The 461,373-nt window shown below is 40.3% G+C and carries 358 protein-coding genes, 1 tRNA gene, 1 other RNA gene and 8 pseudogenes (1 of these 368 only partly in view); 199 read left to right on the top strand and 169 right to left on the bottom strand.

Annotated elements, in window-relative coordinates; genetic code table 11:
• Positions 1 to 555: the final stretch of a pectate lyase family protein gene (locus tag BQ5338_RS02685; protein WP_235816363.1), read on the top strand. It extends 999 nt beyond the left edge of the window; the window shows 555 of its 1,554 coding nt (coding positions 1,000–1,554); its start codon lies beyond the left edge, outside the window; it ends in the stop codon at positions 553 to 555.
• 102 nt (positions 556 to 657) lie between these two features.
• Here BQ5338_RS02685 and ppk2 read toward each other — a convergent pair whose 3' ends face one another.
• Both ppk2 and BQ5338_RS02675 read right to left on the bottom strand, forming a co-directional pair.
• Complete coding sequence (gene ppk2, locus BQ5338_RS02680) at positions 658 to 1,404, bottom strand: polyphosphate kinase 2 (RefSeq protein WP_071145269.1); 747 nt, start codon at positions 1,402 to 1,404, stop codon at positions 658 to 660.
• A gap of 31 nt (positions 1,405 to 1,435) precedes the next feature.
• On the bottom strand, positions 1,436 to 3,172 hold the full coding sequence (locus BQ5338_RS02675; RefSeq protein ID WP_071145268.1) for a thiamine pyrophosphate-dependent enzyme: 1,737 nt from the start codon (positions 3,170 to 3,172) through the stop codon (positions 1,436 to 1,438).
• A gap of 322 nt (positions 3,173 to 3,494) precedes the next feature.
• Here BQ5338_RS02675 and hxpB point away from each other — a divergent pair, with 322 nt between their 5' ends.
• On the top strand, positions 3,495 to 4,151 hold the full coding sequence (gene hxpB / locus BQ5338_RS02670; protein ID WP_071145267.1) for a hexitol phosphatase HxpB: 657 nt from the start codon (positions 3,495 to 3,497) through the stop codon (positions 4,149 to 4,151).
• A gap of 190 nt (positions 4,152 to 4,341) precedes the next feature.
• Here hxpB and BQ5338_RS02665 read toward each other — a convergent pair whose 3' ends face one another.
• From BQ5338_RS02665 to BQ5338_RS02625, 8 genes are all read right to left on the bottom strand, one after another.
• Positions 4,342 to 7,464, bottom strand: coding sequence for an efflux RND transporter permease subunit (locus BQ5338_RS02665; protein WP_071145266.1), 3,123 nt, complete (start codon positions 7,462 to 7,464; stop codon positions 4,342 to 4,344).
• Between the two features lie 43 nt (positions 7,465 to 7,507).
• Entirely contained in the window at positions 7,508 to 8,578 is a 1,071-nt protein-coding gene (locus BQ5338_RS02660; protein ID WP_071145265.1) for an efflux RND transporter periplasmic adaptor subunit, read from the bottom strand.
• Between the two features lie 6 nt (positions 8,579 to 8,584).
• Positions 8,585 to 9,949: a TolC family protein gene (locus BQ5338_RS02655; RefSeq protein WP_078063374.1), complete on the bottom strand. Its 1,365-nt coding sequence runs from the start codon at positions 9,947 to 9,949 to the stop codon at positions 8,585 to 8,587.
• Between the two features lie 537 nt (positions 9,950 to 10,486).
• The gene (locus BQ5338_RS02645) at positions 10,487 to 11,254 is read right to left on the bottom strand and encodes a LytR/AlgR family response regulator transcription factor (protein WP_078063373.1); all 768 of its coding nucleotides are present in this window, start codon (positions 11,252 to 11,254) and stop codon (positions 10,487 to 10,489) included.
• Positions 11,251 to 12,267 (bottom strand): sensor histidine kinase, encoded by a 1,017-nt coding sequence (locus tag BQ5338_RS02640; protein ID WP_078063372.1) that lies wholly within the window; start codon positions 12,265 to 12,267, stop codon positions 11,251 to 11,253. Before BQ5338_RS02640 ends, BQ5338_RS02645 begins: the two co-directional genes overlap by 4 nt.
• A gap of 198 nt (positions 12,268 to 12,465) precedes the next feature.
• Positions 12,466 to 13,761 carry an APC family permease gene (locus tag BQ5338_RS02635; RefSeq protein WP_071145261.1) on the bottom strand — a complete coding sequence of 432 codons (1,296 nt, stop codon included), beginning with the start codon at positions 13,759 to 13,761 and terminating at the stop codon, positions 12,466 to 12,468.
• Positions 13,762 to 13,882: 121 nt separating this feature from the next.
• Positions 13,883 to 14,641: a PRC-barrel domain-containing protein gene (locus BQ5338_RS02630; RefSeq protein WP_071145260.1), complete on the bottom strand. Its 759-nt coding sequence runs from the start codon at positions 14,639 to 14,641 to the stop codon at positions 13,883 to 13,885.
• 133 nt (positions 14,642 to 14,774) lie between these two features.
• Entirely contained in the window at positions 14,775 to 15,230 is a 456-nt protein-coding gene (locus tag BQ5338_RS02625; RefSeq protein WP_071145259.1) for a universal stress protein, read from the bottom strand.
• A gap of 1,012 nt (positions 15,231 to 16,242) precedes the next feature.
• On the opposite strand from BQ5338_RS02625, the pseudogene BQ5338_RS17170 reads away from it, so the two are divergent.
• Both BQ5338_RS17170 and BQ5338_RS02620 read left to right on the top strand, forming a co-directional pair.
• Positions 16,243 to 16,404, top strand: a pseudogene (locus BQ5338_RS17170) (mechanosensitive ion channel protein MscS); the annotation flags it as partial.
• A 6-nt stretch (positions 16,405 to 16,410) separates the two neighbouring features.
• A complete protein-coding gene (locus BQ5338_RS02620) occupies positions 16,411 to 16,932 on the top strand; it encodes a mechanosensitive ion channel family protein (RefSeq protein WP_394331119.1) in 522 nt (173 codons plus the stop codon).
• 69 nt (positions 16,933 to 17,001) lie between these two features.
• Here the strand turns inward: BQ5338_RS02620 and BQ5338_RS02615 are convergent, their stop codons facing one another.
• Complete coding sequence (locus tag BQ5338_RS02615; protein WP_071145258.1) at positions 17,002 to 17,826, bottom strand: helix-turn-helix domain-containing protein; 825 nt, start codon at positions 17,824 to 17,826, stop codon at positions 17,002 to 17,004.
• A gap of 105 nt (positions 17,827 to 17,931) precedes the next feature.
• Here BQ5338_RS02615 and map point away from each other — a divergent pair, with 105 nt between their 5' ends.
• Complete coding sequence (gene map, locus BQ5338_RS02610; RefSeq protein WP_071145257.1) at positions 17,932 to 18,693, top strand: type I methionyl aminopeptidase; 762 nt, start codon at positions 17,932 to 17,934, stop codon at positions 18,691 to 18,693.
• A 207-nt stretch (positions 18,694 to 18,900) separates the two neighbouring features.
• Here map and BQ5338_RS02605 read toward each other — a convergent pair whose 3' ends face one another.
• From BQ5338_RS02605 to BQ5338_RS02580, 6 genes are all read right to left on the bottom strand, one after another.
• Positions 18,901 to 19,683: a hypothetical protein gene (locus BQ5338_RS02605; RefSeq protein ID WP_071145256.1), complete on the bottom strand. Its 783-nt coding sequence runs from the start codon at positions 19,681 to 19,683 to the stop codon at positions 18,901 to 18,903.
• A gap of 22 nt (positions 19,684 to 19,705) precedes the next feature.
• Complete coding sequence (locus tag BQ5338_RS02600; RefSeq protein WP_071145255.1) at positions 19,706 to 20,392, bottom strand: uracil-DNA glycosylase family protein; 687 nt, start codon at positions 20,390 to 20,392, stop codon at positions 19,706 to 19,708.
• Positions 20,393 to 20,580: 188 nt separating this feature from the next.
• Entirely contained in the window at positions 20,581 to 21,057 is a 477-nt protein-coding gene (locus tag BQ5338_RS17165) for a hypothetical protein (RefSeq protein WP_071145254.1), read from the bottom strand.
• A 243-nt stretch (positions 21,058 to 21,300) separates the two neighbouring features.
• Complete coding sequence (locus tag BQ5338_RS02590; protein ID WP_139265158.1) at positions 21,301 to 21,789, bottom strand: hypothetical protein; 489 nt, start codon at positions 21,787 to 21,789, stop codon at positions 21,301 to 21,303.
• A 63-nt stretch (positions 21,790 to 21,852) separates the two neighbouring features.
• Positions 21,853 to 22,701 carry an endonuclease/exonuclease/phosphatase family protein gene (locus BQ5338_RS02585; RefSeq protein WP_071145252.1) on the bottom strand — a complete coding sequence of 283 codons (849 nt, stop codon included), beginning with the start codon at positions 22,699 to 22,701 and terminating at the stop codon, positions 21,853 to 21,855.
• Between the two features lie 164 nt (positions 22,702 to 22,865).
• Complete coding sequence (locus BQ5338_RS02580; RefSeq protein ID WP_071145251.1) at positions 22,866 to 23,468, bottom strand: RNA polymerase sigma factor; 603 nt, start codon at positions 23,466 to 23,468, stop codon at positions 22,866 to 22,868.
• A 275-nt stretch (positions 23,469 to 23,743) separates the two neighbouring features.
• Between BQ5338_RS02580 and BQ5338_RS02575 the strand changes: the two genes are divergently transcribed.
• The 5 genes from BQ5338_RS02575 to BQ5338_RS02555 all read left to right on the top strand — a co-directional run bounded on the left by BQ5338_RS02575 (position 23,744) and on the right by BQ5338_RS02555 (position 34,046).
• Positions 23,744 to 24,871 (top strand): FecR family protein, encoded by a 1,128-nt coding sequence (locus BQ5338_RS02575; protein WP_071145250.1) that lies wholly within the window; start codon positions 23,744 to 23,746, stop codon positions 24,869 to 24,871.
• Positions 24,872 to 24,962: 91 nt separating this feature from the next.
• Entirely contained in the window at positions 24,963 to 28,442 is a 3,480-nt protein-coding gene (locus tag BQ5338_RS02570) for a SusC/RagA family TonB-linked outer membrane protein (protein ID WP_235816361.1), read from the top strand.
• A 10-nt stretch (positions 28,443 to 28,452) separates the two neighbouring features.
• Positions 28,453 to 29,985, top strand: a complete 1,533-nt coding sequence (locus tag BQ5338_RS02565; RefSeq protein WP_235816360.1) for a SusD/RagB family nutrient-binding outer membrane lipoprotein — start codon at positions 28,453 to 28,455, stop codon at positions 29,983 to 29,985.
• A 7-nt stretch (positions 29,986 to 29,992) separates the two neighbouring features.
• The gene (locus tag BQ5338_RS02560; protein ID WP_071145249.1) at positions 29,993 to 31,822 is read left to right on the top strand and encodes an alkaline phosphatase; all 1,830 of its coding nucleotides are present in this window, start codon (positions 29,993 to 29,995) and stop codon (positions 31,820 to 31,822) included.
• A gap of 715 nt (positions 31,823 to 32,537) precedes the next feature.
• Positions 32,538 to 34,046 carry an adenosine deaminase family protein gene (locus tag BQ5338_RS02555; protein WP_071145840.1) on the top strand — a complete coding sequence of 503 codons (1,509 nt, stop codon included), beginning with the start codon at positions 32,538 to 32,540 and terminating at the stop codon, positions 34,044 to 34,046.
• A 12-nt stretch (positions 34,047 to 34,058) separates the two neighbouring features.
• On the opposite strand, the gene BQ5338_RS02550 is transcribed toward BQ5338_RS02555, so the two are convergent.
• From BQ5338_RS02550 to BQ5338_RS02540, 4 genes are all read right to left on the bottom strand, one after another.
• Positions 34,059 to 36,260: a glycosyltransferase gene (locus BQ5338_RS02550; RefSeq protein ID WP_071145248.1), complete on the bottom strand. Its 2,202-nt coding sequence runs from the start codon at positions 36,258 to 36,260 to the stop codon at positions 34,059 to 34,061.
• On the bottom strand, positions 36,257 to 37,288 hold the full coding sequence (locus BQ5338_RS02545; protein ID WP_071145247.1) for a glycoside hydrolase family 130 protein: 1,032 nt from the start codon (positions 37,286 to 37,288) through the stop codon (positions 36,257 to 36,259). The genes BQ5338_RS02550 and BQ5338_RS02545 overlap by 4 nt, the downstream gene beginning before the upstream one ends.
• Positions 37,289 to 37,290: 2 nt before the next feature.
• Positions 37,291 to 37,422, bottom strand: coding sequence for a hypothetical protein (locus BQ5338_RS17110; RefSeq protein WP_262483068.1), 132 nt, complete (start codon positions 37,420 to 37,422; stop codon positions 37,291 to 37,293).
• 483 nt (positions 37,423 to 37,905) lie between these two features.
• Positions 37,906 to 37,979: transfer RNA gene (locus tag BQ5338_RS02540), tRNA-Asp, on the bottom strand.
• A gap of 340 nt (positions 37,980 to 38,319) precedes the next feature.
• Between BQ5338_RS02540 and purU the strand changes: the two genes are divergently transcribed.
• The 9 genes from purU to BQ5338_RS02495 all read left to right on the top strand — a co-directional run bounded on the left by purU (position 38,320) and on the right by BQ5338_RS02495 (position 46,036).
• The gene (purU, locus tag BQ5338_RS02535; RefSeq protein WP_071145246.1) at positions 38,320 to 39,174 is read left to right on the top strand and encodes a formyltetrahydrofolate deformylase; all 855 of its coding nucleotides are present in this window, start codon (positions 38,320 to 38,322) and stop codon (positions 39,172 to 39,174) included.
• Between the two features lie 111 nt (positions 39,175 to 39,285).
• Positions 39,286 to 39,876 carry an imidazole glycerol phosphate synthase subunit HisH gene (hisH, locus tag BQ5338_RS02530; protein WP_071145245.1) on the top strand — a complete coding sequence of 197 codons (591 nt, stop codon included), beginning with the start codon at positions 39,286 to 39,288 and terminating at the stop codon, positions 39,874 to 39,876.
• A complete protein-coding gene (hisA, locus tag BQ5338_RS02525) occupies positions 39,873 to 40,592 on the top strand; it encodes a 1-(5-phosphoribosyl)-5-[(5-phosphoribosylamino)methylideneamino]imidazole-4-carboxamide isomerase (RefSeq protein WP_071145244.1) in 720 nt (239 codons plus the stop codon). Before hisH ends, hisA begins: the two co-directional genes overlap by 4 nt.
• Before the next feature lie 93 nt (positions 40,593 to 40,685).
• The gene (gene hisF, locus BQ5338_RS02520; protein WP_071145243.1) at positions 40,686 to 41,441 is read left to right on the top strand and encodes an imidazole glycerol phosphate synthase subunit HisF; all 756 of its coding nucleotides are present in this window, start codon (positions 40,686 to 40,688) and stop codon (positions 41,439 to 41,441) included.
• 16 nt (positions 41,442 to 41,457) lie between these two features.
• On the top strand, positions 41,458 to 42,069 hold the full coding sequence (gene hisIE / locus BQ5338_RS02515; RefSeq protein ID WP_071145839.1) for a bifunctional phosphoribosyl-AMP cyclohydrolase/phosphoribosyl-ATP diphosphatase HisIE: 612 nt from the start codon (positions 41,458 to 41,460) through the stop codon (positions 42,067 to 42,069).
• The gene (locus tag BQ5338_RS02510; RefSeq protein WP_078063367.1) at positions 42,054 to 42,827 is read left to right on the top strand and encodes a cell division ATP-binding protein FtsE; all 774 of its coding nucleotides are present in this window, start codon (positions 42,054 to 42,056) and stop codon (positions 42,825 to 42,827) included. Before hisIE ends, BQ5338_RS02510 begins: the two co-directional genes overlap by 16 nt.
• Before the next feature lie 30 nt (positions 42,828 to 42,857).
• Entirely contained in the window at positions 42,858 to 44,177 is a 1,320-nt protein-coding gene (locus tag BQ5338_RS02505; protein WP_071145242.1) for an aspartate kinase, read from the top strand.
• Between the two features lie 76 nt (positions 44,178 to 44,253).
• Complete coding sequence (lysA, locus tag BQ5338_RS02500; RefSeq protein ID WP_071145241.1) at positions 44,254 to 45,414, top strand: diaminopimelate decarboxylase; 1,161 nt, start codon at positions 44,254 to 44,256, stop codon at positions 45,412 to 45,414.
• A gap of 139 nt (positions 45,415 to 45,553) precedes the next feature.
• The gene (locus BQ5338_RS02495) at positions 45,554 to 46,036 is read left to right on the top strand and encodes a ferritin (protein WP_071145240.1); all 483 of its coding nucleotides are present in this window, start codon (positions 45,554 to 45,556) and stop codon (positions 46,034 to 46,036) included.
• A gap of 115 nt (positions 46,037 to 46,151) precedes the next feature.
• On the opposite strand, the gene BQ5338_RS02490 is transcribed toward BQ5338_RS02495, so the two are convergent.
• The 13 genes from BQ5338_RS02490 to BQ5338_RS16465 form a co-directional block, all read right to left on the bottom strand.
• Positions 46,152 to 48,506 carry a DUF4906 domain-containing protein gene (locus BQ5338_RS02490; RefSeq protein ID WP_071145239.1) on the bottom strand — a complete coding sequence of 785 codons (2,355 nt, stop codon included), beginning with the start codon at positions 48,504 to 48,506 and terminating at the stop codon, positions 46,152 to 46,154.
• Between the two features lie 158 nt (positions 48,507 to 48,664).
• The gene (locus BQ5338_RS02485) at positions 48,665 to 50,980 is read right to left on the bottom strand and encodes a DUF4906 domain-containing protein (protein ID WP_071145238.1); all 2,316 of its coding nucleotides are present in this window, start codon (positions 50,978 to 50,980) and stop codon (positions 48,665 to 48,667) included.
• 65 nt (positions 50,981 to 51,045) lie between these two features.
• Positions 51,046 to 53,193: a BF2992 family fimbrillin-A clan protein gene (locus tag BQ5338_RS02480; RefSeq protein WP_071145237.1), complete on the bottom strand. Its 2,148-nt coding sequence runs from the start codon at positions 53,191 to 53,193 to the stop codon at positions 51,046 to 51,048.
• A gap of 304 nt (positions 53,194 to 53,497) precedes the next feature.
• Positions 53,498 to 55,738, bottom strand: a complete 2,241-nt coding sequence (locus BQ5338_RS02475; protein WP_071145236.1) for a DUF4906 domain-containing protein — start codon at positions 55,736 to 55,738, stop codon at positions 53,498 to 53,500.
• 77 nt (positions 55,739 to 55,815) lie between these two features.
• A complete protein-coding gene (locus BQ5338_RS02470) occupies positions 55,816 to 58,008 on the bottom strand; it encodes a BF2992 family fimbrillin-A clan protein (protein ID WP_071145235.1) in 2,193 nt (730 codons plus the stop codon).
• 39 nt (positions 58,009 to 58,047) lie between these two features.
• On the bottom strand, positions 58,048 to 60,264 hold the full coding sequence (locus BQ5338_RS02465; protein ID WP_071145234.1) for a BF2992 family fimbrillin-A clan protein: 2,217 nt from the start codon (positions 60,262 to 60,264) through the stop codon (positions 58,048 to 58,050).
• Between the two features lie 29 nt (positions 60,265 to 60,293).
• Entirely contained in the window at positions 60,294 to 61,316 is a 1,023-nt protein-coding gene (locus BQ5338_RS02460) for a fimbrillin family protein (RefSeq protein WP_071145233.1), read from the bottom strand.
• Positions 61,317 to 61,386: 70 nt separating this feature from the next.
• Positions 61,387 to 62,301, bottom strand: coding sequence for a FimB/Mfa2 family fimbrial subunit (locus tag BQ5338_RS02455; protein ID WP_159431305.1), 915 nt, complete (start codon positions 62,299 to 62,301; stop codon positions 61,387 to 61,389).
• Positions 62,302 to 62,346: 45 nt separating this feature from the next.
• Entirely contained in the window at positions 62,347 to 63,468 is a 1,122-nt protein-coding gene (locus BQ5338_RS02450) for a fimbrial protein (RefSeq protein ID WP_078063365.1), read from the bottom strand.
• Positions 63,469 to 63,511: 43 nt separating this feature from the next.
• Positions 63,512 to 64,987 (bottom strand): DUF3868 domain-containing protein, encoded by a 1,476-nt coding sequence (locus BQ5338_RS02445; protein WP_071145232.1) that lies wholly within the window; start codon positions 64,985 to 64,987, stop codon positions 63,512 to 63,514.
• 38 nt (positions 64,988 to 65,025) lie between these two features.
• Positions 65,026 to 65,604 (bottom strand): DUF3575 domain-containing protein, encoded by a 579-nt coding sequence (locus BQ5338_RS02440; RefSeq protein WP_071145231.1) that lies wholly within the window; start codon positions 65,602 to 65,604, stop codon positions 65,026 to 65,028.
• Positions 65,605 to 65,608: 4 nt separating this feature from the next.
• Positions 65,609 to 66,010, bottom strand: a complete 402-nt coding sequence (locus BQ5338_RS02435) for a hypothetical protein (RefSeq protein WP_071145230.1) — start codon at positions 66,008 to 66,010, stop codon at positions 65,609 to 65,611.
• A gap of 769 nt (positions 66,011 to 66,779) precedes the next feature.
• Complete coding sequence (locus BQ5338_RS16465) at positions 66,780 to 67,823, bottom strand: tyrosine-type recombinase/integrase (RefSeq protein ID WP_078063364.1); 1,044 nt, start codon at positions 67,821 to 67,823, stop codon at positions 66,780 to 66,782.
• A 445-nt stretch (positions 67,824 to 68,268) separates the two neighbouring features.
• Here BQ5338_RS16465 and BQ5338_RS17105 point away from each other — a divergent pair, with 445 nt between their 5' ends.
• Positions 68,269 to 68,400 carry a hypothetical protein gene (locus tag BQ5338_RS17105; protein WP_262483067.1) on the top strand — a complete coding sequence of 44 codons (132 nt, stop codon included), beginning with the start codon at positions 68,269 to 68,271 and terminating at the stop codon, positions 68,398 to 68,400.
• A 343-nt stretch (positions 68,401 to 68,743) separates the two neighbouring features.
• On the opposite strand, the gene BQ5338_RS17020 is transcribed toward BQ5338_RS17105, so the two are convergent.
• The 4 genes from BQ5338_RS17020 to kbl form a co-directional block, all read right to left on the bottom strand.
• Positions 68,744 to 69,112: a DUF5723 family protein gene (locus BQ5338_RS17020; RefSeq protein WP_394331126.1), complete on the bottom strand. Its 369-nt coding sequence runs from the start codon at positions 69,110 to 69,112 to the stop codon at positions 68,744 to 68,746.
• 162 nt (positions 69,113 to 69,274) lie between these two features.
• Positions 69,275 to 69,508 carry a DUF5723 family protein gene (locus tag BQ5338_RS02415; protein ID WP_071145226.1) on the bottom strand — a complete coding sequence of 78 codons (234 nt, stop codon included), beginning with the start codon at positions 69,506 to 69,508 and terminating at the stop codon, positions 69,275 to 69,277.
• Positions 69,509 to 69,788: 280 nt separating this feature from the next.
• Positions 69,789 to 70,187, bottom strand: a complete 399-nt coding sequence (locus tag BQ5338_RS02410) for a DUF2721 domain-containing protein (RefSeq protein ID WP_071145225.1) — start codon at positions 70,185 to 70,187, stop codon at positions 69,789 to 69,791.
• A 151-nt stretch (positions 70,188 to 70,338) separates the two neighbouring features.
• Entirely contained in the window at positions 70,339 to 71,526 is a 1,188-nt protein-coding gene (kbl, locus tag BQ5338_RS02405) for a glycine C-acetyltransferase (protein WP_071145224.1), read from the bottom strand.
• 134 nt (positions 71,527 to 71,660) lie between these two features.
• Here kbl and BQ5338_RS02400 point away from each other — a divergent pair, with 134 nt between their 5' ends.
• The 6 genes from BQ5338_RS02400 to BQ5338_RS17010 all read left to right on the top strand — a co-directional run bounded on the left by BQ5338_RS02400 (position 71,661) and on the right by BQ5338_RS17010 (position 76,975).
• Positions 71,661 to 72,638 (top strand): NAD-dependent epimerase/dehydratase family protein, encoded by a 978-nt coding sequence (locus BQ5338_RS02400; RefSeq protein WP_071145223.1) that lies wholly within the window; start codon positions 71,661 to 71,663, stop codon positions 72,636 to 72,638.
• A gap of 2 nt (positions 72,639 to 72,640) precedes the next feature.
• The gene (locus tag BQ5338_RS02395; RefSeq protein ID WP_071145222.1) at positions 72,641 to 73,489 is read left to right on the top strand and encodes a DUF4348 domain-containing protein; all 849 of its coding nucleotides are present in this window, start codon (positions 72,641 to 72,643) and stop codon (positions 73,487 to 73,489) included.
• A gap of 20 nt (positions 73,490 to 73,509) precedes the next feature.
• The gene (gene murB, locus BQ5338_RS02390; protein WP_071145221.1) at positions 73,510 to 74,520 is read left to right on the top strand and encodes a UDP-N-acetylmuramate dehydrogenase; all 1,011 of its coding nucleotides are present in this window, start codon (positions 73,510 to 73,512) and stop codon (positions 74,518 to 74,520) included.
• 1 nt (position 74,521) lies between these two features.
• Positions 74,522 to 75,283, top strand: a complete 762-nt coding sequence (locus BQ5338_RS02385; protein ID WP_071145220.1) for an MBL fold metallo-hydrolase — start codon at positions 74,522 to 74,524, stop codon at positions 75,281 to 75,283.
• 68 nt (positions 75,284 to 75,351) lie between these two features.
• Positions 75,352 to 76,251 (top strand): hypothetical protein, encoded by a 900-nt coding sequence (locus tag BQ5338_RS17015; protein WP_235816359.1) that lies wholly within the window; start codon positions 75,352 to 75,354, stop codon positions 76,249 to 76,251.
• A 28-nt stretch (positions 76,252 to 76,279) separates the two neighbouring features.
• A complete protein-coding gene (locus BQ5338_RS17010; RefSeq protein ID WP_235816358.1) occupies positions 76,280 to 76,975 on the top strand; it encodes a hypothetical protein in 696 nt (231 codons plus the stop codon).
• 112 nt (positions 76,976 to 77,087) lie between these two features.
• On the opposite strand, the gene BQ5338_RS02375 is transcribed toward BQ5338_RS17010, so the two are convergent.
• Positions 77,088 to 77,459: a DUF3127 domain-containing protein gene (locus BQ5338_RS02375; RefSeq protein WP_071145835.1), complete on the bottom strand. Its 372-nt coding sequence runs from the start codon at positions 77,457 to 77,459 to the stop codon at positions 77,088 to 77,090.
• A 197-nt stretch (positions 77,460 to 77,656) separates the two neighbouring features.
• Here BQ5338_RS02375 and dnaN point away from each other — a divergent pair, with 197 nt between their 5' ends.
• From dnaN to BQ5338_RS02330, 9 genes are all read left to right on the top strand, one after another.
• On the top strand, positions 77,657 to 78,784 hold the full coding sequence (dnaN, locus tag BQ5338_RS02370) for a DNA polymerase III subunit beta (protein WP_071145219.1): 1,128 nt from the start codon (positions 77,657 to 77,659) through the stop codon (positions 78,782 to 78,784).
• Positions 78,785 to 79,119: 335 nt separating this feature from the next.
• Positions 79,120 to 79,893 carry a 3'-5' exonuclease gene (locus BQ5338_RS02365; RefSeq protein ID WP_071145218.1) on the top strand — a complete coding sequence of 258 codons (774 nt, stop codon included), beginning with the start codon at positions 79,120 to 79,122 and terminating at the stop codon, positions 79,891 to 79,893.
• A 260-nt stretch (positions 79,894 to 80,153) separates the two neighbouring features.
• Positions 80,154 to 81,371 carry a bifunctional phosphopantothenoylcysteine decarboxylase/phosphopantothenate--cysteine ligase CoaBC gene (gene coaBC, locus BQ5338_RS02360; RefSeq protein ID WP_071145834.1) on the top strand — a complete coding sequence of 406 codons (1,218 nt, stop codon included), beginning with the start codon at positions 80,154 to 80,156 and terminating at the stop codon, positions 81,369 to 81,371.
• 21 nt (positions 81,372 to 81,392) lie between these two features.
• On the top strand, positions 81,393 to 83,051 hold the full coding sequence (gene recN, locus BQ5338_RS02355; protein WP_071145217.1) for a DNA repair protein RecN: 1,659 nt from the start codon (positions 81,393 to 81,395) through the stop codon (positions 83,049 to 83,051).
• A gap of 368 nt (positions 83,052 to 83,419) precedes the next feature.
• On the top strand, positions 83,420 to 83,707 hold the full coding sequence (locus BQ5338_RS16800) for a hypothetical protein (protein WP_071145216.1): 288 nt from the start codon (positions 83,420 to 83,422) through the stop codon (positions 83,705 to 83,707).
• Positions 83,708 to 83,903: 196 nt separating this feature from the next.
• On the top strand, positions 83,904 to 84,650 hold the full coding sequence (gene rlmB, locus BQ5338_RS02345) for a 23S rRNA (guanosine(2251)-2'-O)-methyltransferase RlmB (protein ID WP_071145215.1): 747 nt from the start codon (positions 83,904 to 83,906) through the stop codon (positions 84,648 to 84,650).
• Positions 84,651 to 84,683: 33 nt separating this feature from the next.
• Positions 84,684 to 86,387: a tetratricopeptide repeat protein gene (locus BQ5338_RS02340; protein ID WP_071145214.1), complete on the top strand. Its 1,704-nt coding sequence runs from the start codon at positions 84,684 to 84,686 to the stop codon at positions 86,385 to 86,387.
• A 295-nt stretch (positions 86,388 to 86,682) separates the two neighbouring features.
• Positions 86,683 to 89,487 carry a M16 family metallopeptidase gene (locus BQ5338_RS02335; RefSeq protein ID WP_071145833.1) on the top strand — a complete coding sequence of 935 codons (2,805 nt, stop codon included), beginning with the start codon at positions 86,683 to 86,685 and terminating at the stop codon, positions 89,485 to 89,487.
• A gap of 23 nt (positions 89,488 to 89,510) precedes the next feature.
• Positions 89,511 to 89,885 carry a RidA family protein gene (locus tag BQ5338_RS02330; protein ID WP_071145213.1) on the top strand — a complete coding sequence of 125 codons (375 nt, stop codon included), beginning with the start codon at positions 89,511 to 89,513 and terminating at the stop codon, positions 89,883 to 89,885.
• Here BQ5338_RS02330 and BQ5338_RS02325 read toward each other — a convergent pair.
• Entirely contained in the window at positions 89,853 to 91,154 is a 1,302-nt protein-coding gene (locus BQ5338_RS02325) for a bifunctional folylpolyglutamate synthase/dihydrofolate synthase (RefSeq protein WP_071145212.1), read from the bottom strand. The two genes, BQ5338_RS02330 and BQ5338_RS02325, sit on opposite strands and share 33 nt — an antisense overlap.
• Positions 91,155 to 91,287: 133 nt before the next feature.
• Here BQ5338_RS02325 and BQ5338_RS02320 point away from each other — a divergent pair, with 133 nt between their 5' ends.
• Positions 91,288 to 92,613 carry a PhoH family protein gene (locus tag BQ5338_RS02320; protein WP_071145211.1) on the top strand — a complete coding sequence of 442 codons (1,326 nt, stop codon included), beginning with the start codon at positions 91,288 to 91,290 and terminating at the stop codon, positions 92,611 to 92,613.
• 314 nt (positions 92,614 to 92,927) lie between these two features.
• Here the strand turns inward: BQ5338_RS02320 and BQ5338_RS02315 are convergent, their stop codons facing one another.
• The 4 genes from BQ5338_RS02315 to BQ5338_RS02300 all read right to left on the bottom strand — a co-directional run bounded on the left by BQ5338_RS02315 (position 92,928) and on the right by BQ5338_RS02300 (position 98,695).
• Positions 92,928 to 96,440 carry an alpha-L-rhamnosidase gene (locus tag BQ5338_RS02315; protein ID WP_071145210.1) on the bottom strand — a complete coding sequence of 1,171 codons (3,513 nt, stop codon included), beginning with the start codon at positions 96,438 to 96,440 and terminating at the stop codon, positions 92,928 to 92,930.
• Positions 96,441 to 96,536: 96 nt separating this feature from the next.
• Positions 96,537 to 97,535, bottom strand: a complete 999-nt coding sequence (locus BQ5338_RS02310) for a dihydroorotate dehydrogenase-like protein (protein ID WP_071145209.1) — start codon at positions 97,533 to 97,535, stop codon at positions 96,537 to 96,539.
• Between the two features lie 24 nt (positions 97,536 to 97,559).
• A complete protein-coding gene (locus BQ5338_RS02305) occupies positions 97,560 to 98,228 on the bottom strand; it encodes a YggS family pyridoxal phosphate-dependent enzyme (protein WP_071145208.1) in 669 nt (222 codons plus the stop codon).
• Between the two features lie 2 nt (positions 98,229 to 98,230).
• The gene (locus tag BQ5338_RS02300; RefSeq protein ID WP_139265156.1) at positions 98,231 to 98,695 is read right to left on the bottom strand and encodes a DUF4494 domain-containing protein; all 465 of its coding nucleotides are present in this window, start codon (positions 98,693 to 98,695) and stop codon (positions 98,231 to 98,233) included.
• A 946-nt stretch (positions 98,696 to 99,641) separates the two neighbouring features.
• Here BQ5338_RS02300 and BQ5338_RS02295 point away from each other — a divergent pair.
• From BQ5338_RS02295 to BQ5338_RS02145, 32 genes and pseudogenes are all read left to right on the top strand, one after another.
• On the top strand, positions 99,642 to 100,181 hold the full coding sequence (locus tag BQ5338_RS02295) for a UpxY family transcription antiterminator (RefSeq protein ID WP_071145206.1): 540 nt from the start codon (positions 99,642 to 99,644) through the stop codon (positions 100,179 to 100,181).
• Positions 100,182 to 100,221: 40 nt separating this feature from the next.
• Positions 100,222 to 100,371: pseudogene (locus tag BQ5338_RS17005) on the top strand (undecaprenyl-phosphate glucose phosphotransferase); the annotation flags it as partial.
• A 43-nt stretch (positions 100,372 to 100,414) separates the two neighbouring features.
• Positions 100,415 to 101,206: a polysaccharide biosynthesis/export family protein gene (locus BQ5338_RS02290; RefSeq protein ID WP_071145832.1), complete on the top strand. Its 792-nt coding sequence runs from the start codon at positions 100,415 to 100,417 to the stop codon at positions 101,204 to 101,206.
• A gap of 33 nt (positions 101,207 to 101,239) precedes the next feature.
• Positions 101,240 to 103,636 carry a GumC family protein gene (locus tag BQ5338_RS02285; RefSeq protein ID WP_071145205.1) on the top strand — a complete coding sequence of 799 codons (2,397 nt, stop codon included), beginning with the start codon at positions 101,240 to 101,242 and terminating at the stop codon, positions 103,634 to 103,636.
• A 16-nt stretch (positions 103,637 to 103,652) separates the two neighbouring features.
• Positions 103,653 to 104,405: a YjbH domain-containing protein gene (locus BQ5338_RS02280; RefSeq protein ID WP_071145204.1), complete on the top strand. Its 753-nt coding sequence runs from the start codon at positions 103,653 to 103,655 to the stop codon at positions 104,403 to 104,405.
• 130 nt (positions 104,406 to 104,535) lie between these two features.
• The gene (locus BQ5338_RS02275) at positions 104,536 to 105,747 is read left to right on the top strand and encodes a polysaccharide biosynthesis C-terminal domain-containing protein (protein ID WP_071145203.1); all 1,212 of its coding nucleotides are present in this window, start codon (positions 104,536 to 104,538) and stop codon (positions 105,745 to 105,747) included.
• A gap of 29 nt (positions 105,748 to 105,776) precedes the next feature.
• Positions 105,777 to 106,826 carry a polysaccharide biosynthesis protein gene (locus BQ5338_RS02270; protein WP_071145202.1) on the top strand — a complete coding sequence of 350 codons (1,050 nt, stop codon included), beginning with the start codon at positions 105,777 to 105,779 and terminating at the stop codon, positions 106,824 to 106,826.
• Positions 106,827 to 106,847: 21 nt separating this feature from the next.
• The gene (wecB, locus tag BQ5338_RS02265) at positions 106,848 to 108,041 is read left to right on the top strand and encodes a non-hydrolyzing UDP-N-acetylglucosamine 2-epimerase (RefSeq protein ID WP_071145201.1); all 1,194 of its coding nucleotides are present in this window, start codon (positions 106,848 to 106,850) and stop codon (positions 108,039 to 108,041) included.
• 10 nt (positions 108,042 to 108,051) lie between these two features.
• On the top strand, positions 108,052 to 109,371 hold the full coding sequence (locus tag BQ5338_RS02260) for a nucleotide sugar dehydrogenase (protein WP_071145200.1): 1,320 nt from the start codon (positions 108,052 to 108,054) through the stop codon (positions 109,369 to 109,371).
• Between the two features lie 2 nt (positions 109,372 to 109,373).
• Positions 109,374 to 110,623 (top strand): annotated as a pseudogene (locus BQ5338_RS02255) (NAD-dependent epimerase/dehydratase family protein).
• 92 nt (positions 110,624 to 110,715) lie between these two features.
• A complete protein-coding gene (locus BQ5338_RS02250) occupies positions 110,716 to 111,828 on the top strand; it encodes a glycosyltransferase (protein ID WP_071145199.1) in 1,113 nt (370 codons plus the stop codon).
• Between the two features lie 10 nt (positions 111,829 to 111,838).
• Complete coding sequence (locus BQ5338_RS02245) at positions 111,839 to 113,371, top strand: MATE family efflux transporter (protein ID WP_071145198.1); 1,533 nt, start codon at positions 111,839 to 111,841, stop codon at positions 113,369 to 113,371.
• Positions 113,371 to 114,516: an acyltransferase family protein gene (locus tag BQ5338_RS02240; RefSeq protein WP_071145197.1), complete on the top strand. Its 1,146-nt coding sequence runs from the start codon at positions 113,371 to 113,373 to the stop codon at positions 114,514 to 114,516. Before BQ5338_RS02245 ends, BQ5338_RS02240 begins: the two co-directional genes overlap by 1 nt.
• 4 nt (positions 114,517 to 114,520) lie before the next feature.
• Positions 114,521 to 115,714 (top strand): EpsG family protein, encoded by a 1,194-nt coding sequence (locus BQ5338_RS02235; RefSeq protein WP_071145196.1) that lies wholly within the window; start codon positions 114,521 to 114,523, stop codon positions 115,712 to 115,714.
• Positions 115,715 to 115,719: 5 nt separating this feature from the next.
• A complete protein-coding gene (locus BQ5338_RS02230) occupies positions 115,720 to 116,673 on the top strand; it encodes a glycosyltransferase family 2 protein (RefSeq protein WP_071145195.1) in 954 nt (317 codons plus the stop codon).
• 9 nt (positions 116,674 to 116,682) lie between these two features.
• Positions 116,683 to 117,882, top strand: coding sequence for a glycosyltransferase (locus BQ5338_RS02225; protein ID WP_071145194.1), 1,200 nt, complete (start codon positions 116,683 to 116,685; stop codon positions 117,880 to 117,882).
• Entirely contained in the window at positions 117,866 to 118,519 is a 654-nt protein-coding gene (locus BQ5338_RS02220; RefSeq protein WP_071145193.1) for an acyltransferase, read from the top strand. The genes BQ5338_RS02225 and BQ5338_RS02220 overlap by 17 nt, the downstream gene beginning before the upstream one ends.
• 13 nt (positions 118,520 to 118,532) lie before the next feature.
• The gene (locus BQ5338_RS02215; RefSeq protein WP_139265155.1) at positions 118,533 to 119,888 is read left to right on the top strand and encodes a TolB-like translocation protein; all 1,356 of its coding nucleotides are present in this window, start codon (positions 118,533 to 118,535) and stop codon (positions 119,886 to 119,888) included.
• 4 nt (positions 119,889 to 119,892) lie between these two features.
• Positions 119,893 to 121,002: a glycosyltransferase gene (locus BQ5338_RS02210; protein WP_071145191.1), complete on the top strand. Its 1,110-nt coding sequence runs from the start codon at positions 119,893 to 119,895 to the stop codon at positions 121,000 to 121,002.
• The gene (locus tag BQ5338_RS02205) at positions 121,002 to 122,204 is read left to right on the top strand and encodes a glycosyltransferase (RefSeq protein WP_071145190.1); all 1,203 of its coding nucleotides are present in this window, start codon (positions 121,002 to 121,004) and stop codon (positions 122,202 to 122,204) included. The genes BQ5338_RS02210 and BQ5338_RS02205 overlap by 1 nt, the downstream gene beginning before the upstream one ends.
• An 8-nt stretch (positions 122,205 to 122,212) precedes the next feature.
• The gene (locus BQ5338_RS02200) at positions 122,213 to 123,244 is read left to right on the top strand and encodes a glycosyltransferase (protein WP_139265154.1); all 1,032 of its coding nucleotides are present in this window, start codon (positions 122,213 to 122,215) and stop codon (positions 123,242 to 123,244) included.
• A 223-nt stretch (positions 123,245 to 123,467) separates the two neighbouring features.
• Positions 123,468 to 124,592: a glycosyltransferase family 4 protein gene (locus tag BQ5338_RS02195; protein ID WP_071145188.1), complete on the top strand. Its 1,125-nt coding sequence runs from the start codon at positions 123,468 to 123,470 to the stop codon at positions 124,590 to 124,592.
• On the top strand, positions 124,592 to 125,488 hold the full coding sequence (locus BQ5338_RS02190) for an NAD-dependent epimerase/dehydratase family protein (protein WP_071145187.1): 897 nt from the start codon (positions 124,592 to 124,594) through the stop codon (positions 125,486 to 125,488). The genes BQ5338_RS02195 and BQ5338_RS02190 overlap by 1 nt, the downstream gene beginning before the upstream one ends.
• Before the next feature lie 114 nt (positions 125,489 to 125,602).
• Positions 125,603 to 126,619 carry an MraY family glycosyltransferase gene (locus BQ5338_RS02185; RefSeq protein ID WP_071145186.1) on the top strand — a complete coding sequence of 339 codons (1,017 nt, stop codon included), beginning with the start codon at positions 125,603 to 125,605 and terminating at the stop codon, positions 126,617 to 126,619.
• An 8-nt stretch (positions 126,620 to 126,627) separates the two neighbouring features.
• The gene (locus tag BQ5338_RS02180; RefSeq protein WP_071145831.1) at positions 126,628 to 127,053 is read left to right on the top strand and encodes a WbuC family cupin fold metalloprotein; all 426 of its coding nucleotides are present in this window, start codon (positions 126,628 to 126,630) and stop codon (positions 127,051 to 127,053) included.
• A gap of 31 nt (positions 127,054 to 127,084) precedes the next feature.
• Complete coding sequence (locus tag BQ5338_RS02175; protein WP_071145185.1) at positions 127,085 to 129,034, top strand: polysaccharide biosynthesis protein; 1,950 nt, start codon at positions 127,085 to 127,087, stop codon at positions 129,032 to 129,034.
• Positions 129,035 to 129,163: 129 nt separating this feature from the next.
• Complete coding sequence (gene gmd, locus BQ5338_RS02170) at positions 129,164 to 130,246, top strand: GDP-mannose 4,6-dehydratase (protein WP_071145184.1); 1,083 nt, start codon at positions 129,164 to 129,166, stop codon at positions 130,244 to 130,246.
• Positions 130,247 to 130,250: 4 nt separating this feature from the next.
• A complete protein-coding gene (locus BQ5338_RS02165) occupies positions 130,251 to 131,327 on the top strand; it encodes a GDP-L-fucose synthase family protein (protein ID WP_071145830.1) in 1,077 nt (358 codons plus the stop codon).
• An 18-nt stretch (positions 131,328 to 131,345) separates the two neighbouring features.
• Positions 131,346 to 133,196, top strand: a complete 1,851-nt coding sequence (gene glmS, locus BQ5338_RS02160) for a glutamine--fructose-6-phosphate transaminase (isomerizing) (RefSeq protein ID WP_071145183.1) — start codon at positions 131,346 to 131,348, stop codon at positions 133,194 to 133,196.
• A 20-nt stretch (positions 133,197 to 133,216) separates the two neighbouring features.
• Positions 133,217 to 134,266 carry a mannose-1-phosphate guanylyltransferase gene (locus BQ5338_RS02155; RefSeq protein ID WP_071145182.1) on the top strand — a complete coding sequence of 350 codons (1,050 nt, stop codon included), beginning with the start codon at positions 133,217 to 133,219 and terminating at the stop codon, positions 134,264 to 134,266.
• 370 nt (positions 134,267 to 134,636) lie between these two features.
• Entirely contained in the window at positions 134,637 to 134,831 is a 195-nt protein-coding gene (locus BQ5338_RS02150; protein ID WP_071145181.1) for a hypothetical protein, read from the top strand.
• Between the two features lie 445 nt (positions 134,832 to 135,276).
• Positions 135,277 to 136,587 (top strand): ATP-binding protein, encoded by a 1,311-nt coding sequence (locus BQ5338_RS02145; RefSeq protein ID WP_071145829.1) that lies wholly within the window; start codon positions 135,277 to 135,279, stop codon positions 136,585 to 136,587.
• 200 nt (positions 136,588 to 136,787) lie between these two features.
• On the opposite strand, the gene BQ5338_RS02140 is transcribed toward BQ5338_RS02145, so the two are convergent.
• Positions 136,788 to 137,285 (bottom strand): hypothetical protein, encoded by a 498-nt coding sequence (locus BQ5338_RS02140; RefSeq protein ID WP_071145180.1) that lies wholly within the window; start codon positions 137,283 to 137,285, stop codon positions 136,788 to 136,790.
• 72 nt (positions 137,286 to 137,357) lie between these two features.
• On the opposite strand from BQ5338_RS02140, the gene BQ5338_RS02135 reads away from it, so the two are divergent.
• The 3 genes from BQ5338_RS02135 (at position 137,358) to BQ5338_RS02125 (ending at position 139,638) form a co-directional block, all read left to right on the top strand.
• Entirely contained in the window at positions 137,358 to 138,461 is a 1,104-nt protein-coding gene (locus BQ5338_RS02135; protein ID WP_071145179.1) for a Fic family protein, read from the top strand.
• 510 nt (positions 138,462 to 138,971) lie between these two features.
• A complete protein-coding gene (locus BQ5338_RS02130) occupies positions 138,972 to 139,319 on the top strand; it encodes a type II toxin-antitoxin system RelE/ParE family toxin (protein WP_071145178.1) in 348 nt (115 codons plus the stop codon).
• Between the two features lie 4 nt (positions 139,320 to 139,323).
• Complete coding sequence (locus BQ5338_RS02125; RefSeq protein WP_071145177.1) at positions 139,324 to 139,638, top strand: helix-turn-helix domain-containing protein; 315 nt, start codon at positions 139,324 to 139,326, stop codon at positions 139,636 to 139,638.
• Between the two features lie 99 nt (positions 139,639 to 139,737).
• On the opposite strand, the gene BQ5338_RS02120 is transcribed toward BQ5338_RS02125, so the two are convergent.
• The gene (locus tag BQ5338_RS02120) at positions 139,738 to 139,923 is read right to left on the bottom strand and encodes a hypothetical protein (protein WP_071145176.1); all 186 of its coding nucleotides are present in this window, start codon (positions 139,921 to 139,923) and stop codon (positions 139,738 to 139,740) included.
• Positions 139,924 to 140,066: 143 nt separating this feature from the next.
• Here BQ5338_RS02120 and BQ5338_RS02115 point away from each other — a divergent pair, with 143 nt between their 5' ends.
• The gene (locus BQ5338_RS02115) at positions 140,067 to 141,377 is read left to right on the top strand and encodes an ATP-binding protein (protein WP_071145828.1); all 1,311 of its coding nucleotides are present in this window, start codon (positions 140,067 to 140,069) and stop codon (positions 141,375 to 141,377) included.
• 300 nt (positions 141,378 to 141,677) lie between these two features.
• Here the strand turns inward: BQ5338_RS02115 and BQ5338_RS02105 are convergent, their stop codons facing one another.
• The 5 genes from BQ5338_RS02105 to BQ5338_RS02085 all read right to left on the bottom strand — a co-directional run bounded on the left by BQ5338_RS02105 (position 141,678) and on the right by BQ5338_RS02085 (position 149,527).
• Positions 141,678 to 142,085, bottom strand: a complete 408-nt coding sequence (locus tag BQ5338_RS02105) for a helix-turn-helix domain-containing protein (protein WP_071145174.1) — start codon at positions 142,083 to 142,085, stop codon at positions 141,678 to 141,680.
• A gap of 37 nt (positions 142,086 to 142,122) precedes the next feature.
• Complete coding sequence (locus BQ5338_RS02100) at positions 142,123 to 142,419, bottom strand: type II toxin-antitoxin system HigB family toxin (RefSeq protein WP_071145173.1); 297 nt, start codon at positions 142,417 to 142,419, stop codon at positions 142,123 to 142,125.
• A gap of 160 nt (positions 142,420 to 142,579) precedes the next feature.
• Positions 142,580 to 143,908, bottom strand: a complete 1,329-nt coding sequence (locus BQ5338_RS02095; protein WP_071145172.1) for an ATP-binding protein — start codon at positions 143,906 to 143,908, stop codon at positions 142,580 to 142,582.
• Positions 143,909 to 144,319: 411 nt separating this feature from the next.
• Positions 144,320 to 146,317, bottom strand: coding sequence for a RagB/SusD family nutrient uptake outer membrane protein (locus tag BQ5338_RS02090; RefSeq protein ID WP_071145171.1), 1,998 nt, complete (start codon positions 146,315 to 146,317; stop codon positions 144,320 to 144,322).
• A gap of 21 nt (positions 146,318 to 146,338) precedes the next feature.
• Complete coding sequence (locus tag BQ5338_RS02085) at positions 146,339 to 149,527, bottom strand: SusC/RagA family TonB-linked outer membrane protein (protein ID WP_078063362.1); 3,189 nt, start codon at positions 149,525 to 149,527, stop codon at positions 146,339 to 146,341.
• Between the two features lie 174 nt (positions 149,528 to 149,701).
• Between BQ5338_RS02085 and BQ5338_RS02080 the strand changes: the two genes are divergently transcribed.
• From BQ5338_RS02080 to BQ5338_RS16460, 3 genes are all read left to right on the top strand, one after another.
• On the top strand, positions 149,702 to 154,009 hold the full coding sequence (locus tag BQ5338_RS02080) for a hybrid sensor histidine kinase/response regulator transcription factor (RefSeq protein WP_071145170.1): 4,308 nt from the start codon (positions 149,702 to 149,704) through the stop codon (positions 154,007 to 154,009).
• 459 nt (positions 154,010 to 154,468) lie between these two features.
• Positions 154,469 to 154,666 (top strand): hypothetical protein, encoded by a 198-nt coding sequence (locus tag BQ5338_RS02075; RefSeq protein WP_071145169.1) that lies wholly within the window; start codon positions 154,469 to 154,471, stop codon positions 154,664 to 154,666.
• Positions 154,666 to 154,956 (top strand): type II toxin-antitoxin system RelE/ParE family toxin, encoded by a 291-nt coding sequence (locus BQ5338_RS16460; RefSeq protein ID WP_078063361.1) that lies wholly within the window; start codon positions 154,666 to 154,668, stop codon positions 154,954 to 154,956. The genes BQ5338_RS02075 and BQ5338_RS16460 overlap by 1 nt, the downstream gene beginning before the upstream one ends.
• 208 nt (positions 154,957 to 155,164) lie before the next feature.
• Here BQ5338_RS16460 and BQ5338_RS02070 read toward each other — a convergent pair whose 3' ends face one another.
• The 3 genes from BQ5338_RS02070 to BQ5338_RS02060 all read right to left on the bottom strand — a co-directional run bounded on the left by BQ5338_RS02070 (position 155,165) and on the right by BQ5338_RS02060 (position 157,975).
• Complete coding sequence (locus tag BQ5338_RS02070) at positions 155,165 to 156,682, bottom strand: Fic family protein (protein ID WP_071145168.1); 1,518 nt, start codon at positions 156,680 to 156,682, stop codon at positions 155,165 to 155,167.
• Positions 156,683 to 156,931: 249 nt separating this feature from the next.
• The gene (locus tag BQ5338_RS02065) at positions 156,932 to 157,402 is read right to left on the bottom strand and encodes an N-acetylmuramoyl-L-alanine amidase (protein ID WP_071145167.1); all 471 of its coding nucleotides are present in this window, start codon (positions 157,400 to 157,402) and stop codon (positions 156,932 to 156,934) included.
• 297 nt (positions 157,403 to 157,699) lie between these two features.
• On the bottom strand, positions 157,700 to 157,975 hold the full coding sequence (locus BQ5338_RS02060; RefSeq protein WP_205409925.1) for a hypothetical protein: 276 nt from the start codon (positions 157,973 to 157,975) through the stop codon (positions 157,700 to 157,702).
• A 93-nt stretch (positions 157,976 to 158,068) separates the two neighbouring features.
• Between BQ5338_RS02060 and BQ5338_RS16795 the strand changes: the two genes are divergently transcribed.
• Complete coding sequence (locus tag BQ5338_RS16795; protein ID WP_159431304.1) at positions 158,069 to 158,230, top strand: hypothetical protein; 162 nt, start codon at positions 158,069 to 158,071, stop codon at positions 158,228 to 158,230.
• A 95-nt stretch (positions 158,231 to 158,325) separates the two neighbouring features.
• Here BQ5338_RS16795 and BQ5338_RS02055 read toward each other — a convergent pair whose 3' ends face one another.
• Positions 158,326 to 158,853, bottom strand: a complete 528-nt coding sequence (locus tag BQ5338_RS02055; protein WP_078063360.1) for an HU family DNA-binding protein — start codon at positions 158,851 to 158,853, stop codon at positions 158,326 to 158,328.
• Between the two features lie 204 nt (positions 158,854 to 159,057).
• Here BQ5338_RS02055 and BQ5338_RS02050 point away from each other — a divergent pair, with 204 nt between their 5' ends.
• A complete protein-coding gene (locus BQ5338_RS02050) occupies positions 159,058 to 159,318 on the top strand; it encodes a hypothetical protein (protein ID WP_078063359.1) in 261 nt (86 codons plus the stop codon).
• The gene (locus BQ5338_RS02045; protein ID WP_071145165.1) at positions 159,315 to 159,617 is read left to right on the top strand and encodes a type II toxin-antitoxin system RelE family toxin; all 303 of its coding nucleotides are present in this window, start codon (positions 159,315 to 159,317) and stop codon (positions 159,615 to 159,617) included. Before BQ5338_RS02050 ends, BQ5338_RS02045 begins: the two co-directional genes overlap by 4 nt.
• Before the next feature lie 22 nt (positions 159,618 to 159,639).
• Here BQ5338_RS02045 and BQ5338_RS16790 read toward each other — a convergent pair whose 3' ends face one another.
• Positions 159,640 to 159,801 carry a hypothetical protein gene (locus BQ5338_RS16790; RefSeq protein ID WP_159431303.1) on the bottom strand — a complete coding sequence of 54 codons (162 nt, stop codon included), beginning with the start codon at positions 159,799 to 159,801 and terminating at the stop codon, positions 159,640 to 159,642.
• 68 nt (positions 159,802 to 159,869) lie between these two features.
• Here BQ5338_RS16790 and BQ5338_RS02040 point away from each other — a divergent pair, with 68 nt between their 5' ends.
• Positions 159,870 to 160,403, top strand: a complete 534-nt coding sequence (locus tag BQ5338_RS02040; RefSeq protein ID WP_071145164.1) for a hypothetical protein — start codon at positions 159,870 to 159,872, stop codon at positions 160,401 to 160,403.
• Between the two features lie 135 nt (positions 160,404 to 160,538).
• Positions 160,539 to 161,873: an ATP-binding protein gene (locus tag BQ5338_RS02035; RefSeq protein ID WP_071145163.1), complete on the top strand. Its 1,335-nt coding sequence runs from the start codon at positions 160,539 to 160,541 to the stop codon at positions 161,871 to 161,873.
• Between the two features lie 249 nt (positions 161,874 to 162,122).
• On the opposite strand, the gene BQ5338_RS17160 is transcribed toward BQ5338_RS02035, so the two are convergent.
• The 3 genes from BQ5338_RS17160 to BQ5338_RS17100 all read right to left on the bottom strand — a co-directional run bounded on the left by BQ5338_RS17160 (position 162,123) and on the right by BQ5338_RS17100 (position 163,065).
• Positions 162,123 to 162,296 (bottom strand): DUF4974 domain-containing protein, encoded by a 174-nt coding sequence (locus tag BQ5338_RS17160; RefSeq protein ID WP_139265153.1) that lies wholly within the window; start codon positions 162,294 to 162,296, stop codon positions 162,123 to 162,125.
• On the bottom strand, positions 162,224 to 162,421 hold the full coding sequence (locus tag BQ5338_RS02030; RefSeq protein WP_071145162.1) for a FecR domain-containing protein: 198 nt from the start codon (positions 162,419 to 162,421) through the stop codon (positions 162,224 to 162,226). The genes BQ5338_RS17160 and BQ5338_RS02030 overlap by 73 nt, the downstream gene beginning before the upstream one ends.
• A gap of 518 nt (positions 162,422 to 162,939) precedes the next feature.
• Positions 162,940 to 163,065: a hypothetical protein gene (locus tag BQ5338_RS17100; RefSeq protein ID WP_262483066.1), complete on the bottom strand. Its 126-nt coding sequence runs from the start codon at positions 163,063 to 163,065 to the stop codon at positions 162,940 to 162,942.
• A gap of 46 nt (positions 163,066 to 163,111) precedes the next feature.
• On the opposite strand from BQ5338_RS17100, the gene BQ5338_RS02025 reads away from it, so the two are divergent.
• Together BQ5338_RS02025 and BQ5338_RS02020 are read left to right on the top strand one after the other, a co-directional pair.
• Positions 163,112 to 163,348, top strand: coding sequence for a DUF4248 domain-containing protein (locus BQ5338_RS02025; protein WP_071145161.1), 237 nt, complete (start codon positions 163,112 to 163,114; stop codon positions 163,346 to 163,348).
• A gap of 115 nt (positions 163,349 to 163,463) precedes the next feature.
• A complete protein-coding gene (locus BQ5338_RS02020) occupies positions 163,464 to 163,775 on the top strand; it encodes a HigA family addiction module antitoxin (RefSeq protein WP_205409924.1) in 312 nt (103 codons plus the stop codon).
• A gap of 263 nt (positions 163,776 to 164,038) precedes the next feature.
• On the opposite strand, the gene BQ5338_RS02015 is transcribed toward BQ5338_RS02020, so the two are convergent.
• Complete coding sequence (locus BQ5338_RS02015) at positions 164,039 to 166,444, bottom strand: DUF3987 domain-containing protein (protein ID WP_071145159.1); 2,406 nt, start codon at positions 166,442 to 166,444, stop codon at positions 164,039 to 164,041.
• Positions 166,445 to 167,432: 988 nt separating this feature from the next.
• Here BQ5338_RS02015 and BQ5338_RS16455 point away from each other — a divergent pair.
• The 3 genes from BQ5338_RS16455 to BQ5338_RS02000 all read left to right on the top strand — a co-directional run bounded on the left by BQ5338_RS16455 (position 167,433) and on the right by BQ5338_RS02000 (position 169,708).
• Positions 167,433 to 167,738 carry a carbohydrate porin gene (locus BQ5338_RS16455; RefSeq protein WP_078063358.1) on the top strand — a complete coding sequence of 102 codons (306 nt, stop codon included), beginning with the start codon at positions 167,433 to 167,435 and terminating at the stop codon, positions 167,736 to 167,738.
• 19 nt (positions 167,739 to 167,757) lie between these two features.
• On the top strand, positions 167,758 to 168,606 hold the full coding sequence (locus tag BQ5338_RS02005) for a sugar phosphate isomerase/epimerase family protein (protein WP_071145157.1): 849 nt from the start codon (positions 167,758 to 167,760) through the stop codon (positions 168,604 to 168,606).
• A 457-nt stretch (positions 168,607 to 169,063) separates the two neighbouring features.
• Entirely contained in the window at positions 169,064 to 169,708 is a 645-nt protein-coding gene (locus BQ5338_RS02000; RefSeq protein WP_071145156.1) for a hypothetical protein, read from the top strand.
• 31 nt (positions 169,709 to 169,739) lie between these two features.
• Here BQ5338_RS02000 and BQ5338_RS16960 read toward each other — a convergent pair whose 3' ends face one another.
• Positions 169,740 to 169,934, bottom strand: coding sequence for a hypothetical protein (locus BQ5338_RS16960; protein WP_071145155.1), 195 nt, complete (start codon positions 169,932 to 169,934; stop codon positions 169,740 to 169,742).
• A gap of 52 nt (positions 169,935 to 169,986) precedes the next feature.
• Here BQ5338_RS16960 and BQ5338_RS01990 point away from each other — a divergent pair, with 52 nt between their 5' ends.
• The 16 genes from BQ5338_RS01990 to BQ5338_RS16645 all read left to right on the top strand — a co-directional run bounded on the left by BQ5338_RS01990 (position 169,987) and on the right by BQ5338_RS16645 (position 183,990).
• Positions 169,987 to 171,714 (top strand): helix-turn-helix domain-containing protein, encoded by a 1,728-nt coding sequence (locus tag BQ5338_RS01990; RefSeq protein ID WP_071145154.1) that lies wholly within the window; start codon positions 169,987 to 169,989, stop codon positions 171,712 to 171,714.
• A gap of 378 nt (positions 171,715 to 172,092) precedes the next feature.
• Entirely contained in the window at positions 172,093 to 172,272 is a 180-nt protein-coding gene (locus BQ5338_RS01985) for a hypothetical protein (protein WP_139265152.1), read from the top strand.
• Positions 172,273 to 172,284: 12 nt separating this feature from the next.
• Positions 172,285 to 172,434, top strand: a complete 150-nt coding sequence (locus BQ5338_RS16785; protein ID WP_159431302.1) for a hypothetical protein — start codon at positions 172,285 to 172,287, stop codon at positions 172,432 to 172,434.
• Between the two features lie 20 nt (positions 172,435 to 172,454).
• Positions 172,455 to 173,675, top strand: coding sequence for an OmpA family protein (locus tag BQ5338_RS01980; RefSeq protein ID WP_071145152.1), 1,221 nt, complete (start codon positions 172,455 to 172,457; stop codon positions 173,673 to 173,675).
• Between the two features lie 2 nt (positions 173,676 to 173,677).
• Positions 173,678 to 174,550 carry a FimB/Mfa2 family fimbrial subunit gene (locus BQ5338_RS01975; protein WP_071145151.1) on the top strand — a complete coding sequence of 291 codons (873 nt, stop codon included), beginning with the start codon at positions 173,678 to 173,680 and terminating at the stop codon, positions 174,548 to 174,550.
• 11 nt (positions 174,551 to 174,561) lie between these two features.
• Complete coding sequence (locus BQ5338_RS01970) at positions 174,562 to 175,575, top strand: fimbrillin family protein (RefSeq protein ID WP_078063357.1); 1,014 nt, start codon at positions 174,562 to 174,564, stop codon at positions 175,573 to 175,575.
• Positions 175,572 to 177,695 carry a leucine-rich repeat protein gene (locus BQ5338_RS01965; RefSeq protein ID WP_071145149.1) on the top strand — a complete coding sequence of 708 codons (2,124 nt, stop codon included), beginning with the start codon at positions 175,572 to 175,574 and terminating at the stop codon, positions 177,693 to 177,695. Before BQ5338_RS01970 ends, BQ5338_RS01965 begins: the two co-directional genes overlap by 4 nt.
• Before the next feature lie 16 nt (positions 177,696 to 177,711).
• Positions 177,712 to 177,984 (top strand): hypothetical protein, encoded by a 273-nt coding sequence (locus BQ5338_RS01960; protein ID WP_139265151.1) that lies wholly within the window; start codon positions 177,712 to 177,714, stop codon positions 177,982 to 177,984.
• Positions 177,985 to 177,989: 5 nt separating this feature from the next.
• On the top strand, positions 177,990 to 178,883 hold the full coding sequence (locus tag BQ5338_RS01955) for a hypothetical protein (RefSeq protein WP_139265150.1): 894 nt from the start codon (positions 177,990 to 177,992) through the stop codon (positions 178,881 to 178,883).
• A gap of 56 nt (positions 178,884 to 178,939) precedes the next feature.
• On the top strand, positions 178,940 to 179,833 hold the full coding sequence (locus BQ5338_RS01950; RefSeq protein WP_071145146.1) for a fimbrillin family protein: 894 nt from the start codon (positions 178,940 to 178,942) through the stop codon (positions 179,831 to 179,833).
• Positions 179,834 to 179,866: 33 nt separating this feature from the next.
• Complete coding sequence (locus BQ5338_RS01945) at positions 179,867 to 181,534, top strand: fimbrillin family protein (RefSeq protein ID WP_078063356.1); 1,668 nt, start codon at positions 179,867 to 179,869, stop codon at positions 181,532 to 181,534.
• 246 nt (positions 181,535 to 181,780) lie between these two features.
• Positions 181,781 to 181,999 carry an HU family DNA-binding protein gene (locus BQ5338_RS16995; protein WP_235816357.1) on the top strand — a complete coding sequence of 73 codons (219 nt, stop codon included), beginning with the start codon at positions 181,781 to 181,783 and terminating at the stop codon, positions 181,997 to 181,999.
• Complete coding sequence (locus tag BQ5338_RS01940; protein WP_071145144.1) at positions 181,992 to 183,041, top strand: fimbrillin family protein; 1,050 nt, start codon at positions 181,992 to 181,994, stop codon at positions 183,039 to 183,041. The genes BQ5338_RS16995 and BQ5338_RS01940 overlap by 8 nt, the downstream gene beginning before the upstream one ends.
• An 11-nt stretch (positions 183,042 to 183,052) precedes the next feature.
• Positions 183,053 to 183,454, top strand: coding sequence for a hypothetical protein (locus BQ5338_RS01935; RefSeq protein ID WP_071145143.1), 402 nt, complete (start codon positions 183,053 to 183,055; stop codon positions 183,452 to 183,454).
• Positions 183,436 to 183,717 carry a helix-turn-helix domain-containing protein gene (locus BQ5338_RS01930; protein WP_071145142.1) on the top strand — a complete coding sequence of 94 codons (282 nt, stop codon included), beginning with the start codon at positions 183,436 to 183,438 and terminating at the stop codon, positions 183,715 to 183,717. Before BQ5338_RS01935 ends, BQ5338_RS01930 begins: the two co-directional genes overlap by 19 nt.
• Before the next feature lie 36 nt (positions 183,718 to 183,753).
• Entirely contained in the window at positions 183,754 to 183,990 is a 237-nt protein-coding gene (locus tag BQ5338_RS16645; RefSeq protein ID WP_139265149.1) for a hypothetical protein, read from the top strand.
• A gap of 323 nt (positions 183,991 to 184,313) precedes the next feature.
• Here BQ5338_RS16645 and BQ5338_RS16780 read toward each other — a convergent pair whose 3' ends face one another.
• Positions 184,314 to 184,466, bottom strand: a complete 153-nt coding sequence (locus tag BQ5338_RS16780) for a hypothetical protein (RefSeq protein ID WP_159431301.1) — start codon at positions 184,464 to 184,466, stop codon at positions 184,314 to 184,316.
• Between the two features lie 192 nt (positions 184,467 to 184,658).
• Here BQ5338_RS16780 and BQ5338_RS17095 point away from each other — a divergent pair, with 192 nt between their 5' ends.
• Both BQ5338_RS17095 and BQ5338_RS01925 read left to right on the top strand, forming a co-directional pair.
• Entirely contained in the window at positions 184,659 to 184,781 is a 123-nt protein-coding gene (locus BQ5338_RS17095; protein WP_262483065.1) for a hypothetical protein, read from the top strand.
• A gap of 114 nt (positions 184,782 to 184,895) precedes the next feature.
• The gene (locus BQ5338_RS01925) at positions 184,896 to 186,788 is read left to right on the top strand and encodes an asparagine synthase-related protein (RefSeq protein ID WP_071145141.1); all 1,893 of its coding nucleotides are present in this window, start codon (positions 184,896 to 184,898) and stop codon (positions 186,786 to 186,788) included.
• Positions 186,789 to 186,795: 7 nt separating this feature from the next.
• Here the strand turns inward: BQ5338_RS01925 and BQ5338_RS16990 are convergent.
• The 4 genes and pseudogenes from BQ5338_RS16990 to BQ5338_RS01910 form a co-directional block, all read right to left on the bottom strand.
• Positions 186,796 to 186,934 (bottom strand): annotated as a pseudogene (locus tag BQ5338_RS16990) (Fic family protein); the annotation flags it as partial.
• Positions 186,935 to 187,066: 132 nt separating this feature from the next.
• A complete protein-coding gene (locus tag BQ5338_RS01920; protein WP_071145140.1) occupies positions 187,067 to 188,068 on the bottom strand; it encodes an amidohydrolase family protein in 1,002 nt (333 codons plus the stop codon).
• A 173-nt stretch (positions 188,069 to 188,241) separates the two neighbouring features.
• Entirely contained in the window at positions 188,242 to 188,814 is a 573-nt protein-coding gene (locus tag BQ5338_RS01915) for a Crp/Fnr family transcriptional regulator (RefSeq protein ID WP_071145139.1), read from the bottom strand.
• Between the two features lie 220 nt (positions 188,815 to 189,034).
• Positions 189,035 to 190,072, bottom strand: coding sequence for an MBL fold metallo-hydrolase (locus BQ5338_RS01910; protein WP_078063355.1), 1,038 nt, complete (start codon positions 190,070 to 190,072; stop codon positions 189,035 to 189,037).
• Positions 190,073 to 190,365: 293 nt separating this feature from the next.
• Here BQ5338_RS01910 and BQ5338_RS01905 point away from each other — a divergent pair, with 293 nt between their 5' ends.
• Positions 190,366 to 192,060, top strand: a complete 1,695-nt coding sequence (locus BQ5338_RS01905) for a GH35 family beta-galactosidase (protein WP_071145138.1) — start codon at positions 190,366 to 190,368, stop codon at positions 192,058 to 192,060.
• A gap of 25 nt (positions 192,061 to 192,085) precedes the next feature.
• Positions 192,086 to 192,308, top strand: a pseudogene (locus BQ5338_RS16445) (cation:dicarboxylate symporter family transporter); the annotation flags it as partial.
• Positions 192,309 to 192,577: 269 nt separating this feature from the next.
• Here the strand turns inward: BQ5338_RS16445 and BQ5338_RS01900 are convergent.
• Positions 192,578 to 193,054 carry a substrate-binding domain-containing protein gene (locus tag BQ5338_RS01900; RefSeq protein WP_235816356.1) on the bottom strand — a complete coding sequence of 159 codons (477 nt, stop codon included), beginning with the start codon at positions 193,052 to 193,054 and terminating at the stop codon, positions 192,578 to 192,580.
• Between BQ5338_RS01900 and BQ5338_RS16635 the strand changes: the two genes are divergently transcribed.
• Entirely contained in the window at positions 193,027 to 193,299 is a 273-nt protein-coding gene (locus tag BQ5338_RS16635) for a hypothetical protein (RefSeq protein ID WP_071145136.1), read from the top strand. The two genes, BQ5338_RS01900 and BQ5338_RS16635, sit on opposite strands and share 28 nt — an antisense overlap.
• Before the next feature lie 93 nt (positions 193,300 to 193,392).
• Here BQ5338_RS16635 and BQ5338_RS01890 read toward each other — a convergent pair whose 3' ends face one another.
• A complete protein-coding gene (locus BQ5338_RS01890) occupies positions 193,393 to 193,893 on the bottom strand; it encodes a porin family protein (RefSeq protein ID WP_071145135.1) in 501 nt (166 codons plus the stop codon).
• A 217-nt stretch (positions 193,894 to 194,110) separates the two neighbouring features.
• Here BQ5338_RS01890 and BQ5338_RS01885 point away from each other — a divergent pair, with 217 nt between their 5' ends.
• From BQ5338_RS01885 to metH, 5 genes are all read left to right on the top strand, one after another.
• Positions 194,111 to 194,611, top strand: a complete 501-nt coding sequence (locus BQ5338_RS01885) for a DMP19 family protein (protein WP_071145134.1) — start codon at positions 194,111 to 194,113, stop codon at positions 194,609 to 194,611.
• Positions 194,612 to 194,782: 171 nt separating this feature from the next.
• A complete protein-coding gene (locus BQ5338_RS01880; protein WP_071145133.1) occupies positions 194,783 to 195,469 on the top strand; it encodes a NigD1/NigD2 family lipoprotein in 687 nt (228 codons plus the stop codon).
• Between the two features lie 3 nt (positions 195,470 to 195,472).
• On the top strand, positions 195,473 to 196,048 hold the full coding sequence (locus tag BQ5338_RS01875) for a Yip1 family protein (RefSeq protein WP_071145132.1): 576 nt from the start codon (positions 195,473 to 195,475) through the stop codon (positions 196,046 to 196,048).
• 8 nt (positions 196,049 to 196,056) lie between these two features.
• Positions 196,057 to 196,509 (top strand): SsrA-binding protein, encoded by a 453-nt coding sequence (gene smpB, locus BQ5338_RS01870; RefSeq protein ID WP_071145131.1) that lies wholly within the window; start codon positions 196,057 to 196,059, stop codon positions 196,507 to 196,509.
• Positions 196,510 to 196,516: 7 nt separating this feature from the next.
• The gene (gene metH, locus BQ5338_RS01865; protein ID WP_078063402.1) at positions 196,517 to 199,261 is read left to right on the top strand and encodes a methionine synthase; all 2,745 of its coding nucleotides are present in this window, start codon (positions 196,517 to 196,519) and stop codon (positions 199,259 to 199,261) included.
• An 8-nt stretch (positions 199,262 to 199,269) separates the two neighbouring features.
• Here metH and BQ5338_RS01860 read toward each other — a convergent pair whose 3' ends face one another.
• Positions 199,270 to 200,655, bottom strand: coding sequence for an MltF family protein (locus BQ5338_RS01860; RefSeq protein WP_071145129.1), 1,386 nt, complete (start codon positions 200,653 to 200,655; stop codon positions 199,270 to 199,272).
• A gap of 28 nt (positions 200,656 to 200,683) precedes the next feature.
• The gene (gene udk, locus BQ5338_RS01855; RefSeq protein ID WP_071145128.1) at positions 200,684 to 201,292 is read right to left on the bottom strand and encodes a uridine kinase; all 609 of its coding nucleotides are present in this window, start codon (positions 201,290 to 201,292) and stop codon (positions 200,684 to 200,686) included.
• Positions 201,293 to 201,381: 89 nt separating this feature from the next.
• On the opposite strand from udk, the gene BQ5338_RS01850 reads away from it, so the two are divergent.
• From BQ5338_RS01850 to hisB, 8 genes are all read left to right on the top strand, one after another.
• The gene (locus tag BQ5338_RS01850; RefSeq protein WP_071145127.1) at positions 201,382 to 201,681 is read left to right on the top strand and encodes a Dabb family protein; all 300 of its coding nucleotides are present in this window, start codon (positions 201,382 to 201,384) and stop codon (positions 201,679 to 201,681) included.
• 22 nt (positions 201,682 to 201,703) lie between these two features.
• Positions 201,704 to 203,710, top strand: coding sequence for a protein-disulfide reductase DsbD family protein (locus tag BQ5338_RS01845; RefSeq protein ID WP_071145126.1), 2,007 nt, complete (start codon positions 201,704 to 201,706; stop codon positions 203,708 to 203,710).
• A gap of 146 nt (positions 203,711 to 203,856) precedes the next feature.
• Positions 203,857 to 204,207, top strand: coding sequence for a hypothetical protein (locus tag BQ5338_RS01840; protein ID WP_071145125.1), 351 nt, complete (start codon positions 203,857 to 203,859; stop codon positions 204,205 to 204,207).
• Between the two features lie 12 nt (positions 204,208 to 204,219).
• Positions 204,220 to 204,750 carry a PaaI family thioesterase gene (locus BQ5338_RS01835; RefSeq protein WP_071145124.1) on the top strand — a complete coding sequence of 177 codons (531 nt, stop codon included), beginning with the start codon at positions 204,220 to 204,222 and terminating at the stop codon, positions 204,748 to 204,750.
• A gap of 242 nt (positions 204,751 to 204,992) precedes the next feature.
• Entirely contained in the window at positions 204,993 to 205,844 is an 852-nt protein-coding gene (gene hisG, locus BQ5338_RS01830; RefSeq protein WP_071145123.1) for an ATP phosphoribosyltransferase, read from the top strand.
• 41 nt (positions 205,845 to 205,885) lie between these two features.
• A complete protein-coding gene (hisD, locus tag BQ5338_RS01825) occupies positions 205,886 to 207,172 on the top strand; it encodes a histidinol dehydrogenase (protein ID WP_071145122.1) in 1,287 nt (428 codons plus the stop codon).
• 19 nt (positions 207,173 to 207,191) lie between these two features.
• Positions 207,192 to 208,232 (top strand): histidinol-phosphate transaminase, encoded by a 1,041-nt coding sequence (gene hisC / locus BQ5338_RS01820; RefSeq protein ID WP_071145121.1) that lies wholly within the window; start codon positions 207,192 to 207,194, stop codon positions 208,230 to 208,232.
• A 93-nt stretch (positions 208,233 to 208,325) separates the two neighbouring features.
• Positions 208,326 to 209,450: a bifunctional histidinol-phosphatase/imidazoleglycerol-phosphate dehydratase HisB gene (gene hisB / locus BQ5338_RS01815; RefSeq protein ID WP_071145120.1), complete on the top strand. Its 1,125-nt coding sequence runs from the start codon at positions 208,326 to 208,328 to the stop codon at positions 209,448 to 209,450.
• A 42-nt stretch (positions 209,451 to 209,492) separates the two neighbouring features.
• Here hisB and BQ5338_RS01810 read toward each other — a convergent pair whose 3' ends face one another.
• Positions 209,493 to 210,350, bottom strand: coding sequence for a helix-turn-helix domain-containing protein (locus BQ5338_RS01810; RefSeq protein WP_071145119.1), 858 nt, complete (start codon positions 210,348 to 210,350; stop codon positions 209,493 to 209,495).
• 229 nt (positions 210,351 to 210,579) lie between these two features.
• Here BQ5338_RS01810 and BQ5338_RS01805 point away from each other — a divergent pair, with 229 nt between their 5' ends.
• Complete coding sequence (locus BQ5338_RS01805) at positions 210,580 to 211,194, top strand: DUF4858 domain-containing protein (protein WP_071145118.1); 615 nt, start codon at positions 210,580 to 210,582, stop codon at positions 211,192 to 211,194.
• Here the strand turns inward: BQ5338_RS01805 and BQ5338_RS16985 are convergent.
• The 4 genes and pseudogenes from BQ5338_RS16985 to BQ5338_RS01790 form a co-directional block, all read right to left on the bottom strand.
• Positions 211,195 to 211,296: pseudogene (locus BQ5338_RS16985) on the bottom strand (DinB family protein); the annotation flags it as partial.
• A 280-nt stretch (positions 211,297 to 211,576) separates the two neighbouring features.
• Complete coding sequence (locus tag BQ5338_RS01800; RefSeq protein ID WP_071145117.1) at positions 211,577 to 213,163, bottom strand: TULIP family P47-like protein; 1,587 nt, start codon at positions 213,161 to 213,163, stop codon at positions 211,577 to 211,579.
• Between the two features lie 13 nt (positions 213,164 to 213,176).
• The gene (locus BQ5338_RS01795) at positions 213,177 to 214,460 is read right to left on the bottom strand and encodes a TULIP family P47-like protein (RefSeq protein WP_071145116.1); all 1,284 of its coding nucleotides are present in this window, start codon (positions 214,458 to 214,460) and stop codon (positions 213,177 to 213,179) included.
• Positions 214,461 to 214,798: 338 nt separating this feature from the next.
• Complete coding sequence (locus BQ5338_RS01790) at positions 214,799 to 215,293, bottom strand: GNAT family N-acetyltransferase (protein WP_071145115.1); 495 nt, start codon at positions 215,291 to 215,293, stop codon at positions 214,799 to 214,801.
• 404 nt (positions 215,294 to 215,697) lie between these two features.
• Here BQ5338_RS01790 and BQ5338_RS01785 point away from each other — a divergent pair, with 404 nt between their 5' ends.
• Entirely contained in the window at positions 215,698 to 216,756 is a 1,059-nt protein-coding gene (locus BQ5338_RS01785; RefSeq protein ID WP_071145114.1) for a class I fructose-bisphosphate aldolase, read from the top strand.
• A gap of 86 nt (positions 216,757 to 216,842) precedes the next feature.
• Here BQ5338_RS01785 and BQ5338_RS01780 read toward each other — a convergent pair whose 3' ends face one another.
• Positions 216,843 to 218,771: an NAD(+) synthase gene (locus BQ5338_RS01780; RefSeq protein WP_071145113.1), complete on the bottom strand. Its 1,929-nt coding sequence runs from the start codon at positions 218,769 to 218,771 to the stop codon at positions 216,843 to 216,845.
• A 214-nt stretch (positions 218,772 to 218,985) separates the two neighbouring features.
• On the opposite strand from BQ5338_RS01780, the gene BQ5338_RS01775 reads away from it, so the two are divergent.
• From BQ5338_RS01775 to BQ5338_RS01760, 4 genes are all read left to right on the top strand, one after another.
• On the top strand, positions 218,986 to 219,396 hold the full coding sequence (locus tag BQ5338_RS01775) for a Fur family transcriptional regulator (RefSeq protein WP_071145112.1): 411 nt from the start codon (positions 218,986 to 218,988) through the stop codon (positions 219,394 to 219,396).
• 29 nt (positions 219,397 to 219,425) lie between these two features.
• Positions 219,426 to 219,983 carry an NADH peroxidase gene (locus tag BQ5338_RS01770; RefSeq protein WP_071145111.1) on the top strand — a complete coding sequence of 186 codons (558 nt, stop codon included), beginning with the start codon at positions 219,426 to 219,428 and terminating at the stop codon, positions 219,981 to 219,983.
• 93 nt (positions 219,984 to 220,076) lie between these two features.
• On the top strand, positions 220,077 to 221,321 hold the full coding sequence (locus BQ5338_RS01765; protein ID WP_071145110.1) for an exonuclease SbcCD subunit D: 1,245 nt from the start codon (positions 220,077 to 220,079) through the stop codon (positions 221,319 to 221,321).
• Between the two features lie 20 nt (positions 221,322 to 221,341).
• Positions 221,342 to 224,467 (top strand): AAA family ATPase, encoded by a 3,126-nt coding sequence (locus BQ5338_RS01760; protein WP_071145109.1) that lies wholly within the window; start codon positions 221,342 to 221,344, stop codon positions 224,465 to 224,467.
• On the opposite strand, the gene BQ5338_RS01755 is transcribed toward BQ5338_RS01760, so the two are convergent.
• The 8 genes from BQ5338_RS01755 to BQ5338_RS01720 form a co-directional block, all read right to left on the bottom strand.
• Positions 224,460 to 225,629: a metallophosphoesterase gene (locus tag BQ5338_RS01755; protein WP_071145108.1), complete on the bottom strand. Its 1,170-nt coding sequence runs from the start codon at positions 225,627 to 225,629 to the stop codon at positions 224,460 to 224,462. The two genes, BQ5338_RS01760 and BQ5338_RS01755, sit on opposite strands and share 8 nt — an antisense overlap.
• Positions 225,630 to 225,768: 139 nt before the next feature.
• Positions 225,769 to 227,205 carry a glycoside hydrolase family 28 protein gene (locus tag BQ5338_RS01750; RefSeq protein ID WP_071145107.1) on the bottom strand — a complete coding sequence of 479 codons (1,437 nt, stop codon included), beginning with the start codon at positions 227,203 to 227,205 and terminating at the stop codon, positions 225,769 to 225,771.
• Between the two features lie 153 nt (positions 227,206 to 227,358).
• Positions 227,359 to 228,996, bottom strand: a complete 1,638-nt coding sequence (locus tag BQ5338_RS01745; RefSeq protein ID WP_071145823.1) for a RagB/SusD family nutrient uptake outer membrane protein — start codon at positions 228,994 to 228,996, stop codon at positions 227,359 to 227,361.
• 22 nt (positions 228,997 to 229,018) lie between these two features.
• Positions 229,019 to 232,000: a SusC/RagA family TonB-linked outer membrane protein gene (locus tag BQ5338_RS01740; RefSeq protein WP_071145106.1), complete on the bottom strand. Its 2,982-nt coding sequence runs from the start codon at positions 231,998 to 232,000 to the stop codon at positions 229,019 to 229,021.
• 126 nt (positions 232,001 to 232,126) lie between these two features.
• On the bottom strand, positions 232,127 to 233,212 hold the full coding sequence (locus BQ5338_RS01735) for an acyltransferase family protein (protein WP_071145105.1): 1,086 nt from the start codon (positions 233,210 to 233,212) through the stop codon (positions 232,127 to 232,129).
• 29 nt (positions 233,213 to 233,241) lie between these two features.
• Positions 233,242 to 235,407 (bottom strand): alpha-N-acetylglucosaminidase, encoded by a 2,166-nt coding sequence (locus BQ5338_RS01730; RefSeq protein ID WP_071145104.1) that lies wholly within the window; start codon positions 235,405 to 235,407, stop codon positions 233,242 to 233,244.
• 13 nt (positions 235,408 to 235,420) lie between these two features.
• On the bottom strand, positions 235,421 to 235,993 hold the full coding sequence (locus BQ5338_RS01725; RefSeq protein ID WP_071145103.1) for a hypothetical protein: 573 nt from the start codon (positions 235,991 to 235,993) through the stop codon (positions 235,421 to 235,423).
• 7 nt (positions 235,994 to 236,000) lie between these two features.
• Positions 236,001 to 238,259, bottom strand: coding sequence for a GH92 family glycosyl hydrolase (locus tag BQ5338_RS01720; RefSeq protein ID WP_071145102.1), 2,259 nt, complete (start codon positions 238,257 to 238,259; stop codon positions 236,001 to 236,003).
• A 117-nt stretch (positions 238,260 to 238,376) separates the two neighbouring features.
• On the opposite strand from BQ5338_RS01720, the gene BQ5338_RS01715 reads away from it, so the two are divergent.
• Complete coding sequence (locus BQ5338_RS01715; protein ID WP_071145038.1) at positions 238,377 to 239,579, top strand: IS4 family transposase; 1,203 nt, start codon at positions 238,377 to 238,379, stop codon at positions 239,577 to 239,579.
• Positions 239,580 to 239,789: 210 nt separating this feature from the next.
• Here BQ5338_RS01715 and BQ5338_RS01710 read toward each other — a convergent pair whose 3' ends face one another.
• From BQ5338_RS01710 to BQ5338_RS01685, 6 genes are all read right to left on the bottom strand, one after another.
• Positions 239,790 to 244,061 carry a hybrid sensor histidine kinase/response regulator transcription factor gene (locus BQ5338_RS01710; protein WP_071145101.1) on the bottom strand — a complete coding sequence of 1,424 codons (4,272 nt, stop codon included), beginning with the start codon at positions 244,059 to 244,061 and terminating at the stop codon, positions 239,790 to 239,792.
• A gap of 103 nt (positions 244,062 to 244,164) precedes the next feature.
• Entirely contained in the window at positions 244,165 to 244,818 is a 654-nt protein-coding gene (locus tag BQ5338_RS01705; RefSeq protein WP_071145100.1) for a hypothetical protein, read from the bottom strand.
• Positions 244,819 to 244,837: 19 nt separating this feature from the next.
• A complete protein-coding gene (locus BQ5338_RS01700) occupies positions 244,838 to 245,335 on the bottom strand; it encodes an RNA polymerase sigma factor (protein ID WP_071145099.1) in 498 nt (165 codons plus the stop codon).
• 101 nt (positions 245,336 to 245,436) lie between these two features.
• Positions 245,437 to 246,327 carry a vitamin B12 dependent-methionine synthase activation domain-containing protein gene (locus BQ5338_RS01695; RefSeq protein ID WP_071145098.1) on the bottom strand — a complete coding sequence of 297 codons (891 nt, stop codon included), beginning with the start codon at positions 246,325 to 246,327 and terminating at the stop codon, positions 245,437 to 245,439.
• Positions 246,324 to 247,667 carry a dihydroorotase gene (locus BQ5338_RS01690; protein ID WP_071145097.1) on the bottom strand — a complete coding sequence of 448 codons (1,344 nt, stop codon included), beginning with the start codon at positions 247,665 to 247,667 and terminating at the stop codon, positions 246,324 to 246,326. Before BQ5338_RS01690 ends, BQ5338_RS01695 begins: the two co-directional genes overlap by 4 nt.
• A complete protein-coding gene (locus BQ5338_RS01685; RefSeq protein WP_071145096.1) occupies positions 247,664 to 248,407 on the bottom strand; it encodes a polyprenol monophosphomannose synthase in 744 nt (247 codons plus the stop codon). Before BQ5338_RS01685 ends, BQ5338_RS01690 begins: the two co-directional genes overlap by 4 nt.
• A 126-nt stretch (positions 248,408 to 248,533) precedes the next feature.
• On the opposite strand from BQ5338_RS01685, the gene mfd reads away from it, so the two are divergent.
• Positions 248,534 to 251,902, top strand: a complete 3,369-nt coding sequence (gene mfd, locus BQ5338_RS01680) for a transcription-repair coupling factor (protein ID WP_071145095.1) — start codon at positions 248,534 to 248,536, stop codon at positions 251,900 to 251,902.
• A gap of 606 nt (positions 251,903 to 252,508) precedes the next feature.
• Here the strand turns inward: mfd and BQ5338_RS01675 are convergent.
• From BQ5338_RS01675 to BQ5338_RS01640, 8 genes are all read right to left on the bottom strand, one after another.
• Positions 252,509 to 254,359, bottom strand: coding sequence for a YgiQ family radical SAM protein (locus BQ5338_RS01675; protein ID WP_071145094.1), 1,851 nt, complete (start codon positions 254,357 to 254,359; stop codon positions 252,509 to 252,511).
• A 55-nt stretch (positions 254,360 to 254,414) separates the two neighbouring features.
• The gene (locus BQ5338_RS01670; protein WP_071145093.1) at positions 254,415 to 254,630 is read right to left on the bottom strand and encodes a sulfurtransferase TusA family protein; all 216 of its coding nucleotides are present in this window, start codon (positions 254,628 to 254,630) and stop codon (positions 254,415 to 254,417) included.
• A complete protein-coding gene (locus tag BQ5338_RS01665) occupies positions 254,627 to 254,950 on the bottom strand; it encodes a hypothetical protein (protein WP_071145092.1) in 324 nt (107 codons plus the stop codon). The genes BQ5338_RS01670 and BQ5338_RS01665 overlap by 4 nt, the downstream gene beginning before the upstream one ends.
• A gap of 105 nt (positions 254,951 to 255,055) precedes the next feature.
• On the bottom strand, positions 255,056 to 257,971 hold the full coding sequence (locus tag BQ5338_RS01660; RefSeq protein WP_071145091.1) for a golvesin C-terminal-like domain-containing protein: 2,916 nt from the start codon (positions 257,969 to 257,971) through the stop codon (positions 255,056 to 255,058).
• Positions 257,972 to 258,143: 172 nt separating this feature from the next.
• Complete coding sequence (locus BQ5338_RS01655) at positions 258,144 to 260,135, bottom strand: glucosamine-6-phosphate deaminase (RefSeq protein WP_071145090.1); 1,992 nt, start codon at positions 260,133 to 260,135, stop codon at positions 258,144 to 258,146.
• A 125-nt stretch (positions 260,136 to 260,260) separates the two neighbouring features.
• Positions 260,261 to 261,067 (bottom strand): amidohydrolase, encoded by an 807-nt coding sequence (locus BQ5338_RS01650; protein WP_071145089.1) that lies wholly within the window; start codon positions 261,065 to 261,067, stop codon positions 260,261 to 260,263.
• Positions 261,068 to 261,089: 22 nt separating this feature from the next.
• On the bottom strand, positions 261,090 to 261,647 hold the full coding sequence (locus BQ5338_RS01645; RefSeq protein WP_071145822.1) for a 1-acyl-sn-glycerol-3-phosphate acyltransferase: 558 nt from the start codon (positions 261,645 to 261,647) through the stop codon (positions 261,090 to 261,092).
• A 13-nt stretch (positions 261,648 to 261,660) separates the two neighbouring features.
• A complete protein-coding gene (locus BQ5338_RS01640; RefSeq protein WP_071145088.1) occupies positions 261,661 to 261,930 on the bottom strand; it encodes a hypothetical protein in 270 nt (89 codons plus the stop codon).
• Positions 261,931 to 262,200: 270 nt separating this feature from the next.
• On the opposite strand from BQ5338_RS01640, the gene BQ5338_RS01635 reads away from it, so the two are divergent.
• Together BQ5338_RS01635 and BQ5338_RS01630 are read left to right on the top strand one after the other, a co-directional pair.
• Positions 262,201 to 263,847, top strand: coding sequence for a diphosphate--fructose-6-phosphate 1-phosphotransferase (locus tag BQ5338_RS01635; RefSeq protein WP_071145087.1), 1,647 nt, complete (start codon positions 262,201 to 262,203; stop codon positions 263,845 to 263,847).
• Between the two features lie 78 nt (positions 263,848 to 263,925).
• Positions 263,926 to 264,789, top strand: coding sequence for a glycoside hydrolase family 25 protein (locus tag BQ5338_RS01630; protein WP_071145086.1), 864 nt, complete (start codon positions 263,926 to 263,928; stop codon positions 264,787 to 264,789).
• Positions 264,790 to 264,963: 174 nt separating this feature from the next.
• Here the strand turns inward: BQ5338_RS01630 and prmA are convergent, their stop codons facing one another.
• A complete protein-coding gene (prmA, locus tag BQ5338_RS01625; protein WP_071145085.1) occupies positions 264,964 to 265,809 on the bottom strand; it encodes a 50S ribosomal protein L11 methyltransferase in 846 nt (281 codons plus the stop codon).
• A gap of 211 nt (positions 265,810 to 266,020) precedes the next feature.
• Here prmA and BQ5338_RS01620 point away from each other — a divergent pair, with 211 nt between their 5' ends.
• From BQ5338_RS01620 to BQ5338_RS01610, 3 genes are all read left to right on the top strand, one after another.
• Entirely contained in the window at positions 266,021 to 267,337 is a 1,317-nt protein-coding gene (locus BQ5338_RS01620) for a hypothetical protein (protein ID WP_071145084.1), read from the top strand.
• 58 nt (positions 267,338 to 267,395) lie between these two features.
• Complete coding sequence (locus BQ5338_RS01615; protein ID WP_071145821.1) at positions 267,396 to 268,988, top strand: OmpP1/FadL family transporter; 1,593 nt, start codon at positions 267,396 to 267,398, stop codon at positions 268,986 to 268,988.
• Between the two features lie 187 nt (positions 268,989 to 269,175).
• Positions 269,176 to 269,793, top strand: coding sequence for an RNA polymerase sigma factor (locus tag BQ5338_RS01610; protein ID WP_071145083.1), 618 nt, complete (start codon positions 269,176 to 269,178; stop codon positions 269,791 to 269,793).
• Here BQ5338_RS01610 and BQ5338_RS01605 read toward each other — a convergent pair.
• From BQ5338_RS01605 to BQ5338_RS01420, 41 genes and pseudogenes are all read right to left on the bottom strand, one after another.
• Positions 269,738 to 271,768: a kojibiose hydrolase gene (locus tag BQ5338_RS01605; protein WP_071145082.1), complete on the bottom strand. Its 2,031-nt coding sequence runs from the start codon at positions 271,766 to 271,768 to the stop codon at positions 269,738 to 269,740. The genes BQ5338_RS01610 and BQ5338_RS01605 overlap by 56 nt on opposite strands.
• A gap of 5 nt (positions 271,769 to 271,773) precedes the next feature.
• The gene (locus BQ5338_RS01600; protein WP_071145081.1) at positions 271,774 to 273,474 is read right to left on the bottom strand and encodes an alpha-amylase family glycosyl hydrolase; all 1,701 of its coding nucleotides are present in this window, start codon (positions 273,472 to 273,474) and stop codon (positions 271,774 to 271,776) included.
• Positions 273,475 to 273,622: 148 nt separating this feature from the next.
• Positions 273,623 to 275,182 carry a RagB/SusD family nutrient uptake outer membrane protein gene (locus BQ5338_RS01595; RefSeq protein ID WP_071145820.1) on the bottom strand — a complete coding sequence of 520 codons (1,560 nt, stop codon included), beginning with the start codon at positions 275,180 to 275,182 and terminating at the stop codon, positions 273,623 to 273,625.
• A 20-nt stretch (positions 275,183 to 275,202) separates the two neighbouring features.
• The gene (locus tag BQ5338_RS01590; RefSeq protein ID WP_071145080.1) at positions 275,203 to 278,505 is read right to left on the bottom strand and encodes a TonB-dependent receptor; all 3,303 of its coding nucleotides are present in this window, start codon (positions 278,503 to 278,505) and stop codon (positions 275,203 to 275,205) included.
• Positions 278,506 to 278,617: 112 nt separating this feature from the next.
• A complete protein-coding gene (locus BQ5338_RS01585) occupies positions 278,618 to 279,703 on the bottom strand; it encodes a FecR family protein (RefSeq protein ID WP_071145079.1) in 1,086 nt (361 codons plus the stop codon).
• A gap of 117 nt (positions 279,704 to 279,820) precedes the next feature.
• Complete coding sequence (locus BQ5338_RS01580; RefSeq protein ID WP_139265148.1) at positions 279,821 to 280,711, bottom strand: SPL family radical SAM protein; 891 nt, start codon at positions 280,709 to 280,711, stop codon at positions 279,821 to 279,823.
• Between the two features lie 66 nt (positions 280,712 to 280,777).
• On the bottom strand, positions 280,778 to 280,936 hold the full coding sequence (locus BQ5338_RS16775) for a hypothetical protein (RefSeq protein ID WP_159431300.1): 159 nt from the start codon (positions 280,934 to 280,936) through the stop codon (positions 280,778 to 280,780).
• 451 nt (positions 280,937 to 281,387) lie between these two features.
• A complete protein-coding gene (locus BQ5338_RS01575) occupies positions 281,388 to 281,855 on the bottom strand; it encodes a nucleoside deaminase (RefSeq protein ID WP_071145077.1) in 468 nt (155 codons plus the stop codon).
• 96 nt (positions 281,856 to 281,951) lie between these two features.
• Positions 281,952 to 282,833 (bottom strand): outer membrane beta-barrel protein, encoded by an 882-nt coding sequence (locus tag BQ5338_RS01570; RefSeq protein WP_071145819.1) that lies wholly within the window; start codon positions 282,831 to 282,833, stop codon positions 281,952 to 281,954.
• Positions 282,834 to 282,857: 24 nt separating this feature from the next.
• On the bottom strand, positions 282,858 to 283,304 hold the full coding sequence (locus BQ5338_RS01565) for a DUF6108 family protein (RefSeq protein ID WP_071145076.1): 447 nt from the start codon (positions 283,302 to 283,304) through the stop codon (positions 282,858 to 282,860).
• A gap of 28 nt (positions 283,305 to 283,332) precedes the next feature.
• Positions 283,333 to 283,752 carry a hypothetical protein gene (locus BQ5338_RS01560; protein WP_071145075.1) on the bottom strand — a complete coding sequence of 140 codons (420 nt, stop codon included), beginning with the start codon at positions 283,750 to 283,752 and terminating at the stop codon, positions 283,333 to 283,335.
• Positions 283,753 to 283,822: 70 nt separating this feature from the next.
• Complete coding sequence (locus tag BQ5338_RS01555; protein ID WP_071145074.1) at positions 283,823 to 284,326, bottom strand: RNA polymerase sigma factor; 504 nt, start codon at positions 284,324 to 284,326, stop codon at positions 283,823 to 283,825.
• 186 nt (positions 284,327 to 284,512) lie between these two features.
• Complete coding sequence (locus BQ5338_RS01550) at positions 284,513 to 285,499, bottom strand: Gfo/Idh/MocA family protein (protein WP_071145073.1); 987 nt, start codon at positions 285,497 to 285,499, stop codon at positions 284,513 to 284,515.
• A gap of 113 nt (positions 285,500 to 285,612) precedes the next feature.
• Positions 285,613 to 286,443 (bottom strand): transporter substrate-binding domain-containing protein, encoded by an 831-nt coding sequence (locus tag BQ5338_RS01545; RefSeq protein ID WP_071145072.1) that lies wholly within the window; start codon positions 286,441 to 286,443, stop codon positions 285,613 to 285,615.
• A gap of 6 nt (positions 286,444 to 286,449) precedes the next feature.
• Positions 286,450 to 288,465 carry a putative porin gene (locus tag BQ5338_RS01540; protein ID WP_071145071.1) on the bottom strand — a complete coding sequence of 672 codons (2,016 nt, stop codon included), beginning with the start codon at positions 288,463 to 288,465 and terminating at the stop codon, positions 286,450 to 286,452.
• Positions 288,466 to 288,630: 165 nt separating this feature from the next.
• Complete coding sequence (locus BQ5338_RS01535) at positions 288,631 to 289,173, bottom strand: 2-oxoacid:acceptor oxidoreductase family protein (protein ID WP_071145070.1); 543 nt, start codon at positions 289,171 to 289,173, stop codon at positions 288,631 to 288,633.
• A gap of 18 nt (positions 289,174 to 289,191) precedes the next feature.
• Complete coding sequence (locus BQ5338_RS01530) at positions 289,192 to 289,956, bottom strand: thiamine pyrophosphate-dependent enzyme (RefSeq protein WP_071145818.1); 765 nt, start codon at positions 289,954 to 289,956, stop codon at positions 289,192 to 289,194.
• Between the two features lie 9 nt (positions 289,957 to 289,965).
• Positions 289,966 to 290,136 carry a hypothetical protein gene (locus BQ5338_RS16935; protein ID WP_139265147.1) on the bottom strand — a complete coding sequence of 57 codons (171 nt, stop codon included), beginning with the start codon at positions 290,134 to 290,136 and terminating at the stop codon, positions 289,966 to 289,968.
• Positions 290,137 to 290,144: 8 nt separating this feature from the next.
• Entirely contained in the window at positions 290,145 to 291,227 is a 1,083-nt protein-coding gene (locus BQ5338_RS01525) for a 3-methyl-2-oxobutanoate dehydrogenase subunit VorB (protein WP_071145069.1), read from the bottom strand.
• A gap of 10 nt (positions 291,228 to 291,237) precedes the next feature.
• On the bottom strand, positions 291,238 to 291,465 hold the full coding sequence (locus BQ5338_RS16440; RefSeq protein ID WP_078063351.1) for a 4Fe-4S dicluster domain-containing protein: 228 nt from the start codon (positions 291,463 to 291,465) through the stop codon (positions 291,238 to 291,240).
• 12 nt (positions 291,466 to 291,477) lie between these two features.
• Positions 291,478 to 291,760 (bottom strand): annotated as a pseudogene (locus tag BQ5338_RS01520) (tetratricopeptide repeat protein).
• Between the two features lie 168 nt (positions 291,761 to 291,928).
• The gene (locus BQ5338_RS01515; RefSeq protein WP_071145817.1) at positions 291,929 to 293,335 is read right to left on the bottom strand and encodes a glycoside hydrolase family 28 protein; all 1,407 of its coding nucleotides are present in this window, start codon (positions 293,333 to 293,335) and stop codon (positions 291,929 to 291,931) included.
• A 231-nt stretch (positions 293,336 to 293,566) separates the two neighbouring features.
• A complete protein-coding gene (locus BQ5338_RS01510; RefSeq protein WP_071145068.1) occupies positions 293,567 to 296,290 on the bottom strand; it encodes a pyruvate formate lyase family protein in 2,724 nt (907 codons plus the stop codon).
• Positions 296,244 to 297,227 carry a glycyl-radical enzyme activating protein gene (locus BQ5338_RS01505; protein ID WP_071145067.1) on the bottom strand — a complete coding sequence of 328 codons (984 nt, stop codon included), beginning with the start codon at positions 297,225 to 297,227 and terminating at the stop codon, positions 296,244 to 296,246. Before BQ5338_RS01505 ends, BQ5338_RS01510 begins: the two co-directional genes overlap by 47 nt.
• Positions 297,228 to 297,992: 765 nt before the next feature.
• Complete coding sequence (locus tag BQ5338_RS01500) at positions 297,993 to 298,424, bottom strand: RpiB/LacA/LacB family sugar-phosphate isomerase (RefSeq protein WP_071145066.1); 432 nt, start codon at positions 298,422 to 298,424, stop codon at positions 297,993 to 297,995.
• Between the two features lie 40 nt (positions 298,425 to 298,464).
• Positions 298,465 to 300,474 (bottom strand): transketolase family protein, encoded by a 2,010-nt coding sequence (locus BQ5338_RS01495; protein WP_071145065.1) that lies wholly within the window; start codon positions 300,472 to 300,474, stop codon positions 298,465 to 298,467.
• A gap of 68 nt (positions 300,475 to 300,542) precedes the next feature.
• Positions 300,543 to 302,084, bottom strand: coding sequence for an alpha-N-arabinofuranosidase (locus BQ5338_RS01490; RefSeq protein WP_071145064.1), 1,542 nt, complete (start codon positions 302,082 to 302,084; stop codon positions 300,543 to 300,545).
• A 28-nt stretch (positions 302,085 to 302,112) separates the two neighbouring features.
• Positions 302,113 to 304,044, bottom strand: a complete 1,932-nt coding sequence (locus tag BQ5338_RS01485; protein WP_071145063.1) for a glycoside hydrolase family 97 protein — start codon at positions 304,042 to 304,044, stop codon at positions 302,113 to 302,115.
• Positions 304,045 to 304,204: 160 nt separating this feature from the next.
• On the bottom strand, positions 304,205 to 305,875 hold the full coding sequence (locus BQ5338_RS01480; RefSeq protein WP_071145062.1) for a ribulokinase: 1,671 nt from the start codon (positions 305,873 to 305,875) through the stop codon (positions 304,205 to 304,207).
• Between the two features lie 6 nt (positions 305,876 to 305,881).
• Positions 305,882 to 307,384, bottom strand: coding sequence for an L-arabinose isomerase (gene araA, locus BQ5338_RS01475; protein WP_071145061.1), 1,503 nt, complete (start codon positions 307,382 to 307,384; stop codon positions 305,882 to 305,884).
• A 36-nt stretch (positions 307,385 to 307,420) separates the two neighbouring features.
• Complete coding sequence (locus BQ5338_RS01470; protein WP_071145816.1) at positions 307,421 to 308,104, bottom strand: L-ribulose-5-phosphate 4-epimerase; 684 nt, start codon at positions 308,102 to 308,104, stop codon at positions 307,421 to 307,423.
• A gap of 4 nt (positions 308,105 to 308,108) precedes the next feature.
• Positions 308,109 to 308,786: an NUDIX hydrolase gene (locus BQ5338_RS01465; RefSeq protein ID WP_071145060.1), complete on the bottom strand. Its 678-nt coding sequence runs from the start codon at positions 308,784 to 308,786 to the stop codon at positions 308,109 to 308,111.
• A 23-nt stretch (positions 308,787 to 308,809) separates the two neighbouring features.
• A complete protein-coding gene (locus BQ5338_RS01460; RefSeq protein ID WP_071145059.1) occupies positions 308,810 to 310,489 on the bottom strand; it encodes a sodium:solute symporter in 1,680 nt (559 codons plus the stop codon).
• Positions 310,490 to 310,515: 26 nt separating this feature from the next.
• On the bottom strand, positions 310,516 to 311,655 hold the full coding sequence (locus BQ5338_RS01455) for an aldose epimerase family protein (protein WP_071145058.1): 1,140 nt from the start codon (positions 311,653 to 311,655) through the stop codon (positions 310,516 to 310,518).
• Between the two features lie 133 nt (positions 311,656 to 311,788).
• A complete protein-coding gene (locus BQ5338_RS01450; protein ID WP_078063350.1) occupies positions 311,789 to 313,669 on the bottom strand; it encodes an arabinan endo-1,5-alpha-L-arabinosidase in 1,881 nt (626 codons plus the stop codon).
• Positions 313,670 to 313,753: 84 nt separating this feature from the next.
• Complete coding sequence (locus BQ5338_RS01445) at positions 313,754 to 315,556, bottom strand: RagB/SusD family nutrient uptake outer membrane protein (protein ID WP_071145057.1); 1,803 nt, start codon at positions 315,554 to 315,556, stop codon at positions 313,754 to 313,756.
• Positions 315,557 to 315,579: 23 nt separating this feature from the next.
• On the bottom strand, positions 315,580 to 318,666 hold the full coding sequence (locus BQ5338_RS01440) for a SusC/RagA family TonB-linked outer membrane protein (protein WP_394331125.1): 3,087 nt from the start codon (positions 318,664 to 318,666) through the stop codon (positions 315,580 to 315,582).
• A 71-nt stretch (positions 318,667 to 318,737) separates the two neighbouring features.
• Positions 318,738 to 320,543, bottom strand: a complete 1,806-nt coding sequence (locus tag BQ5338_RS01435; RefSeq protein ID WP_071145055.1) for a RagB/SusD family nutrient uptake outer membrane protein — start codon at positions 320,541 to 320,543, stop codon at positions 318,738 to 318,740.
• A gap of 6 nt (positions 320,544 to 320,549) precedes the next feature.
• On the bottom strand, positions 320,550 to 323,594 hold the full coding sequence (locus BQ5338_RS01430) for a SusC/RagA family TonB-linked outer membrane protein (protein ID WP_317042344.1): 3,045 nt from the start codon (positions 323,592 to 323,594) through the stop codon (positions 320,550 to 320,552).
• Between the two features lie 114 nt (positions 323,595 to 323,708).
• Positions 323,709 to 325,274, bottom strand: coding sequence for a LamG domain-containing protein (locus BQ5338_RS01425; protein WP_071145053.1), 1,566 nt, complete (start codon positions 325,272 to 325,274; stop codon positions 323,709 to 323,711).
• A gap of 363 nt (positions 325,275 to 325,637) precedes the next feature.
• Positions 325,638 to 329,918, bottom strand: a complete 4,281-nt coding sequence (locus BQ5338_RS01420) for a hybrid sensor histidine kinase/response regulator transcription factor (RefSeq protein ID WP_071145814.1) — start codon at positions 329,916 to 329,918, stop codon at positions 325,638 to 325,640.
• A gap of 126 nt (positions 329,919 to 330,044) precedes the next feature.
• Between BQ5338_RS01420 and BQ5338_RS01415 the strand changes: the two genes are divergently transcribed.
• The 17 genes and pseudogenes from BQ5338_RS01415 (at position 330,045) to BQ5338_RS01335 (ending at position 359,289) form a co-directional block, all read left to right on the top strand.
• Positions 330,045 to 331,580: an arabinan endo-1,5-alpha-L-arabinosidase gene (locus BQ5338_RS01415; RefSeq protein ID WP_071145052.1), complete on the top strand. Its 1,536-nt coding sequence runs from the start codon at positions 330,045 to 330,047 to the stop codon at positions 331,578 to 331,580.
• Positions 331,581 to 331,600: 20 nt separating this feature from the next.
• Positions 331,601 to 333,589 carry an alpha-L-arabinofuranosidase C-terminal domain-containing protein gene (locus tag BQ5338_RS01410; protein ID WP_071145051.1) on the top strand — a complete coding sequence of 663 codons (1,989 nt, stop codon included), beginning with the start codon at positions 331,601 to 331,603 and terminating at the stop codon, positions 333,587 to 333,589.
• 5 nt (positions 333,590 to 333,594) lie between these two features.
• Positions 333,595 to 334,566 (top strand): glycoside hydrolase family 43 protein, encoded by a 972-nt coding sequence (locus BQ5338_RS01405; RefSeq protein ID WP_071145050.1) that lies wholly within the window; start codon positions 333,595 to 333,597, stop codon positions 334,564 to 334,566.
• Positions 334,567 to 334,642: 76 nt separating this feature from the next.
• On the top strand, positions 334,643 to 337,372 hold the full coding sequence (locus tag BQ5338_RS01400) for an endo-acting ulvan lysase-like protein (protein ID WP_071145049.1): 2,730 nt from the start codon (positions 334,643 to 334,645) through the stop codon (positions 337,370 to 337,372).
• Positions 337,373 to 337,522: 150 nt separating this feature from the next.
• Entirely contained in the window at positions 337,523 to 340,318 is a 2,796-nt protein-coding gene (locus BQ5338_RS01395) for a two-component regulator propeller domain-containing protein (RefSeq protein WP_071145048.1), read from the top strand.
• Positions 340,319 to 340,529: 211 nt separating this feature from the next.
• On the top strand, positions 340,530 to 341,048 hold the full coding sequence (locus BQ5338_RS01390) for a sigma-70 family RNA polymerase sigma factor (protein WP_071145047.1): 519 nt from the start codon (positions 340,530 to 340,532) through the stop codon (positions 341,046 to 341,048).
• 132 nt (positions 341,049 to 341,180) lie between these two features.
• Complete coding sequence (locus BQ5338_RS01385) at positions 341,181 to 344,327, top strand: SusC/RagA family TonB-linked outer membrane protein (protein ID WP_071145046.1); 3,147 nt, start codon at positions 341,181 to 341,183, stop codon at positions 344,325 to 344,327.
• 12 nt (positions 344,328 to 344,339) lie between these two features.
• Positions 344,340 to 346,055 carry a RagB/SusD family nutrient uptake outer membrane protein gene (locus tag BQ5338_RS01380; RefSeq protein WP_071145045.1) on the top strand — a complete coding sequence of 572 codons (1,716 nt, stop codon included), beginning with the start codon at positions 344,340 to 344,342 and terminating at the stop codon, positions 346,053 to 346,055.
• A 31-nt stretch (positions 346,056 to 346,086) separates the two neighbouring features.
• Positions 346,087 to 347,583 (top strand): Ig-like domain-containing protein, encoded by a 1,497-nt coding sequence (locus BQ5338_RS01375; protein ID WP_071145813.1) that lies wholly within the window; start codon positions 346,087 to 346,089, stop codon positions 347,581 to 347,583.
• 6 nt (positions 347,584 to 347,589) lie between these two features.
• Complete coding sequence (locus BQ5338_RS01370; RefSeq protein ID WP_071145044.1) at positions 347,590 to 348,969, top strand: alginate lyase family protein; 1,380 nt, start codon at positions 347,590 to 347,592, stop codon at positions 348,967 to 348,969.
• Positions 348,970 to 349,304: 335 nt separating this feature from the next.
• Positions 349,305 to 350,141, top strand: a pseudogene (locus tag BQ5338_RS01365) (alpha/beta fold hydrolase); the annotation flags it as partial.
• Between the two features lie 58 nt (positions 350,142 to 350,199).
• Positions 350,200 to 351,273: a serine hydrolase domain-containing protein gene (locus BQ5338_RS01360; RefSeq protein ID WP_071145043.1), complete on the top strand. Its 1,074-nt coding sequence runs from the start codon at positions 350,200 to 350,202 to the stop codon at positions 351,271 to 351,273.
• Positions 351,274 to 351,278: 5 nt separating this feature from the next.
• Positions 351,279 to 352,904, top strand: coding sequence for a hypothetical protein (locus BQ5338_RS01355; RefSeq protein WP_071145042.1), 1,626 nt, complete (start codon positions 351,279 to 351,281; stop codon positions 352,902 to 352,904).
• Between the two features lie 120 nt (positions 352,905 to 353,024).
• Positions 353,025 to 354,413 (top strand): glycosyl hydrolase family 28 protein, encoded by a 1,389-nt coding sequence (locus BQ5338_RS01350; RefSeq protein WP_071145041.1) that lies wholly within the window; start codon positions 353,025 to 353,027, stop codon positions 354,411 to 354,413.
• A 13-nt stretch (positions 354,414 to 354,426) separates the two neighbouring features.
• The gene (locus BQ5338_RS01345; protein WP_071145040.1) at positions 354,427 to 356,373 is read left to right on the top strand and encodes a glycoside hydrolase family 97 protein; all 1,947 of its coding nucleotides are present in this window, start codon (positions 354,427 to 354,429) and stop codon (positions 356,371 to 356,373) included.
• 134 nt (positions 356,374 to 356,507) lie between these two features.
• Positions 356,508 to 357,731, top strand: a complete 1,224-nt coding sequence (locus tag BQ5338_RS01340) for a glycoside hydrolase family 88 protein (protein WP_071145039.1) — start codon at positions 356,508 to 356,510, stop codon at positions 357,729 to 357,731.
• A 355-nt stretch (positions 357,732 to 358,086) separates the two neighbouring features.
• Entirely contained in the window at positions 358,087 to 359,289 is a 1,203-nt protein-coding gene (locus BQ5338_RS01335; protein ID WP_071145038.1) for an IS4 family transposase, read from the top strand.
• 306 nt (positions 359,290 to 359,595) lie between these two features.
• Here the strand turns inward: BQ5338_RS01335 and galK are convergent, their stop codons facing one another.
• Genes galK through BQ5338_RS01320 form a run of 3 tightly spaced genes read right to left on the bottom strand, consistent with a single transcriptional unit; the run spans position 359,596 to position 363,269 of the window.
• Entirely contained in the window at positions 359,596 to 360,747 is a 1,152-nt protein-coding gene (gene galK / locus BQ5338_RS01330; RefSeq protein ID WP_071145037.1) for a galactokinase, read from the bottom strand.
• 43 nt (positions 360,748 to 360,790) lie between these two features.
• Positions 360,791 to 362,131, bottom strand: a complete 1,341-nt coding sequence (locus tag BQ5338_RS01325; RefSeq protein ID WP_071145036.1) for an MFS transporter — start codon at positions 362,129 to 362,131, stop codon at positions 360,791 to 360,793.
• A 40-nt stretch (positions 362,132 to 362,171) separates the two neighbouring features.
• Positions 362,172 to 363,269, bottom strand: coding sequence for an aldose epimerase family protein (locus BQ5338_RS01320; RefSeq protein ID WP_071145035.1), 1,098 nt, complete (start codon positions 363,267 to 363,269; stop codon positions 362,172 to 362,174).
• Between the two features lie 258 nt (positions 363,270 to 363,527).
• Between BQ5338_RS01320 and BQ5338_RS01315 the strand changes: the two genes are divergently transcribed.
• Complete coding sequence (locus tag BQ5338_RS01315) at positions 363,528 to 364,496, top strand: type I phosphomannose isomerase catalytic subunit (protein ID WP_071145034.1); 969 nt, start codon at positions 363,528 to 363,530, stop codon at positions 364,494 to 364,496.
• 95 nt (positions 364,497 to 364,591) lie between these two features.
• On the opposite strand, the gene BQ5338_RS01310 is transcribed toward BQ5338_RS01315, so the two are convergent.
• The 4 genes from BQ5338_RS01310 to BQ5338_RS01295 all read right to left on the bottom strand — a co-directional run bounded on the left by BQ5338_RS01310 (position 364,592) and on the right by BQ5338_RS01295 (position 366,865).
• A complete protein-coding gene (locus BQ5338_RS01310) occupies positions 364,592 to 364,840 on the bottom strand; it encodes a hypothetical protein (RefSeq protein ID WP_071145033.1) in 249 nt (82 codons plus the stop codon).
• A 1-nt stretch (position 364,841) separates the two neighbouring features.
• Entirely contained in the window at positions 364,842 to 365,210 is a 369-nt protein-coding gene (locus BQ5338_RS01305) for a hypothetical protein (RefSeq protein WP_071145032.1), read from the bottom strand.
• 15 nt (positions 365,211 to 365,225) lie between these two features.
• The gene (locus BQ5338_RS01300; RefSeq protein ID WP_071145031.1) at positions 365,226 to 365,435 is read right to left on the bottom strand and encodes a YtxH domain-containing protein; all 210 of its coding nucleotides are present in this window, start codon (positions 365,433 to 365,435) and stop codon (positions 365,226 to 365,228) included.
• 131 nt (positions 365,436 to 365,566) lie between these two features.
• Positions 365,567 to 366,865, bottom strand: a complete 1,299-nt coding sequence (locus tag BQ5338_RS01295) for a DEAD/DEAH box helicase (protein WP_071145030.1) — start codon at positions 366,863 to 366,865, stop codon at positions 365,567 to 365,569.
• Between the two features lie 176 nt (positions 366,866 to 367,041).
• Between BQ5338_RS01295 and BQ5338_RS01290 the strand changes: the two genes are divergently transcribed.
• Together BQ5338_RS01290 and BQ5338_RS01285 are read left to right on the top strand one after the other, a co-directional pair.
• The gene (locus BQ5338_RS01290) at positions 367,042 to 367,809 is read left to right on the top strand and encodes an SDR family NAD(P)-dependent oxidoreductase (RefSeq protein WP_071145811.1); all 768 of its coding nucleotides are present in this window, start codon (positions 367,042 to 367,044) and stop codon (positions 367,807 to 367,809) included.
• A 42-nt stretch (positions 367,810 to 367,851) separates the two neighbouring features.
• Positions 367,852 to 368,343, top strand: a complete 492-nt coding sequence (locus BQ5338_RS01285; RefSeq protein ID WP_071145029.1) for an SPOR domain-containing protein — start codon at positions 367,852 to 367,854, stop codon at positions 368,341 to 368,343.
• 496 nt (positions 368,344 to 368,839) lie between these two features.
• On the opposite strand, the gene dnaJ is transcribed toward BQ5338_RS01285, so the two are convergent.
• Positions 368,840 to 370,018: a molecular chaperone DnaJ gene (gene dnaJ / locus BQ5338_RS01280; RefSeq protein ID WP_139265145.1), complete on the bottom strand. Its 1,179-nt coding sequence runs from the start codon at positions 370,016 to 370,018 to the stop codon at positions 368,840 to 368,842.
• A gap of 47 nt (positions 370,019 to 370,065) precedes the next feature.
• Entirely contained in the window at positions 370,066 to 370,677 is a 612-nt protein-coding gene (locus tag BQ5338_RS01275; protein ID WP_071145027.1) for a nucleotide exchange factor GrpE, read from the bottom strand.
• A 221-nt stretch (positions 370,678 to 370,898) separates the two neighbouring features.
• On the opposite strand from BQ5338_RS01275, the gene BQ5338_RS01270 reads away from it, so the two are divergent.
• Positions 370,899 to 372,518 carry an ABC-F family ATP-binding cassette domain-containing protein gene (locus BQ5338_RS01270; protein WP_071145026.1) on the top strand — a complete coding sequence of 540 codons (1,620 nt, stop codon included), beginning with the start codon at positions 370,899 to 370,901 and terminating at the stop codon, positions 372,516 to 372,518.
• Positions 372,519 to 372,624: 106 nt separating this feature from the next.
• Here BQ5338_RS01270 and BQ5338_RS01265 read toward each other — a convergent pair whose 3' ends face one another.
• Complete coding sequence (locus BQ5338_RS01265; RefSeq protein ID WP_071145025.1) at positions 372,625 to 373,665, bottom strand: leucine-rich repeat domain-containing protein; 1,041 nt, start codon at positions 373,663 to 373,665, stop codon at positions 372,625 to 372,627.
• 109 nt (positions 373,666 to 373,774) lie between these two features.
• Between BQ5338_RS01265 and BQ5338_RS01260 the strand changes: the two genes are divergently transcribed.
• Complete coding sequence (locus tag BQ5338_RS01260) at positions 373,775 to 374,653, top strand: CPBP family intramembrane glutamic endopeptidase (RefSeq protein ID WP_071145024.1); 879 nt, start codon at positions 373,775 to 373,777, stop codon at positions 374,651 to 374,653.
• Positions 374,654 to 374,694: 41 nt separating this feature from the next.
• Here the strand turns inward: BQ5338_RS01260 and BQ5338_RS01255 are convergent, their stop codons facing one another.
• Entirely contained in the window at positions 374,695 to 376,830 is a 2,136-nt protein-coding gene (locus tag BQ5338_RS01255) for a Tex family protein (protein ID WP_071145023.1), read from the bottom strand.
• A gap of 96 nt (positions 376,831 to 376,926) precedes the next feature.
• Between BQ5338_RS01255 and BQ5338_RS01250 the strand changes: the two genes are divergently transcribed.
• The 4 genes from BQ5338_RS01250 to BQ5338_RS01235 all read left to right on the top strand — a co-directional run bounded on the left by BQ5338_RS01250 (position 376,927) and on the right by BQ5338_RS01235 (position 382,029).
• Positions 376,927 to 378,861 (top strand): sensor histidine kinase, encoded by a 1,935-nt coding sequence (locus BQ5338_RS01250; protein WP_071145022.1) that lies wholly within the window; start codon positions 376,927 to 376,929, stop codon positions 378,859 to 378,861.
• Between the two features lie 6 nt (positions 378,862 to 378,867).
• Positions 378,868 to 380,604: a bifunctional metallophosphatase/5'-nucleotidase gene (locus tag BQ5338_RS01245; RefSeq protein ID WP_071145021.1), complete on the top strand. Its 1,737-nt coding sequence runs from the start codon at positions 378,868 to 378,870 to the stop codon at positions 380,602 to 380,604.
• Between the two features lie 61 nt (positions 380,605 to 380,665).
• Positions 380,666 to 381,154 carry a GAF domain-containing protein gene (locus tag BQ5338_RS01240; protein ID WP_071145020.1) on the top strand — a complete coding sequence of 163 codons (489 nt, stop codon included), beginning with the start codon at positions 380,666 to 380,668 and terminating at the stop codon, positions 381,152 to 381,154.
• A complete protein-coding gene (locus BQ5338_RS01235) occupies positions 381,142 to 382,029 on the top strand; it encodes an AraC family transcriptional regulator (RefSeq protein WP_071145019.1) in 888 nt (295 codons plus the stop codon). The genes BQ5338_RS01240 and BQ5338_RS01235 overlap by 13 nt, the downstream gene beginning before the upstream one ends.
• A gap of 30 nt (positions 382,030 to 382,059) precedes the next feature.
• On the opposite strand, the gene BQ5338_RS01230 is transcribed toward BQ5338_RS01235, so the two are convergent.
• The 3 genes from BQ5338_RS01230 to BQ5338_RS01220 are packed head-to-tail and all read right to left on the bottom strand — an operon-like array spanning position 382,060 to position 387,485.
• Positions 382,060 to 383,331, bottom strand: coding sequence for a TolC family protein (locus tag BQ5338_RS01230; RefSeq protein ID WP_071145018.1), 1,272 nt, complete (start codon positions 383,329 to 383,331; stop codon positions 382,060 to 382,062).
• A gap of 39 nt (positions 383,332 to 383,370) precedes the next feature.
• Positions 383,371 to 386,463: an efflux RND transporter permease subunit gene (locus BQ5338_RS01225; RefSeq protein ID WP_071145017.1), complete on the bottom strand. Its 3,093-nt coding sequence runs from the start codon at positions 386,461 to 386,463 to the stop codon at positions 383,371 to 383,373.
• Positions 386,460 to 387,485, bottom strand: a complete 1,026-nt coding sequence (locus tag BQ5338_RS01220; RefSeq protein ID WP_071145016.1) for an efflux RND transporter periplasmic adaptor subunit — start codon at positions 387,483 to 387,485, stop codon at positions 386,460 to 386,462. Before BQ5338_RS01220 ends, BQ5338_RS01225 begins: the two co-directional genes overlap by 4 nt.
• 172 nt (positions 387,486 to 387,657) lie before the next feature.
• Between BQ5338_RS01220 and BQ5338_RS01215 the strand changes: the two genes are divergently transcribed.
• Positions 387,658 to 388,536: a helix-turn-helix domain-containing protein gene (locus BQ5338_RS01215; RefSeq protein ID WP_071145810.1), complete on the top strand. Its 879-nt coding sequence runs from the start codon at positions 387,658 to 387,660 to the stop codon at positions 388,534 to 388,536.
• A 101-nt stretch (positions 388,537 to 388,637) separates the two neighbouring features.
• Here the strand turns inward: BQ5338_RS01215 and BQ5338_RS01210 are convergent, their stop codons facing one another.
• The 4 genes from BQ5338_RS01210 to BQ5338_RS01195 all read right to left on the bottom strand — a co-directional run bounded on the left by BQ5338_RS01210 (position 388,638) and on the right by BQ5338_RS01195 (position 391,479).
• The gene (locus BQ5338_RS01210; RefSeq protein WP_071145809.1) at positions 388,638 to 389,042 is read right to left on the bottom strand and encodes a DUF4878 domain-containing protein; all 405 of its coding nucleotides are present in this window, start codon (positions 389,040 to 389,042) and stop codon (positions 388,638 to 388,640) included.
• Between the two features lie 33 nt (positions 389,043 to 389,075).
• On the bottom strand, positions 389,076 to 389,708 hold the full coding sequence (locus BQ5338_RS01205) for a YiiX/YebB-like N1pC/P60 family cysteine hydrolase (protein ID WP_235816353.1): 633 nt from the start codon (positions 389,706 to 389,708) through the stop codon (positions 389,076 to 389,078).
• Positions 389,709 to 389,942: 234 nt separating this feature from the next.
• Positions 389,943 to 390,524: a Crp/Fnr family transcriptional regulator gene (locus BQ5338_RS01200; protein WP_071145014.1), complete on the bottom strand. Its 582-nt coding sequence runs from the start codon at positions 390,522 to 390,524 to the stop codon at positions 389,943 to 389,945.
• Positions 390,525 to 390,561: 37 nt separating this feature from the next.
• Positions 390,562 to 391,479, bottom strand: coding sequence for a cation diffusion facilitator family transporter (locus BQ5338_RS01195; protein ID WP_071145013.1), 918 nt, complete (start codon positions 391,477 to 391,479; stop codon positions 390,562 to 390,564).
• Between the two features lie 99 nt (positions 391,480 to 391,578).
• Here BQ5338_RS01195 and BQ5338_RS01190 point away from each other — a divergent pair, with 99 nt between their 5' ends.
• On the top strand, positions 391,579 to 391,989 hold the full coding sequence (locus tag BQ5338_RS01190) for a BT0820 family HAD-type phosphatase (RefSeq protein WP_071145012.1): 411 nt from the start codon (positions 391,579 to 391,581) through the stop codon (positions 391,987 to 391,989).
• 458 nt (positions 391,990 to 392,447) lie between these two features.
• Here the strand turns inward: BQ5338_RS01190 and BQ5338_RS01185 are convergent, their stop codons facing one another.
• Both BQ5338_RS01185 and BQ5338_RS01180 read right to left on the bottom strand, forming a co-directional pair.
• Positions 392,448 to 394,448 (bottom strand): glycoside hydrolase family 97 protein, encoded by a 2,001-nt coding sequence (locus tag BQ5338_RS01185; RefSeq protein ID WP_071145011.1) that lies wholly within the window; start codon positions 394,446 to 394,448, stop codon positions 392,448 to 392,450.
• Between the two features lie 54 nt (positions 394,449 to 394,502).
• Complete coding sequence (locus BQ5338_RS01180) at positions 394,503 to 395,918, bottom strand: sialate O-acetylesterase (protein WP_071145010.1); 1,416 nt, start codon at positions 395,916 to 395,918, stop codon at positions 394,503 to 394,505.
• Between the two features lie 181 nt (positions 395,919 to 396,099).
• On the opposite strand from BQ5338_RS01180, the gene BQ5338_RS01175 reads away from it, so the two are divergent.
• From BQ5338_RS01175 to tpx, 5 genes are all read left to right on the top strand, one after another.
• Positions 396,100 to 400,275, top strand: a complete 4,176-nt coding sequence (locus tag BQ5338_RS01175) for a hybrid sensor histidine kinase/response regulator transcription factor (RefSeq protein ID WP_071145009.1) — start codon at positions 396,100 to 396,102, stop codon at positions 400,273 to 400,275.
• Between the two features lie 151 nt (positions 400,276 to 400,426).
• Positions 400,427 to 403,288 carry a TIM-barrel domain-containing protein gene (locus BQ5338_RS01170; protein WP_071145008.1) on the top strand — a complete coding sequence of 954 codons (2,862 nt, stop codon included), beginning with the start codon at positions 400,427 to 400,429 and terminating at the stop codon, positions 403,286 to 403,288.
• A gap of 199 nt (positions 403,289 to 403,487) precedes the next feature.
• Positions 403,488 to 405,932 (top strand): glycoside hydrolase family 2, encoded by a 2,445-nt coding sequence (locus tag BQ5338_RS01165; RefSeq protein WP_078063401.1) that lies wholly within the window; start codon positions 403,488 to 403,490, stop codon positions 405,930 to 405,932.
• Between the two features lie 32 nt (positions 405,933 to 405,964).
• Positions 405,965 to 408,181: a glycoside hydrolase family 3 C-terminal domain-containing protein gene (locus tag BQ5338_RS01160; protein WP_071145007.1), complete on the top strand. Its 2,217-nt coding sequence runs from the start codon at positions 405,965 to 405,967 to the stop codon at positions 408,179 to 408,181.
• A 146-nt stretch (positions 408,182 to 408,327) separates the two neighbouring features.
• Positions 408,328 to 408,834, top strand: a complete 507-nt coding sequence (gene tpx / locus BQ5338_RS01155) for a thiol peroxidase (protein ID WP_071145006.1) — start codon at positions 408,328 to 408,330, stop codon at positions 408,832 to 408,834.
• Between the two features lie 90 nt (positions 408,835 to 408,924).
• On the opposite strand, the gene BQ5338_RS01150 is transcribed toward tpx, so the two are convergent.
• Genes BQ5338_RS01150 through BQ5338_RS01135 form a run of 4 tightly spaced genes read right to left on the bottom strand, consistent with a single transcriptional unit; the run spans position 408,925 to position 413,654 of the window.
• Positions 408,925 to 409,563 carry a DedA family protein gene (locus BQ5338_RS01150; protein WP_071145005.1) on the bottom strand — a complete coding sequence of 213 codons (639 nt, stop codon included), beginning with the start codon at positions 409,561 to 409,563 and terminating at the stop codon, positions 408,925 to 408,927.
• Positions 409,564 to 409,585: 22 nt separating this feature from the next.
• A complete protein-coding gene (locus BQ5338_RS01145; RefSeq protein WP_071145004.1) occupies positions 409,586 to 411,028 on the bottom strand; it encodes a tetratricopeptide repeat protein in 1,443 nt (480 codons plus the stop codon).
• A 33-nt stretch (positions 411,029 to 411,061) separates the two neighbouring features.
• Complete coding sequence (locus tag BQ5338_RS01140) at positions 411,062 to 412,783, bottom strand: glutamine--tRNA ligase/YqeY domain fusion protein (RefSeq protein WP_071145003.1); 1,722 nt, start codon at positions 412,781 to 412,783, stop codon at positions 411,062 to 411,064.
• Between the two features lie 58 nt (positions 412,784 to 412,841).
• Entirely contained in the window at positions 412,842 to 413,654 is an 813-nt protein-coding gene (locus BQ5338_RS01135; protein ID WP_071145002.1) for a phosphate ABC transporter substrate-binding protein, read from the bottom strand.
• 216 nt (positions 413,655 to 413,870) lie between these two features.
• Between BQ5338_RS01135 and pstC the strand changes: the two genes are divergently transcribed.
• The 5 genes from pstC (at position 413,871) to BQ5338_RS01110 (ending at position 418,799) form a co-directional block, all read left to right on the top strand.
• Positions 413,871 to 415,055 (top strand): phosphate ABC transporter permease subunit PstC, encoded by a 1,185-nt coding sequence (gene pstC / locus BQ5338_RS01130; RefSeq protein WP_071145001.1) that lies wholly within the window; start codon positions 413,871 to 413,873, stop codon positions 415,053 to 415,055.
• Positions 415,056 to 415,062: 7 nt separating this feature from the next.
• A complete protein-coding gene (gene pstA / locus BQ5338_RS01125) occupies positions 415,063 to 415,956 on the top strand; it encodes a phosphate ABC transporter permease PstA (protein ID WP_071145000.1) in 894 nt (297 codons plus the stop codon).
• A gap of 48 nt (positions 415,957 to 416,004) precedes the next feature.
• Positions 416,005 to 416,763, top strand: coding sequence for a phosphate ABC transporter ATP-binding protein PstB (gene pstB, locus BQ5338_RS01120; protein ID WP_071144999.1), 759 nt, complete (start codon positions 416,005 to 416,007; stop codon positions 416,761 to 416,763).
• A gap of 59 nt (positions 416,764 to 416,822) precedes the next feature.
• Positions 416,823 to 417,512 carry a phosphate signaling complex protein PhoU gene (gene phoU / locus BQ5338_RS01115; RefSeq protein ID WP_071144998.1) on the top strand — a complete coding sequence of 230 codons (690 nt, stop codon included), beginning with the start codon at positions 416,823 to 416,825 and terminating at the stop codon, positions 417,510 to 417,512.
• A gap of 687 nt (positions 417,513 to 418,199) precedes the next feature.
• The gene (locus tag BQ5338_RS01110; RefSeq protein ID WP_071144997.1) at positions 418,200 to 418,799 is read left to right on the top strand and encodes a riboflavin synthase; all 600 of its coding nucleotides are present in this window, start codon (positions 418,200 to 418,202) and stop codon (positions 418,797 to 418,799) included.
• Between the two features lie 102 nt (positions 418,800 to 418,901).
• Here the strand turns inward: BQ5338_RS01110 and BQ5338_RS01105 are convergent, their stop codons facing one another.
• Positions 418,902 to 420,221, bottom strand: a complete 1,320-nt coding sequence (locus tag BQ5338_RS01105) for a YihY/virulence factor BrkB family protein (RefSeq protein WP_071144996.1) — start codon at positions 420,219 to 420,221, stop codon at positions 418,902 to 418,904.
• A 124-nt stretch (positions 420,222 to 420,345) separates the two neighbouring features.
• Positions 420,346 to 420,703, bottom strand: an RNA gene (gene rnpB / locus BQ5338_RS01100) — RNase P RNA component class A.
• Positions 420,704 to 420,896: 193 nt separating this feature from the next.
• Here rnpB and BQ5338_RS01095 point away from each other — a divergent pair.
• Genes BQ5338_RS01095 through BQ5338_RS01085 form a run of 3 tightly spaced genes read left to right on the top strand, consistent with a single transcriptional unit; the run spans position 420,897 to position 424,617 of the window.
• Positions 420,897 to 422,096, top strand: coding sequence for a C40 family peptidase (locus tag BQ5338_RS01095; protein WP_071144995.1), 1,200 nt, complete (start codon positions 420,897 to 420,899; stop codon positions 422,094 to 422,096).
• A gap of 21 nt (positions 422,097 to 422,117) precedes the next feature.
• Positions 422,118 to 423,269, top strand: coding sequence for a dipeptide epimerase (locus tag BQ5338_RS01090; RefSeq protein WP_071144994.1), 1,152 nt, complete (start codon positions 422,118 to 422,120; stop codon positions 423,267 to 423,269).
• 19 nt (positions 423,270 to 423,288) lie between these two features.
• Complete coding sequence (locus BQ5338_RS01085) at positions 423,289 to 424,617, top strand: transglutaminase-like domain-containing protein (RefSeq protein WP_071144993.1); 1,329 nt, start codon at positions 423,289 to 423,291, stop codon at positions 424,615 to 424,617.
• On the opposite strand, the gene BQ5338_RS01080 is transcribed toward BQ5338_RS01085, so the two are convergent.
• A complete protein-coding gene (locus BQ5338_RS01080; protein ID WP_071144992.1) occupies positions 424,609 to 425,610 on the bottom strand; it encodes a winged helix-turn-helix domain-containing protein in 1,002 nt (333 codons plus the stop codon). The two genes, BQ5338_RS01085 and BQ5338_RS01080, sit on opposite strands and share 9 nt — an antisense overlap.
• Before the next feature lie 111 nt (positions 425,611 to 425,721).
• On the opposite strand from BQ5338_RS01080, the gene BQ5338_RS01075 reads away from it, so the two are divergent.
• The 6 genes from BQ5338_RS01075 to BQ5338_RS01050 all read left to right on the top strand — a co-directional run bounded on the left by BQ5338_RS01075 (position 425,722) and on the right by BQ5338_RS01050 (position 430,174).
• Positions 425,722 to 425,931: an NVEALA domain-containing protein gene (locus BQ5338_RS01075; protein WP_071144991.1), complete on the top strand. Its 210-nt coding sequence runs from the start codon at positions 425,722 to 425,724 to the stop codon at positions 425,929 to 425,931.
• A 2-nt stretch (positions 425,932 to 425,933) separates the two neighbouring features.
• Positions 425,934 to 426,992 carry a BF3164 family lipoprotein gene (locus BQ5338_RS01070; RefSeq protein ID WP_071144990.1) on the top strand — a complete coding sequence of 353 codons (1,059 nt, stop codon included), beginning with the start codon at positions 425,934 to 425,936 and terminating at the stop codon, positions 426,990 to 426,992.
• A 158-nt stretch (positions 426,993 to 427,150) separates the two neighbouring features.
• A complete protein-coding gene (locus tag BQ5338_RS01065; RefSeq protein WP_078063347.1) occupies positions 427,151 to 427,405 on the top strand; it encodes an NVEALA domain-containing protein in 255 nt (84 codons plus the stop codon).
• Positions 427,406 to 427,493: 88 nt separating this feature from the next.
• Positions 427,494 to 428,615 (top strand): BF3164 family lipoprotein, encoded by a 1,122-nt coding sequence (locus BQ5338_RS01060; RefSeq protein WP_071144988.1) that lies wholly within the window; start codon positions 427,494 to 427,496, stop codon positions 428,613 to 428,615.
• 34 nt (positions 428,616 to 428,649) lie between these two features.
• Entirely contained in the window at positions 428,650 to 429,540 is an 891-nt protein-coding gene (gene lepB, locus BQ5338_RS01055) for a signal peptidase I (RefSeq protein ID WP_071144987.1), read from the top strand.
• A 22-nt stretch (positions 429,541 to 429,562) separates the two neighbouring features.
• Complete coding sequence (locus tag BQ5338_RS01050) at positions 429,563 to 430,174, top strand: hypothetical protein (protein ID WP_071144986.1); 612 nt, start codon at positions 429,563 to 429,565, stop codon at positions 430,172 to 430,174.
• A gap of 68 nt (positions 430,175 to 430,242) precedes the next feature.
• Here BQ5338_RS01050 and istB read toward each other — a convergent pair whose 3' ends face one another.
• Together istB and istA are read right to left on the bottom strand one after the other, a co-directional pair.
• On the bottom strand, positions 430,243 to 430,977 hold the full coding sequence (gene istB, locus BQ5338_RS01045) for an IS21-like element helper ATPase IstB (RefSeq protein ID WP_071144985.1): 735 nt from the start codon (positions 430,975 to 430,977) through the stop codon (positions 430,243 to 430,245).
• Complete coding sequence (gene istA / locus BQ5338_RS01040; protein ID WP_071144984.1) at positions 430,970 to 432,544, bottom strand: IS21 family transposase; 1,575 nt, start codon at positions 432,542 to 432,544, stop codon at positions 430,970 to 430,972. The genes istB and istA overlap by 8 nt, the downstream gene beginning before the upstream one ends.
• Positions 432,545 to 432,838: 294 nt before the next feature.
• On the opposite strand from istA, the gene BQ5338_RS01035 reads away from it, so the two are divergent.
• The 20 genes from BQ5338_RS01035 (at position 432,839) to BQ5338_RS00940 (ending at position 460,377) form a co-directional block, all read left to right on the top strand.
• Positions 432,839 to 433,192: a DUF1573 domain-containing protein gene (locus BQ5338_RS01035; protein ID WP_071144983.1), complete on the top strand. Its 354-nt coding sequence runs from the start codon at positions 432,839 to 432,841 to the stop codon at positions 433,190 to 433,192.
• A 387-nt stretch (positions 433,193 to 433,579) separates the two neighbouring features.
• On the top strand, positions 433,580 to 433,831 hold the full coding sequence (locus tag BQ5338_RS01030; RefSeq protein ID WP_071144982.1) for an NVEALA domain-containing protein: 252 nt from the start codon (positions 433,580 to 433,582) through the stop codon (positions 433,829 to 433,831).
• Between the two features lie 166 nt (positions 433,832 to 433,997).
• Positions 433,998 to 435,116: a 6-bladed beta-propeller gene (locus BQ5338_RS01025; protein WP_071144981.1), complete on the top strand. Its 1,119-nt coding sequence runs from the start codon at positions 433,998 to 434,000 to the stop codon at positions 435,114 to 435,116.
• Positions 435,117 to 435,305: 189 nt separating this feature from the next.
• On the top strand, positions 435,306 to 435,587 hold the full coding sequence (locus tag BQ5338_RS16980) for a transposase (protein ID WP_235816352.1): 282 nt from the start codon (positions 435,306 to 435,308) through the stop codon (positions 435,585 to 435,587).
• A 535-nt stretch (positions 435,588 to 436,122) separates the two neighbouring features.
• Complete coding sequence (locus tag BQ5338_RS01015; RefSeq protein WP_071144979.1) at positions 436,123 to 437,133, top strand: 6-bladed beta-propeller; 1,011 nt, start codon at positions 436,123 to 436,125, stop codon at positions 437,131 to 437,133.
• Between the two features lie 232 nt (positions 437,134 to 437,365).
• Entirely contained in the window at positions 437,366 to 437,590 is a 225-nt protein-coding gene (locus BQ5338_RS01010; RefSeq protein WP_071144978.1) for an NVEALA domain-containing protein, read from the top strand.
• An 81-nt stretch (positions 437,591 to 437,671) separates the two neighbouring features.
• A complete protein-coding gene (locus BQ5338_RS01005; RefSeq protein ID WP_071144977.1) occupies positions 437,672 to 438,853 on the top strand; it encodes a DUF4221 family protein in 1,182 nt (393 codons plus the stop codon).
• Between the two features lie 303 nt (positions 438,854 to 439,156).
• On the top strand, positions 439,157 to 439,399 hold the full coding sequence (locus BQ5338_RS01000; protein WP_071144976.1) for an NVEALA domain-containing protein: 243 nt from the start codon (positions 439,157 to 439,159) through the stop codon (positions 439,397 to 439,399).
• A gap of 51 nt (positions 439,400 to 439,450) precedes the next feature.
• Positions 439,451 to 440,494: a BF3164 family lipoprotein gene (locus BQ5338_RS00995; RefSeq protein ID WP_071144975.1), complete on the top strand. Its 1,044-nt coding sequence runs from the start codon at positions 439,451 to 439,453 to the stop codon at positions 440,492 to 440,494.
• A gap of 720 nt (positions 440,495 to 441,214) precedes the next feature.
• Positions 441,215 to 442,807: a discoidin domain-containing protein gene (locus tag BQ5338_RS00990; RefSeq protein ID WP_159431299.1), complete on the top strand. Its 1,593-nt coding sequence runs from the start codon at positions 441,215 to 441,217 to the stop codon at positions 442,805 to 442,807.
• Positions 442,808 to 442,826: 19 nt separating this feature from the next.
• Positions 442,827 to 444,473, top strand: a complete 1,647-nt coding sequence (locus BQ5338_RS00985) for an O-antigen ligase family protein (RefSeq protein WP_071144973.1) — start codon at positions 442,827 to 442,829, stop codon at positions 444,471 to 444,473.
• Positions 444,474 to 445,239: 766 nt separating this feature from the next.
• The gene (locus BQ5338_RS00980; RefSeq protein WP_071144972.1) at positions 445,240 to 446,406 is read left to right on the top strand and encodes a 6-bladed beta-propeller; all 1,167 of its coding nucleotides are present in this window, start codon (positions 445,240 to 445,242) and stop codon (positions 446,404 to 446,406) included.
• A 438-nt stretch (positions 446,407 to 446,844) separates the two neighbouring features.
• Entirely contained in the window at positions 446,845 to 447,933 is a 1,089-nt protein-coding gene (locus tag BQ5338_RS00975; RefSeq protein ID WP_071144971.1) for an efflux RND transporter periplasmic adaptor subunit, read from the top strand.
• Positions 447,930 to 451,007, top strand: coding sequence for an efflux RND transporter permease subunit (locus tag BQ5338_RS00970; protein WP_071144970.1), 3,078 nt, complete (start codon positions 447,930 to 447,932; stop codon positions 451,005 to 451,007). The genes BQ5338_RS00975 and BQ5338_RS00970 overlap by 4 nt, the downstream gene beginning before the upstream one ends.
• Positions 451,008 to 451,031: 24 nt before the next feature.
• Positions 451,032 to 452,531: a TolC family protein gene (locus BQ5338_RS00965; RefSeq protein WP_071145807.1), complete on the top strand. Its 1,500-nt coding sequence runs from the start codon at positions 451,032 to 451,034 to the stop codon at positions 452,529 to 452,531.
• 73 nt (positions 452,532 to 452,604) lie between these two features.
• Entirely contained in the window at positions 452,605 to 455,808 is a 3,204-nt protein-coding gene (locus BQ5338_RS00960; RefSeq protein ID WP_071144969.1) for an efflux RND transporter permease subunit, read from the top strand.
• Positions 455,809 to 456,029: 221 nt separating this feature from the next.
• Complete coding sequence (locus BQ5338_RS00955) at positions 456,030 to 457,532, top strand: Do family serine endopeptidase (protein ID WP_071144968.1); 1,503 nt, start codon at positions 456,030 to 456,032, stop codon at positions 457,530 to 457,532.
• Positions 457,533 to 457,718: 186 nt separating this feature from the next.
• Positions 457,719 to 458,579 (top strand): sigma-70 family RNA polymerase sigma factor, encoded by an 861-nt coding sequence (locus BQ5338_RS00950; RefSeq protein ID WP_071144967.1) that lies wholly within the window; start codon positions 457,719 to 457,721, stop codon positions 458,577 to 458,579.
• Positions 458,580 to 458,743: 164 nt separating this feature from the next.
• Positions 458,744 to 459,139, top strand: a complete 396-nt coding sequence (locus tag BQ5338_RS00945) for a hypothetical protein (RefSeq protein ID WP_071144966.1) — start codon at positions 458,744 to 458,746, stop codon at positions 459,137 to 459,139.
• A gap of 17 nt (positions 459,140 to 459,156) precedes the next feature.
• Positions 459,157 to 460,377, top strand: a complete 1,221-nt coding sequence (locus tag BQ5338_RS00940) for a clostripain-related cysteine peptidase (protein WP_071144965.1) — start codon at positions 459,157 to 459,159, stop codon at positions 460,375 to 460,377.
• Positions 460,378 to 461,373 lie beyond the last annotated feature (996 nt).

Genomic DNA, 461,373 nt, shown 5'->3' with positions numbered 1-461,373 from the left:
ACTTGCAGTAAGCTCGATGATAATATGAAGAAACATATTGCCGAAACCAATGCAGACAACTGGGTAGGAATCCAGCCCAATCTCGCTAAAGGAGAACTTCCCGGAGGAACTATAGACGGAATCAAATCGACCAGCGAATTTGCAGTAAGTTACGCCGGTACACACACTCCTGAACAAGCCTACAAGAAAGTACTTGCCGTGGCTGGTGCCAGCCTCTATCGTGACGCCATCGACACCCGTATTGTGTCCAATGTAAAGGAAGGTAACTATACTTATGAAGGCTCCAATGGAAGCACCAATGGGTTGATCGATTCACAGACTAATACTGAAGGTTACATCACCTATGAATCTGCTACCAAACCCACAGATAGTAATGATGACGGCATACCCGATGCATGGGCAGCACAAAACCTTCCCACCGGAAAGAGTTATAAAGACATAGATGCAAAAACCGGATATAGCTATCTGGAACTCTATATTAATAGCTTGGTAAAAGAGATTATGCAAAGTGGTTGCGAAGATGAAAGCGGCTTACCCTGTAGCGAAGATTTTTAATAAAATTCATATTTGCTAATATTATGTGCGGAGGGTGTGTTAATGATCACACTCTCCGCACATAATAGGTGAGTTACATATCCTCTTTATTAATTCTCTGAATCAATAAAGCTTTTCTCTAATATTCTCAGGAGTAGCAGGATAAACCAATCCATAATCATTTGAAACCAATTTTTCATCTTTTTTGTTGTATTCCAATTGCTTAAGAAGATGAGAAATAAGAGCAATATGAGCCTTCTTCTTCTTATTGGCACTCACCACATACCATGGAGAATCTTCGAAATTAGTTCTCAGCAACATCTCATTCCGGGCATCAGAATAATCTTGCCAGAACTTACCAGCCTCCTTATCAATAGGACTTATCTTCCATTGTTTTAGCGGATCTATCTCGCGATCTTTCAACCTTTTTTCTTGTTCCTCTTGGCTGATATCAAGAGAATATTTCAGAACGATGAAGCCAGCATCTACCAACATCTTTTCAAATAATTCGACTTCCGTAAAAAATGATTTGTACTCCTTGTCGGTGCAGAATCCCATTACTTTTTCAACGCCAGCACGGTTATACCAACTTCGGTTCAGTAGCACAAATTCGCCTGATGCAGGCAAATGAATGGAATAACGTTGGAAATACCATTCACGTTGCTGCCTGTCAGAGGGTTTCTCCAATGCCACCACCCTTGTTTCGCGGGGACTGAGATGTTTGATAATTCGTTTGATTGTTCCATCTTTACCGGCTGCATCCCTTCCTTCAAGGATTACAAGCAATTTCAGGTTTGAACCAATAATCTCCTTCTGCAGCTTCACCAACTCAATGAAAAGCTCATGTAATATTTCTTTTTTATGCTTCATGTAGTTAATATTTGATTTTTTATCTTCTCAATTAGATCACTTCACCCAAATGCTTATAATTGGATTTGACTATTTTAAGTATTTCATTTGTACGACCACTTAGCATCATTTTTCCCATATAATAAGCAAACCCTTTCATTTGGTCAAACTCAAGTTTAGGAGGCATAGCAAGAGCATTAGCATCCGTCCGAATGGTAATTAATGCTGGTCCATCCTGTTGTAATGCACTTTGCAAAGTCGTTTTCAAGTCAGCAGGATCAGTAATAGTAACGCCAAACATTCCCATTGCTTCGGCCAGTTTATCAAAGTCAGGATTTAGCATGTCCGTTTCCACATCAGGGATTCCAGCCACTTGCATTTCCAGTTTCACCATTCCCAACGATTGATTATTAAAAAGCACAATCTTCACGGGCAAATTGTATTGAACAATAGTCATCAGGTCGCCCATCATCATAGACAACCCTCCGTCACCACAGAATGCAATCACTTGTTTTTCCGGACAGGCTAGTGAGGCACCAATAGCTTGAGGCATCGCATTTGCCATCGTACCATGATTAAATGAACCTAACATTTTCCGTTGCCCGGTTCCATCAATGTAACGGGCCGCCCATACACAACACATCCCCGTATCTACGGTGAAAATGGCATCCTTGTCGACTAACTCATTAATTACAGAAGCAACATATTCCGGATGAATGGCATTCGACTCCCCTTTATCATTGACATAGTACAATAAATTCTTTTTTACCTCTTTGTAAAACTTCAATTGCCTATTGAGGAAAGTACTCTCTTCTTTATTCTCTACCAAAGGAAGAAGAGCCTGCAAGCTATCTTTCACATCCCCACAAAGTCCGAGATCAAGTTTAGCCCTTCGCCCAAGGTTTTCCGGTTTAATATCAATTTGTACGATCTTATTGTGAACCGGCATGAAAGGCGTATAAGGAAAATCTGTTCCCAATAATACGAGCAAGTCACATTCGTGCATACTCTGATAAGCCGATGGAATGCCCAATAATCCTGTAAGACCCACCTCATAGGGGTTTTCATACTGAATATCCATTTTTGCCTTATACGAATAAGCCACAGGAGATTTTAATTTCTGGGCCAGTTCCACCACCTCATCATGCGCCTGAGCAGCACCCAATCCGCAGTAAATTGCGATCTTTTTGTGAGAATTTAAGAGCTCAGCAAGTTGTGCTAATTCTCCATCAGAAGGTCTGACGATCGGCTTATTTAGAAAAAGTGTGGTTGTTGTTTCAGCCTCTACCGCAGGAAGATTGGTAATATCGCCCGGTAGTCCAAGAACAGCCACCCCTTTTTGATGTACGGCGTGCTGAAGAGCAGCCTGTAACATCCGGGGAAATTGAGCAGGTGTTGTAGCCATTTGGTTATAGCAACTGCAATCATCAAAAAGTTTGATAGTGTTTGTTTCCTGAAAATAAGCGGTACCAAATTCTTTGGTAGGAATAGTCGAAGCAATAGCCAAGACTGAAGCCGATGAACGATGAGCGTCATACAAACCATTGATCAAGTGAACATGTCCAGGGCCGCTACTGCCTGCACAGCATGCCAAGCCATTTAATTGCGCTTCGGCACCTGCTGCAAAAGCAGCTGTTTCTTCGTTACGAACATGAATCCATTTGATTTTCCCACTACGATGGATTGCTTCATTTACATGATTAAGGCTGTCGCCTGTTACGGCATAAATTCGTTGGATGCCTGCTTCAACCAGTGTATCCACTAGTTGATCCGATATATTTTTACTCATAAGTTTAATTTAAAAAAATACCTATTTTTTAATTTCATTGTTTAGTCTTGCTTCAGGTATATTGGCCAGAAAAGTGGTTTCAAACAATACGAGTAGTAGCGCATAAACTTCCATCAATGTTTCATTTTCGCGTTTTTAAGAAACTGTTTAGATTTCATTGGCGGAGTTAAGGAATTAACAAAAGCATTCGTATAAAGTTGCGCATATAACTTATTTTATATTAAAAGTAGTAAAATGAATAAAGTGCCATAATGCTTTCTTTATATCTTGTTACTGTATTTATTTCCGTAAAATCAGTTTGATGCATTTTTAACAATAAAATATGATCCAGAAAACAAAAAATAGAATTGAAGCCATCATCTTCGATATGGATGGAGTAATCATTAATTCAGAGCAGATATGGAAAAAAGCCGAAAAAGAAATTTTTTCATCTGTGGGAGTGAAATTATCCGAAGAGTTATGTAAAATTACAGAAACTTTGACTACAACCGAAGTTACTGAGTTCTGGTTTAACAGGTATCCCTGGAAGGGTAAAACGCTTAAAGAAGTTGAAAATGGAGTAGTAGAGCGTGTTACATTTCTAATTGAAAAAGAGGGAACAGCAATTAGTGGCATAGGAGAATTTATAAAGAAGTTAAAATGTAAAGGTTATAAAATTGGATTAGCAACGAATTCACCATCGGCATTAATTCCGGTTGTTTTGAATAAATTAAAACTTCACCAATATTTTGATGCCACTTCGTCAGCAGAACATGAAATAGAAGGAAAACCGAGTCCATATGTTTACCTGACTGTTGCAGAAAAATTAAATGTAAAACCGGAGAATTGTGTAGCAATAGAAGATTCATCCTCCGGATTATTAGCAGCAAAAAAGGCGGGTATGAAAACAGTACTTATCCATAAGAACGATGTAGATAATAAAATCGCAAATTATAGAATTAGTCATTATAATCAATTCGATTTTTCAATTCTTTCGTAAATGAAAAATGAAGATACATGGTGTTCGGCTGGGAATCCCAATGGCACGTACATTTATGGCCATCTGTTTTACTAAATGTAATTAAAATCAATAAGGTAGGGAGATTATTCCTCCTATCTTATTGATTTTAATTACATGGAAATTTTTATCTGATAGCAATAATTTGAAATATCGAAAATCTACTAATTAATTAAGTTGTTGTGATTTCTTTTGTTTGCTTTTTCCCGAATTTGCTATTTACTTTATTCTTCCATTTTTCGATAATGGTGTACATAACAGGCACTAAAACAAGTGTAAAGATCAAAGAACTTGTTAGACCTCCAATAATAACCCATGCCATGCCATTCTTGGTTTCAGAACCTGCGTCTGTTGAAAGCGCCATAGGCAACATACCCAAGATCATGGCAAATGTGGTCATCAAAATCGGGCGCAAACGTTCACGACCGGCTGCGATGAGAGATTCTCTTATCGACAGACCTTTTTCTTTTTCCTGATTGGCAAAGTCAACAATAAGGATGGCATTTTTGGCTACCAACCCCAGAAGCATTATAATACCTAGAATAGAAAAAAGATTGATGGTTTTCAAGGTGAGTGCCAATGCTAAGATTGCCCCAATGATAGCAACAGGAAGTGAGAATAGAACAACAAAAGGATATACTAGACTTTCGTACAATGCCACCATAACCAAGTACATTAATATGATTGCCAATTCTATAGCCAGAGCTAAGCTTGCGAACGCGGTATTTTGATTTTTCCCCATACCAGCTTCCACTATCTGTATTCCAGCCGGTAGTTTTACTGTCGAAAGCTTCTCCTTGATTTCACTGCTTACAGTCCCCGATGCACGACCTACAACAACAGCATCTACTGTGATTGAATTAAGCCTGTCCTTTCTCTCCAATACCGATTGGCTTGTTGTTTCCGTAATTTCAGCTACGGCTGCCAACGGAACGACCCCGCCTCTAGAATTATATAGATTGAATGCCCTTACGTCTTGCACAGTCTTTGCATTGGCTTCATCTAGTTGAAGGTTGATGTCATATTCTTCTCCATTATCTTTGAACTTGGTATTATTATTACCACTAAAAGCATATTGTATTGCATTTCCCGCATCATTTACTGTTACACCATATTTGGCCAACTTTTCACGGTCGAGAACAACAGACACTTGCGGTTTGGATTCCTTGGTGCTGTATTGTACATAATCAGTTCCCGGTGTTTTTTCCATCACGCTTTTAATGATTGCTGCCACTTTCATTATGGAATCCCGATTTGTTCCTTCAACAGCCATTTGAATGTCAAAGTTGGCATTACCAGTCATACCAACCGTTTTAATAGTAGGTTTCACACCCGGAACTTGCATAATTTCTTCCCTAATCATTCGCCCAAACTCGACGGTACTCATCTTACGTTTGTTGGCATCTGTGAGCATTAGGGAAATTTCAGCAAGATTACTATTCGAAGTATTATTTCCCATCATCGCGCCTGATTGCGTCCCTACGTTTGAAAAGACATTTACCACTTCGGGATGTTTCATTATGATACCTTCTACCTGAGCTATTTTAGCATTTGTCTCTTTTAGTGGAGTATTTCCTTCGAGATCTATTTGTATATTCAATTCACCGCGGTCGGACTGTGGCATAAATTCCGTCCCTACAAATCCCGCCGGAATTAATGCAATGCTGCCTAAAATAAGAACTGATACAATCAGTATTACGGAACGCTTATGATTTAAAGCTAATACGAGTACTTTGGTGTAAAATTCACGAAAGTCGTCAATACGTGCTTCAAACCAGATATTCATCTTTCCCCACCAGTTCTTTTTACTCAGATTTGAAAGTGCACCCCAGCGGGATGCCAACAAAGGTGTAAGTGTAAAGGCAACCAGTAAACTCATCAATGTGGAGAATACCACCACAAAAGCATATTCTTTTACAATGTTTCCAATCATACCGCTTGTCAAACCAAGAGGGAGGAATACAACAACGTCCACCATGGTAATAGCTAGAGCAGTAAAGCCTATTTCGTTACGGCCTTCCAATGCAGCGATACGTTTGTTTTTCCCCATCTCCAGATGACGATAGATATTTTCCAATACCACAATACTATCGTCGACCAGAATGCCGACAACTAATGAAAGACTCATTAAGCTTATCATGTTGAGAGAAAAATCAAATGCCCACATCAACATAAATGTAGGTATAATAGCTGCGGGCAATGCCACCAAAACAAATGAAGAACTACGAAAGCTATGTAGAAAGAAAAGCATAACAAACGCAACAATGACCATAGCAAGCATTAAATCGTCCACAACAGCGTCTACAGAAGCCTGTGTGTAAATGGATTGATCTGAAGCAATATGGTAGTTCAAATTATCAGCGGCATAAGTTTTCTTTAGTTCTTCCATTCGTTCAGATGAAAGGTTGCAGACCTCTACCGTATTTGCGTCGCTTTGCTTTTTTATTTGAATACCAATGGCCGGTTCCCCATTTAGTCTGTTTAGGGTCGTCACTCGTTCTTTTCCATCTGTTACAGAAGCAACATCTTTCAATAATATCCGGCTTCCCTTCTCGCCTTCTCTGACTACTACATCGCGCAACTGTTCTACAGTTTTTACTTTTGCATTCAAATCAAGTGAATATCTGCTTGTTTTGTTTTCAATTTTTCCGCCAGGGAATGCAGCTCCACTTGCAACAACAGCTGTGTTGACGTCCAATAAAGAAAGTTTATAAGCTTTCAATTTATTGTTGTCAATATCTACATTAATTTGTCTTTGTGTACCCCCGATAATAGTGACATCTGCAACACCTGGAATATTGGTTAGAACAGGTTTGATTTCATTGTCTACCAAATCATAGAACTTTGTATCGCTTAAATTGGAGCTAATACTCATTTTGTAAATTGGTAGATCATCTGAACTCGTTCGGCTTACCACAGGCTCATCTATACCATCGGGCAAATCTGACAGCGCTTGTCTTACTTTTCGTTCCGCATCCAACTGTGCATCGCTGGGCTCAACACTATTAAGCAATTCTATAGTTATAGATGATGAGCCTTCCTGCGATGAGGAACTCATAGCATCTATTCCTTCTATAGAGGATAGAGCATCTTCCAGTGGTTTGGTAATACTCGTTAGTACTTCTTCTGGTGAAGCCCCTCTATAGGTTGTACTGATTGATATTGTGTTTGTTGTAAATTTCGGTAACAAATTTAGACTTAGAGAATTGTATCCTATAATACCAAAAAGTATTAATGTTACAAATATTACTATTATTAGTAACGGTCGTTTTATTGCTAGTTCTGTAATACTCATTTTTCAATAATTCTTTTATTTACAGTCATGTTGCTATATACTACTATTGTGTTTTAATAATTGTAGCTTTGGTGCCATTTGATAAGTTGATTTGTCCACTTGTCACTACCAGTTCACCAGGAGACAAACCTTTTCTGATCTCTATATAATTACCGGATTCAGATCCTGTAACCAATTTTCTTTCCTCTACACTACCATCTTTATAGACATACACGAATGGATTTTTCACGCCTTCAACCAATGCGATTTTTTGTATCATTAGCCGTTTCTGCTGAGTAGACGTACCTGGAAATTTTACATTGATGTATAGCCCTGATTTTAATTGCACTGAACTGTTATTCTCAATGTCTATGCGAACGATGTAATTGTGATTTTCATCTCCCTTGGGGCTAATGAAATTGACAATACCTGAAAACGTTTTTTCAGGATAAACATCGGAAGTTATAACCGTCTTTTGTCCTTTTTTGAGGGAAGATAACTGATCTTCAGGCACATTTACCTCAGCTTTCAGAGATTGGGTATTGATAATGGTTGCAATTGTAGTTCCCGTACTTACATATTCACCTGCAATTTTTTGTTTCTCTACAACTATGCCGTTTATGGGTGCAATAATATTGGCGTGCCTGATTTGCGTGCGCAGTTGTGCTGCTTCCAGCTTTTTTGAATCAAGGTCATACTTGGCATCCGAAACGGCATTTGCATTCGTTGCATCTCCGGCAGCAAGTACTTTCTGTCTTTCGTAGTCTGCGCTAAGCTTATTGATTGAAAGTTCGGCGGCTTCCAGTTTTTGTTGAGTCTCAACAACATCAATATGACCAACCACCTGTCCCTTCCTAACAATTGTTCCTAAATCGATGTTGAGAGTGGTAATTTTCCCCGATGTTTCTACTCCCATATCGCCCTCCTCATCAGCAATAATGGTAGCTGGCTGTGAAAAAGAGTTATTAGAGGTTTTATACGAAACGGTATCAACTATTACTTTTACCGCAATATTACTTCTGTCAACCGGTTTTTCAGACTCATTCAATTTTCCTTTATTTATAAACAACCCAATAATTATAGCAATGGGTATCAATGCGATCACTGCAATCGTCAAGATTCTTTTATGTTTCATTTTTTGTTATTGTTTTATTTCATTTACAAATTGTGAAATCGTCCCTGTGTTTTTGTAATAGCTTAATTGTGCGGTCAGATAGTCTAACAAGGAAGTTGTATAATTAGTCCTCGCTTCCTTGTAAGAATAGTCAGTATCTAACAGCGAAGAAAGAGTTGCTGTTCCTTCCTGATATTCAACCATTGAGGCATCCATCATTTCGGTTGCAAGTTGTAAGTTTTCTTTGGACTTTTTTAAGTTAGTATAAGTACTTACAATGTCCGTTGACGCATTTTCTATGTTAAGCTTATATTCTTGAAGGTTTAATTTATTGGTAAGTTCCATAGACGCAAGACTTAATTTGCTTTGAGCCAACTGGCTTTGTTTTTTGAATCCGCTAAAAATTGGAATAGTGGCTTTTACCCCAATCACAGAGTAATCATACCAGTTGCCGAGTGCCGGAAAAAAATTCGAGCCATAGCCATTTCCGCCATATTTACCATATAATGATAAAGTGGGGAGGTAAGCTGCTTTTTTCTGCTTAATATCCAATTTCTTTGCACTTAGATTTTTTTGATCAATCTGAAAATCAAGCAAGCTGTTGGTGTCAAAATCATTTAAACCAATAGCTAATGGCAGCTCTTTCACATCTATATCTGTAATGCTATCCTCTATACTAATAGGTACTTCTATGTCCATGCCAATGCTGTTCTTAAGCTTGTTCAATGCTAGTTTATAAGAACTATTATTGGATTCAATTTCAAATTGTACATTATTGTAGTTGACTCTGGCCCTGGTATACTCGCTTTTTTTCTCTTCACCTTGAGCATAACGTAATTTAAGTATGCTCACAGTCGTTTCATACCGCTTTTCGCTCTCTCGCAAAAGTTTTCCTTTTTCAGCATAGGTAAGTACCTCGTAATAAGCTGAAGCCGTATTATAAATTAGCGTTTCATTCTCCTTCAGCAAATTCAGATCAGCAATCTCTTTATTGACCTTTGATGTTTTTACGTCAAGGAATGCACTTCTGTCAAAGAGCTTTTGATCCAACTCTACATAAGCCGAATTGCTGAACTTGTTTCCCATCTGTAACTTTGTTTCTTCCGTTCCAAATGATCCGGCAGGTATCACTGAAGTTGCCAGTTTAAGATTATAATCCAGCCCGACATTTCCAGCCACAGAGGGCAATAGAGCTGATCGGCTCTCGCGGATTTTTTCTTTGGCTGATTTGGCCGAATTTTGATAAATAGTGCTATTGGGATGATGTTGTAGGGTATAATTGATGCATTCTTTTAATGACAATGTCTGATCTTGTGCTACTATCCGACCCGATAAGAAAAATGGCAGCGCAAGTATCAAACATACCCTCAGAGTTTTGGTTTTTATAGTCATAATGAAATTATTTTTTTATTTTTTTTGCGTGATGTGCAGATAGTTATTATTTTATTCATTAGGATGTATCGAATTTTTCTGGGCAAACATATTGTTAGAGAAAATAGCTCCTCCTCGCCAATGAAAGGATAATGAAAAACAAATTAACAGGAGTAATGGGAAAATATTGAACTGTTCGTTGTTTATACTGACACCCATTGCAGCACCCCAATAACAGCTTATCAGAAAAAAGCCGATTGACATAGTGAGAGGGAAAATATAGATTAACGAACAACATAGTTCAATGATTCCAATCCAGATAATTCTGTTCTGAAAATTCAAATTAGCATACTCAACCCAAAAATCGGGGAAGAGTAGCTTAGAAACAGCATCGACCATCATTAAAATAGAGGGTAGCCAGAAAAAATGTGGTTTTATTCTTTTTATCAGATTCATATTGTATTTCCAAATTTCAAAGCAAAGGTAGCTAGCTAGAGGAAGTTATGAAAAGGAAATATCTGTGAACTGCTCAAAAAAGGGAGTGAACTGCCAAACGTCTCAATTTTGTGTTAGCCATTCAATAAACTGGGTAACTTTGAGTCTACTTATGAGTATCTGGGTGGGATAATTGAAAGTCAGATTGACCTGTATTTTTCGATTGAAATGACGAGACACATCCTCTACGGCTTTTCGGTTGATAAGGTATTGGCGGTTTGCTCTGAAAAAGATATCTCCGCAAACGGATTCAAGTTCTTCTAATGACTGAGAAACAAGGTGTCTTTTTAAATCAAATGTCAATGCAAACACGTAATCGTCTTCATGCACAAAAAGAGCTATTGTAGTTGTTTTAATCGGAACGATTCTATCTCCTTTACTAATAATAATAGACGTTTGTTGTATCGTTGATGACGGTGCCCCGATAGTTCGTAATAAATTATTGAAATTGAGATTGAAAGCAGCAAAATTTGATTTTAGTGTATGGTATTTTTCTAAAGACTTTGCTACCGAATTCCGGTCAAATGGCTTTAGGATATAATCAATTGAGTTCGTATTGAAAGACTCCAACGCATATTTATCATAAGCTGTACAAAAGACAACGGGTGCTGACAGCCGTATTTTATTGAATATCTCAAAACTAAGCCCGTCGCTAAGCTGTATATCCGAAAAAATCAAATCAAAGTCTGAATTGTTTCGCATATAGGATATAGCCTGTTCTACAGATGAAAGAATCGTGACAACTTCTATTTGATCGTCAATAGATTCAAGAGTAGTTGCCAATTCTTTTGCCGTCCGCTTCTCGTCTTCGATAATGATTACTTTCATCATGGCATTGTCTGAATAAGTTTAAGAGTAACCGTGTATTCTGTTTGGGTATCTTTGATGTCGATGTCTTTACCGACGATCAATTGATATCTTTTATTGAGATTTTTGAGACCAACACCCTTTCTTTCTCCATCTAGAAAAACGGGTTTAAGCATTTTGTTGTTGGATACAATTAACTGATCATCTTTTAATTCAATACTAACCTTTAGTGGCTTTTTGTCACTAAACGAATTATGCTTAAATGTGTTTTCTACTAACGATTGGAGAGCATAAACAGGAATTTGGTATTGAATTATCTGTTCATTAGGTATAGTTAGGGAGCAATAAAAAGAATCTTCGAACCGTATTTTCTGAAGTTCAATGTAATCCTGTGTAAATTTCAATTCTTCTGAAAGCGGAATAAGCACGTGTTCGTGGGCCGATATCGTATATCTCAGAAAATTTGAAAGCCTGATAACATATTTTTTTGCTAAATCAGGATCGGAACTTATAATGGAGCTAAGGGTACTTAGTGCGTTGAATAGAAAGTGAGGTTGCATTTGTCCTACAAGTACCTGTTGTTCCGCTTCTAAATTCTTTATTTTTAATTTAGCCAATTCTTTATCTACTTGTTCACTTTTTGATCTGACAGTAATTGCATTCGATATGATCAATATAATAGTGTTAAGAGCCAAAATATTGATAATAGGAAATATAATAGATGGTCTACTTCTACTATCATCCAATTCCGGGAAAAGATGTACGATAATCCACAGCAATGCAAACAAGAGTAATGTAAAAATGTAACTCAGTGCATACCACTCCGTGTTGTTTTTACGGCCGCTTTTTATCCATATATTCATCACATAAATATTCACTCCCCAAATAGCTATGGTTAGAATTGTCAGAGTTGCAAGTGCAAACCAAAAATTCAGTGGATATCCGTGTGTTTGCAGAAAAAAAGTCGGAGACAACTCAAAGGCTGCCATGATAGGAGATGACAAAAGTGCAGTTCTATATAATTTATTCTTATACATGTTTGAAAATAGATATTAATATAAGGTTATTTTCTTAACATTGTTTGTATACTTCTTTGGAGTTGTGCAAAGTTACAATTAATAATTGAACTGACTTTATAAATTTGAGTGTTAATCATTTCCGCTAAATAGCTTCTAAGTTGCTTGCTATCGCTAAAAAATCTCAATATTAGAGCTAAGTAACCTGGTGACAGTTGATTATTTCTTTGGAAATCTTAGCCGGACAGTAGTGATTTTATAGATATATTCGCTAATAAAGCAAACCAGGATTGTTGAAATCGCTAAAATGACTCCTAATCGGTTTGATGAATACTGTTGTACAATCAAGATTACTAATGCAGCTAATCCTAATATAAAACCGATTAAAGGAATCATTTTATTTCCATTGATAGTTTTTGATAATTTAAAGCCTATAAAATTCACTGATGTGAAAATTAAGATAAAACCAACGCTGCCAGCTGTAGAAATGCTTTCAAGATTCACTACATTAACAAGAAGCAAAGTCAGGACGGCTGTTATCATTAGTCCAACAGGGTGATTCCAGAGCAGAAAAGTCAACTGGTGTGGAAGTTCATCATCATCAGCAATCTCGTAACTCACACGACTTCCCCCATACAAAGAAGCATTGATTGCCGAGAAGGTTGAGATTAGAGCGGCAATGCTTATAATCGTAAAACCAATTTTTCCGATCATCGGTTTTGCAGCTTCTGCCAATACATAATCTTGTGCAGTGGCTATTTTATTGAAGGGTAAAGATCCTATCGTTACAGCAGCGATGATGATATAAAGAAGAATCACAAAAATAACAGAATAATAATACGCTTTGGGAACATTCTTTTTTGGGTTTTCAATGTCAGGAACTGCATTTGCTATCAGCTCAAATCCTTCATAAGCCACAAAAATCACCATCCCACCTGTAATAAGATTGATGGGGCTCTCCCAATTTTGGGGTGACAGTTGGGTCAAGTTCGGATTCCCAAACAAACCATAAATGCCAATGACTACGAATGCAAGCAAAATTACAAGTTTAATAACTACAGCATAAGTCTCAATTTTTCCAACAATCTTAAGGCTATAGTAATTTAAGGCTGTGGCAATAATAATGATCCCACTTGCATAGACATGAAAACTGACTGTGTCACTGTTAAAGATATGGAACAAGTTGGGTGCATAAGAACCAAAGGCAGAAGCATAAAGTGACAACATGATGATATAACTTAACCAAAGTAAGTTGTTTATACCCCCGCTAAAAACCGATTTGCCAAAACCTTGGTTGACAAACTTAACGGTTCCTCCTCTATCAGGAAAAGCAAGAGATAGTTTTACATAACTATAGGACGTTATCAATGCTAAAATACCTGCTAGTAAAAAGGCAATCGGGGTTCCTCCTCTTGCTAAGGAAACAGCCAGCCCTAAAACAGCAAAAATGCCACCTCCAACCATTCCGCCAATTCCGATGGCCATTGCGGCCTTTAGCCCTATTTTCTTATTCATTTATTTCGGAAACTTTTTCAAATATACTAAATTTAATCAGGCAATAGAAACACATTACCTTTGCTGAGAACATACCTAGCTAAACTTTGAGCTAGTGCCAAAGTTCTTTTCAATGAGAATGCTATTCGGCAATCGTTTCATTAGCCCAATATCCCTTTTGATTATAATATTCATGTAGTTTGGCCTCATATTCTCTAGTTAGCAAAGATTCCTCAACATATTCCGGTGCCTGTTTGATAACCTCGCGAGAAAGGTTAACTACTAATTTCGATTCATCGAAACTAACCTGCTCCATCCATCGTGGTGAAACCAACACCTTCTTTCCTGGCCACCAATTCTTTGTATCAATGACTAAATATACAATTTCCCAGGTCTCATCATTAATAATAAAATCCTCTACATGGCCAATTTCGCCATTGTTGGCTTGGATGCTATAACCATCTACATTATAAGTACTCCGTAAATGAGGATCCCACGTTTTCTCCTCTTTAGGCGATTTTTCCCATTTTTCATGCTCCATTAAGATGTAAGGATAATATCCCCACATATATGAGCCTGCCCAATAGATAGGCGATCCATAATACCCATAGTAGGATTCCTCGAATTGTAATGAAACAGGTTTATCACTTTCTAATAAGGGACTGTCTTCGATTTGCTTTTTGGTCAAATTGACGTCAATGTGTTCAGTCTCTTTATTCACTCCTGCCAGTGAATACGGAGATATCAATACCTTCCTGCCTGTAAGCCAGCCTCCCGTATCAGCAACCAAATAACGAATTGTCCAATATTTATCATCGAAATAGAACTCTTTAGCTTTTCCTATTTCCCCATCGAGGCTATTCAATTTATAGCCATTCAGTGTTTTTGCGCTAATTAACATAATTATTTCCCTCTCTCTTTTAATTTATAATTTGGTATCATTCTCTTATCATTCTAAAGGCCTAAAAAAGGACCACTCGGATAAAAATTATGAAACGAATCCAATCTGTAAAGTCTTTATTTTAAGAATAAAGTCAATCTTGTTTTTTTACTGGAATGATAAAAAGTGGTATAGTTGTTTTCTTTAAAACATCTTCCGCGTCACTTCCTAAAATGATGTTTTCCAACCATTTTCGGCTGTGCGATCCCATGACAATAATATCTACTTCCATTTCTTTTGCTGTATTTAATATTGTTTCAGCAATTTCGCCTTCATTTAAGATCGTTTCAATCGATTCATCACCAAGATTTTTCTTTGTTTTATCTAAAAATTCTTGTGCTATTTTTTTGAAATCATCCTTTACATCAACCCTCAATTCACGCATATACATATAGGATGAATAATATATCGGTTGTTCAAAAACAACATGCAATAAGATTATTTTTGCGTTCATGGCTTTTGCCATTGCAAAACCTTGTTCTGCCACTTTTTGCGATGTCTCATCATAATCTAATGCAATCAATATTTTTTCATTTTTAATTGTTTTCATACTTGTTTATTTTTTAATTATTTTGGTTTAAACTGAATTTTCAGAGAACTGATATTTTGTGCTTTATGCATCTATCTCATCAGGAAAAGCAAAATTCAAGACTTTCAGTCTGTTTTATGATTATCGGGAATAGTTGCATGATTCAACATTCAAATAGGAAAAGAATGACCACAGGGGGAGGATTATTTATGTATGGAGATTTAGCTTAAACATAATTAATCCATTACGTATTAGCGCTGTTTGTCATTGATAAGAAAAGAGTATTTGCCTGACTTTCTAATTCAGAAAATAACAATAATTTGTTTTATTCAATTATAGAATTTTATTTTAAACTGACTGTAACGTGCACTTGTATAGGTAACATGTGCTTGCATCTATTTGTTCATTTCCTGACATTTTGATACAAGTCTCAATACGAGTTATCTCTACTCTATTATGTTTTTTGAAAACACTTAAGTCTTTTTCTGAAACATCGAAGTCTTTCTTGAATAATCATAGATTCATTTCTTATTTAGCGATTCAGTGGGAGGATATTGCGTCTTTTCTCTTCAATGTTTCTCTGTTGTTTTGTTGATATTAATAACCGGCTCTACAGGCCTTCTGGATGGGGTTTGGTGAAGTAGTTAATTCAGCGTGCTGAACTAACTAGATCACCGTGGTGAATTAACTACTTCACCACGGTGAACTTATATGCTTTCCTTACTGTAAATTAATTGTGAAATAAGTTGATTGAGATACTGCATTTTACTACCTGCCGCATAAATGAGTTTAAGTGTTACCTTATGTTAAACGGCTTAAGAAATAAGGAACACATAAGTTTACTTAAAAAGATTCTCTTTATATTAGAGTTTATTTATGCGATTTATGAAAGAAATGAACGATTTTGATGAAATATTAAATTATTCAATTATAAGATTGACTAAAACCTCAGATGTTAAGGTCTTGACTGTGATAGAGTTACTGGCTATTATCGCCGGAATGTTCCTTGTAATGTACTTTATAAAAAAAAGCAATCTACAGATCAAAGCATTTAGACCTTGGTAAGAAATATTCTATCAATAATCTTGTTCGATACATCATTACAATCATTACATTTGGGTGGATACTGCAACTTTTTGGCTTCAACCTCAAGATTATACTAGCAGGTTCTGCGGCCCTTCTGGTAGGTGTGGGGCTTGGATTGCAGAACCTTTTCAGCGACTTTGTTTCGGGCATCATCATACTCATCGATTCATCTATAAAAGTAAATGATGTGATTGATATAAACGGTTTGGTGTGTGAGGTCAGAGAAATAAATCTTCGTACCACGCTTGTCCTGACTCGCGATGATAAGTTTATCCTTCTACCCAATACGCTTCTAACTAAAAATGAGCTAATAAACTGGACACATTCTATCTCTTCGTCGCGTTTCGAGGTAAGTGTAGGTGTTGATTATTCCTCAGATATAGACTTGGTGATGAAGGTGATGAAAGAGGTCTGCGAGCAACAAGAAGGTGTGCTCAATGTGCCTGCGCCATTTGTGCGATTCAATGATTTTGGCGACTCCTCTTTGCTTTTTACCGTTTACTTTTGGTGTGAGAATGTATTTCGAGTTGAGAATATAAAGAGTCAGATCCGTCACGATTTGTTCTACAAATTCCGCCAACACAATATCAGTATTCCTTTCCCGCAACGGGTGGTGCATATGTCGCCTAATTCGTAATTGCAATATTCAAAATAGCCCTCCAGGATACGTTGATAAGAATATTGAGTGCGTAGTAAGGTTAGATATTTAGAGATTGGAAATGTATTCAAGTGGAGTTTTTCCGGTATAGGATTTGAATTCTTTTAGAAAATGGTTATAGTCATAAAAACCACTTGAGAGGGCTACTTCTATCAAATCCTTCTCTTTACTGTCTGTGAAGTTGATGTATGCAAAGATAAAACGTTGAAGCAGTATGTATTCTTTGGGAGATATGCCCAGGCAGTTTAGAAAACTACGTTCCAGCCATTTATAGTTTACCCCTATTTGATGAGCTACATGTGATACGGTTGTTTGTCCTTTCATTGTACTTATATATTCCATGGCTGAATCAAATAAAGCATTTCGTTTAGAAGCAAAGGCTATTTGCTCTATGTAAGATTCTATCTGCCTTATTCTGTTACTATCTTGTTTTTCAGAATAGATTTTGTTAAGCACAAACGGGTCAAAATTAATATCGGCAAGTGAGGCCACGCATTTATTTCTAAAGAAGTGAGTAGGCAAATTAAAAATATCATAGAATGCATAGGGCTTAAATCGCACTACTAAAACAGACTCAACCTTGTTGAGATCATTTATATAAATGTTTTTCATGATTCCGCCATTAATCCATGCTGTCTGAAATGTAATCAAAGAACCGTTGTTATGGATATTAATGTGGTCAGTAGTCGATGGAAGAAAGATGATAGTCGGTAATCCATCATTAAAAACTAACTGGTTCTCTTCTATATCATTACACGAGAAAACATAAAAGCCTTCAACGTAGCTTTTTACATTTTCAGACGGAGTTATCCTTTCACTATTCGGATTTCCTTCGACAGATTTAAATATTTTTTTCAGATGATTGATCGGCATGGTGCAAAGGTACGTAAAATATTATATTCAGCTTTCTTTCTGTCTAATTTATACTATGAATGAAGCATTTAAAGACATAACTTTGTGGAATAAAATTTATCGAGTATGATTATAAATAATCGTATGGAGCAAGAGGGAATCTATAAAGCGAGCCAAGCTGTAGCTATGACCCTCAAGAAAATGAAAGAGTTTACAAAAGTTGGAATGACAACTAAGGAATTGGATGATTACGGGAAACTGATTCTTGAAAGTTACGGGGCGCAATCTGCTCCTTTTTCGACGTATGGATTCCCCGGTTGGACTTGCATTAGTGTTAATAACGAGATGGCACATGGAATACCTTCGCATAAAAAAGTACTCAAAGAAGGCGACTTAGTCAATATTGATGTTTCAGCCAGCCTAAATGGATTCTATTCAGATAATGGAGCCTCTTTTGTTTTGGGTCAAGATATTAATAACCAACAAAAGTTAGTGGACACCTCCATCCTTGCATTGAATGAGGCAATCTCGTACATAAAAGGAGGAGCAAGGATTTCGGAAGTCGGACGAATCATTGATAAAGTAGCTAAGAGCAATGGATATAAAGTAATTAAAAACCTTGGAGGGCACGGCGTTGGCAGAAAGTTACATGAAGAACCTGACTGCATTCTGAACTACTACGACAGATACGATAGAAGGCGGTTTCAAATGAATATGGTGGTGGCTATCGAAACATTCTTAACAACCGACTCGACTTTGGTTAATACTGAGCCTGATGGATGGACTTTGACTGGTAATAAAGGCGGGTACTGTGTGCAGCACGAGCATACTATTATCGTAACTTCCGGCAAGCCAATCATTTTAACGGGAAGAAACAAGATCGAATAGGCACGAGAAGCATCTTGCATTTTCAACTATTGACAGTTAGACTCATAAATGATAGTTTATAAATGTCTATAGGTCAGCCATAAAAGTTTTAACGCAGATTATCCTTGCTTAAAGTATGCGTTTTTTTTATTTGATAAATACCCCTCTTATGGAGAGTCTGTAGAGTCCGACCTTCGATTTGATTAATACCTTTGTAGATGATAATTCTCATAGATTGTGGATGACATTGTTCTTATTGAGAATCGTTTTAATAGCTTCAATTCTCTTTTCTCGTTTGGCCGTTAGCAAAGAATAGGGTTCTATGTATAGCTCGACATCTTCACTAAGTCCATAGTTATCTATATTTTCTATGCTCGATAAGCTTTGAGGCAATATTCCAAGACTATGTTTAATTGTAAAAAGTATTTTGTAATAGTCGATTATCTCTTGCTTATGTGTGTTTACGAATTGACGATACGCTCTCATTTGAGATAGTATCTTAGGCTCTCCCTTTTCATATTTATTAGTAAGAAGCCTGCCGTCCTCTATACGCTTTAATTCTACGAATATAATATTATCATTCTCAAGTTTGGTCAAATCAATACGGGTTGTTAGATAAGCAAATTCAGAGTCAATATATTTTGTATTGGGGTCGCAAATAAGCTTTGCTTTGATACCGTTTTCCGAAGTGTTGCTATAACGTGATGCTATTCTTGCCTTTATTGTATTTGCATCATCGGGTAGGCGATTCGGATCATATTCAACATATCTCGAACCCGTTTTACCCAAATAATACTCGTGTATTCTACAATTAATTTTGTTTTTGGACGACGTGATCTTAAGCAAAGCACCTCCATTATAATAAATATTTAAGGAGTTGTCCTTACGTATATCCACATAAAAATCTCCTATCTTGATATTGTCTTTTACAAATCGCCACCAAGCTGGATTTTCCGTTTTAAGCCGTTCAAATAAACGGTGACTAATATTCAATGCTGTAAAATAACTCATTTTATTGCCTAGCTATGTTCTATTATCTCCAATTCCTTACAAGATTTACAATATCCATAACATAATCTTTATCTGTGAATTTTGTTCCTCTAGCTGCAGGATGCCAAGTATGAATATATAATTTATCTCCTGTGTCATGAAAAGCATTTCCGTACTCTGTATATTGCTTTTCTGTATTTTCTAATCCGTCGAAATCTGATTTGAAAAAATATTGTAATGTATTTCCAAATATTACAATATTCGGATTGTATGCCTCAATTTGCTGTTTTAATAATTCTTGATTATCATAATAGGCTTTTTGTATCTCATTGTTATTAGAATTACTACCTCCTGGTATTTTCTTAATGTTTATAATTGCAATTTCTTGTAATGGTTCAAAAGATTTTTCATTGTTTGCATCTGGAATTTCGCTCCATTCACAATCCTTCAAAATGCCATAAGTTGTATAAATTATTCTTCTTAATGTCGGGATACTCTTTCCGTACCGATACAACCATTCTTTATTTTTGAATTTTTTTGGATAGCTCCATGAATCGGTTTCTGAATTTGCTTCCTTCAATACCCACAAAATACGATATCGTGCATTAAGATATTTTTCAGGATCAATTATACCATCTATAACAAAATGGCTGTTGTTATCTAATCCGATTTGTTCAATTTGTTTAGAAATTGCAGTGCATTTATTTTTTAACGCCTCTAATGTTTTCATTTATATTGGTTGTTATTTTTTCGAAAATTGCTAGGAGACTATTTTGGGATCCAACTGCATATTAAAGTATTGAGATTTTTTGTTTTCCTGCACTCAATAAGTTTGGTGAACTTATTTTTTTAATTTCGCCTCCAAATTTAGCGAAAATCTGCTAAAAATTTATTCAACTATCGCTTAAATGCTTTAATTTAATTTGTTTCGGGCTTTGTCGGAGGTTTGATATGCGCTCGTGCAAAGGGTCTGAGCTCTTGATATTTTTGTTTGGACCAGTCGAAGATGTTTTTGCGGTTGATGAATGGTTTTAGTTTGTTGGGCTTGTCTATATCTTTTTTAAATATCTGCAAATAGGTATCTTGTCTCTTTCTATTGGATATATTGGTGTATATTGAGAAACTTCTGAATGTACTTGCAACTGTACGATAGCGGGCAAAAATACCTTGTGCACGGCTATAGCCTACTCTCTTCTCAAATTTTGTGTTGTACTGTTCAACTAATTTCAATAGAGTTTTCTTTTTTATCCCAATTCGGAGATAGGAGGTTTTCAGTTTAATCGTGGTAGCACAGCCGTCCGTTTGCATCAGCTCTCGATAACGACGATTTACATCCACACGGATGCGGTCGATGGCAAGATTGTTTTTTTTTCTGGTTGCAGAATTAGTTATCATTGACTTATCGGATGGTATAAAAATCTAAGCAATTCGCTGAATAGGAACTAAATAGCACTGTGTTTTATCCGTCACATTATGGCAATGGAATGGTAACGGAACTCCTGCCTTTTTTTCTTAAATATGATTTTTCTGCTTATTTCAATATAATTTAAAAAAGAGCATAACGAACGCTGTTTTAGCTAATTCGCTACACTCTGCTTAAAAACTATTTCTGCTTAGAGGTTTATCTTACTGATAAGCTTAATCCAATTTGATGTTTTTATCCTGACAGAACAGAGTAAAATTATCAAGAATAGCACTCCATTGTTTTGGGGTAAAGAAACAAACGACTTTATTTTCTTTATCAAATACAGCTGCATAATTTAAATTAAAGAATTTGTATCTGATCGTCTTGACCTTTACGTTTGAAATGAATGTTACGATTTTATCCTGATCGCTGTATTTTTCCGCAAAATTCTTAATACCTTCTAAAAAAGTATGCATCTCTTTAGGATTACCTTTGAAATATTCAACTTCGTAGGGAGTTGACGGTGTTGATTCATCATATGTCTGATAGCCCCATAAGGAAAAGTATTGAGGTGCATTATCGTCTACGTTTTCAAGTTGATCCCAATAAGATAAATAGGTTTCATTCATTTTATTTTCAAAAACTGTCTCTAATTTATATACTTGAGAGAAAGCCAATGAATAAGAACTAAGAAAAGTGATGACCAAAAATAAATGTTTCATTTTCATACGTTTTTAATTATAAGTTAGACAAAAAGAATACTATCCAATTAGAATATCATTAGTTTACAGTTTGAGCTTAACGAGCACGGGGCAGTGATCGGAAGGAAAACGGCCATAGCGAATATCTGTCAAGACTCCGTATTTTAGAATTTGTATGCCGGGTGTGACGAAGACATAGTCTATACGGTTTTGCATGGGAGCGTCTGTTTTGAAGCCCTGAAAGGTTCCTTGAGGGCCGTAGGGTGGGGTGGTGCTAAGTGAACGGCTGTCTTTGATGGAACCGTCTTTGAGAATATAGGCGATGGGCTCATCTGTGGGGATGGCATTGAAATCACCGGTGCAAATAGCGGGCGATTTTCCGGCGATACTCTTGATGCGAGCAAGCAGGAGTTTGGACGATTCGAGACGGGCAATAGGTGCTTGGTGGTCGTAATGTACATTGAAGCAGTAAAAAGTCTTACCTGTTCGTTGATCACGAAGTTGTGCCCAACTGCAGATGCGACGAATCTTAGCATCCCAACCGTAGGAGGGTTGTTCCGGTGTTTGAGAAAGCCAAAAGTTGCCTTTGCTGAGTACGGTAAAGCGATCTTTCCGATAGAAGATGGCAGAGTGCTCACCCGCTTCTTTGCCATCGTCACGACCTACACCAACGAAGGCGTAGGTACCATTGGAGGCAATGTCTTGTAGTTGGTGTTGAAAACCTTCCTGGGTACCAATGATGTCGGCTTCATGAAACTGAAGGAGTTCGCTAACCATTTCTTTGCGGTTGGGCCAGGCATTCTCTTTATCAGCTGGGGTATCCATGCGCAGGTTGAAGCTGAGAACATTGATCGGAGCGTTCGGTCGACTCTGTGCCCTCAGACCAGAAAGGGTCATGAGGGTGAGTAATAAAAGGAAAATTTGTTTCTTCATTTTTTATCTATTTTTGGGATAAAGAAAACAAAATACTTTGTTTTCTTTATCAAATACAGCTACATAATTTAAATTAAAGTTTTTTTGATATTGCTATAAAGAAAAAGTGTGAAGATAATATTTCATTTAGGGCAAACTTCTCTCTCTGTTCTATATGTATCGGGTCAAAATAAGAATAGGTGAAGAGACGAGAGGTACTTTTCTTTAATCTCTTTCCGCAAAGTCTGGGTTATTCGGGTGAAAAGATTGCGTACTCTGTCTTCAGAAAGAGCAACCTTTTGGGCTATTTGCTCGAATGGTTGATTTTGCTGATACATGTCGTAAATAACATGATCGGTAGGTGAGAGATCGTCAATGAGGCTGTCTATAAACTTCTTGAGTTCATCCAACTCTACTTCTTCTAATACGTGTGAGTATTGATAGGTATCCGGAAGCATACTCAATTCTTCCAGACTAACCGTTCTGTCTTCGTGCTTTGCATGGGTGCGCTGCATGAGCAATACGAAAGTGAAGAGAAAGCTATAGAGAAAATTGAATGACATTCCTTTGTCGTTGGTCTTTATTACGCTTGGTTTTTCCCAAAAACGCAACCAGAATTCTTGTATGATGTCGTTGGCATTTTCTTCATCTCTTGCCAATATTCTGATTCGTTTGGCAATGAAGGTGGCATGGCGCTTATAGAACAGGCTAAATGCCTGCTCATCCTTCTTTTCAATCTTATCTAATAAGGCTTGATCTGTCTTCATTGTAGGTTGATCTAATTTCATTGAGCAAATTTAGATGGAATCTACTTGATACTCTATTCCATTTTTGTGACGTTTATGTGAATAAACAGGTTTATTCTGACCTTTCATTTTCTTTTGAAAACGTAACAAGAATGTCATTGCTTTTTAAGGGATTTTAACGAGGCTAAGTGCACTTATTGAGTGAACGAGGACTGAAAGGATTGCTACTTATTGAAATAGAAGTGCGAACCATTCATGAGCTTCGGGTGGAATGATTGATAGAATGTAATTTGGAACATAGAACTATATAATAAGGTATGATGAGAATGAACTTCACTCAGAAAGAGAAGAAAAAGTATTTAAAAGAGCTTTCAACTATTTATTACCGATCTCTGGCCGGGAAGGCTACGGAGCGTGAAATGAAGATTGCAAAGAAATTTAGTCCTTACCTTATTAATAAGCTGAAAAAGGATTTTCCTCTAGAGAATATAGATATGGAGAAGGAAGAGCAGGAAGCGCAGGCGATGTGGAGCAGGATAGCAGGCAGATTGCATCTGGATTGTGCATTACTACCCGAAGCTGAGGCTTCTTGCTCGGAGGAAGATTACCGTAGGGCGTATGAAGAGGAGTTGAAAAAGACGGAGCGTAATGAGAGGAAAGTATCTGTTCACCGCCCTGTGTGGATGGGATATGCGGCCGCTATTGCACTGATAACGATTTTGCTCGGAGGTTCATTATACCTCTATGAAAATAGCAATAAGGCGATGGACGGGGTGGTTGCAGAGGTAAAAGCAAGATATACTGCTACTAACAGCATTAACAGTTATACGCTTGAGGATGGTACTGTGGCTGATATGAATAGGGACAGCGAGTTGAAGATCGCAAAGAGTTTTGGCGGAGAAACACGTCCGGTGACAATGGAGGGGCAAGTTTTCTTTCATGTGGCTAAGAATCCCAAGAAACCTTTTATTATCACTACGCAGGGGCTGAATGTAACTGTACGTGGAACGTCTTTCGAAGTAATGTCTTATGAAGAGATAGAAGATAAGCAGGTAACGGTGAGCACAGGGCGTGTGGAGGTGGCCAACTCTCAGAGCGGAGAACTACTTGCAGTGCTCACACCGGGCATGCAGTTGATTTACAACTCTCGCACCGGTAAACATGAATTGAAGAATGTGAATGCTGCGGATGTAACGGCATGGCGTACAGGAAAGCTGGTGCTTCACAATGCTTCTGTTGCCGAGTTGAGGCTGCGATTAAGGCAGTATTTCGACAAGGTGTTGGTGATAGAACATGATGCGCTACGCGAGGACTCGAGGATCACCTCAACATTCAACTATGAAGATGTAACGATAGACAATGTAATGAACAGAATTTGTGCCTTGTTTGGTGCGAAGTATAAAATAGAAAATAACAGGATTGTACTATCGGTGAATAATATATAAGTATAGAAAAGAAAAAACTATGTACTAGATGCGCATCGTACATAGGAATATAGAAAAACAAGTCAGTTATAAACGAGTAAAAAGAACAGGAATGAAAAATAAAAATAAGCAAATAAGCTTAAGGACGATTCTGCTCTTGGCAGGAGTACTATTGTTGATGCCTTGCCATGCGGAGGGATTAACGGACGGGAAAAAAGAGGCATTTAATACATGCATCAACAAAATAGCAAAGAAGTATCGGGTAGATATAACGTATGATGAAAGCAAAACAAAGTCGGTTGAGGTGACGCCTATAAACGAGAGGAACAACACTACGGTAGAGATTGCTCTGGCTAATACTCTCTCAACTACTGGTTTCTCTTATCATAAGCTTTCGGATAATTCTTATGTGATTGTAGAAAGTAGGAAGAGCAGTAATGCTGTGGCTTCTAAACCTGTAGCCAGAAAGGTGAGCGGAACGGTGACTACCGCTACGGGTGAACCAATGATAGGGGTTACTGTGATAGAAAAAGGCACTAATAACGGAACGGTAACGGACATAGACGGACATTTCTCTCTTCTGTTGAAAGGGGCAGACGGAGTGGTCGATGTTTCCTTTGTGGGATATGTCACCAGAAGTATCCGCCTGACAGGCAATGATAAAATCACTCTTCAGGAGAACACAAAGATGCTGAATGAAGTGGTGGTAACAGCACTTGGTATCAGCCGGGAAACAAAATCGTTGGGATATTCTGTTCAGAAAATAGATGGTAGTGCTATTCAGGAATCGCACGAAACCAACTTTGTGAATGCGTTGAGTAATAAGATTGCCGGCGTGCAAGTTACGAGCTCTTCGGGTGGCATCGGTGCTTCATCGTCTATCCAGATAAGAGGGCAAAACTTTGTGGGTGGATACAACTATAACAACTCTCCTCTATTTGTGGTAGACGGGGTGCCCATTAGTAACAACAACGAGCAGTCAACCCGCAGCTTTAGCGGTAGACAAGATTATAACAATCCGAACTTTACTTCCGGAGAGAATGAGGTGGATTATAGCAATGCAGCTTCCGAAGTTAATCAGGAGGATATCGAAAGTGTGACAGTATTGAAAGGCCCTAACGCATCGGCACTTTATGGTGCGCGTGCTGCCAATGGGGTGATTTTGATTACGACGAAATCGGGCAAAGGACAAAAAGGATTGGGCATCTCTGTCAACTCGGGTATCTCTTTTGAAACACCTTTGCGTTTACCGGAATTCCAAAACTCATTTGGACAAGGTCTTGAAGGGAAATATGCGTATGTGGATGGTGCCGGTGGAGGCGTAAACGATAAGGAGTTGGCTAACTGGGGTCCTGCACTCAACGGACAACTGATTACACAGTTTGACTCTCCTCTGGATAAGTTGGGCGTGCGTACTGCCACACCTTTTGTATCACAAGGCAATCAGTTAAAAGACTTTTTGCAGGTGGGACATACTATCAGCAACAATGTTACGTTGAGTAATGTGAGTGATAAACTGAATTATCGTTTCTCCTACACCAATAGCCAACAAAAGGGTATTGTACCCAATACCGATTTGACGAAGAATACGATTGGACTGAATTCCGGTTACCAAATAATGCCGGGTGTACGTGTGGATGCAACAATGAACTATGTGCATACTAATAGTGATAACCGTGCCAGCACAGGAGCGAAGAATGAGGATAACATCATGAAGATCTTTCTATATATGCCGCGCAATGTGAGTCTTAATTCGCTGAAACAGCAATGGAAATCGGGTTATGAGGGAATTGCTCAAAACACACCTATCGGAAACAATACGTTTACAGGCTTAAACAATCCGTATTTTGTAGCGTATAACAACTTGAATGGTAATACGCGTGATCGTGTGTATGGTAGTGCAAAGGTTACTTTGGAACTGTTAAAGGGATTGTCTCTGCAACTGCGTTCTGGCCTTGATTTCTACTCGGATAAGCGTACTATGAGGCATGCCAACACATCGGCTTCGTACTTTAATGGGTATTATCAGGAGGATGATATTAACTTTTTGGAGACGAATAACGACTTTTTGCTGACTTACAAATTGCCGGCAGAGTTCATTCCTGAGTTTGGCATGAATGTTTCGTTTGGTGGTAACTTGATGAGCCAAACATCTCGTAGACTGGGGGCTATTGCTCCTGAGCTGACCATCCCGAATGTATATAACCTTAGCAACAATGCCAAACCACTGATTGGTGGTAATACGCTTACCCGCAAAAAGGTAAACAGTTGGTATGGCACTACGCAGTTCAGCTACAAGAATGGTTTGTTTCTCGACCTGACCGGACGATACGATTACTCTAGTGCTTTGCCTAAAGAAAATAATTCTTATTTCTATCCTTCGGCTTCACTAAGTGCAGTGCTTACCGATTTGTTCCCTGTTATGAAGAGCAAAGCAGTTTCGTTCGTTAAACTAAGAACCAGTACCTCAATGGTGAGACGTGACCTGGAACCTTATCAGACCAGTGCCAACTATATTATTTCTCAAGGATGGGGTGGTAACTCTGTGGCTACAGCGAATAATAATTATCCTAACTCTAACATCAAACCGGAGAAGGTGGTGTCTTATGAGTTTGGTGGCGACTTCCGCTTTTTTGATAACAGGCTTTCGGTGGACGTAACTTACTACAACAGTACCACAACCGATTTGATTATCCCCATCACTCTTAATCCTTCGGGAGGATATGACACGAAATTGATGAACGTGGGCAAGATGACCAACAAAGGTCTTGAACTGATGGTAAATGTGACCCCTGTTCGTACAGAAGATTTCCGCTGGGATGTAACGTTCAATTTCTCAAAGAACAAAAATAAAGTGGTGAGTCTGGCGGAAGATCAAGGTATCACGCGTATTCGTCAGATAGAACGTTGGGCTTCGTTGGAACTCCGTACTTCGAATACAAAGGGAGATGGTTCGTATGGTTCTCTTTATGGTGACTACCTCATCTATAAAGATGGGCAACTGCAACTCAAAAACGGTTTGCCGATGGAAGAGAATGGTGACTGGGGGTTACTGGGCAACGTGAATCCTGACTGGACAGGAGGTCTGGGCACAGAGCTAAAGTATAAGAACTGGTCATTTAGTGCACTGCTGGGCATTCAGGAAGGTGGATCGGTTTACTCCAGAACATACATTGAAGGAATGCGTGCCGGTACGCTGAAAGAATCACTTGCGCTACGTGATGAAAATGGAGCAGGTACAATAGTGGCCGACGGTATTGATGTGAACACCGGACTGAAGAACACGATTGCTGTACCAGTGCGTCAGTACGTAAAGGCTTATTATGATAATGACATGATTGCTACATTTGATGCTTCATACATTAAACTTCGCGAATTGAAGTTGGGTTACAAGCTTCCTCGTAAATGGTTGAGTGCCACACCGTTTCAGAATGTGTCACTTTCGGCTTATGGACGTAACCTGTTCTTGTGGACGGATGTACCTAACATAGACCCTGAAGTGGCTTCATACGATGGACAGTTGAAAGGCATCGAGACGATGGCAACTCCATCTACCAAGAGTTTTGGTTTCAATATTAATATTACTTTATAAACATACTAGCATGATGAAGAAATATATACTGCCACTGTTGGTAGGTGCTGCTTTTTCAATGGTTGGATGCAGCGACTTTGAAGAATTGAATGTGAATCCCAATAATCCGTCTACTGTTCCGGCTAATCTGTTATTGCCGGGAGTAATTAGTACGGCTGTCTCTTCAATGACAGGAAGTGAGAGCGGTGCTGCAGGCCAATTTGTGCAACACCTTAACTATTTGGGTGGAAACAATGAAGGTTTTGGGCGTTATAGCATCACAGGTGCTTCGTTTCGAGAGGAATGGAATGGACCTATGAGAAGTGTGAAGGACATCAATAAGATTATCAGTTTGGCTGAACAGAACAGTCAACCTCATTACAAAGCAATCGGGCTAATCTGTAAGGTGTATGTACTTTCGCTTATGGCCGATGCGTATGGTGATATACCTTATGTAGAGGCTGGAAGAGCGAATGAAAACGGATTGGAATTTCCTCATTTTCAATCGCAAGATGAAGTGTACGGGTTGATGTTGGAAGATCTCGAAACAGCCAATGCACTGATTAAAAATGTAACTGCGGGCATCGTGGTCAATAATGACATCTTATATAACGGAGACTTGACCAAATGGCGCAAGTTTGCCAACTCACTCAAACTTCGCATACTGATGCGTGAGTCGGCTAAGAAAGATGTTGCCTCTCAGGTAGCTGCCATCTTTAATAATTCAAGCGATTATCCTGTCTTTACCTCTTTAGCCGATCAAACAACATTGGTGTACAATAACACTGTCGATTTCTACACTTGGTACATTCAACCCAAGAATCTTCCTTCGGATGGTTCAGGTGTGATCTTTGGTGATAACTCTAGGGTAGGTGAGGCATTAGCTGATTCCTTAAAGTCGAAAAAGGATCCTCGTCTGACGGTCTTTTTGGCTCCTACCAAGAATTCGTTTACAGCACATAAACTCTCTGAGTCCAGTCCGCTTGTTTATCGCGGTCAGCCTGTGGGCTTGAGCACTACAGAGCAGGCTTTGCTCAACAAAGACGATTATTCTGTAGTAGGAAGTGCCATCAGAAGTGAAAATAGAGCTTTTGTAATGAGCTATGCCGAATTATTGTTGCTTAAATCCGAAGCCATTGTACGCAAGATGATACAGGGCGATGCTGCTGCTGAATATAAAAAAGCATTGGATGCTTCGCTTAGCAAATGGTCGCAAATATCGACCACGGACAAGACTACTTTCCTTGGCGGAAACGCTGCTTCATTGAGTGCCTCCACATCTGTGGCACTGATGCAGATCGGTACGCAAGCATGGATAGATAGCTTCCTGAATGGTTTTGAGGCATTCGCCAACTGGCGTCGCACAGGCTATCCGCAGTTATATGTAGGCCCAAGTGTTGCGAGTGCAATACCTGTGCGCTACATCTATTCGGACAATGAACAAAATAACCCGAACTTGATAGAATGGACTACTCAGAAGTATGGACGCATGGTGAATGAATCGGACTTGGTTTGGTTTCAACCGCAAGTATGGTCTACTCCTTCAAAGAATACTATAAATTAATATTACAATGATAAGAATAAAATTACTAGCAGCACTATGTGTTGTTTTGTTGATTGCGATTCCTGTCTGCTCTCAAAATGGGAAGACGCTAATGCACTCTCATAATGATTATTTGCAAAAGGTGCCTTTCTACATGGCTTACGGAGCAGGATGTGCTTCGATCGAAGCTGATGTATTTGTGCAAAATGGCAAGCTTTGTGTGGCGCATGAAGCAAAAGATATAGATGAAAGGCGCACATTGAAGGCTCTTTATCTTGATCCAATAAAAAAGCAAATGGAGATGAATGGCGGCAAGGCTTATGCAGATGGTAAACCTTTACAACTGCTTATCGATCTGAAAATGGGCTACAAAGAAACATTGCGAGTGTTACTCGAGGAGTTGAAAGACTATGCAACCTGTTTTGATGTCGTTAATAACCCTTCGGCCGTGCGTGTTGTGATTACCGGTAACCAACCTGCTCCCCCGGAATTTGAAGAGTATCCTCTATGGATATTCTTTGACGGCAGTCTGGCGGTAAACTACACCCCTTCGCAAAGCAAACGCATAACCATGGTAAGCGTACCTTTCATGTTGCTTACCAAATGGAATGGATTGGGCAGAATGGTGAAAGAGGATTATGACAAGGTGAAGGAGGTTATTGACAAAATACACGCTGATGGCAAACAAGTGCGTTTCTGGGGTTGCCCGGATACCAAGACGGCGTGGAATACGTTTATCAAGATGGGGGTGGATTATCTGAATACGGATCGTCCGGCTGAACTATCTCTCTTCTTGAGCACGTTCGAGAAGAATACGTATATGTCTGACGGAAAATTCTATCAACCTTATCAGCCTACTTATGCGACTGACGGAGCGATGAAGGCTCCAAAGAACGTGATTGTGCTCATTTCTGATGGAGGAGCAGGTGTGCCCGAAATGTGGGCTGCTGCAACTGCCAATGGTGGCTTGCTCAATGTGTTGCAGATGCACAATATGGGTTTGCTTCGCAATGATCCGTTAGACGATTATACTACCGATTCGGCCGGAGCAGGCACTGCTTTGGCTACGGGTGTGAGAACACGCAACCGACGGATTGGTACTGATGAGCAAGGGAAAGCACTAACAAACATCACCGAAACTCTTTCTGCTAAAGGAAAAATGACGGGCATCATGAGTAATGATAACATTGCCGGTGCTACTCCATCCTCTTATTACGCTCATCAACCGGAAAGAGATATGTCCGAAGAGATCACAGCCGATTTACTCACCACTCCTGCTAGTCTGGTAGTTGCTGCTCCCAATGCAGCCATCCTGAAGAACGATAGTGCATTGGTACATAAGCTTCGCAATGTGGGTTACAAAGTACTTACTGATGCAGTTCATTTGAATGATCTGAAAGCGGGCGATAGAGCAATATGCTTGCAAGGGGATGATTATGAACATAACAAACGCCTGATAGAGGAGTCGTTTGATGGTGCGATGCAATTTCTATCCGCCGGCAAGAAAGGTTTCTTTGTAATGATTGAAGGTGCCAAGATAGATAAAGGTGGACATGCCAACGATATGCATACGGTGGTAGATGAGTATCTTTCGTTCGATCGCACAGTGGGCAAAGCACTTGAGTTTGCCGATAAAGATAAAGAAACATTGGTACTAGTGCTTTCTGACCATGAAACGGGCGGACTTAGTATCATTGATGGTAATTATGAGAAAGGTTCCGTGTTAGGCAATTTTTCGACAAATGACCATACAGGGATTCCTATTCTTCTTTTGTCCTATGGTCCTGGCTCATCTCATTTTAGAGGATACGCGCTGCATAGTTCACTCATAAAGAAAATAAAGGAGTTGATGAAATAACTTTGTTACAATATTCTATAACCTGACTATCCTCTTTTTGGATGCTGTTTCTTTTTCACACAGTTTAGTCAGGCAAACTCCCTCCTTCTATTCAAGCTTAATGGCAAGCTTCAATAGAAAGGAGGGTCTTTGTCTTTTCACCTTATCTTAAATGGTAATTTGTTTTATTTCTTTGTAGATACTAATTGTGTTAGGTTATTCTCTAATGTCAGGCAAATTGTTTGTATTATGAAGTAATATTTACAAATGTAGCTAAATTTATATAAGATATAACTTCAGCGTGTTGAAGTAGTGAATTAAGCGCGGTGAAATAGTGAATTCAACAAACCCCTCTCAGAAGGTCTGTAGGGGCATACTGTAAATATTTACATTCTGCGGTTGTAATAGCTCTCAACGATTAGTTCGTATCTTCCTGGTGTACACTTCTGAATATTGCGGTAAAGAACGAAATAGGTCAAAAGAGTTGAAATCTCAAATGTGCAGTTCTCTTTTTTGTGCTAACAATAACTTTTGTTGAGCACTCATCATTATTATCCATTTTTATGATTTGTTTTGCCGGTAATCTTTTATTGAAAGTTGAAATTTGATTAAAACGAAAAATGGTTTAAGTAGAAAAACCATCGTTCATGTTATGGTAAGATGTATTTTTGTCTATTTTTGAATGTATCTTGCTTATTATGCCATTCTCTGAGACAATACCATGACTTATTTTATAATGAAACGTACAACCATTTTTCTTCTATGGGTGTTTTTAATACCCTCTATTTTTGCTAGTGTGAGACCTGATTCAGTAATTGTTTATGACTATTTTAGTGGAATAAAAAATAACGAATCTTTGCTCAATCAATTTTTTAGGGATATGCCCAAGGGAGGAGATCTCCACAATCATCTCACTGGCTCTGTCTATGCTGAAACTTATTTTAAGTTGGCTGTAGAAGATCGTCTTTGGTTAGATTTGGATACTGGAAAACTCTATCCTACACAACTCGCAGCCCAAAAAGCGGGTGTGGTGTCTCCTGTGCAATTAGATGCCTCAATGAGTAATTTAAATAATCTGCGGAGGAGGTTGCTCGACCTTTGGTCTATCAGTAGATTCAAGGCTTTTAATTCAGTATTGAAGGCGGGAAGTGATTTCTTTAATGCTTTTGATTTGTTCTTAGCAGCAGCAGGCGCACACTTGGTGGAGTTGTTGCACGAACTTAAATATAGGGCGGCCATTGAGAATGTACAATACTTGGAAATTATGGCTATGTCTCCTCGTATTGGGGCGGATGAGATTGATCGTTTTTTTGGGAAAGGAACGTACGAAAAGGATAATAAAGCTTTGGAAAAAAATATATTGGGAAAGAGAACGTCCTTGACTCACTCCTTGGAACTTATTTATAACCGATGGGAGAAAAGTAAAGAAATGGCTAAGATGGTAAAGGACTATGTTCATTTAATGGATAGCATTGATGTGAATAGTAATTTGGTGGATGTTCCTAATGCTCCGGTTTGCTTATATCAGACGTATGCTGTGAGAAATGCTGATCCATTGCGAGTCTTTGCTCAGCTTTACCTTTCATTTAAAGCTTGTATGGATGAATCGAACTCTCGTTTTGTTGGGGTTAATATTATCTCTCCCGAAGATGGCGATCTATCAATGAAATATTATCGCGGGCACATGGAAATGTTTGGCTTCTTAAAAAAAAAAGCACTAAAACCGGTAAAGCTCTCTATACATGCAGGGGAGTTAACGATGGGCTTGGTGAAGCCCGAGGAATTGGGATCTCATATTCGTGATGCCGTTTATCTGGCCAAGGCCGACAGAATAGGGCATGGAACTGATATCGTTTTTGAAAAAGGGAGCGTGTCATTGATACACGATTTAAGGTTGCGACACATTCCGATTGAAATCAATTTGACTAGTAATGAGGCTGTTTTAGGTTTGCGAGAAAACAATCATCCATTCCCTATTTACTTTAAAGCAGGTGTTCCCTTGATTATCTCAACTGATGATGCCGGTGTTTTGCGCACAAGTCTTTCAGAGCAATATACTTTGCTGACTTTACGTTACGGACTCAGCTATTATGAAATCAAAAAATTAGTAAGGAATAGCATTACGTATAGTTTTGCCTCGGATGAAAAGAAAAAAATGCTTCTCAATAAGTTAGAGGTGGAATTCCACCGGTTTGAATCCCGGTGGGTGGACAATATTGCTATAATGAAGCAGTGGGATGGTTAAAGAGCATTGGGCTCAAAGGGAACCTTGAGCAGCTATGCAATGCCTCGCCATCAGATAAGATACGGAAGATTCAGCGCCCTGATTCAGATTGATGTTATTCTCTTCTAATCCATCATAACATCCTCCGGTAGCCGGGTTGTAGACGATTTGGTGTAAATGGTTGTTTCCCAGAAACCAGTTAAACGCATCTCTTTGCTTGGTGAGATATTCATCTACTTTGAAAACATCATAGAAGGTGGAAAGGGCGATAACAGTACCTGCCACGTCAATGGGTTGTTCGCCATACTTTCGTTCTTTCTTCTCTTTTAGTAGCCATCCTTGATTGGAGATCACTTTGATTTGATGATCTGCAAAGGTTTTACTCAACAGGAAATCGAACGATTCTTTCGAAATCTCTTTGTAGCGGTTATTTCCCGTAGCCAGATATGCATACAGTAAACTCTCGGGCAATACGCTATTGTCGTAAGTAAGATAAGCTTCGAACCAGCGCCAGTTTTCGTCTGCGCTGAGATTGTAAAGACCCACTAATTTATCGGCTAATATACGGATGAGTGATAGAACTTCGTCCGATGGATATTTGCTGTAATAATTGCATAACCCTTTTATCACAAAAGCCATACTTCGGGGAGATTGAAGAGTTGGAATAATCACAAACGTTTGTTTGAGGGTTTGAATCGCTTCCATTACCCATGAATCAGAGAAGTTATCTCCTAGAGAAATAAAATAGCCCAATGCCCAGATTGCTCTGCTATTGCTATCTTCTAAACCGACTTCCTGATTTTGAGGGGTAAAAGCCAGATCTTTATCCACATAATTTAGAAAGGTGCCATCTGGTTGTAAGCAATACTTTATAAAGTCAAGGTACCTTTTTATATATTTTTCGCAAGACGCATCTTTAGTTTCTGTATATAATTGGCACAAAGCGATTAATGCTCGTGCATTGTCGTCTAAGGTATATCCTGTGGTAAGGTCGGGCCGATTTCCTTCTGCAAACTGAATCATAGCAAAGTTACGACTCATATTTTTGATGTGTTTTGCATTGATGGGAGGCAAGGAATAGATGAGTGGTTCGGGGTGCTCTAATGTCTTATTAAATAGTAATGCATGTGCAATAGCCGAATTTTCCCATGCGGTAGCTGCTGTCTTTTGTAATCCGGTGATTCTCATTTCACCTCTTAAGCGATCATTCAAGAGCAACTTGTTTGTTGCTTTTGCTAGTTGGGCGGCATCTTTAAAATCGAAGAGTATGCCCGATTCATCCTTTAGTAACTCTAATGCATGCGGTATTGGAGTTGCTATAATAGGACACCCACAGCTTAATGCGTACACAAAGGTTCCGCTAACTGCCTGGTTCGGATCACATGAAGTAAATAAATAAATGTCCGTGAGTTGCAAATATTCAAGTAAGACAGGGGTTTCTAAGTAGCAATTGACAAATCTTACTGAATTGCTTAATCCCAGTTTTAGTACTTTAGCTTCTAGCTTTTTTCGATAGATCTCACCTTCCGTTTTCACGATGGTGGGATGTGTTTTTCCTATAATTAAGAATAGTACAGATGGGTTTTTTTTTACTATTTCCGGCAAAGCATCGAGCGTTGTTTCTATACTTTTTCCGGGGCTTAACAATCCAAAAGTAGAGAGAACTGTTCGTCCCGCAACGTCATATTTCTCTTTTAGGCTTCTTTTGTCTCTGTGAGATACCAAGTGTGTGCCGTGCGGTATTACTTCTATTTTATCTCCATCGACATGATATTCTTCCTGTAGTATGCGTGAAGAAGTTTGAGTCATCACGATAATGGCAGCACAAGCTTTGGTTAGCTGTTCGATATCGTTCTTTAATGAACGTTTAGGCTTAGAAAGGACTGTATGAAAAACAATAATAACCGGTTTGGATAATAATTTTATAAATTGTAAAAACACCTCTTTTTGTTCGATAAATAGCCCAAACTCATGTTGTATCAATATGAGTGATACCTCTGCATCTTGGTTTATTTTATCGGCCATAGCTGCATATTCCGCTGCTTCCGAAGTATTCAAAATGTATTTTACAATATCGGGATAGGAGTGCTTCTCTAAAGTTGATTCTAGTGCGCAAACCCTAATGGAGTAAGAGCCTCCAAATTTATATTGAATGGCCCTGATCAAATCGTGAGAGAATGTGGCAATACCACATTCTCTTGGGGGATAAGTTGATATGCATACTATTTCTTTCATTTTTTATGGGCTACTAATTCGTTTACTAACTCTGTGAGCGAAACAGACGTGCAAGCTATGCACTTATCTGCTGCGCCATAATAAATATAGAGAGTATCTCCGAAGGTGGCAGTACCCGTGGGGAAACAAACCTTATTTACTACTCCGTTTAATTCATATTCTAGTTCTGGACTAAACAATGGGTAGGGCAGTCGGGCTATCTCTATGGCTGGATTGTGAATATCCAATAATGCAGCACTTGCTGTATACATATATCCGGATGGGGTATCGTGCACGCTATGGTAAATCATTAACCACCCTTCGGATGTTTCTATTGGAGGGCAACCAGCACCTATATAGCTCGATTCATGATCATGCTTTGCTTCAAAAGAGATGTGAGAGGTGAAATCAAGGAAATAATTTTTCCAAAACTCATCGGTGAGATCTTCTAGTTCATTAACCGCAACTAATTGTATATCCGGTTTTATACGGTGCATAAAATAGAATTTCCCCTCTATTTTTCGAGGGAAAAAGACAACATTTTTATCTGTTATATAGTTTGGCTTCCCATCGTTTGTTTTTGATTCGTTCTTATTATATGTACGGAAATATTTCTCTGTATGAGGGCCGTCTCCCGTGATTAATGCCGTGAATTGGTCATAAGTAAACTGAGGGGTTATGATGCCTTTCTTGTCGAAATGTTTTAAATCTTTAGATACAGCCAATGCACCTGCCGCATTTATTCCATCGTAAGCTGTATAAGTCATGTAATACAGATCGTCAATTTTTACAATTCTAGGATCTTCTACTCCCTTACTTTCATAATCAAAATCAGGATATAGGATAGGCTTTTCATTGCGTTCAATGACTTTTAGCGGCCCTTCCAAGCGGCAATACCCAATAGTCGAGTGGTTCCCTTCTCTCACTGCCCGATAAAACATGTGCACGTAGCCTCCTTCGGCTATTACTGCGGGATTCATTACCCCTTCATTCTCAAAGTTTAAATCCGTGTTGCTAAGTATAATTCCTTCTCTTTTGGTTTTTATCATTCTTATTTTGGTTTGATGGTTAAAACAGTTTCCTGTTTCTTCGATTTTTCTCTTTGATATTCCGTTAGCTCTTTTGGTTTCTGTGTAGCGGCTTTCTCTTTTTTATTCTCTTTTTTTGATTCTTTACCTTTCATGATTTCTAGTTTTTAATTGATTATTATTAGAATGAATTCTTTGGTTTTATATAACCATTTATTCTTTTTTTCTGAATGATTCTCTAAAGTTGATAGCGGGAGCGAGTAGTAGTAGAATGTCTTTCCTTGAGACAGATTAGTCGACCGCTTTATTTTGGATTTCTGCAAGTTACGATAAAATATGAGAATAATAGCTTATAGTCATATTCTTTCTCATTAAATAACATATGAGGGCATATATTGCACATACTACACCAAAGTTGATAATTAATAGGGGGGGCAGATCGGCTGAAAGGACTAAGGGAAAAACTGAATAGATAATTCTATGAGAGTAAAATCGTCGTTAAGTATTCATTTATAGATGATAATTGCTCTATTCTCGAGAAGATATTCAGATATAGATAAAAAAAACGAAAAGCTAAGTCTTCTAGTAATAGATAAAACAAAAACGTCCTGAAAGCTTTTGACTTTCAAGACGTTTTGCGGTCCGGACGGGACTCGAACCCGCGACCCCATGCGTGACAGGCATGTATTCTAACCAACTGAACTACCGAACCAAGGTAGTGCCATCATTTCTGATTGCGGATGCAAAGGTAAATGTTTTTTTTAAATCTGCAATAGTTAGACAATGTTTTTTTTAATGAAAAAACTCTGCGAAGGGCTTTGAGCCTCATTATGAGGGCGTTTACTTAGAAAGAAAAATGCGAAGCAAAATAATTAATTGAAATGAGGCGAAATGAGGATTTAGAATGGAAATGCCTTCTAATCTTTCTATCTGTTAGTTTTCCCTGTTTCTTAATAAACTTATTACGTTTATTGCTGATACTTTGGCAATAATTCGTTATTTTTGCCCTCTCAAAATGAAGATTTAAGGACAGATCATAAAACAAAGTAAATATGACTACAGCAAAACTGTTATTGCACTGCCCGGACAAACCGGGTATCTTGGCAGAGGTAACAGACTTTATTACGGTTAACAAGGGAAATATTATCTATTTGGATCAGTACGTTGATCATGTGGAGAATATCTTTTTTATGCGTATAGAATGGGAATTGAATGGTTTCCTTGTACCTCAAGAGAAAATAGAGGATTACTTTGAAACGTTGTATGCACAGAAATACGGGATGGTTTTTCGCCTTTACTTCTCGGATGTGAAGCCTCGCATGGCTATTTTTGTCTCTAAGATGTCTCATTGCTTATTTGATATGTTGGCGCGCTACACTGCCGGAGAATGGAATGTGGAGATTCCTCTGATTATAAGTAATCACCCTGATTTGCAGCACGTAGCCGAGCGTTTTGGAATTCCTTTTTATCTGTTTCCCATTACTAAAGAAAGTAAGGAAGAACAAGAGCAAAAAGAGATGGAATTGCTCAATAAACATGACGTAAGTTTTATTGTGCTGGCTCGTTACATGCAGGTGATTTCGGAGAAGATGATCAATGCTTATCCGAATAAAATTATTAATATTCATCATTCTTTCCTTCCGGCATTTGTTGGTGCTAAACCCTATCATGCGGCTTTTGAGCGAGGAGTGAAGATTATTGGTGCTACAAGCCATTATGTTACGACAGAGCTTGATGCGGGTCCTATCATCGAACAAGATGTAGTGCGCATTACGCATAAAGATTCCATTGAAGATTTAGTGAATAAGGGTAAGGATCTGGAGAAAATAGTACTTTCTCGTGCTGTGCAGAAGCATATAGAGCGCAAGGTTTTGGCTTATAAGAATAAAACGGTGATTTTTAATTAAGTACCGTTTCATATGCAACGTTCTTTTGGCAAGAACACTTTGCCGAGAATCGTTGTTAATTAACAGTTCGATTATAACTGTTTGTTTTTTCGTACTATAAGGGAAAAAGAGATGAATGTAGCAATAGTGAAATATAATGCGGGTAACATCCGCTCTGTAGATTATGCGATGAAGCGTTTGGGCGTGGAAGCTGTGATTACAGCCGACAAAGAGACGCTACTTGCTGCCGATAAAGTGATTTTTCCGGGAGTTGGCGAAGCTGAAACAACCATGAATCATCTTCGTAATACGGGCATGGATCAACTGATTAAAGCTTTGAAACAGCCGGTATTGGGTGTTTGTCTAGGCATGCAATTGATGTGCCGATATTCTGAGGAGGGAGGTACGGATTGTTTGAACATCTTTGATACAGAGGTAAAGCGATTTATTCCGCAAAAGCATGAAGACAAGGTGCCTCACATGGGTTGGAATACCATTGGTCGGACAAGTAGTCCGTTGTTCAACGGATTCACTGAAGAGGAGTTCGTGTATTTTGTGCACAGTTTCTATGTGCCGCTTAATGACTTTACGGTTGCTGAAACGAATTATATTCAACCTTTCAGTGCGGCACTTCACAAAGATAATTTCTATGCCACTCAGTTTCACCCCGAGAAGAGTGGGGCAACAGGAGAGAAAATATTACGAAATTTTTTAGATTTATGATAGAGCTAATTCCTGCAATTGACATCATTGATGGAAAATGTGTCCGTCTCTCTCAAGGAGATTATGGAAGCAAGAAGATATATAATGAAAATCCGATAGAGGTGGCCAAGGAGTTTGAGGCCAACGGCATTCGTCGCCTTCATGTGGTCGACTTGGATGGTGCTGCCTCGCATCATGTTATCAATTATCGCACATTAGAGCAGATAGCTACACGTACGTCACTCATCATTGACTTTGGTGGCGGCATTAAGAGTGATGAAGATTTAGTGCTTGCTTTTGAGAACGGAGCACAGATGATAACCGGTGGGAGCATAGCCGTGAAGAATCCTGAATTATTTTGCAAATGGATTGAGCAATACGGGAGCGAAAAAATTATTTTGGGTGCCGATGTAAAAGACCGAATGATTGCCGTGAATGGTTGGAAAGACGAGTCGACGAAGGAGCTTCTTCCATTTCTTCAGGAGTATATTCATAAAGGGATACAGAAAGTAATTTGTACTGATATTGCTTGTGATGGTATGCTTCAGGGACCTGCTATCGATTTGTATAAAGAAATACTAGCGTTGCACCCCGATCTCTATCTGATAGCGAGTGGAGGTGTTAGTTGCATTGATGACATAAAAGCACTCCATGAAGCAGGCATACCTGCTGTTATTTTTGGTAAAGCTCTTTATGAAGGACGCATCACGATGAAAGAACTTTATGACTTGATGTAAACAGGTCGTAGATGAAATAATGAAATTTTGAACCTGCTGTCATCTTTCTCGCATTAAGAGATTGATTGTACAGCAAGATAAAACAGCATAAAAGTGTTAGCAAAAAGAATTATTCCTTGTCTGGATATTAAAGACGGGCAGACGGTGAAAGGCACTAATTTTGTCAATCTACGTCAAGCGGGAGATCCGGTGGAGCTGGGACGTGCATATAGTGAGCAAGGAGCCGACGAACTTGTGTTTCTGGATATCACAGCGAGTCACGAAGGGCGCAAGACGTTTGCCGAATTGGTGAAACGAGTAGCGGTAAATATCAGTATTCCTTTTACCGTAGGTGGGGGAATTAATGAACTGAGTGACGTGGATCGTTTGTTGAGTGCAGGTGCCGATAAGGTATCTATCAATTCATCTGCTTTGCGTCGTCCAGAGTTGATTGATGAGATAGCGAAGCATTTTGGTTCGCAAGTATGTGTGCTGGCAGTGGATGCTAAGTTCACGGATGCGGGCTGGAAATGTTATTTGAACGGAGGACGCATAGAGACGGATAAGGAATTACTTACGTGGACGCGTGAGGCTCAGGAAAGAGGCGCCGGAGAAGTATTGTTTACAAGTATGAATCATGATGGAGTAAAAACGGGATATGCTAATGAAGCTTTGGCTGCGCTTTCCGATCAACTCTCTATCCCTATTATAGCTTCTGGAGGTGCAGGAGAACCGGAGCATTTTCGTGATGCTTTTACTATAGGAAAAGCAGATGCTGCACTGGCTGCCAGTGTTTTTCACTTTGGCGAGATTAAAATTTCCGAATTAAAATCGTATCTTTGCGCGCAAGGCATTACGGTGAGAATTTAAATTATAGAAAATGATCATGGATATAGATTTCGATAAGATGAGCGGTTTGGTGCCGGCTATTGTACAAGATTATTATACCCGCAAGGTACTCATGCTGGGTTTCATGAATAAAGAGGCTTATGAAAAGACTGTGGAAACAGGCAAGGTTACTTTCTTTAGCCGTACGAAAAATCGTTTATGGACGAAAGGAGAGGAAAGTGGTAATTTTTTGAATGTGGTCTCTATGAAGGAAGACTGCGATAAAGATACATTACTGATCCAGGTACATCCTGTAGGTCCTGTATGCCATACTGGTACAGATACTTGCTGGGGTGAGAAGAACGAGGAAGGAGTGATGTTCATCAAAGAACTTCAAGACTTTATTGATCAACGCTACAAAGAGATGCCCGAAAAATCATATACTACCAGTCTTTTTGAGTCGGGTGTGAACCGCATGGCGCAGAAAGTGGGAGAAGAAGCTGTAGAAACGGTTATTGAAGCAACGAATGGAACCGACGAACGAATGATTTATGAAAGTTCCGATTTATTATATCACCTCATTGTGCTACTTACTTCGAAAGGTTATCGTATCGAAGATCTGGCACGTGAATTACAGTCGAGGCATACAAGCTCATGGACGAAACATTGACTCAACAGACAATTGACGTAGAGCAAAAGTTAGCTGACGATCTTAAGCAGGATAGATCGGCTGAGATACTCATTCAATATGAAAATGTTGAGGTGCATCAACAAGAACTCTGCGTACTGAGCGAAGTGAATCTTCAACTATACAAAGGAGACTTTGTTTATCTTGTGGGTAAGGTTGGTTCGGGTAAGACGAGCTTGTTGAAGACTTTTTATGGTGAGCTGACTATACCTCAGGGAGAGGCTCATGTATTGGGTTATGATATGAAAACGATCAAGCGCAAGCACATTCCTCAACTAAGGCGTAAGCTGGGTATTGTATTTCAGGATTTTCAGTTGCTTATTGATCGTTCTGTTTATGATAATCTTGAGTTCGTGCTGCGAGCTACTGGTTGGAAAAATAAAGAAGAGATAAAAGATCGCATCGAAGAGGTGTTGGAACAAGTAGGAATGAGCAATAAGGGATATAAATTGCCCAATGAACTTTCGGGTGGAGAACAACAGCGCATTGTGATAGCACGTGCGGTACTTAATTCTCCGGCAATCATTCTGGCTGATGAGCCCACGGGAAACCTTGACGTAGAAACAGGAAGGGCTATTGTGGAATTGTTGCATAGTATTTGCCGCCAAGGCTCATCTGTGATAATGACCACGCACAATTTGCAATTGCTTAAAGAATTTCCCGGATTGGTTTATCGTTGTAAGGAACACCGTATATCCGATGTGACCGATGAGTATGCAAGTGAAGAAAGAGATAATTAATACATATAACATTTTAACACAGTTACGAAAATGAAAGTTTTAAAGTTTGGAGGAACTTCTGTAGGCTCTGCTCAAAGAATGAAAGAAGTGGCCAAATTAATTACCGATGGTGAAAAGAAAATTGTTGTTCTCTCGGCTATGTCGGGCACAACAAATACATTGGTAGAGATTTCCGACTATCTGTATAAGAAGAATCCGGAAGGTGCTAATGAGATGATCAATAAGCTGGAAGCCAAGTATAAAAAGCATATTGATGAACTTTTTGCTACTGCGGAGTATAAACAGAAAGGTCTGGAGGTTATAAAATCTCATTTTGACTACATCCGTTCATACACTAAGGATCTTTTTACACTGTTTGAAGAGAAGGTGGTGCTGGCTCAAGGAGAATTGATCTCTACTGCGCTGGTGAACTTCTATTTGCAAGAGTGTGGAGTAAAATCTGTGATGCTTCCGGCTTTGGAATACATGCGTACTGATAAAAATGCAGAACCCGATCCTGTATATATAAAAGACAAACTGTTGGCACAGCTCGATCTGTATCCTGAAGCAGAAATATATATAACACAAGGTTTTATCTGTCGCAATGCTTATGGTGAGATAGACAATTTGCAACGTGGAGGTAGTGATTACACAGCTTCGCTTATCGGTGCAGCTGTAAATGCGTCGGAGATTCAGATTTGGACAGACATAGATGGCATGCACAATAACGATCCTCGTGTGGTCGATAAAACATCACCTGTTCGTCAGTTGCATTTTGAAGAAGCTGCTGAGCTTGCTTACTTCGGTGCTAAGATATTGCATCCTACCTGCATTCAGCCGGCTAAGTATGCCAACATACCTGTTCGTCTGCTTAATACTCTGGACCCCACAGCTCCGGGTACCCTTATATGTAATGAAACGGAGAAAGAAAAAATAAAAGCTGTAGCTGCTAAAGATGACATTACGGCAATCAAAATAAAGTCGAGCCGCATGTTACTGGCTCACGGCTTCTTACGCAAGGTATTTGAAATATTCGAGAGCTATCAGACTCCTATCGACATGATCTGCACCTCAGAAGTTGGAGTGTCTGTTTCTGTAGATAACACCAAGCATCTAAATGAGATTTTGGACGACTTGAAGAAGTATGGTACGGTAACTGTGGATAAGGATATGTGTATCATCTGCGTGGTGGGCGACTTAGACTGGGAGAACGTGGGCTTTGAAGCGAAAGCGCTTGATGCTATGCGTAACATACCTGTGCGTATGATCTCTTTTGGCGGTAGCAACTACAACATCTCTTTCCTTATTCGTGAATGTGATAAAAAAATAGCTTTGCAATCGTTGAGTGATCTGTTGTTCAACGATAAATAATAAAGATCAAAATACATTCTGAGCGCTTTTATAACTTATATAAAAGCGCTCTTTTTAACTCAAAAAGTCTTTGTATATGAAAGGTATATTTCCTGTTAATAAATTCCGCGAACTTCGTACGCCTTTTTATTATTACGATACCAAGGTGTTGCGAGATACGCTGACATGCATCAAGACAGCTGCGGCGCATTATGCTAACTACCATGTGCATTATGCTGTCAAGGCCAATGCCAATCCCAAAGTCCTGAGCATCATCCGCGAAAGTGGGTTAGGTGCCGACTGTGTGAGTGGTGGCGAGATTCGCGCAGCCATTAAAGCTGGATTTCCTGCTGAGAAGATTGTTTTTGCCGGAGTAGGCAAATCCGATTGGGAGATTAATCTGGGGCTTGATTATAATATTTTCTGCTTTAATGTAGAGTCTATTCCCGAACTGGAAGTGATCAACGAATTGGCTGCTGCCAAAGGTAAGGTCGCCAATGTGGCCTTCCGTATCAACCCGAATGTAGGTGCGCATACGCATGCCAACATAACAACTGGGTTGGCTGAAAACAAGTTTGGCATCAATATGCAAGATATGGATCGTGTGGTCGATATCGCACTGGAAATGAAGAACGTTAAATTTCTTGGCCTCCATTTTCATATTGGTTCGCAAATTCTTGATATGGGCGACTTTGTAGCACTCTGCAACCGAATTAACGAGTTGCAAGAGAAACTCTTTGCCCGTCGGATCATTGTGCAACTGATTAACGTAGGTGGAGGTTTAGGCATTAACTATGATCATCCCAACCGCCAACCTATTCCCGAATTCAAAAATTACTTTGCGACTTATGCCGAACATCTGAAGCTTCGCCCTGGGCAAGAGCTACATTTTGAATTGGGACGTGCTGTCGTGGGGCAATGTGGCAGTCTTATTACCAAAGTCCTTTATATGAAGCAAGGCACTAATAAGAAGTTTGCGATTCTCGATGCCGGTATGACTGACCTTATTCGTCCGGCACTTTATCAAGCCTATCACAAGATAGAAAATATCACTTCGGATGAAGCTATTGAGGCGTACGATGTGGTAGGTCCTATCTGTGAATCGTCTGACGTTTTTGGCAAGTCCATTGATCTGAATAAAGTGAAGCGTGGCGATCTTATAGCTCTTCGCTCTGCCGGAGCCTATGGCGAAATCATGGCCTCTGGTTATAACTGCCGCGAATTACCAGTAGGCTATACATCGGACGAACTGGTGTAATCTTATATACTTACTCTTCTTTTTCTGAGTGAGTAAAAACGCTTTTTTCTGTAAAAAGGGAAAAAGCGTTTTTTTATCGAACAATGAGGTTCTGTTCTTGTTCTTTTTTTAAAGTACTATTCATTAAATCCTTTAAATTATGATCACGAAAAAATTACAAGAAGCGATTAACGGACAGATCGCTGTTGAACTTTGGTCTGCCAACCTTTATTTATCTATGTCTTTCTATTTCGAGAAAGAAGGTTATAGCGGCTTTTCAGCATGGATGAAGAGACAGTCTCAGGAAGAGACAGAGCATGCTTGTGCCATGGCCCATTATCTGATTAAGCGTGGTGGTGAAGCGACAGTCGATAAGATTGATGTTGTTCCTTCCGGATGGGGCACCCCGCTAGAAGTCTTTGAACATTCTTACAAACACGAATGCCATATTTCAAAGCTAATTGATGATTTAGTGAGTGCGGCTTCTGCCGAGAAGGATAATGCCACTCAAGATTTCTTGTGGAGTTTTGTTCGCGAACAGGTGGAAGAAGAAGCCACTGCACAAGGTATTATAGATAAGATCAAGAAAGCTGGTGATGCAGGTATCTTCTTCATCGACTCTCAGTTGGGACAAAGAAAATAAAATATTTGTTTTGATAAAAGTAGCCCCATGCACGCTTGCATGGGGCTACACAAACAAAACAAACAAATAAAACCGTGATTCACATCATGGGTGTTTCTTTTAATATCTATAGGAATTATTCTTCTATGCAACGTACGGGAAAAGCATAAGATCGATACCCTCCTCCAGTGTTCGGCGCAAACAAGGTCTCGCCAAAATGAAGAAGTCCTCCTGCACCACTACCAGATACGTGAGATGAAGAGTACGAACAATATCCCCACATACCATCGCCAAACAAAGCTCCTGAAACAGCACTTCGATAGCCAGAAGCTGGCCAAAAAGAAGTGGCACCAGATTTTACTGAAGTTATATAAAATAACCACCCACTATTGAACGTACCTGAAATCATAAATTCATCTATATTTGAGGAACCAATGCCAGAAGTAGTAAACCCCGTGAAAGTGTCAGAGCAAGGTAATCTCCATTCTGGAGGACAAGGATCATAGATAGACTTGCTACCATTTGCAGTATTAGGATACATTGACGATGTGTTTGGATTGCCCCAAAGATTATCCCGTTGAGAAGCACGAGTTATTACATTTAACCAATCCTTTATTGAGCCGGTATCATCGCTATAAATATAATGTGTCGGATGCTGAATCGAATAAGCAATAGAAGCATTTGCACCGGAAAGTCCGGAAATAGATGCTAAACTTTGTTTTATAGCAGAAGTACCTGTCGTTCCATCGGCCCAAGCAAATTCTGTATTATAAGAAGAGAGAACTCTATCGGCTCCAGGAAGTTCTGATTTATTATTCCAACTCAAAGCTCCTAAGAACGGATCCTTACGCCCCCATTGATACATTAGTCCAAAATCTCCCGCATTTGTGGGTAAAACAGTCCAATTAGATGTTACAGTAGCGCCCAAATTATATTTCATCATTCTAAATGTACGGGAATTTAGGGTATTATAGCCACTGGTGGATATTGCACGAGTAGTATAAGTATCGTATGTGGTTGCATTATCTGCATCTGGTGCATAAGGTGTTTTCCATATATGCCAGCTCCAAAGGATATTAGTACCATCCGTTACGCCAATCAAGGCATTACCATTAGTCGTATTATTTGCTGTCTTGAAACGTACATAGCCGCCTACCAGTTTAACACTACCACTTTCAATTACATCCCCTGCTGAGCCTGTTTCCCAAATGAGCAAAGCTTTTGTAGGAACAAGAACTGAAGGTACAATGGCTGGTGCACTCTGCGTGAAATTATCTGTTTCGGAAGTAAAAGATACTGTAGATGCTGGTGTCGTTTTCCCATTCCCCATTACCGTAGCTTTAAACTTATAATTCTGATTAGCATTATTAGCTATGTAACAGTTTGCAGTAACTTGTGTTCCCGCATTGTTTATGCTTAGGTTTTCCGGTAGCAACACCCTGCTATCAACCTCATTCATACCTTTTATGGTCATTGATAACGAATAAGCGGTATTACGTGTAATGTTAAAGTCGTTGGACATGTTAGCACCCGGATAAAGACGGTAGGTTACATATTCCGTTGTGCTACCTGATGGAGTATAAAGACCTTCCACTTCGATATAAGTGCTGTATGCCGGGGCATTCGTTTTGCTTTTATCTTGTTCCGTGGTGATAGCAGACACTGTTCCTCGAAGATTTTCGGGAATATACCACGTTAGTGTGTTTCCCGCCGTGTAAGATTCCGCCGTATAATTGGGGTATTTGCTTGCATCCGTAGTTGAGTTTGCGGGATAAGAGCCTGTTGGCGTATTCATTTGAGCTACATTGGCAACCGAGTAAAGACGAACGGATGTAAGCGTAAAGGCATCGCTCGTGTTTGTCAGATTCACGTTGCAGGTAAAGTCCAACTTGGCCACCATGCGGGTAAGCGACACGGCATACAATCCGGGCATGGTGGCACCGGTATAGCTGCCGATCATGGGCAGATCCGTTCCTGATGTGACCGATGCTTCGGTGGCAAAACTAAGTGTTGAAGTCTGGAAATCGGCTATGGTAGTTGTTCCTATCGTGTAGTTTCCTGTCACATCTCCCACATTGGCCACCACATACACAGTTTGATTACTGCTGTTCTCAATAAGGGTCGTTTCCAAATTTGCAGTATTTGGAGAGCTATAATATTCTTTCGCTACCAAAGTAGATGTAGGTAGTGTACCACCAAATTGAAAAACGCATACTTCATTAATTACAGATTCATCAATACCTGTTGAACTGCGAGTGCTTGTAGTGCTCTTGCCGGACTGTCCCATCGCCACATTCAACGCCTCATTTTTGCTTGTGGCTTTTGTAGTGGCAGATGCAACAGATTCCATTTTCATCGGTTGTAGCTTGAAGTGCATCTGTATGGTTTCTCCTTCTTCCGAGTCAGAATTGCCCGAATCATCCCTGCTACAGCTTGTCAGCAGCAAAAGGAGTATTCCAATCGTTGGTAGTATCCATTTATTTAGCATCATTCGTATTCTTTTCTCTTTTTTATTTTATAAATTTTATTGCAACAAATATCTATTAACCTTTAAATTTCTTTTCAACCGCCTGGCGGTAGTATATCTCAATATAGAGCTTTAAATGTCCCTGCATAAATAAAACGAATATGCTCTCTTTACAGTTGCTTCTATTCTTGGATGCATCGTATTGGAAACCCGTACGCTCGCTTAGCACCGGCGTTCAAAGGAGCCACGGAACCACTGTCGAAGCCTAGGTAGCCCGCATACACAGAACCACTGGCGTAGGACGACGAAGACCAACAATAACCGTTCGTACCGACATACGCCAATAGGCCCGAAGCCCACTCGCAATAACCGGAGGCCGGCCAGTAAGAGGTGGAACCGGACGCATCCGCCGCATAATAGAAAATCCATCCTTTATCACTACTGTAAGTAGTAGAATTAGATATGTTGTACTCGCTTATTAAACTTGAATAAGCACCCGAAGTCGTAAACCGAGTAAAACTATCTTGTAAAGGTACTCTCCAACCCGGAGGGCAAGGATCGTAAATGGATTTAGTATAAACAGTTGCCGTATTCGGAGCGGTGCCGGCATTTGGATTGCCCCAAAGGTTATCTCGCTGATATTTATATTCTGTCACGTTTAGCCAGTCGTAAGTATCAGTTCCTGTTCCGGCAATAAAATGAGTGGGATGCTTTATGGAGTAAGCAATGGTGGCATCCGCACCAGTGCCACATGAAGTTCTCAGGTCGGCACTGTTTGTATATCCGTCATACCATTCGTAACTGGTAGTATTTTTAGTATCAATACGTCCGGCATCTGTAGTGGTTTGATAATTCCATGCTTTAGCTCCTCGGAACGGATCTTTACGTCCCCACTGATAAAACAATCCTAGATCACCTGCATTGGTAGCTGTTCCGCTCCAATTTAATGTTTCTGTAGCTCCCAGATTGTATTTCATCATTTTAAATGTGCGACTAGCAACAGTTGGGCTCGTCAATGTGCGGGTAGTGTAAGTATCATACGTACTAGAGTTATCTGGATTCGGTGCATAAGTCGTTTTCCAAATATGCCAACTCCAAAGGATCTTTGTGCCGTCTGTAACAGCAATCACAGCGTTACCGTTCGTGCTGTTATCAGCCGTCTTGAAACGCACATAACCGCTTACCAACTTTACACTGCCATCCTCTATTACATTCCCCTTGCTACCCGTTTCCCAAAGAACGAAAGCTGTAGTGGGGGAGAGTGTCGTTGGAGTAATGGCAGCTGCCGTTTGGGTTCCACTGATTGATGAAGCAGTAGTTGCACCGTTACCCATCACCGTGGCTTTAAACTTATAATTCTGATTAGCATTATTAGCTATGTAGCAATTGGCAGTAACCTGTGTTCCCGCATTGTTTATGCTCATGTTTTCCGGTAATAATACCCTGCTATCAACCTCATTCATTCCTTTTATGGTCATGCTAATGCTATAATACGTGTTGCGGGCAATATCAAAGCTTGTCGTCATATTGGCCCCCGGATAAAGACGATAGGTTACATATTCCGTTGTGCTGCTTGATGGAGTATAAAAACCTTCCACTTCGATATAAGTGCTGTAAGCCGGGGCATTCTTTTTGCTTTTATCTTGTTCCGTGGTGATGGTGGATACTGTTCCCCGAAGATTTTCTGGAATATACCACGTTAGCATGTTTCCTGGCGTGTAAGATTCCGCCGTATAATTGGTGTATTTGCTTGCATCCGTGCTACTGTTTGCGGGATAAGTACCTGTTGGCGTATTCATTTGAGTCACATTGGCAACCGAGTAAAGACGAACCGATGTAATCGTAAAGGCATCGCTCGTGTTTGTCAGACTCACATTGCAGGTAAAGCCTAACTTGGCCACCATGCGGGTAAGTGACACGGCATACAATCCGGGCATGGTGGCACCGGTATAACTGCCGATCATAGGCAGATCCGTTCCTGAGGTGACCGATGCTTCGGTGGCAAAGTTTAGTGTTGAAGTTTGAAAATCGGCTATGGTAGTTGTTCCTGCCGTGTAGTTTCCTGTCACATTTCCCATATTGGCCACCACATACACCGTTTGATTGCTACTGCTTTCAGTAAGGGTCGTTTCCAAATTTGCAGTATTTGGAGAGTTGTAATATTCTTTTGCAACCAAAGCAGATGTAGAAGCTGTTCCATCAAATTGAAAGACGCATACGTCATTTATGGCAGATTCATCAATTCCCGTTGAACTGCGGGTAATTGTCGTGCTCTCCTTTTCGGAAAGTCCCATCGCCACATTCAACGCCTCATTTTTGCTTGTGGCTTTTGTAGTGGCAGATGCAACAGCTTCCATTTCCACAGGTTGCAGATTGAAGTGCATCTGTATGGCTTCTCCTTCTTCCGAGTCAGAACTGCGCAAGTCATCCCCACTACAGCTTGTTAGCAGCAAAAGGAGTATTCCAATCGTTGGTAGTATCCATTTATTTAGCATCATTCGTATTTTTTCTCTTTATAAATTTTATTGCGGCAAGTGCTTGTTTCTTTTTAAATAAAACAAGCTTATTCTTGTGCGCAACGAACAGGGCCCCCGTAGCTCCGACTACTGTACTGCAACGGGTATACGTTGCCACTGCTAAAGCCAAGGTTGCCCGCCTGTATTGGATTGCCCGTACCGAAGGGCGATGACGACCAAGAATAACCGTTCGAGCTGAAACCCAACAGGACACCCGTACTGCGGTTTCGAGAGCCGGAAGCTGGCCAGAAAGAACCGTTACCAGACGTACCGGCTATATAGAAATTGCATCCATTAGCCCAAACGCCTGAAACATTAGGTGTTGTACCCGTTCCTGTGGTAGAAAATATCTGATAACTATCCTGAGTAGGCACACGCCAGCCCGGAGGGCAGGGATCGTATATAGATTTACTACCCACCAATGTGTTAGGGGCAGCACCACTATTCGGGTTACCCCAAAGGTTATCCCGTTGAGCACTATGAGTGGAAACATTTAGCCAATCTTCACTTGTTGTGTTATACACAATAAAATGCGTGGGATTCTTTATGGAATACGCAATGGAAGTAGCAGCATCAGTACCTGCCGTGGCATTGGGCACCGCAGTACTATTAGTTCCATCCAACCAAGTATATCCGCTACTATTATAAGTGTCAATACGGTTCGTAGTAGTCCACAACTTTGCCCCTACAAACGGATCCTTACGCCCCCATTGGTAATAAAGCCCCAAATCGCCCGCATTCGTGGCTGTTCCGCTCCAATTAGAAATTTCCGTGGCACCTAGATTGTATTTTATCATCTTGAAGGTGGTGGTGGTGCTATACTTTTTATACGTATCATAATCCGTGTCAGGATCATAATCCACTTTCCAGATATGCCAACTCCAGAGTAATGTTCCGCTTGCATCTTTGACCCCGATTAATGCATTTCCGTTCGTGCTGTTATTGGCGGTTTTGAAAATGACATACCCATTGCCAATGATCTTCACGCTGCCATCCTGAATCACATTTCCTTTAGAGCCGGTTTCCCAAATGACAAATGCCGTGGCGGGTGAAAGAGCGGTGGGCACAATGGCAGGGGCCGTTTGGTCTCCACTGGTTGCCGCAGGTGTGGTAGCCCCGTTTCCCATCACTGTGGCTTTGAATTTATAATCCTGATTGGCGGTGTTAACAACATAGCAATTGGCAGTGGCTATAGCTCCCGAACTGTTTATACTTAGGTTTTTGAGTGTGCCGTCTCCCGTCCCTGCGCTCCAACTGGTCGCCGTCTCCCAACTGGCAGAGGAAGAAGAAGTCAAACTCAAAACGACCTGATCTCCATAAAGTTTTAAAGTAAAAATGTACTGCGTGCCTGCTTCAAAGGCCATAGAAGGTACCGTTACAGAACTAATGGTACGTGCAGTTGTATGCCCGTTAAAGTAAGCTGTCATACTCAACTGCATGCTCCCATCAGTTTTAGGCAATACGATCGTTGATGCGGAAGCTTTATACTGATCTGTTGCGTCGTAGGTGAAGTTTGAGTTAGAAAGAGTTACACTTCCTGTATTACTTGCCGCTGTTGATAAAGCATTATTCATTGTGCCCGTCAGTGGGCCGACGGCTAAACCCGTTAAGGTTAGTTCGTCTATAGCAACGCTTGTTATTGTGGTTATGGCTCTATCTATATTAAACACCAACTGTGAGCATTTTCTCTCCAGAGTAGTCAGAGTAACTGACTGGGTTGACAATGTGGAGCTTACGCTAATTCCTTGTGTGAGTGATGTGGCATAATCCATGCCTTGAGCAACTGCGGTGGTCTCCCCTGAAGTAGATAAAGTCAAAGCGGGGGTTACCGTATAAAAATCATAGTCGCCCGAACGAAGATATAAATCATTTCCTGTTGTAGATGTTACCGTTCCCGTAGCATCTACAATACAAGCACTAAGGGAACCATCTGTTCCCACCACGTATGTGTTATCTCCTACGTAATTAGTTGCTGTTAAATCTGTTGCTGTACCTGTATGCTTGTAAACTTGCACACGGATAGTAGCGCCCTCCCCCAATGGAGAAGCATCTGCACGGGTTGAAGCTACCTGAGCAACGATACCTCGTGTAGAGAAAGTAACTTCCACGCCTTCATGCTCGTTTGATAACCCCTCGGAGTTAGTGCAAGCAAGAAAGCAAAAAGGCAAAAAAAGTAGCAATAAATACTTGTTCATTAATTTAAAAATATTCCTATATATTCTATATTTATTTTTGTACGCACCATATTGTATATGAATATACCCGAATATCCTATAGGATACACCAAAGTTTCCCATTGAACTGCGGGTATTTGTAGTGCTTTCCTTATCCGAGAAATCCATCACTACATTCCGTTGGTACTATCCATTTATTTAGTCTCATTCGTTTTCTTTTCTCTTACTTTATAAATTTTATTGCAACAAATGCCTGTTGATCTTTAAATTTCTTCTCAATATATCTTGATGTGTGGTCTTAATGCCCCGCATAAATAAAACGAATTTATTCTTGAGCGCAGCGAACCGGACACCCGAAGCTCCGATTATTGCCGTTCAACTGGCTCACGTCGCTACTGTAGAAGCCCAAGTAGCCCGCATACATTGGAAAGCCGGTACCGAAGGACGACGACGACCAATAGAAACCGTACGAACTGACGCTCAACAGAGCACCCGTACTGTTGCTCCGGAAGCCGGAAGCCGGCCAGAAAGAGGAAGTTCCGGATGTGCCGGCTATATAAAAATTATAGCCGTTAGACATTGTAGTAGAAACGACGTTCATCGTACCACCGTTTGCTCCATTTAGCGTAAATATCTGATAGCTATCCTGAGTCGGCACACGCCAACCCGGAGGGCAGGGATCATAAATAGATTTACTACCTGCCAATGTGTTAGGAGCAGTGCCACTATTCGGATTACCCCAAAGATTATCCCGTTGAGCACTATTAGCGGAAGCATTCAACCAATCACCTGTTGTTGCGTTATATACAATAAAATGTGTGGGATTTTTTATAGAATAAGCAATGGAAGTAGCAGCATCGGTACCTGACGTGGCATTGGCTATGGCGGTACTGTTCGTTCCGTCCAACCAAGCATATCCACTGCTATTATAAGTGTCAATGTTGTTAGTAGTAGCCCATAACTTTCCGCCCACAAACGGATCTTTACGACCCCACTGGTAAAGTAAGCCCAAATCGCCCGCATTCGTGACCGTCCCACTCCAATTAGAGATTTCTGTGGCTCCAAGGTTGTATTTCATCATCTTGAAGGTGGTAGTGCTGCTATATTTCTTATAAGTATCATATTCTGTATCCGGATCATAATCCACTCTCCATATATGCCAGCTCCAAAGGATCTTTGTACCGTCTGTAACAGCAATCACAGCATTACCGTTCGTGCTGTTATCAGCCGTCTTGAAACGCACGTAGCCGCTTACCAACTTCACGCTGCCATCTTCTATCACATCCCCTTTGCTACCCGTTTCCCAAAGTAACAAAACTGTGGTGGGAGCCAATGTGGTCGGTGTGATACCAGATCCCGATTGGGCAGATACCGCAGCAGTTGTAGCACCATTCCCCATTACCGTAGCTTTAAACTTATAATTTTGATTAGCATCATTGGCTATGTAGCAATTAGCAGTCACTTGTGTTCCCGCATTGTTTATGCTCATGTTTTCTGGTAATAATACTCTGCTATCAACCTCATTCATCCCTTTTATGGTCATGCTAATGCTATAATACGTGTTGCGAGCAATATCAAAATTTGTCGTCATGTTAGTACCAGGATAAAGACGGTAGGTTACATATTCCGTTGTGCTACCTGATGGAGTATAAAGACCTTCCACTTCGATATAAGTGCTGTATGCCGGGGCATTTGCTCTACTTTTCTCTTGTTCCGTGGTGATGGTGGATACTGTTCCCCGAAGATTTTCTGGAATATACCACGTTAGCATGTTTCCTGGCGTGTAAGATTCCGCCGTATAATTGGTGTATTTGCTTGCATCCGTAGTCGAGTTTGCAGGATAAGTGCCTGTTGGCGTATTCATTTGAGTCACATTGGCAACCGAGTAAAGACGAACCGATGTAATCGTAAAGGCATCGCTCGTGTTTGTCAGACTCACATTGCAGGTAAAGCCTAATTTAGCCACCATGCGGGTAAGTGATACGGCATACAATCCGGGCATGGTGGCACCCACGTAGGTGCCAATCATAGGAAGATCGGCGCTGGAAGTTACAGATGCTTCCGTACTCATGGCATAAACCGAACTCTGAAAAGCAGATAGTGACGTTGAATTAACAGTGTAGCTCCCTGTTAAATCATCTACATTGGCAACAACATACACTGTCTGTATGCCAGCGTTTTCTGTCAGGCTCGTAACCAAGTTCATGCTGCTCAACGAACTATAGTAGTTCTTACTTATCAGAGTAGAAGTAGGAGCCGTTCCGTTAAACTGGAATACACAGACATTGTCAATAGCAGATTCAGAAATTCCGGTAGAACTGCGTGTTCCGACTTCATTGTCTGAACCACCCATTCCTATGCTCAAAGACTCTTTGTTTCCTGAATTTGCTCTTGTCATGAAAGACGTTGCTTTTCCCATATCTATCGGTTGTAAGTTGAAGTGCACTTGTACTGTTTCGCTCTGTTTCTCTGAACCAGACAAGTCATCGCGGGTGCATGCTATCATTAAGAGAAACATTGCTCCTATACCTATTATTAAATCTATTTTATTTTTTACAAGCCTCATTCTATACTTTATTCCTATTTCTTCTTTATTAAGCACTTAGAGGTTCATTCATCCACATAAGCGTTATATTCTATGTCTTATAGTTTCATACACCGTGTTGTAAAGCCGTACGATCGGATTCGCTCAACTACAGGATAAGCATACGTTTCAATAAATACCCATGCACTAGCATTAGCATTGCCACTAGCGTAAGATGATGATGTCCAATAACTTCCGCTGAAAGGAGATCCTTTTAGATCCATAAGGTCTCCTGATGCAGGAGAACGATAACCGGGTACCGACCAAAAAGATGTTGTACCAGCTTTAAAAGCGGTAATATAGAAAAAATAGCCGCTACTAAATGAAGATGCAATATTCATTGAAGCAACACTAGTGACTGCATTTCCATCTACTGTGAATATTCTAAAACAATCTTGCAAAGGAATTCTCCACCCTGGAGGGCAAGGGTCATAAATAGACTTGCTACCAGATAGAGTGTTCGGTACTGTGGTAGCAGAATTTGGATTACCCCAAAGATTATCTCGTTGCGATGTGTAAGCAGAAGCATTGAGCCAGTCACTCGTAAGTGAATTAGAAGTAATAAAATGAGTCGGATTCCTTTTTGCATATTCAATGGAAGCATTGACACTACTGAATCCGGATACTACGGCATCAGCATTTGCAACAGCAGTACTACTATTGCTGCCATCTTTCCACTCATACCCACTTGTGTTCGTAGCACTAATTCTTGCTTCTCCACTCCAATTCGTTGCTCCCAAGAAAGGGTCTTTGCGTCCCCATTGATAGAATAATCCCATCTCTCCCGGAATAGTAATTAAACTCCCTTGGGTAGATAGATTTGTTGTTCCAAGGTTGTATTTCATCATTTTATAATAAGAACTTCCGGCAGGATACTTTGAGTAAGTATCATAGCTTGCATTCGGATCATAATTAACCTTCCAGATATGCCAACTCCATAACAGATTTCCACTAGCATCTTTTACGCCTATGAGTGCATTACCGTTCGTGCTGTTATTAGCAGTCTTAAAAGTAACATATCCATTACTAACAAACTTTAAACTGCCATCTTGTATTACACTTCCTTTAGATCCCGTTTCCCAAATTACGAAGGCAGAAGCAGGAAACAAAGCTGTTGGTACAATGGCAGGAGCAATTTGCCCTCCAATGCTTGACGCCGCAGTGGTAGCCCCGTTTCCCATCACTGTGGCTTTGAACTTATAATCCTGGTTGGCGGTGTTCACAATGTAGCAGTTGGCCGTTTCTACCGTATGAGCATCATTCACACTCAAGTCCAGAAGAGTACCGTTTCCCACTGCATTTGCGATTAAACCTATTGGGGTATTCCAGCTAGTATCTGAAGAAGAGGATAGACTCAGCACAAATTCGTCTCCATAAAGTTTTAAAGTAAAAGTATATTGTGTGCCTGCAACTAAGGCAGTGGTAGGCACAGTCACCGGATCTAATGTACGTGCTGTTGCATGGCCGTTAAACTTAACTTTCATGCTCAACTGCATGTTTCCATCAGTCTTTGGCAATACGATCGTTGATGCGGAAGCTTTATACTGATCTGTTGCGTCGTAGGTGAAGTTTGAGTTAGAAAGAGTTACACTTCCCGTATTACTTGCCGCTGTTGATAAAGCATTATTCATTGTACCCGTCAGCGGTCCAACGGCTAAACCCGTTAAGGTTAATTCGTCTATAGTAACGCTTGTTATTGTGGTTATGGCTCTATCTATATTAAACACCAACTGTGCGCATTTCCTCTCCAGAGTAGTCAGAGTAACCGACTGAGTTGGCACAGTGGAGCTTACGCTAATTCCTTGTGTGAGTGATGTGGCATAATCCATGCCTTGAGCAACTGCGGTGGTTTCCCCTGAAGTAGACAAAGTCAAGGCGGGGGTTACCGCATAAAAATCATAGTCGCCCGAACGAAGATACAAATTGGTAGCTGTGCCTGATATTACTTTTCCGGCAGCATCTACAACACAGGCATTAAGGGAACCACCTGTTCCTACCACGTACGTGCTCTCTCCTATATAGTTGGTTGAAGTTAAATCTGTTGCTGTACCTGTATGCTTGTAGACTTGCACACGAATGGTAGCGCCCTCTGCCAATGAAGAAGCATCTGCACGGGTTGAAGCTACTTGAGCAACGATACCTCGTGTAGAGAAATTAACCTCCACGCCTTCATGCTCGCTTGATAACCCCTCGGAGTTAGTGCAAGCAAGAAAGCAAAAAGGCAAAAAAGAGAGCAATAAATACTTATTCATTAATTTTAAAATATTCCTTTATATCTATATTTATTTTTTCTATTCTTCTTGAGCACACCGGATTAATTGACCATTTGCTCTGCCAAGAGCATTGCCAAATGGATATATTTGACTACTCAGGTAGACCAAATAGCTCGCACGTGCAGCACCATTAAAGTAAGAAGAAGAAGACCAACAAAAGCCATTAGTACCAACGAAAAATAATGCTCCCGATTGCCAAGAAATATATCCAGAAGCTGGCCAGAAAGAAGTTGCGCCAGAACTATTAATATTAAAGATCCAACCTCTGTCAGTATTATAAGTATCAGGATTAGCCACATTAAAATCGCTAGCCGTAGATGTATATTGGCCTGTAGCGCTGAATAGAGTAAAACTATCTTGTCGTGGTGTCCTCCAGCCTGAAGGGCAAGGATCATAAATCGATTTACTGCCAGCTGAACTATTCGGTACAACAGTGCTTGTGTTTGGATTACCCCACAAGTTGTCTCTTTGATCATTGTAAACATTTACATTAAGCCAATCCAGAGTAACAGTAGAACTGCCACAGATAAAACGAGTAGGATATTCTATTGAATAAGTAATGCTAGAAGTTGCGTCAGTGCCTGTGACCGTATTGGTAATAGCATCACCAGCTCGACCATCTTGCCATTCGTAATTGGGAGTATTGGTCGTTTTAATGCGATCCGAACCATTGCCGGTTGTGAAATATGTCCATCCAGCTGCACCTAAAAATGGATCTTTGCGTCCCCATTGATAGAAAAGTCCCAAGTCTCCCATATTAGTAGCTGTGCCACTCCAATTCGATATTTCTGTGGCACCTAAATTATATTTCATCATTTTGAATGTACGACTTGCAACAACAGGGCTTGTTAGTGCACGAGTGACATATGTATCATAGGTACTTGCATTATTCACATTCGGCGCATAAGTGGTTTTCCATATATGCCAACTCCAAATCACATTTCCGCCTGCATCTTTAACCCCAATTACTGCATTTCCGTTCGTGCTGTTGTTGGCAGTTTTGAAAGTGACGTAGCCATTACCGATAAGCTTCACGCTACCATCCTGAATCACATCTCCTTTGGAACCGGTCTCCCAAATGACAAATGCCGTGGCAGGAGACAAAGCTGTTGGCACAATGGCAGGTGCAATTTGGTCTCCACTGGTTGCCGCAGGTGTGGTAGCTCCGTTTCCCATCACTGTGGCTTTGAATTTATAATCCTGATTGGCGGTGTTAACGATGTAGCAATTGGCAGTGGCTACAGTTCCCGAAGTGTTTACACTCAGGTTTTTGAGCGTGCCGTCTCCTACGGCATCTGCGCTCCAGGAGTTTGCGTTCCAATTGTTGGTGGAACTCAGGCTTAGTACGATCTTGTCTCCATAAAGCTGCAAGGTGTAGGTGTATTGCATTCCTTTCTCAAAAGCGATGGCGGGCACGGTAGTGGTCATTGTTCTGGCGGTGCTACTCCCGTTAAACCGAGCCGTGAGGGTTAACCCGTATGTGGTACTACTTTTAGGCAATACGGCAACGGAACCGCTCACCTTCCACGCATTCGTGGCGTCGGCCGTAAAAGCGGAACCGGCAAGCGACACCGTTCCGCTATTGGTGGCCGCGGCGGGCAAATCGGCAGCCAAATTTCCTGTGAGCGGAGCGGTAGCCATTTCGCTCAGTGCAAGTTCATCCACGATCACACTCGTTACCGACTCCGCCCCTCTGTCAATCTTGAAAACTAGTTGGGCGCACTTTCTGTCCAGTGTGGCCAGTGTTACCGATTGTGCTGTGCTTGGATCACTAATATTCACAGCTCCTGTGAGCGAAGTGGCATAATCTTTGCCGTGATCCACGCTTACCGTGGCACCCGAACTGCGGGTGACCTTTAACGCCGGTGTTACCGCATAAAAATCATAAGTCCCCGAACGAAGGTACATCGTTGTTCCCAAATCCGATGTTTTATTCCCGTTGTCATCCGTCACGCATGCGCTCAAACTGCCATCTGCCTTCATCACATAGGTATTTTCTGTGACGTAAGTGTCCATAGCGAGGTCTGGCGTAGTTCCGCTGCGCTGATAAACCAATATGCGCACTGTAGTGCCTGTGGTAAGCGATGTGCTACGGGTGGTGGCAGAGCGGGTACTACTTTCAACAACAGAGAAGCTTATCTTCACATCTTTACTTTCCTGCAACGATTTTTCCAATTCGCTGCAGGAACTAAAGATGCTTAATAAGCAAATTAATAACAGGAGATACTTGTTCATTATCAAAATTCGGGACGATACAAATTTGATTATTGAATCGGTAATGTAGTCGCAGTGGCAGGTATCCACTCCGATATAGTTGCCGTAGGCGAAATAGCGTTGGCCGAGAATTTCAAAGCCACGGTATAAGCCTTGCCCTCTTCAAAACCAGTATTGTCCGTAGTAGGAGCAGTTACCGTAACGAGTTTAGTACCCCCGTTTACTGTAACAACAGATAAGGTTATTGTTGTTGAAGGTGTGGGAGCAAACATGGCATAACCGCAAAGTACCGTTGAACTCGAAGAAGAGCCGCTTAATGACAAATAATTGCTGGAACTGTAAACAGCTGAACCGTCAATACCTTTAATATCTGTATTATCACTCGGTTTTTTAGTTACTAATGACATGTTACCCGATCCGGTTGAAGTTGCGAATCCGTTAGGTAAAGTGATGGTCCCTGTTTTTCCTCCCTCACCATTAATGGCTATGGATTCGATTCCTCCCCAGTCGCTATTTTCTTGATAAGCGTTTATTACTATCTGAGTAAGCTTGTGAGAAAATGTTAAGACTGCATTTGAGGATGAAAATGGAGTCCCCTTTGAGGCGGTAGCTGTATTGCTAAGCATGATGTCTGTACTGCCATCAAGATTAGCAAAGGCAATCTTATTGGCCGTGCTGCTGCCATCTCCGGCAGTAAAGGTCCCTGTATTGGGATACCATCCTATCAGTTGAGTGTCATATCCGTTGGCCTGATAATATTGTGATCCGGCAGTAAAACTAATGTTTCCCGAAGTGTTTATCGTGGCTTCCAGAGGAGCGGCAGTGTATTTTGTATACTCATAAGAGTAGGAAGCACCCGCTGCATTGTAAAGTGACATTTGTATATTCAGAATACTTGTCGGTACTGTACCTGATATCACCCCGCCACCTCTGGTAAAGGCTTCCACATTCTGAATTCCACCTGTAAGTTTAATCTCCACTTGTCCCGTATTCACACCACTTTGTGGTTCATTATCCGAGGAACAGCCTGCTAATAGCAGAAGGGACAATGATAAAAAAGTAATTCTTTTCATCTACTTATGTTTTAATTGTTAAGTTTCTTATTGATATGCTTATTCCGGTATACTATTCTTAATTAGTCGTTTACATTTCCGTATCTTGGTCAATCTGTTGCCAATTGGTGACGCTTACCGTAATTTTTGCCTTGGCGTTGGCAAAGTCAATGTTCACGCTGAGTGTCTTCCCTGCGGGAGCTTGCAGGGGATTTCCCTCATCATCGGTGGAGGTGGAGAATAGTTTCTTCCCGCTCCGATATAGTTCGATGGTCAGGCTCCCGTCCTCCTGCGTTGGAAAGATGCAGAATGGCGCGGCGTATAAATCTCCTCCGGCATCTCGTTTCACCACAGGTTCGTAACCCGATTCCTCCCCCGCTATTTTGGCTAGGAAGTTCAGGGCGTTGCCCGCTCCCCGAACCACGATGCGACAGGTATCCGCCGATGTTCCGAAGTGGCGCTCCAGCGAAGAAGTTCGGATGCTTACCCCTGAGGCAAGGCGTTTGAGCACGATAGTGCTTGTGTTCTCACTCATCCCGGCTCGAGTCGTCGGCCCAAGTTCCAATTTGCTGTAAAATAAGTCCGAAGAAGGCCTGTCGCCACCATTCGTGTGTTTGAGCAGGACTATTTGTGCGTCCTCCAATGAAGTGCCCACGGCAAGCTGGGGAATGTTCAGACTGTCCGCCTTGAGATTTCCCCAGGCCACCAGCGTCAAAGCCGAGCCCTCTTCTTCTGCGAAGACGTAGTCGGTGGAGGTGCCTTTGGGTATCAGCCGCACGAAGCCGTCGGCGTCAAATAGGTAAAGGTCCACCGAAGTCACAGTTCCGGAAGAAGTAATGTCGTTTCCATCGGCATCCACCACCTTTACCGAGAGGGAATATTGCAGGCATCCATCCACATCCTCCCGCACGCAACCTGTGGGAAGCGCGCACAAGCATGCCAGGCAGACAAGAAACGCACTTGCTGCCACGTGAGCCTTTATTCTTTTTCCCTTTTCCGATTTCACTTTTCTTTGATATATATGTTTCTTGTTTTATTTAATTCTCTTGCCTCAATAGACCACCACTTCTTGCAAAAAACTCAATTCCCAATCGTCCACCGTGACCGACAGCTGAACGGCCACCGGTTCGATGTCTTCATCCGGACTGTCGGATCCGATGCCTTTGATGGTTGCCGTGATGGCATAGTTCGTATTGCGGGCGATGGTGGAAGTTCCTCCTCCGGTGCCCTCGATGGTGGTGCCCGTCTGTGCCTTATTCACCACGATGGGGTAATATACCCGCTTCTCTGCGTAAGCCGTTCCGTCGCCATCCGTGTCAAAGAGTCCCGAGATCACCAGTTTGGTGGGGTTTGTGACACTGTTGTTGGCGAAAGTGTAAAACCAGTGGGGAGCGCTCAATGAGCTTTCTGGCGTGGAGAGTTCGTTCAGCAGATAATTCGTTCCGGTCGCCCACGTTACACCGCTCACCGTGCCCCCGTGCAGCCACTGCGGAGAGCCCGGCATGGTTTGACTCGCGTCCCCGATGGCGACCTTGGACAGACCGCTGGCATTGTATAAGAAAAGTTTGTCCATGCGGAAAGTTGCATTTTTATATTGCCCCTCGGTGTCAAAGGAAGTCACTATCTTGGAGGTGGAGACACGGGCCACTAGGCGGGAAAGATTTACCGTGGCGGTGGCGGTAACACCGAGCTGCAAGTTCACGTTCTCTGTTTGGCCGGACATGGGCAGGTTACCGGATGTTTGCGTGCCGCTTGTGGCGGTGAGGCCAAGCGATACCGTTTTGGCAAGGAATTGTTCTTTGGTCGTGGCTCCCGAAAAGGTGCCCGAGGGAGCATTGGCTACCACCACGATGTCGCACGTGCCTGCTTTACAGTTGATGGCGGAAACGCTTGCACCTGTTATTGTGGGCTCGGTGATGGTGTTCACGCTACCGCCGGAATAGAATACCCCAACGGCTAGCGTTTGTATGTCGTCCTCATCTGAGGGAAGGGAGGTACTCGTGGCTTTCGTCTGCACAGAAGTACCCTCCACGGTGAGTTGCAGGGAGGCGGTTTTTTCATCCTGAGTGTTTAACTCGTTGCTATCTCCGCTGCAACCATTGAGCAAACTCATGCCCAGAGCCGCTAGCATGGATAAAAATAGTCTACTGTTCCCGATCATGCTCTTTCTCATATGCTTGTTTTTTTTTCTTATTTTAATTTTGCTATTTTTCTTCCTATTTATCTTTATCGGTCAGGTGTTTCAGAGCTTGTTTTGCTTCATCGACTCCAGCCGCGGCGGCCATCTGCAGATAAACCTCCGCTTTGTCACGGTTGCCCTCAAGTAGATACAGAATGCCCATATTGTTGTAAGCGGTGGGAAGTGTGGCGTAAGGCTCCAGATAAGTGCGGGCGCGCTTTGTATCCTTTTTGGTCAGCGCCACGGAAGCAGCGTTGATGGCGGCCTCGGGATTGTCGGGGAATAGTCGGGCGGCAAGGTCGAGGGCGTCGTTATACTCTGTGGAACCTTTGGGGTAGCTCAATGCCACGGCGAAGAACTCGGAGAGTTTTAAAGAGCGGGAGCCGGTCTCGAACAAGCGGCGGCTCTGGGTCGCATCCAAACCCTGATGGGTGTAGCTGATGGCGTATTCCAAGCGTTTTACGCGAGGGAAGATATGATTAAGAAGGTATTTATAAGGTATCCCGTCGCCCAACTCCTGAAGCATACGCTCCCGGCCCTTGGTGATATCGACCGTGTTGATGATGTCTGCAACGGCTTCCCGAAGAGACATGTCCGAAGACTGTACCAGCGAGCGGATGGAATCCCAGTCTTCGGCCACCCAAGTGACCTCCAGCGGAGTTTTACCCGCCACGCGGTTCTCGCGAAGATAATTTTTCAACGACAGGGCGCGCATGGAGACATCCTTTTCGTTTTTATGCAGGTTGCCCATAGGAGAACCGTAACCGATCAGGCGAAGGCGTGTGACGCTCGTACCGTTCTGTTGCTGCAAAGAGCGGACGGCGTCACGAAGGCGATAGTAGATCTCGTAATTCTGTTTGTCTGTGGACAAGCGGTCAAGGTTCTTGCTGTCGTCGAAGGGAATGCTACCCTTAAGCGTGCTCAGCGTATCAATGTCAGAAGCGGGAGTGACGATATTCACAAGCGTCAGATAGCGGCTATCAATGTCATCCTTTACAGTGGAAGTTCGTGTCTTTGGCAAAGTGATACCGTCGGCTATCTTGTCTTCGAAGACAGCGGCGGGCTTGCCGTTGCAACCGCATTCACGGCTGCGCATAAGCAATACGGCCTCTTTCATCCATTCGCTGTAGGGCACGGAGATCTTATAAGAAAACTGGCGGGAAGATTTCTCGTCGTTCTTCACCACCACGGCGGGGGCATTTATGCTCCTGTGTTTCTTGTTCAGCGTTTCGCTGCGGTGATACGCCTTTTGTTTCTGGATGCCGTTCACTTGGATGGCGGGCAGCTCAAGGCTGTGGTCCGCTCCCTTAAGCAAGGGCGTGAGCGTCAGAGACTCGTCCGAGGGGAGCTTCAAACCCTCGTAATTCACGCTCAAATCAACGTGCAGCTTGCCACCCGAAACGGACAGATGCTTATCCGTGACGAACACCTGCCCCTTATAGGCCTCCTGGCTCAGCGCTTTACCCACAAAAAGTTGCAAGAGCAGCCATAATACAATCAAACTCTTCTTCATTATCGTTTCTATCATTATATAGTATAAACTTTCAGTTCTCATTTAATCAGATACACGATGGAGAGGGCCGCTTTGGTGGGGCCCAAATAGTTCTTGTACCCACTACTGAGTTTCTCTCCGCAATGTGCGCAGCGGTAGCGATCATAGCTTGCACGGACGAATCCGGCTCCCAACACCGCTTCTATTCCCCAGTGGGGAGAGAGGATGAAATGATATCCGTAACTGATTCCCGCTCCCATCACAAAACCTTCGTACCTCCATGTCTTGGTACCTTTATACAAACCCATCAGCAAACCCGTATCGGCAATATTATATTCCCCCGCCAAGGCGTGCAGCCCTATGAAGTGGCCGGAAAAGGGTTGGCAACGCCATAGGCGAAGTTCGGGCTGAAGCAGCCAGTGCTTGCGGCGGCGCATGCTCTGCTCGGAAGAGAAAGGATTGTAATGCCCCGAAATATCAAGGCTCAGGCGGCCGCCAAGCGCAACTTCCAAAGCAAGATTCGGCGAGGCCACCGCATCCGACAACACATTAGTCTTCACGCCCACTGTCTGACCGGCCAGTCGGGGGAGAACAAAAGCTTCCAAAAGCAGGAAAAGTAGAAATACTCTTTTTGTCATCTATCTATTTGCCCGATTCGCTCAAAAATACATCAGTCAGGTGAATCTCAGAAAGATAGCGGCAAGCCATCTGGTTGAGGACACCAAGACGTTTGCCGGCCATACCGTAATTGTTGTAGATGTCTTCCGTGTTCTCCACCGAAAGTTCTATGCCTCCGCCCGTAGCCACAAGGATATCGCAAAGGGAGATTTGATAGATGGGATAACACAATTCGTAAGAGCTAGAGCCCAAAGCTCCATTTTTAACCGCTTTCAATCGGATAAGCCCCGAGGAGTGGAGCTTGCTCAGCAATCTTCTGGTATCGAACTCCGAAAGAGGGGATTTGCGCGCGCTTTCCGTACCCGAAAGGCCGTAATTTATCTCCTTTAGCAAGGAGACCGCTTTTACAATTTCTAAACTCAACATCTTATTAAATTTCTTTCTGTTTGTTTCTTCAAAACGCTCTTTCTGTTACTTCACAGGTAACGGAAAAATAAGAGAATCAATCGCTTGTGCTCATATCAGGGCATTTTAAGGGTCTAAAATTCAGAAAAGATCTAGATTTAACGTTTTAATGTCAGTATTTTGTATTTCTTCTAAAAGTCGAATTTTGCATTTAAATCCTTGACTCCTTTCTGTATACCGCTGGAATAGACCGGGATCAAGCGCCTAAGTGACTATAAATTTCTTAGTACTTCCATTGTGCCTTAAACTATCCTGGCAACAACTTTGAAGGACACTTCTTTATTATCTCTATTTTACACTTGTTACGTTTACAGAATTGTGAGGAAGATAAAATGGAGAAATGGAATAAAAGTTATATTTATTAAAATAAATATAAAAAAAAGTCATTCAGACATAAGGAAATGTACGTATATATTTAATATTTAATACTAATATATTAATATACACATAAAATAACTATTTAACATATTTATGAGAGTATTTAGAAGGCTAATGGAATATTTTTTTAATATAAAATATTAATTTATTATGATTTTATTTGGTTATTAAATAAAATAGTTCAATATTTGCCAAATCAAATTTTTCCGTTACCTGTGAAGTAACAGAAATAATGAAATCTTCTCTAGCGCCTTGTGGCAAATACTTTCATCCCATATCTTCTATTTCGTAACGGCCTTACTTGTTGTCCCTGCGGAACGCCTTCCGTTGGAAAAACAACGCTTTGTTTTTTTTAGCCCAACACCTTGTTTCCCCATTTAGGCTTCGGTGCCAGACAAGGTGTTTCTGGTAGGCCGGGACTACCCTTGGCAAATCGCAGTTTGGTCGTTTGAGGCATGATCAGTGCTATGACCTTGCGATTTGCCCGCTTGAGCGTGCGGTTGTCGAACGAGGCCAGATAGTTGTAGGTCACCTTCTCCGAACTGTGCCCCAGAGACTCGCTGATCACGGCCACGGGAATACCTTCCCTGTAGGCCGCCGTGGCCCATGAGTGTCGGGCTACGTAAGAGGTCAGGCTCTCTTTTAACCCCATCAGCTTTGATATACGTCCCAGATGGTAGTTGTAGAGCCGCAAGGCGCTCTGGTACTGACTGTATTCGTTTTTACCTATGCGATTAATAATAGGCAACAAGTAGGGGGAGCCTTCGACCAAGAGGGCGTATTTGCGCAGGATGGCCAGCGCGCAGGGTTCCAGACTGACGGTGAGTTCCCGTCCCGTCTTGCTGCGCCGATAAGTGAGCAGGTTTTTTTCAAGGTCACTCTTTCGCAGGTGGGCAAGATCGACAAAAGGGATACCTCGCAGATAGAATGACAACAGGAACATGTCCCGACTGAAACGCAGGGCGGAAGTTTCCGCATTCAGGTCGAACTCATACAGGCGCCGGATGATGTCGGGAGATACGGCGCGCTTGCGGCAACTCTCGGTGCCGGTGAACACGTCGTCGAATAATCCTGCCTGGAAATCGGCGATTCCTAACCGGCGAGCCTGATTGCAGATGGAACGTAACATTCGCATGTACAGGGAAACGGAATTGCGCTTGCAACCGTCGGCGTAAAGGTGTTGCTCATATTGTTTGAGCAAGGAAGGCGTTAATTCCACAAACGTGATTTTTTCATTCCGGGTAAACAAGGTTAGCCGTTTTAAGGCGCTTTCATAGGAACGGGCAGTGGCGTGTCGCCCTGATTCGGTTAATTCGGCGGTCAGTTGTGATACGAAAGCATGCAATGAATTCATTCTTTTTGTTTTGTTTTGTTCTGAGTAATTTTTTTGTTCCATAATGTATAATATTATTTGTATTAAATTCAAACAATACATTATGGTATATGTTCTTTTATGAAAAATAAATATACATGTATATTAACGTAATTATTTAAGACATATTGAATGCGTTAAAAGGTATTTATGTCAATTATTATATTTATATTTGTGCTCGTTGCCTTAATTGGACTATAAAAATAATAATAATATAATAAGGAATGAATAAAAATAAAAACTACTTTAAAGTTTGGAAAAGTGTATTTGGTAATAAAAGATTATGATAATGAAATTTTTAAGAGTTGGAACACGGCTAAAACTGACTTCACAATACACTCTTATCTTTAAATACTTCTATTTATTATATTGTGGCTGAATATTTGGTTAGGTACTGTTTGTAAGATGCCTTTATTTTATTTATTATCAACGTGATAGGTTGTATGAAAGGGTTGATTTGTAAGATAGCATGACTCCCCAGGATGATAGTGGCGAAGGAAAAACTGCTGATCCTACAGCGCAATGGGTGCACGTATCTTCTTTGCGCCAAAACAAAGGAGAAAAAGTAATACAAAGCTGTAGTGTATTTAAAGAAATATGAGAAAATAGATTTAATTGTCACCCATTGTTCGGCACAAAAGAAGATGGATATTCCACTGGGTACGATCTCTAAGTAGCCCATCGCAGAAATATTTCTTGCAAGTACTGATCAAAACTCTCCAAATCGATTATTCAGGCGTGCGTATATACGGATACCGAGACCTTACTTCTGAGCAGAATGGCAATGGAGTAATAGAGCCGGAAGAGTGGGTGGAAACCTGTCCCTGTTTTGAAATAAATGTCATGAAGTTGCCGACTGAAAGGCCGGAAACCTTTATAAGCACTCAATGATCAGGTGATCGCAAAATATTGTTCACCTTTAATTATTGAGTGTTTCTTTATTCTTAATTATTGCGAGGTATGTGTTTGTTTTTGCCTAGAGGGAAGGATATGCCCAAGTATGCATTTTTGTTTTTTGTCTCCGAACTGTTACCTAAAAACATGTAATTTGTGCCTATGAAGGCAGGGCCAATCTTGAGTCCTAGTCCGAATGTCTTTCTATCATTTTGCATAACAGAATAGCTAAGCGCTACATTAAACCAGTTCTTAGGACGATAATTGGCTGAAAAAATTAATTTCGAAATTGTTTCAGGCTCGCAAAAATGTGTCGTGGATAATATTTCGAATCCCAGCTTGTTTTTGAAGAAAGAATATTCTCCACCTAAAACCAAAGTGGACGCTAGAGAGGTGGGTTTTGATTTTGGGGTATCAATACTTTACGTCTAACACATAACCGCCGGTAGCTGTTCCGATTCCGTTTTCAGAATAGACCATGGCGTTCCTTTTTTGCTCTTTATGCTATACTTATCACTCAACCCGCTATTTGTGTTGTTGCTTCGCGAAGATAATCCATCATCGTTCTAGGTATAGTGGTATTAATATCGGTCTTCATAATTAACGTTTACTTTATTATCTGTCTTTAGTCGATCAAAGAATTTGTCGTTAGTCCAAAAGTCTTCTTTGGTATTGATTATGTCGATCACATCATTGACTCCGATTGCATTAGAAGAAGCACTCGCTTGAAATGGGCCAATGACAGGAAGATTTACGTATCCTCGTATAGGTGGTAAAGCCAGATTGAGTTGTAAACGGTTACTCTCATTATCCATAAAATAAGGAGTGCACAGATATTGAGCGAAACTGTTGGAAGTAGTAATGATAAGAAATAGAGAGAATAAACCTCTCTTGAATCTATTTCCTAGATTAATTTTGTTTATGGAATTCAGTCTTTGTATTTATGTATGTACTTGAACTTAGATGAAGCAAAAATAGCATAAAATGAAACAAAGTGCAACTACCGTTTTATCATAATTACGCATAGCTTGCATAAATTGCAATGTACATTGTACTAAATAGATATTATGTGGCTAATGAAAAATAGCACCAAGATTATTTTTTACCTTCCATTGTTCCTAGATGAAGTTCTAGTGCGTGGGTTGAAATTTGTATTTCACGTAAGGATACTCCTAGCGAACCGATCAGTAGAAGTAGTGCCAAACCAAATACATAGGCGGATAAGGTGAGTAGGCCGACATAAATAAGAAACATCGTTACTACGCAGAGAAATAGACTGCCTATACCGAGTTCTTGCATGGTGCGAGTGAGATAAAGACGTTTGCGCAGATTGGCAATTTGTGCTGCAGCTACGGCAGACGGGTTTTCTTCATATCGATCTTTGAGAGTACGCACCAATTGTGCATAGGATAGAAATCGGTTTGTATAAGCCAATAAAATCAATGAAATAGCAGAGAAAAGTAGGGCGGGAGTGGTTAGGGTTATTTCTTCCATTTGTACAAAGTTTATTCCAATAACAGCTAGGCAAACAAAATTGTTTCAGAACTGTTTTGTTTTAGATACTGATAGATAAAACAATACTTCCTTTGAACGGACAAAGGAAGTACTGTTGATTTTTTATAAATAGGAGCTGAATAAGGCTTTGTTATTTTACAACTCCCAATTCACGACCTACTTTGATGAAAGCGTCTATACATTTGTCCAAATGAGCTTTGTCGTGCCCTGCAGAGAGCTGAACGCGAATGCGTGCTAGTTCTTTGGGCACCACAGGATAATAGAACCCCGTGACATAAATGCCTTCTTCGAGCATGCGGGCTGCATAGGTTTGAGAGAGTTTCGCGTCATAGAGCATCACTGCACAGATGGCACTTTGTGTAGGCTTGATATCGAATCCGGCAATCAACATCTTATTACGGAAGTAGGTGACGTTCTCAACCAACTTGTCATGTAATTCATGACTTTCCTTCAACATGTGAAATACCTCTATACCTGCCCCAACAACTGTTGGAGCTACAGAGTTAGAAAATAAGTAGGGGCGACTTCGTTGACGTAGAAGGTCGATAATTTCTTTGCGTCCGGTAGTGAAACCTCCCATCGCTCCACCAAATGCCTTGCCAAGTGTTCCTGTATAAATATCAACACGGCCATAAGTTTGATAAAGTTCGCTCACGCCGTGTCCCGTGGCACCGACTACTCCGGCAGAGTGAGACTCATCTACCATAACTAGTGCATCATATTTTTCGGCTAAATTACATATTTGATCTAATGGAGCTACGTTGCCATCCATAGAGAATACACCATCTGTCACAATAATCCGAAAACGTTGCGCTTGTGATAACTGCAAGCACTTCTCAAGTTCATCCATGTTAGCGTTTGCATAACGATAACGTTGCGCTTTGCATAATCGCACTCCGTCAATAATAGAAGCATGGTTCAATGAATCGGAGATGATAGCATCTTCTTCAGTAAAAAGAGGTTCAAACACACCACCATTGGCATCGAAGCAGGCAGCGTAGAGAATTGTATCTTCGGTTTGAAAATAATCAGAAATGGCAGCTTCTAGTTCTTTATGAATGTCTTGAGTGCCACAGATGAAGCGAACAGATGATACTCCGTATCCACGGCGATCCATCATCTTTTGTGCAGCAGCAATTAAGCGAGGATGGTTAGAGAGACCCAAGTAGTTGTTTGCACAAAAATTGAGCACTTCTTTTCCTTTTACAATTATAGCTGCTTGTTGCGCACTTTCAATAAGCCGTTCCTCTTTGTAAAGGCCAGCTTCCTTTATCTCGGTCAATGTGTTTCCGAGGTATTCTTTCATTTTACCGTACATAGTAACTTGTTTTTGAATTATATGCAAAGGACACTCTTTTTATTGGAATAAACAATTTCTTTTTGCTCTTAAAATGAAAAAAAAGTGCTTACTTTGTGCGCCGTTTTACTGAAAATAGGTTATAGTAAAGAATAATGAAGAATATTTTGGTAATTGGAGCTACCGGGCAGATTGGCTCGGAGCTTACAATGGAATTGAGAAAACGCTACGGAGGTGATCATGTAGTGGCCGGGTACATTCCGGGAGCTGCACCCTGCGGCAAGTTAAAAGAATCTGGACCATCGGCCATAGTGGATGTTACCGATGCAGCATCGATAGAAGTTGTAATAAAAGAACATGGTATAGATACTATTTATAACATGGCAGCTCTGCTGTCTGTTGTGGCTGAATCAAAACCTGTGTTGGCTTGGAAAATCGGGATCGACGGATTGTGGAATGTTTTGGAGATTGCTAGGGCTTATCATTGTTCTGTTTTTACTCCCAGCTCAATCGGTTCTTTTGGTCCGGAAACACCTCACATGATGACTCCGCAGGATACTATTCAACGACCACGTACCATGTATGGTGTTACAAAAGTCACCACAGAGTTATTAAGCGATTATTATTATCATAAATATGGTGTCGATACACGTTCAGTGCGTTTCCCTGGTATAATATCGAACGTGACTCCTCCGGGAGGTGGAACGACTGACTATGCGGTGGATATATACTATGCTGCTGTGCGTGGAGAGAAATTTGTATGTCCGATTAAAGAAGGTACATTGATGGATATGATGTACATGCCTGATGCACTCAATGCTTCTATCTCTCTGATGGAGGCCGACCCAACACGTCTGATGCATCGTAACTCCTTTAATATTGCAGCCATGAGCTTTGCCCCCGAAACTATTTATACTTCTATTTGCAAACAGATGCCCCAATTTAAGATGGTGTACGATGTGGATCCACTGAAACAGAGCATAGCTGATAGCTGGCCAGATTCGATGGACGACACTTGTGCTCGTCAAGAATGGGATTGGCGGCCGTCTTACAATCTGGAGAGCATGACCACGGATATGCTCGAAAAACTAAGAAATAAACTATTCAACAAAGCGGCCTTAGTGTCCGAATAAAGATGAAAAAGATAATTGCAGGAGTTTTTGTAATTTTGAATCTTTTTGCTTCTTGTAATAATAAGAAGCCAAGCATCGACCCTTTTGCGCCAATAACCAGTTTGGTGGATTCAGTTATGCAACGAGAGGATTCTGTTGGCGAGAATAAGCCTCAGGCTCCAATTCCTACTGAGGCAGATGAATCTTTTAATGATTTTATTTATACATTTGCTTCTGATGATAAATTTCAGCATCAAAGAATAGTTTTTCCTTTACCTTACTATAACGGAGAAGTGCCTTCTAAAATTGAAGAACGCTATTGGAAGCACGATGTACTCTTTACGAAGCAATCATACTATACCTTGCTTTTTGATAAAGAGAAAGATATGGATATAGTTGGTGATACGGATATTAACTCGGTACAAGTGGAATGGATATATATGAAAACCCGCATGGTGAAGAAATATTATTTTCAGCGGATGAAGGGTTGTTGGATGCTTGAAGCAATTAACTTGAGACCTATAGCGGAGAGTGATGATGAACGTTTTGTCGAATTTTTCTCTCGCTTTGCATCCGATAGTCTGTTTCAGTGTGAACGAATTCGCCAGCCACTTGTTTTTGTAACTAATGATCCTGATGATGATTTTTCTATTTTGGAAACGACGTTGGAACTTAATCAATGGTTTGCTTTTAAACCTCCTCTTCCTAAAGATCGTTTGTCAAATATTAATTACGGACAGAGCAATAACGATCACTCACAAACAAAGATTTTAGCACTGAAAGGCGTGGGCAATGGCTTCTCTAATTTACTCTATTTTCAACGTAAAGGCGGTAAATGGGAACTCTATAAATTTGAGGATACAGGTATTTAGAACGTAAAAACCGAAAAACGATGATACGCGAATATAATAATTATTCTCTTCTTTTACATAACACCTTTGGCATTGACGTAAAAGCTACTCGTTTTGTAGAATACGATACGGTAGATGATCTTCGGGAGCTACTAACGTCGGGGCGAATAGCCGATCCGTGGCTTCATATTGGCAGTGGAAGTAATTTGTTGTTTTTAGGTGACTTCAATGGTGTTGTTTTGCATTCGCATATCCATCTCATCGAGTTGCTAGAAGAAACGACTGATGCCGTCTTTGTTCGTGTAGGATCAGGTGTGGTGTGGGATGATTTTGTTGCTTATTGTGTAGAACATGGTTGGTATGGGACAGAAAATCTTTCATGGATTCCCGGCGAAGTCGGTGCTTCTGCTGTGCAGAATATTGGTGCGTATGGAGTGGAAGTGAAAGATATCATTCATAGTGTTGCCACAATAGATATGAATGGCAATGAGCAGGTGTATTCTCTACAGGAATGTAGGTACGGTTATCGACACAGCATCTTTAAAGAGCCTGAGATGAAAAATTGTATAGTAACGTCTGTGTGCTTCGAGTTAAGTAAGAAGGCATGTTTTAACTTGGGATATGGAAGTATTGCCGAGGAATTACAAAAATACCCGGGTGAGCCGACTTTAGCAACGATACGTCAGGTCATTGTAGATATACGTAAAAGTAAATTGCCTGATCCAGAAGTGATGGGTAATGCGGGAAGTTTCTTTATGAATCCTGTTGTGAAGCGTACACAGTACGAGACTCTTATACAAAAGTATCCAGAGATGCCTCATTATGATGTGAACGAGGAATGGGTGAAAATTCCAGCTGCTTGGATGATAGATCGGTGTGGATGGAAAGGTCGGGCAATAGGGGCTGCGGGTGTGCACGATAAGCAAGCATTGGTGCTCATCAACAAAGGTGGAGCAAAAGGTCGTGAAGTGGCTGCATTAGCCCAAGAGATAAAGAAATCTGTATTTGATAAATTTGCTGTTGCTATTTTTCCGGAAGTAAAATTTGTATAATATGGGAAAGCTAAGAATACTTGGAAGTGGAACATCTACGGGGGTGCCTGAGGTAGGTTGTACGTGCCCTGTCTGTGTCTCTGCAGATCCGAGAGATAATCGTTTACGTGCTTCGTCTCTTATAGATACGGGTGATGCTTTGATTTTGATTGATTGTGGACCCGATTTCAGGGAACAAATGATACATTTGCCTTTTCGTCAGATAGATGGTGTCTTGATTACTCATGAGCACTATGACCATGTGGGTGGTTTGGATGATCTGCGTCCGTTCTGCCGTTTTGGTGAAGTAAATGTTTTTGCTGAAAACACGACTGCCTATGGCCTTCGCACACGTATGCCTTACTGCTTTTTGGAGCATAAATACCCTGGTGTGCCTGCTATTGAGTTGAATGAGGTTGAGGTAAATCATTCGTTCTTTATAAATCATACAGAGATTTTGCCGTTGCGTGTGATGCACGGACGTTTGCCTATTTTGGGTTATCGTATCGGTCGGATGGCCTATATTACGGATATGCTCACTATGCCCGACGAGTCTTTTGATCAGCTTCACGGACTCGACTTGTTGGTGATGAATGCTTTGCGTATTGAATCGCATATGACTCATCAAACACTTGAGCAGGCACTTGAAGCAGCTCGTCGAATTGGTGCACGCGAAACTTACTTTATTCACATGAGTCACCACATGGGCTTGCATGCTACGGTAGAAAAACTATTGCCGGAGAATGTTCATTTTGCTTATGATGGAGAAGAAATAACGTTTTAATTTGATTTTTGCTTAATAATTCAAAAAAAATGTGTAGGTTTGTGGTGTTGGTTTAATATTCGAGCACTATGAAACCTCGTGTTTTAATAAAGGTCGCTGTCTTCTCCTCTATATTACTGCTTTGCGCAGGCTTTGGCCTGTATTTTTACTTCAAACTTAGTGCTGCCCAAGAAAAAAAAGATTTTAATCTTTATACCCTTGTTCCCCAAGATGCCCATACTATCTTTGAAACGAATGATATGGCTTCTTTTATAGATAATATAAATAAAATGAGCAGTAGTGAGGATGGAAATTATCTTCACGTTTCTCGCCTGTTTTCAATGATTCAGTCGCATTTCCAGTCGTTGTCTGGAGAAACGGCTCACGGCTTCAGCGAACAAATGAACAAAATGCTTATTAGCTTTCATGCTCCTGATAGTGATCGTGACCAAGTACTCTATTGTTGCTTGGGGCCGAACGATGATGAATTGCTGGATAGTTTTATTCGCAAATACTGTTCGAGAGTATATCCCTCTAAATCCTTTGATTATAGAGGAGAGAAAATACACATTTATTCTATGATAGATGGAGATTTTCTTTCTTGCTATTTTACGCCTGAATTTTTAGCGGTTAGTTATCAAAAAAAACTTATTGAAGAGGTTATAGATGCTCGTGTTTCAGGTAAGTCATTGTTAGATGATGTTGCATTTAGACGAGTGCACACAAAGAATAAGGTCAATTCTGGCGCGAGTATATATATTCGTATGCTTCATGTTCCTATGGGAAAGGTTTCTGATACTATTCCCTCGTTTTCTATGTTGGGTGGGTGGACTGAGTTTGACTTGAGGATAAACGCTTCCGCTGTCTATTTATCAGGAGTGAGTCATAATGTTGATAGCTGCCTCACGTTTATGAATGCTCTTCGTTGTCAGGCGCCCGTTGAGGGCCTTTCGGGGGATATGCTTCCAGTCTCTACGTTTTTTTTTTAGTAGACGCTCTGTATCAAGCCAAAGAGTGATGCTTGATTATGTCTTTTCGCATAATTATGCTACAACAACTTATTCCAATTATATTCGTCTACGAGATGATGAATTGGTTTGTTTTCTGAAAGATAATGTTGATGGTAGTATAACTTCTTGTTTCTTCCATGCTTCGGATACGATTGCAAATCCGTGTGCAATACTGAGTATTCCTTTGATTGATGAACCACAGGCAGAACGAATGTTACGCAACCTTCTTGCTTCAGTATCATTGAAGTCGACTATTCCTTTTATGCCCCAACAAATTCCATTTCGCACAAAAAAGAGTATTTATACATTCTTTCTCATGCCTCAGAATACTCTGTTTTCACGCTTCACAGGCATTACCTCCTCGTCTCTATTGTCTTATGCTTGTTTTTATCATAATTCACTACTTGTTGGAGCGGATTTACGAAGCTTATCAGCTTATATTCGTTTGTTGGATGAGAAGCAAGTACTTGACAAAACTCCTACCTATGAAGGGCGAATAGCCAATTTGTCTACTTCTTATAACTTCATGCTAATGGCTGATTTGGAGGATGTTTTTGCTCAACCTGAGGGTTACGCACGTTTGATACCTGCTTTCTTTTTCCGCTATCCGGATTTTTTTAGTCATTTTATTCTTTCAATACAAATTACGTGTACTAATGGAGGGGTCTTTCCTAATGTGATTTTGCTTTATAAAAGTAAATGAGCAGGTTAATTAATAGAATAAAATCACCGTGCTATATAAAATAACACGGTGATTTTATTTTACTTTTACTTTTAACTCAATGCAGTTGCTGGAAGCCTCTTAATCCTTTAATTTAGAATGGAAGGTCATCTTTTGCATCGCCGGAAATGAAATCTGGCATGGCTGTTGGGGGAGGGGGAGGGACGGGAGAGCCGGTGGCGACAGGTGCACCTGCGTTGATACGCTCTACTTTCCAAGCTCGCATACTGTTGAACCAACGATCTTGCCACTGACGGGCATCAATGTCGAATGATATAGTCAATTCTTCTCCCATTTGAATGGCAAATTGCTCTATCTTTTCTACTCCAAAAACCTCAAAGCACATTTTTTTAGGATATTGATCATGGTTCTCGATCACATATTCTTGAGATTTCCACTCGTTTCCAGCCTTTGATAATCCGCCTTTGGGCTGAAGTATGGCGATTATTTTTCCACTAAAATCCATTTGTTGTATTTTTAATTTCGGCGGCGAAGTTACAATTTTCTGTGAAACAAAACGATGATGAATCGTTTTTTCTCGTTGTTTTTTTGTACTGACACAATCTTTTGCTAACTTTGTACAATGCAAAAATGAAATGCATTGAGCCTCTGGTAAAGCACAAAATGTATTCGGAAATTTATAAAAACTAAAAACAAAAATATATGAAATTTATCGTTTCAAGTACTGCGTTATCCAGCCATTTACAGGCTGTCAGCCGCGTTATTAATTCCAAAAATTCGTTGCCTATATTGGACTGTTTCCTTTTTCGGCTCGAAGATGGAACGCTGTCTGTAACTGTATCAGACAGTGAGACAACGATGGATACTACAATTGAGGTAAATGATAGTGATGTTAATGGATCATTTGCTATACCGGCAAAAACCATGCTTGATGCATTGAAAGAACTTCCTGAACAGCCGCTGTCATTTCAAGTAAACGCCGAAACGTATGAAATTGAAATTCAGTACATGAATGGCAAGTACAGCCTTATGGGGCAGAATGCTGAAGAATATCCTCGTTCGGCCGCTCTTGGCGAAAATAGCGTTGTACGTGTGCAAATGGATGCTCAAGTACTGTTAGCGGGCATTAATCGCGCCATTTTTGCTACGGCAGATGACGAATTGAGACCTGTGATGAATGGTGTTTATTTTGATATTACCATTGATGATATAACGATGGTGGCATCGGATGGGCATAAATTAGTACGCTGCAAGACTCTTGCGGCCAAAGGAACAGAACGTGCTGCTTTCATCTTGCCCAAAAAACCGGCTAATATGCTGAAGAATTTACTGCCTAAAGAATCAGGAAGCGTGACAATCGAGTTTGATGAACGAAATGCCATCTTTACACTTGAAAATTATCGCATGGTGTGTCGCCTTATTGAAGGACGCTATCCAAACTATAATTCTGTAATTCCACAAAATAACCCTTATAGAGTTACCGTTGACCGTGCGCAACTGATGGGCGCATTGCGCCGTGTGTCTATCTTTTCTTCACAATCAAGTAGTCTTATAAAACTTCGCGTACAAGAAAACCAAATTGTGGTGTCTGCACAAGATATTGATTTCTCAACTTCGGCTGAAGAAACCTTGATTTGCCAATATTCTGGTGAAGCAATGAGCATTGGTTTTAAATCTACTTTTTTGATTGATATTCTGAATAATATATCGGCTACCGAAGTGGTTGTAGAATTAGCTGATCCATCGCGTGCGGGCGTTATTGTTCCGGTAGAGCAGGCTCAAAATGAAGACTTGTTGATGTTGTTAATGCCGATGATGTTGAATGATTGATCTTACTTTCTTTTGCCTTAACGCAAAAGAAAGTAACAAAGAAAAAGTCAAGGCTTCCCGTGATGTGCTACTACGGCGATACTCGTAGCTACAAGCGATTGAACTCGCTTCGCTCAAACAAAATCGCTTGCTTCACGCCACGGGCATCATCTCCGCTTTACGCACATCACAAGAGGCCGGTCTTGGGCTTTTGATCACATCTTTTACAATCGATCCAGTACTGGTGCGGCCGCTCTCTCTTTGGGTGTGTATAAACGCTTAATTGGACGCTCTTTTTTGAAATACTAACGCTTCTTCTCTTCTTTTGATGAAGTGTTGCAATATAAAATTAACGAATGAAATTAAACCTGAAAAACCCGATTGTCTTTTTTGATTTGGAGACTACGGGTATTAATATTAACGCAGACCGCATTGTCGAAATCTGTTATCTTAAAGTCCATCCTAATGGGAATGAAGAGTCTAAAACATTGCGTATTAATCCCGAAATGCATATTCCTGCAGAATCTTCTGCCATACATGGTATTTACGATGCCGACATAGCGGACTGTCCTACTTTTAAAGCGGTAGCAAAGAACATTGCCAATGATATTGAGGGAGCTGATTTGGCTGGCTTTAATTCCAATCGTTTTGATATTCCCGTGCTTGCTGAAGAGTTTCTTCGTGCCGGGGTAGATATTGATATGAGTCGTCGTAAATTTATTGATGTACAGGTGATATACCACAAATTGGAACAACGCACGCTTTCCGCTGCTTATAAGTTTTATTGTGGAAAGAACTTGGAAGATGCACATACAGCTGAAGCTGACACTCGTGCTACGTATGAGGTGCTAATGTCTCAACTTGATCGCTATTCGGAATTACAAAATGACATGGCCTTTCTTGCTGATTTCTCTGCTCACAACAAAAATGTGGACTTTGCCGGACGAATGGTGTATAATGAAAAGGGTACAGAGATCTTCAATTTTGGTAAATATAAGGGTATGTCAGTATCTGATGTGCTAAAGAAGGATCCCGGATATTATAGCTGGATAGTGAATAGCGACTTTACACTCAACACAAAAGCTGTGCTTACTAAAATTCGCTTAAGAGAACTGACTGGCACTAAATAAAATGAACCACGAGCGAAGCAAAGTGGAGTAAAAAAGAAAGGATTGGCCTCTTGTGTGAAGCGTTAAACGGAGAAGATGCACGGAGCGTAAAGCAAGCGATTCTGTTTGAGCGAAGCGAGTTCAATCGCTTGTAGCGCAGTACATCTTTGCAGTAGCGTAACAAAAGAAGCCTTGACTTTTTCTTTGGTTCTTTCTTTTGCGTCAAGGCAAAAGAAAGAATGAGCACAGAACTAAAAGATATTAGAACCAAAAATAAAAGAATGGACTCTTTTTTGCAAGGGAAAAAAATAATACTCGGAATAACGGGTAGCATCGCTGCTTATAAAGCGTGCTACATCATACGTGGACTCATAAAACGAGGAGCCGAAGTGCAGGTGGTTATAACCCCTGCAGGAAAAGAATTTGTAACACCTATAACTTTGTCGGCGCTGACGAGCAAACCAGTCATCAGTGAGTTCTTTGCTCAGCGAGATGGTACGTGGAACAGCCACGTTGACCTTGGCCTCTGGGCGGATGCCATGCTTATCGCTCCCGCCTCTGCCTCTACCATCGGTAAGATGGCAAACGGCATTGCCGACAATATGCTTATCACCACTTATCTTTCTGCTAAAGCACCTGTTTTTGTGGCTCCGGCCATGGATCTGGATATGTTTGCTCATGCTTCTACACAAAAGAATATTGATACGCTTCGTTCTTACGGTAATCGCATCATAGAGCCGGGCACAGGCGAATTAGCCAGTCACTTGGTTGGAAAAGGTAGAATGGAGGAACCCGAAAATATCATTCAGGTGCTAGAGGAATTCTTTGCATCGGAAACTGACTTAGATAAAAAAAAAATACTGATTACAGCCGGACCTACGTATGAGAAGATTGATCCGGTACGCTTTATCGGTAACTACTCTTCAGGTAAAATGGGCTTTGCTCTGGCTGAAGAATGTGCACGTCGTGGAGCTGAAGTAACGCTTGTAACCGGGCCTGTGCAACAAACGGCTCATCATCGTAATATACAGCGGATTAATGTGGAAACTGCAGCTCAGATGCATGCTGTGGCTGTGGAGCATTTTCCCGCAATGAATGCTGCTATACTCTGTGCTGCCGTGGCCGACTTTACCCCCGAGGTGGTTTCTGATCAAAAGATGAAACGGCAAGGCGACGGGTTGACTCTTCAACTGAAACCGACACAAGATATCGCTGCATGCTTGGGACAGATGAAGCAGGCAGACCAGTGTTTGGTGGGTTTTGCTCTCGAAACAAACGATGAGCAGCAACATGCTCAAGGAAAATTAGAAAGAAAGAATTTTGATTTTATCGTGCTCAACTCGCTTAATGATAAGGGAGCGGGCTTTCGTTGCGATACGAATAAGGTTAGCATCATCGACCGACAGGGATGCACGAAGTACGACCTCAAACCTAAAGTAGAGGTGGCGCATGATATTATTGATCGGCTATCTCAATTGTTAGCTGAGAGAAAGAAGTAGTAAATAGTTAAATATAAAGCCATGTTACGTTCATTATTCATACAGAACTATGCATTGATAGAGAAGCTTGATATCAATTTCGGAACAGGTTTCTCGGTGATTACCGGTGAAACGGGTGCCGGTAAATCAATCATTCTGGGAGCCATAGGGCTTTTGCTCGGACAGCGTGCTGATGTGAAATCTATTCGGCGGGGAGCACCCAAATGTGTCATTGAAGCCCGGTTTGATATTGCAGCTTACAACATGCAGTCTTTCTTTGAAGATAATGAGTTAGAATATGAGCCTGAGTGCATTCTCCGTAGGGAATTATACGCTTCCGGTAAAAGCCGTGCATTCATTAATGATACACCTGCATCGTTGGCGCAAGTGAAAGAACTGGGCGAGCAACTGATTGATGTGCATTCCCAACACCAAAACCTGTTGCTCAACCAAGAGGGTTTTCAACTGAATGTACTCGATATCCTGGCGCATAACGATAAGGAACTTGATGAATACCGAAGCTTGTATGCAGAATGGAAACGACTGGAACGTTCATTGGCAGAGCTTATTGTTCGTTCTGACCAAAACAAAGCTGATGAAGACTTTGTCCGCTTCCAATTGCAACAGCTCGAAGAGGCCAATCTGAATGAAGAGGAGCAGGAAACGTTGGAACAGGAGGCGGAAACATTGACGCACGCTGAAGAAATCAAAGCAGGGTTATATAAGGTGGAGCAACTGTTTGCAGGCGAGGAGGTCGGAATACTCTCTGCGATGAAGGATGGATTGGCTGCTTTGCTAGCTATACAAAAAGTTTACCTTCCGGCAGGCGAGTTGGCCAAACGAATGGAGAGCAGCTACATCGAACTAAAAGATATTGTTCAGGAAGTGAGTCTGCAGAACGAAAAAATAGAATTCAATCCTGTTCGCTTGGACGAAGTAAACGACAGACTCAACCTGATCTACTCTTTGCAGCAGAAACACCGTGTGCAAACGGTGAAGGAACTTCTGATGCTGATGGAAGAGTATCGTGCCAAGCTGGATGACATCACTTCTTTCGATGAACAGATTGCCGAACTCACTGCTCAACGGGATACTATCTATAATAAGGTGAAAAAACAAGCTGTTGCCCTAACAAAAAAACGAGCGATTGCTGCTCGTGAGGTAGAGCAACAAATGGCTACCCGTTTGGTACCTCTGGGCATGCCCAATATTCGTTTCCAAGTAGAAATGGGAATGAAGAAAGAGCCCGGGACGATGGGAGAGGATACGGTCTCTTTTCTCTTCTCGGCCAACAAAAACGGGACGTTGCAAAACATCTCGTCTGTAGCATCCGGCGGAGAGATCGCGCGTGTTATGCTTTCCGTTAAAGCGATGATAGCCGGAGCCGTGAAACTTCCTACGATTGTCTTCGACGAAATTGACACAGGTGTGTCGGGAGAGATTGCCGATCGCATGGCCGACATCATGCAAGAGATGGGCCAGCGAGATCGTCAGGTGATTAGCATTACCCATCTACCACAAATAGCAGCCCGTGGCATCGCTCATTATAAAGTTTATAAACAAGATAACGATACGGAGACGAATAGTCATATCCGGCATCTCACTAACGAAGAACGCGTAGAAGAGATTGCTCACATGTTGAGTGGAGCCACGCTTACTGAAGCAGCACTCAACAATGCCAAAGCTTTGCTGAAGAGCTAACCAGAAAGAACTCAATTCAACATAAAAACAGCCTTTCCCACTGAATTAAAATTCCCATCTATATATTATAATAGTACATGATAGAGCAAAGGAATAAAACGTAAATGGACGCACAACCGATGGGGCTGAATAAATAGAGAGCAAATAATCTATTAGAAGAGAAACAGTGATGAAGAAGAAGTAATAGTACCACAGTTATAAAGCAGAAAAAGCAAGCAGCAGTGGTAAAGCAATAGTAATAATAGAAGAAAAATGATAAAATAATACTAGTAGAAGATGCAGAGCAGTAACATTATAAGGCTATTATCTCAGAGAAATAATTAGCATCATGAGGAAATGATCTCAGAGATAGTTAGCCCCAAGAAGAATTGCATCACTATCATCATCATTATCATCATCATTATCATTATCATTATCAGCAGCAGAAGAAGCAGAAGAAGCAGCAGAAGAAGAAGAAGAAGAAGAAGAATGAAGAGAAAGGGCAGAGGAATGAAGGCAGAAACATCAGACAAAAAGTATCCAAAGCAAAGCGAAAGCGGCCGCACCCCACTAAAGCAAGAAAGACCGGCCTCTTTTGCGTAGCGTTAAACGGAGAAGATGCACGGAGCGTTAAGCAAGCGATTTTGTTTGAGCGAAGCGAGTTGAATCGCTTGTAGCGCAGTACATCTTTGCAGTAGCGTAGCAGAAGAAGCCTTGACTTTTTCTTTGTTTCTTTCTTTTGCGGCAAGGCAAAAGAAAGAAATTTACGATGAAAAAAGAACAAAACAAAGAAAATAGCTTCAACATAACCATAGTATCAGCATAGTTTTGTAATATTGTACCCCAATTAAGAAAAAAAGTAAATAACGTAAGATGACAGACAATAGTGAAATGATTTTTGGCGTTCGCGCCGTGATAGAAGCCATACAAGCAGGAAAAGAAATAGATAAGATCTTAGTAAAGACAGATATTCAGAGTGATCTTTCCAAGGAACTCTTTGCTGCTCTCAAAGGAACCCTTATCCCTGTCCAACGCGTGCCTGTTGAACGCATTAATCGCGTTACTCGTAAGAATCATCAAGGAGTAATAGCGTTTGTTTCTTCTGTCACTTATCAAAAAACCGAGCAACTTGTGCCCTTTCTTTTTGAGGAAGGAAAGAACCCTTTCTTCGTGATGCTCGATGGCATTACCGACGTGCGCAACTTTGGTGCCATAGCTCGTACTTGTGAGTGTGCCGGTGTTGATGCTGTTATCATTCCTGCCAAAGGGAGTGTTTCGGTGAATGCCGACGCTGTGAAAACTTCAGCTGGAGCATTGCATACATTACCTGTTTGCCGCGAGCAAAATCTGAAAACAACCCTTCAATACCTTAAAGATAGTGGCTTCAAAATAGTTGCAGCCACCGAAAAAGGAGATTATGACTATAGCAAAGCTGACTATAAAGGTCCGTTGTGCATTATCATGGGTGCTGAAGACACTGGAGTTTCTTATGATCATCTTGCTTTATGCGATGAATGGGTTAAGATTCCAATGCTTGGTAGCATAGGGTCTCTAAATGTTTCCGTAGCCGCAGGTATTCTTATCTACGAAGCAGTGAAACAACGCATTCAAGGAGAGTGAACATTAATCTAAAATAAGCGATCAGATAAAAACATGAAAAAGAACATTCTACTATTTGTTGCATTCAGCCTGCTGGCACATTGGAGCATGGCTCAGGCCCCTAAGTGGGTAGAGAAAGCCAAAAAGGCTGTATTCTCTGTTGTTACTTACGATAAAGAAGACAAGATACTCAATACAGGCAATGGCTTTTTTGTTACTGAAAATGGGGTAGCGCTGTCCGACTACTCTTTGCTCAAAGGTGCTTACCGTGCAGTAATAGTGGATGCTGATGGCAAACAGATGCCTGTAGAAGCTATCTTGGGAGCAAACAGTATCTACGATGTGGTTAAGTTTCGTGTTCGTTCAGAGAAAAAAGTGACCGCGCTGAAGATTGCGACTGTTGCTCAGGCTGTGGGAGCTGATGCTTACTTGTTGCCTTATTCTACTCAGAAAGATCGCTCTTGCACGGTGGGCAAGGTAAAGGAGGTGACTACAATTGGTGGTTCACATCACTATTACACACTCAGCATGGCTCTTAAAGATAAAATGGTGAGTTGCCCTGTTACCGATGCCGAAGGACAGGTGTTTGGCCTGGTTCAGAAATCATCAGGTAAAGATACTACTACCGTATGCTATGCGGTGGGTGCCTCTTTTGTGATGTCTCAAAGTATCGGTGTTCTTTCGTTGAATGAGAATGCTTTGCAAAGTATACATATAAAGAAAGGATTACCGGATACAGAAGATCAGGCATTGGTATATCTTTATATGGCTTCAACGCAAACTACCCCCGAAGTGTATACCGAATTGCTGAATGATTTTGTCGCTCAATATCCTGATAATGTTGATGGATATATCCGTCGTGCCGGTAATTATGTTTATTTGGGCGTGAAAGATATGGCTCAAATGGATAAAGGGGCAGCCGACTTAGAGCGAGCTCTTAAGATCGCGAAGAAAAAAGATGATGTGCATTACAACATTGCTAAGCTCATTTATGGCTATCAACTGAGTAAACCAGAGAAGGTGTACAAAGATTGGACGTATGACAAAGCTCTTACTGAAATACGTGCAGCTCAAGCGATAGACTCTTTGCCTGTGTATATTCAGTTAGAGGGTGATATTCTTTTCACCAAGCAAAGTTATGCCGATGCCTTTGCTCTTTACCAGAAGGTGAATCGTACAAATCTGGCTTCACCGGCCACTTTCTATAGTGCGGCAAAGACGCTTGAATTGATGAAGGCCGATATTAAAGAAGTTGTTGCCTTGATGGATAGTTGTGTGGCACTTTGCACAAAGCCTTATACAGAAGATGCCTCTCCTTATCTTCTTGAACGCGCGCGCATCAATATGGATGCCGAACTATATCGTGCAGCTATGCTCGATTATGATGCATACTATGATGCTGTTAGTGGCAAGGTGAATGATGTGTTCTACTACTATCGCGAGCAAGCTTGTTTAAAAGCGAAGCAATTTCAACGGGCGCTTGATGATATAGCCAAGGCTATTGAACTCAGCCCTAAAGATCTTTCTTATCGTGCCGAACTATCTGTTGTAAATCTCCGCGTGGGGCGCTTTGAACAGGCTATAAAGGTACTTGATGAAGCATTAGTTATTGATCCGAAGTATGCGGAAGCTTATCGCTTGAAAGGTATTTGCCAGATACAATTGAAACAATCAAAAGAGGCCTGTGCCAGTTTCGCCAAAGCCAAAGAGTTGGGCGATACAGCCGTAGATGCATTGATAGAGAAGCATTGTAAGTGATCTTGAATAAATAGAAATTGGAAGGCGCAACCTCTTACAGATAGAATGGAAATCTGGATGAGTTTTGCGCCTTCTCTTGTTATAGTTAGGTCCAGTATTTATGTCTTACTATCTATTAAATGCACAGAAGAATAAATACTGCATCAATTCTATTTTATTTCTATATTTAGGCTGTTTTTAAGCTTACAATCTTAATTTAAAATAAAAAAGAGTCCAACTTGTCACCCGAAAGGCCTTCTTTCTCGCCTTTAGATATAGTAAAGGTCACAATTACATAATTAATGAAATGAAAAGAATGAAAAAGAGTTTTAGTTTTATTTTATTGCTATTGCTTCCTTGGGTGTTGCAGGCGCAATCTTCTGCTCCTCTTCCCATTGATCCGGGAGTAAGAACCGGTAAATTGGATAATGGGTTGACGTACTATATTCGCCACAATGCTTATCCTGAGAAACGTGCAGAGTTTTACATTGCACAAAATGTCGGTTCTATACTCGAAGAAGATTCTCAGTCGGGTTTGGCCCATTTCTTGGAGCACATGGCTTTCAACGGTACCAAACACTATCCTGGTCGTAAAAATATGCTCGATTATCTGGAGAAAAATGGAGCTAAATTTGGTGAAAACGTAAATGCTTATACTAGTTTCGACCAAACAGTATATAACCTTTCTGATATCCCTGTTCATCGTGAAAGCTTGGTCGATTCTTGTTTGCTTATCTTGCATGACTGGTCTAGTTTCATCACGCTCGATAATGCTGAAATAGATAAAGAGCGCTCTATAATCAAAGAAGAATGGCGGACTCGCAACAGTGCAAGTTTGCGCAATATGGAGCATTTGTTTGCTATCTTGTTTAAAGATACAAGATACGCCAACCGGATGCCAATCGGTAGTATGGATGTGGTTGAACATTTCCCTTACCAGCAGATTAAAGACTACTATCACAAGTGGTATCGTCCCGATTTACAAGCCATTGTTGTAGTGGGTGATATTGATGTAGATCATGTTGAGGCTACCATCAAAACGATGTTTGCCGATATCAAGAAACCGGTAAATCCAGCTCATAGAGAGTACTTTACTGTACCGGAATATACGAATCCTATTGCGACAGTGCTTACTGATCCTGAAACAACCAGCACAAACATTACTGTATATTATCCACACGAGGCTACTGCGAAAGCAGTGAAGCACACGGAGGAAGGATACAATGAAATGCTTCTTGAGGGGTTTGTCTCGAATATGCTCTCCACTCGTTTGGCTGAGATTACACAGAAAGCCGGAGCACCCTTCATGCGTGCGTCTGCCGGAAACGGAAACTATATTATAGCTAAAACAAAAGAGGCTTGGGCACTTTCTGCCACTTGTAAAGAAGGCGAGGTGCTCTCTGCTCTCCGTGCTTTAGTTGATGAGAATGAACGTGCTAAACAGTTTGGCTTCACACAGGCGGAGCTCGATCGTATCAAGACCTCTTACCTCGAGATGTATGCTAACTCTTACAATAACCGTAACAAACAGAATAATGCTGCTTATGTAAGAGAATATGTTGGTAATTTCACTGACGATGAGCCGATTCCGGGTATCGAGTATGAATATGAATTAGTGAAGAAGTTGATTCCGAAGATTGATCTTAATGCGGTGAATGAATGTCTGCGTCATCTTTCGGCAACGCCTAATATGGTTGTTTCCGTAACCGGACCACAGAAAGAAGGAGTCACTTATCCTTCAGAAAAAGAATTGATTGATGTAGTGCAAAATGTAGCTGCTCAGAAGTTGACTGCTTACGAAGAAAAAGTGATCTCGACTAATCTGATCGATTCTTTACCTGCTGCCGGAAAAGTAGTGAAGGTGAAGAAGAATGAGAAGATGGGAGCTACAGAGTGGACTTTGTCTAATGGTATGCGCGTCGTGTTGAAGAAGACCGATTACAAAGATGATCAGGTGTTGATGTCGTCAGTGGCCTACGGAGGTAATTCTTTGTTTGCTGATAGTGAGATTTACAATGCTAGCTTTATTCGTACTGTTCCCTCTATCGGTGGGGTAGGCGCTTTCAGTGCCATCGACCTGGGTAAAGCTCTTGCCGGAAAATCAGCAAATGTAAATGCTTCTGTTGGTTCATCCACAGAGAGCCTTTCCGGTTCCTCTTCTATCAAGGATGTAGAAACTCTATTGCAACTTACGCATCTCTATTTCACTGCTCCCCGCAAGGACGAGCAAGCGTATGCTGCCTTCATCGGACGTTTACATAATCAATTGAAGAATGCGGCTGCATCGCCTCCATCTATCATGAATGATACTGTTTCTCATGTTGTTTATGGAGACAATCCCCGCATGCAACGCATTCATTTGGAAGACCTCAGTAAACTTAACTACGATCGTATGATCGAGATGTACAAAGAGGTGTTTGCTAACCCGTCTGCTTTTACCTTCGTGTTTGTGGGCTCTATTGATGAAGCAACTCTTCGCCCGTTGGTTGAAAAATATTTGGCTTCTCTGCCTGCCGGTAATAAGAATATCAAAAATAAGAAGGTGAATGATGATATCCGTAAGGGTAATTATACCAATATTTTCACTCAAAAGATGGAAGCTCCCAAAGCTACCAGTTTGAAGTTATACTCGGGTATATTGAAAAGAACTCATAAGAATGAGATTGCCATCAATGTCCTCAATCAGGTTCTTGATGTAGTTTATACGCGTACTGTGCGCGAAGCTGAAGGTGGCACTTATGGTGTCTCTACCGGAGCTGACATTAGCCGTTTGCCGGATGGACGTGCTATGCTTCAGATTATGTTCGATACGAACCCAGAGAAAGAACGTCATTTGAGTGAGGTGATCCGCCGCGAACTTGGTCGTATTGCTACGGATGGTCCTGAAGCTGTTGATTTCAACAAAACAAAAGAATACATGGAGAAGAGTTATCAGGAAGGACTCAAAACCAATGGATATTGGCTGGGTGTTCTCAGCACGCTCTACTTCTATAATGAAGATTATAACACCGATTACCTCAAAACTCTTGAGTCTGTAACACAGGATGATGTGAAGAACCTTACCAACGAACTACTGAAACAGAAGAACCTGATCGAAGTGGTGATGATGCCTAAGGAATAATACTAATATAAAAATAGATCAAAATGAAGAAAGTTATTTGCAGTGAAAAAGCACCCGGTGCTATCGGGCCTTATAGCCAGGCTATTGAAGCCGCAGGTATGGTGTTTGTTTCCGGACAGTTGCCCATTGATGCGGCTACCGGAATAATGGCCGAAGGCATCGAAGCACAAGCTCGTCAGTCATTGGAAAACATCAAGTACATTTTGGCTGAGGCCGGACTTACGATGGGCGACATTGTCAAGACTACCGTCTTCTTGCAAGACATGAGCCTCTTTGCCGGCATGAACGGCGTTTACTCCACCTATTTTGATGGAGCTTTTCCCGCACGTTCTGCCGTTGCTGTAAAGGCGTTGCCAAAAGATGCACTAGTAGAGATCGAGTGTATCGCGGTTCGCTAACAAATCTGCAACAATAAAACTACTGCCTCCCACGAAGATAAAGTCTTCCGGGAGGCTTTTTTCTTGCGCTGCTTTCACTGCGGTAGGTACGTCCGGATAGCAACTTCCTTTGAGTCCCATCGTACCAGCCAGTTCGCTTAGTTCCTGTTCCGGTAAAGCCCGCTTCACATTTGCTTTCGTAAAGTAATAGGTTGCCTCTCTGGGTAACAATGCCAATACCCCCCTGATGTCTTTGTCGTTCACCATTCCCATCACAATGTGTAGGGTGTGATACGTCTGCCGCTTCAATTGCTCACAGATATAAGTCATGCCTCCTACGTTGTGCCCTGTGTCACAGATCAAGGTTGGACGTTCCTGCAACTTCTGCCAGCGTCCCATTAATCCGGTTAGTTCACATACTTGTGCGAAGCCTTTGCGCACGGACTCTTCCGTGATGCGATAACCTGCTGCTTTAAGTAAAGGTAGCACACTCAGTAGTGTGTTCGTGTTCTTCAGTTGGCAGAGGCCGCCCAGCTCTCCTTCCAAGTCCGGATAGTCGGTCGTTTGATAGTTCCAGAATCCCTTAGCACTCATCTCAGCACCCGCAAGCCGATGCTCATCTTCTGCAAAAACAATAGGAGCATCCACCTCTTTGGCTCTTGCCTCAAATACCGGTCGTGTTTCTTCCGTTGTTTCGCCTATCACTACGGGGATAGCGGACTTCATGATCCCTGCTTTCTCTGCTGCAATCTTAGCGAGCGTGTCTCCCAGAAATTGAGTATGATCAAAGCTGATATTCGTGATTATGCTCACATCGGGAGTGATAATATTGGTACAGTCCAGTCTTCCTCCTAAGCCTACTTCAATCACTGCCACATCCACTTTAGCATCCGCAAAGTAGAGAAAAGCCATGGCGGTAGTCAGTTCGAAGAAAGAGGGAAATAGCGGCTCAAAGAATGCTTGTTGCTCTTTCACGAAATTCACCACATACTCTTCCGGCATCGGTACGCCATTCACTCTTATTCGTTCCCGAAAATCTACCAGATGTGGTGAAGTATAAAGCCCAACTTTGTAGCCTGCCTCTTGCAGGATGGCGGCCAATGTGTGCGAACAGGAACCTTTGCCGTTCGTTCCCGCCACATGAATGGTGCGAAAGGATTGGTGCGGATGTCCAAAATGCGCATCCAGTGTTCGTGTATTCTCTAATCCTTCTTTGTAAGCCTTGCTGCCTATTTGCTGAAAAAGTGGCGCTACGCTGTATAAATACATCAATGTCTCCTGATAATTCATTGTTTGTCATCTTTTAACAGGATATTTATCCCGTTTGTCCTTCTTATTTGTTACTTTAGTGAGCGGGTTAGTACCAGTATACTGCCCGTTTGGGTTACAGATTGCAAATATCAACATTTAAAATCTAACATGTATGGGAACTAAAAAGAATTTTGTGCTCGACACAAACGTTATTCTTCACGATTACAACTGTATCAGGAACTTTCAGGAAAACGACATCTACTTACCCATTGTGGTCCTCGAAGAACTAGATAAGTTTAAGAAAGGAAACGAACAGATAAATTTCAATGCCCGTGAGTTTGTGCGAGAGCTGGATGCCATCACAGATGACAGCCTTTTCAGTAAAGGAGCATCGCTTGGCGAGGGGTTAGGTCGATTGTTTGTCATGACGGGAAGCATTCAGTCCGAACATGTCAAAACGTCCTTCTCCGAAAATATTCCCGATCACCAGATTCTTGCCGTAGCCGATTATCTTGAACAAAAATATCCTCGTACCAAAACCATTCTTGTAACCAAAGATGTCAATCTGCGCATGAAAGCTCGCTCCATTGGGGTTCTTTGCGAAGATTATATCACCGATAAGGTGATCAATGTGGATATTTTTGAGAAGTCAAACGAGGTGTTTGACGATATTGATCCGGCATTAATTGATCGTATCTATTCCTCCAAAGAAGGGCTGGATATAGCTGAATTCGACTTCAAAGATATCCTTCGTCCCAATGAATGCTTTGTGCTCAAGAGTGATCGCAACAGCGTGTTGGCGCGTTACAATCCTTTTACTCATACGATTAACCGTGTCGGTAAATCTAAAAATTATGGCATCGAACCTCGTAATGCCGAGCAGAGTTTTGCTTTCGAAGTGCTCGATGATCCAGAGATCAAACTGGTAGCACTCACCGGAAAGGCTGGTACCGGCAAGACTCTTCTTGCTCTTGCAGCAGCATTGTCTAAGCTCACCGATTATAAACAGATACTTCTGGCTCGTCCCATCGTTTCACTGTCTAATAAAGATATCGGTTTCTTGCCTGGTGATGCTCAAGAGAAAGTGGCACCCTACATGCAACCTTTGTTTGATAATCTCAACGTTATCAAGCACCAGTTTGCCGGCAATTCTCCCGAAGTGAAGCGCCTCGAAGATATGCAGAAAAGTGATCAGTTGGTGATCGAGGCCTTAGCCTTTATCCGTGGTCGCAGTCTGAGTGATACTTATTGCATCATTGATGAGGCACAGAACCTCACTCCACACGAAATTAAAACGATCATTACCCGTGCGGGCGAAGGAACGAAAATGGTGTTTACGGGCGATATTCAACAGATAGATCAACCTTACCTTGATAGCCAGTCCAATGGTTTGGTTTACATGATCGATCGCATGAAGGATCAGAACATCTTTGCTCACATCAATCTACTGAAAGGGGAGCGTAGTCACCTCAGTGAATTAGCTAGTAACTTGATGTAGGCTACGGTAAGCTAACGGTAAAGAACGGAGAGACTAAGCCTATTCTGTTTATCAAATGACTCGTCCCGCAACTGTGTGATCATGGTCACTCAATTGCGGGACGATTGTCACACGGCTGCGGGACAATGGTCATGCAATTGTGTGACGAGTTAGCTTTAGTATAGAAAATGCTTAGAAAAAGCATAGAAAATCTTTAGTTATCGCATTATCAACTGTTACTGTTCTCGTTTTACACATTAACAGCTTCTGTCTTAAGTTAGCTCAGTTACATATATAATGTACGTTCGTCTGTGCGAAACTTTTCGTTTATCTTGTTATTTAATCACTTCAAACGTGTAACTTCCGGATGGGAGTCTAAGTACAACCTGTCCGTTCTCTTCACCTACAAGTTCTATGTCTTTAGACTTCCGAATGGATTTCCCACCTTCTTTGATGTTTTTTATCGATGCAGCAGATAAGAATAGAGTCGCTGTGGTATTACCCGGAACAGTGAAGGAATACCCGGTCACTCCGTTTTCCACTTTCCAACGACTCTCTATACGTCCGTACATGGAATCATAGTATCCCTTGGCATACGTCATTTCTCCCGTCGGATCAGGCATTGGCTTTAGAATAAAGTGCTTGAAACCGGGAGAAGTCTCATCGCGCTGTATTCCCAAGGAATAATTGTACATCCAAGCACCTACAGCACCAAAGGAATAATGATTGAAAGAGTTCATGCGGTTATTTCCCCCGAAACCATCCATGCGGGTGTAGGAATTCAAACGTTCCCAAATAGTAGTAGCTCCTTGTTCTACAGAGTAAAGCCATGAAGGGTAACTGGTCTGTTGAAGCAACTTGTAAGCCAGATCATTCAGACCATGATCGGATAAAGCCTTACTGATCCATGCCGTACCGATGAAACCCGTCATAAGAGAATAAGGTGGGCACAGATGGCCTGTGTCGCTGGTATTTTCTCTTGTAACCGTTTCAGCGAGGTTAGCAATCACTTTGCTGCGGTTCTCCTCATTGATAATATCAAAAGCCAATGGAAGTGCGTAGGATGTCTGTATATCTACAAGTGTTCCCTTCTTTTCGGGGTTAAAAGCAGAGAAAATGGTCTTGCCGGTTTCCGGTTCTATATATGTCTTGTTGAATAAATCCTTCCGTGCGGCATAAACTTTCTGGAACCATGCGGCATCATCTGTTTTGCCCAAGACGGTTGCCATCTTAGTCATCAATTCCAGATCATAGATGAAGTAAGATTCCCACACAAGGGATTTATCATTTTTTTCATCTTCCAGCCCGAGCCAGTCGCATAGGTCACCCCACGATCTGGTCTGTACAATCAAGTTGGTTTTCGCCTCGATGCTGTGGTCGATGATGTATTGAATATATCGCTTCATGGCATCGTAATGTTCGTTCAGCAGGGCGACATCTCCGTATTGCTGGTAGCACTCCCATGGTAGAGTGATGCCGGCGCTTCCCCACAGCAGGCCGCCGAAGCCGCCACCCAGCGGGGCAATGTCTGGAAAACGTCCATCTTCACGTTGCACATTGCGTATGGCACGCAGATGACGACGCAGGAACTGCGGAATATCTGCCAGATAAGTGGCAGTGCGTGAAAAGACGGATATATCGCCACTCCATCCCAAGCGTTCATTGCGTTGTGGGCAATCAGTAGGTATGGAGAGGAAATTTCCATAAGAAGACCAAGTGATATTTTCCCATAGTTTATTCACCTTGGGATTGGAAGTCTCGTAATGGGAAGCCAGTTGGTGAATGGAACTGAGCACGATGCCTTTTACCGATTCTACGGGCAGAGGCTTGTCAATGCCGGTTATCTCGACAAAGCGGTAGCCGTGGTAAGTGAATCGGGGAGAGATGGTTTCCTGTCCGCCACGAGTGATATAAATATCTTGTGCCATGGCTGCGCGAATATTTTCGAGCATAATCATGCCTATATTTCCGGCATATTCGGGCAGATCAGGATATTTCACCTCAGCAAAACGCAGGTTAATCTTCGTTCCGGGTTTCATACCAGAGAGGCTGATTTTAGGTATGCCCACCATATTTTGCCCCATGTCATACACAAATATGCCGGGGCGGACTTCTTCCACTGAGAGGGCTGTCAGTTCATTGATCGCTTTCACTGTTTGGCCGAATTGTCCTATAAGCTCAAAGCCGGAATAATCGTTTACCCACGGCATATTAGGGTCCCCTACAGTACTGATATTTCCTTCCAATGGAACTTCGCAGGCTGATTTCCAGTCAGATGCATCATACGAGGCAACACTCCAGTCTTTTACAGCCGCTTCTTTCGAAGCATCATAAACTTCTCCCTGGAAGAAACTGTTGTAGACAATCGGTCCTTTGTTGAAATACTGCCAAGAAGACGGGTCAGTAACGATCACTTGCTCGCTTCCGTCAGTATAGGTGATGAGTAACTTTGCTAGCAGTGACTGACGATCGCCGAAGTAGTTCCAGTTGTTGCCCGTAAAGGTAGCACCACCGCTCCACCAACCTTCAGCCAATAGGGCACCCATGGCATTCTTTCCGGAATGAACGTAACTCGTAACGTCGAATGTCTGGTACAAATGGGTTTTGTTATATTGTGTTACTCCGGGATTAAAATAATCGTCTCCCACACGTTTGCCGTTCATGTAGATTTCATAGATACCACGTGAAGTGGCGTACAGACGTGCTTTTGCTATCTTCATACCCGATGTTGTGAAAGCAGTGCGAAGCATGGGAGTTGAGTTCCCTTCAGGAGTGAAAGTCCGGAAAGTGCCGCAATCGCCACCGTTTATCAAGCAATCCCCATTTTTGAGGGTTGCTATCACATTCGAAGGGCTTCGGAAATTGATAATCTCTACTTTTGGGAAAGTTGCGGATTGCCTTGCGGGAACAGCAAAGCCCACATCACCTACCATTGGAAAAGCCGTGAAATCAGCACCTTGCCCTAATGGATTTAAATTAATCGAACCGATTTCCTTCTGGGCGTTATCAATATAGAACCGGGTGAAACCTAACTCAGAACTCAGTTTTACCGTATGACAAACATACTTATTGTTCTTATTAATCAAATTCTGCGGGATGGAGAAACTCTTATAAGGAACATCTTGCTTGTCGTTCGGATGATAGCCTACTCTATAAATGTTCAGTACCGCTTCCTGACCCCTAGCTAACGGATCGATGTTTAATTCAACCTTGATATAGGACTCATCTTTCTTGTTTTCCAGATGATATAAGTTTTTATTTTTATCCATCAAACGTGGGTCATTAGCACCATATATAAAACTTGCACAGGTACTTTTTAAATCCTTATCTAACAGAAGGGAAAACTCCAACTTAAAAACCGGAAGGTAGTGAGAATACAACACCATATCTTTGTCTCCACCGCCAATCCATTTAGCATCATTCCATCTTTGATAGGGATGATTACCGCCCATTAGACCTGTTTCAAACCAAGAGCATTCTGAATTTTGTTCACCTTTCTGATTCCAAACATTTACTGTCCACGAGTAACGAGTTGAAGGTTGTAAAGGCATACCGTCATACTCAATATTCAAAGACCGTTCCCCTTTTGTTTTTCCACTATCCCACACCAGTTTACTATTTTCGTCGGAAACAGTAATTTGATAAGCTGTCTGCCATTGTTTTCGTTCCGTACCCGCAGCTTCCATCTGCCAACTGAATCGGGGAAGTTCTGTATCAATACCTAAAGGAGTGTTCGTATATTCCGTCTTTAGCTTCTTAACAGAGAAATGAGTGTTGGCAAGATAAAGACCAGCTTGAGATTTCAAGCAGATAGAAAGGAACAAAATAGAAAGGATATAATTCTTCATGTATAGAGGTTTTGTGTGGAATGCGACACATACACCTATTAAGTAAACATCAACGTGCACGTTTTATCCGAAAAAAAAACGTGCACGTCCCTTTGTTTATTCCTTATATTCTGGTTTGATAGCGTAATCATTGAAGTATTTCAGGAATTGAGTACGCTCAAAGGTATTGATCCCTTTCACGTTCTTCACCTTCAACCTCCCTTTAAACTGGGCGATGCTCTCAAAATTCTTGCGTATCATCCATAAACCAAGGAAGCGGATCATCACCGTAATATATTCATTGGTGTTCATATAAATGGTGCTACAGATCTCAACAGCCGAGGCGCCCGATAGAATAGCCTTGATCATGTCATCAGCAGAATGTACTCCTCCCGATGCGGCATAGTCTATCTTGTCTACTACCGATGAGGAGATACCGATCCAGCGGAGTGATTTTGATAGCTCCTGTGGGTGGCTGAACACATTATTGGTCGTATGTTCCATCTTCTCAATATCTATGTCAGGTTGGTAAAAGCGGTTGAACAGCACCACAGCGGCCGCGCCATTGGCATAAAGTTGATTGATCAGCGTCACTGGGTTTGTGAAACGAAATCCCAATTTCATAATCACCGGAATCGATACATGCTTCTTTACGCTACGCAAGATGTCAATGTGGCGTTGCTCAAAGTCTCCGTATTCATATTCCGTAGTTGCTGAAAGCGCCAAGATGTTGATCTCAATCGCATCCGCTCCCGCACGTTCTATCTCTTGTGCGAAGTGCACCCACTCCGCGTCGTTGAAGCAGTTAATACTGGCAATAATGGGAATGGAACAAACTTTTTTACTCTCTTCAATCAGAGTAAGATACTCCAATAACTTATGATTCTTAAGAGATTCTCTCAGATAGTCAGACCCTTCCGGATAGTACACCGATTCTTGCATCGTGTCCACCTCCATCATGATTTGTTCTTCGAAGAGTGATTTCAGCACGATGGCACCCGCGCCGGCTTCACATAGTTTACGATTCTTATCTACACTGTTGGTTAGGCCTGAACTGCTTACGATAATCGGATTCCTTAGTTGCAATCCGGCAAAGCTTGTCTTTAAATTTGTCATAATTCCGTATCTTTTTATGGGTTCTTAATAAGTTCTCTCTCCAAATATTTTGCTACCTACTCTTACGAGCGTACTTCCTTCAGTTACAGCCATACGATAGTCGTGAGACATTCCCATGGAGAGCTCACAGAACGCTGATTTGTCAGCAAAGTGTGTGTGTACCATTTCATCAAAGAAACTTTTTAGAGAACGAAATTCCCGTCTTATTTGTTCTTCATTTTCTGTATTACTTGCCATGCCCATCAATCCGCATATTCTGATGTGAGCTAACTTTTTCCATTTTCCGTCAGTCAGCATCTGTTTGCATTCTTCAAAGCTAAAGCCAAACTTTGTCTCCTCTTGTGCAATGTGCAGTTGCAGCAAGCAGTCTATTACCCGTCCGTTCTGTTCAGCCGCCTTGTTCACTTCGTTAAGCAGCTTGTATGAGTCGATGCCATGAATCAGACTCACGTAAGGAACGATGTACTTTATTTTGTTTGTTTGCAAGTGCCCGATGAAGTGCCATTCAATGTCTTTGGGCAGTACCTCCTGCTTGGCGCCCATCTCCTGCACCTTGTTCTCACCGAATATCCGTTGCCCGGCATCGTATGCTTCCTTGAGGGCTTCCACCGGGTGAAACTTCGATACTGCCACCAGGCGTACACCCTGTGGCAGATCGCTTAGCACTTGTTCTATATTCTCCCGAATGTTCATCTTTACACTTCCGGTTTATCATTCGGTCCTGCCCCATACGGATATACATCCATGATGGCTGTTTCCGCTACCGATGCAATTTGATAGTCCGCCATTGTACCCTTCATTCCCTCATCCAATTTTTTCACCGCATCGCGCAGATCAGCCGCCTGCACCAACACCTGAGTAGCCGTTTTTCTTTCCGCCCCGCTCTTCTCATCCAGCGTGATAAAGAGTAATTTACATTTAAACCATCTGTCTGCTGCATCCTCTTCACAGGCGAAGAGTTCGCTATAATTTGCCCGTTTGATGTCCGATACCGTAAATTCGCCGGTGATGAAAGGAGTGATTTCCTCAATGATGCGTGCCTCCGCTTCCGTAAAGCTCAAAGCATCTACCAGATACGGTTCAGTTACTTTTTTGTTCATTCCGTTCTCCATCATCTTCTCGTAGCGGATTTTGCATTCAAACCAAGTATGCGTCATAATGTTGTTTTTTAAAGTTTTTTCTATTGATGTTTATTAGTACAAAAGTACTCAATAAATTTAATCTCATGATATAATTGGCAAAGTAAAACAGGTTTTTGTATCAAGAGGTTAAAAGCAGAGCATGTGCCTCTCCTTAAAGTCTAACTTTTGTTTCAACTCTTTTGTTCTATTCGATAGGATTTTTAAGGAATTGTTTAATTATTGTTTTTTTTACACTCTCTATGTTACAACAAAGTGTCGTTTGCGTACACTTACTTTCTATCTCTCCTTTAGTCTTATTTTATTTCTTTTATTAATGCTCATGATTGATTCTAAATATTTACAAACAATGTTTGTTTGATATTTATATTATTTAGCATAAAATGACTGATGTTTCTGATTTTAAATTAGAGAAAACTTTCGGATGAGCGGAGGTTTTTAAATTGATTCTATAAGGCTATTCTCTTTGTATATCCTTTATGTAGGGGTGTTTTGAATATCCCTAATTCTAATCCTGCTTCTTGTCTCCTCTTCATTCTTTTTTTGCTTTTGTAACGGTTGCCCTTACGTTTCATATCTATTAAAATCTCTTATTTGTATCGCCCTTATTTACAATGATATAGCAATAAAATACCGATTTGTGAGAAAAATAATATTAGTTTCCTTTGTTTATTCAAATATCCTGGTTACTTTTGCCAGAGCTTATGCGTACTCTTACTATTCTAAAATGGTAGTGTGCAAATAGATAGTTATTCGAGGAATTTAATTTCTATTTATCCTAACAAGTAATGTGACGGATAACTGGCGTAGCTATGACTTTTTTTAAATAAAAAGAGGCAGTTATCAACTGCTATGATCATCAGCCTCACTTTGTTAATGGGAAAAAAAGGCGATATTTTGTTCTGGTCAATTAAAATGTCTATATTAGCATTTTTTTTGCACTTTATCTTAAATACTTGGCAGACAAATGTATTGGTATGCAGCTCGTACTCGAGCTAATCAAGAGATTAGCGTGAGAGAATCACTTCAAAGACTTGAAGTGATCCATTTCCTTCCTACCCGGTTTGTGACTCGCGTCTATAGCGATCGTCGTAAGCGGGTGGAGGTTCCTGTTATTAGTAGTCTTATTTTTGTGAAGTGCACCAAGCAGGAAGCTTTTGACTTGGTCAAAAATTATAGTCTAAAGCTCTCATATATAAAAGATTTTCTTACCGGTTCTTTACTGGTGGTTCCTGATCATCAAATGGAGAACTTCATGATGGCCATGCAAACATCTTCCGAGTTCGTTCAGCAGTGCGATGAAATCTTGGCTAAGGGAGATAGGGTGCGTGTCATCAAAGGCGATTTTACGGGTTTTGAAGGTGAAATGATTCGTTTGGATGGCAAAACGCATGTTATTTTGCGTATACCTCAAATAGTAACGATTAGTATTAAAATACCCAGGAGTCATTTGCAAAAAATTGCCCCTGCTAGAGTTGAAAACACTTGTAAAACGAAAACCTTATGAGTATGAGGCTAGTCACACGATTTAAGCAATTGGTTGCCGATTTAGAGGAGAAGTAAAAGAACTTTATCAAATGCAAGGTCGGGTAAAAAAGAATATCTGGTACATCGGGAACTTGACTTTTTTACTCGACTTTCTGATTATTTATAAGACTGTTCGCAATGCAGTTTCCGGCAATAAAAAAGCCTATTAATTAAGCAAAAAAACGGTCTAACTTATTAACGATGTTTATCAACATGAGAAAATTAAAATTGTTTTTGCTGTTGTTGCTTCCTTTAGCATTTTCAGCCTGCACATCTTACAAGCATGTGCCCTATCTTCAGAATGACTCTATTGTCAATCAGGTGGCTCAGATCCCTACGCTTTATGATGCTCGTATCCAGCCAAAAGATTTGCTCACCATTGCAGTTAGCACGTCGCAGGCTGAGTTGGCTGTACCGTTTAACTTAACAGTACCAACTACGATTACGTCTTCACAACAAAACCTCTCTAGTCAACCTGCTATGCAAAGCTATTTGGTAGATAACAAAGGAAATGTTGATTTTCCTATTCTTGGTACGATTCGTTTGGGTGGGCTGACGAAAGGAGAGGCTGAGACACTGATCAAGAGCAGACTCAAGCAATACCTCAAAGAAGTGCCTATTGTAAATGTACGCCTCATCAATTATAAAATCTCGGTGATTGGTGAAGTCACTCGTCCTAATACTTTTACAGTGGCCAATGAGAAGGTGAATGTGTTTGAAGCACTTGCTTTGGCAGGTGATTTAACGATCTATGGGCTTCGTGAAAACGTGAAACTTATTCGTGAAAATGAGGATGGAGTGAAGAAAATCGTAACGCTTAATATCAACGATGCGAATATAGTGTTGTCACCCTATTACTATTTGCAGCAAAACGATATCTTGTATGTTACTCCAAACAAAGCGAAATCAAAGACGGCTGATATTACTACCAGCACTTCTCTCTGGGTTTCTGCAACAAGTATCCTTGTCTCCGTAGCTAGCTTGTTGGTTACCGTATTCAAATAAACAAAAAAATCTATTTACTAACGTATATGTTTTATGAAAGAAGAAGTAAACGCCGAGAAAAACTACGAGAAAGCCGAAGAAGGTATTAATTTGAAAGACTTATTATTCAAATTTATAAATTACTGGCCTTGGTTTATTGCCTCGGTAATAGCTTGCTTACTGGTTGCATATCTTTACCTAAAAATCACTACACCCATTTACAATGTCTCTGCCGCTATCATGATTAAAGATGATAAAAAGGGCGGGAACATGGGTTCCGAAATGGCAGCGTTTCAGGATCTCGGCCTTTTCTCCCAAAACACGAACTTTGATAATGAAATAGAGGTACTGAAATCCAAATCGCTGGTCAAACAAGTGGTGTTGGAAATGAATATCTATTGTCGTTATTTTGTGAAGGAAAGATTCAGAAGTGTCGATTTGTACGATGAAAGTCCTATCTTGGTGGAGATGTCTCCGGAAGCCAATGATGCTCTTCGGGGCACGATAGAACTTGAAATTTTTCTCCATCCTGATTCCAGTCTGACCGTCAATGGAGAATATCGTGCAGCGGACAACGATGGTGAATTCTCTCAAATAGTGAAGAAGCTTCCCTGCTTTATCACCACCCCGGCAGGTCGGTTGGCTTTAGCCTATCGTTCGGGTGCTCCTTCTTTTGATCATTCTACTCCGTTATTAGTTACGATCAATCCCGCCATTTCTGTCGCAAAAAGTTGCTTAGGGAATCTTGTGATTGCTCCCACTTCTAAAACAACTTCCGTGGTTCAACTTTCCATGAAGGTAACCAACAAACGGCGAGGTGAAGACTTTCTGGGGAAGCTTGTTGAGATGTATAATCGCGATACCAATAACGATAAAAACATCGTGGGAGTCAAAACCGAGCAATTTATCAACGATCGTATTGCTATTATCTCCGGAGAACTAGGTAACACTGAGCAAGAGCTGGAAATGTATAAGCGGAGTGCCGGCCTCACGGACATCAAGCAAGATGCCCAACTCTATTTGCAAGAGAATTCTGAATACGAACAGAAACGTATTGAAAACGGTACCCAGATCAACCTGATTACTTATTTGAGTGAATATATTAAAAGTCCTGAAAATGCGGATGCCGTTATTCCTGCAAATGTAGGTCTGCAGGATGTTTCTCTGGCTGCCCTGATCAATACTTATAATGAGCAGGTGTTGGAGCGAGATCGCCTCTTACGTACCTCCTCCTCTACCAATCCTGTGATTCAGAACCTCAATACAGGTATTCGTGCCTTGCATGGCAACATTGTTTCCTCCATTGCTTCCGTGCGCAGAGGCTTACAAATAACGAAGCAAGACATTGATCGTCAGGCAGGAAAATTCACGACTCGCATCACCAATGCGCCGGGACAGGAGCGCATCCTTACCGGAATCTCCCGCCAGCAAGAGATTAAGTCAGGTTTGTATCTAATGTTGCTTCAGAAGCGGGAAGAAAATTCCATTACCATGGCTGCTACGGCAGACAATGCTAAGATCATTGATGCTCCCTTAGCGGACAATGCTCCAATATCACCTAAGCAGGACATGATTCTGTTTATTGCTTTTGTGTTAGGCATTGCGTTACCGATAGGTATTCTCTATCTGCTTGATCTTCTTCAATATAAGATTGGTAATCGTCACGATGTAGAGAAACTTACCACCCTGCCTATTTTGGGTGATGTACCGCTGGATACCGATACCGAAGGCAGTCGTACCATTGTGGTAGAAGAGAATAAGAATAATCTTATGTCCGAAGCCTTCCGTAGCCTCCGTACCAACCTACAATTTATGCTTGGCAGTTCCGAACGGAAAGTTATTCTTTGTACTTCCACCTCCCCGGGTGAAGGTAAAACTTTTATCTCCTCCAATATAGCGGTTAGTTTGTCTCTGCTGGGAAAAAAAGTCGTGATCATCGGTCTTGATATTCGCAAACCTCGTCTGGCCGAGCATTTTGATCTGGATAAGAGAGCAGATGGGATAACGAAATACCTTTCCGGTGGTACCAACGACATTCATTCCCTCTTACTTCCTTCAAGAGTGACTGAAAATTTGAAGGTCCTTACAGCAGGTAAGATACCTCCAAATCCCGCTGAGTTGTTGGCTAGTTCACGATTAGAAGAAGCTATTGCGGAACTCCGCAAAACATTCGATTACATCATACTCGATACCGCTCCTGTGAGCCTTGTTACCGATTCCTTGATAACCGGGCGCATTGCTGATCTATCGATCTATGTTTGTCGTTCCGAAGTCACTCATAAAAGTGACTTCGAATTGGTCAATATGCTGCGTAAGGAACATAAACTGCCACATATCGCTATTGTTGTTAATGGTGTTAATCTGGAAAGTAAACGATACGGGTATGGCTATGGACATTATGGAAAGAAATATGGTTATGGCTACGGATATGCAGATGCTAAGAAGAAATAAGATATAACTAAATAGTATGAAAAGAATATTTTCTTTTCTTTTAGGAATTATGCTGTGCATGATGATCCATGCACAGTTTCCCTACGGTACGACTGGTCTGCTGCACATGCCTACTGCTGATATGCAGCGAGATAAAACGTTTATGTTGGGTGGTTCTTTTCTACATGAGGGAGCAACTCCGGAAGCATGGAGTTACAATACCTATAATTATTACATCAACATCACTATCTTTCCTTTTCTGGAAGTAGGTTATGCGTGTACTCTTTTTAAAGGAGTAGAAGGTAATGCCTGGCCAAAATCGACTTGGGGAAAATTTGTGAACCAGGATCGACAGTTCAGCGGTCGTCTGCGCCTGCTCAAGGAAGGACAATTCTGGAAATACATGCCGGCAGTAGTGGTAGGGGGCAACGATGTATTCACTAGTGCTTCTGGTGAAGAGGCTTCAAATCTTACTCAAGTGGGCAATGGCCATTGGAATCGCTGGTACTTCGCAGCTACTAAACATGCCAACCTCTATGGAGAGTTAGGTATTCATGCCGCTTATGTCTACAACCGCCGAAAAAATTATAGATTGAACGGTCTTGCTATGGGCGCCAATTGGAAACCACAATTTCATTCCAACCTGAACTTAATGGCCGAATATGACTCCCGCACGGTGAATTGCGGTTTGGGTTATACTTTTTGGAAAGACCATATCAATCTGGTCACAGAACTCAATGATTTTAAATACCTTTCAGTTGGGGTATGTTTCAAAGTACACCTTAAATAGTCCATTATGAACAAACCGTTGAAATAATATCTACGGTTGCTTTAATGAAACGAGTGTTGCCTGAGTTTTATCAAAGAACTCGCCTAAATTGAAGTGTTAGATAAAAAAGATCAAGATAATTATTGAAAGAATGAAAGTACTGGTAACCGGTGCAAAGGGGTTTGTGGGCAAAAACCTTTGTGCACAGCTTAACAACATAAAGGAAGGTAAAGCCAAATGCTATGGCGATCTTCAGATTGATAACGTTTTCGAGTATGACCTTGATTCCACTCCGGAAGAGCTGGAGAGGTTCTGCCACGAGACTGATTTCGTCTTCAATCTTGCAGGCGTTAACCGTCCACAGAATCAGGAAGACTTCATGAAGGGTAATTTCGGCTTTGCCAGTACCTTGCTGGATACCCTGAAGAAATACAAAAATAACTCTCCTGTGATGATCAGTTCCAGCATTCAAGCCACCCTCGCAGGCCGTTTCGGCACTTCTGAGTACGGCAAGAGCAAGAAGGAAGGTGAAGAACTCATGTTCGAGTACGGAAAGGAGACCGGTGCCCCCGTGTTTGTTTACCGTTTCCCCAACCTCTTCGGCAAGTGGTGTCGTCCCAACTACAACTCTGCTGTAGCCACCTTCTGCAATAACATTGCCAACGATCTCCCTATTCAAGTCAACGATCGCAGCGTCGAAATGGAGCTCCTCTATGTCGATGATCTTGTTAACGAAATGATTGGAGCACTCAAGGGCGAGAGCCACAAGTGTGAGTTTGATGGCGTTGAACCCGTACACACCGAAGAGGGTCGTTACTGCTATGTCCCTGCCACCCACAAGACTACCCTTGGCGAAATTGTCGACCTCATCTACTCTTTTGCAGAGCAGCCAAAGACCTTGATGATCCCCGAGATACCTGCCAATAGTTTTGCCAAGAAGCTTTATAGCACCTACCTCAGCTATCTACCCAAGGAAAAAGTAGCTTATGACCTCAAGATGAATGTCGACCAGAGAGGCAGTTTCACAGAGCTCGTTCACACCCTCAACTGCGGACAGGTGAGCATCAACATCTCCAAACCTGGAATCACCAAGGGACAGCATTGGCACCACAGCAAGTGGGAACTCTTCATCGTCGTTGCCGGTCACGGACTCATCCAGCTCCGCAAGGAAGGAGATCCAGAGGCAGAGGTGCTCAACTATGAAGTAAGTGGCAACCGCATTCAGGCTGTTCACATGCTTCCCGGCTACACTCACAACATCGTCAACCTCTCCGATACACAGGATTTGGTAACGGTGATGTACTGCAACGAAATTTTCGATTCCAATAGGCCCGACACCTATTTCGACCCGGTAGAGAAATAATTTTAGAATATTAGCAAATAACAATATATATGAGTATTTTCGCAGGTAAAACCTTGATGATTACCGGTGGTACCGGTTCGTTTGGAAACGCAGTTCTCAATCGTTTCCTCCGTACTGACATTGCAGAAATTCGTATTTTCTCTCGTGATGAGAAGAAGCAGGACGATATGCGTCACGAGTATCAGGCAAAATATCCCGATGTAGCACGTAAAATCAAGTTCTTCATCGGTGACGTTCGTGATCTCCAGTCTTGCAAAAACGCAATGTCAGGTGTTGATTACATCTTCCATGCAGCAGCATTGAAGCAGGTACCTTCTTGCGAATTTTTCCCCATGGAAGCCGTGAAGACCAATGTTCTTGGAACCGAGAATATTCTTACCGCTGCGATCGAAGCTGGTGTTGGCTCCGTTATCTGCCTGTCAACCGATAAGGCCGCATACCCCATAAATGCCATGGGTATTACCAAGGCCATTGAGGAGAAAATTGCAGTTGCCAAATCCCGCTATTCCGGCAATACCAAAATATGCTGCACCCGCTATGGCAATGTAATGTGCTCTCGTGGTTCAGTGATTCCTTTGTGGATTGACCAGATTCGTAATGGTCATCCCATCACCCTGACCGAACCCGGCATGACCCGTTTCATCATGTCTCTAGAGGAGGCAATCGATCTTGTTCTCTTTGCCTTTGAACACGGAGATAACGGCGATATCCTCGTTCAGAAGGCACCAGCTTGTACCATCCAAACACAGGCAGAAGCTGTCTGTGAGCTCTTTGGTGGTAAGAAAGAAGAGATTAAGGTCATTGGTATTCGTCATGGTGAGAAGATGTATGAGACCCTGCTCACTAACGAGGAGTGTGCAAAGGCAGAGGATATGGGCGACTTCTATCGTGTTCCTGCCGACAACCGCGGTTTGAACTACGATAAGTTTTTCTCAGAGGGAGAAGCGGAGCGTAATAAACTCACCGAATTCAATTCCGACAATACCCGTCGTCTCAACCTTGAAGAAACCAAGGAAAAGATTGCATCTCTGGAGTACATCCGGAAAGAACTCTCCGGTATGGGTAACTTCGTTCAGTAATCAAATTAAATTCAGTAAATAATGGAACAGAAATTTCCAAAATTCGATTATAGCGACGTGCACTTCCAAGAGAATGGCAAACTTAAGCTCATGATCATCGTGGGTACTCGCCCAGAGATTATCCGTCTTTCAGCCGTCATCAACAAGTGCCGTCAGTACTTCGATGTGGTCCTCGCTCATACCGGGCAGAACTACGACTACAACCTCAACGGCATTTTTTTTCGTGATCTGAAGCTTGCAGAGCCAGAGGTATATATGGATGCTGTAGGCGACGACCTGGGTGCTACCTGTGGTAACATCATCAACTGCAGCTACAAGCTCTTCGCACAGACCCAACCCGATGCAGTGCTCGTTCTCGGCGACACCAATTCCTGTCTGTCAGTGATCGGTGCAAAGCGCCTGCATATTCCTATCTTCCACATGGAAGCCGGTAACCGTTGCAAGGACGAATGCCTCCCCGAGGAGACTAACCGCCGCATCGTGGATATCATCAGTGATGTGAATATGGCCTACTCAGAGCACGCACGTCGTTACCTCGCAGATTGCGGTCTTCCCAAGGAGCGCACTTATGTCACCGGGTCACCCATGGCAGAGGTCCTTCATAATAACCTTGAGGAGATTAAGACAAGCGATGTTCACCAACGTTTAGGTCTTGAGAAAGGAAAGTACATCCTCCTCAGTGCCCATCGTGAGGAGAACATCGATACCGAGAAGAACTTTCTCTCTTTGTTCAATGCCATCAACGCCATGGCAGAGAAGTATGACATGCCGATTCTTTACAGCTGTCACCCACGCTCACGCAACCGTCTGGCAGCAAGTGGATTTAAATTGGATAAGAGAGTGATTCAGCAGGAACCTCTCGGTTTTCACGATTACAACTGCCTGCAGATGAACGCTTTTGCAGTGGTTTCCGATTCAGGAACACTTCCCGAGGAGAGCAGCTTCTTTACCAGTGTAGCTCATCCTTTCCCTGCCATCTGCATCCGTACTTCAACAGAGCGTCCGGAAGCTATCGATAAAGCAGACTTCATCATTGCGGGTATTGACGAAAAGTCATTACTTCAGGCAGTAGAAACAGCTATTGAACTTTGCAAGGACGGTCATCATGGAATCCCTGTTCCTGACTATGTGGATGAGAACGTCTCAACCAAGGTTGTGAAGATTATACAATCTTACGTTGGAATTGTGAATAAGATGGTTTGGAGAAAGTACTAAAATTACAATCATGAGAGAATTCAAAGACTTACAGATTGCAGTAGCCGGAACAGGCTATGTTGGTATGAGTATTGCAACACTTCTTGCACAGCATCACAAGGTAACAGCAGTGGACGTCATCCCTGCCAAGGTAGACCTAATCAACAATAAGAAGTCACCCATTCAAGATGATTATATCGAGAAATACCTCGCAGAGAAGGAACTTAACCTCATTGCTACCCTCGATGGAGCTGTAGCTTACAAGGATGCCGATTTCGTTGTCATTGCTGCCCCTACAAACTATGATCCACAGAAGAATTTCTTCGATACCCACCACATTGAGGATGTCATCGATCTTGTGCTCTCTGTTAATCCCAATGCTGTAATGGTTATCAAGAGTACCATTCCTGTTGGCTACACCCGTTCTCTTTACATAAAATATGCTGCAAAAGGCGTCAAGAAGCTCAACCTTCTTTTCTCTCCTGAATTTCTTCGGGAGTCAAAGGCGCTCTATGACAACCTTTATCCCTCACGCATCATCGTAGGTCATCCAAGTATTATTGATCGTCCTGATTTCCAGGAAGAAAATGATGCTATCCTCAAGCTGACCGATCCCGAGATACTCAAGGAGAAAGCAAAGATCTTTGCAAAACTGTTGCAGGAAGGTGCAATCAAGGAAGATATCGACACCCTCTTAATGGGCATGAAAGATGCCGAAGCAGTGAAATTGTTTGCAAATACATACTTAGCACTTCGTGTCAGCTATTTTAATGAGCTTGATACTTATGCAGAGATGAAAGGACTTGATTCGGTTGCCATCATTAATGGTATTGGTCTTGATCCACGTATTGGTACCCACTACAACAACCCATCATTTGGTTATGGCGGCTACTGTCTGCCAAAAGATACCAAGCAACTTCTTGCCAACTATCAAGACGTACCTCAGAACATGATGTCAGCTATCGTTGCCAGCAATAGTACCCGTAAGGACTACATTGCTGATGCTGTGCTCCAGAAGGTCGGTTATTATGAGGCTTCGGCACAGTGGAATGCTGCTAAGGAAAAACCTTGTATAATCGGAATATTCCGATTGACAATGAAGTCAAGTAGCGACAACTTCCGTCAGAGTGCCATACAAGGTATCATGAAGCGTATCAAGGCAAAGGGTGCAGAGGTTATTATCTACGAGCCTACATTGGCAGATGGCGAGCTTTTCTTTGGAAGCAATGTGGTTAATGATCTCGCTAAATTCAAGGAATTGTCGCAGGTCATCATTGCCAACCGTTTCGATAACTGCTTGATCGATGTAGAAGAGAAAGTTTATACACGTGACATTTTTAGACGCGATTAATTATGGTAAAGTACAATATAACTCTTGAGGGTAAAACTGTATTCGTAACAGGAGCTGCAGGCTTTATTGGTAGTAACTTAATTAAGCGCCTGTATCAGGATGTGCAGGATATAAAGGTAATCGGCATTGATAATATGAACGATTACTATGATGTAAACCTTAAGCGTGAACGTCTGCAACAGATCAACGATTTTCAGCGTGACTTTGTGTTCATAGAAGGTTCAATTGCCGACAAGGCACCATCAATCAGATCTTTGCTGACTACAAGCCTTCAGTAGTAGTAAATCTGGCCGCACAGGCTGGTGTACGTTACAGCATTACTAATCCTGATGCTTATATCCAGAGCAATCTGATTGGTTTCTATAACATACTTGAGGCATGTCGCTTTAATGAGGTTGAACATCTCGTTTATGCTTCTTCAAGCTCTGTCTATGGTTCCAACAAGAAGGTGCCATACTCTACCGATGACAAGGTAGATAATCCTGTGTCACTCTATGCAGCCACCAAAAAGAGCAACGAGCTGATGGTACATGCTTACAGCAAGCTCTACAATATTCCGTCCACCGGGCTTCGTTTCTTTACGGTATATGGACCTGCGGGCCGTCCAGATATGGCCTACTTTGGTTTTACCAATAAATTACGTGAAGGTAAAAAAGTGTAGATTTTCAACTATGGCAATTGCAAGCGCGACTTCACATATATTGATGATATCGTTGAGGGAGTAGTTCGCGTCATGCAGCATGCACCAGAGAAGCATAAGGGCGAGGACAAATTGCCAATTCCTCCATACAAGGTGTACAATATCGGCAACAACTCGCCTGTGAACCTCCTCGATTTCGTCACCATACTTCAGGAGGAACTCATTGCTGCTGGTGTTCTCTCCGCCGATTACGACCTTGATGCCCACAAGGAACTCGTTCCCATGCAGCCTGGTGATGTTCCTATCACTTATGCGCTCACTTTCTGGAAACAGACCACCCTGTATATCGATCATGGTGATTGGGATATCGACAATAACACCGGCGAGCGCAGCATGCGTCCCTTGGCCGTTGGTCGAAGCAATTTTGTCGGTTTTGGCTCCCATCAAGGAGCCGGCCTTGGCGTGTGCGCCTATACGTTTGTAGAAACGTGCAAACTCAATACGATCTTGGCTTACGAATATATCAAGAAGGTGTTAACTCTGATCGGATATGAGAAGGAAGATACCAATGACTATTTCGCCCTGCTTCCGAGTGTTCTGGCAGTTAAATAATAACAATAAATTAAGAGCTATTAACTTTAAAAGTCGTTTGAGGCTTTATAATGGAGTAATGCTGGATATTAAACGTTTACGATTATGCAACAATGAAAAAAAAAATATTGTTTGTACAGCAAAACCTAAAAGGAGGTGGAGCAGAAAAGGTTTTGGTAGATATTCTTAATAATTTCGATTATAGGACATATGATATTACTTTAATACTTATAGAAAACTCTGGCATATATGCAAATCAAGTTAATAGTAATGTAAGAGTTCTTTCCCTTATAGGAGAGAATGGCATGAGATTATATGGTGCATTAAAAAAAAAACATTTATTCTCTATCATTGATATATTTCTTTCTAAGAAGCTAAAAAAAATTTTGGATACGGAGTCCTTTGATACTATTGTTTCTTTTATGGAAGGTATTGGCGCTAGGTGTCATAGTTATATATTTAATAGAGCTAAGAGAAATATAACATGGGTTCATATTGACTTGGAGCTCAAGAACTGGGCTCTTTCAGACTTTAGATCATTAGAAGAACAGAAATTAATCTATGAAAAAATGGATGAAGTAATCTTCGTCTCAGATGGTGCTAAAGATGCATTTAATAGACTATTTCACACTTCACGAAATAAGATAATTTATAATCTTATAGATGTAAAACAGATTATTAATAAGGCGGAAGATGGTGGTGTCGAACACTCAAAGTTTACATTTTGTAATGTAGGACGTCTAGCAGAACAGAAAAGACAAGATAGAATTATAGAAGTTGCAAGAATATTTAAGGAAAAATCTGTGCCTGCAGAATTTTGGCTTGTAGGTACAGGTGCTCTTGAAGAGCAATATAAGGAATCTGTACGACAAAGTAAGCTTGAAGATTATGTTAAATTTAAGGGTTTTCAAACTAATCCTTACAAGTTCCTAAACGCAGCTGATGTATTCCTACTTACTTCTGACTCGGAAGGTTATCCTTTAGTTGTGTGCGAGGCGTTATGTTTGGGCAAACCAATTGTTTCAACAGATGTTACCGGACCCCACGAGATTTTGAACGATGGATCTGGTGTGCTTACACCGAAGGATCCAAAAATAATAGCGGAAACTCTTCTTTCACTTTATAGTAATCCTAAAATGTTAAATGACTTGTCAATTAAGGCCAAAGATAAGTGTGGAATCTTTAATATTAAAAGGACAATGTTAGAAATTTATAGTGTCTTATAAATAGTGTATAATGGCGAACACATCGAATTCTAAAAGAATTGCAAAGAATACGGTACTTCTATACTTCCGTATGATTCTTAGCATGCTTGTGTCCCTATACACAAGCAGAGTTATTTTACGTGTACTAGGAGTCGACGATTTTGGCATCTACAACATTGTCGGAGGTATTGTTGTAATGTTTTCTTTTATTAATACATTCTTAACTAGTGCCAGTCAACGGTTTTTAAGTTTTTCATTAGCAAAAAGTAACAAACAAGATACAACGTGTGTTTTTTCAACTTCACTCTTTATTCATGTTATTATAGCAATAATTTTTGGCGTTTTTGCAGAAACTGTTGGATTGTGGTTTGTATGTAATAAGCTTGTTATTCCTGGACCGAGATTTACCGCAGCAATATGGATATTCCATATAATGGTTATTGAGTCATGCATATCTATCTTTAAAGTTCCCTACAATGCAGCCATTATTGCAGAGGAAAAAATGGATTTTTATGCTTATACCAGTATCGTTGAAAGTGTATTGCGTCTACTAGCTGTTTATCTACTTGTTTTGATAAATTTTGATAAACTTATTATTTACGCACTCCTTCACATTCTTGTTGCTTTCTTAATGTTGTTGTGGTATAAGACATATAGTGAAAAGAAATTTGCATACTGCAGGTTCTCGTTAAAATATAATCGTCAGAATCTTAAGGATATGACTTCATTTTCGGCTTGGAATCTTTTTGGTAGTATAGCTGATTTGGGTTACAAACAAGGTACAAATATTTTTCTAAATTTATTTTATGGTGTAGCATTGAATGCCGCAATGGGTATTGCAACTACGGTTAGAACTACTGTGTATTCTTTTATTAGTAATCTTCAAGTAGCCGCTAATCCACAAATTATAAAATCATATGCAATAGGAGAGTACGATTACTACGGTAATTTAATTAATAAAATATCAAAATATTCCTATTTTCTAATGCTTCTTCTTGCAGTTCCAGTAGGTTTGAATATTAAATATGTTTTGAATCTTTGGTTAGGGGCTCCTCCTTTACACTCTGATAATCTAGTGGTTTTAGGTTTAATATTCTGTTTGATTGATTCTCTGCATGGGCCTTTGTGGACTTCTATGCAAGCTACGGGAAAAATTCGGAATTACCAAATAGTTGCCAGTCTTGTACTTTTGTTAAATCTACCTTTGAGTTATTGGGCATTGTCTGTTGGTTATCCTCCAGAAAGCATAATGATAATACAGATATTTGTTTCATTTGTTACTTTGTTCGTTCGTATTATTTTTTCTAAAATATACGCTCATATCGGTATCCGTGCTTATTTAAAGTCAGTTTTGATTCCTATTGCACTTGTGTCCATAGTTTCTATACCTATTCCGTTGTATATTTCAACTTTATATGAAGATGGATTTTCTAAGTTGCTGGTAACGGGAATAATAAGCATAGTATTTACTGTAATTTCTATTTTATCATTAGGTGTGAGTAATAGCGAACGGGCTATGTTTTATTTAGTAGTTAAAAAGAAGATATTTAAAAATAATAGATAATGGCAGAATTTAAAAGTTTAAGATTGGCCTGGGTAGACAATGTTAAAATGTTTGCAATGTTATGTGTTATCATTGGCCATTCTTTTGCGTGTATAACCGGCAATTTTAATGGATATGATGAAATTAATTTATTTATAGTTGCTTTCAATATGTCTTTATTTGTGTTTATTTCAGGGTTCACATCCAGTAAGGGGGTACTGAATATTTCTTCTTTAAAAGAACTGATGAGCTATATCAATAAGATTTTATGGAGAGTTGGCGTGCCTGCTACGGGATATTCGCTCTTGTGTATGGGAGTTATGTATTCTGTGCAAAATCATTATATTAAAGCAACTATCTCCTTCGTTTTGTTGATATTTATTCTTGTTTCTATTTTGCTTCTTTTAAATCAGAATATGCAGCAAAGGTTTTCTTTTGCAAATAAGGCAATAGTAATTTTCCCATATATCATATTGCCAGTCTGTTTGATAAATCAGTCGGTATGGTTCTTCCCTTTTTTAATAATGATGTTGGTTATTGCAGCTATAAGTTCCTATTTATCTAGTTTTTTTCTTAAAAATAGGCTTATAAATTTTGCTATTATAATGTTGATTCTATCAATAATTGTTTCGCCTGTTTCTCCCTTTTATAGTACTGCTGAATTTTATTTTGTTTTCTTACTGGGAATTCTATATAAAGTTTATCCTAAAATGCTTCCCCGATACAATAAATGTTCAATACTACTATCATTATTCCTTTTTATTCTAGGAAGTTTCGTTTTTTCAAAACACTGTAGTATACCTAATCAGTTTTATCTTTCGAATTGGTGGGACTTGATTTCCAACGGATCTTTCCATATCTTTCTATTACGGCAACTTAGTTCGATCTCTCTTGTAATTGCTTTTTTGCTTCTTATTAAATCGATGTCAAAAGAATATACTAAGTTCAGTTACTATGGATCGTTAACACTTGCCATTTATCCTATTCATGGCTTAATTATTTCCATATTTAAGTGTAAAGGAACACCTTTTTTTACTGATAACATCGTTTTGGGATTGCTTATTGTCTCAATAATAACGATGCTTCTTTTGTTGATTTCTGTATCAGTCATAAATCTATTACAGAAAACATCATTAACTCGAATTGCATTATTAGGAACAAAATAAAACTATGATAAAAAAGACTCATCAATTGGGATTTATTATTCCATTGGCATTGATTGTATTAGTGAATCCAACTATTGCTTTGTTTGTTTCACTGATTATTCTTGTTAAGGATAAAGAAAATTCCAAATTTTCATACTTGCAATTCTTCTTCATGCTAGCCTTGTGGATGGGATGTATTAACATGACTAAAGTGGCAACTAGTGATACAATCTATTATTTATCTTGGTTTGAATCTATAGATATTTCACAACCAATTCACAGCATTCTATATTATAAAAATTCAGAATACAGTATTCAAGACCCTTTTTTTAACATTTTATCCGTATTCTTTTACTATATTGCTTTAGGAAATACTAATGGGTATATCTTATTATGTACTATCATAATATATTTCTTTCATTATTTAGCTATATACAGTATTGCCAAAACTACATCAGCATCAAAAACTGAAATCATCGCGATTGTTATAGCTCTAACGTTTTATAATCCTTTTTTCATTCAAAGTATACATGGGCTACGCCAAACAATTGCATCGGCATTTATGATATATGCAATATCGCAGAGAGTTTGTGGTAATAATAAAAAGTTTATCATTTATGGTCTATTGTCAGTATTTACCCATTCATCAACTCTAGTATATATAGTTCTTGCATTGATACCGCAATTGTATAAAAGGGCAAAAATAAAGACTTTATTTATAATTTTTACTTGTTTTGCTGTATTTGTAATATTTAATCAAAGCATAGCTTTAGCTTTAGCAAGCTTAGATATAGAAATGTTAAGTGGCGCAGGAACTAGACTGTCAGATACGTATAATAATCCTTCAAGTTTGACCTTATCTATGAGAGGATTTAATCTTTACTGTATCCCTTTAATGTTTTGCGCAATTTTGAATTTTATCCATAGGGACCGTTTAGGTGGAGGTATTTTCTTTCAGTATGCTTTTGTGTTAACATATGCTACAATCGTTGCCTTTCAATTTGCTCCAGTTTTTAGTGTAAGGTATTTTTTCTTTGTTGGTTCCTTTTTTCCATTTATACTAATATATTTCTTTAATCCAGGAACTATAAAGTCTAGGCGATTTTGTGTTAGTATAGCTGCTTTTCTTTTTCTGTTTTTCTTTTTCTATTTAGGACTAGGTCGCGATTATGCTCCTATATTCGATATTTTAATCAAACCATTTATGCTATTCTTTTAAACTATATGTGTAAATTCTCAATTATAATAGCCGCTTACAATGTTGGAGAATATATAGAAGTGGCAATAAATAGTTGTTTAAATCAACGTAATTCAGAAGATATTTCTTTTGAAATTATAGTAATAAATGACGGTTCAACTGATGATACAGGTGAACACCTCAAAAAATATCAGTATAACGCAAATATAAATATTATTAATCAGGAGAATGCTGGCCTTTCTGCAGTACGAAATAGTGGTGTGGAGATTTCAAAAGGAGAATATATTCTATTTCTAGACGGTGACGATTGGCTTTCACCAAATACAATTTATTTAATGAATGAGGCAGTTGAGCAATCTGATCTGGTCTTATTTCCTATGCAGTATTATTATAATGAAAACAATATCGTTACCAAGTCCTATCCATTAGAAGAAAGACAATATTCATCTAAAGAGATATTAGAAAAGACAATTGGTCACTCGATCTTTAATGTAACGCCAGCTCCTTGTAAATGTTATAAGAGAGAAATTCTAATTTATTCAAACCAAATATTTTTAAAGGGAATTCTGCATGAAGATGGCCCTTATTTCATGGATACGATGCATAACTTTAAAACAGTAACTTATGTAAATGAAGGACTGTATTTCTATAGGCAAGCTCGTGAGAATTCAATTACAACTTCAAAGAGGACTTACAGGAATGTAGAAGGTATTGTAAAAGGCACATCTCATATTTTTGATGTATATGGTTATAATAATCCAGATGTGAATTTATATTATATATCATCATCAATAATGCAGATACTACCAAAATACAGAACTAAAGAGGATAAGAAATTGGTACTTCAATATTATCGTCAGCTCTCTATAAAACGATTTTTATTTACAGCTCTAATCCATTCCAGATTTAATTTCAAAACAGCAGTATTAACAATGTTAACATTAGTTGACCCTGCTATTGTTTCTTTTTTAAATAGATAATATTAGGTTATGAAGATAGCATATTTTACCGCCTACTTAGGCAAGGAGTTCATGGCTCGCTATTGCGAGGGTAAGCGTTTTGCACTTTCTGGTCCATTGAAATCTCTTGGTCTTGCTCGTTCAATGATGGCTGCAGGTCATGATGTGACCATCTATAGCCCGGGTGTTACCACTTGTAATGTAAAGGTTCCTTCTTTCACAGAATATGAGGAGTACCCTGAAGGCAAATTGACCATTAAATATTGCGATATCCTCAGCAAGCGTAGATGTGATCCAATCAATCAGATTCGCATGAGTAGTTTCTTGAAAAAAGAACATAAGCGTGAGCATTTCGATGTGTTGGTTTACTACAACATTACACTTGGTGCTGCTATTCTCGCTCCTGCATTGAACGATTGCATTAGGGTACTTGAATACGAGGACAATATCTTTAATAATGCACTTGTTGGTGATAAGAATAATTTTGTTTGGTTCAAGACTAAGATGTACAATCGCATTATCTCTCATACCGATGGTGTTATGGCTGTATGCAATGGTCTTATGTTACCTGAGATTCCTCATCGTGTACTCACTCCCGGTATTGTGAACGAGGAGGTAATCAATAGTGTTTCTACTCGTGTTAACAAACTGCAGGACGCCAAACCTGTGCATATTATCTTAACAGGTGGCATCCATTATAGCAAGGGTGGCGACCTTTTGGTAAAGGCAATGTCTCACATCAAGACTCCATGTGTAGTTTCGGTATATGGAAACTGCGACCTCAATGACACTATGAAGGAACTGATGACTTATGTGCCTTCCTCCCATAAGTTTGAGTTCAATGGCTATATGAAGCATGAAGAACTGATCAAGACATTGGATGAAACAGCTGATATCCTAATCAATACTACTCGTAGCATGGGCGTTGGTGCTCAAGCAGCTGGTTTCCCATTCAAGATGATGGAATATGCCTCAACAGGACGTCCTATTGTAAGTAGTGAAATTGGCAAGTTAGATGAAGATTACAACAGTCACATTACCTATTATGACGGTGAGGATTCAACTACTATTGCGGCAGCAATTGAGGATGTAATCGCCAATTATGACGCAAAGGTTAAGAAAGCACTAGAACTTCAAAAGCGTGTGCTTAGTGAGTACACTATCGATGGTATTGGAAATAAATTAGACAAGTTCTTCAAAGATATTGTAGTAAATGAGGCTGAAAAATAACAGATTCCTTCGCACCATATATTACAATTGGTTGCATTATGAGGCAAAACATAGCTATAATCATGGCAAGGGAAATGTGATTGTCAATAAAGGTGTGAAGGTTAAGTCTCGCATCCAAATCAGAGGTAGTCACAACTATGTTATCATTGAGGGCGGTGCAGCATTCTTGAATACCACATTACGCATTACAGGTAACAATTGTATGGTTGTTCTGAAGGATCATTCCTATGTAACTGAAGCTGAGATATTTGTCGAAAACAATAACTGTAAGGTTGAAATTGGTTCGAAGACATTCGTTGGACGCCATACTCACATTGCATGTTCCGAAGATAACTCTGAACTGATTATTGGACGTGATGGTATGATCTCTTCTCATTGTCAAGTACGAACTGGTGATTCTCATTCTGTGACAGACTTGGAAGGTAATCGTATCAACCCTGCAGCTTCTATACATATTGGCGACCATTGCTGGTTGGGTGAAGGAAGTAAGGTCATGAAAGGCGTGACCTTGGGGAAAGATACAGTTGTCAGTACCGGTGCTATTGTGACAAAGTCATTTGAACCAAACGTCCTTCTCGGAGGCATTCCTGCTAAAGTGTTGAAGAAAAACGTTTCTTGGAACGAGAAAATATTATAAATAGTACTCAAGTATGGAACAGACTAAATGCAAAATAAAAAGACTTACAAATGGACCTAAGCACCATTTGTTTGGCTTCCACGACCTGTTGATTACCAATGGAGCAGGTGATAAATACCTCTCACTTGAAGTTGATACAATGAATCGTCCTCCGCTCCCAGGAGAACTCTTTGGAAGTGGTTATGTAAAGGACGGTCAGTATATAAAGGTAGGTGAAACTACTGCACTAAACTATCCTCAAGGAGCACGTCAGCAATGGGTTGCAGAGTCGGAATTATTTACTATCAACAATCGTGTAGGCGACGTGTGGGGGACAGACATCTATGATGCAAGCACAAATCAATTAGTAGATCGCCTAGAGGCCACAACACACATGCTGTCAAAGGATGGTCGTTATGCATACGGTCTGGATTATGCTCGTTTGTTCCGTTTAGGCGGATATGGCTATAGTGGCATTGCAGATAAAGGTGCAAATGATGCCACTCCAACAAACAGCGGTATCACAAAGATGGATATGCAGACTAAGAAGGTAGAACTTCTAGTCAGTGTCCGTCAGGTTGCAGAGTGTGGAGCTACTTCAATCTCTGGTATTTCTCATCACTATTTGACACACCTTTGCTTGAACCCATCATGCAATTGTGTCGCATTTTTGCATCGATATTTTATGGCGGATGGTGGTCTGATGACTCGTCTGATGACTATTGGCATTGATGGTACCGGACTTCGTTGTCTTGCTCAAGGCTTCTTAAGCCACTATGACTGGAAAGACGATAATACCATTTACATTTTTGGTCGTGCAAACAGTTTTTTGGATGCCCTCCGTAACAATCCATTGCTTTCACACCCTTTGATGGTAGAATCTATGAAAGTCGCAAAGAAAGTTGCGAAGTTTGTACTCAGTAGAGGAAATGGAGGAGGAAATGCAAATTCCGGCAAGTACTTTATGTATATAACGGATTCAGAACAGCCTATTATAACACCTTTTGCACAAGGATTGATTACCGAAGATGGGCATCCTATGACCAATCCGATCAATGGTAAGTGGTGTATCAATGATACATATCCTGATGCAAACGGTATCAGAACGCTTATGCTCTACAATTTCGATAATGATGATCGTATTGATTTGGGTACATTCAAGATGATAGATGATAAGCCTGATGTGGCATTGAAGGATACCTATTTCATAGGGGTAGATCCTAGGATATTGGGAAGTATTTCTCCAGAGGAACTTTCATTTACTAGAAGCGGCCTGCATTGTGATTTGCATCCTCGCTGGAGTAGAGATGGGAAGCAGGCTGTTTTCGACTCTATCCATGAAGGCACACGTCAGATTTACATTGCACACGTAGGTGATATTATTAAGTAGAAGAATGGGAAAGATTTGTTGTATATTTAATATACCGTCATTGTATCGTGAGGCTATATATTTAGACATTGACAATACTTACGATTGTGAGTGGTATTTTGAACAGGAGGAAAACGGAATCAATCTTTTTGATACCAATAAACTCAAGTCTGTACATATTCTGAAGCATGATAATTTTATCAGCCGCTTCTATACCATGAAGGGACTTGTTAAGATGGTGTGGAATCGGAAGGATTATGACAAGTATCTCATGGTGGGTACACCTATGTGTGTTTCGTTGTGGGTACTTTGCATTTTGCTAAAGATATTCCATCCAAGGAAGCAGACTTATTTTTGGACACATGGATGGTATGGAAAGGAAACATTTGCAGAAAGAGTTATCAAGAAGAATTTCCATAAATTAGCGGATGATCTGTTCATTTATGGAAATTACGCTAAAGATCTTTTAGAGAAAGAGGGGCTAAAGTCCTCTAAGATGCATGTTATCCACAACTCTCTTTCATACGATGTACAGATTGAATTGCGTAAGCAGATGCAGCCAACCAATATCTATAAAGAGCATTTTTGCAACTCTAATCCCGTACTGATTTTTATTGGCCGTCTTACACCAGTCAAACAACTGGACATGTTTGTGGATGCTGTGGCTAAATTAAAGGCAGAAGGTCAGAATTACAATATTGTATTTGTGGGAGATGGACCAATGCGTCAATCTTTGGAAGAGCAGGTGGAAAAGGCTTGCTTGAAAGATGCAGTCTGGTTCTATGGTGTTTGCTATGACGAAAAGGCAAATGCAGAACTTGTCTTCAATTCAGATCTTTGTGTCGCTCCAGGAAATGTTGGTTTGACGGCAATACATACTTTGATGTTTGGGTGTCCTGTTGTTACCCACAGCAATTTCGCCTATCAGATGCCGGAGTTTGAGGCTGTAAAAGAAGACCAAACAGGAAATTTCTTTGAGAGAGGAAGTGCCGATTCTCTGAAAACAACTATCAGCGAATGGTTCCGCTTGAATGGCAATCAAAGAGAGCATGTTCGCAAGGAGTGTTACAAAGAAATTGATGAGCAATGGAATCCTAAGTTTCAGATGAAAGTTCTTAAAGCAGTATTAGGATAATGCCGAAACTATTACAAATAAATTCAGTTGTAAACACGGGTTCTACAGGTCGTATTGCAGAGCAGCTCGGAGAATTTGCTATCAGTCAAGGATGGGATAGCTACATTGCATACGGTCGTGAGGCACGTGAGAGCAAGTCGTATCTCATCCAAATTGGTGGTAAACTTAGCGTTTATATTCATGCAATCGGCACGATGCTGACTGATCGTCATGGGTTGTTTTCACTTTGTGCAACCAAGAAATTTCTGAAGCAACTGGATGAGATTAAGCCTGATGTTGTGCATCTGCACAATATTCATGGTTACTACATCAACTATCTCATGTTGTTGAACTATCTTCATAAAAAAAATATTCCAACAGTCATTACTATGCATGACTTCTGGCTGATGACAGGTCATTGTGCCTATATCAACAAGAGCTGCGATAAGTGGAAGATCGGTTGCGGTAAATGCCCTCGTTTGCACCAATATCCAGCAGCTAAAGTTGACCATAGTGGACGGAACTGGATTACTAAACTGGAAGCCCTCAGCAGAATGGGTAATATCGTTTTGGTACCTGTTTCTAATTGGCTGGATGGCTTCGTTAAGGAGTCTTTGCTACAGGGGGTCAAATCACATGTCATCTATAATGGTATCGATACTAATGTGTTTAAACCGTATGATGCAAAAACAGCTGTAGAAGGTGTAGACTGGAATAAGTTCACCATTATGAGTATTGCTACCCGTTGGACTGATGCGAATGGTTACGATGATGTTATAAAACTTTCTACACTTTTATCTGAAGATGCACAGATTATTATGGTTGGTCTCGATGACGAGCAGATGCAGAACATTCCGGCTAATGTAATTGGTTTTAAGAAAACAGAGAGTTTCGAACAACTGAAGGAACTCTACTCAAAGTCGGACGTTATCTTCAATCCGAATGCGGAAGTTACTTTTGGTCTTGTTACGGCAGAAGCAATGGCATGTGGAACTCCTGTTATTGTCTTGGAGGATACTGCCGGCGAAGAGATAGTTGATGTGGAAACTGGTTATGTGGTAACTTCCGTAGATGAGGTTCCGGCATTGATTTCCACTATTAAAGCAAATAAAAGCGTTGAAACTTCTGCCAAATGTAGAGAAAGAGTAATTGAACAATTTAACTCAAAGAAGCAAAATCAAAAATACTTTGATTTGTATAAGGAACTAGCTAGAATTAAATAGGAAAATAAATGAAAGCATTAATAATTTCGCTCAATTTTCATCCTGGGCACGTCAGCCACATGGTGGCTAGCTATAAACAGTGTGAGGAGTTGGGGTATGAATTATCATTTTATGTAGATCCTAAGTTTCAGAATTTCCTGCCGAAGGGAAGTCGAATCTTGAAGGTCGGAGTGGATGCTTGTCCTATGGTTGATCTTGCCATTTTCCTGTTCCCAAGTCAGAAGAACCTTATGTTGATTTGGAAGATGAAACGTCAAGGAACTCTTGTGGTATATATCTTTCATGAGCCTTTGGCTCCTATGAGCGACTACCGTAAGGCTGGTTTCTCATATAAGTCTCTAGCAAAGCTATGGATAATTAATCGTGTGAACTCACTGACAGTAAAGTGGAGTGATGTAATTTTGCTTCCATCTAAGAAGGCTGTTGATTACTACAATGCGAATCCGCTCTACAAGAATGGCAACTACCACTATCTGCCGCTGATGTATGATGATGAGCGTGGGCAGAAATATGAGGAAACAAAGCGAGAATACTTTAGCTATATCGGTACTGTAGCAGCAGATCATTCTTTTGGCGAATTTATAGAATTCGTACAGTGGGCTATTAAAGATAACAAACTCCCTGGAGTAAAGTTCCTTATTGCTACAAGGAGTGAATTTGAAGTACCAGAAGAGTTTAAGAATAATCCTCGATTGACAGTGCAGAAAGGTCGGCCGCTTACTAATGAAGAGATTAATGCTTACTATTCAAGAACTTATGTTGCCTGGAATGCATATGCTCGTACTACCCAGAGTGGTGTATTAGCAAAGAGCTTTATGTTTGGAACACCAGCTTTAGTGTTGGAGAAGAACTGCAACGAGTTCGCTCATGACGGTGTTGAGATCGCTGCTATTGAGAATAATTCCAATAAGCAGGAGATTGAATTTGCTATCAAGACTGTAATAAAGAACTTCGATATGTATTCAGAGAATTGTCGTAAGCAGTTCCTTGACTCATTCTATTATAGAAAGTACAACGAGCGATTTAAAAATCTTATTTAAACCTGTTAATGATTTACAAATTCGACGTTACCCACAAGGGAGAAGAATGGATAAGTTTGTCGAAGTATACAGAATGACGTGTGAAGAGAAAACGCACCTTATATAATCCAAGCAGAGCTTCTGTTGCTGTGAAGCTTCTGATGCTTATGGCAGTAGTACAAGTAGTCGTTTATTGATGTGGTGCGATACCTCCTGTTGCTACAAGTTATAATATTGATTTTTTATGGAAAACAAGAATAAGATTCTATGGATTGTTACAGAGCTTTTTCCGCCAGATGAAACCTCTACATCGTATATTCTGGGCGAGATAGCAAATAAATATGTAGAGAAATATGTAGTTAAGGTAATTTGTGGTCCTGAAATATATGATAAACACAAGAAGCTGGATGAGAACAATAATTTCCGTCTTGATCCAAGCATTGAGGTGTTTCGTGCCAATGGCGAAGATCTTGATAAGAATACAACCAAAGGCAAAACTCTATCATTTGTTTTAATGAGCAGCCGAATGATAAAGCTTGTAAAACAGCATATCAAGAAGGATGACAAGGTGCTGATGGTGACTAATCCTGCTCCACTTGTTGTATTGATGAGCAGATTAAAGAAGAAAGTTGGTTTTGAACTGAATATTTTGGTGCATGACGTATTCCCAGAAAACACAAAACCTGCTGGACTTAAATTACCTATGTATGGCCTGTTCAAGCATGTGTTTGATAAGGCATATAGTGGAGCTGACCAATTGATTGCTCTTGGTAGGGACATGAAAGATGTACTTGAGCAGAAGGTGAAAAAATATAATCCTAATCTCAAAATAAGTATTGTTGAAAATTGGGCAGATATAGATGGTATAAAGCCACAACCTTTCTCAGAAGATAAAATAATCCTTCAGTATGCCGGTAATATTGGTCGTGTTCAGGGCTTGGATAAAGTAATAAATAACCTACCGGAGAATGTGGAATTCCATCTCTACGGCACTGGCTTTATGGAGAAAACTCTCAAAGCAATGAATCATCCAAGAGTTATCTTTCATGGTCCATATTTTCGCTCTCAGCAGAATGATGTACTTGCAGCATGTGATGTGGCTGTAGTTACACTGCAGGAGGGAATGTATGGTTTAGGTGTTCCTAGTAAGACATATAATATCCTTGCTTCTGGAAGGCCTGTGATGTACTTAGGTCCTGTAAATAGCGAAATAGACTTACTCGTTCGTGAAGAGGGTATAGGTTTCTGCGGATGGCCTGAAACATGGAACAAGGAGGATTTGGCTACTATGGGCAAGAAGGCTCGCGAGGTAGCAGTTCGTGATTACTCAGAGGAAACTATATTGAATAAATTCTTGAAAGAAATATAATGGAGAAACTGTTATTTACCGGAGGAACAGGATTTCTCGGAAAGAACACTCGTCCTCTTTTGGACAAGATGTATGAAGTAACTACTTGTGGTATCACTCATGATGATATGATTAAGGCTAATCTGGTGAAGGACGTGCCCGAATTGGAACAACATTATGATATTGTACTCCATGCTTGTGGTAAGGCGCATGTGCTGCCTAAGTCGGAAGCTGAAATCAGCTCTTTTTATGATGTAAATTATGTCGGTACAATTCACCTTTGCAATGCATTAGAAAAAGTTGGAGTACCAAAGGCTTTGATCTTCATAAGTACAGTAGCTGTGTATGGTTGTGAGTTCGGCGATATGATTACAGAAGAACACTTACTTGAAGGAAAAACGCCATATGCGGCAAGTAAAATTAAAGCTGAGCAATACCTGACAGAGTGGTGTGCTAAAAATAATGTGAAGCTTGGCATTCTACGCCCTTCATTACTTGCAGGCAAAAATGCCTTAGGCAATCTGGGTGCCATGGTGAATGGCGTGAATAAGGGTTTCTATATGAATATAGCTGGTGGGAAGGTAATCAAGAGCATTCTGATGGCAGAGGATATTGCCAATCTGGTTCCGCTTGTAGCTGAAAAAGGTGGTGTGTATAATGTATGCGATACCAAGCAGCCATCATTTGGTCAGATATCTCAATCTGTTGCAAAGCAGTTGAGAAAGGGTAAGCCATTGAGCATTCCTTATTGGATGGCATGGTGCATGGCTAAGGTGGGTGATCTGCTTGGAAATAGGGCGCCAATAAATACATATAAGCTTGAGAAAATGACAAAGAGCTTAACATTTAGTAATGACAAAGCTCGAAAGGAACTTAATTGGGAGCCGATCGATGTCCTTAGTAATTATAGAGTTTAATATTTAAGAAATATAAATCTAAACTGTTAGATTATACCAGAAGAAAAAAAACTATTTAGACTTAAAAATATTTCACTTTTTGTATTCTCAAATATTAGTAAAATAGATTTCTAAATGATATTAATTTATACTATAATTTTCATTCTATTGCTTTTAATAGAACTTTTATATTTTGATATTGCGGATAAGTGCAATATTATCGATAAACCAAACCAACGGTCAAGTCACTCAACTATTGTTTTGAGGGGTGGTGGAATCATATTCGCTCTATCAACTCTTGCTTGGGTCGGATTTCAGGGTGCTCATGGGGAGTGGGGGTTGGTGGTTGGATATCTGCCATTCTTGATTGGTTTATTTCTGATTGCTGGCGTGAGTTTTGTGGATGACATCATCTCGCTTCCAGATAGAGTCAGGTTGGTGAGTCAATTTACAGCAATGGCGCTGATGTTCTGGTGCCTTGGCGTTCTACACTGGAATATGTGGTGGATCGTGATCATCGCTCTCATCGTTTGTGTGGGCGCAATCAATGTAATTAACTTCATGGATGGAATCAATGGTATCACTGCAGGTTATTCTCTTGCCGTACTTGTTCCGCTTACTGTTCTTAATGCTTCGGCAAACTTCATTGATCAGTCATTTCTCGTTACTATTATTCTTGGCGTGCTGGTGTTCTGTGTCTTTAACTTCCGCTCTAAGGGGAAAGCAAAGTGCTTTGCGGGTGATGTGGGTAGCATTGGTATTGCTTTCATCCTGCTGTTTGCCATAGGTAAGTTGGTGATGCAGACAGGAGATGTAACTTACTTGCTGTTCCTGCTGGTGTATGGTGTGGATGGTTGTTTGACAATCTGTCACCGCATCCTGCTGCACGAGAAACTGGGTGAAGCTCACCGTAAGCACGCATATCAACTGATGGCGAACGAGCTGAAATTTGGTCATGTGAAGGTGGCGGGCTTGTATATGATTATGCAGTTAGCTGTTTCACTAGTGTTCATTTTCATTGTGCCTAATACTATACTGGCGCACTGGATTTACCTGATTGTAGTGTTTGTGATTTTTGCAGTAGCTTATGTATTGTTCAAAAAGAAGTACTACCATCTGCACGAAGAATATTTAGCTTCACTTGAAAAGTAACGACTATGATACAATTCGACAAAGAGCTACTTAGCTCTCTTTTAGAGAAGGCCGTTGAAAATCCTCGTAAGAGAATGAATCTGGATATGCGTACATCATCTGCGGATACCTCACAGAGAATGCTGAACGCATTACTCCCGGGAACAGAAATTCCTATTCACCGTCATGAAGGCACGAGTGAATCAGTGATATGTCTTTGCGGTAAACTGTATGAGATTATATACGAAGAATCTGCAGAGTATGTTACAGAAAGTAATTCGTTGACTCAGAATATGGCGAAGAAGTCTATATTCAAGGAGGTGGCCCGTATCCTCCTATGCCCTGCAGAAGGCAAGTATGGCTGTCAAATACCTAAGAATGCATGGCACACAATAGAAGTACTGGAGCCTTCCGTTATCTTCGAGGCAAAGGATGGTGCTTACAAACAAGTGTAAACATAATGATTAACTATTTAAATATATAAAAATGATTTCGAAAATCACCGATTGGTATTTCTCTAAGAAAGCACTTCCTTATTGGGGGGTACTTGCTTTGGATTGTCTTATCGTAATGTTCTCCGGATACGTCGCAAAGTATCTTGAAGTTGGAGGTTTTGAATTTGCTCAGTCATTTTGGCCAATGACATACGGCATACTCATCAGCATCGTGCTTTATGCTGTGTCATTTCGATTATTTCATACCTACGCAGGCATTATCCGTTATTCATCTTTTATAGACCTTCAGCATGTAGCTGTTGCCACATTTGCAGGATCAGTACTTACATACATAGCCTCTTTTGCACTGGCATCTGTCAATAATATCAATATGCCGGATCTTTTGGGCATTTTTGTAATGTTCTCTGTTTCTACACTCCTGATGTGGTTGGAGCGTGTAGCTGTTAAACGTATGTTTGATGGCTTCCGCGCACAGGATGCAACACCTGTTGCCATCTACGGAACCAAGGGCGGTGGCATTAGCCTTGCTTTCAGCATCATAAACGTGAAGGTAAAGGAATTCCGTCTTGTGGCTTTCATCTCAGATGGTGAGGAAATGAAGAACACTTATCTGCTTGGTAAGAAGGTATTATTGAATGGCAAGGGTATCGCTGAAGATTTGAAGCAGATGGGCGTTAAAGTATTCCTTGTTTCTCCCTTAAAAAGTGAGATGTTCCGCAAGAATGCAACCATGATAGACGAATTCCTTGCTGCTGGTATCAAGATCATGATGTCGTCTGAAGCAGAGGAATGGGATGGTAAGAGTCCTCTGATGAACCTTAAGGAAGTGGACATTGAGGATCTCCTTCCTCGTGATAAGATTGAGGTAAATATGGATGCCATTGGAGCGTTGCTCACCGATAAGAAAATTCTTATTACAGGTGCTGCAGGTTCCATTGGCAGTGAGATGGTTCGTCAGGTGGCGTTATATAAGCCCGCGAAGATGATTCTCATTGATCAGGGAGAGACTCCTATGCACACTGTACGTCTCATGATGGCTCGTGATTTCGGTGATATAAAGTGCAAAACCATTGTTTCCAGTATTGCTAATCAGGAACACATGGAAAAGATCTTTGCTTCGTGTCAGCCGGATTACGTGTTCCATGCTGCTGCCTACAAGCATGTGCCAATGATGGAGCACAATCCAGGTATTGCTGTGCAGAATAATATCTATGGCACACGTGTAATTGCAGACCTTGCAGTGAAGTACGGCACTAAGAAATTTGTGATGATCTCTACTGATAAAGCGGTTAACCCAACGAACGTAATGGGTTGCTCAAAGCGAATCTGTGAGATTTACTGTCAATCACTCAATAAGGCTATTGTTGAGGGTAAGGTGAAGGGGGTTACTCAGTTTGTAACAACTCGTTTCGGTAACGTATTGGGAAGCAATGGCTCGGTAATTCCTTTGTTCCGTGAGCAGATCAAGAGAGGAGGTCCGCTTACCGTTACTCATCCTGACATTATTCGTTTCTTTATGCTGATTTCGGAGGCTTGTAAGCTTGTGCTTGAAGCAGGTACAATGGGAAAGGGTGGCGAAATCTTTGTTTTCGATATGGGTGATCCGGTAAAGATTTTTGATCTTGCTAAACGCATGATCAACCTTTCCGGAGCTAAGAATATCGACATCAAGTTCACCGGACTTCGTGATGGTGAGAAACTCTTCGAGGAGATGCTGAACGATGAAGAGCAGACAAAGCCTACAGACCATCCTAAAATTATGATCGCTAGCGTTCGTGAATACGATTACGAGACCGCATGCCAAGACGAAATACGTTTGCTGGAAGCATCTCGTTCGTTCGACGATATGGCTATCGTGAAGATAATGAAAGAAATTGTGCCGGAGTACAAGAGTGAGTGTTCTAAGTATGAGGTGCTGGATAAGACTTCAAATACTGAACTGCTGGCTAATGCCTTATTAAAAATAAACTCAGCTCATTGAATGTCAAAAAGTTGTTTAATTTTTCTTTTTCTCGTTTCGGAAATTTTAATAGTAAGCATTCATTGTATTATGCCTATCAGACCGAAATTTATTATGTAATAATTTAATCTATATTATAACTACTATTGAATGAAAAAAGTAGCATTGATCACTGGTATAACCGGACAAGACGGCTCATTCTTAGCCGAGTTTTTGATAGAAAAAGGATATGAAGTGCATGGCATATTAAGGCGTTCTTCGTCTTTTAATACTGCACGTATAGAACATTTGTATTTGGACGAATGGGTGCGCGATATGAAACAGACTCGCTTAGTGAATCTTCATTATGGGGATATGACGGATAGTAGTTCGTTAATTCGTATCATTCAGGAGGTAAAACCTGACGAAATTTATAACTTGGCTGCTCAGAGCCATGTAAAAGTCTCTTTTGATGTGCCGGAATATACGGCAGAAGCGGATGCGGTAGGTACTTTGCGTTTGTTGGAAGCGGTTCGTATCTTAGGATTGGAGAAGAAAGCAAAGATTTATCAGGCTTCTACCTCAGAGTTATATGGTTTGGTACAGGAAGTACCACAAAAAGAAACGACTCCTTTTTATCCTCGTTCTCCCTATGGAGTAGCTAAGCTATATGGCTTTTGGATTACCAAGAACTATCGTGAAAGTTACGGCATGTATGCGGTAAACGGTATCTTGTTTAACCATGAGAGTGAACGCCGTGGAGAAACCTTTGTAACACGTAAAATAACCTTGGCTGTAGCTCGTATTGCGCAAGGATTGCAAGATAAGTTGTATCTGGGTAACTTGGATTCTCTCCGTGACTGGGGGTATGCAAAAGATTACGTGGAGTGTATGTGGCTGATTCTGCAACACGAAACTCCGGAAGACTTTGTGATCGCTACTGGTGAATATCACAAGGTACGTGAGTTTGCTACATTGGCTTTCAAAGAGGCAGGAATTGAGCTTCGTTGGGAGGGAGAAGGTGTGAATGAGAAGGGAATTGATAGTGCTACTGATAGAGTATTGGTAGAGGTAGATCCTAAATATTTCCGCCCTGCAGAGGTAGAGCAATTACTGGGTGATCCTACGAAGGCAAGAACGTTGCTGGGATGGAATCCTACAAGAACTTCTTTCCCGGAATTGGTAAAGATCATGGTAGAGCATGATATCAAGTTTGTGAAGAAGTTGCATGCCCGACAAGAATTGGAGAAATAGAGAAATGGATAAGGACTCAAAGATATATGTAGCGGGACATCACGGTTTGGTGGGTTCTGCTATTTGGAATAACTTGCACCAAAAAGGATACACTAATCTGGTGGGTAAGGGTCATAAAGAGTTGGATTTGATGGATGGCTTGGCGGTTCGTGAATTCTTTGATGCAGAGCAACCGGAATATGTGATTTTGGCTGCTGCGCATGTAGGAGGAATCATGGCAAATAGTATCTATCGGGCGGATTTCATTTATAAAAACTTGCAGATTCAACAGAATGTGATCGGAGAGAGCTTCCGTCACAACGTGAAGAAGTTGCTTTTCTTGGGAAGTACGTGTATCTATCCGAGAGATGCGGCACAACCGATGAAGGAGTCGGAGCTGCTTACCGGACCATTGGAGTACACCAACGAACCGTATGCGATTGCTAAGATTGCTGGTTTGAAGATGTGTGAAAGCTTTAACTTGCAATATGGCACCAACTATATTGCAGTGATGCCTACGAATCTATATGGCCCGAATGATAACTTTGATTTGGAACGTAGCCATGTGCTTCCTGCGATGATTCGTAAGATTTACTTAGGTAAATGCTTGAATGAGGGTAATTGGGGGGAAGTATGCAAGGATTTGAATTGTCGTCCTGTCGAAGGTATTACGGGTGATCACAAGCCTGATGAGATTCTCACGATCTTAAAGAAATACGGTATCACTAAGAGTCAGGTGGAGCTGTGGGGTACAGGCAAACCCTTGCGTGAGTTTCTCTGGAGTGAGGAAATGGCGGATGCAAGTGTTTATGTATTGGAGCATGTGAACTTCGACGATTTGAAAGGCACGGAGAAGGATGTACGTAATTGTCACATCAATATTGGTACAGGCAAGGAAATCTCTATCCATGAATTAGCTGGACTAATTGTGAAAACGGTTGGTTACAACGGTGAATTGGTGTTCAATAGTGATAAACCCGATGGTACCATGCGTAAGCTTACAGATCCTTCCAAGTTAAATCATTTAGGCTGGCACCACCAAATTGAAATTGAAGAAGGCGTACAGAAAATGTATGAATGGTATTTTAACTTTTCTAGATAATATAACAGCATAAAGTCGATGTGTGGAATTGTAGGATATATTGGAACACGGCAGGCTTTTCCTGTCTTGATAAAAGGATTAAAGAGACTAGAATACAGGGGGTACGATAGTACGGGGGTGGCACTTCTTTCGACAAATGCTATGCTAAACGTGTATAAGGAAGAGGGCAAAGTGGCGAACTTGGAGGCCAACGTGGCCAACAGGGACTTAGGTGGGACTATCGGCATAGCGCATACGCGTTGGGCTACCCACGGGATACCGTCTTCCACCAATGCGCATCCGCATGTGTCACAGTCAGGAAAACTGGCATTGGTGCACAATGGCATCATCGAGAATTATTCGCTTATTAAAGAACGTCTCACTAAGTTGGGTTTTACTTTCAAAAGTGAAACGGACACGGAGGTGCTGGTGCAGTTCATCGAATATGTGAAGGAAACACACGGCGTAGATACTGTTACTGCTGTTCGCTTGGCACTTAACCAGGTGATTGGGGCGTATGCCATTGTGCTTGTTGACAAGGAGGCTCCCGAACAGGTGATCGTGGCTCGCAAAAGCAGTCCGCTGGTGATTGGATTGGGTGAAGGGAATCGGGAATTTTTTATCGCTTCGGATGCTACGCCTTTGGTGGAGTACACACAGAATGTGGTGTATCTCAACGATGGGGAGATTGCCGTGCTGAAGCGTGGGGAGGAGATGCAGATTTGCAACCTGAAGAATGAAGCGGTAGATCTGGATGTGCAGAGCATAGAAATGAATATCGGACTGTTGGAAAAAGGAGGGTATCCGCACTTTATGCTGAAGGAGATTTATGAGCAGGCACAGGCCATGAAAGATTGTATGCGCGGACGTCTGCTCGAGAAAGAGAAAAGGGTAGTGCTCTCGGCGGTATGTAATCACAGCGAACGACTGTTGAATGCAAAACGCATTATTATTGTTTCTTGTGGCACTTCTTGGCATGCGGGTCTCATTGGCAAACAATTGATTGAAACATTTGTAAAGGTGCCGGTGGAGGTGGAGTATGCTTCGGAGTTCCGCTACCGTAATCCGGTCATCAATAAGGAAGATGTGGTGATTGCCATCTCGCAGTCGGGTGAAACGGCGGATACACTGGCTGCCATCAGTTTGGCAAAAGAAAAAGGGGCGTTTATATTTGGTATTGTCAATGCAGTAGGGTCGTCTATTGCTCGAATCACGGATGCAGGAACTTATATTCACGTGGGGCCCGAGATTGGTGTCGCATCTACCAAAGCATTCACAGGACAGCTCACGGTTCTTATCATGCTGGCTTTGTGTTTAGGTAAAGAGAGAGGTACCATCTCTGAAGTGGAGTATGAAGAGATAGTGACCGAATTGGCTGCCATTCCTGATAAGATAGAGCGTTCTCTGGCATGCAACGAGAGGGTGGCTGATTTGGCAAAGAGCTTTACCTATGCTCGCAACTTCTTGTACCTGGGGCGTGGATATAACTTTCCCGTGGCACTGGAGGGGGCATTGAAACTGAAAGAGATCAGTTACATCCATGCCGAAGGGTATCCGGCTGCGGAGATGAAGCACGGCCCCATTGCTTTGGTGGATGCGGAGATGCCGGTGGTGGTGATTGCTACACATCATGAGCTATATGAAAAAATGCTTAGCAACATTCAGGAGGTGAAAGCGCGAAAAGGACGTATTCTGGCCATCGTAACCGAAGGAGATGAGGGTGTGAAGGATCTTGTTGATAATGTTATTGAAACTCCACCCACGCTGGCTTGCCTGTCACCACTGCTCACGGTGATTCCTTTGCAGTTACTGGCTTACCACGTAGCGGTAATAAAAGGGCTGGATGTGGATCAACCCCGTAATTTGGCAAAGAGCGTAACAGTGGAATAATTAAGCTGAATTCTAATATTATGCAAAACACACACGTAGTAATAATGGCGGGAGGAATCGGAAGTCGGTTCTGGCCCATGAGCACATCTAGCTGTCCTAAACAGTTTATTGATGTGATGGGGTGCGGCAAATCATTAATTCAACTAACAGCGGATCGCTTTGCAGGAGTTTGTCCACCGGAGAATATCTGGGTGGTGACCTCGGAGAAGTACACAAGCCTTGTGCACGAACAGCTTCCGCAGGTACCGGAATGTAATGTGTTGGCGGAACCGTGTCAACGAAATACGGCGCCATGTATTGCTTACGTGAGTTGGAAGATTAAAAAGCGTTTTCCGGAAGCAAACATTGTGGTGACGCCTTCGGATCAGTTGGTGATGGACACGGTGGAGTTTCAACGGGTGATAGCGAAAGCCTTGACTTTCACGGAACAAAGCAATGCGATAGTGACGCTGGGCATGAAGCCGAGTCGTCCGGAAACGGGATATGGATATATTGCGGCAGGCGAGGGTTTGCTACGTGACAAGGAGATCTTCCATGTGGAGGCTTTCAAGGAGAAGCCGGATCGCACAACGGCGGAGCAGTATCTGGCAGAGGGTCACTTCTTCTGGAATGCGGGGATCTTTGTGTGGAATGTGAAGACGATCTCTACTGCACTACGGGTGCATGTACCTGCTTTAGCTCAGGTATTTGATAGAATCTATCCTGACCTCTATACGGAGCGGGAAGCAGAGATGATTAGTAAATCTTTTCCTTCGTGTGAAAACATTTCCATCGACTATGCGGTGATGGAGAAAGCAGGGGAGATCTACGTACTTCCTGCCGAGTTTGGATGGTCGGATCTGGGCACGTGGGGTGCGTTACACGGATTATTGCCGCAGGATGAAGCGGGTAACTCTGTGGTGGCTCCTGAGGTGAAGCTGTATGAGAGTAAGAATTGCATGGTGCACACTCCTCAGGCTAGAAAGGTGGTGATACAGGGTTTGGATGGCTACATTGTGGCGGAGAAAGACGGTGTATTGCTCATCTGTAAGCTGGAAGAGGAGCAGCGTATCAAGGAGTTCTCTAAATAATGAGACTGTTCTGATGTGAATCATGGCATTCTCTATGTTTTGTTTGTTTGTTTATTCTTCTGGGCAGTGATGCTCGGAAGAATTTTTCTTCATCTTTTCATTGTTTTTATTATTTACATGTATATCTTTGTTTTTATTTTACTTCGCTTCTGATTCTGTATTATTTTTGCTTCTATTCTTTTATTCTTATTATACTATTCCCTATTATGTAGTAACTAAATGGTGGGAAATAAGATATTTTAATAACTTCATAATCGTTTTTTTTATAATACATAGTGTATTTGCTATAAGTTGTATTTTTTCTTTTAGCAAAATATAACTACACCCTATTTGGACTAATCAGCTCAATAAACTTAAACATTTTATTTTTATGAAAAACGTATTTGGGGATTTTCTATATTCCACGAATAGAAATATCTACATAAAGCTGAGCCTGAGGTACAAGGTTTGGCCGTGGAGGGTTTATGCGCTGGCTCATGGGAGCCGTAGTAAAGGACGCAAAGATGGTAAGGTTTTGAAGGCTCTTCAAAAATTAGGGATAATCTCGGATGTGAAGACTTGGTGAAAGATTGTTCTTTCTCTTTTTCCTTGACGGAAAAGAGAAACGAACCAAAGAGAAAAAGTCAAGGCTTCTTTTGCTACGCTACTGCAAAGATGTACTGCGCTACAAGCGATTGAACTCGCTTCGCTCAAACAGAATCGCTTGCTTTACGCTCCGTGCATCTTCTCCGTTTAACGCTTCACACAAGAGGCCGGTCTTCTTTTTTACTCCTCGCTTTCAGCATCGGTTGCACTTTGCTTCGCTCGTGATTTTTTTCCTGCCGCTTTCAGCTTTGCTTCTTCTGCTTTGACAATACTACTAATCGCACTTTCTGCACATAATATTGGCAAATATTGATTTGATCTATTCTAAAATAAAGGAATGAATCTCTCAAAAATAATAGTTTTTAAAAAGAAGTTCTATCTTTGTAATGGCTATTAAGATAATGACCATTAAAATAATTAGGGGTATGAAATTTTATGATAGAAAAGAGGAAATAGAGATACTGGATCGTAATAGGGAGCAATCTGAAAAAAGTGCTTGTTTTACGGTTATGGTAGGGCGGCGGCGTATTGGTAAAACGTTGCTCCTTCTGGAGTCGGTGAAGGAACAAAGGTTTCTCTATCTGTTTGTTGCGCGCAGAAGTGAGCAATTGCTTTGTGCTCAATATCAAAAAGAGATTCAGAATGTGCTGGGGCTGCAGATATTTGGCAACATTACGGAATTTCGTGATCTCTTTGAGCAACTGCTGATCTATGCTACAAAGGAACATTATACCTTGATTATTGATGAATTTCAGGAGTTTGATAGTGTAAACCCGGCGATCTTTAGCGATATTCAAAATTTGTGGGATCAATATAAGGATAGGGCGAAGATTAATTTTATCGCTTGTGGCTCTATCTATTCTTTGATGATGAAGATTTTTGAGAATAGAAAGGAGCCTCTGTTTGGACGCCTGACTTCAAAAATCGTGTTGAAACCATTTTCGGTGGGTGTAATGAAGGAGATCCTTACTGATTATAACCCTACTTATACTTCTGAGGATTTGCTCTGTTTGTACATGCTGACGGGTGGGGTAGCAAAATATATAACTCTTTTGATGGAGGCTGGCGCAACGACTGCTCCGAAAATGCTTGATAGGGTGACTTGTATTGATTCTCCTTTTCTGGGAGAAGGAAAGGATTTACTCGTCTCGGAATTTGGTAAGGAGTATGGTGTCTATTTTTCCATCTTGCAATTGATAGCTGCCGGCAAGACGACGCAGGGTGAGATCGATTCTATTATCGGTAAAAATACGGGTGCATATCTTGTGAATCTTGAAAGGGAGTATTCGCTGATCTCTAAGAATAAACCGATGTTTGCAAAACCGGAAAGCCGAAAGGCTCGATGGTGTATTAGCGATAATTATCTGCGTTTCTGGTTTCGCTTTATCTTTCCGAATCAATCTTTCTTGGAGTTGGGCAAACATGATTTGCTCAGAGAGTATATTGCGGAAAATTATACTCAGTACAGTGGACTGATTCTTGAAAAGTATTTTCGGGATAAGATGGCTGAAACAGATCGTATAACGGATATTGGTAATTATTGGGATAGTAAAGGGGAAAATGAAATTGATTTGATTGCTCTGAATAATCTCGAAAAAACGGCTGTTGTGGCTGAGATAAAGCGTAATGCAAAGAAGCTGGATATGCAGTTGTTAGCAACGAAGGCGAAAGTGCTGAAGAAAAATCTGGCAAAATATAAGGTTGAGCTAAGAGGGCTTTCGATGGAGGATATGTAGGGGATTGTTCTTTCTCTTTTTCCTTGACGGAAAAGAGAAAAGAACCAAAGAGAAAAAGTCAAGGCTTCTCGTGTGAAGCTACTGCGACACTGCTCGAAGCTACAAGCGATTGAACTCGCTTCGCTCAAACAGAATCGCTTGCTTAACGCTTCGGGCATTGTCTCCGTTTAACGCTTCACACAAGAGGCCGGTCTTCTTTTCTAACTCCTCGCTTTCAGCATCGTTTGCACTTTGCTTCGCTCGTAATTCTTCTTACTCCTCGCTTTCAGCATCGTTTGCACTTTGCTTCGCTCGTAATTCTTCTTACTCCTTGCTTTCAGCATCGTTTGCACTTTGCTTCGCTCGTAATTCTTCTTACTCCTCGCTTTCAGCATCGTTTGCACTTTGCTTCGCTCGTAATTCTTCTTACTCCTTGCTTTCAGCATCGTTTGCACTTTGCTTCGCTCGTAATTCTTCTTACTCCTCGCTTTCAGCATCGTTTGCACTTTGCTTCGCTCGTAATTCTTCTTACTCCTTGCTTTCAGCATCGTTTGCACTTTGCTTCGCTCGTGATTCTTCTTACTCCTTGCTTTCAGCATCGTTTGCACTTTGCTTCGCTCGTGATTCTTCTTACTCCTTGCTTTCAGCATCGTTTGCACTTTGCTTCGCTCGTAATTCTTCTTACTCCTTGCTTTCAGCATCGGTTCGGATTTTAGCATGCTAAAATTTGTTGTGATCGAATGTAATGTGAAAGATTTATTGTTATATTTACCGCAAAATATACGGAGAATATGAGGGCGATCTATATTTGGCAACAGCATGAATGGCCTAATTTTATTTGGGATGACAAAAAGTTATCTTATAAATTAGGTAGAGTGCGCAGCTTGCAAGGAAAACTTGTAGGTAGAATGAGTGCGCTGGGTTTTGACTTGAAGAACGCTGCAATACTTGATACGCTAACGGTGGATATTACAAAATCTTCTGAGATAGAGGGGGTAATATTGAATAGTGATCAGGTACGTTCTTCTGTGGCTCGTCATTTAGGGATGGAAACGGAAGGGTTGCCTGAAGCTGATCGTTATGTGGATGGTGTGGTGCAAGTGATGATTGATGCCAGTCAGAATTATGTGCAACCATTGACGGAAGAACGGCTTTTTAATTGGCATGCGGCTTTGTTTCCTACGGGTAGAAGCGGGATGTATAAGATTACTGTTGCGAACTGGAGGCGGGGTTCAGAACCGATGCAGGTGGTGTCGGGGGCAATGGGAAAAGAAAAAATACATTATCAAGCTCCCAGTTCGGATAGTCTACCGTATCAAATGAAGCTGTTTTTAGAGTGGGCTAATGATACTCAGAAGATTGATCCGGTACTGAAGGCTGCGATTGTTCATTTGTGGTTTGTCACTGTCCACCCGTTTGATGATGGGAATGGCCGTCTTTCGCGAACAATAACGGATCTGTTTTTGGCTCGTGCTGATGAAATGCCGCACCGTTTTTATAGTATGTCGGCTGAAATACGCAAACAACGCAAAGGGTATTATGAGGTTTTAGAGAGAACGCAAAAGGGTGGGGTGGATATAACGATCTGGTTAGTATGGTTCCTTGATTGTTTGGAGGCTGCATTGCTTGATACGGAGAAATCAATCAGTACTGTTTTGCGGAAAGCTGCTTTTTGGGACAAGTACCGATTAGTATCGATGAATGGACGGCAACTAAAAATGGTGAATCTTCTTTGGGAGGATTTTGACGGAAAACTGACGTCTTCAAAATGGGGGAAGATCGCTAAATGTTCTGCTGATACGGCTTTGCGGGATATACAGGACTTGGTGGCAAAAGGTGTATTGCACAAAATGGAGGGAGGCGGACGAAGTACAAATTATGAATTAATGAGATAGTTGTTTTGCGGTGAATAGAAGGCTTATTCTCCGCAATTGTTGCATGCAATATTGTTCTTTCTCTTTTTCCTTGACGGAAAAGAGAAACGAACCAAAGAGAAAAAGTCAAGGCTTCTCGTGTGAAGCTACTGCGTCAATGCTCGAAGCTACAAGCGATTGAACTCGCTTCGCTCAAACAGAATCGCTTGCTTAACGCTTCGGGCATTGTCTCCGTTTAACGCTTCACACAAGAGGCCGGTCTTCTTTTTTACTCCTCGCTTTCAGCATCGTTTGCACATTGCTTCGCTCGTGATTCTTTTAACTCCTCGCTTTCAGCATCGTTTGCACTTTGCTTCGCTCGTGATTCTTTTTACTCCTTGCTTTCAGCATCGTTTGCACTTTGCTTCGCTCGTGATTCTTCTTACTCCTTGCTTTCAGCATCGGGTTTGCTCGCTTGTCGGTGAATTTTTTATAAAAGTTTCCATAAACAGAAACTTTTATTTATCTTTGCCACGTTGAATGAGTGAATACATGGAGACAAAAGAAAAATTTAAAGTAGCTTATTATACTGATGCATTGGAGTTCCTGCAAAAGATAGAACCTAAAACACGTGAAAAGATAATTTATAATGTCGATAAAGCTCGCTACACATTAGACCCCAAATTATTTAAGAAATTAACAGGCACTGATATCTGGGAATTTAGGACGTTATATAATGGTAAGCATTATCGTTTGTTGGCTTTTTGGGACAAAACAAAAGATGTAGATACATTGGTAGTGGCTACGCATGGGTTTATTAAGAAGACGGATAAAACTCCCTCTAAAGAGATTGAAAGGGCTTATGAGATAATGAAGGAATACTTTGATTTTAAAAGATAACGCTATGGCTAAAAAGAAGTTTTATACACAAGAAGAGGCTAAAGATATGCTGATAGGTAAAGTTGGCACACCTCAGCGTGATAAGTATGAAGAAGATTTAGACCTGTTCCTCATCGGTGATGTTATTAAACGTGCCCGACAAGAAAAAAACCTCACACAGGAAGATTTAGGTAAGTTGGTAGGTGTGCAGAAAGCACAGATTTCAAGAATAGAGAACGGCAAAAACTTGACTTTTGCAACCGTGATAAAACTTTTTAAGGCAATGGGAGTGAGTGCAAAACTGGAGATAGACAGCTTAGGGAAAGTGGTTTTGTGCTGAAAGATTGTTCTTTCTCTTTTTCCTTGACGGAAAAGAGAAACGAACCAAAGAGAAAAAGTCAAGGCTTCTCGTGTGAAGCTACTGCGTCAATGCTCGAAGCTACAAGCGATTGAACTCGCTTCGCTCAAACAAAATCGCTTGCTTAACGCTTCGGGCATTGTCTCCGCTTAACGCTTCACGCAAGAGGCCGGTCCTTTCTTTTTTTACTCCACTTTGCTTCGCTCGTGATTTTTTTCCTGCCGCTTTCAGCTTTGCTTCTTCTGCTTTGACAATACTACTAATCACACTTTCTGCACATAATATTGGCAAATATTGATTTGATCTATTCTAAAATAAAGGAATGAATCTCTCAAAAATAATAGTTTTTAAAAAGAAGTTCTATCTTTGTAATGGCTATTAAGATAATGACCATTAAAATAATTAGGGGTATGAAATTTTATGATAGAAAAGAGGAAATAGAGATACTGGATCGTAATAGGGAGCAATCTGAAAAAAGTGCTTGTTTTACGGTTATGGTAGGGCGGCGGCGTATTGGTAAAACGTTGCTCCTTCTGGAGTCGGTGAAGGAACAAAGGTTTCTCTATCTGTTTGTTGCGCGCAGAAGTGAGCAATTGCTTTGTGCTCAATATCAAAAAGAGATTCAGAATGTGCTGGGGCTGCAGATATTTGGCAACATTACGGAATTTCGTGATCTCTTTGAGCAACTGCTGATCTATGCTACAAAGGCACATTATACCTTGATTATTGATGAATTTCAGGAGTTTGATAGTGTAAATCCGGCGATCTTTAGCGATATTCAAAATTTGTGGGATCAATATAAGGATAGGGCGAAGATTAATTTTATCGCTTGTGGCTCTATCTATTCTTTGATGATGAAGATTTTTGAGAATAGAAAGGAGCCTCTGTTTGGACGCCTGACTTCAAAAATCGTGTTGAAGCCGTTTTCGGTGGGTGTAATGAAGGAGATCCTTGCTGATTATAACCCTACTTATACTTCTGAGGATTTGCTCTGTTTGTACATGCTGACGGGTGGGGTAGCAAAATATATAACTCTTTTGATGGAGGCTGGCGCAACGACTGCTCCGAAAATGCTTGATAGGGTAACTTGTATTGATTCTCCTTTTCTGGGAGAGGGAAAGGATTTACTCGTCTCGGAATTTGGTAAGGAGTATGGTGTCTATTTTTCCATCTTGCAATTGATAGCTGCCGGCAAGACGACGCAGGGTGAGATCGATTCTATTATCGGTAAAAATACGGGTGCATATCTTGTGAATCTTGAAAGGGAGTATTCGCTGATCTCTAAGAATAAACCGATGTTTGCAAAACCGGAAAGCCGAAAGGCTCGATGGTGTATTAGCGATAATTATCTGCGTTTCTGGTTTCGCTTTATCTTTCCGAATCAATCTTTCTTGGAGTTGGGCAAACATGATTTGCTCAGAGAGTATATTGCGGAAAATTATACTCAGTACAGTGGACTGATTCTTGAAAAGTATTTTCGGGATAAGATGGCTGAAACAGATCGTATAACGGATATTGGTAATTATTGGGATAGTAAAGGGGAAAATGAAATTGATTTGATTGCTCTGAATAGTCTCGACAAAACGGCTGTTGTGGCTGAGATAAAGCGTAATGCAAAGAAGCTGGATATGCAGTTGTTGGCAACGAAGGCGAAAGTGCTGAAGAAAAATCTGGCAAAATATAAGGTTGAACTCAGAGGGCTTTCGATGGAGGATATGTAGGGGATTGTTCTTTCTCTTTTGCCTTGGCGCAAAAGAGAAAAGAACCAAAGAGAAAAAGTCAAGGCTTCTCGTGTGAAGCTACTGCGTCAATGCTCGAAGCTACAAGCGATTGAACTCGCTTCGCTCAAACAGAATCGCTTGCTTAACGCTTCGGGCATTGTCTCCGTTTAACGCTTCACACAAGAGGCCGGTCCTTTCTTCTTTACTCCACTTTGCTTCGCTCGTGGTTCTTTTGATCCTCCTCGCTTTCAGCATCGGGTTCGCTTTGCTTCGCTCGCTTTTCATAGGCGCAGTTTCGGCTTATGAATATTTTAAAATAAGCTCAGGGTCAATATTCAGCTTCTCATAAAGCTTCTTTGCTAACGATAAAGAAATTTTTCTTTTTCCATTCATAATTTGGCTAAATACCGACTCATTGATATCCAATAGTTCGGCAACTTCCTTTCTCTTCATGTCATTAGCGTAAAAGTATTCTTCAATTTTTTGAATCAAAGGGTTCTTCTGTCTGAGCGGGAGTATGTTCATGAAATTATCTTCATATTCTGCACTCAATTTTGCTAATTGGCTGATTTCTTTAATATATTCGTTATCCATTCCAGATTCGAGCATACCAAGTTTTGTTGCTTCATTAATTAATTCATTTACACGAGAACGTACAAGATCATACTCCTCTCTCGTGGAAATGCAACTGATGTTCAGGGTTTTCATCTTTTTAATTTTTAAATTATTTAAAATGTTCAGAATTCTATAACTCCGAGCAGTCTTTAATTTTGCTGTATGCACTGTGAGTACCTATAAATCTCACATCCAATACTTCACCAACAAAGAGAACAACAGCTATTAATCTGAAATTATTTCCGGATATATTGAAAACGTATCTTCCGTTTCCTACATAATCTGCTGTGCCAAAGGTTCTTTTTACATCTGTGTGACTTTGCCAATGTTCAGTTTTAACTTTTTCTACCCATTTATTAAGCGGCTTTACTGCTTGAGCATGATTCTGCACAAAGTCCATCAATAGTTTCTTGTTTGATATAATCATTATCTTTCATATGATTTATAATTAATAGCTATCTTGTGTTGTTTCTATCTTTAATTGTATGCAAAGATAGTTTGTTATTCTCAATTCTGCAATTTAATTTGCTAAAATGGAAACTTTTAACGATCCTTTATAACATCGGGAATTTTTTTACTCCTCGCTTTCAGCTTTGCTTCTTCGCCGCTACAATTTTGTAGATCCAATCGGTGAGTGGAATAGGGCAGCTCAGTAGCCTTCCATTTTCCTTTAGGTTGTTCATTGAAAAACGAATCTTTAGAGGGGGAGAGAACTTGTTCGCATAGACAGAGAGGCTCTTGCCGCTGATACGGGTTTCTGATTTTACTTCTACAGGAATGACCTCTGTTGGAAGTTGTAATACGAAGTCAACTTCGGCTCGATTTTCAGAACTCCAATAATAGGGCATTACATCGTTTTGTGGCACTAGAGATTGTAATATGGCATTCTCGGTCAGGGCTCCTTTGAATTCGGTGTAACCTGCATTGCCGGAAAGAATAATCTCCGGAGAGAGTTTGGCTAGGCGTCTCAATAGTCCGCAGTCGCAGGCATAAACTTTGAAAGAGGTCAAGTCTTGATAGGCACTTAGCGGAAGGCCGGGTTTAGATATATTGTAGATACGGTAAATGAGGCCGGCTTCTTCTAACCAAAGGAGGGCGTCTTCATATTCTCTGGCACGTGCTCCTGTCTTGACAACTTTATAGATGAATTTACGATTTTCTTTAGCTAGTTGTGAGGGGAGGGATGCCCACAGGCTGTTGATACGGGGGATATCTATGGGTGAAGCATACTTAGAGAAGTCTAAGGTATATAAGTCCAGAATATTCTGCAAAATATCTTCTACTAACTGAATTCCTTTGTTCTCAAGTAGTGTGGTCACGGCTTCGGGCATACCTCCGCAGATAAGATATCTCTTATATTCTATCTCTAATTTATTGAGAATGATTTCTGGAAGCGGGTCAAGGCTGTTCAGATCATTTATATAATGATGGATACGTTCGTCGGCTGCCAACAAAAATTCTTTGAAGGTAATGGGATACATTCTGATGATCTGAACTTTACCCACGGGTACTGACATCTTCTTTTTTCGGATAGCCACACCTAATAATGAACCGGCTGCAATGACGTGGTATTGAGGTGCATCTTCACAAAAGTACTTTAAGCTGTTTAAAGCTGCTTCGCATAGTTGAATCTCATCAAAGATGAGAAGTGTTTTGCCGGGCACAATGGGGACATCTGTAAATAGGGTGAGTTCTTTTAATAGTCGACTGATGTCTCTTGTTTTCTCAAAGATTCTTCCCAATTCTTCCACTTTATCAAAATTGAATTCGGCTACGTACTCAAAACATTCTTTACCGAATGCTCTCATGCTCCAGGTCTTTCCGATTTGACGGGCTCCTCTCAGAAGGATCGGTTTGCGGTTTTCACTCTCCTTCCATAATCTCAAACGACCAATGATTTCTCTCTGAATTTCCATACTTATCACACTTTATGTGCGGAAAAGGTGTGAAATATCACACTTTCCGCACGTAGTATTGGCAAATATAGATTTTATTTATGAAATAGTGGAATGAATTTCTTTAAATAATTGTTCTTTCTCTTTTTCCTTGACGGAAAAGAGAAAGAACCAAAGAGAAAAAGTCAAGGCTTCTCGTGTGAAGCTACTGCGTCAATGCTCGAAGCTACAAGCGATTGAACTCGCTTCGCTCAAACAGAATCGCTTGCTTAACGCTTCGGGTATTGTCTCCGCTTAACGCTTCACACAAGAGGCCAGTCTTCTTTTTTACTCCTCGCTTTCAGCATGGGTCACTTTGCTTCGCTCGTGATTTTGCTTCGCTCGCTTTCAGCATAAAAAAATCCGAATTTTCATAAGTTGTATTGGCGTTGCTTAATAGCCAGGGTTTTGTTGCGCTTTCTTTTCTTCAGCGGTCAATGCTTTGCCGTCTTTCTGAATGATATCCAGATAGGTCTGAGGAATAGGGCGCAAACAATGGTGATCTTGGATATTGGGAGCGGCATCTTTGTTGAATGCTTTGGCACGGGTTACTAACGTTTTTGTACGAGCGAGGTCTTCCCAACGCACGAACTCTCCACACATCTCACGGGTTTTTTCGTTGAGCAGGAAGCACATGGCTACATCATAGGCCGAGGAAACACCGAGTTTCTGACAAATGGCCTGGTCTTCTGTTGGAAGATTGCCGATGGAGGTGATATCGGATACACTGAGGATGGATGCCTGAGAATCCAAGGTGCCTGAAGGAACGTTGTTGGACTCGTAATAGGAGTTGCGGTCGCAAAAGGTTCCCTTGCCGGATACAGCAGTAAATACGGACCATCCAAGTGCGTTTTCGTTCCAGGCTGCTCCACCGTCGATGTAGCTGGAGCGGTCTTCACCGGCTTTCCACTGGGCACGATTGCGTAACGGGTTGATGTATTTTATCGCTTCCCCGTATTCGCCCTTGCGAATGTATGCTTCTGCAATAAATAGGTAATCTTCTGCCGACCGTGCCAGTATGCCGTCGCGGTATCCTTGTTCCTGCGATACGGTTTTACGTGATCCGTCGAGATACTTGCTCAATGGTGCGTAATATTTCAAATAACTATCGCCTTCCATCGGGTTGGTCGTTCCGTTGCTTCCTGTGGGATAAATGGCAAAGACGGTAGGAACGAGTTTGCCAGTCTCGGCATCTTTGAAAACTTCTTTATTCCATATTTCAGGGAAACGGGTATCTCCAGCCTGATTCAGGATATACATCACTCCGCAGTCACCTGGGGAATACGTGTCGTTGGTTCCGATTGTGGAGGCTTTTGTACAGTTGAACTTTGTACGGAAAGACTTCCACAAACGTGAGTCATTGAGATGATTGTAGGCGTTGTAGGTGTAATAGCTGGTGCGCAGGCGCTGGTACTCACGGCCACCGGAAATATCACGTGCCATGCCCGGAAGATCGCGGTAGATACTCAAGAAATAGAGGTGTTGTGGGTTGCCGTACTTGCCTTGTGTGGCATCTGATGAAGTGAACTGAGCTGCCAAGACTACTTCCGACAGTTTTTCATTGCTCCCGTCGGGTTCGGTGTATGCCCAAAGATCGCGGAAGTTGCTTTCCAGCGGGTGAGTGGCAATGACTTCGGATGCATACTTGATTACATTGTCTAAATCGCTGTTTTTTGTGCTTGCGTTCCAGCTGTCATTGATCTCAGAAGCTCGCCACAGGTAGGCTTTGGCCAGGAAGTGGGCGGCTGCCGATTGGGTAAGCTTGCCTTCCATTGATTCGGTTGCCGGTAGTTCGTTGTAAGCTTCGAGTAGGTCGGAAAGTATTTGATTCATTACTTCCTGAGCGGATGCTCGCGTAAAATTGAATTCAACCGTAGTAGATGGCTCTAATTTAAGGGGCACACCGCCGTATTGTCTGAGCAGTTTGAAATAATTGAAACCTCTTATGAAATGTGCGGTTCCCAGTGCTTCGTCTTTCTTTGAACCGGTATACTCCTCGCATTTTTTGATGAGTGTATTGGCTGTGGCAATGCCGGTATACATGTTGTCCCAGATATCGTAAGCGTGGGTGGTGTTGACGTTGACTTCCGGAATGTCGGAATTCAGACTGGAAATGTAGGAGTTCCACATGGCATTGGAACCGTCACCTCCTACAATGAATTCATCGGTACCGTAGTTGGTGGTCGCAAAACTCCACTCGAATGCGAAATGGTAACGCAGGTTGTAATAGATGCCTGTCATTAAGGATTCCACTCCTTCGTCGGTATCGAAATATTCCGTATTCTGCTTGGTGGTGAGCTTTTCATCAAGAAAATCGCTGCATGAGGTGATTGCAGGTAAAGTGAGACTGCCTACCATCATGCATAACAATATATTTTTATTAAGTTTCATGTTTCCAATATTTTAAGGTGATCAAAATGTTACGTTTAACCCAAAGGTGAAGCCTGAGTTGTACGTCTCGCTGTAGGTATCCATGTCGATGAAATCAATATGGCTGAATATCATACCGGGGTTTTTGCATTGTCCATAAAGCTTTAAGTTGCTCAGGCCCGAACTTTTTAGCAATTTAGCGGGGAAGGTATATCCCAGTGATATGTTACGAATTTTCAGATAAGAACCGTTTTTGAAACCCAATGTGTAGTAATAGGCATCTTTGCCACCTTCGTCGAATATGGGTTTCTGGTACTCGGCATTCTTATTGTTTTCGTTGTAATAATCATAACTGCGCACGTTGTAGCGTCCGCCAACCCAAACGCCGCCGGTGTTGTAGGTATAGTCCATGCGTCCGTAAAGCTGAATTCCCAGTTCCCAGCCTTTGTAGGTAAGGTTGGAATTGACACCCATAGTCCAACGCGGATCGGTATGCCCGATTATTTTACGGTCGTCATTGGCATCGATCTTGTAGTCGCCATTCTGGTCGGCCGGACGTGACATGCCTACCTGGAAGTTATGTCCGTTGGCATTGAACTTGGCCATTTCTGCGGCATCTTCTTCTTTCCAGATACCGGCCGATGCATAGTCGTAAATCACGTTCACTGATTCGCCAATGAACCAACCGTTGGTGATGTCGTCTTCTTTTCCGTTTGACAGGGACACTATTTCATTTTTGGTGTAAGCAGCATTGACTCCCACACTCCATTCAAAATCGCGTGTTTTCACAGGGATGAGGTTCAAGGTGAGGTCGTAACCGAAGTTCTTTGTTTCACCGATGTTGTTGTAAGTGGCCATGTAGCCGGTGAGCGACGGAATACTTTGCAGCATTAACAAATCGCTGGTGCGGGAGGTATAGATATCAAAAATACCGCTGATGCGTCCGTTGAGCAAACCGAAATCGATGCCGACATTCCATTGTTTGGTCTTTTCCCAGCCTAGGTTTTGATTGGCCAAGGTGATAGCGCCGTCAGACAGTTGCGATTCGTAGCCCACGTAGCCTGGAGTGGCTGAACTTCCAAACGGATAGAACAGGCTGGCGATAGCACCTTTGGTTGAATAAGGTGAAATGGCTGAGTTTCCGGTTACACCATAACCCAGACGGAGTTTCATCTGGTTGATCCAGGCGATGTCTTTCATGAATTCTTCCTGGTCGATGCGCCATCCCAAAGCCACTGAGGGGAAAGTTGACCATTTGTGACCGATCGCTAATTGGGAAGCTCCGTCACGACGCACGGAGGCTGTAAGCATGTAACGATCGTTGTAGGTATAGTTGACACGGGCCATGTACGATAACAATTGTTTTTCGGTCAACGACGAATCCCAGCTTTTCAAAGCACTGATGTTGGTGGTGCTGAGTGCATTCCACAAAGAGCTTGACAAGGGAATGCCTTCGGCTGCCATAAAATTGGATTCATATTCATATTTGGTGGCTGTTTGCAGGAAGGTAAAACCGAAGTCGTGCTTGCCGATGCTCTTGTTGTAATAGAGTAAGTTATCTAATGTCCATGAGAAATCGGTGCTTTTGGTAAGGGAAGCGTAGTTTACACCTTCGCGGTTGACACTCTCTGCATCGTTGAACAGTCCACGGCGGTAGTAGCGGAAGTCGGGACCGAAGTTAACTTTGTAAGATAGTCCTTCAAGCGGCTTCCAGATTTTCCCGATATTGAACTGGGCGTAGAAGCTACCTAACGCACGGAAAACTTTGCGTTCGTCTTTGGAGTACTGCCACTCATCGACCACGGTTTTGATTTTGGAATCGGCGCCGGGATATTCGATACGGTTGCCTTCATCGTCATAAGGTACTGCATAGACGAGATTTCTGGTTGCGGCTGCATAAGCACTACTGGGACCGGATGTGGTACCGCCATCGTTGGACATACCGTAGTTCTGGATGCTGTAGGTACCGTTCACGGTAGCTCCCAAGGAGAGCCAGTCTGTAGGTTTCAGGTCATTGCTTACTTTGGCTGTGTAACGGCTGTAATCTTGTCCTTTGATGGTACCTTTGCTGTTTAGCCATCCGAAGGATACATAAGACTGACTCTTCTCACTACCACCCGAACCGCTAACGGTATGTTCGGTAGTGATACCGGTCTGGGTAACGAATTTGGTCCAGTCGGTTGTTGCCACCTTGGAGCCGTCCCATGATCCACCTGACCAGCCTTTCATGATATTAGCCCAGGCAAATGTGTCGTTGTCTCCATTGAAAATGGCCTTATCATTCGCTTGTGTCGGTTGATCCCCTCTCGGGTAAACACTGGAATCTCTATAATAATAGGCCCAACGACGCCAGTCGATGTATTCGCCTGCCGACATCCAGGTGGTACGATCTTTAATCTGATCGATAGAAACTGAACCGCTGTAACTGACCGTGAAACGGCCTTCCTTACCTCTTTTCGTTGTAATAAGAACCACTCCATTGGCTCCACGCGAACCGTAAATAGCTGTAGCGGAGGCATCCTTTAATATTTCTACGGATTCGATATCAGAAGGATTTAAAGACTCTAACACGCCTCCCCGGGAGGTGGTGAGATCGTCGAGATCTTCTTCGGGGGTTTTACCTACTGTGCCGTTCAATGGCACACCGTCGACTACATAAAGAGGTGAACTGGATGCCGTTAATGAACGAGTACCGCGGATAAATACATCGCCCATTTCACCAGGGCGGTCGCTTGTGCGGATGTCCACACCGGCTGCTTTACCCTGCATGGCTTCGAATGCATTGGATACGGGGCGGGCAGTCAGCTCTTTGTCGCTAATGCTGACCATGGCACCGGTTACGTCTGATTTCTTTTGGGTACCGTAACCTACCACCACTACCTCATCAATCATTTCACTGTTTTCCTGCAGCACGATTTTCTTTTCGTTCTTGCCGTCAATGGTAACCAGACGTTCTGTATATCCTACATAGAATACGCGGAGTACATCACCCGCTTTGGCTTGAAGACTGAAGTTTCCTTCCATGTCGGTAATGGTTCCGTTGTGTGTTCCGTTGACCGTAATTGTGGCACCAATCATGGGCTCATTGCGTTCATCAATAACGGTGCCTTGTATTGTTTTTTGCTGCGCTTGGAGCACGAAAGCAAAAGAGGAGAAAATAAGGAATAACACGAAGGCCATTCCTCTTGTGCCTGATGCACAACCGGGTTTTGTTTTTTCCTTGTACTTCATGGTTTAAAAGGTTTTGTTTTTCATACGTAGTTATCACTACACCGCAAAGCTATGGAAGAGGGCAGAGGGAGGAAATGAAATTCAGTTCAGAATGATGTAAACGAGTGCATGGAAAGGCTTTTTATAGGAAATATTTCTATATTTGCCTGTGAATACTAAAAAAACACGCTTCTCATGAAGAAGAAAACTCTTTGTCTGTTAATATCTGTTTTGGGGACTTTGTGCTCTTTACTATATGCCAATGAATTTAACTTTTCACAGATTGGTTCGCGTAACGGACTGTCGCAAAATACGGTGAGAGCCATTGCTGTCGATAAGAATGGATTTATATGGGCTGGAACACTCGACGGACTGAACCGATATGACGGGTATAACATACGTTCTTATCAGCCGCAAATAAGTAATCCTAATTCGTTGGCCGACCATCGGATACGCGATTTGTTTGTTGACCGCGACGGCTTCCTGTGGGTAAAAACGTATAAAGATGAATTCAGTTGCTACAATCCGCTTACCGATTCGTTTATTCAGCTGAGTGATGCCAAGGGAGCTCCCCTTACATACTCCTCTTTCCATGAATCGGCCCGGGGGGAGATTTGGTTCTGGGGAAAATCTGATGGGGTGATGCGGCTGAGTAAACGGAAAGGAGGTGTGCCTCTGCAGGAGCAGTTGCTCTCCAAAGGAAAGAGGGAAGGAGGGTGTGTGTTTTTATTTGAAGACTCGAAGGGAACGGTATGGATTGGCGGTGAATGGGGGCTGAAGATGATTGCTGCCGGCCGGAAACCGGTGAGATATGGCGGGGACTACAAGAAATATACCTTTACGCAGGCGGTGGAGATGGATGGGAAAATCTATTTCTCAACGAAAGAATCGGTGCTGCTGGTTTACGACTTGAAAAAACATGCTTTTAAAGAGGTGTTGTGTATGCAACGGTGTGTCTTTTTAAATCTGGCGGCGTTTTCGGATAAACGGTTGCTTCTGGTGACGAAAAATCATGGCGTGCTGATTTATGAAACGGATCGAGGGGTGTTTGCTTACACACAATTGGACAAAGATGCTGATCTGACGGGTGACTTGCGTTTGGTGGTAGATGAAAAGAAGGGAGTGTGGTTGTACAATCATTCGGGGATGGTGTGGTATTACAATCAATATCGAGCCCAATGGAAGAAGATGAGGCTGATTCCTGAAGAGATAGCGCGAGTGGTGGATTTGGAGCGTTACATGATTCTTGCCGACTCGACAGGACTGGTCTGGATTACGACTTACGGAAATGGATTGTTTTGCTACGACGAACGCACGGATGAATTGAAGAACTACCGAAATACACCGGATGCCAGTAGCTTGCCGTCTGATTACCTATTATCGCTCACGGAAGATCAATATGGAAATATATGGGTTGGCTGCGAATATGCAGGGATAATCCGCATAGTGAAAACGCCGGACTATATTCGTTATGTAAGGCCCGAAGCAAACTCTATTATAGGGAAAAACAATAACGTGCGAGCTATTTGTGAGAGTTCCCGAAAGGAAATATGGGTAGGTACCAAGAACGGTAGTTTGTATGTGTATGATACGGCACTCACTCGTGCCCGATGCATTGGAGAAGGGTTAAATCCCTACACGCTGGTAGAAGATGCCCAACAACGGATGTGGGTGGGTACAAAGGGTAATGGTGTGTATGTGTATGATGTGAAAACCGGTAAAGAACTGGCTCACCTGAGACATCAGGAGAAAGAAGCCACTTCCCTGAGCAACGATGTGGTTTTTCATATTCTGAAAGATAAGGAAAACAGGCTTTGGATAGGTTCTTTCGGGGGTGGATTGAACTTGGTTGAGGAAGAGGGGCAGAGAATTCATTTCAGACGATTTATTCAGATGCAGGGAGACAAGAGTCTGATTCGTTACTTGCATCAGGATCGCAAAGGGATGATTTGGGCAGGCAGCAGCGATGGGTTGATTTGCTTCGATCCGGAACAATTGATGAAGGATACGGATGCTTACGTGTGTTACCGGAGAATTACTAACCAGCCGCAATCGTTGAGCAGCAACGACATCAAAACGATTTATGAGGATCATGAGGGGACTTTGTGGATAGGAACAGCGGGTGGCGGACTGAACAAAGTGGTGAGGCAGGGCGGTACCGGCAGGGTTAGCTTTAAATCCTTTACCGTGGCCGATGGTATGGTGGATAACTACGTACTAGGTATTCTGGAACACGGTAATGATTTGTGGATCAGTAGCGAAAATGGGCTGTCACGTTTTAATAAGAAAGAGGAGACTGTGGTGAGCTATATGTTTGCTCAGAAGTCGTACGGAAATATTTTTAACGAGGGAGCTTATTACCAGTGTGCCAACGGCACAATGTTGTGGGGGAGCCTGGATGGACTGCTGGTTTTCAATCCCGATAAGTTTGTACCCGACAAACAGGTTCCTCCAGTGTTGATAACCCGGTTGCTGATTGACGGAGTGGATTGGAATGACATGAAGCCGGGTGCCGACAAACCTTCCATCACTTATACCGACCGAGTGAAACTGACGCACAAACAAAACACGCTGTCCATTGATTTTGCTACGTTATCTCTTCGGAAGCCGGGCAATAACATGTACACCTATATATTAGAAAACTACGATCGCAAATGGAGTGCGCCGACACATGAGAATTCTGTGGCGTACAAGAATCTGCTGCCGGGCACATATGTGTTTCGTGTCAAAGGAACCAATGCCGATGGTGTGTGGAATGTAACGGAATCATCTTTGGAGATTGTCATTGCTCCACCTTTCTGGAAATCGGGGCTGGCTTATTGGGTTTATTTTATTTGTGCAGGAGGCTTGCTGTACTTGGCTTTGCGTCTGGTGATGAAATTTAACCGGCTGAATAATGCCGTGGAAGTGGAAAAACAACTGACCAATCACAAATTGAGGTTTTTTACGAACATATCACATGAGTTTCGTACGCCGCTCACTTTGATACGAGGTGCTGTGGAGAACCTGAACGGTTATAGCGTGCCGGCTGCCATGGCAAAGCAGTTGCGCATTCTGAATCGCAACTCGTTAAACTTGACACAGCTGATTGACCAGTTGCTGGAATTCAGAAAGCTGCAGAATGATGTGTGCCAGCTCGACCTGGAAGAAATAGATGTGGTTGAATTTGCTCGTGATATCTATACCGGTTTTCAGGAAGTGGCAGAACAAAAGAAGATGAATTATCTGTTTACAACAGAGGTGGATTCGTTGCGCCTGTTCCTTGACCGGAAAAAGGTGGATAAGATTCTATATAACCTACTGTCGAATGCGTTTAAATTTACCTCAAGAGGAGGGCGGATTGAGTTGTTGCTGAGACGGAACGAGAAAGAAGAAGCGTGTGTGATTTCAGTGAAAGACAACGGAGTGGGAATTCCAAAAGAAAAACAAAATTTGCTCTTCAGCCGCTTTACACAAATCAATTTTTCTTCATCTGGAACTGGTATCGGACTGTCTCTTGTTAAGGAATTTGTGGAGGTGCATAAGGGAAAGGTAATGTATGAAGACAACCCCGGGGGAGGATCTGTTTTTACGGTAGAATTCTCGATGCGAAAAGACGTTTATCAGGGCGAGAACTTTTTGGAGTCATTAGCCATTGCAAATCTAGCTATTGAACGAGTTGAAACGTCAGAATGTGCCGATGTTAAAGATGCGCCTACCCTTCTGGCACCAGTCGATTCGAATCAGGAACTTGACGAGAAAGTTCCCGCTGGATATCGTTTGTTAATCATTGACGATAATGACGACATCAGGGAATTTTTGCAGGATGCTTTTGGCCGTTACATGCAAGTGGATATGGCGGAAGATGGAGAAGTCGGATTACGTATGGCGATTGAAAATAACCCGGATTTGATTATCTGTGATGTAATGATGCCGGTGATGGATGGTTTTGAAGTGACGCGCCGACTGAAAAATGAGTTTCACACCTGCCACATACCAATTGTGCTATTGACCGCCCATTCGTCGGTTGAGCATCAACTGGAAGGGATAGAGAGTGGTGCCGATGCTTACATTACCAAACCTTTTAGTTTAAAGTACTTGGTGAAACGAGTGACGAAACTCATTGAGCAACGGGAACAACTGAAGAGGCGTTTTTCTAAAGAGTTGGTGATTGACGGTAATCTGGTGACAATTACCGATCGAGACCAAGCATTTATGGAGCGCATAAAAGAGATTTTGGAAGAGAACTACCGAGATGAGCACTTCACGATTGATAAATTTGTGGAACTCTCAAGTATGAAGCGTACCCTGTTCTTTAAAAAGATAAAGGGAATTACCGGTTTTTCTCCTAATGAGCTGATTAAGTTGAAGCGGCTTAATGAAAGTGCGGTGTTGCTTCGCGAAGGTAACTGGACAGTATCTGAGGTTTCGTACAGAGTGGGATTTGAAGATCCTTACTATTTTAGCAAATGCTTTAAAGCACAGTTCAATTGTACCCCTTCTAAATTCAAACAAGGAGAATAAATTATTTCATTCTTTTAAAAACTTGTGTTAGCTTTAAATTTTATCTGAAGGCTCTTCAAAAACTGGAGGTTATCTCTGATGTGAAGAATGGGTGAAAGATTGTTCTTTCTTCTTTTGCCTTGGCGCAAAAGAGAAAGAACCAAAGAGAAAAAGTCAAGGCTTCTCGTGTGAAGCTACTGCATCAATGCTCGAAGCTACAAGCGATTGAACTCGCTTCGCTCAAACAGAATCGCTTGCTTAACGCTTCGGGCATTGTCTCCGTTTAACGCTTCACACAAGAGGCCGATCTTCTTTTTTACTCCTCGCTTTCAGCATCGGTTTCACATTGCTTCGCTCGTGATTCTTCTTACTCTTCGCTTTCAGCATCGGTTCTATTCATCGAATGTAATCTATTAAAATAAATTAGGCTCATACAGAATAAAAGATTATTTTTGTAGTAACATATTGAATCTTAAATATATGGCAAAGAAAATAGATAAAATAACGACTCCCAATTCTAGCATATCTAAAGAACCTGCTATGGAATATAATGTTAAAGCCAATCAAATAGCGGAAGTACCTGAATATGTTCGAGAGGATGTTACTATAGGAATGGAGCAGTATATGAATGGCAAAAGTAGCGATATGAGGGAATTTATGAAAAAGTGCATAATTTAATGTATGAATTAAAAATAACCCCGCGCGCTCAAAAAAGAATATTACAGTTAAAAGATTACTTGCTTTCAGAATGGAATAGCTCAGTATATAATGCTTTTGTTGCTGAACTAAATCACTGTTTGAATATAATAGAGGAAAATCCTTATTCATTTGCTCTGACTGATATTTCAAATGTTAGGAGATGTACTGTAACACCATTAAATAGTTTATACTATACTATAGAGGGGACTATTGTCTTAATTTTATCAATTGAAGATTCAAGAATGAATCCGAACAGTATGAAAAGATAACGCTTCACACAAGAGGCTGGTCTTCTTTTTTACTCCACATTGCTTCGCTCGTGATTCTTCTTACTCCTCGCTTTCAGCATCGTTTTTCACTTTGCTTCGCTAATTTTTAGTGTTTAGTAGGGCTTCAGAATACCGTAAGTGCAAAAAAGCTGCGAATATAGCACTGAAAATGCAAAAAAAATGAGAATTAAAGCTTTCTTGTTCTTTCTCACATTGGCTCGTCTCTCGCAGCTTGTTCGAAAACTCGATCTATTATCTTTAAGCGCACACGTTCAGGCTCTTCAAAAGCAGAGCATTGTATTAAATATGCATTGAGCTCTTCAAAGTTCTCTCCAAACAGGTTATAACTAAATCTTTGTAATTTCTCTAGTACTTGTATAAAGACGGAAGAGTCTTTGTGTCTGCTCAATTTTCTTAAAGCCAAAATGTAATCTTCCCTGAAAACGGTAGGAACTATAATCCTTGTCTCTTTGCCTCTGACAAGTTCTGCATTCATCATAACTCTTGATATACGTCCGTTCCCATCAAGGAATGGGTGGACTTCACTACAGATGAACATCATGAAAATCGCTTTTGCCATTGGCTCTCTTAATGCATTATAAAGACGAAAGCCAAAACGCAATGTTCCTTCGACTAGCTTGGGGTCTACAAATTCCGTCTGTCCGGCTCTGTTTGGTATTGTCTTAAATGTGCCTGGGGTACAATCTTCACGTCCCACCATTAAAGTTGCGTGTCTTTTCTTTAAGATATCAATAAAGTCGTCTTCTGTTACAAGAACTTTGTTCATTTCTGCCCTGTTGGAGAGTATTTTGAACGTTCCTAATATATCATGTGAGTCATTGATCCTCTTAGGAATAGGAATGCCTGTATCGACTATTTGTTTGGCTTGTTCTACTGTAAATTTAGTACCTTCAATGTAATTGGAAAAATAGCTCTCAAAAAAAGAAAATAAGCGGAAAGACTCTTCGGTCTGATTTAGATCAGGGTATACTTTGAATGAAGAATCTTTTAATGCATCATATAATGTTGTAAATAACTCTGCTCTCTGTGTGTCGTAAGGAACTCCCGCTGCCAATGCTTTAGCTGAATCGGGCGTGAGTACATCGGAAGTATGTGTGGATAGCAGAGCTGATAGGATGGCATTCAGTTTTGTAAATTCATCATTTAGCCCCAATTGTTCGGCGACAATCTTTGTTTCATCTCTGAATTGATTGATCTTATCTTCTCCTCCCGCTTTCATTTTATTCTCTAATCGTTGCTCTATAAATGATATTGGAAATGATTTGGACTCACCTCCCTTTTTGCGACTGATCTGCATAACTTCAAGCATCCAGCGGCTCTCAGAAGAGCTATAGATTGATAAATCTCCATATTTTACATCGTTCTCGAGTGCTGGTTTTCCTTGTATGATGTTAAGCCGAACACCCGGTAAATCTATAATCTTGCGGTTATAGGTGTAGGTAATAAAAAGGTCACCCGTTTCGGTTGGTCGCAATTCATTGGCACTTCGATGGCTGATGACAGCACCCGGAAAACGCCAGGCAAGAATATCGAGTAAATTGCGCTTTACTATGTAGGCTGGAGAGTCAAGAAGATTGGTGGTATAAATGCGTGGGGCGATTTTCTTCAATTTCTCATTCTTCTCTAATTGAGAGATGCGTCTGGATACTACTGCATCGGACGATCCAAAAATAATCTCTTTGCTAAAGTCTATTTCTGTAGGCATAAATACTATTATAGGTTTTGTTGCCTACAAAAATGCAAATTTTCTGTGATTATAAGTTGCTCTTTTGGTGAAAATGCAAAAAAAATGAGAATATAGCACTGAAAATGCAAAAAAAATGAGAATTAAAGCTTTCTTATTCTTTCTCTTCTTCCTTGACGGAAAAGAGAAATGAACCAAAGAGAAAAAGTCAAGGCTTCACACAAGAGGCCGGTCTTCTTTTTTATTCCACATTGCTTCGCTCGGGCTGTCTTATTTATGACATGGAGTGTTGGCAGTTTTGGATAGCATGGATTTTACCTCGAAGCAGGGACAGGCTTTGATCCACTCTTCGGGTTCTATCTCTCCGTTGCCGTTCAGGTCGGGACTGAGGTCGCGATGCCCGCATATACGGCAACCGGGATAATCGATCTGGAGGGTCTTGATGAGTACTTGTAGGGAGTGTTTTTGCCACTCGGTACGGGTATCTTTGGGCTTTCCTTTTGCATCTAATCCGCCTTCATAACAGATGCCGATGCTATGGGCATTGTAGCCTTTGACATGTGCGCCGACTCGTTCTATGGGTCTGGTAGTTTTTATATCTCCATTCTTACGAATGTAGAAGTGGTAGCCGATGCCATTGAAACCTCGTCTGCGATGGGCTACATCGAGGTTGTGCTCGGTGAAATCCCTGTCTTCTCTTGTTGCTGAACAATGGATAACGATTAAATCTATTTTTCTCATAATTCTTTTTTTTAAGATACTATTGTTTTGTATTATTCTTTCTCTTTTTCCTTGACGGAAAAGAGAAACGAACCAAAGAGAAAAAGTCAAGGCTTCTCGTGTGAAGCTACTCCGTCAATGCTCGAAGCTACAAGCGATTCAACTCGCTTCGCTCAAACAAAATCGCTCGTTTAACGCTTCGGGCATTGCCTCCGTTTAACGCTTCACACAAGAGGCCGGTCTTTGTTTACTTTTGTGGGGATGGGAAGGTTTTCGCTTTGCTTTGCTCGCTTTGAGTGCTCTTCTTTTTATGCCCCTTTAAACCCTGCTAGTACAATCCTTCACACCACATTGTTGTGTCAAAGCCTTAGCCAATTCATCCTTCAGACTAAACATTTCCGTATGCATCTCCTTCACCCGAGTACTCAGTTCGAAGTAATCCTTGAGCATTTTCTCCAGCTGTTCCACCAAAAACTCATACTGTCCCGTGATCAGATCACTGAACTCCTTAACCTCTTTCGCATTCTTCTTCTTAAAAAAAGGAAGCACCACTAAGATGCATTCCATAATCTGTTCGATAACCTTTTTCACCATATTCTTTATTTTTGTTTACTGTAATAATTTAAACATAACAATACACTTCACACCGCCTAAACAGCTAATTAAGAATAACTAAAATCACGAGAAATGTACAAAACAAAAGCGAGCGAAGCAAAGCACTCCCACGAGCGAAGCAAAGTGGAGCAGAAAAGAAAGATCGGCCTCTTTTACGAAGCGTTAAACGGAGAAGATGCATGGAGCGTTAAACAAGCGATTCTGTTTGAGCGAAGCGAGTTTAATCGCTTGTAGCTCCGTGTACCTTCGTAGTAGCGTAGTAAAAGAAGCCTTGACTTTTTCTTTGCTTCTTTCTTTTGCGTTAAGGCAAAAGAAAGAATGAATTCCTTTTATGCTGTCGGATCTTTAGGCTTACTAGGCTGAGTCGGATCTTTAGGCTTACTAGGCTGAGTCGGATCTTTAGGCTTACTAGGCTGAGTCGGATCTTTAGGCTTACTAGGCTCCGAATCGGCCGATTTATCAGCCAACTTGCTGACCTTGGTATAGCTCAATCCAGTGAGAATCTTAGACAGAGCCGTGCCTGGTCGGAAATTGATTTTCGCCTTGGTGATGAGAGTGGTAGAGAAATCCTTCTCCGTGTCGGCACCCTTACCATTCAGGCCGATCTGGAAACTACCCAGTTTGCCTAAGCGTACGATCTCTCCTTTCTCAAGACCTTCTACTATCGTATCTTCCAGGGCAGTGAGTACTGCCGCCATGTCCGCACGTGTTACCGTACAGTTTTTCTCAATACGTGTGGCCATCTCGTCACTGTCCACATCGCCACTAGCTTGTGCTTGCGCATAATACTTAATCGGAGCATTTTTTAGTGAAGGATTCTTACGCTCCACTACCGAAAACATTACTGATCTTGGCATACAAATATAAATTTAAATGATACATCGTGCGACTATTTCTTTATCGCTCTACAAAGATACGGCGAGCCCTTGGGGCCAATGATGAGAAATGATGAGCTTTGATGAGAAATGACGAAATTTGATGAGATTCTACCTCTTTTATTGTGCTATGTTAATCCACTTCTATTGTATATATAATATATATATTTGCAGAAAAAGAAGATCATGATGAAAGAAACGACATTTTTAAAAAAAAGAAAGCTTATCGACATCCCTGTTGATGTGCTTAAAAATATTTCGATATTGGCTGCAGCACAAGGAAAGAGTGTTAAGGCATATATAGAAAACTTAGTGATAGAAAAGGGAGCGGAAATAGCTGACAGCAATCTATACGCCTTTGCATGTGCTAATGATCCTGATGGAGAGGGACAAAGCGTTGCAACAGAACAGGAGCAGAAAGAGTTTCGTGAATGGCTTGATGCATGAGGACGGTATTTAGCAAGTCATTCATTAAAGCTGCAAAGAAGTTTTCCGGCAAAATAAAGAAGTCACTCAGAGATGTTATTGAGGAAGTTGAAAAGGCTGATTCAATTGACGAATTGACAGATTGTAAAAAATTGATAAATTACAGATACGTGTATTGGTTGCGGATGGGTGACTATCGTCTTTTTTTTATCTTTCATTGGGACATTGAAAATGATCTTATTGTTTTTGAATATCTTTTGCCACGGGGAGAAGCGTACGGGAAAAAGAATAAGGATAATCTCAGGGATAAAGATTTATAAGAATTTGATAATGGGGATACATCTATGTAGAAACGATCATTTGCAGTTGCTTAATGACAACTTGCAACTGTTCGTTCTTAAACGATAGATTAATCGTTTTTTCCTTCTTTGTTTGGGCCATTGTTAATGTTTGAAAGGCGAATAACAAAGAAATGCTAAAGAAAATAAGGCGTCTTTTCATCATTGTACTTTATTTTGTAATTAAATGCTGATTTCTTGTTTTTTTGCTTCCCGGCGAGGCGGATGAAATGAATGGCAAAGCTAGTCCGTTATCTTATGAGGGAAGATACCGCATTCAAGTTATATCCATCCCATAAAATGAGTATTGTCGGAACATTTGGAATGGGTGCTTTATGCTATATTCCTGAAACTTATGTTGGCGAAAAGAAAACACTTCCAGAGTTGGGTAATCTCCAGCAAATGGCTTTAGATGTACTATCTGAAAAGTCAGATAAAGATGAGGATGTTTTATATTTCAACAGTGGTAACTCTGGAGGATGTCGCCCGAAGTGTTTACTACACGACACTGATGGTTCTTGGTTGGTAAAGTTCAGACACATATATGATCCAAAAGATATGGGTGTGATGGAATATCATTACAATGATAATGGAGAGCACGCTACTTCTGTCAACAATCATGGAAATCCAACCATCGAAGATATGCTTATCGTTGGTGAAAGCATTCGAATACCTCAAAAAAGAGGAAGAGAACTGATTTTGAATATTGCAGAAGGATGCTCTGGTCTATTATCTAAGGATTATATTCTGGCTCAAAATACTTTGTAAGTCTATTCTCTGATCCAAATTTCGCGGCTGCGAAAATAACCATTGCGAATTTTCATCGTTTATTTAGAAATGTCTATATTTGTTTCAAATTTCGCTGCTGCGAAAATAACGGTGGCGATAAAATAGATAAGCCTTATGAAATTTTATAATCGAGCACAAGAATTAGAGCTATTGGCTCAGACAAGAGATGTTGCATTCAACAATCATTCTCAAATGACTGCTTTGACCGGACGCAGACGTATCGGTAAGACAAAGCTAATTTTGAAGAGTTGTGAAAGCACTCCTACAGTATATCTATTTGTTCGAAGAAGTAATGAGGCTACATTATGCTCGCAGTTTGCAGAAACGGTAAGTCGCTCACTAAATACATACATTTCATCTGAGGTTACCTCTTTTGTAAGTCTATTTGAATCTTTAATGACTATTGGTAAAAATCAATCGTTTAATTTAGTTATAGATGAATTTCAAGAGTTTTTTTATATAAACCCATCTGTATATAGTGGAATGCAAGATGTTTGGGATAGATATAAAGATGTCACTCACATTCATTGGATTGCGAGCGGTTCTGTCTATACACTTATGCACAGAATCTTTATGGACTATAAAGAACCGTTGTATGGACGTTGCGATAGTATTATCAAACTGAAACCTTTTACGACCACTATCCTCAAACAAATATTATCCGATTATCATCCAAACTATACGAATGATGATCTTTTAGCTCTTTATACACTTACGGGTGGAGTTCCAAAATATGTTGAGCTTCTATTGGATAAGGGGTGTTTCACCATAAAAAAAATGATAGATTCTGTTCTTCAAGAAAATTCTATTTTTCTTGAAGAAGGAAATGTTCTGCTCATTCAGGAATTTGGAAAAAAATATGGTAATTATTATGCTATTCTTTCGGCCATTGCTTCCGGGAATAACACTGCTTCCGGAATATCCGGATTTATTGGTAATGCCAGTGTGGGAGGTTTGTTGCAACGTTTGGAAGAAGATTATGAAGTGATTGCTAAGAAAAGGCCTATTTTAGCTAAAGAAGGAACTCAAAATGTGCGCTATGAAATTACTGATAACTTCTTGCGTTTCTGGTTCAGGTATATCGTGAAGCATCAAGATTTTGTACAAGCGGGGCTATTTACGCAACTTGCCGAGATCGTAAAAGCTGATTATCCAACCTATTCCGGTTCGACATTGGAGCGATACTTCCGTGAGCAACTCAGAGAAAAACAGATTTATAAAAACATAGGTTCCTGGTGGGAGACCACTAAGGGAAAGGATGTGGACCAGAATGAAATAGATATCGTTGCAATTTCAGCAGAATCACCCAAAATATTTATTGCTGAAGTAAAACGTCAACGCAAGAACTTCAAACCTGATCTATTGCAACAAAAGGTTGAAACATTACGCACTAAGTTGTTTTTTAAATATGAAATAGAGACTACTTGTCTTACTCTCGAAGAGATGTAATATTAAGATATATATCACGTTTAATCACCATTGTATTTTCCATTATTGCGTAAATACGCATTTTTGTGCAGTAAAGATAACGATTTGTCTTGATAATCAGGCTGCTTTTTCCGAATAAATCCTTGCTTAATACGCTGAAAACATTTTTGTATCGGGTTATTTCTGTCTTATCACGATCTTTTTGTATTGACTTTCGCCTTTAAAGATGTCTAAACTATTGAGAAGGTAAACGATGTCTTCCAAGCTGCCTTAGCGCTTGGCTATGAAGTGTACTTTGGCGTTCATCACGGATTGGCTGGTCACAACAATGTCTACATCGTACCAACGTTCCAGCTCACGTATAATTTCGATCAGGGGTTTATTATCGTTATCACATACTTGTACGCACCATGTACGAGCGTGACGTGGGCGTCGGTGGCGCAATAATTGCGCAGGTTGAACTCGGTGCCTAGCACTTCTGTCTGTAAGTTGCCTGTCTTTACGATGAATGGATGGGCTTTGTCGGGTGCTACCTTAAATATAGGCTTCTTTTGTAGTTTAATTATCATTACAGATTATCCTACTTTTCACTGCATGTAAAAGCAAAAATAGGGTTCACAAGGTTCAAGGTTCACCTATGAACCTATACCCCCTCCCCCTCTGCTCTGTGTGATAATGTTAGTTTATTGATAGTCAATGGATTATAAGTTTTGAAATTTACATCTGTTAACGCTTTTCTTTATGATGCGGTAGTAGAGGTGAACCCTAAGGAGGGATTTTTGCTATTAGTAAAAGAATGTACCTTACCGCAGGCAAAGTAAGCATGGGATTTCCCCTTAACTGGAAAGAAGAACCTTTGTGGTAGAATTAGAGAAGTATCGTCTGTTATCACCTTTAACTCCATCAGTTTAAAATGCTTCCTAGCTGTAAAATAGGATGATTTTAGACTAGTAAGTTGAATAAAGTGTAGTTCAACCACACTTTTTACAGGATAAAAGTAATGCAATAGCCGGATGTTTCTCATTTCTGAAGAGACGAAAACGATGTAATGGTTTAAATAATCCCCTTATGGTATAGTAATACTATATCAGTTCAGTTTAAAATGAACTAAAGTCGAAAGATAGTAGAAGGGAGAATCATGGATGACTAATTTGCCTTTGTATGCGATAGAATAGGAGGCTTTATCTTCTTTCTTTTCTTGTTTTTGTTGCATAAAATGAGTAACTTTACGCTATGTAAATGTGTAGATTATTCGATAAATGAAAGAACAAAAATGGGATGCGCCCTTTCCGCTTAGGGCTTATCAGAAGACCGAACTGGCACTTCTCTACTCGCCGGATTCCTGTGTGACGCCGGCTCTGCAAAAGCTCTATCGATGGATACGCAAAAACAGAGAACTCACAGCGGCACTACGTGAAGTGGGTTACAATAAGTATCGACATACCTTTCTGCGACGTGAGGTGGAACTGATCGTGAAGTACCTCGGTATCCCGTGAAAACGAAAAAAAACTTCGCAAAATTTGCGAACATCAATAAGGAACACTATCTTTAATTGTTGTAACAATATGTAATATTGAAGAATTGTCGAACCATTATAAATAAAGAATGATTATGGGAAATCTTGGATATGCTTTTTGCCCCACTCATCCGGGTGAGGTGCTGAAAGACGAAATAGAGAGCCGTGGGATCTCGCAAAAGAAGCTTGCTGCACAAATGGGTTTGTCGTATACCGTCCTTAATGAGATCTTGAATGAACGTCGTCCACTCACGGTAAACAATGCCTTGTTGTTTGAAGCTGCCATAGGCGTTCCTGCCGATTCACTTATGCGAATACAACTAAAATACAATATGCAGACTGCACGCCAAGACAAATCATTCTCTGAGCGCCTTGCCAGAATCCGCCAATTGGTGGCAGTATTGTAACTTATTCATGATATTCCTAAACGGTATACCCATTCATGTAAATATTCGATTTCCTTTACCCTAAAAAGTCAACAGAAATGTTCCGAGTCGTTTCACTGTTGCACGTCGTCAGAATTATATTTTCTTCAAAAAGGGCCTCGAGGTTTACCCAAAAAGACCTAAGTGTTTTCAGAAAATACTTAGGTCTTTTTTGGGGTAACAAATCTGATGGTTCTTACCACTTTTTGAATAGCGGTAGAGTTTACGAATCAGGCTTCACCGTTTTAGTCTTTGCCTTGTGACTCCTGTTCACGAGTTCTATCCAATTTAATGTACTTGATTCCACTATAGCCTGTGTATCCTTCCTGTACTGATCGCTTTAATAAACGCTTGCTTGTGCTTAGGGAGAAATTTAATTTGGTTCCTTCTGCAACAAACTCACTATAGCTGAAACATTCGGGTAATTGCGCTAAAATGCTCTCAATGCGATGGAACTTTTTCAGAGGCTGGGCTTTGTGCTCGTCTTCCGGCAAAGAGGAGCTGATGAGCAGGCTGTGCTCTAACAATACCGTAATCATCTGTATGGCCGAGCGGAGGTCTTCGTCGGTGCAGGTACGATGTTCTACCCACCATTGATCCTCACACTTGCGCAGGGCGGTGAACACGGAGGCCAGACGCATGGTGAGCAAGCCGTGACGATAGACCACCGCACCGATGTAATCTTTTCCTTCTATAGCTACCCGGCTAAGGTATTGCTTGAAGAAATCGCTGTGCTCCTCCCATTGTGCAGGGGTGAACTCAACTTGGGTGTGCGATTGAAGGAGGTTGAGGTGCATCTGCAACACCTCTTCGCCCAACTTGCTGAAATAGTTGCGGTACTCTTCTGAATTCTTCCGAGGAGCGGGTGAGCGCCACTTCCATTGAGATTCGGCTGTGAGCAGGGCAAAGCGGCTATAAAGCCCATTCTCTTGGGAATGTATCAGGTGGACGAACTGATTGGGCGTTCCGGAGAGGCACATGCTCAGGCGGGGGTGAGGCACACGGATGGGTTCGCCCTGGTTTTTGAAGGAGGCGATCAATTCTTCGTGGTGGGCGGCTTGGCGCAAGATATCGTCTTGCTGCCCGTAGTCCTGGCTAATGGACGAGTTGAGTGTGTCAATCTCGCTGGCGTTGATGACACCTCCCAGTTCTCCGTTATTTTTCAGATGCTCTATCAGGCGGCTTTTGGAAATGTTGCCGGAGATGTTGATGTAGATACCTTTGGGCTCTTCGGGGCGTAGGGTGATGTCAGGTTTGCGCTTCTGATGTTGCGCCTGTTGCACTTCCAGATCCCAGTTCATTTTGTTCTCTTCGTATTGCCTTTTCTGCTCTTTGTAGGCCTGCTCGTAGTATCGGTGCACGGCATCATTGATCAGAGGGGTGAGAGATACGATTCCTTTGCCCGCAGCCGCGGGAGCTACAGATGCATAATAGAGGTGTGGGGAATATTCCCGGCCGTCGTATCGGAAACGAACATAGGGTAGGGCGGCAGCCAAATTGACCATTGTTCCCATAAGGAGCATGTCGCGTTCACGAGGACTTTGTGCAACCTTCATCGCTCTCTTTAGCAGGTCGGGTAGATGCTCGTACACCTCCTTTGGAAAGTAGGGTGCTTCTGCCCTCAACTCGTTGCTTTTTTCCAACATTTCATCCTCTTCATCTTCCAAGGGGGAGGGGTCACCAAAACCCATAGGTGAACCTTGAACCTTTTGAACTTTTTGAGCTTGTTCGAAATTTTTTGAATTGGAGTTAATATATTGATATCCAGCGGATAACGTCTTCTCTATCTCGGTGGATGAAAAATCAGGTTCCGTATGTTTTTCTATCACCAATCGCTTTAATTCTTCCAGTTCTGACGTTGAAAATCCTTTATATCTCGATGCTTGTCCCAGCTTTAGAATATAGTCGTGTCGATAACCGCTCACAAAGGGGTGGCGTTTGCTGAAATCACTGAGGAACGTGAGCATGTATCCTTCTGCTTTCTCCGGCACATCCGAAGCAGTGGCGACAAAAGGAACAGTTTCGGTGCTGTTCACATTAACCGTAGTCGAAGAGGTTCGGGGAATTTCCGGTTCCTGAAGTTGCATTTCGCTAATCTGAAAAACTTCCGCTTCGGGGTTGTAGTAAATGTTTGGATCGTGGGCAAGGAAACACATGCGGGTGATGTCGGGACATTGCTTGTCGCATGCAAAGTTGAGTACCCGGTCTACCTCCGCAGAAACGATGGAGAAGATGCGGGCATACTGACCCTTGTTGGCCATCGAGATGTGGATGAAAGCCTTGACCCCCTCTCCCGAGATACTGATAAATGCGACAGCCACATACGGCAACTGTTTGAGTAGATCGATCAGCTCCTGTGTGCGCTCTCCCGTGTGATCATAGTCGAGAACCATCAGGTTACTAATCTCCTGCAACTGCGAGGCCGCATGTCCACCCCTGCACACTCCACCCGGAACCACTGCCGGCATGTTTCGTTTCATGTCCGAGGCCTCTTTGAGCTTTCCCTCCTGCAGCCAACGTCGGTAAGTTTCGGTGAAGACCTGTAGATGATCACTTTGAATTTCGGATACAAAATGCGATACCGTAATAATGGTCGATTTTTTACCCCATACATGAGAGAAGAATGAGATTTTTACATTTTTAATGTTCATAATAGAAAAGTTTATGCTAAGATTATCTTAAGCGTTTGTTAGTACAAAGGTACAAAAGTTCGATTTTAGCATCCGCTTATTTTTTGTACACTTTGCCACATATACATCCCTGTTTATAAGTGTTTTGTATATGATAAAAGTGTACTAAAATAAGCGGACCTGCTTTTTAACTCTTTTTTATCTTTCCGATAATTTCGGCTACTCTCTTTCTGATTCTGTGGATAATTCTCGTCTCTTCATCCGTTAGTTCTCTTTCTTCGTTCATCACCTCTTCGAGTTCTTTTTCTATACTCTGAAGAATGTGCAGTCTTTCTCTGCTACTGCATTTTTTTTTAAATACATCTTGTTGGTTGGTTTATAATTAATAAAAAAAAGTCGCAAAATTACTGCTTATTGGCCGGAAATGCAAATGATGTGGGGGAGGAAAGAGAGGAGAGGGAGGATGGAGGAAACATAATGACCGAGTGAAGACTTGCTCTTGCGTGGGGTGGCTAGCGGTGTGGAGAAAGGTAAGTGAAACTTGCGAAATGACAAAGAGCGATTTACCTGCTTGGGTTACTGGGAGAATTTCCTAAATTTCCCCCCAATCCCCCATTCCTTACTACGTATGAGATGGGGGGGCATGAGTTTTCAGTTTGTCTTTATTTCAAATTCAACTAATTACTTACAAAATGCATCAGTTTTTACTGATGATCCTTTCAAGATCATCGAACAACTGTGAGAGATTCTCTTTTGTCTCCTGAAGGAAGAAAGCATTTAGCTTGCTGCGGTACTTAATTGTGTACTGGGTGTACAGTTTACTAAAATCGCCTAACTTTTCAGAATAATTGAATGTATTACCTGAATTTTTAATTTTGGCAATCAAACGTTTACCATTTGTATCGTTTTGAATAAATTCAAAGAACTCATCAATCAGCTTTTCAAAGGCTTCGATTTGTTCTTTTATCTTTTCTTCTTGTTTGTTGCGTTTTTCTATTGAAAAAAAGACATTGTTGCAGGATTCAGAAGTATATATTATGCAACAGATTGGTTACATCTCATTCAGGAAATACATTATGCAGTTCGTAAAGACGGAATGAACCCGGATGCCACCATGTGGAAATTTTCCTTTGCACCGACAATCGTTCCGGCAGGACAACGCAGTCCATGGTGCAGGCCTCACATCCGCTTGGTTTGTACACTTGCTCACTACAATAAGTACGCTTCTGACAATCATTACTCAGCATTTTTGCAGATCAATGAAAGACGTTGGGGAACATACATTGGCGTAAAAACGGAATGGAGGATATTTTAACTCTAAAAATAACAAAAGAATGAAAGTAAAATTCGGGGCTTCAATCCTTTCATGGATTCCTCCAAAGTGGACAGCAGAAGGAGGCTTATACGCCATACAAAAAACAGCAGAAGCTGGATTTGATTTAATAGAAATCTTGTTACCTCCCTCAATGGATATCAATGTGCAAACCGTGAAAACTGAATTGAAGAATTATAATCTTGATGCCGTGTGCAGTTTAAATCTTCCAGACAGTTGCCACATCCCATTTTATCCCCAAGCCGCCACTTCATTGATCAAAAGAGCCCTTAACAAAACAGCTGATTTAGATCTTGATTTTTTGGGAGGTGTACTGCATAGCGGTATAAATGTGTTCACGGGCGAACAAAGAACGAAGAAAGAGGAGGAAATAATCTGTGAAGTTTGGGCAGACGTAGCCGACTATGCTCAGAAACTAGGAATCACTATCGGCATCGAGCCCATCAATCGTTATGAAAGTTATGTATGCACTAGTGCAGCAGAAACATTATACATGATAGAACAGGTTAAATCGCCCAATTTAGCATTGCATCTGGACACATTTCACATGAATATTGAAGAGGATAATTTCTATGATCCAGTCATTATTGCAGGTGATAAATTGAAACACATCCACATGACAGAAAGCAATCGAGGTATGTTGGGTGAAGGTAATGTACATTGGGATGATTTGTTCCGTGGATTAGCAAGCATCAATTTTACAGGTAATCTAGTTCTGGAGAATTTTACTTCTCAGGTGAAAGGAATGCCCGGTGCTGTCTCTTTATGGAGACCTTCAAAATATAATGCTGATGATCTGGCGGCAGGTAGCTTGAAGTTTATGAAAACAAAAGCAGCGGAATTTGGATGAGAAGCCATCGCTTCATACTTCATGATCAGATATATTTCTCCCTATACCGGAAATACAAAAATGATTTAACGGACAGCCGAACGGAGAAGGCTTGGGAACGCTTGCTGCACATCATGGATTCTACTACAATAACACTGATTGCAAACTTACTATTATCTGTCATAAGAAAACGAATTAGACGGAAATGGAGTTTCTCAAATTTTGTAACAATCATAAGGCAGACACTCGTGTACTACATTGGCCTCTATATATTCTGCGAGAATCCGGAAAAAGCATGGTTGAGAATCATTATGATGATAATTCTCCTCTTACAGAAATTTCCCTTATTTAGATGATTTCATTATAACAACCTTTTAATGTTGATTTGAATAAATCAGCATTAAAAGGCTGATTTGTCAATCTTGTATATTATATTTGCAGCAGAATTAAGTATATATAATACTCAAAGGTCACTTACATGAAGATAAGAGGAGTTATTACGGGAGATATTGTCTCTTCCTCATCCATTCAGTTGGAATGGAGAGAAAAGCTGTTACTTGCCATGCAGGAAATAGCAGAGGACTTGAAAGGTATATCTCATTTGCAGATAGAGTTTTTCAGGGGTGACAGTTTTCAGATTCTTGTGGAACAACCGGCAAAAACATTATTGGTGGCAGTCCTGTTTCGAGCTGGCTTGATAAGTCGCACACCTCAGAAAAGCAAGAAACGTTGGGATGCCCGTATATCTATAGGTGTAGGAGAAGTCAGTTCCCTTGCGAATAACATTGTAGTCTCAGATGGAGAAGCTTTTCACTTCTCCGGCAGAGAAATGGATAACATAAAGAAAAAGAGACTTACTTTGCGTACAAGATGGGGGTATGTCAATGAAGAACTGTCGGTCAGTACAGCTTTTGCCGATGACATTATTTCAGGATGGACACAAGCTCAGGCGGAGGCAATCTACCTTGTATTATTGCATGACATCACTCAGAGAGAAGTCGCTTCACGAATTGACAAATCCCCTCAGACAGTAAGCAAGATTTTGGGGGCTGCCAAAGAGTATCTGATCAAGAAATACTTGGAGCGTTATCAGCAACTAATTCTCAAAGAGACAAATATATGAATATGATTGTACTATTGCGACTGCTTTTTGCTCATGTCCTTGCCGATTTCACATTGTAACCGGATAAACTCTCCAAAGGCAAAAGTGCGGGTGGATATAAAGGTTGTGCCTTTCTTCTGTTGGCAGCAAAATCCATTTTTAGATTTGGAGAGTTGAACAAGGCTGGTGAAATACGGACAACCGAATATGTTCTGATAGGAACATTGGCAAGTTTCAGCATTGCCATTATGCTTGGTCTGACAGTCTTGATGATACCATAAAATTAAAAGATTCGTATTATGAAGCGATTTTTCTTTTTACTGCTAGTTCTCTTTCTTTCTGTTGTGTCAATGAAAGCAAAAGACAATGAAGTAAACTCTATCCGACGAGAGATGAAATATCTTAAAGGAGAAGAATTGCTCAAAGCTCACAGTAAACTGTGTGACTTAGCTTTTGCACAGAACGATTCCATACAAGAACTACAGTGTCTGGATGCCTACATAGAGGAGGCGCACAGACAGCGCAATATCAAAGAGGAAGCCTTTGCTCGTAATAGCAAAATGATGTGTTATTACAATTACAATATGGAGACCGATTTAATCAGCACCATGCCCTCACACCTTGAATTCCTTGCCTCTAATAAACTTTGGAATTACTACTATAACAGTTGGTCATTGTTAGTAGATCTGTATATCTACCAAAACAAAATGCATACGGCACTGCGAGAAGCAAAAAAAATATACGAAGATGCGCGTCTGAAAAATAACAAATATGGCTTAGGAGTGGCATCTTACAATATAGGGGACGTGTATCATCATATGCAGAATATTGATGAAGCAGGAAAATATTATTCCAAAGCCATACAGAGTCTCTATGATGAAGATGATATGACAGTCTTGATGTTCTCTTATGAAAACTATGCGGAAATCTTGTCTGCAAGTTCTGACTATGACGGGATGAAAAAGCTGTCTAAGAAGTGGGAAAATAAATTAAACATACTGAAAACACGCTATGAAGAACGTGGAGACCCTCCTTCTGCACTTAACAGTAAATACAGATATTGTTATGAAGCGATGGCAGAAGCAGAGATGGAGACAGGCAATTTGGAAGAGGCTCTCAAATTGCTTCGCTTAGCAGAGCGATTAACAATAGGAAATCCTCCGATAGCTCGTCTAAAGCTCCTTCGAGAGTATGCTCGCTATTATGAACTGGCAAAAGAATACGATAAAGCTCTGGAATACAATAATCAACGAATTGAATTGAATATAACTTATCGTAACGATCGCGGTCTATTGGATGCTAAAGAGCAGAGAGCTTCTCTTTTAATGTCCGCAGGAAAGAAATCGGAAGCTGCGATGATTTTTCAAGAAATTATACCCATAAGAGATTCTTTAGCTTCCGCTCAGACGTTCTTGCAACTCAATGAACTGAATACTTTATACAAAGTAAACGAATTAATGTTGGAAAAGAAAGTTACGACCACTCGTTTGTATTTATCATTGATAATAGGGGTGATTTTGCTGATAGCTGTATTCTTATATGCAGTGTATACACGTCGTTTACATCACAAAAATAGGATATTGTATGACACGATACAGCAGTCACAGAAGGTAAAGCCTCTTTTTGAGATAAATCAAGAAGACGACAGTGAACAAGAATTAGATAATGAAGGGAAACTTTACCAGAGATTAGTCTATTTAATGCAACATGACGAAGTTTTCAATGATCCGTTGTTAAGACGAGATAGCCTTGTCAAACTACTCAATACAAATCATGTGTATTTGGCAAATGCTATACGAAAATATGCAGACAATGCAACTATCAACGATTTCATAAATGGATATCGTTTGCGCTATGCCGGCAATTTGCTTACCAATAATCCCAATCTCAATATTAGCGAAGTTGAGTATCGTTCCGGCTTTAACTCACGCACTACATTCGGGCGTTTGTTTCGTGATTATTATGGGATGTCTCCCTCAGAATACAAAACTATATCTCAAGAGAAGAAAAGCACTTCCCTTAAATGATTAAAGTCATCCCTTAGGAATCATTTGAATTGTTCCTTAGGAGTTGTCCTTGTCGTTCCTTAGGAAGTCCAGTGGGATCTTTTACGGAGAAATTTAGCCAAGAAGTCAGAATGAGACTTCTTGGCTTTTGTTTTGTATATCAGCATCTTACATTTTTGGCTCATAACTATTTCTAATTTGCACCATCGCTTTTTCGTATTTGGAACAACCTTTTTCGTATTCGGCACATCAACAAAAATAGACCTATATACTTTTGTCGCATCAAGAAAACGATATGTGACAAATATGTGGCAATACTGGGTTTACATCGTAAGGAATCAGGAAGGAATCTTAAGTATTCGATTTTCTTCGGAAGTTCGGAGCTTTCAATCAGACCTTATGGGGAAAAGAGAAGAGATATTGTATCTACGCCCTTTTCTTATTCCTTTCGATGCATTGGCTCACAAACATCTCTTGGATGACCTTTCTGAAGAAACCATTCAACGATTCATTCGGAAAAATAAGGAAGAAACGAATGCTTATATCCGAAACATTTTATTGCCCCAAACAACTTTATAAGAGACGATGAGAATGACACATTTGACAACTTTTACTGGCGTGACAGAAGTAAAGCACAAGCACGGAAAGGTGATGATGGGATATTCCTATATTGATGTGAAAGAAGATAGGGTGTCCAACAAGTATTTCATAGTTTTGCGCGAAATTTCAAGAATGTTATAAATTCATAAATACATAAGACAATGAACAGAAAACAACTTATTTTTTTATCTTTCTTGTTGCTGTTATCTGTGGTAACTAATGCCCAAACAAGAGAAATAATAGAAACCCAACATACCACAGATGGTTGGTATGTTGGTATGCAGGGTGGATCTCTATTCGGAGTAAATACATTTACCTCTTTCGCTGCCGATAAATCTCGAGTAGGATGGAACCTTTCTTCTTTCGGCGGCTATCGTTTCAATTCCATTTTATCCGTAGAAGCGTTTTTGCAAACGGGCAAAACCACTCTTGCTGTTCGTAAGGGAGATGTGGCAGCAAATTACTGGTTAGGTCAGGATATTATACGTTATCATACTCCTGTTATTGATGAAAAAGGCTGGGATTATAATAATTTGACCAGTCGCATAGGAGTATTCAGAATGGGAGTACGGGGGAATGTCAATCTACTTGGTTTTTTCTTTCCGGAAACATTCCGTGCGCGTATGGAATTGTCTCCCTCTTTATCCGCTGTATGTACAAAAGCCGATTTCGTTACAATAAATGAAAAACAAACGGTAATGAGTCATAAAGCACAATGTCATTTAGGCATTGGAGGAAGCGTACAATTCAGTTATCGTATATCTAAATATCTTGAAACTGGTATCTATGGCAGCTTTACTCATTTAAATGGGGATTTCGATCGCATTCCCAAGCACATATACAAAACCCATGACCTTTATGAATGCGGGTTGAAGTTCACGTGGGCTTTTGGAAAAGACAGAAAGAAGGTTTCACAGATTGTTGATGGTGTAAACCCTATAAAAGAAATAGAGCTGAACGAAACACAACTACCGAAAGAGCCTAAGATGGATTCTATTATCGTCTCTGACCAAGAAATAGCCGAAGCGACAGTTGTTATTTCGAATATTGAACAAGACATCATTTCATTTCCTGTCATCTACTTTTTATTTAATCGGTCAAATATTGCCCAAAGCGAAGAGTCTAAGTTACAGGAATTACTTCTTATCCTTCAAGATAATCCGAATATGAATATCCTGATTACAGGATGGTGCGATACGATGGGTAGCGATACCTATAATCAACCGCTGTCTGTGCGTAGAGCTGAAGCCGTGAAGAAGTGGCTCACAACTCATAATATCGATGCTATACGAATTCAAACACAGGGACGAGGACGGGATTTCAAAGAAAAAAATGCAGATAAAGCTCGTCGTTCAGAAACAACAGAAATGAAGGAGAAATAACTATGAAACAGACAGTCAGATATATACTATGCCTTATTGTATTAGGGCTTACAGCTTGTGAAAAAGAACCAGTGAACATAGATCACGGACTTTCTGCAGCACTTAACTGGGAAGATTTAAACGACAAGGGTAGAGAAATAGAGAATGCTTACGTTTGGATATTCAATTCAGAAGGCAGACAAGTAGTAAAGCGTCAATATAATAGTAAACAAGATGTTGCCTTAGATATTCATTCTTTAGATGCAGGGGAATATAAGGTGGTTACTGCCATCAATCTTTCATCTCCTTTTGTTTCCACCAAAGAGGATGCTTTTGAAAGTTTTACCATCGAGATGAGCGATGCAAAGGCTAATCCCGAACATGCTCATTATAGTGTAGCAACTATTAGAACCGAACAAGGTAAGAACATTCGGACTCCTCTTCCTTTACGTCGAATTTTGTCAGAACTTACAGTAGAGATAGAAGGAGCACCTAACAATTCTTCTTTGGAAGCAACTGTCATAAATGCAGCCAATGGTGTTATGCCATCTCTTAGAGATAAAAGCGGATTATGGGGAGGAGCAGCCCATATAAAGAAACAGGTTGGAATTCCGCTCGTAAAGGAACAAAAAGGCATGCTTCTTACCCTACCGATACGTTTAATGCCTACCGTAAATGGAGATAGCTATTCATATCTGTCTCTTTCTATTCGTCTTTCCGACGGAAGTTTTCGTAAATGCGAAATAGAGGCTCCGATCATGAAATCTGCCGAAAAATATTATCTAAAAGTAAAATATTCTGAACTAAAATCTTTCTTACACCTTGAACCTATACAGATCAATGATTGGGAAGAAAATTGGACAGTTAATGGAGAAATACTCAACCCCGACAAATAAAATATTTCATTATGAAGAATAACAGAATCGTCATTACATTATGGATGAGTTTCTTGCTGTTGATGTCTGCTTGTCAGCAAGAAGAAGTTGCCCTCAAACAGGCGGAAAAACCAATACCAATAGAGGTTGAACTGAAACTGGATGGATTTAAGTCTTCCACGCGTGTCAATTCTGATGGCATTTCGGCAGGAGATATTCGTGAGTTCTTTCTTCTTGTGGAAAATCCCTCGGATCCGGCTTATACCTATACGGTGAAGATGAGTAATTATTATAGTAGTACTGTATGGCGTGCCTACGATCTGGGGACGGAAAATCAACGTAAACTCTATTTCAAGAATGCTACTGACCCGGTACATATCAAGGCTGTGCATTGGAGTAATGAAAATTTTAATAATTTCTTTCTCAAAAAGACTGACCGATGGACACGTCCCTATAACATACTTTTGGATAGAAATGTATCGTATATAGGAGCATATATATTGGCTAATGATCCTGTTTATGTTAATACGACTATTATTCCCAAAGAGAGTTGTCCGAACGGAAAGTTGCGGCTCTCATTCCGTCATTTTTTTGCAAAGGTGAAGTTCACTATACAAATTCCTTTAACGAATGATAATCGAAAGTATATGATTGCAGAATCTTCTCCAATAAGTGACCTAACGGTGGAGGGACTATTCGGGACAGTGGCTAATGGCAGGTATCTCAATTGGGTAGCAGCATCAAGCGAAATAAATAAGCCCGAAGGGGTTGTATCTGAACCATTCACTCTTACCCGTTACAAGTGGACACCTTATGACGAACTCACAACTAACTATCTATTGATGGTTATACCGCAAGCTGTTGCCGACGGGACGTTTAAGGTGTCGTTTCAATTCGAGGGAAAAACTTATAACTGGACTTGTCAAGAAACGAATTTCCGCTTTGAGACCAACAAAGAATATGAAATTACATTAAAAATGACAACAGAAACAAGAAGTGCTTCAACAGCATTATATGGTACCATGCAGGAAGGAGGTAAACAATGAATAAATATATCGTTTTAGCAACTGTATGCTTAGGAGTACTTTTTACATCATGTCGACAAGATGTGATAGAGCCGGATAATTTGTCTTCAAACGCTCTCCGAATCAGAGCACAGATAGGAGATTCATTTGGGGTGACCCGTTCCATTCCAACAGGGACATCAGAAGAACAAACCCAATTCAAAGATGGGGATGTCATTGGCATATCCTACTATGACGTGAAAGATAAAGCCCACAAGAAACAGTCTCATTACCGTAAGAATGGAAATGAATGGGTTCCTATGGATGGCGGTATTAATTGGATACAAGGAGCAGATCTTTTGATCGTAGATGCTTACTATCCGGCTGAGCATACAACTAAGTTCGACGGCTCCAACCAAGCATCATGGGTCGAAGAAAACGCCCGATTTGTAGTTCCCTCTGACCAGAGAAGTACCAATGCAGATAATGATATTTCATGGGCAGACCACATGAGATGCCGGGAGGCTATAAAGAAAGAAAATAAGGATAAAACAATAGACTTAAGCTTTAAGCGTCAGATGGCAAAGGTGAACATCCGTGTTACTTCGCTTGATGAGCAATGGGATCCTGCCAAAGCTTGGGTCTCTATTGACAATCTACACACACATCGGGTAGATGTGCGAGATTTCTTCCCCAAAGGAGGCGAGGAGTTGATGCTCAACGGTGGCGAAGCCACTTGTTTGCTTCCTTTAGGCGTTTGGTATGCAGGAAATACCAGCAAATTCGCGACCATCAGTGTCTATGAATCCAAGGGACTCTCAACGGGAAAAGTTACGATGGAACTGAACTATACACCCGTCATTCAAGCAGGAAAAGCTACAACGATAAATCTCAAGATAGGGAAAAAACGAGTAGATGTAGAGCAATTCACGATTGAGCCTTGGGGAGGAAAAGTGGCTATCACGGATGCGGTAGGACCAAATATTCCGGTAATGATTGTAAAAGATGGATTTGCCCATATTTATTTGGATAGAGCTACAAACGGAACAGCGCAGATAGCCGACTCCATCGCTTCGGCAGAAAGTCAAAAACATCAAGTTCACGACTTCGTTTTCTATGGTAAGACGGCAGGCAAATTGACTCTCGACGCAAACAATAATATGCTGAGGAATACCACGATACGCTCTCTTGACCTCTCACACGTTATGGACCTTACAGCAATATCAGATAAAGCCTTCAAAGTAATGAATGAAGCTGTTGATTTTACCAAGTTTGAAGAGTTGATACTCCCATCTTCTGTAAAGGCTATCGGCAAAGATGCTTTTTTCAACAATAAGACACTCAAACGAATTGTAACGCCCGAAGTGGAAGAGGTTGCAGAGAATGCTTTTAATAACTGCCGCAGCCTTCTTGCAGTAAGTTTCCCAAAACTGAAGAAGATAAATAATAACACCTTTGAGGAATGCGTATCCATGTCTGAAGCGAATTTCCCTTTGGCAGAGGAGATAGGAGAGCACGCATTTAAGAAGGCAAGCTTGTCCGGAGGTGTTAGTGGCAAAGTGAATTTCCCAAAGGTAAGACAGATTTATCCTGAAGCCTTTGCCTATTCTTCACTTACAGGCGGAGCTTTCATTGGGGGGGACGGTGAAATCAAAACAGGATTAAATGTCAAGAATGTACTCGTATTCCCGGAAGTGATACAAATAGATACAAGAGCGTTTCTCGGTTGTAGCGGACTCATCGCCATATCCTTCCCGAAAGCCATTCGTTTTCATGATTACCTCTTTTCCGGTTGTAGCAGTCTTGCAGCTCTCAAAATTACCGCCAAGGGAGAGATGAAATACATCGGAGCTGATGTGACTCCCTTCGGTCGTGACTTCAAAAATTATCCCGCAAGTCATGCCGGAGAAGATTACAATCCCGCCCGCAATGACCCTTGGCGCTTTGGTGTGGGTACACTTTATGTGCACACCGACAAGATGCTTAATCCCAAGAACAAACTGAGTTTCCAAGTTACCGAGTATGTCCACTACATTGGCTATGGAGATAATCGTGGGCAAGCAAAGTTCGGCGGCAGATGGTGGCCGAATAATACCGCTTGGCAGGAATTGGTCTATGTGGATGACAACGGCAAAGAAACGTGGGCACATCTTATTCATTAAAAGGAAGAACTAATATATGAAGTCTCAATTAACAACAACACTCTATCTGCTCCCGCTTCTGTTCGCCTCGTGCGACAGGACGGAGCAGATAGAGCCTATGCAGTTGCAAGCCTTGCGAAGCATCTCTGTAACAAGAAGTGGTGATACTGGTGAACAGTGGAAAAACGGAGCGAAAATAACATTGTTCTCCTCCGTAGAAGCTACACCGCAAGAGTTGGTGTTTAACGGTTCGACATGGACGGATAAAGAAGGCGGTGTTATCACACGTCCCCTGCCTGCAACTTTCTAAAGAAGATGATTCTGACCAGAAGAATATCAAAAGTATTATGGATGTTGCTGGACATTCTTGCCCTCACGTCTTGTCAGCAAGAGGAGATACCGAATGCGGAGGATAACACGCCTCGTGCACTCTCGATTCAAGTAAACGTTGCCAACTACCTGCCCTTTACGTCCGAAGCCTATACACGTGTTGCTGTAGTAGGTATGCCCGATGTAGGGAAAACAAAATGGGTAGATGGAGACAATATCTTAATCATGATAAGTCTCTACCTGACTGCCGATATGCAGGGTGCTGCAAAAAAGCAAATACCACTCACTTACCAATATGACGGGATGAAATGGAACTGCATCGAGGGAGACTTCAAAGTAAAGCCCTATAAGGATCAATACAACCAGCACCACAACTACAAAGCAGCCCGCATCACCGGCTACTATTTGCCCACGCACAGGTGGCTGACCCGCTCCGATGGGTCAACGATACTGGAAGAGATAAAAGACGTACATCTTGGTAGCAAGGAGGCTTTTGCCTGTAAATCGATAGAGCAAACAGATGCCAACGGACTGAGGCAATTGGACCTCAACATAGACTTTTCCGAGGAGATGAAGTCTCGCCCCTATAGTCGCATCCGTATTGTTGCTAATTCTGGCAGCAAGGTGCAGATCCAAGGTGTCGGATTCCTGACGGCTTCAAACATAGCCAGAGGAGAATATACCCGATTATATAAATGGGAAGCTACCAGCAAAGCCATCGTGTTTGCTGACCTCAATGGAAACGCTTTCTTCTACGGCAAATGGGAAAGTCCCATCACATTCACCGTCAAAACACTGACTTCTTCGGAAAAGACAAAAACAATCACCGTATCCTTACCCTCTATCAACGGCACCAGCTACGTGATAGATATGCGCTAACAACATTGAAGTAATATCATTTTTAATAATAACAATCTAATTAAAGTTTCAGACAAATGAAAAAGAACATTCTTCTTGCTGCCACGTTGGCAGCCATTGCACTCACAAGCTGCAACAACGAGAGCGAACAGGCAAACCTCGTGGGCAAACCTGAGTACATCACCGTAAGTACCCACATCGGGGCTATGAGCCGTGTTGTCACCAATGGCAATACTTCCACCTTTGAGGATGGCGACAAGATCAGCGTTTATGCGTGGACGGGCAATGGCGATGAGGTAAACACGGCAAAACTTGTGGTAAACAATGCCGTTAATACGCTTAAAGGAGCAAAATGGGAAGCTGTCCCGATGATGAAGTGGACGGACATGATGACGCCACATTATTTCCTTTCTATCTATCCTAATCGCGCCATTACCGATTTCAAAGCCGATGCCGTGAAAGTTGATCCCGCCAAACAGGAAGAAAGCGACCTCCTTGTGGCAACCAACTTCGGCGATACCAAAAAAGGACTGATTGCAACCAACAATCCTATTTCGTTGAAATTTGACCACATGATGTCCAAACTTGTGGTGAAACTTGAGTATCGTAACGAGTTCTCGGGCACACCCACCGTTACTTCCGCCACTACCGAAGCCAAAAATGTCGGTAGCATTGATTATATCAAAGGGCTTATCACTCCCTCCGGCACTGCAGCTGCATTTACCTTACCGGTAATTATTGCTAACAAGGAATTTGCCTCTGTCATTCTGCCACAAAGCATTCAAACCGTTACCGTGGTCATAGACGGCAAAAACTATGTCTATACACACCCCACATCACTCACTCTGGGAAAAGGTAAAATACAGACCATCAAATTGATCGTTGGACGCAACCGCATCGAACTTGATCAAGTAACTATCAATGATTGGGGTACTGCCGAAGAAATTACCGGAGGGGAAGCGATAGATTAAGAGAAACACTAATAATCCATTAAAAATATCGAAATGAATACAGGTAAATCACTATTCGTGTTGTCGGCAGCGGCTGTTCTCTTCGGAGGGCTGACCTCCTGCAACAATGAGCTTATGGAACCACAAACTCCCGATAACGCCGTACATCTTACGGCAAGTATTAAAAGTCCGTTCGCCACGCGCAGCACTCCTCTCGTGGATGATGCTACTCAGTTTGTAGAGGGGGATGAAATCTTCGTTATTGCAACAGGAGGAGCCGGTCCAGATAACTATGAGGGGAAAAGTACGTATCGGTTGTCTAATGGCAAATGGAGTCCATCAGACGGGAAATATCCGCTTTGGAAATTTAACGAACTCAATTTTGAGGCATATTATCCCGCTTCCGTAGCCAAGGATGTTTTGGCAACGGATGGGGATTTCAGCAACTATATCTCCCACGTGCCTACCGACCAAACTACCAAGGAAAAAATCGCAAAGGCAGACTTGATGATGATGGAGCCTCCGAGAGCATTTCAGAAAACGGAGAACGTGGATATTACCATGCAACACAAAACCATCAAGCTGACCGTTAATGTCAAGGGATTCAAGAATCAATATGCATCCGGGATAAAGGTTGAGCAGGTGCTTTTCAACCTATCAGATGCAACCCCTGGTACAAGCATCTCTCCTAAAGAGTATATACCTTATACTGAAAGCGATGGAGGAGTGAATAGTTCCTATACCATTCTTTTGCCAACCGTGTCAGTAAGTAAATTTAACGATCTAAAGATTAGTATGCAGCCCAAGGGAGACAATGCAGTATCGGCAGATCTCTCTTCGCTCTATGGTGGTTGGCAATACGACAAGCATTATACCGTAAACATAACTGTGGGTAAAGACCGTCTCGAAGTGGGAGACGTTTCTGTCTCTGATTGGGGTGCAACGATCGATTTTCCCGATGGAAATGCGACCAAACAATCCATTCTTTCTCTTGGTGAGGCAGGCTCTGTGATAGTTCGTCTTGATTACGCCAAAGATTACGATGAAGTGATAGAGGCTATTGGTGGATATTTTGCAATTGCAGCAGGAACCGGAGTTTCAGAACATAAGTTCATAGTGGTGGGCAATGCTCGGAATTTCATCAAAGACGGACACACAGTATTCAATAACTCCGATGTCACGGAACTTGATTTGAGTGAAGTAACGGGCATTACGGAAATAGCCCCCGGTCAGTTCTACGGAGGTGCAGGAGGTGACCAAATTATAAACCTAAAAGCCATCGTATTGCCCAAAACAGTTACTTCAATTGCTAACGACGCCTTCATCAGCAATACGAATCTGCAAACAGTAATATGCCCCAATGTTCGCACCATTAAAGAAGCAGCTTTTATGAGCTGTACGGCATTAACGAAGATAGATATGCCATTGGTTCGAGAACTTAAACGAGGCTGTTTCAGTGGGTGCACGGCTCTACGTATTGTCGAATTGCGTATGCCTATTATAGAAATGGGAGTCAATGCCTTTACCGAAGAAATGGCGAAAAATATCATACTCTGTGTGCAAACCTTCCAAAAGCAATTGGAATGGAATGAAAACAAACTGTGTGGTACTGCTACTGAAACGGACATTGAGCTTGGAAATAATAAAGCCTTTGGTTTTGGTTTGGACGGTACTAAACCGCTTATTTGGAAAACTATACACAATATCAATTATCCGATATAATACATCAATGAGAGCAATCAATTGGCTGATGAAGTACACTTTCTTAACGAAGTGCTTCTGCCATTGAAATATAAAGCTCAAAAAGAGTATAAACAATGTTCTTATACAACGTAAAAAAAAAGTGATGCGCATTGGCAAAGACAAGGGTAAGACCATGTACTATGCCGCTTCTGTATCGCAAGACAAGATAACTACGAAGCAGGGGAAGGCCGTATCATCAAAGCCACTGCCCTCTCTCGTGCCGATGTGCGCAGTGCCATCACCGCCTTGGCGGAGATTGTGCGCAAAGAGATGTTTGCCGGAAGAAGCGTTGACCTTGCCGACCTCGGCTCATTCAAGGTAATATCTATGTGTAAGCGTTTTCGACTTCTCCTAATTCCACACGGACCCCGATGTCTTGATGCGATGCCACCCTGTAAGATAAAATATGATTATAAACCAATAAAAAGGAAAGACAATGAATAAATTTAATAAATTGGCAATCTTTGCTGCCATCACATTATCGGCTGTCGCTTGCAGTCAAAACGATGAGCCGATGGCTCAGACCGATCATTTCCCTGCCGACGGAGTCATTCGCGTGGCAGCCGATGTAAACAAACCTCAAACACGTGCCGGAATGACAACCGACAATCTCTCGGACTTTTTCATGTATGTGGAGAATCCTTTGGAAACTACGGGCAAATACACCTATTTCGTTAAAATAAAGAAAGACGGAGGCGTGTGGAAATCTTATAATCCACAAGGTGATAGTGAAATAGCACAAGGGCTTACTGCATCGGAAAAAGTGATGCTGTGGCAAAATAAGATGAATCCTGTGAATGTAACCGCATTCCGCATCCCCAATAATGTGGTTGCTTCCACTTGGGCTCAAGAACATAAAATCAGTATAGAAAAAGACCAAACACAGCAGGAAAATATGGAGAAATCCGACATCCTTTATATGCTCAAGAAAAGCATCAATCCTGCTACTGACCTTACTGTTGAGGGTAAGATGAAAGTACAGCTTGATCATTTCTTTGCTAAATTAAATCTTACGCTCAAGCTTGGTACCGAATTCAATTTACAACCGGGAGGTACCACATCGAATATTATTGAGGAAGTGCGTGTCTGCGGAACATCTACCGATGTAATGTGGGAATTGGATAAGCCTGTTATGACAAACAACTTTACCAAGCCTGATGATATTCGTCCTTTCGCCGCTAACTATACAGCAGGAGAAGCAGATACAAAAATGGCAGAAGCTAAATATGAGTGTATTTTCATTCCGCAAAGTGTTCCCAATACGTATGCCAACGCCGGCACTCCAATGGTGCTCCCCCCTAACTTTCTCATTAATATAAAAATCGGAGGAAAGACCTACGCATGGGAGTCAAAGAATACGTTGCAATTTACCCATAATACGCAGTATAATCTCACCCTCAACGTGGGCAAGGATGCCATTACACTCGGCGGTTTTTCAATTTTGCCTTGGGGAGACGGAGGTAGTGCAGATATAGAAACCGAGTAATCCGATTTTCGATGAATAATAGAGTAAAACTCTTCTTTGTAGCGGCAGTCCTCCTTGTGGGGTTTGCCGCTTGCAGTAATGAGGAAATAGAACCTAATGTAATGAAAAATGCCGATAATATTGTGCTTTTCATCGCAAATATAGGCTCTTCTTTTGCTACCGGCACACGAAGTATGCTATTGGGCAGCGAAACCGAACAAACAAAGTTCAATGAGGGCGATGAAATACTTATTGCGAAAGGGATATCAGAAGGAGAAAAATTCAATCAGATGTCTATATATCGTTTGACAAATGGTAAAAAGGATTATATAGCTCTCTTCCGTACTCTCCATTATACTCGTTTTTGCTTCCAAACCCTGCAAGGTACAATATCGCAGCACTTCTCAAGGCTAACATGTCTCAGAAGAGGATAGCGGAAATTGTTGGCGTACACCCGAGTATCATCAGCCGAGAATTGAAGAGGAACTTGACCCGGTCGGGCAACTACAGCTCGAATCAAGCCAATGAGTTTGCTAAAGAGCGACAGAGATGGAAGAATAAATCAAGGAGTAAGATAACTCCTAAGATTAAAGCTGATATCATCTTTTGTTTGGTGGAGTTGAAATGGTCTCCGGAGCAGATTGCCGGACGTTTTCAGATAGAGGGAAGGCCTATGACGGGTAAGACTACGATCTAGAAGTTCTTTCGTCAAGACAAGGACAATGTAGGAGAGTTGTATAAGCATACCAGACACGGTCTCTCTTATCGAAAGCAACGTCTTGCTATACCCTCTAAGACACATTGGGCTAAGCGCAAGTTCATAGAGGTACGCCCTGAATGCGTGAATAAGAAGCAAAGAGTAGGAGACTTTGAGATGGATACTGTTGTCGGAAAGGGACAGAAAGGAGTGATATTAACCTTAGTAGAGCGAGTGACAGGTTTTACTATTATCCGATTGAGAACATGGTAAGGATTCTAAAGCGCTCGCTCGTGAAGTTAATAAGGCTCTGAGTTACTATAAGAAGAAAGATCTACTACGCTCTATCATTACGGATAATGGAACGGAGTTTTCGCATTTCCAAAGTATCGAAAGCGTCCTCTTTTGAGAAGCTATCACCTAAAGACATAAGACGTTATCAGAATCTCCTAAACGACAGACCCCCAAATGAAGGTATAGATGAGTTGCTTTTCTTAAAATTGCATTAGAGGCTAGAATGTGCGAATGAAAATATTGTCTCTGATTCAGATGCTTTTTCAAAAACATTAAAAGGAATTCTGTGAGCCAATTAAAGTTTATTGATAATAGATGAAAGCAGGAACCTTATCTACAATGTACTCCACGTCCGGAATATCAAAATCATAAACCAGTAGTTCGGGAAACTCTATGTCTGAAGCAATCTTCAGTCCAAAGCCCCAATATTTATATAAATGACTTGTTTTCTCCAATTATTTGTTGCTTTTTTATTAATAATATCGTCAAAAATACTTTTTTTTCAGGATTAATATTTATTTTTGTCTATAAGTTAATCGGGTATCATAAAAAAATCTCTGTGCGTTCTAGTGTGTTGCAAAGAAAAGGCAACAATTTAATAGTCAGTGAATTAGAAATTACAAATATAAACTTAAAATTTTACGATTATGAAAAACGAAAAAGAAGAAAACAAACAAGTTTGGGAGACACCTGAAATTATTGATTTGGATGTGAATAAGGATACGGAACTTGGCGCCGGGTCTAGTTCTGATGCCATCCTCGGAAGCTAAAATAAAAATAATATAGTTGTTCAACCACACCGTCTCTCATTTTTATGAGAGGCGGTAATTCGTTTATGTTATTTAATCAAATAGAGCGCAGCGGCTCGGAATGAGGTTATACAGATGAGTGTTATCTTCGGACTATTTTACAGAGACGGCAGGCCTGTTTCTGGTGAACTTGAAACCATGTATTCGGGAATGAAACATTTTCCACACGAAAAACAGGCTTTTACCGTGCAAGGCAATTGTGGCTTTGGTCATATGCTAACGTATAATACGCCGGAGGCTGTGAACGAATCTATGCCGAAGTGGGTGGAAGCTGCACAGCTTATGTTCGTTGCAGAAGGTCGCCTTGATAACCGCGATGAGCTTTTTGGAGCACTGGATGTTCCAGCAGGAGAACGCGGCGTAATGCCTGACGGAGATTTGATGTTCAAGGCATACCTTAAATGGGGCGAAAATTGTGTGGACAGACTGATGGGCAAATGGTCGTTTGCCGCTTTTCATACCGATGAACAACGGCTTTTTATTGCCCGTGACAAGTGGGATTATTCCGATATTGAATATTATGCAGACGATAATATTTTTACTTTTTCGACATCCGAAAAAGGACTTTTACCTTTGCCGTTTATCAAAAAAGAGATTGATGAGCTGATGATTGCCAGACTGCTTGTTGTCTGGTCCGGTGATTACGATAAATCGTTTATTAAAGGGATAAAACATCTTCTGCCGTCTCATACGCTACGTGTTACACGGGAAAAAGCGGAATTACACCGCTATTGGAATTACGCGGACATTCGTGTGCATGAGGGACTGAAGTTCGAAGCCTATGTAGAAAACCTTCTTGACAGTTTCAACAAGGCGGTAGCGTGCAGGTTGCGTTCCTATAAGCCGGTAGCGGCTACGCTTAGTGGCGGCATGGATTCAAGTTCGGTTTGTGTTCTTGCTGCGGAACAACTGGCAAAGCAGGGGCAGCGTCTCAGGACATACAGCCATGTACCTCAATTTCCATCGTCAAATACGCTTTCGGAACACCAGTTCGGAGATGAACAGCCATATATTGAGACTGTCGTTGAAGCCGCAGGTAATATCGATCCGACGTTTCTCAATTCTGCAGGTATATCGCCTCTTGAAGGAATAAACGAAGCAGTACGCTTGTATGGTGTCCCTTTTCACGGCGCTTGTAATGCATACTGGATCGTCGACATTTTTAAAACCGCAGCAAAGGAGAACTATGGAACGATGCTCATGGGCGAATTCGGCAACTCGACCATTTCGTGGAATGGAATCGAAGATGCTCTTCCTGCAGGCGAAATTCTTAAGCGTTACGGCATAATAGGTCTTGCCAAGAAGAAACTATTAAAACCTATCCTTTTCGGCAATACGCCTTTTGCTCATATTTATAAGCGAATGACTTTTGGCAAGCAGCCGTGGAACAATATATCCTACTGCACAAAAGCATTTGAAGAATCGTTGGATCTTGCAAAAAAAATAAAGGCATCAGACTTCGATCCGACTTTCAGATACCATTACTCAGATCCGAAGAAACAAGCCATACGGATTTTTGATGTAAATGTTTCAAGGCTTCTATCTGGATCAGCCATTGGATGTGAAACAGGCCTTGAACTGCGTGATCCGACAGGCGATACACGCGTTATTGAAAGTGCGCTCGCTATTCCTCATGAGCTGTTTTTTGGCGAAATGAACAAATGGGTTCTGCGCACGATGATGAAAGACAGACTGCCTGATATGGTTCGCCTGAACACGAAGAAAGGAAAACAAAGCTCCGATGTTCCGGCAAGATTATATACGCACCGTGACGAGATGGATCGGATTTTTGCGGATATGAAAGCATCTGGCTTTGGTGAAATAGTCGATATGGAACGCATTCTGACTGAGTGGGAAAAGTTAAAGGCAGATTGTGACAATTATCCTGTTGGACAGGCATCACATTTCCTGAGGCCGGTTGCGGCGTTTGTGATGTACCGGATGATAGATTCGAGTTTGGTTTTGTAGTTTATGGATCCACACTGCGGAATGATATGGGACAATAATTATTGGCTATCAACATTGCATTACTTACAATGCGGGCTATGCGTTTTTTTCAAGGCTTCACGAATCTGAAATTCATTATCAATCGGCCGATAATTGGTGTCAGAAAGGGCATATATTGCATTGTTTAGAGGGGGAACTTGTCAGCTCATGATCAGATATAAAAAAGGTTTGCAAACCACTATTATGATGGTGGCCTGCAAACCGGTTGTAGAAAGCTTCTAATCAATTAACAGTATGTTCTATTCATAGTATTTTTTGAATTGCGGAAACAAATTTAGGCAATTGGCATATTCCATGCCTTTGAGAGCTTGTCCGTAGAACTCTCCATCCTCTGTCAGATTTTTTATTACTGTGGGAGCAACTGCTTTGGCTATATAGAAATCTGAGCCGAACACGATGTTTTCAGGGGCGACAAATTCCTGCAAAGCTTTTAGAGCTGCTTTTCCGGATACAAGTGCAGTATCATAGTACATCTGCTTTAATAGTTGCAATCCTTTAGTGGGCTTTCCTTCTTTCATTAAGACATCTGCCAGTTCCTTATTCACCCCTTTATAGGCCATTGCAGATAAACGCCAAGCCAGGAAAGGAATGGCTCCGCCTCCATGCGAAAGTATATACTTGATGTCAGGGTATTTTTCAAGAGTACCTTGGAATAAGAGATTTGTGGCCACTCTGGTTGATTCGAAAGGGGCTTCTATAAAAGCATCGGGGATTTGCAGACTGGAATCGGGGTGTTTTCTCAAGGAAGAGGGGTGGATGTAAACAACCGTTTTTCTTTTATTCAATTCCTTAAAAAAGGGGTCAAACAAGGTATCTCCCAAATATATCCCGTTATAATTGGTCATTAGGCAAACGCCGTCCAATTTAAGGCAATCCATGGCATAATGTAATTCTTCAATTGCATCCTTAGGATTCAGCATAGGTATGGTAGCAAAGCCGCCAAAACGTTCGGGGTATTGTTCTTTGGTCTCTGCAATGATTTCATTGGTCATTCTGGACAGATCTTTGGAGAGCGCTTCAGAGAAAGAGGCTTCCGGGTCAGAAGAATAAACTCCGGGGGCTGTTATTGACAACATCGCTATCTTTATGCCTGTGTTGTCCATGACTTTTAATGAAGCTTCCGGTGTCCATATCGGGAAATCAAATCCGAGGGACTTCTTAACGCCTGCTTGTTTGATGGCGTTAACATATTGCACCGGAAAAGGATGGTGGTGCACGTCGATTTTTTTTATGGGTTCCATTGTTCAATATTTATTTAATTATTTCTGCATGTTCAAATATCCATTTAGTAACTGTGAAAGTCTGTTTCCAGGATTTTTGCACATACTGAATTTAATGCCATAATCGTTTTTTTTAAAGTTCGGCACAAAATAAGGCTGAAATGAAATGATGTGCATTGATGTAGGTCAAAATGTTATTTTGACTTCAAACGGCTAAGAGTTTCTTGTGAAATGTTGAGATAAGTAGATAAAATTCGATTGGACAGCCGCTGTAAATAATGGGGAGTCTGTGCCAGTACCATTTGGTATCGCTCACCGGCTGAGAGGGTCATCAGGCTTTCTATCTTTATATTTTGATAGATAAAAGCATCCTCCAGGGTCTTTCGGAAGAAAGTTTCCCATGCGGGTATTTGATGCACCAAGCTGTAAAAATCATGATAACCCATGACTAATACTTCTGAATCTTCAAGGGTTTCAATCAATTCAGAGCTGGGACTTTGTGCTACAAAGCTAGTGAAGACTGTATTTATTTGGCCTTCAAAAGAGATGTATCTCGTTCTCTCATCACCTTTGGATGAAATATAATAAGTGCGTACACAGCCTTTAAGAATAAAATAAATGTGTTTACAAACTTCTCCATTACCCAATAGGAGGGTGTTTGCTTTATAACTTTTATGTTTTAGCGTTTCAACGATTGTTTCGACTTCTGAATCCGAAAAATTAACTTGTTGTTCAATGATGTTTCTAAATAATGCTAAGTCATCCATCGTTCATTCTATATTATTGACTGTCGTTACAGAGTAAGCAACGTAAACTAACACAACGGAACAGATTCAAGAATCTGATTGTTCTATTTCAATACGGGCTATAAAAGTAGCAAACTTTATAGAATTAAATGTGCGTCGGAACAATGTTTTATGGCTATTCAGCCTTTGAGAACCAATTTTGCGTACGATTGGCTATCTTTACCAACATCATATTTATGCTTTACAATTTAATTTCAGTCGGTGTGGAATAATATAACGGAACCCAATAATATTTTTCTCTTTTATCAATGTAACCTAATCCTGGCCACGGCAAATGAGAAGACATAACCAATCGTTTGTTGATATAGCAATCTTCCAAAATCTGCATTCTTGTCTTAATACCTTGTTCAAAATTAATATCAAATTCTATACCCCATTCAGGATTGGTAATCAGTAAAGGTGAATGAAATGTATCTACTATATTTTTGATTGATTTTCCTTCGGATGAAATAGTGAAAATAGTATGACCTGGCGTATGGCCTTCTGCCAGCTCTGTATTTATGAAAGAGAACAGGGTATCTCCAGGGGTAAATGTGTTCAGTTTTTCTTTTATAATATTTAGAATTTTCTGAGGGAATGCGATTGTTCCTTTTTTCTGTTCGTCAGTCAGTTTGCTTTTTGAAAAATCAGGATTTTCAGACGTCCAAAATTCGTATTCTGCTTTTGCTATATGATATTGCGCATTAGGATATACAATTGTATTGCTTTTGGTAATAAGTCCACCAATATGATCTCGATGAGCATGGGTAATCAAAATATCTGTGATACTATTCGCATTGATCCCTGCATTCTGTAAATTTTCAAGTAGCCAACCCTGACTTTCACCAAAATGATTGCCCATTCCAGAGTCTATCAATATGGTTTTGTTGTTTATCTTGATAACCATAATATTAATGGCTAAGTCAATCCCTTTGTTTCCAAGATATAGTCTCTTCAATTCTGTAGTGAAGGTGGTAGAATTAATTTGGGGTGCGAAGATGGGTTGCGGATTTTCCAATAACATATGTCCATCTGAAAAAATGTAAAGTTCAAATTTATCCCCATTAATCTTAACGTAGCCACAATTTGGCTGTTTCTTATTTGTCTCGGTCGGTGGAAGGGTATTACTCATCAAAGTCGGAATTGCTAAAGCACCGCTTAACAAAGCACCTAATTTTATGGCAGTTCTCCGTTTCATATTTTTTCCTGCAAAGTTAGTTTGTTCATATGCTTTTGCCAAGTACTTACTTTTTTGTATCTTAGTAACTAAAAAGAAACTATTATTGATTATCAGTACCTAATAGCCTGTATAATAACTTTCTTTAAACATAAAGCACTCATAATGAACCTATGCTGATAAGAATTCAACAAAGTAAAGAAAAAAAAGACCGATACACCTTGTTTACCAAAAAAACTTCAATAATTTTACGGCAACATTTTCAAGAATACAAGCCAAAGTAATGGACGTTTGAAGGCGGCCGGTATGCGGATAGCAGTATATACAAGATTTTCCTTACTTTAAGCTTGTATTGTATGAATTTAGAACTAATTATTATGAAAAGAATTCAATTGTCTATAGTCTTTACGCTATTGTTGGCTTTATTAACAGCAAATAGTAATGCTAATAATACTTCAAAGCGGGATGACTTAACTAATAATTTAGCTTTGCCAATAATTAGAGAAACTAACGGGGTTAAACAATTGTATGTAAACAATGAACCATTTCTAATTATCGGTGCTGAATTATTAAATTCTTCAGCCTCGAGCATTGAGCATATGAAAGATATTTGGGCACACGTTTGCTCACTTAATGTTAATACGGTTTTTTTGCCTATAAACTGGCAGCAATTTGAACCGGAAGAAGGTGTTTTTGATTACTCACTTATCGATAGTCACATAAAAAGTGCACACGATAATAACCTGAAACTGGTTATTCTGTGGTTTGGAAGTTGGAAAAATGGCGAATCGCATTATACACCCAATTGGGTTAAAACCGATATGAAACGTTTCCCACGCATGCTTTATAAAGACAAGAGAATTTCTACCACCATTTCCAATTTGAATAGCAATTGTTTGAATGCCGATTTGAAGGCATATAAAAGGTTAATGGAACGAATTGCTCAGGTTGATAAGGATGGAACCGTGTTAATGGTGCAAATTGAGAATGAGGTTGGTTTGTTGGGAAGTAGTAGGGATTTTTCACCTGAAGCTACTAAACGTTTTGAACAACAAGTTCCAGGTGAATTGATTACATACATTAATAATAATCTTAATAAATTAAAACCAAACATCCGTGAGCCATATGTAAATAATGGTTCAAAAAAACAGGGTAGCTGGGAAGAGGTTTTTGGAAAATTGCCAAATACCGATGAAATATTTATGGCATGGAATTACGCTAAATATATAAATCAACTAGCAAAGGCAGGTAAAGCTATTTATAATATACCAACATTCGTAAATGCTTGGGATGCCTCGGGAGGCAATCTCATACCAGGTGTTTGGCCAAGTGGAGGCCCCAATTACCTCATGCTTGATATTTGGCAGGCTGGTGCTCCTGCTATCGATATTCTTGCCAACGATAATTATTCACCAAAATTCGGATTATCGGCTGCAAATTTTGTACACAACAAAAATCCTTTGCTTGTACCTGAAGCCTGCGCTATTTGGTGGAACGATACCATAAGTGCTGCTCCCAAAGCATTTTTTTGTTTCGGACATTTCAAAGCAATAGGTTTTTCACCATTTGGTATTGATCATCCTACTTATCATAGCAACCATTCCATAAAGAAAGCATATGAAGTACTTGATAATCTGAGGCCATTAATCACCAAAGCCCAAGTTGAAGATAAAATAAACGGTTTTATGGAAGGCGATAGTGTATCACCGGCATCTTTTCAACTTGGAGACTTTATTTTTAAGCCTAACTATAACTTACAAAAGAATTCACTTATTAAAGGATATGGGTTGATAATTCAGATTTCTAAAGATGAATTTATTGTATCCGGAAATGCTTGTTATGTTGGGTATGAGTCTGCTGATTCCAGCAAACCAAATGCTCAGCTCCTCTCCGTTGAAGAAGGGAAGCTTGTTGCTGGGAAATGGGTAAAAAAGAGGACTATAAATGGAGATGAGTTTGGAATAAAACTACCACCAAATCCCTATGATATAGTCTCAGATGTTTATCTTAACGATATTAGCATACTTAAAATTAAACTTTTTAAATATTAAAAGGCATCTTCAATCCAATCCTTTTTTGGGCATTTTTGCTATAGGAGCTCTCGGCGTTCCCGGAGGTAGGTACGGTGTTAGCTTCTCTTGGCATTGTGGTTTCTGTATTGGGGTTTGATGAAGCAGGAATAGCCTTGTTGATCACAATCTTCGCTTTACAGGATAGCTTTGGTACGGCTTGCAATGTGACATCAGATGGTGCATTGGCACTTATTGTGAATAAGTTTGTTGCGAATGAGCGGAGTTAGGTGATGTAACCATCTAAAGTCTTGGCAAAGCTAATTCTCTGAATCGCTCGCTAGATTCATGCAATATTGGTGGATACTTATAATCATTCATCGCTTTTGAATGTTATAATGTAAATATTGTTCTTTCGTGATTTCCGGTAGATTATTCTTAATTCCACGATTCTTCTTATCTTAAAATAGTCTATGTTTGTTGTATCACAATATCTTGTTTTTCTAATATTCGTCCCGCTCACTAATTGAGATTGAGAAAATATCGATACGCATAGTTTCTATTGCGCTTCATTGGATGATATTACTCTTATTGACTCACGTTTTATAATTGTAGGTTGTAGAAGTATCTCTGTGTTTAGATCTGTTTTCTCAACAATTTTATGCATTAACATTTTGACTGCAATCACACCGATATTGGTAAGCGGTTGGGCAACACGAGTAATCGGAGGGTTTAGATAATCGAGGTATAGATTATCATCAAACGAAATTAGCGATATGTCCTCAGGCACATGGATGTTGTGTTCATTTAATGCTTTTATAGTTCCCAATAAGATCGTGCTGCTTAAGGCAAATATGGCGGTAGGTCTAACTTCCTGCGTCGCTGCTAATTTGGTCTCAATATATCCGTTCTGTATGGAGAAGTCGTTCCCTCTGATGGCTAAAAGATTCGGGTCTCCCAATTCATTTACCGCATTTTTACAACCACGGACACGTTCCTGGGAGGTTATTGAAATTTCAGGTCCCTGTATGCACAAGATTCTTCTATGTAGGGAATACCCATTGTGTTTATTCCGAAAGGGCCGGTATCAGTCATTGGCTGGTTGAAACAGGATTATTCGGTAATGCTTCGGCCTATTGTCATCAAACAAGTGGTTGGGATTATTCCAGTGTAGCTGCTTCTTATTCTTTTGAATATGATAAAAACGGCTGTATTCAGAAGGAAATTAAAGATTATGCTGGATCTATTGAAAATTTCTCTTATACCTATTTTACAGAGTAGAATGTTTCTCTATGCTTGAATAATTAATAAAAAAGAGTGTTACTTCCTTAAAGCGACACTCTTTTTTATATTGAAAATTACGTCTCCCTAATTTTATAGTTTAATAGTAAGGCCTATCTTACCACCGGAAAATTCTGTCTGTCCGCCTAATTCAAGATTGATACCTATTTTATCGTTGAAGAAGTAGCGACCGCCTACTTGCGCTCCTAATCCCAAACCCGAAGTATGATCACCGTGATAGCCATCGGGTGAATTCCAAGAATAGAATCCAAGGTTAAGGCCTGCATAAAAATCCCAGTTCCGAGGAATCTCTAATAAATTGTTGAAATGATAATTTGCATTTCCTGAAATTCCCCAGACGTGACGATGATAATCATCGTTATTCCATCTATCATCATAATTTCTGTATGAAAGTTCTCCACCAAGAGTAATATCACGACTAACGGCGTGATCTAGTCCGATATAAACAGGTACTCCATAATCTGAAAGTCCTACTCCTACATTAAATTGGGTATCTCCCTTTGGTAGAGAGTTTTGCGCATGAGCGATCGACATAGCTAACATTAATGCTACGGATAATACTAATTTTTTCATCTTTTTTTGATGTTAATTTTGTTTGGTAAATACTTTAATTAGCTGCTGTCTATTCAACTATACTTAGTTCATCTCTGAACTACATAACTATAGAACAATACCCTCTTAAGTATAGTTCATCTTGAAATTAAAATAACGTGATCTGTTTTTTTCTTAAGTTATTGCTTTGCAGAATAAAAAAATGTGTATTTTTGCGTAAATATAAAAATAAAGAACAATGATAGAGGTGTCTGATACAGCTTTGAAAACTGCTGCAGGAGAAGGAATGGATGAGTTCATCAGGGTATTTGCAGATAAGTACCAAGAGGCTATGGGAGGCGAGATTACAGCCGAAACAATGCCATTACTTACGGGTGAACAGCATTCATTACTTGCCTATCAGATTTTCCGGGATGAGATAATGATTGGTGGGTTTTGTCAATTGGCGCAGAATGGTTATGGAAGTTACATCTTTGATAATCCTTTTGCCAAGGCGATGCGTTTGTGGGGATTTGACGAATTCTCTAAATTGATATATAGAGCAAAGAAAATTTACGATGCTAACCGAGAAGACTTAGAGAAAGAACGCACTGATGAAGAGTTTATGGCTATGTATGAAGCATACGAAGCTTTTGATGATTTGGAAGAAGAGTTTTTTCAGATGGAGGAAGATCTCACGCAACGTATTGCTATGTATGTGGACCAAAATCTGGAATTGTTTGCCAAAATAGAGAAATAATTAAGTAGCAGTTTATTCCTCTTTTGAAAAAAGTACTAACTGATGCAGTATTTGTGTTTTAGTTGCATTTATCTACTAAAGTTGATTAAAAAAAGAGAGAACTAACGGTGTGCATTTCTCTTTGTTTTGTATATTTGCGCACCAGATAAAAACACACAATATTATAGATTTATGAAAAAGATGAAATTTGTAGCTTTAACCCTAACATTGTTGATGGGTATTTCTTTAACTTCTTGCTTCAATTCGGATGGTGATGACAGTTCTTATGATGCCTATACTTTTGCTACTGTCAGCCAAAGTTATTTAGGAAGTCCTATTCTTATTGCTGATGATGGAGTGACGACATTATATCCAACTAATTCGTCTGCATTGCTACTTAGCGATGGAGTATCCTACCCTCAAAGAGTATATGTTACGTTTAAATATGCAGAAGGAGAGTCGTATCAAGAGAATAAGACGTCGTATAATGTAACGATTGTGAATGCTAGTGTTATTTATACGAAGAACTTTAATACACAACCTGATACGTTAGCTAATGATTATAGCGTTACAAGCATTGAAGCATGGGGGGCAAATAAATATATTAATATTTATTTTAATGTAAACTATAGCTCTAATATTGATTTTGATATGTATGAAAAGGAAGTAGGTAATGATGATACTCTTTATGTTAAGTTCAACTATTCTAAGGGCGGTGGTGATAGTTCCTCTAGTTATTATACTAATTACATTAGTTTCAAGTTACCAACTGATACTGATGTAGAACCGAAGAATGATTCTATTTGGGTGAAGATTTTTGCGAAAGGAAGCGGTAGTCAGGTTATAGAAAAAAATGTACGATTAAGATATCCTTATTAGAAATTGAATTATAAAGAACTTTTTAAAATAGCATTAACACTGATTTCCTCTCCGGCCAAGGCTTGGGAGGAAATTTGTTTGCATGAGGATAAGCGAAGGGTATTTACCGAGTTCGTTTATCCCATGATTGGTTTATGCGGGCTCTCTGTCTTTGCCGGCTCATTGTTTGCCAACGGATGGGGTGGCCCGCAAAGTTTTCAAATAGCAATGACGCAATGTTGTGCTGTGGCAGTGGCATTGTTTGGTGGATATTTCCTGGCGGCTTATGCTATAAACTATTTGGGCGTGAGATTGTTTGGTATGGATAATGACGTGCTGCTTGCTCAACAGCTGGCTGGATACTCCATGGTGGTTACTTTCCTAATCAATATTGTGGTCGGATTGTTACCCGATTTCACGGTGATAGGTTGGTTGCTCCAATTTTATCTGATATATATTGTGTGGGAAGGTGTTCCAGCGTTGATGCTCGTTGATGAAAAGAAGCGTTTGAAGTTTACCATCATAGCATCTGCTTTGTTGATTTTCTGTCCGACTATTATTCAGGTCGTATTCAACAAGCTGATCGTGATACTTAATTAAAAAGAAAAATGAAACTGGCTCCCGTAAATATAAAGAATAAACGCGCGACGTTTGACTATGAACTGACGGATACTTATACGGCAGGTATTGTGCTCACCGGTACAGAAATTAAATCCATCCGTTTGGGCAAAGCTAGCTTGGTAGATACGTTTTGCTTCTTTGCCAATGGTGAGCTGTGGGTGAAAAATATGCATATTGCTGAGTACTTCTATGGCTCATATAATAATCATGTTGCGCGCAGAGATCGGAAACTATTGCTTAATAAAAAAGAACTAAAGAAACTGGTTAGAGGAACGAAAGAAACAGGATTTACCATCGTTCCTGTGCGGATGTTCGTTAACGAAAAAGGGCTAGCCAAGGTGGTCATCGCATTGGCTAAAGGTAAAAAAGAATATGATAAACGTGATTCTTTGAGAGAAAAGGATGATCGGAGAGAGATGGACAGGATGTTTAAGCATTGATGATGAAATGAAAAAGACTATTCAGCAACTTGTGGTCGAGCGTATCCTAATACTGGATGGTGCTATGGGAACCATGATTCAACAATATAATCTTCGTGAAGAGGACTTTCGTAATGAACGTTTTGCGCATATCCGGGGACAATTAAGGGGAAATAATGATTTGTTATCTCTTACCCGACCGGATGTGATTCAGGAAATTCACCGTAAATATTTAGAGGCAGGTGCCGACATTATAGAAACGAATACGTTTAGCTCTACTGCTGTTTCAATGGCCGATTATCATGTGCAGGAGTATGTACGTGAAATGAACTTGGCTGCTGTGAAGTTGGCTCGGGAAATTGCCGATGAATACACTACCAAGAATCCTGATAAACCACGCTTTGTAGCAGGGGCTGTAGGACCAACCAACAAGACTTGTTCGATGAGTCCGGATGTGAATAATCCCGCTTTTCGTGCTTTAAGTTATGACGGATTGGCTACTGCTTATCAAGAACAAATAGAGGCACTACTTGAGGGCGGCGTGGATGTTCTTCTGATAGAAACTATATTCGATACACTGAATGCTAAGGCGGCTATCTTTGCTGCTGAAAAGGCGATGAAGGTGACGGGTAGAGAAGTACCTTTGATGATTTCTGTTACCGTGTCCGACATAGGGGGGCGCACGCTCTCTGGTCAAACTCTGGATGCTTTTCTGGCATCCATTCAACATGCTAATATTTTTTCTGTAGGACTCAATTGCTCGTTTGGTGCGGATCAATTGAAGCCTTTCCTCTCACAAATGGCAGCTCGTGCTCCATACTATATCAGTGCTTATCCTAATGCAGGCTTGCCTAATAGTCTGGGTGCGTACGATCAGACGCCCGAAGAAATGGCCGAACAGGTAAAAGAATATATTGACGAGAATCTGGTGAATATTATTGGCGGATGTTGCGGTACCACAGATGCATACATTGCCAAATACACTGACCTCATCAAGGGAGTGCAACCTCGTGTTCCCGTTGCGAAGCCCGATTGTATGTGGATATCGGGCCTAGAGCTACTTGAAGTAAAACCTGAAATCAACTTTGTAAATATTGGTGAGCGTTGCAATGTGGCTGGTTCACGTAAATTCCTCCGACTGATTCAAGAGAAGAAATACGAAGAAGCTCTCTCCATAGCTCGTACACAGGTGGAAGATGGTGCACTGATTATCGACGTGAACATGGACGACGGGTTGCTCGATGGGGTAGAGGAGATGACTACTTTTCTGAACTTGATAGCTTCTGAACCTGAAATATCTCGTGTACCTGTGATGATTGACTCCTCTAAATGGGAGGTAATTGAAGCCGGACTGAAATGTCTGCAAGGTAAGTGTGTGGTGAATTCTATCTCTCTGAAAGAGGGCGAAGAGGCTTTTCTTGAACACGCCCGTGCTGTAAGACAATATGGTGCAGCCGTAGTAGTAATGGCTTTTGATGAGAAGGGGCAGGCTGATACTGCTCAACGGAAAATAGCCGTTTGCGAACGAGCTTACCGTTTGTTAGTAGATAAAGTTGGTTTTAATCCACATGATATTATCTTTGATCCAAACATCTTGACGGTGGCTACAGGGATTGAGGAACACAATAACTATGCAGTAGATTTTATTGAGGCTACGGAATGGATACGCAAGAATTTGCCGGGTGTTCATGTCAGTGGTGGCGTAAGTAATCTTTCGTTTTCTCTGCGTGGCAATGACTATATCCGTGAGGCTATACATGCGGTGTTCTTGTACTATGCCATTCAGAAAGGAATGGATATGGGTATTGTAAATCCTGCTACTTCAGTGCTCTATACTGATATTCCTGCTGATGTGCTTAAAATTATTGAGGATGTGGTGCTGAATCGCACTCCTGATGGTTCAGAGCAATTGATTGAACTGGCTGAAAAGTTAAAAGCAGCTTCTAGTGGTGAAACGGGGCAAGTTGTAAGGCATGATGCATGGCGTGATGAACCGCTCGAAGAGCGATTGAAACATGCACTCGTTAAAGGTATTGGTGATTTTCTGGAAGATGATTTGGCCGAAGCTTTGATGAAATATGACAAAGCTGTAGACATCATTGAAGGTCCACTGATGAAAGGTATGAACTACGTAGGCGATCTGTTTGGTGCCGGGAAGATGTTTCTTCCGCAAGTGGTGAAGACTGCTCGCACAATGAAGAAGGCGGTGGCTATATTACAACCCGTGATAGAGTCAGAAAAACAGGGCGATGTTAAGAATGCGGGTAAAGTGTTAGTAGCTACTGTGAGAGGCGATGTACATGATATCGGTAAAAACATTGTAGCCGTGGTGATGGCTTGTAACGGCTATGAAATAATAGACCTTGGAGTCATGGTACCTTCTGAAACCATTCTTAAACGTGCGATAGAAGAAAAAGTTGATATGATTGGTCTGAGTGGATTGATAACACCTTCGCTTGAAGAGATGGTACACGTCGCTTCTGAACTAGAGAAGGCCGGATTTGATCTTCCATTGTTGATTGGTGGAGCTACCACATCGAAGCTACATACTGCATTGAAAATAGCCCCCGCTTATCATGCTCCGGTGGTATATCTAAAAGATGCATCACAAAATGCAGGTGTGGCATCTAAATTGCTTAATCCACTGATGAAGCCAGAGTTTACTAAAGAATTGGCTGAAGAGTATCAGTTACTTCGCGAGAAAGGAAAACCTGTGCATCGTGAGATCGTTTCCTTGGAAGATGCTCAAAAGAATCGGTTGAATCTATTCTAGAAAAAAGGCTATTTCTTTATCTTTGTTTTATATACTTCGTAGCGTGCGATAATGTCACGTACGAAGTTATAGGTTTCGATACCACGAAAGTACCCATTCTTACAGACAGGATCGGTGAAGTATTGTTCATGACTTTTGAGCAAGATATAATTCTCTACGTTGCTATGCCATATATATTTATTCTTTCCGTATTTTTCGGCTAAGGCCATGGCGTCGGAAATATGTCCAAGTCCCGCATTATAAGAAGCTAAGATAAATTGCATTCTCTCTGTCTTATTAGGGACCATACTCAGACTACGGTTCGTTGCTTCAATGTACTTTATGGCAGCTTTTATACTCTCTTCCGGGTTTTGTTCCTTTCCGCGAGGAATGCCCATGGCTCTTCCTGTGGCGGGCATCAGTTGCATCAATCCTTTTGCACCCGCCCATGATACAGCTGTGGTGTCAAAATTCGATTCCGTATAGGCTAATGAAGCCAATAATCGCCAGTCCCAGTCAATCTTTTTGGCATATTTCTTGAATAACTTGTCGAAATGAGAAATTTTGCCTTCACGTAAAGAAAGGATAGGCGAGTAAGAGATTGTTTTGCTAATCTCAAAATAGCGCTTCATACTAGCTGTATAGGCTGGCGACCTAAGTTTATTTTTATTCCATTGATTAGCAGCTTCCGCCAGTAACGGGCAATCTTTGCGTACAGCCCATGACGAGCGCTGATCGAAGCTAATCGATAATTTAATATCCAGATTAGGATAATAGGTTGTATTTAACCGTGCTAAGTCATTGTCACATACAGTATAAGTAATCTTTCCTTGGGCAACTTGAGTGATCAAATCTTCTGCAGTGATACTATCTCCCTCCACTTGATGAATGCGAATGCCTCCTCCTAGTTCTTTGTTCAGATTCGCTAAGCGATTAAGATATTTACCCGGATTCACGTAGACATCTTTGCCAACCAATTGGGTGACATCCGTCAATGCTTTTTCTTTTCCGTTGCTACGTTGCACAATCACCTGATGAGTGATGATTTCTTCTCCGCAATATGTAAGGCTGTCTTTAAGTTCTTTAGTGATAGGTAGGTTATAGGCAATCATATCACCCTCTCTGTTGCGCAACTTACGGATCAATTCCGGAACATTTTTCACGACTTCAACTCGCAGCTTTAAACCCAGACTTTTGGCAAATTGTTGGCTTAGCTCGTATTGGAATCCCATCTCTTGTCCCCGATAGATAAAATAAGAAGTAGAACGATAAAGTGTAAGCACTACTAGCTCTCCACTATCCTTCATTTGAGGTAGGTCGTACGCCTCTTCCTGTAGACTTTGATGTCCTTTGCGGCAACCAAACAGAAAGAGTAATAAGAGAAAGAAAACTGGTATCAAACGGTGAGTACTCATCTTTGCATCCGGTTGTTTCTATTCGCTTCTATAGCAAATGCTTTTTAACATACATCGTTAAGATATCTATGGCCACCTTATTGCTTCCTCCTTCGGGTACAATTAAGTCAGCATAACGTTTACATGGCTCAATAAATTGTTGATGCATTGGTTTCAGTACACGTGTGTAGCGATCCATCACTGCTTCCGCTGTTCGTCCCCGTTCAATTACATCTCGCTGAATGACACGAATGAGACGCTCATCAGGATCGGCATCGACAAAAACCTTCAAGTCCATCATGCTACGAAGCTTCTTGTCACAGAGTGCAAGAATTCCTTCTATGATGATTACTTTGCGAGGTTCTATATGAATTGTTTCAGGTTGCCGGGTGCAGGTTAGGTATGAGTAGGTCGGCTGCTCGATGCATTTACCCTCTCTGAGCATAGACACATGTTTAGAGAGCAGACTCCATTCAAAAGCATCCGGATGATCGAAGTTGATGTTTTGCCGTTCTTCCACTGGTACATGGCTACTATCCTTATAATAGGAGTCTTGCGGTAATAAAACAACTTCTCCTTTAGGGAGGCTTTCTACGATTCTACGTACAACGGTGGTTTTTCCCGACCCCGTGCCGCCGGCAATTCCTATTATTAACATTTGTTGTTGATGGGTATATGAACAATATAGATTACTTTTGCGTATTCAAATCATGCAAATATAGAAACAATTCATTAAAATAACAACGTATGATAAAGCACATTGTATTATTTAAGCTGAAAGACGAGATTTCCATTGAAAAGAAACTGGCTGTAATGAACAAATTTAAGGGAGCTATTGAAGCACTTCCGGCAACGATACCCGTTATACGTATGATAGAAGTGGGGCTTAATGTGAATCCTGCCGAATCATGGAACATTGCTTTATCTAGTGAGTTTGATTCACTGGATGATCTTAAAGTGTATGCTACTCATCCCGATCATGTGGCTGCAGGGGCAATTTTGGCAGAGACAAAAGAGAGTCGTGCTTGTGTTGATTATGAATTTTAACAAACTATAAGGTATAAATAAGATGAAGAAGATACAAATTCTGTTATTCGCTTTTTCTCTTCTCTTTTTCAATCTGAATGCTCAGATTCAAGAACCGGTGAAGTTCAAGGCGTCTTTCAAATCGCTTTCTCCTACGGAAGCAGAGATTATTTTCTCTGCCACGATAGAGAATGGTTGGCATGTTTACTCAACCGGCTTGCCTGATGGTGGTCCTATATCGGCTACTTTCACTGCTGAGAAGATTCAAGGGGCTCAACTTGTGGGTAAATTGCAACCTCGTGGAAAAGAAATTTCTAATTTCGACAAAGTGTTCGAGATGAAACTGCGTTATTTTGAGCATTCGGTTCAGTTTGCACAAAAGATAAAAATAACCGGAGCCACTTATCATGCAGAGGGTTATCTGGAATTTGGTGCCTGTAACGATGAAAGTTGTTTGCCTCCTACACAAGTTCCGTTCAACTTCTCGGGCAAGGGTGTAGCAGATGCTGTGGTTGCTGAGGAAACGGCTACTGCAAAACCAGTTGTTGAGGATACCGCTATGGTAACTACTCCGGCTGTAGCAGTAGATACCACAACTGTGGATAGTACCGTTGTGGCACAAGATTTATGGACACCTGTAATCAGTGAGTTGCATACATTCGGAGAGACTACATCTCAAAAGGATATGTCTTGGATTTATATTTTTGTTACAGGTTTCCTCGGTGGCCTGTTGGCTCTCTTCACTCCCTGTGTGTGGCCTATCATTCCTATGACGGTCAGCTTCTTTCTGAAACGTAGCAAGGATAAAAAGAAAGGAATTCGAGATGCGTGGACGTATGGTGCATCTATCGTGGTGATTTATGTAACTCTTGGTTTGGCTATCACGTTGATCTTTGGAGCAAGTGCACTCAACGCCTTGTCTACCAATGCCATCTTCAATATTCTCTTCTTCTTGATGCTGGTAGTGTTTGCAGCTTCCTTTTTTGGCGCTTTTGAAATCACGCTACCTTCCAAGTGGACCAATGCTGTAGACAGCAAGGCAGAAGCAACTAGCGGATTGCTCAGCATCTTCTTAATGGCGTTTACACTTTCACTCGTTTCTTTTTCATGTACTGGTCCTATTATAGGTTTCTTGCTGGTACAGGTTTCTACTACCGGAAGCATCATTGCACCAGCTATCGGAATGCTTGGCTTTGCCATTGCATTGGCTTTGCCTTTCACTTTATTTGCACTCTTTCCTTCTTGGCTGAAATCAATGCCTAAGTCAGGTGGATGGATGAACGTAATCAAGGTAACGCTTGGATTCCTTGAACTGGCTTTCGCCCTGAAATTCCTTTCGGTGGCCGACTTAGCTTATGGTTGGGGATTGCTTGACAGAGAGACATTCCTTGCTTTGTGGATTGTGATCTTCGGTTTGCTAGGTTTCTATCTGCTTGGAAAAGTGAAGTTTTTGCACGATGATGACGATACAAAGGTGGGTGTAACTCGCTTCTTTATGGCCCTGATATCGCTAGCCTTTACTGTTTACATGATTCCTGGTTTGTGGGGCGCACCGCTTAAGGCAGTCAGCGCTTTTGCACCACCTATGAACACTCAGGATTTCAACTTGTATAAGAATGAAATACATGCCAAGTTTGACGATTATGATAGTGGTATGGAATATGCCCGCAAGAATGGCAAACCTGTAATGGTTGACTTTACCGGTTTCGGTTGCGTGAACTGTCGTAAGATGGAAGCTTCTGTGTGGACAGATGCGAAGGTGGGCGACATTATCAACAACGATTACGTACTGATCAGCTTGTACGTGGACGATAAGAAACCGTTGCCTGAACCTATTAAAGTGACTGAAAACGGAACTGAACGCACACTTAAGACAGTGGGTGACAAGTGGAGCTATCTGCAACGTGTGAAGTTTGGTGCCAATGCTCAACCTTTCTATGTATTACTTGATAACAATGGTAAACCCTTGAACAAGTCGTATGCTTACAATGAAGACATTCCCAAATACGTAGAGTTTCTGCAAACAGGATTGGAGCGTTATAAGAAATAAGTTCGCTTAGTACTATATTTAATCCCCGTTCACATTAATGGATGATGTGAGTGGGGATTTCTTGTTTAAGCCTAAAAAACGAATACTTTCTTATTTAAGATTAATATAATAATGTATTTTTGCGGTACAATTAGAGAAGCAATAGAATGGAGAATCCCTATAAAGTTTTGTTTTTTCTGGAGAATGAATCGGTTGTTATTGCTGAGATAAAGCGTACAGATTTACCTGATACAGCCACGCCTGATATGAAGTTTCGTTGGGTGAGGTATGTGAAAAAGAGTACTTTTGTAGAGATCTTTACTTTTCGGGCAATGAATGCTACAGACGAACTTCAAGAACGTTGGTTTGAACAAGGCGAATTGAAATTCACCAAATCCGAGGGAACTTTTGAAGATGCAGATGGGCGTGTTACTTTGCAAAATTATACGGATCGTTTGCCGGCCGATGCTGTTTTACTTTCCATTTATAAAGCTTTAGATGCTTTGTACAATAAATAAATATACGATATTATGAAGAAGATTATCAATCCTTGGAAAGAGAAAGAGGGATATAACTGTTTCGGCTGTGCACCCAATAATCCTGTTGGTGTAAAAATGGAATTTTATGAAGATGGTGATGAAATAGTAAGCCTTTGGTATCTTAAACCTGAATATCAGGGATGGATAGATTCACTGCATGGCGGTATTCAGGCTGTGCTGCTTGATGAAATTTGCGGGTGGACTATCCTTCGCAAACTGCAAACGGGTGGAGTTACTTCTAAAATGGAAACTCGCTACTTGAAGCCTGTTAGTACTACTGATGACCATGTGGTGCTTCGTGCCCACATTCAGGAGAAGAGACGCAACATTATTTTGCTGGAAGCAGGCCTGTATAATCAACAAGGTGAATTATGTACCAAAGCTCTTTGTACTTACTTTACTTTTCCTCAAGAGAAGGCTAAAGCGGAAATGCATTTTATGGGTTGCGAAGTGGAAGAAGAGGAGATAACTCTAAAGGAACTTCAAAATGAAGAAACTGTTACGATTGACTCTTTAAAATAACAATTCTTCATTAAAACTACGAATATTGTGATAATTGTTTGGCAGTTAAAAAGAAATGCTTTATTTTTGCCGATGTAAAAAATAGAAAATATGATTTATACAACTACACATCATCATCATTCTCCTGACGAATAACTCGGTGGGCATGTATGATTTTGTATAGAATGATATAGCAAGGCTTACCGGTGAGGTAAGCCTTTTTTTGTTCCCATTAGTCAATATAATAAATAAAAATAAGCACTATGTTAAGAATTGCAGTACAGGCTAAAGGCCGTCTTTTTGAGGAAACAATGGCTCTTTTCGAAGAATCGGATATTAAATTGAGCTCATACAAACGCACGCTTTTGGTGCAATCTACTAACTTTCCTATTGAGGTATTATTCCTCCGTGATGATGATATTCCTCAATCGGTAGCTACAGGCGTAGCCGATTTAGGTATCGTGGGAGAAAATGAATACGTGGAAAAAAAGGAAGATGCCGTGCTTGTAAAGCGTTTGGGTTTTAGCAAGTGCCGATTGTCACTAGCTATGCCCAAAGATATTGATTACCCTGGTATTGAGTGGTTTGACGGGAAAAAGATTGCAACCTCTTATCCCGTTATCTTAAAAGATTATATGAAGTCAAAGGGTGTAAATGCTGAAGTACACGTTATCACCGGTTCGGTGGAAGTGGCGCCGGGCATCGGACTGGCCGACGCTATTTTTGATATTGTAAGCTCGGGGTCTACTTTGGTAAGCAATCGCTTGAAAGAAGTAGAAGTCGTGATGAAGTCGGAAGCGTTGCTCATTGCCAACAAGGAGTTAAGTGAGGAGAAAAAAGAAATCTTGAACGAAATGCTCTTTCGCATGGATGCTGTGAAGGCTGCTGAAGATAAGAAATATGTGTTGATGAATGCTCCGAAAGATAAGGTAGAAGAGATCATTGCTGTGCTTCCCGGCATGAAGAGTCCCACGGTGATGCCATTGGCACAAGAGGATTGGTGCTCTGTGCATACAGTACTCGACGAGAAGCGTTTCTGGGAGATCATCGGAAAACTAAAAGCCTTGGGCGCTGAGGGTATTTTGGTCTTGCCCATAGAGAAAATGATACTATAAATTAATTAGAGCCATAGCTCAACTATAAATAATAGATAAGTATGATTCTAATTAATTATCCCGATAGAGATCAGTGGGCGGAGATTCTTCAACGTCCTGCACTCGATACAGCGAACCTCTTCGATACTGTGCAAACCATTATTGACCGTGTAAGGAAGGAAGGTGATAAAGCTGTGCTGACTTACGAGTCAATGTTTGACAAAGTGGAACTTGATACTTTCATCGTTAGCGAGGAAGAGATAGCTGAAGCTGAGAAATTAGTCAGTGTGGAGCTGAAAGCAGCCATCTATCTGGCTAAGAAGAATATAGAGACTTTTCATGCTGCACAACGCTTTGAAGGCAAGAAGGTTGAGACCATCGCAGGAGTTACCTGCTGGCAAAAGGCTGTAGGTATTGAGAAAGTAGGATTGTACATTCCCGGTGGAACGGCACCTCTGTTCTCTACCGTACTGATGCTGGCTGTCCCCGCTAAGTTGGCCGGTTGCAAGGAAATAGTGCTTTGCAGTCCTCCGGGCAGAGACGGGAAGATACACCCTGCCGTACTGTTCGCTGCCCGTGTGGCAGGAGTCAGCAAGATTTATAAAGCCGGAGGTGTGCAAGCTATTGCCGCTATGGCCTACGGAACGGAAAGTGTTCCCAAAGTATATAAGATCTTTGGCCCGGGTAATCAATATGTTACTGCCGCCAAGCAATTGGTTAGCCTGCGTGATGTGGCGATCGACATGCCGGCGGGGCCTTCGGAAGTAGAAGTCTTGGCCGATGAAACTGCCAATCCCGTGTTTGTGGCAGCCGATTTATTGTCGCAGGCCGAACACGGAGTAGACAGTCAGGCAATGCTCATCACTACTTCTGAGAAATTGCAGAAAGAGGTGATGTACGAAGTTGAACGTCAATTAGGATATTTACCTCGTCGGGATATCGCTTCTAAAGCGTTGGCCAACAGTAAATTGATTCTCGTAAAAAACATAAAGGAAGCTTTAGAAATCACCAATGTGTATGCGCCGGAACACCTAATTGTTCAGACGAAGGATTACCAGGCGATAGCCGAACAAGTAGTGAATGCCGGTTCTGTATTCCTGGGCCCTTTGTCTCCCGAGAGTGCAGGAGATTATGCTTCCGGAACCAATCATACCCTGCCCACTAACGGTTATGCCAAAGCTTATAGCGGGGTTAGTCTGGATAGTTTTATTCGCAAAATAACTTTTCAGGAAATAACGCCCGAAGGGATGCGTGCTATTGGCCCGGCTATCGAGGTGATGGCCGCTAACGAGCAACTGGATGCCCACAAGAATGCGGTGACCGTGAGGCTGGATGCTTTAAATAAATAATAAAATCTACATAGAAACGATGAAATCTTTGAAAGAACTTACTCGCCCCAATATAATAGCCTTGAAACCATACTCTTCGGCACGCGACGAATATAACGGAGCTGCGGCTTCGGTGTTTCTGGATGCCAATGAGAATCCTTATAATTTGCCTCATAACCGCTACCCCGACCCTATGCAACGCGATCTGAAAGCGGAGTTGACGAAGATAAAGAAGGTCTCTACTGAGCATATCTTCTTAGGCAACGGAAGTGATGAGGCCATTGATCTTGTCTATCGTGCTTTCTGTGAGCCGGGACGAGATAATGTGGTCGCTATTGATCCCACTTATGGTATGTATCAGGTGTGTGCCGATGTTAACGATGTGGAATACCGTAAAGTGTTGCTCGATGATGTTTATCAGTTCTCGGCCGATAAGTTGCTTGCTGCTGCAGACGAACAGACTAAGTTGATCTTTCTTTGTTCGCCTAATAATCCTACAGGGAATGATTTGCTTCGCTCCGAAATAGAAAAGTTGTTGAACACATTCGACGGATTAGTGATTCTGGACGAAGCATATAATGACTTCTCTGAATCTCCCTCTTTTCTTGAAGAGTTGGATAAATACCCTAATTTGATTGTCTTTCAGACATTCTCTAAGGCATGGGGCTGTGCAGCTATTCGTTTGGGAATGGCTTTTGCTTCCGCTGAGATTATCACTATCCTAAGCAAGATAAAGTACCCGTATAATGTAAATCAGCTCACGCAAGAACAGGCTATTAGTATGCTGCAAAAGTATGACGAGATAGAGCGTTGGGTAAAGATATTGAAAGAAGAACGTACACGCTTGATGGCAACCTTTGTTGCATTGCCTTGCGTGCAACACGTGTTTCGTTCGGATGCTAATTTTTTCTTAGCTCGCGTTTCAGATGCAGGTGCTATCTATAATTACTTGGTTGCAAAAGGCATTATCGTGCGCAACCGTAGTTCGATTTCTCTTTGCGGAAGCTGTCTGCGTGTTACTGTGGGTACACCGGAAGAAAATGAGCAATTGTTAAAGGCTTTACAGGCTTATGGAAAGTAATCCTTAGTAGGCAAACAGTTCTAGTTAGTAACGCTATCTCTGTATGTCCTTTGCTGAAAAGCAATTTGCGACAAGAGATTAATTGAAGATTAAATGAAAAAGAAAGTATTATTTATAGATAGAGACGGTACACTCGTCATTGAGCCACCAATAGACTATCAACTTGATTCGCTAGAGAAGTTGGAGTTCTACCCCAAAGTATTTCGTAATCTGGGATTCATCCGTAGTAAGCTCGACTTTGAGTTTGTGATGGTGACTAATCAGGATGGCTTGGGAACAGCTTCTTTCCCCGAAGAGACCTTTTGGCCGGCACACAACCTAATGTTGAAAACGCTGGAAGGCGAAGGAATCTCGTTCGATGACATTCTGATAGATCGTAGTATGCCTGCTGATAATGCGCCCACACGTAAGCCGCGCACAGGTATGTTGACAAAGTATCTTAATAATCCTGAGTACGATCTTGCTGCAAGTTTCGTGATTGGTGATCGTCCTACAGACGTAGAGCTGGCAAAGAACCTTGGCTGTCGTGCCATTTATCTGCAAGAATCTACAACCGAACTGGAAGAGAAAGGACTTGCGGATGTTTGTGTATTGACAACAACCGACTGGGATAAAGTGGCGGAATTTCTATTTGCCGGAGAGCGCAAAGCGGAAGTACGTCGCACGACGAAGGAGACTGACATCTTCGTTTCCCTGAACTTAGATGGTGATGGTTCGTGCGATATCACTACCGGTCTCGGCTTCTTCGACCACATGTTAGAACAGATTGGTAAGCACTCAGGCATGGACTTAACGATTAAAGTAAAAGGAGATCTGGAGATAGACGAACATCACACCATTGAAGATACTGCCATTGCCTTGGGCGATTGCATCTATAAAGCCTTGGGTAATAAACGAGGCATAGAACGCTATGGCTATGCCTTGCCTATGGATGATTGTCTTTGTCAGGTCTGTCTCGACTTTGGTGGACGTCCTTGGCTGGTATGGGATGCCGATTTCAAGCGTGAGAAGGTAGGGGAGATGCCAACTGAGATGTTTCTGCACTTCTTCAAGTCGCTCAGCGATGCTGCGCGTATGAATCTAAACATCAAAGCAGAAGGGCAGAATGAACATCATAAGATAGAGGGCATCTTTAAGGCATTGGCTCGTGCTTTGAAAATGGCGATCAAAAGAGATATTTATCATTTTGAGTTGCCAAGTTCTAAGGGTGTGCTTTAATTGGCGTATCTATCTTGATGTCTATTCTTGGAGACTTTAAATTCATTTATTCTCTTTTCGCCATTCTATAGGAGACTTGCCACAGTATCTTTTAAAGAATTTGCCAAATGTAGATTGGTCACTAAAATTCAACTCATCTGCTATTTGCTGAATGGAAGTGTCGGTATGACGGAGTAGCTTTTTGGCTTCTATCATCAGAGCTTCTGTGAGCCATTGGGTTGCATTGTGTCCGTTTGTGGCTTTTAATACCCTACTGAGATAATCGGGACTGATGCACAATTCGTTTGCGTAAAAGATCACATTATGCTTTTTTCGTACATTGCCGGCTATCAGTTGGAAAAATCTCTTGGTGATTTTATCGTTTGATGTTTCAAAAGAATATTCATTATTAATCCGACTGTATATGTTGGCCAACTCTAGCATGAAAGAAGAAAATGCATTTATTACCATTAATCGTCGTAGACGGTGCTCAGTAGGTGATTCTATTCTCTCCTTAATGCGTTGAAACTCCAAGAGTAGTATGTTTAACTCTTCTGGTAGCAGTTTTTTGCTAGGATATCTCCAATCATATGGAATAATATTATATGGTTGGGTATTCATTGCTTGTTCAACAAATTCTTTCTTTATAATGAGCTGATAGCCTATAAAATCTTTTGAAAAGCTAACTTTCTCAACTAGATGACTTTCTATAGTCTCCAAGAGATGTCCCTTTGTGAGTAGATAGGGTATCTGATTCACTTCTATATTCATCTCTCCTTGTTCAATGATCGTGATGCTCAACGCTTTGAGTTGCATTAATGTTTCCTCCTTTATTGGGGGCAAAACACGTTCTTGGGTACCTCTGATTTCTTTAATAAAAATCTCTTGATTAAAAAAGGTTTGTGGTATAATCATATTCATAAAGCTATCAATCTCTATTTTTAGCAATTTATCTATAAGGCGAAAGTAATATATCTGTTGGTAAATAATAGTTAATAGGCAATAATTATTTATAGATTAAACTTAATTGATGTTATGTTAGTGTTCGTGTGACGGATGTAGATGAGTGGAGAACGGATTGAACCTCATTCTTTTCGATTGACAATGTGTTTCTTTGTTGTCTTTAACACAAATGAATGTAGCGACAATAATGAAATTAAAGAAGAACCTTTTCCTTTTTTGCCTGTTTTGTTTTATGGCTTTGCAAGTCAAAGCTCAATGGACAGTTAAAGATTCAATTGACTTAAAGAAGATACTTGGGTCTGATGGAGAAATAAAACTCAACTCTAACGCGCTAAAGATGCTTAGTAAAAGTTTATATGGGAAACCGGAAATGATATTAGACAAGTCTTGGATGCAATACGATCTGACTCTTCCTACAACACCGTTTGCTGATAAAGAAGAGGAGGAAGTAGAAGACGAACATCCATTGAAAATTAGTCTGAATCCTTATAATGCTAATACTAAATATAATTATGATCCTGTTTATAAGAAGACGATTCGGGTAAGCAATGCTTATCATGGGGATATTACCAGTCTTACTCGTAAAAATGCTCCGGGTACCACTCGTGCAAATAATGCTCACTTTATGATGATGGGTGGCGGAATTAGTGGTGGCTTTAATTGCGATTTTTCTTATATATCTAGTAAGCGATTTTGGAATTTCCGAGCCAAAAAAGCTCGAAAGCGTACCTTAGAAGTTCTACAACAGTATAGTGATTCTGCACAGTTATATCTAAATATCAAGAAAAAAGATGCTGAGTGATTAACTTTCTATTAATTCATGAATTTCATTCATGTGCAGATGCAAATGATCCAGATAGCCTTCTATCATTTCGGCTAAGGTAACTTTTGTGCCTTCAAAATCATTAGAGTCATACCTGGCCTTGGCGTAGACTTACTTTTGCGCTTGCGAAAAAAACAGAATAGGTAAGCTCAGCATGGTAAGAATCAGTAATAATTTTCTCGTCTGTTTTTGTTGTTTAGTTCGTAATGTATTGTTTAATAAGGATTGAAATTGCTTTTCAAAGATATAATAATACCTCAAAAACACAAAGTGAAATGCTTTAAATATAAAAAGTAAGGCAAAAGCCAATCGAAATCTCGAGACTTTTGCCTTACCCAATATGCATTATAATCAGCAACTATTACTTTATGTAACCCGGATTACCTATTAAAGCAATTGAGCCATTGTAGGTCACACTAGTTAACGTGAACCTGTTGGGGTCTGCGGGATCGCACAAGGGCCATATAACTTGGTTCGTAGCAACCTTTACCATCGGGTCTATGGACGGAAGCCCCTCATTCACACCATCTGCAATCACCTTCTCAATGATTACATGTATAACTACTGAAATGATGGCAGCAATTACTGCTACGATAATACCTACAATTATTTTCTGCACTATCGTCTTCATGCAAGCACCAACAACTAACCCCACAACTGTCAGAATTATCCCGGCTATTACTTCCGTAATAACAACCCACGGCTCTGTTTCCGTTTTCGATATAACCGAAGGGTCTCCAAGTAATTCATAAGCCAATATTTGCTCTCCCTTAGAGTTGGTGTCTAACTTAAGAGTCATCTTCACCTCGATGTCAACAATGGAAACGATACCCGGTGATATCTCAGTTTTTACTTTGGTGTGAGATCTGATGTAGCTCTGTTCAAAGAACACCTCAAAACTCTCGCAGACCGGGTGGTATGTGATTGCTCCATACTTTATACCTTCCATTTTAAGTTTAGAGCTAGTGATGCCGTTCTTTGTGTCATTCAGTGTAAAATCAGATGCTTTAGCATCTTCGAATACAAAAGGCAGAGAGGGTAAGAATTGGAACTCTGCAAATAATCCCGTATTAATAATAAAAGTACCATCTCCTTTGTCTGTCAATGCATTTTGAGTAATTTGGCGAGGCAAACCAACTGCCGAATGCCCAAGAGTCATACACAACACTCCAAAAACGCTGTTTGTCAGTGTCCCATTGTCAGTATACGCATAACTCATGTGAGTTGATTTCAACCATTTATAGTCCTCTTTGTCGCCTAAACTATTCAGATTTATGGTAGAGAATACCGTGTTGAATTTATCAAGATTATGATTACACCATTCAAGAATTAAACTACTGAGTACGGATTTGGTTATTTTTCCCATTCCCAGCGATGAAGGTACATTCAATTGGACGAGGCTTACAACTGGAACATCCGGATTATTAGATATAGTTGATACCTTTAAGTCATACAAACCCTCTTTCAGCACCTCATCATCCAGCACTTCAGGGAAGTATCTCAATTTCACCTGTACAATGGCTTCTACTCCATTAAGTTCAAAACCTTTGCCGTAGTCGAAAGAACCACTTGCAATAGGTAATTTCAGGTTTATGTTTGAACCATCTCCACCTTCTGATATTTGCCATGCATTAAACTTTCCATTTGTAATGCTGTAAGATTCATCTCCATCAGTGATTGTGTATTCTATTGTTGCCGGATAACTTTTCTTTTCAATGATTGCTTTGTTTAAATGTTCAGCACTGATCGCAAAAACGTTATCCCATCCATTGGTACTGATTGCACTCTCGGCCATTAGCTCAATTTCATCTTGCATAAAACTAGCCCTTAACCGCCCCCTGTCTTTGTAGAGCGAACTTTGTAGTGCAATTTTAACTAACTCTTTGTCCATTTCGGGCATCATGGTGATTGTCTTCATTCCAACGCCCAATTTTTCGTTTGATTTCATACTGGTAAGAAATTTAATTTATAATATATTCTATAATAAAAGAATCGTCTAGTTTTACATTGACAAGATTTACTTCCTTCGGATTGCCGGTCCATGCTACGGGTGAAATGTTATCTATATGCATCCTCTCTCCAAATATTTTTGTAATAGAGTTCATGAGGTCACTAGAAATGCATGAAACTACAATTTTTGTAATCAATCCAACGATGGGTAGTAGCCAAGAAAGGTACCAGGGAATGTCTTCGTGATGATCAAAAGAAGGGGTACCATCTATTCTGAATTCAACTACCTGGTTTGTTAATTGAGGATGGGCTTTGAACCTGCCGTTGAAATACATCCAGATTCCTGCTTTCAGATCACACTTTCCATTTATTTTTACTTCTAATACTTCTCCTAAAATAGAAACCTCCAGTCCTTGTATTACGGGTGTGTACCAAATTGCCCCACTTTTTACACTATTCATTTCGAGGCTGCGGGTGTTAACCAAAATGCCAAGATCGTTTATCCTGTAATCTGAACTGTTTGAGCGTTTGAAAAAGTCGATAAAAGACGGCACCATGACATTTAATAGAAACAGATCTGATGAAGTAATAAAATAGCTATTCGGATTGCCCGGAAGTGAATCGACATCTATATCTACAGGCATATTGGTGATGTCCTTATTGCTACATACAGATAAAACCCCCATATAAGACGGTTTACTGTCTAGGTAAGAATATTTGCATTTAACAGGTGTTACCCAACTTCCGCTTTCCTGAGCAAAGTTGATGGACGCAAATACATAATTAATTTGTTCAGGGTATCCTATTAAATATTGGCATACTAACTCAAGTATAACGGGCTGGTAGAACGCAGGAATATTACCTTTAAAAAGTATGGGTACTATCCAACCTCCTTGCTCATTGCTGTTTGCTACCTCGTCTCTGCTCTTTGCAAGTTGTTTGATGTCTAGTTTCAGTAGCTTTTTGTTGTTATCCGTATTGACGAAGTCCATCATCATCTCCACTATGCACTCGCAATTCGTTAAGCTGTATTCTTTTTGACTATTTTCGTCAACAGCCATATTACCGGCATTATCGAATAGGCGAAACGTACCCGATTCAAACGGAATGTTGAATCTTATCAGCTTGTTGCTGCCCCCGTCGGTAATTTGCCATGGACCGAATTTTCCATATAACTCATACTCAACTTCTGTCTTTTTTATTTCATTGTTGAATAGATGCCAGCAATTTCTGATGTCTTGATTAACATGTTCAGTTTTAACCAAACCAACCGTATCCCATCCTTTCGTATTCATAGATTTAGCATTTAAGGTGAATGTAGATTATTACTCAACTAATCTTACTAAAAAACGATGGAAATTTATGAATAAAATACTGAAGTAACAAGAATAAAAGAAGGAATATTTTTTTCTCTTTTCGTTAATAATGATGGGGTAAGGTTTTTTATGATGTTTTGTTACATATACAAGACATGCTCACCGTCTTTGATGTATTGGGTGAGTGATTCTCCCATGTACTTCACCGTAATGCCCAGATATTGAATAGTGTGTGCCACATCGAATATTTCGCACCAATGCTGGTATGCCTCAATGTTTATGCCGCATTATCTTTAAACAGATTTTAAGCGATTCTGTTATTTTTCTACATATTTTTGAAAGGCAATTCTAGGTGTTCCGTTAGAAACATAAATGATGCCGCAAGTGGTATAACCATTCCTCTTTAGTAAGTTCTGCATTACCAGATTGTCGTGATGGGTATCCACCCGAATGTTTGAACATTGTTCAAAGCACCATTGCAGGCAATAGCTACCTATATCTTTTCTTTTTCCTGTTCCAGCTAGTCGATGCACAACACCATATGGCTCATTGTTCAGCCATTGTCCATCCTCTATCAGGGCATAATTAGGATCTTCACCTTGCAGGAAGCAGAAGGTGGCGATTATCGTCTGGTCATCGTCGATGCATACGTAGCTGTTTCCGTCCGTGATGTCTTTTAGTACTATTTCGAGCGAAGGATAGCCATCAATCCATTGATTTTTGTTACCGCTATTTCGCATAAACACTTTTGCTTGAGCGTATATATCCATGAGTGTATCGAGATCTTCCGGTCTGCTCTTTCTTATTTCCATAAATGAGTCGTCTTCTTAAATGATTTTTCAAAAATAGGAATATAATGCGAATGTTGTTCTTTGTCCTTCTACTTTTTTTGTATAGTACAGAGCCTATCTTCTCTTAATGCATAACCTATTCTCAAATAATACGTAATCTAAGCATTGAAAGCAAACAGAATAGCTCGTCCCGCAATTGAGTGACCATTGTCCCGTAGCTGCGTGACCATCGTCACACGATTGCGGGACGATGGTCACACAGTTGTGTGACAACTAATTTTGTTAATCAAAATCACTTAGAACTCCTATTCTTTGCAGTTAGCTAACCTATTGAAAGAACTTCGCTCATTCATTGAATACATAGAATCATTCTAAACTAATCTTGCTTCGATAGTGTTATACTAGAACACTAAAACCTTTAAATTATGAGTAGTACTAAAATTAGTAATTTGTTGGGCGACCAAGCCGAATATTATCTTGGTCATGTTAGTAAAACAATTGATAAATCACTTATTCATGTTCCCTCTCCAACTATTATAGATGATGTTTGGATCTCTTCGGATAGAAATCTTCCTACATTAAATAGCTTGCAGGCTTTGCTTGGACACGGTAGGTTGGCCAATACGGGTTATCTGTCTATCTTGCCTGTTGATCAGGGTATAGAGCATACTGCGGGTGCTTCTTTTGCACCCAATCCGCTCTACTTTGATCCGGAAAATATTGTAAAGTTGGCCATTGAAGGTGGATGTAACGCCGTTGCTTCCACGTATGGCGTTTTGGGATCTGTGGCACGTAAATATGCTCACAAGATACCTTTTATCGTGAAGTTGAATCACAATGAGTTGCTGACTTACCCGAACACGTACGATCAAGTTATGTTTGGCACGGTGAAAGAGGCCTGGAATATGGGAGCTGTGGCTGTTGGTGCAACCATCTACTTTGGTTCTGAAGAAAGCAGGCGACAGCTGATCGAGGTATCGGAAGCTTTTGAATATGCACATGAACTGGGGATGGCAACTGTTCTGTGGTGCTATCTGAGGAATAGCGGTTTTAAGAAAGATGGTGTGGATTATCATTCGGCAGCCGACCTTACGGGACAGGCTAATCATTTGGGCGTAACCATTCAGGCGGATATTGTGAAACAAAAACTGCCTACCAATAATGGTGGATTTACGGCTATCAACTTTGCCAAGACGGATAAACGGGTTTATACGGAACTGAGTTCAGAACACCCTATTGATTTATGCCGTTATCAGGTAGCCAATGGTTATATGGGCAGAGTTGGTTTGATTAACTCCGGTGGAGAGTCAAACGGTGCTTCGGACTTGAAAGATGCTGTGGTTACGGCTGTTGTCAACAAGAGAGCCGGTGGCATGGGACTGATCAGTGGACGAAAGGCATTCCAGAAACCAATGAAAGATGGAGTGGAACTGCTGAACACCATTCAGGATGTTTATTTGGATTCAGCAATAACGATTGCTTAAAGCAAAAATATTATTGTTTGTTATAGTATAAAAAAGAAAGAGGAGAGCTTCGTAAAAGAATGCTCTCCTCTTTGTCTTTTTAGATGTTATAATTCTTCAATCTCCTGCAACCAAGCTGCCGATGAGGCATCACTTGGCATACGCCAGTCGCCACGCGGACTGATAGAAATGCTTCCTACTTTCGGGCCATCGGGCAAGCAAGAGCGCTTGAACTGCTGTGCAAAGAAACGGCGAAAGAATGTATGTAGCCATTTCTTGATGGTATCTCGATCGTACATTTCTTTAAAAGCGAGGGAAGCCAAATAGAGTATCTTGGCAGGGCGAAATCCAAAACGCATGAAGTAATAGAGAAAGAAGTCGTGTAGCTCATAAGGACCCACAAGATCTTCTGTCTTTTGCGTGATATTACCATTCTCATCCGCCGGAATTAATTCGGGACTGATAGGGGTATCTACTATATCTAGTAAGGTGGCGCTCGATGCGTCGTCTACTCCGTTTTCTGCGACCCATTTCACCAAGTATTTTACCAATGTTTTAGGAATACTCGAGTTGATGCCATACATAGACATGTGGTCGCCATTATATGTGGCCCATCCCAGTGCCAATTCCGAAAGGTCACCTGTCCCGATTACCATTCCATTGGTTTGATTAGCTATGTCCATTAAGATCTGTGTTCGTTCCCGTGCCTGAGAATTCTCGTATGTCACGTCGTGCACATTGATATCGTGCCCTATGTCAGTAAAGTGTTGGATGCAGGCCGCTTTGATATCTATCTCACGAATAGAGATGCCTAGCGAACGCATTAAATCCAGCGCATTGTTATAAGTCCTGTCTGTTGTGCCGAATCCGGGCATGGTAACTCCCAGAATACCATCACGTGAAAGGCCTAATTTATCAAACGTTTTGAGGCAAACCAACAGAGCCAACGTTGAATCTAATCCACCGGAGATACCTATTACAACGGTTTTCGAGGCGGTATGCATGATACGTTGTGCTAGTCCGGTTACCTGAATAGAGAAGATCTCTTCACAACGTTCTCTCAACGCTTCTCCTTGGGGAACAAATGGATGTGCTGCGAATGAGCGAGTCAATTCTATTTTTTTTGTGTTGACTAGCTCTGCTTGAATGCGAATGGATTCTTTTATATTGAAGTTGATTCTGTTTGCTGCGAAAGTAGTATTCATTCGTCGCTCGCTACGTAGACGTTCCACATCTATCTCGCTGATGATGGTCTGCTCGTCAAACGAGAAACGCCGACTACTAGCCAGTAGACTGCCATTTTCATAGATAAGTCCGTTGCCCGCAAACACGATATCGGTAGTCGATTCTCCGTAGCCACAAGCCGAGTAGACATATCCTGCTATGCAACGGGCAGATTGTTGACTGATCAGCGCACATCTATAAGCATGTTTGCCAATACATTCATTGCTGGCAGAAAGATTAAAGATGATTTCGGCACCTTGAAGGGCGAGTGCTGAACTTGGAGGAATGGTAGCCCACATATCTTCACAGATCTCTATACCGAAAGTGGTGTCGCATGCCTCGAATAGCAGATTAGTCCCCAATGGTACTACTTTCCCGCAAAGACGTACACTTGTTTCGGTCACGCTGGCTGCGGAGGTAAACCAACGTTGTTCGTAGTACTCTTTGTAGTTGGGGAGATATGTTTTGGGAACTACGCCCAATATTTGGCCTTTTTGGATGACAACCGCAGCATTGAGTAACATTGAATGAACACTTACCGGCATACCCAAAATAGATATGATGCCTAGTTGGCGAGTATTATTAAGCAGTTGCATAAGAGTCATTTCGGCCTCTTCAAGTAATAATTGCTGAGCGAAAAGATCTCCGCAGGTATATCCCGTGATACATAGTTCAGGGAAAGCAATCATTTGTATGCCTTTTTCTTCTGATTCAATAATAATTTTTTCTATCTGCTGCATGTTTTCCTTACAGTCGGCTACTTTTACGTGAGGCACTGCTGCTGCAACTTTCACAAAACCATGGTTTACCATATTCTTAATCCTTTAGTTGTAACCTGTTTTAGGCTGCAAAATCTATTCATGCAAAAATAGAAAATATAATTTAATAACTTGAGTAAAACCCATAAATACCAGTCTGGAAAAGCTTTTTCTATGAAAAAATCGTTTTTAAGTATTTGGCTCTATGAAATCTTTCTTTATCTTTGTTCCCTGATAAAAAGGAATATAATTATTACAATATTGTAACATGGCAAACGTAGCTGAATATTTGCTCGAACACAAAATAAAACCATCTGTACAACGTATGGCAATTATGGAGTATTTGTTAGAGCATAAAACTCATCCTTCTGTAGAAGAAATATATTCTGCACTTTCTCCTTCAATAATCACATTGTCTAAAACAACGGTTTACAACACACTGAAGCTTTTGGCTGATCACGATGTGGCTCAAATGCTTACCATTGATGAGCGGAATATCTGTTTTGATGGCGACACTTCTCCTCATGCACATTTTTTGTGTAAAAAATGTGGCAAAATATATGATATATTCTCTCAGGGAGCTGTGAAAGAAGTGTTACCTGTTAATCTGGAAGGACACGAAGTGACCGAAATGCATTATTATTATAAAGGAATCTGCAAAGATTGCTTAAAAGAATAAGTGACTAATTTTATTAAAATTCTGAGAAAATGAAGAAGAAATTCAGATGTACCGTTTGTGGTTACGTGCATGAAGGTGATGAGGCTCCTGAAAAATGTCCTCTGTGTAAAGCTCCGGCTAGCAAGTTCGTGGAAGTCGTAGAATCTGCCGGTGGCCCGATGGCTTTTGCCGATGAACATGTTCTTGGTGTGGCTAAAGGTTGCGATGAAGAAATGATTAAGGATTTGAACAACCACTTTATGGGCGAATGTACTGAAGTGGGTATGTATCTTGCTATGAGTCGCCAGGCTGATCGTGAAGGCTATCCTGAAGTTGCAGAAGCTTTCAAACGTTATGCTTGGGAAGAAGCAGAACATGCTTCTCGTTTTGCTGAATTGCTAGGGGACTGTGTTTGGGATACAAAAACCAATCTTCAAAAACGTAAGGATGCTGAACAAGGTGCTTGCGAAGACAAAAAACGTATCGCAACTCGTGCGAAAGCATTGAATTTGGATGCTATTCACGATACGGTACACGAAATGTGTAAAGACGAAGCTCGTCACGGTAAAGGTTTCGAAGGACTCTACAACAGATACTTCGGTAAATAGTCTTTGCTGAGAAACAACAAAATGACAGAAGGTCGGCAACCGAGATAGGATGTCGACCTTTTTGCAACATAGAAAATCTCTAAATCTGATCGTATGATACGTATACTGCATACTGCCGACTGGCATTTGGGACAGAGCTTCTTTGGCTTTGAGCGTACAGAAGAACATCAACATTTTCTCGACTGGCTCACTGTTGAGGTGAAACAGAACAGCATTGATGTGCTTATTGTAGCGGGTGATGTGTTTGATGTGTCCAATCCTTCTGCGGCCTCACAACGGATGTTCTATCGCTTTGTAAGTCGTGTAACTACAGAAAACCCTTTACTACAATTAGTTGTGGTTGCCGGAAATCATGATTCGGCGGCACGTCTGGAAGCACCCCTGCCATTGCTACAAGAGATGCGTACAGAAATTAAAGGTGTTGTGCCTAAAAAAGAAGGTGTGTTGCTCTATGATGATCTCATTGTGGAGTTAAAAAATGCAGATGGCGAATTGGAAGCTTTGTGTATGGCTGTGCCTTTTTTGCGCCAAGGTGATTATCCTTCGGTAGAGACGGAAGGGAATCCGTATGCTGCGGGTGTGAAGGAGTTTTATAAGCAGCTTTTGGAGCACGCATTATTGCGGAAGAGTGACAAGCAAGCTGTAGTGGCCATCGGACATTTACAAGCCACAGGCTCTGAAATAGCGGAACGAGATTATAGTGAAAGAACTATTATTGGAGGGTTGGAATGTGTATCTCCTGAAGTGTTCGATGAACGGATTGCTTATACAGCTCTGGGCCATATACATAAAGCACAGCGTGTGTCCGGTAGGGAAAATGTGCGCTATGCCGGCAGTCCGCTACCCATGTCGTTTGCCGAACGAAACTACAAACATGGTGCGATGTTGGTGACGTTAGCTGATGGAAAACTTCAATCTATAGAAAGGCGGGAATATACTCCGCTTGTTGCCTTGCTTAGCGTACCTGTCGGTGAAGCTGTTTCACCGGAAGAAGTGTTGGAGTTATTAAGGAGTCTTCCTGCAAGAAGCAATTCTAATCTTGCACCCTATCTGGAAGTGAAAGTGCTGCTTACTGAACCCGAACCGACGTTTCGCAATCAGGTAGAGGAGGTGTTGCAAGACAAGCATGCTCGCTTGGCGCGCATCGTTTCTGCTTATCGCAAAGAACAAGATTCAGACTCAACTGAGCAGCAGATGACTGAAGGTTTAGAGGCGATGAATCCTTTGCAGATAGCCCAATCTACTTTCGAAAGAATCTATCAGACTGAGATGCCCGATGATATGGTTGCTCTTTTTCAGGAAGCTTATCAGGCTTTGTCAGTAGGCGACAATCAATAACGAATGAAACTTTGCAATAGATGAAAATACTATCCATACGATTAAAGAACCTGGCATCCATCGAAGGGACGTTTGAAGTAGACTTTACCGCAGAACCTCTTCAATCAGCCGGCATATTTGCTATATCCGGACCTACGGGTGCAGGAAAATCGACTATACTAGATGCACTTTGTCTGGCACTTTACGACAAAGCACCTCGTTTTGCTGTTTCAGGTGAGAATCTCTACTTGCAGGATGTGGGAGACAACAAAATTAATCAGTCGGATGTCCGAAACATCTTGCGAAGAGGCACAGGAGAGGGATTTGCTGAGGTTGATTTTCTGTCGGCTACGGGACGTCGTTATCGTTCTCGCTGGTCGATACGCAGGGCCAGAAGTAAATCGACAGGTTCATTGCAGCCTCAAGTGATGCAGATTATTGATTTGGATACTGAAGATGAATTGCAAGGTACAAAGACGGAATTGCTAGCGCAGTTGGCTGTATTGGTGGGATTGACGTATGATCAGTTTACTCGTACGGTACTGTTGGCTCAGAATGACTTTGCTACCTTTCTGAAATCAAAGGAATCGGCAAAGGCGGAACTCTTGGAGAAATTGACAGGAACGGAAATTTATTCACGCATTTCTCGTGAGGTGTATGCGCATAGTAAGGCAGCCGATGAGGCTTTCAGGCGAGTGAAGGATAGTGTGGGACTCATTGAGTTATTGACTCAAGAGGAACTAGACGTTTTGGTAAAAGATAAGGGAGAACTTTCTGTGCTTCGTGAAGCGGGTGTGAAGCAACTCTCAACACTAAAAGAGCAATTCGCTACGCTTCGTTCTTTCGTTCTTCAGCAGGAACTATTTGCTAAAAAGCAACAAGAAGAGGGGACACAAAGCAGTAAATTGAAAGAGTTACAAGCGGGATTGGAAGTGCGTACGCAGAATATGGAGATCTTCCGACAACAATGTGAGGCTTTACAACCGGAATTGAACAAGGCACGTGCACTGGATGTACAAATACAAACAGCGCAAAAGGTTTATATGCAGGCTAATGATTCTTTGCAAGCTGTACACAAACAGAGCGAAGAGGGTAGGGCAGTAGTGACAGCAAAGGAGAAACGCATGCTGGCTTATCGTGGAGAGTTGCATTTGCCTGATTTGCTTCAGATGATTGCTGCTGAGGGATCGATAAGTGAAGGCTATGCTGTGATTGCAAACGGAGATGCAGGAACGAATGATGTTGTTGGAGCAGTATCAAATATAGCATCTGAATTGCAGCAAGGGGAAAAGACTTTGTCTCAGGCTGAAAAGTTACTCGTGCTGTTTCAGCAAGCTGACGATAAATTGCAGGTTCGTCTAAATGCTTTCGGTATCGAGGCGTTGGGCAAAGAGCAAACTCGCCTGACGAAAGAACAAAGTCGCTTGCAGCAAGCACGGCAGACAGCTTTGGACTGGGGCAAAGTGTTGCAGGAATTGCAAGAACTAACGGCTCAACTCTCCGTATTGCGTACAAAGAAAGGGGAGTCGGAAAAAGAAATGGCCGAATTGGCGCAACTATTTACTCTTAAAGAGACGCAGGTTAAGACGTTGCAACGAGTGTATGATAATGCACGCACGGCTATGAATCAGAGTGTGTCAGAATTGCGTGGCCGACTTCTTGAGGGAGAGGCTTGCCCTGTATGTGGTAGTAAGGAACATCCTTACGGCGGACATGGTGAAGTGGTTGACACAATCTATCGTGGTATAGAAGAAGAATATCAGGCGGCCTCGGCAGAGTTACAACAATTAAATAATCGCTCTATTTCGTTGAAGAGTGAATTTTCTCATATGCAGCGGGAAGAGGGACAATTATCTAATCAGTTCGCTACACGGCAGGAACAAGAAGGTGTATTTTCGGCGCAACTAATGCAGCAGGTTGAAAAAGAATTTGCTCTTTCGCTTTCAGTGGAACAAAAGGAAGCGATTGATTTCTCCATACTGTTCGCTGCCCGTAAACAAGAGGCTGAGCGATTATTCAAATATTTTGAGGAGCAATTGGAGGGTGTAAAGTTGCATCTCCACGAACTTTCAGGGAAACTACAACAATATCAGCAACTCTATACAGAGTGGCAACAACAAGATGGAAAGGTGAAGCGATTGCGCAAAGGCTCCGAAGCTTTGCGTAGCACTATTTCTGCTTGTCATCTGCTGCTGCAAGAGGTTGAAGCAGCCAAAGAAAAGCTAAGTTTGCTACTGGCTTCTGAGGAGAAAGAACAAAAGCGATTTACCGCGGCAAGTGAAGAATTGCAACGCTATCGAACACAACGGGGAGTATTGTTGCGAGGCAAAACAGTGGAAGAGGCTGAAGCAGCTGTACGTCGGCGAGAAACCGAACTAAATACTTTGTTGGATGCTGATCGTAAAGAAGTGGAACGTTGCCGCAGTGGTATAGCAGGTTTGCAAGGAGAAATGCGACAACTGAATGCTACGATTCAAGAACTGACTGAGAAGAAAGCTTTGATTGAATCACCCGACAACCTATCCGAAACGATTGCGGTGCAGCAAACTCTGAATGAGGAAAACAACCGGAAGTTCTCTCTGTTGGAGGCGAAACTCTTGCAGCAAGAACAAAATCGCATTCGTCTGCAAAGCATTGAGAAAGAACTGAAAGAGAAGCAGGAAATAGCGATACGATGGGAAAAACTAAATAAGCTCATAGGAAGCGCGGATGGCAATAAATTTAAGGTGATAGCTCAAAGTTATACGCTCAATTTGTTATTGCTGCACGCCAATAAACACCTTTCTTACTTGTCACGCCGTTATAAGTTGCAGCAAGTACCCGAAACTCTTGCCTTACAGGTGGTAGATGGAGATATGTGCGATGAAGTACGCACGGTTTATTCACTCTCAGGTGGTGAGTCGTTCCTCATTTCGTTGGCTTTAGCGCTGGGCTTATCTTCATTATCAAGCAATAATTTGCAAGTAGAATCTTTGTTTATCGATGAAGGATTCGGGTCACTCGACGCTGATAGTTTGCGCACTGCCATGGAAGCCCTTGAAATGTTGCAAATGCAAGGACGCAAGATTGGAGTCATCTCTCATGTACAGGAGATGAGCGAACGAATAGCCGTACAGGTACGAGTGCATAAATCAGTCAATGGTAAAAGCCGAATTGAAATTATTTAGCTTGAAGAGTAATCACGGTAATCTCCGGCCATGCGCCAAAGCGGAAAGGTATTCCCACGAAGCCTAGCCCCACATTAACATACAGTCCACGTTCCCCTTCTTTGTACATCCCGCTCCACTCCGGGTAAACGAATGAAGAAGGTGAGTGGTGTCCCCATGCCATCTGCATAGCGTGCGTATGTCCGGCAAGCATCAGATCTACATTTGACTTCGGAAGAACTTCTCTTCTCCAGTGAGTCGGGTTATGGCTAAGTAATAATTGAAACATGTTTTCTGTACCTTCTGAGGCTCTGGGTAAATCGCCATGCTGAGAGAAAGGAGGCTCTCCTTCGTTTTCTACACCTATTAACGCAATACTGTCATTGCCTTTGTACAGAATGGCATGAGAATTATTTAGCAGTTTCCAATCCAATTGCTTTTGCCTTTTTTCCAGTTCAACCAGATTCTTTGCTTGATCAGCCTTACTTTTCCAATGATAATAGGGGCCGTAATCATGATTACCTAAGATGGAATAAATGCCATCTTTAGCTTTCAGCTTGGCTAGAATATCTTGAAAACCGTCTAATTCTTCAGCACGGTTATTCACTAAATCGCCGGTGAATACAATCAAATCAGGATTCAATGCATTCACTTTGTTCACTGCTTCTTGCATTGCCTTTTCATTCCCCTGCCAACTACCGATGTGAATATCCGATAATTGAACGATGCGATAACCGTTGAAGGCTTTTGGTAGTTTGGAAGAGGCAAAGTTTACCTCTTTGACTTCAAAACGTGTTTTACCCACGAACGAACCGTACAAGATAATGCCCGCAAGCGAAGCAGCCAGTATCAACCCCGCATAAATAAAAGGCGTTTGAGGCCAGTGCAGTGCAAATTTGAAAGGTAGCCCGATTAGCGAGCAAAACATAAAGAGTATCTTGGGCAATGTAAATAGGAAAAAGATGACTGTGAACCAACCTACCCAGCGACTATGCTGACTTATAAACGAACCTTCAGCTGCGAGAATGAGAAAAATAAGTCCGGCCAAAAGTAGTAAAGAAGGGACAAAATAGAGCGTACGCAAAAATAAACTATCTGTTAATCGGATGATATGTATCCGATAAATATAGATGTCAGGAATAATAAGAGCGATTGCCAGAATGGCTAATATTCGTTGTATCATAAATCAATGCTTCGTTTATGTAAGTAGAGATAACAGCAAAACACTTGCGGTTGTTCATTGCGATAAAAGAAAAACTCCAGGCATCAACAATCAAAGATTGCATAATGCCCGGAGTTCTAATGTAAGTTGAAAGTTCTTATTAATTGCTTGTCGCCTTCTTACCCATTAAGTTGAACGTTGTTAGATTGTCAACGTTATGTTGTTCTAGCACTTCTCCGAAATATGATGGACGAACATCTCCCCAGCGAACAGATGAGTTGCGAACTACAATATCTGAAGCTGTGTCAAAGTAGAATCCGGCTGTAGTGCCTTTTACAAATTGCTCACCATCGCAAGGGCGTTTGTCATAGATTCCACCAACGAAATCGGTGCGTTTGAAGATATATAGATCTACCTGATCGAAAGAGATGTTCTTAATCTTTTCTTTCGAATCACCGCCAACAAATACACCATTTTCACTTTCGCACTTAATGTTGCTGAAATAGATATTTGTAACAGCACCTACGTTGCACTCTGTGGTACCTTTAGGAAAGCGCCATCCGGCATCTTTGTGATCTCCCGCTTTGCGAGGATAAGCTGTCACATAAATGGGTTCTGATTTGCCCCACCAAACATCAGAGAAAAATTTGCAATCGATTGTTATATTCGAAAACACGACATTTTCCACGACTCCTTCATCCCGATTCTGAATACCTATACCACGATTGCTTGCTCTAATGATGCAATTATCAAATACGACGTGACTAATGCGATCCATATTCTCCGAGCCAATTTTAATGGCGCAAGAGCGGGAGGTCATGATGCAATTGGTTACTGTGATGTTTTCACAAGCTCCCCATTCCTCATATTCTCGTCTATTTTTAAGGCAAATACAGTCATCGCCAGATTCAATATGGCAGTCGCTTATACGTACGTTCTTTGAATGATCAATGTCAATACCATCGCCATTGCGCACTTTAAGATTATTAAGTAAAGTTATGCCTTGCACCACCACGTCATTGCAACCCACTAGGTGAACGGCCCAGTAAGCTGAATTGGTGATGTTGATATTTGTAATCCGAATATTTTTTCCTCCTATGATGGTTATTAAATGAGGTCTTGGATCGAACTGGTGCACTGGTTTCAGCTCATAAGAATCACTCAGTTCTTTGCCCATAAATGCCACGCCATTTCCATTGATTTCTCCTTGTCCGGAGATACTGACATCTTCAATATTTTCACCGCTGATCCACATCATTCCTTCTCCACGATTGTCTTTGAAAGCACTCTTAGTATATACACTTTCTTTTGGGTTAGCCAGCAGCTTAGCATTAGCCTCGACATGCAAATCAACAAAGGAAGCGAGAGTGATAGGACTTGTCATATAGACACCACCAGATGGAACTACTACTTGTCCGCCACCTGCTTTGTTGCAGGCATCAATAGCTTTCTGAATGGCTTCAACATTATCGGTCAAACTATCTCCTTTCGCTCCGTAATCGGCTATGTTAAAAACTTTTTCTGCTGATTTATTGCTCTGACAGGATACTAAAAATCCAACTAAAAGCAATAAAAGGAGTGTATTCTTCTTTCTCATAAATATTGTATTTTACTGTTTATTATCCGACATAAAAGACGGACAGGATGATGGTTCTGAAGCCTATTCAAAAAGGGGAGAAGGCATAATCTTTTTCAGTAATAGCTTCGTCATAAGCCTTCTCTCCATAAGATCAACCCAATGATCTTGCCTTTATTTTAAGTATCCAGAATTCTGTGTCCAGTTGGTATTAGAATTCATAACATTTGTAGGAAGTGGGAATATACGGCGCCATTTCTGAGTCTTAGCAGCTGGATTTACAATATGTTTCAACCCCCAATCGTTTTCGTATTGACCAAAACGGATCAAGTCATTGCGACGCCACATCTCGCTAAAGAACTCACGTCCACGCTCGTCAAGAATATCTTGCAAAGTAGGAGATGTGGTCATTGTAGGAGCTTTTACATAACTGCGAATCTGGTTGAACAAACTCATAGGAGTATCGTTATTGGTAGCTGCTGCACCGCGGAGAATAGCTTCAGCTTTCATCAGCAGAATATCTGCATAACGGAAAATAGGCACATCGTTACTTTGGTTACGACCATAGGTGTCATAGTCGGCAGCCTGAATAGCCCACTTGATGCAACGGTAACCCTGATTCCAACCATTAAAATTATCACCAACATTCATAGAGGTATCATCCGATGTAAGTAAAGTAATGTTTTTGGTAAGCACTACACGTTGCCCATTATACATATAAGGCGTTGTGGTTTTAGCAAAGGTTGAAATATTATAAGTATAAAGCGATTCTTTCAAAATGATATCATTACGTTCGTCTCCTTCCAGATTGAAACGATCGGCTGCTTCAGGTGTAACTGTGAAAATACCACCGGCATTCTTTGAAAGTGTTATGCCGAACAAACCAGTACCACTTCCTCCATCATTATTAAATTTAGGCCAGAATTGGAATCGGGCGTATGTCAAACCTTGTGCTGTTGCATTATCATAAGGCATTGCATAGATGAAATCCTTAATCAGGTAACCATTATCCGGCATGAATTTCTTGCGATAACTATCGCTCAAATCAAACTTACCACTATTGATTAGTTCATCACAGTATTTCACTGCATCATTCAGTTTGGAATTTGCCAAAGTGGGCTCATAATTAGCAACATCACCGGAGGTGTAAACAGCCCAATTTAAATATAGTTTCACAAGAAGAGCTTCAGCCATCCATTTAGTCGGTTTTCCATAAGTCGAAGCATCAACCTTTTCGGACAAGCCGCCGGAATTAATGGCACGAAGTAGATTGTCTTCTATGAAGGCTGCTACATCTGCGCGTGGAGAACGCTCAATTGCTTCATTTTCCCCAATAACATGATCCAAAATAGGAGCATTGCCAAACATATCCATAAAGATGAAATGGTAGAAAGCACGCATTGTCAAGGCTTTTGCGATAGACTCATCTGTTGCATCATCGCCTCCAAGATCTACAATAGCCTGATTACACTTGGTAATGGTTCCAGTGATATCACCGAGCCAATCGATATGTGCATCATCCGGATTAGTCATATGAAGTGAAGAGTGAACATAATTACCGGCGTCATACCAGTTGCCACCATAAGTAACTGCCGTAAATTCATCGGAAGATAAACATGCGGCTTCAATATAACGGCGTCCCAAAGGGCCACGAAATCCATAGTATAAATCCGCCATCTTTGCCTCTGTTGCAATTTCGGAACTCGGATAAGAAGTATAGGTAGACATGATTTTTACATCCAAATCGGTGCAGGCTGTTGCTGATGATAACAGCAAACCTGCAAATAAGGTATTTTTGATATAGCTTTTCATTGTAAGTTCAATTTTTAGATGATTAGAAATTAACATTTACACCTAACATAAATGTACGAGTACGAGGATAATAGTTCGTACGTCTATCGATTCCCGGATCCAAGCCACCAAGATTAATTTCAGGATCACGACCGGAATAGCCGGTAATTGTAAACAAGTTATTGCAGGTTGCATATACCCTGAGTGAATTCGCCCAATTACCCATCTTTCCGAAAGAGTAACCCAAAGAAAGAGTTGACAGACGGAGATAGTCTCCATTCTCTAACCAACGATCAGAAGGAGCTTGTGACTGAACATCTGTAGCTTTTTGTTCTGTAGCTACTGATTTCAATACATTTCTACCTTCGGTAACGAAACTCACGTTGCTATATTGCTCGCTAGTTGCATTATAAATTTTATTGCCAAAGACTCCTGTAAAGAACAAGTCCAAACTCCAATTTTTATATTTGAAGTTGTTTGTCCAACCCAAATTCAACTTAGGTTGTGCACTACCTGTAATGGTACGGTCTGTATCAACCGGGTCTTTTGTTGTTTCACCGGTACGTTCACCAGTTTCCGGATCATGTTTGTAGAATACTGATATGCCGTCTGAGTTATAACCAGCCCATTCATAAGTATAGAAAGTTCCAAGTGGATGACCTTCCATAATACGCTCTACTTGTGCGTTTGAAGAATAACCTGCAATTTCCGGATCACCTGTTGAAATATAATCTACAGAATAATCACTATTGGAAATACTCTTCACATTATTTTTGTTGTGTGAAAGGTTCAAGCTTGTATCCCAAGTGAATTTCTTTGTACTGATAGGGGTTGCATTGATTGTAAGTTCAATACCTTTATTGTTAATATCACCTACATTTGCAATCATAGTGTTATAAGGATAGCGGTTTGTTGATACATTATATGAATAAATCAAATCGCTTGTACGCTTATCATAATATTCGATTGTACCACCCAGGCGCCCTCCGAAGAAAGTAAAATCAAAGCCTACATTAAGCATTGCAGTTCGTTCCCATTTCAAATTAGGATTTGCATTTGACTGAGCAGCTATTGTACGGTAAAGACTGGAATTTCCATTAGCGTCTGTATAGGTAAACCATCCGGAAGGACCATAAGTCTGAATTGCCTGGAAAGCGCCAAATCCCAAAGAGTTACCGCTGACACCATAACCTACGCGGAACTTCAAATCATCAAACACGTTCAGATCTTTGATGAATTTCTCTTCGCTCATACGCCATGCAAGAGATGCGGAAGGGAATGTTCCCCAACGATTGTTCGCACCGAAAGCAGAAGAACCATCACGACGAACTGTAGCCTGAAGCATATATTTGCTATTATATGAATAATTCAAACGACCATAGAAAGAAATCATGCGGAGTGTTTCCAGTGGATAGACAGTTATGCCACTCATATCCATTTTGTTAGCATAAGTAGGGTTATAGTATGAAGTAGCATTGCTATAGAAATCATAAACCGTAAGACCAAATCCATTGTTATTGTCCTTCTGATCATAAGAATAACCGGCCATCAAACCTAATTTATGTGCATTGGCAAATGTATGATCATAATTGAAATAAGTTTCCAGCACTTTCTTTTTATTCTCAAGAGCTCCACGATAAGCCTGTCCATTAGCAGTAACGATCTGAGACTCTGTCGTATTGTAATTATTATAATTAACTTGTTCGTTTTCATAAGAAAGATTCAAGTTCCAAAACAAATCCTTATTGATTTCTAGAGTCGCCTTACCTGTTCCCTGAAGCAATTTCTTAACCGTTTCATAAGTATCCTCATAAATCATGGACATCGGGTTATAATATTGACTTGTTGAGGTGTAATTATACCACGTTCCATCTTCGTTTTTTGTAGGAAGTAAGGGTGAATAATAGTTCATGGCATCAAAAACACTTTGACCGTCTTTGCTTGATGAAACAGTCTTACCTTTACTCTGCACTGCACTAACATTGAAAGCCAAAGTCAGACGATCATTCAAACATTTTGTCTGCGCATAAGCACGACCTGAAATACGCTCAAATTCAGTACCGCGTACAATACCTTCCTTGCTTAAGTAACTCAAGCTGGCATTGTAGCTGGAACGTTCGTTTCCTCCGTTAATAGAAATGTTATGATTGTGACTAACTGCTGTACGAAGCACTTCATCGTTCCAATTCGTATTGTAACCCTCATTGTTAGGTAGTGTAATATTGTTAGCCGCTGCATAAGAGAGCAAATCACTGGCCGACATCATATCAAGGCGTTTGGCAATGTTATCAAATCCAACATAACCACTATACGAAACAGATGAACGGTCATTTTTGCTTCCTTTCTTTGTTGTGATAACAATCACACCATTGGCAGCCTTAGAACCGTAAATGGCAGTTGCAGATGCGTCGCGAAGTACATCAATGGATTCAATGTCCTCTGGAGCTATAAGGTTTAAAGACATGCCGGGAATACCGTCAATAACATAATAAGGCTCCATCGCTTCACCTGTACGAAAAGAAGATGCGCCACGAAGAGAGATAGAAGTTGTTCCTGCTGTAGGGTCACTACTCTGAACGACCGTTAATCCGGGTACTTTGCCTTGCAGCAACTGCCCGGGATCAGTATACACACCGGTATTCAGTTTGTCAGCTTTCACTGTCGTAATAGAACTGGTAACATCCTTACGGGTCATGCTGCCGTAGCCTATCACTACTACTTCATCCAATGTTTTATTGTCCTCTTTCAATATGACAGTCATAGAGGATTGATTAGTGACTTTTACTTCTTGAGGGATGTATCCTATATAAGTAAATGCAAGAGTCTTCCCGGAAGCAGCCTTAATTTCAAAAGAACCATCCATATCGGTAATCGTACCGATGGTTGTTCCTTTTACAAGGACATTCACACCAACAAGTGTTTCCCCTTTCTCGTCTTTTACTTTTCCGGATATGCTGCTTTGAGCAAAAGCGGAAATGCTAGTTATCAGAAAGACGAATAGATTAAAAAAAACTGTTTTTCGCATAACGTAATAATTAATTAAAGGTTAATAAAAACGATTTATTGTAGGCAAATGTAAAGGTTGGCTTGATAGAGTAGGGAGAAAATTAAAAATAAAAGGTGTATTTTTGAACAGCTCCCTATTTCTTCATCATATCTTAATATATATATGCCTTTTATAGAGAGGATAACCAATTCCCCAGTTCACAAAGACAAAAATGAGGGCATACACTAACGATGAGACTTGTGCATTCGTTATAAGAGAATGAATTTCGTTGTATAAATAGCCAGAGATGCCATACTGCCCGAAAACAACTGACAATAATTCACTCATCACATAAATAAAAAGAGGATTGACACCAAAACAGACGAAGAAAGGTGTCCAACTCTTATGCTCTTCGACGTCTATGATATACATGAGGAAAGCTAATAAGCTAGCCGCCATACCACAAGTGAACAACACCAATGTAGGTGACCAGATTCTTTTATTCATGGGCATGCCATACGAGAAGGTCAGGCCAATAGTCATTAACACAAAGCCGAAAAGAAGCAGATGCATTATTTTTTGATCCAATGTTTGCTTCTCTATGATCAATTTACCACACCAGAAGCCAATCAGGGTGTGAGCAATGGAGGGGATGATGCCTAGTAATCCTTCAGGATCAATCGGACTTTTATGATAGAGATGCGCTGTTCCAAAGATTAAACGATCTGTGATGGATAAAATGTTAGTGGTATCACAGGCATAGCCATTGCCCCAGTAAAGAATGGCTGTATATCCTACTAACAATGCACCGCATAGCCATAATGTCCATTTATGTTTTATAGTAATGGCTATGATGGAAACAATGCCATAACAGAGACCTATTCGCTGTAAGACGCCCGTAAACCGTAAATGATCAAAGGGGAAAGAATCTCCTTTGCAACATGCCTCAAACCAATGAATGCTACACCCTATCAATATAATGATGCAGGTGCGTTTTAAAATCTTCAGAACTAACGAACCAGACCATTCGAATTGATACTTTCGCAATGAAATATACGTAGAGATACCTACCATGAATAGAAAGAAAGGGAAGACAAGATCAGCCAACGAAAGACCATTCCAAGCTGCATGGCGCAAAGGTTCATACGAGGAATCTCCTCCACCATTGTTGACTAATATCATACCTGCAACGGTTAGTCCGCGCAGTACATCCAAGGATAGTAATCTTTGTTTTTTTTGCGATAGATCCATCTTTATATTCAATTAATTGATTATAATCATTATTTGCCGAAAGCTTTCTTGAAAACTTCTTTAGCTGTTGTAACACAATCGCCTTCAGGTTCAGCGGTGTAGATGTTCGTTGCCTTTGTCCAAGGTTCTTCCATGGCGTAATAATCTAGTTCAACCATTGGTTTACCGGCTAATACATCTCGTAGTACTTGCCAATAAGCACTCCATCTTTTATAGTAGAAGTCTTTTAAAATTCCATTCCATTCTTTGTGAGCATAGTCACGCAGTCCGCCGTCATTGGCCGAGAAACGGTTACCCCATGTGGTGATTTGCACTCGTGCATTCCATTCATACAGATTTTTCTCTTCTTCAGTGTTGCCTAAGGCACGTGCTTGCTGAGTCCAATTACCTACACGGAACTCTTTTCTTGTACCGAGCAGTTTATCCTGTGCCAGTAATAGATCTAAAAACTCTTTTGAATCCGCTTCGAAACTTTTTTTATCAAAACTTTTGAAATCGGCAATGGTTCTGTTATATACGATTCTTGCTTGATCAGAGATGGCCTGACGAACAATGTCAACCAAGTCATATTCAAAGTTATTATTTCCACGATATTGATCGGCAACGCTTAGCAATAAACGTGCTGCATCAGCCGTTGTTGTAGGATCATAATAGTTCTGCATCTTTGACCAACTGGAGGCTTGAAAATTATTTTGCGAAGGACGTCCACAGAAAATAGACTCGTGTGCACCTTGTTGGTTATTTCCTTGAGGACAATTGTATATTCCATTGGCCAAAATGCTCCATGTTTCATTAATCACTTTGTCTTTAGCGCCATAACGAGCTGCTGTATATTCCTTTATCCAGCTCTCTTTGGTAATTTCCTCTGTACGCCAGGGAAGTTCTGACATCAACTCAAACATTACCGGATTGTTTTCTATACCCTCCATGGTAAAACCGATACCTTTTAGATGTGCAGCTAACGGATTATTCTTTGTTTGGTAGAAATTATTTAGTAGTTGATCCATGCGCCCATGAAGTCCCACATTTGCACCAAAGTTCTCCAACATGCAGAATAGCCAATCGTGTTGGTGATAACCCTGCTCACGATACCAAAGTGAAGGTTGCATACCCCACATAGGTCGGCATTCACTAAATAAATCAAGTATCAGTAAGTCACCATTCTTCATGTTTTTTATCATTTCATCACGAGGATTCTCTGTCCAACCCTGCACAACCCAAACAGCTTTCGGGTTGACCTTCTTCATTGCATCCATAACAGCCTTTCCTGCTGCATCCAAATCGACACTTTCAATACCCTTTGCTTCGTGAAAGGGATCCATTGAGTAATAGTTGGCTTTGCCAAATAAAGCATCAAGCTCTTTATAATAGAGTGCTGCAATCTCCTGGAAGCGACTATCGGTAGGCTGAAGAAAAGTCGGGCGAATATACCCATTCCATAGTTCAGCATCTGCTACATTCAATCCTAGTTTCTCTTTCGCATTGTGAGGAAGCATACCCGAATATCCCGGGAAAACGGGCTCGATGCCATACTCGCGCATACGTTTTAATATTTTCTTCTGCAAGATTGTTTGCTGAGCATACCAACTGTCGGGATTTGGGCCACCCCAACCTTCCAGGTTATTCATTTCCCACCAAGCCAGAAAAGCCGGTCCGGCAATAAATTCATTGATTTCTTTCTTGCTGTAACCTAGCTTCTTCAGCATATTAAACCAGACGCATTCTTCTCCCACAATAGCTAGCGGAAGATTTACCCCATGAAGTGCCATCCAATCAATCTCTTGTTCCCAACGATTCCAATCCCAAAAGGCCATGGAATAAGAATAAGTGCAATAATTGAAATCATAACGTAACTTCAACGGAGTTTCAAAATGTTTTTTCTCCTTTACTGCCGGCAAAACTTTCGGTAGTTTAGCCGACATGCCATTCCACGACAATTGAATACCTGCATAATACTTCAGGTACCAATTTAGTCCCGTAGCGATGCTGACATAATTGTTACCCCGAATCACGACCTTTGAACCTTTTTGGTCTAATTCAAAAAAGTCATTGTTCTGCTGATTAACGACCTCAACTATAAACTTCTTAGAAGCCCCTTGATCAATACGCTCCAATAATCCCTTGATAGGATTATTAGCAAATGAGAATAAAGAAAGTCCAAAGGCCAGAGAAAAGCAGATGATATATTTTTTCATAGTACTATTGTATTTACAGATTAATTGTCCAATCAATGCCCAACGGACTCTTTGACACTTTACATATAAGTGGGAGAGTAGAGTTCTTGGCGATCCAAAGTTCCGTTCCATCAATATCGGCCACTACTTTCAACAGAGGGTAGTGCGTTCCACCAAATTCAAATGAGCCTTCTACTTTTTGGAGACGATAGGTTGTATGGTTGTAGATGAAGGATTTTTCAGTCATCAGAGATTGAAATGCTGCTTGAGAGATACACCCAAAAGTCTCATTTTCTTTCAAAGTAAGTTGCTCACCATCATTTGGTTGAGAGAAACTTAACATGGTTCCGTTAGATAACCCTTGAGGTGAAGTAACAATGCAACCCGTATGTAGATTTAGATTCCTGACGATAGACCATTGCCAACACATAGCACCCTCTTTCTGCTCTATTACTACATTATAACGACGTGTTTGCCCATGTAATTTGAATACGTACTGTAGCGTATCATTTTTTTCAATTATTTGATTGTTCGTTTGAGCAGCTACTTGCAGAAAAAAGCAAATAGCCAGCAACATCATTCCTATGATCTTATTTCTTTGTTTCATCTTTGTATTACTTTAGTTGTTGAGGAGGTAATTCCTGAGCACCCCATTTAGTCGGCTTGGCAACCATTTCTAAGACCAATTCGCCGCCCTCCATTAATTCTTTATGTGAAATCCATGCACGATTTAGTTGTTTGCCATTCAATAAGGCTTTGCCTACGTATCGTTTCTTCTCCGATAGTTGCTGCGCACTAATTTTGAATGAGTTTCCGTTTTCCAGATGAATCACCGACTCTTTTAAAAAGGGAGTGTTGAGCAGATAATAAGCCTGACCGGCATTCGGATAAAGCCCCAGCATGTGAAAAGCCAACCATGAAGACATGGCACCCGAATCATCATTTCCCGGAAGTCCCATGCTCGAATCATTGAAGTGAGTGGATATAATTTGGTGAATTCTGTCGCTACTTAAATAGGGTTTCCCAATCCAATGGTATAAGCAAGGAGTAAGAAATGAAGGCTCATTGTTTACATTATAATAACTACGATCGAAGAAGGTGTCCAATCGTTTTTGAAAAGCCTCCTTGCCACCCGACTTCTCAATTAAACCCGGAACGTCCTGAGGAATGCTCAACGAATATTCCCAAGAAGTACCCTCGTATAAGAAAGCACTCCACCAGGGAAGATACCAGGGTGCCTCACTGATTAATGGGTGATAAAGAAAAGTGGGGCTATATACTTTCGAGGAACCGAAAGGAATTTCGTCTAACCAGTTGCCATTGGCATCCCGAGGCATGATGAATCCTTTAGCACCATTGTTCTCATAGTCATCGCGCCATAAATTTTTCCAATTGGCCGACTGTTTGATGAAGCGGTTGTAAACCTCCTCTTCGCCTAATCCCTTGGCTACCGTAGCAATGTTATAGTCGTTGTATGAATATTCAACCGTTCGATTGCCTGATCGGTCAATGCCGTAAGGCACATATCCCAGTCGATTGTATTCTACTAATCCGCCACGTCCTTCTTGTTCTTCGTTGCCGCCCGGAGGAATCAACGCGTCTTTCAACATTGCCTGAAGACCCTCTTGGTAATTGATCCCTTTTAAGCCTTTCACATAAGCATCGGCAATCAGTACTTCTGCATTTGAGCCACCCTGAGTACGTCCATTGGAGTTACCACTCCGAGCGTCTGGCATGTAGCCATCTTGCTTATAAATATCTATCAATGAGTTAACAATATTCACTTCTCTCTGCGGATCGATCAATGTAATGAGAGGATTAGAGGTGCGGTATGTATCCCAGATAGCATAGAAATCATCGTAGTAAGGAGCCTCGCTGAGCCACAGTGGGTTTTCGCCCGTACGATCGACGGGCATTAGCATCGTATGATACAGACCGGTATAGAACATTCGCTTTTGAAGAGGAGAGGCCTTTGGATCAATCTCAATGCGGCTCAATAGCTGTTCCCATTTCTCTAAAAGTTCTGTATGTGCTTTTTGGAAGTCCCAATGAGCGATTTCTGCGTTTATATTTTCTTTCGCTTTTAAGCAGCTAACAAACGAAATGCCAATCTTCATTTGGAGTTTTTGGTAGGATGTATCTTTGAAAGAGAGCAAGACCCCGGTCTTTTTGCCTGCATCGTACTGTGACTTTTGATTGGGCATCAGCAAACTATCTTTCCATGAAGTAAAAGCATCAAAAGGATGATCGAAGATCGCATAAAAATAGACTGTATAAGCTTTGCCATTATTCCATCCTCCACGAATGCGGCTATGGCCTCTTACCTCGCAATCAGATAATACTTCTATTTCAGAACCAATGAATTGCTGAGCTTCTCTGGTATTGGGTGTGGGGCTCTCTCCCAAGAAAAAGGCAGCATCGATTTTTATAGCTTTGTGAGCCGTTTGGGGATAAGAGAAACGGTAGAAAGCAGCCCGTTCGGCTGTAGTGATCTCTGTTTCGATGTTATTGCCTTCAAATTTAGTTTGATAATAACCCAATGTAGTCTTCTCTTCTTTCCGAAGTGCCGACTGATCTAATTGAGTTAACGGTCCGCTAAAAGGCATCACCTGGATGTTGCCATATTTAGGTCCGCCACCCGTACCGCTGACGTGCACCTGACTAAAGCCTGTAACTTCTGTGGGCATAGGTAACCAGCCGCTATTAGGTTTTGAGGTACAATCAGGACTGGGCTTTACCATACCAAATGGACATGATGGGCCGATGAAGACACGACCCAATCCTTCAGAGCCAATCATAGGGTCAACGTATTGTCCATAGTTCTCTTGCTTCTGCGAGAATACATATTGAGGAGAAGTACATAAGGCAGCAATTAAAAATTATTGCTGTCCGGTAAAAATTAGTGGACCAAAAAATTAGGGCTGTTTTCCTCTCTTGGAATCCAGCCCTTTTTCTTTCCTTTGCAGTTACCACACCTAAAAGGAAAATCTATGGGCAAAAATACATATTTTACCGGACAGCCGCTTTATGCGCAGCTATTAAAATTGATCGATAGCCAAGAAATTGCAAGAATAAGCCGAAAAGGTTTGCATGAGCGCTATGTGAAGAAGCTAGACGGCTACTCTCACTTTGTAATAATGCTCTACGCCGTGCTGATGCGCTATGATTCTCTACGTGAAATCGTAATAGGAATGCTCTCTGAGGCAAATAAGATCAATCACCTAGGCATAGATTACATGGTAAAACGCAGCACTTTGGCAGAAGCCAACAATAGGCGCAGTAATGAGTTCTTTGAGCAGATATATTTCTCCCTATACCGGAAATACAAAAATGATTTAGCGGACAGCCGAACGGACAAGGCTTGGGAGCGCTTGCTGCACATCATGGATTCTACTACAATAACACTGTTTTCAAACGTTTTGAAAGGTGTAGGCCGCAATCCCAAGCATGGAAAGAAGAAAGGAGGCATAAAGGTTCACACTGTGCTCAAAGCCGAGGAAGGAGTACCTTATAACATTCATTTCACATCGGCAGCAACTCACGATCATGTTATGCTTACTAAACTAAAACTGACAAATGGGGCATTCATAGCCATGGATAGGGCATATATAGACTATAAGGTCTTTCAAGAATTAACAGACAACGGAGTCTTTTATGTAACCAAAATGAAGAAAAGCCTACGCTACACCCCTCTTAACGGCCATTTTCTTGTGAATAAAGATGGGCTGGTTGTACTAAGCGATCATATGATAGAGCTTAAAAAGGACGATATAACACATGTTTCACGTCGGATAGAGTATTGGGAGGAAAAGAAGAAGTACTCAAGCGTTCTTCTGACCAATAACTTTGAGTTGGAACCGGAAGAAATTATTGCCATTTATTTACGGCGCTGGCAGATAGAGAGCCTGTTCAAGCAGTTGAAGCAGAATTTTCCACTCAGATACTTCTTTGGAGAGAGCGTAAACGCAATCAAAACACAGATATGGGTAACACTTATTGCAAACTTACTATTATCTGTCATAAGAAAACGAATTAAACGGAAATGGAGCTTCTCAAATCTTGTAACAATCATAAGGCAGACACTCATGTACTACATTGACCTCTATATGTTCTGCGAAAATCCGGAAAAAGCATGGTTGAGAATCATTAACCAGTCCAGTTTATCACCTCCAGAACCAACACTCTTTGATTAAGAGGGCTTGCTTTTTGAAGGAAAAAGCCGAACTGCCTTTTTATAGGCAATTCGGACAGATATTTTATGCTTTTCAATTTTTACCGGACAGCAATAATTAAAAATAGAAGATAAATAGGTCTATTCATTATAGCATCTTAATAAAGGTTTATAGGGCAAAAATAGACTAATTATCTCTCATAGAAGGTGAAAAAAGAAAAGGAAAGGAGGATTATTGAAAATTATCAGCCTCGTTAGGCAGAAAAGAGAGAATAGTACTAGGTAACATACCAAATTCTTTTTGAAAGCAACGAGAAAAATATTTTGGATCGTTGAACCCCACTTCATAGGCTATTTCTGAAATATTAAGATTCTTTGTCACCTTATTGACTTGTACTAAATCCCATGCTTTTCTGAGCCTATAAGTGCTGATAAACTTAACGCTCGGTTGCCCTACTAAATTTTGTAGCTTTTGGTTTAGCAAGGTTTTGCTGATGCCCATGGCCGAAGCAAAGTTAGTTACTTCAAAATCCGGGTTCTTATAATTCTCTTCCACTACGGAAAGAATAGAAGTCATGAATTTACTGTCACGTGATTCTTCATCAATCTGCAATGTTACCGGATCAAACTGTAAAGCAAAACGAGTTTGGTTCTGTTTGCGACTATTGAAAATATTCCGAATACGCACGATCAACAACTCTTCGTCGAATGGTTTTTCCAGATATTCATCTACACCCACCCGATAACTCTCAAGTCGCACCTCTTCAGAAATTTTGGCCGTTAGAATTAATAAAGGAATGTGAGAAGTAGCCAAATTTTCTTTTACTCGCTTAGAAAATTCCATTCCATCCATCACAGGCATCATCAGATCAGTCACGATAAAATCAACAGTATTGCTTTCCAATATTGTTAGCCCTTCAGCACCATTCCCGGCTTCTAAGATATGGTATTCCGATGAGAGAATAGAACGTACATAGATGCGCATATCGGCGTTATCCTCTACGATTAAAATTGTGGGTAACACGCCTGGTTTCTTGCTTGTGTTTGCCTCTTCCTGATCTTTCACCATTAGCTCATCAGTTTTTTCAACTGGTAATAGATGGTTGGTCGGCGTAACTTGTTCTTCAACGTCATAATCAGGTTGCAAGGGCAAGATAACTCGTACTGAAGCACCTTCACTGTGATTGTTGCGTGCATAGATGATACCACCATGTTGTTGAACGATGCGCTTGCAAAGATATAATCCGATTCCCGTTCCACTTTGCCCGTAAACAGGGAACTTAACGTGTTGCTTTGACTGGTAGAAGCGGTCGAAAATGCGGGTTAAGTCTTTCTCTAAAATACCCACTCCGGAATCGGAGACAGCGATATAAAGAGTTTCTATCCCTTCGGCACTGATGTATGAATAGAGATAAACTGACACCGATCCACCATTGGAGGTGAATTTTATAGCATTCGACAACAGGTTGATTAACATTTTGCGTATCCATTCTTCATCATAAAAATAATGCGAATGTTCCAAACGAATCATCTTACGAATATTGATGTTTCGTTCTTTTGCAAAAGCGATAAAGGGTAGCAGCATGTTATCAATGAAAGAGAGCAAGTTATTACTCTTTTTGGTGATGGTGATTTTGCCGGATTCTACTTTGCGGAAATCAAGTAACTGATTAACTAAAGCCAAAAGTGATTTCGAATTTCTCTCAACAATGTTTAGTTGTTCTATAACCACCGGATTATTACTTAACTTCAATGCTCGATCTATAGGTCCCATTATTAGAGTAATAGGAGTACGAAATTCATGTGTTATATTCGTAAAGAAAGATATTTTATCAGCGGTAATCTCTTGAATTTTTTTAGAGAGCTCCACTAATTGTTTTTTCTGCTGTGTGAGCAGTTCGTTTTGCTGTGAAAGTACTCCCATTTTCTCCTCTAACGTTAAGGTTCTCTCTTTAACCTTCTCAGTCAAGATACGTCTCTGTTCTTTATAGGAAGCGATTCTACGCTGGTAGAAATAAACGGCAGCCAAACCAATAGCAAACAATACGATTAGGAAGAACCACCATGTTTTATAGAAGAAAGGGGCAATATTGATGGAGAGTTCAGTTACTTCACTATTTTCGGGATGCAGATAATCTAAGACCTTCACCTCAAAAGTATACTTGCCAGACCGTAAGTTGGTATAGCTGGCAAAATGCCGCTTGGCATCCGTTTCTATCCAATCATTATCAAATCCCTTTAAGCGATAGAGATATCTTAAGTTATCGGCACTTTCAAAATTGAGTGCAGAGAATTCAATTGAAAAGGATTTATCACGTTCGTGTAGAGAAAGCTTATTGGCCCATGCTATGTTGTACTTTAAATACTTATTATTTCCTTGTACGATGTTTTCATTTAGAATGGACAAATTGGTAAAGACGACTTTATGTTTCTCTACCTTTGATGGTTTGAGTACACCTTCTATCCCTATCATGCCATTCAGACAACCAAAATAAAGGATTCCACTCTTCGATTTGCAATAAGCATTCCAATAAAACTGATCGGATAATAGACCATCTGCCTCAGAGTAGTTGGTAAAGCTTCTGTTTTTGATATTGTAACGAGAGAGGCCAAAATTGGTGCTTAGCCAGAGGTTACCGGATTTATCATCCAAAATACCAAAGATAGTATTGTCTGGTAAACCGTTTTTAGTAGTCAAATTAGAGAATACATAGGGATACTTAGCGTCAGATTCCAATTTGTACATGCCGTAACCATTACTACCCAACCAGATTGTACCTTGCCTATCTTCAAAAATGCAATTAATTTTCTCTATCAGGCGAGTTTCTTGATTGTCCAGCTTGTATTCCATGTAGCGGTATCGGATATCAGAACGACGTTTGGCAAAGGAGAATAAGTTGACAACGATCAGGCCGTGGCGTGTACCTATCCACAAGCGAGATTTACTGTCAATGAGCATACCAACCATTGAGTTATTGGAAAACTTATCTGTAGGTAAGCTTATATTCAAAAAACTTTGGCGCGCCAAGTCAAAGAAGCTCAAACCATCGGATGTACCTACCCAAATGCCGTTATTCAATTTATCGAAAGCTAATGTCCCCACAAAATCGTTTTTGAGAGCACTATTTTCTACATCATAGCGTCTAAAAGAGGCATTAGCTGAGAGATTGTTTAAATTGAGGACACTGATACCATGTCCCCACGTGCCTATCCATAGTTGGTTGCGATTGTCTTGCGTAAAGGCGCAAACAGAGTTGTGGCTTAAGCTGTTTGGATTACTTGGTTGATGAGTGAAATGGATGAAATCTTCCGTACCTTTTTTTCGTAAGCTAAGCCCTCCTTCTATATTCCCTATCCATAGATTGTCACGATCGTCTTCAAATATTGCATTGACAGGATTATCTGCTAACGATACCTGATCGTAACGATGATGCATATAAGTTTGCATTTGTAAGTTACGGTTAACCATTTTGTTCAATCCGCCAATTTCGGTGCCTATCCACATAATATTCCCATCGGAATACAGACAATTGATGAAATTACAGTTAATGGTTTTGTCGGATGACTCTCCGGTATAGATGATACGCACAAAGCCATCGGTTATCGGGTCATAAAAATTTAATCCTTTGAGTGTGCCTACTACCAACTCCTTTTTGTGCGTCAAAGCTAAATCGGTGATGTAGCTTTGGCTCAATGAACCTGTTTTCTCTTCTATAGACTGGTAACATTTGTATTTATTGTTCTGAAGATTGTAGCGATATAAACCACGATTAGTCCCTATCCAAATATCTTCATCTCTTAAACAGAAACAATGTATGCGGGTAGCTGCGTCAAAAAGCTGCTTGGGAAACGCTTGCTTCAGAGAAAGTTTGTTGGATGCTCTTTTTCTCACCACATATACGTTACGGTTGTAGCCCACCCACATTTCATTATTTATCTCTTTCAATGCTGTGATAGGGGCAGAGTGCCTTTCATAAGTTGAGTAAAGCGGTATGAATTTGCTCACTTTACCCTCTCCATCGAAAGAAAGCATAAATAAGTTATCTTGTGTAGCCAGCCAAATACATCCATTATGATCTTTACGAACAAAATAGACCGCAGATTGCATTAACTCATCTGTTTGAAAAGCTGATAGATCGATAAGCTCTAGCGTGTTCGTTTTCAGATTAAGCACTTCAACCCCTGCTTCTGAAACAATCCAGAGGCGGTTAAAATCATCTTCGCATACCTGATTAATGAAATTATTTTTCAATTTTACCCCATTGGACGAAATGTTGTAATGAGTAAAACTATATCCGTCGTATCGCGAAAGTCCATTTTGGGTAGAGAGCCATAGAAATCCGCGACTATCTTTGTAAATATTATCGATAAAATTGTGAAGTAAGCCATCTTTTATGGTTATCGCCGAAAAGTTATACTGATCCATCAACTTGCGCGATGATATTTGGGCATCGCCAAGTAGACAGACAGCAAGAAATATAACCAGTAGAAGAACCTTTCTCATAAATAGATTTAGATAAAGATAAGGTATAATAACCGGAGATATAAATAACACAGAGTACACCGTTTTTACGAAGAGTAAAGAAATACGCTTTTCAATGAAGTGATTATGTTTCTTCGGTGTTGTTTGGTGTCTCTGCGTTATTTAGTCCTTTTAACTCATCAATGTTCCTTTTTATAGCGTCAAGATGGTTATATATTAGTTTCTTGTAGACGAAGTAGATGATAATAACATCCATAATAACTAGTAGTGAAATGGTTATGATTTGAAACATGTATGAATGATTATACAATCCCATCGTCCAGTAGTATAATGCCGTAAACGATACGGCCCATACGGATATGGCAACCACTTCATACTTCATCCACCGACTAAACTTATTCATGCGTTCGGCTACAACAAGAATAGGCATTTCATCTATCTTGGTATTTTTGCTCCATAAGTAGGTTTTAAAGTCCCATCCTATACCGGCAATGAGTGTAAGGCCAAAAAACAAGCAAAGGATGGTCGATTGCTTTTTAGTATCATTATCGGATAGAACAGAAGGCAATATGCACCATAATAGAACAACAATTGCAATAGCTATTATACCTACAGCAATGGAAAATCTCTGCCAGCCGGTAATCTTCCTTATACTATTGCTTGTGCCGCTTTTGTATTTGGAAATCAGGCTAGTCAGCTCATCTTCGTCAATCAGCTTGTCCTTCTGTAGTCGTTCATCCAGTGCATTCCACGATTTTTTCAAATCATCCAATTCCATATAGCTAATTATTTTGTTGTTATTGGTTGTTCTGTTTCATCTTCTTCAGCTTATCCTTAATCCGACTTAGCTTGGTGGCCACGTTAGTCACGGTTAATCCGGTTATCTCTGCAATTTCCTCGTAGTTTTTTTCTTCGAGGTAGAGCAAAATGATGGACTTATCAAGTTGGCCTAACTGACTGATTAACAGATACAGTTCTTTGAGCATAACCTGTAATTCGTCTTGCTCTTCGGTCATCCATTCAGTTTCATTTTGTGTCAGAGTCACTATCTCCGGTATATTCTTTTCCTTTCGGATGAAACTGATGCAAGTGTTTAAAGCAATTCGATAGATCCATGTAGAAATCTTACATTCATGTCTGAACTTAGGATAAGCTTTCCATAAGTTGATAGTCACTTCCTGATAAAGATCGTTGAGCGTTGCATTCTTTGTGGTATAAAGGTAGCAGACCTTGTAAATGACCCGCTCGTACTCCTTGATTACCGACACGAACTCTCGTTCTACATTCACATTCATTTCTTTCAGATTCCTTTTAGTAGGTTAGTCGTTGTCGGCTTATAAAAATCACAGAGTTGCGCCCTTTTTAATTCATTGGGTTTATTTCACGCTCTTTTTGCTTAAAGGCTGAGATTAGCAGCCAGAAACTTCTTTGTTTCTTCCACGCTCATGCCTCGTCTGCCAGCATAGTCGGCTAGCTGATCTTCACCTATTTTGCCAACAGTAAAATAGTGAGAGGCCGGATGAGAGAACATCATACCACAAACCGAAGCGTGCGGATACATTGCACCGTTTTCGGTGAGGCTGATGCCTATTTGGCTCATGTCTAGCACATCATTGAGCAAAAAGTTTACAGATTGGTCGGGTAGGGAAGGGTATCCCACAGCAGGTCGTATACCTTGGTATTTCTCCAACATAAGATCCTTCATCGATAAGTTTTCGTCTTTAGCATAGCCCCAAACCTCTTTGCGTACATATTCGTGCATTTTTTCAGTAGCAGCTTCGGCCAAACGGTCGGAAAGTGTTTGCACGAGAAGATGCTTATAGGGATCTTTTTCGTATAAGCCTTCCATATCAGCATCAATACATGCAGCAAAAACGCCTACAGTGTCAGTGATACCCGATGAGAGTGGACGCACAAAGTCGCTCAAACAAAGGAAAGGACTATTATCTTTCTTTTTCGTCTGCTGACGTAATAGCGGAAATGTAGTTCCGTCAATGATGAGGTTATCGCCGTCTCCATTGGCCGGACAGAGTTTAACCAGCGTTTTTACCTCGAAATCTTCATCCAGTTCATCGAGCATGCGATTGGCTTCTTTAAATAGTTGCATGGCCTCGGATGCTTTTTCTCGTTCATCTTCAGGAAAATTAGTGAGCCATGAAGCCCGACAAGAGTCACATCCATCAATATCGGCAATGGCGGCAAATCTTGGTTGAAAGCCCCATGCGTGGAAAAAATAGATCCAATTAACGTAAGAAGCTACTTGATGTATTTTATAAGTTATTATCATCTAAATCTGAGTTGTTGTCCGCGGTAGTTCTCATCTACTCGCCCTTCGGAATAAACCAAATGACCGTTGACAAAGGTTTTGTCTACCTTCCAATCAAAGGTTCTGCCTTCCAGTGGACTCCATTGGCATTTGCTTAAGATGGAATCTTTGGTTAGCTCCCACTTATTGTTGGGGCGCACAAGTACGAGGTCGGCCTGATATCCGGGGCGGATGTATCCGCGGTGGTTAATACTATAAATATCGGCAGGTGCGTGGCACATTTTTTCTACTATTTTTTCGATAGTAAACACACCTTCATTAACTAGCTGGAGCATGCTGACCAACGAAAATTGCACCATAGGCATTCCCGAAGTGGCTTTTAATGCACCTCCTTCTTTTTCGCTAAGCAGATGCGGGGCATGATCAGTGGCAATAACATCAATCAATCCAGAGTTGACTGCATTTCTGAGAGCCTCACGATTGCCTTTGAGTTTGATCGCAGGATTGCATTTGATGCGTGTGCCCAGTGTGGTATAGTCTGCTGAAGTGAATAGCAGGTGGGGTATGCAAGCTTCTGCGGTAATCTTTTTTTCTGCCAACGGTTTGTTTTCAAACAAGCTGAGTTCTTTTTCCGTAGATATGTGCAGAATGTGTAAGCGTGCACCTGTTTGTTTTGCTAGCTTTACAGCTAGTTTAGAGGATTGATAACACGCTTCAATAGAACGAATGAGGTGGTGATAGCGTACCGACAAGTCTACAACATCACTATATTTTTTTTTGTATTTCTCAATGTTAGCTTTAATAATCTCCTGACTTTCACAGTGGGTAGCGATGAGCAGGTCAGTATCCGAGAATATCTTCATTAAGCTTTTCATTCGTTCTACTAACATGTTTCCTGTGCTTGAGCCCATGAATAGCTTGATACCGCATACTTTGTGAGAGTCTAAGTGCTCAAAGAATTTATAATTGGTGTTGGTAGCACCAAAATAGCAAGAGTAGTTGATTACAGATTTTCTAGCCATCAGTTCGAACTTATCATTGAGAGTATCAATGGTTGTAACGAGCGGGTTCGTATTTGGCATGTCCATGATAGAAGTAACTCCTCCGGCGGCGGCGGCACTACTTTCGGTTGATATGTCAGCTTTATGTGTCAACCCCGGATCGCGAAAATGTACATGGTCGTCAATGATCCCTGGCAGCAAATAGCAACCCGAAGCATCAATTGTTTCATTACAAGGTGAAGTTGGCTCTTGTTCCGCAGTCAATAGTTCGATAATCTTTTCATTTTCTATTACTACAGAGCCTTCAATACTTTTCCCTTCGTTTACGATTATGGCATTCTTGATGAGTGTTCGTTTCATTTCTTCTGTGGGTATTTATAGAACCAACTATTTATTTTCAATTTAATCACTCCGAACACGGCCTCTCCAAAGATGCTGCTGTCCATCTTTGATGTTCCTAGTTCTCGGTTCACAAAGATGACTGGCACTTCCACCACGTTGAAGCCACATTTGAAAGCGGTGAACTTCATTTCTATTTGAAAGGCATAACCTTTAAAGCGGATGGCGTCGAGGTCAATTGTTTCGAGCACCTGTCGGCGATAACATTTGAATCCTGCTGTTGTGTCGTGCACTGGTAGTCCGGTGATGATGCGTACATACTTCGAGGCAAAATAAGACATCAGTACACGTCCCATAGGCCAGTTTACTACATTTACTCCGCTGACGTAACGAGAGCCGATAGCCACATCTCCACCCTCTTCATTACAGGCTTTATACAGTCGAGGCAGATCATTGGGACTGTGCGAGAAGTCTGCATCCATTTCGAACACATACTCATAATCACGCTTCAGTGCCCATTTGAATCCGGTAATATAAGCTGTACCCAACCCTAGTTTACCTTTTCGCTCCATCATAAACAGTCGTTCGGGAAATTCTTGTTGCAGAGTCTTTACTATTGCTGCGGTTCCATCTGGTGAACCGTCTTCTATAACAAGAATATGAAAAACTTTTTCAAGCTCAAAAACGGTACGGATGATATTCTCGATATTTTCCCGTTCATTGTAAGTAGGAATGATAACAATGCTATCCGATGTTTGCATATAAGGAGTTTTGTTAATTTCAGAAACAAAAGTAGCGTTTTTCCTGTACTTATAAAATATTGGGCAATAAAACTAAGGATAATTTAGTACTTTTGTCGCCTAATTAGCTTTTGATAGTATCGAACGATGACAATTACGCAACTGCAACAACAATACGCTGCTCATCCGAACACGGAAGCAGTGAACAAACTGCTGAAAGATTCTTCTATAAAACATCTTTTTTGCGGAGGACTATGCGCTTCCGCAGCCTCCTTCTTCTCGACAACATTAGTGCAACGCATTGCTGATCCTTTCGTTTTTGTGTTGGGTGACCTCGAAGAAGCAGGTTATTTTTATCATGATCTTACGCAAGTGTTGGGTGCAGAAAATGTTCTGTTCTTCCCTTCATCTTTTCGAAGGGCTGCGAAGTACGGGCAGAAAGATGCTGCTAACGAAATTTTGCGTACCGAAGTTCTCAGCCGTTTGCAGAAAGGAGATACCTCACTTTGCATTGTGACCTATCCGGATGCATTGGCCGAGAAAGTTGTTTCTCGTAAGAATCTAAAAGATAAAACATTGAAACTTAGCTTGGCTGAGCGTGTAGATACAGGATTCATTACCGATGTGTTGAATAGTTATGGATTTGAGTACGTGGATTATGTGTATGAGCCGGGACAATATGCTGTTCGCGGTAGCATTATCGATGTGTTCTCTTTTTCGTCCGAATATCCTTTTCGTATTGATTTCTTTGGTGATGAAGTGGAAAGTATCCGTACGTTTGAAGTCGAATCGCAATTGTCGAAAGAAAAGAAGGAGAACATTGTGATTGTGCCCGATTTGGGTTTGGCAAATGATGGAGATACCTCCTTCCTTGATTTTATTCCTGCCAACACGATATTGGCTATGCGCGATTTTCTTTGGGTACGCGAGCGCATACAGGCAGTGCACGATGAGGCTTTAACCCCACAGGCTATTCTTTCCCAAGAGAGTGAAGAGGGCGGTGGATTCAACCTCGAAGGCAAGTTGATTGATGGCAGTGAGTTTACCGTTCGGACACTCGATTTTCGCCGCATAGAGTTTGGCAATAAACCTACCGGAACACCGGATGCCAGCATTACCTTCAATGTTGCTGCACAGCCTATCTTTCACAAGAATTTCGATATGGTAGCCGATTCATTCAATGATTTTTTAGAGAATGGCTACACCCTTTATATTTGTAGCGACAGCACAAAGCAGACAGATCGCATTCGTTCTATCTTTGAAGATAGAGGAGATAAAATTTCCTTTATCGGAGTGGAACGTACTTTGCACGAAGGTTTTGCCGACCATGCGTTGAAGATGTGTGTCTTTACTGATCATCAGTTGTTCGATCGTTTTCATAAATACAATCTTAAGAGTGACAAAGCACGTTCGGGTAAGGTGGCTTTGTCGCTTAAGGAGTTGAATCAATTTACACCTGGCGACTTTGTGGTGCACACTGATCATGGAGTAGGGCGTTTTGCAGGCTTGGTACGCATGCCTAACGGTGACACAACGCAGGAGGTCATTAAACTTGTTTATCAGAATGAAGACGTCGTTTTTGTATCCATTCATTCGTTACACAAAGTTTCAAAATATAAAGGTAAAGAGGGCGAAGCACCCCGACTAAATAAGTTGGGTACGGGTGCTTGGGAAAAGCTCAAAGAGCGTACTAAGTCGAAAATTAAAGATATTGCGCGCGACTTGATCAAGCTTTACTCACAACGACGTGATGAGAAGGGTTTTGCCTACAGTCCCGATAGTTTTTTGCAGCGCGAACTCGAAGCTAGCTTCATCTACGAAGATACCCCGGATCAGGGGAAGGCCACAGCCGATGTGAAGAAAGATATGGAACGGGATGTCCCGATGGATCGCTTAGTTTGTGGTGATGTAGGCTTTGGTAAAACGGAAATTGCTATTCGTGCTGCTTTTAAGGCAGTGGCCGATAATAAGCAGGTAGCCGTACTGGTCCCTACTACTGTGTTGGCTTATCAACATTATCAGACTTTTCGCGAGCGCTTGAAAGAACTTCCCTGTAGAGTCGATTACTTGAGTCGTGCCCGTACCTCTACTCAGGTCCGCTCTATTCTTAAAGGCTTGAAAGAGGGGGAAGTAAATATACTTATCGGCACGCACCGCATATTGGGTAAGGATGTAGAATTTAAAGACTTAGGTTTACTCATCATTGATGAAGAACAGAAATTTGGTGTGAGCGTAAAAGAGAAACTCCGCCAGTTGAAGGTCAACGTAGATACGCTTACCATGACTGCAACACCCATTCCCCGTACTCTGCAGTTCTCATTGCTTGGTGCACGAGATCTGAGTGTGATTTCTACTCCGCCGCCCAACCGGTACCCTATACAAACTGAACTGCATACGTTTAACGAAGATGTGATAACCGATGCCATCAATTTCGAGATGAGCCGCAACGGACAGGTGTTTCTTGTCAACAATCGTATCTCTAATTTGCCTGAACTGAAAGCGATGATTCTTCGTCATATTCCCGATTGTCGCATTACTATCGGATACGGACAAATGGAACCGGCTGAATTGGAACAGGTGATTTTTGGCTTTGTGAATTATGACTTTGATGTACTTATTGCCACTACCATCATTGAGAGCGGCATCGATATTCCCAATGCGAACACTATTATCATTAATCAGGCGCAGAACTTCGGCTTGAGCGACCTGCATCAGATGCGCGGACGTGTGGGACGTAGCAACAAGAAAGCTTTTTGTTATCTGTTGGCTCCTCCGCTTTCCGGACTTACGCCCGAAGCCCGTCGACGCTTGCAGGCTATCGAAAACTTTAGTGATTTGGGTAGTGGCATACACATTGCCATGCAAGACCTTGACATTCGTGGAGCGGGTAACATGCTCGGAGCCGAACAAAGTGGCTTCATTGCTGATCTCGGTTACGAAACTTATCAGAAGATATTGACTGAAGCAGTACACGAGTTGAAGACCGACGAATTTGCCGAACTGTATGCTCAAGAGATACAAACAGATGGAATCATCAGCGGTGAACAGTTTGTGGAAGAATGCACGGTAGAGAGTGATTTGGAATTGCTTTTGCCCGCTGCTTATGTAACGGGTAGTAGCGAACGTATGCTACTTTATCGCGAACTCGATAAGTTAACGCTCGACTCCGATGTGGCTGCTTTCCGTGCCCGTCTTGAAGATCGTTTCGGTCTTATACCTCCCGAAACAGAAGAATTGCTTCGTATTGTTCCACTTCGTCGCTTGGCAGCCAAGCTTGGCGCGGAAAGAGTTTTCCTCAAAGCAGGTCGTATGACACTCTTCTTTGTTTCCAATTCTGAAAGTCCCTACTTTCAGAGTGCAGCTTTCGGCAAGGTTATTAGTTATATGATGGCCTATACCCGTCGTTGTGATTTACGCGATCAGAACGGCAAACGCTCTATAGTGGTGAAATCTGTAACGAATGTAGAGACTGCCGTTAGTGTGTTGCAGGAAATTACTGCTATGGAGGCTTCTTAGTTCTTTGTCTGATAGCACATGCTTCGAGCTTAAGCCATTAAAATTCAAAACTAGCAGATGAAGTTTTTTAAAATTAGCTAATGCTTAGCCAAGTTTCTATTCTTGCTTTTTTGCGGTAAGTCAAAAAAGCAAGAATAGAAGAGCCAACTTCCAAGTTTCTTGTTTCTAATTACTTCAATGATGATATTGGGAAGATGAGAAACCAACCTGCAATAAGTTCACTTCTCGTTTGGGGTTACTTCCATGGTAATCCTCGTAACGAGCAATCCAACTTGCAGAGTTTAGGCTCAATCGCTTGCTTAACGCTGCGTCCACCTCCTTCGCCTTATATTCGGCTTTAGTGAGGAGAATGACGTTACTTTGCTTGGGGTATTAGCGAAGGTCTAGGTAGGCCATGCGCTTGCTCGGAATCGTATGGTGCTGGTATGTACCGTTTCAACAGAACGGTGCAGTTGCCTCAAGAGGACCGTTGAGTTGATGGAAGAGAGCCGTTCTGTTGCTTAGAAAGAACGGTTCTGTTAGTTTTATTGCATCGTGCGGATTTTTTAACAATTGAAAACTTTGGGGTAAGCAGTTCTGTGAAAAAGATAATTCTACTTTCTCTGCTTATCGTTTTCCGTAAAGCTTATCAATCAAATCTTGGCGTGAGAGCTTCTTTAGCTCATTGATGATGTTTCGTCGTTCTTCGGGCTTGTACCAGAAGAAGAATTGCCGCTGCGCCAACTTTTCACGGGGAGTTTTGGCACTGAAGACCGGCTCCAACGTATAGGGATGGTAGCCTGTATACCAAGCCTCGGTGGCTACGGTCATGGGGGTAGGAGTAAAATCCTGCACCTGCTCCAGATGGAAATCCAATTGCTTGGTAGCGATAGCGAGTTCGGCCATATCTTCCTCTTTGCATCCGGGATGGCTACTGATGAAATAGGGGATGAGTTGCTGACGCAGGTTCTGTTCGCTATTGATGCGATCGAAGATCTTCTTGAAAGCTCCGAATTGCTCAAAGGAGGGTTTACGCATGATGTAGAGTACAGCATCGCTGGTATGTTCGGGTGCAACTTTGAGCCGTCCACTAACGTGATTGGCGATTAGTTCGCGTGTATATTCCGCTGTGCTACGGTTCACCTCAGCATCTTTGCTTTGGTGAAGCAATAAGTCGTAGCGTACGCCACTACCGATAAAGCTTTTCTTAATGCCGGGCATGGCATCTACGGTATGATAAATGTCGAGCAAAGGGCGGTGATCGGTGTTCAGATTGGGACATATTTTGGGATGAATGCACGATGGACGTTTGCATTTGCGGCATACAGCTTCGTCTCGTCCTCCCATCATATACATGTTGGCTGAAGGGCCACCCAGGTCGCTTAGGTATCCTTTGAAGTCGGGTAGGTTGGTGACTTCTTTTACTTCATTCAGAATGCTTTGCTTACTGCGGCTCACAATAAATTTTCCTTGGTGGGCAGAGATGGTACAAAAGGCACATCCGCCAAAACATCCACGGTGAATGTTGACAGAGAACTTAATCATGTCATAAGCAGGAATGCGCTTGTTCTTATACTTGGGGTGGGGCAGACGGGTGTAAGGCAGATCGAATGAATGATCGAGCTCCGTTTGTGTCATAGGCGGATAAGGCGGGTTGACTACAATCGTTTCACTGCCTACTTGTTGGGTAATGCGAGCTGCGGCATATTTATTACTTTCTTCTTCTATATGGCGAAAGTTAGCTGCTTGCTTCTTCTTGTCGCGCAGACACTCCTCGTGACTGTGCAGAGTAATATCTCCTTCTTCAGCACTATAGTTTGATGCTATATAGGATGTTTGCGGAATGTCTGTAAGGGTTTGCAGTAGCGCAGTGGTAGCCTGCATTTCGGGTTGAGCGGCCAGTGCTTCGTTCAGGCGGCGAGTAAACTCTATGATAGGTTTTTCGCCCATGCCATAGATTAGTAAGTCGGCTCCGCTATCGCACAAGATGCTTTTTCTTACGCTATCTTGCCAATAGTCGTAATGCGTGAGGCGGCGCATGGATGCTTCGATGCCTCCCAACACAACGGGCACGTCGGGCCAAAGTTTTTTAAGTATCTGGGTATAAACAATGCTTGGATATTCGGGACGCATGTCGGGACGCGCATCGGGAGTATAAGCATCCTCACTACGCAGGCGTTTGTTAGCTGTATATTTATTAACCATGGAGTCCATGCATCCGGCGCTGATGCCAAAGAAAAGGCGAGGACGACCTAGCTTTTTGAAATCACGCAGGTCGTCCCGCCAATTTGGTTGGGACACAATGCCTACACGCAGTCCTTCGGCTTCGAGTATGCGTCCGATCACAGCTCCACCAAACGATGGATGATCTACATAAGCGTCGCCGCTGAAAATGATTACGTCCAGTTCACTCCAGCCTCGGAGTTCCACTTCTTTCTTGGTTGTAGGCAGCCAATCGGTTAGTCTGTATTCTTTCATGAGTGCAAAGATACGGATAATTCTGCTTACATACAGCAGCTTGCTCGCTAGTCGTTCATGAAATGGTGAACTCTAAGCTCATCTGATCTCCGTCGTATATCTCCCGAAAGCCAATATTCTGTTCAGATAAATAGGCTTTCAGATCGCCAAATATATCGGTATCATTGATGATAATTTTAAGACTTTCGCCCACCTTAGCATGGCAGATGGCGGCTATAGCCGGAATTAGCGGACTGTATCTTGTCTCTTCGCAAGTATCAATCGTTTTCATGACTTGTCATCTTCTTCTGATTCATCGTCTTTGGATAGCCAACGTAAGTAGAGATGAACGAGTTGTTGTAATCCGAAGGCTTTCATATTATTATGGTAGATAACGTCAATGCAAAGGTCGAGCAGATCTTTACTGTTTTCTGTTTGTGCGGCTATCAATGAGCGGATGTTGAGTCTTAATTTCTCGAGTACGTCTTCATCTATGATTCCTGTACTATCTATGAGATGGCGGAACAGAGCATATTTTTCTATGGTTGCCAGATTCTTTTTTGAAACTTCCATGCTACGTGTGCCGGATGTATTTGCCTGTATTGTGTACATAGTGCTTCTGTTTTTTAGGTTATTACTATAGGCAAAGATATAATTTATATCGGATAATCAATAAGGAACCTATTTTCTTAACTTAATTTGTAGTTAAATTGTTTCTTAGCGGTCTGAGAAGAACTTCAGGACGGATGCCATGATGTTTGCTCTATCAGTCTCGGACTCAATGCTTTCGAATGGGAAACTGAGAACAAACGTGCGGTAATCTCCTTTGTAAGCAATACCTGCACCTTGATTACTCGGTGAATAAAGAAATACAGGGAAAGCGGGAGCCAGAGGTACGATGCAATCCGGATGACTCACAGCATAGCTTCGTTCATTGGGTAGGCGGGGAATGGTGACAGTTCGCCCTAGTCCGCTGATTTTTCCGGAGCGGTTATCTCGTAAGGAAGTCTGATAGCCGTATTTTAGTATTTTTGCTGTAAAATCACGGTTACCCTGCGAGTCGTTCATGTCGCTGCCAATGTAGGATCCACTCACCAATAGGTTACCTCCTGCCTGACAAAAGGCTGTGATCAGTCGCTGCATGGATGAGGAGAATGTCTTGTAATAAGCATTGCGTGAGGGATTGCTTTCCATATCTTCTTTCTCTAAACCAAGAATGAAATCAACGATGGGATAGCGACCCAACTGAACATTGCCACTCTCAACGGCTTCGTTGCTGCACGACACAAAACTATAGTTGCCTGCTGCTTGTATGGCTTTTCCGTGAATGAATGGATAGTCGAAGGTATTGCCTATAATCTTCATTCCTTCTAACTCACCGGTGCTGTGTCCCAGACTTCCTTTTCCTTCTTTGCCGGCTTTCTTTCGGTCAAATTCTGTTTGAACACCACTATAAGAGATATCATACAGATAAGGAACCCCCGGATCTTTTTCGAAATCGAAGCCTGCTTCGCTGGCATTATCGATTACAGCCGGTCCACTTATACGATCGAATCCGTTCACAATGAGCACTTGCCCTTTTTCACGTCTGGCTTTATAAGCCGCAAGTATCTCGGAAGGAAAACTTTCACCGCCACGGTTGACTGCGGTTACCTTGAATGAATACACCAATCCGGGTTCTATCTTTATGGTATGCGAAGAGTTATTTACCAACACACCATTATCAAAACCTCCGCGTCCTACTCTGGTGTAAACCATATACTGTTTTGGCTTTGCTGTAGGTTCCAACGGATCTTCTACCCCTTTCCAGGTCAGCGCTAAGGTGTTCTTTTTCTTTCCAAACTCAATGGCAAAGTGGCTCACGGGTAAAGGCTGAACAACATACTCTTTATCGTGCTGCGTGCACACAAAGCGGAGAATCGATTTGTATATAGAGCGCCCTACAGTGAACTTGAAGTTTGGATCGTGTCCCAGTTTCATATCAGCAAAGTTCTGATGAGCAAGCAATTCGATGATGGTAGACGGCACAGCGGGTAGGCGGGTCTCGCTGTAATTCCGATCCCACAGATGGCGTCGCGTCCATTGCACATCAAATTTCGAAGGAATATCTTGTTGTAATTGCGTTAGCATAATGTCTGCTAGGTCACGGGAAGCATAACGACTGATACCTGAACTGAGTAACCCGTCATTAGAGTTGGTAGTATAGATTCCCAATGAGCCGATGATCTTGTCTTCTTTACTAAACCCTGCATCCGTATGCAGCGCCATGGCCATTTCTAGCGGCACCCCTAATCCTTTTTGCTTAGGATTATACACAGAACCGCCTGATAGATAGTTGATAGTGTTGGCACGTGCATTAATATCGTCTACATAGTCGTTGGAGCCTTTTCGGCCTCCATATACTTCATACGGCATTCCATTCCACTGGGCAGCATAACGTGCACCTTCCAGATAGCGAGGTAATCCACTGATGCTGCCTCCACGAGCGATGTTGCCCATTCCGCCTCCAAAACGTACGCCATCGGCGCATACCACACCTTTTTCTTTACTCTCATTACTCAAGGCCACCATGCCGTAGTCGTAATTACCTTTATCAAACTCGAATGTACCTAGATACACCCATGTGCCACCTCCTATCTTTTGATTGACTTTAAATTCCGTTACCCCACCTTTATGAAATACAAGATATTTGGCGTCACTCACGCTATTGGGGAGCGTCTGATAGGATATGTATACCGCATAACTTCCTGTTTCGGGTATGTCCGGTACCCACTCGGCAAAAGCTTTTTCTTTTTTCCTCTCGGTTTGTGCATAACGGGCAGTACCTGCAATAAATGGATTTTCTCCATCATTGTAGATTCGTTTTTTCTGGGCGAATCCTAGTGCATCGGTGGTTTCCCAACGTGCTTTGCGACTTTTTATTTCCAGATACATAGAACCGCCTCGCTGACTATCATTGTCTACTATCACCTCATTTTTCTGTGTATCTCTTTCGCGAGGGGTAAAGATATTGGCTCCCGCATTCTCGAGCATTGGGATGACATAAGGCAGAATGAAGGATTGCGTGAATTGGTCCTCAGTGGTAGAGAATAGTCGTGGACGTTGCCAACCCCATTCTTTTTTCTCGTTGATATAATACTTCCCGTGACTTTGCCACAAGGCGATATGCCGATCGCTAAGTCCCCGATTAATATCATACGGGCGCGAAGCATTGGTAACCCATGCTGCACCTGTGTAGTCTATATTCTCATATAAGCGAGATTTATCTTTCTTGTTTTTTCGGTATAGATTAGGAATCAACTCATCAATAGGTTTACCATCGGTAATCACCGTCATGTCGAAAAAACAGACCGGGCCCGGTAGGAGTTGTTTCAGTTGACGATAAATACCCTCTGTTATTTCGGGTAGAAAAGGTTGGTAGGCGAAATTGTTATTGGCATAAATCAATAACTTCTTTCGGTTGTAGTCAATCCTGAAACTGTCTAGTTGGCAAGTTCCGATATTGGTTGAAGAACAAGTATATTGTCTGAAAAAGTTTTTTAATCGTTCGGAGGAGTTTTTCTCCACATCCTGAGCCAGAGTATGATTGGCAAAAAGTAACGTTAGAATGGAAAATAAGACTAATCTTTTCATGTTTTGCAATTATAATGCAAAAGTATCAGTTAAGAACTGAAAAATGAAAGTTGATAGGTTAAAAAAATACAGATTACACAAATAGCTCAGATCATTTTCTTCTTTTACAAGAAATCTGAGCTATCGGTGTGATCTGTGTTCAATAATAGGTTAGGATAATTATCCTCTGTTTTTACAATGGCATATATTCTACAAAAGCTTCCATTGCTTCGTAAGAAGCCAGTCCCAAGCTATCGTACAATGCAGCTGTGCCGTGATTACGGTCTTCACTACGTTGCCAGAATAAGCGTTCGTCATTGCCCATAAATGGCGCACTCTCCATCTGTGATTGATGTTTCAGAATTGAATTTCGTTTGGCGCGCAACTCTTCCGGACTGATAGGAACGACCATTTCTATATTTTCTATTTCCCATTCAGCCCATGCACCCCGATACATCCAGATGCGGCATTCTTTCAACCATTTTGCTCCTGCTTCTTTTTCCAAATCAATGGCAGCAAACACAGCATCAGTACAAACCCGATGAGTTCCGTGTGGGTCGGCTAAGTCTCCTGCTACAAATATCTGATGAGGTTTTACTTCCTGAAGCAGTTTTTGAACGATGAGAACATCCGCTTCACTGATTGGATCTTTCTGTATTTTACCTGTCTCGTAGAAAGGTAAATCGAGGAAGTGACAACGATTTAGCGGAATATTGTTATACGTACAAGCTGTGCGTGCTTCACCCCGACGAATCAATCCTTTGATGGTTAAGATATCACGTGTGTCGATATCTCCGTCTTTTTTATCTTGCAATACGTCACGGATTTCGGCATACTTCTCTGTGATAACTTTATCTTCACTGTTGATAAATAACTGGTTGAACCCATTAATGAAATGAAGGAAACGTACTACCTCTTCATCTCCTACAGCAATGTTTCCTGAAGTTTGATAAGCGACGTGCACTTCATGCTTCTGTTCCACGAGGCGTCTGATTGTTCCACCCATCGAAATCACATCGTCGTCAGGATGTGGTGAAAAAACGATGATGCGTTTGGGATAAGGTTTTGCCCGTTCAGGACGATAAGTATCGTCTGCATTCGGTTTACCTCCGGGCCATCCGGTGATGGTGTGCTGCAAGTCATTGAATATCTTAATATTCACGTTATAAGCAGAACCATACAAAGCCAATAATTCGCTCAAGCCATTTTCGTTATAGTCTTTGTTGGTTAGTTTTAATATTGGTTTTCCGGTTAGCGAACAAAGCCATGCAATGGCACTGCGGATCAGCTTATCGTTCCACTCGCAAGCAGTGACCAGCCATGGACGATGAATACGAGTAAGATTAGCTGCAGCCGAAAGATCTATTGCCACTTGTGCATTGTTGTGCGTCTGCAAATAAGATGCCGGTATGGTATCTATCACAGCTCCTTCCACACATTCCTTGATCATGCCTGCTTTATCTTCTCCCCATGCCATCAGTAAGACTTTCTTAGCAGCAAGGATGGTCGATACTCCCATTGTGATGGAACTTACAGGCGTACTTTCTATGCTTCCAAATGTTTTTGCCGCTTCATCGCGAGAGGCGTTGTCGAGCAAGATCAATCTGGTAGCAGAGTTTAGACGCGAACCCGGTTCATTGAACGCGATGTTACCTACACGTCCGATGCCCAATAGTACAATGTCAATACCTCCAAAGCTCTCGATGCGTTGTTCGTAAAGGCGGCAATATTCAAAAATGGTATCTTTGGCAATGGTGCCGTCGGGTGTGAAAATGTTCTGTTTGTCAATGTCTACATGATCCAGAAGCATCTCTTTTAGCGCATTAAAGTTGCTATTTATAGCATCCGGACTAAGTGGATAATATTCGTATAGATTAAATACGATTACGTTGCGGAAACTAAGGTTCTCTTCTTTGTGCAAGCGAATCAATTCGGAATAGACATTGCGCGGAGAGGTTCCACCCGTGAGTGCCAGCACGCAAAAGCGTCCTGCTTTTTGTTTTTCGCGAATGACTTGGGCTATTTCGTTTGCAACGTGTTTAGCCCCTTCTTCTACAGATTCATAAATGTCTGTAGGAATTTTCTCAAATCGGGTTAATACCGATTTCTCAAATGCATTCTCAGGTCTGTAGTATCTGGGGGAGACCCTGTTGAGAGTGATTTGAGAACTAAGATTTGTCTTCATAAGTTCCTTTAAGTTATGTTAGATTAAAGTCGTGTGACTGTTTTCAACGACAAATATACAAAAGATGTTTGTTATGAAAACGTCTTCTCTAGCATATTGTTGTAGGAGGAAGATGCTTTTAACATTTAAAGACTTTCGGACGAATTTTCTAATTGGAAGCTATCGGCGTCTTTCCATGCAGGGAACTTTTCTCGGAATTGTTGCAGTGAATGGAGGTTCATTTTTGTGTTAGAGATGTGCTCTTCATTATCAGGAATGGATGTAAGAGCTTCACCTTTAGCCGAGTAGAGAATGCTTCCTCCATCGTAATGAACTCCGTTGCCATCAACACCTATGCGGTTTACTCCACATACGTAGCTCATATTTTCCAGTGCCCTTGCTTTCAGTAATGCGTTCCACACGTGCCGGCGAGAAGCAGGCCAATTGGCTACGTATATAAGTAGGTCGTATTCGTTATTTCTATTTCTGCTCCATACAGGGAAACGCAGGTCGTAGCAAACTAGTAGACAGATGTTCCATCCATGATAAGAGACGATCAGTCTTTTATTGCCGGGAGAGAACGAATCATACTCGCCACCCATCCGAAAAAGGTGGCGTTTATCGTAGTAATAAGAATCTCTTTCTGGAGTAAGAAAGAACGCACGGTTATAATAGATAGAAGGGCCATCTGATGCGATATAACTGCCTGCGATGGCCATATCATATTCGTTGGCCCAGGATTGTAGTGTAGTGATTGTTCTTCCGGTGATGGGTTCGCCAAGGGAACGGCTTTGCATGCTGAAACCTGTAGAAAACATTTCGGGTAATATAACAAGATCCGTTTCTCCGCGGAGTTTTTGCAACTTACCGCGGAGCATACGGAGATTTTCTTCTTTGTTCTGCCAAACAATGTCTGTTTGCAGTATTGATATTCTTAGTTGATCGTAAGGCATCGTCTTGTTGCGCTATGGAGAATTATTCGATCTTTCCTATAGAGAAATTTTCAGGATGCTTACCTGTGAATTGCGTATAGTATAACTTAATTTCTCGCATATCTTTATCCAGATCGCCCGAGGGAAAGATAGACTTCTCGGCAGTGATTGTTTTTGTTTGATAGTCAATGGCTACCAAAACAATAGGAATCTGTGCCTTTAAAGCAATGTAATAAAATCCTTTTTTCCAATTTGGATTGGCTTTTCGGGTGCCTTCCGGAGTGATGGCCAAGTGAAATCTTTCACTATTGGCAAAGTGCGCTACCATTTGATCTACCAATGATGATTTGCGTCCTCTGTCAACCGGAATGCCGCCTACTGCCCTAAAGAAAATGCCAACAGGAAAGAAAAACCACTCTTTTTTCATCATGAAGCTTGTTTTCTTCCCAATGGTTCCGTAGAAAAGTTTGCCTATAAACAGATCCCAATTGGTAGTATGGGGTGCAGCGCAAACAATGCATTTTTCAAACTCGAGTGCGGTTGCTTTTTCTTTCCATCCCAATATGCGGTGATAGATAAAACCGTAGATTGCCTTTCTCATGCTAACTTTTTCTTCAGTTAAGTTTTCCAATTGCGTCAATGATATCATTGACTTTAGCGTTGAAGTCTTTGCGGAAATTCCTATAGAATCCTTTTACGTTTCCCGGTTCAGTGTGGCTGATGCGACTGATAAAATCATCTTGAACTTTCAGAATGTTCAACATTAGCTCATCGGCTTTTGTCTTATCAGTGCCCGGTATGCAGTTTACGCTTACTACGCATTCACTGAATAATTCGCCAATGATATAGTTTACATTCTTTTTCAGTTCTCTTCTGCTTGCCATAATCTTTACGTTTTATGTGATTGATTAAAAATATAATTCGGTAAAGATAGAGACTTTCTTCGGTTTAGGCGAATGTTTGTTGTTTTTTTAACAGCCTTGCTTAGCTGTGATATGCCATCTGTGTATTGCAAATTGTTTGTGTTGTATACCTTTTATTGTGCGAATATTCTGTTTTGAGTCGTTCAAGCTTTTATAATCCAGAAAAAAAAGCGAAATTTGCCAAAGTATTTTAGATGGAACTTACTAACCCCTTTAAATAAAATAGAAAAGATGACTAAAAGTGCATTGCAAATTGCAAGGGCTGCATATCAGCCTAAGCTTCCCAAAGCTTTGAAAGGACCTGTCAAAGTGAGCGAAGGTGCAGCAACACAATCTGTGGCCGATCAAGAGGCTATCAAACAATTATTTCCTAATACATATGGAATGCCGCTGATTCAATTCGTGGAATCTGCAGAGGCTGCTAACTTCTCTGCATTCAATGTCGGCGTAATTCTATCTGGTGGACAAGCTCCCGGTGGGCATAATGTTATTTCCGGCTTATTTGATGGCATTAAGAAACTAAATGCCGAGAGTAAACTTTATGGCTTTATTCTTGGCCCCGGCGGGTTGGTTGACCATAATTATATGGAACTGACTGCTGACATCATTGATGAATACCGCAACACGGGAGGTTTTGATATTATTGGTTCGGGTCGTACAAAGCTGGAAACTGAGGATCAGTTTGACAAAGGCTATGAAATTTTGAAGCAACTAGACATTAAAGCACTTGTGATTATCGGCGGAGATGATTCAAATACAAACGCTTGTGTATTGGCTGAATATTATGCAGCTAAGAAATATGGCGTACAGGTAATTGGTTGCCCGAAAACGATTGATGGTGACTTGAAGAATGAGATGATTGAAGCCTCTTTTGGTTTTGACACTGCTTGCAAAGTTTACTCTGAAGTAATTGGGAACATTCAACGCGACTGTAACTCGGCACGTAAGTACTGGCACTTTATTAAGTTGATGGGACGCTCTGCTTCTCATATCGCTTTGGAATGTGCGCTGCAAGTACAACCCAATGTTTGTTTGGTATCTGAAGAAGTAGAAGCAAAAGATATGTCTTTGGATGATGTTGTTGCATACATTGCTCAGATTGTAGCCAATAGAGCTGCTCAAGGCAATAACTTCGGTACCGTTTTGATTCCGGAAGGCTTGATTGAATTTATTCCAGCCATGAAAAATTTGATTTCGGAGCTGAATGACTTTTTAGCTGTTAATGCTGAAGAGTTCTCTCACATTAAGAAATCTCACCAACGTGATTATATCATCTCTAAGCTGTCTAAACCTAATGCTGATATTTATGCAAGTCTGCCTGAAGGTGTGGCTCGTCAGTTAACCTTAGATAGAGATCCTCATGGAAATGTGCAGGTTTCATTGATCGAGACAGAGAAATTGTTGTCTGAAATGGTCGGAACCAAACTTACACAGTGGAAAGCTGAAGGTAAGTTCGTTGGCAAGTTTGCAGATCAACACCACTTCTTCGGTTATGAAGGACGTTGTGCAGCTCCTTCTAATTATGATGCTGACTACTGTTATTCTTTGGGCTATACAGCTTCAATGCTGATTGCCAATGGAAAAACGGGTTACATGTCGTCTGTTAGGAATACAACAGCTCCTGCAGCAGAATGGATTGCAGGTGGTGTGCCCATCACAATGATGATGAATATGGAACGTCGTCATGGCGAGATGAAATCAGTGATACAAAAAGCATTGGTGAAACTTGATGGTGCTCCGTTTAAGGCATTTGTTGCGCAGCGTGACAATTGGGCTATTGAAACAGCTTATGTTTACCCGGGTCCTATACAGTATTTCGGCCCGACGGAAGTTTGCGATCAGCCTACAAAGACTTTGCAATTAGAACAAGCTAAATAATTTATCGATACTAAGTAGCCGGTAACAAGTTGAAATAATTTAGCTTGTTACCGGTTCTTATATTACTACTTTCTTAATATGACCGGACCAACAGCGACACTACGCAGACGTGCACCCCAAAAGAAGGTGGTTGCTAAGCCTCGTTCTACCAATAAACGTAGGCGGAAGAAGAGCACTCGTACCATGCCGGTGTGGTTTCGTAATTTACTTGCTATTGTGGTTGTATTCGTCTTTTCTGCCGGTTTTTACTACTATTTTATTCGTCCATACGCCTATAGATGGAAGCCGTGTCATACCCGAAAAGAATATGGAGTATGCATACCTTGCTGTTACGATGTGCACGGCATTGATGTGTCGCATTATCAAGGACGAATTGACTGGGCAAAACTAATCCTTACCGATCAAACAGATTTCCCGATACAATTTATCTTCATGAAAGCTACCGAAGGAAGTGCGTTGGCGGATGACACTTTTGAACAGAATTTTACCCTTGCCCGTAAGTATGGCTTTATTCGTGGAGCTTACCACTTCTTTTCTCCCAAAGCAGATGCGCTGAAGCAAGCCAATTTCTTCATCCGAACGGTGAAGCTTCGATCGGGAGATTTACCTCCGGTGCTTGATGTGGAATTGACCGGTAGAAAAAACAAGAAAGAGTTGCAAGAAAGTCTTAAGATTTGGCTTAATCGAGTAGAAGCACATTATGGAGTAAAACCCATTCTTTATACTTCTTATAAGTTTAAAATCAAATATTTGGATGATCCTTCATTTGATGTTTATCCTTATTGGATTGCTCACTACTATGTAGATTCTGTTGCTTATAAAGGTAAATGGGACTTTTGGCAGCATACCGATGTGGGCACAGTTAAGGGGATAAAACAAGGGGTTGACCTGAATGTATTCAATGGTTCAATAGAGGATCTCAGGGCACTCGCCATTCAATGATCGAAAGTCGTAAATTACAACAAAGAACCTTCTCTTTATTCATCTTATAACTTCAGCGTGGTGAATTAACTAGATCACCGCGGTGAAGTAGTTAATTCACCACGCTGATCTAGTTAGTTCACCAAACCCCTCTCAGGAGGCTTGTAGCCAATGGTTATGAATTATGACAAAAGTCTAAGCAAATAGAAATTTCACAGCGGCCCAATTATTCTTATCTTTGCTTTCAATGAACTGTAGCCCCAGTCTTTCAGCCTCTTTTCTGATCAGAGGAATATCTTCAGTATAAAAGCCACTCATATAGAGTTCGCCTTGTCTTTTCAGGCAACCAACGTAAGCTTCCATATCGTTGAGTAGTATATTTCGGTTGATATTTGCAATGATGACATCAAACGGTTTTCTGTTTTTTAGTGCTGATGCATCTCCCAATTCTACAGTAATGTCCGCTACGCCATTTAGCGCAATGTTTTCCTCTGAATTATTCACGCACCATGAGTCGATGTCGATAGCAGTAATGGGATGTGCGCCACGCATACGTGCCAAAATGGCCAAGATGGAAGTACCACATCCCATGTCGAGCAATGACTTGCCATTCAAATCACCATCGAGCAACTCACTAATGATGAGGCTTGTTGTCTCGTGATGCCCCGTTCCGAAGGCCATTTGAGGATTGATAAGAATGTCATATTCCGCTTGTGGAACATCTTTATGAAAAGTGCTATGAATCACACATCTCTCTCCAATCACTATTGGCTGAAAGAAGTTTTTTTCCCATTCTTCATTCCAATTCTTATCTTCGGCTTCCTGCCAGGAGTAGGTGATGCGAACGTTTTCTATCGGAAAATAAGCAATGGCCTCTTTTACCTTTTTTTCGTCGAAGATGCCTTGTTGGATGTAAGCTGTTAGCCCACCTTCGGATTCTATAAAACTTTCGAATCCCGCTTCGCCCAACATGGCTGATAATACATCGTTTACTGTTTCGGTACATGGATCTGTATGGAAGATAAATTCTAAATACTTCATTGAGAGAATTTTATTAATCGTTAATAAACAAGCTTATGGACCTTGCTGTTATTATTTGAATAAAGAGGATAGCTTGCCATCAATCACAAAGATAGAGTATTTAGGGAAATCCCTATAACTAATTGGGGAAAATCTCTCTGTTATGGTACATTCCTTGTTTATCTTTGTAACGTGAAGAAATAGAATTAGTAACTATATAAACCGTGAGATTATGAAAAAGATTGTTTTTCTATTGCTAATTGCCTTGTGCCTACCATTGGCTATGATGGCACAAAGCTATGACGACCTTTATTACACCCCCAAGAAGGATGATAAAGCGGCTCAGGAAGAAAAAACTTCTTCAGTACAGAAAAAGAAAGGAGTTAATACTACTACTCGTGTTTACACAACTCCGGGTACCACTGTGGTGGTTCAGGATCGTAAAGGAAATGCGCGTGATATAGATGAATATAATCGTCGCTACGACTCTTCTGATAATGACTTTGTAGTGAATGATGATACTTTGTATGTGAAGGAAAAGGCTCAATCCGATTTGGATGGCGAATGGGTGAGTGGTTTCAATGGCTCAGGTGATGATTATGAATATGCCGAACGCATTATCCGTTTCCGCAATCCTCGCTATGCAATATCAATCAGCAGTCCACTTTATTGGGATATTGTTTATGGTACCAATTCATGGGACTGGAATGTATATACCGATGGCATGTATGCTTACGCATTCCCTACATACACCAACAGGCTTTGGTGGGATTGGCGATATAATTCCTTCGGATATGGATATGGTTGGGGGTATCCTTCTTATTACGGAGGATGGAATTCCGGCTACTGGGGTGGTTATTATGGCAGCTCTTGGGGCTACGGTGGCTCATGGGGTTACGGTGGCTACGGTTCCTATCCCGGATACTGGAATGGAGGTGGTCATTGGGCTAATAATAATCGCAACGTCTATTATAACAATCGACGTGCTGTATATGCCAATGATAGAGGAAATAGCGGTGTTTCTGCTAGCAGTCGTCGCAGTAGCTATAGTAGGGATTCTCAACCCCGTGATGCTAGAGTTTACCAGTCAGGCACATCTCGTAGAGTAATTGGAACTCGTGAAACAGGTGAACGTCCGGGAGTGACTAGTCGTACAGATGCATCTTCATCGCGGAGAACAATTTATACTCGACCTAGTAGCACTCGTAGCCGTATTACTTACGACGAAGTTGGTAGTGGTGGTAATAGTAGGACTAATAGTTCTCGCAGATCTTCTTCGTCGACATATTCACCCGTACGCAGTAATTCTGAAGGTAGTGTAAGAAGCTCCTCTTACTCGCGTGGGAGTTCTTCTTCTAGTCCGACTCGTACTTATTCTTCAGGTGAGAGTAGTAGACGCTCTTCTTATAATAGCGGTTCTTCTTCTTCCAGGAGTTATTCGCCGAGTAGTAGCAGTTCTTCTCGTTCGAGTAGTAGTAGTTCTTCTAGTAGTTCATCTCGTTCGAGTGGAAGTAGCTCATCTTCAAGTGGTGGCAGTCGTAGAAGATAAGATGTAGTTGGGAAAAGTTTAAATATTCTCTATTTTAAATTGATAAATGTTCGAAATCATGAAAAGGATAAAACTAATAATAGCCGCAGTATGTGCCTTAGGAGGAGCTTCTGCCTTAAATGCTCAAACGTTGTATGATGCTAACCGACTTATGGGAAGTGATTTGAATGGAACTGCCCGTTTTGTTGGTATGGGTGGTGCAATGGGAGCTCTGGGTGGCGATATCTCAACAATGGGCACCAATCCTGCAGGTATTGGTATCTATAGAAGTAATGATGCAATGATGTCTTTTGGTTTTAATAATACAAATGCCAAATCAGTCTCAAGTCAGAGTACAAAGGAAATCAATAAAATTCATGGCTCATTTGATAATGCAGGGTTTGTGATCACGAATAAGATTAGTAATAACGGTGGGTTGAGATTTGTTAATTTTGGCTTTAACTATCATAAGCTGAAATCATTTGATAAAGATATGACGATGAATGATAGTTACAAGATGTCGCAAACGAACTTATTTGCCTCTACTGTAAATGACAATTCGAAGTTCTTGGCACCGGATATTTTGATAGGTAAAAATGCTTATTTTCAATCAGATGTGCCATGGTTGGGAGCTTTAGCTTACGAAGCTAATTTGATTATCCCTAACTCTTCAAATGAGTATGATCCGTATTTTGAAAGCAGCAGGCACACAGTGAATGGTCAATATCATTCCAAAGAAAGGGGAGGACTAAATGCTTATGATTTTAATGTTGCGTTCAATTTATATGATCGGTTCTATCTGGGTGCTACACTAACTGCCTATAGCATTGACTATACCCGTAATACTTCTTATTCAGAAACCTTTATGGCCAATAATGAAGATGATGGGAATTACACATTGAGAAACAATTATAAATTGGATGGGTCAGGGGTTGATTTTAAATTAGGCTTTATTGCTCGACCATTCGACGAATCTCCTTTGCGTATAGGAATGGCAATACATACTCCAATATTCTATTCGTTAGAAGAAAATGGCATGGCTTATCTTGACTATGATACTTACAGCAAAGAACAAGATAAATTTATTTCCGGAACAGCATATACTCAAAATGAGTATGGAGATGAAATGGAAGGAAGAACAAAATATGAGCTGACTACTCCTTGGAAATATAATTTGAGTTTAGGCTATACCATTGGTAAATCGGTAGCTTTGGGTGCAGAATATGAATATAGCGATTACTCTACAGCTAAACTGAAATATGATGACGGAGTAAAGATGGCATCTGAGACAAATGGCATAAAGGCAGGCTTAAAAGGGGTGCATACAATGCGTCTGGGAGCTGAATTTAAGTTCATTCCTGAATTTGCATTTCGCTTAGGCTATAACTATATTACTTCATCAATGTATAGCGATACGTTTAAGCCGTTGGCATTGAATAGTATACGCACGGATACCGAATTTTCAAATATAAAAGCAATCAATAATTATACGATAGGTGTTGGATATCGTGGGCAAGTATTTTATACTGATTTAGCTTACCAATACAATACTTATAAGGAAGATTTTTATCCATTTTATAACAATTCTACTGATGGTATTGTGGCTCCTAATGCAACTAAAGTAACAAATACAAAGAGTCAGGTTTTATTAACCTTAGGCATGAGATTCTAAAACAGATAGTTTCCGTAGATAATTTTTGTGTGTCTAAAACCTCGGAGTGCGTAACGGCCTTCGGGGTTTTTTATTCCAAATGTTCTTGTTAGTGTTGGATGTTCGGGAAATAATACTCATTTTTGTAAAACCTATTATGATAATAAGGTTAAGGTAATAGATATCTAGGTCGTCTTATGATTAATTCATGAATACAGGTAGTAATCCGCTCTCTGCAGAAAGAACTCTTTGGCAAGATTTTCTGGCCGGAGATAGGGATGCGTTTGCCCGGCTTTTTCATTTGTATTCGGATGCAATGTACGCTTACGGAAAGAAAATCACCGCTGATAGGGAATTGGTGAAGGATACTATTCAGGATGTATTTGTAAAGTTACATCAAAATCGTGCTAACCTGAGTGATACGGATTATGTGAAAGGCTATCTTTTTATGGCAATGAAGCGTGCACTTATTAATAAGTTGCAAACAAGAATGTTGCTGTCGCTAGATAATAAAGAAGAGGATGTGCACTTTGAAATTGAACTCTTGGCGCAACCCCTTTCTGATGATGAGGACGACTCTGATTATAGTGATGAACAACGGCAGCAATTAGCGTTGGCATTGAAAGAACTTACGCCTCGTCAACGTGAGGCTGTTTACCTCTACTATATTCAGGAAGTCCCGCTGAGTGAACTCCCTGCGCTGCTGGGCATGAACTATCAATCTACTCGAAACTTATTGCATCGTGCACTTCTTAAACTTCGTCAATCAGTTACTTCTTCTGAATTAGGAATTTCTCTCGTTTTGCTCCAATACCTTTCAAAGTAAGTTTTTTCCAATGAGGTGGGAGAGTCGATTTTATTTGCGTTACACCGTTGTCTGTGATCTCTAGTCCTCCGAATCCCATCATAATACTTTGAAGCACACCACCCGCACCTGTCACGAAATAAGGGTTTGTACCACCTTTCGTTTCAGCTATCACCCGAAAAGGCGGATTAAGGTTCGGTAAGTAAGCATCCTGAAAGAAATGCCAGGCTTTCTCTGCATTTCCCAGACGGGCATAGAGCAGCGAGAAAATGGCCTGAGTCATGGCAGGGGTATCTTTTTCGGGAACACGTACTTCATAAAAAGCTAGATCTTTCTTTATCTGTGCCGGATTGGATATTAGTCCCAAGGGGTAAGCCAACAGATTTGCATCAGCCTGCTTTATTTTCTCACCTTTGTAAGTGCTATACTCTTGGGTCACTCCATCTGCAAATTGATGAATGATCAGTTTGGATGCAACTTTTTCCCATTGGGTGTTGAGTGGTTGTTTCAGTATACGTGCTGCTTGTGCGGCTGCCATTAAGTTGACTTTCGCTACTCCGTTAGTATAAGCATCATCGTCTACATTCTCTGCCCATTCGTCTGCAGCCACTACATTGCGAATGTGATAAGTACCTTCTTTATCTGCTTCTGCTCTACTTAGCCAAAAGTTAGCGGTAGATTCTAAAATAGGAAAACCTTTCTTTTCAAGCCAGTTACGATCTTGTGTTACCCGATAATAATTCCATGCTGCAAGAGCCACGCAGCCAGATATGTGGTGCTCAAAGGTTCCGGATAAAGCCCATACAGGAGTCTCTTCAAACCCACTATCCGAACTTTCCCATGAATACATAGCTCCTTTATACCCATGTTCAAAGGCATTTTGCTTAGCTGCTTCCAAACGATTAAAACGATAATTAATCAATGATTCGGCCAGTGTAGGTTGCAGCATCAACAAGGCGGGAAAAATCCATGTATCGGCATCCCAGAAGATGTGTCCATTGTAACCTAAACCTGATAGCCCCATTGGGGAGATAGAGAGTGCTGATCCTTCGCGTACGAAAGAATATAGATGATAGATCATGCTGTGGATATCTTGTTGAGACTGTGCGTCACCCTCAATTTCAATGTCGCTTTGCCATAGCTCGTCCCACTGTTGGGTATGCCGCTCAATCAGTCTTTCGTAACCTTCGAGGTAGGCAAAGATTGTCAGTCGTTCTGCTTCATTCATCGGGTCAGGATGATGTGCCGAAGTGATTGTAGAACCAACAACACAGAATCTGTATGTTTCACCACTTTTCAATTGCTTAGAGAAACGCATGTTGTGGTTATTATTGTTTGGCGTGCTATGCATCACTCGCGGTTCATCATCTGCTGATTCCGAGAATATGAATGCAGATGAGGCACATATTTTTAGCTTCCCTGTAGGACTTTCTGCCTGCGTTGATAATAACTTAATCGATGCATGTTGACGATTTATTTCGTTGTAATACATCTGATTGTTACGAAAGGCATCCGGTGTCTCTTGTATGTTTGCTACCCCGATAGTGATGTCTGTACGAGGAGTGATTTCCACGACCAACATGGCGCAGTAGGGTAGTTGGCGTAGCGCAAGGTAGGAGTAGGTAACCTCTGCCTTATCTTCAAAACTAAATGAAGAGCGCTGCATGGCCTGCTTCATGTCCAACTCCTGCGTAAAGTTGCTGATATTCTCTCTACGAATCGTTTTGCCATTGATAGAAAGTGAAGTATTGAGCATATTAAATCCGTTTAAGAAATTGCTAACTCTTCCCCGTCCATACTTATCGTAACTACCTGCCAGCACTACATTGCTTGTGCGTAGTGGTTCCGGTGAGGAAACAAGACCAAGCATTCCATTGGCCACAGTCACTCCGTAGTAATTATCAGAGTTTATATCAGTCACTTTTATCTTCCACGGATCTTGCGCGTGGATTCCGATTGCGATAAGAGAAAATAAACAAAGGATGTACTTTTTCATGGTGGTTATTGTATTTTATAAATGCCTATGGATAAAGGAGGAACACTTAGTCGAAGCTTTTTTCCTTTCAGTTTGATCTTCAGTTCAATGTTGCCGCCTGTTGTTAATAGAGGAGTCAGCTTGCGGAAAGAACGGGTGTAGCTTCTTTCCGTTTTGACAGTTCTACCCGAAGGATTGATGCATATTAATATGCGCTCAGAGTCTTGTTTACGTTCATATACCAGAGGATATTTGTCGTTCCCTTCTTGCCAGAACTGTATCTCTCCACGACAAGCCAGGGCGGGGTGTTCTTTGCGGAGTTCCAGTAAGCAGCGTACATAATTAAGTAGGGATTGCGGATCTTTTTCTTGTTGTTCCACATTGGGTCGATTAGCACAAGTGTCAATCGGAAGATAATATTGCTTTATGGATGCAGTGGAGAAACCGGCTCCGGGAGAAGAATCCCACTGCATAGGAGTACGTGAACCTGCACGATTGCCTTTGGATAGCATGCTCCCTTCCTTGTTGGGCAAGCCGTCGATAAACTTCATTCCTATCTCATCACCGTAATAGATTAATGGTACTCCCGGCAAGGTCAGGAAGAAAGCAAGTGAAGCCTTTAGTTGTTCCGGCGTATTACGCGGTCCACAGTTTGCCCGCTGAAAATCGTGATTAGCGGTTGGTATGCAGATGTGCCCTTTATTGCCTATCACATTAAGACAATCGTAAAGGTTGTTGATAAATGGATCTGGATTGCCTGCTCCTTTGAGGTCGAAGTAACAGGTATCTCGTCGGGAAGTACCAACTTGATTGAACATCATGCGATCATAACCCGTGTTGCCAAAATGAATGATAAAGTCCATCATAAAGCCAACTTTTATTGCCTTTTGTGGATTTCCCCATTCGGCGAGTAAGATTCCGTCAGGGTAGAGGCTTTGAAAATGTTGGCGTACCTCGTGCCATAGTTTTGTAGTTCCTACTAATTGAGGATCATTCTTGACCAATGAGCCGGCCATGTCTACTCTGAAGCCGTCGCATCCCATTTGCATCCAATAATCCATGATGTGCATTAACTCCTGACGCATGGCTGTGGGTCCCGGGGCTGTAATCGGCTCCTCCCAAGGATGTGCAGGGTCGGGTTCTCCGTAGCCATAGTTCAGAGCCGGTTGGCAGTCGAAGTAGTTTTTTCTGTATGTTCCGTTGCGCTCAAACTTGCCGGCAACGAATTTCTCCGGCCGGATGGTCGAATCGTTTGTCCATATATACCGATCGCTATATGGATTATGTTCTTTGCGTTGAGAGTACTTGAACCAAAGAGATTGATCTGAGCTGTGTCCTGCCACAAGATCGAGTACAACTCTCATGTTTCGTTGATGAGCTTCTTCAAATAATTTGCGTAAGTCATCGTTGGTTCCGTAGCGGGGAGCTACACGATAAAAATCAATCACATCATAACCGGCATCCATAAAAGCCGAATGAAAACAGGGGTTTAGCCATACAGTGTTGCAACCTAGCGATTTGACATAATCCAGCCGATTGATGATTCCTTGTATGTCTCCAATGCCGTCGCCGTTGGTGTCTTGAAAGCTTTGTGGGTAAATCTGATAAAACACTGCTTTCTCTATCCATGGAGGTAGGATGAAGTCTACTTCTTGTGCTCGAAGAGAAGAGTGAGCATTGAGTGAAAGGAGAGAGACTATAATAAACTGTAGAAAGTATTTCTTCATGTTATTCGATCGATTTTGTCTTCACAACCCCAAAGGTTGTGAAAAAGATTTGAGACTACAAGGAAAGGCTGGTTAAAAAGGTCTTTTTTAAGCCAACCTTCCTTGACGTCTGCTCTCTTTTACTTAAACATAATTATAACTGAGTTTCTTATTCATATTCAGAATTTTGATCCAGGTTCGAGTTAGCTTCGCGAGCACTAATGGGAATAGGAAATAAAATCCTAGAGGTTTCTGAAGCAGGTTTTTCATATCGTGCTTCAGAGTAACGATTGAATCGTACCATGTCATTGCGACGTGAAGGTCCATCCCAATAGAATTCATATCCGCGTTCGTTATAGATCTTTTCCAAGTTGAGATCTTCTTTTTGGTATGTGGCAACGTTTCTTTTACTCCTTAATGTGTTGATATCTGCTAATGCTCCGTCAATATCTCCCGAACGGTATTTAGCTTCCGCCCTCATCAAGTAGATATCAGCCAGTCTATAGTATTGGAAATCATTTTCACTGTTGCTGCCATACGTTGACGTTGGATCCGGAGCATATTTAACGACACGTGCTCCTTGAGCTTCTGACGAATTCTGAATACTAAACTCGGGTGTGAAGATCAGTTTTGCTCCGGTTCGGGTCAATAGTTCTGCACCACTTGCTGAATATTGCTGCCCTACGAGAATACCCAAATTGAAACCTACCTGACTTTTCAGACGATTGTCTTGATAGCGAGGGTCGGTCGTATCCCACGTATTGAGGAATGTAGGTGTAGTGCAACAACCATTCCACATACTGAAATTTCCAAACTTTTGGTTGTAGTGCAGCGTGATGTTAAGCCATGGAATGCCTTTTAAGCCTACGCTATTGTTGAATATAATAGGCAAAATAGTTTCTGTCTGATCCGAATATGTCTCATTATAAGCTAAGTACAGCTTCCAAAAATCATCAGCCAGTGTATATTTTCCGGAGTTGATAATGCTATCGCATTGTGCACTCGCTTCTGCCCATTTGCTTTGTCCATCGCTGAAAGTAGGAGCTGTACCAGTATATACCTGATAGTTTAGATAAACTTTTGCCAAAAGAGTTTGGGCAGCAGCTTTGGTGATTCTTCCGTAAGGTACATCCCCTTTCTCTTTCAAAAGAGGAATAATCGTTTTTAATTCATCAACGATTCTGGTTAAAGCCTCTTCTCTGCTTAGTATTTTAGGTAAAACGGAATAATCAGTTTCGGTATATTCACGCATAGGGAAGTGACCGAAGCAATCCATCAAGTGATACATGCATAGTGCTCTGATAAATAGCGTTTCATTCACATAATTCTTTATCTCATCAGTTTGTTCCAACTTAGTAAGATATTGCAGAGCTACGTTACATTTTGTTATTCCCAGCATAAAGCTGTTCCATGTGTTCTTGATATAACCGTTTTTGCTGGTGTATTCATGCGTAAACAAGGTTCTGTAGTCAGCATTGTTCCAATCGGTTCCGCGTGTAGGGAAAGCGAGTTCGTCTGTTACACTCTCCAGCACCAACCATACACCACTTCGGCTTTGCAAATCCCTTAGATAAGCGTAAGCAGGAGCAACGATCATCTTTGCATTTTGACTATCAGAGATGACCTGCGAACTATCTTGTTCATTCAAAATCTCTTCTTTCAAGTCTGTACAGCCTATCATAAAAGTGCTGATAAGAGCCGTATATAGTATAATTGCTATCTTTTTCATACTCATTTCTTTATTAATTGTTAGAAGTCTACAGAGACACCAAAGCTATAACTACGCGCCATTGGGTAGTTGGTCCAACCGATACCTAGTGCCGGCACTCCGTTACTTGTTCTACTGGAGTTCACTTCAGGGTCATATCCTGAATAGCTTGTAATAACAAATAGGTTATTTCCGGTTAATGAGAAGCGTAAGTTGCTAATCCATTTTTTGTTTTTCAATGGCACTGTGTATCCCAGCGTGGCACTGCTCAATCTTAGGTATGATCCGTCTTCAATATAACGACTGGAATAATCGAGTACGTTATCAAACGATTCATTAGTCTTTGTGGCGTGAACGGTGGTGTTACTTCCCTTTGAAAACATGCTCAGGTTGTCTATCACATTAGCCAGATTGTTATAGATATCGTTTCCTACCACACTGTTGAAGTACAGGTTCAGGTCGAAGTTTTTCCAAGCTACTGTTGTGTTGAAATTCAGAGAAAAGTCCGGCTGTGCATTACCGATGCGTTTTTCAACCTTTCTTCCATCACTGTCCAGCTCATATAGACTTTTGCCGTTTTCGTCGAATCCAAGGAAGTTATATCCCCAAAATGTACCTATTGGGTAGCCACTTTTAATAATTTGTGATGAGAATCCGGTGATGCCAGGGCCGCTAGGATTTCCTGTGGTAATGGATGACATCGGTAGATTCTTTACTTCGTTTTTAATCGATGAGAAATTTACTCCTGCATTCCATCTCCAGTCTTTACTATCTATGATTACTCCATTTAGGCCTATTTCTATACCTTTATTTACGATCTTCATATCGGGCACGTTGCTCCATACTTGTGTTGTTGGTGCGGGAGCGATGGAATATACTTGCAAAAGCACATCTTTCGTGGTCTTAGAGAATAAATCAATTGTTCCACTCAGGCGATTTTTGAAGATAGCGAAATCCACGCCGACATTCGCTTGTTCTGTACGTTCCCACTTCAAATTAGGGTTGGGTGTTCTGGTTAGCGTGATACCTTGCACAACCGTTGTTCCACCATCAAGTATGGCGCCGTCAGTACTTCCCAACATAATCTGTGAAATCTTGTTGGGAATTTCCTGATTACCAGTGATACCCCAACTAAAACGTAACTTCAGGTTATCAAAGAAGTTCATTTTCTTGATGAACTGCTCTTCACTCATGCGCCATGCAAAGGCTGCAGAAGGGAAGAATCCATACTTGTTGTTGTCTCCAAATTTAGTAGAACCATCTACACGGAAGTTGGCCGTGAGCAAATACTTGTCCATTAAGTTGTAGTTTACACGTCCGAAGAAAGATTGCAACTCATTCACTGTGACGTCGGACAAACCCGTTATAGAGGTGTTATTTCCAAAAGATAAATCATACAAATAATCTATATTGTCAATGTCAAATCCATCTTCGGAGAAGCTGTACCAATAGTTGCGGAATCTTTGGTAAGAATGACCTGCCAGTAAGTTAAAATGGTGATCCTGTTTGATATCGAAGTTATACGTCAGATAATTTTCGATCAAATAATTGCCGGATTCCACATTGTTAATGTCTACAGTTCCTTTATCGGTCATGTAAATCAGCTCTTTATCCTGAGTCACCTTTCTGCTCGCTTTCGTCTGATCGAAAGCGACATTCATCTTATATTTCAGGTTCTTCCAGATATCCAGTGTCCCTGTAACGTTTGCCAGAACTCTGTCCGTTTGCGTATTATCGTTTGTCAGATTAATCATTGCTACAGGATTTCTTACATCCTTGCTCTTCTGATAATATGTTCCATCTTCGTTGTAAATAGGGTAGGTGGGGTTCACCTTCAAAGCCGTCAGTAGCAAGTCACCTTCGTATCCACCCGATTGGCCCAATGGTGCACGTTGATCTTTGGTACGGGTAGCCATTAAGCTTGCTTCAATAAGCAAACGATTGTTCAATGCCTTCTGACTAAGATAAAATCGTCCGGTATACTTTTTCATCCCGGTTCTCAGGATGATACCTTCTTGATCTTGATAGCCCAATGAAACACGATAATTGCTGCTTTTACTTCCACCGCTGATAGCTAAGTTGTGACTTTGCGACACTGCCGTGCGAAAGATCTCATCTTGCCAGTTTGTGTTCGCCTTGCCATCATCAATCGTTACTCCTTTTTCTGTGGCAAATGCCCTATACTGATCGGCTGAAAGCACCTCGTACTGACTGGGGAGTTCTGAAACACTGGCATAAGCTGAGTAAGATATTTTGCTTTGCCCTTCTACTCCCTTTTTCGTAGTAACCATAATTACTCCGTTGGCACCGCGAGCCCCATAAATAGCGGTAGCCGAAGCATCTTTTAAGATATCTATTGATTCAATGTCATCAGGATTTAAGAAATTCAGCGGATTCTTTTTCCCTGTGCTTCCTATGCCTGAAATACTGGCACCCGAAGGTTGCTGATCTTCTGATGCATCCAATGGCACACCATCTACCACATAGAGCGGATCTTGTCCCGAGCGAATAGAGTTGGAGCCACGAACACGTACGGTAACACCGCCACCAGGCTCACCACCGTTATTGGTAATATTTACACCAGCTACGCGTCCTTGGATGAGTTGTGAAGGAGATGTAACCAATCCGGTATTGAAATCTTTTGCCTTCACGCCCGATACAGAACCGGTAAGATCACTTTTCTTCATTGTTCCGTAACCTACAACTACTACTTCATTAAGCACTTCAGCATCACTTGCCATTTGCACCTTCATTTGTGCTTGTGCTTTTAGTTCCAAACGCTTGTAGCCGATATAAGAGAAAAGAAGCGATTTACCGGCAGGTACAGTCATGGAATATTTGCCTTCAGTATCTGTGATAGTGCCACTCGATTCTCCTTTTACTTGTACATTGACACCAATGAGAGGCTCCCCATTTTCATCAGAAACAACTCCAGACACAGTTGTTCTATTTGTGCTTTGGAGCTGTTTCTCAGTAGCCGGTATGATTAGTATTTGCCTGTCCGATACTTCGTATGTTAATGAAGTACCTTTTAGTAATAGCGACATCACCTCATTTATTGAAGTAGAAGTGATGTTTAAAGTTACTGTTTTGTTTAGCTTAACGCTTTCGCTATTATATACGAAGATAAATTTGCTCTGTTTCTCAATCAGAGTGAGTACTTCTCGTATTGGTTTATTGGTTACATTGATTATTATATCTCCGGTTTTCGTCACTGTTGCCGGATCTGTATTGGCGTATGTAGGTTGTACAGTTACACCTAGGAAAAACAAAATATAACTCGTAAGCATCAGCTTATTACAGAGAAATTTTGTATACTTGCAGAGATAATGTCTTTTATTCATTATTGATAGATTTTGGTTATTAAAACTTTTAGTATCAAAGTCTTGGGCTGGGAAATATTCGCACTATTTTCCAGCTTTTTTCTTTTGGTTCATATCTTTTCTATGTCATAGGCTAATGATCTTTAAGGTTCGTTTTTTCAATTTTTATCGTTTTTCGGTCATTCTCTATTTTGATAGGAGCTATCTTGGAGAGGTTCTCTAATATTTCATCCAGAGATACGCTGACATCAAGCTTTCCGGTAATGTGTATGCTTTGAAGTTCATTCCAGTTATAACTGAAACTTACATTGTAATATCCTTCAATGGTTTTAAGTACTTCGCCTAAAGATTGGTTTTGTATGATAAGAAGATTTTCTTTCCAACTAATCATTGGTACAACATCTACGTTACTAAACAATGATGCTCTCGATGTAGAACTGTTGTATATATATTTCTGGTTGGGAGATATTCTTACTGCTTTCCCTTCTTTGGGAGTTATCTGCACGGAACCTTTGACCAGCACTACCGACTGCTCTTGGCTGTGTGGGTAGGCTACCACCAAAAAATCTGTGCCAAGTACGCATATTTCCATCGTATTGGTTTGGGTGATGAATCGCTGATGCTCGTTGTGGCTGATCTGCATGTAAGCCTCACCCTCAAGCTTTACTTCTCGTTTTTTCTCAACAAATTGTAAAGGGAAGATTAGTTTGGATTGTGCTCGCAAGGTTATTTTTGATTTATCTGCGAGAATAACCTGCGCACGTTTTCCTTTAGGCACGGCCAGTTGCATGTAGGTTCCTTTTCCCGATGGAACGGATAATTTGAACGAAGCACCATTTGGCGAGCTAACTTCTACTTGGTTGGTAGAAGGCAAACAGTGAATTTCCACTTGTTCGCCCAACTCTATTTGTTGATTTTCTATATAAAGTTGGGTTGACTTTAACGTATCCACATTTACCAATTCGGAAAGGCGAGTGTACGGATTGCTTGTGAAAGGCGAATTGAATAGTAATATCCAACTGCCTATTGCCACTATAGCAATGGAAGCAGCAACATACCATGTAGAGCGTTGCATATATCGGGGAATATGCCGGGTACGTCGGTCAATGTTTGCCCACATCTTTTCCTTCTCTTTGCTACTTAGAATAGGTTCGCCTTCCTTAAGTATACGCTGAGATGTTTCTGAAAAAATGGCGGGTATTTCTTTCTCCTTTTCCATAGATGTGAATGTATTAAAACAGGTCCTTTATACCCTATACAAGGCTACCTCTTCTTTTGTACTCACCGGAGAAAGTTTTTTTTAGTTTATGGAAGAAAAATAAAGCTTTGAGTGTTTTTATTCGTCGAACAAAGTCTTTTCTTTATACATTTTCTCTTTTATAATACCGGAATAGGCGCCTGTTATTCCGTATTTATTTCGCAGACGATTCACTACGGCATATAGACCTTCTTTATATTCTTTGCCGGCTCCGCCCTTTTTGTATAATTGGTTGATCTTTTCAAATATATCAGGATATTCCATTCGAATAAAGTCGAGAAAATAAGGTCGTGTCTTTCCTCGTAGATAGAGAGTTCCCGGTAACGCGTAGTGCACACCGGAATCTTTTGCATGTGCAAAAAGTGATTCCAAATTCTCCTCCCCATCAGTTAGATACGGAATAATCGGCATCACATGCAGCCCAATAGAAGCATTTGTTTTTCGAAAAGTTTTAAGCATCTCGAAGCGTCGAGCGGAGGTACAGCCACCCGGTTCTATTTTCTCGCGTACAGCTTCATCCATTGTTGTGATGGTGGCTGCTACGTTGATGTAAGTAATGCGTGAAAGCTGATCAATCAGCTCATAGTCTCGTAAGATAAGATCCGATTTCGTCGAAATAATAGCAGGAGTTTTATACTTGATAAGGAGTTTCAGGATGTCCGGCATTAGTTGATATTGCGCTTCAGCCGGTTGATAGCTATCTGTTACCCCACCAATATTCACGATCTCCCGTTTCCACGACGATGCACGCAATTCTTTCTCGAGCCACTCTGCAACATTTGTTTTTGCATAGATATTGCCGAAATAATTCCCATCTTTCAGGTAGTCATGAGAGTACATGGCATAGCAGTATTTGCAACCATGTTCACATCCGCGATAGATATTCAAATCCCATCCGTAAGGAACTTTACGCTTAAGATTATTTAATGCGGAAGCACATTGCATGGGGATGTAATTGGGGGGTGTCATAGTTTTATCCAGTGCTTTTTCCATTATTCAGGATAGACCTAAATGTTGACAAATTGTTTCATAAGCTTAATCAACTAAATAGCCTTGCATAGGTTCGTTATCTCCCAATCTGTCCCTTGCTTCCCAAATATTTTCGAGCAGTTCCAGATCACCATGCATGTTGCAATCTTTGGTATCAGCATCTTCATTATTGTCTTTTTCCGACAACTCTATCAAGTCTGTCATAATTGTCCTATCAATCGTTCCATAATCTCACATTTTTAGCAAATATACAAGTTTTAGGAGTTACAACCTGTATTATTATGCTGATTTTGAGGGTTGCAACACTCATTTTTAATCCTTTTGTGTGGTGTGCAATACTCAAACAGCTAATAGAACAATCTCAACTTTTATTGAATACAGGCCATCATTTATAAGTTGGTTGGTGTTATAATGTAAATATTTAAGATCTGCCTCTACAGGCCTTCTGAGCAGGGTTTGCTGATCTAGTTAGTTCACCGCGGTGAATTAACTAGTTCAGCGTGGTTAACTAACTAGTTCACCACGCTGAACTTATATGATCTATAAAATTAGGCTTGTTTGTAATAACTTATGCCGAATAAGCCTTAAGCGAAGATCTCCCCAACAACTTACTATTAGTAAGGCATTGGGGAGATCTTGTTTTAGAAGTGATATCTTAATATTCTATCTTATCGTCTTTCTGTGCCCATGCTTCGAAAGCTTTGATGGCTTCGTCGGCAAGTAATACCTCAGAGGGTAGCTTTCTGTCTGTCGGTTTTAGTTCCAATTCGTCATAGATGAATGAATCGTCAAAACCAATGTTCTTGGCATCTGTCTTGTTATTGGCATAGTACATCTTGTCCAAGCGTGCCCAATAAATAGCACCCAAACACATGGGACAAGGTTCGCACGAGGTATATATTTCGTATCCACTTAAATCAAAAGTACTTAGTTGACTGGTTGCGGAGCGTATGGCACTTACTTCGGCATGCGCTGTGGGGTCGCACGATGCAGTAACGCGGTTCACTCCCGTGGCTATAATCTTTCCGTCTTTTGCTATCACTGCTCCAAAAGGACCGCCACCATTTTCAACATTTTCTTTGGAAAGCTCGATTGCCTTCCTCATCAATTCTTCTTTTGTCATTTGTTATTCGTCTTTTTACTACTTTGCGGCAAATGTACAAAATAAATCTTCGATTTGAAAAATGTTTTGTGTTTAAACGCAAGCTTTGATGTTGTTTTACCAGTGCCAAACTAATCCAAATGTTACCGGATGTAACTCAGGACCTTTGTCTTTTTGAAAGATGCTGAAGGTAGAGTAACGGAGATAAACACCCCAGTTGTTATAACCAGCCTGAGCTAGTAGATTGATGCCTACAGGGCGAACATTGAGGTTTTTATCCAATGTTCTTTCATGGCCGTCATACTTCACTTTAGACTTTATCCAACAGCGTATTTCAGCTTCACCTCCTAGAGATAGAAACAACGGGCTTCTGTTGTTAAGTCTGTTCTGCCACTCCAGCAATAGAGGAATGCGGAATGAATTGTAGCGAAGTCGGCTTTGACTATAGGTGACGTCAGTAGGAGCAGAAGCTAGAACGGTAGCTCCGTCTTCCCGTTGAAAAGCTTTGTTGCCGTCAATACGGAAAGAATTATAAGAGTAGCCCAAGCCGCTTACTAATCCCCAATGATGGTCGGGAGTAAGGGTGAGTGCACCTTGAAAGAGATTTAGACCTATTTCCCATGATTTGGAAGCTACGAGATCTATTCCATCTGCATTGTTTAGACTGAGCCCGTCGCCTAAGTTACCGTAACCAAAATACAGACCGGCGTAGTGTGGCTCAAAGCGACCCTTATACTTCTTTTTAGTGAAAGGTATGCTTAATATCATTCTTCGTTCGGTGCTTTGCCCATCCATGTACACACCTTCGAATATCTGATCGTTTTCAATGGTATCTCCATCCGAAGATTCTTCATAGAGTTTTACCTTTATTTTCCCTTCACGCTCTTTGATGGTTATTTTTCGGCTGCCTACAAAGAGAGTCGTATCTTTTACATTCATATCTTGTGCCATGGCTATTATAGGAGCCAATATTAGCAGGAGTAAGATGATTCTTTTCATAATGATCATGTTTTGTTTAGTATATTAATTCTTTTTCATAAATAATATAGTCACTAAATCGTCAGCATCGAGCTCTCCCTCGATGTAGATGAGAGTGGCCGCTTCATTTTTCCCTGATTTGAAAAGTATAAAGCGGTTTATATCTTCTTTTACCTGAGGTAGTTGGTAATATCCCGACTGTATCTCTCCACCTGAGATAACTTCTTTTACTTTCTTAGCTTTCTTCTTGTCGATTTCCAGACAATGTAAGATCAAGGGCATTGCTTCTGTTGCATCTTTGAAGCTAATACTTTTGTAGAGCGTCATCTCATAAGTCTCCAGCATCTCGTTAGATAATTCCACCATTGTCACCCCTTTATGCTTGCTGTATTTTTGAAATACAGAAGCTATTTGTAATCCTTGCTGTGCGTGCATGGTGGTAGCTGCGCCAAGCAATAGAATTATCAATGTTGTTCGAATGATTTTATTCATACTTCTTTCATTATTATAAAGTTTCTATTTATTCACTGAATAGGGTGGCAAATACATCATCTTTACTTAGGCTGACATCACGAAAAGCCGCTTGTGCTTGCTGATGGACTAAACTTGCATCGGTGTATTTTTTGCCATCAATAATGACATAGTTGCTCGATGTAGTGTCATATTGTTGATACAGACTTGCAATACCTATAGCTAAAAGAATGCCTGCAGCCATACCACTAAACGCATAAATTAGGCGTTGCCTGATGTTTCGAGTTTTACCTTCTGTGCGTGATTTTTTGTTTTGTTTCGCTTCTTCTTCGAAGTAAGCGAAAATAGGTCGATAGGCTCGCAAACCTTCAGGCACATCTTCACTCGTGAAGTAGCGACGTAGTTCACGCTCTTCTTCGCAAGTAGTTTCTCCTTCAAAATATTTGTTTACTAACTCTTCTATATTCATACTTCGTTTATTTTTTGTTGAATCATCTTTTGGTTGGCCCTTCTGGAGGCACTATCTTATTATGAATTCTTCAACAGTTTGTTTTTAACTTAATATAAATGTCTCTCACTTTTTTTCGGGCTCTCGATAGGTTGCTGCGAACAGCTTCCGGACTACATCCTGTTATCTCGGCTATCTCTTCGGCTTCATACTCTTCTACATCTTTCATGCGGATGATGGTCTGTTGAAGTGTGGGTAGTGAACTGATAATCTCGTTTATCAATCGAAATTCATCTTTTCCTTCGAGCAAGTGTTCCGGGTTTAAACTTCGGGTAGCTGTCTGTACTTGGTCGAGTGATAGTGCGTCGGGCTTCTTGCTTCGCCACATATCCATGCAGAGGTTATGGGTGATTTTGATGGCCAACGCTTCTACGCTGTTGTATTCTTCCAGCTTTTGTCGAATGTTCCACAGTTTTATCATCACTTCCTGCACCACATCTTCCGCATCAGAGGTGTCGTCAGTTAGCTTCCGTGCATAATTGAATATTTTGCTTCGAAGCGGGAGAACTGTTATTTTAAATTCTTTGAGTTCCATCTACAGAGATAAGACGAAGGTGAATGGGCGAACGTGACATGGAAAAGAAAAAAAGTTTCGCAAAGGGGAAGATTATCTAAAAAAGAACCACAGATTAACGGGCTACTTCCTTTGAGATTCCTCCGATAGTTGAATGAGTAATCTGTGTAATCCGTTAATATGTGGTGAATAGTCGTTGGGATATATTTAGAGTTTTCCCAGAATTTTATCCATTACCCAATTGGTCGTGGTGGCACTTTCTCCATCGCACGTGCAGATAGATTTGCCAAGTAGATGATCTACTACAGCCTGAATAAGAGGTTGCTGTACATGTTCCGGGTTTTCGATGCGTAATTCTTCACGCCCTCGTTCGGTATGCAAGGCTATGGGATCGTAGGTAAATATGGAGAAGCAAATCATACCTTTGTCGCCAATGACTTCGATGCGGTCTTCTTTGGCAGATTCGTGAGCCACGAAACACCATGAACCGGAGCCTACCAAACCTGAGTCAAACTGAAAACAAGCGCTTAATGAATCTTCAGCAGGATAAAGTCCGCCTCGATTACTTTTGTATCCACTTGCTTCGAGTATACAGCCAAACATATCCTGCAATAAGTCGAGCTGATGAGGTGCCAAGTCATAAAAGTAGCCACCTCCGGAAATGTCTGGTTGCACGCGCCAAGGAAGATTGGTCTTGTTGTAATCTAATTCGTAAGCAGGTTGAGCATAACGAATCTGTATGTTGATGATGTTACCTATAGTGCCATCTTGCACGAGTTCTTTTACTTTCATGAAGTAGGGCATATATCTACGATAGTAGGCTACGAAACAAGGCATACCTGTCTCTTGTGATACACGGTTGATGCGCGTACATTCTTCATAGGTCACTGCCATTGGTTTTTCTATGTAGACGGGCTTGCCTGCCTTCATAGACATGATGGCATACGTGGCGTGAGAGGAAGGAGGAGTAGCAATATAAATGGCATTTACTTCCGGATCGTCAATCAGTTCTTGTGCGTCGTCATACCATTTCTTTATACCTCTTTTTTCGGCATAAGCTTTTGCTTTTGCACCATCCCGACTCATCACAGCTACCACCTCGGAGCTTTTTACTTTCCTAAATGCGGGGCCACTTTTTTGTTCGGTTACGTTTCCGCAGCCGATGAATCCCCATTTAATCACTTTATCATCCATAATCTTTTATTAAAAAACGTCTCTTATTACGCAAATATACATGATTATTTTTGATTAGCCTATAGTGCTATAAAAATGTAGCGAATGAGTGATAAAAGTAGTGGAATGTGATTTTAGTGTTGCTTGCCGTAATATTTGTGATAGATGCGCTGAAAATCTTTGCTTTTGCTAAACGTTTTCAACCAAGTATTAAGCTGAATTAATAGTACAGGAGATTTTTTGCTAACACCCCATGAGTAGAACTGGGTGAAGCTGATGTCGGTATTGATGTCCAGTTGGGGAAACGAATCAATTTCTGCGCGGGCAATGTCTTCGTTGCACACTGCATATTTGATGTCTCCATGAGCCACCATGGCGAGAAGTTGTTCGGGCCCATATTTATCAATCTCTTTCACAAAAATAGTATCGCCAATTTCGTTTCCTAGATTCTGTATGCGGAGTATGGATGGCGATCCTTTGATTACATAAAGAGTTTTACCTGCCAGATCGAGTTGATTCCTGATGTAGGTAGAGTCTCCTTTTACCGCTTTTCGCTGAACGAGTACCTGTTTACTTAAAAAGATAGGGATCGTAAGTAGTAGTGAGTCTTGGAGCTCGCTAGTTGACTGTATGCCATAACCAATAATATCGAAAGTACCATTACTTAGCCCTTGAAGTCGTTTTTGATAACTCATTTCGGGGATAATTTCTGCTTTCAATCCATTCTGCTTGGCAAAGGCATTAATGAGTTCGTAATGAAAACCGGAGATGCTATCGCCATCGGTGTAGTATCCGATGGAGTTGTACTCTGTCGCCACTCTGATGATTCCTTCGGCTTTAATGGCATTGTAGTCACGTGGGGACTTCTGAGGCTCTTCTTTTTTATGAAACCACAAAGAAGCGATAAGCACCGAAAGGATGCCCAGAATGAAGTACTTCAGCAGTCTTGATTTTGGCAATGTCATACGGTCTTAGTCATAAAAGTTCCACGAAAGTCCTAGTTTAAGCATTCTAGGGTTAATGGGGTAGTGAGGCGATAAGAAGTAATTGGAATTGCTCATCATCCCTTGATTGACGTGATACATCATCACGAAAAAACGAGTACGTTTCAATTGTAAATTAGCATATAGATTCACGATTGGATAACCTCCTATTTCTATCTGATTGTCAGTAGCTTGTAGATGGAATTGCTGAATGGCTGGCGTATAAGCAGGGGCGCTGTACTTGCTGAAGTAACGAACATCGGCACCTAATTGTACGCTTAATACCTTTTTGGCCAGCTTGGTTTCCAAATACAGGTTGTGGTATAATGAGAGTTTAGGTAATGGCAATATAGTATTGTTGCTTGATTGTTGCCAAGTGACCTCATTGTCTAAATGAAAAATACTCACTTTAAAATTTTGGTTCAACGTAGCAGATACTACTTGAATATTATCGCTGAACTGAGCAGGCATCGCCATCTCATTCAGATAAGTGTAGTTTTTAATATTTTCTACCCCAACTTTTAGGTTGGTTTGCCAACGTTGGATATTTAGTTCACCTTCAATGTGAGAGCGAAATTCTTTATCGAAGCTATTGTCCCAATAGAAGTGATTGGAGTGGTAATGCCTCATGTAAAATGCCGGTAAAGTATTGCTGACGTAAGCACGGGCAATTAAGCTGACAGTATCTTTCCATAAGTGAAAATTCAGGTCCATATCACCTTTTAAACGGAATTGTCCGATAGCTTGCTCAAGGGCGCCAATCTCTCCATTAATGGTATAGTGTAACAGGCTACCTTGTCGTTTAGATAGCTCTCCACCTACGAATATCTCTTGCTCGTTATATTTGTCTGTTGATACAGAATCTTTATTCATTAATTCATATTTACTCATTTTGTGAGAAATATAGGCAGTCAGTCCGGACTTGGCATACTTGTTAAATCCCTCGAGCAAGGCAATGCCTAGGGTGTTTTTAATGCTGAAAAATGTAGTTGTATCATTGCTGACACGAGTTCCTGTATTGATATAAGTGTTATCGTAGAAACCTTTTGTTTCCCCGGTTGATAAAAAATGATGCCTTGCCTTCTCTATGGATAGAGTGTGGATGAAACTAGTAACTGGTATGTATTTATCAATCGTATCATTCTCAACTCCAGTAGCCTTTCGGGTAAATCCGATATTGTATCGGTGCGTAAGATAGATATTGAATTTATTATTTTTATTCCATGTACTATCTATGTTGGTTGGTATATTTGCCGGTTCAAATTGTTTTGTACCTGCAGCCATCTCCTCAGGGTTGGTAATGTATTTGTCGTCACTAATTCCACCGTTTTCAGCCATTTTCATGGCGTAATTATTGTAGATTAGATGAGCTTGATAGCGATCGCCGATATAACTACCAAATAGCCCTCCATTGAAGAATGCGGTAGACTGATCGTTATATAGGCCTCTACCGTAAAGGTAATCTATATTAAACCCGAACGACAATTGCTTGTTCGCATTGACGGAGAAATAAGATTTGAAACGCTCTTCTCCGTCTATTTTGCTACCGGCTTTGTAATAAGTCAGATTCGTATAAGGTATATTACTATTTGTGAATTTGAATTCCCAAGGATTTATATAGAAGCTTGAATAAGGATCCATAAACATTGCGGAGGAGGCTTGAGAACGTTCAAAAAACAAACGAGACAGACGAGGAGCACCGAGATTTCCCAAGTAGTTATAGTGCCCCTTTATTCCTTCTCCTAAGTTGGTGTTTTGAAAATGATGGTAAGCAGTATCTACATTGATAGGTTTGATGTTGCCTAATTCTTCTGTTATATTCCACATGTATAGTTTGGGCTGCACACTTTGTATTTCTACATTTGAGCTATCCTTTTTTACGCGCATGGACGGATCTATCTGGTTTCCGTTCTCATCAAATGCATCGTTCGTTCTGACCTGAGCGAACGCATTGACTTGGCCAATGATGACTAAAACGATATATGTAAGTAGGAATCTTTTCATAATTACCGGCAAATATACAATAAAAAATAAATCGTCAACCGAAAAGCTTTGTGTATTAACTTCAATTATTGCTTCGAAAGATGAAGGTAAGGTCAAGGACGAATAAACCCGGGTCTGCAACTAATGCGGATCCGGGTATATCGATTATGTGTTATGAAGGATCATCTATTGTTCGTGAATCAGTTCCATACCCTTGAGTATGGCTGCTTCGTTCATTGGTATCAAATGATGATGTCGTTCGGGCAAGGTCTTCTTTAGTCCTTTTAGTACGCTCTCTATTGTAACGATGGGACGCAGTTTTAGCAATCCGCCAAGTACGATCATGTTGAATGCTTTTGCATTGTTCATTTCGTTGGCTGCATCCATAGCGTCTATTCGATAGACTTTGATGTCTTTTCGTGTGGGTGGATGGATAATGCCGTATCCGTCGTATATAAGTATGCCACCAGGCTTCACTTTGCTCTCAAATTTTTCGAGAGAAGGTTGGTTTAGGATGATAGCTGTGTCATATTTACTTAAAATAGGTGAGGATATTTTATTGTCACTTACGATAACTGTGACATTGGCTGTTCCTCCTCGTTGCTCCGGGCCATAGGCAGGCATCCAGGTCACTTCTTTGTCTTCCATTAATCCGGAATAGGCTAGAATCTTTCCCATCGACAAGACACCTTGTCCACCGAACCCTGCTATAATTATTTCTTCTTTCATCTTAGTTGACTTTTAGCATTATTCTTTGTCCTTAATATCGCCTAGCGGATAGAAAGGAAACATGTTTTTTTCCATCCATGTATTGGCATCGACAGGTGTCATCTTCCATCCGGCATTGCAGGTAGATACAATCTCAACCAAATTGGAGCCTTTTCCGCTCATCGAATTTTCGAATGCTTTGCGGATAGCTTTCTTGGCTTTGCGGATGGCAGCTACGCTTTGTACTGATTGGCGGGTAACATATGATGTACCTTCCAATTGCGCTGCTATTTCTGTGATCTTGATGGGATAGCCATGTAAATGTACATCACGGCCTTCTGGGCAGGTGGCTGTTTTCATCCCTAAGAGAGTCGTTGGTGCCATTTGTCCGCCTGTCATTCCATAGATACCGTTGTTGATGAAAATAATGGTAATGTTATCTCCACGATTAAGAGCGTGTATGGTTTCGGCTGTACCGATGCAAGCTAAGTCACCGTCGCCCTGATAGGTAAACACCAATTTACTTGGCCACAAGCGTTTGATGGCTGTAGCTACAGCAGGAGCACGTCCATGGGCGGCTTCTTGCCAGTCTATATCCAGATAATTATACATGAAAACGGCGCATCCCACAGGAGAGATACCTATGGTTTTATCTTCCATTCCCATCTCTTCTATCACTTCGGCGATAAGCTTATGAACTACTCCATGGCTACAGCCCGGGCAGTAGTGCATGGCGTTATCGTTCATTAGAACCGGTTTTTGGTAAACCAGATTCTCGGGCTTGATTATATCTTCTCTTGTTATCATAATGTTTTACCTGTTAGTGAATCGTATAAAAAACTCCATGATCTTTACGAAGATGGCTGCAGCACACACATAGATAAATGTCTTCTTATCGTCTACAGCAAAGTAAACGATGATAGCTATCAACGTGCCAATCATAAAAAGGATATTCAGAATGTTTCTTATTTTTTGAGGATTCATCTTGATTCTTATTTGATTAGTTTTTCTTTCAGGGCTACAACAATTTCGTCAGGGTCGGGCACAATGCCGCCTAAACGTCCGAAGTGCTCAACTTTCACTCTTCCGTTTACTGCCAAGCGAATATCTTCTATCATCTGTCCGGCATTTAATTCAAGAGAAAGCATTCCTTTTACTTTATCTGCATAGCCTGCGATGGCTTTTGTAGGGAACGGCCACAAAGTGATGGGACGTAGAATACCTACTTTGATGCCTTCTTCACGAGCAATCTCCATTGCTTTTTGTCCGATACGAGCCATGGAACCAAAAGCCACGATGAGATAGTCAGCATCTTCGCACTCTATTTCCTCATAGCGCACTTCATTTTCTTCGATCACTTTATATTTAGCTTGGAGGCGAAGGTTGTTTTGCTCCATTGCATTTGGGTCAAGCTCAAGAGAAGTGATGATATTAGGCTTTCTTCCTTTTGTCTTTCCAGTAGTAGCCCACGGGCAGCGTGCAATTACTTCTTCGTCTGTCAGGCGTTTTTTCTGGGCCGGAAGAACGACTTTCTCCATCATCTGTCCGATGACACCATCGGCCAACATCATAACGGGATTGCGATATTTGAAAGCAAGTTCAAATGATAATTCGACAAAGTCGGCCATCTCTTGTACTGAGGCGGGGGCCAATGCGATCAGCCTATAGTCTCCGTGTCCACCACCCTTTACTGTCTGAAAGTAATCGGCCTGACTGGGTTGAATGGTTCCCAATCCGGGACCTCCACGCATCACGTTCACAATCAGACAGGGCAGTTCGGCACCTGCAATGTAAGAGATTCCTTCTTGTTTTAAGCTGATGCCGGGACTTGAAGATGAGGTCATCACCTTTTTACCGCTTCCGGCTCCGCCGTATACCATATTTATAGCTGCTACTTCACTTTCGGCCTGAAGAACTACCATGCCGGTGGTTTCCCACGGTTTAAGTTCGGCAAGAGTCTCCAATACTTCCGATTGCGGAGTGATGGGGTAGCCAAAGTATCCGTCTGCGCCACAACGAATGGCGGCATGTGAGATAGCTTCGTTTCCCTTCATTAATACAACTTCTTCTTCCATATTCTTCAATTTATTCGCATTTAACCTTGTAAACAGTAATACATCCGTCCGGACAAACAGTTGCGCATGCGCTGCATCCGATACAGGTGTTTTCTAAGTATTCCAGGGCATAATTGTACCCTTTTGCATTAACCTCCTTTGCTAGAGAGATAACTTTTACCGGGCAAGCTACCACACATAGGTTGCATCCTTTGCAGCGTTCTGTGTTGACAACTATTGCTCCTCTGATTTTAGCCATAATCTTATCTTATTACGTTAGTTGATTATACATATCCTTGGTAGTAGAAATTCATAATGTCCATAACCATTTTGCGAGCCTGTAAAGCCGGGCTTTGGGGGTTGAGTTCAATGGCGAATTGGTAATTATTCAAGGCTTTCTGCCAGTCTCCCAGCTTCCGATAAGCATTCCCCAGAAGATAATAGGCATCATCTTTTTCGGTGTCATTCGTTTGTAGAAAACGTTCGAGTTCTTGAATGGCTTTATCTATATTACCTTGATTAATCAGTTCTTTTATGGTATTCAGTTGCTCCATATTGTGTGTAAATATACGGATTATTGAGTGGCAAAGATAGCTCATATTTAGAAACAGCGTTCATTTTTCTCGTGAAAAATAGGAAAACAGACAAAATAAAAAGCCGAATCGGTGATGATAGGCTATCTATATGTCACCAATTCGGCTGAATATTCGTTGAACGTCGACTTACTTATTCACAAGTTTGCCGTTGATATAAAGGTTCTTGAAAGTTACATCTTTAGCTCCGCTTATATTGTTTTTATCTTTGGATACGTTGTTGAAGTGAGAATCTTCTACGCTGATGTTATATACGTTTTCTGGACTGTCAAGACCAACGATATATACACCCAATTGACTCTTTTGGCATGTTACATTCTTTAAATGTACGTTGCGCACTGTTGGATTAAAGCCACGATTGCATTTCTCACGATTTTCGTATTGCAGGTTGATGCGCAGTACAGCTTCGCGACATTGTCCTACGGTGATATTGCGTACAAAAACATTTTCTATCAGGCCACCACGACAGGTACTGGTTTTAATACGAATAACGCGCTCAAGCTCAGGACTGTCCATCTTGCAATTTTCTACAAACAAATTACGATAACCTCCCGATATTTCGCTACCAATAACAACACCACCGTGTCCGTTTTTCATTTCACAGCCTCTAACGATGATGTTTTCACTTGGAATGTTCCATTTACGACCATCACCATTTCTTCCTGATTTGATAGCAATACAATCATCGCCTGTGTCGAAGATACAGTTTTCTATCAACACGTTTTTGCACGATTCAGGATCGCATCCATCGCCATTGGGGCCACGGTTAAAGATGTTTACCCCACGTACAATCAGACTTTCGCAGAAGAGTGGGTGGATAACCCAGAATGGAGAGTTGAGTAGTGTTACATCTTCTATCAGTACGGTATTGCAAGAATATAGGTTGATAAGCTGAGGACGCATACCATCTTCAGGTTTCATAATTCGCTTATAGATAGGTGTGCCAGTTTCACCATACATCAAAAGGCGCTCGCGGCCACCATTACGTTGAGCTACCATACCTTCTTTCCATCCGTAGTGAGGTGCTCCGCACATAGCCCACCAGTTTTCATTGGAGGCTTGTCCGTCTATTGTTCCTTTGCCGGTAATGGCAATGTTCGTTTCTCCATAAGCATAAATTAGTGGACGGGCATTGTAGCAGTCGATGCCTTCCCAGCGAGTGATTACTGCCGGAAAATAAAGACTTTGGTCTGTCGAGAACTTCAATTGAGCTCCTTCTTCTATGCGTAGATTGACATTACTTTTTAGGGTGATTGGACCTGTATAGAAGGTGCCTTTGGGTACAATCACTGTTCCTCCGCCAGCTTGGCTACATGTAAGAATGGCCAGATTGATGGCTTCGTGACAAGGTTCTGCCTCGTTGTCGGGCTTTGCTCCGAAGTCGGTAATTGTATACGAATGTTTAGGAAACGATGTCTTTTTGATTTGTTTCTCTATCTTGGCACTTTCTTTGAAGGCTTTGTCAAAGTCGATAGAACTTGCGTTGACTGAAAGAGTTGCGATGAGCAAACAAATGATTCCGAATACTTTTTTCATCATTTTCTTTTGGGTTTATAGATGGTTAATAGATTTCAGGTTGCAAATGTATCACTCTGCAAGGACTTATAGGGACTAGTTTTTGGTGGAAATAGTGCAATTATTGATATAATTGGGACAATTCTATTGCAATATGTTTTTTCGATATCCCTATTACAAAAATATGGTTATAATTATAATAAAGACTCCGAAGAACTGATTCAATTCTTCGGAGTCTTTATTCAGAGTGTATTATTTTTCGTTCATAGGACGTTTTATATAATTTTCCATGTGATCGAGAGGTAAAGTAATGAAAGGTGTTTGCCAACCACCAATACGTACATTTACTCCAGCATACGGCAAAAGCATCGCCACCGCGTCGGCTTCAGATTTTTTAAGAGCTTCTTGTGTTACCTTATATATCTCTTGGTATAGATCTGATGTTCCTATAGCCATCGTCATCATGCCACCTCCTTGAACAATAAACTCGTGGATGACTTGTTGCACTATGTCAGGAGTTACGCTTTCATCTTTTAAGCAAATATCAGTGATTACTCCAGCAGCAAAGCGGTTGAGATTAAACTTAGATAAAGAGCTTAATGTTCCCATTATACCTTGATCAACAGTGCCAGGGACGGGAGAAAAATTAGGAGCAATAGGCATGCCATCCGGACGATTAGCTGAAGCAGCAGCACCACGTCCTTGCCAGTTGTATTGTTCAAAAGTTCCCAATCCGGCAGTGATCTTCATTTTTATATCGTAAGTCATACCAAGCGGAAGACCATAATAGCCTGCTAAACTACGCAAAGAGGCCACCTTTCTCCATTCTTTCTCTGGATGAACATCTTGAAACAGATACTTACCAAATTTAGCAGATTCTTGAACGCATTGATAAAATATATCTAATACTTGGCTGGTTAAGGCATCGGCTTTCACATCATTATTTCCGAATTTAGGAGAATCATTGTCGAAATCATTGCTAATTTCGTTGTATTGTGAATTCTTTGATTCCCTTAATATCTTTTCCTCTTCTGATTCCTTTTTATCTGGAGATAATTTGTTTTTGCCAAAATTCTCTCGAATAGCTTCGCAAACTAACTCTAAGCTATATTTCTTTTCTTCATAAACCCAGCGTTGCAAAGCGGCTAGTTGATTAACCATATCTGGCACAGAACCTAGAATCAAGCCTCCTAAGTTATGGTAAGCTCCTCCTGCTGCTTTATCTCGTCCTTTTTCCATACATCCTTTGAGATATGCCGAAAATAGAGGCGATGGTGCCGCGTTTTCATCTATCATATAGTATAGAAAGAGAGACATTACGGATTGGTCAACAAAGAATTGCATGTGGACTTTCAAGTATTTCATAACCTCTTCAAAGCTTTTAGGAATAGGAGTGGTTGGAGATACCTTGGCTCCCCGAAATAGTTCATCGTCTTTCTTTAAAGAAGCTCCTTGGTTCAATGCTGACTCTAACGCTTGTAAACCTACCATCATACCAAAAGTCCAATCCGATTGCCCATTCAGAATAGGTTCCCAGCACCCATCTACGCAATAGTCATTGGCCAATGATTGCATACGGGTACTCACTTCGTTTGTATTCTTCTCATCTTGCATTAGAGCTTTGTACATTGCCGGAATCATAATCTCATCATTTAAGATAGAAGGATTATTTTTTGTTTGATAGATTGATTTAGCTACTTGCCGAAATAGTGCATCAGGACTATCTTTATGCAAACGAACATAAATGCCCGGGGCCGGCAAATTTACATTTTCAATAGCTTGTAAAATAAGAAAAGTACAATCATTTGTCGCATCCGATCCATCCGGCTTTTTTCCGCCAATAATTATGTTCTGCAAAAAGTTATTTACCCCTGCCTTTTGATCAATATAATACGGATGTGTACCCAATACGGTAGCATAATCCACATGATCCTGTTTTACTAAATATTTTGAACTTAAATTGAGACGCCCTGCACATTTTATTATTAAGCATTCGAATATTTCCAGAGGACTGTACTTCTCTTCTTTGTCCTTTTTAGCCAAATAGGGCTGTAGTACTTGGTCCAACCTTCCTAAGGAAATGAGATTCATAGAAGCATGCAAAGCTATGTGAAAGAAACAAATGCTTTGCACAGCCTCGTGAAACGTATCAGCTGGTAAGCGAGGAACTTTACGTGCTATGCGGGCTAAATCCATCAACTCTTCTCTTCTTTCAGGGTACTTTTCTGCATCATGTTCAGCAATCACAGCCCAGCGAGTAGCATAGTTAACTACAGCCTTACAAGCTAACTTTACTGCCCAATAGAAATCGAATTTTTTCTTTAAGCTAATCAGTTTTCCCTCTTCCAGTCTCAATAGTCTTAAGTTCTCTTCGTTGTCTTCCGCAGGAGAAGAATCTTGATCACGTTTATTATAAGTATCGTAGAGCCTTTTAACAAGAGTCTTACCTTTCTTGATCTGAGGAGCTAATGTGTCCAGTTCGGCTGAACAGGTATCTATCTTTTTCTGTAGCCCATCACTTAGCAAGTCGCTATAATCCATTGAGTTGTGTCCAAAGAGAGATGCTGCATTACGGTTGGTGATGGAGCCGGCCCGCAGTTCGTCATCAGTAAGGAAACGAGGGAACATTTTCCCTAATCCATTAGAGCCCATAGGCATTGCTCCTAGAAGTAAGTCGCCTTCCAGAATATCTGCCGTATGTGTTTTCTTGCTACATTCTTTGTCTGTCATTGCTGTGAGCATCCGATCTATGGCTACTGAACGCCGCACAATGACGGAACAATTTTCGATAGATTTCCAAAGCGGATACTTCTCGTTAGTAGTGCTATTCTCTTTCACTACATTATCAAACATGTCCTGGCTAAACCACTCCTCCGAGCGATCCCCGAGAGCCTTGCTTATCAAAGTATCATAGAGTTTCTTAACTCTATCACTCATCTGGCTTTCCAGATTTAAATTCCATTGATTCTCTTTCATAAATATTAAAATTAAGGTGAGTAAAAAAAGATGTTATTTTAGATTCACAAGATTCAATATCCGAAGCATTAGGCACAGCCATTTTCAACGCTATACCACTACGTTGATAATTTACGTCAAAATTCACATTCCATGGAAGAATAGTGACTGTATTTATACCATTTTTTATCAGTATTGAGGAAATACTATGTAAAACATCATCCCTATCAAAGAAACCTGGAACCATAGGTATTTGAGGTAGTACTTTAGCTCCTTTATTTACTAAATAATCTAGAACATTGCTGATTTGCTCGTCGTGTCGCTGATGTTTACAACCGGTAATTACCCGCATGCCGAATAGCCATACATCAACTAGTGGGATCATTCTTTTATAGATGTCCAATGGCAGTAGCCCCGATGTTTCAATGACCGTATGTATTCCTTCCTGCTTGCAGAGTCGTAGTAACTCTTCCGCAGCTTGCGGCTGTAGTAAAGCTTCTCCTCCCGACAATGTAATGCCGCCTTGCTTGCGGGTAAGACGAAGATATGGAAGTATCTGTTCCCAAAGTGATAACACCGTTGTTTCTGTTGTAGGAAGATGTAGCGCACTACCTTTTATTCCTGTAATGCTTCTTGGACATTGGTCGATACAATTACCACATCCTACACAGCGTTCTCGGTGTAGAATATGTCCGAATTCATTGAATTCATGTACCTTATGCTTGCAAACTTCTGCACAACGACCACATCCTAGGCATAAAGCCGAAAGACTCATCAAGGGGGCATTATATATTTGTGAGTGCGGCGAATGGCACCACTCGCACTGTGCAGGACATCCCTGAAAATACACTACTGTACGGACACCGGGACCATCTTGCTTAGATAATTCCGCCACATCAAACACCCTGAGATGATGAGTGTGTGTGCGATGTTCCATTTCTCCTATACGTACTTTCATTGCGAATCCTTTTGAAAGTCTGTTTTGTAAATGTTAGATTCTCAAATATAAATTAAGTTTAATGTAATATGTTATGATTTGTGATATATTTCATTGGTGTTAACTATTTTTATACTAACATGAGATGGAAACTTCAAGACATGATACCTAATAAGAGTGCAGAATTTATGATCAGTATTCTTCTCAAGTGACCTATATAAGAGAGACGTCTGATTTTGGTAATCTTTTGGTGGTTACTCGAATAGCTTCAGTAACTCTCTATAGAAATAAAACTTGTTGGAGACGCCGGATATTTGAACATAACAATTAATAGCGGCGCTAGCGATTATCGACAGCATATTAATCCCCAGATCTATTGGTATACTATTTTAAAGAACCTAAGTACTTACCTTTTGAGCTCATTCTTGTCAATAGCAAGTTTATTGATTATTAACGCTATCTGAAATTTCTAAGAACATATAGGAGTTTAGGAGGTAACAAAGAGAAACTTTTATTTTTCATATAAGAGTTATTCCGATGACGCATAAGCATATTAGTGAAGAGAAACCGTCTTTTGACTGAAGAGAACCGTGCAGTTGGCTCATCTGAACCTTTCTTTTGAGCAATCTGAGGCGTTTTTGAGGATAAATAGCACGGCGCAAAACAAAAAAAAGGAAGAAGTCGAAACTTCTTCCTTTTACCGTATTTTAATCTGAATATACTTTATGATTATGCTAACAAAGATACAACATTACATTGCTTAAGTCAAGCATTTACCCTAAAATATTAAAGAGGAATTTTATCAATTCGTCTTTGATGACGGCCTCCTTCAAATTCTGCAGCAAAGAATGTGGTCATGATAACATCAGCTTCGTCAGTAGTAATGAAACGTCCCGGCATGACCAGTATGTTCGCATTATTGTGCCGACGAGCAAGTTCTGCTATTTCCGGAATCCAACAAAGGGCGGCACGAATGCCCTGATGCTTGTTTAGTGTGATATTAATGCCGTTTCCGCTACCACATATCGCAATGCCCGGGTAGCATTCTTCTGCTTCAATGGCATAAGCTAGTGGATGGGCAAAATCGGCGTAATCACAACTTTCTGCTGTATATGTTCCGTAGTCTTTATAGGGCCATCCTTTAGCCTCTAGCCAACTCTTTACAAACTGTTTCAACTCGAAACCTGCATGATCGGAACAAATTCCTATTGTTTTCATTCTTTCGTAGATTTATGAAGGGGTGTTTATTTTATTTTTATTATAGCATTTCTTTTACTTGCTTATATACGTTCTCGGCAGTGAAGCCCAACTTCTCGTCCAGTACTGTGTACGGAGCAGAGAAACCGAATGATTCTAAACCGAAAACCTTACCGTTTGCTCCGACCAACCCTTGCAAGTTGACAGGTAATCCGGCTGTCAGACCGAATACTTTGGCGCCTGAAGGAATAATAGATTCTTGATATTCTTTGCTCTGACTACGGAATAATCCTTCTGAAGGTGCCGATACGATACGGAGTTTCACACCATCCTTACGAAGCAACTCAGCACCGGCCACAAGTGTAGATACTTCAGAACCTGAAGCAACCAAGATAACATCCGGATTATTCTCAGATCCGGCTACGATGTAAGCACCTTTGTTAGCTTGAGTGTAATCGTTACCTGCAGGCAGGTTTGCGATATTTTGGCGAGAGAAAATCAAAGCCGATGGGGTAGTGGTATTTTCCATAGCCAACTTCCATGCTTGAGTAGTCTCTTCTGCATCAGCGGGACGCAATACCAACATCGAATTATGTCCTTTGTGATTTTTCAGTTTCTCCATCAAACGTATTTGTGCCTCTTGTTCTACCGGTTCGTGAGTAGGTCCGTCTTCGCCTACGCGGAAAGCATCGTGAGTCCAAACGAACTTAACGGGTTGTTCCATTAAGGCTGCCATACGGATGGCTGGCTTCATGTAGTCTGAGAATACGAAGAAAGTAGCACAAGCCGGAATCACACCTCCGTGCAGAGCCATACCAATGGAAATGCAAGCCATGGTTAATTCGGATACACCAGCCTGCAAGAAAGAACCGCTAAAGTCTTCTTTGCTAAACGCATGTGTCTTTTTTAAGAATCCGTCTGTTTTGTCGGAGTTAGAAAGGTCGGCCGAAGTTACAACCATATTTTCTACTTCACCCGCTAATGTAGCTAGTACGGTAGCAGAAGCTGCACGAGTAGCCGATCCTGCTTTTTGTACAATAGCATCCCAGTTCACTTTAGGAGCTTCACCTTTGAAGAATTGCTCCATTTTAGCAGCCAATTCAGGTTTTGCTTTTGCCCATTCAGCTTTTGCAGCATATCTTGCAGCTACAATGGTAGCTAGTTCTTCAGCACGTTTAGCATATAAAGCAGCAACTTCAGGGAATATTTTGAATGGTTCTTCAGGATTACCACTTAAATTCTTAACTGTATTTTTATAAGCATTGCCACCTAATGGTGCACCGTGTGTTTCGCAGTTGTCCTCATAGCTAGAGCCATCAGCTTTGCGTGCGCCTTTTCCCATGGTTGTTTTACCAATGATAAGGGTTGGTTGCATTTTTACAGCCTGAGCTTCGATTAATGCTTTGCGGATGGCATCGGGATCATTACCGTTAATGATAATGACTTTCCATTTCCACGCTTCATACTTCATCGCTACATCTTCGCTAGTTACCTCTTTGGTGGTACTGGAAAGCTGAATGCCGTTAGAATCGTAGAACATGATCAGGTTGTCCAGCCCTAGATGGCCGGCAATACGTCCGGAACCCTGAGAGATTTCCTCTTGTACTCCTCCGTCGGAAATATAAGAGTAAATCGTTTGGTTCATCACTTCACCAAAGCGTGCTTTGAGGAATTTAGCAGCAATAGCAGCACCAACTGCATACGTGTGTCCTTGTCCCAACGGGCCGGAAGTGTTTTCTACTCCACGCATGATGTCTACTTCAGGATGTCCGGGAGTAGGGCTTCCCCATTGGCGGAACTGTGCCAATTCATCCATGGTATATTTACCGGTTAGAGCTAATGTAGAATACAACATCGGCGACATGTGTCCCGGATCAAGAAAGAAGCGGTCTCGTCCTTCCCATTTAGGGTTCTTGGGGTCATATACTAAAAACTCAGAGAAGAGTACATTTATAAAGTCTGCACCTCCCATAGCACCACCCGGGTGTCCTGAATTTGCTTTTTCAACCATTGAAGCTGCCAATATACGAATATTATCAGCGGCTAAAGTCATGAGTTCATTATCATTCATACTATACAAAGTTAAGTGTTTCTGCAAAGATAATCGTTTACTATAATTTATCTTTCGCTAGATGGAAATTATTTTATTGTTAAGGTAACAATCGACTTAGCGGGAAGTTCTACTTTTAGTAAACCTTTACTAACTTTAGCTCCTTTGAAATCTTTTAGATTTACTACATTCGGTCTTTCAAAAGAGTTGTAGTCTGTGATGTCGGTAGAAGTTAATATCTGGCCGCTTACCCCACTAATCTTGAACTGAGAGATGTCGATAGATATATCTTCTGTGTTATCAGCATCCACATTAGAGAGAGAAACATGGATTACTCCTTCTTTGTCTTTTGATGCTGTGGCGCTAACCAAAGGAACTGTACGATTATCTCTTACGTTCACTTTATCACAGATCAGATCAAGTGGGAGATATGTTGCGTTTTGATGAACTTTGTACATATCGAATACATAGTACGTTGGAGTTAACACCATTTCTTTGCCCTTAGTCAGAATCATGGATTGTAATACGTTTACGATCTGTGCAATATTTGCCATTTGTATGCGGTCGGTGTATTTATGAAACACATCTAAAGTCAGTGAAGCAACAAATGCATCGCGCATAGAGTTTTGTTGATAAAGATGTCCGCGAGTTGTTCCCGGCTCTTCGTCCCACCAAGTTCCCCATTCGTCAACCAGTAATCCGACATTTTTCTTTGGATCATATTTATCCATGATATTGATATGCTTCTTAATTACATCTTCAATTTCCAGACATTTACCCATAGTCCAGTAATAATCGTCTTTGCTGAACTTAGTGGCTGAACCTTTGCTACCATTCCATCCTGTGACTGTGTAATAATGAAGAGAGAGACCATTCATGCGGGCACCTATGTTTTTCATTAAAGTTTCTGTCCAGTTGAAATCATAATCACTGGCACCGCTAGCTATTTTATATAGGTGGTTATCATCATAGTTACGGCAATAAGTAGAATAGCGACGATATAAGTCAGCATAATATTCTGGTCTCATGCTTCCGCCGCATCCCCAGCTTTCGTTGCCCACTCCAAGGAATTTTACTTTCCAAGCTTTGTCGCGTCCGTTCTTGCGGCGTAGATTGGCCATAGGAGAATCTCCATCGGAAGTCATGTATTCTACCCACTTAGCTAATTCTTCCACGCTACCACTACCCACGTTTCCGCTGATGTAAGGTTCGCATCCTATTAATTCACAAAGGTTTAAAAACTCGTGTGTACCGAAGCTATTGTCTTCTATGGTACCTCCCCAGTTGTTATTGACCATTTTAGGACGATTTTCTTTCGGGCCGATTCCATCCGTCCAGTGATATTCATCGGCAAAGCATCCACCCGGCCAACGTAGAACAGGTACTTTCAATTCTTTTAGTGCATTTAGCACATCGGTACGATAACCTTGAGTGTTAGGAATATCCGATTTTTCGCCCACCCAAAGTCCACCATAAATGCATGAACCGAGGTGTTCGGCAAATTGCCCGTAGATTTCTTTTGGAATAATTTGCTTTCCTTGTTCCGGATAAATTTTTACTGTGGCACTCTTCTGTGCTGATAGAGACATGCAAGCTATTAATAGCGTACTGACTAGAATTTTTTTCTTCATGTTTCTTATATTATTTAGTTAGTAGGTTTTATTTCATATAAATTACGCAACCGCCTTGTCTTTGTAACTCTACTTTTAGATTACCCTTTTTATCTACTTTGGAGGTTTGTAGTCCGGCAGTGCGATCTGCCTTATCATAAATGAGCGTTAATTCTTTGCCCATAAGCCAAGGCAGAGACAATACCAATTGTTTCGGTTGTTCATTTGCATTTGCCGCGGCGATATACCACCTGTCTCCATATCGGCGTGCGATTACGCAGTATTTACCCGGATAGCCGTCTACGAAACGAGTTTCATCCCATACCGTTGGTACTTTCTTCATAAAATCCAGTACATAGTCCGGTTGTTCGGTTAAGTTATTCGGAGTGATGCCAAAATGCTGAATGGGTGATTGGTAAATGACAGAACTTGCTACTTCAAAAGCGTCGGTTGTTTTTCTTATCGTACCGTTAGTCTGATCTTTAGAGAAGCGTTTATTAAAGAATACCGGACCAAAGTCCATTGCTGAAACCGCATTACGGGTAAAAGGTAGCATGGTGGCAGAATAGGCCTCTTTATCTGTGTGATATTGGTTGAAAACCATATTCTCTGAAACTAAGGCCGCTTCACTACTCATGTGGTTCGGATACATTCGTTCCCAACCTCTTGGCAAGGTTGTGCCGTGAAAGTTGACGAAGATACCATATTTGTTAGCATCAGTCAGAATGTCTTCATAGAGTTTCATCGTTATCTGTTTATCCCCTCCAAAGAAATCTACCTTGATCCCTTTTACGCCCAAGGACTTCATCCACTCCATTTCTTTCTGGCGAGCAGGGGCTGCGTCCATTCTGTGTTTTGGTCCTTGTGGTGCATCATTCCATGTACCATTAGAGTTGTACCACAGAATCACATCCACTCCTTTTGATTGTGCATATGCAATTAGTGAGGGCATATTTTCATATCCAATCTGTTTGTCCCACAATGCATCAATCAAAATGTATTCATAGCCCATATTTGCAGCCAAGTCAATAAATGTCTTTTGATCCTGATAATTGCAACTCACATCTTGCCATAATATCCAACTCCAAGTGCTGCGTCCCGGTTTGTATACTTGTGAAGGTTCGTATATTGGTTTTACTACGTCGTAAGCAGAAGTAGTCTCCACTATTGGTTTGAGCGTTTCTCCCACGGTGATAGTCTTCCATGACGTGAGTAGAGGAAGACTTGCAGTAACGCTATTGTCACCCAATCCATCGTTCTCTTTTTTATCAGGGAAAGCAATGCTATATAATCCGTCTTTAGTGCCATCGCTCAAACGAGTCCCTACATAACGACTACTTACTCCCGTTTCCGAGAGTAGCACCCAATGGCTATTTTCCAAGTGGAAGAGGGCAGGGAAGGTGTATCCTAAATTATATTTTGACAGAGTGCCTATTGGCTCCTCAATGGTATATTCTTCTTCGTAACTGGGTTTTGTTTTCTCCCATCCTGCTCCTGCAGGTGCTTGTGGAGTGATGAAAGTGGTCGTTTTTACCGGAAAGTCGAATCCGGTAACTTCATGGTCGATGGTGCAATGTGAACGTTTAGCGGAAGCGATTCGATAGGCTTGTGAAATATCGTTGTTGCTCACCCGAAAGATGATCTGTAAAGTGTCATTGTTGGCATTGAGATAGCTGCAAACCAATTCATTGGCTTTATAATGCACACGACTTGTCTTTGCATGTGATAAAGAATAAGTATCATCAATGAAGCGAGTTGATTCTTTACATATCTTTAATGCTGTAGAAAAACTTCCAATGCTGGTTTCAAGTCCCAAAGGGGATTGTTCAAGAACTGTATTGTTGTTGTATGTTACGGAGTAGGATACCTTTCCGTCAGATAATGTTAGCCGTACTTTTAAGGAGCCGTTAGGTCCTTGAACTTCCTGCGCTTGCAATAAAAGTGGGATAATGGCTAATACGGTTAATAGAATTTTTCTCATGGTGTTATAGTTATCATGTATAAATTAGCTGAATAATATAGCTTGTGTAGGTTATTACTAGCAAATAATGCGATATAGGTTAAACTGAAATGATAAAGAAAGGTAAATGCTAGGCGGAGTTTAATAGACGCTCCGCCTAGCATTCTTATCTGAGTTGTGTTTATGAAAAGAGTTCTTTTTCTGTGAACTGTCCTACTTTAATGTACTTTTCATAAATATCCTGATAGGCTTTTGCATTCTCTGCTATTGGAGAATATTCAAAAGCAAATCCGGATGACATGGCATTTTGGGCGTCTTCTATCTTGCTATATTCTCCTGCAGCTGTAGCAGCAAACATTGCTGCACCAAGAGCGCAAGCTTGATCTGTTTTACAAACCTTGATAGGCATGTTAAGCACATCACTAAGTGTTTGCATTACAAATGGAGATTTAAGCGCAATACCACCGATTCCAATAACACTATCAATCCGTACACCTTCATTCCTAAAGCGGTTGACAATGGCTTTTGAACCAAAAGCTGTTGCTTCAACCAATGCGCGGAAGATACGTGGTGCCGAGCTAGCCAGAGATAAACCGGTAATTGTACCTTTCAATAACTGGTTGGCGTCCGGAGTACGTCTGCCATTCATCCAATCGGTTGCTATGATACTACTTTCACTCACCGGAATTTTTTCTGCTTCTTTGGTCAGTGCAGGGATAATGCTGTTGCAAGCTTCGTCTATCAATTTAGCTTTTGTAGCCTCATCAATCAACGTACTTTCTCCAATGATATTTTTCAAAGGGAACTCAAGTACCTGTTTGAACCATGCATAAATATCTCCAAAGGCTGATTGTCCGGCTTCCAGTCCAATCATGCCCGGTATAACCGATCCGTCTACTTGTCCGCAAATACCTTTGATTAGTTTCTCGCCAATCTCTTCATACGAAGCAACCATGATGTCGCAAGTAGAAGTTCCGATGACACGTACGAAGGTGTGTGGAGTAACTCCCGCACCCACGGCGCCCATGTGGCAGTCGAATGCTCCACCGGCTACTACTACATCAGTAGTTAGTCCTAAACGCTTGGCCCACTCTGCGTTCAACTTTCCTACAGGTTTGTCTGCTGTTTCAGTTTTGTCGAACAAGCGTGCTCTGAAACCTGCCAACAATGGATCGAGTGCGGTTAGGAATTCTTCACTTGGAAGTCCTCCCCATTTCTCGTGCCACATCGCTTTGTGTCCGCATGCACAACGGCTGCGAACAATGTCATCACTTTTAGTTACCCCGGTAATCAAAGCAGGCAACCATTCGCAATATTCTACGATGGAGTAAGCTTTGGCTCTTACACTTTCATCCTGACGGAGAACGTGGAGAGCTTTGGCCCAAAACCATTCAGAAGAATAAATTCCCCCTTCGTAAGCCGAATAGTCAATTTTCCAATTTGCGCAAAGTTTGTTCACCTCGGCTGCTTCTTTAATGGCAGTATGGTCTTTCCACAACACAAACATTGCATTTGGGTTTTCCGTAAACTCTGGTAGCAGTGCTAACGGAGTACCTGTGGCATCTGTAAAAGCAGGAGTACTTCCTGTCGTATCAAAAGCAATACCAATCACCTTCTCGGCAGTTCCCTGAGGGCAGGCTGCAAGAGCCTCTTTCACGGTAGCTTCCAATACATCAATATAATCTTGCGGATGCTGGCGATATTGGTTGATGGCAGGATTGCAGTACAATCCTTTTTGCCATCGGGGATAATATTTAACGGATGTGGCTAACGCCTCTCCCGTGAGTGCATTTACTACAAGTGCACGGGCAGAGTCGCTACCATAATCAAGTCCTATAACGAATTTATCCATAATTATTTAGCAAAGAGCTTTGTTTAACATGTAATAGATTTCATTCATGCGAAGTTCTTTCTTAAACTCGCTGATCGTAGTGTTGTTATCAATAACAACCATCTCAATACCTGCTATTTCAGCATAATCTTCCAGATACTCAACTGTTAAGTCGTAAGAGAAACTTGTGTGATGAGTACCACCTGCCAAGATCCATGCAGCAGCTCCGACTTCCAAATTTGGTTGAGGAATCCACAAAGAAGAAGCAACGGGAAGTTTAGGCAATTCTTTGCTCTTTATGCAATCAACCTTATTCACAATCAGGCGGAAACGGTTGCCCATGTCAATAATTGTTGCAGCAACACCTTCGCCTTGTTTAGAGGTGAATACCAAGCGAGCAGGATCGTTCTTGCCACCAATACCCAATGGATGAACTTCCAATTTAGGTTTGTGTTCAGCAATGAGTGGACAAACTTCGAGCATGTGTGCTTGCAGAATCGCACTTTTTTCTCCATCAAAGTTCAATGTGTAGTCTTCAAGGAAAGAGCATCCTTTAGGAAGTCCCTGACCCATGAACCACATGGTGCGGAAGAGAGCAGCTGTTTTCCAGTCACCTTCTGCACCAAAGCCATAGCCTTCAGCCATTAAGCGCTGGCAAGCAAGACCCGGTAGTTGATCAATTCCGGCAAGATCATCGAAGTTTGTAGTGAAAGCTTTGGCTCCTTTTTCAGAAAGAAAACGACGAAGAGCGATTTCTCCACGAGCAGCCTCTTTTACCTGATTAACAAAGTGAGCATCTTTCTTCTGTGCCTCAGTGATGGTGTATTCTTCTTCGTAAGTAGCTACTAACGCCTGAATTTCTTCATCAGTCACCTTATTTAATACAGCAACGAGGTTTGCAATCGGATAATAATCTACGTGGTAACCTAGACGCAATTCTGCTTCTACCTTATCTCCGTCGGTTACTGCCACGTTGTTCATTTGGTCGCCGAAGCGGATGATACGCATGTCTTGTGCATCTGCCCAACCGGCTGAAACACGCATCCATACAGCAATCTTAGCTTGTGCTTCAGCATCCTGCCAATGGCCTACTACCACTTTGCGATTCTTACGCATGCGAGTTACCATGTGTCCGAATTCACGGTCGCCATGCGCTGACTGATTCAAGTTCATAAAGTCCATATCCATTGTTTCCCATGGAATTTCCTTGTTGAACTGTGTGTGAAAGTGTAACAAAGGTTTTTTCAACTCTTGCAATCCGTGAATCCACATTTTAGCAGGAGAGAAGGTATGCATCCAAGTGATCACACCGATACATTTTTCTTCGTTGTTAGCAGCTTTGAAAGTATCTGTAACCTCTCTGGCCGAATTCACTGTACCTTTATATATTACTTTGACAGGCAGATTGCCCGAGCTATTGAGCCCTTTTACTATCTCGTTTGAGTGTGCATCTACTGCAATAACTGCGTCGCCTCCGTATAAGAGCTGTGCTCCGGTAACGAACCATACTTCATAATTTTCGAATCCCATAATTGTATTCTTTTAAAATTGTTATTTTATAATTTATTACTGTCCATAATAAGCGTTTGGGCCATGCTTGCGATTGAAGTGCTTTTCAACTAGTAGCGGATTCATCGTTAATTGAGGATTAACGGTATAAGAGATGCTAGCCATTTTGGCTACTTGCTCCATTACAACAGCATTGTGCACCGCATCATTTGCATCTTTTCCCCAAGAAAAAGGACCATGATTTTTAACCAATACTCCCGGAGTATGTACCGGATTGATGCCTTCGAATCTTTTCACGATCACATTACCCGTTTCCAATTCATAAGCACCGTTTACTTCTTCTTCAGTCATATCAGCTGTGCAAGGAATAGCGTCGTGAAAGTAATCAGCATGAGTCGTTCCGATGTTGGGAAGATCAATGCCCGCCTGTGCCCAAGCGGTGGCGTATGTAGAGTGCGTGTGTACTACTCCACCAATTTCAGAAAATGCTTTGTAAAGAACCACGTGAGTAGCTGTATCCGATGATGGCTTAAGTTTACCTTCCACCACTTTTCCATCAAGATCTACCACCACCATGTCTTCAGCTTTCATATCATCATAAGATACTCCACTTGGCTTGATAACTACTAATCCGCTTTCACGATCAATAGCTGATACATTTCCCCATGTAAATATTACCAATCCATGTTTTACCAACTCCAGATTGGCTTGGAATACTTTTTCTTTTAAAGCTTCTAACATATACTTATAATTTAAATTTAGGATCTTTCCGATAAGCTTTCCCATTGAATTTATAGAGAAAAGCTCCACGTCTTGATCCTGATTTATCTATTTTATCCGTCTTTTCAATGAAATCCATTTCGGCCACTCTTTTACGGAAGTTGCGTTTATCCAGCGTTTCTCCGTAAATGGCTTCATATAATGCTTGTAACTGAGTTAGAGTAAACAAATTCGGCAATAAATTAAAGCCTATAGGCTCATTACCGGCTTGGTATTTCATTCGTTCTCTGGCTTGTTCCACCATTTTGGGATGGTCAAAGAAGAGAGAAGGAAGTTGATTGATATTGGCCCAATAAGCATTATGCTTTTGTACTAATTCTCTATCGTACTCATTTACGTTTATCAATGCGTAGTAGGCTACAGATATTACTCTTTCACCCGGGTCGCGTTCAACTTCACCAAATGCTCCTACTTGTTCCATATATACATTCTCAAGACCGGTAAGCTGATGAAGTACTCGTTTGGCGGCGCTGTCTATACTTTCATTTTCCTGAACAAATCCCCCCATTAGTGACCATTCTCCCATCGCCGGTTCAAAATTTCGTTTCAGCAAGAGGAGGTTAAGTTCTCCCTTGCTGAAACCAAAAATGATACAGTCCACTGAAATATAAAACTTCGGATGATGACTATAATAATTGCTCATTAACAGATTTAGTTAGTTCTTAATTACCAGAAGTACCAATAGAACGCCGCTGTAAAGCCTAATATGATAATTGTGTTGATAACATCCCAATGGTTCCAACTAGCTCTTGATGCAGCTTTTTGTTCGGGTGTTGACGATCCAAATACTAAACCTTGAATTTGTGCAGGGTCTGGCGCTTTTGTAAATAAGCTGACTACTACTACGACAATGATACAGAAGAGTAGCATCCATCCGCAGAAGAATAACCAGTTCAGGTCATAGAACAAACTCTTAAACATTGATTCGCCCGCATTTGTGCCAATAGTAGTATAATATACTTTAGCTCCTAAACGAGTGATACCAATGGCAAAGCCAGAGAGTAGTCCCCACATTCCACCTTTGGCAGAAGTACGTTTCCATGTAATACCCATTAAGAAAGCTGCGGCAATACCCGGAGCCAATACAGACTGTACATCTTGTAAGTAGTTATAAAGCACATTACCGATACTCTTCATAATGGGAATCCATAAGATACCTAAGATAACGATTACTACTGTTGCTATCTGACCTATTTTTACTAATTTCTTTTCGGGAGTATTTGGCTTAAATCTTTTGTAAAAATCGATGGTGAAAAGCATTGCTGAAGAATTGAACAAAGAAGCAAGCGAGCTCATTAAAGCGGCAAGAATACCGCAGACAACAAGTCCTTTCACTCCGGCAGGAAGCAATTTGGCAACCAGCGAAGGGAAAGCTGCGTCAGCAGAAGGAAGCACATATTGCACGCCGTTTAACATAATTCCTTTTTGAGACATGGTAAAAGCGATCATGCCCGGAATAAGGAATAAGAATACAGGCAATAGTTTTAAATAGGCTCCAAATATTGATCCACGACGTGCTTCTTTCTCATTTCTACCTGAAAGTACACGTTGTACGATGAACTGGTCTGTACACCAATACCAGAATCCAATAATAGATGAACCAATCAAAGCACCTAGCCACGGAAAGTTCGGGTCGCCATTGCTGCGAATTAGATTGACCATGGTATCTCCATATTGATTCACTGGAGTTGCACCACAAGTTGCTAAAACTTCGTCCCATCCACCTACAGCTTTCAAACCAAGTACCAGAATAATGATGGAACCGGCTAATAAAATAGGAGTTTGAAGTACGGAAGTATAGAGCACTGATTTCATTCCACCGAATATCGTGTATAGGGCTGTTAACAGAACAAGGCCAATTGCCGAAATCCAGAAGAAGTCAATTCCCCATAGTTCTTTGATTCCGAATACTTGCTGGAACACCAATCCACCTGCATATACCGTAACGGCAACTTTGGTCAATACATAACTTACCAGAGATATGATAGAAAGTATCGTACGTGATTCACTATTATAACGACGCTCAAGGAATTCAGGCATGGTGAGCACCATACTTCTGGAGTAAAAAGGAACGAATACCCATCCTAAAATAAGAATCATCCATCCTTGTATTTCCCAATGAGCCATGGCCATACCACTAGATGCTCCGGCTCCTGCAAGACCGATTAAGTGCTCCGATCCAATATTTGAAGCAAAAATGGAAGCGCCGATTGCGATCCAACCAGCATCACGCCCTCCGAGAAAGTAATCCTCCGAGTTATTTTGTTTTTGTCTGGTTACCCAGATTATAATACCTATAAGTGCAGCGAAAAATAACGCTATAACAATCCAGTCTAATGTTCCCACGGTTTTATTCTATTTAAAGTTTATAATTATTTCTCAACGTTGAATTTGAATATACAATGACTGTGATAAGTTTGTCCCGGTTCCAAAATAACTGATGGCCATTCAGGCTTATTAGGACTGTCTGGATAGTGTTGAGTTTCGAGGCATACTGCTACGCGTTGTTTGTACGTGATACCTTTCTTGCCTTTCACTGTTCCATCAAGGAAGTTTCCGGTGTAAACCTGAATACCTGGTTCGTCCGTATATACTTCCAATGTAATGCCACTGGTAGGAGAGGTTAGTTTCGCAGCAACTTGTTTAATGTCTCCCGCAGTGTTCAGCACCCAGTTATGATCGTATCCGTTGCCATTTTTTAATTGCTTGTAGTCATATTTGTCGATATCTTTTCCGATCGTCTTAGGCGTGGTGAAATCCATAGGAGTTTCTGCCACTGGTACTATTTCTCCTGTTGTCATGAAAGTACTGTCTACCGGAGTGAACTTATCGGCATTGACGTATAATAGATTATCAGTGATTGGTTGTTGCGCATCACCGGATAAATTAAAGTAGGAGTGATTGGTCATGTTGATAACCGTCTTTTTATCAGTTGTTGCTTCGTACTTAATGTCGATAGCATTATCATCTGTTAGTGTATAGGTTACTTTTGCCGTTACATTTCCGGGGAAGTTTTCATCTCCATCCGGTGATTTGCGTACCAACTCTAAGGTTGTTTCATTAACAGGTTTGGCTTCATATACCTGATATTGCCACCCTTTAGGGCCGCCATGCAAGCAATGTCCGAAGTTGTTTTGTGGTAGTTGAATTGTTTTTCCGTCGATAACAATTTTACCGTCTTTAATACGGTTGGCATAACGTCCGATAGATGCACCAAAATCACTGGGTACATTGATGTAGTCGGCGATGCTATCGAAACCAAGTACTACATCTTTCATTGCACCTTTTTTATCAGGTACCATAACAGATACGATGCGTCCACCAAAATTGGTGATGCACACCTCCATACCTGCCTTGTTCTTCAAGGTATAAAGGTTAACCGGCATTTGGTTTACTTCCGTTTGGAAATTTTTAGGATCCAACCCGGACAATGTCAACTCTTCTTTCGGCTTATTGTTACAAGAAATCATCGTTAATGCAACAAATCCAATTGATAATAACTGTTTTTTCATGTTTTTCGTTTTAAGTGATAGGTCTGTAAACGAGATACTTATTTTATTTTGGGTGTAAAAGTAACACTTATTATTTATGTTGGGCATTCTCATAATATGTTATGCAACATTAAAAGGGTAAAAAAGTAGAATATTATTCTACTTTTTTACCCCAAACAGATTGCCCAGATGAAGTCAATCCGGCATATACAATCGTTGGTATGCGTGTTGTGGCTTCCCAATTTAATTCGCGTTCAATGAGAACTTTTTGTGAGCCAATAGTTAGAGTACTTGTATTTGCATCGTACGACCAATTGCCAGTGATAGCCCCGGATGCTTTCTTATCCGCTGTCAATATTAAAGTCTGGGACGTTTGTTGCTTACCATAATTATAAGCTAAATTGATATGTTCCCATGTACCTACCAGATTGCTTTCGTCAATCGCTGTTTTGGGCACTGCGGCATACCTTTCTGGCATCACAACCGGCCAACCATCTTGTGTCCATTTAATGGAACGAACGTGCCCCATCATTATTGCATTGCTATAAGCGTTGCCGTTGGTATTGGCGGGTAATCTGCCTTGCGAACAATAATACCAGTTGTTGTTGTCGTCTTTGAATACGCAACAATGTGAGATTCCCACCCAGCCGGAATGGTTGTTGAACTTGTACGGGTGTGTCAGGATAGGCCAACATTCAGCTCCATTGCTAATATTTTGTCCGTCCATTCCATAATATGGTCCGGTGATATTTTGGGAGCGGCATACGCGTGTGTTGTAAGCAACCGATAGTTCATCATAAGCTAAAAACAGATAATAGTAGCCTGTATTTTCATTGTAGATAATCTCCGGTGCTTCAGACCCTTGCCATCTGCTTTGAGCACTTCGGGTGGCTATGCGAACACCATAATCTCCAAGAGCATTTACGTTCCATGGTTCACCCAGCTTTTGTGGCTTTCCTGTTGTGGTATCCAGCTGAACAGCTACAATGCCTGAGTGCCACGAACCGTAGATAAGCCATTGTTCATTATTCGGAGTCACGATAAATGAAGGGTCGATAGCATTCCATTTAAAGTATGCGCTCCAATCGCTTACATTAGATCTGGACCAGTCAAGCTGTCTGTCGGTTGATGAAGTAATCACATACCCTTTGTCCGTCCATGTATTATTTGCTAAATTATCCGTTTCCATCATACCGATGAAAGCCCTTTCAGTCCACGAGCCATCAAAATTGGCGCTTGTGTTTGCCTTTCCGGTTTTTATGTAATTGTCCACAACAATGCTGTAATACATCCTATATTTACTGCTACTTACTTTTCTTACAACCGGAGCCCAATATCCATACATCGGATTATCGATGGCTGCCAATCCCATGCGACTGCGCATACTGTTGAGCGAATCTTTCACCCATGCAGGAGCTTCAGACATCGTTGCACCTTTGTATTCCCAGTTCACTAAATCTTTTGAGCGGCGACAATGGAAGTGCCCGTGACCTTCATGAGCATTGCCATACGAAGCATCCGTGGTATACATATAATAGTAGTCCCCCTCTTTTTCTACTGTCGGATCATGTACATTGGCCAGATTCCAGGAAGTACGCATGTTCCAGTCTGCCATGGCGCTGTAATCATCTTTGTAAGTGGGTGGCGCATAACTCGTAAGCGTAGTAAATGATGTACTTGAAGAATAGGCTATACCTGTTTTATTAATAACATAGGCTCTGACATAATATGTTGTGTTTGAAATAAGATTTGTTATTTCTCCACTCCACTCTGAATCACTTGTTGAGACACTTGTTGAACTGTCTTCTTTGGTCGGCTTTTGCTTTGAGCTGCTCCAACAAAAACCTTTTTCGGTAATCGTGCTGCTTCCGTCATCTGTAATGGTACAAGATAGCGTTGCAGAGTTAGAAGTGGTGTTTTCTATCGATGGAGTGCTTACCGTTGCATAATCGCCCAAATCTTCTGATTTGCCACATCCGCAACACACACATAATAGAAGTCCGATTAATTGCCATTTTTTAGAATAAATTGTCATTGTTGTAAGAGTATCTGGTTATTAAAAGTCTATGCCAATGTGTTTATATTTTGAACACATTGGCATAGTTATTATCATTCTCTACTAGTTGTCAGAACCGGTAGTTTCCCAACCCGAATTCTGTAGTAAGTTTGGTGCACGTTTAACTTCACTGCTTGGTATTGGGAAATAATAGTTTTTCGGATTATTGAAAACTCGAAGATCCATGTCATTTCCACTCGTACCCGGAGCGCCGGTGAAAGTATATTGAGGTTTACTTCCTGAAACAGTAACCTGAATGCCGTACATATTTAGAAGTTGTTCGTAACGAGGCTTACTTAATTCATTTGCGGAAGTCACACCATCATAGAGTTTCCATCGTCGTAAGTCAAAGAATCGATGATCTTCAAAACACAGTTCCACACGTCGTTCATTGCGTATGCGGGTGCGAAGATTCTCTTGAGTCAGGTTTGAGTATCCGGGCATGCCGGAACGAGTTCGTACTTCGTTCACATATTGATATGCCTGAGAGGGACCTTCCGCTTCATTAATTGCTTCTGCAGCATTTAAGAGAATTTCGGCATAGCGGAAAATGATCCATGCATGCGGAAAGGTTTTTGCATCTTTCAATATAAGGTTTGGATTTACGTATTTCTTTTGGTAATATCCGGTATATGTTCCACCCATTGATTCTCTATAGTCGGCTCCTTTGTCTGTAGCCGAATTGAAGTGTACATCCACGGAACGTTGTTCTCCCTGATCGGCTCGCCCCCATACGGAACCATGATGAAAGATGGTAGCTTCCAAGCGTGGATCTCTATTAGCGTATGGATCAGCTTCCTTATAACCGGAGTTGGCTTCATCAATACGTTTGCCATTAGTCATTTCAAAGCAATCTACAAAGTTTTGAGTCGGGTTTGTACGCCCGGCACCTGATACAGAGCCAGTAAATCCGGGAGGCAATAATTGTAGATCAACGGTGTTAGTATTCCACACAGAACGGGCCAGTATGATTTCGTTATTATAAGTAGGATTTTCATAAAAACACTTTTGATAATCAGCATATAGCGCAAAGGGTTTAGTTTGTTGCGCATTCTTAGAGATAAAGTCTTTTGCAGCCTGGGCGGCATTGGTCCAATAGCTCTTGTCATTCGTTGAATTATTCAGTGCTGATGCGCGATAGAGTAATGCTCTTGATTTCAAAGCATAAGCGGTAGCTCCGTTAACGCGTCCCCAATTGATATCTTCATTACTATAACGAAAAGGCAATAGGTCTTTTACTTCATCGCATTGTTGGGCGACCCATTCCAATACCTCTGCTGCTGCGGTACGGCTGATATTCATCTGAGCTTGATTATCCATGTCAAACACAATAGGAATTCCACTTTCATCTTCGCCCACAATGGGAGCATTTCCAAACCAACAAACCAAATCGAAATGGAATATAGCACGCATCAATTTGGCTTCAGCGCAATAACGGTCATATAATTTGTTGTCATCTCCAGACATTGACGCATTACCTACTACCGATGCACGTGCATTCTTTAGAAAAACATTGCATTTGCGGATTCCATAAAAATCAGTCGTCCAAAAACTTAAAAGAGGATGATCGGAGGCAGTATAAGCATCCAAATTTATTTTGTTGTAATAATGTAATCCCCAATAAGATGTGGCATTGTCCGTCATACAGTCGCGAGATGCACCCGTAAACTGATTGTCGGCAAACGGAGCTATGCCATCCGGTAGATTAGTATAGATGTTCGTAAGGAACTGCCTAGTCAGAGCTTGGTTACCAAATACTTTTTCTTCTGAAAGAGAAGCGTCATACTCCTTGTCGAGGTAGTCACTACATGCTGTTCCGGTAAGAAGGAACATTGCAGCTGTTATATAGAATGAAATTTTCTTCATATTATCATCTTGTTTAAATGTTACTAGAATCCGATATTAACGCCAACAGTGAATGATTTTGTTTTAGGATAAGCCCACAAATAATTGGTGGGATTTTCCGGATCAAATCCATCAGGAAGATGACTCCATGTCCACAAGTTATAGCCGTTAAAGTAAAAACGACACTTGGTCATATTTACTTTTGCAATAAGTTTCTGCGGCAATGAATAACCCACTTCAATATTGCGCAATGACAAGAAATCACCATTTACTACCCAGATCGTCGATTCATTATAAGGATAATTTCTATCTATATCGCTGAAGCTGGTAGAAAGTCTTGGGTATTTTGCGTTGATATTGCGAGAATCTGTAGGATCATCTGTATAATATCCCCAGGTTTGAGTAACAGCGTGTGTGGAAGTACCTCCCCAACCAAATCCATTGTCCATATTTTCACGGCATCCTACGCTTCGATTTAGATAGGCTGTTAGAATTGCGCGTGCATCAAAACCCTTCCATACGAAGCCTAGCTTGATTGATGGGATCAATTCAGGAATATTTGTATAACCTGAAGGTTTCTTGTCGTAGCTATTGATAATTCTATCACCATTCACATCTTCAAAAATGGCATTTCCTAATTTATACACACCGGCAGCATGCCAGGGATATTTCTCCGGATGATCAATTGCATCTTGGTGGGATGTGGGCATTAAACTTTCATCACTAGCCCATTGTTTCCATTGCAACAACTGACTTCTGTCAATTCGTTGCCCTGTTTTGGTTTGGTAATCATAATCAGGAGCCAACTCGTCCATTTCAGTAATTTTGTTGGTGTTCCAAGTTAACATACCTTCTATGTAGTATTCAAAATCACCAATTTTGTTTGCATGTCCCAATGTTATTTCAGTCCCTTTTGATTCGGCCTTTCCGTAAGAATCACTAGGCACTGTTGCACCATAAAGAGAAGGTACGGTAGAGCGAGTTACCAAGATGTTAGATCTCCATTCTTTGAAAGCATCTACAGAACCGTATAGCTTTTTATTCCAGATATTAAAATCAACTCCTACATTCACCATATCGGATAGCTCCCATTTGATGTTTTTATTCCCGGTGGTCGATTCGTATGCACCTTTCCACTCAGTTTGTGACGTTCCAAAGTTATAATTGCCTCCTTCAGAAAAAGTGCTTTGATAAGGATAACGGCTTGCACCTATATTTGATTGTCCTGCTCTACCGTAAGAAGCGCGTAGTTTTAATAAGTTTATATTTTTATTTTTCAGCCAAGACTCCTCTGATAACACCCATCCGGCTGATATACCGGGGAATGTAGCAAATCGTTCGCTTTCATCAAAATTATCACAACCCATGCGTGAGAGATTGCCCGAAAGAATGTAACGGTTATCATATACATAAGTGGCTGTGGCGTTATAGGAAAGGTACCGATTGGAGGATTCCTGACCACGAACTACGTTCTGATATGTCCGTACAAATGCTTGAGCACTAAGTGCATGTTTCCCGAATGTACGATTATACTCCAGTGCGCCAATCATATTGATGTTATAGTAATAATCTCTAGGGCTGGTGGTGGGGTTGGGCAGTGCTATTCCTGTGCGCATACGTTTGTATGTGTACTCGGAAGGATCACTTACCTCATCTCCATAATTGTATGAGAATACATCAATATCAGCTTGTTGTGTAGATTGAAATGTTTCATACGAATCAAATCCAATCGTCAACTTTGTTTTTAATCCTTTCGTGATGACATCAAGATTACCGGTTGCAGTTACATTTGTATATAAGTTACGGCGACGATTCTTATCAATTCCACGCCCTGCTATTTGGGCGGCTCCATTCTTACTATCACTTTCAGTAGGCATGAAGAAACTACCGTCCGGACAAAATACCGGATAAATAGGCTTGTTCTCACCTGCACCCCAAGTAAATAGATTCCATGTGTCAATTCCCGGTTGAGAAATATTATCTATACGTCCGCCAAGATCTAAGGAAATACTTAAGAACTTGTTGATATCTAAATCAACATTAGATCGTAGATTGTATCTGTCTAATACATGTTGTGTAGAGTAGTCATCATTCCATTCTGTCCATTTGGTGTCATACAAACCTTCTTGGCGTAGATATGAGAATGATACATAGTAACGTGTCTTCTTGTTACCACCGCTCAATGATATGTTGGTACGGTATTGAGGTGCTAAATCGCGCAACATCGTTTCGTGCCAGTTTGTATTGAAATACTTGTATTTCAATGAAGGATCTAGTGTTCCATTACATACCTCATAGTAGTGCTGTATATCTTCATCAGAGAACTCTGGCTGCAAACCATCTAAATATCGTGCTTGATTGCGTGTCAACGCATAATTGTACGAATTTTGAGATTCAGGAATACCTGCGGCAGTTTGAAAACCAACTTCTTGAGTGAAATCAATCTTTGTTTTTCCTGTTTCACCACGTTTTGTAGTAACCAATACCACTCCATTGGCACCCCGCATACCATAGATGGAAGCTGCTGCTGCATCTTTCAATATTGTAATTGATTCAATAGGGTAGGCATCCAGGAAAGAAAGGTCACGCTCTACATTATCCACGATTATCAATGGAGAACGAGCACTCGCATTCATTGTGCGTATGCCTCGGATATAGAGTGCTGTTTCCGACCATCCAGGTTCCGATTGCGCTTCATACGTTTCTACGCCTGTAAGGGTAGATGTAAAAGCATTCTGAAGTACTGTTACCGGATGTTTCTCTAATTCAGAACCCAAGACTACAGAAGTTGATTCGGTGATAAACTTTTTTTGTTTACGGCCAAAAGGGACGGCTGTAGTATGTACGTACTCGTCGAGATCCAGTTCCAAAGTAATTTTAAGATTATCTGAAAATTCAGCAATCGCAGTAGTTGATTTGTACCCAACGCTGGTAATGCATAGCTCGTCTGCTGCTTTTACCTTCTTCAACTTGAAATAGCCATCTCTACCAGAAACCGCAATACGACTCTCTTCTGTGACGTTGATTACAGCCCCGGCAATAGGATCATTGTTTTCATCAACAACACGGCCAGTCAACGTTTTCAGTTCCTGCGCATAAGATGTTTGCGCAATTAGCATTATAGCAAGCATGAACAATGCTTTATTCAATCCTGCTGCTATGTTTTTATATTTGATTCTAAACATATTCATTGAGTTTTAAGTTACCAACCCGGGTTATTATCTATACCAGTTTTCCATTCTTCGGTTTCTGGAATAGGATAGAGGTACATCTTTTCTGTAAATACTCGTTTCTGGGCTACTTTGCGGGAGTAGACTGGACTTCCGTCTGTTCCATTTGTAATCTCTATGCCGTAGATAGGACGAGAAAGAGCCTCAATAGCTACATTCCAACGACGTACATCCCATGCGCGGTGGTCTTCGAAGGCCAATTCTATGGTACGTTCTTTTCGAATAAAGTTGCGTAATGCATCCTTTGTTTTTAAGTCTGCACGATTCGATATCTTGGAAGTCATACCCACGCGATCGCGTATTTGTTGTAATGCACTGTATACATCATCCGAAGGTCCATTTGCTTCATTCATTGCTTCTGCATAGTTCAGTAAGATCTCTGCGTATCTAATGAAAATCCAGTTTCTGTATGCTGTTAATGAATGATCGCTAGAGAGAATCGTTTCAGGAATATATTTTCTAAAGTAATATCCGGTTGGAGTAGCATTGGCATTGCCAACGGGGTTGTCTCTTCCTCCTTTCACAACATTGATTTGTGCATTGTTCCATGTTGACTGATGATACAGCACCGTGCGATAGAATCTAGGGTCTCTATTCTCATAAGGTTTGCTGTCATTATATCCACTTTCTGTATTTACTGTTGGCTGATTGTTACTGTTGTAAACAGGTGATCCTGTTTCGTCATATTGACTGAAAGGAGATAGTCCATTTGCCATGTCATACATGTCTGCCAAGTTTTGAGACGGACAAAGGCCCCCACTTCCGCCTTCGCCTACAGGCGTATCATAAGAAATAGCCGACCATCCTACTTTTGTGTCATTGCGCCAAAAGATGATTTCATTATTACCACTGAACTGTGGCAATAAAATCGTTTCTTGATACCGTTGAAGGTCGTTGTTACTTGTTCCGTAGTAAAGTCCATATTCACTGCCATATGTATTGATGAAGCTTTTTGCAGCATCTGCAGCATCTTGCCATGTAATTGGGGTACTACCTTCAGCTGTGTATACTTGCTGGAAATGTGGGCTGGCCATGTATAGGATAATTCTGGAGCGCAATGCGCTTGCCATAGGTTTGCATATGCGTCCGGCTAAGTTATTATCTATCGTTAGTTCTCCTTTACTTCCCATTGGTTTATCCATCAATCCCACTTCGCTTTCTGTGAGTTCTTTCAATAAAAAGTCCACAAATACCTTGTTTGTTGGCCGCTCAGTATAGCCACTAAGTAAATCACCGTCCGGATCAAGTACATCAGTAATAATAGGCAGTGGTCCATATCTGAGGAATAACTCCCAATTGAAATATGCCCGCATAAAACGTGCTTCTGCTTTGAAATTCTTTAAATCAGTTTGATAGTTTTCTTCAGAATCACTGGCTGATTTAGGCACATCATCAATGCGTGTTAACAGCATGTTGCATTTACGAATGCCTTGAAAATAATGTTCCCATGTGTCTATCAATTCGGAAGATCCACTACTGGCATAATAGTTACCGATATTGAAACTATTTCGCGTACCTCCGGTGGAATAACTTGTTTCTGCCAGATCAGTAGCGGAGTCCATCCATGAGTTATTTATTCGACATGCGCCATGGCGTAAGTAGTTATATGTGTCGAAATGATATTTCTTGGCATTGGTCCACAGACTGAATACTTCATCTTCAGTGAGTTCATTGCTAGCTTGTTTATCTAGAAAGCCACCAAACATATCTTCGCAAGAAGTAAGCGCGGCGCTAGATAACAGTGCAATGAAAGTTGCATATAAAATTGTTTTTCTCATACTATCTTAGAATTTAACGTTAACACCAAAATTCACTGTCTTCATTATAGGATAACGGTTAGAACCATTGCTTTCCGGATCGGTCAAACCATCTAAGTGATCCCAAGTTATCAGATTGCTTGCATTTACATAGAAACGCAGGTCGCTCATACTCCATTTATTACTGATTTTTTGAGGTATTGAATAGCTCAACTCAATATTTTTCACACGTAAAAAAGCACCATTTTGCAAGAAGAAGGAGTTTTTACGTTGATTGTAATTGCCATAGTTGTCGTAGTGAAGCAATGGATATTTTGCGTTTTTTAGATTCTCCGTTTCTGAAACGTTGGGATTCCAACGATCCAAGTGGTGCTCTTTTACCTTACCTCCACTAACAAAGGCATACATCGCTTCTGCATCATAGTAACGGGATACATGATCGACACCTTGGAGCATCACATTAAATCCGATGCCTTTCCATTCGCAACCTAAAGAAAGAGCATAAGTGTTTTCCGGAATATCGCTATAGCCGATAAATGTTTCATCACGATCGTCGATAAAACCGTCTTTATTCATATCACGGTATTTTAAATCACCTACTTGAACATTCCCTAAAGTTGATACAGGGAAATCTGGACTAGCTAAATCTGCGGAGGTTACAAAACCGTCACATACTAAGCCAAAATATTGGTTGATGGGATGTCCCTCGCTCTTGCGGTAGTCTGTTTTAGCATCAGGTTCGTCCATTGATAGAATTTCGTTTTTAGCATGTGAGAAGGTAAGTCCGACATTGTATCGAAAATCTTTTCCTATGCGATTGTTGTGTTTCAATTCAATCTCAAAGCCTGAATTTTTTGTTTCTCCTAGATTTCCGGATGCCATGTTGACTCCTACCCATTCCGGACGGGTGAGGTAAGGAGTGAGGATGTCTTTGCGTTTTTCTTTAAATAAATCGATGTTGGCATTAATTAAGCCATTCCAAAGTCCAATCTCAAGGCCTAAATTATACTTTCGGGCTCGCTCCCATGTAACAGTGTAGTTTGGATACTGACTTTCGTAAATACCGCCTGTAGAACTTGATGAACCAAAGGTGTAAGCATTATCCAACTGAGTCCAGACTGGTTGGTAGAGAAAACGTTGCAATACTCCATTTATAGAATATTTATCATTACCTACTTCGCCATATGAGGCGCGTATTTTGAGATTATTCAACCATTCTTGTGTGCCTTTCATAAATTCTTCGTTACTGATTCTCCAACCTACCGAGAAAGAAGGGAAGAAGCCGAAACGTTTACCTTTCATAAAGTTCTCAGATCCATTGTAGCCGAAATTAACTTCTGCCAGATATCGCTCATCATATCCATACGTTGCACGGCCAACAAGACCTTGGTAGCGTTGCGCCAATTCTGCCTGATAACGATAGTCATTCTGGTTGTAGAGTAACAGTCCACCTACATCGTGTTTACCAAATTTGCGGGCATAATTAAGAGCATACTCCATATAGAGTTTCATTGTGGTAGTTTGAGTATTGCCAGCATAGGCTAACTCCGTATCGGTATTGTATTGTGCAAAATCATAGTTGCTGTTATTGTATGACAAGAGCTCATAAGTAGCAAAACTGGCAGTGAAAAGTCGACGATAATAAGAGTCATAATCAAAAGAGAGCATCGCTTTGGTTGATAATCCTTCTGTAAGCCAGTCCATTTTATAATTAATAATGAAATTAGTTTCATTAATGGTGTTGGTAGCACGATAAAACCCGGCTTTGGCTAGTCTACCCACTATATTGTTTTGGTTTTGTGAATTGCCACCGTATAGTACTTGTTTGTCTTCACCTTCACCTATTTCGTAAGCCACAGGGAATAGCCAGCCCGGAGTGTGATTCAACTCATAAAACACTTCGCTATAGCTTGAGTTATATTCGTTGGAATTAGGCCCCCGACGTTCTTCAAAACGAGTACCAAAATTCAAAGAAGCTGTGAGGTCTTTTGTTATCAAGAAGTCCAAATTTGCGCGAAAGGCATAACGTCGGTAGCTAGAGTTAGAGGCGTTGCCATATTGGTCGGTACTGAAGTTTTTGAATAGTCCTTGCTGATTGTAAAATTCAGCAGAAGTAAAATAACGCATACGCTTGGTTCCACCTTGTACATTAACATTGTAACGTTGTGCCGGGGCATTGTTACGAAGTACATAGTCATACCAATCTACGTTAGGATAAAGCATTGCATCAGTGCCGCTTAGTTGTCCGGCAGATGATTTTTTGTACATTTCAATATCTGATGCAGAGAACTGAGAAGGCAATCCATCATTGGCCAAAGCTTCTTCTAGCAGGCTAACCGATTGGTAGGAATTTAGATAAGTATCTTTGCGAGTGGGCGATTGTATTTGGAAATCGGCGGAAAGACTTACTGCTGCTTTTTGATCTTTACCTCTCTTGGTAGTAATGATCATCACACCATTGGCACCACGTACACCATAAACAGCTGTTGCTGATGCATCTTTTAATGTGGAGATGCTTTCAATATCATCTGGAGAGATTTGTGAATAAGCTCGCTCCACACCATCTACCAAAATAAGTGGTTGATTATCCCCCGCAAATGAGGCTCGTCCACGAATAAAGATCTGTGCGTCGTCACTACCAGGAGCACCAGAGGTTTGAGATGTTATCACTCCCGGCATTTTCCCTGCCAGAGCTTGTGATATGTTACCCGAAGGTGATCTCATCAACTCTTTAGAACTTACTTGCGAAATAGCACCGACCACACTTTCTTTTTTCTGCGCACCGTAACCTACTACCACTACTTCTTCTAGTGTTTCAGAATCTTCAACTAAAGTTATTTTAAAAACAGCTTTGCCGGCTACAGTTATTTCTTGTGTTTTGTAACCAATATAGCTTACTTGCAATATCGCTTGAGAGGATACGCTTAATTTGAAGTTTCCATCCAAATCTGTAATAACGCCATTGCCCGTTCCTTTCTCAAGAATACTGGCACCAATAACAATTTCTCCCTTGGCATCCTTAACCAAACCGGAGATAACCTTCTTCTGGGCATAAGTTAGTTGGCAAAGCATGGCAAACAAAGCTACCAGAAGTATCCGTGAAATAGAATTTCGAGGATATTTAGTATTTATCTGTTGTTCTTTCATAAAAAACATTGTGTTTATTAATATGTATTAGAGATTAATCTATTGTTTATTTGCTTCATACAAATCTGAGATTTCTTTATCAGCCAGCGCACGATTATAGATCATCAAATTATCAAGATACAGATCAGCTGATCCCCACCATGAGCCATAACCGAGATAGAAATTTGGGGCAGATTTTAATAAATTGATTACACGTGTGTAGTCAAAGTCGGCTGCGGCAGTGCCTCCTGCGGCCCATGCAACTTGGTTGGTTTTGTCATATAACTTTGTACCATTGACATAAATGCCAAATCCATTAATATCGAGGGTGACTGTGACCATGTTCCATGCTCCTACAGCTACTGCATTTGTTACATTGTCGGGCCAGTTGCAATCAAAGAATCCACCGGTTCCGTTGAATCCTAAATAAGCATTAGGTGTGAGATAAACTCTTCCTTCGACTCCATCCGTAGCATCTTCGTCGAGGAATGACCAAATAGCATCCCACACATTAGTATCTATACGATTTACCCATAGAGAAATTGTAGCCCCATTAATATCTTTGCCTTTCAATGGATTCTCAAATTTTGTATAGCTCATGGAGGCAGCATCATTGTAGCCGAAATATTGATGGAGGAAACTGCTATTCCAGGTAGTGTTTGTTTCAAAAGAGGGAAGAGTGCCACTTGCTTGCTTTAATAATTCTCCTACAGATGCTTCGTTAATCACATTCTTTAAGTTACTCTCAAAATTATAGTAGGCAACTAATCCTGAATAAGAATCATATAAGGCAGAAACTTCTGTTGCTGTTAAAGCTCCTTTATATATAAGTAGGTCATCTATTAATAAATCAGAAGATCCCCACCATGAACCATACCCCAGATAGAAATAGGGTGAAGACTTAATCAGGTTAACAACACTCTGATAGCTAAATTTTGCGGCAGAAGTGCCATCTGTAGCTGTCCAAGCCAGTTGAGTATTGATATCATAGAGTAATTTTCCATTAACGTAGATGCCGAATCCGGTAAGATCAACAGTTATAGTTACCATGTTCCATTCGTTTACGGAGATGGCATTTGTGACATTGTCAGAATAGTTACAATCGAAATAACCACCGGTTCCGTTGAATCCTAAATAGCCATTGGGAGTTAAATAAACTCTTCCATTTACCCCGTCCGAATTATCTTCGTCGAAAAAAGACCAAATAGCATCCCAAACATCTGTGTCTGTTCTTTTCACCCATAAAGAGATAGATGCTCCGTAAAGATCTTCTATTCCCTTTAATGGGTTATCGAATTTTGTATAGCTAATTGAAGATGCATCATTATAACCATAATATTGATGCAAAACATTACCACCTCGCTCTGTACTTTCTTCAAAAGATGGAGCTTTTCCACTTGCCTGAGCTAATGCTTGTCCTATAGAAGAGGCGTCTAATGAATTTTTTAAGTTGTTCTCGAAAGTGAACTTAGCTACTAAGGTGGCCGATTTATCGATCGGTGGTTCAGGAATAGGCATTGCCTGATTGCCGGAAGGTTCGTCCCATTGCTTCCATTCCTGGCAGGAATAGAAGCTGAAAATTAAAATTGCCGCCGTAAAGAGTGACGGCCACTTTCTTGTTCTCATAATATAGATTTTTTGGTTTAAAAGTTTACGTTGCAAATGTAGTTTGCAACGTAAATTTAGTGGTGGACAAACGATTTTTTGGAGTGGACAAAAGTGTATTTTGCACACTTTTTATTTATAGGTTTCGTTTAGCCTTATAATGCTTTAGAGTATTGCTTTCACTTATCACAGATAGGCTTCTTATATGAATTAAAATATATTGGGATATCTTTTAATTTACAAATGATGCTTTGAAAAGTGAAGATATAACTTCAGCGTGGTGAATTAACTACTTCACCACGCTGATCTAGTTAATTCACCGCGCTGAAGTAGTTAATTCACCAAACCCCTCTCAGAAGGCTTGTAGAGAGAGTTTAATTATGTTTACAATGATCCTTTCTCTTCAAGGAGGCTACTGGGTGGAATATTAAAATGCTTAGTGAAACAGCGGGTGAAATATTTGGGGTCGTTAAAGCCGACTTCGTAGGCTATCTCGGATATATTCATATTCTTTGTGATACGGTTTTTTATAATTAGCTCACGAGCGATGTTAAGACGGTAGTTACGAATAAACTGTCCGGCCGATTGTCCGGTGAGGTTTTGCATTTTTTTGTTGAGTAAACTTTTGCTCACGCCCATTGCTTCTATTAGGTCGCTAACTTCGTAATAGGAGTTTTTATAATTCTCTTTGATTACCTCCATCATTTTGTCGAGGAACTTTTTATCGTTCGATTCCTCATCCATTTGTAGCTGATCCACTTCCATATTGAATGAAAACTGGCGTTGATAACGCTTTCTGTTTTCAAGTATGTTATTGATTCTTGCAAGTAACAACTCTTCGTCAAAGGGTTTTAGTAAATACTCGTCCACTCCTATGCGGAAGCTTTCTAAGCGAGCCTCTTTGGCTGTTTTAGCGGTGAGCATCAGAAAAGGAATGTGTGATATGGCAAAATTTTCTTTCACTTTGCGCGATAGCTCCATACCATCCATCACAGGCATCATCAGGTCACTAATAATGAAATCGATGTTGTAATCGCTCAAAACAGCTAGTGCTTCTGCTCCATTTTCTGCTTCCATCACATGATATTTGTCGGTAAGGATGGAGCGTATATAGGCACGCATGTCCTTGTTATCCTCAACCACCAGCATGGTTAGCCCACCCAGTGATTTGGTCAAATTAGATTTCTGTAGATTCTGGTCAGCCTGCTGCTGTGGGGTGTTGTTACTGTTTGGGAGAACAATAGCAGGGTCGTTACTTTCTGAGCGAGATAGTGGTACTTGCATCCGAAACGAGCAACCTGCCTTACGATTGTTTCGAACTGTTATTGTGCCTTCGTGTAGCTGAACGATGCGTTTGCAAAGATACAAACCTATGCCGGTGCCACTTTGACCGTAAACGGGGAATTTAATGTGTTCCCTTGATTGATAGAAGCGATTGAAAATCTGTTCAAGATCTTTTTTCGGAACTCCTGTGCCTGTGTCTCTGACACAGATATAGAGTTGTTCTTTCTTTGTTTCAGTATGAATGATTGACGCTACATAGAGTGTCACGGTTCCTCCGTTAGGTGTAAACTTGATCGCATTCGATAATAGGTTGGTGATTACTTTGCGCATAGCATCTTCGTCATACTGAAATTCAGGTGAGCTAAGACGGATGTATTTACGGATAATGATGTTACGTTCTCCTGCAAATGCTTCGAACGGTACTATCAGTGCATCGATGAATTGCACAAAGTTGCCTGTGGATGGCACGATTTCTAGTTTACCCGATTCTATCTTACGAAAATCCATCAATTGATTGATTAATGAAAGTAGATATTTAGAATTGCGTTCCACAAAGTGTAATTGTTCCATGACCTGCGGATTGGAACTTAACTTTAAGGCTCGTTCTATAGGGCCTATGATGAGTGTAATGGGGGTCCGGAACTCATGCGTGATGTTGGTAAAGAAGGCTAGTTTATCTGTCGTCAACTCTTGTACCTTTTTTGACATTTGGATCAGTTGCTTCTTCTGACGGGTTATCTTTTCGTTCTGCTGGGTGAGCATATTGTTTTGTCTGGAGAGGGCTATGGTCTGATTCTCCAGAACTTCTTTCTGTTTCTCCAATTCGCTGGTACGCTCTTCAACTGTTTTGTGAAGCAATTGTTTTTGTTGTTGCAATGATCTTATTCGCCACTTGTAAACTTGATAAATGCTCATTCCGATGATAAGAATCATTAGAAGGATAAAACCTGTTGTTTTGTAGAAGAACGGTTCTACAACAATAGTCAATTCGGCTATCTGACTGTCACTGCTATCTCCTTCAGAGGCATATTTCACTTGTAAGGTATAGGTGCCTGGTTGTAGATTCGTGTAACTGGCAAAACGCCTATTGGCAGGTACTTCAACCCAGTTCTCCTCGAATCCCAAGAGTCGATAACTGTAGACGGCTGTGCTTTGCGGATCAAAGTTCAGGGCTGCAAATTCTAATGAGAAAGATTTATCTTTTTCATGCAGATGAATGATTTTTGCCGTAGAGATATCTGTGTCTATATAATCGTTTCCGGGAAGAACTTCTTCATTGAGAATTCTTAATTTAGTAAAGGTTACTTTGCTAGCGAAAGGCTTTGTTTGCAGATGCTCCGAACCGATTGACACGAGTCCTTCTAATCCACCAAAATAGAGATTCCCGTCTTTTGCTTTGCAATAGGCATTCCAATAAAACTGGTTACTGGCTAGTCCGTCATCTGTGCTAAAGTTGGTAAACCGTCCTGTTGAAGAATCCATGCAAGATAATCCGTTATTGGTGCTAATCCATAAACTTCCTTTGCTGTCTTCCAGAATACCCCGGATACTATTATTTGCTAAACCTTGAGCAGTAGTGTACGAAACAAATTTATATGAATTCTTTCCTGTTTCTACGCATTTGTAGATGCCATATCCGTTACTGCCAATCCAAAGCGTACCATTGACTGTTAAGAAAAAGCAACTAATTTTTTCAACTAAGCGAGAGTTGGGTTCGTCAAGTTTGTATTTTAAGTATTTGTAGGCAAAATGTCCCTTTTTGAAAGAGTGTAAATTGATCATATAAACTCCTTCCATACACCCCATCCATAACTGATCATGTCTGTCTATTATGGCTCCAATGCAGCCATGCACCTTTTCTCCTGCTTTGTTGGCAAAAGGCGAGATAAATCGTTCAGTAGCGAAGTCGTAAAAATAGATGCCTTGATTGGCTCCCACCCACATGCCTTTGTTGATAGGATCGTAGCAAAGTGAGCCAATGAAATCAATGGGGAATCCCGGGTGGGTTTTAGAGGAGATATATTTTATGACCTGTTGATCTGCATGATTCAGCTCTAGCAAATTGATGCCACCGCCCCATGTACCCACCCATAGATGATTTCTTCCGTCGGCAGTAATAGCGCTGACAGAATTATGGCTAAGTCTGCTTGGTGCTTCTGTGGTATAATGCTGAAATCTATTTTCGTTTTTAATCTTTTTATTTAGTCCTCCCTCTACGGTTCCTACCCATAAATTCTCTTTCATGTCTTCATAAATAGCGTTTACCGGATTTCTGGATAGACTATATGAATTATCTTGTTGATAGCTAAAGTTGCGTATGGACAATCTTCTGGGAGTCATTTTATTGATGCCCCCTGTCTCCGTACCATACCATATAATATTGCCGTCCACCAAGAGGCAATTTACAAAATTAGAGTTGAGCTTGTTTCCCGTCGATAAGCCTTCTTGAGCTATATGTTCGAAACCATCTGTGATCGGATTGTATATATTTGCTCCTTTCAGCGTAGCTACAATCAGTTGTTTATCACCTGTGATGGCAAGGTCGGTGATGTAGTTCTGAGACAGGGTGCGATGATCACTGTTTGCATGCTGATAGTGCTTTAAAAGATCGCCACTCTTATTATACCTGAATAACCCTCTGTCTGTTCCAATCCAAACTTCATTCTCTTTAGCCTTGAATACAGAAATAAATGTTCCCACTTCAAATTTCAATCGGGGTGATACGATCGAGGTCCTAAGTATGCCATTTTTTGGGGCAGTGACTTTATGCACTTCGTTACCGAATCCCATCCAGATATTACCGTCTTCATCCACATCTTGCAAGGCCACCGAAGGTATAAGCAGAGGAATGGATGTTAGGGTATATGTATTGGCAATATCACCTTTCTCGTCAAACACTATTTTATGCAGTGAACTTCCGCAGCAGAGCCAGATGTTTTTTCTACTATCATTCATCACTCGAATACCCGGCTGATTCAACAATACCGCAATCTTGTTTTGTTTATCCAGCGGAATGACTAGTTGGAGGCTTGAAAGGTCAAGGATATCAGTTCCACCTTCCGATACGATCCATAGTCGCCCGAAAGCATCTTCGCAAACATTGCGTATGAAATTACTTTTTAGCTTTGTGCGCGGAGTGCTGGTGTTATAATGTACGAATTCGTAGCCATCGTATCGGGATAATCCGCCGCCGGCAGTAGATAGCCATAGGAACCCTCGATGATCTTTGTATATATCGTCAATGAAATTATGTAGTAGGCCGTTGTTCATCGTTACATAGGTAATATTGTAACGAGAAGTAAATAACTCCTGAGCCTGTGCGGAAAAGGAAATCAGAAAAAGCCATAATAAGAGCAGGGTAAATAAAGAGTGTTTTCGCATAGCTGTCATCTTATAGATGAGGCAAAGGTAGAAGATTCCCATTCAATACAAAGAACAAGCTTCTTCTTTTATCGAGTATCTAGTGCATTGTCCACCATTAATGTTCATTCGTCCACCCCGGCAACAATGATGAGACTGTATTTTTGCAGAAAACTCATTGTTATATACACTAATATTATGCAGAAACAAATTTTGTCGGGTGCCATCATAATTATCCTCCTCCTCTCGTGTAGCAAATCGATTGTTTTTGCTCCTACCTCTTCGCCTAATCCTTGGGTAGATGATTATACTTCACTTTCTAAAATGGAGAGCTATCGTTCCTGGGGAACTTACAATGTGCATGACCCTGCTTGCAAGAAGTTTGGCGACTATTATTATATGTATTCTACAGATGCCATCTATGCTGAAAATAAAGAAGAAGCAAAAGAAAAGGGTGTACCTTTGGGATATATACAGGTTCGTCGTTCCAAGGATTTGGTTTACTGGGAATTTGTGGGATGGGCTTTTCCTGAGATTCCTCAAGAAGCTGTTCAATGGGTTCACAAAAATGCCAATGGGAGAGGGGCAACCAATATTTGGGCCCCCTACATTATTAAATATAATGATACGTATAGACTCTATTATTGTGTCTCGGCTTTTGGTCAAAAAGCATCCTATATCGGGTTAACGGAATCTGATTCTCCCGAAGGTCCTTGGATACAGAAAGGTTGTGTACTGAAAACCAATGATAAAACTCTGATGAATGCGATTGATCCTAGTGTCATTGTAGATGCAAGTACGGGGAAATGGTGGATGCATTATGGCTCTTTCTTTGGAGGATTGTATTGTGTTCAGCTGAATAATGAAACAGGATTGACAAAAAAGGTCGGGGATAAAGGACATTTAGTGGCCCGTCGTGCTAATTACACAAAAGATAATCTGGAAGCTCCGGAAATAGTTTATAGCCCTGAACTGAAGAAATACTTTCTCTTTGTTTCTTATGATCCGTTGATGACTACCTATAATATACGTGTGGGACGTTCTGATTCTCCCGAAGGCCCGTTCTTGGATTATACAGGACAAGCATTGGCTGATACAACAAATAATTTCCCGATACTCACAGCACCCTATCAATTTAAAAATCACCCAGGATGGGCTGGCACAGGTCATTGTGGAGTATGGAGAGAGGATGATGGGCGCTTCTTTATGTTTCATCAAGCAAGACTTTCACCTGATAATCAATTGATGGTGCTACATGTGAGGCAGGTATATTTTAATGCTGATGGATGGCCAGTTGTTTCACCTGAGCGATATACTGCTAATAAATTGGTTAATATCTCTCGTAAAGAGATCGTTGGTCGATGGGAAATTATCCGCATACAAGAACCACGGCATGAAAGGAATTTAGAAGGCGGACAAGTTCTTTGGGGTGAGGGTGGACTCAATGAAAATGAATTGAATGTTTCTTCTCTTTATTCTTTTAGAGATGATGGAATTCTTGAAGAAGCTGGAAATTGGATGTTTGATGCTAATAAAAAGATATTGGATATAAGAATAGGAGAGGAAGTTATTAAAAATCTAATTATATTTGCGGGACACGATTGGGAAAATCAAAAAGAAACCGTTCTCTTTACCGGATTGGACAGTAAAGGTCGCTCGGTATGGGGAAAACGAATAAAATAATTATATATAAACATTAAACCATGAGAATACACAGAACGTTATTGGGCTCTTTGGCTTTGTCTGCCGCACTTTCTTTGAGTGCGCAAACTAATGAGCTAGTCATTCAAACGAAAAAATTAGGGGCAGAAATTCAGCCCACTATGTACGGGCTCTTTTTTGAAGATATTAATTATGCTGCGGATGGTGGACTCTATGCTGAGTTAGTAAAGAACCGTTCGTTCGAGTTCCCTCAAAACCTGATGGGGTGGAAAACTTTCGGAAAAGTAGCGTTGAAGGATGATGGTCCTTTTGAACGCAACCCACACTATGTACGTTTGTCAGACCCCGGACATGAGCAGAAGCATACCGGATTGGATAACGAAGGCTTCTTTGGAATAGGAGTGAGGAATGGACAAGAATATCGCTTTTCTGTATGGGCTCGCTTGCCTGAAGGTGGAACTGCAGAAAAAATTCGTATAGAATTGGTGAAAACCAACAGCAATACAGAGGGGCAACCTTTTGCTAAACAAGAGCTAATGATTAATTCTAAAGAGTGGAAAAAATATCAAGTGATCCTTAAACCGAATATGACGGAGGCCAAATCTACACTTCGTATCTTCCTTGCATCCAAAGGAACGATTGATCTGGAGCATGTTTCACTCTTTCCTGTAGATACTTGGAAGGGGCATGAGAATGGTTTACGCAAAGACTTGGCGCAAGCTTTGGCCGATATCCATCCCGGAGTATTTCGTTTCCCAGGTGGATGTATTGTGGAAGGAACGGATCTTAATACCCGTTATAACTGGAAAAATACTGTCGGTCCTGTTGAGAATCGTCCATTGAATGAAAATCGTTGGCAGTATACTTTTACTAACCGTTTTTTTCCAGACTATTATCAAAGCTATGGGCTGGGTTTCTATGAGTTCTTTTTATTATCCGAAGAGATAGGAGCTGCTCCTCTGCCTATATTGAGTTGTGGCTTGTCATGTCAGTTCCAAAATACTGACCCAAAAGCACATGTAGCAGTTTGTGATTTGGGCAGCTACATTCAAGATGCACTCGATTTAATCGAATTCGCCAATGGTCCTGAAACCTCTAAATGGGGAAAAGTACGTGCTGACATGGGACATCCTGCTTCTTTCAACCTGAAATTTATCGGTATAGGCAATGAACAGTGGGGACCAGAATACCCTGAACGTCTTGAACCGTTCTTGAAGACTATTCGCAAAGCTCATCCTGAAATTAAAATAGTTGGTAGTTCCGGACCTAACTCTGAAGGAAAAGATTTTGAATATCTCTGGCCGGAAATGAAACGTCTGAAAGCTGATTTGGTAGATGAACATTTCTATCGTCCTGAAAGCTGGTTCTTGAGTCAGGGAGCACGTTATGACAAATATGACCGCAAAGGGCCGAAGGTCTTTGCCGGAGAATATGCTTGCCATGGTAAAGGGAAAAAATGGAACCATTTTCATGCCTCATTGTTAGAAGCAGCTTTCATGACCGGACTTGAACGTAATGCTGATGTGGTTCATATGGCTACGTATGCTCCTTTGTTTGCTCACGTTGAAGGTTGGCAATGGCGTCCGGATATGATCTGGTTTGATAATCTAAATTCTGTTCGTACGGTGAGCTACTATGTGCAACAACTTTATGCTCAGAATAAAGGAACCAATGTTATTCCATTAACAATGAACAATAAACCGGTTACGGGCGCTGAAGGACAAGATGGGCTTTTTGCCAGTGCGGTATGGGATGCGACAACACATTCATATATTATAAAGGTGGTAAATACAACGGATAAAATGTTGCGTGTACCATTGACCTTTGCCGGACTTAAGAGTAAAGAAGTATTAACGGATGGCACTTGCATTAAGCTTAGTTCTCTTGATCTTGATAAAGATAATACTATTGAGCAGCCTTTTGCTATTACTCCAAAAACAACGACAATTTCTATTCTCAAGGATGCGTTGGATGTTGAATTAGAACCTTATACCTTTGCTATCTATAAGTTTACCAAAACAACAAAATAGAGAAAATGAATCGAGTAAAGAATAGACTGGTTTTGTTAACTCTTGCTCTGACAGCCTCTTATGGGCTGTCGGCGCAGAGTGATACTACTTTTATTGCTGCCGGAAATCCAGTGTTTAAACATAAATATACTGCTGATCCGGGAGCGATGACCTATAACAACAAAGTTTATATCTATGCCGGTCATGATGAATGTCCGGCTCAGCAAGAACGCTATGTAATGAATGAATGGTGTGTGTTTTCTTCACCGGATATGAGAACATGGACAGAACATCCGGTACCTCTTAAAGCCAAAGATTTCAGTTGGGCCAAAGGTGACGCATGGGCAAGTCAGGTTATAGAACGTGATGGAAAGTTTTATTGGTATGTGGCAGTAGAACATGCTACCATTCATGGTAAAGCGATTGGTGTTGCTGTGTCCGATTCTCCTATTGGTACTTTTCGTGATGCTCGTGGATCTGCGTTGGTAACCAATGACATGACGACTGAATATACCAAGATAAGTTGGGACGATATCGACCCTACTGTTATAATAGACGATGATGGGGAAGCTTATCTCTTTTGGGGAAACGCACAGTGTTATTATGCCAAATTAAAAAAGAACATGATAGAGCTGGATGGTCCTATTATGCCTGTTACACTTCCCCGTTTCACTGAAGCGCCATGGATACATAAACGTGGGGATTGGTATTATCTCTCTTATGCTTCTGAGTTTCCCGAAAAAATCTGTTATGCAATGAGCCGCAATATTAGCGGTCCGTGGGAATATAAAGGTATATTGAATGAATTGGCGGGTAATTCTAACACCAATCATCAAGCTATCATCGAATTTAAAGGAGACTGGTATTTTGTCTATCACAATGGCGGACTCAATACCCAAGGAGGAAGTTTCCGACGTTCGGTATGTATCGATCGTCTGTATTACAATCCGGATGGAACCATGAGACGTGTTCAGATGACTACGGAAGGAGTGCAATAATATTAAATTAAAGATTAGGTGTTCTGATTGCTTCATTCGTATATTTGTGTAAACCACCAGTTAAAGAACACATTATATGAAGACGAAGATATTTTTTGCGTTATTCACTTTTTTATTTGTACTACAAGGAGTAGCTCAACACATTTCTCTGCCATCAAAGATGTTAGAAGGACATCCTCGCATACTGACTACTTCCGCAGAACGAAAAGCGACTTTAAACCTACTTCAAGAAGAACCTTGGGCCAAAGAGATATTCTTGAAGTTGAAACAACGTACAGATGTATATGCTGATCGTTCACCGGAATGGCTCACTTCGAGATTGCAGATGTACTGGAAGAGCCATGCCACGGATGTGTATATAAAAGGCGAATTCTACGATCATGCTGGCGGGGCAAAAGCACCTGCGCCAACAGTGCAATATGTGGGTGCGCGTAGTCATGCAACTAATTATGGCCGCCCAAAATTGGAGGACATACAACCTTATGCTGAAGATGCGCGGGGTATGGAGTTGCGCAACAATGCTTTGCCCGATAAGCCTCTTGAATGGGCTAGCATAAATAAAACCGGTATGACGATTGCTAGTATCAATGTCGAAATTATGGGCATTGCACGTGATGCTGCTTTCTTGTGGTGGATTACCGGCGAACAAAAATATGCAGATCTTGCTACTATGGCTTTCGATACGTATATGACGGGCATTTATTATCGTAATGTACCTAAAGATCTCAATCATGGGCATCAACAAACGCTTGTGGGAATGACTACTTTTGAGGTGATACACGAAGATGCACTTAATGCGTTGGTTCCGCTCTATGATTTTCTCTATGATTATCTGAAAGTTCATAAGGCTGATAAAATGGATGTCTATTCTGCGGCACTAAAAAAATGGGCAGATAATATCATTGATAATGGAGTGCCACATAATAATTGGAACCTTATCCAGGCACGTTTCATTATGGATATTGGGCTTGTGCTCGAAGATAATCGCACTTATGCGGATAATAAAGGGCGTGAGTATTATTTGGATTGTGTACTCAATCAATCCTCCATCCGACAATGGAGCCTTAGCCACCTTGCTAATTATGGTTTTGATGAGCAGACAGGCATCTGGGCAGAATGTCCCGGATACAGTTGTAACGTGGTGGCTGATTATGCCAACTTTGCTAATCTAATAGATCGTAACTGGAGCATTGATCTGGTGAAAGAGATTCCTGTGATTGAAAAGGCTGTAGCAGCTACTCCCCAATATCTTTTTCCAAACAGAATGATTTGTGGCTTTGGTGATACTCATCCTAATTACTTGCGTAGCGACTTCTTTGCTCGGATGGTTACTAATGCGCAGTTACATGGAAAGAAAGTACAAGAACGTCGTTTTACTGAAATGCTAAAGCTCTTTAATCCGAAAGCTGATGTACAGGGAGATAATACAAAGAATATGCGAGTAGATGTGGCTTCTTTCTTTTCAGATAAACCACTTAAACTCAATGAAAAGATTCAAGCAGGGAAAATAGAAGATTATGTGACTCCTACTTTCTATGCTCCTAATGTAAGTTGGTTCGTACAGCGTAATGGAATGAATCCGCAACATAGTTTAATGATTTCCCAGAATGCCAGTGAAGGTAATCACATGCATGCCAATGGTATTTCAATGGAGCTTTATGGTAAAGGTTTTGTGCTCGGCCCGGATGCCGGCATCGGATTGACACTTTATTCCGGCCTTGATTATCAAGAATACTATGGTCAGTTTCCTTCACATAACACGGTATGCGTAGATGGCATATCAAGTTATCCTATAATGAAGAGTAATCATTCTTTTGATTTGCACGCTTGTTATCCTGCTCCCGAACAGAAAGAAGGCCTTTATAAAGGCATTAGCTATAGTGATGTTAGCTTTCGTGAACCGGAAAGTTGCGCTGACCAAACAAGACTGATGAGTATTGTGACTACCGGGCCACAAACAGGTTATTATGTGGATATTTTCCGAAGCAAGAAAGAACAGGGTGGAGATAAAATGCACGATTATTTTTATCATAATCTAGGACAAAGCATGACGCTGACTGCTGCGGATGGCAGTGATCTAAATCTTCAACCTACAGAAGAGTTAGCCTTTGCCGGTGGGCATTTGTATGCCTATTCTTATATCTATGATAAAAAGAGTGTAGTAACAGACAAGAATGTAAAGGCTACCTTCACAATCGACATGCCTGAGGGTAATGATATCTCAATGAATTTGTGGATGAAAGGAGAGAAGAATAGAGAGGTTTTTACAGCGCTTGGTCCCATGTGTGAAGGATTGAATCGTGCACCTGGTATGCCTTATAGTATAAAAGACCAGCCTACTTTAACCTTTGTTGCCCGTCAAAAAGGTGAAGCATGGAGCCGCCCTTTTGTCTCCATTTTCGAACCAAGTAGCAAAAATGAACCTTCGAACATTGCATCTGTTAGTTATTTTGATGCCCAGACTACAGCTAAAGATTTTGTCGGAATCTGTGTAGCCAGCAAAAATGGCCGAATAGATTATCTATTTTCACAGAGTGACAGCAAGGCAGAAGCAACCTACGATCAATTCACTGTTCGGGGTACTTACGCTGTAGTAGGAGTCAGTGACAATGGAGATTGCGTCTACTTTCTAGCAAATGGCATTACGCTAAAATCCGGAGAGGTTGCCATTGAGTCAGAAATTATGTCCAATGTCACAGTGGAGAAAAAGGCAGGTCGTTGGTATGTAACTTCATCTGCACCTTGCACCCTTACTATTGGACTAAAAAAATACAATTTGCCTGCGACTACTTATAAAGCATTGTAATTTAGCCTTTTACTCTTAGTCTGCTATGGGGCGTAAATATCTCTGGCAGACTTTTTTTGTTGCATCCTTCTGCTAAATAGTATTAATCATTATCTTTGCCTTATACTTATGAATTATTGATTTTCTATTCTCTTAAACAGCCGTTTACTGATGAGAAACACGTTGAAATATAGTTGGCTATTCTTTACTTGTCTATTAACCTGCTCATTGTCTGCAGAATCTTACACATTTCGCGGGGTGACTATGGCAGAAGGACTTTCTGACCTCTTAGTCAACGTGATTTATAAAGATGCGGAAGGATTTATATGGCTTGGAACAGATAATTGTCTGGATCGTTTCGATGGAGTTAAAATTAAGCATTATCCTTTTTCTAGTGCAGATGTAAAGCGTAAACGTGTGAACGCCATTGTTGAAACAAACAATAAGCAATTGTGGGTTGGGAACGGTTTGGGCCTTTGGCGTTTAAATAAAGAAACAGAAATGATGGTGCATATTTCTCCTGAAACAATTGATTGTTCGGTGCTATCTTTATTTTTCGATGGTAAACAAACGTTGTATGTAGGCACAGAAAAAGGCCTTTTTATCTATCATTCCGGTCAGCTGACCCGTGTGATGCTCGATAAAAATATATTCTCTCCGAGTAACCGGATTTATGGTATTTGCTCTGATGGAATGGGGATGCTTTGGTTGGCTACCGAACAAGGTCTGTTTTCTTACAGCTCTGCGACGGGGAAAACTGTTGGCTATCATTTTGCTGCTGAAGGAGGACATTCGTGCATGTTTCGTAATTTGGCACGTATTAAGAATACCTTATATCTAGGCACCTCAGTTTTAGGCATTGTCAACTTTGATCTGACTACGCATAAATTCACCCGTTCTGTAAATGTAGGTTCCAACATCATTTCGTCTATATCAACTGATGGCAAAGATATGCTTTATGTTTCTACGGATGGAAATGGGGTACATTTCTTTTCGCACAGTAAGAAACAAATAATTCGTTCCCTGCGACATGATTCCAAAGATAAAAACAGTATTCGCTCCAATTCAGTCTACTCTTTGCTGGTGGATAAAGAAGGTATTGTCTGGATTGGTTTTTATCAGGCTGGATTTGATTATAGCCTTTATCAAAGTGGCTTATTTCGTGTTTATTCCTTCCCTCCCTTTTTCGACTCTTTAGATCTACCGGTTCGTTCGTTCTTCATCCATGGAAAAGAGAAACTTATTGGTACCCGAGATGGGCTTTATTACATTAACGAGCAAACTAAAACAGTGAAAAGCTTCGTGATGCCAACATTACGCTCAAATCTGATTCTTGCTATTAATTTCTATAAAGGTGAGTTCTATATTGGTACTTATGGTGGCGGATTATCAGTCTTTAATCCCTCTACGCTGTCTGTGCGTCAGTTTACAGAATATCCATCCGAAACCTTTCTGAAAGGTCATATTTTCTGTTTTGAAATAGATGCAGTCGGCAATCTATGGATGGGAACCTCCTCGGGAGTCTATTGTTACAATGCTGATAAAAAAGAAATGAAATCTTATACCAGTTCCAATTCACAACTCCCTGAAGGGAACGTGTACGAAATCTTTTTTGACTCTACAAGAAAAGGTTGGATTTGTACGGAAGCAGGACTTTGCATCTTCGATGCCTCTTCGGGCGCAATGAAGACCAACATCTTTCCTGAAGGTTTTGTGCATAAAGAGAAGATTCGAACTATTTATGAGGATTCCCAACATAATTTATATTTCTTGCCGGACAAGGGGAGTCTGTTTACTAGTAATTTGTCCATGAGCAGCTTTTATCGTACTCCAATGAATCCTTCGTTACACGGAAATGCTTATATGTCGGTAGTGGAAGATGATATGGGATGGCTTTGGCTAGGTTGTGATGACGGACTGCTGCGTGTGAAGGAAAACAATAAAATTTATTCTAGTTACAACTTTAGTGATGGTGTTCCGAGCCCTACCTTTACAAACGGAACAGCTTATAAAGATGAAAAAGGGATCCTTTGGTTTGGTAATGCCAAGGGACTCTTGTATGTAAACCCAAAGCGTTCTGATGAGATATGTAGGCATCCTTATAAAATAGTCCTGACCGATGTATTAGTAAACGGTATTCCTCTTGATTCGATAGAAAAGCGGGAATTAGCTGATGATCATTGCCTATCATTGAAACATAATCAAAACAATCTGACTTTCAACTTTGCTAATTTGTCGTATACCGATCCTATAACGATGGTGTATGAATATCAGTTAGAAGGTGTCGATGAAGAGTGGCATTTAGTGACTGGACAGAATGAGGTGAATTATTATGATTTATCTCCGGGCAACTATACATTTAAGATCCGTATTCCCGGTAGTGAAGAATCTGTTGCCTCCTTAAAAGTAGAGATTGCATTGGTTTATTCTATTTGGTTCTGGCTGTTTACGCTGATGTGTATACTGCTGTTAGCCGGAATCTTCTATTATTGGAGGATGAAGAATCGTAATCGTGATTCTCGCGAACCAATAGAACAATCAACCGAACATCTTCTATTGCATCCGGATAAACCGAATGAAGAAAAATATAAAGCGAACCGTCTGAGTGATGAAGAGTGCAAGAACATCTATGAAAAACTGACTGCATACATGAACGAACAGAAACCATATATCAATCCGGATTTGAAGATTGCTGATTTGGCACATGCTATTGATACTTCTTCTTACTCTTTATCATACGTGTTTAATCAGTATTTGAACCAATCATATTATGACTTCACTAATGAATACCGCATAGCCGAATTCAAAAAACTGGTGAACGATTCGCAATACTCCCGTTACACACTAAGTGCCTTGGCCGAACTCTGCGGATTCAGCTCAAGAGCTTCTTTCTTCCGTTCTTTTAAGAAAAGTACCGGCATTACTCCCAATGAATACATCCGCAGTATAGGTGCTTCTAATGAATAACTGCTAGGGAACATCTTTTCGTATAGTAAGAGTCTTGAATAATAATTTGAGACTCTTGTCTTTTTATCTATTAATAATTGATAATCAGTGTTTTATGTATTATGTAGTCTGGATTAATGCAGTGAGATTTGTTAGCGTCTATTAAATATTGTTTCGCTTTAGTAACTCCATATATTTGCATCCATAATTTCGAACCGAAAAAGATCGTATTATGAAGAACATTTCAAACCCAAGGGAAGAGAGCATTGTTGCCCGTTCATATGAAGAGTACTATCAGACTATTTTGAAGTATATTGCCTATCGTATCAACCACAAATACGAAGCTGAAGATTTAGTGCAAGATGTATTTATACGTTTGCTCGATTATAAACAGATGCTTCGGGAAGATACAGTTAAATACTTCCTTTTTACCATTGCCCGCAATATTGTAACCGACTATATTCGCCGTTATTATAAGAAGGAAGAGATTACTTCTTATATCTATGATATAGCTATGAGAACTACTAACGAAACTGAAGAGATTCTTATAGCTAAAGATATCTTGTCTTTGGAAAGAAACTATCTTCAAACTTTTCCTCCTCAACGAAAAATTATTTATTCACTAAGTCGTTTCGGTGAACAAACAACGGATGATATTTCTGAGAAAATGAATCTCAGTCGCCGTACCGTGGAGAATCATCTACTGTTAGGCCGGAAATGCATGCGTGCTTATATCAGACAATGTATATAGACTTTATTAACTCTAAATATAAAAACAGCCTATGAAAATTTCTCAATTACGAGCAGCCTTAAAATACTGTATGATTTATCATAATGAAGTTAACAATAACCTTATTTTTGTTCAATCTTAAATATTAATTTTATGAGACTATTAAAAACAATTCTTACATGCTTGCTGATGTTTGTTTCTTTAACAGCATTGGCCCAGCGAAAGATTAATGGGCATGTGTCTGACACCTCTGGTGAGCCAATAATTGGTGCCAGTGTGTTGGTTAAAGGAACATCGAATGGTACTATTACCGATATCGATGGCAATTTTTCGTTGAGTGCTGAGAAAGGAATGCTCGTTATTTCTTATATTGGATATAAAGCACAAGAACTCTCTATTGCGGGAAATAATTCTTTTAAAGTCATACTGAAAGAAGATACGGAACTTTTAGATGAAGTTGTGGTAGTGGGTTATGGCTCTCAAAAGAAAGAAACTCTAACAGGTGCTATTACAGTGGTTACTGATAAAATGTTAAAGGGCAAAGGCTCATTGTCTTCTCCTTTACAAGCTATGCAAGGACAGGTTCCCGGAGTAACTATTACGCGTAATTCTTCGGCTCCGGGTGATGAAAGCTGGGGAATGAAATTACGTGGCTCTGTTTCTGCTAATACTGCTGACCCTTTAGTTATTATTGATGGGGTAGCATCTGAAAGTATAAATGCTCTTCGTAATATGAATCCCTCTGATATTGCATCAATTAATTTCTTGAAAGATGCTTCCGCTGCTATTTATGGTTCTCGTGCTGCTGGAGGTGTAGTCTTAATTACGACTAAACAGGCTAAAGAGGGCAAGGCTAAAGTTGAGTATAGTGCTTCATACACATTTAAGAAGGTTGGTTTACAGCCGGAACTGATGTCATTGAAGGAATGGGCCAATGCTGTAATTCAGGCTCGCACTAATGATGGTTATACAGATAGCGATACTTGGATGCAATACGCTAAGTTAGCTTTGGCTAATGAAGGGCATTATATTGATTTAAATAATAGTACCAATCCTTTTACCTCCGCATTTACAGATGTTAAAGATTTCGTATTTATGGATACTAACTGGAGCGATATATTGTTTGGCAATAGCAGTTCTACTCAGCACGATTTAGCTATTTCAGGTGGGACAGAAAAGAATTTGTATCGTTTGTCTTTGGGTTATTTGTATGATGGAAGTAATTTAAAATGGGGTAACAATAATAATCAACGTTATAATTTTCGTTTGACTAATAAGTTGCAAGTGACTGATCGGTTCAAAGTAGAATCTGTGATTGCTTACAACCGTCAGAATCAAGTAGCTCCCTCAAGGATAGGGGAAACGTTGACAGGAAGCTATCCACAACCTGGGTTGCCAGCTTCTACCATTGATGGAAAACCTTATTCATGGGGCACTTGGATGTCACCCATTTGGTATGCTGAACTTGGAGGCGATAACAAACTAAAAGTTTCTGAGATAAATATAAGTGAGAAATTGACTCTTAACCTGTTGAAAAATTTAGATTTAGTTTCGGACTTGGGCTATAACACTTCTTCTGCAACGCGCGATACAAAGAAAATGGCAGTTACCTCATATAATTATGCCGGTACTCAAGTAAATTCAACTCCAACTGTTTCAAAACAATCAGAATCGTCTTATTCAAAGACTAGTTCGAGTAGAAATTTCTATTCAATGTCGGCTTATCTGAATTTTAAAAAGAATATTGGGAATATTCACGACTTGAGTGCGATGTTAGGTACTCAATACGAACTGACAGAATATGATTATTTTGGTGTCTCTGTTAAGGATATTCAGAACTCATTAGAGTCTGTTAATGGAGCTGGAACTATCTCATTAACAGATAATAAAGGTACAAAGTGGCATGAAGCTATATTATCTTATTTTTCTCGTCTAAATTATAGTTATAAGTCAAAGTATCTGGCAGAAGTTAATATGCGTTATGATGGCTCTTCTAAATTTGAAACTGCTCGTTGGGCATTTTTTTATGGGCTATCTGGTGGTTGGCGTATCTCAGAAGAAAACTTTATGAAAAAATATAGTTGGCTCGATGAATTGAAACTTCGTCTTTCGTATGGCGTAGTGGGTAACCAGAGTGGTATTGATCGTTATGAAGGAGCACAATATTATAATTTTAAATCACAAAGTGGCGCTTTGTTAGGCTCGGAAAAAGCTACAATCATTGATACTAATGGGAAGATTGCTTCGCAAGGACGTGAATGGGAACGTATTAATAATTATAATATCGGTTTAGACTTCAGCGTATTGACGGGACGTTTGTCCGGAACATTAGAGGCGTATATGAAGAAGAATGATAATATGTTGATAACGGTTTCTTATCCTGGTATTTTAGGTGATAATGCGGGCTATTCTAATGATGGTAAATTTGAAGCAAAAGGTTATGAAGGGCAATTAACTTGGTCTGATAAAATTGGTAATGTAGTGTATCATGTTGGTGGTTCATTCTCTTATAATACTAACAAATTAACTGATATAGGTGGAACTAATGTTTTGAGTTCTGGATTTAAAGACAAGCAACAAGGTTATCCATTGAACAGTATTTTTGGCCTTCGTTATACAGGAAAGATACAGAACGAAGAACAGCGAACGAAATACCTTTACCGCTTTTTATCAGGTAATACTATCGGCTTGACTAATGATATTCGTTTAGGGGACAATATGTTTGAAGATGCAAATGATGATGGGAAGCTGGACTATAATGATTACGTATATTTAGGTACAGACGATCCTAAGATTTCTTATTCTTTCAATCTGGGCATGGAATGGAATAACTTTGATTTATCTGTTGTCTTCCAAGGTGTGGCAAAGCGTAGCATTTTTCGTACAGGGGATAACAATGGTAATGAAATCTGGCGTATTCCTATGAAGGCTGTTTATCTGAATACTTCGAATCAATCAGTCGGAAATACTTGGAATCAAGAGAATGTGAATGCCTTTTATCCCTCTTATACAAATAATGGAACTATAAATAATTACAACTATCAGACTTCTTCTTGGTCTGTTGAGGATGGCTCTTATATTCGTCTTAAAAATGTAACATTAGGGTATAATGTACCTATGTCTTTATTGAGAAATGTTAAAGTTCTAAACTCATGTCGCTTATATATTTCAGGCGCAGATCTTTGGGAATCTTCTAAAATCAATGATGGTTGGGATCCGGAAGCAAGTAGACAGGTAAAAGAGACAGGACGTTTCCCTTTTGTACGCACTGTAACATTCGGAGTAAGTGTAACCCTTTAATAGGAATAGATTATGAAACTATATAAGAAAATCTTTTTAATATTGTCATTAGGAATGACGGTGAGCTCTTGTTTGGATTTAGATCCACAGGATCAGTTAGCTGATGGAAACCTTTGGAAGTCTGCTAATGATTTTAAATATTTTGCTAATAATTTCTATGGATGGACACGCGACTTTGGTTCTTCTGTGTATGATGGCCCCCATTCAGACGTTCGTTCTGATTTGATGACATATACCTCTGTTAACGAATATAGCCATGGCAGTAATTCCATCCCTACTTCAGATGCTAATTATACTGCTAATTATGCCCATATTCGTCGTACCAATTTGTTATTGAAGAATGCAGCTTCTTATGCAGGAAGTGGATCTATCAGCCGTTATGTTGCTGAAGCAAAGTTTTTTCGAGCTTATTGCTATTTTGATTTGGTCCAACTGTATGGTAATGCTATTATCCTGAAGGAACCTATTGATATTAATTCTCCCGAGATGAATGCTCAGCGCAATGATCGTGGTGATGTTATTGATTTTATTATTCAAGATCTGCAGGAAGCAGCGCCTGAACTCCCTGAAACAGTCTCTACAGATGATGACGGACGTTTGACAAGGTGGGCTGCTTACGCTTTTCTTTCTCGAGTGGCATTGTATGAGGGTACTTGGCAGAAATATCGTGGGGATGAGGCTCGTGGTAAGATTTTGGCTACTATTGCAGCTGAGGCTTCTAAAGAAGTTATTGATAAAGGTGGATTTGAATTATTTAAACCTGTAGCTTTAGCTGAATATGCTTATAAATATTTGTTTACTTTGGAAAATGTTCAATCTAATCCTGCTAATCTGACTAAAGCAGATAATAAAGAATACATCTTTTATCGTCGTCATGACGAAACTTTATCCCCTATAGGGAAAAACATAACTCATAACTGTTTGAAGAATGTTCAGTATATTAATCGCAAATTAGCAAACATGTACTTGTGTAGTGACGGTTTACCTATTGAAAAATCACTGAAGTTTCAACAATATGCGAAGATGGCCTCTGAGTTTCAAGAACGTGATAATAGGATGAAAAATACTTTGTTGGCTAATGGAGTAATGTATTGGGGAAATAAAGACGAAGAATGTCGTATTGATTGGAAAGGTGTGAGTGGAGAGGATAAAGCGCATGCTAAGGCATGTGATGTTCGCTCTGGGAGTGGGTATCAGAACCAAAAATGGGCTACAGAACGCAATGTTAAGGATACTTATGAAGGTTACGATTATCCTATTATTCGTTATGCGGAAGTACTCTTAAATTATGCAGAAGCTGTGTACGAGCGAGATGGGAAGATCTCTGATGAGGATTTGAATATTTCATTGAATTTGGTACGTTGCCGCGTGAATTCTGATATTCCCAAGTTAAGTAATAGCTTTGTGCAACAATATTCCTTAGATATGCGGGAGGAAATTCGCCGTGAACGTACAGTTGAGTTATTTAACGAAGGATTTCGTGTCGATGATTTGAAGCGTTGGAAGACAGCAGAAATTGAAATGCCTCAAGATATTTTAGGTATTAAATGGGCCGGAACTGAGTTTGAATCTGCGTGGGGTGCTGCAGGATCTATAACTAAAAATGAAGATGGATGTCTTATTATGGAAAGTGGTCGTACATGGTCAACTAAGAATTATTTGTATCCGTTGCCTGCTGATCAGTTGCAGTTAAATCCGAATCTGGGTCAGAATTCAGGATGGGAGTAATGAGCCTAAAATAAATTAATAAATAATGGTTATGAAAAAGAATTATATAATGCATTTTGGGGGTTTGGTAATCATGATTATTCTAGTTCTGTCCTCGTGTTCCGATGATAAGAATTTGGGTGATCCAATGAGCGAGACAATTACTATTTCGTCCGTAACAATTGCTGCTACCAGCTATGATGCCAAGAATGATACAATCTGTCTATTGAAAAATGGAGAACTACAGCTATCTTGTACTGTTCAGCCAGAAAAAGTCTCTAATTCTAATGTTCAGTGGACTTCATCTAATGAATCTGTTGCTATCATTACAGAGAATGGAAAAATTACAGCGAAAGAGAATTTAGGAATATCTGTAGTACGAGTTACTCCTGAAATAGGTTTTGGACCAGCTTCTGCTACTCCTTTTAAAATTGTTAAAGTATTGGATCATTTTAATTATATAGAATCCATGGAAATAACAAACGTACCAGTAGAAGAGATTGCTGTAGGCAGTGAATATCAGTTGAATATAGCCTCTCAACCTCAAAATGCGACTTTCGCACGTTATAAATGGTCTAGTAGTAATTCCAAGATTGCAACGGTGGATAAAAACGGAATTGTATCAGGAATTGGAAAAGGAAAAGTGACCATTACGGCTACTGCGGATGATTTAAATCCGGATGTACCTGCTTCTACTTCGGTAGAAATAGGAGTCAAAGTGGTTGTCCCAATTACGAGTGTTGAATTAATTGAGGATGGGGAATTGTCTCAATTAGGATATGGAGAAGATTATCAGATTCGTTATAATCTCACTCCGGAGGATGCGACAGCTTCTTTATTAACATGGACAAGTGACAATGAAGGAGTAGTAACTGTGGATAATAATGGTAAATTGCATGTTAATAGTTTGACTAATGGTTCTGCAGTGGTTACTATGGCATATGGATCCATATCAGCATCGGTTACAGTGAGTGTTGCAGAAGGACGTTTGTGGTATTCATTTGCGAACGGACTCTCTCCATGGGCTGTGGGAAATAGTGCTACTAGCACATCAGATGGCACGAAGACAATAGTGCAAATGGGTAAGAGTGGATCAAAATATCGAGGTGATTTGTCTTTGGTTACAAATGGTTCAGGTAAAAATGTGACAATAACTCCGGCAACTTATCGATATTTAGCTGTTAAAATAAAGCCATTGTCCGCATTAGTAGCAGGCAATAATAGTGTTGGTACAATAAAGTTTGAATTGTATGATAATCCGGCGACTATAGGTTATAATAATTTAGGTCAAATAAATAGTGCTAACAATTCATTTGTGGTCTTAAACGGAAGTAATATATCAACAACACAACCAAATATTTTGTATTACGATCTACAAGCTAAATATGATAGTAAGAATCCTACCGATTGGTCAAAATTCACCCTTGTGCAATTAAAGTTTGTTATTGCTGATTATCTAGCACCTGCAACAAGCTATGATCTCTATTGGATTCGTGCATTCAAAACTCTGGATGAGCTTAATTCTTATGTTAATAATGAAAATAATTAATAAACTATGAAAAATACGCAGTTAAATAAAATATTAGGAGCATTCTTTCTAGCTTTGAGTTCTGCTTTTCTCTTCGCTTGTAGCGAAATAAAAGATGGCTATAGTGATATCGATAGTTGGCCTGAAGTTAAAGATTATTCCACTAAATTGCAACATCCTTGTATGCTGCATACAGAAGCTGATTTTGCTTATGTAAAGGCTAAAGTAGAAGCTAAAGAGCAACCTTGGACTAATGCGTTCGCCCATCTGGAATCTAGTAAACATGCCCAAAGTAATTGGACGGCAACTCCTGTAAAATTGCTGGCTCGTTTGGATTATAATAATTGGCATGAGAAATATCCAAATGACTACAGCAACTATACAAAATTGATGTATGATGCCGCTTCTGCCTACCAATTGGCCTTGCGCTGGAGAATATCAGGCGATGAGCAATATGCTCAGGCTGGTGTAAATATCTTGAATACATGGGCAAAAACATGCACTGGCTATATTGTTGATAGTCAGGGAAACTTTATTGATCCCAATGAATATCTTATAGCTATCCAGATATATCAATTGGCAAATGCAGCGGAAATATTGCGTGCTTATGATAAATGGTCAAGCACAGATTTTGGGAAGTATAAGACATGGATGGTTGATGTGTTTTATCCACAGGCTAGCAAATTTCTTAGTTTACATAACGGCTTAACGGATTGCCCGCTCCATTATTGGCTAAACTGGGATCTGGCAGAGATGACAGCTATTTTATCAATAGGGATTTTGACCGATGACAGCTTTAAGATTAATGAGGCTATCCAATATTTTAAATATGGAGTTGGTTCTGGTAATATTGTTAATGGCGTTCCATTCATGCATCAAGATCCTGATAGTAATGAAACATTGGGACAATGTCAGGAATCTGGCCGCGATCAAGGACATGCTACCCTTTGTGTTAGTCTAATGGGTGTTTTCTGTCAAATGGCTAAGAATATTGGTGAAGACTTGTTTACTTTCGATAACAACCGTGCTTTGGCTATGTGCGAATATGTTGGTAAATACAATTATGGAGAAGTAGAGGCGAACAATATGCTCAGTAATTTTAAATATGATGTATCAAGTTTACCTTATACTGCTTATGAAAATTGTACAGGAAATAGTTGGCCAACCATATCGTATGAAGAACACAAAAACGGGACTGAGAGCCGTGGTGCTGTACGTCCTTCGTGGGAATTGATTCACCGCTTGACCTCTGATTATAAATTGTCAGATATATATACACAATTATGGGTAAATAAGATGCGTGAGAATTCTAGCCGTGGTTATAGCGATGGTGGTGCAGGTGATTATGGATCGAATAGTGGTGGTTATGATCAATTAGGTTGGGGTACACTGATGTTTTCCAAATAATTAATTTCATCTTATATTAATCAATATTGAATAGAAGAGATTCTTTACTCCTAAAGTAATCTCTTCTATTTTTTGTGACGAAATGTATAAATGAGGGTTTTACAATAGTATACTTCATTTTGTTTGAAGATTATTCTCAGAAAAAGATGTAACTTTACACATTATGCTTGATGAATAGTTGAACTTTATTTTAAATAGTTCGAAGTATGAAAATAAATGTATCATTGGCATGTGCAATGCTGTTTTGTTTTTCTCTATTGTGTACCCAAAATATTTCAGCCGTATCAGCAATAGATTTCGTTTATAAGGATAGTGGTGATAGTTCCATAATGGATAAACCTTTAACCGTTCAACCTATAAAATCAGGTAGGGTGGATGTTGGTAATGGCTCACTCTATTATGAAGAAATGGGTGATGGAGAGCCTTTGATTCTGATACATGGTCATTCTCTGGATCATAGGATGTGGGATCAACAATTTACTGTATTTGCACGTAAGTATAGGGCTATTCGTTATGATTTACGGGGTTATGGCGTTTCTTCTTCTCAAACTGAAAATCATCAGTTTACACATGCAGAAGATTTGGTAAAGCTCATGGATGCTTTGCACATTGAGAAAGCACATCTAGTGGGACTTTCATTGGGAGGGTTTGTTGGAGCGGATATGTTGGCTTGTTTTCCGGAAAGAGTGAAATCTGCAGTTTTAGCTAGTGGCAATTTGAGGAAAACTCCTGGCCCTAGCCAACCGATGGGGAAGGAAGAGGCTTATAAACGGGATACTGAAATTAAAGCATTGAAACTCAAAGGAGTTGATAAAATGAAAAAAGACTGGTTTGGAAGATTGATGAAGTCGGGAGGAAGTCAACGTGAACGTATGCGAGAACCACTTTGGCAAATGATTAACGATTGGGATGCATGGCAGTCCTTGCATAAAGAGGTACGTGTGGTTATGGGATTGGATGGGTACGTAAAATTGAAAAAAAAGTGCCCTACTGTGCCGACTCTGATACTGGAAGGTCGGTCGCCAAATAATCATTTTTTTTCGAAGCCGGAGATATTGAATTACCTTCCTAAGGGCAAACTAATTGTGTTGGATGATTGCGGACACATGCTCAATATGGAAAGGCCGGAAGCGTTTAATCGTACAGTACTGAATTTCTTGAATGGATTATAATCATTTGAATTGAGCGTTTTATTCTTCTTATTCGTATTATTAATGAAAATCAATAGATATGAAACGCTTGAGTCTTTATTTATTTATACTTTCTTTGTTCTTTTGCTATCCTTGTAGTGCGCAAAAGTATGATTTCCATCCGCTTGATTCTATTGTTAGCTCTTGGATGAGCAAAGGGTACTATCCCGGTGGAGCTATTGCTGTGGTGAAGAATGATTCTTTACTCTTTAGCAAGAATTATGGTGGTTTTGCAGAAGACAAACAAATATACGTTGCTTCTGCCGGAAAGTGGGTAGCTGCTGCCGTTATTGCTGCAGTTGTTGATCAAACATCTTTGAGTTGGGATGATCCAGTAGAAAAATGGATACCAGAGTTTCGTGGGAATGTGAAGGGAGCCATCCCTCTACGACGCTTGCTTTCACACACTTCCGGTATATGTCCTTATTTACCCGACCCAAAGATTGATAACTATAATCATCTAGATTCTTCTGTCATGCAAATTCTTCCCTTAGATACGATCTTTACTCCCGGTTCTCGTTTTGAGTACGGTGGGCTGGCAATGCAAGTTGCCGGAAGGATGGCTGAGATGGTTACAGGGACAGAATTCGAAGAACTTTTTCAAGAATTAATTTGTAAACCATTAGGCATGACGAACTCTCATTTTACTCCTGTAAATAGGGATGGAGGGCATGCTCCAATGTTGGGAGGCGGACTATGCACTACTTTGCACGATTATCTTTGTTTTCTGAAGATGATTTATCACAATGGAAACTTTGAGGGAAAACAAATATTACACCCACAAACGGTGTGTGAAATGCAAGCAGATCAAGTTGGTACAGCTCGTGTTTTTCCTGGCGAATATGTCGAACGAAGTCTGGGACTGCATCATACTGGCATCTATGGCTTGGGCGAATGGCGGGAAATAGTGGATGAAAAAAGTGGTGAGGCTTATCAAGTAAGTAGCCCTGGATGGGCAGGAGCTTATCCGTGGATAAATAAGCCCGATGGAGTATATGGTTTTTTTATAGCTCATGTGCAGGGTGACGCCAACAAAGCAGATGTTTTTTCTTCTTTTTATGGTAGTTCTCTAATTTCTAGAACAGTGACAGAAATACTAAATAATCATCAATAAATTGTATGAAGATACTAACGAAAGTATATTTCCTTTGCTTTTTTATTTTTCTGATGTCGCTTCAGGCTATCGCGTCTGAATGGCAATGGTCCATACAGGTGAAAGGGATTGTTTCTAGTGAGACGAATAGTAATCCTAGAGCTTTTTTGTGGGTACCTACGGACTGCAAACAAGTGAGGGGAGTTGTTGTGGGATATCATAACATGAGTGAAGAGGGAATCTTTGAACATGTAACTTTTAGAAAAACAATGGCCGAACTAGGATTGGCTGTTGTGTGGGTTACTCCGTCGTTAAGCCAAACTTGGGCGCCGGAGAGCGGAGTTCAGCAAATCTTTGAGGCAATGATGACAGAGTTAGGTGAAGTTTCGGGTTACACTGAGTTGAAGTATGCACCCATTGTACCTATAGGTCATTCGGCTATGGCTACTTATCCGTGGAACTTTGCTGCCTTTAATCCAAATAGAACATTGGCTATACTTTCTATTCACGGAGATGCTCCTCGTACCCATCTTACCGGATATGGACGCGCTAACGTAGATTGGGATAATCATACAATTGAAGGCATTCCTTCGCTAATGGTAATGGGCGAATACGAATGGTGGGAAGATAGACTGTTCACGGCTTTTGATTACAGACGAGATCATCCGGAAGCGCCACTCTCATTCTTAGCAGATGCAGGACATGGGCATTTTGATGTGAGTGATGAATTGGTTCGTTATCTCTGCTTGTTTTTGAAGAAGGCTTGCCAAAACAGGTTGCCAAAGAGAATGCCATTAGATGCTCCGATTAAGCTTATACCTGTTTCAGCTTCCAAAGGATGGTTGGCCGATCGTTGGCATAGCGATCAATCTCTTCCTATGTTCAAGCCTGCTCCGTATGCCAAATATAAAGGAGATAAGAGTCATGCTTTTTGGTATTTCGATAAAGAGATGGCTGAGGCTACTGAGCGTTATTATACCCGTGAGCGAGGCAAGCATGCGCAATATATCGGTTTCATGCAGAAGGGTAAGCTGTTGACCTTTAATTCTAAAAGCCATGCCCGCATTTCTGCTCGCTTCGAACCGGAAGAGGATGGCTTGACTTTTCATCTATCCGCTGCTTATACCGATACACTACGTTCCGTTTTTAGCAATGATCATGCTTCGTGTCCTATACATATAGAACGAATTTGCGGTCCGGTGGAAAAGATAAATGATACTACTTTTACAGTTCGCTTCTACCGCATGGGATTAGATAATGAACGTCGTACGGGAGATATTTGGTTGTTGGCTCGTTCCAGAGGAGATAGCCGTTATAAGAGTACTGTGCAACAACTGAACTTGCGCATTCCCTATCCTCAAACAGAAGGTGCAGAACAATCTATTCGTTTTGATTCTTTGCCGGATATCTGTAGTTTGCATCAAATGTCTATGCTGCTTAATGCAAAAGCTTCTAGCGGATTACCTGTCTATTATTACATTAAAGAGGGGCCGGCAAAAATAACCAAGGATAAGCTCGTATTTACTAAAATTCCGCCTCGCACTAAATATCCTGTTAAGGTTACTATTGTGGCATGGCAATATGGTCGTATCAATCTTCCAAAAGTACAGACAGCAAAAGCCATAGAACGAAGTTTTTACATATATAATTAAGAGATAGCCCTTGTCGATTAACCGGCAAGGGCTATTTCTTTTTATATTTGCTTCCATTGAGTATTTTACAGACTTTAATCGTATGTATTAAAGAGTTCATATTATAATATTCCAGTAACCATGAAACACTATTTATTACTTTTCTCCTTTCTGGCAACAGTAACCACGCATGCTCAGCTTGTAACATATCCGGCTAGCTTGAATACAGGCTTGAAACATAATGACGACTATACAGTTCGTGTTCGTTCTGTAGGGAGTGCCGAGTGGAAAGACTTATTCGAATATAATGTGCAGGTCGATATGGACAATGTACAAGATGCTTCTATGGTGCAATTCGATATGGGAAGTCCGGTGGAGGTGATGGTGAAAAAGAATAATGGACTTATTGATAGAGTCGATATTCGTCCATTAGCCAAGGGAATAAAATATGCGGTGAACGGGAATACTATTTTGTTCACTGTTCCTAAACCTATGAATCTTTCTGTCGAGTTCAATGGAGATCGCTTGCATAACTTACATCTTTTTGCTAATCCGTTGGAAACGGAAACATACACCAAAGAAGAAAAAGGGGTGATGTACTTTGGACCGGGCATACATACGCCTAAGGACTTACCCAATAATCTGATTCGTATTCCTTCGAACACCACGGTTTACTTGGCTCCGGGTGCTGTACTAAGAGCTAAATTGTTGGTTGATAATGCTGAGAATGTACGCATCATCGGACGTGGAATATTAGATCATCCACAAAGAGGAGTGGAGGTGACTTATTCTAAAAACGTGCTGATTGATGGCATCACTGTGATGAATCCCGATCATTATACTGTGTTTGGCGGACAGGCAGAGGGCCTGACCATTAAGAACCTAAAGAGCTTTAGTTGTAAAGGTTGGAGTGATGGCATAGACTTAATGAGTTGTAAGAACGTGACGGTAGATCATGTTTTCATGCGCAATAGTGATGATTGTATCGCTATCTATGCTCATCGTTGGAACTTTTGGGGAGATGTGAAGAATGTGTTGGTGCAAAACTCCATTCTTTGGGCGGACATTGCACATCCAATAAATATTGGTGGTCATGGAAATTCTGATGGAATGCCGGGAGATACAGTGGAGGATATTACAATACGTAACATAGACATTTTGGAGCACGATGAAGATGATGTGCCTTATCAAGGCTGCATGGCTATTGATGCGGGTGACCGTAACCTTGTACGTCACGTATTGTTTGATAATATTCGGGTAGAGAGTATTCAGGAGGGATGTTTATTTTATGTGAACGTAAGATTCAATGCTAAATATGATAAAGAACCGGGACGAGGTGTCGAAGATGTGACTTTCCGCAATATTAGCTATAATGGAGTGGGAGAGAATCCTTCACTCATCAAAGGGTTCGATTTGGAGAGAAATGTAAAGAATATCACCTTTGAAAATATATTGATTAATGGGGTGAAGATGAAAGATCTTAAAGATTTCCAGACAAATGAATATGTTGAAAATATTAAAGTAAAATAATAAGTAATAGGTTATGAAAAACTGTTTTTGGATCACTCTACTATTGCTTGCTTTATTTCCTTTTAGGGCAAGTGCCGATATGATTCAGGGTACAGAGGTAAACGTATCGTCTCCTGACAACACCCTTCAATTCCGTTTTTATCAGCAGGAAGAGAATACTGTCAATCAGCTTTTTTACGAAATAAGCTATAGGGGCGAACCGCTTGTTTTGTCCTCTCGCATGGGTGTGGAAATGAAGAATAGTAAGTGGGAGAGTGCGCTGGCTTATACTCCCAAGGTAACTAAGGTAAATTGCTGGTGCGATAATCTTGTTTTTGATAAGGCTACGTATGGTGAGAAGAATGATAGCTGGAAACCCTTGTATGGCGAACGATCCACCGTTAAAGATGCTTATCATAGTGCGGTAATATCTTTTTTTAAACGAGACAAGTCGAACTATCGAATGAATATTGAAGTTCGTGTATATAATGAAGGGGTGGCTTTTCGTTACTCTTTTCCTATGCATCCAGATGCTCTTTTTAATAGTGTAGTAGCCGATCTTACTGAGTATTCTTTGCCCGAGGGTACCAAGGCTTGGTGTGCTAAGTGGGCGCAGGCACCTTATGAGGAACTGGCCATTCCTGAATGGGAGGAAGGAATGGTCTACGAGCGGGCACTGACCTTGCATCTGCCTAATGGTAAATGGGCTGCGTTGACGGATGCTGATACTGATAATTGGTGTCTGACTAATTTTACTCGTTCTAAAAATAAACCGAATACAATCGCTACGGATATGTATAGCCGTATGGATATGGTTACCCCTTATGCTACACCTTGGAAAGTGGTGATGGTGGCCGACACTCCCGGCAAGCTGTTAGAGAACAACGACATTGTGCAGAACCTGAACCCTCCTTGTGAGATTGCCGATACTAGTTGGATAAAGCCGGGAAAAATTATGCGTGAAACAACGCTTACCACAGCGAACGCATTGGCTTGCATTGACTTCTGTGCACAGCAGAATATGCAATATATTCTTTTTGATTGGAAATGGTATGGTCCGGCTTTTGATTATGCATCAGATGCTACTCAGGTGGTAGCTCCTATCGACATGAAGCGGGTCATTGCTTATGGAAAAGAGAAAGGTGTGGGTGTTTGGTTATACGTCAACCATCATGCTTTGGAGAAACAAGCTCGTGAATTGTTTCCTGTATTGAAGGATTGGGGCGTTGCCGGAGTGAAGTTCGGTTTTGTGCAATTTAAAACCCACCGTTGGGCAACATGGATGCACGATTTGGTGAGACTGGCTGCCGAAAATCATTTGATGGTCAATATACACGATGAGTATCGTCCATCCGGCTTTAGTCGTACTTATCCCAATCTGCTTACTCAGGAGGGCATTCGTGGCAATGAGGAATTTCCCGATGCGACGAACAATACCATCCTCCCTTTTACACGCATGCTTTCCGGAGCAGCCGATTATACTATTTGTTATTACGATAAACGGTTGAAGACAACGCATGCTCATCAGTTGGCGGCTTCAGTCATCTTCTACAGCCCATTGTTAACCTTGTTTTGGTATGATAAACCACCGCTTTATGAAGGTGAGCCTGAAGTGGAATTCTTCAAGAATCTGCCTACGGTGTTTGATGATACGAAGGTGTTGTCCGGGGAACCGGGTAAGTCGGCTATTATTGCTCGTCGCAAAGGCCATGAATGGTTTGTTGGTGGCATTACAAATAACGAAGGTTCGCAAGAAACCGTTTCGTTGAGCTTTCTGGAAAAGGGAAAATATTACCTGGCTCGTATTTATACCGACGGAGGAGATGCCGTAAAGACAAAGACGCATGTGCAATGCACTTACTTCAAAGTAAACGCATCGCAGACGCTTAAGTTTAATTTGAAACCGAGTGGGGGTGTGGCGATTCAACTCATACCGATGAGCGAGAAAGAACTGAAGGGATATAAAAAATACAAAGGATAGCTGTTATCATGAGTCTTCTCTGAGGGTTGCATAAATTCGGTTTATGCAACCCTTTTTTCATTTTGCTCTTAGGTGTGTTTGTTGTGCAATTCGTATAACATATATAGTAATTTCGATAAATAAGAAACGGATATATGAATAAGTTTGTATTAGGGCTAACACTTTTGTGCTTTTGTGGATGTTCGCATCAATCAACTGAAATAATGGATGCTGATAAAGCATTGGATTATTGTGCTGTTCAGGTTGGGCGAACATTAAAAGAACTAAAAGGTGATTCTGTAATTGACTATACAATGATGCCTCGAAACATTATGGATAGTTTAACGACGTGGGAATGTCGTAAAGTCACGAAAGAGGAATGGACATCGGGCTTCTGGCCAGGTATTTTATGGTATGACTATGAATATACGCACGATGAAGCCATTAAGCTCGAGGCTGAGAAGTTCACATCGTCTCTTTCTTTCTTAGCTCATACTCCGGCTTACGATCATGATCTCGGATTTCTTATCTTTTGCAGTTATGGCAACGCTTATCGGCTTACAAAGAATCCCGCTTATAAGCAGATTATACTCAATGCCGCCGATACATTGGCCACACTTTTTAATCCGGTGGTAGGTACTATTCTTTCGTGGCCGCGTGAGGTTGGTCCACGACATTGGCCTCACAACACCATCATGGATAATATGATAAATCTCGAAATGCTTTTCTGGGCTTCAAAGAATGGAGGTGGTAAGCGGTTGTATGATATAGCTGTGTCTCATGCCGATAAAACGATGAAATGTCAGTTTCGTCCAGATTATACATCTTATCATGTGGCAGTATATGACACTATTACCGGAAATTTAATAAAAGGGGTGACTCACCAAGGATATGCTGATAACAGTATGTGGGCACGAGGACAGGCATGGGCCATTTATGGATATACGATGTGTTATCGGGAAACGAAAGATACCAAATATTTGGATTTTGTACAAAAAATCTCGGATGTATATTTGAATGATTTACCATCGGATTACGTTCCTTATTGGGATTTCAGTGCTCCGAATATTCCAAATGCTCCTCGTGACGCATCGGCGGCGGCCATTGTTGCTTCTGCTTTATTAGAACTTTCTACTTATTTGGATGGAGAGAAAGCTGCTCAATATAAGGATGTGGCTATAAAGATGCTCAAGAACTTGAGCTCGCGGGCTTATCAGAGTGGGGAAAGTAAACCGTCCTTCTTGCTTCATTCTACCGGTCATTGGCCTGCTGGTTCAGAAATTAATGCATCGATTATTTATGCTGATTACTACTACATTGAAGCTTTACTTCGGTACAAACGTTTGGCGGATGGAGAGAATGTACTAGGACGTTTTTAAGGTATTTCCTATTTGTGACTTATATATGTGACAACTTATTTAGTAACAAGTCAGTCTACCTTTTTAGCTTGAAAGACTAAAAACTGTCTACTCAATTCAGTAAAAGTCAGGGAAGTACACATCGCCATTTTTTTCTAGTGATGAAACTAAAGGTTTCTTACGTTGAGACAAAAGGTTTTACGTGCTGAAACTAAAGTTTCAATTAACCAAAACTTATTGTTTCAGCGTATAAGAATATAATGAAATATTGCTGTCCGGTAAAAATTAGTGGACCAAAAAATTAGGGCTGTTTTCCTCTCTTGGAATCCAGCCCTTTTTCTTTCCTTTGCAGTTACCACACCTAAAAGGAAAATCTATGGGCAAAAATACATATTTTACCGGACAGCCGCTTTATGCGCAGCTATTAAAATTGATCGATAGCCAAGAAATTGCAAGAATAAGCCGAAAAGGTTTGCATGAGCGCTATGTGAAGAAGCTAGACGGCTACTCTCACTTTGTAATAATGCTCTACGCCGTGCTGATGCGCTATGATTCTCTACGTGAAATCGTAATAGGAATGCTCTCTGAGGCAAATAAGATCAATCACCTAGGCATAGATTACATGGTAAAACGCAGCACTTTGGCAGAAGCCAACAATAGGCGCAGTAATGAGTTCTTTGAGCAGATATATTTCTCCCTATACCGGAAATACAAAAATGATTTAGCGGACAGCCGAACGGACAAGGCTTGGGAGCGCTTGCTGCACATCATGGATTCTACTACAATAACACTGTTTTCAAACGTTTTGAAAGGTGTAGGCCGCAATCCCAAGCATGGAAAGAAGAAAGGAGGCATAAAGGTTCACACTGTGCTCAAAGCCGAGGAAGGAGTACCTTATAACATTCATTTCACATCGGCAGCAACTCACGATCATGTTATGCTTACTAAACTAAAACTGACAAATGGGGCATTCATAGCCATGGATAGGGCATATATAGACTATAAGGTCTTTCAAGAATTAACAGACAACGGAGTCTTTTATGTAACCAAAATGAAGAAAAGCCTACGCTACACCCCTCTTAACGGCCATTTTCTTGTGAATAAAGATGGGCTGGTTGTACTAAGCGATCATATGATAGAGCTTAAAAAGGACGATATAACACATGTTTCACGTCGGATAGAGTATTGGGAGGAAAAGAAGAAGTACTCAAGCGTTCTTCTGACCAATAACTTTGAGTTGGAACCGGAAGAAATTATTGCCATTTATTTACGGCGCTGGCAGATAGAGAGCCTGTTCAAGCAGTTGAAGCAGAATTTTCCACTCAGATACTTCTTTGGAGAGAGCGTAAACGCAATCAAAACACAGATATGGGTAACACTTATTGCAAACTTACTATTATCTGTCATAAGAAAACGAATTAAACGGAAATGGAGCTTCTCAAATCTTGTAACAATCATAAGGCAGACACTCATGTACTACATTGACCTCTATATGTTCTGCGAAAATCCGGAAAAAGCATGGTTGAGAATCATTAACCAGTCCAGTTTATCACCTCCAGAACCAACACTCTTTGATTAAGAGGGCTTGCTTTTTGAAGGAAAAAGCCGAACTGCCTTTTTATAGGCAATTCGGACAGATATTTTATGCTTTTCAATTTTTACCGGACAGCAATAATAATGAAACTAATATTCGCAGCAGATTTGCCTGTACTTCCCTGGAAATGGTCGTAGTGATCCTGGCATTAACTACTTAAAAGTGTGATAGATCTTCTGTCTATAGGTAGACGGGCTGTAATCTAGCTGTAAATCCTGGGGATGAATAGAAACATAAAAGGCTGACTTGGAAATTCCAAATCAGCCTTTCGTATTGTTAAGAGTGATATTACTACAAAATTCTTCTTGACCCATCGCCTATGACTACGTCATACACTTTAGGACTTCTGCCAAACTTTTCAGTGAATGCTTTTTCGGCTGTTGCAATGAAGTTATCGTAAAGTTCGTCTTTCACTAAGTTAATCGTGCAACCTCCAAAGCCTCCGCCCATTACACGCGAACCGGTTACACCACACTCCTTAGCGCAGTCGTTCAAGAAATCAAGTTCCTCACAGCTTACTTCGTAAAGCTTGCTCATTCCGTGGTGAGTCTCATACATCTTCTGACCAACAGTTTCGTAATCTCCAACTTCCAAAGCATCACATACGTCTAGTACGCGTTGAATTTCTTCAATAACGTATTCTGAACGCATGTAGTCTTCAGCAGTGATTTCGTCTTTAACTGCCTTAAGCATGTCCATAGTAGCATCTCTCAGGAATTCTACTGTAGGATGGTTCTTTTTGATTGCAGCTACGGCTGTTTCGCAAGATTGGCGACGTTTATTGTATGCTGAAGAAGCTAATTCGTGTTTTACTACAGAATCTAGCAATACCAAACGGTAACCTTCTGGCTTGAAAGGGAAGTATTGGTATTCTAACGAACGACAATCTAAGCGGATGAGGCTTCCTGCTTTTCCGAAGACAGATGCAAATTGATCCATGATTCCGCAGTTAACGCCACAATAGTTGTGTTCCGTTGCCTGTCCCACTTTGGCTAATTCAAACTTGTCAATGTTTCCATTGAATAATTCGTTAAGAGCGAAAGCGTAAGTGCTTTCAAGAGCAGCGGATGATGACATGCCGGCACCCAGAGGTACGTCTCCTGCAAAAGCAGTATTGAATCCTTCCACTTTTACACCGCGTTTAATCATTTCACGGCAAACTCCGAAAATATATCGTGCCCAGCTAGCATGGGGAGCATCTTCTTCGTTGAGACCGAATTCAACATAGTCTTTTAAGTCGATGGAATAGGCTAATACTTTTTTTGTGCCGTTGGGCTTAATTTCTGCAATCATGCCTTTGTCTATAGCACCGGGAAAGACAAAACCACCATTATAGTCGGTGTGCTCTCCGATGAGGTTAATACGTCCGGGTGATGCATACACAAATCCGGTAGTCCCGTCAAAGTGCTTTGTGAAACGGCTTCTTACATATTCTATGTCCATGGTAATGAAGTTTATGGTATGAATAAATGATATTTATATTTTGTTATTCAACAGGGATGTTTTTGTTCACGTTCTTGCAACCTACTAAGCCATAAAAGAGAATGTAAGCTAACAGTGCAATAATAAGCCAATAGCTTGACATGTAGCCAATAGAGTCGGAAATAAATTGTTGAACAAGCGGCAATACGCCTCCGCCAACAACCATCATCATAAAGATACCGGAGGCTTGTGCTGTGTATTTTCCTAAGCCTTCAACAGCGAGATTAAAAATTCCACCCCACATAACAGAGGTGCAAAGGCCACAAAGTACTAAAAAGAGGGCACTAACTGGCACTTGTGCCATTTGAAAGCCCTCTTCTACACTATATCCGGGCATAGAAACCGTTACTTCTTTTGGCGTTATAATTGCAATTAACACGAAGCAGATAGCTGTAGCGGAAACGACGATTAACTGTGTTCTACTAGATATTTTACCACTAATTGCACTACTAGCTGAGCGCCCTACGAGCATTAATAACCAATAGATAGCTGAAATAGCTCCTCCAATGGCTGCGCCATTTACTAATAAACCAGCTCCTTTTGTACTCGAATCAGCTAGGTAGAAGTTAAGCGTGCCTGGGATACCAATTTCAATACCTACATAAATAAAAATACCAATGACTCCTAGTACTGTGTGGCGAAAGTGCCAAGGGCTATGAGCGTATTTTTCTTTTTCTGCATTCCCTTTCCGAAGATGGGGTTCTGGTATAGCTATAAATGAGATGATAATGAAAGCTGATACAAAAACACCCATTGCAATAAACAAAAGTGGCGATACATCTGACATTGCTGTCTGAGAAGTTACTGTGCCAATTAATGCACCTACAAAAAGAGGTGTCAGTGTGCCAGAGAGAGAGTTAAGAGCACCACCGGTTTGAATGAGTTGGTTTCCTTTGTTACCACCACCGCCAAGCAAATTAAGCATGGGATTAACAACAGTATTAAGCATGCAGACACAGAAACCACAGATGAAGGCGCCTAATAAATAGATAATGAAATTTAATTTGATAGCAAATTCACCTACAGTGAACACTTCAATATTTGCACCAAATAAGCTTGAGGAATACTGTGTAAACAACCCTAAAAAACCGACACCCATCGCAATGAGTGCTGTCTTTTTGTAACCGATTTTAACAAGCATGTTACCTGCAGGAATACCCATAAATAGATATGCCAGGAAATTCATCATGTTTCCCATCATGCCCAAAGTATTTGCACCGGCGTATTCGTTTTTCCAAATGGTGCCAAAAGGTGCAGCAAGGTTAGTCACGAATGAAATCATAGCAAAAATGAAGAACATCGTGACAATGGCTACGATGTTTTTGTTCTTTTTTTCTTGTATCATTGTTAGATTTTAAATGTAGGTTTATAAATGAATTAGTTAATTATTCTTGTACTGTGAAATTATAAATCGTAATTTGCTGATATTCATCTTCGGGCAGCAAAGTGGCAGTAGGAAAATGAGGTTTGTTTGGGGTATCAGGAAAACATTGTGCTTCAAAACAAATAGCACTACGAGCGGGGAAAGTAGCTCCATGTGCACCTGCAAATCCGTTGAGCCAATTGCCGGTGTAAAGTTGTACTCCAGCTTCAGTAGTGTATACCTCCATACTACGTTTGCTTGTAGGGTCAGTGCAAATAGCTGCTAGGGCTAATTCTCCAACTTCTGTTTTGTTTAGCACATAGCAATGGTCGTATCCGTGGCCATTAATTAATTGCAAGTGGTATTCTTCAATTCTTCGGCCAACAGTATGTGGAGTGCGGAAGTCCATCGGAGTATTTTCTACACTCAAAATTTCGCCAGTGGGTATACACACTTCGTCTATTGGAGTATAGTAATCTGCGTTGATGGTTACAACATGATTGTTTATGGTAGGAGTGGGGTTCGTAATTCCGGATAGATTAAAGAAAGCGTGATTGGTAAGATTTACAATTGTGGGCTTATCTGTTGTGGCATGATACTCTATGGTTAACGCATTTGAGTCTTCATCAAGTCGATAAGTCATTGATACGTTTAAATTTCCGGGAAATCCTTCTTCTCCATCGACGGAAAGGTAGGTAAACTCTACTGTATCTTGGCTTATCTGGTTAGCATCCCATATTCTTCTGTGAAAACCGGTAGGCCCTCCGTGTAGAGAGTTAGGACCATTGTTGACGGTTAAGTTATATTCTTTCTCGTGCAACTGAAACTTTCCGTTGGCTATGCGATTGCCGTAGCGCCCGATGGTTGTACTCAAAAAGGGTTCAGGACTATTTATCACATTGTCAATACTGTCATGTCCTAATACCACATTTGCATATTTCCCGTCTTTGTCTGGTACCATGATGGAGAGGATTGCACACCCATAATTTGTAACGGCAACTTCCATTCCTCGTTTATTTTTTAAGATAAATAAGTCAGTCTCTTTGCCAGCTATATTTTTTTGAAATTTGTTCCGATCTAAACCGGATAAATTACTTTCGGTAGAAAATGTGTTTATCATGTTCGGTATTATTTAATATTTCTTGCAAATAAAGGTAATTTCTTCCGTTCTCCCAAATTATTATGAGCAAATATAGATAGGCATTTATGAAAGTTTAGCGTTTGTTCCGCTTTACTTTCTTAATCTGGGATATAAGTTGATTTTCAAAGATATTTTCATGAAAAAAGCTTCTATAATGCTCTGTTTTTTGATATTTTTTGTATGTTTGTCCTCAGATTGTTAAAATCAAGTGTTTTTAATCTAAGTTTATAGCAAAAAATGTATCCATTAAAATTTGAACCTATTCTGAAGCAAACGCTTTGGGGGGGCGATAAAATTATTTCGTTCAAACATCTAAATGATGAAGTGACAGGAGTTGGAGAGAGCTGGGAATTATCAGGAGTTGAAAACAACGAATCGGTTGTGGCCAACGGACCTGATAGAGGTCTTTCACTTGTAGAAATGGTAGCAAAGTACCGTGAGGAATTGGTCGGTGAAGCCAATTACATCCGTTTTGGGAACAAATTTCCGCTATTGATCAAGTTTATTGATGCAAAGCAAGACTTGTCCATTCAGGTACACCCATCCGATGATTTGGCAAAGAAGAGACACAACTCGATGGGAAAAACAGAAATGTGGTATGTCGTAGGGGCTGATGAAGGTGCTAGACTGCGTTCTGGATTTTCAGAAGAAATTACTCCTAAGGAGTACAAAGACAGGGTGTATAATAATACAATTACAGATGTCTTGCAAGAGTATGAAATTCACCCGGGAGATGTTTTCTTTTTACCAGCTGGTCGGGTGCATAGTATTGGTGCGGGGGCTTTTGTCGCAGAGATTCAGCAAACATCTGATATAACATATCGTATCTATGACTTTAATAGAAAAGATGCTGATGGCAAAACGAGAGAACTTCATACAGATTTGGCTCGTGAAGCCATAGACTTCGAAGTCGTTGATGATTATCGAACCAATTATGAAGCCTTAGAAAATGAGCCTGTGGAATTAGTGGCTTGTCCATACTTTACTACTTCATTGTATGATATGACAGAAGGGATTTCATGTGATTATTCAGAATTAGATTCATTTGTCATTTTTATATGTATAGAAGGTTCGTGCAAGATTATTGATGATCAAAAAAATGAGATAACTCTCTCTGCTGGGGAAACAATCTTGTTCCCTGCTTCTACGCAAGAGGTTTCTATAACTCCTACTGGGACGGTAAAACTTTTGGAGACATACGTGTAGTTAATAGACTTTTAAATAGCTAATATAAAAAGTGCCATTAAAGAATTTATTTTCTATTAATGGCACTTTTTATATTAGCTATTATTTCTCAGATTTTAGCCAAGGAGTCGACGGACTTTCCTCATAATCTTCAGCCCTAACATTACTCCGTCAAAAACGGCCATTCCGGTATTGAACGTTTTAATGAGTGAATTACCGGTGGTCGCTACTCCCGAATAAGGGTTAAAAGCTAAGCGGGCAGTTTCTGAAATAACAATTTTCTGAGTCCGTATCTCTTCGAGTAATTTAGCCTTTCGTAATGCAATATCTTCAAGGCTAATCTTTTTAGTATCAAGCTGATTCATTTTATCCTCTTTTGTTAGAATCGTTGAGAAACAAATTTGCTAAGAAGTTTACTAGTGGAGCAATGATTAGTTTCTTTCTAAAGAGTATCACTATTAATATGAGAAAGATGTTTATGCTAGTGATAATACCAAAACTAGCAGTCAAACTTCCTACATAAGGCTCCAATACGTATGCTAGAGCAAATAGTCCGTAGAACAAGGCCACCATGCCAAGAATGATGAGCATAAAAACCAATATTAAAGTTGATAGAAGTATGGTGAGCTTTTCTGTTAGTTCCAATTTTGTATACTCTTTTTGAAGCTCTAGATATTTCTTGAACTCAACAAATAGTTGTTGGATGTTTTCTATACTTTCATCGTTTGCAAACATGATGGCTTTGTTTTTTTACTCAGTTACTTCTCCTTTGATTTCAGCGGTAATTTCATCAACTAAGTTTTCCATTTCGCTACGATTTAGTTTTATTCCTTTCTTCCGAAGAATCTCCACTATTTTTTTGCGAGTGTCTTCACCCTTCTCAGGAGCAAATAGAAGACCTATTGCAGCACCAACAGCTGCACCACCCAAGAACGCAGCCAATACATTTAATCCTTTCATAATTCTTAATCTTTATATGATTATAACTATTTTAACAGATGAGTCTCTGTATTGTTCATCTTTGCATCGTTTCTTTTTGCAGAAATGTGGCTTTTGACTCCTGATGAGATACAATTTATAGAATCTTTGTACTACTTCTGAGGACCTTTTTGAGGCTTTCTATCATTTTGCGACTTTTTGCCTTGTTGAGGTTGTTGTTGTCTTCTCCAATAATCTCCATTGGCACGATTTCCGCGGTAAGGTTTATTTTCCTTGGCTTTTATTTTTAATTCTTCCGTTTTCTTTTCTTGTGCATTGATGCTTTCGGTAGTAACGAAAGGGTGTTCTTTTATGACAGGTATTGTTTTTCCTATTAATTTCTGAATATCCTTAAGATAAGGGAGCTCTTCTGATTCACAGAACGCTATGGCTACTCCTTCGTGCCCGGCACGACCGGTTCGTCCAATCCTATGTACGTACGTTTCTGGTACGTTGGGGAGTTCATAGTTGAAAACATGAGAGAGTAGATCCACATCTATTCCACGGGCTGCAATATCTGTAGCGATAAGTACTCGTAGGTCATGATTTTTAAAATCAGTCAGCGCTCGTTGACGAGCATTCTGAGATTTATTTCCATGTATAGCTTCTGCGCTAATTCCTGTATTCTTTAGCACGCGGGATAATTTGTCTGCTCCGTGTTTTGTTCTGGTGAAGATCAATGCTGATTCTACTGATTTATCTTTTAATAGATGAATCAATAAATCGGTTTTTTCTTTCTTTTCTACGAAATATAGGCATTGAGAAATTGTATCTACTGTTGAAGATGCGGGTGTTACCTCTACTTTCTTAGGATTTGTGAGCATGGAATTAGCCAGTTTCTCAATCTCAGGAGGCATTGTTGCCGAGAAAAACAGTGTTTGACGTTGAGGAGGTAGAAGTTTAAGAATTTTCTTTATGTCGTGAATAAATCCCATGTCGAGCATGCGGTCGGCTTCATCGAGTACAAAGAAGTCCAATGTTTTTAATGAAATGAATCCTTGTGATGCAAGGTCCATAAGGCGGCCGGGGGTAGCAATCAAGATTTGTACTCCGGCACGTAATGCATCCGTTTGAGGTTTTTGGCCGACTCCACCAAAAATAACAGTGTGGCGTAGACCTGTATATTTTCCATATGCTTCAAAACTTTCTCCTATTTGGATTGCTAACTCTCTTGTCGGAGTTAATATTAATGCTTTAATTCCTTTTTTATTATCTGTTTTATAAAGTTTTTGCAATATAGGAATTGAGAATGCCGCAGTTTTTCCTGTGCCGGTTTGTGCGCAACCAAGTAGATCATTGCCTTGAAGCAATATCGGTATAGATTGTTCTTGTATGGGAGTTGGTGAGGTGTAGCCTTCTTGTTGTAGAGCCTTTAATATTGGCTCAATGAGATGTAATTGTTCAAATGTCATGTAGAATAATTGATGAGCTCTATAGCTCTGTTATATTTTTTATTGGCTACAAAGATACGCCAACATGTGCTGGATAAACGAATGTTCTGTTTAGTTTAAATATATTTAACTAAGAAGATTGACCATCGACAAATGCTAAACGGTACTTTTGTCTTTTACTTATGACTAGATTAATGATGAAAGATAGAATCGTATTTATAACAGGAGCAAGTAGTGGCATTGGAGAGGCGTGTGCACGAAAATTTGCCTCTCAGGGAGCAAATTTAATTCTTAATGCTCGGAATACAAATGTATTGGAGCAATTGAAGATAGAACTGGAATCAAAAAATGCTATTTCAGTTTATTTACTTCCTTTTGACGTTCGTGATCGTGATGCAATAGCTAAAGCGTTGGTTTCATTACCTGAGAAATGGAAGAAAATTGATGTATTAATCAATAATGCCGGCCTTGTGATTGGAATGGATAAAGAGCATGAAGGGCAACTTGATGAATGGGATATAGTCATTGATACGAATATTAAAGGTTTATTGGCGGTTACTCGCTTGGTTGTGCCTGGCATGGTTGAGCGCGGAATTGGTCATATTATAAATATTGGTTCTATTGCCGGAGATGGAGCGTATCCTGGAGGTAGTGTTTATTGTGCTACCAAAGCTGCAGTAAAGGCTTTGTCCGATGGACTTCGTATTGATTTAGTTAATACTCCTCTTCGGGTTACCAATGTTAAACCAGGTATGGTCGAAACTAATTTTTCTGTTGTGAGATTCCGCGGAGATAAGGGTGTTGCCGACCGTTTCTATGAAGGAATACAAGCATTATCTGGTGATGATGTTGCTGAAACTGTTTACTTTGCGGCTTCAGTTCCAGTTCATGTACAAATAGCTGAGGTACTGCTTATGCCTACAAATCAAGCAACTTCTACTATTTCATATAAGGAAAATTATTGATATAAGATATTAAATCGAGTTATTAACTAAAATATATAAAATATGAAAAATTTAGCAATGTTAGGAATGGGCGTATGTGTTGTATTGGCTTTTACTTCGTGTAAATCGAGTGAAAGCGCATATAAGAAGGCATACGAAAAGGCAAAACAGCAAGAATTGGCAGAACCTCAAGTAAATACTTCTGTGGATGTTACACCTGTTGCCACTGTGCCTGTCGCAGTAAAGGCAGGAAAGGATGCTAGTGTACGCCAAGAAAAAGTTACTGTTGTTTCCGGAACTGATGCTTTAAAGGACTATAGTGTAGTTTGTGGAAGTTTTGGATTAAAAGCTAATGCTGAAGGATTGAAAGATTTTCTTGATGCTGAAGGCTATAGTGCTACTATTGCTTTTAATGCTGAAGCTGCGATGTATCGTGTTATTGTTAATACTTTCTCAGATAAGGCTACTGCTGCAGATGCTCGTGATGCATTTAAAGCAAAGTATCCGAATAGGAAAGATTTCCAAGGATCTTGGTTGTTATATCGCGTATTTTAATTATAGCTTTTAGATAACAAATATGAAATGACAATGAAAAAGGACGATAATCCATGAGGATATCGTCCTTTTTTAATAAAAGCCGCACCGATGATGTGATGAAACTCCGAATGACATGATTTGAGTGCCCACTCTCTCTGTAATCCACTGACTAAAAGTTATCCCGAAGGATATGTGGCCCGCCATTAAGAAGCAAAGCTTGTCTCGGTATTCCATTATATTTGATGAGTTTCCCAATCCAACCAATGCGGCTAATGCTTTTGTTCAACAAATATATTCACTTTATACGAGATAAACAAGCCGACTCATTAAATTGTTTACTAAATCTTGTGTATCTCAATGAAGGTCGCTATTCAGCTTTATCTTTTGCTTAGTTTATATAGCAGAGAAAACTTTACTTCTTTGTGCTTCTGCAAAATGCTTGAGCTTTGTTTGGAATCCACTTTCAGAATTTACTTGAAGCAAATGTATCTTTGAAGATGTTAAGAAGCTTTGATCAGTCAAATAAGTTCTTAAACTTCTTGAATATTTTTTCTTTGACTGAATTATTGGGCTTAAAATTTTCAGAGATGTCTAGCTTCTCTAGTGTACTTTTTTCTTCCTTGCTTAAAACCTCAGGAACGTAAACACTTACATTAACCAATAAGTCTCCCGTTCCATAACCATTTACACTTGGAAGTCCTTTACCTCGAAGGCGGAGAACTTTTCCTGGTTGGGTTCCCGAGTCAATCTTTACTTTTACTTTATTATCAATTGTAGGAATTTCAACAGTCCCTCCCAAGGTGGCCGTTGGGAAACTCAATAGTAAGTTATATATTAAGTCATTCTCATCGCGTATAAGTTCTGGATGTACTTCTTCCTCTACAAGGATTAATAAATCTCCTGGTACTCCATTATGTTTTCCTGCATTACCTTTCCCACTCATGGATAGTTGCATGCCTTCAGCAACTCCTGCGGGTATGTTTACACTAACAACTTCTTCGCCATATTCTATTCCTTCTCCATTGCAGTGTTTGCATTTCTCTTTGATGATTTTGCCTTCACCACCACATGTCGGACAACTAACACGGGTTTGCATGGTTCCTAAAATAGTTTGCTGGTTACGAATGACCGTACCATTACCTTTGCAAGTAGAGCACGTTTCTGATCCACTATTTCCTTCCGCACCCGTGCCGTGACAGTGAGAACAAGAAACATATTTTTTAAGTTTGAATTTCTTCTCCACTCCGGTAGAAATTTCTTTCAAATTTAATTTCACTTTGACACGGAGATCTGAGCCACGATAACGTCTTTGTTGTTGGCTGCCTCCACCGCCAAATCCACTGAAACCGCCAAACCCACCTCCAGAGTGACCTCCAAAGATATCTCCGAACATCGAGAAGATGTCATCCATAGACATATTGTCGCCAAATCCGCCGCCATAGGGGCCACCGTTTCCTGCTGCGCCACTCATGCCTGCATGTCCAAATTGGTCATAGCGAGCACGTTTATCAGGATTGCTCAATACATCGTAAGCTTCTGCTGCCTCTTTGAACTTTTCTTCCGCGGCTTTATCATCAGGATTTTTATCAGGATGAAATTGAATCGCTTTTTTGCGATAGGCTTTTTTTATTTCGTCTGCTGATGCGTCTTTATTGATCTCGAGGACTTCGTAATAATCTCTTTTTGCCATAATCTTTGTAGTTGATTAATTGATTAAGTAGTTAGGTTTATGCTTAGTTGTTATTCTCCCACAACTACTTTAGCATGGCGGATAACTTTTTCGTTGAGTGTGTATCCGGTTTGTACGCAGTCGAGTATCTTTCCTTTCAATTCTTCCAAAGGAGCCGGAATAACAGCAATAGCTTCATGAAAATCGGTATCGAGTTCTTTTTCTTTTGTTTCTATCACTTTTACTCCACTCTGTCCTAATATGCCAATGAATTTATTATGGATAAGGGCAATTCCTTCTTTTACAGCTTCAATATCAGTTGCTGTTTCCATCATTTTCACAGCACGCTCAAAGTCGTCGATAATAGGAAGCATACTACTAATACTTTTCTCGCTTCCATTTAAGATGAGTTCAGCTTTCTCTTTTATTGTTCTTTTCCGATAATTATCAAACTCGGCAGAAAGGCGCAGATATTTATCTTTTTGATCTTCTATCTGAGCGAGCGCTTCTTCCAGTTGTTTAGCTAGCTGCTCTTCTGCGAGCAATGGAGATGCTTCTTCTATAACTTTTTCAGTGGCTATCTCTTCATTTGTTGTGTTTTGTAGATCTTCTCCTACTGAATTGTGCGTTGTTTCCACTTTTAAGTCTTCTTCCTTTATTGTTTCTTTGTTGTTCGAATTCATATCTTTATTATTATTTTTCTGGTTATGCAAATCTCTTTCTCTAACAATTATGAATCATCTATAATCCATCAGTTTTACAGCAAAAACTTTGCCAGTTTCTATCTCTTGCCATAACGGACGGCAAAGGTAGTGTATTTATGCCAGATTGACACATCCCGTTTGTCGCATTATTCATTAAAAATGTCTACCTTTGCACTGAAAATTAAAACAAAGAAGATAGGATGATCACAGTTTCGAATGTTTCAGTACAATTTGGGAAAAGAATATTGTTTAATGAGGTGAACTTGAAATTCACTAGTGGTAACTGTTATGGAATTATTGGAGCTAATGGCGCAGGAAAATCAACGTTTTTGCGTACTATATATGGCGACTTGGATCCGACTACTGGCTCAATCTCGTTAGGTTCTGGTGAACGTTTATCTGTTCTTAGTCAGGATCACTTTAAATGGGATTCTCATACGGTAATGGATACGGTAATGATGGGACACACGATTCTTTGGGATATTATAAAACAACGTGAAGTACTTTATGCTAAAGAGGATTTCACCGATGAAGACGGACTTAAAGTTTCGGAATTAGAGGAGGCTTTTGCCGAATTGGATGGTTGGAATGCTGAGAGTGATGCAGCATCTCTACTTAGTGGTTTAGGAGTTAAAGAGGATAAACATTATATGTTGATGGGTGAGCTTAGTGGTAAGGAAAAAGTACGTGTGATGCTTGCGCAAGCGCTGTATGGTAATCCTGATAACTTATTGCTTGATGAACCGACCAACGATCTGGACATGGAGACGGTTACATGGTTGGAAGAGTATCTTGCAGGATTTGAACATACAGTATTGGTTGTTAGTCATGACCGTCACTTCCTTGATTCAGTGTGTACACATACAGTCGACATCGATTATAGCAAAATAAATATGTTTGCCGGTAACTATAGTTTCTGGTATGAATCGAGCCAACTTGCTTTGCGTCAACAACAAAATCAGAAGGCTAAGGCCGAGGAGAAGAAGAAGGAATTGGAAGAGTTTATTCGTCGCTTTAGTGCTAATGTGTCTAAAAGTAAGCAAACTACTAGTCGTAAAAAGATGCTTGAGAAACTTAATGTTGATGAGATAAAACCTTCATCTCGTAAATACCCGGGTATTATTTTTACTCCAGAAAGAGATCCAGGTAATCAGATTCTTGAGGTTGCAGGTCTAAGTAAGACAACGGAAGAAGGAGTAGTGCTGTTTGGTGATATTAATTTCAATATAGAAAAAGGCGATAAAATAGTCTTTTTATCACGTAACTCAAGGGCGATGACGGCCTTTTTTGATATAATCAATGGAAATCTGAAGGCTGATGCAGGCCACTTCAATTGGGGAGTAACTATAACTACAGCATATTTGCCCGTGGATAATACCGAGTTTTTTAATTCTGATTTGAATTTGGTTGATTGGCTTGGTCAGTTTGGTGAAGGAAATGAAGTATATATGAAGGGCTTTTTAGGGCGTATGTTATTCTCGGGTGAAGAAGTTCTGAAGAAAGTAAATGTGCTTTCGGGCGGTGAGAAAATGCGTTGTATGATTGCTCGCATGCAGCTTAAAAATGCAAACTGTCTCATTCTTGATACTCCTACCAATCATTTGGATTTGGAATCGATACAAGCATTCAATAATAATTTGAAATCTTATAAAGGAAATCTGCTATTTTCGTCTCATGACCATGAGTTTATACAAACGGTAGCCAATCGTATTATCGAACTTACTCCGAATGGCGTCATTGATAAGATTATGGAATATGATGAATATATTACATCTGATCATATAAAAGAGATTCGCAAGCGAATGTACGGAGAAGATTAATTGCCGAAATTATAGATAAAAAATTACCTCGTTATAAATAATCTTTTGGATATTATAACGAGGTAATTTTTTATCTACGTATTTTATTATTGAGAGGAAGAATTCTTTATTTATAAATTAGTTTACTGTTCTCATCGCCAAATAGATTATCACCCAATGTTGTTATTCTATTGCCAGTAGCCACAATATGGCGAAGATTGTTACATCCCATGAATGCACCATATTCAATGGCTGTTACGCTACTGGGAAGTTCAATTGTACCGCAAAGTCTCCCACAGTTGCTAAATGCGCGTTGGCCGATGGTCTTTAATTCATGAGGCAGCTTAATCTTTAGTAAATATTTCTTTTGCGAAAAGGTGAATTCTGGAATATTAATCGCATTTGTTCTTGTTAAATCAATGGATACCAGATTGGGCATATAGTCGCATATTAATTTAAAATCTGCATTATCCATTTTCCCTTCAATCGTTAGAAAATTAATATTTTTAGGCTGTAGGCCAGCTTTAATGATTTCATTCTCAAGACTTCCCATCAATCCAATCTGTACGTTTGTAGCCAAAGGATCTCCTTCTATAAAGGCAAACTTCTCCCATCTATTTTTCATTCGGTACTCATCGCTGCTGCCTAGTGGAATAAATATAGCGGTAATGCTATCAGCCAAACCTTCAGGTAAGAGGTTGGGCGGTGTTTTCTTTTTTATTTGGCAGATGCGTAAATTTTCGCATCCTTTAAAAGCTGCGTCTTCTATGTTTCGTATTTTTTCCGATAGTATTACTTTAATCAGAGTCTGTTTACCCTTATAAGTACCCTTTTCTAATTTGCAAAATGCGTAAGCTGGAATGCAATTGGGAGGGTATACATAGAATTTGTCGGAATAAGTACCCTTTTTACCTACATACATTTTAATTTGGGCATTGGAAATGTCTAGTACCTGAAGCTGATCAAATTCATCTCGTAGATGTTTAAAATCTATTGCATTGATTTTCCCGGTAAGCGTAAGGTGCGTTACGTTACGTGCCTCCTCTTCACTTAGCTGAGAGATCATCGTTCCTGGTTTAGGCACAAAAAAAGTTTTATTTACTTGGGCGGTGATTCCTGCAATGTTTGCAGTGAGAGCCATGATGGCGAACAAATGTTTTATTTTCATGGTTTAAAATGAATGTTTAGACAAATATAGTGATATACTTCAGTAAGATATGAGCTTTTTGTTTTTTATAGCTATTTTTGCTGTTAGATTAACAAATTATTATGCAATTATGGAAAATAAAACTTTAGTCCGTCCAATGTTTCCTGTATGGGCTAATGTATTGTTATATACTCTTGCTTCGATTCTTTTAATGAGTGTATTTTTAGTATTCGTTTCTTTGGCTTTTAGGACGTTCACGGGGCAGTTTGACATGTTACAGCAATTTTTATCAAGCTTTGCTATGTTTCTAGGTGCTTTCATTCCAGCTGTTCTATTTATTCTATACCTTGATCGTCGCCCACTATCTGATTTAGGATTTGGACTGAGAGGTCGAGGACGCGACTTTCTTCTTGGGGTTAATTTAGCCTTGTTGCTTTATCTTGTTGGATTTGGAATTTCCCTGCTCTTGGGCGTTGTAGAGGTTACGAACATTCATTTTGATGGAGGAATACTCTTGGGTAGCTTTTGTGTTTTTATCGTAGCTGCACTAATGGAAGAAGTAATGATACGCGGTTACATACTTTCACACCTAATGTCGTGCATGAATAAATTTATGGCTTTGTGCGTTTCTTCTTTTGTTTTTGCGTTGATGCATTTGTTTAATCCTAATATATCTTTTCTTCCAATATTCAACATTTTTTTAGCTGGATTGATGTTAGGAGCAGCCTTCCTTTATACCCGAAATCTCTGGTTTCCTATTACCTTGCATATCTTTTGGAATTGGTTACAGGGTCCAGTGCTTGGCTACGAAGTGAGTGGTGCCAAACTCTTTCCTTCAATACTCACTCTGCGTTTACCCGAAAAGAATATCATTAACGGTGGAGATTTCGGCTTTGAAGGATCCATTATCTGCACTGTATTGCTGATAGCCACTACAGGGGCTATCATTTATTGGTTTGAGAAAAGGAGTGCCCAAGAAAGCGAGTGTGTAGAGAACTCCAAAGTTTAAGCCCTTATCTGAAATTAGCTGAAGGACTTTCTTTTATCTTTTTATTTATTTTGTTCTACTCCAATCATCGTTAGTTGTATACGCTTTCTTTCCATATCTACACTAAGCACTTTTACCATTACATGTTGATGGATAGAGACTATTTCTGTAGGATCCGTAATATACTTCTCGGCTAATTGAGACAGATGTACCAATCCATTCTCTTTAATTCCTATATCGACAAAAGCACCAAAATTTGTGATGTTGCCTACGATACCCGGAAGTACTATTCCTTCAGATAAATCATTAATGTTACGTACATTCTTGTCGAACTCAAAAACGCGTATGGTTTGTCGCGGGTCTCTTCCCGGCTTGTCTAGCTCTTGCATAATATCATGCAGTGTAGGTAATCCCACTGAGGAGGTGATATATTGTTCCAGATTAATTTGCAGTCTTAATTCTTTGTTCGTGATCAGTTCCGATACAGTGCATTTTAGATCTTTTGCCATTTTCTCAACGATGCAATAGCTCTCAGGGTGAACAGCCGTATTGTCTAACGGGTTACTAGCTTGTGGAATACGCAGAAAACCCGCACATTGCTCAAACGCTTTAACACCCATTCGTGGGACGTTCATTAATTCCTTACGTAGGTGGAAAGCACCGTTTTCTGATCGGTAATTTACGATATTCTGTGCCAATTGAGGGCCCAATCCCGACACATATGTTAGCAAATGGCTACTGGCCGTATTCAGATTTACTCCTACAAGATTCACACAATTTTCTACAGTCTGATCAAGAGACTTTTTTAGTTTTAACTGATCTACATCGTGTTGATATTGACCCACGCCTATTGACTTAGCATCAATTTTCACTAGTTCAGCCAATGGATCCATCAGACGGCGAGCGATGGAAACAGATCCTCGCACAGTGACATCGTAGTCGGGGAATTCATCTCTAGCTATTTTTGATGCTGAATAAATAGATGCTCCTTGTTCGCTCACTACAAAGACTCTCACTGGTCGATCAAATTGTTGTTTCGTAATAAAATATTCTGTTTCCCGACTCGCTGTTCCATTGCCAATGGCTATAGCCTCTATATTATATGCCTCTATCATTTTTCTTAATTTGGAAGCAGCTTCTGCTTGTTTATCTACTGGGGGATGTGGGTATATATTCTCGTTGTGCAATAGGTTTCCCTGTTCATCAAGACAAACCACTTTGCATCCTGTGCGGAAACCGGGATCAATGCCTAACACCCTTTTTTGCCCCAGTGGAGCCGCCAAAAGTAGCTGGCGAAGATTCTCGGCAAATACACGTATAGCTTCTTTGTCGGCTTTTTCTTTGCTCATGTTTCCAAATTCAGTTTCAATAGATGGCTTCAATAATCTTTTGTAAGCATCCTTGATAGCTTCTGCTACATATCTTCCACATTCATTGTTGCTATGTATAAATATCCTTTTTAACTGTTCCATGCATTCTTCATCATCTGGGGTGATGGATATTTTGAGTAATCCTTCTGCCTCACCTCTGCGAATGGCCAATAATCTGTGTGATGAACAACGATTTAAAGGCTCTGAAAAATCAAAATAATCACGATACTTACTTGCTTCTTCTTCTTTGCCTTTTATTACTTTAGCCGAGACAACAGCTTGACGGTTGAATTTATTTCTGATTTGATTGCGGGCACGTTCATCTTCGTTCACTATCTCGGCAATGATGTCTTGTGCACCTCTTATCGCTTCATCGGTATCTCTTACTTCATTTGTTACAAAAGATTTAGCTTTGCCCATTATGTCGTTTTCTCGTTGCATTAGCAGTAGCATTGCCAATGGTTCCAATCCTTTTTGACGAGCCATTTCAGCTTTGGTTTTTCTTTTCGGCTTGTAAGGTAAATAGATATCCTCCAATACAATAGAGTCCCATGTTTCAATGATGCGTTTTTGTAGTTCAGGAGTTAATTTTTCTTGCTCGTTGATTGTACTTATAATGGTTTCTTTACGCTTGTTTAGTTCACTAAGTTTCTCGTATCGTTCTTGTATGTTTTCTATTTGGACTTCGTCTAGTCCTCCAGTTGCTTCTTTTCTATATCTGCTAATAAACGGAATTGTTGCTCCTTCTTTAAGTAAAGTTAGCGTGCTTTTGATTTGTCTTTCCGATATGTTCAAAGTAGAAGATATCATGTTGATAAATAGTTCCATTTTTTAATTTTTTGTGATATTAATTTGCAAATGTATTCATTTAATCTTTTATAAACTGCAACTTTATGTTATATTTGCACCTCAGATAGAATGAAAATGTCAATACCCCCTACGATTGTGTCAAACTATTTTAGGCTAAATTTACTCTCTCTATTTCTTATGCTATTTCTTATCACTTCGATAAGCGTCTTTGCTGCGGACAAAAGTCATTCTATCCTGATTATCAGTTCATATAATCCGGATGCTCATCCTACCTCGGCTAATATTTCTGATTTTATGGACGAATATCACAAACTTGGTGGAACTCGAAATGTGATTATTGAAAATCTTAATTGCAAAAGTTTTTCGGAATTTGCGTCCTGGAAAGTAAAAATGAAGAGCCTTCTTCAGAAGTATACAGGTAAAATGAAACCAGAGGCCATGATTCTGTTGGGACAGGAAGCATGGGCATCTTACTTATCTCAAAAGGATTCTCTTATAAACGATGTACCGGTTATTTGCTGTATGGTTAGTAAGAATGCCATCTTATTGCCAGATAAGCCTATCTCTTTGCAAAAATGGATGCCGGAATCTGTTGATTTTTTTTCTGATTCGTTAAAGCATCAAGTTAAGGCCGGATTTATGTATGAATATGATGTGCCTGGGAATATCAATCTTATAAAAAGAATCTATCCTAATACCAGAAATATAGCCTTTATATCTGATAATAGCTATGGGGGCGTATCTTTGCAAGCTCATGTAATAAAGGAAATGAAGAAATTTCCTGATTTGAAGCTGATTCTTCTCGATGGTCGTTCGCATACTATTTATACTATTGTTGAGGAATTGCGTAAACTGCCTCCAAATACTGCAATTTTGTTAGGTACTTGGAAGGTTGATATGAATGAAGGTTATTTTGTGCATAATGCGGCATATGTTATGATGGATGCGAACCCCAAAACTCCTGCCTTTTCTTTAACTGTCACAGGATTTGGTTATTGGGCGCTAGGTGGCATTATGCCAAATTATCATATTTTTGGTAGAGATTTGGCTCGTCAGATAATAAAAATACAAAAGAATCCTCGGTCGAAGACATTGCATGTAGAGGTTGTAAAGAACAAACTATTGCTCGATTATGAGGTCGTTCAAAAAAGAGGCATTGATTTGTCTGTTCTAGGTGAAATGAAATATGATTTTGTAAATAAACCGACTCCTTTTTATGAACAATACAAATATTTTTTGCTAGGAATTACGGCTTTTCTGATATTCTTGATACTAGCCTTATTCATTTCTTTGTTATTCTATTTTAGAACAAAAAAATTGAAAGACAACCTCGAGATATCCGAAAGAGAACTCCGCATAGCGAAGGATAAAGCTGAAGAATCAAATAGATTGAAAACAGCTTTTCTGGCAAATATGAGTCACGAGATAAGAACACCTCTGAATGCAATAGTCGGTTTTTCGGAGGTATTAGTTTCAGGAGGAAATACGGAAGAGGAACAACGTAATTATATTGACATTGTTAAAACCAATTCAGATATGCTTTTGAGGCTGATAAATGATATTCTTGATGTGTCAAAGCTCGAGAGCGATAGAGTCCAATTTGAATATGAAAAGAACGATGTTATTTTACTGTGCCGTCAGATTTTAACTTCTCTTGATTTTGCCAAGAAATCTAACAATAAGTTTTTATTTTCTTCTTCTCATGAAACGTTTGAGCTAAAAACCGATGTAAACCGTTTACAACAAATTCTTTTCAATTTACTTTTTAACGCTAACAAATATACTGATTCTGGTGTGATTAAATTGGAGTTTATTGCTTATGAGAGTTTCGTGGAGTTCTCCGTCACTGACTCTGGGTGTGGAATACCTCAAGATAAACATCAGCAAGTGTTTGAGCGATTTACAAAGTTGAATGAATATTCTCAAGGTGCCGGTTTAGGACTTTCAATATGCCAGCTCATTGTTGCTAAATGGGGAGGAGATATTTGGGTAGACACAAGTTATCATGACGGAGCTCGCATTGTATTTACACATCCAATTAAAAATTAATAAAGTATGCATTTAAAATATTATTTATTATCTCTTTCTGTCTCATTTTTTTGCTTTAGTTTAAATGCGCAAAAGAAAGAAGTGAAACTGAAATTTGTGGAAACAAGTGATATTCACGGTAACTATTTTCCTTATAGTTTTATTCAGCAGAAAGAATGGGTTGGTAGCCTATCTCGTGTTCATGCAATGGTTCAGAGCGAAAGGAAAATTTATAGAAATAATTTAATCTTACTTGATAACGGCGACATACTTCAGGGACAACCTTCTTCATACTATTATAATTTTATTGATACAGTTTCTCCCCATGTTTGTTCTGAGATAATGAATTTTATGGGTTATAATGCCGGTAATATGGGCAATCATGATGTTGAGACGGGTCATAAAGTTTTTGATCGCTGGATTAGCCAATGTCATTTTCCTATTTTGGGTGCTAATATAATACGTACATCCGATAGTAATACTTATCTGAAACCTTATGTAGTCTTTAAGAGAGATGGAGTTAAAATTGTTGTTTTGGGAATGGTTACTTCGGCTATTCCGGTTTGGCTATCAGAGAATCTTTGGTCGGGAATGCGTTTTGATGACATGGAAGAGACTGCTCGTAAATGGATGAAGGTTATTCGTGAGAAGGAAAAACCTGATGTGGTAATCGGCCTTTTTCACTCTGGACAAGAGGCAATGATGCTTGGTGGTAAATACAGAGAAAATGCTTCATTAAGCGTAGCCTGTAACGTGCCTGGATTTGACGTTGTGATGATTGGCCATGATCATATTCCCGACTGCCAAAAAGTGATGAATGTGGTAGGAGACTCTGTACTGATTATCAATCCGGCTAATAACGGAGTGTTGGTGGCTGATGTTGATATGGTATTTAGCTTAATAAATGGGAAAGTTAAGAGCAAGCGTGTAAGCGGAACTCTTACGGAAGTAGCTAAGTATGGAGTGAGCCAAGAATTTATGACGAAATTTGCACCTCAATACGATGCTGTGCAAAAATTTGTATCAAAGCGGTTGGGGTACTTTACTAAAACGGTTAGTTCTTGGCCTTCTTATGTTGGACCATCTTCATTTGTTGATTTAGTTCATCAATTGCAGTTGAGTATTTCTGGCGCTGATGTATCTTTTACAGCTCCACTTTCTTTTGATGCTGAAATAAAGAAAGGAGACGTGTATGTAAGCGACATGTTTAATCTTTATAAATATGAAAATATGCTCTATACTATGCGACTTTCTGGTAGAGAGATTAAAGATTATTTGGAAGAATCATATTACTGGTGGACAAATCAAATGAAATCACCTTGGGATCATTTGGTCTGGTTAAATGATAATTTCTCTACCAATGAAGAACGTACTACTTTTAAAAACTTTAGTTTCAATTTCGATTCTGCAGCCGGAATAGTTTATACTGTAGATGTTACTCAACCTAAAGGCCACAAAATAACGATTGTGAGCATGGCAAATGGAACTCCTTTCCTGATGGATCGTATGTATAAGGTGGCAATAAATTCTTACCGTGGTAATGGAGGGGGAGAACTGCTAACAAAAGGAGCAGGTATTCCTCAAGATGAACTTAAGAAGAGAATAATTGCATCTACAGATAAAGATCTCCGATTTTACATGATGAAGTACATAGAAAAGAACGATACTCTGTGTCCACAATCCTTAGGACATTGGAAATTTATTCCTGAAGAGTGGACTGCGCCGGCTGCAAAGAGAGATGCCCGCTTATTATTCAGTCATTGAAATCGACTGTCTTAATCACTGTCTTTTTTATTAATTATATAATTACTAGTAATATATCCAAATGGCTGAAGAACTAATATTTATATCGGGTAGCAAAGAAGAACAATATACCTCCTTGCTGCCACAAATACAATCTCTAATCAAAGGAGAAAGCAATCTGGTGGCCAATCTGGCAAATGTTTCTGCTGTTTTAAAGGAGTCATTTGATTTCTTTTGGGTAGGTTTTTATCTTGTAGAGCATGAAGAATTGGTTTTAGGTCCATTTCAAGGATCGGTCGCTTGTACCCGTATCAAGTGGGGTAAAGGTGTTTGTGGTGCAGCATGGCAACAGGCTGTCACTCAATTAGTACCGGATGTAGATGCTTTTCCGGGGCATATTGCTTGTAGTTCATTTTCTCGTTCTGAAATAGTTGTTCCACTATTGAACAATGGCGAAGTCTGGGGAGTTTTAGATATAGATAGTGACAGAATCAGTTTCTTTGATGAAGTAGATACACTATTTCTTGAGAAATTGTGTAATGATATACTTATTGAATTATGCCCAAGATAACAAATCCAAATTTTTTAGCAGCTAGAAGTTCTTCAAATAGTAATTTTATTGATGATGATTTTGCTTTATTTGATGATGTGAAGGACTTTCCATTGTATGATTATCCAGAAAGATTGGAAACTGCCGCAATAGTGCTCTGCTTGCAGGGTAAATGGCAGTTGGATATAGATTTGAAGAAACAACAACTTTCCTCGGGGTCTCTGATGCTTATTATGCCCGAGCAGATTTTTCAGAGTGTTGAGGTTAGTTCTGATTTTTCGGGAATCATTATTTTGATGTCTAAAAGATTCATAGACAATATCTTTCCCAAATTGAAAGGCTTATTGCCCTTCTTCTTCTATCTAAAAGAGCAGCCATGCATTAGTATTGACGAAGAAGATCAGAAATGCATTATGGACTATTATACTTTTTTGCTCAGAAGAGCAATGCAAAGTGACAATCACTGTCGTAAGGAAATAGTTCATGGACTGGTTTTAGCCTTGTTTTATGATGTATATAATATTTATAAGAAACAAATGCCTCAGGTGGTGGTCCATGAAAGTCGCAAAGAAGAACTTTTTGAGCAATTTTTCCATCTGTTAAACAGTACTTTTCGTAAAGAAAGAAATGTAATCTATTATGCTGATAAACTGTTTCTTACCCCTAAATACCTCTCAAGAGTGGTGAAAGAGGTGAGTGGTAAAACTGCCGGAGATTGGATTGATGAATTTGTTATTCTCGAAGCAAAATCGTTACTCAAATCTACAGGGAAGAGCATTCAGGAAATAGCCGAGGAACTTCATTTTGCTAATCAATCTTTTTTTGGTAAGTATTTTAAGCATCATACTGAATTATCTCCAAAGGAATACCGTAGAAGTGACGGATGCGTTGAATAACACTCCTCACTCTTATAGCCTATTTTTTACTCATCGTCCTGTTGCTTGCAAGTACTGAGTTTGCTTTACTAGATGTTGCATATAAACATCTGTATATTGATCGCGACTTTGTTGCAGCAACATTTGCGAATCTAATAGATCACTTAGAGTTACCGTACCTGCCTTGTAGTAATCCGTGTTCAATCGTACATTTTCAGTAGCTGTTATAACAGATTCTTCAGCTAATTTCACCTGTTTGTATGATTCGGTTAAATCATTCCATAGCTTCTGCATCTGAATAATCAGTAGATCGGATGAATTTTTTCGATTGTTCTCAGCAATTGTAGTTTGTAGATTCTGTTTTTTGATGGTATGAGAGCCACCCCACCAATCAGATATAGGAACAGAAATGGTGGTGAAAACTATACCAAAAGGGTGATCTTTATCCATTAGATTATCGTACATATATCCAGCACCTATCCCCACGGTAGGCATATATTTGCCTGCGGCTATTTTCTTTTGCAAATGACTAGCTTCCACACTTTTATTTAGCAACTGATATTCGGGCGTTTTTATCAAGGCTGAGTTGTGGTCAGTTTTGTAAATCTCAGGAGAAGACAGCTCATCAAAAGGAGTTGTTTCGATGCTGAAATTATCTTGTTCCAAACCAATGTATTGGCCTAACAACATTTTGCAGATGCTAAGCCCATTCTCTACTTGCAGCCGATTGCTAGTTACGCTGTTTCTCTTTAGTTGTACTTGTAGTAGATCATTTCTATTGTTTACTCCTGCCTTTACCGCTGTCTCTACATCCTTATACAAGCTATTAACTAATTGTTCTACTATTTCGATCGTTTTTAGCTTTTCTTGTAAAGAGATTATTTGTCGATAGTATTGTTCAGTAGTGAGTAGGACTTCCTTTTCCGATTGTTCCATTTGATAACCGCTTACTTCTACACCTAATTTTGCCAGTTTGTTGCCATTTACGATTTGTCCGCCGGCAAAAATTGGCTGAGTGGCGGTAACCCCACCTAGGAGACCGTTCTTCAGCATTGATATTTCCATTCCGGGAGCCAGTTGCATATTCAATAACGCCTTATTGGCATTAAACCAGTTTCCTGAGGCGCTAACTTTAGGAAAGAAATTAGTAAATGCTTCCTTCTGTGTTTGATGTGCGCTTTTTATCTCCAAGCGTGAATTTTTTACTCTTATATTATTTTCTAGGGCTAGTTTGCGACACTGTTCTAGCGTGTATCGTTGTTGGGCAGCTAGCGTAAAACTACATATCCCCATGAGTATAGTCAGGATGATTTTATTTTTCATTTTTCAATATTTGTTTATGAGTAAATAAACTGTTTTTGTTTATTGAATGAATGTTTTGACCTTCTTTCGGTCGCTGTTTCTAAATATGATCCAATAGGCTACTGGTAGCACCGTGACCACTAGCACCATTGACAGCAGGGTGCCGAAGAATATGACAGTTCCCATAGGAGCCCATAAAGCACTTTTACCTAAAATCATAGGAATCACACCCATTGATGCGGCGGCAGAGGTGAGAAAGATAGGGCGCATTCTTCTTTTTCCCGAGTGCAAAGCAGCTTCCCGAACACTAAGGTTTTGCTCTCTGCGTAGTTCTTCCGCATAGTCGAGCATGATGATGCCGTTTCGCACAAGGATACCCATCAAGCTCACGATGCCTAAAATCGCAGTCATACTCACTTCCAACCCCAATATCCAAACACCTAGTGCTGCACCCAACAAACTTAGCGTGGTTGACCCCAAAATAAGTAGTGCCATGTTTATCTTTCGAAAATGAAAGAGAAGAATGAAGAATATGATGACAACCGCAATAAGCAAAGCTGCAATAATTTGAGGCAAAGTTTCATTATCTGATTCTTCGGCACCTCCGTAGGATAACGTAACTCCTTTAGGTATAGCTACCTTACTTGTGATTGCTTTTAGTTTTGCAGTGGTGGCAGTGACATTCACATTTCGTTTTACGTCAGCGATCACAGAAAGGGTTCGTACTCCATTCCGTCGTACAATTTGTCCTTCTTTCCAATCGCCTTCTGTAGTAGCGACTTGTCTTAATGGAACTGAAACTCCACCTCCCCACGCCGGTAGATATTCATTTGGAATATCTTCAAAGTCTGCTTCTTTTGTGCCTCTGTCTGACTTCAGAACGACACTTATCGGGTAATCTTTTTCCCATACTGTTGTTAGCGGAACACCATCCCCAAAGCGCATTGCCATATTTATGGAAACACTAGTTCTACTTATTCCCAGTCGGGTTGCCTCGTCATCATTTAACTTAATGTTTACGCCTGGAAGTTGCTCACCATAGTTGGTGCGCAGAAGTGTCAGTTCATCTATTTTTCGAAGACATTTCAATAACGAATCGGCAGCTTGTTTCAAGTCTTTAATGCTATCTCCACTAATGCGTATTTCGATGGGGTAGGTAGCATCGGAATATTCCATTTGCTTAAATCGCACTCGTGCGTTAGGAAAATAATTGGAGTATTTTTCGCTATATTCATCTAATAATTCTGCTGTAACTTTGTTATTTTGTGTATTCACTATAAATTGACCATAATTACTTCCCGGTAATTGGGGAGCATAGGTGGTGTGAAACCTTGGTGAACTAGTTCCGATAAAAGAAGTTATGGAAACCACTCGCTTATCTCGTTTCAAAATATGCTCCATACTGTCTGCTACTGCAGCTGTTTGTTCAATAGCGGCCCCTTTAGGTAAATAAAATTCTATGGCAAATTGATTACGCTCTGCAATAGGCATAAGGCGTTGAGGAAGATTGGCAAACAGTAAGACTCCTATTAGTATGCATCCCACTCCAATAGCCAATGTTGCTTTAGGCCATATGAAGCAGAAATCAAGTAATTTTTCATATCCTTTTTGCATCAAGTCGAGAAAGTTCCTTTTTTTCTTTTTTTCCTGAGTTTTGAGGCCTTTTCGGATAAAGAAATACTGCATAAATGGTACTAGTAGCACAGCAACTAGTAGAGATACAGCCAGAATAATGCTGATGGCCCATGGAAATGACTTCAAGAAATCATTGTACATGCCCGTTGTGGTGAATAAAAATGGAAAGAATGTGATGCTGATGGCCAGTGTAGCCGAAAATATAGGCTTGAGAAATTCTCTGGCACTCGCTATGGCGGCATGCCAGCGAGAGACTCCTTCGCCAATTTTTTCCAAATACGAATCAAGGATAACAATGGAGTTATCCACAATCATGCCTAGCGTTACGATTAGCGCAGCCAATGTCACAGTATTAAGTTCTATGCCGAATGCATAGAACAGCCCTAATGAAATAAAGATAGAAATAGGTATGGTTGAAGCTGCTACAGTTGCCACCTTGAATGGCATCAAAGCCATTACAACCAAAATTACGGCAATGATGGCGATGAAGAGTTCTTCCAAAAATGTACTTACTGAGTCACCTACCACTTGAGATTGGTCAGTAATCTTATATATTTTCACATCATTCGGCAGTTCCTTTTTGTATTCATCCAATACTTGGTTTACATCCTTGCCCATCTTTACAATGTTGTTCCCTTCACGCATTTCCATGGATAACAAGATGCATTTCTTTCCATTGTTTTTGATGTAGGAGTCCGGGTCCGGATACTCTTTCACAATGCGAGCGATATCTTTTAAGCGGATAACATTTCCTTGTGGGTCTGAGTAAACGATCTGTTCGGCAATATCTCGTTCGCTGTTATATGATTTTGCAATATGGATAGGCGCTACGAATTGCGAATTGTCTACCGCGCCACTCATGGTGATAAATCCCTGTGAAAATAGGCTCATACTGAGGGTAGTGCTTCCTATGCCATAAGCAGCCAGTTTCTTTTGATCTACGTAGACGCTTATCTGTTCTTTTTGCAAACCATAGCGGCGTAAGTTTGACACTGCATCTATTCTTCTTAATCGACTCTCAAGGCCTTCTAAATATTTTTCTAGTTCCCTGTAGGTTTTATCTTCCGACTCCAATGTTATTAACATAGCCGATGTATCTCCAAAATCATCGTTAGCTTGCAAAGCCAATACTCCTGAAGGTAGCTGACTTTTAAACTGAGCCAGTCCATGTTTGAATTTAGACCAGAATTCGTCTTTGTTCTTTATATTGTCATTCAACTCTACATTAATAAAAACTATCCCATCTCGGCTTTGCGAGTAAGTTTTCCTTTTCTTGACTTCTTTGTAGCTAAATATAAAGTTTTCCAATGGTTTGGCTAGTTGTTCTTCCACTTCATCTGATGTAGCCCCCGGATAAACTCCTATTACCAATCCTTGCCGTACAGTAAATGTGGGAAATTCCTGTTTAGGCATCATATATAATCCATATATGCCGAAAAGCACCAATAAAGAAGTGATGAGAATGACGATTTGTCTGTATCTCATTGCCAGTTCTATAAATCCCGCTTTCTTTTTCATCTTACTACAATCTTCGTTCCTTCACTCACTTTTTGGTTTCCTTCTGTGATAACCAAATCTCCTTGTTCCAATCCTTTAGTAACAATAATACCCCTTTGCGTCAACGCACCGGTTTGTATTACCTTGAGTGTAGCTTTTCCGTTTTTTGATAGCCATACAAAGCGTGTTCCTTCGGGTTTTAACTGCACAACACTATTCGGAATAATTATTTCCGGATTCTTATCCATTCTCCTCAATGTGACGCTGCATACCATTCCAGGCATCAACTCTTGTTGGGCGTTAGTCAACTTTATCTTCACTTCGTAAGTATGTGACAGTGGGTTAGCTACAATGCCTTTTTCCGAGACTATTCCTTCAAAAAGCCGGTTACCTAAAGCTGCTACGGATATGCTTGCCACTTGTTTTTTTTCAATGCCTGTAATCTCATTTTCGGGTACAGCTATTTTGATATTTACACTATTGATATCAGCTAGTTGCATCACTTCCACTCCTGGCATTACGTTCATTCCCGGCTCAACATTCTTTCGGGCAATTACTCCGCTGAAAGGCGCATATAATCCGGTATCCTTTGCGTTTTTTCGTGCAATTTGTTCCATGCTTTGTGCTTGTTGTAGCTTACTTTCCACCTCTACCCATTTTATTTCCGGAAGGCTACCACTCTCGTGCAATATATTCATTCTATCATAGGCATCCTGAGCTTGCTTTAGAGTAGCCAGTGATGCATTATAGGTGTTTTGCAAAGTTGCTCGATCTAGTGTAGCGAGCAATTTCCCTTTAGTGACTCTTTCACCTTCGCTAACTAAAACTTTGCTTACGTTGCCTATTACTTGGAAACTTAAAGACGATGAAGAATTTGCTTCTACAGTTCCTACATAATTTCTCCCATTTTGTATGGCTGTTGTGGTTACTTTTACCACCTTTACTGTAGTTACTTTATCAGTCTCAGATTGGCCTCTTTTTCTTGTGCAGTTTGAGAAGAGAATGGCACATATTACAATACTCACGTAAGCTGAAAGTTTCATACCTATTTGTTATTAGTGATTTATATTAAGATAAGCGGTGCAAAGATGGTACCTTTTATTTCCTTATAAAAGTTCTTGTTCTCATTATAATTGTTCTATTTGTCTGTTTTTAGGGTATTTGCATTTGGCATCTTCGAAAAGATTATATATGTTTGCAGCAAAAATGATGGGAATGGAAATAAATACGATACCTATGATGGATATTTCTGTGGCACAGGCTTGTCGAAATATGGATTCTATAGATAATAATTTTGCTATATTTAATGATATCACGGAAATTCCTTTACTGGAGTATCCTACTAGAGTAGATGTGGTTGTTTTGGCCGTTTGCCTAAGTGGTAATTGCCGTGTAGGAGTCAATCTGGAAGATTATATGTTATCGACCAGGCAAATACTCATAATTTTACCCGATCAGATTGTACAATGTGTAAGTCTCTCGTCTGATTTCTCAGGTGTATTTCTTGTCGTTACAAAAGTTTTTATGGATACCATCCTACCTCGTCTTAAAGAAATTCTTCCTTTATTCCTTTATCTTAAGAGCCATCCATGCATTGATCTTACTCAAGAAGAAATCGACGATATGGTTGAATATCATTCTTTTTTATGGAAAAAAGTGAAGATGACTAATAATATATTCCGCAAAGAGATAGCTCAAGGTTTGTTACTGTCTCTTTTTTATGATTTATATAACATTTGTGCTCCAAATATAAATTTGGTGGATAACGCACCAAATCGTCAGCAAGAAATTTTTGAGAAATTTCTCAATGAAGTAACATCGTTATACAAGTCGGAGAGGAGTGTCACTTATTATGCGAAGAAACTGTTTCTTACCCCTAAACATCTTTCTTGGGTGGTAAAAGAAGCCAGCGGTAAAACTGCAGGAGAATGGATTGACGATTTTGTGATTCTTGAAGCAAAAGCATTGTTGAAGTCATCTGATATGAATATTCAGCAAATAGCTGAAGATCTTCATTTCTCAAATCAGTCTTTTTTTGGTAAATACTTTAAGCATTATACGGGTATGTCTCCTAAGCAATATCGGAGAGCGTAATTTGGCTTTATTGCATGAAAAAGATATTCGCTATACGGAGCATGCCAAAAGCTAATTTCGAATCTATATAGCGAATGTCTTTTCTTTATTATTTCTTTATTCTATTTTTTCATAACGATTTTCCAAGTACCATCTTGTTTTACAAGATCAAAGTTATTGTCTTCCGTATCTCCGTTCCCATAGGTTTGTTTCAATACAACCTGAGCGGATTTTTTGTCCGAAGATATTGTCTCAGATAATATTTCGATGGTTTTGATTCCCCCCTTCTCTTCAATGGATTTTGATCCCTTTTCTTTTAGCAGAGCTACAATCATCTCTTTACTCTTTTTAACATCCTCCGGTTTAGCTTTTTCATCAAGTACAATGGCATTTGCAAATTTATCATATTCTCCTGATTGAATATAACCGGCATATTTTTTTGCGGCTGCCCCTGGAGAATCGCTTGAACAAGCTGTTGCCAGAAACATGGTCATGGCAAATAATCCTAAATAAAAAACATTTTTCATAAACATATTTTTTGTAGGTTAATAAATGAAGATTTATTCAAAATGAAATATAGAATTCAGTTTATCGCTTTGTTGTATGTCCCCCGGCAGCAAATATCTTTCATTAAATCCCGGTATGTTTATCTTACTATATTCTCCTTTTGAAAGGTCTATTCTCTCTTTTTTGTATACAAAATAGACTAATTCAGTGCAATACATTTTTGTCGAATCTTCAAGATTATAGTCATGATCGAATAAGACTCTTTTTTTTAATAAACGTATGGCTTCTTTTGCTGCGTTCTTGCTTTTTAAGGGTTCATTCTTTACTCGCATTATAGCTCCGCATATTGCCCTTTGCTTGCTGAAAAAGATTTCAATTGTTTCCATTTTTATTCTATCTGGATCTCCTTTGAAGTCAGGTTCCCCCGGTACAGCGTGCACTACCTTCCATATCCCTTTATCCTTTACTATAATGCCAATATGTGAGTATACTCCTCTTCTGTCGGTACTTAATATCGCTCTACTTGCCAAACCGCTTCCCCGTCGGAAAACGATGTCACCTTCTTGCAAAAGGCTATCTGGAAATTGACGCCTGTTATTATTCTCTTCTTTGCCGTGATTACATCCTGAGAGTAAAGAGGAAGCAAATATTACTATGAATATAAGATTTGTTTTCGTTCTTTTCAATATGCTAAATTGCTATTTCTTGAGAAAAACAAATATATACAATTTATTTCGAATGGTACAGTGAAAGAAGAAAAAAGGCAATATTGCCTAATTGCAATATTGCCTTTTTTGAAATTGTTACCTAAAAACTAATCTTTATCCTTATTTAAAACTACCTTTTGTGTATGCAAAGATAAGTGGTTTATTTCAAATGGCATTTGACATAAATCAAATAATGCCCCGAACAATATTTTTCTATAGACTTCCTGCTCTAACTCGACTTAATGTTTCTGGAGTCATTAATAAATAAGAAGCAATGTATGATAGCGGAGCCCGCTTTATGACTTCCGGATAGGTTTTCATTAATAAGTTGTAGCGCTCGCGTGCAGTTTCAAAACGCCAGGAATCAGCCTTTATCTGGGATGTAATGAGTGAATATTCCAATACCTTTCGATAGAAGATATTAATCTCTTTCACATTTTCGGTCAGCTTAAGTAAGGTGTCATAGGGTAGGAGGTATACGATGGATTGTTCCAGCGTTTCAGCTACTAATCTGGTTGGTTCTTGCTTGAGTAGGCTTTCAATGCACATTAAGATGCAACCCTCGTAAGAAAAGTGTTCAGTAACCTCTTTACCGTTTTTGAAATAGTATTGGCGAAGCATTCCTTTGGCAACAAAGACCATGTGTCTACTTGTTTGTCCTTCGTGAATCAGCATTTCGCCTTTATTCAGATTACGTTGCACTAGTACACTTTCCAATATCTTTCGTCCTTCCAGGCTCATTTCCGGATACCTAGAGTTGACTACTGCATCTATTGTCTCTTTCATCATTTCCATATCCTCTTTTTTTTGATCGTTATGAAAATTAATCCTTTTATAAAATATCTTTGTTCAAGCCAAATTTCTCTTCCTGATGATGTTTGCCCTTAGGCTCTACATGTACCACGATATCGTACACATTCTCTATAGAGCGCTTAATGCTATGCTCTACTTCGTTGGATATTTCGTGTGCTTCGTTGAGCGTAAGGTTACCGTCGGTTTCAATATCAAGCACAATCATATACATGTTTCCTATCTGACGTGAACGCACCCGATGAGGATTGCTGGCTCCGGGCACCTGTTCAACAGCTTCGAATATCTTTTTATAAATAGAAGTATCTTTTACGCCATCCATCAAGGTTACGTTGCTTTCCCAAAAAATATCGATAGACGATTTTATGATATACAAACTAATAATTAAACCAGTAATAGAGTCGAGAAGAGGCATGTCAAGTATGAAAGTGAACACCAAGCCAAGTAAAACGCCACTAGAAATGATCACATCATTGCGCATGTTTTTTGCGTTGGCTATAAGCATGGAACTTTCGGCTCGTTTGCCTTGGTTAAATTGATAGTATGCTAATCCTAACTTTCCCACCATGGATAATACGGTAACGTAGATAGCTATGACCGATGGTAATTCTCGAGGCTCTGCTAAAATAATCGTTTTACCTGTAGAAATAAGCATCTGTATGCCTGCAAAGAAGATGACAAAAGAGAGCACTTTGGTGGCCACGCTATCAGCCTTCTCGTATCCATAGGCATAATTAGAGTTAGGAGGACGACTCACAATGCGTGCGGTGAATAGAGTGACAAAAGAGATAACAACATCCGTAGCAGAGTCAATCCCATCTCCTAATACGGCTAAACTGCCTGCATACAAGCCAATGCCCATTTTAAGAATGGACAAAATAGCATTACCGATTATACTGACCCACGAGGCACGAATTAAAATCTTTTCTCTCTCTTTCATTCTATTTTATGCGTAAGAAGGTACAAAGATAACAGTATTCATAGATTTTTTGTGTAATTTTGCCGAAAGTTCAATTTTTAAAGAATAAGGTTTAAGACAATGATAATTGCTGTAGATTTTGACGGAACGCTCGTAGAGCACTGTTATCCAGAGATAGGAAAGGAAATCCCATTCGCCATCGATACGTTGAAGATGCTTCAACGAGATAGGCATAAGTTGATTATGTGGACGGTACGCGAAGGTCGACTGCTTGATGAAGCAGTGGAATGGTGCCGGGAAAGGGGTATTGAGTTTTATGCTGTGAACAAAGACTATCCGGAGGAAAGCCTTGAAGATAATGGGTTTTCGAGAAAGCTAAAAGTGGATTTATTTATTGATGACCGTAACTTGGGTGGTTTACCCGATTGGGGAGTAATTTACCGGATGATAAAAGAGAAAGTTGGCTTTGAAGAGGTGTATAGCGATATGCCGGAACAACCTGTGGCTCGTAAAAAACGTTGGTGGTTCTGATCTCTTTTTTTGAAATTCTAGTTTACGGATAATTCTCGTCTTACATAATATACTAGATCAGCGTGTTGGTCTAGTATATTCTATCTATTCCCATTTCGGGAACTCTCATACTACCGCTGTCTATCAAACCAATATCAAGCCGTTACTTTTCCACTTCCGAAAACAGTAATAGACGTATTTAATAGCGATGTCTTTTAATTAAGCGCATTACACTTGGAATGAACTCTAATGAAGCTTTTAGTGAGCTATTTGTCAATTTTCAAGAAATCATTCAATGCCTCTCTACAAGCGTTGTGAGAGGGGTCTGCTGAACTAACTAGTTCAGCGCGGTGAATTAACTAGTTCACCACGCTTAACTAGTTAATTCACCGCGCTGAAGTAGTTAGATCTGTTTGGATTGTATTATATGTAAATAAATAGTGATAATGAGCTTAACTAAACTACATTGCTACCAAAACTTATTCTCCTTCCAGTTGCAATGCAAATCCCCCACCGGGTGCAAGATGAACTTCCAACTTTTTATCAGGAGTGATGGTGAAGCTTTCTTTTTTGTAATCGCGTCCGTTACGATGAGCATTTATTCCGTCTTTGAACAATGTAGCAGCATAGCTTTTGTTTGTCAGAAAACTAAGATCGAGCGTAATGTCTCGCTGACTCCAATCGTTCAGGCCGCCAATGTACCAGCTGTTACCTTTGCGACGGGCCGTGACAATGTATTTACCCATCTCACCAGAAAGAACTTTGCTTTCGTCCCAAACGGTTGGGACACCAGTAATGAAGGCCAGCGATTCAGGTTCGCGCATGTAGTTGGATGGTGCATCGCACAGCATGTTGAATGGTGACTCAAACACAATGTACATGCCTAATTGGTGGCAACGTGTACCCTGACTCATTGGCTCTGAGTTGCAAGGGAAATAACTTCCTTTAGCGGCATTTCGCATTGCACCTTGTGTATAGTCCATTGGTCCGGCTACCTGACGAATATAAGGTAGAGTTACATCATATTTCACCTGATCTACACTAGCAGGACTCCATTTCATTTGTTCCAGACCGTGTACTCCTTCAAAATTGAGCACGTTAGGGTAGGTGCGATTCATTCCGGCAGGCTTATACATGCCATGAAGATCGAGTATAAGGTGATATTTAGCACATGTTTCTGCAGCGCGTTGGTTAAAGGCCACCATTTCCTGATCATCCCGATCCATGAAGTCAACCTTAAATCCTTTAACTCCCATTTCAGAATAGAGACGGCAAATGTTCTCCATATCACGATTGAAAGCATAGAAACCTGCCCAAAGGATGATACTTACCTTCTTAGTAGCGGCATAGTCAACTAGTTCTTTGACGTTGATTTCTTTCACTACCTGAGTAAGATCGCCCTTGAGATTGACAGCCCAACCTTCGTCTAAAATAACATATTCGATGCCATGAGCAGAAGCAAAATCAATATAATATTTGTAAGTATCATTGTTGACACCCGATGCAAAGTCTACTCCGTAAATGTTCCAGTCATTCCACCAATCCCACGCAACTTTGCCGGGCTTAATCCATGAGGTATCACTTACTCGTGAAGAAGAAGCTAGCTTGTAGGTCATATCACTGTTGGCCAGTTCTTTGTCGGTTTCCGCAATAATAGCTACTCGCCAAGGGAAACTGCGTGGCCTATCTACTTTCGCTACATAATGTTCACGCTGTTGAACAATGAGTTGGAGCATGTTGTGCCCACCTTGTACCGTCTTTTTGGGATATTGTGGTTGAACACCTGTAAGAGTGTTGTTTCCTGAAGCATTGGTGAGGTAGAGACCCGGATAGTTTTCCAAATTGGATTCTGTGATACAAATCTTCTTTCCTCCATCAACCTCTACCACTAAGGGTAGAAACATCAATCTCTCTTTGTTGAGTGCAGAAATCTGGCTGGTAGTATAGGTGTTTTCAAAGGAATTAGCAAACTGAGATTCATAGTCTCCGTCATTGCCGCGAGCTACGTAGGGTACGGTAGCTTTGAAATCTTTACCAAAACAATAAGCCACTGTCTCACTTTGAATGGTGAAAGGCTGTTTACGAGCATTGACGAATCGATAGGCCACTCCATCATTGTAAGTACGGAACTCTACGCTCCATTGTTTTTTGAAGGTAAGTGTCAGCTCATTGTATTCGTCCCCAATCTGACTTCTTTTATAAAACGGCGAGGTGATTATTTGCTTCACCTGCTTGGTTTTACTTTTTGCTTTGCCGACATTTTCTCCCCATACTTCTCCTGTGCTTAACATCAAAGAAAGTGGTGAAGGTTCTAGAAGAATCTCTCCGTCGTGGTCTATGGAATAAGTTAGTTTGTTGCCTGCTTCTATGGTCGTTTTTATTCGTCCGTCCGGTGAGGTGAGCACATATTGTTTCTGTGCGAAAGTAGCACAAGAAAGCAAACTACATAAGATGAAGAGTCGATTTCTCAGTTTATTCATTAGAGTCGATTTCTATTAGATTAATTAGATACCTATCGTTTTGCAAATTCTCCCTTACCAATTATCTGTTCGGAAGGGATAGAGTGGTTGTTCGCGATGATTGTAGAGGTTACCTGGCAAGAAGTTACGGAAACCATAGCGTACCGCTACAGGAGTGTCTACTTTACTGCTGCTGACAATGATGTGTTGATTCCAGTCGGCTACAGCGTTAGCAGGATAGAATATTTTATCTGCTCCGGCAATCTCAAATCCCACGATATCTTGCATCCGACTGAATCCATCTGCTGCGTTGTCAAAACTTAGTATAACTTTTCCCTCTTTAACTTCCATCGACTTGTATGCCGGACCATGATCTGATATTCCTTTTATGCCATAAGTGCGGCTTAGTGCCATGTAACAAAGGCGTTGACCAACTAAAGTTTTGTTGCGTGGATGTATATTGCCTGCCTCATAAGGTTCTACCAAATCATTGGTAGAGATCATACCACTTGAAGGGATGAGCGCTTGCGCTTTGAATTGAGCTTCACGTAAGTAAGCAGCTATATCTCCTTCACCATATTGAAAAGGTGCAATTTCTACAAAATAAAAAGGTAGTTCGCCCAATGCCCACTCTTTACGCCAAAGATTGACCATAGTGGCCAGGCGCTCGGCATAAGTGGCTTGTTTACCTATATTTGACTCTCCCTGATACCAAAGAAAACCTTTGATGGTATAGTTTTGAAGCGGTTTGAGCATGCCGTTATACATGATCATCGGTTGCATATATTCAGCTCCATCTTTGCTTCCGGCTTTCTTTAGATCAATGTCAGGATAGTTTTTCAGAATATCTTCGGGCAACCAACCTTCTACTGTTGATCCGCCCCAACTGCAATTAATGATTCCTATGGGAACATTGAGCGCAGTGTGCAAGGCAGTAGCAAAGTGGTAAGCAGTGGCGCTGAACCATTGCGCATTTTCAGGATTACATTCCTGCCATTTTCCGGCACAAGTCTCCTGAGGAGTGAGAGCCGCTGTTTTAGGTACGGTGGCAAAGCGAATCCCCATGCGGTATTCTGAAGCGTTGGCTATGGATTCATTAGCATCCAGAATGGGGCAATTAGTGAAACCGTTGAGTGGCATCTCCATGTTTGATTGTCCGGAACAAAACCAAACTTCACCAATGAGTATGTTGCTTAATTCGGTCGTTTCTCCATCGCTGAGTTTGATGCTTTGAGGAGCGTAACTGGCTTTAGGAGTGTTGACGGATAACAACCAACGACCATCAGCATCGCTACGGGTGGTGTATGCTTGTTGTTTCCACGATACTTTAATTGTAATAGGAGTACTTACTTTGGCTTTACCCCAAAGTTTTACTTGTGTGTTTTGTTGCAATACCATGTTGTTGCTTAGAATATCCGGCAACTGTACTTTGGCGCATAGAGCCGAAGTGAAGAGGGTAAGTAATAGAGAATAAATAACTTTTTTTTTCATGGAATATTGAATTAGAAATAACAAATGGTTGATAATTATTTACGAATATAATGAGAATATATGGATTATAGTAATAACTATTAATAAAGTATTATAAAATAATAAGAAAGTATTAGCACCTTCTGTTTGAGAAGTGAGGATTTTTCACGATGTTTGCATTCAGCAAATAAATAACCGGATTATGAAAACACCTCTTTTTTATGCTTTCGCCATTTTTATATTGGTGTGTACTCGCTTTGCCAATGCTCAAGAAAACTACATGTTCAAACACTTGGAGACTAAAGATGGATTGTCTCACAATCAGGTAAACTATATTTTTAAAGATAGTAGAGGCTTTATGTGGTTTGCTACAGCTGGAGGACTCAATTGTTTTGATGGATATAATTATAAAGTATATCGTCACAAAGAGCATGAAGCAGGGTCTTTACATGATAATTATGTAGATCATATTCAGGAAGATATTGAGGGAAATTTGTGGATTCATACGGCAACAGGATATGCGTTGTATAACGTTCGTAAAGATATTTTCTTGAGTGACATGCTTCCTGTAATGAGAAAATATGGCATTAACCACATACCTACATTAGTACACATTGATAAGCTTAAGAATTTATGGTTTTATGTTGCCGGAACAGGAGGATTTCAATATAAAGTGGCAGATGGTCAACTTATTACTTATCCTCAGGGAGGGAAAAATGGATTAAGTTCAGCTTTAGTGACTGATATCTCTGAATGTAAGACTGGAGGATTGTTCATTTTTAATGATGGATTGATAGAATGTGTAGATAAGAATGTAGGACGCGTGATAAAACGATATAACCATATACGACTTCATTCGCCAGGTTTTAGATCCAATAAATATTCTTTATTTATTGATTCGGATGAAGATCTTTGGGTGTATTCCAAAGGGGCTTCTGGATTGTGGCTGTTTCATCCGATGCAAGAACGTTGGGAGTGGCTAAATAATAGCGATAACAGTAAGCCTTATCGTTTGTCGAGTAATGTGGTTCAGGATATTGTTGAAGATGCTCATGGAAAGCTCTGGTTGGCTACAGATCATGGTGGCATTGATATTATAGATAAAAAGACTGGCGCGCAGATTAATCTGCAGAATAATATTTCTGATGAGCGTACCCTTTCTCACAACTGCATTAACTGCATTTATTGCGATGATATGAATATTATTTGGGTGGGAACCTATAAAAAGGGTGTTTCATACTATAGTGAGAGTATCTTTAAATTCGGGGTGGAACATCTGTCTTACTTCAAACAGGAAAGTAACTTTGATAGTGACATTACTTTTCTGAAGGAGGGTGCTCATGAAGATCTGTGGATTGGTACAAATGGCAGCGGACTGATTTGTATGAATAGGAATACCGGAAAGAAAGTATTGTATGAACATAAACAAGGTGTACCTTCTTCACCATCGAGTGATATTGTAGTTAGTCTTTGTGCAGCTAGAGATGGGAAATTATGGATTGGAACGTATTTAGGGGGGCTGAATTGTTTTGATGGCCAAACATTTACTCATTATCAACACAATCTGAATGATCCGAATTCATTGGCCAATAATAATGTATGGTCTATTGTTGAAGATGAAAAAGGACTAATTTGGATTGGTATGTTAGGGGGCGGCGTACAATGTTTCAACCCGACTACACGGAAATTTGTGACTTATCGCACAAGGAAGTATCTTAGCTCGGATTACGTCAGTTCTTTGTGTTTAGGCAAAAATGGGGATCTTTATATTGGTACGGCAATAGGAATAACTATTTATCACAAAGATACGCGACGATTTGAACCTTTGATGGGAAATAGGGCCGGCAATCAACGTTTTTCGAGTCTCAACGTAAATCAGGTATATGAAGATAGTCGTGGCCTTCTTTGGATAGCTACGCGTGATGGGCTAAATGCATATGATCAGAAAAATGATCGAATATATGTGATGCATAAGGCCGATGGATTGGTAGATGAGATGATCTCTTCTGTGATTGAAGATAACAATAAAAACATGTGGGTAACTACGGCCAATGGAGTTTCTAATGTTGTTGTAAACACAGATCCAAAGACTGGATATTACAGTTTCTCGTATAATAATTATGATGAGTTGGATGGTTTGCAAAGTAGAGAGTTCAATATACGCTCAATGACTAAAACGCTTCGTGGAGAAATTATAATGGGAGGCGTTAGCGGATTTAACTACTTCTATCCGGATGCGATAGTATACAATAAAATATTGCCTAGAGTCATATTTACGGGATTGACGCTGTTTAATGAGGAAGTGAAGATAGACTCGGTGTATAGTGGGAACCGAATATTGACACAAGCATTGAATCAGACAAAAGAAATAAAATTGGATTATCGGCAGAATATATTTTCTATTTCTTTTTCCGGAATGAATTATATTTTGCCTGAGAAAGCTAAATATGCTTATAAGTTAGAAGGATTTAATTCAGATTGGCTGGTGGTAGACGGGAGTATGCATAAAGTAACGTATACCAGTCTGGCACCAGGCACTTATACGCTTAAAGTAAAGGCTGCTAATAGTGATGGTTATTGGAATGAAGAAGCAGCCATGCTTACAATTGTAATCAGACCCCCTTTGTGGCGTTCAATGTGGGCATACATTATATATGCAATATTATTACTGGGAGCTTTGATCCTAGCTCGCTCAATGATATTACGCGGCGAGCGTAATCGATTTAAAATGCGACAAATGGAATTAGAGGCTGAGCGCAAACACGAACTAGATGACATGAAGCTACGCTTCTTTACCAATATTAGTCACGAACTTCGTACACCGCTTACGTTGATCATTGCTCCAATGGATCATCTAATTAAAAATATCGATAATGAAGAATACCGGCAGAAGTTGGTATTGATGAAAAGAAATGCAATGCGTCTGCTGAATTTGGTGAATGAATTACTTGATTTTCGAAAAAGTGATGTACAAGGAAATAGATTGAATTTGGGAAAAGGAGAGGTTGTGTCGTGCATTCGTGCAACGTGCCAGTCGTTTGCTGAATTATCAAGTAAAAAAACTATTCGACTAAAGTTTATTACTTCTCTAGAAAAGTTAGTGATGGATTTTGATGAGGATAAACTGAACAAGATTATGATGAACTTACTCTCAAATGCATTTAAGTTTACAGATGCAGGGGGACAGGTTACTGTTGTAGTGGGATTGTCAACGGAAGATGGAGCAGTGCCCACTAAGCTCGAGTTGAGAGTGATGGATACGGGTTTGGGTATTAAAGACGAAGACAAAGATCGGATCTTTGAACGATTTTATCAGGTTCAGCATGGTGATGCGCACGATTTTGGTGGAAGTGGCATTGGACTACATATGGTGAAGGAATTTGTGCTGCTTCACCATGGCGACATATCTATATGTGATAATGAAGGTGGTGGAAGTGTTTTTGTAGTCACTATCCCATTGGTTATTGTCCGTTCTATGGAAGAGGTAAAAGACTTAGTAAATTCAACTTTGACCGAAGAGATTATATTAAATGGGGAGGAGGAACATATTTCTTCTATTGAAGAAGAAGAAGGTTTTACAAAAAAACAAACAGAAATTCCGCTGATCTTATTAGTAGACGATAATGATGATTTTCGTTCTTTTATGAAAGAGAGTCTGAAAGTGCACTATCGTATCCGTGAAGCAGGAAACGGTCGGGAAGCATGGATGGTAATACCCGAACTTCAGCCTGATTTAATTATTAGCGACGTGATGATGCCGGAAATGGATGGATGCGAATTATGTCGACTGGTAAAGAATGATGTACGTACATCTCATATACCATTACTTTTACTCACGGCACGTACGGCGGAAGAGCATAAGTTAGAGGGATTAGAGACTGGTGCAGATGATTACATCACTAAACCATTTAACTTTGAAATTTTGTCTCTTCGCATTAAGAAGTTACTTGAAAATAGAGAGAACAGAAGAGAAAAATTTAGTAAACAGATCGATCCGGAACCAAGCGAGATAACAATTACCCCACTGGATGAGAAGTTGATAAGAAAAGCAATTCAATATGTGGAAGATAACATATCGAGAAGTGAACTTTCTGTGGAAGAGTTGAGTAGAGAACTAGGAATGAGTAGAGTGCATTTATACAAGAAGTTGATGCATATTACCGGAAAATCGCCAGTAGAGTTTATACGAACTCTACGTTTGAAACGTGCTGCGCAGTTACTTCGAGAGAGTCAACAAAATGTTTCTGAAATTGCTTATGAAGTAGGTTTCAATAACCCGAAATACTTCAGCAAATACTTTAGAGATGAATTTGGTATGTTGCCTTCTACCTATCTGGCAAACATGAAAAAAGAGCCTGATGAAAAAACGAAAATCTGATTTTTAACAAAGTACACCCTATGATGAAACATACAATAACCCTATGCAAAACAAATGAACCCTGAATAGAACACAAAGAATTGTGTTGGAGTTGTGTTAAAGTTGTATTTTTACGACCATAGAATTTAATCAATTAAATATATAGAGTAAGATGAAGAACACACATCTCTGTTTCTTGGCAGGATTATTATTTGCTTCGTGTGCTTATGCAGGGTATGAGAAAACGACGGATGGCGTAATCGTGAAGTTAAATCAAAAACAATTAACCGATGTAAGATTGGTGAGGTTGGAAGTGGTTAACGATAAGGTAATTCATGTTTCAGCAACTCCTGACAATGCGTTTTCTACAACAAAGAGTTTAATCATCGTACCTTGGCAATCTACAGGGAAATTCTCTGTAGAGGAAAAAGATGGAGTAGTAGTTGTTTCTACGGCTGCACTGCATGCTATGGTGAGCACGGAAACAGGAGAAGTGACATTCACCGATTTAGAAGGGAAGACCATACTTTGTGAGCATAAAGGGGGTGGTAAGAGTTTTACGCCTATTGAAGTGGAAAACACCAAGGGATACGCTATGAGACAGGTGTTTGAATCTACCAACGATGAGGCCTTTTATGGTTTGGGGCAGCACCAATCAGATGAATTTAACTATAAAGGAAAAAACGAGTCGTTGTTCCAATATAATACGAAGGTATCTGTACCTTTTGTTTTGTCCAATAAAAACTACGGTATCTTGTGGGATAATTATTCGCTTAGTCGCTTTGGTGATGAACGAGATTACGCACAACTGAATGAGACATTTACGCTTTATGATGATAAAGGAGTGAAGGGTGGGCTTACAGCTACATATGTACCTGCACCTCAAAGAAAGATGCAGGCGCTTACTCGTTTGGAAGGGGCCATTTGTTATGAAGATATTCAATCAATAAAGAATTTGCCACAAGGTTTTCCTCTTGATGGAGCTAATGTCACTTATCAAGGTGAAATAGAAGCGAAAGAGAGTGGCGATTTTCATTTTCAACTTTATTATGCAGGTTATGTGACGGTCTATGTTAATGATCAGCTGATAGTACCTGAACGTTGGCGTACGGCGTGGAACCCAAATAGCTATAAGTTTACTGTGAAGATGGAAGCGAATAAACGTGTTCCTATACGCATTGAATGGAAACCGGATGGGGTTGTGTCTTATTGTGGACTAAGAGTGCTTTCTCCATTGCCCGAGAAGATACAAAATGAATTGGCTATTTTTAGCGAAATGGGCGATGAGATTGATTATTATTTTGTTTATGGCAAATCAATGGATGAGTTGATTGCCGGATATCGTACACTTACCGGGAAGTCGCAGATAATGCCCAAATGGGCAATGGGCTATTGGCAGAGCCGCGAACGTTATAAAACTCAAGAGGAAATTTTGGGCACGTTAAAAGAATTTCGCCGACGAAAGATTCCAATTGACAATATTATACTTGACTGGAATTACTGGCCCGAAAACGCATGGGGTAGCCATGAATTTGATAAATCTCGTTTTCCCGATCCAAAGGGGATGGTCGACTCTATCCACGCTATGCATGCTAAGATGATGATTTCTGTATGGCCTAAATTTTATATAACGACTGAGCATTATAAAGAATTTAATGACAAAGGATGGATGTATCAGCAGGCTGTGAAAGATAGTATACGCGACTGGGTAGGTCCGGGGTATGTTGGATCTTTTTATGATGCATATAGTGCCGGTGCACGTAAATTGTTCTGGAAACAGATGCAAGATCATCTTTATTCGTTGGGTATTGATTCATGGTGGATGGATGCTAGCGAGCCTAATGTGCGCGACTGCACGGACATGGCGTATCGCAAAAAACTTTGTGGTCCTACAGCATTAGGTCCTTCCACAAAGTATTTCAATACGTATGCACTGATGAATGCGGAAGCTATTTATGACGGGCAACGTGGAGTAGATCCTAATAAGCGTGTGTTCTTACTTACCCGTTCAGGATTTGCTGGACTGCAACGTTACTCTACTGCCACTTGGAGTGGCGACATTGCTACTCGCTGGGAGGATATGAAAGCGCAAATTTCTGCGGGGTTAAATTTTTCAATGAGTGGCATTCCTTATTGGACAATGGATATTGGAGGGTTCTGTGTGGAAAAACGATACGAACAAGGGCAGTACGAATTCAATAAGACGGGTAAGGAAAATGCGGATTATAAGGAATGGCGAGAGTTGAATACTCGTTGGTACCAATTTGGTGCTTTTGCACCCCTCTTTCGTGCACACGGACAATTCCCTTTTCGCGAGATATGGAACATTGCTCCGGAGAACCATCCTGCTTATAAATCAATACTGTATTATACAAAACTTCGCTATAACCTGATGCCGTATATCTATTCTATGGCAGGAATGACGTACTTTAATGACTATACCATTATGAGGGCTCTTGTTATGGATTTTGCGAAAGATACGAAAGTGAATAATATTGGCGATCAATATATGTTTGGACCTGCGTTGATGGTATGTCCTGTATATACGTATGGTGCACGTGAAAGGGAAGTCTATTTTCCAAAAACTTCAGGTTGGTATGACTTCTATACCGGAAAATACATCTCTGGCGGTCAGCAATTGAAAGTACAGGCACCCTATGAGCGTATTCCACTTTATGCACGTGAAGGAGCTATCATTCCATACGGACCAGATATGCAGTATAGCGATGAAAAGCCGGCGGATAAGATAACGTTGTATGTGTATGCCGGACAAGACGGTTCGTTTACTTTGTATGAGGATGAAGGTGTAAATTATAACTATGAGAAAGGTAAATATGCCACCATTCCCTTTACTTATGATGAAGCTACTCATTCGCTGACTATTGGAGAACGGCAGGGTCAATTTTCCGGAATGCTTAAGGAGCGTTCATTTAATGTGGTGCTGATCAGCAAAACAAATCCACAGGCTTTTAATCTGAATGTAAAGGGTCAAGTAGTGAAGTACAACGGCACAAAAACGAGTGTGAAACTTTAAAAAGAGAATGATGAGCATACAGAATCCTTCAGATGGCAGTCTTTTTAAGCAGAAAGTTATCAGCTTTTCGGAGAATCATCTTGGCTTTTATAAAAACAATCTTGGATGGATTTCAAAATCGGCAGCTATAATAACTCTTTTATTAGCTATTGGGTCGACTTTATTATTATCATTTCTGTTTACGGCATGTGCTTCTTCTATGGTGGTTCGTGAGCGGGTGAGCTTTAATAACGAATGGAAATTTCATCTTGGGGATACTCAGGAAGCTTCTAATCCAATGTTTGATGATTCACAATGGCGAAAGTTGACTCTTCCTCACGACTGGTCAATAGAGGGCCAATTCGATGAAAAGAATCCTGCCGGATGCGGTGGTGGTGCTCTGCCTGGAGGCATTGGCTGGTATCGTAAATCATTTGTTCCCGATGCCTCTATGGCTGGTAAGAAAGTCTATATTGATTTTGATGGAGTATATATGAATGCCGAGGTATTTATTAATGGTATTTCATTAGGTACGCGTCCTTATGGGTATATTTCTTTTCGCCACGACCTTACTCCTTACATCAAACAGGGGGAGAAGAATGTACTAGCAGTGCGTGTGGACAATAGCGAACAACCTAATTCACGTTGGTACAGTGGCTCAGGTATCTATCGCAACGTTTGGCTCACAATAACAAATGATGTGCATGTCGACCTTTGGGGAACATATGTGACTACTCCTTCGGTAAGCACAGAAGCTGCTACAGTAACTGTTGCAACGAAAGTGCGGAATGATTCAAAAAAGCTTGTTAATGCCGAACTTATATCCATACTTTGTGATAGCAATGAGAGAGAAATAACGCGGACCGTTTCTGCTTCAGTAACTATCAAGAAACAATCTACGACAGAAATAAAGCAAGATATCTTAGTAAGAAAACCTGTTCTTTGGGAAGTGGATAACCCGTATCTCTATACGTTGAGAACAGAGATAAAGGTTGATGGGAAGGTCGTAGATGATTATAAAACTCCGATAGGTATTCGCAATTTCTCTTTTGATGCAAAGAAGGGCTTTATCTTGAATGGCAAACGACTTAAGATTAAGGGAGTTTGTCAACACCATGATATGGGATGCTTAGGTGCAGCAGTAAATGTGCGGGCTATGGAGCGTCAGTTGGAAATTCTACGTGATATGGGTTGTAACTCTATTCGTTGCAGTCATAATCCACCTGCACCTGAACTGCTTGATCTCTGCGATCGCATGGGCTTTATTGTGATGGATGAAACTTTTGACATGTGGAGAAAGAGAAAGACGACATATGATTATTCTCGCTACTTTAATGAGTGGCACGAACGTGATCTGACAGATCACATCACCAGAGATCGTAATCATCCATCCATCTTTATGTGGAGTATTGGTAACGAGGTGTTGGAACAATGGACAAACGCTGATGCAGATACACTCGATATTCAGGCAGCAAATCTTTTATTGAATATGAAGCGTGATCCTAATACTCTGGCTACCGATGGAAAGCAGATGAGCATAAATTCACTGTTAACTAAAAAGCTGGCGGATATGGTTAAACAACTCGACCCAACACGGCCGGTAACTGCAGGCAATAATGAACCGGACCCTAATAACCATTTGTTTCGTTCGGGCGCATTGGATATTATTGGATTCAATTATCATGAAACGTATTTTAAGGATGTTCCTAAGAACTTCCCTAATAAACCTTTTATCGTAACAGAAGCTACGTCGGCATTGATGACACGCGGATATTACCGTATGCCAAGTGATTCTATGTATATATGGCCTGTTCGTTGGGATATGCCGTTTCATGATGATAGTTATTCTTGTTCATCTTACGACAATTGTCATGCTCCATGGGGTACAACGCACGAAGATGTTTGGCGTCTAGTGAAGAACAATGATTTTATCAGTGGGTTGTATGTTTGGACAGGCTTTGATTATATTGGGGAGCCGACTCCTTTTTGGTGGCCGGCTCATAGTTCTTATTTTGGGATCATAGATCTTGCTGGATTTCCAAAAGATGTTTATTATATGTATCAAAGTGAATGGGCGGATAAGAATGTACTTCATCTATTTCCACATTGGAATTGGAAAAAGGGGCAAACAGTAGATTTGTGGGCTTATTATAATAATGCCGATGAGGTAGAATTGTTCATAAATGGTAAGTCTCAGGGAGTAAAGAGAAAAGCAAAGGATGTCTATCATGTGAACTGGAGAGTTGTTTATGAACCTGGAACGGTAAAGGTTGTTTCTCGTAAAGCCGGAAAAGAAGTGCTAATTCGTGAAATTCATACGGCTGGTGATCCTGCTCAATTGCGATTGACAGCTGATCGTAAAACGATTACTGCTGATGGAAAGGATCTTAGTTTTGTAACAGTGGAGGTACTTGATAAGAAGGGTAATCTTTGTCCGGAAGCTGATAATCTAGTTAACTTTAACATAAGTGGCTCAGCTTTTATAGCTGGAGTGGACAATGGTAGTCCGACTTCTTTGGAGAGTTTCAAAGCACCACAGCGAAAAGCCTTTTATGGCAAATGCTTGGTGGTTTTACAAAATAATGGAGAAAAAGGACGGATTGAGCTAAAAGCAGTTTCGGAAGGTTTACCTGAATCAACAATTATGCTCAATGCAAGTAAATGAAAGTGGGAAATTGACTTAATAATATTATACTAATGAAAAAACAACTGATCACAGTGTTTGTTATGGCAATTCTATTTGCTTTGCCAGGTAAAGCACAAAAGCCGGTATATCTGGATGATACGAAATCGATAGAAGATAGAGTTAAAGATGCGCTTAGTCGCATGACTCTGGAAGAGAAAGTGAAACTTTGTCATGCTCAAAGTAAATTTAGTACTTCGGGAGTTCCTCGTTTGGGAATACCCGAATTATGGATGAGCGATGGTCCGCATGGGGTACGTGAAGAGATTTTGTGGAATTCTTGGGGAGTGGCCAGCTGGACGAACGATTCATGTACGGCATTTCCGGCATTAACTTGTTTGGCGGCCACATGGAATCCTAATATGTCTGCTATCTACGGAAAAGCTATTGGTGAGGAGGCACGTTATCGGAAGAAAGATGTATTACTTGGCCCTGGGGTGAATATGTATCGTACTCCACTTAATGGACGTAATTTTGAATATATGGGTGAGGATCCTTTCCTCGCATCGACGATGGTAGTTCCTTATATTCAAGAAGTTCAAAAGAATGGGGTATCGGCCTGCGTGAAGCACTACGCACTTAATAATCAAGAAATATGGCGTGGACATATTAATGTAGAGCTGAGTGATCGTGCTTTGTACGAAATCTACTTGCCTGCTTTTAAGGCAGCTGTTCAAAAAGGAGGCGTGTGGAGTATTATGGGTTCATATAACAAAGTACGTGGCCAGCATGCCTGTCATAGTGAGCTATTACTACAGAATATATTAAAAGGGCAATGGGGATTTGATGGTGCCGTGATCACTGATTGGGGAGGTGCACACGATACTCGTGAGGCTGCGCTCAATGGTCTGGATATTGAGATGGGTTCGTTCACCAATGGCTTGACCTCCGAATCGGTGTTTACCTATGATGATTATTACTTAGCAAAGGCTTATCTAAAGATGCTTAAAGAAGGTAAAGTGCCTATGTCTACCATTGATGATAAAGCTAGTCGTGTTTTGCGATTAATCTTCCGTACGTCAATGAATAGTAAGAAGCCATGGGGTTCATTCACTTCAGAAGAGCATTACAAGGTTTCTCGTACAGTAGCCGAAGAGGGTATCGTGTTATTGAAGAATGATCCGCTTTCTAAAAAAATACCAGCATTGCTTCCTTTGGATGGAGCAAAATATCATAAAATATTGGTGGTGGGAGAGAATGCTACTCGCCGGTTGACCGAAGGTGGAGGCTCTTCTGTTTTGAAAGTAAAAAAAGAAGTTTCTCCTTTAGTTGGTTTGCTGGCTAAGTATGGCGATAAGGTGGTTTATACTAAAGGATATGAGTCTGGCCGGGTGATGTATGAGAATATAGATAAGATTCCTGCTTCAGTAGTTGATTCTCTTCGTGCAGAGGCTATTAAACAAGCAATGGATGCTGATGTAGTGATTTACATTGGCGGGCTAAATAAAAATCATCTGCAAGACTGTGAAGCGGGAGACCGTGACAGTTATGCACTTCCTTTCGGGCAGAATGAACTAATCAATGGCTTGTTGAAAGTAAATAAGAAGATGGTGATGGTCCTCATAAGTGGTAATGCTGTAGAGATGCCTTGGGTGAAAGACGTTTCTTCTATTTTGCAGGCTTGGTACTTAGGATCTGAGTCGGGTAATGCTATTGCCAATGTCTTGAGTGGAGAGGTTAATCCTAGTGGTAAGCTACCCTTCTCTTTTCCTGTGAAATTAAAAGATAATGCAGCACACTCTTTCGGAGAGATATGTTATCCTGGTGATAGCATTAATGAGGAATATAAGGAGGATATTCTAGTAGGATACCGTTGGCATGATACTAAAAAGATTCCTGCTTTGTTCTCTTTTGGCCATGGATTGAGTTATACGAATTTTAGTTATGGGAAAGCGATTATTTCGGATAAGGCAATGGCCGAAGGTGATTCGCTTGTAGTGACTATTCTGGTGAAGAATACAGGAAAAATAGCAGGTAAAGAAGTTGTTCAACTTTATATTGGAGATGAAAAGTGCACTCTTGTCCGCCCGTTGAAAGAACTTAAAGGATTCAAAAAGATTGCTTTACAACCTGGTGAAGAGACAGTGGTGAATTTCACAATAACTGCTGATGATCTGAAGTTTTATAATGACCAAGCTAGCAAATGGATCGCTGAGGCTGGTAAGTTCAAAGTATATATAGGTTCTTCATCTACTGATATCCGCTCTAAGATAGAATTCTCGCTGCAATAAATAAGATGTCTGTATTAGTGCTCCCTTCGGCCTTTCAGGTCGGAGGGATTGTTTTTTTGTAGTCATTCCTTTTGAACTTATTTGAAGTGAGTTTGTTTCTTTTATAAATCAAATAAATTTTTAAAATATAAATTATAGATTGAATTATGGCAACAACAAATTTTAAAGGACAACCGGTAAAGATTAGTGGTGAATTTATTAAAGTAGGAGCGTTAGCTCCTGATTTTTCATTGACTAAAACAGATTTATCTGCGTTGTCTTTAAGCGAATTGAAAGGTAAAAATGTAATATTGAATATTTTCCCAAGTTTGGATACGAGTGTTTGTGCTACATCAGTACGTCAGTTTAATAAATTGGCATCTTCTTTACCTGATACAGTAGTATTGGCAATCTCTAAAGATTTGCCTTTTGCACACGGACGCTTTTGTAGCACTGAGGGAATAACCAATGTAGTTGCATTATCTGACTTTCGCCCATCCGACTTTGCCGATAATTATGGACTACTGATGACTGATGGACCTTTATATGGACTATTGGCACGTGCAGTTGTTGTGCTTGATAAAGACGGCAAGGTGGTGTATACAGAACTAGTACCAGAGATTACTCAAGAGCCTGATTATGAAAAAGCGTTATCTGCGGTGCTTGGTAAGTAAGTGATTAATATTGTAGATTCTCAAAACAAACGGTTAGCAAGAACAGGCCTTGCTAACCGTTTTATTTTTATACTATGTTTGAGTCTGTTTCTACTTTTTCTTCATCCCTTTATAAATCACAAAGATCACAATAAAGAGTGCAATGCCAATAAAAATATAACCTAGCTCATGGCTGTATTTCGTAACTCTTTCCAATAATTCTTGTTCTGTCTTGATGCCTGGAACACTGGCAAGGTAGTAGCCAATAGCTCCTAAAATACTGTTCCAAATGAGCGCTCCCAGTGTAGTATAAAGTAAAAAAGTACTCAGCTTCATGCGCGCTAACCCTGCAGGGATTGAAATGAGCTGGCGGACAGCAGGAATTAATCTTCCAATGAAAGTAGACAGTGCACCGTGCTTATCGAAGTAAACCTCAGCGTGCTCTATTTTTGTCTGATCAATAAGGCACATGTGTCCAAAACGACTGTTGGCAAATTTATAAATAATGGGGCGTCCCAGCCACCTAGCCAGATAGTAGTTTATTATGGCCCCGATATTGGCTCCTATGGTGGCAAACATGATGACCAAATAGATATTCAGTTCTTTTCCAATGGCTGCTTTATAGGCTGCTGGAGGAATAACTACCTCAGAAGGAAATGGAATGAAGGAGCTTTCTATAGCCATCAATAATGTAATGGTCCAATAATTTAGATGATCAAGACACCATTGTATAAAAGTAACTGATTCCATAATTCAAAATTTAATTGATACTCTATTTCATTTTTCTATCTAAATCATTCAAAATAGAATTGATTAGAGATATAATTTCTGATTTGTCATCTTCTGTTTCGTAGCCTAGTATGCTATATATATCTGACATTTTAAGAGGCTCATTTGACAAATTATTATGTATATCGAAATTCACAACATCTTTCAGCATTAAGTAGGCACATGCAAGATATTGCTCAATATCGTCAAATTGAGGATCTAACTCTTTTATTTCCGTAAAGATGATTTTTGCCCATTCATATTTCTCTGCTTTGAAACAATGCAATCCAATTTCGTACTTTGCATCGACAAGCACTTTAGCTTCGGGTTTATTTTCCAGATTAAAGTTCCATTGTTTCCATGCTTTCTCGTCTTCTCCTCTTTGTAAGTATACTATTCCAAGGCTTACATCGAGATCAATCTCATCAGGGAATAACTCCTTCGCTTTTTCAGCTAGTTCGTAGGCCTCATCATAAGATTCCATCTTTGTAAGGCAATACACTGCATTTTTATATAATTCGCAGAGTAAGAAATTATCTTCAATAACGCAGATTTCTAATGCTTTGCTGTATTCATTATAAGCTTCTTCCCATTGCTCCATTTCCATAAACATTGTTCCGGCTAAGGAATATGTGTATTCTTTAGGTAAAGGTAACTCGTTTAATACTTCATTAAATAGCGTACTCGATTCCTCCAACTCTCCCATGAGTTTTAAGCAAATGCTTCTTCTGATTTTGGCATCTTGATTATCGGGTTCAATTGCTAAGGCAAAATCAGCAGCTTCTAACCCCTTACTGTACTCTTTCATATTTGTATATATGGTCGAAAGAGTCATCCAGCATTCAATGTTGTATGGATGTATATCTAATAATTTATTGCACCATTTGGCTGCTAAATCGTATTGGTTGCTGGAAACATAACAATTGAGTAATGAGCTAGCAAAATCGTCATAGTCTTTTTTGTCGACTGTCTCAGGATTTACCATTTCAATCATTGGCTCTAGTGTAGAAAGAGCCTCTTTGATATACCCTTTTTCACTGTAGAGATCTGATATTTCAAGAACTGTTTCTAAGTCTTCTTTATCTTCCAGACTATCAAATATTTCATTGGCTTCATTTAATCTACCCGTTTTCAGTAGTAACTCAGCCTTCAGCATCTTATAATCTTTGGAGTATGTTTCATTAATACTGTTCAGTATCATTTCGGCTTGCTCCATTTGCTCCCTATCTATATAAATATAGGCTTTCTCTATCAAGAGTTCTGTATTATCCGGATGAAAAATTAAGCCATAATCTATAACAGATAGAGCTTTTTCATCTTCTTTTTCATCACTGTATACGTTTGCTATATCAATTATTTGTTCTGTTTCAAAATAGACACTTTTGTTTTCTCCCTTCATCTTTTCGTATCGAAGGATTAGTTCTTGAACTTGCTTCTCGTCGTTCATCGAAATATTTATTTATTCTCTGTTTTTTCGCAATTATTTTTGCGGATTATGATTAATTTTCCCCCAAGTATCTTTTAAACCGACTGTGCGATTGAATATGAGCTTTTCGGGTGTTGATTCCTTATCGATATTGAAATAACCGATACGTTGAAATTGAAGATAAGAATAGGGCTTTAGTTCACTCAGATACTTCTCTACATAACAGTTAGTCAATACTTTCAGGGATTCAGGGTTTAATAGTTCACGGAAGTCGGAATCAACTTCTGCACCCGGATTTTCTATCTTAAACAATCGATCGTATAGTCGAACTTCTGCAGGCAGGCAGTGAGAGCAGCTTACCCAATGCAGCGTACCTTTCACTTTGCGATTACTCTCGGGCATACCACTTCGGGTGTGAGGATCATATTCACAATAAACCTCAGTTATCTCGCCGTTTTCATCTTTCTTGCATCCAGTGCACTTCACAATATATGCATTTTTTAGACGCACTTCTTGTCCGGGAGTCATTCTGAAGAACTTCTTAGGGGCATCTTCCATGAAGTCTTCACGTTCCATCCAAAGCTCGCGACCAAATTGAATATGGTGCATGCCCGAATTTTGATCTTCAGGGTTATTGATGGCTTCCATTTCTTCCACTTGTCCTTCCGGATAATTAGTGATGATAAGCTTTACCGGATTCAGTACAGCAGAAACACGAGTAGCGCGCGTGTTTAGGTCTTCACGTAGAGCTGCTTCGAGCAATGATACATCATTTAATGCTTCATATTTCGTGTAACCGATCATATCAATAAACTTTCGGATAGATTCAGGAGAATAACCTCGTCGGCGATATCCACAAATGGTCGGCATACGTGGATCATCCCATCCGTTCACTAATCCTTCTTTAACTAGTGTGAGTAATTTTCGCTTACTCATTACTGTATATGTCAGGTTTAAACGGTTGAATTCCATTTGTCGGGGACGATATCCAGCCTCTCCGGCCAGAGACGTTTCTTTTAATTCGTTTACAAAGTAGTCGTATAAGGGGCGGTGGACTTCAAACTCGAGTGTACAGATGGAGTGAGTGACACCTTCGAAATAATCACTTTGTCCATGGGCAAAATCGTACATGGGATAAGCTTTCCATGCATCACCTGTGCGATGGTGTGGATGCTTGATTACCCGATAGATGATAGGGTCTCGAAAGTGCATATTCGGGTTGGCCATATCTATTTTGGCACGTAGCACCATTGCACCTTCTTCAATTTCTCCTGTATTCATCTTATTGAAAAGTGCCAGACTCTCCTCCATCGGACGATTCCGATAAGGGCTTTCAGTACCGGCCTGTGTAGGAGTACCTTTTTGTTTGGCTATCTCTTCAGCATTTTGTTCGTCTATATATGCTTTACCTTGTTTTATAAGTTCCACGGCAAAGTCCCATACTTGTTGAAAGTAGTCGGAAGCATAATAGATGTTTTCCCACTGGAATCCCATCCACTGAATATCTTCCATAATAGAGTCTACATATTCAGTATCCTCCTTTACCGGATTAGTATCATCGAAACGTAGATTGCATATTCCTCCATATTTTTTTGCCACGCCGAAATCCATGCAAATAGCTTTGGCATGACCGATATGGAGATATCCATTGGGTTCAGGAGGAAATCGGGTCTGTATCTTTCCTGCATTTTTCCCTTCTTTTATATCACTTTCTATAGCTTGCTCGATAAAATTAAGGCTCTTCTTTTCGCCCGATTCTTCTTTAATATCTGTCATGATGGCATGTGTTTACTTAATTTAAAGCCACAAAAATATGACATTTTTTTATGATAACCTAGTGCACCGGAATATATCCGCTCTTTTTTATAATCTCCTGTCCTTCGGGCGAAAGAACAAAGTTTATAAAAGGGTCTACTAGCTGTTTGTTATGGCTGTTGTAGTAGAAAAACAGAGGTCGTACAATGGGGTATAATTTTCGTGTTGCATTCTCTACCGAAGGGCCTACAAAATTCTTACCATCGTAAGATACTTGTATTGCTTTCACTCTAGGCGAAAGATAAGCCAATCCTACGTATCCAATTGCTCCTTTCGTCTGGCTCACCGATTGAATGATGGCTCCTGTGGCAGGCATAGAAAGACTACTGCTCATATAATTTTTATTTTTGAGCACGTTTTCTTTGAAGAATTCATAAGTACCCGAAGAAGTTTCGCGTGAATAGACCACTATCTTACGATCATCGCCTCCTACTTGCATCCAATTGGTTACTTTTCCCCTAAATATAGCTTCCAATTGGGCTCTTGTAAGTCGTCTTACAGGATTTGACGGGTGCACAACCACTGCCAAGGCATCATAGGCAATGATCACTTCTGTCGCATTCTGCTGAGCCTTTCTGAGTTTCATTTTTTCGCTAAATTTTATTTCCCGGGAAGCCATGGCAATATCCGTTGTGTTATCTAGTAAAGCTGATATCCCTACACCGCTACCTCCTCCGGTAACAGTGACTCTGGCTTCAGGGTGAAGTTTCATGTAGCGTTCGGCTGTTTGCTGAGAGACAGGTAACACTGTATCACTCCCTTTTATTCGTTGCGCCTGAGCTGCAATAGCATAAATGGAAAATACAAGTACAAAGAGATTTTTTGCTTTCATACAATTAATAAAAAAAGTTTATTATTATTATTATCATAAAATATCGGGCGAAATAGTTTTGTGCAAATCTCGGAAACTAATATTGCATTTAGGTTACAAAAGTACCGTAATTCGCACTTGTAATCTAAATGTAATACATCTGAAACAATTCCTTCAACTCAAAGACATACCATCTTAATGACTACTAGGTTTCTTTGCATCATCAAATAATAAGGTATGAAGAAGTTTTTAGAGAAAATAATCGCAGGCATACTTACGTGTAGCGGCTTTGTAACAAGTATTACCATCGTGTTGATTATCTTATTCCTGTTTACAGAAGCATTTGGCTTGTTTAGCGGTAAGGTGATTGAAGATGGATATGTGTTAGCCCTAAACAAAGCTACTGCAGTAAGCAAGTTGAATTCGGCTCAGATAAAGGGAGTGTTCGACGAAGAAATAACTAATTGGAAACAGTTGGGTGGGAGAGACTTGCCCATTAAAGTTTTTAGGTTGGAAGACATTACCCATTATTATACAGAAGCAGAGTTAGGTGAAGCTTATGAACATGCAGGAACTAAAATTAGCGAGTTGGTTGAGAAAACACCGGGAATCATTGCTTTTGTTCCTTCTCAGTTTATTGTTGAAGGTAGTAACATACATTTAATTAAGGATAATACGATATCTCTTACAGATGTATTAGCGGGAACAGAATGGTTTCCGACAGCTACTCCGGCGCCACAATTTGGTTTTCTGCCCTTGATAACGGGAACTTTATGGGTTAGTCTTTTTGCCATATTAATAGCTTTACCATTTGGCTTGTCTGTATCAATTTATATGTCCGAGGTTGCTGCACCTCGTACGCGCAATATTCTTAAACCTGTTATAGAATTACTCAGTGGTATTCCCTCTGTGGTCTATGGCTTTTTTGGACTCATAGTTATTGTGCCGTTCATACAGAAACTTTTTGATCTGCCTGTAGGTGAAACCGGACTGGCTGGTAGTGTGGTGCTTGCTATTATGGCTCTGCCTACCATTATTACTGTTACAGAAGATGCTATGCGCAATTGCCCTCGTGCTATGCGCGAAGCCAGTCTGGCTCTTGGTGCTTCTCAGTGGCAGACTATTTATAAAGTAGTCATCCCATATTCTATTTCAGGCATTACGTCGGGAGTGGTGTTGGGTGTTGGTCGTGCCATAGGCGAAACAATGGCAGTACTGATGGTGACGGGGAATGCTGCTGTAATCCCCACCACTATTCTCGAACCTTTGCGAACCATTCCCGCCACGATTGCGGCCGAATTGGGAGAAGCTCCTGCCGGGGGAACACACTATCAGGCTTTGTTCTTGCTCGGTGTAGTGCTGTTTTTCATTACTTTGATTATTAATTTTAGTGTCGAAGCTATTTCTTCAAAGAGAAAATAAAATATATATGGACAATTTACTTATAAAGAACAGTATTTCCGGATCGAAAGCTAAGCGAAGGTATCAATTCATAGCATTTGGCCTGTTTCGTTTATTAAGTTTGTGTGTGGTGCTTATTTTATTTTCCATCTTAGGCTTTATTATATATAAAGGTATAGGTGCTATCAGTTGGGAGTTCATTACTACAGCCCCGAAAGATGGGATGACTGCCGGAGGTATCTGGCCGGCTATTGTTGGTACTTTCTATTTGATGATTGGCAGTGCGCTTTTCGCTTTCCCAATTGGTATAATGAGTGGCATTTATATGAATGAATATGCACCTAAAGGTAAACTTGTGCGATTTATCAGGGTGATGACCAATAATCTTAGTGGAATACCTTCTATCGTGTTTGGACTCTTTGGTATGGCACTTTTTGTTAACTATCTGGGTTTTGGAGATAGCATACTTGCAGGCTCTCTGACGCTAGGCTTGTTATGTTTGCCTTTAGTAATACGTACTACGGAAGAGGCTTTGAAAGCTATTCCGGATGGTTTGCGTGAGGGAAGTCGGGCCTTGGGTGCCACAAAATTACAAACGATCTGGCATGTTGTGTTACCTATGGGTATGCCCAATATCATTACAGGGCTTATTCTTGCTCTAGGGCGCGTTTCCGGTGAAACAGCTCCAATCCTCTTCACCTGTGCAGCGTACTTTTTACCGCAACTCCCTCATAGCATGTTCGATCAGTGTATGGCATTGCCTTATCACTTATACGTTATCGCTACCAGCGGAACAAATATGGAAGCACAGTTGCCTTTGGCCTATGGCACAGCTTTGGTTCTAATTGTAATCATCTTAGTGGTCAATCTGTTGGCACACGCTTTGCGAAAGTATTTTGAAAAGAAAGTAAAAACGAACTAATTATTCGTGAAGTCTTTTTTGATCTTGTAATTTCAATAGAAAAAAATAATGGCAAATAATAAAATTACGACTCATGATGTTAACTTCTGGTATGGCGATTTTCATGCATTGAAGGACATCAGTATGCTCATAGAAGAGAAATCTGTAGTTGCGTTCATCGGGCCATCAGGTTGTGGTAAATCTACTTTCCTGAGACTCTTTAATCGAATGAATGATTTGATACCCGCTATACGTATGTCCGGGAAAATTTTAATCGATAACCAAGACATTTATGAGAAAGGTGTGCAGGTAGATGAGTTGAGAAAAAATGTAGGAATGGTTTTTCAACGGCCCAACCCTTTCCCGAAAAGTATTTTTGAGAATGTGGCATACGGACTGCGGGTGAATGGCGTGAAAGATGAGACGCTAATTCGTCAGCGTGTGGAAGAAACTTTGAAAGGAGCTGCTTTGTGGGATGAAGTGAAAGATAAGCTGAAAGAATCCGCTTATGCTCTTTCAGGTGGCCAGCAACAACGCCTTTGCATTGCTCGTGCTATGGCTGTATCCCCTTCGGTATTGCTAATGGACGAGCCAGCATCAGCACTCGATCCTATCTCAACAGCGAAAGTAGAAGAGCTGATTCATGAACTTAAAGAAGAATATACCATTGTTATCGTGACGCACAACATGCAACAGGCAGCACGCGTTAGCGATAAAACGGCATTCTTTTATTTGGGAGAGATGGTGGAGTTTGGAGATACAAAGAAAATCTTCACAAACCCCTTAAAAGAACAAACTCAGAACTATATTACTGGAAGATTCGGATAAAATGGTATATTTGTATCCGCTATACATTGAATATAAGATAATTCATAAATATAATAAAGATGGTAAAGTTTATAGAATCGGAACTTCTTTTGCTGAAGAAAGAAATAGACGAGATGTGGACACTTGTCTACAGTCAGCTTGATAGAGCCGGAGAAGCTGTATTAACTCTTGATAAAGAGTTGGCGCAACAAGTTGTGGTGCGCGAGAGGCGAGTGAATGCTTTCGAATTGAAGATAGATAGCGATGTGGAAGATGTGATTGCTCTTTACAACCCAGTTGCAATAGATCTTCGCTTTGTGCTTGCTATGCTTAAAATCAATACTAATTTAGAGCGTTTGGGCGATTTTGCAGAGAGTATTGCCCGGTTTGTTATCAATTGCGATGAGCCAGCCCTTGATAGTGAATTGTTAAAGCGTCTTCGATTGGAAGAGATGCATAGAGAGGTACTCTCGATGCTTGAAATCACAAAGCGTGCGTTGAATGAAGAGAGCCTGGAACTTGCGACATCTGTTTTTGCTAAAGATAATTTTCTTGATGAAATTAATAGAAACGTATCTTCTGTTTTAGCTGATTATTTAAAAGATCACACCGACAACTTGCTGCCATATCTCAACTTGGTTAGTGTGTTCCGTAAATTGGAACGTTCGGGAGATCATATTACTAATATTGCCGAAGAGATTGTATTCTATATTGATGCCAAAGTGCTCAAACATAGTGGCAAGATTGACGAACACTATCCTCAGAAATAGGTGAGTTTATCTTATGCTTAATTAGTGCTCATTAAGAGAAAAATTCTTTTTTTCCTTTTAATGAGCATTAATTTTAGTGCTTTTACCGTTCAAATGATAATAAAGGCAAAGAAATCTCAAAAATATGTTATAAGACATATTTTATTATTTGGTAGGTAACTTAAAAAGGCGCTATATTTGTCCCGTTATCCTGAAAACAATCTTTTTACCTTAAAGAAAAACTAATACCTATTGAAAACTGAAAATCGGGGCTTTGTGAAAAGCCCCGATTTTTTTATATAACTTCCATCTCATTCGTATCCCCAGACATTTAAACGTTTTCTAAAACTTCCGGATTTCAGATATGTATATTATTTTACAAACTATACTTTATAAATAGAAGATACTAGTTCACCGTGCTGAAGATACTAGTTCAGCGTGCTGAATTAACTACTTCACCGTGCTGAACTAGTTAGTTCACCAGCCCCCTCTCAGAAGGCTTGTAGGGCGGATTTATGACTGGTGAAAATAATATACAATTTACTATGAATTCGAGTCGCTAATTTATTCTCTTGGCTTTGATAAATCGGCTTATCTCGTTTTTTTCGTCAAAATGGGGTTTCTTGATATCTTCTTTGTATCTTTGTTGCGTCATTTTGATATAAGGTAATTTGTATTATTAACCTGTAAAAGAGGATAGATAGAATTATGTTTTCAGGAATAGTAGAAGAATACGCAGAAGTCGTATCGCTGGTTAAAGACCGCGAAAACTTACACCTCACTATGAAGTGTTCGTTTGTTAGTGAATTAAAGATTGATCAAAGTATATCTCATAATGGTGTTTGCCTCACCGTGGTGAGTATGACGGCAGATACATATACCACAACTGCCATGAAAGAAACCATTGAATGCTCAAATATTGGGTTATTGAAGGTGGGAGACAAGGTGAATGTGGAGAGAAGTATGATGATGAATGGTAGGCTGGACGGACATATCGTTCAGGGGCATGTAGATCAAACGTGTACTTGTATTGATATTGCCGATGCAGATGGAAGTTGGTACTTTACTTTTAAATATACTTTTGACAGAGAGATGGCCAAACGTGGCTATATGGCTGTTGATAAGGGCTCGGTTACAGTGAATGGTGTGAGCCTCACGGTGTGCAATCCTACGGATGACACCTTCCAGGTGGCTATCATTCCTTATACGTACGAACATACTAATTTCCATACGTTTAAACTAGGTAGCGTGGTTAATTTAGAATTTGATATCATCGGTAAGTACATTAGCCGTATGATAGCGTTATAAAAAGATTTTTTAAAAGAGAATCCCTGATTATACGGACGAATTGCTTTTTCAGTATCGAAGGTATAATCAGAGACTCTTTGTTCTTAGCGTGTTGTTTATCAATTACAAATCTTTCAGTAATTTCTGCCCGGCATCTTTATAATACTGTTCTCTCGAATCAATGAGCACTCCCCATTGATTAAAGAATGCTTTGTCTTTATCTACTTTAAAATCTTCCGAACCAAAGGTGTCAATCTTTTCAAGCAATAAGGCTACATTCAGTTGATTGACATCTATAGATGGCTGGTAAGCAATATCCTCACTTTTATGATCGGTCACAACTTCGTGAATTACATTTATTTCCAGCAATTGGTACAAGGTTTGGTTAGTCAGTCGGATTGGAATATGATTTTCTTCTGAAATCTCATCCGCAGTGTAGGGCTTCTCATTCTTGACAAATCGTTTGGCTATGAGGGACATGATAAGAATGGAAATGAAATCGCGATACCGACGGCTGATGTTACGAGTGTCTTTATCGAAACTAAAGTTTTGTACGTTTTGTCCCGCATAAGTTAGTTCGGCACCAAAAAGACAGATAGTCCATGATATTTGCATCCATAGTAGAAACATTGGTATGGCCGCAAAACTTCCATAGATAGCATTGTACCTCGACACCCACAACTGACTGCCTATATAAAGGAATTGGAAGGCTTGATAAGCTGTTCCCGCAAGAATACCTGCAATAAGAGCATGTCTGAACTTAACCTTTGTGTTTGGCATGAATACATACAGTCCGGCAAACATGAACCAAGTGAGGACGAAGGGAATAAGTCTTACTAAAAACTTGAGAATCGGTGCCAATACCAAAAAATTATCCATTTCCTTGAGAGCTGTACTCATGAAGATAGTTAAACCACCCGAAACAACGATCAGGATAGGTAGCAGCAGAAACATGGAGAAATAATCAGTGATTTTACGATACATGCTTCGGGGCTTCTTCACCTGCCAAATGCGGTTGAAAGTACGCTCGATGTTGCTGGTTAGATTTACCACCGTCCACAACAATAAAACCAATCCCACACCGATAAATATTCCGCTTTTGGTTTGTGACAGATAAGAATCGACAAATTGAAGGAGCACCTCTGTTGTATTACTTACTCCTCCAAAGCCGTGTCGTACTTGATTCTCCATGAGATTAGCAAAGCCAAACCCTCGAGCTATGGCAAACAATATGGCGAGAATGGGGACAATAGCGAGTAGAGTGCTGTATGTCAATGCGGATGCTTTATTTACAATCCGGTCTTTACTGAATTGATTAACACAGACATAAATGGTTTTGATAATGTTGTAAAGGGAGAACTTGGTTCTTGTTACTTCATTTTCCGTTATACGCCAAATGTCGTAGGTCAGGAACTTCCATAATTTTTTTATTTTTTTATTCATGGATAACTATTCGTTATGAGGATGAAGATGCACTAAGCATTTAACTAACCTAAGTAGATAAAAGTTCAATTTTGGGGGCTTTGACTCAATCTTTATCTTTTCGGGATTATTTAATATTATATAAAAAAGCAGTCAGCCTATAAGCCGAGTTCTGTACCCTAATGAATAGGGTGTTTGTCATTTATCTGAGTGATGTGTCACCACACCACTTTAGCGGTCTACCCTCCGACATGGAGCGAGCAACTCTCATAACGTCGGTATACATGACCTTACAACTCCTAAGATGCACAGCCCGTCGTGTCACCACGCGGCTGGTGGGCTCTTACTCCACCTTCTCACCCTTACCATTTCCCGACGGAAGTGGCGGTTATTTTCTTCTGCATTACTCTACCCTCACGGACAGCTTTCTGTTAGGAAGTAGGATGCTCTGTGTTGCCCGGACTTTCCTCCTGCGGAACGCAAGCGACAAACCGGCCAACTGCTTTATATTGCAAAAGTAAACAAATTTTCGAACATAGCGATAGATTGTTCCTCTGATTTTATTTAAGAAAGCACTATGAGGAATGGCAGAATGAAATCTTTTTGCTACTAATTAGCTAATTTATCTGAAATAATGTATCGCAAATTGAATAATTCTCTATCTTTGCTTATGCATAACCCCCAAATTTTTTTTTAATGAAAAAGTATATCTCTCTCTTATTGCTGCTCATTGCAGTGCCTGCTTGTGTAAGTGCCGCAGACAAAAACGAAAAGAAACTTCCTAAGGAAGTACAAGAAGTCTCAGATAGTGTACGTAGACAGTTTATCCCGGATAAACGTGTTGCGGTATTTGATATTAGCTACACAGTATCCGGTAAGCATCTTATAGTAAAAGGTGTAACAACCTCTCCTGAAGCCAAATCAGCTCTGTTTTCAGAATTGAAGAAGACTAAATATCAGATAACAGACAGTTTATTGTCGTTGCCCGATAGCGTGTCTCTCGATGGAAAAATATTTGGCATCGTAAATCTGTCGGTAAGTAACCTTCGTGTAGAACCCGATTTTTCGTCTGAAATGACTACTCAGGCATTGCTGGGCATGCCGGTGAAGCTGCTGCAACGTGATGGTTGGTATCGCATTCAAACTCCCGACAATTACATTGCTTGGGTACATCGTGTAGGTATTCATCCCGTAACGAAAGCAGAGTATGATGCTTGGAATCGAGCAGATAAAATCGTTGTTACTTCGCATTACGGTTTTACCTATCAAAAGCCGGATGCTACTTCTCAATCTGTATCGGATGTAGTGGCAGGTAACCGCTTGAAGTGGGAAGGTACCGAAGGTGATTATTATAAAATCTCTTATCCCGATGGACGTCAGGCATACATTGCTAAGTCTATCTCTATGCCCGAGAAGGAATGGAAGGCTTCTGTTAAACAAGATGCTGAAAGCATTATTCGTACAGCTTATACCTTGATGGGAGTGCCTTACCTATGGGCCGGTACATCTTCTAAAGGGATTGATTGCAGTGGTTTTGTCCGCACTGTCTTGTTTATGCACAATATAATTATCCCTCGTGATGCTTCTCAGCAGGCGTATGTGGGGCAACATATCGATATTGCACCCGACTTTAGCAATATGCAGCCGGGAGATCTTATTTTCTTTGGTCGTAAGGCCACTGCCGAAAAGAAAGAACGGGTAGTACATGTTTGTATCTACATCGGAAACAAGAAATTTATTCATTCACAAGGAGACGTGCACGTTAGCAGTTTTGACCCTGCTGATAACGAATACGATGAATATAACTTGAATCGCATGCTCTTTGGTGTTCGTATACTCAATGGTATCGGTACTCCCGGCATCAATACGACTGACACAAACCCTTATTATAATTAATTCCACTAACATACAAAGCTCATGGCTCAAAATAGAAGAGATTTTCTCAAAACAGCTGCTTTTGCGGCTATCGGTTCGGGACTGGTTGCCAATAATGTATTTGGCGATAGTGTTCCATCTTTATTCTCCATTAACAAACAAGGAAAAGGAGGGAAAATGAAGTTAACTTTTCAACCCTATGATTTAAAGTTGAAACACGTGTTTACAGTAGCCTCTTTCTCACGTACTACAACGCCCGATGTTCAGGTAGAAATAGAGTATGAGGGCATCATCGGCTATGGCGAATCGTCTATGCCACCCTATTTGGGAGAATCAGTAGAATCGGTGATGAATTTCTTGAAGAAGGTGAACTTGGAACAATTTAATGATCCTTTTCAACTAGAAGATATTTTGGCTTATGTGGATGGCATCATGCCCGGTAATACAGCTGCTAAAGCCTCTGTAGATATAGCGCTCCATGATTTAGTAGGTAAACTACTCGGTGCTTCATGGTATAAGATTTGGGGATTGGACAAAGCGAAAGCACCTTCTACAACTTTCACTATTGGTATTGATACACCGGATGTAGTGCGTGAAAAGACTCTTGAAGTTGCCGGACAATTCAATATTTTGAAGGTGAAGTTGGGGCGCGACAATGATAAAGAGATGATAGAAACCATTCGTTCGGTATGCAAGCTTCCTATAGCGGTAGATGCCAATCAGGGATGGAAAGATAAGCACTATGCACTCGACATGATTCATTGGCTGAAAGAACAAGGCATTGTAATGGTAGAGCAACCGATGCCGAAAACTCAACTTGATGACATCGCATGGGTCACTCAACAAAGTCCGCTGCCTATCTTTGCTGATGAGTCTCTGCAACGTCTTAGCGATGTGGCAAAGTTGAAGGATGCTTTTACCGGCATCAACATCAAACTGATGAAGTGTACCGGTATGCGTGAGGCATGGAAGATGGTGACACTTGCTCGTGCGTTGGGCATGAGAGTAATGGTGGGTTGTATGACCGAAACATCTTGTGCCGTCTCTGCTGCTGCACAATTCTCTCCGGCTGTCGACTTTGCCGATTTGGATGGTAACTTGCTTATTGCAAATGATCGTTTCAAAGGAATGGAAGTAGTGAAAGGCAAGATTATGCTTAACGATCTTCCCGGAATCGGTATTACCAAACTGTAAAAAGTAAACACACAAAGTCATGAAACAACTCGTCTATCTTGCCGGTTTACTCTTTTTTATCGGCTGTGCTCCTAAACCTGTTCCTGTTGCCGATAGCTGGGAACAGGAACGTATGAATCGCATCAAGCAAGACTTTTGCATGTCCGAATCGCAGGTAAAAGACTACATTCGCAAATACATTCCCGACGTAACTGATGAACAGATGCGCCAGTGGGAGGAGAGCAATGCGCTGGAGTGTATGGAGATAGATGGTGAGAAGCGTTATTTTCGTAATGCAGGTCCTAACCTGTTTCGCATCGATTCTGCCGCTTATTGCGTAAAAGTGGCTAAAGAGGGAGTTGTACTTAGTGGCAGCGAGAAGGTGAATAAAGATCATCTTCCTAAAGTGATGGATGCAGTGAAGCAGTTGGGCAACGATACCGTGATGCCTAAACGTATGAGGATTACCTATACGCTTAAGGTAGAGCCTAACGCAGTGCCCGATGGTAAAATCGTTCGTTGTTGGTTGCCTTATCCACGCATCGACCAACACAGGCAGCAACAGGTGAAATTTCTTCGTGCCAGTGAAGCTAACTACACACTATCACCCACGTCGTGTGAGCATAGCACCCTTTATATGGAGAAGGAAGCTGTACGAAATGAACCTACCGTGTTTTCCGAATCATTTGAATATACTTCGTATGCCGAGTGGCATAACCTGAAGCCCGAAGATATTCTACCTTATGATACTACGACTGCTTTATACAAGAAGTATACAGCTGAGCGGGAGACTCACATTCGTTTTTCTCCCCGTATCAAAGAGTTGGCAGCTAAGCTTACTAAAGGAGAAAACAACCCGTTGCTGAAAGCTCGTCGTATCTTTACGTGGATTAATCAATATTTTCCATGGGCTTCTGCCCGTGAATACTCTACCATTGAGAATATCCCGGAGTATGTGCTCGATAATCATCATGGTGACTGTGGGCAGGTGAGCCTTCTCTTTATCACCCTTTGTCGTTGTAGTGGCATCCCCGCTCATTTTCAAAGCGGATTCATGATGCATCCGGGTGAATGGAATCTGCACGACTGGGCTGAGATCTACTTTCAAGGTATCGGTTGGGTTCCTGTTGATCAATCATTTGGGATTCCCACTTTTTCTCAGGATGCTGATGAACGCTTCTTTTTTCTCGGAGGTATTGACTCTTGGCGAATGATTGTGAATAGTGATTATTCCATGCCTTTAGTACCCGAAAAGAAGTATCCTCGCAGCGAAACCGTTGATTTTCAGCGTGGAGAAGTAGAATGGGAGGGAGGGAATCTTTATTTCAATAAGTGGATTTATAATATGGATATTGAATATTTAAACTAATTCATAATAATCACTGCTCTTTTCGGTATAAATAATTCTCTCTGATCCTATGCTTTTTAGGCTGGTTCTTAATCGGTCTATTGCGGTAGTCATTTTGCTTTTCGGATCAGAGTAGCTCTTTGCCCAAAATGTATCCATTATCATCTTTTTGCTCACTTTATGGTCTTCACTTTGCAGAAACAGTAATAGCAATTGGTTTTGTTGAGCGGGAAGTAGTAGTTCTTTCTCTTCATTTTTAAGTCTCATCGTATTGGGGTTTAAGATGATACTATCTATCTTGTAATTGCCATTTTTAAATTTGATGATTTCTTTGCGACGTTCTTTCGCTCTTTTAATTAACCAGCCAATCAGAGTTAAGCAGCAAAGCACTTGCAGAAGTAAGAGAATATACAATGCCATTTTCGGCATCAATTTCCAGATAGTGCTGAATGAGTAATCAAAGTAGACTCGGTAACTTATATTTTCAAAATCACCTAACTTATCAATGGATGTGCGATAGTCAATGGACATGCTTGTAGTGTCACCCGCCCATTCGTTTTGCTCTTTATAGAATGTAGATATAATACCGATTGCCGATTTCGCAATTATGTTTTTTTCTGTTGCTAAGCTATCGAATATTACCTTCACTTCTTGAGGATGTAATCTATTTGTTACCTGTAAATAGCATTGATTTCCTCTAAATAGATCTGTTTCCCAATCTACGATTTTTGATTGATAGGTAAAAGTGGTATCTTGGCTTCTATACGTCTTTTCTTCGTACTTGCCCATCTTCTGCTTTCTTGGATCGTTTTCGTGTTCAGAAAAATAGAAATATTCTTTTTCTATCTTTTTACTTATGTCTTTCTTCATTGCTTTTTCAAGGAGTGGACGAATTTCATGGCGTATGTACGATTTTATATCTCCATAATGAATCACAAATATAATCAATTCAGCGATTGTAATAGATGCAAATAATCCTGTCAATGTTTTTGTTATGTGTTTTTTGTATTTCATAATGTGCCTATAATCGGGCGTTTGTAAAATGTGACGCAAATGTGACGATGATTTTTTGTTATTAATCATCTTAAATTCTATGTTTGCAAAGTTATAAAAAACTAAAACACAATGAATGCTAAATTGAAATTATTTTGCTTGCTTCTCGTCGTTTGTACAATTACATATCTGTGCAAGAAAAGCAAATCTGTTGAGAGTGAATTGTTTATGTCTAATGTTGAAGCGTTAGCGAGTGGTGAAAGTGGGGATGTTATTAGATGTAACGGAATAGGTTCCTTAGATTGTCCTCAAATTCATAGCAAAGTTTATCGAATTTGGTAGCTATGAAAATGATTTTATTAACTCTTCTGTTTTTCGGTGCTTGTTCCTCTCACTTAAGTGAATGGAAAAAGGTTGTTTATGAGGATTTTCCTCAAGAAAAACACCTTAAATCGACTATTATAGAACTAGATACTGCGGTTTTCAGATATCCTTTTCGTGTTCGTGTTCACGGAGATAAAGCTGTGATTTTAGACTTGCATAACACTGATTATTATTATCATCTGTTCACCTATCCCGAGTTTGCTTATCTTAGTTCATTCGGCAAGAAGGGCGAAGCACCTTTGGAAATGCTTTCTGCAGATAATATACGATTTTTCGGACAGCATGAAGTCTGGGCACTCGATGCCAATAAGAGTAAATTAATTAGGTTAGGTTTCCCTTTGTCAGGGTCCGGCGACTCACTTCTCTTTCGTGAAGTGGTGTCGCTGGACAATGGCATTCTTCGTGCACTTGATTTCTCCTTATATAATGATTCGACATTTATCATTCCCGACTATTCGGGTGCTTATCGTTTCTGTTGGGTTAATCGTAAAGGCCATTTGATTCGCAAAGCGGGCACTATTCCCACTGCTGATAAGGAAGCCTTGCAGCATGCCGGGCCGGCATTGGCACAAGCATGGCGCAGTTTTATTGATTATAATCCTCATAATGGAGTATTGGCTGCAGTTACCCAGTTAGGTGAAGTGCTGGAGGTCTACAACTTGAAAGATAGTACACACGTTGTTTGTAAGGGGCCCCATGGTGAACCGGAATTTAGTCAATCAGAGGGGTATGCTATCCCTACAGGTATAATGGGGTTTAGTGATGTACAGGTTACCGATCATTATATTTATGCCGTGTTTCACGGACGAACGTTTAAAGAATTGTCACAGCAAAAGGGTAGAATCATAGATGGTGGTCAATATATCTATGTTTTTAGTTTGCAAGGTGAACCCATATGTAAATATAAATTAGACCGTTATATCTATGGTATTTACGTGGATGAATCGCAGGGAATTATTACTGCAACGGATGTAAATAGTGATCAACCAATAGTTGAGTTTCGGTTTAATTTGCATTAAAAATAGTGGCAAAATTGAATAAGAGAATTTGTCTCTATTATTTAAAATAGCAATATTATTTAAAACCAAAATAAAAAGAAAGGAGGTCGTTTCCAATGGAAATTTGCGAGTGAAAGTTTTGTATTGTGAAATATTTATTTTTTTAAATTAGAAATATTATGAGAAAAGCATTTGTTATAATGAGTGTTGCTATCCTAATGATATCTGCAGGATATCATGCCTATACAATGAAAGATCAGGCTAAATTATCTGACTTGGCCCTAAATAATGTGGAAGCACTTGCATTTGAACCTGGATGGGGGAGTACATCTTCACCTTGTAGCCCGTGTATTCCAAAATCGTGTACTTGGACAAAACGTATAGGAGCTCAACTGTATTTAGTAACTGAAACTTCTATGGAATATGTAGGTTAATTTAGAGCGTCATTGTATTGTAATTAGGTTATAATGTAATGACGCTCTTTCCCTAACTTTAATTTTATTTTAAAAGAATATTTCTATTATGAAACAACTAATTTTTCTTTTCGTGCTTGTGCTTTGTACTTCCTGTTTTTCAAAGAAAGGAGATTCTGCTAATAGTGAGAATAAGAATGAAGAGATTGAGAAAAGAATGGATCCTGTTTATTTGAAAGGCGAACCACTCTTTTGCGATTCTACTATTTGGGGAACAAGCTTTAGCGAAATGATTGGTCATTATTTAATTATGCAGTCTAACTATAATAGTCCTATTTTCTTTATCTATGAGCTGAAGGGGAATAAACTTATTGAGAAAGGGCGTTTTTTAAGTAGAGGGGATGGTCCTTTTGAAATGCTTCAGCCTCACTCTTTTTATGATGTGAAAACAAATAAATTTTATCTGTATGATTATATTGGAATATTGAAGTCAATGTATATGATAGATATGGAGAAAATAACAAACTTGTTTGATATCACTTCGTGGAAAAAAATATCAGTACCCGATACTAAAGCATTTTATATGGGTGGTTCAATGATAAAAATGAATGATAGCACTTTATTAACTCTGGGATCTCGCTTTAATAGTACTAACTTGTTTTCTACTATTGCTTTGAATGTTGAAGCTTGCCACGAATTAGATTTTCCTTATCCTGCTAATGATGGTACTTTTAATATGGCCTCTCCGGTGAAGCAAGGTGTATACATGGATGCCACGATAGTTAAGCATCCTTCAGAGAATAAATTAGTTTATGTTTGCGGATCAGGAAAGTATGCGAGTATAATATCTATTTTGGATACAGTTTTAAAGGAAAAAAGGAATTTCTTAAGTGTGTATCCTAAGTATACGACAAAAGATGGTCTCAATAGGTCTTATGAAAATGATTGCTTGAGAGGTATGCAGGTGCGAGTGACAAATAGATACATTTACATTCAATTGACGCCACTAACAAAAGGTGATGTGAGGAAACATGTGTTGTATAAGGAATATCCTAATTATTGTAATGATGAATTGTTGGTCTTTAATTGGGATGGAATTTTGGTAAAGAAATATATATTGGATATTCCTATTTATTCTTATGTCGTAGATTTGAAAGATCAATATTTATATGGAATAAGTGTTGATCCGAAGAGCGATAATCCTATTTTTAAGTGTTATCATTTGAAATGAAAATTGGTGCTTTGTTAACAATAAGATTCTTATAATGTTAGACAAACTTAGAAAATATATCTGTAAAGCCAGTAATAAAATACTCACTATTTTATTTTGGATGTGCATGGCAGCTACTTTGTGGATTGTGTTTCAAGTTTTTTGCTTTACATCTTTTAAAATTCCAACAGATTCAATGCAACCTGCTTTATTACCGGGGGACAATATAATAGTCAATAAATTGGCTTTTGGGGGCCGATTGTTTAATCTGGCTGCTGCTGCAGAAAATAAGTCCGTTCATATCCACAGAATGCCTGGCTTTCAAAAGATTAAGCGTAATGATGTATTGGTTTTTAATTTTCCTTACCCTGGTAGATGGGACAGCATCGCATTCGACGTGATGAAATATTACGTAAAGCGTTGTGTGGCTCTGCCCGGAGATACTTTTTCGATAGTGAATGCGCGCTATTACGTAAAAGGATGCTCGGATGATTTGGGTAATGTGGAGTCTCAAAAGGAGTTATTGGTTCTGTTGAAAGAGGGTACACATAAGGAGATTTATCTAAAGGGATATCCTCATGATTCCTTGTTTGATTGGGATATAAGAAACTTTGGTCCACTTTATGTTCCGGCTAAAGGTAGCATTGTAATTATGAATCAAATTAATGCTATCCTCTATAAACAGCTAATCGAATATGAACAGAACATGAAAATGACTATTTCCGGAGATACTGTTTTTCTAAATAATCATCCGCTTAAATGGTATCGATTTCGTAAGAACTATTATTTCATGGCTGGTGACAAAACCCGTGACTCACAAGATTCCCGTTATTGGGGACTGTTACCCGAAGAATTCATTGTAGGAAAGGCTACTCTCATTTGGAAATCTGTAAAACCGGGAACAAACAAATGGGAATGGGAAAGATTGCTTAAATCAATTGAATAGGATATAAATAAAATTAGTTACTATGAAAACCTTTTATTATTCATTACTTATTTTTCTACTTTGTGCTTGCAAAGAGACCGAGAAAGAGAAAATAGCCCGCTTGGTGAATGAGTGGGAGAGCCGAGAACTTGTTTTCCCGGAAACTTCAATCCTTACAATATTGGGTAGGGATACCATTGCATTTGATACAGATGGTTGTGACTATAGAATCTTTACTTATATTGATTCTACCGGGTGCACTAGTTGCAAGTTGCAACTGCTAAGATGGAAAGAATTGATAACAGAGTTTGATTCTTTAACTCATAATAATACCGCTTTCTTATTCTATTTCCATCCTAAAAGCAAAAAAGACATTGCTTATATATTGAAACGTGATAAGTTTGAATATCCGGTATGCATAGATGATGCAGATAGCATTAATAAATTGAATCAATTTCCGGATAAAATGATGTTTCAAACTTTTCTTTTGAATAAAGAAAATAGAGTCATTGCTATTGGAAATCCTATTCATAACCCTAAAGTTGATAATATCGCCCGTTTGGTACCGCTATATCACTCCCTTGGTACCGTGTGCGACACTTTCGTGGTACCGCTCGTAGCGTTGGCTGGTACCGGTACCAAATGTGTGATATGAACGTCGTAAAGAGATACTTCTCAAGGGTGGTTGCACACCGCCAAAAGGTATCTCTCTCTGATTCTATTTTATTTATTTTTTCTCTTTCGTAATGATGGTCCTTCAAGATTCAGGTGATGAGATGAGTTTATCAGCCTATCCATGATGGCATCAGCAAGTGTAGCTTCCGCTATGTAGTCATACCACTTGTCCAAAGGAAGTTGAGACATAATAATCATTGACTTCTTTTCATAGCGTTCTTCTAGTAATGTAAGCAATGCTATACGTGTATCACTGTCCATTTTCTGCAACCCAAAATCGTCAAGGACGATAAGATCGTTCTTGTCTAGTCGTGACAACATCTGTGAGAAGGTTCCGTCAAGGCGTGACTGTTTGAGTACATCGACAAATCGGTTCATGTTCAGATAAAGTGTTTTCAGGCCAAGCGTACAGGCTTGATGTCCAAGAGCACATGCCAGATATGATTTTCCGCATCCAGTAAGCCCCGTAATAAGCAGATTTTCTCCACGCCGCACAAAACCGCAGTCAGCAATAGAGGTTAGCTGCTCACGGGTAAAGTTGCGGGCAGTCGAACAAGTGATATCCTCGACAAGTACTTGGTATCTCAATTTGCTCTCCTTCAGCAGTCTGGTAGTTCGGCTGTCATCACGACAACGGATTTCCGTTTCCAGCATTTTTGACAGAGCCATTTCTAAGCTTGGCCGCATCTGCACAGGAAGCTTTATAATATCACTGACCGCTTCAGCCATACCGCTCAGTTTAAGAGCCTTTAGGCGTTCTACAATTGAAGCAAGTTCATTCATGGTCGGCCTCCTTTCTAAGTGATGGTATGGACGTGTACGCAGAAGATCCTCTCACATTGTCGTTAAAGGGAGTTCTTGAAATAGATTCTTTCTCACCGGAAGCCAAATCCCGATTATTCTTAAGCATATTACAGAGAGTCTTATAGCTTGCCACATCCGTTTCTTCTCTCATCATCATGCAAGCATGTTCCAATCTGCTTCTGCCATATTTCTTTGCCAAAGCAAGCAGTCCGTTGCATTTCCCATATGCTTGCTGAGGGAAAGTGGTGCGCTGGAGGATGTCTGTTATTGCCCATTCAACAGATTGCCCAATGCGCGCACCTCTTTCTATGAGTGTTGCGGCATTCTGCTCCTTGCGATGCTCGTATGCAGTATGATTCTCCGGCATGTGCGATTTCTCAGTGGAGTAGCCATATGGTATGAGGCTTCTACGATGCATACAAGCGCATATTGTACCCACATAGATCTCTACAGAGTGCACGTCCCACATGATTTTAACCTTTTGTCCGACATATTTAAACGGGACACTGTAGAAGTGGCGCTCACTGCCTACACATACATGGTATGTACTGCTAAGCTTAACCTCCTTGCGCATACGAAGACGATACATTTGATCCGGCAACGGATTCATTTCAGGCTTCTCATACTTCTGAAAGATCTCCCACCGGGTAGAACCCTTGAAGGGAAGACTACAATATTCTTCAAGGAGTTCAAGGATGCGATCGTTCAGTGCATCCAAAGCGTAGAACTCTTCACCTTCAAGGCGGGCATACACGTACTTGTAGAGTTGGCCCACAGCACCCTCAACAGGTCCTTTGTCACGGGGTTTGCGCACGCGACAAGCTGTAGGTTCTATGCCGTAATACATCGCCCATTCCACATTGGCATCCGAAAACGTAAGGCTGTAGCGGTCAGATTTCGTTACCCATTGTTTCATGTTGTCACTTTTGGCTGTATGGGGGACAGCACCTATAAATTCTAGTCCTTTGTTGAGTCCATGGAAAAACCATTCGGTAGTGGCATTGGGCATGGCCATCATGAATGGCAGATTGCTGTAGGGCATCACGCATACCAATACCACCAGTTTCTGTCTCACCTTGGTGAGCCTGTCGGTCAGAAACAAGGCATCTCCGGCAAAGTCTATTTGCCATTCCTTACCGGGCTCATAGACGTTGTGATAGGAGTAGTCATTTTTCTCTCTATAAGAGCTAACATGCTTCTTGAATTGAGTATAACCATAACCGCTGGGACATTCCTTATGGTAGTAATCCTCAAATACAAACTGGACATTGGCATGCTTGCGACCCAGGCGCTTGATAATTTCCGGCATCATGCGTTCAAGCTCCTGCTTACGTCCATCGTCATTAAGTGCATTCTTTGGGGGCATAAAGATGGTTTCCAGCTCACTGTCTGCCATTGCTAGCAGCTCTTCAAAACTTTGTCTCGTCGTCGATGCAATCTTCCGATAACCCGATACGGTACGTTTGCTGCAATGAACAATTCCACATATATCAGCTTGTGGAATACCATTGCCTAGCATCTGTAAAATCTGTCTTAGTCGTAACATTTGGTTTACTTTTAGACGTTAATAATATTGTTAATTCTGGGCATAACCCAACAACAATATAATGCCATTGCAAATTTTACGAATAGAAGTACCGCTAAAAGTGATATTGATGGTACCAATCAAGTGATATGAACGTGGTTGAAAGTTGGAAATGGAAACACAAACGCCAACGGTACCAGTCAAGTGATACAAGATCAATCAACACGATAAATTGGGGTACCAGAACACCGCTATGGACGGTACCACGGGGATGATATTATCACTAAAGTTAAAGAATTATATCTGAAATTAGTTTTGGGTAAGGCATATACAGATAAAGCTATTCTTTCTCAAACGAAGATTTCGATAGACGAAGAGATGATTGATCTGGGAACCTTTGATTGGCAAAAGAAACAGCAAGCTACTTTCACTTTACGCAATGAAGGCAATCAGCTATTGGTTATAAATGGGGTGACAACTTCTTGTGGTTGTGTTTCGACTGAGTACAATCATGAACCGCTCCAACCTGGGAAGAGCTTAAAGTTTCAGGTATTTTATAAAGCTGATAATGCTGAGCATTTAGACAAAACTGTTACAGTTTATTGTAATGTGCCATCTTCACCGATAAAACTTAGAATAAAAGGTAATGCTCGACAATTGAAGCTCTAGAATAGTTGGATCTATTGTGGTATTAATTGGGTTATAGTCTCTGTTTGGAAAATGTGACGCAAATGTGACGATAAATATTTGTCTGTGAGGGCTTTAAATCTTATGTTTGAGAGGAAAAATGAGGAAATAATGTATAATGAAAGGAGTGAATGATGATTGTTCTCTGAAAGATATGTTTTCATTCACCCAGATCACCTAAAAAAAAGAAGGTATTTGGTAAATATACGGATTAAGATCAAAAATAGAAAGGTTTTTCTGACATTACGCTAGGATGGCCTGACAGAATTGTTCTTATAAGATTTTTTAATTTTGATTCCTGTGCACAGGTATTGTACCTGTGATAAGTGGTAAAATAAGAATATTTTATATTGAAAATGAGAAAAGAGTATGAAGAAATTGATTAAAATAGCTTTTTTTGCAGTAGTTGTAACAATTTCAGGGTATGGTGTTTATTCTTCTCAGAAATCTGAGGTTTTGCCGGACTTGGCATTAGCTAATATAGAAGCATTGGGTAATGGTGAAAGCGAAGGTGGAGGACATCAACATGAAGGGTGGTGTACCAACTCGTTTTGGCCAAGGTGGAGAGATTATTGTAATTCTGATCCTGCTGCAAAAGCTTGCACAAAAGATGATTGCTAATATCTGATTCTAAAATATAAATTTATTAGGCTTTTTTAGGTTTATTGTCGATGATAAATAATAATCATATAACTATTCAATTATCCAAAGTGATTGAAGAATACAATTGAATGTTGACCACTAAGCATACTTGAGTAGTAATTAATTAGTTTTATAAAGAATACTTATGAAAAAATTGCACTTTGTTTTTCTTGCATTAATCTTGTTCTCTTGTAAGGAGCAAAAAGACTCATATCAGAAAGAATATGTGTTTAGTAAAAGTCTTTCAATTGAAAATAATCTAAATATATTATTTTCGGATGTAGACTATATTCCTTTGGAATTCATCAATGAAAATTTAATAGGTTTTAATCCACAGCTTTATGTTTCTTCATCAAAGATATACATATATGATCATCAATATAATAAAAAAGTATTGGTATTTAATCGTGAGGGAGGGTTTGAACGCTTTATTGGTAATGTAGGAGGTGGTCCGGGAGAGTATCGTATGGCTAAAAACTTTATTGTAAACGAGCCAGGTGATGAAGTGATTATTAATGCATCACCTACAGGCACTTTATATCATTATGGTTTAGATGGAACCTTTCGTAATATTGAATCTTTAAAAGTTTCAATATCAGCATTTGCTCTTGCGGATAAAAACAAGTATTGGATTTATACAGGGAGAAATACACTTAGTGGTCCTGATAAATTGTTGCTATATAAAGGTGGTCAGAAAGAGAAAGGCTTCTTACCATTCGAATCTGAGCGCTCTCCAGCCGATACCGAGTGCTTTGGTAATAGCCCAATTCGTACATTTCAAGAAAGTTTTTATGAGAATGTATATCATATTAAAGGCGATAGCCTCCGTTTAATGTATAAATTAAATTTTGGCAAGCTTCAAGTTCCTCAAAACGTTTTGGATGGTACAGATGAAGACTTTGGGAATTTTATAAAGCAAAATCCCTATATCGCTGTATTCCGGTATTTAGAAAACAATCATTTTATCTATGCCGGCTTAATAGAGTATGATGGCAAAGAATTAAAAGCTCTTTATCATTGGGTGATAGATAAACGTAGCGGCAAAGATGCCATTATAAAAATGGAACCGGAAAATACATATTTTATGGGCTTACAGTATCCATTGCAGTTGACCGAGAATGATGAATTGATGTTTTTGATGAATTCCCCATTTTTTAATGAGATCAATAAAAAGGGAAATAGTGTCTTTTATAAAGAAAACTTTAGTAGGAAGGTTTCTGAAAATCCCATACTGACAACTTGTAAACTAACAATTATAGAATGAAATAAGATGGATGTGGCTGCTTCTGTCATTATTGGTTTATTACTATTATCGCAAATGGACTTCTCTTTCCGAATTTGACCTGCTATTGGAACGTTTACATGGTAGGGTGCGCATTAATCGTAATCAAAAGATGGATCGAGTTTAGGAATTATTGACAGTCAAAGTTTTAAGTGGGGAAATAATCGTTCTTTGAACGGTATTGACGGGAATAAGAAAGTGAAAGGAATAAAGCGTCATATGGTTATGGATAAGAACGGACTTAATGGTTCTATTGCCAATGTTCATGATAGTAAAGCTGCCTATTTGCTAATGCGAGTTTTGAAAGAACTTTGTTCGGAGGTAAGAGTGATATTGGCTGACGGAGGATACTGGGGAGAGCTAATCGAAAATATGAAAAACTGCTTCGGATATGTAATCCAAATGGTGATTAGCTCCTACAAAGAGCAAGGATTCAGCAGATCTCATTCATAAAAGGTGGATTGTAGAAAGGACTTTATCGTGGCTGTATAACAACAGAAGACTCTCCCGAAACGATGAACTCACATTTGATTCGGCAGAGGAAATGGTTAAAATAGCTGCGATAAGATTATTATTGAAGAAAATTTAAAAAGGTTCTTAGATAATAATCTTTTGTTTGGAAAGTGTGACGCAAATGTGACGATGAACATTTATTTGTAGGGTATTTAAATCTTATGTTTGAGAGTAATTATAGTAACAAGGAGCGAAGCGTTGGCTCGTGATGAAGTAAATCCAGATTGTCCGAATGGATGTACTAGTGCTCATTCAACTTGCTATTGCTTCAAAATATACGATCAAATGAGAGAGGTACATTGGCAATAGTAGCTCTAATCTTTAAATGGCAAGGATTAAATCTACTACCAGTGTTGTATTATCGCACTTTTAGAATGCTAATTCTGTGATGTGTAAAGGTAGGAGGTGGCATTATTGAAGATACGCCTCTACCTTTCTTTTTCATTGTATCTTATGTAATTTATATATTTTTATTATGAAGCATATATTACTTTTTGTATTAATCAGTCTTCTTTGGGGATGTTCTCATCGTTCAGGCGTTGATAAGCATTTAAACCATTCCGGTAATGTAATGGATGTAAAAGGGCTAGTGAAAGAGATTGTAATAGACTCACCTTTTGTAGGAAGATTGGCGATCCCTTATATTATGGATAAATATTTCATACTAACTGACCCACAATCAGAAAAGAATCAAATTCTTTTTTTTGATAAAGAAAACTTTTCATATATCACGGGGATGGGGCTTTCTGGAGAAGGACCTGATGAAATAACTAGTTTAGGAGAACTTACACCTGATGAAAAACAGCGTTGTCTATATGTTACAGATCATGGAAAAATGCAAATATCGGGTTATGATTTGGATAGTATTTTATTAAATCCGGCTTGTTTGCCTAAGTGTAAGTTTGATATAAATAAAACTACTATACCGATTATGTATTCTTATGTCAATGATACTCTTTGCTATGCATGTTGCATGACAGCAAAACCGGGTGAGTTTTTCCAAGAATATTTGGTTACGTGGAATATGCAAACAGGAGATATACATCCATTGATTAGTGGACATCCGGATATTGAGAGAAAAAGATTTCATTATGCTACATCTATAGATAATAATTTGATTGCGATGAGTTATGACCATCATGACTTGTTGGCTACTTATGATCTTCAAGGAAATTTGAAGCATTATATTTATGGGCCGAATTGGGATGATGCGACGAGCAATGCTATGATTTATTATTATGGAAGTATTATAATCTGTAATAATCGGATTATAGTAGGTTATTCTGGTAAAAGAAATCCTGATGTAGGTGAAGTGCATGTAACTAGTCTCATTGTCTATGATTTGGATGGTAATTATATCAAGACATTAAAGGTGGGCTATAATATTGTTTTATTTTGTTATGATTCTGAATATAATCGTATAATTATGGTTTTAGATGATGAAATTCAGTTTGCTTATTTGGGGTTGGATGCTCTTTTAGAGTAATATGTGGAGGTTATAGCTGATAAAGAGTATCAATAAAGAGCTAAGTAATTGAAAGGAGTGAATGATGATCGTTCTCTGAAAGATGTGTTCACATTCACTCCAACCACCTAAAAGAAAGGAGGCATTTGGCAAAAATAGGAATAAGAATTGAATAAGGCAAATATTGCTTTCTCCGTTGAAAGGATATAATTACGGAATGCTAATTTTATTAATTATTAAAATTTAATGACTTATGAAAAAGAATATACTGAAAGTTGCTCTTGTAGCAACGTTTGCTTTGTTTGCAGGATATAACGTTTATACGTCTCAAAAAAGTGTTGATCTATCAGCATTAGCATTGGATAATGTGGAGGCGTTAGCCAGTAGTGAATGGGGGGATAATAATTGCCATATGAATAGTATTACATGGTTGTGTACCCCTTGGGCAACTGGATTTGGTTGTTACTGTTATATGTAATTTCTATTTTGTATTAATAACCTATTTGGGATGCTAATTTTTGATGAAAAGATTAGTATCCTATTTAAGATTAAATGACTTATGGATACATTGAAAAATTATTTTCTTTTGTTTATAACTATCTTTTTTTTCTTCTCGTGTAACACTTTTGGTCATAAGAATAAGGAATCTTATGAATTGAGAGCAACTGATGAATATTTAAAATTCCCTTTAAATTCAAAGACTTCTCTATTGATAAAAGCTATATATCCTTTCGTTGATAAGGACGGAACGGAATATCTCACATTTCAAAACAATATGGAACCAGAAATACTGGTTTATAATATGAAAAAGCAAGCCTATGTGAAAACAATATCTTTTGATAGAGAGGGACCGAATGGGATTGGATGGTTTGGGGGATACTATATAAAAGGTTGGGATGAAATTTATTTGCCTGGAATGATGAAGTCGGAAATAAATATTGTTAATAGTAATGGACGTTTGTTGAAAACTATTTCATACGCAGAAACTTCACAAGGAAAGAAAACAATTCCATTTACTTCGTTAACTTCTGCATATACGCCTATGGTATTTATAGGGCAGCAGTTGTATATTCCCCAAACAATTAATCTTATGCATGGAGACAAAGCTCTTGAAGATAGTCCGGTAACTGTTGTACTTGATACGCTGACTCATAAATTGAAAGAATTGCCATTTCGCTTTCCTAAGATAATAAGCTTAGAAGATGTTAAAAATAAGTCTTTGGGATTAGAATATTCATATAGCCGTTGTTTTGATGGAAAGAATTTTGTTTATTCTTTCTTTTTTGATGAGAATATATATATTACTCCTCCAAGTCATAAAAGGATTGATAAAATTGCTGTAAAGAGTCGTTATATTCCTGAGCTTAAGTTTGTTGATAGAGTTCCTGATAACTTAAATCTTGTGGCAAAAGCTCTTTCAGAACTTCCTTTTTATTCGAATTTGATTTATGATAAATATCGGAATGTTTATTATCGTTTTGTGCTTCCTAAGGTTGAACTGCCTGCAAATGAGAAAAATTACGCAGAAATATGGCAAATGGGGCGGACTAAGTTTTCAATTATTATTCTTAATGATCAGTTTAAGGTAATAGGGGAGACATTGTTTCCCGAGAATGTTTATGCTTCTACGCAATATTTTATTCGTAAAGATGGATTGTATCTTAGTACTAGTTTTCCGAAAAATCCGAATTTTGATGAAAACACTCTCTCTTTTCAGCGGATTGAGTTGGTAAAGTTGTGATAAGATAAGGTTTCAAAGACCGGTTTTTTTGGAAAATGTGACGCAAATGTGACGATGAATATTTGTCGGTGGAATCTTTAAATCTTATGTTTGAGAAGGAAAATGAAGAATTAATATATAATGAAAGGAGTGAATGATGATCGTTCTCTGAAAGATGTGTTCACATTCACTCCAACCACCTAAAAGAAAGGAGGCATTTGGCAAAAATAGGAATAAGAATTGAATAAGGCAAATATTGCTTTCTCCGTTGAAAGGATATAATACGGAATATTAATTTAATTAATTATTTAAATTTTATTGATTATGAAAAAGAATATAATGAAAGTTGCTCTTGTTGCAACATTTGCATTTTTTGCAGGATATGGCGTTTATACATCTCAAAAAAGTGTTGACCTGTCAGCTTTAGCATTGGATAATGTGGAAGCGTTAGCTAATGAAAATGGTGGAGGTAGCGTTGATTGTTGTAACAACTGCTCTGGTGGTTTCTGTGGTACATTTTATCCGGCAGGAAGTTCCGCTGGAATTAGTATGTATTACAAAATTTAGTATTAATATTGGGCTACTAATGTTTATTAGTAGCCTTTAATTGTTTATAATATGAAATTATTTTTAATTAATGTGTTCATATGTGTAGCTTTCTGCTCATGTATTGATAAGAATAAAAATGACGAGAAAATTATTGGATCAGTTAAGCGTCTAGCCCTTGATACTTTGTCTGTTAAAGAGATTCCCATGGACTTCTTGTTGGGTAACCCTAATCAAATAGAGATGATAGATAGACTCTTGATAATAACGGATAATCAAGATGAAAAAGCATTGGCAATATGTGGCTATAATGGTAAATTAATAAGTAGAACATTATGCGTGGGAGAAGGCCCAGGTGAATGTATAATGCCGATTGATATTAGTGTATCTCGTGGAAATAAGTCGTTGATAGTTTTGCAAAGACAAAATGGGGAATGCGATGAATATAATATAAATGTTTTGTTGAATGATTCCATTCCTTCCAGTTTAAATAGTTATAAATTCAAAGGTACAGACCGAATTATTTCTACTGGTAGTAAGTATATAGGTAGTGGCCTTTATGATGCTGGATCATTGAGAATTTATAATAAAGATGGTTTAGAGGTTAACACACAAAACATATATCCTGATTACCTGAATTCAATAGAGAATGTAACGGATAAATATCGAATAGGTCAAGGATTCATCTCATATTCAAAGAATGTCATCGCGTATGGAACATATTTTACCGGAGACATATCCTTTTTCACCTATCAGGATAATCGTTTACGATTAATTAATTCGTGCGTCACTAAACCTAATAAAATTAGGGAGCGAATTATAAGAAATCCATCAGATGTCTCTATTCACAAAGATGACATAATTCACTGTATAGACATTTGTTCGTCGCTCAACTATTTTTATGTATTGTACTGCGGGACTGATATGGGGCAGGTAAATCAGCGGAAAGAACGATATATTATGAAATTTGAGACTTCTGGAAATCTTATTCACGTGTATAAAGTAAATGCGAGAATAAACAGTATTTGTGTCTCAAATGATGACACAAGAATGTATGCCATAATTTTGGCAGATAATTTAGATTATACAATTGCGTCTATCGGCATAGGCATTTAGATCGCACTTATTAAAGATGCTACTATCTTTAGTGGCATGTCTTCATCAGGTCTTTTTTACGAGTTTGATTTACATCAAAAAGCTTTCTGAAATTACCTTTAATTTAAAATAGGAAAAAACGAATGCAGCGATTAAATAGAACTCTTTTACCAAAGTCTCCTACTATTAAGAATTTGATTTTGGTTTCAAGGTTATTCTTTGGAATTACAGAGGCTTGGCTTGTCGTGGGTGGTAATAATCCGAAAGATCCAAGTCTGGATTATGCGTATTTGAAATTATTCCGTTTATAAAGTCTCTGTCATATGACCTATATTAGTAATTTCTAATTTTTTATTTGACATTCTCACTAAATGTATGGATAGATATCGAACTATATTTATAGGGTTTGCATTAGCTTCTCTATTTTTTTTTATTGCTGCCTGCTCAAATTCTGTAAAACTGAATCAGGCATTAGAGTTAGCAGGGAAGAATAGAAATGAACTTCAAAAAGTGTTAAATCACTATATGAAATCACCTATTGACTCTTTAAAATATAGAGCTGCATGTTTTCTGATTGAGAATATGGATGCGCACTATTCATATCAAAGTGATTCGTGGGAGCAATTTCAAGTAGAATTAGACACTTTATATAAAAAAGAGTGCGATAGAGAAAAGCTAACGAAGGCATATAACTCTATTTATAGCAGATATGATTTGAAAGATATACGCTATATCTCGGATTTGAAAACAGTCAAAGCTGACTTTTTGATAAGATGTATTGATTTTGCTTTTGATAAATGGAAAACGTCATATGCTAAGCATCTTAATTTTAATCAATTTTGTGAATACCTATTACCGTATAGAGCAGGAAATGAGCCTCTAACCACATGGCAAGATATATTTAATGAACAATATATCCCTAATTTATTTTCTTCAATAAACAAAAGTAAAGATTCCATTTCTCCAATTGAAATATGTGAGGCTTTAAGGATCTGTAAATGCGCGCATCTATTTACTACGCCACAGGATGTACCTGATTATAACGCTCGGCTCTTGCCATCAATTCGACTTGGAACATGTAGAGAATATTGCTTGCAAAGTCTTCTGGCAGCTCGATGTATTGGAGTGCCAGTTGTTATTGATTTTACTCCGCAATGGGCTACCCGTAGTTTAGGGCATGAGTGGAATGTCTTGATATCGAAAGACGGGAAGCCTTTAAGTTTCGGTATGAATGATGAGTGCAAATTAGGTGAACATGTTGAACTAATTCCTGATAGGATACCTCCTAAAGTCTATCGCCAAACTTTTGCAAAACAAAAAGAAAGTTTGGCAATGATTTGTGGTAAGGAAGAAATTCCCAATTCGTTAATGTCGCCATGCATGAAAGATGTGACCAAAGATTATTATTCAACTGCAGATCTTCTTATAAAGTTTAACTCTAAAGCCCCGGCGCATAATCAGTTTGCGTATCTTGCAGTGTTTAATAATCGCGATTGGATACCTGTATGTTGGGCGAAAGTCAAGAATAAGAAAGCTGTTTTTAGAGATTTGCACAAAGGGGTTTTATATCTGCCAGGGTATTATTACAACAAACAATTCATGCCTTCTTCTTATCCTGTCATTATTAGCGATTCAGGGAACATATTATCAATAAAACCTAATTTTAAAGAAAGGCAAAGCCTTATTTTGAAGCGAAAATATCAAACTCGGTTAGTGGATAAATATTGTGAAGAAATGGTTGGTGGAAAATTTCAAGCTGCAAATAATCCGACTTTCATTAATGCAGTGGATTTATTTACAATAAAAATAAAACCCGAAGCCTGTTTTCAAATTGTACCAATTAAGCCTTCACATGCTTATAAATATTTCAGATATCTTTCTCCAAAGCATTCTCTTGGTGATATTGCAGAATTAGAAGTATATGAGTCCAATTCAAAGATAAAGCTTTCCGGAAAAATAATAGGGACTGCTCCGGTGCTTCCTGAATTCTGTCATGCAAACGCATTCGATGGAGATCCACTTACTTACTTTCGGATATATAACAAAGTTGATAATATATGGATTGGTCTTGAATTTGATGAACCTAAACGGATAACGAAAGTTGTTTATATACAAAAGAATGATGATAACTGTATTCGCGATGGTGAGTTATACGAGCTTTTTTATTGGGATAATAAATGGGTGTCACTAGGAAGGCAAACAGGATCGAGTGACACTTATAAATTGATCTATAAAGATGCACCTACAAACGCACTTTTTCTACTGCGTGATCTTACAAAAGGAACAGAAGAACGTATTTTTACTTATGAGAATGGAAAGCAAGTTTGGTGGTGATTTAAAATAGGAAAGATCAATGCAGCGATTAAAAAAAACTTTCTTTCAAAGTCTCATATTGCTAGGAATAGTTCCGGTGCTTGGAGTGGTTTGCTTATCTACTCCGGAGCTTCCTGTCGGAGAATTTGCGGGTCAGTGGGTATGGTTGGGCAAAGCATGTGTATTCTTTGCAGTGTGCGTGTTGTTTGCTTTTGCTGTTGTTCGCCCTAAACAACCAACCTTAGAGTTGTTGCCGTTTAGTCGAATGGTAGTGTGGACACTTATTATGTTGGGAGGAATGCAGGCTGTTTGGGGATTACGACAGATATATGGGCTATCTTATTCCAATCATTCGTTGTTTGCTGTGACCGGTTCTTTTTTTAATCCCGGGCCATATTCCGGATATTTGGCTATGGTTTTTCCTCTCTGTTTGAATGAATGTCTGGCTTTGAAAGCTAAAAAGAATAAAACATGGATAGAAGAAGCTGGGTGCTATATTGCTTTAGCTTCCATGCTTCTTATTATTTGTGTGCTTCCGTCAGGAATGAGCCGTTCGGCATGGCTAGCTGCTGCTATATCCGGTTTATGGGTTTATGGCATGCATCGGAACTGGAGAGGGATATTGAATAACTTTTGGATAAAGGATAAAAGAAGAGTTCTGCTGATTGCATCTATTAGCTCTGCGGTTCTGTTCTTGTTTCTTACCGCTGTATTTTATCTAAAGAAAGATTCTGCCAACGGAAGGTTATTTATGTGGAAGATAAGTCTTTCAGCTATTGCCGATAAGCCTCTATTGGGATCTGGAATAGAGAGCTTTCCGGCAACGTATGGATCTTTTCAGGAAGCTTATTTTTCAGGAGGTAATTTTTCTCCGCAAGAAGAGTTGGTTGCTGGAAGTCCTGAATATGCATTTAATGAGTATTTGCAAATAGCTGTAGAGCGGGGAATTCCTATGCTGCTATGCATAGTACTTACTTTGGCTTTTTGCCTTTGGTTTGGAGTGAAGAGTGGACAATTAAGTGCTTGCGGGGGTGTCATTTCTTTTATGGTCTTTTCTTTTTCATCGTATCCGTTGCAATATCCTGCTTTCATCATCTCTTTACTTTTTCTGCTTATGGCTTGCCTAATTGCTGATAAAAGAAAATGGCTTTTGCTTGGATTTGCTATTATTATGGGAGGTATAGGTTCGAGTTTGTGGTGCAATGATAAATCAGAAGCATGCAGGGAGTGGGCAAATGCTCGGATATTCTATTTATCCGGAAATCTAAAAGAGGCAGAAAAGGATTACGAAAGATTATATCCTCTGCTACGAAATAGAGCTACCTTCTTATTTGAGTATGGGCATTGTTTACATAAACAAAAAAAACATGAAACTTCGAATGTAGTACTAAAGGAAGCTGCTACCCGCAGTTGTGATCCAATGATTCTGAATATTATCGGGAAAAACTATCAGCAAATGGGAGAGTATGTCGAAGCTGAGAAATTCTTTATTCGTTCTACTCATTTATTGCCGGGAAGAATTTATCCTTATTATCTGTTAGCCAAACTATATGCTGAACCAAGATTTTATCATTCGGATAAGTTGCGAGAGTCGGTTGAGATAGTACTTACGAAGGAGCCTAAAGTACAATCTACTGCTGTGAAACAGATGAGAGAGGAAGCACGGGAGTTGTTAGGTAATCATTGAGGGATCTTAAACTTTAATATATTGAATAAAATGTAATTACCATGAAGATTATTTATTGTTATTTTGGAGATTTATTAAATAGAGATATTGAATTATCTTATAGTTGATTTATTTTTAGGTAATGCTATATCTCTTTAATAATCTGAAAGTCAGTGCCTTTTTCAAATGTGACGCAAATGTGACGATGATTGCTTTGCTCTTTTTAGGTTAAATTACTATGTTTGACTAGTTATTTTTTTTTTGATATCTTGTTAACGAAAAATACAGAAACGAAAAACTACTTGTTTGTGCCTTTGTCTACTAATGACTCTATTTATTTCTTGCTCCGGTGGAAAGAGAAAAGAAAATTCCGGAAAAGGAGTGGAGACGGTGTTGCCTGATATAAAAAATGAAGTTTCAGCAGTGTCCATCATAAAAAGATGATAGTCAATTGGCTCTTACTTTTTTATAGTGAATACGACTAAACTTCTATGCATTGAAATATACGACATCTAAATATAGCGTCGAGTTTTTTGTGGTATTTTATTTGAAGTAACCTGCGAAAAAAGAAATGTAACAATGTAATAAATGGGTGTAACTTGAGTTAACGTATATGATACTCTTTGTGAGGATTCTTAAATGGTTTGTTTGTATGTTTACATTGTTGAGTTTACAAATTGTTGAACGCCTTAAATATATAAATGAAAATGAAAACATAATTGTTTTTTGGAGGCATTCAATAAATTTTTTATTAGGCATTTCTTTCTCTTACAAATAACTAAATGATATGAAGTATATATATGTTATAATAGTATTGCTATCTCTTTTCTATTCATGCCGACCAAATGAAAGCAGAGTAAAAGTAGATATTTCTAAACTAGAAGAAATAATTATTGATCCAAAGAAGGGAATTGCTTTACCAATGGATTCTCTTATAGAATATATTGATTTTATAAAACTCGAAACAAAAACGGACAATTTAATTGGTAAAATATCTCAGATTTTGTTCGCCAATGACCTTTTATTTGTGGTAGATAGCGAAAGTTCAAAATCAATAAATGTCTTTGATATGAAAGGGGATTTTAAGTATAAAATATCACACACAGGAAATGGTCCCGGAGAATATGTCGAAATCTCAAATGTATGCATAGTTCCTGGAAAGGAACAAATTGCAATTTTAGACAGGCCTCAAAGTCGGATTATTTACTATAAGTATAATGGTCAATACGTTTCAATGGAAGAAATCCCTTTTATAAATGACTACTTTGAATATCTGGAGTCAGGCAATAAAGCTTATGAAATATATGGGATGAACGATCCAAAATTGGGGAGCAATAAGCAAAATTCATTAATTGTAACGGACTCTACAAACAATTTTATTTATAGTTTTTTTAAGGATATATACAAAAAAGAATTTCATTATGCGAAGAATAGAACTTTACGTAAATTTCAAGAAAATGTCTATTATAGTCCTAATATAACTGATACAATCTATTTAGTGAAAGATTCTATTGTAGAAGCCAAATACCATATTGATATCACGGAAAAGAATGTTGCTAATATGAAATTTGAGACTAATGAACAATTTAATGACCTGCTAGATGATAATTATTTCTTCAATGGAGATTTTATTGAATTGAAAGATTTTACTTACATTAATATAATGACTCCTTGGGGGTATCCAAGTGCAGTGTATGTTCATTCAAAGAAAAAAGTATTCTTAAATTCAGGTGTAGGCAGTCATCCTTTCTTTAATTTTCTAATGAGCGAACCTAAAGCTAGATATAAGGATAATTGTATTGTTCTTGACGTTCAAGCTGATCTAATTTTAGCATCGAAAAATAAGCTATACGGTAATAAGAAATCTGATCTATTACTAGATCCTCTATTTGAGAATCTAACTGAAGATTCGAACCCTGTACTTTTTTTCTTCCATTTGAATAAAAAACTGTGATATTCTATTTGCTATATTATTGTTTTCCATGAGATACTAATTTTTGCAAATATTGGACAGGGATACGATTGCATTTGATCCGATGATTATGATTATAGAATATTTACTTATATTGATTTTTTGATTTTGTATTGGATGATTTATTGAAGAGTGATTCGTATTGCTTTCTTCATTGTGTAAAGTTGAATTTTTTGCCCTTAACTCAATGTCCGGCTAGAGTTAGCTATTCCAGATGGTCAATTCGTATATATTATTGCTAATGGCAAGGGTGAACATCTTTGTATGTTGTGCATTATATCTGATTTTCGCACATTTTTTCAAATGTGACGCAAATGTGACGATGATTTCTTGCTCTTTTTAGGCTAAATTACTATGTTTGACTAATTAAAATGTTTTGATATCTTGTTACCGAAACTATGAAAACGAAAAACTACTGATATGAGACGAAAAGATACTTGTTTGTGCCTTTGTTTACTAATGGCTTTCTTCATTGCTTGTTCGGGTGAAAAGAAAAAAGAAGACTCTGAAAAAGGAGTGGAAACGGTGTTGCCTGATATAAAAAATGAAGTTACCGTCTTCCCATTGCGCAAGCAGGTTTTTAATCATGAGTTAGTAAGTAATGGGAAGGTGGCTGCTCTGGGGTTTGCCGATCTTCGCTTCCAGACGGCTGAAGTGATTGTACATATCTGGGTGAAGAATGGCGATAAAGTACGCAAAGGACAGAAGCTGGCGGAACTGGATAAATTTAGATTGGGCAATAAACTGTTGCAAGCAAAGAATGCACTCGAAAAAGCACGCCTGGAATTGCAAGATGTACTCATTGGGCAGGGGTATGCAGCGAAGGATTTAGAGAAGATACCTGATGCAACGATGAAGTTGGCAAAGGTAAAGAGTGGGTATGATCAAAGTAAGGCTGATTATGATTTGGCATTGTATGAAGAACAACATGCTACGTTAACTGCTCCTTTTGATGGAATAGTAGCTAATCTTTTTTCTAAACCAATGAATGCAGCAAGTACTGCCAATGTGTTTTGTACACTGATGGATACCCGGAGTATGGAGGTGGACTTCTCCGTACTGGAAAGTGAACTACCGTTGCTGAAGAAAGGGGATAAAGTGCTAATAACTCCTTTTGCAGATGCATCTGCCGTGCATGAAGGAAGCATTGCAGAGATTAATCCATTGGTGGATGACAAAGGAATGGTAAAAGTTAGGGCAAGAGTAAATGGAAATGCCAAATTGTTCAACGGAATGAATGTGAGGGTGAGCGTAAACCGTTCACTTGGTGAACAACTGGTTATTCCGAAGAGCGCTGTTGTGCTCCGTTCGGGTAAACAGGTCGTATTTACGCTAAAAGAAGGCAAGGCTATGTGGAATTATATACATACGGCTTTGGAGAACGCTGACAGTTATAGCATTGCAGACGGATTGAAGGAGGGAGATACGGTGATAGTAAGTGGAAATATAAATTTGGCACACGAAGCACCTGTTTCTGTTGTTAAAAACCAACTGTCAGAAAAGAAATGATAAAATTCTTAATACAACGCCCTATTGCGGTACTGATGGCATTTACAGCCTGCTTTATACTAGGTTTGGTAACTTACTTCACTCTGCCAGTCTCTTTGTTGCCCGATATATCTATACCTGAGATTACGGTGCAGGTAGCAGTCTCCAATACTTCTGCTCGTGAATTAGAGAATACTGTGATGAAACCTATTCGTCAACAATTGATTCAGATAGCACGGCTGAAGGATATGACTAGTGAAACACGTGATGGTGCAGGGATTATACGGCTTAGTTTTGACTATGGCACAAATACGGATTTAGCTTTTATCGAGGTGAATGAGAAGATTGATGCGGCAATGAACTATCTTCCAAAGGAGGTAGATCGTCCGAAGGTGGTAAAGGCTAGTGCTACGGACATACCGGTGATGTATCTCAATTTAACGTTGAAGAGTGACAGTGTTTATGCGAAGACAGATGAACAGGCATTTCTCAATCTGTGTGAATTCGCTGAATCGGTAATCAAACGCCGGATAGAACAATTACCGGAAGTGTCGATGGTGGATGTTAGTGGGTTGCTGCAAAGGCAATTACAGATAGTGCCGGATATGAATAAAATGGCAATGCTGGGATTGTCTATTGAGAATATTGAAGCGGCACTGACGCAGAATAATATTGAACCGGGAAGCATGACGGTGCGTGATGGCTATTATGAGTATAACATCAAGTTTTCCACTCTTCTCCGCACAGCGCAGGATGTAGAGAATATCTATATCCGAAAGGAAGGCCGCATTATGCAGCTTAAAGAGTTCTGTAACGTAAGCATTGTCCCGGAAAAAGAGAAAGGGATATCTGTTTCCAATGGGAAACGGGCTGTGACATTGGCCATCATCAAGCAGGCAGATGAAAACATGGATAAGATGAAAGCTTCGTTGATGAAGACTACGGATTATTTTGCTCGCATCTACCCGGATATTGAATTTAGCATAAGCCGGAACCAGACGGAATTGCTAGATTATACAATCTCTAACTTGCAACAAAACTTATCTCTTGGGTTTCTGTTTATCTGCATTGTGGCTGTATTGTTTCTAGGCGATGTGAAATCTCCTTTTATTATTGGGTTGAGTATGGTGGTGTCCATCGTAATCAGCTTCTTGTTTTTCTATCTGTGCAACATGTCTTTGAATATAATCTCTTTGTCCGGCTTGATACTGGCACTGGGTATGATGATAGACAGTTCTATTATTGTGACGGAGAATATTTCGCAATATCGTGAGCGGGGTTATTCGTTGAGAAGGGCTTGCATAGCAGGAACTTCTGAAGTCGTTACACCCATGTTGAGCTCCTCCTTAACCACTATTGCGGTGTTTGTGCCATTAATTTTTATGAGTGGCATTGCAGGGGCAATCTTTTTTGATCAGGCATTTTCGGTTACTGTGGGATTGATGGTTTCTTATTTTACAGGAATTATGTTGTTGCCGGTGCTGTATATGTTGGTGTATGGCATGGGTATAAGAAGGTTTAATTGGAAGATAAACAATCCATTGAAGGAACATACTCTTGATGCGTTTTACGATCGGGGAATAGATTGGATTTTTGCGCATAAAACTCTTACGACAGTGTTTTGTATCGTCTCTATACCTCTTTGTGTCGCTTTGTTTTTCTTTATAGACAAGGAACGAATGCCTAAAATAGACGAGAATGAATTGGTAGTGCGTGTGGAATGGAACGAGAATATTCATATAGATGAAAACAGGAAGAGGGTAGATGGACTGTTTCGTGAGATGAGAGATAGAACGGTGGAGCAAACGGCATCTATTGGTCTACAAGATTTTATTCTTAACAGAGAGCAGGAGTTGTCGTCATCAGAAGCGGAATTATACTTTAAAACAGCTGAACCAAAGGAAATTGCTTCTTTGCAGAAAGATATATATAGCGTATTGAAGCAACAATATCCATTAGCGGTGGTTTCTTTTTCACCCCCTGAAACAGTGTTTGAGAAACTATTTACAACAAATGAAGCGGATGTTGTGGCCGAACTCTATGCTCGTAATAAAGAAAAAACTCCGACTGCCAACGAATTGCGTGAATTGGAAGGACGTTTTGATGATAAAACGGGTGTGGCTCCAACAGGCATTGCCTTTGAAAATCAATTGAATATTAGCATCAACAAAGAGAAGTTGCTTTTGTATGGAGTATCCAATGATGAACTCTATCGGGTGTTGAAGACTACCTTTAAAGAAAATAGTGTGGCCATGCTGCACTCTTATCAGCAGTATCTACCTATTAATATAGCAGGAAATGAAAAAACTGTAAATAAGGTATTGCAAGAAACGCTTATACGTACGATTCCTGATAAGGATGGAGTTGTGAATTATATCCCGCTTAGAGAATTAATAACAGTTACTCCGGCTGAAGACTTTAAAAGCATTACGGCAGGCAAAAATGGAGAATATGTCCCTTTTCGTTTTTATGATGTAAAGGCACCCGAAATTTTAATGGCGGAAGCGAAGGAGGTGATCGAAAAGTCGAATGATTGGGATATGACTTTTTCGGGTAGCTTTTTCTCGAATAAAAAAATGCTGGATGAATTGGTGGTTATTCTGTTTGTCTCCATTCTCCTGATGTATTTCATCTTGGCTGCTCAATTCGAGAGTTTCATCCAACCTCTGATCGTTTTGCTTGAAATTCCTATTGATGTTGCCTTTGCGCTGTTGCTGCTTTGGTTGTGCGGACATACGCTAAATTTAATGTCGGCCATTGGTTTGATTGTGACTTGCGGTATTATTATTAATGATTCAATTCTGAAACTGGATGCAATTAATGAATTACGGAAAACCGGTATCCCTTTACTTGAGGCAATTCATGAAGCAGGTAGACGGAGATTGCGTCCTATCATCATGACTTCGTTGACTACCATTTTTGCCATGGTGCCACTGCTCTTTTCGTATGATATGGGGTCTGAATTACAAAAACCGCTGTCCATAGCTATGATAGGAGCCATGGTGATTGGCACATTAGTGAGCTTGTTTGTCATTCCGCTAGTCTATTGGTTCATTTATAGAGATAGAAATGCCATATCAAGAATAAAAAAATAAACTACTATGAATTTCCATGTTATGATGAAGAATAATATCTTATATATAGCTATCTGCTTGACTTTTGGATGCACATTTGCATCCTCCCTTTTTGGCCAAGGGAGAATAGTCTTGAACTTGCAGAAAACTATTGATTTGGCAAATGATAGCTCGCTGGAAGCTTTTCGCATCCGTAATCTTTATTTGTCAGGCTATTGGGAATATCGTACATATAAGGCAAACCGCCTTCCTAGTCTGACTTTGAATGCTACTCCTGCTGAATATAATAAGGACATCACACAGAGATATGACTCAGAAAATGATGTGGATGTATATCGTAGTCAACAATCATATTATGCATATGGAAATTTATCTGTTAAGCAGAATCTGGATTGGACGGGGGGTACTTTCTATTTGAATTCCAATCTTAGTTATATTCGCAGCTTTGGAGCAACGGATGCTACGCAATTTACCAGTGTGCCTTTAAGAATAGGCTACTCGCAGAGTTTGTTGGGCTATAATGCCTTTAAGTGGGATAAACGGATAGAACCTTTGAAATATGAGAAAGTGAAGAAACAACTTATTTATAATATGGAAGCAGTCTCCGAGAAAGCTACTACTTATTTCTTTGCTTTAGCTATGGCGGATGCCAAATATAAATTAGCACAGGATAATGTTGTCTCTAGCGATACTCTTTATCGGATGGGTGTGCAGCGGCATAAGATTGCGGCTATCTCTCAAGCTGATCTATTAACCTTGAAGCTCGACTTGGTGAATGCACGTAATACTTTGCAGAATACAATCATTTCTCGTAAGCGGGCTATGTTTGCGTTGGCTTCGTTCTTGGATATGGATAAAAATACGGAGATCCAATTAGACCTTCCCGGACATCCGCAAGAGATTCTTATAATTGTAGACAAGGCGCTTAATTTGGCTAAAGAGAACAATCCTGATTTTTTGGATTGGAAACAGAATGTCTTGGAAGCACAACAGGCTTTGGATAAAGCAAAGAAGGAATCTGGTTTTAATGCCAGTCTTGATGCTAGTATCGGTTATAATCAGGTAGCGAATAATTTTAGTGATGCATATCATAGACCTATGCAACAAGAACTGGTATCGGTCAGTTTCAGTATTCCATTATTGGACTGGGGGGTAAGTAAAGGTAAGCGTAATATGGCACAGAACAACTTGGAGGTTGTGAAAACGTCCTCACGTCAGAGTGAGGTAACTCTTGAAGAGGAGGTGATCATGACGGTCAATGACTTTAATATTCAGCAAAGCCTTATTGCGAGTGCTGAAGAGGCTCTGGATTTGTCTATTCTAGCTTATAATGAAACTCGCCAACGTTTTATGATTGGCAAGACGGACATCAATAGTCTCACGTTATCATTGAACAGACAGCAGGAAGCTCAACAAAATTATATCTCTGCTTTGCAGGACTATTGGTTGAACTATTATAAGATAAGGAAGTTAACGTTGCATGATTTTGCTTCCGATTTCTCTCTTTCCGAAAAGTTTGATTATAAATTAAACTCTCGTTGGTGATTATTTTACTCTGATATTTCGAAAGAGGATTGGTGTTTTAAGAGCCGTATAACTCTTTTTTAAGCATGTATTGATGATTAATAAGAAAAGGTCTGTTTCGTCTTTTACGATAATTGTAGCATTTATCTGTGTTGCATTGGTGGGGTTGGCACTGATACCTCTACTGCCTGTTAAGTTGAATCCTTCACGAACTTTGCCTGGTTTTACGGTGCAATTCGGTATGACGGGCACGTCCTCTCGTGTAGTAGAAATGGAGGCTACAGCTAAACTCGAAGCGATGCTGGCTCGTATTAAGGGTATCAAAAAAATCAATTCAACTTCGGGCAATGGATGGGGACAGATTACGGTTGAACTAGATAAGTATGTTGATGTAGATGCGGCGCGCTTTGAAGCTTCAACTATTGTCAGGCAAACATGGGCACAATTGCCTCAAGGGGTTAGTTATCCGTATATTCGGATGAAGCAACCCGATGAAGATGCTTCGCGGCCATTTATGTCGTTTACTCTAAATGCTCCGTCTACTCCGATCTTGATTCAGCAATATGCGGAAGACCACATAAAAACGCGCTTGGCACAGATACCGGGTGTTTATCAGATTGAATTGAATGGAGCGACTCCTATGGAATGGAGATTGGAGTATAATAGTGATCAACTCTCTCGCTTGGGGATCACTATTGCAGATATTCAACAAGCCATTTCTCGCTATTATCAAAAATCATTTTTAGGAACCTATGATGTTGAAACAACCTCAGGCAATAAACAGTGGATGCGATTAGCTTTAGTGCCTGAGCAAGATACCTCATCTTTTGATGCTTCTCAAATTCAGATTTCTTATTCGGGAGGAAAACTTATACGGCTTGATGAATTGGTCATAGTAGAACGAGTAGAGGAGGCTCCGCAAAGCTATTTTCGTATCAACGGATTAAATTCTATCTATTTATCTATTACCGCCGAAGAAACAGCCAATCAATTGCAGTTAAGTGGATTGATTATGCAGGCGATGCACGATATAGAGCATGTTTTGCCTGCAGGGTATGAGATACATTCGAGTTACGATGCTACCGAATTTATTCGTGCAGAACTGGATAAAATTTACTTTCGTACGGGACTTACTGTTTTAATTTTATTAGCGTTCGTTTTACTTATTACTTTGAATCCGCGCTATCTGTTTCTCATTATCACTAGTTTAAGTGTAAACATTGCTATCGCTATTATTTTTTATTATCTCTTTGGGTTGGAGATGCAACTTTATTCGCTGGCTGGCATCACCGTTTCACTCAATCTGGTTATAGATAACACAATTGTGATGGCCGACCACATCTTGCATCGCCGCAACCTAAAGGCTTTTATCTCTGTATTAGCTGCCACACTTACTACCATGGGGGCTTTGGTTATGATCTTCTTTTTAGATGAAAAAATACGATTGAATCTTCAGGACTTTGCAGCGGTTGTGATCGTCAATCTGGGAGTTTCACTCTTTGTAGCACTATTCTTTGTTCCGGCTATGATTGATAAAATTCATCTTAAAAAGAACCATTCTCGCATCTTCTTGGCTCGACGGCTTCCTTTTTTTCGACGCAATTCTTTATTTGTGAAGCGAATTATTGTGCGCTTTACTAAAATATATAGTGTGTTGATACGGTTTTTATGTCGTTGGAAAGTCTCTGTTTGTTTTCTTCTTATCATGCTTTTTGGCTTACCTGTGTTCTTACTTCCTGAAAGGATAGAAGGAGAAGGGAAAATGGCAGAAGTGTATAATAAGACAATTGGGAGTGCCTTTTATAAGGAGACAGTGAAGCCTGTTGCCGATACATATTTAGGAGGTAGTTTAAGATTATTTGCTCAAAAAGTATATGAGGGTAGTTATTTTACCCGAAACGAAGAAGTAGTGTTGTATGCTAATGCAAACTTGCCAAATGGTAGTACACTTGAACAGATGAATACGCTCATGAAAAGAATGGAAACATATCTGAGTGAATTTAAAGAGATCAAACAATTTCAGACATCTATATATGGTGCGCAGCGAGCTACTATTAGCATTTACTTTGGCAAGGAGTATCAAAACAGTGGCTTTCCATATACACTGAAAGCCAATATAATTAGTAGAGCTCTTGAATTGGGCGGTGGAAGTTGGGGCGTATATGGACTACAAGATCAGGGATTTAGTAATGACGTGCGTGAAGGGGCCGGCTCTTTTAGAGTAAAGATGTATGGCTACAATTATGATGAATTATATCATTGGGCAGAAAACTTGAAAGAAAAGCTCTTGGGACATCGAAGAATAAAGGAGGTGCTCATTAACTCGGAATTCTCTTGGTGGAAAGATGATTATCAGGAATTCTTTTTTGATTTGAATAAAGCGAAAATGGCGCAACAAGATGTTCAGACTACTACATTGTTTAATGCTATCAGCCCTATATTTGGAAAGAATATAGGGTGTGGTTCTGTGGTAACCGAGAATGGGGTAGAGAAAATAAAACTATCTTCTCGTCAGTCTGACAAATATGATATTTGGGCTATGCAGAATTATCCTTATGGAGATGATGGTAAGTATTATAAGCTCTCGGAGTTGGCCGATATTGGCAAGGGACAGATGCCTCAGGAAATAGCTAAAGAAAATCAACAATATAGATTGTGTCTTCAATACGAATACATCGGCTCGTCCGAACAGGGGAATAAGATTTTGAAGAAAGATTTGGAAGAATTTAATAAAGAACTTCCGATGGGATATACTGCTGAGTCGGAGAATAATGCTTGGTCATGGGGCAAGAAGGATAATAAACAGTATTTCCTGTTATTAGTGGTTATTGCTATTATTTTCTTCATAACCAGTATTTTGTTTAACTCCTTGAGGCAGCCTTTAATTATTTTGTTTATTATCCCTATTTCTTATATAGGGGTATTTCTCACCTTCTATTGGTTTAAGTTAAACTTTGATCAGGGAGGTTTTGCTTCATTTGTTCTTCTGTGCGGAATAACTGTAAATGCCAGTATCTATGTACTCAATGAATACAATAGTATTCGTCGACAACATCCATCGATGAAGGCATTGCGTGCATATACGAAAGCATGGAATGCAAAGGTTGTTCCTATTTCTCTTACAATTATTTCTACTATGCTTGGTTTTGTACCGTTTATGGTAGGCACTGAAAAAGAAGCATTTTGGTTTCCACTTGCAGCAGGAACCATCGGAGGTTTAGTGATGTCTCTGGTTGGGATTTTTCTATTTCTGCCGATTATTACTCTTGCTAAAAGAGATGTAAGATCTTCCCAATAACGCCCTAGGTCAATTATTTGCCAGTAAATTATATACTCATGTCACAATGAATGTAAAAATGTCAGCTATTGTCGTTAATCGCTGTTAAGCTCCTGATATTCATTGTTAAAAGAGAACAAAAAAGAATGACAAGAAGAATAACAGAATGATTTTTGTCGTTATTTTAACGTCAGCAATGTTAAATGAGAATTGAATATTAACAAATTAAAATAGCGAGTAATATGAAACAGACAACTAAAATCATTCTAGGGGCAGGTGCAATTGCGCTTCTTAGTTCAGGTGTTGCAGGATTTACTTCTTATGCGATGCTAAAGCCAAAAACTAAAACATTGGCCTATAACGAGATGTTTGAACAGAATCCTAATACGCGCATGGCTGCTTATGATGCGATTAATGCACAGCCTGTAGATTTGACTGTGGCGGCAGAGAATTCTATTCATGCGGTAGTGCATATTAAGTCAACACAGCTCTCTAAGACTGCCAACGTGCAACAAGCACCTGATTTCTTCGATTTTTTCTTTGGAGATGGAGCCAGAGGGCAACGCCCAATGCAAGCTCAGCCCAGAGTAGGATATGGGTCGGGTGTTATTATCTCTAAAGATGGATACATTGTGACCAATAATCATGTGATAGATGGTGCTGATGAAATTAGTGTGAAACTGAATGACAATCGTGAATTTAAAGGACGCATCATTGGTGCGGATGCTGCTAGTGATTTGGCATTAATTAAAATAGAAGGTAATGATTTCCCTACGATGCAAGTAGGTAATTCAGATGCTTTGAAAGTGGGAGAGTGGGTGCTTGCTGTAGGTAATCCGTTCAATTTGACATCTACTGTAACAGCAGGTATTGTGAGTGCCAAAGCTCGTTCACTTGGCGTTTACACTCAGGGTGTAGAATCTTTTATCCAGACGGACGCTGCTATCAATCAAGGGAATAGTGGTGGTGCATTGGTTAACACCAAAGGCGAGTTAGTCGGTATCAATGCTGTATTATCTTCTCCTACAGGTTCTTATACCGGATATGGATTTGCGATACCAACCAGTATTATGACTAAAGTAGTAGCTGATTTGAAACAATTTGGAACTGTGCAGCGGGCGTTGTTAGGAATAAAAGGTGGTTCTATCAGTGATGACCAATTGAGTACTGAAGCAATGAAGAAGGCCAAAGAACTTGGAGTCGTTGATGGTGTGTTGGTCGCTGAAGTAATAGAAGGAGGTTCTGCTGCCGGAGCGGGCATAAAGGTAGATGATGTGATTATTGGTATAGATGGTAGGAAAGTTAAGAATATGGCTGATTTGCAAGGAGAGTTGGCGAAACATCGTCCGGGCGATAAAGTAAGTGTTAAGTTAATTCGAGAGAAAAAAGAGAAGTCAATAGAAGTTACTTTGAAGAATGAGCAAGGTACAACAAAAGTAGTTAAGACTGCTGGCATGGATATTCTTGGAGCTGCTTTCAAAGAGGTCTCTAGTGATTTGAAGAAACAATTAAATTTAGGCTATGGGCTTCAAGTTACTGGCGTTTCATCTGGAAAGATGTCCGATGCAGGTATTCGTAAAGGGTTTATTATTCTGAAAGCGAATGGTCAAACAATGAATACAGTGAATGACCTTGAAGAGGTGTTTAAAGCTGCATCAAAATCTCCAGAGCAAGTATTGTTCTTTACAGGAATGTTTCCTTCTGGAAAACGTGCTAATTATGCGGTCGATTTAAGTCAGGATTAATAACGGCTTAATGGTAAGAATATAGAATATTAGCAAAGATTCATGAAAAAAGAGCGTCGGTATGCAACATGTCGACGTTCTTTTTGTTATTTAGATGATTATGAATCATGAAAAAGTTAGGGTTAATTAGTTCCTAAACAAATAATTTGTCGTAACTTTGCACACCAAAAATTCGTTTTTAGAAGAATGAGACAACTAAAGATTACAAAAAGTATCACTAACAGAGAGAGTGCTTCTCTTGACAAGTATCTGCAGGAAATCGGTCGTGAAGACTTAATTACTGTAGAGGAAGAGGTAGAACTCGCTCAACGCATTCGCAAGGGTGATCGCATAGCATTGGAGAAACTAACACGTGCCAATCTTCGTTTCGTAGTTTCGGTGGCTAAACAGTACCAGAACCAAGGTTTGAGTTTACCTGACTTAATTAATGAGGGTAATTTAGGACTGATTAAAGCAGCCGAGAAATTTGACGAGACACGTGGTTTTAAGTTTATCAGTTATGCTGTGTGGTGGATTCGCCAATCAATTCTTCAGGCTTTGGCCGAGCAATCGCGTATTGTTCGTCTTCCATTGAACCAAGTAGGCTCGCTGAATAAAATTAGCAAAGCTTTTTCAAAGTTCGAACAGGAGAATGAACGTAAGCCTTCACCTGAGGAATTGGCAGACGAGCTTGATATCCCTGTTGATAAGATCTCTGATACATTAAAAGTATCTGGCCGACATATATCGGTAGATGCACCATTTGTAGAGGGAGAGGACAACAGTTTGCTGGATGTGTTGGTCAATGATGATTCGCCTATGGCAGATCGCGCTCTGGTTAATGAGTCTCTTGCTAGGGAAATTGATAGAGCTCTTTCTACGTTAACCGATAGGGAAAAGGACATCATACAGATGTTTTTTGGTATCGGACAACAAGAAATGACACTTGAAGAAATCGGCGACAAATTCGGGCTTACCCGTGAACGTGTTCGTCAGATTAAAGAAAAAGCAATCAGAAGATTAAGACAAGGTAATCGTAGTACATTGCTCAAATCTTATTTAGGATAAATAAGAATATCAGTTTCCGACAGATTAGAAAAACAGTAAAAACCGATTCACCTATAAGGATGAATCGGTCTTTTTTTTGTTATTCTTGTTAATTCTGTATGCATTTGCTTTCTCTTATGCTGCTAATGATTATCTTTGTCACGGACTTTTAAAAAGAAAATAGTATGAAATTTGCAAAAATAGCGTTTTCGCTTTTACTGGCTTTTGTAGTTTGCTCGGCTTTCTCATTCAAGAAACAAGCTAAAGTTGTTTATGCTTTCGGTGTCTCTACCTCATTTACTGATACCGCTTTTTATTATACTGATATTCAATTATTGGATAGCGTGCAATTAAAAAACGGTTTTCTTCCTCAGCGAGATCTATATAGTTACCAATTGAAGAACTATTTGGAGGTAGATAAAGGTTTGGCAAACAGAACTTGTATGATTTACTTTTCTGAGAGTAAAAAGAAGTTGGACAAAGAGGTATTGAAGCTTGTTAGTAAATACAAAAAAGACAAATCGGTTACGCTGCAAAAAATAGAAACTTCAGAATTTCGTTTTAAGAAGCCACAGGAATAACTTTAATGTGATCCTCTATGAAGAAGATTCTAAAACTCACCTATATTCTTTGTTGTACTTCGTTGTTCTTACTTACAGCTTGCCATGATGATCCGGATCCTGTAAAGAAATCGCGTACAGTGTTGGCGTATATTGCGGCGGATAATAGTCTTAGCGACTATGCTACTCTTGATATTGACGAAATGCTTGAGGGATATGCTGCTGTTGAGGCTGATAGTAGTAATCTTTTGGTATATGTAGATGATGATAGCACTCCGCGTTTGATTCAGATAACAAAAGATGCAAGTGGAGCTGTCGTAGAAAAGACAATCTATAACTATAAAGAACAAAATTCTTTGGATGCTTCTGTTATGTCTGAGGTTTTTGAGCGAGTCTTCGACAATTTCCCTGCTGATAGTTATGGGCTTGTATTATGGTCGCATGGAGATGGGTGGATTCCTGCTAATCCGGCTGCACCTTCTACTCGTTGGTTTGGCCAAGATGCGGGCACATATATGAATATTTCCGCTTTGAAAACGGTATTAGAAACAGCTCCTCATTTTGATTTTATTCTTTTTGATGCATGTTTTATGCAGTCGGTTGAGGTTGTTTATGAATTGCGTAATTGCGCTGATTACTTTATTAGTTCTCCCACAGAGATACCCGGTCCAGGTGCATATTATGTAGATGTAGTTCCCGCTATGTTTCAACAAAAAGATGTAGCTTTGGCTGTTGCGAATGGATATTTTAATCAGTATTCTAACCTCTTTGATAAGGATTTGCCTGAAGGTTACGTTTTGCCATCTACTTGGAAGATAGATGATCCATGGTTAGTTGGAGTTTCAGTCTCCATTATAAAAAGTGATAAGTTAGAAGCCTTAGCTGCTGCTACAAAGAATGTTTTGTCTCAATATATTACTTCAGGAGGCATCACGATTCCTACTTCAGGTATTTTATGCTATGATCCGTATCGTGATAACTATTACTATGATATGAATGGCTTGATGAAATCTTTATCCCTTGATGCGGCGGCGTATGCTTCTTGGAAGGCTGCTTTTGATGCTTCGGTTATCTGGGCTGAAACGACTGATCAGAATTATTGTACATATAGTAGTGGCATTGGGAAAATGACCTCTATGGCAGGATTTTCTGGTCTTTCTATTTATATTCCTCGTGGAACTTTTACTTCTAGCTTAAACAAATTTTATCGCACTTACGAGTGGTACACTGATGGTGGATGGAGTGATACGGGTTGGTAACTGTTTTGATTGCATTCGTTTTCTTTCTCTTCGCATGCTAAAAAGGTATTATACTCTAGCATCTCTCAAAAAAGCGCTGAAATAATTGATAGTAAGTTTTCCCGGCGTGTGGTTGCAAAAGAGGAATGCCACGTTAGCCTCTCCACGGTTCTCCTATTTGCTTATTTTCTCTGACTTATACTGATATAGGTAGACACTTTATATATAAGATTTCGTTTCCTAGTGATGAAACTGTAGTTTCCTCGTGATATACCAACTGTTTTATCACTAGAAAACCAATCGTTTTCATTCATCGATACTCTTTGTTTTCTAGTATGTAAACCAAAAGTTTCATAGTACCTGAATCTTCTGAACTTGTCCTTCCCTGCTTTATTTTACCAACTTCCTACTATCTATCTATAGTATAGAATAGAAATCTTATGGGATAATCCCTCTGCTTCATCCTTTCTCTTGATAACTCCTTCCCGCTTTCTTCCTATAACTACGCCTAAGCGCCCAATTTCCTTTTTACTTTAATATAAGCAATCGGTTCGTCACATCCCCCGGCATATCCACTGAAAAAAAGTTTTCTCCCTGATCAATTCATAATCAGGTGTTTATGTCTCCTTCAGATATTTCTTTCAAAAAAAGAGTCACATAAGTTTGGATTGTATGAGTATAATCTCTACTTTTGCACCCGCTTTGTAAGAGACACAAGGCGTTCTGATTGACATTCTGATAGAAGTGGTTCGAGACCAAAGAGTTTGAAAAACATTTAGAAAAATCTTCCTATATAATTTGGATGGTGATACTAAAAGTTGTTATCTTTGCCCTCCGATTCGCAAATATGGGGCCAGTTTATTTGGCGGTTCTTTTCTCACGAGAAGCAGCCAAAAAATAAAACTAAAAAAACTTCCAGAAACATTTGGTAGTTGGATTTAAAGCTCTTATCTTTGCACCCGCTTTTAAAACGAAGCAATTACAAAAGAAGCGTTCTTTGATAGATTTACATAAACA

The sequence above is a fragment of the Bacteroides ihuae genome (genome assembly GCF_900104585.1).
In the GTDB taxonomy this organism is placed as follows: domain Bacteria; phylum Bacteroidota; class Bacteroidia; order Bacteroidales; family Bacteroidaceae; genus Bacteroides; species Bacteroides ihuae.
The sequence above is the reverse complement of the archived record's forward strand: the minus strand, read 5'-3'. Positions and strand labels throughout refer to the sequence as shown.

What these genes read in the sequence shown, in the direction of transcription:
- BQ5338_RS02415 (WP_071145226.1), bottom strand. Translation starts at nt 69,508, where the DNA reads ATGGATAATGAGAGTAACCGTTTACAACTCAATCTGGCTTTACCACCT.
- BQ5338_RS01685 (WP_071145096.1), bottom strand. Translation starts at nt 248,407, where the DNA reads ATGCAAACATCGGATAGCATTGTTATCATTCCTACTTACAATGAACGG.
- BQ5338_RS01265 (WP_071145025.1), bottom strand. Translation starts at nt 373,665, where the DNA reads ATGAAAATAAAACATTTGTTCGCCATCATGGCTCTCACTGCAAACATT.
- BQ5338_RS01315 (WP_071145034.1), top strand. Translation starts at nt 363,528, where the DNA reads ATGTATCCATTAAAATTTGAACCTATTCTGAAGCAAACGCTTTGGGGG.
- coaBC (WP_071145834.1), top strand. Translation starts at nt 80,154, where the DNA reads ATGGACTCTTTTTTGCAAGGGAAAAAAATAATACTCGGAATAACGGGT.
- BQ5338_RS01780 (WP_071145113.1), bottom strand. Translation starts at nt 218,771, where the DNA reads ATGGTAAACCATGGTTTTGTGAAAGTTGCAGCAGCAGTGCCTCACGTA.
- BQ5338_RS01845 (WP_071145126.1), top strand. Translation starts at nt 201,704, where the DNA reads ATGAAGAAGATACAAATTCTGTTATTCGCTTTTTCTCTTCTCTTTTTC.
- BQ5338_RS02305 (WP_071145208.1), bottom strand. Translation starts at nt 98,228, where the DNA reads ATGAACATTCGGGAGAATATAGAACAAGTGCTAAGCGATCTGCCACAG.
- BQ5338_RS02020 (WP_205409924.1), top strand. Translation starts at nt 163,464, where the DNA reads ATGGGAAATCTTGGATATGCTTTTTGCCCCACTCATCCGGGTGAGGTG.
- BQ5338_RS01480 (WP_071145062.1), bottom strand. Translation starts at nt 305,875, where the DNA reads ATGGATAAATTCGTTATAGGACTTGATTATGGTAGCGACTCTGCCCGT.
- BQ5338_RS01235 (WP_071145019.1), top strand. Translation starts at nt 381,142, where the DNA reads ATGCCCAAGATAACAAATCCAAATTTTTTAGCAGCTAGAAGTTCTTCA.
- BQ5338_RS01790 (WP_071145115.1), bottom strand. Translation starts at nt 215,293, where the DNA reads ATGGAAATAAGAAAGAGCAGACCGGAAGATCTCGATACACTCATGGAT.
- BQ5338_RS01175 (WP_071145009.1), top strand. Translation starts at nt 396,100, where the DNA reads ATGAAAACACCTCTTTTTTATGCTTTCGCCATTTTTATATTGGTGTGT.
- BQ5338_RS01925 (WP_071145141.1), top strand. Translation starts at nt 184,896, where the DNA reads ATGAGTGTTATCTTCGGACTATTTTACAGAGACGGCAGGCCTGTTTCT.
- BQ5338_RS01050 (WP_071144986.1), top strand. Translation starts at nt 429,563, where the DNA reads ATGAAAACCTTTTATTATTCATTACTTATTTTTCTACTTTGTGCTTGC.
- BQ5338_RS01390 (WP_071145047.1), top strand. Translation starts at nt 340,530, where the DNA reads ATGAAGAACATTTCAAACCCAAGGGAAGAGAGCATTGTTGCCCGTTCA.
- BQ5338_RS02395 (WP_071145222.1), top strand. Translation starts at nt 72,641, where the DNA reads ATGAAAAAGATAATTGCAGGAGTTTTTGTAATTTTGAATCTTTTTGCT.
- BQ5338_RS01590 (WP_071145080.1), bottom strand. Translation starts at nt 278,505, where the DNA reads ATGAATAAAAGACATTATCTCTGCAAGTATACAAAATTTCTCTGTAAT.
- BQ5338_RS01090 (WP_071144994.1), top strand. Translation starts at nt 422,118, where the DNA reads ATGGCTCAAAATAGAAGAGATTTTCTCAAAACAGCTGCTTTTGCGGCT.
- BQ5338_RS01380 (WP_071145045.1), top strand. Translation starts at nt 344,340, where the DNA reads ATGAAACTATATAAGAAAATCTTTTTAATATTGTCATTAGGAATGACG.
- BQ5338_RS01920 (WP_071145140.1), bottom strand. Translation starts at nt 188,068, where the DNA reads ATGGAACCCATAAAAAAAATCGACGTGCACCACCATCCTTTTCCGGTG.
- lepB (WP_071144987.1), top strand. Translation starts at nt 428,650, where the DNA reads ATGTTAGACAAACTTAGAAAATATATCTGTAAAGCCAGTAATAAAATA.
- BQ5338_RS01445 (WP_071145057.1), bottom strand. Translation starts at nt 315,556, where the DNA reads ATGAAGAAAATTTCATTCTATATAACAGCTGCAATGTTCCTTCTTACC.
- BQ5338_RS01580 (WP_139265148.1), bottom strand. Translation starts at nt 280,711, where the DNA reads ATGACACCCCCCAATTACATCCCCATGCAATGTGCTTCCGCATTAAAT.
- BQ5338_RS01225 (WP_071145017.1), bottom strand. Translation starts at nt 386,463, where the DNA reads ATGAAAAAGAAAGCGGGATTTATAGAACTGGCAATGAGATACAGACAA.
- BQ5338_RS01495 (WP_071145065.1), bottom strand. Translation starts at nt 300,474, where the DNA reads ATGAATGATAATGAACTCATGACTTTAGCCGCTGATAATATTCGTATA.
- BQ5338_RS01835 (WP_071145124.1), top strand. Translation starts at nt 204,220, where the DNA reads ATGAAGAAGATTATCAATCCTTGGAAAGAGAAAGAGGGATATAACTGT.
- BQ5338_RS01200 (WP_071145014.1), bottom strand. Translation starts at nt 390,524, where the DNA reads ATGGAAATGATGAAAGAGACAATAGATGCAGTAGTCAACTCTAGGTAT.
- BQ5338_RS01840 (WP_071145125.1), top strand. Translation starts at nt 203,857, where the DNA reads ATGGAGAATCCCTATAAAGTTTTGTTTTTTCTGGAGAATGAATCGGTT.
- BQ5338_RS01915 (WP_071145139.1), bottom strand. Translation starts at nt 188,814, where the DNA reads ATGGATGACTTAGCATTATTTAGAAACATCATTGAACAACAAGTTAAT.
- BQ5338_RS02635 (WP_071145261.1), bottom strand. Translation starts at nt 13,761, where the DNA reads ATGAATAAGAAAATAGGGCTAAAGGCCGCAATGGCCATCGGAATTGGC.
- wecB (WP_071145201.1), top strand. Translation starts at nt 106,848, where the DNA reads ATGGAACAGAAATTTCCAAAATTCGATTATAGCGACGTGCACTTCCAA.
- BQ5338_RS02285 (WP_071145205.1), top strand. Translation starts at nt 101,240, where the DNA reads ATGAAAGAAGAAGTAAACGCCGAGAAAAACTACGAGAAAGCCGAAGAA.
- BQ5338_RS02365 (WP_071145218.1), top strand. Translation starts at nt 79,120, where the DNA reads ATGAAATTAAACCTGAAAAACCCGATTGTCTTTTTTGATTTGGAGACT.
- BQ5338_RS01025 (WP_071144981.1), top strand. Translation starts at nt 433,998, where the DNA reads ATGAAAAAATTGCACTTTGTTTTTCTTGCATTAATCTTGTTCTCTTGT.
- BQ5338_RS01185 (WP_071145011.1), bottom strand. Translation starts at nt 394,448, where the DNA reads ATGAATAAACTGAGAAATCGACTCTTCATCTTATGTAGTTTGCTTTCT.
- BQ5338_RS01425 (WP_071145053.1), bottom strand. Translation starts at nt 325,274, where the DNA reads ATGAGAACAAGAAAGTGGCCGTCACTCTTTACGGCGGCAATTTTAATT.
- BQ5338_RS02200 (WP_139265154.1), top strand. Translation starts at nt 122,213, where the DNA reads ATGAAAGCATTAATAATTTCGCTCAATTTTCATCCTGGGCACGTCAGC.
- BQ5338_RS01325 (WP_071145036.1), bottom strand. Translation starts at nt 362,131, where the DNA reads ATGATACAAGAAAAAAAGAACAAAAACATCGTAGCCATTGTCACGATG.
- BQ5338_RS01665 (WP_071145092.1), bottom strand. Translation starts at nt 254,950, where the DNA reads ATGTACACAATACAGGCAAATACATCCGGCACACGTAGCATGGAAGTT.
- BQ5338_RS01690 (WP_071145097.1), bottom strand. Translation starts at nt 247,667, where the DNA reads ATGAAACGAACACTCATCAAGAATGCCATAATCGTAAACGAAGGGAAA.
- istB (WP_071144985.1), bottom strand. Translation starts at nt 430,977, where the DNA reads ATGAATGAACTTGCTTCAATTGTAGAACGCCTAAAGGCTCTTAAACTG.
- BQ5338_RS01605 (WP_071145082.1), bottom strand. Translation starts at nt 271,768, where the DNA reads ATGAAAAAGTACATCCTTTGTTTATTTTCTCTTATCGCAATCGGAATC.
- BQ5338_RS17010 (WP_235816358.1), top strand. Translation starts at nt 76,280, where the DNA reads ATGCTTGATTATGTCTTTTCGCATAATTATGCTACAACAACTTATTCC.
- BQ5338_RS01150 (WP_071145005.1), bottom strand. Translation starts at nt 409,563, where the DNA reads ATGGAATCAGTTACTTTTATACAATGGTGTCTTGATCATCTAAATTAT.
- gmd (WP_071145184.1), top strand. Translation starts at nt 129,164, where the DNA reads ATGAAAAAAGTAGCATTGATCACTGGTATAACCGGACAAGACGGCTCA.
- BQ5338_RS01465 (WP_071145060.1), bottom strand. Translation starts at nt 308,786, where the DNA reads ATGAGCAATTATTATAGTCATCATCCGAAGTTTTATATTTCAGTGGAC.
- metH (WP_078063402.1), top strand. Translation starts at nt 196,517, where the DNA reads ATGAAAAAGACTATTCAGCAACTTGTGGTCGAGCGTATCCTAATACTG.
- BQ5338_RS16460 (WP_078063361.1), top strand. Translation starts at nt 154,666, where the DNA reads ATGTATGAATTAAAAATAACCCCGCGCGCTCAAAAAAGAATATTACAG.
- BQ5338_RS01990 (WP_071145154.1), top strand. Translation starts at nt 169,987, where the DNA reads ATGAAGCGATTTTTCTTTTTACTGCTAGTTCTCTTTCTTTCTGTTGTG.
- BQ5338_RS02165 (WP_071145830.1), top strand. Translation starts at nt 130,251, where the DNA reads ATGGATAAGGACTCAAAGATATATGTAGCGGGACATCACGGTTTGGTG.
- BQ5338_RS01525 (WP_071145069.1), bottom strand. Translation starts at nt 291,227, where the DNA reads ATGGAAGAAGAAGTTGTATTAATGAAGGGAAACGAAGCTATCTCACAT.
- BQ5338_RS01880 (WP_071145133.1), top strand. Translation starts at nt 194,783, where the DNA reads ATGAAAAAGATGAAATTTGTAGCTTTAACCCTAACATTGTTGATGGGT.
- BQ5338_RS02505 (WP_071145242.1), top strand. Translation starts at nt 42,858, where the DNA reads ATGAAAGTTTTAAAGTTTGGAGGAACTTCTGTAGGCTCTGCTCAAAGA.
- BQ5338_RS02025 (WP_071145161.1), top strand. Translation starts at nt 163,112, where the DNA reads ATGAAAGAACAAAAATGGGATGCGCCCTTTCCGCTTAGGGCTTATCAG.
- BQ5338_RS01705 (WP_071145100.1), bottom strand. Translation starts at nt 244,818, where the DNA reads ATGGAATTGGATGATTTGAAAAAATCGTGGAATGCACTGGATGAACGA.
- BQ5338_RS00985 (WP_071144973.1), top strand. Translation starts at nt 442,827, where the DNA reads ATGCAGCGATTAAAAAAAACTTTCTTTCAAAGTCTCATATTGCTAGGA.
- BQ5338_RS01105 (WP_071144996.1), bottom strand. Translation starts at nt 420,221, where the DNA reads ATGAATAAAAAAATAAAAAAATTATGGAAGTTCCTGACCTACGACATT.
- BQ5338_RS01645 (WP_071145822.1), bottom strand. Translation starts at nt 261,647, where the DNA reads ATGAGAAAGGCAATCTACGGTTTTATCTATCACCGCATATTGGGATGG.
- BQ5338_RS01375 (WP_071145813.1), top strand. Translation starts at nt 346,087, where the DNA reads ATGAAAAAGAATTATATAATGCATTTTGGGGGTTTGGTAATCATGATT.
- BQ5338_RS01560 (WP_071145075.1), bottom strand. Translation starts at nt 283,752, where the DNA reads ATGAATATAGAAGAGTTAGTAAACAAATATTTTGAAGGAGAAACTACT.
- BQ5338_RS02580 (WP_071145251.1), bottom strand. Translation starts at nt 23,468, where the DNA reads ATGAAATTAGATCAACCTACAATGAAGACAGATCAAGCCTTATTAGAT.
- BQ5338_RS02600 (WP_071145255.1), bottom strand. Translation starts at nt 20,392, where the DNA reads ATGAAAACATTAGAGGCGTTAAAAAATAAATGCACTGCAATTTCTAAA.
- BQ5338_RS02490 (WP_071145239.1), bottom strand. Translation starts at nt 48,506, where the DNA reads ATGATGCTAAATAAATGGATACTACCAACGATTGGAATACTCCTTTTG.
- BQ5338_RS01975 (WP_071145151.1), top strand. Translation starts at nt 173,678, where the DNA reads ATGAAACAGACAGTCAGATATATACTATGCCTTATTGTATTAGGGCTT.
- ppk2 (WP_071145269.1), bottom strand. Translation starts at nt 1,404, where the DNA reads ATGAAGCATAAAAAAGAAATATTACATGAGCTTTTCATTGAGTTGGTG.
- BQ5338_RS01170 (WP_071145008.1), top strand. Translation starts at nt 400,427, where the DNA reads ATGAAGAACACACATCTCTGTTTCTTGGCAGGATTATTATTTGCTTCG.
- BQ5338_RS01535 (WP_071145070.1), bottom strand. Translation starts at nt 289,173, where the DNA reads ATGAAAGAAGAAATAATTATAGCAGGGTTCGGTGGACAAGGTGTCTTG.
- BQ5338_RS00965 (WP_071145807.1), top strand. Translation starts at nt 451,032, where the DNA reads ATGAAGAATAATATCTTATATATAGCTATCTGCTTGACTTTTGGATGC.
- BQ5338_RS01760 (WP_071145109.1), top strand. Translation starts at nt 221,342, where the DNA reads ATGAAAATACTATCCATACGATTAAAGAACCTGGCATCCATCGAAGGG.
- BQ5338_RS01490 (WP_071145064.1), bottom strand. Translation starts at nt 302,084, where the DNA reads ATGAAGAAAAAAATTCTAGTCAGTACGCTATTAATAGCTTGCATGTCT.
- hisB (WP_071145120.1), top strand. Translation starts at nt 208,326, where the DNA reads ATGAAAAAGAAAGTATTATTTATAGATAGAGACGGTACACTCGTCATT.
- BQ5338_RS02320 (WP_071145211.1), top strand. Translation starts at nt 91,288, where the DNA reads ATGGGAACTAAAAAGAATTTTGTGCTCGACACAAACGTTATTCTTCAC.
- BQ5338_RS02085 (WP_078063362.1), bottom strand. Translation starts at nt 149,527, where the DNA reads ATGAAGTACAAGGAAAAAACAAAACCCGGTTGTGCATCAGGCACAAGA.
- BQ5338_RS02575 (WP_071145250.1), top strand. Translation starts at nt 23,744, where the DNA reads ATGATGAGAATGAACTTCACTCAGAAAGAGAAGAAAAAGTATTTAAAA.
- BQ5338_RS01640 (WP_071145088.1), bottom strand. Translation starts at nt 261,930, where the DNA reads ATGGCAAGCAGAAGAGAACTGAAAAAGAATGTAAACTATATCATTGGC.
- BQ5338_RS01230 (WP_071145018.1), bottom strand. Translation starts at nt 383,331, where the DNA reads ATGAAAAATAAAATCATCCTGACTATACTCATGGGGATATGTAGTTTT.
- BQ5338_RS16775 (WP_159431300.1), bottom strand. Translation starts at nt 280,936, where the DNA reads ATGACAGACTTGATAGAGTTGTCGGAAAAAGACAATAATGAAGATGCT.
- BQ5338_RS02465 (WP_071145234.1), bottom strand. Translation starts at nt 60,264, where the DNA reads ATGAACAAGTATCTCCTGTTATTAATTTGCTTATTAAGCATCTTTAGT.
- BQ5338_RS01190 (WP_071145012.1), top strand. Translation starts at nt 391,579, where the DNA reads ATGATAATTGCTGTAGATTTTGACGGAACGCTCGTAGAGCACTGTTAT.
- BQ5338_RS02005 (WP_071145157.1), top strand. Translation starts at nt 167,758, where the DNA reads ATGAAAGTAAAATTCGGGGCTTCAATCCTTTCATGGATTCCTCCAAAG.
- BQ5338_RS02105 (WP_071145174.1), bottom strand. Translation starts at nt 142,085, where the DNA reads ATGAAAACCCTGAACATCAGTTGCATTTCCACGAGAGAGGAGTATGAT.
- BQ5338_RS02450 (WP_078063365.1), bottom strand. Translation starts at nt 63,468, where the DNA reads ATGAGAAAGAGCATGATCGGGAACAGTAGACTATTTTTATCCATGCTA.
- tpx (WP_071145006.1), top strand. Translation starts at nt 408,328, where the DNA reads ATGGCAACAACAAATTTTAAAGGACAACCGGTAAAGATTAGTGGTGAA.
- BQ5338_RS01940 (WP_071145144.1), top strand. Translation starts at nt 181,992, where the DNA reads ATGAATAAATTTAATAAATTGGCAATCTTTGCTGCCATCACATTATCG.
- BQ5338_RS01765 (WP_071145110.1), top strand. Translation starts at nt 220,077, where the DNA reads ATGATACGTATACTGCATACTGCCGACTGGCATTTGGGACAGAGCTTC.
- BQ5338_RS02150 (WP_071145181.1), top strand. Translation starts at nt 134,637, where the DNA reads ATGAAAAACGTATTTGGGGATTTTCTATATTCCACGAATAGAAATATC.
- BQ5338_RS01485 (WP_071145063.1), bottom strand. Translation starts at nt 304,044, where the DNA reads ATGAGAAAAATTCTATTAACCGTATTAGCCATTATCCCACTTTTATTG.
- BQ5338_RS01015 (WP_071144979.1), top strand. Translation starts at nt 436,123, where the DNA reads ATGAAGCATATATTACTTTTTGTATTAATCAGTCTTCTTTGGGGATGT.
- BQ5338_RS17095 (WP_262483065.1), top strand. Translation starts at nt 184,659, where the DNA reads ATGAAAAACGAAAAAGAAGAAAACAAACAAGTTTGGGAGACACCTGAA.
- BQ5338_RS01455 (WP_071145058.1), bottom strand. Translation starts at nt 311,655, where the DNA reads ATGAAAAAACAGTTATTATCAATTGGATTTGTTGCATTAACGATGATT.
- BQ5338_RS00955 (WP_071144968.1), top strand. Translation starts at nt 456,030, where the DNA reads ATGAAACAGACAACTAAAATCATTCTAGGGGCAGGTGCAATTGCGCTT.
- BQ5338_RS01610 (WP_071145083.1), top strand. Translation starts at nt 269,176, where the DNA reads ATGAATACAGGTAGTAATCCGCTCTCTGCAGAAAGAACTCTTTGGCAA.
- BQ5338_RS02195 (WP_071145188.1), top strand. Translation starts at nt 123,468, where the DNA reads ATGGAAAACAAGAATAAGATTCTATGGATTGTTACAGAGCTTTTTCCG.
- BQ5338_RS01785 (WP_071145114.1), top strand. Translation starts at nt 215,698, where the DNA reads ATGAGTAGTACTAAAATTAGTAATTTGTTGGGCGACCAAGCCGAATAT.
- map (WP_071145257.1), top strand. Translation starts at nt 17,932, where the DNA reads ATGATTATAAATAATCGTATGGAGCAAGAGGGAATCTATAAAGCGAGC.
- pstC (WP_071145001.1), top strand. Translation starts at nt 413,871, where the DNA reads ATGAAGAAGTTTTTAGAGAAAATAATCGCAGGCATACTTACGTGTAGC.
- BQ5338_RS02290 (WP_071145832.1), top strand. Translation starts at nt 100,415, where the DNA reads ATGAGAAAATTAAAATTGTTTTTGCTGTTGTTGCTTCCTTTAGCATTT.
- BQ5338_RS01195 (WP_071145013.1), bottom strand. Translation starts at nt 391,479, where the DNA reads ATGAAAGAGAGAGAAAAGATTTTAATTCGTGCCTCGTGGGTCAGTATA.
- BQ5338_RS01850 (WP_071145127.1), top strand. Translation starts at nt 201,382, where the DNA reads ATGATAAAGCACATTGTATTATTTAAGCTGAAAGACGAGATTTCCATT.
- BQ5338_RS01740 (WP_071145106.1), bottom strand. Translation starts at nt 232,000, where the DNA reads ATGCGAAAAACAGTTTTTTTTAATCTATTCGTCTTTCTGATAACTAGC.
- BQ5338_RS01905 (WP_071145138.1), top strand. Translation starts at nt 190,366, where the DNA reads ATGAATTTAGAACTAATTATTATGAAAAGAATTCAATTGTCTATAGTC.
- BQ5338_RS00960 (WP_071144969.1), top strand. Translation starts at nt 452,605, where the DNA reads ATGATTAATAAGAAAAGGTCTGTTTCGTCTTTTACGATAATTGTAGCA.
- BQ5338_RS01725 (WP_071145103.1), bottom strand. Translation starts at nt 235,993, where the DNA reads ATGAAACAAAGAAATAAGATCATAGGAATGATGTTGCTGGCTATTTGC.
- BQ5338_RS02445 (WP_071145232.1), bottom strand. Translation starts at nt 64,987, where the DNA reads ATGAAGAAGAGTTTGATTGTATTATGGCTGCTCTTGCAACTTTTTGTG.
- BQ5338_RS02570 (WP_235816361.1), top strand. Translation starts at nt 24,963, where the DNA reads ATGAAAAATAAAAATAAGCAAATAAGCTTAAGGACGATTCTGCTCTTG.
- purU (WP_071145246.1), top strand. Translation starts at nt 38,320, where the DNA reads ATGACTACAGCAAAACTGTTATTGCACTGCCCGGACAAACCGGGTATC.
- hisH (WP_071145245.1), top strand. Translation starts at nt 39,286, where the DNA reads ATGAATGTAGCAATAGTGAAATATAATGCGGGTAACATCCGCTCTGTA.
- BQ5338_RS02545 (WP_071145247.1), bottom strand. Translation starts at nt 37,288, where the DNA reads ATGATAAAAACCAAAAGAGAAGGAATTATACTTAGCAACACGGATTTA.
- hisD (WP_071145122.1), top strand. Translation starts at nt 205,886, where the DNA reads ATGATTCTAATTAATTATCCCGATAGAGATCAGTGGGCGGAGATTCTT.
- BQ5338_RS01245 (WP_071145021.1), top strand. Translation starts at nt 378,868, where the DNA reads ATGCATTTAAAATATTATTTATTATCTCTTTCTGTCTCATTTTTTTGC.
- smpB (WP_071145131.1), top strand. Translation starts at nt 196,057, where the DNA reads ATGAAACTGGCTCCCGTAAATATAAAGAATAAACGCGCGACGTTTGAC.
- BQ5338_RS01450 (WP_078063350.1), bottom strand. Translation starts at nt 313,669, where the DNA reads ATGACAATTTATTCTAAAAAATGGCAATTAATCGGACTTCTATTATGT.
- BQ5338_RS01075 (WP_071144991.1), top strand. Translation starts at nt 425,722, where the DNA reads ATGAATGCTAAATTGAAATTATTTTGCTTGCTTCTCGTCGTTTGTACA.
- BQ5338_RS02655 (WP_078063374.1), bottom strand. Translation starts at nt 9,949, where the DNA reads ATGACTATAAAAACCAAAACTCTGAGGGTATGTTTGATACTTGCGCTG.
- hxpB (WP_071145267.1), top strand. Translation starts at nt 3,495, where the DNA reads ATGATCCAGAAAACAAAAAATAGAATTGAAGCCATCATCTTCGATATG.
- BQ5338_RS01270 (WP_071145026.1), top strand. Translation starts at nt 370,899, where the DNA reads ATGATCACAGTTTCGAATGTTTCAGTACAATTTGGGAAAAGAATATTG.
- hisC (WP_071145121.1), top strand. Translation starts at nt 207,192, where the DNA reads ATGAAATCTTTGAAAGAACTTACTCGCCCCAATATAATAGCCTTGAAA.
- BQ5338_RS02275 (WP_071145203.1), top strand. Translation starts at nt 104,536, where the DNA reads ATGAAAGTACTGGTAACCGGTGCAAAGGGGTTTGTGGGCAAAAACCTT.
- BQ5338_RS02640 (WP_078063372.1), bottom strand. Translation starts at nt 12,267, where the DNA reads ATGTATAAGAATAAATTATATAGAACTGCACTTTTGTCATCTCCTATC.
- BQ5338_RS01110 (WP_071144997.1), top strand. Translation starts at nt 418,200, where the DNA reads ATGTTTTCAGGAATAGTAGAAGAATACGCAGAAGTCGTATCGCTGGTT.
- phoU (WP_071144998.1), top strand. Translation starts at nt 416,823, where the DNA reads ATGGTAAAGTTTATAGAATCGGAACTTCTTTTGCTGAAGAAAGAAATA.
- BQ5338_RS02315 (WP_071145210.1), bottom strand. Translation starts at nt 96,440, where the DNA reads ATGAAGAATTATATCCTTTCTATTTTGTTCCTTTCTATCTGCTTGAAA.
- BQ5338_RS01000 (WP_071144976.1), top strand. Translation starts at nt 439,157, where the DNA reads ATGAAAAAGAATATAATGAAAGTTGCTCTTGTTGCAACATTTGCATTT.
- BQ5338_RS00950 (WP_071144967.1), top strand. Translation starts at nt 457,719, where the DNA reads ATGAGACAACTAAAGATTACAAAAAGTATCACTAACAGAGAGAGTGCT.
- BQ5338_RS01415 (WP_071145052.1), top strand. Translation starts at nt 330,045, where the DNA reads ATGATGAGACTGTATTTTTGCAGAAAACTCATTGTTATATACACTAAT.
- BQ5338_RS02240 (WP_071145197.1), top strand. Translation starts at nt 113,371, where the DNA reads ATGGCAGAATTTAAAAGTTTAAGATTGGCCTGGGTAGACAATGTTAAA.
- BQ5338_RS01805 (WP_071145118.1), top strand. Translation starts at nt 210,580, where the DNA reads ATGAAATTAAAGAAGAACCTTTTCCTTTTTTGCCTGTTTTGTTTTATG.
- rlmB (WP_071145215.1), top strand. Translation starts at nt 83,904, where the DNA reads ATGACAGACAATAGTGAAATGATTTTTGGCGTTCGCGCCGTGATAGAA.
- BQ5338_RS02040 (WP_071145164.1), top strand. Translation starts at nt 159,870, where the DNA reads ATGGCAAAGCTAGTCCGTTATCTTATGAGGGAAGATACCGCATTCAAG.
- BQ5338_RS01010 (WP_071144978.1), top strand. Translation starts at nt 437,366, where the DNA reads ATGAAAAAGAATATACTGAAAGTTGCTCTTGTAGCAACGTTTGCTTTG.
- BQ5338_RS17105 (WP_262483067.1), top strand. Translation starts at nt 68,269, where the DNA reads ATGACTCCCCAGGATGATAGTGGCGAAGGAAAAACTGCTGATCCTACA.
- BQ5338_RS02410 (WP_071145225.1), bottom strand. Translation starts at nt 70,187, where the DNA reads ATGGAAGAAATAACCCTAACCACTCCCGCCCTACTTTTCTCTGCTATT.
- BQ5338_RS01795 (WP_071145116.1), bottom strand. Translation starts at nt 214,460, where the DNA reads ATGAATACGAAAGGATGGGATACGGTTGGTTTGGTTAAAACTGAACAT.
- BQ5338_RS01405 (WP_071145050.1), top strand. Translation starts at nt 333,595, where the DNA reads ATGAATCGAGTAAAGAATAGACTGGTTTTGTTAACTCTTGCTCTGACA.
- pstB (WP_071144999.1), top strand. Translation starts at nt 416,005, where the DNA reads ATGGCAAATAATAAAATTACGACTCATGATGTTAACTTCTGGTATGGC.
- BQ5338_RS01700 (WP_071145099.1), bottom strand. Translation starts at nt 245,335, where the DNA reads ATGAATGTGAATGTAGAACGAGAGTTCGTGTCGGTAATCAAGGAGTAC.
- BQ5338_RS01810 (WP_071145119.1), bottom strand. Translation starts at nt 210,350, where the DNA reads ATGAATATGATTATACCACAAACCTTTTTTAATCAAGAGATTTTTATT.
- BQ5338_RS02270 (WP_071145202.1), top strand. Translation starts at nt 105,777, where the DNA reads ATGAGTATTTTCGCAGGTAAAACCTTGATGATTACCGGTGGTACCGGT.
- BQ5338_RS02310 (WP_071145209.1), bottom strand. Translation starts at nt 97,535, where the DNA reads ATGACAAATTTAAAGACAAGCTTTGCCGGATTGCAACTAAGGAATCCG.
- BQ5338_RS02075 (WP_071145169.1), top strand. Translation starts at nt 154,469, where the DNA reads ATGGCAAAGAAAATAGATAAAATAACGACTCCCAATTCTAGCATATCT.
- BQ5338_RS16790 (WP_159431303.1), bottom strand. Translation starts at nt 159,801, where the DNA reads ATGATGAAAAGACGCCTTATTTTCTTTAGCATTTCTTTGTTATTCGCC.
- BQ5338_RS02470 (WP_071145235.1), bottom strand. Translation starts at nt 58,008, where the DNA reads ATGAATAAGTATTTATTGCTCTCTTTTTTGCCTTTTTGCTTTCTTGCT.
- BQ5338_RS01300 (WP_071145031.1), bottom strand. Translation starts at nt 365,435, where the DNA reads ATGAAAGGATTAAATGTATTGGCTGCGTTCTTGGGTGGTGCAGCTGTT.
- hisG (WP_071145123.1), top strand. Translation starts at nt 204,993, where the DNA reads ATGTTAAGAATTGCAGTACAGGCTAAAGGCCGTCTTTTTGAGGAAACA.
- BQ5338_RS01550 (WP_071145073.1), bottom strand. Translation starts at nt 285,499, where the DNA reads ATGGATGATAAAGTGATTAAATGGGGATTCATCGGCTGCGGAAACGTA.
- BQ5338_RS02030 (WP_071145162.1), bottom strand. Translation starts at nt 162,421, where the DNA reads ATGATAATTAAACTACAAAAGAAGCCTATATTTAAGGTAGCACCCGAC.
- BQ5338_RS02295 (WP_071145206.1), top strand. Translation starts at nt 99,642, where the DNA reads ATGTATTGGTATGCAGCTCGTACTCGAGCTAATCAAGAGATTAGCGTG.
- BQ5338_RS02435 (WP_071145230.1), bottom strand. Translation starts at nt 66,010, where the DNA reads ATGTTGAGTTTAGAAATTGTAAAAGCGGTCTCCTTGCTAAAGGAGATA.
- BQ5338_RS01135 (WP_071145002.1), bottom strand. Translation starts at nt 413,654, where the DNA reads ATGAAAGCAAAAAATCTCTTTGTACTTGTATTTTCCATTTATGCTATT.
- BQ5338_RS02045 (WP_071145165.1), top strand. Translation starts at nt 159,315, where the DNA reads ATGAGGACGGTATTTAGCAAGTCATTCATTAAAGCTGCAAAGAAGTTT.
- BQ5338_RS01385 (WP_071145046.1), top strand. Translation starts at nt 341,181, where the DNA reads ATGAGACTATTAAAAACAATTCTTACATGCTTGCTGATGTTTGTTTCT.
- dnaN (WP_071145219.1), top strand. Translation starts at nt 77,657, where the DNA reads ATGAAATTTATCGTTTCAAGTACTGCGTTATCCAGCCATTTACAGGCT.
- BQ5338_RS01400 (WP_071145049.1), top strand. Translation starts at nt 334,643, where the DNA reads ATGAAGACGAAGATATTTTTTGCGTTATTCACTTTTTTATTTGTACTA.
- BQ5338_RS16795 (WP_159431304.1), top strand. Translation starts at nt 158,069, where the DNA reads ATGTACAAAACAAAAGCGAGCGAAGCAAAGCACTCCCACGAGCGAAGC.
- BQ5338_RS02000 (WP_071145156.1), top strand. Translation starts at nt 169,064, where the DNA reads ATGAAGATAAGAGGAGTTATTACGGGAGATATTGTCTCTTCCTCATCC.
- BQ5338_RS01585 (WP_071145079.1), bottom strand. Translation starts at nt 279,703, where the DNA reads ATGGAAAAGGAGAAAGAAATACCCGCCATTTTTTCAGAAACATCTCAG.
- BQ5338_RS01320 (WP_071145035.1), bottom strand. Translation starts at nt 363,269, where the DNA reads ATGATAAACACATTTTCTACCGAAAGTAATTTATCCGGTTTAGATCGG.
- BQ5338_RS01770 (WP_071145111.1), top strand. Translation starts at nt 219,426, where the DNA reads ATGAAGAAGAAATTCAGATGTACCGTTTGTGGTTACGTGCATGAAGGT.
- BQ5338_RS02440 (WP_071145231.1), bottom strand. Translation starts at nt 65,604, where the DNA reads ATGACAAAAAGAGTATTTCTACTTTTCCTGCTTTTGGAAGCTTTTGTT.
- BQ5338_RS01095 (WP_071144995.1), top strand. Translation starts at nt 420,897, where the DNA reads ATGAAAAAGTATATCTCTCTCTTATTGCTGCTCATTGCAGTGCCTGCT.
- BQ5338_RS01545 (WP_071145072.1), bottom strand. Translation starts at nt 286,443, where the DNA reads ATGACATTGCCAAAATCAAGACTGCTGAAGTACTTCATTCTGGGCATC.
- BQ5338_RS01060 (WP_071144988.1), top strand. Translation starts at nt 427,494, where the DNA reads ATGAAACAACTAATTTTTCTTTTCGTGCTTGTGCTTTGTACTTCCTGT.
- BQ5338_RS01775 (WP_071145112.1), top strand. Translation starts at nt 218,986, where the DNA reads ATGGCAAACGTAGCTGAATATTTGCTCGAACACAAAATAAAACCATCT.
- BQ5338_RS02280 (WP_071145204.1), top strand. Translation starts at nt 103,653, where the DNA reads ATGAAAAGAATATTTTCTTTTCTTTTAGGAATTATGCTGTGCATGATG.
- BQ5338_RS02375 (WP_071145835.1), bottom strand. Translation starts at nt 77,459, where the DNA reads ATGGATTTTAGTGGAAAAATAATCGCCATACTTCAGCCCAAAGGCGGA.
- BQ5338_RS02215 (WP_139265155.1), top strand. Translation starts at nt 118,533, where the DNA reads ATGGAACAGACTAAATGCAAAATAAAAAGACTTACAAATGGACCTAAG.
- BQ5338_RS02550 (WP_071145248.1), bottom strand. Translation starts at nt 36,260, where the DNA reads ATGAAAGAAATAGTATGCATATCAACTTATCCCCCAAGAGAATGTGGT.
- BQ5338_RS01440 (WP_394331125.1), bottom strand. Translation starts at nt 318,666, where the DNA reads ATGCTTGCTATAATGCTAATTGCGCAAACATCTTATGCGCAGGAACTG.
- BQ5338_RS02065 (WP_071145167.1), bottom strand. Translation starts at nt 157,402, where the DNA reads ATGAGAAAAATAGATTTAATCGTTATCCATTGTTCAGCAACAAGAGAA.
- BQ5338_RS02340 (WP_071145214.1), top strand. Translation starts at nt 84,684, where the DNA reads ATGAAAAAGAACATTCTACTATTTGTTGCATTCAGCCTGCTGGCACAT.
- BQ5338_RS02330 (WP_071145213.1), top strand. Translation starts at nt 89,511, where the DNA reads ATGAAGAAAGTTATTTGCAGTGAAAAAGCACCCGGTGCTATCGGGCCT.
- lysA (WP_071145241.1), top strand. Translation starts at nt 44,254, where the DNA reads ATGAAAGGTATATTTCCTGTTAATAAATTCCGCGAACTTCGTACGCCT.
- BQ5338_RS02090 (WP_071145171.1), bottom strand. Translation starts at nt 146,317, where the DNA reads ATGAAACTTAATAAAAATATATTGTTATGCATGATGGTAGGCAGTCTC.
- BQ5338_RS01565 (WP_071145076.1), bottom strand. Translation starts at nt 283,304, where the DNA reads ATGAATAAAATCATTCGAACAACATTGATAATTCTATTGCTTGGCGCA.
- BQ5338_RS02070 (WP_071145168.1), bottom strand. Translation starts at nt 156,682, where the DNA reads ATGCCTACAGAAATAGACTTTAGCAAAGAGATTATTTTTGGATCGTCC.
- istA (WP_071144984.1), bottom strand. Translation starts at nt 432,544, where the DNA reads ATGTTACGACTAAGACAGATTTTACAGATGCTAGGCAATGGTATTCCA.
- BQ5338_RS01005 (WP_071144977.1), top strand. Translation starts at nt 437,672, where the DNA reads ATGGATACATTGAAAAATTATTTTCTTTTGTTTATAACTATCTTTTTT.
- BQ5338_RS01505 (WP_071145067.1), bottom strand. Translation starts at nt 297,227, where the DNA reads ATGAAAGTACGTATAGGAGAAATGGAACATCGCACACACACTCATCAT.
- BQ5338_RS01860 (WP_071145129.1), bottom strand. Translation starts at nt 200,655, where the DNA reads ATGAGTACTCACCGTTTGATACCAGTTTTCTTTCTCTTATTACTCTTT.
- BQ5338_RS01160 (WP_071145007.1), top strand. Translation starts at nt 405,965, where the DNA reads ATGAAAAAACAACTGATCACAGTGTTTGTTATGGCAATTCTATTTGCT.
- BQ5338_RS02565 (WP_235816360.1), top strand. Translation starts at nt 28,453, where the DNA reads ATGATGAAGAAATATATACTGCCACTGTTGGTAGGTGCTGCTTTTTCA.
- BQ5338_RS01670 (WP_071145093.1), bottom strand. Translation starts at nt 254,630, where the DNA reads ATGAAAACGATTGATACTTGCGAAGAGACAAGATACAGTCCGCTAATT.
- BQ5338_RS02590 (WP_139265158.1), bottom strand. Translation starts at nt 21,789, where the DNA reads ATGAAACATTTATTTTTGGTCATCACTTTTCTTAGTTCTTATTCATTG.
- BQ5338_RS01800 (WP_071145117.1), bottom strand. Translation starts at nt 213,163, where the DNA reads ATGAAATCAAACGAAAAATTGGGCGTTGGAATGAAGACAATCACCATG.
- BQ5338_RS01960 (WP_139265151.1), top strand. Translation starts at nt 177,712, where the DNA reads ATGAAGTCTCAATTAACAACAACACTCTATCTGCTCCCGCTTCTGTTC.
- BQ5338_RS01885 (WP_071145134.1), top strand. Translation starts at nt 194,111, where the DNA reads ATGATAGAGGTGTCTGATACAGCTTTGAAAACTGCTGCAGGAGAAGGA.
- BQ5338_RS02615 (WP_071145258.1), bottom strand. Translation starts at nt 17,826, where the DNA reads ATGCCGATCAATCATCTGAAAAAAATATTTAAATCTGTCGAAGGAAAT.
- BQ5338_RS01470 (WP_071145816.1), bottom strand. Translation starts at nt 308,104, where the DNA reads ATGTTAGAAGCTTTAAAAGAAAAAGTATTCCAAGCCAATCTGGAGTTG.
- BQ5338_RS02585 (WP_071145252.1), bottom strand. Translation starts at nt 22,701, where the DNA reads ATGAAGAAACAAATTTTCCTTTTATTACTCACCCTCATGACCCTTTCT.
- BQ5338_RS01210 (WP_071145809.1), bottom strand. Translation starts at nt 389,042, where the DNA reads ATGAAAAATGTTTTTTATTTAGGATTATTTGCCATGACCATGTTTCTG.
- BQ5338_RS01970 (WP_078063357.1), top strand. Translation starts at nt 174,562, where the DNA reads ATGAAGAATAACAGAATCGTCATTACATTATGGATGAGTTTCTTGCTG.
- BQ5338_RS02015 (WP_071145159.1), bottom strand. Translation starts at nt 166,444, where the DNA reads ATGAACATTAAAAATGTAAAAATCTCATTCTTCTCTCATGTATGGGGT.
- BQ5338_RS01310 (WP_071145033.1), bottom strand. Translation starts at nt 364,840, where the DNA reads ATGAATCAGCTTGATACTAAAAAGATTAGCCTTGAAGATATTGCATTA.
- BQ5338_RS02185 (WP_071145186.1), top strand. Translation starts at nt 125,603, where the DNA reads ATGATATTAATTTATACTATAATTTTCATTCTATTGCTTTTAATAGAA.
- BQ5338_RS02055 (WP_078063360.1), bottom strand. Translation starts at nt 158,853, where the DNA reads ATGCCAAGATCAGTAATGTTTTCGGTAGTGGAGCGTAAGAATCCTTCA.
- BQ5338_RS16935 (WP_139265147.1), bottom strand. Translation starts at nt 290,136, where the DNA reads ATGAATCCTCAAAAAATAAGAAACATTCTGAATATCCTTTTTATGATT.
- BQ5338_RS02400 (WP_071145223.1), top strand. Translation starts at nt 71,661, where the DNA reads ATGAAGAATATTTTGGTAATTGGAGCTACCGGGCAGATTGGCTCGGAG.
- BQ5338_RS01540 (WP_071145071.1), bottom strand. Translation starts at nt 288,465, where the DNA reads ATGAAAAGATTCCTACTTACATATATCGTTTTAGTCATCATTGGCCAA.
- BQ5338_RS02480 (WP_071145237.1), bottom strand. Translation starts at nt 53,193, where the DNA reads ATGAACAAGTATTTATTGCTACTTTTTTTGCCTTTTTGCTTTCTTGCT.
- BQ5338_RS16960 (WP_071145155.1), bottom strand. Translation starts at nt 169,934, where the DNA reads ATGGCAATGCTGAAACTTGCCAATGTTCCTATCAGAACATATTCGGTT.
- BQ5338_RS01620 (WP_071145084.1), top strand. Translation starts at nt 266,021, where the DNA reads ATGAAAAAGATTGTTTTTCTATTGCTAATTGCCTTGTGCCTACCATTG.
- BQ5338_RS01710 (WP_071145101.1), bottom strand. Translation starts at nt 244,061, where the DNA reads ATGAGAAAGGTTCTTCTACTGGTTATATTTCTTGCTGTCTGTCTACTT.
- BQ5338_RS01930 (WP_071145142.1), top strand. Translation starts at nt 183,436, where the DNA reads ATGTCTCAGAAGAGGATAGCGGAAATTGTTGGCGTACACCCGAGTATC.
- BQ5338_RS01085 (WP_071144993.1), top strand. Translation starts at nt 423,289, where the DNA reads ATGAAACAACTCGTCTATCTTGCCGGTTTACTCTTTTTTATCGGCTGT.
- BQ5338_RS02560 (WP_071145249.1), top strand. Translation starts at nt 29,993, where the DNA reads ATGATAAGAATAAAATTACTAGCAGCACTATGTGTTGTTTTGTTGATT.
- BQ5338_RS01285 (WP_071145029.1), top strand. Translation starts at nt 367,852, where the DNA reads ATGAAAAATTTAGCAATGTTAGGAATGGGCGTATGTGTTGTATTGGCT.
- murB (WP_071145221.1), top strand. Translation starts at nt 73,510, where the DNA reads ATGATACGCGAATATAATAATTATTCTCTTCTTTTACATAACACCTTT.
- BQ5338_RS02510 (WP_078063367.1), top strand. Translation starts at nt 42,054, where the DNA reads ATGGACGAAACATTGACTCAACAGACAATTGACGTAGAGCAAAAGTTA.
- BQ5338_RS02460 (WP_071145233.1), bottom strand. Translation starts at nt 61,316, where the DNA reads ATGAAAAGAATTACTTTTTTATCATTGTCCCTTCTGCTATTAGCAGGC.
- BQ5338_RS01655 (WP_071145090.1), bottom strand. Translation starts at nt 260,135, where the DNA reads ATGAAGACAAATCTTAGTTCTCAAATCACTCTCAACAGGGTCTCCCCC.
- galK (WP_071145037.1), bottom strand. Translation starts at nt 360,747, where the DNA reads ATGGACATAGAATATGTAAGAAGCCGTTTCACAAAGCACTTTGACGGG.
- BQ5338_RS02230 (WP_071145195.1), top strand. Translation starts at nt 115,720, where the DNA reads ATGTGTAAATTCTCAATTATAATAGCCGCTTACAATGTTGGAGAATAT.
- BQ5338_RS00970 (WP_071144970.1), top strand. Translation starts at nt 447,930, where the DNA reads ATGATAAAATTCTTAATACAACGCCCTATTGCGGTACTGATGGCATTT.
- udk (WP_071145128.1), bottom strand. Translation starts at nt 201,292, where the DNA reads ATGTTAATAATAGGAATTGCCGGCGGCACGGGGTCGGGAAAAACCACC.
- BQ5338_RS01950 (WP_071145146.1), top strand. Translation starts at nt 178,940, where the DNA reads ATGAAAAAGAACATTCTTCTTGCTGCCACGTTGGCAGCCATTGCACTC.
- hisIE (WP_071145839.1), top strand. Translation starts at nt 41,458, where the DNA reads ATGGATATAGATTTCGATAAGATGAGCGGTTTGGTGCCGGCTATTGTA.
- BQ5338_RS00940 (WP_071144965.1), top strand. Translation starts at nt 459,157, where the DNA reads ATGAAGAAGATTCTAAAACTCACCTATATTCTTTGTTGTACTTCGTTG.
- BQ5338_RS01890 (WP_071145135.1), bottom strand. Translation starts at nt 193,893, where the DNA reads ATGAAAAAATTAGTATTATCCGTAGCATTAATGTTAGCTATGTCGATC.
- BQ5338_RS02660 (WP_071145265.1), bottom strand. Translation starts at nt 8,578, where the DNA reads ATGAAACATAAAAGAATCTTGACGATTGCAGTGATCGCATTGATACCC.
- BQ5338_RS01290 (WP_071145811.1), top strand. Translation starts at nt 367,042, where the DNA reads ATGAAAGATAGAATCGTATTTATAACAGGAGCAAGTAGTGGCATTGGA.
- BQ5338_RS16440 (WP_078063351.1), bottom strand. Translation starts at nt 291,465, where the DNA reads ATGGCTAAAATCAGAGGAGCAATAGTTGTCAACACAGAACGCTGCAAA.
- BQ5338_RS01630 (WP_071145086.1), top strand. Translation starts at nt 263,926, where the DNA reads ATGACCGGACCAACAGCGACACTACGCAGACGTGCACCCCAAAAGAAG.
- BQ5338_RS17015 (WP_235816359.1), top strand. Translation starts at nt 75,352, where the DNA reads ATGAAACCTCGTGTTTTAATAAAGGTCGCTGTCTTCTCCTCTATATTA.
- BQ5338_RS02260 (WP_071145200.1), top strand. Translation starts at nt 108,052, where the DNA reads ATGAGAGAATTCAAAGACTTACAGATTGCAGTAGCCGGAACAGGCTAT.
- BQ5338_RS02135 (WP_071145179.1), top strand. Translation starts at nt 137,358, where the DNA reads ATGAGGGCGATCTATATTTGGCAACAGCATGAATGGCCTAATTTTATT.
- BQ5338_RS02220 (WP_071145193.1), top strand. Translation starts at nt 117,866, where the DNA reads ATGAGGCTGAAAAATAACAGATTCCTTCGCACCATATATTACAATTGG.
- kbl (WP_071145224.1), bottom strand. Translation starts at nt 71,526, where the DNA reads ATGTACGGTAAAATGAAAGAATACCTCGGAAACACATTGACCGAGATA.
- BQ5338_RS01165 (WP_078063401.1), top strand. Translation starts at nt 403,488, where the DNA reads ATGGTGGTTCGTGAGCGGGTGAGCTTTAATAACGAATGGAAATTTCAT.
- BQ5338_RS02250 (WP_071145199.1), top strand. Translation starts at nt 110,716, where the DNA reads ATGAAAAAAAAAATATTGTTTGTACAGCAAAACCTAAAAGGAGGTGGA.
- BQ5338_RS16785 (WP_159431302.1), top strand. Translation starts at nt 172,285, where the DNA reads ATGACACATTTGACAACTTTTACTGGCGTGACAGAAGTAAAGCACAAG.
- BQ5338_RS01410 (WP_071145051.1), top strand. Translation starts at nt 331,601, where the DNA reads ATGAGAATACACAGAACGTTATTGGGCTCTTTGGCTTTGTCTGCCGCA.
- BQ5338_RS00975 (WP_071144971.1), top strand. Translation starts at nt 446,845, where the DNA reads ATGAGACGAAAAGATACTTGTTTGTGCCTTTGTTTACTAATGGCTTTC.
- BQ5338_RS01420 (WP_071145814.1), bottom strand. Translation starts at nt 329,918, where the DNA reads ATGCGAAAACACTCTTTATTTACCCTGCTCTTATTATGGCTTTTTCTG.
- BQ5338_RS01360 (WP_071145043.1), top strand. Translation starts at nt 350,200, where the DNA reads ATGAAACGCTTGAGTCTTTATTTATTTATACTTTCTTTGTTCTTTTGC.
- BQ5338_RS01070 (WP_071144990.1), top strand. Translation starts at nt 425,934, where the DNA reads ATGAAAATGATTTTATTAACTCTTCTGTTTTTCGGTGCTTGTTCCTCT.
- BQ5338_RS02035 (WP_071145163.1), top strand. Translation starts at nt 160,539, where the DNA reads ATGAAATTTTATAATCGAGCACAAGAATTAGAGCTATTGGCTCAGACA.
- BQ5338_RS02645 (WP_078063373.1), bottom strand. Translation starts at nt 11,254, where the DNA reads ATGATGAAAGTAATCATTATCGAAGACGAGAAGCGGACGGCAAAAGAA.
- glmS (WP_071145183.1), top strand. Translation starts at nt 131,346, where the DNA reads ATGTGTGGAATTGTAGGATATATTGGAACACGGCAGGCTTTTCCTGTC.
- BQ5338_RS01500 (WP_071145066.1), bottom strand. Translation starts at nt 298,424, where the DNA reads ATGAAAACAATAGGAATTTGTTCCGATCATGCAGGTTTCGAGTTGAAA.
- BQ5338_RS02475 (WP_071145236.1), bottom strand. Translation starts at nt 55,738, where the DNA reads ATGAGGCTTGTAAAAAATAAAATAGATTTAATAATAGGTATAGGAGCA.
- prmA (WP_071145085.1), bottom strand. Translation starts at nt 265,809, where the DNA reads ATGAAGTATTTAGAATTTATCTTCCATACAGATCCATGTACCGAAACA.
- BQ5338_RS02335 (WP_071145833.1), top strand. Translation starts at nt 86,683, where the DNA reads ATGAAAAAGAGTTTTAGTTTTATTTTATTGCTATTGCTTCCTTGGGTG.
- BQ5338_RS02485 (WP_071145238.1), bottom strand. Translation starts at nt 50,980, where the DNA reads ATGATGCTAAATAAATGGATACTACCAACGATTGGAATACTCCTTTTG.
- BQ5338_RS01945 (WP_078063356.1), top strand. Translation starts at nt 179,867, where the DNA reads ATGAATACAGGTAAATCACTATTCGTGTTGTCGGCAGCGGCTGTTCTC.
- BQ5338_RS01340 (WP_071145039.1), top strand. Translation starts at nt 356,508, where the DNA reads ATGAATAAGTTTGTATTAGGGCTAACACTTTTGTGCTTTTGTGGATGT.
- BQ5338_RS01730 (WP_071145104.1), bottom strand. Translation starts at nt 235,407, where the DNA reads ATGAAAAAATATATCATCTGCTTTTCTCTGGCCTTTGGACTTTCTTTA.
- BQ5338_RS01515 (WP_071145817.1), bottom strand. Translation starts at nt 293,335, where the DNA reads ATGAAAAAAGTATTCGGAATCATTTGTTTGCTCATCGCAACTCTTTCA.
- BQ5338_RS02625 (WP_071145259.1), bottom strand. Translation starts at nt 15,230, where the DNA reads ATGAAAACAATTAAAAATGAAAAAATATTGATTGCATTAGATTATGAT.
- BQ5338_RS01305 (WP_071145032.1), bottom strand. Translation starts at nt 365,210, where the DNA reads ATGTTTGCAAACGATGAAAGTATAGAAAACATCCAACAACTATTTGTT.
- BQ5338_RS02155 (WP_071145182.1), top strand. Translation starts at nt 133,217, where the DNA reads ATGCAAAACACACACGTAGTAATAATGGCGGGAGGAATCGGAAGTCGG.
- BQ5338_RS01335 (WP_071145038.1), top strand. Translation starts at nt 358,087, where the DNA reads ATGGGCAAAAATACATATTTTACCGGACAGCCGCTTTATGCGCAGCTA.
- BQ5338_RS02675 (WP_071145268.1), bottom strand. Translation starts at nt 3,172, where the DNA reads ATGAGTAAAAATATATCGGATCAACTAGTGGATACACTGGTTGAAGCA.
- BQ5338_RS02385 (WP_071145220.1), top strand. Translation starts at nt 74,522, where the DNA reads ATGGGAAAGCTAAGAATACTTGGAAGTGGAACATCTACGGGGGTGCCT.
- BQ5338_RS01395 (WP_071145048.1), top strand. Translation starts at nt 337,523, where the DNA reads ATGAGAAACACGTTGAAATATAGTTGGCTATTCTTTACTTGTCTATTA.
- BQ5338_RS01350 (WP_071145041.1), top strand. Translation starts at nt 353,025, where the DNA reads ATGAAACACTATTTATTACTTTTCTCCTTTCTGGCAACAGTAACCACG.
- BQ5338_RS02205 (WP_071145190.1), top strand. Translation starts at nt 121,002, where the DNA reads ATGCCGAAACTATTACAAATAAATTCAGTTGTAAACACGGGTTCTACA.
- araA (WP_071145061.1), bottom strand. Translation starts at nt 307,384, where the DNA reads ATGGGATTCGAAAATTATGAAGTATGGTTCGTTACCGGAGCACAGCTC.
- BQ5338_RS01955 (WP_139265150.1), top strand. Translation starts at nt 177,990, where the DNA reads ATGATTCTGACCAGAAGAATATCAAAAGTATTATGGATGTTGCTGGAC.
- BQ5338_RS00945 (WP_071144966.1), top strand. Translation starts at nt 458,744, where the DNA reads ATGAAATTTGCAAAAATAGCGTTTTCGCTTTTACTGGCTTTTGTAGTT.
- hisA (WP_071145244.1), top strand. Translation starts at nt 39,873, where the DNA reads ATGATAGAGCTAATTCCTGCAATTGACATCATTGATGGAAAATGTGTC.
- BQ5338_RS01260 (WP_071145024.1), top strand. Translation starts at nt 373,775, where the DNA reads ATGGAAAATAAAACTTTAGTCCGTCCAATGTTTCCTGTATGGGCTAAT.
- BQ5338_RS01180 (WP_071145010.1), bottom strand. Translation starts at nt 395,918, where the DNA reads ATGAAAAAAAAAGTTATTTATTCTCTATTACTTACCCTCTTCACTTCG.
- BQ5338_RS01715 (WP_071145038.1), top strand. Translation starts at nt 238,377, where the DNA reads ATGGGCAAAAATACATATTTTACCGGACAGCCGCTTTATGCGCAGCTA.
- BQ5338_RS02140 (WP_071145180.1), bottom strand. Translation starts at nt 137,285, where the DNA reads ATGCTAAAATCCGAACCGATGCTGAAAGCAAGGAGTAAGAAGAATTAC.
- BQ5338_RS02630 (WP_071145260.1), bottom strand. Translation starts at nt 14,641, where the DNA reads ATGTTAATTAGCGCAAAAACACTGAATGGCTATAAATTGAATAGCCTC.
- BQ5338_RS01660 (WP_071145091.1), bottom strand. Translation starts at nt 257,971, where the DNA reads ATGAAAAGATTAGTCTTATTTTCCATTCTAACGTTACTTTTTGCCAAT.
- BQ5338_RS02495 (WP_071145240.1), top strand. Translation starts at nt 45,554, where the DNA reads ATGATCACGAAAAAATTACAAGAAGCGATTAACGGACAGATCGCTGTT.
- BQ5338_RS01435 (WP_071145055.1), bottom strand. Translation starts at nt 320,543, where the DNA reads ATGAGAAAAACAATTTTATATGCAACTTTCATTGCACTGTTATCTAGC.
- BQ5338_RS01030 (WP_071144982.1), top strand. Translation starts at nt 433,580, where the DNA reads ATGAAGAAATTGATTAAAATAGCTTTTTTTGCAGTAGTTGTAACAATT.
- BQ5338_RS01695 (WP_071145098.1), bottom strand. Translation starts at nt 246,327, where the DNA reads ATGATAATAACTTATAAAATACATCAAGTAGCTTCTTACGTTAATTGG.
- pstA (WP_071145000.1), top strand. Translation starts at nt 415,063, where the DNA reads ATGGACAATTTACTTATAAAGAACAGTATTTCCGGATCGAAAGCTAAG.
- BQ5338_RS01595 (WP_071145820.1), bottom strand. Translation starts at nt 275,182, where the DNA reads ATGAAAAAGATAGCAATTATACTATATACGGCTCTTATCAGCACTTTT.
- BQ5338_RS02125 (WP_071145177.1), top strand. Translation starts at nt 139,324, where the DNA reads ATGGCTAAAAAGAAGTTTTATACACAAGAAGAGGCTAAAGATATGCTG.
- BQ5338_RS02060 (WP_205409925.1), bottom strand. Translation starts at nt 157,975, where the DNA reads ATGGTGAAAAAGGTTATCGAACAGATTATGGAATGCATCTTAGTGGTG.
- BQ5338_RS02100 (WP_071145173.1), bottom strand. Translation starts at nt 142,419, where the DNA reads ATGATTATATCAAACAAGAAACTATTGATGGACTTTGTGCAGAATCAT.
- BQ5338_RS01570 (WP_071145819.1), bottom strand. Translation starts at nt 282,833, where the DNA reads ATGAAAAGAATCATCTTACTCCTGCTAATATTGGCTCCTATAATAGCC.
- BQ5338_RS01650 (WP_071145089.1), bottom strand. Translation starts at nt 261,067, where the DNA reads ATGCCTTACGATCAACTAAGAATATCAATACTGCAAACAGACATTGTT.
- BQ5338_RS02245 (WP_071145198.1), top strand. Translation starts at nt 111,839, where the DNA reads ATGGCGAACACATCGAATTCTAAAAGAATTGCAAAGAATACGGTACTT.
- recN (WP_071145217.1), top strand. Translation starts at nt 81,393, where the DNA reads ATGTTACGTTCATTATTCATACAGAACTATGCATTGATAGAGAAGCTT.
- BQ5338_RS01980 (WP_071145152.1), top strand. Translation starts at nt 172,455, where the DNA reads ATGAACAGAAAACAACTTATTTTTTTATCTTTCTTGTTGCTGTTATCT.
- BQ5338_RS01735 (WP_071145105.1), bottom strand. Translation starts at nt 233,212, where the DNA reads ATGGATCTATCGCAAAAAAAACAAAGATTACTATCCTTGGATGTACTG.
- BQ5338_RS02235 (WP_071145196.1), top strand. Translation starts at nt 114,521, where the DNA reads ATGATAAAAAAGACTCATCAATTGGGATTTATTATTCCATTGGCATTG.
- BQ5338_RS01675 (WP_071145094.1), bottom strand. Translation starts at nt 254,359, where the DNA reads ATGAAAGAATACAGACTAACCGATTGGCTGCCTACAACCAAGAAAGAA.
- BQ5338_RS01065 (WP_078063347.1), top strand. Translation starts at nt 427,151, where the DNA reads ATGAGAAAAGCATTTGTTATAATGAGTGTTGCTATCCTAATGATATCT.
- BQ5338_RS02325 (WP_071145212.1), bottom strand. Translation starts at nt 91,154, where the DNA reads ATGAATTATCAGGAGACATTGATGTATTTATACAGCGTAGCGCCACTT.
- BQ5338_RS01575 (WP_071145077.1), bottom strand. Translation starts at nt 281,855, where the DNA reads ATGACAAAAGAAGAATTGATGAGGAAGGCAATCGAGCTTTCCAAAGAA.
- BQ5338_RS00980 (WP_071144972.1), top strand. Translation starts at nt 445,240, where the DNA reads ATGAAGTATATATATGTTATAATAGTATTGCTATCTCTTTTCTATTCA.
- BQ5338_RS16465 (WP_078063364.1), bottom strand. Translation starts at nt 67,823, where the DNA reads ATGGAACAAAAAAATTACTCAGAACAAAACAAAACAAAAAGAATGAAT.
- BQ5338_RS01430 (WP_317042344.1), bottom strand. Translation starts at nt 323,594, where the DNA reads ATGCTTTGCCAACTAACTTATGCCCAGAAGAAGGTTATCTCCGGTTTG.
- BQ5338_RS01275 (WP_071145027.1), bottom strand. Translation starts at nt 370,677, where the DNA reads ATGAATTCGAACAACAAAGAAACAATAAAGGAAGAAGACTTAAAAGTG.
- BQ5338_RS01250 (WP_071145022.1), top strand. Translation starts at nt 376,927, where the DNA reads ATGTCAATACCCCCTACGATTGTGTCAAACTATTTTAGGCTAAATTTA.
- BQ5338_RS01635 (WP_071145087.1), top strand. Translation starts at nt 262,201, where the DNA reads ATGACTAAAAGTGCATTGCAAATTGCAAGGGCTGCATATCAGCCTAAG.
- BQ5338_RS02095 (WP_071145172.1), bottom strand. Translation starts at nt 143,908, where the DNA reads ATGGAAATTCAGAGAGAAATCATTGGTCGTTTGAGATTATGGAAGGAG.
- BQ5338_RS01555 (WP_071145074.1), bottom strand. Translation starts at nt 284,326, where the DNA reads ATGGAACTCAAAGAATTTAAAATAACAGTTCTCCCGCTTCGAAGCAAA.
- BQ5338_RS02050 (WP_078063359.1), top strand. Translation starts at nt 159,058, where the DNA reads ATGATGAAAGAAACGACATTTTTAAAAAAAAGAAAGCTTATCGACATC.
- mfd (WP_071145095.1), top strand. Translation starts at nt 248,534, where the DNA reads ATGACAATTACGCAACTGCAACAACAATACGCTGCTCATCCGAACACG.
- BQ5338_RS02115 (WP_071145828.1), top strand. Translation starts at nt 140,067, where the DNA reads ATGAAATTTTATGATAGAAAAGAGGAAATAGAGATACTGGATCGTAAT.
- BQ5338_RS02130 (WP_071145178.1), top strand. Translation starts at nt 138,972, where the DNA reads ATGGAGACAAAAGAAAAATTTAAAGTAGCTTATTATACTGATGCATTG.
- BQ5338_RS00995 (WP_071144975.1), top strand. Translation starts at nt 439,451, where the DNA reads ATGAAATTATTTTTAATTAATGTGTTCATATGTGTAGCTTTCTGCTCA.
- BQ5338_RS01255 (WP_071145023.1), bottom strand. Translation starts at nt 376,830, where the DNA reads ATGGAACTATTTATCAACATGATATCTTCTACTTTGAACATATCGGAA.
- BQ5338_RS01370 (WP_071145044.1), top strand. Translation starts at nt 347,590, where the DNA reads ATGAAAAATACGCAGTTAAATAAAATATTAGGAGCATTCTTTCTAGCT.
- BQ5338_RS02225 (WP_071145194.1), top strand. Translation starts at nt 116,683, where the DNA reads ATGAAGATAGCATATTTTACCGCCTACTTAGGCAAGGAGTTCATGGCT.
- BQ5338_RS01750 (WP_071145107.1), bottom strand. Translation starts at nt 227,205, where the DNA reads ATGAGAAAGAAGAATACACTCCTTTTATTGCTTTTAGTTGGATTTTTA.
- BQ5338_RS02175 (WP_071145185.1), top strand. Translation starts at nt 127,085, where the DNA reads ATGATTTCGAAAATCACCGATTGGTATTTCTCTAAGAAAGCACTTCCT.
- BQ5338_RS01345 (WP_071145040.1), top strand. Translation starts at nt 354,427, where the DNA reads ATGAAAAACTGTTTTTGGATCACTCTACTATTGCTTGCTTTATTTCCT.
- BQ5338_RS17110 (WP_262483068.1), bottom strand. Translation starts at nt 37,422, where the DNA reads ATGAAAGGTAAAGAATCAAAAAAAGAGAATAAAAAAGAGAAAGCCGCT.
- BQ5338_RS01600 (WP_071145081.1), bottom strand. Translation starts at nt 273,474, where the DNA reads ATGAAGAAATACTTTCTACAGTTTATTATAGTCTCTCTCCTTTCACTC.
- BQ5338_RS01985 (WP_139265152.1), top strand. Translation starts at nt 172,093, where the DNA reads ATGGGGAAAAGAGAAGAGATATTGTATCTACGCCCTTTTCTTATTCCT.
- BQ5338_RS01295 (WP_071145030.1), bottom strand. Translation starts at nt 366,865, where the DNA reads ATGACATTTGAACAATTACATCTCATTGAGCCAATATTAAAGGCTCTA.
- BQ5338_RS01935 (WP_071145143.1), top strand. Translation starts at nt 183,053, where the DNA reads ATGAATAATAGAGTAAAACTCTTCTTTGTAGCGGCAGTCCTCCTTGTG.
- BQ5338_RS17100 (WP_262483066.1), bottom strand. Translation starts at nt 163,065, where the DNA reads ATGCAACAAAAACAAGAAAAGAAAGAAGATAAAGCCTCCTATTCTATC.
- BQ5338_RS01220 (WP_071145016.1), bottom strand. Translation starts at nt 387,485, where the DNA reads ATGAAACTTTCAGCTTACGTGAGTATTGTAATATGTGCCATTCTCTTC.
- BQ5338_RS01355 (WP_071145042.1), top strand. Translation starts at nt 351,279, where the DNA reads ATGAAGATACTAACGAAAGTATATTTCCTTTGCTTTTTTATTTTTCTG.
- BQ5338_RS02190 (WP_071145187.1), top strand. Translation starts at nt 124,592, where the DNA reads ATGGAGAAACTGTTATTTACCGGAGGAACAGGATTTCTCGGAAAGAAC.
- BQ5338_RS01145 (WP_071145004.1), bottom strand. Translation starts at nt 411,028, where the DNA reads ATGAACGACGAGAAGCAAGTTCAAGAACTAATCCTTCGATACGAAAAG.
- BQ5338_RS01080 (WP_071144992.1), bottom strand. Translation starts at nt 425,610, where the DNA reads ATGAAATACAAAAAACACATAACAAAAACATTGACAGGATTATTTGCA.
- BQ5338_RS01240 (WP_071145020.1), top strand. Translation starts at nt 380,666, where the DNA reads ATGGCTGAAGAACTAATATTTATATCGGGTAGCAAAGAAGAACAATAT.
- BQ5338_RS01215 (WP_071145810.1), top strand. Translation starts at nt 387,658, where the DNA reads ATGGAAATAAATACGATACCTATGATGGATATTTCTGTGGCACAGGCT.
- BQ5338_RS02665 (WP_071145266.1), bottom strand. Translation starts at nt 7,464, where the DNA reads ATGAGTATTACAGAACTAGCAATAAAACGACCGTTACTAATAATAGTA.
- BQ5338_RS01745 (WP_071145823.1), bottom strand. Translation starts at nt 228,996, where the DNA reads ATGAAAAGCTATATCAAAAATACCTTATTTGCAGGTTTGCTGTTATCA.
- BQ5338_RS02080 (WP_071145170.1), top strand. Translation starts at nt 149,702, where the DNA reads ATGAAGAAGAAAACTCTTTGTCTGTTAATATCTGTTTTGGGGACTTTG.
- BQ5338_RS01965 (WP_071145149.1), top strand. Translation starts at nt 175,572, where the DNA reads ATGAATAAATATATCGTTTTAGCAACTGTATGCTTAGGAGTACTTTTT.
- BQ5338_RS01615 (WP_071145821.1), top strand. Translation starts at nt 267,396, where the DNA reads ATGAAAAGGATAAAACTAATAATAGCCGCAGTATGTGCCTTAGGAGGA.
- BQ5338_RS17165 (WP_071145254.1), bottom strand. Translation starts at nt 21,057, where the DNA reads ATGATAACTAATTCTGCAACCAGAAAAAAAAACAATCTTGCCATCGAC.
- BQ5338_RS01140 (WP_071145003.1), bottom strand. Translation starts at nt 412,783, where the DNA reads ATGACAGATATTAAAGAAGAATCGGGCGAAAAGAAGAGCCTTAATTTT.
- BQ5338_RS01510 (WP_071145068.1), bottom strand. Translation starts at nt 296,290, where the DNA reads ATGAAAGAGAATCAATGGAATTTAAATCTGGAAAGCCAGATGAGTGAT.
- BQ5338_RS02210 (WP_071145191.1), top strand. Translation starts at nt 119,893, where the DNA reads ATGGGAAAGATTTGTTGTATATTTAATATACCGTCATTGTATCGTGAG.
- BQ5338_RS01755 (WP_071145108.1), bottom strand. Translation starts at nt 225,629, where the DNA reads ATGATACAACGAATATTAGCCATTCTGGCAATCGCTCTTATTATTCCT.
- BQ5338_RS02145 (WP_071145829.1), top strand. Translation starts at nt 135,277, where the DNA reads ATGAAATTTTATGATAGAAAAGAGGAAATAGAGATACTGGATCGTAAT.
- BQ5338_RS02555 (WP_071145840.1), top strand. Translation starts at nt 32,538, where the DNA reads ATGAAACGTACAACCATTTTTCTTCTATGGGTGTTTTTAATACCCTCT.
- BQ5338_RS02605 (WP_071145256.1), bottom strand. Translation starts at nt 19,683, where the DNA reads ATGAGTTATTTTACAGCATTGAATATTAGTCACCGTTTATTTGAACGG.